Here is a 461,373-nt window from a genome sequence, read left to right on the forward strand (position 1 = left end):
GATCGAGACGATGCGCTGGCCGCGCGGCAGCGCCAGGTCGCCGCGTTCGCCGAGGATCTGCATGACGATGGCGGTCGAGGTCAGCACGAAGCCCATCGCGCCGATGAAGGCGACCACCGGCGGGAAGCCGAACAGCAGGCCGACCCCGGTCATCGCGGTCGAGCACAGCGCGATCTGCGCGGTGCCGAGGCCGAAGATCTCGCGGCGCAGGCTCCACAGGTGCGAAGGCCGCATTTCCAGGCCGATGATGAACAAGAACATCACCACGCCGAGCTCGGCCACGTGCAGGATCGCCTGCGGGTCGGCGAAGAAGCCGAGCCCGAACGGGCCGATCAACAGGCCCGCGGCGAGATAGCCCAGCACCGAGCCCAGGCCGATGCGCTTGAAGATCGGAACCGCGATCACGCCGGCCGCCAACAGCACCACCACGTTGACCAACTCGCTGCCGCCTTGCGCTTCGGCCGCCATCGCACTCTCCCTTACCGCGCCGCCGGCGCCTGGTTCATTGAAGCCTGATTCGTAGGTCGCGGTTCGGACACATCGGTCCGCACGGCCGGCCGCGACGCCGGGGCCACAGCCTAGCAGGCGCGGGCGCACGGCGATGCGCAGGCGCGGCCGCGCGCGGCCTTGCTTTATCATCCGCGCGATGCGCCCGCGCACCGCCCTCTCCCTTCGATTTTCCCCGCTGCGCCGCACCCTCGCGGCGGCCGCCGCTTTGGCCTGCCTCGCGCCGGGCTCGGCCTGCGCGGCCGAACCCGGCGACGGTGCGGTCGTCGTGCTCAGCGCCACCGTCGCCGACCAGCGCATCGAAGGCGCGAGCGTGGAGCTGCGCCGCGACGGCCTGCCGACGCTGGCCGCGAGCAGCGACGCGCAAGGCCGCGCCGGGCTCGATCCGGCCGCCTTGGCCGATCCGGCCGCGCGCCTGAGCATCCGCAAGCCCGGCTACGCCGAGTTGCTGGCGCAATGCCCGTGCAGCGACCGCCGCTACGCGCTGAGCCCGGCGCTGGCCAGCCTCGACGGCTTGCGCGTGGTGCTGAGCTGGGACGCGCCCGGCGTCGATCTCGACGCGCACCTGAGCTTCCCCGGCAACCACGTCTACTTCCAGCGCCCGCGCGGCGCCGACGCGCGCCTGGACCTCGACGCGGCCGACCGTCGCCGCCCCGAGACCGTCACCATCGCCCGCCGCCGCGCCGGCGCGGCCTACACCTACGCCGTGCACGACTTCGGCCATCGCCAGCAGCCCGAGGCCGACGCGCTGGCGCGCAGCGGCGCCAAGGTCTACGTCTACGTCGGCCAGTCGCTGGTGCGCACCTACGCGGCGCCGGTGCAGGCCGGCAACGTCTGGACGGTGTTCCGCATCAACGGCGAAGGCCGCTTCGAGGAGATCGACCGCATCGCCGCCAGCCGCGCCGGCGCCGACGCGCTCGGCGCCGAATTGGCGCGCGCGCCGGGCCAAGCCGCACCGCCGGCCGCGGTCGCCGGCGAGGACGCGGCCGCGGCCAACCAACGCGGCGAGACGGCGTACCGCAGCGGCGACCTGCCCGGCGCCATCGCCGCCTACCAACAAGCGATTGAGTTGAATCCCAACTACGCGCTGGCCTTCAGCAACCTCGGCCTGGCGTATGTGCGCAAGGGCCGCGCCGCCGAGGCGATCTGGGCCTCGCGCCGCGCCATCGCCCTGGCCAAGGGCGCGGGCGCGGCGACCATCCGCGCCGGCGCGTACTACAACATCGGCAAGCTGTACGAGCTCGACGGTCAGTACGAGCGGGCGATGTCGAACTATCTGGCGGCGCGGCGCGAGAAATCGGACAAGAGCTACGACGAGGCGCTGCAGCGGGTCAGCGGCTACTGAAGCCGCCGACGCCGCGGCGGCGCGCGAACGCACGAATCGAACAGGCGCAAGGACGATCATGGAACCGATGCAATCCAGCGAACCGGCGCAACGCAGCGTTGCTTCGCGGCCGGCGCCCGCGGCGGCGCACGCCGGCCATCGCGCGCCGCCGCGCATCGCGACGCCGGCGCTCGCGCCCGGCGCCCGCCTGCGCGCGGGCGCCGGCCTCGCTGCGGCATGCGCGCTGCTGGTCGCCGGGCTGCTCGCCGCCGCGCCGCTGCGCGCCGCCGGCCCGGCCGAGATCGCCAGCGCCGACCGCGCCGCGTGGCCGCAGCCGATCGATACGCCGGCCGCGTTCGACCGCGCTTCGCGCGCCGAAATCCTCGCCTTCGCCCACGAGCTGGCCGGCTCGGAACCGCTCGACGACGCGGCCCTGGCCCAGCGCCTGCGGCTCAGGCAGGTCGACCGCGCCAGCGTCGACAAGATCCGCGCGCGCCTGTGGCAGCGCCTGGCCGACAACTACCGCCTGGCCTCGCGCGCCTGCGCGCCGCGCGAACCGTTCTGCGCGCCGGCCGGCGACGCCGCCGCGCTGCGCGCGCTGGCCGCCGGCTTCGACGCCGCGCCGGCGCCGGCCTATGCGGCCTGGCGCGCCGACGCGGCACGCTTCCACCGCATCTACCTGGACGAACAGCTGCGCCTGGCCGCGCTGTTCCCGCGCACCAGCAGCGAGATCGACACCTACTCGGCGCAGGAAATCGACGGCAGCGAACTGCCCGACCGCCAGTTCCTGCTGACCTTCGACGACGGCCCGAGCGCGCCCGGCGGCAACACCGACGCGCTGCTGCGCACCCTGCGCGAGCACAAGCTCAACGCGACCTTCTTCGTGCTCGGCCAGCAATTGCAGCCGCGGATGAAATCCGAAGCGCCGGCCAAGACCTACGCCGGCATGTGCGTGGCCTCGCACGGCTGGGAACACCAATCGCATTCGCGCTGGCCGCAATGGCAGGACTCGGTGATCCGCAGCAGCGCGCTGGTGCGCGAACAGACCGGCGCGCTGTACCGCCCGCTGTTCCGTCCGCCCTACGGCCAGCGCCGCGCCGACAGCGGCGCATTCTTCCGCGAACAAGGGCTGCGCGTGGTCTTGTGGACCATCGACTCGCAGGACTGGAACGCCAAGGTCGACGCCGGCCAAGTGCAGGGCCGCTTGCTGAGCCTGATGCTGTTGTGGCGGCACGGCACGATCCTGTTCCACGACATCCACGACAAGGCCCGCGTGGCGTTGCCGTGGGTGCTGCGGCAGACCCGCGGCGCGGGGGTGCAGTGGCTGGATTGCCGGCGTTATCCATTGCCGCAGTAAGCGGCGCGGACTGAGCCGGTCGGCCCGGGTTTTACGAGTGAGGTAGTGGCGCCGCGCCCTATGCGGCGCCTGTTCCGCGATCGACCGCCGCGCAGCCGGCGGCCGGGCGCGGGCCGATCATCACTACCAGGAACCTCCCATGCGCCTCACCCGCACTCTTCCCCTGTTCCTCGCGATCCTGGCCGCCGCGCCGTCGGTTGCGCTCGCATCGCCGCCGCCGAGCGACTGGCAGAACGCGCCGCTGTGCAACGGCAAATACAGCGCGCAGATGAAGCACACCTTCTATGAAACCGCGACCACCGCCGGCGTGCGCAGCGAGGCCGGGGTCGCACGCAACCCGTTCGCTCACGGCTCGTTCCCGAATCCGACCTATTACCTGGTCGAAGCCGAAGTCTCCAGCCGCAGCGACGTGCACCCGAACTGGACCAGCGACAGCCGCGAGCGCGACGGTTACGACAGCTACACGGACGAGCCGGCGCAGGTCGGCACGGTCGTGTTCAAGAACGCCGGCTGCAAGCTGGTCGGCACCGCCCGGGTCACCGTGCAGTGCCCGGGCAGCGCGGCCCTGGAAACCAAGACCTTCACCCGCAGTTGGGACGGTTGCGGCCTGTAAGCCGGGATTCGCGCGGGCGCCGCCGGCTGCGGCGGCGCCCCGACGCAGAGCTCAGGCCAACGCCGCCTGATGCACCCCCGCGACCGCGCGCCCCGACGGATCGGCCGCGTTGGCGAACGCCGCGTCCCAGGCGATCGCCGCCGGCGAGGAACAGGCGATCGACTTGCCGCCCGGCACGGTGTTGGCGCAGGCATCGCCCGGGAAATGGCGCTCGAAGATGCTTCGGTAGTAATACGCTTCCTTGGTCTGCGGGGTGTTGATCGGGAAGCGCACCGCCGCCGCGGCCAGTTCGCGGTCGCTGACGTGGGCCTCGGCATGCGCCTTGAGCCCGTCGATCCAGCCGTAGCCGACGCCGTCGCTGAACTGCTCCTTCTGCCGCCACAGGATCGAATCGGGCAGATAGCCTTCGAAGGCTTCGCGCAGCACCGATTTCTCGATCTTGCCGGCGGCCTTGTCGATCATCTTGGCCTGCGCGTCGATGCGCATCGCCGCGTCGAGGAACTCCACGTCGAGGAACGGCACCCGCGGCTCCACGCCCCAGGCCATCATCGACTTGTTCGCGCGCAGGCAGTCGAAGCTGTGCAGCGCGTCGAGCTTGCGCACCAGTTCCTCGTGGAATTCGCGCGCGTTCGGCGCCTTGTGGAAGTACAGATAGCCGCCGAAGATTTCGTCGCTGCCTTCGCCCGACAGCACCATCTTGACCCCCATCGCCTTGATCCGCCGCGCCAGCAGGAACATCGGCGTGGACGCGCGGATGGTGGTGACGTCGTAGGTCTCGATGTGGGCGATCACGTCCGGCAGCGCGTCCAGGCCTTCCTCGAAGGTGTAGGTGAAGCCGTGGTGCACGGTGCCCAGCGCCTGCGCCGCGATTTCGGCCGCGGCCAGGTCGGGCGATCCGCTCAGGCCGATGGCGAAGGAATGCAGGCGCGGCCACCAGGCTTCGGACTGGTCGTCCTCCTCGATCCGGCGCCGGGCGAAGCGCGCCGCGCACGCGGCGACCAGCGAGGAATCCAGGCCGCCGGACAGCAGCACGCCGTAGGGCACGTCGCTCATCATCTGCCGGTGCACCGCGCGTTCGAAGGCTTCGCGCAGCTCGCGCTTGTCGGCTTCCACGCCGCGCACCGCGTCGTAGTCGCGCCACGGCTTCTGGTAGTACTTCACCGGCGCGCCGACGTCGCTGTCGTAGTAGTGGCCCGGCGGGAACGGCGCGACGTCGTCGCACAACCGCGCCAGCGCCTTCATTTCCGAGGCCACCCACAAACGGCCGTCGGCGTCGTGGCCCCAGTACAGCGGGCACACGCCGATCGGGTCGCGCGCGATCAGGTAACGGCCGCGCGCGCCGTCCCACAAGGCGAAGGCGAAGATGCCGTTGAGCCGGTTCAGCAGTTCGGCCGGCTCCAGCCCTTCGCGGTACAGCGCGTTGACCACTTCGCAATCGGACTTGGTCTGGAACTCGTACGGCCGCGCGAGTTGCTGCTCCAGCTCGCGGTGGTTGTAGATCTCGCCGTTGACCGCCAGCGCCAGTTCGCCGTCGGCCGAACGCAGCGGCTGCGAGCCGCCGGTGGGGTCGACGATGGCCAGGCGCTCGTGCACCAGGATCGCGCGCGGTTCGGCGTGCACGCCGGACCAGTCGGGGCCGCGGTGGCGCTGCCGCGCCGACAGCGACAGCGCCAGGGGCCTGAGCGGGCGCAGGTCGGCGCCGGGTCGCAGGTCGAACAGTCCGAGGATCGAGCACATCGGGGAATCTCCAGAGGGTTTGCAGCGGCGGTTGGGAGTTTTCGGAAGCCAGAAACGAAGAAGCCCGCGCTGGTCGGCGCGGGCTTCGGTGCGAGTTAGCGTGTGTTGCGCGCGCTAATCGCCGGCCCGCGGGAGGCTGGCGTTATTGCGGTTATTGTTGTTGGCGCGCGGGTTGGCCACGGCTGCGCGCGAGCGGCCGGCGAAGGCGGCGCTGCGGATACCGGCGGTGGCGGTGACACAGGTCATGGGCCGATCCTGCTTGAGGATCGGGCCGGATGCAAGCGCCGCCGGTCGAATCGGCGGCAGGCGCTGCGGTTTCGATGCGGTTGTGGGAGCGCGCTCGCGGGTTTCGCGGGAACGCCTGCGGACTTTGTGGAAGGGCCTTCAGGCCCGACGCCGATCTGTTGGATCGCCGCGATCTGAGACAAGAGCATTCTGGCCTGAAGGCCCTCCCGCAAAAGTCCTCGGCGACTCCTTTTCGCCCAAAGCATTCGAAGGCTTGCCCGGAAACGACAGGTCTACAGCCACAGGCCACACCGCTTCCGCATCGGCTAAGCTCGCCGGCACGGAGGACCCTCATGGCCAAATGGATCAAGCGCGTCGTACTCGCGCTGCTTTGCCTGTCCCTGCTCGTCGCCGGCGGCGCCTGGTGGCTGCTGCGCGGCAGCCTGCCGCAACTGGACGGAACGCCCGCGCTGAGCGGCCTGTCGGCGCCGGCCAAGGTCGAACGCGACGCGATCGGCGTGGTCACCATCGACGCCGCCAGCCAGATCGATGCGATGCGCGCGCTCGGCTACGTCCACGGCCAGGAGCGTTACTTCGAAATGGACCTGCTGCGCCGCACCGCCGCCGGCGAGCTGTCGGCGCTGTTCGGCGAACGCGCGCTCGACTACGACCGCCGCCATCGCGTGCACCGCCTGCGCGCGCGGGTAGAGGCGCAGCTGCCGGCGTTCTCCGGCGACAAGGCCGCGCTGTTGCAGGCGTACGCCGACGGCGTCAACGCCGGGCTGAAAGCGCTGTCGCGCAAGCCGTGGCCGTACCTGCTGCTGCGCAGCGATCCCGAGCCGTGGACGGTGACGGACTCGGCCTTGGTCGGCTATGCCATGTACTTCGACCTGCAAGGCGGCGACAACGCGCGCGAACTGACCCTGTGGCGGATCCAGCCGCACGTGCCGCCGGCGCTGTTCGCGTTGCTGACCAATCCCGGCAGCACCTGGGACGCGCCGCTGTACGGCGCGCCGTTCGGCGACGCGGCCCTGCCCGGCCCCGACGCGCTGGACCTGCGCAAGCTGCCGGCGCCGCCGGCGGGCACGCTGGTGCCGCTGCCGTTCCTCGACGAAATCGGCAGCAACAACTTCGCCGTCGCCGGCAGCCTCACCGCCGACCGCCGCGCCATCGTCGCCGACGACATGCACCTGGGCCTGCGCGCGCCGAACATCTGGTTCCGCGCGCGCCTGCGCTACCCGGACCCGCGCGCGCCGGACGGCAAGACCGACGCCGCCGGCTTCACCCTGCCCGGCCTGCCGGCGCTGGTGGTCGGCAGCAACGGCCATGTCGCCTGGGCCTTCACCAACAGCTACGGCGATTGGGCCGACTGGTCGCTGCAACCCGGCTGCTCCAGCCTGGCCAAGCCCGACGCCTGCGCCGGCCTGAAGACGTATGAGGAATCCATCGCCGTCGCCGGCCGCGCGCCGGAGAAGATGATCGTGCGCGAGACCGACTGGGGTCCGCTGCTGCACGACAACCCCGACGGCAGCGCGCTGGCGCTGCGCTGGAGCGCGCACCTGCCCGGCGCGCTCAACATGGGCCTGGCCGACCTGCTGCGCGCGCGCTCGGTCGACGACGCGCTGCAGGTCGCGCGCACGGTCGCGCTGCCGGTGCAGAACCTGGTCGTCGGCGACCGCGACGGCAAGATCGCCTGGCGCCTGCTCGGCCCGATCCCCGAACGCGAAGGCTCATGCTCGGCCGCGGCGCTGGTCGAAAACGCCGACGCCGGCGGCGGCCCGCTGCCGACGCCGACCTGCCCGCCGTGGGCGATCCAGACCGCCGACGCGCCGAACCTGGTCGCGCCGCCGTCGGGCCGGCTGTGGACCGCGAACACGCGCACGCTCGACGGCCTGGAACTCGAGCGCATCGGCCAGGGCGACTACGTGCTCGGCGCGCGCGCCGGCCAGATCCGCGACGGCCTGTTCGCCAAGCAGCGCTTCACCGAACGCGACCTGCTGGCGATCCAGCTCGACGACCGCGCGCTGTTCCTCAAGCACTGGTGGGACCTGCTGCAGCAAGAAGGCGCGCTCGCCGGCAAGCGCCCGGACCTGCCGGCGCTGGCCGCGCTGGCGAAAGCATCGGAACGTTGGGAAGGCCGCGCCGAGCCCGGCTCGGTCAGCTACCGCCTGGTCCGCGACTGGCGCCGCGCGGTGTTCACCCGCATCGTCAACGGCCTGACCGCGCCGGCCCAGGTCGCGCTCGGCGCGCAGTTCGAAATGCCCGACCTCAAGCAGACCGAAGGCGTGGTCTGGCCGCTGCTGACCCAGCGCCCGGCGCACCTGCTGCCGCGCAACGAACAGTCGTGGGACGGATTGCTCGAACACGCCGCGCAGGACGTGCTGGCCGAACTCAAGGTCCGGCCCGGCGCGGACGCGGCGGCGCAACTGGCCAAGCACACCTGGGGCGAACACAACACCGCCTCGATCTGCCACCCGCTGGCCTCGGCCCTGCCCGGCTTCGCACGTTCGGCGTTGTGCATGCCGCCGGACCAGTTGCCCGGCGACGCGGCGATGCCGCGCGTGCAGCGGCCGGGCTTCGGCGCGTCCGAACGCATGGTGGTCTCGCCTGGCCACGAAGCCGACGGCATCGTGCACATGCCCGGCGGCCAGAGCGGCCACCCGCTGTCGCCGTTCTGGGGCGCGGGGCACGACGATTGGGTGCACGGCCGGCCGACGCCGTTCCTGCCGGGGCCGGCGAAGTACACGATGACCCTGGAGCCGGCGAAGTAAGTTCGGTGCCTCCCTGTAGGAGCGGCGCGAGCCGCGACTGCGACAACACAACTACGCCGCAACTTTCATCGTAGCTGTGTTGTCGCAGTCGCGGCTCGCGCCGCTCCTACAGGTAGCAACCCCGCTTAAAGCATCAACCGCTCGATCAACGTCAAATACAGATCCGGCAACGCCTCCAGATCCGCCACCGACACGTTCTCGTCGACCTTGTGGATGCTCGCATTGACCGGCCCGATCTCGATGCACTGCGCCCCCAGCGGCGCGATGAAACGCGCATCCGACGTCCCGCCGCCGGTGCTCTCCTCCGGCGCCGCGCCGGCGAACTGCGCCAGCACGTCGCGCGCGGCCGCGCGCAACGGGCCTTCCGGGGTATAGAACGGCTCGCCGCCGCGGAACCACGCCAGTTCGTACTGCAAGCCATGCGCTTGCAGCACCGCTTCGCATTCGCGCTCCAGCCGCTCGGCGTTCCAGCTCGGATTGAAGCGCAGGTTGAACAGCACCTGCAGTTCGCCCGGGATTACGTTGTTGGCGCCGGTGCCGGCGTGGATGTTGCTGATCTGCAGCGAGGTCGGCGGGAAGGTTTCGTACCCCTCGTCCCAACGCCGCGCCGCCAGTTCCGACAGCGCCGGCATCGCCTGATGGATCGGGTTGCGGGCCTTGTCCGGATAGGCCACGTGGCCCTGCACGCCGATCACCTTGAGCGTCGCCGACAAGGTGCCGCGGCGCCCGACCCGCAACAGATCGCCGAGCTTGCGCGTCGACGAGGGTTCGCCGGTCACGCACCAGTCGATGCGCTCGCCGCGCGCGCGGAAGGTCTCGGCGACGCGGCGCACGCCGTCGATGGCATCGCCCTCCTCGTCCGAGGTCAGCAGCAGTGCGACGCGGCCGCGATGGCGCGGATGCGCCGCGGCGAAGCGCTCCAGCGCGACCACGAACGCGGCCACGCTGCCCTTCATGTCGGCAGCGCCGCGGCCGTACAGCACGCCGTCGCGGATTTCCGGCGCGAACGGATCGCTGGCCCAGCTCTCCACCGGGCCGGACGGCACCACGTCGGTGTGGCCGAGCAGCACCAGGGTCGGGCCGTCGCCGTCGCCGTCGCCGTGGGTCGCCCACAGATTGTCGACCTCGCCGTAGCGCAGACGCTCGCACGCGAAACCGGCGCGCTGCAGGCGCTGCGCGATCAAATCCTGGCAACCGAGGTCCGCCGGCGTCACCGACGCGCGCGCGATCAGGTCGCAGGTCAACGCCAGCACCTCGCTGCACGCGCTCATGCGCCGATCCCGAACCGCTGCTTGAAGCCGTTGTCGCTGAACCCCTGGGTCACCTTGCCGTCGTCGGTGACCACCACCGGCCGCCGGATCAGCTGCGGGTATTCCTTGAGCAGCAGCTTCCACTCCGCGTCCGACGCCGGTTCCTTGCGGTTCGGCGGCAGCGTGCGCCAAGTGGTCGAGGACTTGTTGATCAGCGATTCCCAGCCGCCGAGCTGGGTCTTCCACTCGATCAGCGTCTCCGGCGTCTGCCGGTTGTCGCGGTAGTCGACGAAGGTGTGGGCGACGCCGAAGCGGTCGAGCCACTTGCGGGCTTTCTTGCAGGTGTCGCAGTTGTTCAATCCGTACAGCGTGGTCATGACTGCCTCATCGATTGTTCTTGAGCGTTGCTATGCGGTCTTCCAGTTCCTTGGCCAAGGGATGCCGCGAGAACGGAACCAGGCTCGCCGCAGCGAACGCCGGCGCGAAAACGATCTTGTCGCCCAGCACGCCGGGAGCGGCGAGCACCAGGGTCAGGCGGGTCGGGTCGGAATTTCGGGTGATCCGCACCTCGACCACGTCGCGCAGAAACAGCGCCTGCTCCAGCGCGCCCTTGCGCACCACAAGCCGGTCGCCGTCGTCGAGCACTTCGTCCGCCAGGTCCCACACATAGGCGCGCATGACGAAAAAACCGAACAGCATCAGCGCCGGGGCGAGCGCCACCGGGACGAGCTGCAACGGCCTGTGGCGCACGGCGAAGAAGAAATACACGGCAAGCAGGCCGAACCAGATCGCCGGGAAAGCGCGCTTGTGCCAAACCGTCATCGACGTCGAAATCCTGCGCATGGCTATTCCTTGTGCGAACGCGCCGACTCGGCAATAGCGAACGCGAGCCTTCGCACTCGCCGGCCAGGCGCAGCGCTCACGCATGCAGGCGCAGCATCTGCGCGCGAGCCATCAGCTCATTGGCGAGCGGATGCTCGACGTAGGGAAACCAGCGGATGCGCCTGGGGATGAAGACGATCGTATCGCCGAGCCGGCCCGGCTTGCGCAGGGTCAGGATCAGGCGCTCGGGGTTGTGGCCGAAGCCGCGGCGGATCGTCGCGACATCGCGCAGCATCACTTTTTCTTCGACGCCGCCCGAGCGCACGAGCAGATGGTCGCCGCCGTCGACGACTTCATCGACCAAGTGCCGCGCCATCGCCCGCTGGATCGCCGCCGCCAGCGCGACGACGCCGGCGGCGAAGATCAGACTGAGCGGATTCCACGGCCGGTTGAACACCCCGCCCACCAGCATCGCCGCGAGCACGACCAAGGCCATGCCCGGAAACGGCTGCTTCACCCACCGGGTCATCAGCGAATGCGAGAGGACGGACGCAGCCGGCGAGCCCATGCTCAGTCCGCCAATCCGCGCAACAACTCGTTGATGCTGGTCTTCGACAGCGTCTTCGCATCCACCTGCTTGACGATCACCGCGCAATACAGCGAATGCGATCCGTCCTTGGCCGGCAGCTGGCCCGACACCACCACGCTGTACGGCGGCACCGAGCCGTAGCTGATCTCGCCGGTCGCGCGGTTGTAGACGCGGGTGCTCTGGCCGAGGAACACGCCCATGCCGATTACGCTGTGGTGGCCGACGACGAAGCCTTCGACCACTTCCGAACGCGCGCCGATGAAGCAGTGGTCCTCGATGATGGTCGGCGAGGCCTGCAGCGGTTCCAGCACGCCGCCGATGCCGGCGCCGCCGGACAGATGGCAGTGCTTGCCGATCTGCGCGCACGAACCGACCGTGGCCCAGGTGTCGACCATCGTGCCTTCGCCGACGTGCGCGCCGATGTTGACGAAGCTCGGCATCAGCACCACGTCCTTGCCGATGTAGGCGCCGCGGCGGGCGATCGCGCCGGGCACGACGCGCGCGCCGAGCTTGCGGAAATCGGCTTCGCCGTAGCCTTCGAAGCGCGCCGGGACCTTGTCCCAGAACGGCGCCGGATCGGCTTCGACCACCTGCATGTCGTTGACCCGGAAGTACAGCAGCACGGCCTTCTTGAGCCACTCGTTGACCTTCCAGCCGCCCTTGCCGTCGGGCTCGGCGACGCGGAACTCGCCCTGCTCCAGGCCCGAGATCACCCGCTCCACGGTCGGCCGGGTCGAGCCTTCGACCTCGTCCGGGGTCAGCATGGTGCGGCGCTCGAACGCGCTGTCGATCATGAACTTGAGTTCGTCGGGACCCGGCGCCTCGGGCTTCTTCTTGGCGACCTTCTTCGCGGTCTTCTTGGCGGCGGGGCTCTTGGGCGGCGGGCTCATCGGTTTTCTCCTTCGAGGCAGGCCAGCAGCGCGTCGCGCAGGGCCTGCTGTTGCGTTGCATCGAGCGCGAGATCGCGCTCGTCGGTGATCTGGAACACGTCCTCGGCGCGTTCGCCGAAGGTGGCGATGCGCGCGTCGTACACGCGCAGCTTCTGCCGGCGCAGGGTCTGGGCGACGTCGGCGAGCAGGCCCGGGCGGTCGGTGCAGACCAGGCTCAGGGTGGTCCGCGGCCTGGCCTGGTCGTCCTGGTTGTAGGCGGAAAACTCGATCTGCGGGGCGATGCGGAAATGGCGCAGGTGGCGCGGCTGCGCGCGCCGCGCCGGACGGATCTTGTCGAGCGCGCCGGCCAGCGTCGCGGCCAGGCGGCGCTCGACGTCTTCGGCGCTCGGCGGCTGGCGCGGATCGGTCGGCACCACTTCGAAGGTGTCGAAGATAGCGTTGTGCGGGCCGTCGAGCACGCGCGCCTGCTGGATCGCCAGCCCCAGCCGGTCGAGCGTGGCCACGATCGCCGCGAACAGGCCGTCGCGGTCGGGCGAATGCACGAACACTTCGAGCGCGCCGGCATGCGCGCCGCCGTGGGCGCTGACCGGCCGCGCGCGCACCCGGGTGTCGCCGAGCGCGACGCCGCGCAGCGACGCCGCCTGCCACGCGATCTGATCGGGACGGCCGCGCTGGAACGCGATCTGCGGCATGCGCGCGAACAGCGCGGCGATGTCCTCGTCGCGCGCGCCGAACGCGGCCAGCATCGCGTGCGCGGCCTCGCGCGTCTCCGCGGCGCGCTCCTCGCCGGCGACCGGATGCTCCAGGCCGCGGCGCAGGGCCAGCCGGGTGGCGGTGTACAGGTCGGCCAGCAGCCGGTCCTTCCACGCGTTCCACAACTTCGGCGAAGTGCCGGCGATGTCGGCGCAGGTCAGCAGGTACAGATGGTCCAGATGCTCGCGGTCGGCGACCTTGCTGGCGAAGCGGTGGATCACCTCGGGATCGGCGATGTCCTGCTTCTGCGCGGTCACCGACATCAACAGGTGCTGGCGCACCAGCCATTCGACCAGGGCGGTATCGGACTCGCTCAGCCCCATCGTCGTGCCGAACGCGCGCGCATCGTCGCCGCCGAGTTCGGAATGGTCGCCGCCGCGGCCCTTGGCGATGTCGTGGAACAGGCCGGCCAGCAGCAGCAATTCGGGCTTGCGCAGGCGCGGCCACACTTCGTGGGCGATGCTGAAACGCTCGTCGGCCACGCCGGAGGCGAAGCGCGCGAGATTGCGCAGCACCGCCAGGGTGTGTTGGTCGACGGTGTAGACGTGGAACAGATCGAACTGCATCCGCCCCGAGACTTTCGAGAACGCCGGAATCCAGCGCCCCAACACGCCGAGGCGGGCCATGCGTTCGAGCGCGTGCACCGGATGCGGGCCGCGCAGGATCTTCAGGAAGCGCTCGCGCAGCGCCGGTTCGGCCTGTTCGAAGCCCGGCACCTTGGCCAGCGCCTCGGCCAGCGCGCGCGCGGTGCGCGAGTGCAGGCCGCGGATCTCGTCGTGCGCGGCCCAGGCCGCGAACAATGCGAACACGTCGGCGGCGTCGTTCGGCCAATGCGGGTCGCGCGCGGCGATGTAATCGCGGCGCAATTCGAATGCTTCGTACGGCGCGCCCAACGGCACCGGCGCGGCCTCGCCTTCGATCTGTTCCTCGAACCGCTGCAGCAGGCGCTCGCCGACCCGCTGCACCAGCGCGGCGCTGCGGTAGAAGCCCTGCATCATCTGCTCGACGGCGAGGTTGTCGGCGCTGTCGACGTGGCCCAGGCGTTCGGCCAGCACTTTCTGGTAATCGAAGCGCAGCCGCTCCTCGCGCTTGCGCGCGACCAGGTGCAGGCCGAAGCGCAGCCGCGACAGCGCGCGGCGCTCGCGTTCCAGGGTGGCCCATTCGTCGGCGCCGAGCTGGCCGATCGAGACCAGCGATTCGAGGTCGGAGGTGCCGATGATGCGCAGCGCCATCCAGTGCAGGGTCTGCACGTCGCGCATGCCGCCGGGGCCTTCCTTGAGGTTGGGCTCGAGGTTGTCGGCGGTGTCGCCGTAGCGCGCGTGGCGCTGGCGCAGTTCGTCGCGCTTGGCGACGAAGAACTCGCGCGCCGGCCACACCTGCGACGGCGCGATCGACGCCTGCAGCGCCATGCGCGCGACCGCGTCGGCGGCGATCGGACGCGCTTCCAGCATCGCGGTCAGCACGGTCAGGTCGCTGCCGGCCTCGGTGCATTGCGCGGCCGAACGCACCGCGTGGCCGACCGGCAGGCCGGCGTCCCACAGGCTGGCGAAGAAGCAGCCCAGCTGTTCGGCCTGCGCGGCCTGGGCCTCGGGTTCGGCCAGCACCAGCAGGTCGATGTCCGATTGCGGGAACAGTTCGCCGCGGCCGTAGCCGCCGACCGCGAACAGCGCCAGCGGCGCGCCGTCGGCGATGCAGGCGCGCCACGCCGCGCGCACCTGCGCGTCGACCGCGTCGGCGCGCGCGCGCAGCAGTTTGTCGATGTCGGCGTCGCCGCCGTTGTCGAAGCGTTCGGCCAGCGCCGCGTCGACCGCGGCGAGCGCGGCGCGGATCGCGGCGGGGCTGCCGGGCGCGGCTTCGGGGGCGACGGCGGCGGCAGCGGCCGCCGCTGCGGGCGTCGCCGAGCGTTCGTCGGCGACGGGGCCGGTCATAGGTCGTTGTCGTCGCCGGGCACGCGGGTCAGGATCTCGACCCCGTCTTCGGTCACCGCGACGGTGTGCTCCCACTGCGCCGACAGCTTGCGGTCCTTGGTCACCACGGTCCAGCCGTCCGGCAGGGTCTTATGCCGGTAGGTGCCTTCGTTGATCATCGGCTCGATCGTGAAGGTCATGCCGGGAACCAGCTTGATGCCCTCGCCCGGACGGCCGACGTGCAGCACCTGCGGTTCTTCGTGGTAGACCCGGCCGATGCCGTGGCCGCAGTAATCGCGCACCACGCTGAAGCGCTCGGCTTCGGCGTAGGTCTGGATGATGTGGCCGAGGTCGCCGAGGGTCGCGCCGGGCTTGACGAAGCGGATCGCGCGGAACATCGCCTCGCGGGTCACGTCGACCAGGCGCCGGGCCATGACCGACGGCGTGCCGGCGTAGTACATGCGGCTGGTATCGCCGTGCCAGCCGTCCTTGATGACGGTCACGTCGATATTGACGATGTCGCCGTCCTTGAGGATCTTCGAATCGCTGGGAATGCCGTGGCAGATGACGTTGTTGACCGAGGTGCACACGGTCTTGGGAAAACCTTTGTAGCCGACGTTGGCCGGGATCGCCTTCTGCACGTTGACGATATGGTCGTAGCAGATGCGGTCCAGCTCGCCGGTGCTGACGCCCGGCTTGACGTAGGGGGCGACGACCTGGAGCACTTCGGCGGCCAGGCGGCCGGCGACGCGCATCTTCTCGATCTCTTCGGGGGTCTTGATGGAAATGGCCATGCCGGCATTATCGCTCATTCAGGCTGCCAGGATCACCGCAGCGCACGGTCCGCAGCGTGCCGCGGCGGGCCATTGAAACGGTCTCACGCCTCCTAGAGACCTCGCCAGCGCTCGCGGGAGGCCCTCTGCGCAAGCCCCGAGGCCCGGCCGAAACCGCCGATTTGCTCCAAGCCCCCGTCGCGGCTACAATTCCGCGGCTCTGCGACCGGACCGCCCTTCATCGGGACCCGACCGCAGCCGTCCACGCCGGACGTCACCGGCGAATTCACACCTGACGCCATCCCCCGTGCCGGGGTGCCGCCCAGGGTCCGGAGCCGCAGGCTCCGCCCCGCAGCGGTTCGGACACGGAAGCGTCGGGGAGGCCCAACCCCGGAACCACGCGCCCGCGCTCGCCGCGGACGCAGCGCCCACACCTTTCGCGGCGCGGTTCCACTGCCTTCGGAGTTTTGCAATGCCCCAGATCACCATGCGTCAGATGCTGGAAGCCGGCGTCCACTTCGGCCACCAGACCCGCTACTGGAACCCCAAGATGGGTCCGTACATCTTCGGCGCGCGCGGCAAGATCCACATCATCAACCTCGAGAAGACCGTTCCGCTGTTCAACGACGCGATGAACTTCATCTCGGGCATCGCCCAGAAGCGCGGCACCATCCTGTTCATCGGCACCAAGCGCTCGGCGCGCGAGTCGATCAAGGAAGAAGCCGAGCGTTGCGGCATGCCGTTCATGACCCAGCGCTGGCTCGGCGGCACCCTGACCAACTTCCGCACCGTCAAGCAGTCGGTCTCGCGCCTGAAGGAACTGGAAGCCGGCGAAACCGACGGCACCTTCCAGAAGATGGTCAAGCACGAAGTGCTGGGCCTGCGCCGCGAGCGCGACAAGCTGGAAGCCTCGCTGGGCGGCATCAAGGACATGAACCGTCTGCCCGACGCGCTGTTCGTGATCGACATCGGTCATGAAGACATCGCGATCAAGGAAGCCAAGAAGCTCGGCATCCCGGTCATCGCCGTGGTCGACACCAACTACAACCCGGAACTGGTCGACTACGCCATCCCGGGCAACGACGACGCCATCCGCGCCGTGCAGCTGTACGCCCGCGCCGCCGCCGACGCCGTGCTCGAAGGCAAGGCCGCTTCGCCGACCGCCGGTGGCGTGCGCGAAGAAGACTTCGCCGCCGAAGCCGGCAGCGAAGACGCCGGCAAGGACGACCGCAAGGCTCCGCGCGGCCGCGCTCCGGCCAAGAAGCCGGCCGGCAAGCCGGACGCCGCTGCGGCCGAGTAATCGGCCCGCAGTCGCCGCACCGTCATGCAGCCGCGCGACACTGCGCGGCTGCGACACCCCGCATCCGCTCCCGCAGGAGCGGCGTAAGCCGCGACAGAACGAAGCTCCGCGCGCGAACCATCAGAGCCCGATCCGGCTCTGGCGCGCGCATCGGAGCGAAAGGCTGGCCGGACACCATCGCTCCGGCCGATTTCGCGCATTGCGCCGCTTCGGTTTGTCGCGGCTTACGCCGCTCCTGCGACGAGCCACACGAATACCCGAGGTAATCTCATGGCTGAAATCACCGCTTCCCTAGTCAAGGAACTCCGCGAGCGCACCGGCGCCGGCATGATGGAGTGCAAGAAGGCTCTGACCGAAACCGCCGGCGACCTGGAAGCCGCCGTCGAGTGGCTGCGCAAGTCCGGCGCCGTCAAGGCCGAGAAGAAGGCCGACCGCGTCGCCGCCGAAGGCCGCATCGCGGTCGCCCAGGACGGCGGCAAGGCCGTGCTGGTCGAGATCAACTCGGAAACCGACTTCGTCGCCAAGGACAGCAACTTCCTCGCCTTCACCGACGCCGTCGCCCAGGTCGCGCTGACCTCCGGCGCCGCCGACGCGGAAGCGCTGAAGGCGGCCAAGCTGCCGAGCGGCGAGACCGTCGAGGAAACCCGCGCCGCGGTCATCGCCAAGGTCGGCGAGAACCTGCAGGTGCGTCGCCTGGTCCGCCTGGACAGCGCCAACAACGTCGCGGCCTACGTGCACGGCGGCAAGATCGGCGTGCTGATCGAGCTCAAGGGCGGCGACGCCGAGCTGGCGCGCGGCATCGCGATGCACGTGGCGGCGATGAACCCGCCGCACATCAAGGCGTCCGACGTCCCGGCCGAGTTCGTGGCCAAGGAAAAGGAAATCGAGCTGGCCAAGATGTCCGAGAAGGACAAGGCCAAGCCGGCCGACATCCTGGAGAAGATCATCAGCGGCAAGATCGCCAAGATCGTCAACGAAGTCACCCTGTACGGCCAGCCGTACGTGCTGAACTCGGACCAGACCGTCGAGCAGGCGGTCAAGGCCGCCGGCGCCGAGGTGATCACCATGACCCGTCTGGTCGTGGGCGAAGGCATCGAGAAGCAGACCGACGACTTCGCCGCCGAAGTCATGAAGCAGGCCGGTCTGGCGTAAGCCGCCGCGTTCCAGCTTGCAGTACGAAAAAGGCCGCGGATTCCGCGGCCTTTTTCTTTGTTGGAGCGAGCATTCTTTGCCGGAGCGCGCGAGCGGGCATCGGGCTCAGGCCGAGACCTTAGCTTATGTGGAGGGCCTTCGGCCCCGACGCTTTTCCGCCGGTTCGAAGCGATCCGGGACAAAAGCGTCGGCCTGAGGGCCTTCCCACAGGAGTTGGCCGCGGTCCGCATTGCCCATCGACCGCTCGACCGCTCAGCCGGCCATCAGCTCGATCCAGCGGCCGTGCACCCAGCCCGACTTGCACGGCCCGCGATACGGCTGCCGCTCGGCGATCGGCGCGCTCACGCCGCAGCGGCCGAGCCGCGAATCGGCGTAGACCACCGCGACCCATTCGCCGCGCTGGCCGCACATCATCACTTCGCGGTTTTCGCCGAGCTTGTCGGTCGTCGCATACGCCGCGCCGGGACCGGCGCGCACCGCCAGGAAGCCGTCGCCATCGGCCTTGAGGCCGTGCACGCGACCGAGCGAGCCGCAAGCGTCGAGCACCGCGTCGCCGCCGACCGTCACCGGCACCGCGCGCGGCGGCGCGGCCACGCTCGCGTTCGCGCACAACGCCAACGCCAAGGTCACCGCGATCGGCGCCGATTTGCGTGTTTTCATCGCGCTTTCCCCGCAACGCCTCAACCGGCGACCACTTCGATCCAGGCCGTATTGACCCAACCGGATTTGCACGGGCCGCGGTAGACCTCGATCTCGGCGATGGCCGAGCTCACGCCGCATACGCTGGGGTCCGCGTCGGTCGGCGCGTAAACCACGGACGTCCAGCCGCCGCGGTTTCCGCACAGATAGACCAGGCGCCCGTTGCCGAGCTTGTCGAGCATGCGGTGGTCGGCGCCGGGACCGGCGCGCACGGCGAGAAAACCGTCGCCGTCGGCCTTGAGCCCGCGCACCCGCCCGGTCGCACCGCAGGCGTCCCATTCCTCGCTGCCGCCGACTTCGACCGGCACCGCGCGCGGCGGCGCGGCCTCGGCCGGAACCGCGGGCAACGCCAGCGCTATCGTCAGCAACGCCGCTTCGATCGGTTTCATCGCAATACTCCTTTATCGCTGCGCAAATTTTCGGGATCCGATGCCGCGCACGGACGGCGTCAGCCGGCGACGATCCGGATCCAGTTCCAGTGCACCCAGCCGGACTGGCACGGCCCGCGGTAGCGGCGGATATCGGCCGAGTCGGGCTCGCAGCGCATGCCCGAGCCCGGCGGCGGAAACATCACCGACACCCAGCGGCCTTCGCTGCGGCACAGCCGGACCCGGCGTCCGTCGCCGAGCGAGCCGACCTGCGCATGGCCGGTGCCGGGCCCCTCGCGCACGGCCAGGAAGCCATCGCGCCCGGCCTTGAGCCCGACCACTTCGCCGATCGACTCGCAGGGGCCGCCCGCGCCGATGTCGCCCACCGGCGTGGACGCCGGCGGCTCGGCCGCGGCCGCAATCGCGAACAGCGCCATCGCGCCGCCCAGACACATCGCCATCGTTCGATTCATCGCTGCGCTCCTTGCAGACCTGCCCGGCCTCGCCGCCCGCACGGGCGCGCCGCCGCGGCGGCACGCGCGCGAGGGCGCCGCCAGGTTTACTCGCCGCCCTGGAAATAGACCTCCTCGTACGGCTGCACCACCACCCAGCCGGTGCCGGCGAACTTGAGCTGGACGCTCTCGCCCGAGCCGCGGCCGAACAGCGTGCCCAGCGAGATGTCGGTGACGATGTCCGGGCTCAGCCCGCCCGACCAGGCCACGGTGGCGTTGGGGTCGGTGAACACCGGCTGGTCCGGGGTCACCGCCAGGGTCAGCGGCTCGTAATGCGAGGTGATCGCGACCACGCCGCTGCCGCTGAGCTTGATGTTGAACAGGCCGCCCGAGACCATCCCGGCGACCTTGCGCATCATCTTGATGTCGGAGGCGATGCCGTCCTCGTAAGCCAGCACGTCGTTGCCGTTGACGAAGATCGATTCGCCGTTCAGGCGCAGCAGGGTGATCTTCTTGCCGGCGTCGGCGACGTAGACGCGGCCCTGGCCTTCCATCTTCATCAGCTGGGTGCCTTCGCCGCTGATCGCCTTCTTCAGCAGGTTGGTCAGGCCCTGCTCCATCAGCCCCTGGCGCACGAACTTGACCCCGCCGCGGTAGGCGACCATCGAGCCGGCCTTGGCCCAGACCCGGCCGTTGAGCTTGACCTCGAGCAGGTGCGAGCTTTCCAGCTCGAAGGTTTCGGCGCTGAGGTCCTTCTGCTTGGAGCTCTCGAGGAATTCGTTGAGGTTCTTGATCGTCACTAGCCATCTCCTTGGACAATGCGCGGCGCGCCGGGGGCGGCGCCGGCCGCGGCGGTTCCTGGTCGGACCTGCCGCGGCGATCATACAGGCTGGATCTTGCCGGCCGGGCGCGCCGCGAACCGCCCGAAGCGCTGCGGCCGGCCCATTCCCGCACGCCGCGGGCGCCGGGCATAAGCTACAATTCCGCCCGTTTTCCGCCTCCCCCGAGATATCCCATGTCCCAGCTCGCCTATCGCCGTGTCCTGTTGAAACTTTCCGGCGAAGCGTTGATGGGAGACGAGGATTACGGCATCGATCCCAAGGTCATCGGCCGGCTCGCGCGCGAAGTCATCGAAGTGCAGCAGGCCGGCGCCGAAGTGGCGCTGGTGATAGGCGGCGGCAACATCTTCCGCGGCGCGGGCCTGGCGGCCGGCGGCATGGACCGGGTCACCGGCGACCAGATGGGCATGCTGGCCACGGTCATCAACGCCCTGGCGATGCAGGATTCGCTGGAAAAGCTCGGCGCCAAGGTGCGGGTGATGAGCGCGATCAAGATCAACGACGTGTGCGAGGACTACATCCGCCGCCGCGCGATCCGCCATCTGGAAAAGGGCCGCATCGCGATCTTCGCCGCCGGCGTCGGCAGCCCGTTCTTCACCACCGACTCGGGCGCCGCGCTGCGCGCGATCGAGATCGGCGCCGACCTGCTGCTCAAGGCGACCAAGGTCGACGGCGTGTACGACAAGGATCCGAAGAAGCACAGCGACGCGGTGCGCTTCGACAAGCTCAGCTACGACGAAGTGATCAGCCGCGACCTGCAGGTGATGGACACCGCCGCGTTCGCGCTGGCGCGCGACAGCGAACTGCCGCTGCGCATCTTCGACATGAGCCAGCCGGGCGTGCTGCTGAACATCCTGCGCGGCGCCGACATCGGCACCCTGGTGCAGGGCCGCGGCTGAAGCCGGCGGGCCGCGCGCGACAGCGTCGCGGCGAGCGGATAAAGAGACGGCCTCGGGCGCGCTGCGACCGGGGCCGTTGCCTTATGCGGGGGCGCATCGGGCAAGAGTCGCTTGGCGGCGCCCGCCAGGATCGGCGCGCCGGGTCAGCGACCAGGGGATTCGAAGTTCAGATACGCGTAGCGCTCAAGCTGCGCCGGGGTTCGACCGCGCACAGCCGCGACCCGCGGCCCGGACGCCGGCTACGGCCGGTTCGTCCCGCCTTATTGCATCGTCGCCGCTTGCGCGGCCGCGCTGGCCTCGCGGTCGATCGCGTCCATATCCATCGCCTGCACAGCGCGCCGGGCCTCGCGGCCGATCGCGTCCGCACCCATCGCCTGCACGGCGCGCTCGGCCTCGCGGCCGATCGCAGCCGCACCCATCGCCCGCACGGCGCGTTCGGCCTCGCGGCCGATCGCGGCCGCACCCATCGCCCGCACGGCGCGCTCGGCCTCGCGGCCGGTCGCGTCCGTACCCATCGCCCGCGCGGCGCGCTGGGCCGTGTCGGCCAGGGCCAGCAGACGGGCGCGATCGGACGCGGCGATGCGGCCCTCGCGATGCGCCTGCTCGATGTCGCGATGCGCCTGCTGAGTCTCGCGCACGGCCTGCGCGATATCGCGCTGTGACGCCGCCGACGCCAGCAGTCGCAAGCGCGCGGCGGCGAGCGCGGCCTGGCGGCCGGTCGCTTCTGCATTGCGCTGCGCCTTGTCGGCATCGCGCTGGGCTTGTTCGTCGTTGCGCCGCGCGCGCTCGTCGTTGCGGCGGGCCTGCTCGTCGTTGCTCCGTGCTTGTGCGTCGTTGCGCCGGGCCCGCTCCGCATCGCGGCGCGCCAACGCACCGTTGCGGCGCGCCTGTTCCGCGTCGAGACGGGCCCGCTCGCCGTTGCGCTGGGCCTCCTGCGCGTCGCGGCGGGCCTGCTCGCCGGCGCGGCGCGCGTCCTCGCCGGCACGGCGCGCTTGCTCGCTGTCGCGCACGGCCTGCTCGCGGGCGCGTCGCCCTTCGGCGATGGCGCGATCGCCGGCGCGCACGGCCTGCTCGCGGGCGCGTCGCCCTTCGGCGATGGCGCGCTCGCCGGCGCGCAGGGCCTCCTCGCGGGCGCGCTGCCCCTCGGCGCGGGCACGCTCGCCTTCGCGCTGGGCTTCCTCACGAGCGCGCTGGGCCTCACGCAAGCCCTCCTCGCGGGCACGCTTGCCCTCACGCTGGGCTTCCTCGCGGGCGCGGGCGCCCTCGCGCTGGGCTTCCTCGCGGGCGCGTCGGCCTTCGGCGCGCGCCTGCTCGGCATCGCGCTGGGCCTGCTCGGCGTCGCGGCGGGCCTGCTCGGCATCGCGCAGCGCCTGCTCGCGGTCGTGCCTGGCTTCTTCGCGCGCGCGCGCCGCCTCGGCCTGGGCGCGGCGCGCTTCGGCGCGCGCCTCGCCGCTGGCCACGCCGGCTTCGCGCATCGCCTTGTCGGCCTCGCGCATGGCCTTGGCGGCTTCGACTTCGGCCTTGGCCGCATCGCGCTGCAGGCCGTCCAGATGGGCGCGGGTCGCGGCGTCGCGCACCGGCTCGTAGCGGCCGTCGTCGTAGACGCGGAAGTACTGACCGTTCTTGACCGCCCACACGCGCGGATCGCCGTTGTTGATCTCGGTGATGCGCTGTTCGCCGTCGGCGGACTTGCCGTGGTGGATGGTGACCTTGGAATCCTCGCGTACCGTCGATGCGCCGCTCGCGGCGACGCTGATCGACGGCGCGACGATCACCGTCGTTGCCGCCGTGGTCGCGGCCGCGTCCGCGGCGGCCGCGGTGACCTTGTACGGCACCAGCCCCAGCAGCGCCACCGCGGCGGCCAGCGCGATCCCGCCCAGACGCGCGGGGGAGGTCGAGTTCTGCAGCATCAGCAATCTCCGTTTCAGAACGGTATAGGTGGGCGACGCGCCGGCCAGGGCCGCCGCCGGCCGCGGCGCCACGCCCAGGCGCAGCAACAGCCGGCCGTAGTCGTGGGCGGCGTAGCGGCGGCTGTCGAGCACGGACGCGTCGCAGGCTTGCTCGCGGGCGATCGCGTATTCGCGCGCGATCAGGTGGGCGAGCGGATGGAAGAAGAACAGGCAGCGCGCCAGCGCCGGCACCCAGCCCCACCACAGGTCGCGGCGGCGCAGATGGGTCAGTTCGTGGTGCAGGGCCATCGCCAGCTCGTCGTCGCTGAGCTGGGCCAGTTGCCGCTGCGGCAGCAGCACGGTCGCCGGCGGGCCGACCAGTTGCGGCGAATCGATCTGCGCCGACACCCGCAGCGGCGGCAGCCGGCCCAGGCCGAGGCTGGCGCCGAGCGCGCGGTAGGCGCTCAGCGCCGGCGCGTGTTCGCAATCGCGCGCGCCGGCGACGTGGCGGCGCATGCGCAGGTAACTGCGCGCGCCCAGCGCGGCCAGCACGATCAGCCCGGCCAGCCACAACGCGGCGAACGCCGCCGGCCAGGACAGCCATTCGATCGCGATCGGCGCGGCCGCGGGCGCGGCGGCGGCTTCGCTGCGCGTGGCCAGCTCGCGCGTCACCAGGAACGGCAGCTGCGCGGTCGGCGACAGCTGCGGCGCCGCCGGCGCGGCCGCGGCTTCGGCCGCCTGCCGCCACTGCGCCGGCAACAGCGGCAGTTCCAGCGGCGCCGGCCACAGCGCGCCGAGCAGCAGCTGCAACGACGCGCACCACCACAGCCAGCAGCGCACCGCCGCGCTCGGCCGCAGCCAGCGCACCAGCAGCACGATCGCCGCGACCAGGAACAAGGACTGCAATCCGGCCGCGAGCAGCCGCGGCAACCAGGTTTCGCCGATCCACTGGAGCGTCATGTCAATCCTCCTTGCGCCGCGCTTTCAGATCGGCGACCAAGCCTTGCAGCTCGGCCAGTTCTTCGTCGCTGACGTCGGCGCGCTGCGACATCCACGCCACGAACGGCGACAGCGAGCCTTGCAGGGTGTTGGCGACGAAGCTGCCGACCGCCGAACGCATCACGTCGTCGGCCGGGGTCTGGGTGGAATAGCGGTACACGCCGCCGACCTTGCGCCGGCGCAGGTAGGCCTTGGCGCGCAGCCGCTCCATCATCGTCAGCACGGTCGAACGGGCCAGCCCGCGCGCCTCGCCGTAATCGGCCGCGACCTCGCCGACGGAGGCGTCGCCGGATTCGGAGATGTGGTTCAGCAGCGCCAGTTCCTGGTCGCCGATCGACTTGCGCGCCATCGCCTTCCCTCTTAGCTACACGTGTAGTCACTGTGCCGATGACTACAACTGTCGTCAACGTGACTGAAGTCATGGGCCGGGCGGTCCGCCCGTGCCCGCTGCGACGTCCGGGATTGGGATTCGTCGAAGCCGATCATGGTTTAAGCCGCCCGCGCCGCGGCCCTGTAATAGTGTTCGCGGCGGCGGCCGTGACAGCATTCGCGCATGCACTCGCACAGCCATTCCCACGGCGGCCACGGCCACCACCACGGCCCCGGCGGCCACCACCACGGCCTGGAAAGCGGCACCCGCGCGTTCGCCGTGGTGACCCTGATCAATCTGGCCTACACCGCGCTGGAAGCCGGCTACGGTTTCTGGACCAACTCGCTGGCGCTGCTGTCCGACGCGCTGCACAACTTCGGCGACGTGGTCGGCCTGGGCCTGGCCTGGGGCGCGGCGGTGCTGGCCAAGCGCTTGCCGACCGACCGCCACACCTACGGCTGGCGCCGCGCCACCCTGCTCTCGCCGCTGGCCAATTCGCTGCTGCTGGTCGGCTTCTCCGGCGCGCTGGCGTGGGAAGCGATCCGCCGCTTCGACGCGCCGCCGGCGATTCCGGCGCTGCCGGTGATCGTGGTCGCCGCGCTCGGCATCGCGGTCAATCTCGGCGCGGCGTGGCTGGTGCGCGCCGGCCACGAGCACGATCTCAATCGCCGCGGCGCGTTCCTGCACCTGATGGCCGACGCCGCGGTGTCGCTGGCGGCGGTACTGGCCGGCGCCGGCATGTGGCTGACCGGCTGGGAATGGCTGGATCCGGCGATCGCCCTGCTGATCGGCGCGGTGGTCGCGGTCGGCGCGTTCGGCCTGCTGCGCGAGAGCTTCAACGCGGCGATGGACGCGGTGCCGGCGAGCATCGACCGCCGCGAGGTGGAATCGCTGTTGCTCGCGCAGCCCGGGGTGCTGGCCGTGCATCACCTGCACATCTGGTCGCTGGGCGCGGGCGAGATCGCGATGACCGCGCACATCGTGCGGCCCGACGACCGCGACCACGACGTCTTCATCGACACGCTCAACCGCGAGCTCGACCGCCGCTTCAACATCAACCACCCGACCCTGCAGGTCGAACACGGCAGCGCCTGCGAGCACGACCGCCACGACCGCGCGCCGCACGGGCGCGCCGCAGGCGGCCGCCACGATCATGGCCACGGCGGTCACGATCATGGCGATCACGGCCACGATCACGGCGATCACGATCACCGGCACGACCACAGCCATGCCGGCGCCCACGCCTGCGCCGGCCACGATCACGCCGCCGCCGACCACGACGAGGCCGCCCGCGCCGCCGATGCGCGCGAGCGCGAGCTCGAGCGCCACGACCACCCGCGCCAGCACAGCCACGCCCCGCACGGCTGAACCCCGATGCTGCAATGCAGCGCAAGCCGCATCGGGCGCGGCGGCTGAACCCAGGCCGCGCCCCGGCGCGCGCAAAAACGTGATCGCGAACGCGCCGCGGGCCATCCGCGGCGATCGCGCCGGCGCCTGAAAATCCCGCCGCCCGGCGCACGACGCCGCGCCGCTGCGCACGCTTTTCGCCCTTCCCCGCAGCGCCCGCAGCGCGTCCGCGCCGCCCCCGGACGCGGCCCGCGCGCCCCCGGCCGCGGCCGGCGTGGTCCGCAAAACCCGCCGCAGCCCATATAATCCCGCGATTACCGTTACTGGACCGGAGCCGGCGATGCTCAACGACATCAAGAAAGACGCACAGAACCGCATGGCCAAGAGCGTGGAAGCGTTCCGCCACGATCTGACCAAGGTCCGCACCGGCCGCGCCTCCGCCGCGCTGGTCGACCACCTGAAGGTCAACTACCACGGTTCGGAGATGCCGTTGAACCAGGTCGCCAGCGTCCAGGTCAGCGACGCGCGCACCCTCACCATCACCCCGTGGGAAAAGCAGATCGTCGGCGCGGTCGAGAAGGCCATCCTCGCCTCCGACCTCGGCCTGACCCCGAACACCGCCGGCACGGTGATCCGCATCAACCTGCCCGCGCTGACCGAAGAACGGCGCAAGGAACTGACCAAGGTCGTGCACAGCGAGAGCGAGAACGCCAAGGTGGCGATCCGCAACATCCGCCGCGACGCCAACCATCAGGCCAAGGAACTGCTCAAGGACAAGAAGGTCACCGAAGACGAGCTGCGCGGCTTCGAAGGCGACATCCAGAAGGTCACCGACAGCGCGATCAAGGACGTCGACGGCGTGGTCAAGGCCAAGGAACAGGAACTGATGGCGGTCTGAGCCGACGCGGCGATCCGGCACTGAACTTCCGCGCCGCGCGCGGGTCCAGTTCCCCGGTTCGCCGCTGCCGACGGCCGGCGCGCCGGCTCGATCCGGGCCTGCGCGGCCCGAGCCGGCACGAACCTAGCCCGCACGACCCGCTTCCCGCCCTTCCCGCCTGAGGTTTCCGTCATCGGCGCCATGCCTTCCGAGCCCGCCACCGCCGCGCCCGCACGCATCCCGCGCCACCTCGCCGTGATCATGGACGGCAACGGCCGCTGGGCCGAGCGCCGGCGCCGTCCGCGCATCATCGGCCACCGCGCCGGCGCGCGCGCGGTCAACGTGTGCATCGATTTCTGCATCGAGCGCGGCGTCCAGGCGCTGACCCTGTTCGCCTTCTCCAGCGAAAACTGGGGCCGGCCCGAGGACGAGGTCGGCGGCCTGATGAAGCTGTTCCTCAACGCGCTGGAGCGCGAGGTCGAGGAACTGCACCGGCGCGGCGTGCGCGTGCGCTTCATCGGCGAGCGCGGCCGCTTCTCCGACAAGATCCGCGAGCGCATGGCCGCGGCCGAGCGCCAGACCGAAGCCAACACCGTCCTGCACCTGACCATCGCCGCCAGCTACGGCGGCCGCTGGGACATCGCCCAGGCCGCGCGTTCGCTGGCCCAGGACGTGGCCGCCGGGCGGCTCGCGCCGGACGCGATCGACGAACGCCTGCTGGCCGCGCGCATGTGCCTGGCCGACCTGCCGGCGCCGGACCTGTTCATCCGCACCGGCGGCGACACCCGCATCAGCAATTTCCTGCTGTGGCAGCTGGCCTACACCGAACTGTGGTTCACCGAAGCGCTGTGGCCGGAACTGGACGCGGCGATGCTGCAACGCGCGCTGGACGAGTTCGCCGGGCGCGAGCGCCGTTTCGGCCTGACCGGGGCGCAGATCGCGGCCCAGACCAACGAGACCGTTGAATGACCCAAACCCGCCTGATTGCCGCGCTGGTGATGGCTCCCGTGGCGATCGCCGCGATCCTGCTGCTGCCGACCCCGTGGATGATCGCGGCGGCCGCGGTCGTGTTCCTGGCCGGGCTGTGGGAGTGGTTCGATCTGGCCGAGATCGAGGACACCCTCTCGCGCACCGTGCTGCTGGTGGTGCACATGGCGCTGATGGTGGCGATCGTGTGGGCCTCGCGCGGCGGCGGCGCCGGCGATCCGGCCCAGCCGCCGTCGATGGTGCTGTTCAAGATCGCCTCGCTGGTCGGGGTGATCTGGTGGCTGCTGGCCCTGCTGTGGCTGCAGCGCTTCAACTTCGCCAGCGACCACCGCACCTATGCGCGCATGTTCAAGCTGGCCGCGGCCGCGCTGAGCGTGATCCCGGCCTGGTGCGCGCTGACCTGGATCCACGCCGACGGCCCCAACGGCCACTGGTGGCTGCTGACCGCGCTGGCGGTGGTGTGGGCGGCCGATTCGGGCGCGTATTTCGCCGGGCGCAAGTTCGGCATGCTCAAGCTGGCCCCGCGGGTCAGTCCGAACAAGACCGTGGAAGGCCTGATCGGCGGCGCCGTGGCCGGCGTCGCGGTCGGCGTCGGCCTGTCGCTGCTGGCCGGCGCGAGCGCCGCCCAGCTGCCGTGGGTCGCGCTGGTGTCGCTGGTCGCGGTGCTGTTCTCGGTGGTCGGCGACCTGTTCGAAAGCCTGCTCAAGCGCCACGCCGGGGTCAAGGACTCCGGGCATCTGATCCCGGGCCACGGCGGCGTGCTCGACCGCATCGACGGGGTGCTCGCGGCGCTGCCGGTGTTCGCCCTGGGCAAGGCCATTTTCGGGTTCTGAGCCGATGACCCTGCCGCAACGCAACGTCGCCGTGCTCGGCGCCACCGGTTCGATCGGCGCTTCGGCGCTGGACGTGATCGCCCGCCATCCGCAGGCGCTGCGCGCCAGCGTGCTCGCCGCCGGCGGCAAGGTCGAAGCCTTGCTGGCGCTGTGCGAGCGGCATCGTCCCGAACACGCGGTGATCGCCGACCCGGCCGGTTTCGACGCCCTGCGCGAGGGCCTGCGCGCGCGCGGGCTGGCGACCCAGGCGCACCAGGGCGACCAGGCCCTGGTCGAGCTGGTCGGCTCGGACGCCTGCGACACCGTGGTCGCCGCGATCGTCGGCGCCGCCGGCCTGGATTCGACCCTGGCCGCGGCCCGCGCCGGCAAGCGCCTGCTGCTGGCCAACAAGGAATCGCTGGTGCTGGCCGGCGAGCTGCTGATGCGCGCCGCGCACGAGGCCGGCGCGACCATCGTGCCGATCGACAGCGAGCACAACGCGATCTTCCAGTGCCTGCCCGACGCCCACGCCCACGCCGGGCTCAAGCGCATCCTGCTGACCGCCTCGGGCGGGCCGTTCCGCGGGCGTACACGTTCGCAGTTGGGCGAAGTCACCCCGGAACAGGCCGTCGCCCACCCGAAGTGGTCGATGGGCCCGAAGATCTCGGTCGACTCCGCGACCCTGATGAACAAGGGCCTGGAAGTGATCGAGGCGCACCACCTGTTCGGCCGCGCGGACCCGTCCGCGCCGCTGCCGATCGAGGTGCTGGTGCATCCGCAAAGCCTGGTCCATTCGCTGGTCGAATTCGTCGACGGCTCGACCCTGGCCCAGCTCGGCCTGCCGGACATGCGTACCTCGCTGGCGGTCGGCTTCGGTTGGCCGCGGCGGATCGAATCGGGCGTGGCCGGATTGGACCTGCTGGCCCACGGCAAGCTCGAATTCGAGCGCCCCGACCTGGACGCCTTCCCCTGCCTGCGCCTGGCCTTCCAGGCCCTGGCCGCCGGCGGCACCGCGCCGGCCACGCTCAACGCCGCCAACGAAGCGGCGGTTTCAGCGTTTCTTCAGCGCCGTGTGGGTTTCCTAGCGATACCCGCGCTGGTCGAGGACACCCTCGCCGCGCTCCCGTCCACCCCGGCCAGCTCGCTGGCGGCGCTGCGCGAGGCCGATGTCCAGGCCCGCCGCCACGCCGAGCAGGCGATCGGCCGCGCCGCCCGACCCTTGCGAGCCTGATCCGGCCATGAGCGAAATCCTGGGCTCCCTGTGGTGGCTCATCATCAGCATCGGTTTGCTGGTGACTTTCCACGAATTCGGCCATTTCTGGGTCGCCCGCCGCTGCGGGGTCAAGGTGCTGCGCTTCTCGGTCGGCTTCGGCAAGCCGCTGTGGATGCGGGTCGGCAAGGACGGCACCGAATACGCGATCGGGCGCATCCCGCTCGGCGGCTACGTCAAGATGCTCGACGAGCGCGAGTACGAGATCGGCGAAGCGCTGCAGCCCTACGCGTTCAACCGCAAGCCGGTGTGGCAGCGCATCGCGATCGTGGCTGCCGGCCCGGTCGCCAACCTGGTCCTGTGCGTGGCCTTCCTGTGGGGCATGTTCGTGATCGGCCGGCCGGATTTCGCCCCGGTGGTCGGCGCCAGCACCGGCATCGCGGCCGAGTCCGGCCTGCGTCGCGGCGATCTCATCGAATCCGTCGGCGAGCGCGCCACCCCGACCTGGAGCGAGGTGCAGATGGCGCTGACCCTCGGCGCGCTCGACCGCCAGGACCTGCCGGTCAAGGTCCGCGCCGAGAACGGCAGCGAACTGGTCCGGACCCTGCGCCTGACCCGGCTGCCGGCCGAATTCGACCAGCGCCGCGCGGTCCAGGCGATCGGCCTGAGCGGGCGCCACGAGCTGGTGCCGGCGGTGATCGGCCGGGTCCTGCCCGACAAGCCCGCCTGGCGCGTGCTGGCCGAGGGCGACCGCATCACCGCCCTCGACGGCGACCCGATCCCGAGCTGGAACGACCTGCCCGCGGCGGTCGCCCGGCTCGGCGAGCGCGGCGGCAAGGCCATGATCGAAGTGCAGCGCAACGGCGACCGCCTGGCGCTGGAAATCCAGCCGGGCCGGCTGAACGTGGACGGCAAGGAGTTCTGGGGCTTCGGCATCGAGCCGGCCACCCCGGCCCCGCCCAAGCGCGACGCGGTGCTGCGCTACGGCCCGCTGGCGGCGGTGCCGGCGGCGCTGCGCGAGAGCTGGCACCAGGCCGGCGAGCTGTACGCGATGATCGGCCGCGCCTTCAGCGGCCGGGTGTCGCTGCAGAACACCGTGGCCGGCCCGGTCACCATCGGCCGCGCCGCCAACGCCTACGCCAACAACGGCCCGGCCTGGTACCTGCAATTGCTGGCGATGCTGTCGCTGAGCCTGGGCATTCTGAACCTGCTGCCGATCCCGATCTTGGACGGCGGACACCTGCTGTATTACCTTATCGAGCTTGTTAAGGGCAGCCCGGTCAGCGAGCGAGTCATGGCGGCCGGGCATTTCGTCGGCCTGGCGTTGATCGCGAGCCTCATGGGCCTGGCGTTCTACAACGACATCTTGAACAACCTGGTGCGCTGAATGCCGGCCTGACGCTCGCTCCAACGCTACGCCCACACCCTCAAAGCCCGCTCCGCACCCCCTGCCAGCGCCTTAGCGCGGCAAACCAGCCCCCAACGGACGTAATGATGACGCGAATTCCTAATCGCCGCCTGCTCGCCCTCGCCCTTGCCACGGCAATGACCTCGGCCCCGGCGATTCCCGCGATGGCGCAGTCCGCCGATCCGTTCGCCCTGGGAGGCGGCGCCAAGACCCCGGCGCCGGGCTCGTTCACCGTCAGCGACATCCGCATCGACGGCCTGCAGCGCATCTCCGCCGGTACGGTCTTCACCTACCTGCCGGTCGAACGCGGCGACACCATGGACAGCGCCAAGGCCGGCGACGCGATCCGCGCGCTGTACAAGACCGGCTTCTTCGAGGACGTGCACCTGGACCGCCAGGGCACCATCCTGGTCGTCACCGTGACCGAGCGTCCGGCGATCAACAAGCTCACCCTCAGCGGCAACAAGGACATCAAGTCCGACGACCTGCTCAAGGGCCTGAAGGACATCGGCCTGGCCGAAGGCGAAACCTTCGACCGGCTGGCGTTGGACAAGGTCACCCAGGACCTGGCGCGCCAGTACAACAACCGCGGCAAGTACAACGTCGAGATCACCCCGACCGTGTCGCGGCTGGACCGCAACCGCGTCGACATCACGATCAACGTCAAGGAAGGCAAGGCGGCCAAGATCCGCCACATCAACCTGATCGGCAACGACAAGTTCGAGCAGAAGGACATCCTCAACGGCTGGGAATCGCGCGAGCACAACTGGCTCAGCTGGTACCGCCGCGACGACCAGTACTCGCGCGAGAAGCTGTCCGGCGACCTGGAAAAGCTCAACGCCTACTACCTCGACCGCGGCTACGTCGATTTCACCATCGACTCGACCCAGGTCTCGATCAGCCCCGACCGCCAGGACATGTTCCTGACCGCCGGCCTGAGCGAGGGCGACCAGTACAAGATCTCCAGCGTGCAGGTCACCGGCGACACGATCCTGCCGAAGGAGGAGATCGAGAAGCTGGTCATCGTCAAGCCCGACCAGATCTTCTCGCGGCGCCTGCTGGAAATCAGCTCCGACGCGATCACCGCGACCCTGGGCAACGTCGGCTACGCCTTCGCCCAGGTCAATCCGATCCCGGACATCAACCGCGAGAACAAGACCGTCGGCATCAACATGCAGGTGGTGCCGGGCCCGCGCGTCAACGTGCGCCGGATCATCTTCAAGGGCAACACGCGCACCGGCGACGAGGTCTTGCGCCGCGAGATGCGCCAGTTCGAAGGCACCTGGTATTCGCAGGCGGCGATCGACCGCTCCAAGATCCGCCTGCAGGGCCTGGGCTACTTCGAGACCGTCGACGTCGAAAGCAAGCCGGTGCCCGGCAGCAACGACCAGGTCGACGTGACCTACAACCTCAAGGAAACCACCTCCGGCAGCTTCGTGTTCGGCCTGGGCTATTCGCAGCTCGGCAAGCTGACCACGCAGATCCAGCTGTCGCAGAACAACTTCCTCGGCAGCGGCAACCGCGTGTCGGTGCAGGCGCAGCGCAGCTACTACCAGGAGCGCTTCGACTTCTCCTACACCAACCCGTACTTCACCGACGACGGCGTCTCGCTGGGCTACAACCTGTCGTGGCGCAAGCTCGACTACTCCGACTTCAACACCGCGCAGTACTCCACCACCAACGGCACCGCGCAGGTCGTGCTGGGCATTCCGCTGACCGAGACCGACGCCATCACCGGCCTGGTCGGCATCGACAGCAACGAGATCCTGATCGGCCGCAGCTACACCCCGCAGAGCATCGTCGACTACCTCGACGCGCTCGGCCACCAGACCTTCAAGGCCTGGCGCGCGCAGATCGGCTGGGGCCGCAACAGCCTCAACCACGCGCTGACGCCGACCGCCGGCACCCAGCAGCGCCTGTGGCTGGAAGCGACCCTGCCGGGCTCGACGGTCGAGTACTACAAGATCAACTACAGCTTCTCCAAGTTCTGGCCGCTGTCGCGCCACCTGGTGCTGAACACCCGCGCCGAACTCGGCTACGGCGACAGCTACGGCAAGGACACCAGCCGCATCATCGACCGCGACGGCCCGAACGGCCCGCTGCCGCCGGAGAAGATCACCGCCACCGGCCTGCCGTTCTTCGAGAACTTCTACGCCGGCGGCGTGCGCTCGGTGCGCGGCTTCACCGACAACACCCTGGGTCCGCGCGAGGCCTCGCTCAACGGCACCTACGCGCAGCCGCTCGGCGGCGCGTTCAAGACCACCGGCTCGCTGGAAATGTACTTCCCGACCCTGCTCGACACCCCGGCCGCGCGCGTGTCGGCGTTCGTCGACTTCGGCAACGTGTACAAGGACTACGACTCGTTCGAGGCCAACGAGCTGCGCGCTTCGGCCGGCATCGCGCTGATGTGGCGCTCGCCGATGGGCCCGATCTCGATCAGCTACGCGTTCCCGTTCAAGAAGCAGGACGACGTGCTCGACGTCAACGGCAAGAAGACCGGCCGCGGCGACGAACTCGAGCGCCTGCAGTTCACCTTCGGCGGCACGTTCTGAGCGCGGCCTCGCGGCCGCACCCTGGCGTGAACGCAAGCCATTACACCGCCCGCGAACTGGCCGAGCGCTTCGCGCTCGGCCTGCACGGCGACGGCGAGGTCCGCATCGACGGCGTCGGCACCCTGGCCAAGGCCGGGCCGAGCCAGCTGGCGTTCCTGGCCAATCCGAAATACCGCTCGCAGCTCGACGGCAGCGCCGCCGGCGTGGTGGTGATGCGCGAGGACGCGGCCGCCGGCTACGCCGGCACCGCGCTGATCGCGCGCGATCCCTACGCCGCGTTCGCCAAGATGTCGGCGCTGTTCGAGCCCAGGCCCGAACGTCCGCCCGGCATCCACGCCTCGGCCGCGATCGACCCGACCGCCGAGGTCTCCCCGCTCGCCCACATCGGCGCGTTCGTCAGCATCGGCGCGCGCAGCCGCGTCGAGGCCGGGGCGATGCTCGGCCCGGGCTGCGTGATCGGCGACGACTGCGCGGTCGGCGAAGGCTGCGAACTGGTCGCGCGGGTCACCCTGGTGACCCGGGTGCGCCTGGGCAAGCGCGTGCTGATCCATCCCGGCGCGGTGCTTGGCGCCGACGGCTTCGGCCTGGCGATGGAAGCCGGGCGCTGGCTCAAGGTGCCGCAGCTCGGCGGGGTCGAGATCGGCGACGACTGCGAGATCGGCGCCAACACCACCATCGACCGCGGCGCCATCGAGGACACCGTGCTCGAGGAAGACGTGCGCCTGGACAACCAGATCCAGATCGGCCACAACGTCCGCATCGGCGCGCACAGCGCGATGGCCGGCTGCTCGGCCGCGGCCGGCAGCGCCAAGATCGGCCGCTACTGCCTGATCGGCGGCGGCGCCGGCGTGCTCGGCCATCTGGAGGTCTGCGACAAGGTCACCGTCACCGCGATGAGCTTGGTCACCAGCTCGATCCGCGAACCCGGCGAATATTCCTCGGGCACCCCGCTGATGGACAACCGCAGCTGGCGCAAGAACGCCGCGCGCTTCAAGCAGCTCGACGCGATCGCCCGGCGCACCCGCGGCGCGGGCGGCGGCGGCGAAGAAAGCTGAGCCCCCTGCCCGGCCCCGCGCCGCGCATACAATGGCGCCCCAGCCGCCCGGCCCCGCGCGGTCCATACGGTAGCGCCACACCCGCCGCGGAAACTGCGGGACAATGGCGCTCCGCGTCACACCACAAGGGTCGCCAGGCACGGCGGCCGCGAGCACAGGACGTGCGATAAAGGACGAAAGACAAGATGAGCCAGACCCTGCGACTCCCGCTCGACGTGCCGGCGATCCAGCAACTGCTGCCGCACCGCTATCCGTTCCTGCTGATCGACCGCGTGCTCGAACTGGAACCCCACAAGCGCGTGCTCGCCATCAAGGGCGTGAGCTGCAACGAGCCCTTCTTCAACGGCCACTTCCCCGGCAACCCGGTCATGCCCGGCGTGCTGGTGATCGAGGCCCTGGCCCAGGCCGGCGGCCTGCTGACCCAGGTCTCGCACGGCGGCCTCGCCGACGGCCGCTCGTTCTACCTGGTCAAGGTCGACAACGCGCGCTTCTCGCGCATGGTCGTGCCCGGCGACCGGCTCGAACTCGAGGTCAACCTCAAGCGCATGATCCGCAACATGGCGCTGTTCGACGGCGTCGCCCGGGTCGACGGCGAAGTCGTGGCCAGCGCCCAGATCATGTGCGCCGAAGCCAAGGAATGATCCGATGAGCGCGACGATTCACCCCACCGCCTTCGTCGATCCCGCCGCGACGCTCGGCGAAGGCGTCGTGGTCGGCGCGTTCTGCTACATCGGCGCCGAAGTCGAAGTCGGCGCCGGCACCGCGTTCGGTCCGCACTGCACGATCCAAGGGCCGACCCGGATCGGCCGCGACAACCGCTTCCACGCCCAGTGCGGCATCGGCGGCGATCCGCAGGACAAGAAGTTCGCCGGCGAGCGCACCGAACTGGTCATCGGCGACGGCAACCACTTCCGCGAGTTCGTCACCGTCAACCGCGGCACCGGCAACGGCGGCGGCGTCACCCGCATCGGCGACCGCAACTGGCTGCTGGCCTACACCCACGTCGCCCACGATTGCCATATCGGCAACGACTGCGTGTTCTCCAACAACTCCACGCTCGCCGGCCACGTCACCGTCGAAGACCACGTCATCATGAGCGGCTTCTCCGGCGTGCATCAGTTCTGCCGGGTCGGCGCGCACGCCTTCATCGGCATGGGCGCGCTGGTCAACGGCGACGTCGCGCCGTTCCTGATGGTCGCCCAGGACGGCTACGGCCGCCCGCGCGGGATCAACGCCGAAGGCCTCAAGCGCCGCGGCTTCGGCCCCGAGCGCATCGCCGCGATCAAGCGCGCCTACCGCGCGGTGTTCATGTCCGGCGCCTCGCTCGAGGATGCGCGCGCCAAGCTCGAAGAGCTGGCCGCCGACAGCGCGGACGTGCGCGCGTTGCTGGACTTCATCGGCAGCGGCGAGCGCCCGCTGCTGCGCTGAGCGCGCGAAGATGGACGCGGTGCGGCGGCTGCGCATCGGTTCGGTCGGGTTCGAATACACGATCGAAGCGCGCGACTACCGAATCGAGATCGGCGAGATCTTCGTCGACGAACGTCCGCTCGCGCACTGGCTCGGCGATGTCCGTCATATGGGCAACTGCCACACCGACCTCGACCCGCGCACTCCCGCCAAGCGCCGCGAAGCGGCGCGGGCCATCTATCTCGGCCTCGCGCCCGCCGACAACCAGAACGAAAGCGGCCGGCTGGTGCTGTACCGTTGCCACTGCGGCTGCGATTACTGCGGGGTCGTGTCCTGCGAGCTGAAGTTCGACGGCGATCACGTTGTATGGGATCGGTTGACCTACGAAAGCGACGACGGCCCCATGCTCGAACGCGATCCGCACGAAGATCCCGCGGACAGCCTGTTTCCCCCGAATGGTCCGCAGCGCTTCGTCTTCGACCGCGCCCAATACCAGGCCGAACTGGAACGTCATTTCGCCCAATGAACGCCGCCAAGCCCGCCGCCGTCGACCCCGCCCGCATCGACGAAATCTTTCCCGCCGCGCCCCCGCCGCCGCCGCGTTTCGCCCTGATCGCCGGCGAAGCCTCCGGCGACCTGCTCGGCGCGGGACTCATCGAGGAACTCAAGCGCCGCTACCCGGGCGCCGAGTTCGTCGGCGTCGGCGGCGAGCAGATGCGCGCGGCCGGCATGGACACCTGGTTCGACGCCGGCGAACTGGCGGTCATGGGGCTCAGCGAAGTGCTCAAGCACCTGCCGCGGCTGCTGCGCCTGCGCCGCGACGTGCGCCAGCGCATCCTCGACTGGAAGCCCGACGCCTTCATCGGCATCGACGCGCCGGACTTCAATCTCGGGGTGGAGCGCTGGCTCAAGCAGCGCGGCGTGCGCACCGTGCACTACGTCAGCCCGTCGGTGTGGGCGTGGCGGCGCAAGCGCGCGCAGAAGATCGGGCGCAGCGCCGACCGGGTGCTGTGCCTGTTCCCGATGGAGCCGCCGATCTACGCCGAATACGGCGTCGACGCGCGCTTCGTCGGCCATCCGCTCGCCGACGAAATGCCGGTGCAGCCCGACCGCGACGGCGCGCGCATGACCCTGGGCCTGGACGACGAGGCGCCGATCCTGGCGATGCTGCCGGGTTCGCGCGTCGGCGAGATCGAAACCCTGGCCGGCGATTTCATCGCCTGCGCCGCGTTGCTGCTGGCGGCCGAGCCGCGCCTGGGCATCGTCGCGCCGATGGCCGGCGCGCGCGCGCGCGCCGCGTTCGAGCGCATCCTCGCCGCGCATCCCGACGGCGAACGCGTGCGCCGCGCGCTGCGCATCGTCGACCGCGGCGCGCGTACGGTGATGGTCGCCAGCGACGCGGTGCTGCTGGCTTCGGGCACCGCCACCCTGGAAGCGATGCTGGCCAAGCGGCCGATGGTGGTCGCCTACAAGGTGTCGCCGCTGACCTACACCCTGGTCAAGCGGCTGGGCATGCTCAAGGTCGATCACTACGCGCTGCCGAACGTGCTCGCCGGCGAGGCGGTGGTGCCGGAGCTGATGCAGCACGACTGCACCCCGGAAAATCTCGCCGGCGCGACCCTGCGCTGGCTGCGCGACCCGGCCGCGAGCGCGGCTTTGCTGCCGAAGTTCCAGCGCATCCACCTGGAGCTCAAGCGCGACGCCTCGGCGCGCGCGGCCGACGCGATCGCCGAGCTGATCGGCGAGAATGCCGGCGCGAGCTGACCTCGCCCTCCCTACTCCGAATCCGCCGCTCTCCGTGCTCCCGACCGACGCCCCCGCCGCACCCCGCCCGCGCGCCAGGCCGCGCCTTATCGCCGGCGTCGACGAAGCCGGCCGCGGCCCGCTCGCCGGGCCGGTCGCGGTGGCGGCGGTGATCCTGAATCCGCGCCGCCGCATCGACGGCCTGGACGACTCCAAGAAACTGACCGAAGCGCGGCGCGAGGCGCTGTTCCCGCTGATCCAGGAACGCGCGCTGGCGTGGCGGATCGAGTTCGTCGAGGTCGAGGAAATCGACCGCATCAACATCTTCCAGGCGACCATGACCGGCATGTGCCGCGCGCTGCTGGCGCTGACGCCGCAGGCCGAACTGGCGCGGGTCGACGGCAATCATCTGCCCGAGGGCCTGCCGTGCCGCGGCGAGGCGCTGGTCGGCGGCGACGCGATCGAGCCTTCGATCATGGCCGCCTCGATCCTGGCCAAGGTCGCGCGCGACCGGCTGATGCAACAGTTGCACGAAACCTGGCCGCAGTACGGCTTCGACCGCCACAAGGGCTATTCGACCGCCGCGCACCTGGCCGCGCTGCAGGCGCACGGGCCGTGCCCGCAGCACCGGCGCAGCTTCGCGCCGGTGCGGATCGAGGCGGAGCAGCGTTCGCTGTTCTGAGGCGGTGCGCTCTGCCGCTGCGCTCGGCGGGTGTTGTGCGAGGGCCTTCGGGCCTGGCGCTTTTCCACCGGCTCGCTGCGGTCTGAAACAAAAACGTCGGGCCGGAGGGCCCTCGCACAACAGCCCAGCTCCCGGCTCCCAGGCGAGCCCCTGCGCCTGAACGCCCAGGCGTGCCACAGGTCACAACGACTTCAGACCCGCGCGCGCAGACTGCCGCCAGGCGCACAGTCGGCCACACTCCCAACGCACCGGTCCGCGTCGTATTCCGGCCCGCGACGCGAACCTCCCCGCCCCGCGACGGGCCGGATACGAGGTGTTCCATGCGCATGCCTCACCCCACCCCGACCGCCGAGCCGCTGCCGTTCGAGCGCGCTCCGCCGCCGCACCACCAGCAACCCTACGAGCCGGCGATGACGCTGCGCCCGGCGGCGATCGCCGCGTTCGACGCGCTGGTCCACGAGCTCCACCCCGACGCCGCCCGGGTCGACGCCGACCGCCTGCAGCGGCTCGCCGCGTGGCTGGCCGGCCTGCCGCCGAGCCAGGCCCGGCGCGTGGTCGACGAGCGCCTGCAATGCCTGCAGGACCTGCGCGCGATGGCCCACGACCCGGCCTGGGACTGCGAACCGGCGCTGCGCCGGCGGCTCGAGCGCCTGTTCGCCTACGTCGAACAGGACGAGGACCTGATCCCCGACCGGGTGCCGCTGCTCGGCCTGCTCGACGACGTACTGCTGATCGAGCTGACCTGGCCCGCGTTCGCCGCCGAGGCCGACGACTACCGCGACTTCTGCGCCTACCGCCGGCTCGAGCATCCCCCCGGCGACGCCGCCGCGCAGCGCGCCGCGTGGGTGCGCGACCGTCTCGCCGAGCTGGCCCTGCTGCAACACCACGCGCGCATCAGCGACAGCCACTACGCCAACGGCCGCACGCCCGAGCCGGTGTTCCGGGTCACGTAAGCCAGGCACGCCCCCTGTAGGAGCGGCGCGAGCCGCGACCGCGACACCGCGCCTGCGACGCGACCGGCTACCCCGCAGTCGCGGCTCGCGCCGCTCCTACAGTCGAAACATCGCACCGTCGCGGTGTCTGGACGCGCCGCGACGCGCGAGCGCACCGTTCGCACCGCCGCACGATTCCCAATGCGGCGAAATCCGCCGCGCGCCCGCCATCGACCGCTGTCAAGCCTTGCCCCGCGCCGCCGGGCTGATACCCTGCAATCCGGCACTTTCCCCGCCGCGCCCACCGCCGTCCCGGGCTCCCGCCGCCAAGGCGCGAACGTCCCGGCGCGGCCCTTCCCGGCACGGCCGCAGACCCGGTACGCATGTCCGCTCCATTCGTTCATCTTCACTTGCACAGCGAGTACTCGCTGGCCGACTCGACCATCCGCATCGGCGACCTGGTCAAGCGTTGCGTCGCCCTCGGCCAGCCGGCCGTGGCCGTGACCGACCTCGACAACATCTTCGCCGCGGTCAAGTTCTACAAAGCCTGCGAAGGCGCAGGCATCAAGCCGATCATCGGCGCCGACGTGCAACTGGCCGACGGCAACGAAGCGGCCACGCGCATGACCCTGCTGTGCCGCGACCGCGGCGGCTACCTCAGCCTGTCGCGCCTGCTCAGCCGCGCCTGGATGGAAGGCCACCGCACCGAAGGCGTGGTGCTGCGCCCGGAATGGCTGCGCGAGGACAACGACGGCCTGTTCGCGCTGGCCGGCCGCAGCAGCCTGGCCGGGCGCCTGGCCGCGAGCAACCGCGAAGAACTCGCCCACGCCTGGCTGGTCGACTGGCACGGCGTGTTCGGCGACCGCCTGCATCTGGAACTGACCCGCACCCAGCGCGACGGCGAGGACGCGTTCAACGCCTTCGCCCTGCACGCGGCGAGCAAGCGCGGCCTGCCGGTGGTCGCGAGCAACGACGCGCGCTTCCTCGACCGCGACGGCTTCGAGGCGCACGAGGCGCGCGTGTGCATCGCCTCGGGCCGCGTGCTCGACGACCCCAAGCGCCCGCGCGAATACAGCGGGGAGCAATACCTCAAGACCAGCGAGGAAATGGCCGCGCTGTTCGCCGACGCGCCCGACGCGATCGACAACGCGCTGGCCCTGGCCACCCGCTGCAACGTCGAGCTCAAGCTCGGCGAATACGCGCTGCCGGCGTTTCCCACGCCGAGCGACCACACCATCGAATCGTGGCTGCGCACGCAGTCGCGCGAGGGCCTGGTCAAGCGCCTGGAGAAGAATCCGCTCGCCCCGGGCAAGACCCGCGAGGAGTACGACCAGCGCCTGGAAATCGAGCTGGACGTCATCATCAAGATGGGCTTCCCCGGCTACTTCCTGATCGTCGCGGACTTCATCAACTGGGCCAAGGACCACGAGATCCCGGTCGGCCCGGGCCGCGGTTCCGGCGCCGGCTCGCTGGTGGCCTGGGCGCTGGGCATCACCGACCTGGACCCGCTGCCGTACGACCTGCTGTTCGAGCGCTTCCTCAATCCCGAACGCGTGTCGATGCCCGACTTCGACATCGACTTCTGCATGGACCGCCGCGACGAGGTCATCGACTACGTCGCGCGCAAGTACGGCCGCGACCGCGTCTCGCAGATCATCACCTACGGCACGATGGCGGCGAAGGCGGTGGTGCGCGACGCCGGCCGCGTGCTCGGCCATCCGTACGGCTTCGTCGACGGCATCGCAAAACTGATCCCGATGACGTTGGGCATCTCGCTCGACGACGCGCTCGGCGAATCGGAAGCCGCGGCGAAGAATCCGGACCTGGCCTCGGCCGACCTGATCCAGCGCTACCGCAACGAAGACGACGTGCGCGACCTGCTCGACCTGGCGCGCAGCCTGGAAGACCTGACCCGCAACGCCGGCAAGCACGCCGGCGGCGTGGTCATCGCGCCGAGCCCGCTGTCGGACTTCTGCCCGCTGTTCGCCGAACACGACGGCGAAGGCCGCGGCCGCAACCCGGTGACCCAGTTCGACAAGGACGACGTCGAAGCGGTCGGCCTGGTCAAGTTCGACTTCCTCGGCCTGCGCACGCTGACGATCATCGACTGGGCGGTGCGCGCGATCAACAAGCGCCGCGCCAAGGAAGGCCTGGAACCGCTCGACGTCAACGCGCTGGAGCTGACCGACAAGCCGACCTACGAACTGTTCGCGCGCGGCGACACCGTCGCGGTGTTCCAGTTCGAATCGCGCGGCATGCGCGAGCTGCTCAAGCGCGCCAAGCCCGACACCTTCGAAGACATCATCGCGCTGGCCGCGCTGTTCCGTCCCGGCCCGCTCGGCTCGGGGATGGACAAGGACTGGGTCGACCGCAAGCACGGCAACGCCGAGGTCACCTATCCGCACGACTCGCTGGAGCCGGTGCTGGCGCCGACCTACGGCGTCATCGTCTACCAGGAACAGGTGATGCAGATCGCCCAGGTCCTGGCCGGCTACACCCTCGGCGGCGCCGACATGCTGCGCCGCGCGATGGGCAAGAAGAAGCCGGAGGAAATGGCCAAGGAGCGCGCCAAGTTCGAAGCCGGCTGCGCCGAGCGCGACATCCCGGCCAAGCAGGCCAGCCCGATCTTCGACCTGATGGAGAAGTTCGCCGAGTACGGCTTCAACAAGTCGCACTCGGCCGCCTACGCCTTGGTCGCGTACCAGACCGGCTGGCTCAAGCGCCACTACGGCGCCGAGTTCATGGCCGCGACCTGCTCGTCGGACATGGACAACACCGACAAGGTGGTCAACTTCCTCGACGAAGCGCGGGTGATGGGCATCAAGGTGCTGCCGCCGCACGTCAACGAATCGGAGTACATGTTCGAGGCGATCGACGCCGACACCATCCGCTACGGCATCGGCGCGGTGAAGGGCGTCGGCCGCGGCGTGTGCGAATCGATCGTCGAGGCGCGCCGCGCCGGCCCGTTCGTCGACCTGCTGGATTTCTGCAAGCGCGTGGACAGCGGCAAGCTCAACCGCCGCGCGCTGGAAGCGCTGACCCACGCCGGCGCGCTCGACGGCCTCGGCAAGAACCGCGCGAGCCTGATGCTGCAGTTGCCGGAAGTGCTCAAGGCCACCGACCAGATGGCCAAGGAGCGCGCCGCCGGCCAGGTCTCGCTGTTCGGCGGCTTCGAAGCGGCGACCCCGGCGCTGCACCTGGACCTGACCGAAACCAACGAGTGGCCGCTGGCGCAGATCCTGCACGGCGAGCGCGAGACCCTCGGCCACTACCTCAGCGGCCATCCGTTCGACCCGTATCGCGACGAACTGCGTTCGCTGGTCGGCACCGACCTCGGCGAGCTCGAAGGCATCTGGGAAAAACGCCCGGAAAGCGCGCGCAGCGGCTGGCGTCCGGAACTGGAAGTGATCGTCGCCGGGCAAGTGGTCGGCCTGCGCAAGAAGGGCGACAGCCAGATGTTCGTGCAGATCGAGGACGGCCGCGGCCGCCTGGAGTGCGCGTTCTTCTCCGAGACCTACAGCGAATTCGCCGCGATGCTCGCGCGCGACCGCCTGCTGGTGATCCAGGGCGGCCTGCGCGAGGACGCCTTCAGCGGCGGCTTCGCCCTGCGCGCGGCGCGCTGCTGGGACTACAACGCGGTCTGCGCCAAGCATGCCCAGCGCCTGGCCCTGCGCCTGGACCTGCGCGTGCCCGGCACCTGGCAACGGGTGGACGCCCTGCTCGCCAAGCAGCGGCCCGGCCCGACCCCGATCCGCCTGGACCTGCTGCGCGACGGCGCGGCCGGCATGCTCGACCTCAACGGCCCGCAATCGGTGCGCATCGACGCCGAACTGACCGGCTCGCTGCGCGCCCAGCCCGGCGTCAAGGCGGTCAAGCTGACCCTGTCCAAGCCGTGGGCGCGCGCGTCCGGCGGCGGCGGAGACTGAGCGCTGCGTCGCATCGGTTCGGCGAAAGCGGCAACGAGTCAAGCGCCCGGGCGCAACCCCGTTGCCGTTGCCGCGCGAACCGCTTCGCAGTTTCCGTACCTGTCCCATGCCTATCGGTACGGTCGCGCCGCCTAGGCTAGACTGTGCCCTTCCAAGGCCCACGGCCCACGCATGAACCCGAACTACCTCGACTTCGAGCAGCCCATCGCCGACCTGGAAGCCAAGATCCAGGAGCTGCGCCATGCCAGCAGCGGCCCGGCGGTCGACATCGACACCGAAATCCACGCCCTGCAGGACAAGCTGCGCCTGCGCACCGCGCAGATCTTCCGCGACCTCTCGTCGTGGCAGATTTCCCAGCTCGCCCGCCACCCGGCCCGGCCGTACACGCTCGATTACGTGCGGGTGATGTGCGACGAGTTCCAGGAACTGGCCGGCGACCGCGCCTTCGCCGACGACAACGCCATCGTCGGCGGCCTGGCCCGCATCGCCGGGCGCAGCGTAGTCGTGGTCGGCCACCAGAAGGGCCGCGACACCAAGAGCAAGATCAAGCGCAACTTCGGCATGCCGCGCCCGGAGGGCTACCGCAAGGCGCTGCGGCTGATGAAGCTGGCCGAGCGCTTCGGCCTGCCGCTGCTGACCTTCATCGACACCGCCGGCGCGTGGCCGGGCATCGACGCGGAAGAACGCGGCCAGTCCGAAGCCATCGCGCGCAATCTGATGGAGATGGCCGGGCTCAAGATTCCGGTGATCTGCACCGTGATCGGCGAAGGCGGCTCCGGCGGCGCGCTCGCGATCGGCGTCGGCGACCGCACCCTGATGCTCGAATACAGCACCTACTCGGTCATCACCCCTGAAGGCTGCGCCTCGATCCTGTGGAAGACCGCCGACAAGGCCAAGGACGCGGCCGAACAGCTCGGCCTGACCGCCAAGCGCCTGTCCGAGCTCGGCCTGATCGACAAGATCGTGCGCGAGCCGATCGGCGGCGCGCACCGCAACCCGAAGCAGATGGCGACGCGCCTGAAGGCCGTGCTGATCAACGAACTCGAAGCGCTGGACAACGTGCCGGTCGACGAGTTGCTGCAGCGCCGCTACGAGCGGCTGCGCGGCTACGGCGCGTACGAAGCCGCCTGAGAAGCGCAGCGGCACGAAGCCGCGCCCCTGAAACGCGCGATCCGCACCACGACGGCCGGGCCTCTGCCCGGCCGTCGTCGTTTGCGGACTTCAACGCTTGCCGACCTCAGTGCTCCAGCACGCTGATGCTGGTGTTGTAGACCGAATCGGCCGTCCACGGTGAACGATTGCCGACGCCGAGCGTGAACTGCAAGGTCTTGCCGCTGATGTCGCCGAGATCGAAGTACCGCATCGGCACCAGCGCGCCGGGACACCAGCTGCGCGGATTGCTGGTGTTGTTGTTGCGGAAGATCCCGGGATTGCCGCGCGGGCTGTACTGCTCGTAGCTCGCGCAATCGATCTTGGTGCTGAAAGTGGCGATCTGCGCGCCGTTGAACTTCACGCTGACATTCGTGTTGGTGTACTCCTGCCCGCCCGACGATGCGCCGTAACCGGCGATGCTGACCGCCAGCGTGGCGATGCCGAGGTTGGCGGTGTGCGAGACCGTGCCGGTGGCGATGCTGTCGTCGGTTTCCGGCGAACGCGACAGCAGGCTGATGACGTCCGGGTCGCCGCCGGCGCTGAGCGGCTTCTTCGACACCAGCGCGAGCGAATACTTGAACCCGACCTCGGCGATCGCCGGATCGGTGACGCCGTGCTGCTGGCAGGCGTCGCTGCCGTACTGCGGGTTGGAACCGCCGCTGATGCCGACCCAGATGTCGCGGTCCGGATTGGCCAGCGCCGCCGCGTACGGATCCATCGCCGCGTCGGGATACACGCGCGTGGCCTTGGCGCCTTGCCACATGTCGCTGAACGGCGAAATGAAGTCGGTGAAGGTCACCCGCGGCGTGTCCACCGTCGGCGTCTGGCCTTTCGGCAGGTTGATGAAGAACGCCGAAGCGAAGCGGTCGTAGGGATCGCACTGGGCGTGATAGGTGATGCGCAGGGCGACGTCGTCGCCGATGCCGGCCTTTTCCGCATCGCTGAGCTTGCGCGCGAACTCGGTGCCGCGCTTCCACATCAGCAGCCCCGGCGGCGGCGTGTAGGTGGTCGGCTCGGTGCTGCGGTAGATGCCGAACTGCGGCACCTGGTCGAGCACCAGCACCACCCGTTCGGCCGGCGCCGCGGCGTCGTGCGCCTCGAATTCGTAGATGCGCGCGGCGCTGTCGCTGCCCTGGGTCGGGGTGGCGATGTTGAGCCGCGCATAGCGCGCGTCGACCGCGCCGACGTTGTGGGTGGTGACGTTGTCGGTGTTGTTGCTGACCGTCGCCGCGGTGGTCCAGGCCGATCCGTCGGCGGACACCTGGATGTTGAAGTTGCGGGTGTTGAACGCGGCCGGCTCGCCGCCGGCGCCGGCATGCCGGACCACGAAGCTGGCGATGCGCTTGCTCGCGCCGAGGTCGACCTGCAGCCACTTGCTCGACGCCGACGAACAGAACTTGTCGGCATTGCCGCCGGACACGCTGCCGTTGACCGCCTTGGCCGGGGTTTCGTTGCCGTTGCAGGAGGCCGAGCCGGTCGCGGGCTTGTTCAAGGCGAGATTGGCGGCCGCTGCGGCGCCGGCGAATCCCAGGCACAGGCACACGCCGGCGGCGGACGCCGTCCATTGCGCATGCCGCCGATACACTGCCGATCGCGCTTTCGAACGCATGGTGCCTCCCGATGAGGTGAACGCCGGACGAGACGGCCGCGCGGGATTGCGCGGACGCTGACTGGATTGCGCAGACATCGCGTCGCGGGTTTTCCGTCGTCCAAAAAACGCGGAAAAATCCAAACTCCGCGGAACCTCGCAAACGCCGCGAACGGCAGGACCGGATCGCTCGGCTTGCGCGCGATGCGGCCGGCGGCGCCGGCGCGCGCATCGCGTGCGTCGATCATCGCGAATGCGTTGGCCGCGTGTTCCGGCGCGCGCCACGGATCGCGCGGAGGCGCGTGATGTCTTGCACAGATCGGGAAAAAAGCTGCGTGTGCGTGCGCTAGTCGGAAAGCTGAACATCGCGACGGGCTGAGCGGACGGCATAAGGCCTGAAGGCCCTCTCGCAAAGTCAGAGGCCTGAAGGCCTTGTCGCAACGGCATCGGGCCTGAAGCGCCTCCCGCAAGAACATCGCCGGCGCCGCAGCACCGATGCTCTCGTGGGAGGGTCTTCAGGCCCGACGCTTTCGCTCAGCGAAGACGCGCCCGGCTAGTTCCAGGCGCGCTGATACTGCTCCGGCACATGCGTCGCCGCCCCCAGCTCGCGCGCGGCGCGATGCGGGAAATACGGGTCGCGCAACAGCTCGCGCGCCAGCAGCACCACATCGGCCTCGCCTTGCGCGACGATGCTCTCGGCTTGCGCCGCGCGCGTGATGAGCCCGACCGCGCCGGTGGCGATGCCGGCTTCGCGGCGGATGCGCGCGGAGAACGGCACCTGATAACCCGGCTCGTCCGCGGGAATGCGCGCATTCGGCACCAGCCCGCCGCTCGACACATCGATCAGATCGACGCCGAGGTCCTTGACCATGCGCGCCAGCGCCACGCTCTGCTCGATGTCCCAGCCGCCCTCGGCCCAATCGGTCGCGGAAATGCGCAGCCACAGCGGCAGGCGTTCCGGCCACACCTCGCGCACCGCCGCCAGCACTTCGCGCAGCAGCCGCGTGCGGTTTTCGAAGCTGCCGCCGTAACGGTCGTCGCGCCGGTTCGACAGCGGCGACAGGAATTGATGCAACAGATAACCGTGCGCGGCGTGGATCTCGACCAACTGGAAACACGAATCCAGCGCGCGCTGCGCGGCCGCGGCGAAATCGTCGACCACGGTGCGGATCTCGATCGGCTGCAATTCGCGCGGCTGCGGCGCGCCGTCGCGGAACGGCAGCGGCGAGGCCGCGACCGGCGTCCAGCCGCCGTCCTCGGGCCGCACCGGCTGGCCGCCGAGCCACGGCGCGGCGACGCTGGCCTTGCGCCCGGCATGCGCCAGCTGCACGCCGACCACGGCCTCGCGCGCGCGCAGGAAGCAGGTGATGCGGTGCCAGGCCTCGGCTTGGGAGGCGTTCCACAAACCGGTGTCGGCCGCGGAAATTCGGCCTTCCGGCGACACCGCGCAGGCTTCGGTCAGGATCAGGCCGGCGCCGCCGACCGCGCGGCTGCCCAGGTGGACCAGATGCCAGTTGTTGGGCAGGCCGTCGCTCGCCGAGTACTGGCACATCGGCGAGACCGCGAGGCGGTTGCGCAAGGTCAGCGAGCGTTGCAGCAGCGGAGCGAAAAGCCGGGACACAGTGGGATTCTCACGACGGGGACTGCGAATCAAGGTATAGGCGCCGCGCGGCGCAGGCAGCACCACGCATGGGTTGCTGCGTCCCGTCGCCGTGGCACCATGCGCGCATGCCCGAATCTCACGCCGATGCGATCTCCGCCGCGCTCGCCGAACTGCCGTCGGCGCCGCTGTGGGTGGGCTACAGCGGCGGCCTGGATTCCAGCGTGCTGCTGCACGCCCTGGCGGCCGCGCCGGCCGCGCGCGCGCGCGGCTTGCGCGCCTGGCACGTGCACCACGGCCTGCATCCCGACGCCGACGCCTGGGCCGCGCACTGCGCGCAGGTCTGCGCCGGCTACGGCCTGGAACTGACCGTTGCGCGGGTATCGGTTGCGCGCGACGGCGGCGACGGCCCCGAGGCCGCGGCGCGGGCCGCGCGCCACGCCGCGTTCGCCGCCGGCCTGGGCGACGGCGAGGTGCTGGCGCTCGCGCACCACCGCGACGATCAGGCCGAAACCGTGTTGCTGCGGCTGTTGCGCGGCTCCGGCCCCGACGGCCTGGCGGCGATGCGGCCGTGGCGCGAGTGCGGCCGCGGCCACCTGTGGCGGCCGTTGCTGGCGCTGCCGCGTGCGGCGCTGGAAGCGTATGCGCAGCGGCATGCGCTGGACTGGATCGACGATCCGAGCAACGACGAAACGCGTTACGACCGCAATTTCCTCCGCCATCGCGTATTGCCGCTGTTGAGCGAACGCTGGCCGCAGGCGGGCGCGGCGCTGGCGCAATCGGCGCGTCTGCAGGACGAAGCCGCGTCGCTACTCGACGCCGACGACGCGGCGGCGCTGGCCCAGGTGCGCAGCCTGGACCCGCAGGCGCTGTCGCGCAGCGGCCTGCGCGCGCTGGCGCCGGCGCGGCGCGCGCGGGTGCTGCGGCGCTGGATCGCCGCGTTGGATCTGCCGCCGTTGCCGGCGCAGGGCGTGGCCCGGATCGAATCCGAACTGCTCGACGCGCGCGCCGACGCGGCCGCCGAATTCGCCTGGAACGGCGCGGTGGTCCGCGCTTGGCGCGACCTGCTGCACGCGGAGCGACACCGCGCGCCGTTGCCGCCGGACTGGCGCGCCGGTTGGGACGGACGCGCGCCGCTGGCGCTGCCCGGCGGCGGCCAATGGCGGCTGCAAGGCGCGCCCGGCTTCGATGCGGCGCTGATCGCGCATGCTCGCAGCGGCGGCGAACGCATCGCCTTGCCGGGGCGCACGCACCGTCACAGCCTCAAGCATGCGTTGCAGGCCTTGGGCGTGCCGCCGTGGGAGCGCGAGCGGTTGCCGTTGTTGAGCGATGGCGGCGGCGAGGTGTGGGCGGCGGGCGATCTGTTGTATTCGGCGCGGATGGAGACGTGGTTGCGCGAGCGTGGGGCGCGGTTGGTGTGGGTGGCGTAGGCGACTGGGGTTTGCGTCGTTGCTGCGTTTTCGCGGTCGCGGCTCGCGCCGCTCCTACAGGGCGAGTCCGTAGCCGCGCGATCTACCTGTAGGAGCGGCGCAAGCCGCGACCGCGAACCCACGCCGTCCCGCGCAACCATCGCAGCCGCGACCCATCGCCGCAGCCTCTTCACCCCGCGCGCATTGACCCCGCCCGCCCCCCGGCTCACACTTTCCCCATGCCCCGCAAAACCACTACCGAAGCCTCGCCGGTCGCCGATTTCGAGCAGTCGCTGGACGCGCTCGAGCAACTGGTCGAGAAGATGGAACACGGCGAGATGAGCCTGGAAGAGTCGCTGGCCGCGTACGAACGCGGCGTCGGCCTCTACCGCCGCTGCCAGAGCGCGCTGGAACAGGCCGAACTGCGCGTGCGCCTGCTCACCGATCCGCAGGATCCGGCTGGCGCCGAACCGTTCGGCAACGCCGGTCCGCCGGGCAGCGAAGTCGATGCCTGAGCTGCGCGCCGCCGCGCACGCCGGGCCCGGCGCGGACCGTTCCGACGCCGACCCGCGCGCGCTCGACGCGGTGCTCGCCGGCTGGCGCGAGCGCGCCGACGCCGCGCTGGCACGCGCCCTGCCCGATGCCAGCATCGGCGTCGAGCCGCGCCGCCTGCACCAGGCCATGCGCCACGCCGTGCTGCTCGGCGGCAAGCGCATGCGGCCGCTGCTGGTCTACGCCAGCGGCGCGCTGTTCGAAGTCGCCCCGTTGGTGCTCGACGCGCCGGCCGCCGCGGTCGAACTGATCCACGCGTATTCGCTGGTCCACGACGATCTGCCGGCGATGGACGACGATGCCCTGCGCCGCGGCCAGCCGACCGTGCACGTCGCCTTCGACGAAGCCACCGCGATCCTCGCCGGCGACGCGCTGCAATCGCTCGCGTTCGCCGTGCTCGCCGACACCGACAGCAGCGATGCGATCCGGGTCGACCTGTTGCGCACGCTGGCCCAGGCCGCGGGCGTCGCCGGCATGTGCGGCGGCCAGGCGCTCGACATCGACGCCACCGGCTCGGGCACGCAGCTGAGCGTGCCGGCGCTGGAGCGGCTGCACTCGCTCAAGACCGGCGCGCTGATCCGCGCCAGCGTGCGCATGGGCGCGCTGTGCGGCGGCGCCGACGCGTCCGCGCTGGCGGCGCTGGACCGCTACGCGCAAGCGCTCGGGCTGGCGTTCCAGGTGCGCGACGACATCCTCGACATCGAAGGCGACAGCCAGACCCTCGGCAAGACCGCCGGCAAGGACCTGGCCCAGGACAAGTCGACCTTCCCCGCCCTGATCGGCCTGGACGCCTCGCGCGCGCGCCTGCACGAGCTCGGCGCGGCGATGCGCGCAGCGCTGGAGCCGTTCGGCCCGCGCGCCGCGGCGCTGCATGCGTTGGGACGGCTGGCGATCGAACGCGACCGCTGAGCGGCGCGCACTGCGCCGCATGACGCTGAAGTCTCTGGATCCCCGCGTTCGCGGGGATGACGCTCTTGAAGCGACGCGGTGGCAGGACGAGCACGACGCAAGCCACCCACCGTCGATCGCGGGAACCCAGGGCTTCATCCAGGCATGACTCCGAAGTCTCTGGATCCCCGCCTTCGCGGGGATGACGTTCTTGAAGCGACGCGGTGGCAGGACGAGCGCTACGCAACTCATCTACCGTCGTTCCCGCGAACGCGGGAACCCAGGGCTTCATCCAGGCATGACCCTGAAGTCTCTGGATCCCCGCCTTCGCGGGGATGATGCTCTTGAAGCGATGCGGTGGCAGGACGAGCGCTACGCAACCCACCTACCGTCGTTCCCGCGAACGCGGGAACCCAGGGCTTCATCCAGGCATGACTCTGAAGTCTCTGGATCCCCGCCTTCGCGGGGATGACGCTCCTGAATCAACACGGTGACAGGGCAAGCACGACGCAAGCCACCCACTGTCGTTCCCGCGAACGCGGGCATCCAGGGGCTCATCGTCCGCGCAAAGAAAAAGGCGGGCCGAAGCCCGCCTTTTCCGCATTGCCGCAGCGCAAGCCGCGCGCTTACTTCACCAGACGTAGGGTGAAGGGATAGCGGTAGGTCTCGCCCTTGTTCGCGGCCAGCGCGGCCATGATGGTCAGCACCAGCCAGGCGATGCCGACGGCGATCATGACCAGCACGCCGATCAGCACCAGGGTCAGGATGCCGCCGATGATCATGCCGATGATCACGGTGATGTTGAAGTTCAGCGCTTCCTTGCCCTGGTCGGCGACGAAGGGCATGGTGTCCTTCTTGATCAGCCAGACCACCAGCGGGCCGAGGATGGTGCCGAAGGGAACGATCAAACCGACCAGCGTGCTCAGGTGAGCCAGCATGCCCCAAGTCTTTTCGTCCTGACTGATATCGTTCATTACGCTTCCCCTACGTGTATTGGATGGAGTGGTGGATGAAGTTTCCCGCGGTCTCGCCCCGGTCCCCTTGGCGGGCATCATAAACCGCTTTCATCACAGATTAACCACGCCGGAGCGCAAGTTTCGCAGCCGCCCGCGCAACGCGAAGCGGCGCCGGGCGCGGCCACGCGCCGGCCCGGCGGGTTTCGGTATCGGAAAAGCGCTGCCCTGTGCCGAAAGCCTGCCGCGCGCGGCGGCAGGCGGCCGTCAGGCCCGGCGCCAGCCCTGCAGCGGCCGCAGCGCGCGGCTGTCGGGAAACACCTGGGTGTCCAGCGCCGCCTCGGCCAGCCCCAGGTGTTCGGCCAGCACGCTCTTGAACACCGCGCGCAGGTCGGTGGTGGCGCGCAGGTCGCGGCCCTCGTTGAGCTGGGACGGCCCGAGCCCGGGCCAGTCGCCGCCGATGCGGCCGCCGCGCACCGCGCCGCCGCACAGCAGGGCCATGCCGCCGGTGCCGTGGTCGGTGCCTTCGGTGCCGTTGAGCGCCGCGGTGCGGCCGAATTCGGTGACCACCGCGACGACCGTGCGCGGCCAGGCCGCGCCGAAGCCGTCGCGCGCGGCGGCCAGGCCTTGGTCGAGTTCGGCCAGCTTGCGCTGCAGCTGCGGCGCCTGGTTGCGGTGGCTGTCCCAGCCGCTGTCCTCGACGAAGCCGATGCGCGGGCCGTCGGCCGCGCCCATGCGCTGCGCCGCCACCCGCATCGCTTCGGGCAGGGCGAACGCGCCCTTGCCGTCGCGTTGCATGCCGGCGCCGCTCGCGGATCGCTCGAAGGTTTCGCTCAAACGCGGATCGGCGGCGTACAGCGGTTGCAGTTGTTGCAGCAGTTGCGGATCGACCGGCCGCGGCAGCGGCGGCCACCAGTTGCTGGCGCGGTCGCTGCCGCGCATCGCCAACGGCATCACCGCCGCCACCGCCAGCGCCTGCTCGCGCGGCATCGCCCGCACGCAGCGGCCGAGCCAGCCGTCGCGCGCGCCGCTCGGCGTGGCGGTGCCGTTCTCCAGGCAGTCCTGGGCGTCGAAATGCGAGCGCTGCCGGTACGGCGGCGCCACCGCCACCAGCGGCAGCAATTGCCCGGCGCGGTACATCGCCGCGGATTGCTGCATCGCCGGATGCAGGCCGAACAAGCCGTCGATGCGGATCGGGTCGGCGACCGCGCCGTCGCGGCGCAGCGCCGCGTAGGCCGGTTCGGCGTACGGCGGCAGCAGGTGCAGGCCGTCGAGGCCGCCGCGCAGCAGCACCAGCAGGAAGCGCGTGTCGGCGCCGCCGGCCGCGGCAGCGACGCGCGGGAACAAGGTCAACAGCGCGCTGGCGCCGAAGCCGGCGAGCAGGCCGCGGCGCTGTTGATCTATGGGGCTGGTCGCCATCGTGGGATCGTCGCGCCGCATCTCACACCCTCCACTGGAACGCGGGGCTGGCGAATAACAGCGAGTAGCCGTCGCTGGCCGAACCGGCGCGGCGCAGGCCGATCGCGAAATCGCCGCTGACCGCGGCATCGCCGAGCACTTCGAGCGCGCGCTGGTACGGAGTGACGCCGTCCGACGCCACCCGCGCAGCGAACATCTGCGCGGCCTGGATGCGCTTGAACAGCCCGTCCGGGCTGCTCCAGTCGGCGGCGGTGTCGGGAAAACCGGCCGGCGAGCGCGGCGTGAACACCGGTTGGCCGAGGCTGGCGAGCAGGCCGACCAGGGCGCGCGCCTGATCGTCGACCGCCAGTTCGCCGGCACGCAGCGCGGAGATCACGAAATCGTTGGGGGTCTTGAACTTGCGCGCGTCGGCCGACCAGGCCTGATCGGACTCGACCAGCGCGCGGTACAGCGCGCGCAGCTCGCCGCCCTCGCGCAGGTAAGCCTGAGCCATGCGTTCCACCAGCGCCGGCGGCGGCTGGTCGGCGACGAAATGGCGCGCCAGCTTGAAGCTCAGATGGCGCGCGGTGGCCGGATGCCGGGCCAGATCGGCCAGCACCGCGCGGCCCTGCTCCTGCCCGCCTTCGGCGTAGCTGCGGCCGAGCACGCGGCGCGCGCCGGGCTCGTGCGCGTTGGCGCGGAACACGAACGCCTGCGCCGCGTCTTCGTCGCGCGGGCCGGGCGTGCTCCAGCCGGTGATCGTGCGCGCCAGTTCGATCACATCGCTTTGCTGGTAGCCGCCGTCGACGCCGAGCGTGTGCAGTTCGAGGATTTCGCGCGCCAGGTTCTCGTTGAGGCCGCGCTTGTCGCGCCCGAGCTTGAGCGCGCGCATCGCCGCGCGCGAGTCGTCGCCGATGGACGCCGCGTTGTCGAGGTAACGCAGCATCGCCGGATGGCTTTCCACCGCCACCAGCATGTCTTCGAAACGGCCGAGCACGTGCGGGCGGATCGCCTCGCGTTCCATCGAGCCGGCGTACAGGCGCGCGTTGCCCTTGTCGATGGAGACGGCGAAGTGGTTCGACCAGAACTGGGTCAGGCGCTCGACGAACGGCGCGTCGGTGTCGGCGGCGTGGCGGTAGCGCGCGGCGAATTCGGCCAGTTGCTGCCGGCGCAGTTCGCGGCGCAGGCCGTCGGCGGGATCGGCGGCGCCGCGCGCGGCCGGGCGGCCCGGGTCCTGCGCGGCGAGGCGGGCGCGGCGGCGCGCGCGGGCGTCGTCGCCGGGGTCGGCGGCGGGCGCAGCGGTCATCGCCGGCTCGGCGCCCATCGCCATCGCGTTGTCGTTCGCCGGCGCGGCCTTGGCTTCGCCGCGTTGCGCGCGCTCGGCGCGGTTGAGCTGCTGCTGGCGGAACTCCAGCCGCATGGTCTCGACGCTGCCGGGCAAGCCGGCGAACGCGTCGAGCGCGGGCGGGCGACGCAATTGCGCGAGCAGCCGCTCGCGCCCGTCGCCTGCGCCGCCCTCCAGTTCGCCCGGGCGCGCGCCCAGCCCGAAACGGTTGGCGGCCGTAGCCTTGCTGGCGCTCATCGGGATTCCCGGCGGTGGACTGACCCTTACCAACGGCCGGGTGCGGCTCGGGTTGACAGGCCGGGGCGCCTGTTCATTCGCGGGAACGATGGCGGCTCGGTTGTGTCGCGTGCCGCAGCCGCGATCGCGCAGCCTCGAGTCGTCATCTCCGCGAAGGAGGGAATCCAGAGACTTCAGAGTCTTGCCTCGATGAAGCCCTGGGTTCCCGCGTTCGCGGGAACGACGATAGGTGGGCTGCACCGCGTCTCCACCAAACCGTCATCCCCGCGAACGCGGGGATCCAGAGACTTCAGAGTCATGCCTCGATGAAACCCCGGGTTCCCGCGCTCGCGGGAACGACGATAGGCGGTTGCGTCGCGCACCCCAGCCGGCATTGCGCAGCTCCGGGCCGTCATCCCCGCGAACGCGGGGATCCAGAGACTTCAGAGTCATGCCTCGATGAAACCCCAGGTTCCCGCGTTCGCGGGAACGACGGCACGAGCCAGTCGCCGCCGCGGCCTCACGCCGCGGCCGAAAATCTCACTCGCCGGCCACCATCATCTTGCCGAGCAGGATCGAACCGGTGCCCACGTGCGAACGCGGGTCGACGTCGGTGCCGACCGCTTCGAAGCTTTCGAACATGCGCCGCAGGTTGCCGGCGATGGTGATGCCGTCGACCGGGTACTGGATTTCGCCGTTCTCGACCCAGAAGCCGCCGGCGCCGCGCGAGTAATCGCCGGTGACCGCGTTGACGCCCTGCCCCATCAGCTCGGTGACCAGCAGGCCGCGCCCCATCTGCCGCAGCAGCGAGTCGAAATCGCCGGCGTTGGCGGCGACTTCCAGGTTGTGCACGCCGCCGGCGTTGCCGGTGCTCTGCAGGCCGAGCTTGCGCGCCGAATAGCTGCCGAGCACGTAACGTTGCAGCACGCCGTTTTCGACCAGCATCGACTCGCGCGTGGCCACGCCTTCGCCGTCGTAGGCGGTGGAGCGCAGGCCGCGCATCTGGAACGGGTTTTCGCGGATCGAGAACCACTCGGGAAACAGCTTCTCGCCGACGCTGTCGAGCAGGAAGCTGGAGCGGCGGTACAGCGCGCCGCCGCTGACCGCGCCGATCAGATGGCCGATCAGCGAGCTGGCGCTTTCGGCGGCGAACAGCACCGGGTATTCGCCGGTCGCGAGCTGGCGCGGCGCCAGCCGCGCGACGGTGCGCTCGGCGGACTTGCGGCCGACCGCGGCCGCGGCTTCCAGGTCCTCGGCGGCCAGCGCCGTGGTGTACCAGCCCTCGCGCTGCATGTCGTCGCCGCGGCCTGCGATCAGCGAACAGCTCAGGCTGTGGTGGGTGCTGCGCTCGCGGCCGAGGAAGCCGTGCGAGTTGGCGTACACCGCCAGGCTGGCGCCGGTGCCGACCGAGGCGCCGCCGGAGTTTTCGATCCGCGCGTCGAATTCGCGCCCGGCCGCTTCGCAGGCCAGGGCCAGCTCGACCGCCTGGTCGGCGTCGATGTACCAGGGATGCCAGGTGTCGAAGTCGCGCTCGCCGCGGGCCATGCGCTCGGCATCGGCCAGACCGGAGAACGGGTCGTCCTCGGTGTAGCCGGCGATCGCGCAGGCCTGGGCGACCGTGGCCTCCAGACTTTCCTCGCGCAAGTCGGCGGTGCTGGCGCTGCCCTTGCGCTTGCCGAAATAGACGGTGACGCCGATGCCGCGGTCGCGGGTCGACTCGACCGTCTCGACCTCGCCCATGCGCACGTTGACGTTGAGCCCGGCGTCTTCCGAACACGACACCTCGGCCTGGGTCGCCCCGCGCGCGCGGCAGGCGTCCAGCATGCGCCGGGACAGCTCGGCCAGCGCGTCCAGGCGCGCCTCGGGGTCGGCGAAGGTGTGGGCGACGGCGGGAGTGAGGGCTTGCGCGTTCAATGGCTTATCCTAGTCAGTGGCGGCGCCGCGGGCGCCGCCGTCGTAATGTTCAGTTTATCGAGGTAAGTGCGATGCGCGGCAGAGACGAAGACACCGGCGAATTTTTCAGCCCCAGCCGCAGCCAGAACCGGCGCGAGGCGCTGGAGGTGCTGGCGCTGGCGGAAAAACTGGTTTCCCTGACCGAGGCCCAGCTGGCCAAGCTGCCGGTGCCCGAGGCGCTGCTGCCGCACATCCGCGAGACCAAGCGCATCACCGCCCACGTCGCCCACAAGCGCCAGCTGGCGTTCCTGGCCAAGCAGATGCGGCGCGAGGACGAGGACGCGCTGGAAACCCTGCGCGACGCGATGGACGAGAACGGCGAAGCGGCGCGGCGCGAAGTCGCGGCGATGCACCGGGTCGAACAATGGCGCGAACGCCTGCTCGACAACGGCGACCAGGCCTTGGCCGAACTGCTCGACGAATACCCGCAGGCCGACCGCCAGCGCCTGCGCCAGCTGGTGCGCAACACGCTCGAGGAGCGCAAGCGCAACAAGCCGCCGCATTCGTTCCGCGAGCTGTACCGCGAGCTGCGGACCGTGGTGTTCGGCGAGAAGACCGCTGACGGCGACGACGAAGAACTCGTAGCCGACGACGAATAAGCGCGCTCGGCCGAACCTCCGGTCATGCCGATCAGCGAACAATTGCTGCGCATCGAACGCTGGCGGACGCGCCTGATCGACGAAGGCTTCGACGCGATCGAAGCCTTCGTCGCTGCGTATCCGCGGGCGGACCGCAAGCTGCTCAAGCGATTTGTGCAGGAAGCCGCATCGATGCATCACCAGCACCAGATGCCGCGCAAGCCGCTGCGCTACATCCGCGCGCTGGACGATGCGGCGGGCGCGCACCCGCCGCAGTAAGCCGCGCCGGCCTCACGCGCTGGTACCGCCCACCGTCAGCCCATCGATCAGCAACGACGGCTGGCCGACGCCGACCGGAACGCTCTGCCCGTCCTTGCCGCACACGCCGACGCCTTCGTCCAGGGCGAGGTCGTGGCCGATCATGCTGACCTTGCGCATCGTCTCCGGGCCGTTGCCGATCAGGGTCGCGCCCTTGACCGGCGCGGTGACCTTGCCGTCTTCGATCAGATACGCCTCGGTCGCCGAGAACACGTACTTGCCGCTGGTGATGTCGACCTGGCCGCCGCCGAAATTGACCGCGTACAGGCCCTTCTTGACCGAGCGGATCATTTCTTCGGGATCGTGCGTGCCGGCGAGCATGTAGGTGTTGGTCATGCGCGGCATCGGCAGGTGCGCGAACGACTCGCGGCGGCCGTTGCCGGTCGGCGCCATGCCCATCAGGCGGGCGTTCAAGGTGTCCTGCATGTAGCCGACCAGCACGCCGTCTTCGATCAGCGTGGTGCAGTTGGTCGGGGTGCCTTCGTCGTCGATGTTGAGCGAGCCGCGGCGGCCTTCCAGGGTGCCGTCGTCGACGATGGTCACGCCCGGGGCGGCGACGCGCTGGCCCATGCGGCCGGCGTAGGTCGAGGTGCCCTTGCGGTTGAAATCGCCTTCCAGGCCGTGGCCGACCGCCTCGTGCAGCAGCACGCCAGGCCAGCCGGCGCCGAGCACCACCGGCATCACCCCGGCCGGCGCGTCGACCGCTTCCAGGTTCACCAGCGCCTGGCGCAGCGCTTCGCGCGCGAACCGCTCGGGCTTGCCGCCGTCGAGCAGGTCGGCGTAGCTGCAACGGCCGCCGCCGCCGGCGTAGCCGCTTTCGCGCTTGCCGTCCTGTTCGACGATGACCTGCACGTTCAAGCGCACCAGCGGGCGCACGTCGGCGGCGAGCACGCCGTCGCTGCGCGCGACCAGCACGGTGTCGAGCGTGCCGCTGAGGCTGGCCACGACCCGGCGCACGCGCGGATCGGCCGCGCGCAGCAGTTGGTCGATCTTGCGCAGCGCCTCGACCTTGGCCTCGTTGGACAGCGAATCGATCGGATCGTCGCTGGGGTACAGCGAACGGCCGCCGCCGCGCACCAGCGCGCGCGGCGCCTGCGCGCCGCCGTCGCGGGCGATCGCGCGCGCCGACTTGGCCGCGCCGAGCAAAGCCTCGCCGTTGATTTCGTCGGAATAGGCGAAGCCGGTCTTCTCGCCGCTGATCGCGCGCACGCCGACGCCCTGCTCGATCGAATGGCCGCCGTCCTTGACGATGCCGTCCTCGACCGTCCAGCTCTCGCGGCGCGAATGCTGGAAGTACAGGTCGCCGAAATCGATGCCCGGCCCGAGCAGGGTGCCGAAGCTGCGCTCCAGGCCGCTGGCGTCTAGCCCGGCGGGCAGGAGGAGGCGGGATTCGGCGATCTGGATCGGCAGGGTCATGAGCGAACCGTGGCAGCGGGGAAAGGGCATCTTAGGCCGGCGCGGCGCGGCTGTGACGGCGCCGCGAGCGGGATTGGGACGGATAACGAGATAGTGGCGGCCGCAGCTCGGATCAATGGGCCGCGGCGGTCCGGATCGGTCGGTTCGCGCGGGGGCGGCGCGCGAACGCCTCTGGGCCGCCCGTGCGGGAACGCTCGTCCGCGTGGCTGCCTGCCCGTGCGGCCGGCTCGCCCGTGAGGTTGTCCCGTGCGGCCCACTCGCCCGCGCGGGACCGGAAGCCGCAGAAACGCGTTCAGCCGCTCGCTACGGCCCGGTCCGAACTGCTGTGGGAGAGCCTTCAGGCCCGACGCCGTTCGCCCAGGTCGCCGCAGAAAACACCCCCACGACGCAACAACGCCCTACCCCGCAGGCGGCGCCGGCTTTGCCTCCGCCCGCGTCTGCTCGCGCGTCACCACCTCGACCTTCGGCTCCTTCCACGGCCCGGTCACCCGGTACGTGCGCGAGGTCAGGCTGCCCAGCGGCTTCTGCAGCACCGCATTGGCGGCCGCGCCGATCGCCGCGCCGACCGGCCCGGCGGCGAGCGCGCCGACCGCGGTCAGCACGTTGGCGGCCTTGGGCCGCACTTCGATGGTCTGGTCGTAACTCTGCGCGCGCAGGTCGGCGGCGCCGCGGATGGCGATGCTCGCGGCCGGACCGTCGATGGCGAGGTCGTCGCTGCGCGCGCTGCCGTTGCCGAAGCGCACGCTGCCGCCGATGCGGTCGAAGGCGAAGCCCTTGGAGAACAGGTCGCGGAAATCCAGGGTCAGCCGGCGCGGCAGTTGGGCCACGCTGAGCAGGCCGAGCATGCGCCCGGCGCCGGGCTCGATCTCGATCAGGCGGCCGTCGCGCACGTCCAGGTTCAACGTGCCCTCGAGCGAGCCCAACGCCATGCCGGCCGGCGCGCCCGGCCAGCCCGCGTCGAGCCGCGCCTTGCCCTTGCCGCCGCCGATCTGGCCGCCGAAACCGAAGCCGGCCATCAGCGCGCCGACGTCGCCGCTGTCCACGGTCGCGCTCAAATGGGTGCGCGCGGCCGCGCCGCGGCCGGTCCAGTCGCCGCTGAGGTCGATGAATTGCTTGTCGCCGCGGGTGCTGATCTGGTCGATGCGCATGCCCGCCGGCGTCGGCCGGGTGCGCACGGTGGCGCTGCCGAGCGCGGCGCTGCCGAAGCGCAGGTCGGCGATGTCGAGGGTCAGCGCCGGAATCTTGGCCGGATCCATCGACGCATCGCCCGGCTTGGCCGCGGCCGGCGCGGCGCTGGCGGCCGCGGCGTGGGCGCCGTTGTTGCCGTTGTTGCCGCCCGCCGCGGCGGCGCCCGCGTCGGACGTGCTCCAGTGCACGCGCGCGAGCTTGCCGGCGATGGCGCCGCCGTCGTTGCCGGGAATCATCACCGCGCCTTCCAGCGCCGCGCCTTCGGCGCGCACCGCGGTCGCGCCGCGCGCGGCCGGCACCACCACCAGGCGGGTGTTCGGGAACACGCCGCCGAGCAGTTGCAGGCGCTGCGCGGTCACGTCGACGCGCTGCAACGGCAGATCGTCTTCGGAACCGTCGCCGTGGGCGAGCGCGATCCAGTCGATCGCTTCGAGCGTGTCGACCCGGCCGCTGACCGCCAGGCCGTTGGCCGGCGGCAGGTCGTCGACGCGGTTGCTGCCGAACACCACGCGCACGCCGGTCTTGCCGTTGCTGTTGCGCGCGCGCAGCGCCAGGGTGTTGCCCAGGGCCACGCGCACGTCGCCGCTGCCGAGCGGCAACGGGGTTTCGATGCTCGCCGCCAGCGGCGCGGCCGCGGCCTTGTTCAACGGCGGCGGCAGGGTCAGTGCGGTGCCGACCAGATTCGATTGCAGGCGCAGCATGGTCGTGGCCGCCACCGCGGGCTTGCCGGCCTGCGCCGGCGCGCTCTTGGGAATCGCGATGCCGACCGTCCACAGCGAGCGCCCGTCCAGATAGTCCTTGAGCCAGGCCAGATTGTCCGGCCCGCGCGCGATCAACTCGTCGGCGCCGGACATCGCATCCAGCCCGGCCTCGAACGCATTGCCCTTGTCGCGCACGTAGTCCTCGCCGGCGCGCAGCGACAGCTTGCCCGGCGCGCCCTCGTGCAGCACCGCCAGATCTTCGGCGCGGAATCCGCTGCGGCCGAACTCGGCGCGGCCGCGCACTTGTTCGAACGCGACCTTCCAGCGCGGGTCGGCGAGCTTGGCGTCGCTGAGTTCGACCCCGCCGTTGAGCGTGGTGCGCCCGCCCTCGCGCAGCGCCAGCTGCATGTCGAAGGCGACCGCGGCCGGGCCGCTGGCGCGCAGGTTGTCGAGGGTGTCGGCGTGTTCCTTGTGCAGCGGGCTCTGCCGCAGCAGGTTCAACAACTGCCCGGCCTCGGACGAGGTGTCGGCTTTCACGTACAGCACGCCGTCGTGATAGCGCTCGATCCCAGCCTGCACCTTGCGCACGCCGACGCCGGCGATCCTGCCGCCGCCGTCGACGCTGAAACCGTCGCCGACGAAGGCGATGTCGGCGTCGAGCGAATCCACCGCCGGCCAGTCCGGCTGGAACTTCACGGTCGCGCCACGCAGCTTGCCGCCGGCGTGGAACAGGCCGTTGTTGCGGTTGAACGGCCAATCGTCGAGATCGCCGGACACCACCGCATGCCCGTCGACGAGGGTGCCGCCGACCAATGCGGTGTCGAGCCAGTTCACCAAGCGCTCGGACATCTCGCTGCGGACCCAGAAGCCCTTGGCGGTCGGCAGCTTGATCGGATCCAGATCGGCGGCGATGTCGATCCACGGCCGCGAACCGTCGCCCTGCCACCACAGGCCGCCGCGCGCGCTGAGGCTGACGTCGCCGTCGATGCGCAGCGCGGTGGTGCCGACGCGCCAGCCGGCGCCTTCGCGCCAACCGCCTACGCGGCCTTGCAGCTTGAAGGTATGCGCGACGCCGAAACCCGACGGCCAGTCGAAGCGCATCGGCGACCGGTCGTCGAGATCGAACACGAAGCCGTCGCCGTCGGCCTGGAAACGCCCGGCCAGGCCTTGCAGCCCCGGCGAATGGCCGACCGGGTCGAAGCCGAGCGCATCGACCCGGGCGCTGGCGAACATCGGCCCGTCGCGATGGCCGTTGACCGCGATGTCGCTCAGGGACAGCCGCGGCTTGGCGGTTTCGAACCAGTGGCGCAAGCGTTCGGGCAAGGCATCGCTGAGCGCGGCGACCGCGATCAGCGGACCGGCGTCGATGCGCTCGGCGCGCAGCGCGTAGCGCTCGCCGCCGGCCACGGCCAGGCCGTCGAGGGTCTGCACGTTCTTGCCGCTGCCGATGCGCAGCTTGGACGCGTCCAGGCGCCAGCCGTTGTCTGTGAGGCGGTAATGGGCCAGGGTTTCGACGTGTTCGAATTCGATCCGCGCCGGCGGCGGGGTCTTGGCGGAAACCACCGGTGCCGCAGGCGCTTGAGCGCCGACGCCTTGCGCTGCGTTCGCGCCGGGCTGAGCGGAAGGTCCTGTCACCGCCGCAGCCACGGGCGCCGCGGCCGCGGCGATCGCGGTCGGCACCGAGGTCGACGCCGCGGTCGCCGGCGCCGACGCCGGCGCGGTGCGCTCGGCGCGCAGCCCGACCCGGTCCAGCGCCGCCGCGACCATCACCCCGGCGATGCGGTGCCCGCGCAGATCGGCCCAGGCCTCGGCCCGGCCCTGCCCCGATTCGACCCGGATGCCGGCGACTTTCAGCAGCGACGACCACCCCGACAGATCCGCGCGCACCGCGCCGGCGTAAGCGCGGCCGTCGCCGCGCTTGCGGTCGAAATCCAGCACCACGTCGAGCGGCGCCGACGGCGCGCCGGCGACGCCGACGCTCGGCCAGGCGCGCGCGCCGGCGCGCACGCGCGGGCCGTCGACGCGCAGGCGCAGGTCGATCTTCGGCAGGCGCGCGTCCAGGCCCAGGCTCGGCGCGATCACCGCCAGCTTGCCGTCGATCACCTGCAATTCGCCGAGCCCTTCCAGCGCCGACAGCGGATCGCCCTGCGGCGTCTGTTCCTGTCCGGGCAGCCCGCGCACCTTCCACACGCCGTCGTCGGCGCGCTCCAGGGTCAAGTCCAGGCCGCGCAGGCGCAGTTCCGAAAACGCCTGTCCCGGCAGCACGCCGGCATACAGCGACACCAGCATCTCGGCATCGCCGATGTTGAACGCCTGCGCGCCTTCGCCGATGCGCAGCCCGTCCAGGCGCAGCAGCGGGCCGCGCCGGGTCCACTGGGTTTCGACCCGGTCGAACGCGACCGGCCGGCCGGCGCGCTGGCTCAGCCACGCCGCGACCTTGTCCGGATGGCGCTCGGCCAGCGGCAGCAACTGGCTGGCCACCGCCAGCAACGACGCCACCAGCACCAGCACGACCGCCGCGCCGTAGAACGCGGCACGGCGGGCGAGGCGCAGGCGGCGGCGCAGCGGAGTGGGCATCAGCGGTCCGCCGGGATTCGGGATTCGCGATTCGCGATTCGGAAAGTCAAAAGCGCGCTGGCCCTGGCACCCGCGAAGCCTCGGTCGCCCGCGAACCCGCTTGCGCGAATCCCGAATCCCGGATCCCGAATCCCGGCCTCAAAGCAAAACGACATCGAACTGCTCCTGCGCATACTGATCGTCGGCCTGAAACCGGATCGACTTGCTCAAAAATTCTTCCAGTTCCGCCACCGCCGCCGATTCCTCGTCGGTGATCCGCGCCACCACCTTCGGCGAGGCGATCACCAGCAGCCGCGCCGCGTCGAACTGGCGCACCTGGCGGACGATGTCGCGGAAAATCTCGTAGGTGACCGTCTCCGGCGTCTTCAGCGTGCCGCGTCCGCCGCACTCGTGGCAGGCTTCGCTGAGCTGGCGCTCCAGGCTCTCGGTGGTGCGCTTGCGGGTCATCTCCACCAGCCCCAGCGGCGAGAACTCGTACACCGTGGTCTTGGCGTGGTCGCGGGTCAGCGCCTTCTCCAACTGCCGCAGCACCTGGCGCTTGTGCTCCGGGTCGGTCATGTCGATGAAGTCGATGATGATGATCCCGCCGAGGTTGCGCAGACGCAATTGCCGGGCGACCGACTGGGCCGCTTCCAGGTTCGTGCGGTAAACGGTTTCCTCGAGGTTGCGTTGACCGAGGAAGGAACCGGTGTTGACGTCGATCGTCGTCATCGCCTCGGTCTGGTCGATCACCAGGTAACCGCCGGACTTCAGCGGCACCTCTTTGTCCAGCGCGCGCTGGATCTCGTCCTCGACCCCGTACAGGTCGAAGATCGGCCGCGCGCCGGTGTAGTGCTCGATCTTTTCCGCCAGCCCGGGCATGTAGGCCGCGGCGAAGCTGCGCAGGCGCTCGCAGGTCTCGCGCGAGTCGACCTTGACCTTCTCCACGTCGCGCCGGATCAGGTCGCGCACCGCGCGCAGCGGCAGGCTCAGGTCTTCGTACACGCGCTCGCCGACCTTGCTGCTGCGCGACTTCTCCGCGATCAGCGCCCAGGCCCGGCTCAGATAGGCGATGTCCTCGGCCAGCGCTTCCTCCGGCTGGCCCTCGGCATTGGTGCGCACGATGTAGCCGTGCTGCTCGGTCGACGGCGCCTGCGCGCTCACCAGCGCCTTCAGCCGCGCCCGCTCGCCCTCGTCCTCGATCCGCGCCGACACCCCGACCACGCGCGTGCGCGGCAGCAGCACCAGGTAACGCGAAGGGATCGACAATTGCGTGGTCAGGCGCGCGCCCTTGCTGCCGATCGGGTCCTTGACCACCTGCACCACGATTTCCTGGCCTTCGCGCAGCAGCTCGGCGATCGGCCGGGTCGGCGCCGGCGGCAGCGGCGCTTCCTCGCCCTCGCCTTCGCCGCTCTGGTGCGGGCGGACGATGTCGGCCGCGTGCAGGAACGCCGCGCGCTCCAGCCCGATCTCGACGAACGCCGCCTGCATCCCCGGCATCACCCGCTGCACCTTGCCCTTGTAGATGTTGCCGACCACGCCGCGGCGCCAGCCGCGCTCGATGTGCAGCTCTTGCAGCATGCCGTTTTCGACCACGGCGACGCGGGTTTCGCGCGGGGTGACGTTGACCAGGATCTCTTCAGTCATGAGCGGGCGCGGGTCCGTTGGCGCGATGAAGCGGGAATGAGGGGGCGGGTGAAGGGTAAAGCGCGCGGGATCGGAGCGAGGTCGGGACAGCGGTGGCGGGTGGCTATGGATCGCGCGCGGCCGGCCGAGTTCGACCGCGCGCGCGCCGGCGTTCGCCGCGGTTCAGGCGATCAGGCCGAATTGGCGCAGCAGCCGCGCGGTTTCGTGCAGCGGCAGCCCCATGACCCCGGAATAGCTGCCGTCGAGCCGGGTCACGAACACTTCGGCGCCGCCCTGGATGGCGTAGGCGCCGGCCTTGCCCATCGGCTCGCCGCTGGCGACGTAACGCTCGATCTCGCCCTCGTCGAGCGCGGCGAAGCTGACCTGCGACACCGATACCGCCTGCACCTCGCGCGCCGGCGAGACCAGCGACACCGCGCTGACGACCTGATGGGTGCGGCCGGACAGCCGCCGCAACATCGCGCGGGCATCCTCGGCGTCGCGCGGCTTGCCGAACACCTCGTCGTCGAGCACCACCTCGGTGTCGGCGCCGAGCACCGCCGCGGTCGGATTGGCGACCACTTTGAGCAGGCCGGCGCCGGCCTTTTCGCGCGCCACCCGGCGCACATAATCGGCCGCCGGTTCGCCGGGCTGGCGCTGTTCGGGCACGTCCAGATCGATAAGGCCGAACGCCAGGCCGAGCCGGCCGAGCAATTCGCGTCGCCGCGGCGACTGGGAGGCTAGATAGAGCATGCGCGAAAGCATAACCCGCGCTGACTGAGCGCCGGCCGACGCCAAGGCACGCAAACCCCGCACCGAATCACGGTTCGTTAACCGATTCAGCAAGACCCTTACCTCGCCCTTCAAGGAGTTGCACATGACCCGGTTGTCGCCTTCGTCCCGCCCGTCCCGCCTCTCGCTGCGCCCGCTGGCGCTCGCCGCCGTTCTCGCCTTCGGAGCCGCCACCGCCATGACCGCGTCCGCCCAGCCCGCGTCCTACGTCGCCACCGACGGCACCCTGCTCTCGGTCTCGGCCGAATCGGTCGCCAAGCGCACGCCGAACATCGCCAACGTGTCCACCGGCGTGGTCACCCAGGCCGCCGACGCCAACGCCGCGATGCGCGCCAACGCCGAGCAGATGGCCAAGGTCGTGGCCGCGATCAAGGCCGCCGGGATCGCCGAGCGCGACATCCAGACCAGCGGCATCAACCTCAACCCGCAGTACCGTTACCAGGAAAACCAGCCGCCGCAGATCACCGGCTACCAGGCCAGCAACAACGTCAACATCGTGATCCGCGACATCGCCAAGGTCGGCAAGATCCTCGACTCGCTGGTCGCCACCGGCGCCAACCAGATCAACGGCCCGACCTTCGACCTGGACGACAAGGACAAGGACGCCGCCTTCGACGAAGCCCGCCGCGGCGCGATCGAAAAGGCCCAGGCGCGCGCCGACATGTACGCCAAGACCCTCGGCATGAAGGTGCGCCGCATCGTCAGCGTCAGCGAAGGCGGCCGCTTCGCCCCGCCGATGCCGATGCCGATGATGGCCATGCGCATGGAGAAGGCCGGCGCCGCCGCCGACACCTCGGTGTCGCCGGGCGAAAACAGCCTGTCGATGAACCTCGACGTCGTGTTCGAGCTGGGCAAGTGAGATGAGCAAGGAGCCGCGCACGCCGGGCACTGCCGACCCGCGCCCGGGCCGCACGCCGGGTTATCCGGAACCGCAGCCGCAGGACAGCGAGGACGCCAAGCGGCCGCCGCGGCCCAAGCCCGATCCCGATGAGGGCGGGCTGGAGCGCGAGCCCGAGAAGGGGCCGAAAGGCGATTGAGGCCGGCGGCTGCGCCGGCACCGAGGCAGCGAAGACGAGGCCCGCATTGCGCGGGCCTCGTCGTTTTCGGGCGTCGGGTCGCCGCCGCTTCGTCCCAGTCGATGGCTGACCGGCCCGCGCCCGCAGCCTCTGCGACCGCGGCGAGGCTTGCGTCGACGCACCCGGCAGATGCTGTCGGTCACGGCAAGTGGCCAACCGCACGGCCGCGGGCAAAACGTTGTCGTTCATTCAGCCAGAACGGCAGCGGCGGCGGTGGCGGCCTCGCGACCCGCATGCGTCGAAATCGCCGTCGATCCGTGCAAGAAGCCGGACGATGCGGGCTCGGGCGAACTTAAAGACCGGCCTCGCCCGCAGCCGCCACCCCACCAAAGTCGCAAACGAGAACCGCTTGCATCCCCTCCGCCACCAAGCGCATTTTTGAGACGCGGCACCGCTTTCGAGCGCAACCCCGTCGGCGGTTCCGGGCCGTTGTCAGAGCAGTACGACACACTCAAGGAGGATGCACATGGTCCGCACGCTCCCGTCCCACTCCCATGCCCGCCAGCCACTGGACGGCACCCGTATCGCCGCCAACACCGGCGCCATCGCCTTCAACACCGCCATGCTGATGTTGATGCTGGCGCCGCTGAGCGCGCCGCAGCTGGTCAAGGACCCGCTGGAACGGCTGCCCGACATCCAGTTCGTCGACCGGCGCCCGCTCCCGCCGCCGCCCCCGCCGCCGCCGAGGCCGGAAATCCGCCGGGTGGTGCAGGAACAGGTCCGGCCCCAGCCCGTGCTGCCGCAGCCGCAACAGCAGATCCAGCCGGAGGTCGTGGTCGACCAGCCGCCGATGGCGACGGACTTCCAGGTCGCCGACCAGGTCGCCGTCGTGACCCCGCCGCCGACCACCGTCGGCCGCCAGATCATCGAAGGCGCGACCTTGCGCGTGCTGCGCAACCCGCCGCCGAGCTACCCGCCCGAAGCGGTGCGCGCCGGCATCACCGGCACGGTCGAGCTGGAAATCCTGGTCGGCGTCGACGGCAAGCCGATCGACGTGCTGATCGTGCGCAGCAGCGGCCACCGCGCGCTCGACCAGGCCGCGCGCCGGGTCGTGCTGCAACGCTGGACCTTCGAACCGGCGACCGACAACGGCCAACCCGTGCAGGCGCGCGGCCGCGTGCCGATCGAGTTCAAGCTCGACCAGTAATCCGCCGAATCGCTCGCCTGCGAGGGCGAGCAAAGCCCCACCCAGACCCTCGCCCCGGCGAGGGTCTGCGTTTGCGCCGCTCGCACCGCATCGCGCAGTTGCGCTTCCCCCTGTAGGAGCGGCGCGAGCCGCGACCGCGAATCCGCAACCACGACAAACCCTGCGACGATCGCAAAACCGACAGCAACCGCAGAATCGCGGCTACTCCACCCACCGCGCTTCAAGCGCGGTGATAAGGATGATTCGCCAGCAACGCCGCAGCCCGATACAACTGCTCCGCCGCGACCAGACGCACCAGCATATGCGGCAGCGTCAGCGGCCCCAGCGACCAATGCTCGTCGGCGCGCGCCAGCACCTCCGTCGCGTGTCCTTCCGGCCCGCCGATCAGGAACGCCAGATCGCGCCCCTGCCCGCGCCAGTGCTCCAGGCGTTGCGCCAACTGCTCCGAAGTCCACAGCCGCCCGCGCCCTTCCAGCGCCACCACGCAGGCGTTCTTCGGCAGCGCCGCGAGTACCCGCGCGCCCTCGTCCGCGGTCGCGCGCACCGCGTCGCGGCCTTTGCCGCGCAGGCCCGGCTCGATTTCGACCAGTTCCAGCGGCAGCCAGTGCGAGAGGCGCTTCTGATACTCGCCGAAGCCCTCGGCGACCCAGCGCGGGGCGCGTTCGCCGACGGCGATGAGTTTGCTTTTCATGCGGGCATGGTAGCGCGGGCTGCGCGAGCGGCGATTGCGGCAGGCAGCGTTCGCGGCAAGCGCGGTGTCGCGGTCGCGGCTCGCGCCGCTCCTACAGGAAGCGGCGCAACCGCGACGGAGCGACTGCAGGAGCGGCGCGAGCCGCGACCGCGACGCCACGCCCACTGCGCAATCAACGCCTACCCTCGCCTCACCCAAACCGCCACAAACGAAAAGGCCCGGCGAACGCCGGGCCTTTTCGTCGGACAGCGAAAGAACCCGCGCCTCAGCGCAGATTCTCCTCCCGCACCTTGATCGTCACGCGCTTGCGCAGCGTCGAGGTCAGTTCGGTCACTTCGTCCGCCGCGGTGGCCTGCGCCGACTGCGTGCGCAGCATGTCCAGTTCCGGCGCCTTCAACACCGACTTGTCGCCCGGCGCGATCTTGGTCACCGCGAACAGCAGGTAGCTGCCGTTGGGCATCTTGGCCTTGCCGCCGGCGGCCTTGCCCTGCGCCGGCGCGCGCACCGCGAAGATCGCCTCGGTCACTTCCGGCGGCAGCATCGGCATGCCGCGGGCGACGCCCGGCAGGTCCTGCGGCGGCGGCAGTTGCTTGGACGTAGCCACCGCGGCCAGCGTTTCGCCGCCATTGATGCGCGCGATCAGCGCGTCGGCGTCCTTCTCCGCGGCCTTGCCGGTGCGGTCGGCGCGGATCGCCGCGATGACCTTGTCGCGCACCTGCGCCAGCGGCTGGGCGCGTTCGGGCGTGTGCGAGACCACACGGATCAGCACGCTATGGTCCTGGCCGACGTCGATCGGATCGCTGACGGTGTTGTCCTGGATCCGCGCCTCGGTGAACGCCGCGCGCACCACCGCCGGATTCTGCGCGATGCCGGTATTGGCCGCACCGTTGCGGGTCACCACGGCCATCTTCTGCACCGGCAGGCCGACCGCCTTGGCCGGGCCGTCGAGCGTGGTCGGGTTCTTGTAGACCAGATCGACCAGCTTGGCCGAGAACTCGTTGAACGCGCGTTCGCGCGCGCCTTCGGTCTCCTCACGCGCCAGGGTCTCGCGCACCGCTTCGAACGGCTGCTGCGAACCGCTCTTGATCTCGCGCACCTGGATGATGTGCCAGCCGCCTTCGGCCTTGACCGGATCGCTGACCTGGCCGGCCTGCAGCTTGCCGAACGCGGTCTCGTCGAACGCGCCCGGAATGTCGCCCTTGTTCATCCAGCCCAGCTCGCCGCCGGCGGCCTTGGAGCCGAGGTCGTCGCTGTTGGCGCGCGCCAGCGCGGCGAAGTCGGCGCCCGGCGCCTTGGCCTGGGCGGCGAGTTGCTTGGCCTTGGCCTCGGCCGCCTTCTGCGCGGCGGCGTCGGCATTGGCCGGCACGTTGACCTGGATGTGCGAGATCAAACGCTGCTCGGCGGCGAGGAACTTGTTCTTCTCGGTCTCGTAGCGCTTGCGCAGCGCTTCCTCGGTCGGCGCGGCCGGCGGCGGCATCGCCGCGGCGTTGAGCTCGACGTACTCGATGCTGACGCTCTCGGGCGAACGGAAATCCTTGCCGTGGCTGTCGTACCACTTCTGGATGTCGGCGGCGCCGACTTCGGCGGTGTCGGCGGCCGGCGCCGGCAGCTCGACCAGACTGATGTCGCGCTTCTCGCCGAGCAGCTTGATCAGCCGGTCGGTTTCGCCCGGGGTGACGAAGCTGCTTTCGGCCAGGCTCGCCGGCAGCAGGGTTTCCTGCAGGCGGTCGCGCACGAACTGCTCGAACTGGGTCGGCGTCTGCGGCGGATTGCGCATCTGCAAGCCCAGGATGTAGCGCTCCTGGTTGAACTTGCCGCTGCCGTCCTGGAAGTCCGGCACCGACTGGATGGTCTTGACCACCAGCGCATCGCTGACGGTCACGCCGTCGACTTCGGCGACGAGCTTGCGCACGCGCTCGTCGATCAGCGCATCGAGCACCTTGCGCTTGTTCTCCGGCTTCTCGAATTCGCGCGCATCGAAGTTGGCGCCCTGCTGGGCGCGGGCCTGGTCGCGGGCGCGGTTGAAGCGCTCGTCGAATTCGCCGCGCTCGATCGCTTCCTTCTTCCAAACCATCGACGCCGGCCACCACGACGGCGCGCTGCGCCACCACTTCGGCGCGACTTCGATGTGCGCGACGGCGTTGTCGGTGCGCTGCACCATGTACTGCTCGATGCCGACGAAGGCGAAGGGAACGATCAGCAGGCCGAGGATCACGGTGGCGATCCAGCCCGAGGTCTTGTCGCGGAGTGTCTGCAGCATGTCCGGGTCGGGTTAAGTCGTAAGCCGGACAGTTTAGCGCGGTTCTGCGGCCTGGGCGGGCCGGGACGACGGTCGTCGCATTCGGCGGCGGCCGGACCCGGGTCGCGGGCCTGTGCGGCGCGGCGGCGGGTCGGCGCCCCGGGGCGCGACGGCAGCGGTTTTGCTTGGCCGTGGCGGCCGCGCCTCGCTGCACGCCCGTTCGCGTTACGAGTCCGCACGAATCGGACGGTAGCGGCGAACCGGGCCGGCGAACGCGAACGATCGCATCGCGGAAAACCCGGGCGGCCAAAACCGGATCGCGGAAAAAAGAAAAGGCACCGTTTCCGGTGCCTTTCAAACAACTGGCGGAGTGGACGGGACTCGAACCCGCGACCTCCGGCGTGACAGGCCAGCATTCTAACCGACTGAACTACCACTCCGCGCTTTGAAACTCCGGCCTTCGATGCGTGCCGCATCGCGACAAAATCGAGAGCCCTCACTTATATAAAAACGAAGGCGCCGTTTCCGGCGCCTTCGGCAAAACTGGCGGAGTGGACGGGACTCGAACCCGCGACCTCCGGCGTGACAGGCCAGCATTCTAACCGACTGAACTACCACTCCGCGTATTTTGAAACTTTACTACCAAAACTCGTTTTCGAAAACCCGTTTCACTCGCTGAACTTGCATTTCGAAGGCCGATTCTTGCGAGACGGACTCGATCCAAGGACAGCACCGACAGAAAGACCAGCGACTCTGGTGGGTGCTGAGGGTTTCGAACCCCCGACCCTCTCCGTGTAAAGGAGACGCTCTACCGCTGAGCTAAGCACCCGAATACCTTGGGCAGACTGCTTTGGGTTTCGTGGGCGATGACTGCATCGCCGCCGAGTTGGTTAGTTTACGGCATCCTTCAGCGCTTTGCCAGCCTTGAAGGAGGGATTCTTCGAAGCCGGGATCTTGATGGTTTCGCCGGTCTTGGGGTTGCGGCCCTGGCGCGCGGCGCGCTTGCGCACCTGGAAGGTGCCGAAGCCTACGAGCGTGACAGTGTCGCCCTTCTTCAGCGCCTTGGTGACGACGTCGATCAGCGCATCGACGGCGGCGGTAGCGTCGGTCTTCGACAGCTCGGCGGTTTCGGCGACGGCGCCTACGAGTTCGGCCTTGTTCATTATTTTTTTGACTCCCTGTGCGGTTGCGACCGCGTGTTCTGAGAATCGGCGCTGCGCCGCAGGAGGCGTGCGTCCGATCAAGTGTGCCGCGCAGAAGTTGTGCGTGTGGATTGGGGCTGCGCGGTTGCGGTCGTTATACCAGCGGCCTATGGGGGGCGCAAGCGCGAAAGCCAGCAGTGGCGCGGCTTTCAGCGCTTTTTCGCATCCCCTTTCGGCCGCGTCCGACCGGCGGCCCGAGTCAATGCTTGACGTCGGGCTGCGGGTTGTTCTTGCCGCTTTCGCGCACCGGAATTTCGCCTTCGCCGGAGGCCGGCGCCGGCGCGATCGGACGCTCCAGCGCGATGTCGAGCACCTCGTCGATCCAGCGCGCCGGGATGATCTTCAAGCCCTGGGTCACGCTCTTGGGCAGGTCGGCCAGATCCTTGCGGTTCTCCTCCGGAATGATCACGGTGCGGATGCCGCCGCGCAGCGCGGCCAGCAGCTTCTCCTTCAAGCCGCCGATCGGCAGCACGCGGCCGCGCAGGGTGATCTCGCCGGTCATCGCCACGTCGGCCTTGACCGGGTTCTTGGTCAGCATCGACACCAGCGCGGTGGCCATGCCGATGCCGGCGCTGGGGCCGTCCTTCGGCGTGGCGCCTTCCGGCACGTGCACGTGTACGTCGTGTTTCTGCAGGAACTCGACGTCGATGCCGAGGCGTTCGGCGCGCGCGCGCACCACCGACAGCGCCGCCGACACCGATTCCTTCATCACGTCGCCGAGCTGGCCGGTCAGGATCAGCTGGCCCTTGCCCGGCACCAGCGTGGCTTCGACCTGCAACAGGTCGCCGCCGACTTCGGTCCAGGCCAGGCCGGTGACCAGGCCGATCTCGTTCTGCTCCTCGGCGCGGCCGTAGTCGAAGCGGCGCACGCCGAGGTACTTCTCCAGGTTCTTGGAGCTGACGTTGACCGCGCCGTCCTTGCTCTTCTTTTTCGGAGCGGGACCGGCCAGCGCGATTTCCTTGACCACCTTGCGGCAGATCTTGGAGATCTCGCGCTCCAGGTTGCGCACGCCCGACTCGCGCGTGTAGTAGCGCACGATGTCGCGCACCGCGCTTTCGGCGATCTTGATCTCCTCGGGCTTGAGGCCGTTGTTCTTGATCTGCTTCGGCAGCAGGTAGCGCATCGCGATGTTGAGCTTCTCCTCCTCGGTGTAACCCGGGATGCGGATCACTTCCATGCGGTCCAGCAGCGGGCCGGGAATGTTGAGCGAGTTGGAGGTGGCGACGAACATCACTTCGCTGAGGTCGAGGTCGACTTCCAGGTAGTGGTCGTTGAACGCGTTGTTCTGTTCCGGATCGAGCACTTCGAGCAGCGCCGAGGACGGATCGCCGCGGAAGTCCATCGACATCTTGTCGATCTCGTCGAGCACGAACAGCGGGTTCTTGCTGCCGACCTTGTTGAGGTTCTGCACGATCCGGCCCGGCATGGAGCCGACATAGGTGCGGCGATGGCCGCGGATCTCGGCCTCGTCGCGCACGCCGCCGAGCGACATGCGCACGAACTTGCGGTTGGTGGCCTTGGCGATGGACTGGCCGAGCGAGGTCTTGCCGACGCCCGGCGGACCGACCAGGCACAGGATCGCGCCCTTCATGTTCTTCACCCGCGACTGCACCGCGAGGTATTCCAGGATGCGTTCCTTGACCTTCTCCAGGCCGAAGTGGTCGGCGTCGAGCACGTCCTGCGCGGCCTTGAGGTCCTTGCGGATCTTGCTGCGCTTCTTCCACGGCACGCCGAGCAGCCAGTCGAGGTAGTTGCGCACCACCGCGGCTTCGGCCGACATCGGCGACATCTGCTTGAGCTTGTTGAGCTCGTTCTTGGCCTTGGTCTCGACCGGCTTGGGCATGCCGGCCTCGGCGATCTTGCGCGCGAGCTCGTCGACGTCGTTGGGCGCGTCGTCGATCTCGCCGAGCTCCTTCTGGATCGCCTTCATCTGCTCGTTGAGGTAGTACTCGCGCTGGCTCTTCTCCATCTGCGACTTGACCCGGCCGCGGATGCGCTTTTCCAGCTGCTGCACGTCGATTTCGCCGTCGACCAGGCCGACCAGCTGCTCCAGGCGCGCGCCGATGGCGTGCGTCTCCAGGAGCTTTTGCTTGTCGCCGATGCGCACGCCCAGGTGCGCGGCGACGGTGTCGGCCAGACGGCCGGGCTCGTCGATGCCGGCCAGCGTCTGCATCAGCTCCGGCGGCAGCTTGCGGTTGGTCTTGACGTACTGTTCGAACAGGCCCATCAGCGAGCGCGCGATCGCTTCGATCTCGCGCTCCTCGCGATCGATTTCCGGCTCGACCGCGACCGCGTGGCCGGCCAGCGCGCCGTCGCGCTCGACCACCTCGTCCACGCGCACGCGCGAGACGCCTTCGACCAGGACCTTGATGGTGCCGTCGGGCAGCTTGAGCAATTGCAGGACCTGGGCCAGGGTGCCGATCTCGTAGAGATCCTCGGCGCCCGGATCGTCGGTTTCGGCGGACTTCTGCGCGACCAGCAGGATGCGCTTGTCCGATTCCATCGCCAGGTCGAGGGCGCGGATCGATTTGTCGCGGCCGACGAACAGCGGGATCACCATGTGCGGGAACACGACCACGTCGCGCAGCGGCAGCACCGGCAGGGTCATGGATTCGGCGGAAGACTGTGTCATCGGGGGGGTCTCGACAGCGTGGGGTGAGATGCCGGGGCATCCAGGCTCCCGTTATGGGGGTGGCGGCGCGGGAGCGCAAGCAAAGCCCGCCGGAGGACCCGCAAAATCGATAAAAACCGCTGTTAAATCATCGTCTTGTGGTAAAAATCCGCCCCCAGGACAGAGCATTCCGCCCGCCCCCGCCGCCAGGACGCCAACGATGCAACGATTGCAGGCCGTCATCGATCAGTACAACGCAAGCCGGGCCCGGTTCTGGGACGAGGACTACAACACCCTGCTCGCCCCGGGCCCGGCCGCGGCGGCCGATCTGGCCCGGCTGCAGGCGCTGGAACCGCGGCCCTTGCCGGCGGACCTGGAGGCCTTTTACGGCCGCTTCGGCGGCCTGGAGAACCTCGACAACACCGAATCGCATTGCCTGGAGCTGCCCGACCCGGCGGGGCTGGCCGACGGCCTGGCGCAGGCCGACCCGTGGCAGCGGATCCGCTCGCTCGGCCTGGTCGACATGATCGTGTACAGCTGGTGCAACGACCGCCATGAATTCGAGGCCGGCGCGGCGTTCGCGCAGGCCGAGCTGGATGCGCTCAACGCGCGCTACCGCTGCTTCGGCTGGTACCGCACCGACACGGTGTCGGAAAGCGCGTGGTACGTGTACGCCGACGAGGACGGCCGCTTCGGCGCGCTGTACTACGACCAGGATTCGTTCGGCGCCGTCGAGCGCGCGTTGCGCGCGATGCTGGCTGCCAGCCCGGCGCGGGCGTCGCTGGAGGACGTGCTGTGCGAAGGCGTGGAGCGCGCGCGGCTGACGATGATCGAATGGCAGGGCGACGGGACGGACGACGCGGCCGGCTGAGCGCGAGCTCAAGCGTTTGTCGGCGCGACTTCAGTCCCGACGCTGTCGTGCCGGATCGCAGCGACTCGGGCGGAACGCGTCGGGACTGAAACCCTGCCACAAAAGCGCGGCGCTTCGGGCCGGAAATCTCTCCGGACGTCCGCGAAGCACCGCAGTTCGCGCAAGCACGCAAACCGAACCCCGGAAACGATCGCCCCCGCACTCGGCGGGGGCGAAGGTTGCGCTTGCGTCGTTCGGCCGGCTTACTCGGCCGAAGCCACCTTGGGCTGCGCCGGCGGCGTCTGGTAGATCAGGTACGGCTCGGACTTGTGTTCGATGACCGACTCGTCCACGACCACCTTGCTGACGTTCTCCAGCGACGGCAGTTCGTACATCGTGTCCAGCAGCACCGACTCGACGATGGTGCGCAGGCCGCGCGCGCCGGTCTTGCGCTTGAGCGCCTTCTTGGCGATCGCCGACAGCGCGTCGGGACGGAACTCCAGCTCGACGTTCTCCATCTCGAACAGCTTGCGGAACTGCTTGGTGATCGCGTTCTTCGGCTCGGTCAGGATCGAGATCAGCGCCGGCTCGTCGAGTTCCTCGAGCGTGGCGACCACCGGCAGGCGGCCGACGAACTCGGGGATCAGGCCGAACTTGATCAGGTCCTCGGGCTCGACGTCGGCGAGGATCTTGCCGATGTCGATCTTGCGCTCGCTGCTCTTGACCTTGGCGCCGAAGCCGATGCCGCCGGCCTCGGTGCTGCGCTGCTGGATGATCTTGTCCAGACCGGCGAACGCGCCGCCGACCACGAACAGGATGTTGCGCGTGTCGACCTGCAGGAATTCCTGCTGCGGATGCTTGCGCCCGCCCTGCGGCGGCACGCTGGCGATGGTGCCTTCGATCAGCTTCAGCAGCGCCTGCTGCACGCCTTCGCCGGACACGTCGCGGGTGATCGACGGGTTGTCGCTCTTGCGCGAGATCTTGTCGATTTCGTCGATGTAGACGATGCCCTGCTGGGCCTTCTCGACGTCGTAGTCGCACTTCTGCAACAGCTTCTGGATGATGTTCTCCACGTCTTCGCCCACGTAACCGGCTTCGGTCAGCGTGGTGGCGTCGGCGATGGTGAACGGCACATTGAGCAGGCGCGCCAGCGTTTCCGCCAGCAGCGTCTTGCCCGACCCGGTCGGGCCGACCAGCAGGATGTTCGACTTCGACAATTCGACGTCGTCGTTCTTCTGCCGGCTCTCGATGCGCTTGTAGTGGTTGTACACGGCGACCGCGAGCGTGCGCTTGGCGCGCTGCTGGCCGATCACGTACTGATCGAGCACCTCGAGGATCTCGCGCGGCTTGGGCAGGTGGCTGCGCGCCGACTGCGCCTTCTCCTCGAGTTCCTCGCGGATGATGTCGTTGCACAGCTCCACGCACTCATCGCAGATGAACACGCTCGGGCCCGCGATCAGCTTGCGGACTTCGTGCTGGCTTTTACCGCAGAACGAGCAATACAGGATCTTGTTGCTGTCGCCCGTGCTGCGTCCTTGTCGTTCGTCGGTCATGCTTGGTTTGGCCCGTTGGTGCTCAGTCTTGTGGTGCGCGTTGGCTTCTTAATATGCCCAAAAGGCCTGGGCGGCAAGCGCCGCCGAGGCTCGTTCAGGCGGCTCGGCCCGAGAATAGCACAGCCTCCCGGGCCATCCCCTCGAACCCGCCGCCGTCGACATAGTTCAGCGCGATCAAGGGTTTGCGCGTGTTGCCGGCCCGCCCAGCGGCGTCCTTACGAGGCCTGGACGGTCTCGTCGGGACGGCGCTCGAGGACCTGGTCGACCAGGCCGTAATCGCGCGCGGCCTCGGCGCTCTTGAAGTTGTCGCGCTCGGTGTCGCGGGCGATGGTCTCCAGCGACTGGCCGGTGTGCTTGGCCAGGATTTCGTTGAGGCGCTGACGCAGGGTCAGGATCTCGCGCGCGTGGATGTCGATGTCGGTGGCCTGACCCTGGAAGCCGCCGAGCGGCTGATGGATCATGACCCGCGAATTCGGCAGCGCCAGGCGCTTGCCCTTGGCGCCGGCGGCGAGCAGCAAAGCGCCCATGCTGGCGGCCTGGCCGATGCAGATCGTGCTCACGTCGGGCTTGATGTACTGCATGGTGTCGTAGATCGCCATGCCGGCGGTGACCACGCCGCCCGGCGAGTTGATGTAGAAGTTGATGTCCTTCTCGGGGTTTTCGGCCTCGAGGAACAGCATCTGGGCCACGATCACGTTGGCGACGTGGTCGTCGACGCCGCCGACCAGGAAGATCACGCGCTCCTTGAGCAGGCGCGAATAGATGTCGTAGGCGCGTTCGCCGCGGCTGGTCTGTTCGACCACCATCGGCACCAGGTTCAGGGCTTTGGTTAGGTTATCCATGAGTTAAACGGCACCTGTGGCTGATATAGGGGGCGCGGGATTGCGTGCGCGGTTCCGCCCAACTTGGGGCCGGCCGCGGCGCAGCGCAAGAGGCGCGATTGCCAAAAACGCGGCGCAGGCTGCAAGCGGCGCGTCCGGGCGGCTGACTCGACCGGCTGGCGGCCATTCCGGCCGGCGCTTGCAGCGACCCTGGCCGATACGGGCGGCTTTCGCAGCGAAGGCCCCGCGGGAGGGCCTTCGGACGGACGCGCTGGCGAAGCTGGCTGATGCGACGCACTGCAGAAACGGAACTGCCAAAACAAGCGGCCCGCGGCGGTGGCCGCGGGCCGTTGCGATCGCTCAGTTCGGACGGATCGCGTCGCTGAACGACAGCGGCTGCTCGGTGTGCTGGGCGCGCTCGGCGATCCAGTCGATCACCTGCTCCTCCATCACCCGGTTCTGCAGGCCGGCCATCAGCTGCTGGTCGTTGCGGTACAGGTCGATCACCTGCTGCGGCTCCTCGTAGGTCGAGGCGATCAGGCGCAGGGTCTCGTTGACGCGCTTGGGTTCCAGGCGCAGGTCGTTGCGGCGGGCGATCTCGCCGACCAGCAGGCCGACCAGCACGCGCTTGCGCGCCGAATCCATATAGTTCAGGTGCGCGTCGTCCGGCGCGGCGATCTGGCGGCCCTGGCGGCGCGCCTGCTCGACGGTCTGCCAGACCATGTTGCGGGCTTCCTGCTCGACCAGCTTCGGCGGCATTTCGACCGACTCGTAGGCCTTGACCAGCTGCTCGCCGACTTCCTGGCGCAGGCGGTTCATCAGCGCGCCCTTGAGCTCGCGCTCCAGGTTGGTGCGGATGTCGGCGCGGAACTGCTCGGCATCGCCGCTGCGCACGCCGAAGCTCTTGATGAACTCGGCGTCGACCGTCGGCAGCACCGGCTCGGACACGTGGTTGAGCTTGAGGTGGACGTCGGCGGTCTTGCCGGCGACGTCGGCGGCGCGCCAATCGGCCGGGAACTCGACCTGGGCGACCTTCTCCTCGCCGGCCTTGACGCCGACCATCGCGTCTTCCAGCGGCTTGAACATCGCGCCGGAGCCGATCTGGGTGCTGCCGTACTCGGCGCCTTCGGCCGGCAGGCGCAGGCCGTCGACTTCGGTCCAGGTCTCCACTTCGACCACGTCGCCTTCCTGGGCGCCGCGCTCGACCGGATTCAGGGTGCGGCGCTGCAGGCGCAGGTTCTCGATCATCGCGTCGATGTCGGCGTCGGAGACCTCGGCCGTGTGGCGCACGATCTCCAGCTTGGCGACGTCGATGTCGCCGAAGTCCGGCACCACTTCGAAGGTGGCGACGTACGACAGGGTGCCGTCGGCTTCGCCGGCCGGCTCGATCGCCGGGTTGCCGGCGATCTGCAGCTGCTCCTTGCGGATCGCGTCGCCGAAGCTCTCGCGCAGCATGCCGTCGAGGATTTCGGCGCGGACCTGGGCGCCGAAGCGCTGCTCGATGATCTTGGCCGGCACCTTGCCCGGGCGGAAGCCCTTGATGTTGGCGCCGCGCGCGATTTCGCGCAGGCGGCCGCCGACCTGGGTTTCCAGGTTTTCGGCCGGGAGGCTGAAGGTCAGTCGGCGCTCCAGCGAGCCCAGCGATTCGAGCGAAACTTGCATATCCACTCCTGCGACCGCGGCACCCGCCGCGGCGACGATGTTGTTGATCCGGTCCGGCCCGGCCCGGAATGAAGCTCGCCGGGCGGCGGAACTTGCTAGTTTGGCGGATTACGCGCTGGGCTGCCAGCGCCGCGAACGCTGCGCGGGCCGTGGGCGGCGGGTTTTGGGGTCGTTGGCGGGTTTTGCGGGGGTTGTCGCAGAAGGTGCTGGGATTTCGGTGGCGCGCAGGCGTCGATCAGGGCCGCTGGAGGTGCGTTCGGGGCATACCGGACGGATCGGGGCGGCTTTGGGGCAGTACGTACGCCGGGGACTGCGCACGGGGCGAGGCGCTTTGCCCCTGGCCCCGGCCAGTTTCGCGGGGCGGGTTGGGGCTCGGTTTCGGCGACGGGTGTGAAGGACCAGCCGGAGTCGGTTTGTCGCGGCGGGCTCGGCGGCAGAAAAGCGCCGGCTGGAGCGGCCAGCCATTGATGCCGGGCGAGGCGGCTGTTTTTTCTGCCGGACGCCTTGGTGCGAAAGGCGGGACTCGAACCCGCACGCCTTGCGGCGCTGGAACCTAAATCCAGTGCGTCTACCAATTCCGCCACTTTCGCATTGCGCCGGCGCGCGGCCGGGTCCGCATTCTAACGGCGCGACGGCGCAAAAGCGCGAGCCCTCGTGCGGCCGCACCGGACGCCAGCGCCGGCAAGCCGCCGACCGGCGCGCGCAGCTATGCTGCGGCCTCTCCCCTCCCGACTGCGACCGCCATGCGCGAGCTGTATCCCGAGATCGAGCCTTACCGCACCCACCGTCTGGCCGTGGATGCGATCCACGAGCTGCACATCGAGGAATGCGGCAACCCCGACGGCCTGCCGGTGCTGTTCCTGCACGGCGGCCCCGGCGCCGGCGTGTCGCCGTACCACCGCCGCTTCTTCGACCCCAGCCGCTACCGCATCGTGCTGTTCGACCAGCGCGGCGCCGGCAAGTCCACGCCGCACGCCGAGTTGCGCGACAACACCACCTGGGACCTGGTCGCCGACATCGAACGCATCCGCGCGCTGCTCGGGATCGAACGCTGGGTGGTGTTCGGCGGCTCGTGGGGCTCGACCCTGGCCCTGGCCTACGCGCAGACCCACCCGCAACCGGTGCTGGCGCTGGTGCTGCGCGGCATCTTCCTCGGCCGTCCGGCGGAACTGCGCTGGTTCAACGAACTCGACGGCGGCGCGCGCTGGATCTTCCCCGAGCGTTGGCAGCGTTATCTGGACTACATCCCCGAGGAAGAACGCGGGCAGATGGTCGAAGCGTATTGGCGGCGCCTGGACAGCGACGACCCGCAGGTGCGGATCGAAGCGGCGATGGCCTGGAGCGATTGCGAAGGCGGCAGCACCACGCTGCTGCACGACCCGAACGAGCCGGGCGTCCACGGCGACGTCGGTTCGGCGGTCAGCGTGGCGCGCGCCGAAGCGCACTACTTCCGCCACGACGTGTTCCTGCAACCCGACCAGCTGCTGCGCGACGTCGGCCGCCTGCGCCATATTCCGGCGACCATCGTGCACGGCCGCTACGACATCATCTGCCCGGTCAAGAGCGCGACCGATCTGGCCGCGGCGTGGCCGGAAGCGCAACTGCGCATCGTGCTGGCCGGGCACAGCGCGGCCGATCCGGCGATCGTGGATGCGCTGGTGACGGCGACGGATGGGTTGGCGGAGCGGTTCGGCGCGCGCTGAGCGGCTGCGCGCGCCGGCTCGCAACCGGCGCCGCATCTAACTTTATTGCCCGCCCTGCGGCGCCGGACCGGCGCCGCACTGGCGCGTCAGCCATTGCGCCGCAGTGTCCAGCGGCTGCTCGCTGCGTTCGTCCGGTTGCAACGGCCCGTGCTGGACGCCGCCGTTGCGGTCGACCAGCCGCGAAGTCGTCAGCGCCAGCAGGCCGCCCGACGGCAGGCGGATCGATTGGTTGGAACTGGTCGCGCCGGCGGTCGGCGCACCGAAGGAGCGCACATTGCCCTGCCCCTTGAAGCCCAGCGCGGTGATTTCGCCGGAACTGGCCGTGCGTGCGCCGAGGATCACGGCGACGTAGCGCGGCCGCGCCGGCAACGGCGGCAGGTCGATATCGGGCAGGCGCGTATCGCCCGAGTACAACGCGCCGCGTTTGACGATCAGCTCGGTGCGCCGGCCGCGGCCGTTGTCGTAAGCCTCGATCAGGCCCTCGTCGTACAACGGCGCCAGCCCGCCCATCATCGGCCACATATTGCCGCCGCCGTTGGCCGACAGATCGACGACCAGGCCGCACGCGCCGCCGCCGAGCGCCGCGCTCAATTCGCGCCGCACTTGCAGCGCCGCATCGGTCATCGCCGCGTCGCTGTCGCCGACCCAGGCATTGACCGACAAGCGCGGGAACCCGGCCACCGCAGGCTGAGCCGCCGCGATCGGCGGACGCGGGCCGCCTTTGCCTGCCGCGCCGCCCCGGCCCGCCGCCGCGGCCCCGCTCTGGCGGGCAGAGAGCTGTTCGGCGCTCATGTAAAACGAATGCCCGTCGCGCAGCGAGGCCAGCACATGGCGGATCGCCGCCGTGCGCCCCGCTTCGCCGGGCTGCGCGCGCACCAGTTCGGCCGCGCGCGCCTGCACCGCCGGCCAGTCCGGCCGGTCGGCGTTGAGCGCGCGCTGCCTGGCCATCTCGATGGTGCGGTCGACGTCGGCGTCGCCGGTCGCCGGCGTTGCGGTTTCGGCCGCCGTCGCGGCGGTGCCGGCGAAGGCCAGCGAGAAGACAAAGGCGTACAAAAACGAACGGTTTCGCGAGCGCGGCATGTCCCAATCCCTGTGGTCGGCGCCGCGGACGCGAGTCCCGGCGTAGCGTGCGGAACGCGCAGGCTGCGCGTCGCCACCGGGCAGGACGATACGAGAAAGCGTACGACCGCGCCGCCGGCCACAGCGCTATCGTTCAGGCCGGATTGACGCTCGCACCCATTCCGCCACAGCGCGCACTGCAGACGCGCCCTGCCGGCCCGAAGGCCGGCAAGGCCGCCGTTTTTCGCGGAGTTTCGGTTTGCGTCGGTCTTCGTATGCGTATTCGACGCTGCGCGATCGCATCATCGAGACACGAACGATCCGCGCAAACCGATCATCGCTATCGCAACCTCGCGATCACTCGATGCAATGGCCGCCGCCGACCGGGCAAGCCCGCACGAACACCCACTTGTTCTTGCTGCAGGTGTAGTAGTAGCGCCACCCGTTCTGCACGATGGTGGTCGCCGCGCCGTTCGGGCTGCAGTACTGCCCGGCCACCTGCGCATTCGCCGCGCCGACGCCGACGACCAGCCCCGCCACGAACACCGCAGCCGTCGCCGCCTTCATCATGGTCCGCTTCATGTACCTCTCCTTTTGATGATGATGTCGCTGGATTCGCTCCGATGCTTCGCGCAGACGCGGGCGGACACCTGCGGCGGCGCAAGGCGGCACGGGCAGCCAGCGATTCTGCCCTTGCTCGGAAAATCGGCGTTTCATGGGGGAGAGGTGCGACAGCGGAAGCCGGGAGTTGCGGTTGCGGCGGCCTCGCGGGTTATGGATAACCGATTTCCGCTGCCGTGTCCGGCGACCCGGCGTAACCGTCACACGAAAAATGTGCCGACGGCACGCAGATTTCGGCTTGTGGACGCGGCGATGCGCCCAGCGGCCGTCCGTCCGGCGCGCACTGCCTGCGTCCATTCGAGCCTTTGCTTTTCGCCCGCGCTTGGCTTCCTAATGCGCGCATGAAAACCGCCCTGCTCGCCCTGTGCCTGCTCAGCCCCGCCGCGCTGGCCTGCGACACCTCGTACCTGTCGTTGTCGGGCGGGCTCAGCGTAAAGACCTGCTCGCCGAAACCGGGCGCGACCGACTGCGTCGATTCGAGCTCGACGCTGCACGCCTACATCGAAGCCGTGCCGGACGACGATTCGGTCTTCTCCATCGGCCTGCAGTCCAGTCCGTGGCACATGTACGACGGCGACATGCGCATCCTCACCGCCGACGACATCGCCGCCACGGTGAAGCCCCGCCTCGACGCCAAAGTGAAGCGCGTCGAGCTGATCGGCTCGTGGACCGGCGTGTCGCCGAAACCGGGCGTGCCGTCGCTGGCCGACCGCCTGTCCAAGGCCCTCGACGGCTTCCCGGTCAAAGGCGAGAACGGCTTCCTGTGGCTGAAGAAGAACGGCGCCCGCCGCACCACGCGGCAAGCGTTCACCATGCGCGAAGGCGGCGGTTCGTATTTCCTGCCCAAAGGCGCCGAACTGTTCGTCCCTCTCGTCGCCGGCTGGCCCGCCTTCGTCCAGGACCAGATCCCCGAGGACAATGCCGAAATGCTGATGCGCGCCGCCGCCGGCCAGGAGATTTTCTTCCTGTGTCCGGACCAGGCGCTGGAGGGCTTCGAGCATGCCGCGGACAAGGGCAGCGCGGTTGCCGCTTACAACGCCGCGATCATGCGGCTGGAACGCGCGAACCCGTCAGACCGCGCAGCGGCGATGGCCTTGCTCGAACGCGGCGCGGCGCTGGGCGATGCGAAGTCGCGCGCGCGTCTGGACGTCGAACGCGCGCGTAAGTAAGTCGCGGATCGAATCGAACGTGAGGGACTCGCGTTTCGGCGCGATCCGCCGCGTTTCACGTCGACGACGAGAGGAGGCTGGCCGAAGCGGCTGAGCGCCACGCATCCGTCGAAATCGGCGCTGCGATCGCGGTCGGGGAAAAATCTCGGCGGCAGTTCGAGAAGCAGCCAATTCCCGCGGATCGCGCCAGCTCAGCGCGATTCCCGCGACGAAACCTTCGCCAGCGCCGCCGCCCGGTCGCGCAGATAAGCGCCCAAGCCGACGCCGAACGTCGCCGCCAATGCCAGCAGCGACGCCTCCACAGCGGCGGCTAGCGCGTCGATAGCGACGGGAAACACCTGCGGCCATGCGGCGGACAAGGCCCACGACAAGGTCAACGACAGCACGATCGCGAAGAACGCGGCCGCCACCGCGCCTGCGATGGGACGCGCCGCGGCGCCGGCGGCCATGCGCGCGAACACCGCCAGATAGATCGCGAACACCGCCACGGTGCCGATCGCTTCGATCCGCGCCGCATCGCGCACGCTCTCGACGGCGAACAAGCCGCTGACCAAACCGACGACGGCGCCGGCGAGCAGCAACGCCAACGAATATCGGGCGACGCGTTTCCAATCCATGCCCGCGACCTTGCTGTCGCTCGACTCCATGCCGCAATCCTTTTGCCGCTGCGCGCGGACGAATATCCGCCGGAAAAGAAAAAGGACCCGGCTTTCGCCGAGTCCTTTTCTTGTTTGGTGGGCCGTCAAGGATTCGAACCTTGGACCTATTGATTAAGAGTCAACTGCTCTACCAACTGAGCTAACGGCCCGGTAAAACCGAGGAGCGAATCTTACACAACAACTTCGCTCCGCACAACACTTTCGTTACAACCATCTTCCGTCGCAACGATTTGAATGGGGTGGCTGAGGGGACTCGAACCCCCGACATCTGGAATCACAATCCAGTACTCTAACCAGCTGAGCTACAGCCACCGTAGAAACAATTACCAGCTGCGCATTGTACCGCACAGCGCTTGCGAATTTGGCGCGCCCGGCAGGAATCGAACCTGCAACCACCGGCTTAGAAGGCCGGTGCTCTATCCGGTTGAGCTACGGGCGCCAGGAAAGCGAATCTTAACTGACGGCCGGCCTGGACGATGGATGGTCGGGGCAGAGGGATTCGAACCCACGACATCCAGCTCCCAAAGCTGGCGCTCTACCAGGCTGAGCTATACCCCGGAACCGGGACTCTCGTAGCGCGCCAACGCCGCGAAAGGCCGCATAGTTTCGTCGCCGCTTCCTGAACTGTCAATCCTGTCGCGCAATCGCCGCGCCCCGCCCGTCCGCGCCCGGCGGCAAGCACACTTGGAAACATCCTGCCGCGGCCGGCCGCGCGGGGCCGCGTGTATGCTTCGGCCAGTCGAAAACATTCTCAAAGCGCCGGCAGAACCGGCGCTTGGCTACGAAAAGGAGCTACACCGATGATGCGCAGCGGCAACCCCGCCCTCAAGGAATCCACCTTCCTCGACCTCGGCAGCGGCGCGGTCGTGCGCGGCAGCGATCAGGCGATGAGCCTGAACGGAACCGTCAACAAGACCGGCTTCCTGCTGCTGCTGACCGTGCTGACAGCTTCGTTCGCCTGGAACCAGATCGAGATCGGCCCGCGCGGCCAGGTCTCCGGCGCCAGCCTGTACCTGTGGGGCGGCCTGATCGGCGGGCTGATCATGAGCCTGGTGACCACCTTCAAGAAGGAGTGGTCGCCGATCACCGCGCCGATGTACGCGCTGCTGGAAGGCTTCTTCCTCGGCGCGATCTCGTCGATCTTCGAAGCGCGCTTCCCGGGCATCGTGATCCAGGCGGTGATGCTGACCTTCGGCACCCTGTTCGCGCTGCTGGCGGCCTACCGCACCGGCCTGATCAAGGCCACCGAGAACTTCAAGCTCGGCGTGGTCGCGGCCACCGGCGGCATCGCCCTGGTCTATCTGGCCTCGATCGTGCTGCGCATGTTCAACATCGAAATCCCCTACATCCACCAGTCCGGCATCATCGGCATCGGCTTCAGCCTGTTCGTGGTGGTGGTGGCGGCGCTGAACCTGGTGCTGGACTTCGACTTCATCGAAACCGGCGTCGAGCAAGGCGCGCCGAAGTACATGGAGTGGTACGGCGCGTTCGGCCTGATGGTCACCCTGGTGTGGCTGTACATCGAGTTCCTGCGCCTGCTGTCGAAGCTGCAGTCGCGCAACTGACCGCAGCGCGGGACCTACGCGAAAGGGCGCCTCCGGGCGCCCTTTTCGTTTGCGCGGCGATCGTCCGCGCGGCTCTTGTTCGCGCGGCTACAGCGGAAGTTCGTAGCTGCGCTTGACCACCTGGCTCGGCAGGTCGGTCTTGACGTTGGCGATGCCGTTGGCGCGGGTCAGGTGGGTGGTCTGGAAGCGGCGGTAATCGTCGAGGTCGGCGACCACCACGCGCAGCATCGCGTCGCATTCGCCGAGCACGATGTAGCACTCCATCACCTGCTCCAGGCCGCGCATCGCGGCGACGAAGCGGTCGATGGTCTCGGCGTCCTGGGTCAGCAGCCAGACCCGGGTGAACAAGGTCATGCGCAGGCCGAGCCGGGCCGGGTCGAGCACGGCGACGTAGCGCTCGATGATCCCCGCCTCCTCCAGCAGCCGCACCCGGCGCAGGCACGGCGACGGCGACAGGCCGACCCGCTCGGCCAACTCGGCATTCGGCAGGCGGCCGTCGCGCTGCAGGGCGCGCAGGATGCGGCGATCGGTCTCGTCGAGTCTCATGGCAATCTCCAGCCGGATTTCCGGCGAATCAGTGGCAGACCCTGCCAATAATTCCGACGAATGCGCCACTCACGCAACCCTGTGCCGGCCCGCCTGGCCGATCATGGCGTTCATGGACCTGCACACCGCCCTGCTCTTTTGCGCCACCGTGCTCCCGCTGATCTGCACGCCGGGCCCGGACATGCTGTTCGTCGCCTCGCAAAGCCTCGGCGGCGGCGCCGCGGCCGGGCTGCGCGCCACCGCCGGGGTCTGCGCCGGCTATCTGCTGCATTCGCTGCTGGCGGCGCTGGGGCTGGCGGCGCTGGTCGCGGCCTCGCCGCTGCTGTTCCAGACGCTGCGCTGGATCGGCGTGGCCTATCTGGCCTGGCTGGCGTTCAAGCTGCTGCGCGCGGCACTGCGGCCCGGCGGGCTGGAGCTGCGCGCGGCCGGCGCGCGCAGCGATGCGTTGCGCCGCGGCTTCCTGACCGCGGTGTTGAATCCCAAGGGAATGATGATCTATCTGGCGATCCTGCCGCAGTTCATGCGCGCCGATGCGCCGGCGGCGCCGCAGGCGATCGCGCTGTCGGCGCTGTTCGTCGCCGGTTGCGCGCTGGTGTATGCGGCGTTGAGTCTGCTGCTCGGGCGCGGCGCGCGCGGCGGCGGCGAACCGAAGCTGGGCGGGCGGCGGCGGCGCTGGATCGATGGCGTCGCCGGCGGGTTGATCGCGGCGGCGGCGGGGAAGCTGGCGTTGAGTTGAGCCGCCGCGGATGCGGGGTTGCGGGCTCGCGCCGTATGCGCGGTGGCGCGGTCGCGGCTTGCGCCGCTCCTACAGTCGGGATCGAAAAAAACGGCGCCCTGGGGCGCCGTTTTTCGTATCGATGCGGACGATCAGTAACGCTCGTCGTCGCGCGACTCGCGGCCTTCCACGCCCTCCGGCGGCGGCGGCTGGTCGCCGACCGTCCACAGGCGCTCGAGCGCGTAGAACTCGCGCACGCGCGGCAGCATGACGTGCACGACGACGTCGCCGAGGTCGACCAGCACCCACTCGGCCTCGCGCTCGCCTTCCACGCCGAGCGGCATGACATCGAGGTTCTTGGCGAACTTGACGACTTCGTCGGCGATCGACTTGACGTGACGGGTCGAGGTGCCGGAGGCGACCACCATGTAGTCGGTGACGCTGCTCTTGCCGCGCACGTCGATTTCGACGACATCCTTGGCCTTGAGCTCTTCGACCGCTGCGTGGACCGTCTTGAGCAACAGCTCGGTCGGCGGCGGCGGGTTCGGCAACTGGGTCTTGATGACTTGGGCTTGGCTGGTCAAGAGGATGCGGCTCGTCGTTCGGAAGTTATCTGCCGATTATACCCAAGGCCCTCGCGGCGGCGCGGCGGACCGCGCGGCGGGGCGTTCAGGCGGTCGTCGCGCCGCGGTCGGCGACGACGCCGTACAGGCCGCAGGCGCGGATATAAGCGGCCACCGGCGCGGGCACGAAATCGTCCCAGGGCCGGCCCTCGGCGATGAGCTCGCGGACCTGGCTGGCCGATTCGGCCTGCAGCGGCTGCCTGAGCCGGTACACGCGGCCGGCCGCGGCGGCGGTCAAGTCGGCCGGGTCGGCCGTCTCGCGTCCTGGTGCGATAGCGGCGATGCGGGCCGCGTCGAGCGGGCTGCCGGGCCGTTCGGCGACGACGAAATGGGCCAGCCCGAACAGCGCCTGCCATTCGCGCCATTGCGGCAGGTCGAGGAAGCTGTCGGCGCCGACCAGCAGCGCCAGCGGACGCTCCAGGCCGAACTCCGCGCGCGCTTCGCGCAAGGTTTCGACGGTGTAGGAACGGCCCTCGCGGCGCAGTTCGCGCCGGTCCACGACCAGACCGGCCTCGCCGTCCACCGCCAGGTCGAGCATGTGCGCGCGCTGCTGCGCATCGGCGCCGGGCGCGGCGCGGTGCGGCGGGTCGGCGGCCGGCATCAGCCGCACCTGCGCGGCCAGCGCGTCGCGCGCGGCGCGGGCGACGGCGAGGTGGCCGTCGTGGATCGGGTCGAAGGTGCCGCCGTAGAAGACCAGCAGGCTCATGCGCGGGCGCCGCCGCTCAGCCCGCGCCGAGCGCGAGCAGGCGCAGCGCGCGCGGCTCGGCCACCGCCAGCAGCAAGCGCTCCAGCGCGGTCCAGGCGTCGCCGGCCTCGCGGCCCTTGGCCATGCGGTCGACGCGTCCGGCCTGCACCAGCAGCGCTTCCCAGCGGCGCGCGTCGTGGCGCTGCAGGGCGCGGCGGTACATCGGCTGCTTGGAATCCCAGATCCGCTGGGCCTTGAATTCGGAGCTCAGGTTGCCGCCGCGCGCCGACACCCGCGCCAGCGCGGCGGTGCGCTGCAATTCCATCACCACCATGCCGAGCAAGGCCGGCACCGCCTCGCCCTCGGCGCGCAGGCCGGCGAGCATGCGCGAGACCTGCGCGCCCTGCCCGTTCATGGCCGCGTCCAGCACCCGGAACACGTCGAAGCGCGCGGCGTCGGCGACCAGGGCCTGCATGCGTTCGACGGTCAGGGTTTCGCCGTCGGACAACAGCGCCAGCTTGTCGACTTCCTGCGCGGCGGCGAGCAGATTGCCTTCGACCCGGTCGGCCAGGCTCTGCACCGCGTCGCGGTCGGCGCGCAGGCCGCGCTGGCGCAGGCGGCGCTCCATCCATTCGGGCAGTTCGTGCGGCTTGATCGCCCAGGCCACGGCGATGTGGCCGATGCGGCCGATCGCTTCGCTCCACTTGCCGCCGTGCTGCTTGCTCCATTCGCCGCAGGAGATCAGCAAGGACGCGTCGTGCGGCGGGTCGGCGCAGAAATCGGCGATGACCTCGGCGCCCTCTTTGCCCGGCTTGCCGCTCGGCAGCCGCAGTTCCAGCAGGCGCCGGCTCGAGAACAGGCTCGGCGCGCGGAAGCTCGCCGACAGCGCGTTCCAGTCGGGTTCGCGCTGGTTGCCTTCGGCTTCGAACACTTCGCGCTCGCCGATGCCCTGGGCGCGCGCGGCGGCGCGCACGGCGTCGGCGGCTTCGAGCACGCGCAGCGGCTCGGGACCGGCGATCAGATAGGCCGGGCGCAGCGGTTCCTGTTCGAGCTGGGCGACGAGGCGCTCGGGGGTCAGTTCCATGCGATGCGGACCCGCGGCGGCTCAGCGCCGCTCGCTGACCGCGCCGATCCGGCGCAATACCGCCGAGCTCATTTCGCGGCGCATTTCGCGCATCAGGATCTCGCGCTCGCCCTCGGTGCCGATGGCGTTGGTCGGGCTGGACACGTAGTCGCGCGACAGCTCGATGCTCTGGCGCGGCACCAGCGGCTTGCCGTCGGCCTTGCGCAGTTCGAACACCACCGCGTAGCGCAGGCTGTATTCCTGCACGCGGCCGAGTTCGTCGAGCGCGGCCGGGGTGTCGCCCCAGCGTTCGGACATCAGGTCCAGCACCGCCACTTCCGCGGCGCCTTCCGGCGCCGGCACCGCGCCGGCGCGGGTCAGCGCCTGGGCCAGCGATTCGGCCAGCGGGCTGTAGCGGTCGGAGGAGACCACGCGCACCGGGCCCATGTCCGGCGGCAGGGTCAGGGCCTGGCGCAATTGGAATCCGCAGGCCGACAGGGCCAGCACGAGAGCCGCAAGCGACGTGCGGGCGAAAAGGGAGCGAGGCGTCATGGGGCGAAGTCTGGACGAGGCGGCCGTGGGCATCAATAGCGAAGGCTGAACCGTGCGACGCGGTGCGCGTCGCGGTCGCGGCGGCGCGGCGGCGGCCGCGCTCAGTAGCGGATCGGGTGCCCGGCGAACAGCGCCTGCGCGCTGTGCGCGCCCGGCAGCGCCAGCACGCGGTCGTACCAGGCCTTGAGCGCGGGCCAGCGCTGCGCCCAGTCGGCGTGGGCGACGCCGGCGGGTTCCGCCCAGGGTTCGACGGTGAAGCACAGGTAGCCCATGCAGGCGACGTCGGCGATGGTCGGCTGCGCGCCGGCCAGCCACGCAGTCTGGGTCAATTGCGCCTGCAGCCGGTCGAGGTCGGCGCGGCTGCGGCGGTCGTACCAGGCCAGCAGGGCCGGGTCGTACTGGCCGAACTGGCGGCCGTAGCGCGAATGGGCGAGGTTGAGGCTGACCCGGTTGGCTTCCCACGACAGCCATTCGCGCACGTGCAGCCGCGCTTGCAGATCGGCGCCGTCGAGGCGGCGCGGGCCGCCGTGCGCGTCCTGGCGCGCGGCGAGGTAATCGAGGATGACGTTGGACTGGCACAGGGTCAGCCCGTCGATGCGCAGCACCGGTACTTCGCCGTGCGCGGCGATGTCGCGGAATTCCTGCGAACGCTGCTCGCGCGGGCTGCGGATGTCGACGTGGCGCTGTTCGAATTCGACCTCGAGCAGGCGCAGCGCCAGCGCGACCTTGTAGCTGAAGCCCGAGTCGGGATGGCAGTAGAGGATCGCGGTCATGGCGTTCGGGTCTCGGGAAAACGGAAGCGGCGGCCTCCCCTGCCCGTGCGCTGCGCGCGGCGGACGCGGGCGGCGCGAAGCGGGCGCGTCGCGCGGCCGCCTGCGCATTCGCCGCGCGCCGGTCCGGCGCGCGGCGCTGCCGCTCGGTGGATGCCGCTCGGTGGATGCCGCTCGGCGGGCGTCGCTCAGCTGGCGACGATGTTGACGATCTTGCCGGGCACCACGATCACCTTGCGCACGGTCAGCCCTTCCAGGTACTTGACCGCGTTCGGCTCGGCCAGCGCCAGCGCCTCGATCTCGTCCTTCGGCGTGGCGACCGCGACCTCGATGGTGCCGCGCAGTTTGCCGTTGACCTGCACCGCCAACGTCACCGCGTCGCGGGTCAGCGCGGTCTCGTCGGCCTGCGGGAAGGCGATGTCTTCCAGCAGGGTCTCGGCATGGCCCAGGGTCTGCCACAGCGCGTGGCTGGTGTGCGGGGTGATCGGATTGAGCAGCAGCACCATCGCTTCCAGCGCTTCCTGGCGCAGGGCGCGGCCGTTGCCGCTGGCGTCGTCGAACTTGTACAGGTGGTTGAGCAATTCCATCACCGCGGCGATCGCGGTGTTGAAGCTGTGGCGGCGACCGTAGTCGCCGCCGACCTTCTGCACGGTCTCGTGGATCTGCCGGCGCAGGGTCTTCTGCGCGGGCGTCAGCGCGGCCGCGTCGAGCGCCGGCGCGGCGCCGGCGTCGGCGTGCTTCTGCACCGCCGTCCACAGCCGGCGCAGGAACCGCGCCATGCCTTCGACCCCGGCCTCGTTCCATTCCAGCGACTGGTCCGGCGGCGCGGCGAACATCGAGAACAGGCGCACGGTGTCGGCGCCGTACTTGTCGACCATCAGCCTGGGGTCGACGCCGTTGTTCTTCGACTTCGACATTTTCTCGGTGCCGCCGATCTGCACCGGCTGGCCGTCGGCCTTCAGCGTCGCGCCGACGATGCGGCCGCGCTCGTCGCGCTGGACCTCGACGTCGGCCGGATTGATCCAGTCGGGCTGGCCGTCGGGCAGCGAGCGATAGTAGGTTTCCGCGATCACCATGCCCTGGGTCATCAGATTGACCGCGGGCTCGTCGCTGTCGACCAGGCCCTGGTCGCGCATGAGCTTGTGATAGAAGCGGAAGTACATCAGGTGCAGGATCGCGTGCTCGATGCCGCCGATGTACTGGTCGACCGGGGTCCAGTACCTGGCGCGTTCGTCGACCTGCTGGGCCGCGCCCGGCGAGGTGTAGCGCGCGTAGTACCAGCTCGACTCCATGAAGGTGTCGAAGGTGTCGGTCTCGCGCTCGGCCGCGCCGCCGCAGTTCGGGCAGGTGGTCTTGCGCCAGTTCGGGTCGGCCTTGATCGGCGAAGCGACGCCGCTGAATTCGACGTCTTCCGGCAGCACCACCGGCAACTGGTCTTCCGGCACCGGCACGTCGCCGCACTTCGGGCACAGGATCACCGGGATCGGGCAGCCCCAATAGCGCTGGCGGCTCACGCCCCAGTCGCGCAGGCGGAAGTTGACCCGGCGGTTGCCGCGGCCTTCGGCTTCGAAGCGCGCGGCCAGGGCGTCGAGCGCCTGCTGGAAGTCCAGGCCGTCGTACTCGCCGGAATTGACCAGCCAGCCGCGCTCGGTCCACGGGCCCTGTTCGTCGATGCCGTTCTGGAACTCCTCGACCACCTGCACCGCGGCGGTGGTGTCGTACACGTCCAGCGCCGGCGCGCCGCCGAGCGCGCTGCGCATCGGATCGGCGTGGGCGGCGACGTCGCGGCCGATCTCGGTCAGCGCGTCGCGCACCGCGTCGGGCACGATCACGGTCTTGATCGGCAGTTGGTAGCGCTTGGCGAATTCCCAGTCGCGCTGGTCGTGGCCGGGCACGGCCATGACCGCGCCGGTGCCGTAGTTCATCAGCACGAAGTTGGCCACGTACACCGGTACGTGTTCGCCGGTGACCGGATGCACTGCGCGCAGGCCGGTGTCGCGGCCGCGCTTTTCCTGGGTTTCCAGTTCGGCTTCCGAGACGCCGCCCTGGCGCAGTTCGGCGATGAACGCGGCCAGATCGGGATCGCTCTGCGCGGCGTGCGCGGCCAGCGGATGCTCGGCGGCGACCGACACGTAGGTCACGCCCATCAAGGTGTCGGGGCGGGTGGTGAACACCACCAGATTGTCCAGCGCGGCGTCGACCGGCCGGCCGTCGCCCTCGACCACGTCGAAGCGGATTTCCAGGCCTTCGCTGCGGCCGATCCAGTTGCGCTGCATGGTCTTGACCGCGTCCGGCCAGCCCGGCAGCGAATCCAGGCCGTCGAGCAACTGCTGGGCGTAGTCGGTGATCTTGAGGAACCACTGCGGGATTTCGCGCTTTTCCACCAGCGCGCCGGTGCGCCAGCCGCGGCCGTCGATGACCTGCTCGTTGGCCAGCACGGTCTGGTCGACCGGGTCCCAGTTCACCACCGAGTTCTTGCGGTAGGCCAGGCCCTGCTTCATCAGCCGCACGAACATGCGCTGCTCGTGCACGTAGTAGTCCGGCGTGCAGGTGGCGAACTCGCGCGACCAGTCGATCGCGTAGCCCATCGTCTTGAGCTGCGCCTTCATGTGGGCGATGTTGGCGTAGGTCCACTTGGCCGGCGCGGTCTTGTTCTTGATCGCGGCGTTCTCGGCCGGCAGGCCGAACGCGTCCCAGCCCATCGGCTGCAGCACGTTATGGCCGGTCATGCGCTTGTAGCGGCTGATGACGTCGCCGATGGTGTAGTTGCGCACGTGGCCCATGTGCAGCGCGCCGGACGGATACGGCAGCATCGACAGGCAGTAGTACTTGGGCTTGGCCGAGCGCTCGTCGACCTCGAACGCGCGGGTTTCGTCCCAGTAGCGCTGGGCGGCGGCCTCGAGGGCGCCGGGCTCGAAGGCCTTGGGATCGGTCGGGGAATCGTTCGGGGCGGGGGCGGCAGCGTCGGACACAGGCGTGGCGATGGCGATGGGGCAGGACCGGCAAGCCTACCGCAGCGCACAAAAGCCCGCTACGCGCGCGGCGGCGCCGGCCGTCCGGCGGCGCTGGACGGCGGCCCGACGCCGCCGCATGCCCGCGCCCGCGGATCGGGCGCCGCAAGCGCGGCGCGACGGGCGAACGGCGATTCCGCCGCGACCGCCGGCGCGCCGCCGCGACGGCGGCCGCGCCCGGGTGTGGGAAGATGCCCGGGTCGGACCTCCCCCGAGCCCGCTTTGGCCCAGCCTTCGCCGCCCGCGTCCCCCGCTGCGCCGCCCGCATCGCCGAGCCCGGCGCGGGCCGCCTCGCGTTACCGCGCCTATCGCCTGCCGGCGTTCGTGCTGGCCGCGCTGCTGCTGGCGGCGGTCGGCATCGCCACCGTGGTCGGGCTGCGCGGCTTCGCCGAGAGCGCGCAATGGGTCGAACACTCGTATCAGGTCATCGCCGAGATCGAATCGACCCTGGCCGCGACCCGCACGGTCGAATCCAGCGCCCGCGGCTATCGCCTCACCGACCGCCCCGCCCTGCACGCCGAATACCTGGCCAGCATTCCGGCGGCGCTGAGCCATTCCGCGCAACTGATCGCGCTGACCCGCGACAACCCGCAACAACACCGGCTGGCGCGCGATGTCGAACGGCGGATGCGGCTGCGGCTGGCCGAGATCGACCGGCTGATGGAGCTGTACGCGCGCGACCCGCAGCAATCCCTGATCAGCGGCCGCACCAGCACCGGCACCGAGCAGATGCGCGCGCTGACCGCGGTCGCCGACGCCATGCGCGAGAACGAACGCGCCCTGCTCGCCGCGCGCGACCTGCGCACCGACCGCAACGCCGCGCTGCTGACCGCGCTGGTGGTCGGCGGCCTGCTGCTGGCGCTGAGCCTGCTGGCGCTGCTGATGCTGAGCCTGTGGCAGGAAAACAAGCGCAGCCGCGCGCTGGAACGCGAGAGCCGGCAGGCGCTGGCCGAACTGGAGGCGTCCGCGGCCGAGCGCCAGCGCCTGACCGAGCGCCATCGCAGCCTCAGCCACTACGCCGGCCTGCTGCAAAGCTGCCAGACCCTGGAAGAAGCGATGGACATGACCGCGCACGTCATCGCCGACCTGATCCCGGAGCTCGGCGGGCGCTGCTACATCCTGCGCGCCTCGCAGAACCTGGCCGAAACCGCGGCGCGCTTCGGCCGCGAAGCGATACTCAGCGCCGACCTGCTGCAGCCCAACGATTGCTGGGCGCTGCGCCGCGGCCAGGTCCACCGCAGCCAGGCCCACGACGGCGGCGTGCGCTGCGCCCATCTCGAGCGCGCCGATCCGCAGCGCGCAGCCGCCGGCGACGACGATCCGCGCTGGAGCCTGTGCGTACCGCTGATGGCGCAGAACACCTCGCTCGGCCTGCTGTGCCTGAGCGGCGAACGGGCCGCGCGCGAGGCCGACCTGGCCCTGGTCCAGGCCATCGCCGAGCAGCTGAGCCTGGCCATCGTCAACCTGCAGCTGCGCGAAACCCTGCGCGTGCAGTCGCTGCGCGATCCGCTGACCGGCCTGTTCAACCGCCGCTACCTGGAAGAAAACCTGCAGCGCGAACTGCTGCGCTGCCAGCGCCGGCGCCTGCCGCTGTCGGTGCTGATGCTCGACGTCGACCACTTCAAGCGCTTCAACGACACCCACGGCCACGCCGCCGGCGACGCGCTGCTGGCGCGGATCGGGCAGTTGCTGCAGGAACTGGTGCGCAACGAGGACATCGCCTGCCGCTACGGCGGCGAGGAATTCACCCTGGTGCTGCCGGAGGCCGACGCCGAAGCCGCGTCGCAACGCGCCGAACGCATCCGCGCGGCGATCGCCGCGACGACCATCGTGCACCTGCGCCAGACCTTCGGGCCGGCGACGTGCTCGATCGGCGTGGCCACCTCGTCGGGCGAGCGCGATACGCCTCAGCAGTTGTTGCAGATCGCCGATGCGGCGCTGTATCGGGCCAAGGCCGAGGGACGCGATCGGGTGGTCGGCGGCGATCGTGCGGCGGGCGCCGTGGAGTAACGGCGCCGTCGCTTGCGCCGCCGTTCCGGAGCAAGGCCGGAACCCGTCGATTGCGCTTCCGATCTCTCGCGCCGGAGCCTGTCGTGCAGGGCGATCAGCGGCGCGGTCGCGATGGCGCGATCTGAAACGAGAGCGTCGGGGCTGAAGTCCCTCGCACAACAACAGTCCCTCCCGCCAGAGCAACTTCTTTCACAAAAAAGCCCGGGGCGGCAACGCCGCCCCGGGCCGGTGCGACATCCGGCTTCAGACGCAAACGCGCCCGACCGGGCGCCCGCTCTTGTCGTACAGCAGCTTCTCGACCTTGCCGCTCGGGCACGGCTGCGGGATCGGCTTGAAGATGTCGGCGGCGGCGTGGGCGGCGAAAGCCAACAGGCCGGCGGCGGCCAAGGCCGCGAAGGTGTGCGATTTCTTCATGGGTGGTTCGACTCGCTGGGCGAACCGGCAATGTGGTGGCGAAGGCAGTGGAAACCCCGGTCCGTACGGAATCCTGCCGGGGCCCACCATGCGCAAGGGGCGCCGGGCTGGCAAGTGCGATCGCGCGGGCGGTGGCGTTTTTTTGGCCAAACCGGTTAAGGATTCGCAACCTCGGCGTTGATCGCAGCAGGTGTCGCGACGCCGCGCGCAAACCCTACGCCAGCGTGCGGCGGCTCAGCGCGCGGCTTCGACCGGCACGCAGGTCCACACGATCCGGCCGTCGCTCTGCGCGGCGGCGACCGCCAGCTCGCCGGCACCGCAGACCGCCGCCGATTTGGGCTTGTTGCTGCGGTCGGTGCCGCTGTTGCCCTGGCCTTCCGCCATCGCCGCGCCGCAGATCGCCAACATCAGCAGCGCAGCGGCCAAGATCGTTTTGTCGCGCATGTCCCTTCCCCTCGAAAGCCGCATCCGCGCGGCGAAGCGCTGAGCCTGAGCGCGCGCCGCGACGGCGGCAAGCAGGCTCGGACGGACGGCGAGCCGCAGCGGCGGCGGGACGCGTCTAGTGCATTGGTCACGTTGACCGGCGCGGTGCGCGGCTTGCATGCTGGCCCGGCCCGGCGGCCGCGACAGGGGGAACTGCGCGACGCCGCCGCACCGCTGCACACCCTCCTCGCGCGACGCGGCACGGACGACGCCTCGCCGCTCCGGGCGTCCGCCCGCCAACGCCGGAACCGACCATGACCCGACCGCACGCCGCCGTACCGCTCGCCCTCGCCGTCGCCGCGATTTCCTGCGCGCTCGCCGCGCCCGCGCAGGCCGCGCCGGCGCCGGCCGAACCCACCGCGCTGCGCTGCGGCAAACTGTTCGACGCGCGCAGCGGCAAGCTGCTCGGCCCGCATACGGTGACCGTGCGCGACGGCAAGATCGCCGACGTCCAGGCCGGCCTCAACGACGTCGCCGGCGCGCGCGCGGTCGATCTGTCGCAGCACACCTGCACGCCGGGCTGGACCGACCTGCACGTGCACCTGGGCGGACAGTCCAGCGCGCAAAGCTATTCCGAAGGCTTCCGCCTCGACCCGGTCGACTTCGCGTTCCGCGCGGTCGGCTACGCCAACAAGACCTTGATGGCCGGCTTCACCAGCGTGCGCGACCTCGGCGGCGAAGTCAGCCCGCACCTGCGCGATGCGATCAACCAGGGCCTGGTCAGCGGCCCGCGCATCTGGGCGGCGGGCAAGTCCATCGCCACCACCGGCGGCCACGCCGATCCCACCAACGGCATGAACGACGCGCTGTCGCACCTGATCGGCCCGCCCGGCCCGACCGAGGGCGTGATCAATTCCATCGACGACGCCCGCCAGGCGGTGCGCCAGCGCTACAAGGAAGGCAGCGACGTCATCAAGATCACCGCCACCGGCGGCGTGCTGTCGTACGCCAAGTCCGGCGACGCGCCGCAGTTCACCATCGAGGAGGTCAAGGCCATCGTCGACACCGCCAAGGACTACGGCTATCGCGTCGCCGCGCATGCGCACGGCGAGGAAGGCATGAAGCGCGCGGTGCTCGGCGGCGTCACCAGCATCGAGCACGGCACCTACATGAGCCCGGAGGTCATGGCGCTGATGAAGCAGCGCGGCACCTGGTACGTCCCGACCATCTACGCCGGCCGCTTCGTCGCCGACAAGGCCAAGATCGACGGCTATTTCCCCGACGTGGTGCGGCCGAAGGCGGCGCGGATCGGCGCGATGATCCAGCAGACCGCGGCCAACGCCTACAAGAACGGGGTCAAGATCGCGTTCGGCACCGACATGGGCGTCGGCCCGCACGGCGACAACGCGCGCGAGTTCGTCTACATGGTCGAAGCCGGCATCCCGGCGGCGGTGGCCTTGCAGGCGGCGACGATCCGCGCGGCCGAAGTGCTCGGCGTCGAGGACCAGGGCACGATCGAGACCGGCAAGCGCGCCGACATCGTCGCGGTCAAGGGCGATCCGATCGCCGACATCAAGACGGTGCTGGACGTGGCGTTCGTGATGAAGGACGGCGCGGTGTACAAGCAAGCGCTGTAAACGCGTTCGGCGTCGTCGGGTCCGATGCGAACCCCGGTCGCGCAGGCGGCCGGGGTTTTTCGTTTGCGCGGCGTCTTCGCGCGTCGGGACCGCGAACCGAGTCGGACCACAAACGCATCGCCGCTCTCACGATCGTCATTCCCGCGAACGCGGGAATCCAGGGGTTCATCCAGGCATAACGCTGAAGTCTCTGGATCCCCGCCTTCGCGGGGATGACGATTTGGGAGAGACGTGGCGAGCCCACCTTCCGTCGTTCCCGCGACAGCGGGAACCCAGGGCTTCATCGCAACACCGCCCTGAAGTCTCCGGATCCCCGCCTTCGCGGGGATGACGACTTGAGAGGGGCGCGGCGAACCCATCTACCGTCGTTCCCGCGAAAGCGCGAACCCAAGGCTTCATCGCGACACCGCCCTGAAGTCTCTGGACCCACGCCGTCGCAAGGATGGCGAGCGTGGGAACCGACACCACCCATCGCCGCACGCAGCCGCTGCGACTGCACACCGGCTTCACACCCCCGATCCCAGTTCCAGCAATCGCGTGCCGCCTGCGCCGACACCGGCGCCCGCCGCGTGAGCCCGGTCACGGCGACCGCCGCGGGCTCGTGCCATAACCGGTCCCGGCTCGCGTCCGCCGCCTCCCCCGTACGCGCCGCTTCGATCCGCAACGCGCGCTGCGCAACGCCCGGGATTTCCGGGCCCGCCCTCGCAAAGCGCGCCTTTCGCAACGCGTCCATCCGAGAAAAGGATTTCGCCGATGACCCCGCCGCTCCGCGCCGCCGCAGGCGCGACTCCAAGCCAGGACGGGCCCGCGCGCTGAGCGATCGTTCCATGCCGTTGCCGCAGCAAGGTCCGCCGCGGGTGCGCCCGCGGCAGGCGCCGATTCCGACTGACCTTGCTGCGGCGCCGGCGCCATAGGGGCAGAAGCGTGCGTGCAGAAGCGAGGAGCGGGCAAAAGCGCAAGCCGCTTTCGCTGACTTCGCTGCGCTCGCTTCCAGCCCTTCTAGCCTCGTGCCACGCGCGCCGCGGCCAGATACGCCGCCAACCACGCCAGCAACGCCACCCGCTGCGCCGGTGCGCCCGGCACCAGCCGCCAGTCCGCGGCCAGCACCGCCAGCGCCACCACCGCCGCGGCGAACAGCGCGATCGCGCCGAAGCGTCGCCATGCCGGCGCCGCCAGCGACGCATACGCCAGCAACGCCGCGCCGGGCGCGAACGCCAGCCACCACAGCATCCACGCCAACGCGTGCAGGCGGCTGGCCTGCGCGTCGAGGTCCTGCGGATCGAGCGTGGCCACGCCCTGCGCCGCCCACGCCAACGCCGACCACAGCCACAGCCAGGCGCCGATCCGCGCCGTCGCGCGCTGCCCGCGCGCGGCCTCGATCAGCGTCCACGCCACCCACGCCAGCGCCAGCCCCGGGCCGATGTAACCCAGCAGGTTGAACGCCAGCGCGCGCTCGATGCCGTGCGCGCCGAGCAGGCCGGGCGGATGCCGCCAATGCGAATAACCGTCGAGCGCCGCGCCGAAGCCGAGCAGCGCGGCCACGCAGCACAACGCGGCGGCCAGGGCGACGACGAAGGAAGATCGATGGGCGCGGCGCGCCGCCGCGGCGGACTGGGATGAGGCCTTCATCGCGACATGCTAGCGTGCGCGGCTTGCGGCGCGCTTGCCTCGCGCCGCCTGCGTCCCCACTTCGGACGAATCCGCTTTCGCATCCATGAGCCCGCCGATGACCGCCACTGCCGCCTCTCCCCACGTATTCGACGCCACCGCCGAGCGCTTCCAGCAGGACGTGCTGCAAAAGTCGCTGCAAGTGCCGGTCCTGATCGACTTCTGGGCCGAGTGGTGCCAGCCGTGCAAGACCCTCGGCCCGATCCTGGAAAAGCTCGCCGGCGAGTACAACGGCGCGTTCGTGCTGGCCAAGGTCGACGTCGAGGCCGAGCAGCAGCTCGGCGCCGCGTTCCAGATCCGCTCGATCCCGACCGTGTTCCTGATGAAGGACGGCCAGCTCGTCGACGGTTTCGCCGAGGCGCTGCCGGAAAGCGTGGTGCGCGAATTCCTCAAGCAGCACGGCATCGAGCCGGCCGCGCCGGCCGCCGAGGAGGCCCCGGCCGAAGCCGCGCCGGTCGACCCGCACGCCGAAGTCGTGCGCCTGCGCCGCGAAAGCGCCGAGCAGCCCGACAAGCCCGAACTCAAGCTCGACCTCGCCCTGGCCCTGCTCGCCACCGGCGCGGAAGCCGAGTCGGAGCAGCTGCTCGACGCGCTGCCGGCGAACCTGGCGACCGACGACCGCAGCGTGCGCGCCCGCGCCAAGCTCGGCTTCCTCAAGGTGGTGCGCGACGCGCCGCCGGCCGCGACCCTGGAAGCGACCCTGGCCGCGACTCCGGACGACGCCCAGGCGCGCTACCTGCTCGGCGCGCGCCTGATCGCCGCCGGCCAGGACCAGGCCGGGCTGGAGCAGTTGATCGAACTGCTGCGCCGCGACCGCGCGTTCCAGGAAGGCTTGCCGCGCAAGGCGCTGATCGATGCGTTCCGGGTCGTCGCGGACGAGGATCTGGTCGGGGTGTACCGGCGCAAGATGTCGGCGCTGCTGTTCTGATTCCCGGAGCCAGGGAACAAAGGCGATAAGGGGACGGGGAATGGCGGACGCGCCGGGTTGCGCGCCCGCCACCTGGCCCGCTTCAACAATACGCATCCGTATGGCAGACTGGCCGCGCCCTTCCCCACCCCCGCGCGCATGAAAGCCAACACCCTGCGAATCGGCCTGAATCTGTGGCCGCCGTTCCTGTTTTCCGGGATCCACGTGACCCGGATCGCCGCGGACTACCGCCACGCCACGGTCGAACTGCGCATGCGCCCGTGGAACCGCAACTACGTCGGCACCCACTTCGGCGGCAGCCTGTTCGCGATGACCGACCCGTTCTGGATGCTGCTGGCGATGCAGGCGCTGGGCCGCGACTACATCGTCTGGGACCGCGCCGGCGCGATCGAATTCGTCAAACCCGGCCGCGGCACGGTGCGCGCGCAGTTCGATCTGGACGACGACATCCTCGAGGAACTGCGCGCGGCCACCGCCGGCGGCGACAAGTACCTGCGCTGGTTCGACACCGACGTCCTCGACGCCAGCGGCGAAGTCGTCGCCAAAGTCCGCAAACAGCTGTACGTGCGGCGCAAGCGCGACCGCTGAGCGCGGACGGCCGCGCCGCTGCGGCTTTGAGACCCGCGTCGCCATTCCTTCCGCGCCGCTGCGGTATGGAAGCACTGTCAAAAACCATGCCTGGGCCCTGCTCAGGCTTGTAAACGCGGGCACTTAAAAGCCACACTAGTCGTCACGCGGGCACTGCTGCGGCGTTATGCTGCGCAGTCGCGACACGGGGCCGCGAATGTCCAACCACACAATTCCAAGCGATGCCTATCGCGCGCCGATGCCGGAAATCTCCGGCTACCGACTGCGCGAGATCATCAACCACGGCGGCTCGTCCACGGTTTACCTGGGCGAGCAAAGCGCGTTGGGGCGCGAAGTCGCGATCAAGATCATGCTGCCGCACGCGCTGGCCGACGAGGTCAGCCGGCGCCGCTTCGAGAACGAAGTGCGCACCATCGCGCGGCTCGAGCATCCGCACGTCGTCAGCATCCACGAGGTCGGCCGCACCCGCGACGGCCTGCCCTACTACGCCATGCCGTACCTGCCGCGCGGCCATCTGGGCAAGCGCATCGAGCAGGGCTTCGCGCGCGGCGAGGCCGACGTCATCGCGATCGTCGAGCCGTTGCTGGCGGCGCTGGAATACGCCCACGCCCGCGGCGTCGTGCACCGCGACGTCAAGGCCGAGAACGTGCTGTTCGACAACAGCGAACGGCCGCTGCTGGCCGACTTCGGCATCGCCCTGCGGCGCGGCTTCGGCGCGCGCATGACCGCGACCGGGCTGGCCGTCGGCAGCACCGCGTACATGGCGCCGGAGCAGGCGCGCGGCGAGGAAGTCGACGGCCGCGCCGACCTGTACAGCCTCGGCGTGCTGATCTGGGAAATGCTGACCGGCCGGCTGCCGTTCGAAGCGCCCGACGCGCTGTCGATGGCGGTGATGCACGCGCAGGACCCGATTCCGAAGATCTCGCCGCCGCTCAAGCACTGGCAGCGCTTCATGAACCGCGCCCTGGCCAAGCAGCCGGACCAGCGCTTCGAAAACGCCGCCGAGATGGCCGCGGCGGTCGACGAGATCAAGCACCGCGGGCAGATGAGCGGCTTCGGCCGGGCCCTGGCCACGCTGCGCCCGCTCAAGCGCTGGGCCACCCCGGCCTGGGCCGGGCTGGCGGTGGCCGCGGTCGGCGTGGTCGCGGTCGGCTTCGGCCTCAACCGGGTCGAGAAGGACGGTTTCTTCCGGGTCGAACCCAAGCCCGCGGCCAGCGCTGCGGCCGCGGCGCCGGCCGCACCGGACCCGACCCAGGCGATGATGGCGCCGCTGCCGCAGGCGCCGCTGCAGGATTCGCTGCAGGCCGCGCGCGGCTACATCGCCGAAGGCCGTCTGGCCGCGCCGGCCGACGCCAACGCCTACAACAGCCTTCTGACCGCCTGGCATCTGGACAGCACCAATCCGGAAGTGGCGGTGGTGGTCGACGAACTCACCCAGGCCTTCGGCGACGCGCTCGCGCGCGACCTGCGCGAAGGCCGCGACCCGCAGGCGCGCCAGCACTTGGTCAACGCCACCGCGCTGGGCCAGCAGACCGGCACCGCCGACTCGCCGGCGCAGCGCGCGCTGCGCGAAAAGGCCGCGCAGGCCTTGCAGGCGCGGCTGGATCAGGCCGCGCGCCGCGGCGACGGCGGCGACGCCGGCAAGGTCATCGCGCTGGCCGACGAATTCGCGTTGCCGCGCACCGTCTCGACCAAGCTGGTCGCGCAGGCGCGCGGCATCGCCGGCGACGGCACGGTCGCGCGCGGCACGGTCGTCGCCAGCGCCGCGAATGCGCCGGCGGCGAGCGTGGCGGTCAGCTTCAACCCGCGCCCGGTCAGCCGCGGCGAATACGCCCGCTTCGCCAGCGCCAGCCAGCGCGCGCCGGCGCTGTGCCGCGAACGCGTGTCGCTGCTGCGCGTGCTGTCGCCGAAGGACTGGAAGGAACCCGGCTTCGGCCAGACCGAATCCGAGCCGGTGGTGTGCGTGTCGGTCACCGACGCGGAAGCCTATGCGCAGTGGTACAGCCAGCAGACCGGCCGCCGCTACCGCCTGCCGACCGCCGAGGAAGCGCAGCGCATGCCGGTCAACGGCGGGCGTTCGCTGTCGATGTGGTCGGCCGATTGCGGGCGCAACTGCCAGCAGCGCCAGGTCGGCGGCAACTCCTGGCGCAGCGCGCAGGCGCAGCGGCCGCTGACTTCGGGGCGCGGTTACGACGATGTCGGCTTCCGGTTGGTGCGCGAGCGCTGAGGCGCGGCGGCGCCGGCGATGCCATCGAGCCCTCCCTCGCGGAGGGCTTTGTTTTTGGCCGCAGCCCTCCCTGTAGGAGCGGCGCGAGCCGCGACCGCGACACCACGCATACGGCGCGAGCTTGCGACCCCGCGGTCGCGGCTTGCGCCGCTCCTACAGAGGGAAGCCCGAGCGCGACGCTTCTGGACCCGCATCGGCCAAGGCCCGCACCGCCGCGCACCTCCCGACGCCGCCGCGCTCGCCTACAATCCGCGCCATGCGCCCGCCCAACCTGCAACGCCTGTTCCTCACCGGCCTGCTGACCCTGTTGCCGATCTGGCTGACCTGGGTCGTGGTCAAGTTCGTGTTCGTGCTGCTGTCCGACATCAGCCGGCCGCTGATCGGGCCGCTGTTGCAGGACTTGGCGCTCGCCCATCCGCAGGCGCTGGGTTGGCTCGGCGCCGCTTGGGTACAGACGGCCCTGGCGCTGGTCGCCACCGTCGCGGTGATCCTGCTGTCCGGCGCGATGGCCCGGCGCGTGGTCGGCCAGACCCTGCTGCGCTGGTTCGAATCGCTGATCCGGCGCATCCCGCTGGCCAGCACCATCTACGGCAGCGCGCGGCAGTTGCTCGACATCCTGCAGACCAAGCCCGACGGCACCCAGCGCGTGGTGCTGGTCGACTTCCCGCATACCGAGATGAAGTCGATCGGTTTCGTCACCAAGGTCATGCGCGAAGAAGGCAGCGGACGCGAGCTGGCCGCGGTGTACGTGCCGACCACGCCCAACCCGACCTCGGGTTATCTGGAAATCGTGCCGGTCGAGAAGATCACCCCGACCGACTGGAGCGTGGACCAGGCGATGAGCTTCATCATCTCCGGCGGCGCGGTGTCGCCGGCGACGATTCCGTTCTCCGTGCCGACCAGTAAAATCAATGATTTGAACGATAACAGCCGAGACTGACTAGCTCGACACGAACTCCTATTCACTTTTCGGTGTATCGCTTTGGCTACACACCGGCTTGCGCGAACACCTTGGGCGCGGCCTGCCGCATCTGTTCGATTGTGAGCGGCTGGAAGTTCTTGCCGAGCTGTAGCGCAGCGAACTCGTCGGCGCTGATCCCGCCCCTGAGGAACACGGCGGCCCGGGTCGGCCCCAGGGCCTCGTCCACGAAGTCGGCCGGCTGGGTCTTGAGCCACTGGAAGTAGGTCAAGCTGCCCGAGACCTGGCCGTCCTCGCTCGCGCGCGTGCTCGGCGGCATCTCGTCTACATCGAGCCCCAGGGAGCGGAAGCTCTTCGTCACCGGCACGATCGTGGATCGGCAGTTGGGGTGTGCCGGCGGGACCGGCCCCTCGCCGAACTGGAACACGCGGCCATCGAGTGATTGGCAGATTTCGCTCGTCTTGCCGTCCAGTGTGGAAACCCAGCGATACCCCTCCAGGATGTCGCTATTGGCCTTCATCGTCTCCATGCGCGCCACGGACGCCATGTGCTGCACCGACGTGTGCACGACCGTCCGCGCGTGCCGGCGACTTACAGCGAGCTCGCCGTCTGCGTAGTTGGCGGCCTTGGTGCCTCGCAGGTCACGCACGATCTGATCCGTGGTCCGGCCCTCGAAGTAGCCTCGGCGAATGACGCCCTCAATTCGCCCGACGTCAGCCTCGCCCCACTTGGAGACGAACGAGTCCAGCAGCATGCCGCCGCCAGCGCCCCGCACGCTTAGCGGCGTGCTGTTCACGGCCACCCGCAGGACTTCAGGGCTTGGCGTCTCGACGCGGACGCCTTCCAGGGCCGCGGCTACGCTCTTGCCCTCTGTGTCGGCAACGAGCTGCCCAAGTTCCTCCAGCCGGCCCAGGTAGGCGGAGCTTTGCCGGTCGTACAGCACCGACAGCGAGCTACGAACCTCGCGCAGCAGCGCCTCGATTCGGCTGCGCTGGCCTGGCGACACGTCAGCCCGCGTTAGGCGTTCCCGCAGGTCACGGTCAACTGAGCGCAGGAACTCGTCGACCTTCTGGTCCTCGCCGGCCTTGACTCGTTCCAGCAGCACCTGCAGACGGATACTCTCGTTGATGAGCGCAGGCATGATTAGGCCCTCACGACATCTAGCGAGTCGGCCGATCGAAGCAACGGACGAAGCATCTCGTTCACATACGCGTAGTACGTGCCTTGCCGTGCTCCATCTTGATACACCACCGTGATTGGGCCCACGGTCTCTTGCTTGACCTGTGCGGCCTGGTCCGGCAGTAGCGGGCCAGTCGACGCCTTGAGCGCCAGTTCGCAGCAGGCGCGGATGACCGGCTCAGGAACGCCGCCCCAGCCGACCCGCGGCCAACTCAGCGCCTGCTCCTCAGTCTTGCGCACGCTGCGCCACAGGAGGCCGAACACAGCCTCCATGTAGTCGGTCGCGTTCCGCAGCGCCGCGTCCTTGGCGTCCTCGCTCAGTTCGCCCCAGGCGTCGACCCCTCGCTTGGCGAAGTGCGAGCTCGCGGTGGCCGCGCTGGCATAGCTCTCGGCATCAGGCAGGCCGGTGCCATCTTCAACGATCAGCATCACGCGGCCTCGTCCAGGTTGAGCGGCGGGCCTTCTGACTCGATCTCCGCGGAGACTTGCTCCACGGTCTTGCCCTCATCGATGGCGCCCAGGCGCTGCAATACAGCGATCGCGTCGGACTTGGGCACGATCCCCGCCTGCCAGGCAGCGACCGTCTCGCGGATCGCATTAGCGTCCAGAGCCAGGTCGTTGAATCGCGTGTCAATCGAAAACGAGTCTTTTACCTCGCGCCCGATCCACGCAGACGCCCATCGCAGTGCTTTGGTGTAGGCGTCGCTCACGTTGTCGCAAGCGAGCGACAGCGGACTATAGGCGGCCTTCGTTTCAGACGCGCTCTGCGTGGCCGTTATGGCGGCTCGGGTGGGGGTGACAAGCCTCGCCCCCAGCGCCTGCATCTTTTCCTCTTTGTCCTTCATCGCCATCTGAGCCATCGTGTTCGGGGCGACCTGCAGCAGTTTCGCGTCCGCGCCGGAATCAAGCACGATCGCGCTGCGCGCGCCGAACTTGATCCCGCCCCCGTTCGCCTGCCGCCATTCCTCGGTTGCCCCAGTGATGACGAGCTGCGCCTGCCCATGTAGAAACGCGCTCTCCTCGAAGTCCGCTGAGTTTCGCCAGTGCGCCAGATTCAGGTCCGCCAAGTCCATCAGCGGCGGAAGATCCGGAAGGCTGTCGTTGTTGATGGCGCCAACGAACGCGAAGGGAATGAACGGGAGCTTTGTCGCAACTTCCAAGTCCAAAAGGAACTTGCCTTTGGGCGTGTGCTGCACCCATACGCGAATCACACAAGAGCCGTCGACCATCTCCAGCTCGCGAAGCTGGCTCAGCGGCTTGACCTCACCCCCCGAGCGCTCCTCCTTGCACTCCTGCAGAACAACCCTCTTCAGAGATGCCCCACTGTGTTCCCAGTCCAGGATCTGCTCTGCGGAATAGTTGATTATCCACGGGCGCGATCCAGCGGCACGCGCTGCGGCAATCGTCCTGGCCTCGCTGCGAAGCGCATTGCTGGCCGTGTAGTCGACCAGGATTCCTGCGCGCCCCGTTTGCAGCACGTCGGAAAGCGTTGTCTGTGACTGGTTTATGAGCCCAACGCCAGAGCCGTCAGCGTCGCCGAGCAGTTCTGCATCCGTCGTCTCGATTTTGGGCCACGTGGCGAACGCAATCCCAACCAGGCCGGATAGAGTGCGGCCGGTTGCGTTGTAGTACGTCGCGCGCTCCAGGTATCGCTTATAGCGCTTCCTGTCCTCCTCCGATTCGTCCGGGCTTGGCAGGTACGTCTCACCGCGCGCCTTCACCGCCTCCTGGCCCTCGCACGCGTCGCGTACGCGCTGCCAGAGCGGAGCAAACTTCAAGTACAGAGGGTGTTTGTAGTCGCTGATCTCGTTCATTTAACGAACTCCACGGGAATGCTAGTAGCAGGTGCCGGACGCAGGGCGCCGAACACCGCATAGGAGACGGAGAGCACGAGATCGTCGTTCTCGCCCTCGCGCGCGTTGAATGTCATGCGATGAGTGCCGGAGTTGACTGAGGCCCTGAAGTCCATCAGCTCCTTTTCAAACATCTTCGCCAGGTCAAGCCCGCTCGAATAGCAAAGTCGCCCCGACTGCATCTCGATCTGGACGTTATTGACCAGCTCGGCCTTGCCCACGCTCCAGCCATAGGGCTGCCGTGTGGCAGCCCCCTGGGCACCAGTAATCATGATTCCCTTGAGGCGCCGAAGCTTGGCCGTCTTGAGCATGTCGTAGGGTCCGCGGCCGACTCCGGTCAGATCGACGTACGTCTCGACTTCGCCAAGCAACGGTTGCCGCAGAAGCGACAAGATGATGTCTACTTGTTTCGGGTACAGCGTCCCCAATGGGATGCGCTCCAGGTGCACAAGATCGAGTCTAGTAGGAATCCGCTTAGCATCATCTATCGCTTGTTGGTGGAATGCGTGGTGCAGCTCCTTGAGCGCCGGCACAGCCCGAATCCGCTCGATGATCGAAATGGCAGTCCAGTCATTCACCTGGCCGATGTCGATCCCGGCGAAGAACCGCTTCTCGAAGTTGACAAAGTTGCTCACGCCGTCTCCAGACGCTTAAACAGAGGAATGATGTCGTCGCGCACGGCGCCCTTGATGACTTCGGTTGGGAAGAACTGTTGCTCGCCATCCAACCACTCAAGCAGCCACTCCTGGCGGTACTCAATCGGAGTCATCGCCAGCCGCTGGCGCTTGAGCTCCTTGCGCGTGAGCCTCGGCTTCTCGTAAGCGAGAATCTGATCGACTGTGACCATGTGGCGAAACCAGTCGAGCGGTTCGTCGTCATCGTCGTCGACGACAGCTTGACCATGCCATGCGTCATGGAACCAACCGGCTGCGCCATTAGGAGTGCTAGAGGCGATCAGGCGACCATTCGTCATGCTTAGCATGGGAGTCACCTTCTTAAGCGTCCCATCTTCAGTGAACGCTGCCTCATCAACGACGGCTAGCTTGGCTGAGTAGCCACGAATCGACTCGACTGTGGAGGGCAAAGCCAGAATGCGCGATTTGTTTTCCAGGGTTGCCTCATCGCCAACAATGTTGAACTCGGGAACGTCACCAAGCTCTCGTAGTGTGTTATGCATGTCGCAGGCTCGATCAAACACCTCGCGGGCCTGTTTCTGCTTCTCGCCAGCGAGAATCACAATATCTCCCGGCGTGAAGTACGCGCAGTGAAGCACCCTAGTAGCAATAGCGCGAGACTTCCCCTGCTGCCGCGGCCACAGGACCAGCTCGTTCTGCTCCTGGCTTTCGAGCAACCGCAACTGATGGGGGTCAGGTTCAAAGCCGGCATCTCGCATCATCTGCGCAGGGTCATGCCGCCAACTCTCGGCGATATAGGCGCGTGCTCGCTTACTGCTCACTTGCTACCTCGGCCGGCTTTGGCAGCGCAGCCGCCCGGAACTCTTGCGCCAGCATCTTGCGTGCACTCGCCACGTCCGGGGCCACAGACAGAACGCGATCCACGATCAGGAACAGCTCGCGGCCGTCCGCAATCACGAGGTTGTTGTTCGTCACCTGCTTGCGCCCGGGGTACATGGCGCCGAGCTTGGCCTGCTCCTCGTAGACTCTTTGCTGCGCCTGGCGCGCTCGAATTCCGCTCTGTAGGTCGCCCACTTTGTCGGCCCGAGCGGCAAGCTCCTGGAGCTCCAGCCGAAGCCGCTTGAGGCCTAGCACTGCCCCCTCGCCCTCCTGCCGCGTGATCTCCTCAATGTTGATCTCGATATTGTCAGGAATGCCGTGACGCAGGCGCGCGACCTGCTCCTGCTTCATGTGATTTTTGAGGTGGCGCTGTGCAGACGCGCGCTTGAGCCCGAAGCGGGCCGCAATCGTCTGCACGCCGCCGAGCCCCTGCGCGCTCGTGTTGTTCGCCAGGAGCTGCTCAATCACGTCGCGCTCAGGGTGGTTGCAGACCTTGCAGCGGCTTGCCATTAGCCGCTCCTCGCCATTCCGCGGCGAGCTTCGCGCCCGGCCTCACGCGCAAGCTGTTCACGTGTGCGACGATCAGGGGTGCCCTGTACGATGAATGTCTGCGTCAGATGCTGATTGACCCGCTTGGGCTGCGAGCTTTCAGGCGTACCGCCGGAACTCAGGCGGTCCAGGTATCCACGACCGAGCATTCGCGTCGTGTCCGCGTCAAGCACATACTCGCCCTTATGCACGATGCCAGCGGGCTCGTACTTGCCGCCGTCGCCGGTGTAGCCCCCGGAGGAGAAGCCAGGCAGGCTCCCGCCACCATCGCCACCGCTGAACAAGCCATCAACAAGGCGGTCAATCCACTTGTTGGCGATCCGCTGCAGTTGTCGTCTTGCCAGCGTGTCAAAGAACTCCTTGATGCCATCGGTAGCGGACTTAGCACCCGTAATGACATCCACGAACAGCTCGGAAAGATCGGCCTTGATGCGGTCGACCTCTTGCTTGCGCTCGTTTGCCTGCTCCAGGCTCACTGCCAGATTCGCGACGGCCTTGCGCTGTTCTTCAGTGGCGCCAGCCTCCAGGCGGCGCAGCGCAATCGCCTTCGCGCGCTCCTCGTTCGTCATCGTCAACAGGCTCAGCTCGAACTGCATATCGGTCACGAGCGAGGTGTTGAACTCCATCCGCTGCTTGGCTTCCTCCGCGGCCTTCTCGGCGGCAGCCTGGCGCTCGAAGAACAGGGAGCGGGCAGAGTCAGCCGCCTCTTCATCGATAAGGGCGTTGACCTGCATGATGTCTTGCAGTGCTTTCTCGGCCGCACTGAGTTCCTTGACCGCCGCCGCGCGCTTCTTGGGCTTCTCGTCATCGTCCGAGGCGGTGGCGGCTCCCTTGCCCCGAATCTGCCCCGACACGCCGCTGCGCACGTCGTCAAACAGGCGGGCAGACTCGCGCTGCGCCAGGATGCGATCGATGTCGCCGATCTCTTTTTTTAGATCAGCCGGATCATCGCCGAAGATTCCCGCAGCGCGGCCGAAGAACGTCGTCTGCTGGCGCTGGGCTCGGAACAGCCGAGTTTCCAGGTCAGTGCGGCGGTTCTTGAGGCTAATGTCGCCCTTGCGTTCATTCGATGCAAAGAACTCCGCCAGCGCAGACCCAGCCTCGCCCAGCTTGGCAATGAGCTGCACCGCGGCGTTGGCAATCGTAATCATGCCGTTTGCCGTCGCATCCACGCCCCGCTTGATGCCCGGGTCGTTCAGCGTGGCGGTAAGGCTCTCGATAGCCTCGCGGGTGCCGACCACGCCACCCTCGCCAGCGTCGCCTTCCAGCAGGTTGTCAAAGGCGTTCTTGAGGCCTTCGACAGCGCCACCCAGTGTGTCGCGCGCGGCTCGGGCGGCGCCGCCCATCTGGGTTTCGAGCTCCTTGAGCACGATTACCTGAGCCTCGGCAACGCGATTAGTGTCGACAAGCTTCTTGATCGTCTCTTTCTGGGATTCGGAGAACTGAACGCCAGCGCGCGAAAGTGCCGTGACACCAAGCACGGGGTCATTCAGCGCCTTGCCAACCTGGAGCGCGGCACTCTTGAGATCCGAGCCCAACGCCGTACTCATGTCGAGCACGGCCTCAGTAGCGCGCGGGAATACGTCGCTCCCGATCTTGGTGAACGTCAGCAGCAGGGCCTGCGCCTCGCCGATGGACTCGTCATCGAAGATGCTCACGTCCTGGAGCGCACCCGCCTGCTTGTTGAGCATTTCCAGTGTCAGACCGGCGACGCCCGCGGTCGACTTCAAGCGCGCCTCTAGCTGCGCCTGAACCTTCTCCGCGGCGATCGTGTTCTGCACATACTTGGCCGTCGCCGCGGAGAGCGCCGTGATGCCCAAAGCGATGCCGCCGCTCAGCCACTTAGCCGCCGACGCGCCGAGCGCGTGGACGCTACGCTCGGCTTTGCCAGCGTTGCTGTCGAGCTGATCTAGCTGGCGATTGGCCTCAACCACGCCTTGCGTGGCGACCTTGATTCCGAGTTGGGCGATATCACTCACGGCGCTCTCCAAACATCTTGATTACCTCTGCCTCCATGACTCGGATGCAGTCCAACACGTCTAATTCCTCGTCTTGCGGCACCTGCAGGATTTTCATCACTACAGGCAGTGATTCGTACTTCAGCCCCACAGGTCCCGCCGGCCCTACCTGCCACTGCGTCACCATGCGAATGAAGACGAGCGCGGCCAGTTCGTTGTCCGGCCAGACCTCGCACTCATCGTCGGGCAGGTCCTCCCACTCCAGGCCAAGCATTCGGAGTTCCGCGTCGGTGGGCTGCTCGGCGTAGATCGCCCGCGCGACGCGTTTCAGTTTCCCTTGCGCGCGCCCGATGCCTCGACGATGTATGTGTTGAAGATCGCAGCCCCAGCGCCCGGATACTCGTTGCACAGGCGCTCGACGTTCTCGGGCGTGAACGCGTCATCCAAGTCCCAGCCCAGCACGACCGCGCGCACCACTTCCTCGGTGGTCATCCCCTTGATGTCTTCGAGGAAGACTTGCAGCTCCTTACGGCCGCGGTGCTTGAACGTGCACTTGACCGGTGCTTCGCCGGCGGGGACGGGGATCTTGACGACCTGATCGAACGTCGGCGAAGGGTTGAGGCTCAGCTTTGCCATTGAATTGATCTCACTTGGGCAGCGTCTTGACTGCCTTGTCGATGTAGGACTGGAACTCGACGAGGGTGATTCGGACCATGCCCGCGGGGGCTTGCTGACTCCAACCTTCGTATTCCAGGCGACGGATGTAGGGGAGATTGCTCGTGATGTAGAACGGTTTATCGGCGCCCCATTGCCCCATCGCAGCCAGGCCGCGCAGGATGGTGGAATTGCCGTCCTTGTCGACTACGGTCGTAGTAGTCGCCGGCGTGTCGATGCCGAGCACCCAGGATCCGCGAGCGCGGCCGCCGACGTAGCCGGGCGGCGGCTTGCTCTTCCACCTCTCCGGCTTGCCGACCGGGGTTTTCATGACGACGCCGGTCAGCAGGTCAAGCGCCACCTTGCGCACGACCAGTTCGGGCGCGGCCTTGGCCTTCGCCACGAACCTCGAGATGTCGAGGGCGAAGGGGTTAGTCACCCGTTAGCCACTGGCACAACGTCAGCATCGCATCCAGCTCTCGGGGGGTTGGGCCCTTCACCTCAAGCGAAACCCCACCTTCGGGGGTGCGCATGAAAACAACCCGACCCCGCCTATCCGCAGACGCGGCTAGCGCTTCCAGGATGGCGTCGGTGTCGGCGCTCATGCCCCACTCCGCTTGTTCTCGCGCTCGATGAGGCCGCGCGCCTTCTTGAAGTCGATGAGCTGATTGGCATACTTGTCCAGCGCACCCAGTGCCTTGCCTGCGCGCTGCTTGCTCGCCTGTAGCGCTTCGATGCGCTTCACCCGCTCAGGGGCCAGGCGCTTGGCGAGCGCAGCGTGTGCGCGCTCGTGTTGCGAGGGCAGCAGGTTGGATAGGTAGGCCGGCGCAAGGGCGAGCGCCTGCAGGGTCGCGGTGTCCAGGTCCTGGCCCAGCAGCACTTTGGTCATCTCTGCGTTGCGCTTGTTGTCGGGCAGGGCTGCGAAGTGACTCCGGATCTCTGCCTGCATCGCGATATCGTAGGGGTCAGTGGGCCGCACCTCCTGGACGATCGCGGCTCGCTCCTGCGCGATCGACTCGTCAATGCGCTTGAACTCCTTACCCACCTCGACCGCGAACGATTCCAGCTTGGGCTCAACCACCTTCGCCAGCACCTTGAGGCGCCCGGCGTCGTTGAGGCTCGGGTCGTCGTCGTCGCGCACCTGCTTGATCGTGCCCAAGATGACAGTCATGTAGGCCAGCGCCTTGCCGTGGATGTCACGCATGACGGTTACGTCTGCATCCGCGGCCATCCCCTCTGGGTCCTCCCACTCGCCGAACTCAAGCATCTGCGCGTGCGGGGCGACGGCGCCCTCTTCCAGATTGAGCGGGACCAGCGTGCTGTCGCGAGTCGCGCGCACCGGTGCCGTAGAGCGCAGGAAGGACAGGCGGTCCACGGGGCCAGGCGCGGCTGAGTGAGCAATCGCCGCCCGCTGGATGGCGGGCGATGCACTTTCGTTACCAAAACCGGATTGACTGGGTTCGTTCATGGCAATTCCATTGAAACAGCTTGAATTTTAGGGTCAAGGAACAACCCCGCCGGAGATGTAGCATCTCGTCGCTTGCTGGAAATGAGCGAGCAAACGAGCGAGCACGAGCGCGCAAAGGCGTCCACTGACGCGAGCGGCTGAAGCGTCATCGAGCACCTACTTCCGCTTGGGCATTTGGGCAATTTGGGCATTTGGGCAATACACACCCCCGCGCCGAATCCCCTACCTGTATGTGGGTGTGTGGAAATGCCCAAGTAACTCTCATTTGAGAGAGATAAACCCTGTTTTTATGCTTGATGACCGCTTGGGCAGTGTCTGCCCAATTGGTGCCCAAATCGCCCCAAATCATGCGGCCTCCTGCTCATGAATGAGCGAGACAAGGCGACCGCCATCCTTCCGGGCCACGCCTTCTGAGTGAAGCGCGCTGAGCACCGCTGACCGCTCAGAGACAGACAGTTTTCCGTACTGCCTGGAATCCTTATGCAGGTGCGATATGTAGATGAAGGGCTTGCGCTGCATCAGCGCCCGAATCTGTTCGACCGCGCGCCCCGTGCTGTGCATACCACTCAGTGCGCCATCGAATCCGATCAGCGCCGCAGCGCGGTGGTACAGGCCCTCGCGAATGGCGAAGGCTGTGGCAAGGTCGCGCACGTCGATGGTCGTCCGCCCCTCACTCAGTGCGATCAGGCCGGCAATCTTGAGTGCCTGCTCTGTTAGCCGCTTCGCCAGCCGCGGATCCCTGTGCGCCAGCACCTCGATAACAGCCGAGTCGTGCTGGTCGTGGTACTCCTCGGACTCCGGGCTGAGGTCAATGATCGTCTCGCCCAAAGCGGTCACCCAGGCGATTAGCTCCATGACACGAGCGGGAGGGGTGAACAGCCCAGGCTTAATACCATACTGCTTCTGGATCCGGTCAGGCTCGGCCACGAGAATCACAAATCGGTTCAAGGCGCCGCTGTCGGCTTGGCTGGCGTTGATCGACTCCAGCAGTCGCTCCGCGGTCGACGTCGCGAACACGAGCATTCGCGGGTTCTCGACAGGCGTGTATGGATGCTCCCGGCTGGCGATGTGCGGCACGGCGAGCGTGCTGTAGGCCTTCGTGTAGGCCTGCATGGCGTGGCCTAGGGCCTGCTGCTTGTGGCTGTCGTTGGCGGAGTGGGCAAGCCACTCGGCGAACTCATCGGCCAGGAACGTCTGTGCTCGATTCGTTTCAAACAGGCGGTGAAGGCCCTGCTGTGACGCGGGTGCGCTGAACTGCACCTCTGGCAGCCCGCTGGGCCACAGGTTGCCGGCGTTGGTTGGTCGGTAGTCTGGTAGCGCCTTGGCGATTTTCTCGATCGGCTTGCGCAGCGCCTCCTTGCCGAATCCGGTCGGCGCCAGCAGCAAGAACTGCTCATTGAGCCCAAGGCCGTCACGGCTTGCCACACCAACGTGCGCCATAGCGAAGTGCGCCAGCGTCGCCAGGCACGCGAAGCCAGCGGCTGCAGGACTCGGGTGCGACATGAAGCTCAACACCCAGCGCTGCATCTCCCCCAGGCCATGCGGAAGGTTCAGGAGTTCATCGGGGAGTGGCGGGAGGATGGTTCCGCCATGCTGCTCAACCTTGGCGGCCTTCCTGGCGTCGCTTGCTGCCTTGAGTTGCTGGAAGTTGGAAATCGGTGCGATTCCGCGATCCATCGGGGCAACTTGGTTCAAGGCGGTTAGCACTTCTTGCTGTGTGCAGCCAGCGAAGCAATGGAACAAGGCACGTCCGTCGCTGGACTCGTCAACGCTAAGGCTTGTTCCGCTCTCGCCGCCGTGATGCGGGCAATGAGATCGAAAGCCATCGCCGCAGCGGTACGGCTTGAGGCCTGCAGATTGCAGGCGGTGGTATGCGTCCATGACCTCAGCGCTGTCTCCGGGGCCAGTGGCGCCCCGCTCGGCACGCTGCTTCGGCGATTCCTGATGTTTGCGCCAAAGCTCAAGCAGAGCCGCAGGAAGTTCGGGAAGCTCGCGCCAATCACCATGCCATTCGTAAGGCTTTTTCGTTTCGGGGTGGATCGATGGCGGCAACACGTCTTGCAGGCTCTTTGTGCCGCACTTGGTTGCGCACCGGAGCTCAATCCACTTCTTGCCACCGGTCGGGGCGGAGATCGGAACATGGGGAAGGCTTAGCGGGTCGACGCCAGGAGGAACGCGGTACAGCAGCTTTGCCCTGCCATTGCGCCCACTCTTGATCTGTACGGCGTCGTCAGCCGACAGAAGCGCATCTAGGAGGACGCCCGCGCGCCCGAGCCAGTCCCGAGCCTCGACAAAATCATCAATGTCGATCGCGCAAGTTCCGGACCAAGCGTGAAGGAGCCCGATGTTCTTGGCAGGATCAATCTCAGAGGCGTCGCAGATTGCGTTGCCGCGCTCGTTCCATGCTTCGATGTTCCCCTGGCCCTTCGACCCCCTGGCGAATTGGCACAGCGCCCAACCGTGTTCGATGTAATCGGCGGACTCACTCACGCTCGCCCCACAATGCCGGCCTGTTCGGCTTCAAATGCTTTCTTGCACGCGCGCAGCGACAGGTAGGTGCTGTGCGGGATGATCCCGCGCAACTCTCGGTATTCAGCGAGAGGCGCCCAGAGCATATTTCGGCTAGGCAGCCGGAGCATGAAGTGCCCTGTCAGCAATCCACGCGCATCAACAGGCGCAACCACCTTCCAAGCCTCTTCCCCGCGATGGATCTCGTCCAGATCAGCAAACGTCGGAAGGCGGCTCAAGCAGGGAGTCCTTTGATTGCGCGTTCGATGCGCCCTCGCAATTCACATGCCGCGAGCTGATCGGCATCGCTCCAAGTGGGCATATTGAAATCAAGCTGACGAAGGGCGCACTCCAGGATCAGGCGACCTTCGCTGAACTTCGCAAGTCCGTCGACCGCGGCAAGGATCGGCTTGAGCGCCTCGAATGAGACCTTTGCGGGTCGTTTCTCGCGCCTGCTCATGCGGCCTCCTGAGTAATGCCAGCCCACTTTTTCAGGTCGCCCAGGCGGTAGCGGATGCCGTAGCCGGTGGGAAGCACGATCCACGGCGGTCCCGCGTTCGCGCATCGCATCTTCCGCATGTGCGCGACGCTGTAGCCGGTGAAAACCGCAGCTTCCGCGGTGTTGAGCATCCGGTCAGGGTGGTCGTTTAGCCATGCGGGAATCACCTTCCCGCCTTTCGCGATCGCGCGCCTCATGCGGCCTTACTCTGCATATCGTTGAGCACGGCGGAGAGCGGGGAGCAGTGCGCCTGACGCGTGGCTTTCTCATGCCGCTCGACGAACTCCTTGCACGCGCGCTCGGTGATGTATGTGCGGCCACCGATGCGAGTTGCTTCCAGGGTTCCAGCGTTGATGTGCTCGTAAACGGTGGACTTGGCCATTTTCAGGCGGTACTTGGCCGCCTCAGCCACGGTGTGAACCAGCGGGGGTAGGTCTTGAACCTGCATGGGGATTCCTCGAAACGCGAGAAGACACACGCGCGGTTAGCAACCGCGCAAGGAATTCGGGTTCAGAGTTCGGATTCGGGTTCTGGATTCAGATTCGATGGCCCGAGACTGCTCGGGCGGGTTCCGCCTTGCGGAGACCTACTTCGCCTTGCGAAGCAAGCAGATACAGCTATCCACTCTGGTTCAGAGTGACACGCTGGCGCGGGGAGTCAAGACCACCCCGACAATCGCGGCCCGGTCGTCCGATGCAGTCCGGCAGGACGCGGCCGCCGGCCACACTTACGCCCCAAAAGCGGGTGATTCCGGGTAATATTTCCGCACTAGACCGAGACCCAAGCCATGAAAAGGATCGTCCTGGCTGTATCTATCGCCGTCGCTCCGCTCTCCGCCCTGGCCGCTCAGGCGCCCCAGGTGACAATCGAGGGGGCTAAGACCGAGGACGCGCGATTTGAGGTCGCGCAGCGCTGCACGTCCACCGGCGGCGTGATCGAGGAGAACACCCCGCATCAGCTCATCTGCAGCAAACCGCTCGGAGACAGCGCTAGGGCAGAGTTGGTGCGCCTGCTCGCGGCCTCGCCAAGCTCGACCGACCCGCACATGAAACTGCGCTACAGCTTCGCGGAGAGCGGCGGGCGGGTGCTGATCTCCGCGGATGCCTACCTGGAGAGCCAGGCCGCAGGCGGCCGAGTAGACCGCACGCCGCTGACCAACGACAAGCTCATGGCACAGGGCCAGCAGGTGCTTGACGGGATCAAGGCGAAGCTGGAGCGGCGCGCAGCAGCGCCAGCAAAAGAAAGGGCCGGCTTGCGCCGGCCCAACTAGCTACGTCAACAGGTCTTTCCAAGCTCGTTGCCATCGATACGCGGTCGCTAGACTCATTCCGAAGCTTGACTGCAGCGTCTGCACAGACGGAACCTCGTTGGGCCACCACCTGGCCATCCTGAGCGCGACGTCAATCTTGCGAGACGGGCCGGGCTGGGTGCGATAGTCCTGCTGTCTGCGCTTAGGCTTGGACGCGCTCATGCGCGCCTCCCCGCATCAGCCCACGGCGCTTCCTGCGTGACCTTATCGACCCGCTGATAGGCCTCGATTCCCTGAATCATCTCAGAGGCAAGTTGGCACCCCAGCAGCGACAGCCAATCGGCGTCTTCGGGGTTCAGTCCACCAGCGCCCTCACCGCCCGTTGCAGCCCACAGAGCGCGGGTCATGTGGGCGAGCTCCATGACCCTGTTCAGGGTCGGGCGGGGCGTTTCTGTGGATACTTGTGTGGTCATGATCGTCTCCTAGATAGACGGTTATGGAAGTCGTCGGCCAGGCGGCTGCAACCGCCTGAGCCGGCGCATTTACCCGGCTTTCCTCCGGGGTTTCTGGGGCTTGCTGGCTTCCTCTGCAAAGGAATCCACCATGCCGGCTAGCTCTCTCTTGCGCTCCTCGAACAGGTGCGCATAACGATTGCTGGTTTGGGCTTGGCTGTGGCCCAACTGCTTGCTCACGTCGAACAGCGTGCCGCCACTGCTCACGATCACGCTTGCATTTGTATGGCGAAGATCGTGGATGCGAACGTCAGGCAAGCCAAGCTCAGCGCGGATGCGCGTCCAGAGCTCATGCACGTCTTGCACATGACCGCCCTCTTCGCCTTTGAGCTTCCGACCGCTCTGCATGGCGTCCAGACGGTATTTGCCGGGAAAGGCGAAGATCGGATCAGCGTGCGCCGCGCGCAGAGTGGTCAAACTAGCGATCGCGCGCTTAGCCAGCGCAATGCCGTGCTCTTTCCCGCCTTTGACCTTGGGCTTGAGCCACCAGCCAGAATCAAGGTCGACATCGCTCCAGCGCATCGAGTAAACCTCACCCTTACGGCTGCCCGTCAGTAAAGCCACCCGCAGCGCCTCACAGCTCACCAACTGCCGGACTTGGGGTTTGTCCAGCCGCACGGTCCGCGTAGCGGCGTAGCGTGAGCCGCGGCGCGCCACATAGGGGTGTTCGTCCAGCGCCGCCATGACGGCGACCCACTCTTGGCGGCTCAGGTATCGCGCCTTGGGCTTCTCGGGCTCAAGCACGTCTGCGCGATCGATCTGCTTCGCCGCGTTCTCGGCCACTATCTTGCGCTTGACCGCCCAAGTCAGAAATGCCGACAAGTGAGCAATCGCGTGGCGCGCTGCCGAAGGCCCGCCGATCACCGCCCCCTTAATCTTGCGCCGCTTTCCGACCTCGCGCGCAAGTGTCTCAACATCGTGTGACGTAAGGCTGGACATGTACCGCTGAGAAAAACGCGGCAACACATGCAGGTCAAAACTCTGCTCAATCTTCTCCCGCGAACTATCCGCCATCGGCTTCGCGCGCGTTTTGCAGTAGTCCAGATACTCCCGATAGGCCGCGCTCAGCAGCACAGCACCGCGGGACGCAGAGACCTGTTCGGCGGCTTTGACCCGGGCCTCTAGGGCCGGATTGCCGCCGCGGTCTAGTTCGGATCGGATCTCGACCGCAAGCTTTCGCGCTTGCGCAGCCGTAACGCCCCGCTGCGAGCCTGCGACTTTGCCCCCAAGCCCCTCGCGCCACCGGCCAATTTTCACCGAGTACCACTTGCCAGCGCGGCGATACCGCAGGCGAAACGTGCGCGTCCCCTTGTAGGTGACCTGGCAGCAGAAGCCATCAACCTCGTCGTCGAGATAGACTCGGTTGCCCTGCTCTTTCGGCGGCACTGGCAGGCTGCGCACGCTGGCTTGATCCAGGTGGACCGCTTTTGAACCGGGGGTGCTACGTGCTGCCGGGGGCGCTGAATCTGGCATCGTTTTGGTATCGATCACGGGGCTACAAGTTGCTTGCCAATGACCAAAGAAGCTACAACACAGATTCCGGCGGCGCAAGGCGCCGAACCCTTGAAAACAGGTGCTTTTATGCCCGTTCGTCAGGAAAATAGGCAGTTTCATGGTATCGCCGACGAACGGCGCTGGACGAATTTCATCATCTCCGGCGGCGCGGTGTCGCCGTCGACGATTCCATTCTCCGTGCCCGCGGCCGCCGCCCCCGCCGCGGCCGCTCCCGACAAGGACGCCCCGCCATGAACCGACGTTCCGCGTTTTCGCTGTGCCTCGCCGCCGCCCTGTCGCTGCCGTTCGCGGCCGCCGCCGCGGCGGCGCTGACGCCGCATCCGGTCAAGCTCGACGACGGCCGCAGCTTCGACCTGCAACTGCCCGCGGACCTGGAGATCGTGCCGGTCGCGCAAGGCCTCAAGCGCGTGCGCTTCTTCGCCCGCAGCCCCGACGGCCGGCTGTTCGTCACCGACCTGCACGACCTCAGCGACAACAAGCTCGGCCGCGTGTACGCGCTCGACGGCTGGGACGAGAAGACCGAGCGCTACACCAAGGTCTCGGTATACCTGGACAAGCAGCGCAATCCCAACAGCGTCGCCTTCCACACCGACGCCGGCGGCCAGCAGTGGCTGTACGTGGCCAACACCGACAAGCTGCTGCGCTATCGCTACCGCAACGGCGACCTCAAGCCCTCGTCGGAACCCGAAACGCTGGCGACCTTCCCCGACTACGGCCTGAGCTACAAGTACGGCGGCTGGCATCTGACCCGCAGCCTCGCGTTCGGCGGCGGCAAGCTCTACGTCGCGGTCGGCAGCAGCTGCAACGCCTGCGTCGAGAAGGAAGAAGTGCGCGCGGCGATCCTGCAGATGAATCCCGACGGCAGCGGCCAGCGCACCTACGCGCGCGGCCTGCGCAACGCAGTCGGGCTGCTGTACCGCGACGGCAAGCTGTTCGCGACCAACCAGGGCTCCGACCACCTCGGCGACGACAAGCCCGACGAGACCATGTTCGTCGTCCGCGACGGTGCCGATTACGGCTGGCCGTACTGCTATTTCAGCCGCGGCAAGGTCTTCGCCGATCCGAAGTTCCCGCGCAAGGAAGGCTGCGCGGCGGTGCCGAAGACGTTCGCCTATTTCCCCTCGCACGCTTCGGCGCTCGGGCTGACCTTCTTCCCCGCCAGCGACAAAGGCCAGCTGCGCGACGAGTTCGCGGTGGCGCTGCACGGTTCCAGCAAGCTCAAGCTCGGCCACGGCTACCGCATCGTCCGGGTCGGCGCCGACGGCAGCGCGCGCGGCGATCTGGTCGGCGGCTTCGTCCAGGGCGGCAAGGCGGTCGGCCGGCCCTGCGACGTGCTCGCGCTGGGCCGCGACAGCTTCCTGTTCACCGACGACAAGTCGGGCGTGATCTACAAAGTGAGGCCGAAGCGGTGAGCATCAGCGAAACCAGCATCCCCTTCGTCGGCGGCGAAGGCACGCGCACCTTGCAGGACCGCTCGCTGCGGTTGTTCATCGTGCTGTCTTCGTTCTTCTGCGTGAACGCGGCGCTGGCCGAGTTCATCGGGGTCAAGATCTTCGCCCTGGAAGACACGCTGGGCATCGCGCCGCTGCAATGGAATCTGTTCGGCCAGTCGGGCTCGCTGAACTTCACCGCCGGCACCTTGCTGTGGCCGATCGTGTTCCTGCTGACCGACGTCATCAACGAATTCTTCGGCCGCCGCGGCGTGCGCTTCATCTCGTGGCTGGCGGCGATGTTGATCGCCTACGGTTTTCTGTTCGCGTTCGCCGCGATCGCGCTGGCGCCGGCGGGCTGGTGGGTCAAGGCCGCGCAGGCGCAGGGCGTGCCGGACTATCAGGCCGCGTTCGCGGCGATCTTCGGCCAGGGCATGTGGAGCATCGGCGGTTCGCTGGTGGCGTTCATGCTCGGCCAGCTGATCGACGTGGCGGTGTTCCACCGCATCCGCAGCTTCACCGGCGAGAAACACATCTGGCTGCGCGCGACCGGCTCGACCGCGGTGTCGCAGCTGGTCGACAGTTTCGTGGTGCTGTACATCGCCTTCGTGCTCGGGCCGCAGCACTGGCCGATTCCGCAGTTCCTGGCGATCAGCACGGTCAACTACGGCTACAAGATGCTGGCCGCGTTCGCGATGATTCCGCTGATCTATCTGCTGCGGGTGTGGATCCACGGCTATCTGGGGCATGCGCGCGCCCAGCAGTTGCGCGACGAGGCGGCGGCGGACTGAACCGCATCCGGGCAAGGTCGGCGCCGCCCGATCGCGGGCGGCGCAACGCGCAGGCGGTCAGTAGTCGCGGGTCTGGTCGAACCACTGCATCGCCTGTTCTTCGCCGACGCCGAGCGCGGCGACGTGGGCCAGCTGGCTGAACTGCCACACCGCCTCGCCGATATCCTCGCGCTCGCTCGTTTCGATCCCCTTGGCGCGGTTGAAGCGCTCGGCGAACGCGACGATGGCGGCCTGGGCCGCCTGCGCATCGCGCGCTTGTTCGAGCGCGGCCAAGGCGACGTCGTAGGCGGCGTTCGCCGCTTTCGCCGCGCTCCCGCGCCACGCCGCGAACGGCCGGCCGTATTCGCGCTGCCACCACTCGGGTTTGCGCAGTTGGCTGACCGAGGCGAACTCCTCCCACGCGCGGACTTTCCCGCGCGCTTTCATCTGCGCCTTCAGCGATTTCCCGACGGCTTCGTCGATGTTGTAGGCGATGAACCGGTCGAGCTTGGGCCAAACAGCGAGCGGCGGCAGTTCCGGCAGCTCGGGAGCGAAGCGGATTTCCAGGTTCTCCAGATTCGGCAGCTTCGCCAGTTCCGCCCAATCGGCGAAGCCGCCCCACAGCGACAGGCTTTCCAGCGCTGAGAACCGCTCGATCCCTTTGAGCGAGATCGGCTGTCCCATCGGATTGCCGTGCAGCGACAAGGTCGACACGGACTGGAGCAAGCCGAGTTCGGGCAACGCATAAGCCGCGTCGCCGCGCCGGCGGGAAAGCGCCGGCAGCAGCGAGAGCGAACGCGGTACGTCGCCTGCGGCGGTGAAACGCGAAAGATCGCCGTACAGGCCCAGGCTGCATTGGCCGGGCAAGTTCAGCGTGAGATGGCCGGACAGGTCGCCGAGCCGGATTTGCAATGCGCTGATGTTCGCGGCGCCGGCGTCGATGCTGCGCGCATCGGCGAACGCCGGCGCCCAGGCGAACTGCTCGATCTCGCGGCGCTGCGACCAGGCGAAGAATCCGCTGTCGTTGCCGTAGTAATCGATGTAGCGCGGCCACGGCGAACCGGCGGGCGTGGCGAACGGCTCGAACGCGGACCAATGGATCGCCTCGTCGGCCGCGACATGCAGGTCGGCCTTCTTGCCCATGCGCGCGGGGCCGATCACCAGATTGCCGCGCCCGGCCTCCCTGCTCAGCAGATGGCTGCGCGGCCCGGTCAGGCCGAGCCAAGAGCGGCCCCAGTCGCTGACCGAACCGGTCGGCAGGTCGGATACATCGATCGGCTCGGACACGCGCTGCTCCTTGTGGTTTTCGCAATCGGCTCCAGCCGACGCCGGCCGCCGCGTTCGGATCGGCCTTCGCGGATTCTTCGCCGATCCACCGCGCTTGTCACGCCCGACGGGCGCACGGCCGCGATCCGCACAAACGCGCCCGGCCCGCGGGCGCGCCGTCGTCGCCATGACCTTCGGCTCATGCCCCGCCCGCCCCCCACGCGCGAGCCTGCCGGTCCATCTGTCCGGATCGACCTCATGACCGCCTCCTCGCCCCGCGCCCTCGCGCGCCCGGCTGCGACCCTGCTCGCCGCCGCGCTGGCCCTCGCCCTGCCCGCCTTCGCGTTCGCCGCGCCCGCCGCTGCGCCCGCGCCGCCGCCGGGCGTGACCGTGCAGACCAAGGCCGACAAGCTGACCCGCCTGTACGAGCAGTACTGGGAAGAAAACCTCAAGCTCAACCCGCTGCTCGCGACCTTCCAGGGCGATGCGCGCTACAACGATCAATTGCCGCTGCTCGGCAGCGCGCACTACCGCCAGCAGCGCCGCGAGTTCTATCAGCGCTGGCTCAAGACGGTCGAATCGGTCGGCGTGCAGGGCCTGTCCGCGCAGGATCTGCTGAGCTACGAAATCTTCGTGCGCAACGCGCGCCTGGAGCTGGAAGCCGACCGCTTCCCCGACTGGCAGCAGCCGCTGAACCAGTTCTACAACTTCGCCTCCACCGTCGCCCAGCTCGGCTCCGGCGCCGGCGCGCAGCCGTTCAAGACGGTCGCCGACTACGACAACTGGCTCAAGCGCGCGGCCAAGGTGCCGGCGGTGTTCGACCAGTACATCGCCAACAGCCGCGAAGGGGTCAAGCGCGGCGTGGTCCAGCCCAAGGCGCTGATGGTCAAGGTGGTGTCGCAGCTCGATGCGCTGATCAAGGACTCGCCCGAGGCGACCTTGTTCTGGTCGCCGGTCAACAAGTTCCCGGCCGGTTTCTCCGACGCCGACAAGCAGCGCCTCACCGAAGCCTACCGGCGCGCGATCGGTAGCGAACTGCTGCCGGCGTACGCGCGCCTGCGCGACTACGTGCGCGACGACTACCTGCCCAAGGCGCGCGACAGCGCCGGCCTCGGCGCGCTGCCGGGAGGCGGCGAGTGGTATGCGTTCAACGCGCGCCGCTCGACCAGCACCGCGATGACGCCGGCGCAGATCCACCAGATCGGCCTGGACGAAGTCGCGCGCATCCATGCGGAGATGGACAAGACCATCGCCGCGCTCAAGTTCGGCGGCAACCGCCAGGCGTTCTTCAAGTTCCTGCAGACCGACCCGCGTTTCGTGTTCAAAGACGAGCCGGCGCTGCTGGCGCATTACCGCGGCCTGGAAGCGAAGATCAACAAACGCATTCCCGAACAGTTCTCGCTGACGCCGAAGGCGCCGTTCGAGATCCGCCCGGTCGAAGCCTTCCGCGCGCAGTCCGCCGCCGGCGGCTCGTACATGCGCCCGAGCGAGGACGGCACCCGGCCGGGCATCTTCTACGTCAACACCTACGACCTGCCGACGCGCAAGACCTGGGACGCGGAAGACCTGTACCTGCACGAAGCGATCCCGGGCCATCACTTCCAGCTGGCGCTGCAACAGGAACTCACCGGCCTGCCGAAGTTCCGCCGTTTCGGCGGCGAGACCGCGTTCACCGAAGGCTGGGGCCTGTACGCCGAATCGCTCGGCAAGGACCTGGGCGTGTACGAGAGCCCGTACGACTACTTCGGCTATCTGCAGAACGAGCTGTGGCGCGCGATCCGCCTGGTGGTCGACACCGGCCTGCACAGCAAGGGCTGGAGCCGCGAACAGGTGATCGAGTACATGCTGGCCAATTCGGCCGAAAGCGAAACCCAGTCCACCGCCGAGGCCGAACGCTACATGGCCATTCCCGGCCAGGCGCTGGCGTACAAGATCGGCGAGCTCAAGATCATGGAACTGCGCAAGCGCGCGCAGACCGCGCTGGGGCCGCGTTTCGACGTGCGCGAGTTCCATGCGGAGATGCTCAAGGACGGTGCGGTGCCGCTCGAAATTCTGGAGCGCAAGATCGATCGGTGGATCGCGTCGAAGAAGAACTGAAAAGCCGCATCCGACAGCCGCTGCGCCATCACCTGCCGTCATGCCCGCGAACGCGGGCATCCAGGGCTCCATCGCGACCACGCTCTGAAGCCTCTGGATCCCCGCCTTCGCGGGGATGACGGCTGGAAGGATCCGCGCAAGCCGCGAAGGATCCGCGCAAGCCGCGTTCGACGGCTGAAAACATTCTCGCAAGCCGCATCCAACAGCCGCCGCGCCGCCCCCTACCGTCATGCCCGCGAAGGCGGGCATCCAGGGCTCCATCGCGACCACGCTCTGAAGTCTCTGGATCCCCGCGTTCGCGGGAATGACGCCTGGAAGGATCCGCGCAAGCCGCATTCGACGGCTGGAAGCATCCTCGCAAACCGCATCCAACAGCGGCCGCGCCGCCACCTACCGTCATGCCCGCGAACGCGGGCATCCAGGGCTCCATCGCGACCACGCCCTGAAGTCTCCGGATCCCCGCCTGCGCCGGGACGACGGCCTGCAGGATTCGCGCACCCAGGAACTCCACCGCCCCGCCCACTGGCGCTAGGATCGGCGCCAGGCACGAAAACAGCGCCGGCCCCGCGCAGCCTCGCGACCGCGCGCCGGAGCGGAACCGGACCGGCCCCAACAACCGCCCATCCCACCCGATCCACCGTTGCCTAGGCCCGAAAGCAGAAAAAATGTGACTGAAGACGCATAATTGGCGGTTGCTGTGCCCCTTGCCTGCCGGCCGCGCGGCCGGTGTCCGCCGTCTTTCTCAGCCACGGATTACGGATGTCCCCCATCGCAGCCCCCGTAGCGCCCGCGTTCTCCACCGCCGTGCCGGCGGTGCGCCGGCGTTCGCCCCCGCAGCGCTTCGCCCTGCTCCTGTTCGCCGCGCTGCTGGCGCTGGCGGGCGTGTGCGCGCCGGCCTGCGCGCAGGACTGGAGCTACCGCGTCCGCCCCGGCGACACCTTGTGGGAACTCGGCGCCAAGCACCTCAAGGCCGGCATCGACTGGCGCCGCCTGCAGGAGCACAACGGCATCGCCGACCCTTACCACCTGCCGCCGGGCACGCGCATGCGCTTCCCGATCGGCTGGCTGCGGATCGAACCGGCGCAGGCGCGGGTCGTCGCGGTGCGCGGCGCGGTCAACTGGCTGCGCTCGGACAAATCGCCGGCGCAACTGGTCAGCGCCGGGCTGCGCCTGGGCATCGGCGCGCGCCTGGAAACCGGGCCCGAGGCCAGCGCCACCCTCGAATTCGCCGACGGCTCGCGCATGACCGTGCAGGACAACAGCGCGGTGCTGCTCGACGAACTCAGCAGCTACGGCGCCACCGGCATGGTCGACACGCGCATGCGCCTGCAGCGCGGACGCGCCAGCAACCGGGTCATTCCGGCCAAGGGGCCGGCCTCGCGCTACATCATCGAAACTCCGTCGGCGACCTCCAGCGTGCGCGGCACCCGCTTCCGCGTCAGCGCCGGCGGCGACGAGGCGATGGACGCGACCGAAGTGCTGGAAGGCAAGGTCCAGGTCGGCGCGCAACGCGGCCAGGTGCTGGTGACGCCGGGGTACGGCACCGTCGCCGGCCGCGGCGGCGCGCCGGCCGCGCCGATCGCGTTGCTGCCGGCGCCGCAGTTCGACGCCGCCGCTTCGCGCATGGACGAATTGCCCGCGCGCGCCGCGTGGAGCGCGGTACCCGGCGCCAGCGGCTACCGCATCGAAGTGGTGCGCGACGACGCGCCGGAAGAACTGCTGTTCGAACGCGCCACGGCCGACACCCAGGTGCGCATCGACGACCTGCCGCCGGGCCGCCAGCGCCTGCTGGTGCGCGCAGTCGCCGGCAACGGCCTCGGCGGCCACGACCTGGTCCAGGCATTCACCGTCGACGCCGGCCCGGCGCCGCCGCTGACCCTGGCCCCGCTCGACGGCCAGACCCTGCACCTGCCCAAGCCGCGCTTCGCCTGGGCCAAGGTCGAAGGCGCCGCCGCCAGCCGCGTGCAGATCGCCCGCGACGCCGGCTTCGCCGCGCCGCTGGCCGACGAAACCGTGCGCGGCCTGCGCTGGCGTCCCGAGCGCGACCTGCCGCCCGGCGACTACTTCTGGCGCGTCGCCTCGCGCGACGGCGACGGCCGGCTCGGCCGCTTCGGCAACGCCTTGCCGTTCCAGATCAGCGATGCGCCGGTCGATCCCGGCCTGGAACCGCCGCAGGCCGCGCAGGGCAAACTGACCCTGCGCTGGCAGCGCGGCGAGCCCGGCCAGAAATACCGCGTGCAGATTTCGCGCAAGTCCGATTTCTCCAAGCTGCTGCTGGAGCGCGAGGTGGATGAACCGCAGATCGAACTCGACCGCCCCGGCGGCGGCACCTGGCACGTGCGCGTGCAGGCCATCGAAGACGACGGTTACGCCGCGCCGTACGGGCCGACCCAGGAAATCCGCCTGCCGTGCCGGCTGTGCTATGCCGCCGGCGGCGCCGGCGCCTTGCTGTTGCTGCTGGCGCTGTAAGCCGAGCGCACCGATGAGGCCGCAGCCGATGAGCGCGAACGCATGAAGCCCGGCGCGCCGGGCCAATGGTTGCGCATCGGCGCGGCGCTCGGCGCGGCGGCGCTGGCCGCGCTGCTGACGGTCAGCGGCGCGACCTGGCGCTTCGACGATTTCGTCTACGACCTGCACCTGTCGCACTGGGGCTATCCGCCCGAGGGCGATGTGGTGGTGGTCGCCATCGACGACCGCAGCCTCAACGAACTCGGCCAGTGGCCGTGGCCGCGCGACATCCACGCGCAGATGCTCGACCGGCTCGGCTACGCCGGCGTGCGCGGCGTGGCCCTGGACCTGGTGCTGGCCGAGCCCGACCGCGAGGACGCCGAGCACGACCGCGCCCTGGCCGCGTCGATGCGCCGGCTCGGCCGCGTCGCCCTGCCGGTGGTGACCGCGCCGCTGCGCCAGAACGCGCCGCCGGTGGAAGTGCTGCCGACGCCGGTGATCGCGACCGCCGCCTCGACCCTGGGCCACACCGACATCGAACTCGATGCCGAAGGCACCGCGCGCGGCCTCTACCTCAAGGCCGGCCTCGGCGACGCGCGCTGGCCGGCGCTGGCGCTGGCGCTGATCGGCCTGGAACCGGGCGCCGCGCCCGCGCCGCTGCCGGGCCTGCGCCGCCCCGCGTCCGAACGCGGCTCGCCGTACCAGTGGACGCGCGACCATTACGTGCGCATCCGCTACGCCGGCCCGCCCGACACCTTCAGCCAAGTCTCCTACGCCGACGTGCTCAGCGGCCAGGTGCCGGCCGAACTGCTGCGCGACCGCTGGGTGGTGATCGGAGTGACCGCGACCGGGCTGGCGCCGCGCTACCTCACCCCGATGTCGGAAGACATGCGCATGCACGGCGCCGAGTACCAGGCCAACGTGCTGGAGATGCTGCTGCACCGGCGCGCGATCGTGCCGCTGGCGCCGTTGTGGCAGGGCCTGCTGGCCGCGGCGATGCTGCTGGCGGTGGTGCTGGCGATGATCCACCCGCGTTGGCAGCGCCCGGGCCTGATCGCCGGCGGCGCCGCGTTGCTGACGATCGCCGGCAGCGTCGCGCTGCTGCGCCTGACCGACCTGTGGTTCCCGCCGGCCGGCACCATCGCCACCATCGGCCTGGCCTACCTAGCGTGGCTGATCGGCCACCTGCGCCACTGGCGCCACCAGGCCAACGTCGACACCCTGACCCAGCTCGGCAACCGCCGCCGCTTCGACCACGTGCTGCAACGCGAACTCGCCAGCGCCCGCCGCACCCGCGCTCCGCTGTCGCTGGCGCTGATCGACGTCGACCACTTCAAGGCCTACAACGACGCCCACGGCCACCGCGCCGGCGACAAGCTGCTGCAGAAGATCGCCGCGGTGATCGCCGCCCACGCGCGCCGCCCGCGCGACCTGCCGGCGCGCTTCGGCGGCGACGAATTCGCGCTGATCCTGCCCGACACCCACGTCGAAGGCGCCGCCCGCGTCGCCGACGCGATCCTCGCCGACATGCGCAAGCTCGACGCGCGCTACGGCCCGCGCGAGGACCAGCGCGTGAGCCTGAGCGTGGGCTTGTACACCTGCGCGCCGAGCCCGCATACGCATGTGCGCACGCTGTTCGACGGCGCGGATGCGGCGTTGTACCGGGCCAAGGAGAACGGGCGCGACCGGCGCGAGTCGGCGCGGCTGGGCGACGTTTGAGGCGAGTGTTCGTCGAACCAGCGGGCACCGCTGGCCGGCCTAGGCTGCGATATGCATTCGCTGCCTGCGCGACGGGTCGAACGAAATCTTTTCCAGCGCGACCGCTTCATACCGGCTGCGGTCCGCGCCGCGCGGGATGGCGATGCGCTGTTCGAACTGCCGCAAGGCTTCCTGCGCGTCGCCGCCGACGCACGCCATGATGAAATGATCGCTGTATTCGTCGGTCGCGTCGTCGAACGCGTCGTCGAAGATCCAGTGCTCGCCATGCGCGTCGCGTGCGAGTATGTAGCGGGGGAAATCGTAGAAACCCCAATAGATCGCGATGTCGAGCCAGCCTTCGATTCGGTTGTTCATTGCCTGGATCGCCGGTTTGCGGTTGTGTGAGGATGCGCCGGTTCGACTCGGTGCGCACGCATTATCCGGCTACTGCACGGGATCGGCCGGGTTCGTCCGACCGCTGCCGGAGCCGCGAACCTTCCAAGCCGTCGTCCCCGCGAAGACGGGGATCCAGGGCTTCATCGCGGTATGGCTCTGAAGTCTCTGGATCCCCGCCTTCGCGGGGATGACGTTCTGGGGGAACGCCGCGACGAAACCCAGGATCTCCGCCTGCGCCGGGACGAGGTTTCGGGAGAGCGCCGCGACGCAACCCGAGTCCGCAGCCCGCCTCGCCCGCCGAACCCCACGCAAAAGAAAACCTCGTGTCCCACTTGTGTGTTGGTGAGGACGAGCGGGCGTCGCGTCAGCATTTACCGCTGTTAACTACCCAGCAGTTCTGAGGAAATGCGTTCAGCGTGAGCCAAGTAGGCCACTGGACGGCTGTTAAAGCTCGACCCCAAGTTCGTCTTTAAGGATTTCCGCGATGGCCCCTTCGCTGTCGCCAGGCTCGACCTCGATCTCCACCCGCCAAGTTCGGCTCTGAGCCTCGGGCAGGTTTTTAGCGGAGTAGCGGACTTCCAAGCTTCCGGTCGTGGAGCCCTCGACCTCGGGAGCAGCTCTCAACAGCAGGCCCAGGACTTCGTGCCCAATGCCATGGCGAAACTCTCCGCACTCACCCTCCAGTCGGATGCTGGAAAGCTGTGGCCTATCCCACCACCAATCGAAGTGCCGCCCAGGTCGTCCGATCAGCCGTGGACGATCCTCAGGCTCGTCCGAGCCATGGCTAAAAACTGGCTCGGAAGGCTCAACTGCACCGTCCTCGAGAGAACTACCGAAAACGACGGTGGGTGGCGGTGGACGGCTGGGGAAGCCGCCGCTCGGATCCTTGCGTTCGTCCTCCCACAAATCCGGATCCACCAGTCGCAGCCCGCCGTGGGCGAACACCTCGACCACGAGATGGTCAGCGCTAACGGTGCCCGGATTTTTCAGCGTCAGATGGACCTCATAGGGGTCATGTGCCTTGTTCCAAGCACTCGGACAGACTTTGAGGTAGTGACGGAGCGCAACCAACCAGTCCTTGCGTAAGCGGTTATACGTGTCAGCCTGCCTAAGATGGAACTCCCTAGCGCCCATATGAGTTCGGCCTCTTTTCTCTGGGTAATCCAGCGCCACCGCTCGGATCGCGCGGTCCAAGAAGTCCTTCGAAATCGGCGGATACAAGGTGATCGTCACAGGGACGGTCTTCTCAAGCAGCACCCCCTCATCGGCCAGTTCCAGGGTGACCTGGGGTTGGGCGTTTTCGAGCGCCTTGATCTTTTCCCGCAAGGCTTTGTTCTCTTTCTCGGCCTCGTCGGTTTCAGGATCCAGCAGCCATTCGTCGGGCAGCAAGTGGCATTTCAGACCGACCGCCCGGGCGTAACTAATCGGACCGGTGTCGTGGCTCATCAGCGCAAGCTCACCGCCGTATAGCTCCTTCGAGCACGCCATGGCTTCCGCCACGATCCGACAATCGGCCTTCGTCGGATCCAATAACTCGTGCCGCTGACGCTCCGCGCTAAGCACTGGCGCTAGCCGGTAGGACACCCGGGGATTGGCCTTGCGAACCACGACCTCGTCTCCAGGCGCGGTTCCCGACACCAGTGGCCGAAGCTGCGACAGGATCTTGCGCGCCCGCTTGACCCGGCGCCCGTTGCCTCCGCCCTTGTGATGATCCAGCTCGCTGGCGACTGCGATCAGGACGACCAACTCGACCTCATCGACCGCCTCGCCGGTCAAGTCGCCCCACGGGACCTCCTCAGCGGCCTTGAACTGCAGAAAGAAGTTCGTGTCGGGGGCGTAGCGGCGCTTGATCGTCATGGCGCTCATCATGCAAACCGAGGCAGATCCACGGCAAGACGAACGAACAAGCCGTCGGAGGCCCCTAGGTACCCCGGACGTTGCCGGCGTGTTGGCCGCATTTCGGCCGGATGTTGCAGCGCAGCTCGGACGCGTCCTAAAAACTAAGGATTTCTTAGAAGTGCGACGGGGTCGGCCTAGCTGGCAGGCCAGGCAGCCGTTAGACCTGGGCCCTCTCTCCCCAGAGCAGGCCTCGCATGGACCGTACACCCCCCAAGCCCCCGCATCAGACCCTTGGCTCCCCCTCGGACCCGCCCGACGGCTCGCCCCGCAAGAGGCGCCGCCGGCGCCGGGACCGCATGCGCTACCTCATGCCTGTCCAACTCGAACGGCTGTGCCGTCGCCTCAAGGTGCCGCTGCCTATCCCAGGGATCGACCCGAACTACGGACCGGCGCCCACGCCCTGGAAGGAGGCCGCGGAGGCGATGGCGGCCGCGGTCGAGCGGATCGAAAACCCGGAGCTGCGGGAGCGGGCCCGGGACCTGGCGTTCCCGGAACTCCACCACGCCGCGATCCAGGGCGACGTCGAGCTTGTGGAAGCGCTGCTCAACGCGGGCCTGGGGCCGGACATGTATCCGTGCACGGAGGACAGCGACGACGAGCCGCCCCTGGTCTGGGTCGCCCAGCACCGCCAGCCGGAGTTGGACGACCCGTCGTTGCTGGCCGTGGCGCTGTTGCTGCTCGATCGGGGCGCCTGCGTCGACGAGGGCACGATGCCCCCGCTGCACTACGCCGCGGAGCTTGAGGACGAGGAGATGATGGCCCTGCTCTTGGGGGCGGGGGCGTCTCCAGAGGAAATCGATAGATCAGCATAGTGTTGACAATGCAGGACCTGAGTTTTAAACATTCTCGTTATCTTCTCAAAGCCTCAGCGGTCAACTGGCGCGCTTAGCAAGCAAGCAGATTTCTAAAAGGCGCCCCGCGACCCTCCTTAGACGCAAGAGGAGATGCAAGGAAGTGAAAAATAAACAAAAAAGGTGGACTGTGAAAGAGTATAGATACACATCAGGTCAAGACGTGAAACTTTACCGGCATCTGGTCGCGGCCTCGGAAAACTCGCTGTTTCATGAGCGACATTCAAAGAAAGTTCGTCATCCTGCCGACATTTTGAGTGAGGAGGCTTCGGATATTTCGCGACGCTTCCTTGCCTTCCAAGACACCCTTCGCTTGCATTATGGACATATGGAGTGTGCCGATGCGACGAGCAAACTCGTAACGAGGCTGGACGAGTTCTATGAGCAACTGGTCGTTATTTTTAAATGCCTTACACCCCCGCCGGTCACCGAAAGCGGGAGGCTGGAGGATGCGCTACTCGCCGCAAATCGCGATAAATGGATGGCTTTTTATGGGCGCACGAAGAGCCTGCATGACCCAATCCGCTTAGCGGCAAACGCACTAAAACATAAGGGCGCAAAGATAGCTTTTGCTCGGGCGGTGAACCATCGCGGCGCTGAAGTGTTAGGGTTTTATATTAGCCACATTGTGGGCGCGGACGATCTGCGCGGGCCCGACCCCGAGGTTCATCCAAAATATCGCGGAGTAGTAAATACAGCATTTTCCTATAACAATTTTTTGAGGGCGGCCGCGGGGCGAATATTCATATACATGGATGCGCTGGACAAAGCCCTTTTCAAAAAAGGCGATCCCATTGTTCCGTCTTCTATGGGCTTTTTGGATGGGCTCGTCAACGTGGCAAGCAGTTTGCCAGGACACTTTTTTCCGGATGAGTATGCTAAGCCATATACTGAGATAAAGAAGAAGGGGCAGCTGCATGAAGTAAAAACGTCATGCCGATATAAGTGCGAAAAAGGAGAGAACCCTGATCACATTCAAACGGTTGGGGTTGGTGCTGCCTTAAATCAAAGAACGAGCACATCCAACTCTTTTCTTCCCTATCTACAGCTTTGGCATGGTGGAGCGGATCATATTTTAACGCGCTCGCCGTGGGCCTAATCCACGCGAAGAACGTCATCGAAGCGAGCGATTGACGTGATTTAGGGGGCGATGCTTGTTCAATAGCAGTTCCCACGGAAGACGGCCATGTCAATCTTTGCCAGCAAGGCATGGCTGCTCTTTTGCATATTTACTGTGCCGCCGGAACCCGATGCTTGATTTATTCAGCACCGCTGGGCCAAAAAGCGACCAATGTTCCGGGACAGCGCAGACGATTGGCCCTAACCTCCCTGCAAGGGTTTAGCCCCGCAGGGTCAACGGAATGGCGCGCAAAGAGTGGAGCCCCTCGCTCTGGGGCAAATGCTTCACCGGATCGAAGGACTGGGTGGTCACCCTGGACGGCGCCCGGCTGGATGTGTCGGTTGAGGGGCGCCGCTTCACCCACGAGCTGAAACTCAGTTCCCCTCTGATCGCGAAGCAGGGCATCTTCTGGACCGCGCTCCACCTGAAGGTAACGGGTCAACCCACGGTTGAGTTGGACGGGATCCCAAACGTCCACGGCCAAGCCATCGTGGCGTCGATCCAGGCCGTGCTCCGGGCGAACCAAGCCGAGATCGACCGCCAACGCGAGGCGGAACGGTTGGTCGATCGCCGAGCCTACTTCGACCGGGAGGTCGCCGCGCTGAAGGTCTGGCGGGCCCGCATCCGTGAAACCGTGGCGGAGCACGACCGGGGCCGGCGCTGGGTTACGCGCGAGACCATCCAGGCGCTTGAGGCGGTGCGGCCGGCCGCCATCTACAGCGCGTTGAAGGCCATGGTCGCCGAGCCCGACATCCAGGGGTACCTGGGCGGTGGCGAGGGCGAGCGCTTGAGCGACGCCTACGATTGCGTCGCCTGGGCGGGGGCGGACCTGCCGGCGGAGATCGCCAAACGCAACGAGGCCCATCTCCAGCGCGAGCTGGTGGCGTCCAAGGCGCTGCTCGACCGCGTGGAGAGCCGACCGCTGAACCCCGAGCAGGCGCGCGCGGTGCTGTGCTTCGACAACCGTGTCCAGGTCGTGGCCTCAGCCGGGTCAGGGAAGACGTCGACCATGGTCGCCAAGGCCGCGTATGCGATCGAACGCGGCCTGGTCGCCCCCAACAAGATCTTGATGCTGGCCTTCAACGACGCCGCGGCCAAGGAGCTCAAGGCCCGAGCCCAACTGGCGATGGAGCGCATCGGCCGCCCCGAGGTCGAGTTGGAGGCGATGACGTTCCACAAGTTCGGCTCCAAGGTGATCGGACAGGCCAGCCACCGCCGGCGCGTGCCGAACTGGGTGAAGGATCGGGACATCGAGGTGCTGGGCGAGCTCGTCGCGGCGCTCAAGAAGCGCAACCGGGGCTTCCGCCAACGCTGGGACCTGTTCCGCACCGTCTTTGGCCGCGGCCTGCCCGGGTTTGGGGTCGAGCAGGAGCACGAGGACTACAGCCGCAGCACCCGAAAGACGGGCTTCAAGACGCTCAACGGCGAGGTGGTGAAGAGCCTCGAGGAGGTCATGATCGCCGACTGGCTGTTCTACAACGGCGTGAACTACCAATACGAACCCCGCTACCGCCACCCGACCGCGGACCGGACCCACGTCCAATACCACCCGGACTTTTACTACCCGGACATCGGGCTCTACCACGAGCATTTCGCACTCAACGAGCGCGGCCACCCGCCCGAAAAGTTCCCGGACTACATGCAGGGCGTGCATTGGAAGCGCGCGACCCACGCCCGCATGCGCACCGACTTCATCGAGACGACCTCCGCCAGCCTGCGCAGCGGCAAGGCGTTCGATCTGCTGACCAAAGCGCTCACCGAGCGCGGCCTCAAGCTGGACCCCAAGCCGGATCGCCCGAGCAACGGGCGCAAGCCGATCGAGGACCCGGAACTGGTGAAGCTGATGCGCAGCTTCATCTGCCACGCGAAGAGCAACAACCTGTCCTTGGACGCCCTCAAGGAGAGGGTGCGCAAGGACAAGGACGCCTTCGCCTACCGCCACAAGAAGTTCTTGGGGCTCTACGAGACGGTCCGCCACGCCTGGGACACCGCGCTGGCCGAGGAGGACGGGATCGACTTCGAGGACATGCTCAACTGGGCGGCCGAGCACCTGGAAACGGGGCTGTGGGTCTCGCCCTACGAGCTGGTGCTCGCCGACGAGTTCCAGGACGCCTCCTGGGCCCAGGCCCGCTTGGTGCAGGCCCTGGTCAACGCACCGGGACGGTACCTACTGGCGGTGGGCGACGATTGGCAGAGCATCAACCGCTTCGCCGGCGCAGACGTGTCGGTCATGACCGGGTTCGAGCACTGGTGCGGTCGCAGCCAGGTGCTGCGCCTGGAGGAGACCTTCCGCTGCCCTCAAGCGCTGTGCGACGCGGCCGGCGGGTTCATCGCGAAGAACCCCAACCAGATCCCCAAGACCGTGCGTTCGGCGACCCGAGCCCACGGACCGGTCCTGCAGGCCTTCCAGGTGCCCGACGCCCGCCAAGTCAAAAGCGCGGTCGATCGTTATTTGGCCGATCTGTATGAGCAGGTGGCCGACGGACGGGTGGCGCCTGGCAAGGGCGGCAAGGTCAGCGTGTTTGTGCTGGGACGCTATCAAAAAAACCGTGTCTTCGTGCCCGGCGATTGGCAGAAGCGCTTCGGCAGCCATCTGACGGTCTCCTTCCACACGATCCACGGGTCAAAAGGCCTTGAGGCCGATTACGTCGTTCTGCCTGACATGACCCGGCGAGGATTTCCCAACGAGCGTGGCGAAGACCCTGTGCTCGCGCTGGCGATGCCCTCGGAAGACACGTTCCCGCTGGCGGAAGAGCGCCGTCTGTTTTACGTGGCGCTGACGCGGGCGCGGCGATCGGTGGCGATGTTCACCGTCGAAAAGCAGTTCTCGGTGTTTCTGACCGAGCTCATGGAAAGCCAGCAGCTCGAGGTCATCGGGGTCGACGGCGAGGTGGCGGAAATCGTGATGTGCCGTAAATGCAAGCACGGGGTCATGGTGGAGAGGAGCGGGAGCCGAGGATTGTTTTTGTCGTGCTCGAACTTTCCTGGATGCGCATATTCATGCGACGTGATGGATGTCAGCCTTGCTTTAAAAAGCATAAGGAAGTGATGCTATGAAATACGTCTTGCGCATTATTATCGCTGCTTGGCTTTTTCGTTTGATAATAGCTCAAAAGGATAAAGCAAGGTCGCTGACAACTCTCGCTGGCCAGGCTTCTGAACCTCAAGCTCAATCTGAACCTGAACCTGCATCAATGCTTGCGCCAGAGCCAGAGCCAGAGCCAGAGCCAGAGCGCAAACCTGAGGCGCAGGTGGGAGGGAGCTTTTTGGGGATACCGCCAGAATATTCGTTCTTAATGATGCTGGTTTTATTTATTTGCTCTATTGGCGTTGGCTGGATCATTGGCCACAAGAGAACCAACTTCCTCATGTTGTCTTATTTTTCATATTGGTTCCCATGCGCTGCTGCGCTTGTTTTTGGCATAGGCGCTGCATATAGGCCGACACTAGGCAACAAAGGAGGCTGGATACGAAATACAATATTCGGATTTACTGACAAGGCACTTTTTGAGTGGTCAGCAGTCTTGCTTTATTTTGGGTTGCTAACAACCATTTACATCAGCGATTGTAGTTGGCCGGGCTCTGAGCTATTCGTTAATATACCGATTGCGATATATTCGTTAATGTATTTGTACTGGTCTTGCAGTAGGCCGCGAGAAGCTGGCGGGGACGAGTTCAGACTGCTAGGTCAAACTGTTATAGCCGTCCTTGTTTGTTTTATACTTCTTCACACGTGGCTGGAAATCAGTGCGATTGGTTTTAAGTGTCTTGATTACAAGTGGCGCTACCTGTAATAGATTGAGTAAATCATAAAGATACCGAAAGATACTGCGGTCGTGCCGACCATCCACGTAAACAATGATGGCGCCCGTACCTTGTCTTTATTTTTATTGGGAGTATTCATTTCCCTCTCCTTTGCGGCTATCAGTACCCATAACCCAAGTGGCGAGTTTGTCAAGCGCGGGCATCTAAGTGGTGGCGGGAGACTTCATGAGGGATCGCATTACATCTTGGAAACGAGCGTTCGAAGCTGACGATCAGGCTATCCTCCCCACGCTGATCAACTTCGCGTGGAACTACGCGTCCTTCTCGACCATTGTGGAAGTGGTTCGCAACAGCCCGGAGGAACCGGATGGCAGTAGGTCGCTCAATCCTCTGCTCTTCGATCTTCTGATCGGAGGCTACTGGGGCAACGCGTTGCTGGCGGTTCGCCGCTTGGTGGACAAGGGCCCTATTCAGGGCCCCAACGGCGTGTGCTCGATAAGCGCGATCATCCAGGACGTCCGGGCCTGCCGGCAGCGCCTCACCCGCAAGGTGTACGTCGAAGACATTGCGGGGCTGTCCTACAACTACGAGGTCCTGAAGGACCACTATTGGCGCCATGTGCTTGCACAGCCGCCGGGGCCTCGTTACGTGCCCAGAGAGCTTGAGTATGAGCCCTCTGAGGACCGGCATGCCCAGTTCGATTGGCTCAGCGGTACCACGCCCGGCAACAGCACACCGGACGACCTTATCCGGGAGGAAGTGTTCGATCGCTTGGAGGCTAGGCTGGCCCCCTTGGACGGGGTCGCTGCCCACGCCACCATTCACTACGCTCACGCCGCCACGGAAGCCAGCCGAAACGGGCGGGTGCTCGCTCAGTGGGGACAAGGTGAAGCGAAAGAAGCCCTAAAGACCCTGGCCGAAACGGCTGAGCTGGTCGGGCGGTGGTTTTGCTACAGCGGCATTGGGAACATCCTGCCGACACCCCAATACGATCAGTTCCGGTTCCTGGATCGGCTAGCGCCCATCTCGGAAGAACAGCTTCAGCAGCAGTGGGACGACTTTGACGCCGAGGTGGGTCGTTGGCCGTCCATTGAAGACGCCCAGCTGTAGAGGCTGCGAACGCTAGTTTCCCAAACTTCAACTCGCCAGCATGGATTTTTTACTCAAACGTCTCTGGTCGAGCACGGGTAACCCCCTCTCTGTCGAAGTGGTCCCAGAACGATAGGCGTTCCCTCAGCGCATCCAACGCCGCCTCCTTAGCCATTTGTCCATCGACGTCATCAACTACTTGAAGCTGATTGAGAACAAGCATGCACCGCTTCAGGTAGGCAAGTTCACCCCGGCCATCGCCCTCCAACCCACGCTCGCGAAAGAGCGCAAAAAAGCTAGCTTTGTCGTTGGATATCTCAAACAGGCGCTGAAAAAGGGACGGGCTGTTGGTTTGGGGCGGGGCCAGATCTCCGATTTGCATCGTCAACGGCAAGCGACCAACCATGTCCGCGGCGCACCAATCAAAAAGAGCGTCATCCGAGATGGCGGGGCGCCCTTGACCTTCCAGAGCGGTGTCTCGCTCTGCGCGCAGGATCTCCCCGATTGTTTCAACGCTCCAGCGCTGCAGCCCCTGAAGGGCGGTGAGCGTTGCATAGGGATACTTCTGAAGGATCGGTGCGATGAAACTGCCCATGGTCGAGCGCGGATAGAGAGGTTCCTCGGCACGAAACCCAACAACCAACGGCAAAAGATCGGCCAGTTCCTCAAAGCTTGGCAACTGCGCCACGCAGAACTTGAGGATGCGCTCGACACGGTTTTCCAGCATGCCTAAATGAACGACAAGATCCGGCCATGGCCTATGAAGCAAGAAGCCTTTCATGTAGCGGGCCAGCACCAACCTTTCGGTACCATCTCGGACATGCGCGCAGCGAGCCAAGTGCTGTAGCAGCAAAATGCCTGTTCGCACTCCATCCTCGCCTTTGTCAGCGATGGCACTCACGATCGCGGCCCAGTCGGCCGCTTTGGTCTGTTCGCCTAGGCTGTTCCAAGCCATCGCTGCGTAGCGAACAACCGGTGTGCGACCCACCGCTAAGGATCGCAGCACCCTTGCCACACTCGGTTTGTCGAGAGACGTATGCGCTTGGAGCTCGGGAAAATAGGGCGCAAGTTGTTCATCGATCGCCAAGCGGTCGAGCCAAACTGCCAAGGGGCCCGGATTTGCCTCGGCCCACGTTTCGACGACGCCGTACAGAAAGCGGATTGAGACAGTATTCGGATTTGCCGAGCGAAGGTGCCTTTCCACATCGTCGATAAACGCCCCCAGGTTGGGGTGCGCCCGGCCCAAGCCGCGGCCCAGCGCCTCTGCGACCTCGTGGTTTCCCTCGATCAGCAACGAAGGCAACAACCCCTTCAGACGCTCTCGGTCTCCGGCGGCGAGCAACCGCCCCAACTCCTCGCAGCGCTCTGCTGCACGTCTCACTTGCTCGTCGTAATCATCGACTTCGGACGCATACTCCCAGTGCCAATCCCGATCAGAATGGAAGCGGGCAGCGACCTCTTCGTACAGATCGGCCGGCCCCAACGCCTGCTCAAGGGCTTCAGCAAATACTCGAACTTCCTGCGAGAGCATGGGGTCCCGGCTCAGGCGCCTAGCCTCAACCCAGGCTTGCGACCATCCGTCCATGCCCCGAAACGTGAGGGCAATCTTTGTCACGCTTCCTGCGGTTGCTTCCTCTGTCAGCAACCCCTCCAAGTTATCCAGGATTGCCTTTCTGACTTGGCGGCCACGCTCACCGTCGGCGAGCCCCCAGCGCGCCACAAGATCCAAAAACACCGCATGCCACATTCGCAACTCGTCCCGCGACGAGGGCCGCCAACCGTAGTCGCGTTTTCGTGCACCGAAACGGTCGAAAAACTCACGCCTCAGGTAAGACGTCTTCAATGCCGTGCTCAAGAGCTCCGCACCGAGAGACCAGTCGGGTGTACGGTCCGACCCGAGCAACCCATCGATCACCTTGGCGCGTTGCTCAGCACCCGCGTGAGAGCCTGAAAGCCAGACTTGGAACAGCGAGGCCATCCGGTTTGTTCGCAGTTTTCCACCCAGCTCGACCAACGCGGCCCTCTGAATGAGGGCCCAAAGCACCGTGGTGCTGCGGTGGAACAGCGCCGGATCGTAGGCGATCCATCTGCACAAACTGATCAACTCGTCCAAATGCTCATCGCCGCGAGCGCCGATGGCTTCTTGCGCTGTAAAGCGCTCTATCACGGACAAAGCACCTTCTGGCACCACCGCCGCCGCGCGTACAAAGCCGCGAAACTCCTGATGGGACATGGTTGCCAGGTCAGCGTAACGCCCACCCGGACTCTGCCATGACGCCACAAGCGCTTGAGCTTGTGGGGAGGTGTGAAGGTAGCTCAAGCGGTGGACGAACGAGGCAGCCACCCGATCGGATGCATCCTCCACCAAACACTTCTTGATGAGGCCTAAGGGCGTTTCCTCAAGCGCTTGGCTAGCAAGCCGGTTGGACACCGCGGGCGGCAACAACGCGCGCATTCTGCCGCGCGCCTGGAGCAAGCCTCGCCCCTTGATCGTCGCCATATGCCGGAAAAAAACTTGGGGGGTGACACCCGCGAACTCGGCGAGCACCGTCATTTCGGAGCCCACTTCCAGACTTTCGCCATCGAAGGAATACAGCAAGCTGGCCGCTTGGGCGCAACGAAGCAGTTCGTCGCCGCCCCCAGCTTTCTGATCGAACAAGCGCTGAAACAGTTCGCGGTCGTTGAGCGAGGCCAAGTCCTGCGTGTGCTCGGCCGTGGAGGCCAAGGCAAACGCGACCCGTGCGTTGCCTTCGCTCGCGGCCACCACGGTGGAGAGGTCGTTGTCCGACAGCTGCGGGTATCGATCCCTCAGCAACGAGCGCAGCGTTTCGGCCGATACGCCCTCCATGTGGTAACACCGCGTGTCTTCCGGGATGCCATCCTGGATGTCGTATTCGATCGTCAAAAGCCCCAGCGAGGGCGCAAACTCATGCTTGCACTCGACCAAGGCAGCATGCGTAGTCTGGCCGCAGTTATCGACGATCAGGACGGCTGGGTGGTCATAGGCGCCTAACGCCTTCAGCATGGCCTGCGGCGTTGGTACCGGCCCGTCGCCTGCGTCCGTGTATACCGCCCAGTTTGAAGGGAGCGCGGGGGGTTCTGTAGGGATTTGAGGGTCGAACAGCGCCTGGGCCAAACGGGTCTTACCAACCCCTGAAAGACCCACCAGTCGGACCGCCTTGCCGGCGCGCAGATCACGTCGTATTGCGCCCAGAGCCTGTAAATCCGAGACGCTTTCGCTATCGCCCGGACAGAAAATGCGTGGCTCTTTCCCCAGATCAAAGGAAGCTCGCTCATCGGTCTCGCGGTGCGCCCAAGCGCCGTAGCCGCGCCAGCCGTCCAGTGGTGCCGCGACCTGCTTTCGGACCCACAGGCAGACCGAGGGATGGCGTTCGACCCAATCCGCTATCGCGCGTCGTCCGAGGTAGCGAAAGAACACTTGGTCCGCCAAACCATGTTCGGTAAGCACCTTGTGCATCGTCGCTTGTCGGCTTCGTACGCCTGGATCTGCCGATTTATCGCGCGTGGAAGCGATCAGGTAAATACCTCCGTGTTGGGCCAGCTCTGCGATGGCGGGTCGAAGAGCGCCCTTGATGACCATTTCTTTCCAGATTTTCTTCGGCCCGAAGTTCTCTGCTTTGACCTGTACCACCGCCACAGAGCGACCCAACGGAAGCGGAAGCTCACGAACCGGCATCGCTTCCACCCGTACGTCCACCCCGCCGTCTGCCGCGCGCTGGTCGCCGCTCCAGGTCACCGCCGCCTCCAGTCCTAAGTTGGCCAGCTCAGCCCTGCATAGCCGAGCTAGGAGCTCACGAGCCTGCTCATCGTTGAGTTGGGCGATCTGGCTGGGGGTGGTGTGGAAAAATGGATGCACGAAAGTCAGGCTCGGCGAGTCTTATTGGCGAGGTTCGGTAGGCACTCGAATAGCGATCCACGACGCGGCTTGGAATGCCATCCCCTGGGTGCCACCAACACTGTACGGTTACGGGCGGATCTTGCTTTCGAGTTCGTACAACATCTTCACAAGCGATCGGTGCGCGTCGTAGGCAACGGCGAGGCTGGTCGGAATCTCTCCGTATCGGACGCCAGTCGGGCAGTCGATTGCTTGCAACAAGGCTTCCGGCAGCGCGGTGCCGAAGTGTTTGTTAACCAAATCGCCAAGATGAGGGATGTCGTGCCCTTTTCGGCCGGCCGTTGGAAACGAATGCCCGGCCTTGCCTAACAGGCCCTTCAGCACCTTTTCCGCGCATTGGGCCGTGTCCCACCGGACCTTGCCGAGGGTGCGCTGATCGATCAACTCTTCCACGGCGTGGCGGTAGTCGCCTCTGGCTTGATCGAAAAAAGGATGGCCGTCCAAGCCGTGGAGGTACTCCGAAGCCTTATGACCCTCCAAGAAAGCGTCGAACAACACATCCAAGTCTTGATCCGACAACCGTTTAGCGAACTCGGGCGTGATGCCGATGATGCACTCCACGGCATTGATCGTCTGGGGGCGTTGGTATACCAATCCACCACGCTGCCCGCTAGAAAGCTCACGTCTCACTACGATGCGAGCTTCGCCGTATACCACCGGCATGGAGATCGGCCACAAGCTCCCGTTGAGCCTCACTACGCTCACGTCCAGCGGATTCTTATCCCCCAGGCGACCGCCGTACGTTTCGGCATACCAATCCAGCACGCGGGGCGCCAAGTCATCATCGCTATACGCTTGGCCCCGGTCGGGGCCGCGACGAAGGTCGATGATGTTGGGGACGCTGAAAACCGCACAGACGATCGACACAGCCTGTCCGGAACGCTCTTGCAGCGGAACGTCTTGGTCGCCGAGGTGACGATCCAGGGCCACCATCATCGCCTCAAATCCTGCCGGGTCCGTCGGTCTGCTCGGCCATGTCCAGCGGCCTACCTTGCCTGCATCCATGACTGGCTCCTTTTGTGAGGGAAACAGCTTATCTTGAGTTTGTCGTGAGACGGTAAAGACAGCGGACGGCCGCATGGAACCCAACACCTTGAAAATGCCCCACACCTTCCGCGCCGCCGCAGTGGGCGCTTGTATTTATTGCGGCGTCCGTGCGCAGCCGCTTAGCGAGGAGCATGTTATTCCCAAAGGGCTGGGCGGCACGCTGGTGCTCCCCTCTGCCAGTTGTGCAACTTGCGCGATGCTCACCTCCCAGTTTGAGATGCGCGTTTTGCGGGGTTTCATGGACAAGGGGCGTCAGGCGCTGGGCATCAAGAGCCGCAAATCCCACAAGCGAGCCTATGAAGCAACCAACGCCCAAGCATTGATTCAAGCGGACGGAACCATCCAACGTTTCGATGTGCCAACAGAGGAAAGCATCCGTGTCTTGCACCTCCCTGTCTTGGCGCTGCCGTATTTCCTTGACCATGATCGGCCGCCTACGCCGGAGACCAAGCACATCAACGTCGACGCCATCGAAACACTCACGTTTGGTCTCGACAACTCCGACCTTATCGGCAGAAATCAAGCTGTTGGCGCACGCTTTGAGGACGAAGTGGATCTGTGGGCGTTCGTACGGATGCTGGCGAAGATCGCGCACGGCTATCACGTAGCAATGCGCGGGGTTTTCCCGATGGAGGAAAGCCCTTTGGTTCCGATAATCATGGGCGAGCGTGTGGATGCGCAGAACTGGGTTGGATGCACCAAACAACAAGATGCCTTGCCGGACGGTCGATCAGCGCTTCATCTGCTCCAAGAAGATGTTTTGACTGGAGCGGACGGAAGCAAATGCTCAACCGTTCGCATCAAGCTGTTCGCAGGACAACCAACCTGCACGTATGTTTTGGCAACCCGACTTACCCTCGCGGAGCCTCAAAACGCATAAAGCTCGGACCTACGCCTGCCCCTGTCCACCCTTAAGGAGTGGAGAGGGGCGTTGCCGCCCCTCTCGTCTCACAGCTCCCCCGGCTCGGTGTTCTGGAGCGCCGAGATCGCTTCTTCGTACTCGTCCAAGTCAAGGCTCAGGGAGTCATCCACCTCCACCTCATGCATGGTCAGCGCGTCCAAGGTCCAGCGCACCGCGTTGAGCTCGGCAAGGCTCAAATGATCGAAAGCATTCACGGCAGCGGTTTCCGAGGTGGCTTTGACCGAAAAAAGCTTGGTGGCCAAGAAGTCGCCGTAGAGCCAAAACGTAAAACTGCGCATAGCTGTTTCTCCTTGGTTAGCGGACGTGAAAGCGTCGCTCGTGGTTCGGCCAAAGGTGGTCGGTGGACTGCCCCGTTTTGCTGTCGCGGACCTCTACGTGCATGTTGATGTCATCGACGTTCGCCACCCACTTGATTTTCTCGACATCCTCGGCCGTCAACGCGGCGAACTTTTCCAATGCCTCGTCCATGTCGTTGGCTTCGATCTCGATAGTCGCCTCGGCCGGCGCGGTTCCGATGATCAGCACCTCAAAAAGACGGCTGCGCATGTGTGTCCTCCTGGCTCCACCGTGGTCCGGCCCGGGTTCGAGCCATCGGCGACCGTGTGGTGCAGGAAGCGCACGATAGGGATGATCTGTACGGGGCCGGGGCGAAGTGGAAGCAGCCCCCAGAAAGGTTCAGCGCGCGTCCAGCCGGCGCTCACAAACGCGGCTTGGTCCGGCCCTTCGCCTGCGGCTCGTGGTCAGGGACGGCAGCGCCAACCGGCTTCGACCAAGCCGCTTCCAGCCGTGCTTGCCGCAACTCGGCCAGCACGGCCTGAACGTCCTCTTCCGCCGCCACGGTCCATTCGTGGAAGGCCTGAGCCCACACCCCCCGCACGCCAGCGTCCTCCCACGGAAGCTGCAACGCTTCGGGGAAGGTCAGCACCATCAGACCCATTTGCTTGCCGCCGAAGCTCCTGAGCAGGCCGGCAAAGTCACCGGGTTCGGCCACACCGCAGATGCGGAAGGTTCCGTTGCCCTCGTCTTTGTATTCGAAGGGTGCTCGGGGCGTCTCCCAAGGGTGGACCCGCACCCGGGGAACCCCGTCCCCACCCACCCGAGCGTCCAGGTCGACCCGTCCCGTCATCGGCTCGATGAGCCCGGCGTCGACCAGGCCTTGGTGCCAATCGAACAACCGCACCATGGAGGCCCGTGAGACGGTGTTGGGTTTGCGCTTAGGGGAACCAGCAGGCGTACTCGGCTCCTTCTTGGGCGCAGGTCGGGTGAACAACGGCGGTTCAACCGGGTGCTCGCTGACGAGCTTGCGTAGGCGGTTGGGATCCATGGCCAACATGCCCGCCGCCTCGTTGAGCGTCACCGTCCAGGTCAGATCTCCGCGCTTACGCAGATTGGCGACCTGCCGAGCGGTTTCAGCCACCAACTGCCGCCACGGCACGCCGTCCCGCGGAGGCACCTTGCCCAACACTTTTTTCGCGGCCCTCAGGGCGGCCTGGGCTTTGGTGGCGGCCATCAACACCTCCTTGTGTTTGACGCATGGGCCGACTGGGCGCACACGGTCGGCGATCGCTCCAGAGATCCGCATCCTACTACCGCGCATCTGCGATGAACCGCCCCCGGGCCGCCTTCTTTTCGGCGGGGATCAGACCTCGTCTGCTGCGTTCTTTTCGCCGTTGCCTGGGCTGACCTCGGTTCGCCCCGCCGTTCGCGTTCGTTTGGCACTTACAGGCTGGATGACGATCTTGACGGGACCCGCGTGCATGACGACCCAGCCAGCTCTGATTTTCCTGAGCTCCTCCAGCTTGGCCAGATGCTCAGCTTGTTTGCTTTTGTTGTTTTTGAAGAACGTTTTCAAGCATTTTTCGTAGATCGCATCCATGAGGTCGGCCATGAAATCGCAGTGCTCTGCGATGGCCTCCTTGAGATCATGGACCATCCACGCGTCCCCTCGGTTTTCGGTCACCGTGCAGCTGAAACCGCCCAGCGCGATGCGGACAGGAACGTAAGCAGAGCCGGTGTCGAAATAGTCCAGGCTGTGAGCGGCGATTTGATGCCTGAGTACGGTGATTTTTAGAGCGTCGGCGCGCTTTTTGACGCCTTTGACGTCGGGGCAGTTCGTCAGCTTATGCAGCTTCAACGCGGCTCGTTGCTGGCTGTAAGCTGCGCCCAGCACGCCATAGAGCCGCAGGTACTTCTCACCGGTGTCGTCGTATTTTGTAGGACCATCCAACGCAAACCGCAGCACATGGTCGATGGCTGCTGTCGCATCGCCCAAGATGTCCATCGCGACGCAAACGAAGCTCCACTCGTGCTCGTTCGTCAACTTCAGCCGACGGCCGGGATTGTCCTTCCAAGACACGCAATCGTTGACCATGTCCCTGAAGGCATCGCTGTAAGCACTGACGGTTTTTAGCTTGGACTGCGCATCGCCCATGGGGCTTCTCCGCGGGAAAACACCGATATCATCGCCTGCCCGCCGCCGCGCGGAAGCGGTGCCCGTAGCTCAGGGGCGGCACCACCTTCCGCCGATCTAACGCAGGCCTTCGAGCGCCTTTTTTCTCGCGCGGACCGACATCTTCGCCAGCAGGTCGATGGCCTCCGCCAGGGCGTCGTCGGTCGCGTAGAAGAATGGCACGGGTTTGCCTAGGACTTTTCCTAGCATCTCCAGCGTGCGGATATCGGGGGCGTGTTTGCCCGCCTCGTATTGGTTGATCCGCGGAGACGCCACCGTCGGATCGAGCCCGGCAGCGATGCCCAACCCCCGTTGGGACAGGCCCACGGCCTCACGCGCCTGCCGTAAGCGCAGGGCGACCACACCAGGGGTCTCGCGGGCCGTGCCTCGGGGCAAACCAGGGTTCTCAAGCGTGAACGACGCCTAAGAGGGTCTTAGAAGACGCTGGACTTGTCGTCTAAGACTTCCTTAGAGTTCCGCCGATCCCGCCTGGAGCACCGCCATGAGCCGACCGTTTCTCCCCGACGTTCCCCGCGCTGTGGTGCTGGCGGCCCTCGCCGCGGGCCTGACGGCCTGTTCCGGCGCGCCCTCCACCCAGGACGCCGAAGCCGCCGTGATCGCCGAATACCAGCGGGTGCTTGGCGTCCGCACCGGGGCGATGGCCAACGGCTTCAGCCTGGACCACTGCGAGAAGTCCTCCTCGGCCGAAGCCCCCGGTTACTTCTGCGACGTGGCCGGCACCGTGGTCGTGGACGTCCAAGGCACGAGCCTGTCCCGGCCGCTCAAGGGCCGTTACCGGTTCGCCCAGGCCAACGGCCAGTGGCAGGTCTTCCCCAGATGACCTGACCCAAGGAGAGCTGCAATGAACGCTTCGTATGCACACCTCGCGCCCGCCACCGTGATCCTCGGTGGCGCCGGCACCCTCGCCCTGACCGCCTCCGGCGAGTTTTCGACCCCCGGGGCCCAGGCGGCCTCGATCCTGGGCGGCCTGGCCCTGCTGGGCCTCCTGGCGCTGCTGTGGTGGGTGAACGTCCGGGCCGCGCGCTACCGGGCCTGGGCCAGCGCCCGCTACCCGGCCCCGGCGCCCCAGAAGGGCGGGTTCTGGCTCGGTGCCGGCCTGGGCTTGGTGGCCGCCTTCGCCCTGCAGGCCCTGGCCCTGGTCGTCGCCAAATCGGGCGTGGGGCCGGAAGGCCTGCGGTTCCTCGCCATGGTCTGGGTCTTCGTGGGCTTCCTCGGCTACGGCGTGTTCCCGCTGCTGTTCGGTTACATCGGCCGGATCCACCGAGCGACCCGGATCCGCTCCTGACCGGTCGCACTGCCCTGCGAGACGCCAGGTACATCCCATGTGCCTGGCGTCCACACATCCTCCGCGGACCTCACGATCTGCGCCCCACGTCGCGTTGTCCGCATGATCGCGTTGACATCAGCCGCCTTGATGCGCAACTGAGGGTTGCGCATCGTTGGCATCGCCTGGCGCCCAGGCAATGGACGCGGCGAAGGAAGGAACCCACGTGACACGCAACGCAGCTGTCCGCGCCCCGGACGGCCTTCAACGCGTCCACCCCCTTGGCGCCTGGTCCCTGCTGACGCTGGCCTTGGCCGGGCTGAGCGCGTGCGCCCGGCCTGCCGCCGACCCGGCCCCGGCCATCCCCAAGGAGAAGCCCGCCATGACGGCCCCCGGTTCCGCCCTTCCCGCCACGCCAGAACAGGCCGGCGACGCCGCCGCCAGTGCATCCGATCGAGCCGCAGGCCAGGCCCCCCAAGCCGCCCCCCGCGTTCCGGCCAGCGTCGCCGCCCGCCCGCTGCCCCAGGGCCCCGCGCTGGAGACCCAGGACCTGCGGGCGCGGGTGCTCAAGCTGGTGGCGGGGCTGAGGACCGCCCACGACACCGAAGCCTCCGCCGTGGCCAAGGCGTTGGACGTCCCATTCGGACCAGATCCGGAGGATCCGAGCCACCACGTGGTGGAAGGGCGCCTGGGAAGCGGAGGGCGCTACTTCATCACGGTGGGATCGGCCGGTCGCGACACGCTGGGCAAGGAGGTGGAGGTCCGCTTCATTCCCGAGGGATGGAAGGGCGATCCGCGCCTGCCTGAAAACGCGTTGCCCACCTGCAGCCTCGATTTCTCCCCCCTCAACGACGACCTCGCCAAGCTGGGGTATTCGGGCGAGCAAAGCCCGCCTTACCTCAAGGAGTTCTGGTCCTACCGGAAGGACTGGCCCGCCAACAACATCACCTTCTACCTGGTCGTGAACCTCTACCGAGCCACCGGTGGCGATCAAGCCAAGGGGCGTCCTTGCGTGCTCTCCATCGAGATCAGCGCCGACGACGCCGAGGTCGACCATGGCTGAGCCTCTGCCCGCGCCACTGCGCACGATGGTCGACGAACTCGCCCGCCAGCCGGGCGTTCCGCCGGGTGCAGCGCGCGACATCGAAGCGGCGATCGCGAGTTCGCCGTATCTCGCCGCCGTGATGGTCGACGCGGCGAACCAGCAAACCCTCAAGCGCATCGGCGTGAGCGCCGAGAAACACGAGGGCGGCCACTACGACAAGGACAGCGGCACCGTCTACCTCAGCGTGGACAGCTTCACCAGCAAGTCGCTCAAAGAGCGGCCCCGCCTGGACATCATCACCAGCACGCTCGGGCACGAAACGGGGCACGCGCTCACCGCCAACGCCCGCACCCTCGAGCTTCAACGGTTTTCCGACGACGTCCGCGCGGCGTTGAACGACGGGGTCGGCAACGCCTCCTACGTCGATTTGACCCGCGAGAGCCAACGCTACCTCGACTTCACCCGCAGAGACGAAGCCTTGGCCGAACTGGTGGGCTTGAACGCCCTCGCCAGCCGTGTTTCGGGTGGTCAGGCCAACCAGTTCAATAGAGACGAGTTTTTGAAGCGTGCGGCCCCCACCACGAGCTGCGTCACGCTGCCCGAAGGCAGCGGCAAAGCGTCGTTGGCCGCGGGCATCAGCCTGCGGGACGACGGCATGCAGCTGACCGGCAACCGCCTCAAAAGCCCGGCCGTCGAGGCCGTGGCGGCCTGCCACTACGACCTGGGTGCCACGCTGGGCCGACACGGGAACTCGAACTACCGCAACTACTACGGGCCCCAGGTGATGGCGACCATCGCGGCCGCCCACGCCGACGCCGCGGTGGGGACCACGCAGGCCGTGCCGGAAGTCCGGCTGGATCTCCATCGCCTCAAGCTCGACCTGGCGCAGGTCGAACGCAACGGGGTCGACCTGAGCACCCCCAGCAACAGCTTTGGGTTCACGGACACCAGCCACGGCAAGCTTGAGTTCAAGACCGTTCGGGACACGGGTTCGGGGATGGACAAGGCCCCCAAGGACACCGCCTTGGAGCCGCCTAGCCGAGCGCCGAGCCAAGCGGACAGCCCCGGCCACCCCGACCACGCCGCGTTCGAGATGTTCCACCGCGCGGCCCAGGCCGACGGCCGCTGGAGCCAGGCCGAAACCCGCAACCTCGCCGCGGCCGGCTTGGCGGCCGTGAAGGCCGATCCGACCGTGGGGGCGAACCTCACCGGGGTCGTGATCGGCAAGGCGGCGGACGGGGGCACGACCCTGATCGGGTATGCCTCCCCGCACGGGCCGGCCGGGCCGCACCACCACCTGGCGATCGACACCGGCAACGCCGCCCAGGTGCCCGCGGAGAAGAGCCTGGACCGGGTCGAGCAGCTCAACCAGCAACAAGCCCAGCAGCAGGCTCAGGCCCAGACCCAGGGCATGGAGGGGCCGTCCCAGGGCGGCCCGAAGATGACCCTCTAGGGGGCGCCTTCAGAGCCGGAGCCGGGCCCTGGGGCGACCTGTACGGACCGCCCCGGCCAACGGCAGGGCGGCGTCCAGGGCCCTCAAGCGGCGTTCGGCCAACAACTCCGAATAAGCGGCTTGGGCGGCGGGGTAACCCCGCAGCGCCTGCGCGATCGGCCTGTTGTCCAGGGGGAACGGGATCCTGAGGTTGGCGCCGGCGCGCGCCAGCGACTTCAGCGTCGCCATGGCGTCGGGCGAGGCGACCTGGACGAAGGCGATCAGGTAGAGCGCTGCGTGCAAGGCGGTGTTGCCGGCCTCGTCCGTGGCGTTGGGGTCGGCGCCCGCGTCCAGCAAGACCCGGCACGCCTCGGCGCGGTGGTTCAGCGCCGCGTGGATCAAGGGGGTCATCCGGTCGTCGTCGCGAGCGTCCACGGGCGCCCCCGCGCGCAGCAACACCCTGCACGTCTCGGGATCGCCCGCCGCGGCCGCGCCGTGCAGCGGTTGCTGGCCCACGAGGTCCCTCGCCGTGACCTCGGCGCCGGCGCGAAGGAGGAGGTCACAGGCGTCCGGCGAGGGGGAGGCCGCCGCCAGGTGGAGGGCCGTCGTCTTGAGGCCGTCCGCGAGCCGGACGTGCGCGCCACGCGCCACCAGCAGCGCGCACACCTTCACCCGACCCAGGGCCGCGGCGCGGTGGAGGGCGGTGGTGCCCGAGGGGTCCACGCTGGGCTCGAGGAAATGGTCGGGGGTGTCGGGCCTGGGCGTCCGGGCGTTCGGATCCGCGCCAGCGTCAAGGAGCAGCCTGGACACCGCCACCCCAGCGCTCTCAGCCGCGAGGTGAAGCGCCGTCCTGCCGTAGGCGCCGCGGCCCAGCACCTGGCGGGCGTCCGCCCCGGCTGCCAGCAGGGTCCTCACCAGATCGGCTTGATCGGCCCTGACAGCGCGGGCCAACGGAGGAAGGGCGTCGTCCTCCTCGGGAACCGCCTGGCTGGACAGGGTGCTGGGACGGGTGCTCATGGCCAAAGTCTAAGTTTTTCTTAGTCGTGGGAGCTAGGTGTACGGAAGGCGCCCCGGGGCACCTCCCACGCGAAGCCGTGTGGAAATCGCGCGCCGGCGGCCGGTCCTCGGTGCACCAGCAACCGACGCCGAGGCTCAGTTGACCGCGCGGGTCAGGAGTTCGGCCGGCGATGGCCGCGTGCTGGTGGAGAGCACGTAGCGGTGCCAGGCGAGGTAGAGCGGCAGGTGCTTGGTCGCCACCCCGTCGAACGGCTGCAGCCAATCCTTGAGGCGCCGGATGTAGTTGTCCGTGGTTTGGATGTGATACAGCGCGCGGGGGCGGCCTTTCGCCGCGATCGCGGCTTTCTTCTTCTGGTTCTTCAGGATCTTGGGGTTGATCACGGGGTGATGCTCGATCCCAAGCCGCTTCGCGATCAGGGGATACATCGCCGCGCCGTCGGTGCACAAGATCGCGTCGCAGCGCAGCAGCGGCGACAACGCCGCGTCGATGGCGGCCGTGTCGCAGTGGGGCATCACCTGCGTGTGTGTGGTCTGTTCGAAGCGCGCCCGCGCCACCAGCACCGGCACCATCCCGGCCGTGCCGCGCGAGCCTTCCGGCTTGAACGACGGCCCGATCTTCTGGCCTTTGTTCGAGGGCTGGATGAACGCCTCGTCCACCTCGACGATCCCGCTCAACAGCGGCGGCGGGGCTTCGGCGAGCGCTTTCAAGAAGCGGTGCCGCCACTTCAGGGCCGTGTTCTTGTTGATGCCCAGCTTGGCGGCGATCTCCCGCACCGAGTGCGGCTTCTTCTCGACCATCAGGCACGCGTTGCCGAAGTGCTTGTCCTTCTTCCTGTAGCCCGCCAGCGGGCTGTTGGTGACGCGCGAGAAGGTCTTCTTGCACCGGCGGCAGAGGAAGCGCTGGTGGCCTTTGCGGCACGTGCCGTGGCGCATGACGGAGCTTCCTTGGCAGTGCGGGCATTCGTTGACGGTTTCGGCGCGCTTTGCCCAAACCATGTCCCCCACGACTTGGCTTTCGCGGTTCTTCAGAGCAGGACGAAGCGCCACGCAATCGTCGGCAGACAAGCCGCCGATCAGCGCCAAGATCGCGTTCAAGTCCTTCTTTGCGCGGGTGGCCATGGCGGCGTTCGTCCAACGGTCCGATGGACGTGCAAATCTACGCATCGAAGCTATACGGACGCTTTATAACCAGCGTTTTTTCGCAAGCACCGGTCAACGCGGCAGCGCGCGTTTACGGGGCGGACGGGTTTGTGTTCGCGTTGGACGCGATGGCCGCGTTTTTCCCGTTATTTCGGCTCGTTTGTTCGTTCAAGATCACACTTTTGTCGCGTGCGGTTGTGGATCCGCCGGTGCAGAAGTCCGGCGTCACGATCGGGGTTTTCTGACACGACGTTGGGGCATCGCGCGATCCCCGCCAAGCGGCCCGCTTGCAATCCTGTGTCCACGGTTCGGGCCATCGCACCTCCGCGGACGGGGCCGGGATGTAGAAGTCCCATCAAAGCGCTCGATAAGTCATCAACGCCCCGCGAGGGGCGTTGATGTTTTGGGCGTCGGGTTTGCCGCTTGGCCCGTGCCGATCGAGTTAATAGCCGTAAATGTTGGGCGACCCGCCCAAACCCCGTACCAACACACAAGTGGGACACGAGGAAAGAAAAGGCCGGCGATGCCGGCCTTTTCTGTTCAACGCGAGATGGAATGCAGCCCAATCAACCCGCGTTGCGATCCCGACGCTGGCCCTGCTGGGCGCCACCGCCGCCGTTGCCGCCGCCGCGGTGCTGCTTCGGACCGGCATGCGCGTGGCGCGGGGCCGGCTTGCCGTGCGGACGGTGAGCCGGCTTGCGCGGCGCGTTGTTGCCGCGGTTGCCGCCGGGACCCGGACGGCGCGCGCCCGGCGCGTCCGAACCCATGCGCAGCGGGCGCGTGGGTTCGAAGCCGGCGACGCTGACCATTTCGATGTCGTCCTTGAGAATGCGCTGGATCTGCCGCAGCAGGCCGGCTTCGTCCGGCGACACCAGCGACAGCGCTTCGCCGCTGGCGCCGTTGCGGCCGGTGCGGCCGATGCGGTGGACGTAGTCCTCGGCCACCATCGGCAGATCGAAGTTGATCACCAGCGGCAGGCTCGGAATGTCCAGGCCGCGCGCGGCGACGTCGGTGGCGACCAGCACCCGGGCCTTGTTCGCCTTGAAATCGCGCAGCGCCTTCTGGCGCTGGGCCTGGCTCTTGTTGCCGTGGATCGCGACCGACTTCAGGCCGGCTTCTTCGAGCTGCTCGGACAGGCGGTTGCAGCCGTGCTTGGTGCGGCCGAACACGATCACCTGGTCGTTCGGGCGCGCGGCCAGGATCTGGATCAGCAGGTCGCGCTTGCGGCCGCCGTCGACCGGGTGCACGCGGTGGCTGATCGCGTCGGCGACGATGTTGTTGGCGGCGATCTGCACCTGCTGCGGATTGCGCATGAACTCCAGCGCCAGTTGCTTGATCTGGGCCTCGAACGTGGCCGAGAACAGCAGGGTCTGGCGCGACGCCGGCAGGCGGCCGAGGATGCGCTTGATCGCCGGCAGGAAGCCCATGTCGAGCATGCGGTCGGCTTCGTCCATGACCAGCACTTCGACCGCGTCGAGCTTGGCGCTGCCGCGCTCGAGGTGGTCGATCAGGCGGCCCGGGGTGGCGACCAGCACGTCGACGCCGCGGCGCAGCGCGTCGAGCTGCGGGCCCATGCCGGCGCCGCCGAAGATCGCGTGGACGTTGATGCGCAGGTACTTGGCGTAGCTGCGCAGGCTGTCGCTGACCTGCAGCGCCAGTTCGCGGGTCGGCGCCAGGATCAGCACGCGCGGCTTGCGCGGGCCGTTGCCGTGGCCCTGGGTGGTGGCCAGACGGTGCAGCAGCGGCAGGCCGAACGCGGCGGTCTTGCCGGTGCCGGTCTGGGCGCCGCCGAGCAGGTCGTGGCCGGCCAGGGCCAGCGGGATCGCTTCGGCCTGGATCGGGGTCGGGGTGTTGTAGTTCTGTTCGGACAGGGCGCGCAGCAACGCGGGCGCCAGGCCCAGGGATTCGAACGTCATAGCTTGGAACTCCAGAAGTTCGCGCCGACGTGCCGGCCGCGCCATCGGCGCGCCGGACCGGAATCGGTCGCGTGATCACTCCAGCGTTCCCTTGAACCGCGCTGCGAGTATCGATTTTTGACGGCGCCGGAAAGCTCCGGGCCGTGTCTGCGCGACGAAAGACGTGCGGGATAAGAAGTCGCGCCGCGGCCTGGAAGGCGTGTGCGGGGCGACGGGCAACCTGGGAAACGTACCCTTGCGGGGAGGCAGCCGTGCGCTGAACGGGGCGGACTCTACGCTAAAACAGTCGCTTACGCCAGTTGCGCGGCGGCCGGCGTCAGCCGGCGCTCATTCCGGCCACGCCGGGACAAGCGCGGCGTGACCCAGCGCGCGCTCTTGGCCGGGCCGCGCCCCGCCGGGGGCGTCCGGCCGGCAAGCCCCGCCCACCAGGGGCCCTGCCTGCGCGGCCGCCCGGCGCTCGAGCCCGCCGGGCATGGGGCGTGGGGCCGGCTCAGGGCCGGCCCCGCGGCCGCTCACAGCTTCTTGCGATTGTCCGTCGGCACCCGGTCGATCAGCTTGTTGTACGGGTCGAAACCGACCTCGTACGGCTTCTGATCGACCACCAGGGCCAGGGTAGACACGCCCTGGCCGATGCGGTGGCGCTGCAGGTACAGGACCTTCTCGTCGTCCTCCTTGCCCGAGGGCCCGCGCGCGAACACCCCGACCTCGACCCAGTCGTCCATCCGCCCCGGGGTCTCGCGGCCCTTGCCGTCGGCGTAGCGCTTGGCCGCCTGCACGGTCAGGGTGACGTCGTACTTGCCGTCGGCGCGCTTCTTCGCCGACGCCTCCAGCACCCGGTTGTCGTAGAAGGCGATCTTCTCGAACAGGTCGGTGATCAGCGCCTGCTGCTCCGGCTTCGCCTCGCGGCGCAGATAGGTCAGCAACTCGGCCGAGGTGGTGTACGGCGGTTGCTGGTAGCCCTTGTCGAGCGCGAACCGCTTGAGCGCGCGGTTGACCGCGTCCTCGCCGAGTTCCTCGCGCAGGCGGTAGAACGCCAGCGAGCCCTTGCGGTAATGGATGTACTGCTGGTTCTCGACCCGGTACAGCGGCAGCTCCTCGATCCGCTCGCCGGCGCGCTCGGACAGGTAGCGGTCGAGTTCGTACTTGAGGAAGCGGCGCATCTTGGCGCGGCCGTATTCCTTCTCCATCACCATCAGCGCCGAGTACTGCGACAGCGATTCCGACAGCATGGTCGCGCCTTGCGAGTTCGCGCCGATGACCTGATGCGCCCACCACTGGTGCGCGACCTCGTGCGCGGTCACGTAGAACACATAGTCGACCATCGACGGATCGCGCAGATCGGCGACGAAGCCGATGGATTCGGAGAACGGGATGGTGTTGGCGAAGCTCTGGGCGAAGCGCTCGTAGCCCGGAAACTCGATGATGCGCACCTGGCGATGCTGGTACGGGGTGAAGTTGGCCTGGAAGTAATCCAGCGATTTCTTGGTCGCCGCGATCATCCGGTCGACGTTGTAGCCGTGCTTGGGATCGTAGTAGACCTCGATCGCGATCCCACCCGGATAAGTGTCGCGCTTGACCTTCCAGCGCGCCGACAGGTACGAGTAGAACGCCAGCATCGGCCGGTCCATCGCATAGTCGAAGCACTTGCGCCCGTCGCGCGAGTATTCGCGCACCAGATAGCCCGGCGACAGCGCGATCTGGTCCGGCGCGGTGCAGATCGAGGTCTTGAAGTCGATCCAGTCCGCGTCGCCGACGATGTAGTTGCGCCGGCGCGCCGACGCGTCCTCGAGCTTGGCCATGCGCGGCACCTCGCCGAGGCCGCGCTTGCGGCGCTCGTTGCGGTCGCGCAGTTCGCGGCCGGCGTCGTAGCCGAAGTGCGGGAACACGCTGGAGTTGAAGAAGCTGCCGTTGCCGACCACCGCATGCTGGCCGGGCTCGTTGCCGAAGCCGCGCTGGGCGAAGGACTGCTGGAAACGCAGCTCGCGGCGCTCGCCCGGCTGCATCGGCGCGTCCAGGCGGTAGATGCGGTAGCCCAGGCGCTGGTCGTCGCTGACCAGCTTCGCGCCGCCGAACTCCAGCGCGCGGATGTCGGCATCGGGGTCGACCGACACATGGAACTCGCGGATCGGCGCGGCATGCGGGTTGACCAGGGTGTAGCGCCCGCTCGCGCTCATGCTCAGGTCTTCCGGACGCAGGTCGACGTGGTTTTCGACCGCGACGATCTTGGGCTGCGGCAGATCCTTGTAGCGGCGGAACAGGCGTTCGTAGCGCGCCTGCTCGTCCATCGCCACGTCCGCCGGCGTGTAGCGGTTGAGCACGTTGGTGTTCCAGAAGATCCACGCGCCGGTCGCGACCCACGCCGTCAGCACCGCGGCCAGCGCCCAGCGCGGACCGCCGCGCGAACGCTCGCGCGCCAGCCGCAGGCGCTCGCGCCAGCCGCCGGGCACGCCGCGCACCCAGAACGCGGCGGCCGCCAGCAACAGCGCGCCGAGGAACAGGCCCCAGTAGAACTGCAGCCACAGCCGCCCGGCCAGGTAGTGGCCGTAGCCGTTCATGTCCGAATACGGCGCGTCCGGCGCGTTGGCGTAGTTGTACAGGTTGTGCTCGAAGTGCAGCATGCTCAGGCCGATCTGCGCGACCACCACCAAGATGGTCAGGCCGTAGCCGATGAAGCGGTTGTTGCACAGCACCTGCAGCACCAACGCCAGCCCGCCCATCAGCACGTACGGGATCGAGGCCAGCAGCAGGCCCTTGAGATACAGCGCCGGTTCCAGTTGGGTGTAGCCCTTGAGCAGTTGCAGCGTCATCGAGGCGAGACCGCCGATGAGCTGGAACGCCAGCACCACCGCGATCAGCGCGGCGAACTTGCTCAGCAGCGGCACCCAGTTCGGCACCGGCATCGCGTCGGTGACCTCCGCCAGCTTGGCGCTGCGTTCCTTGAACACCAAATCGCCGGCGTAGAACATCGCGATCAGCACCAACACCGAACTGTAAGTGCCCTGCAACGCGATCAGCATCAGCGAGGTGGTCGGATACACCTGGGTGCCGTAGAGCTTCTGCAGGCTGCTGGCGCCGAAGACGAAGTTCAGCGCGGCGAAGGCCAGCAGGATCAGGAACGGGACGCTCTTGAACACGCCGACGGCGTCGAGCCGCACGCTGCGCCAGAACTGCGCGCGCGCGGTCGCCGCACCGAACGCGGGGCGCACCGCCGCGACCCGCGCCGCGCGCGCCGCCGGCGCGGCCGCGGCCGGCGCGGACTTGCGCCGCAACCAGCCGCGCCCGGTGCCGGTGCGCTGCGGCTTGAACAAGGCGAACGCCGCGGCGGTCATGGCGATGCCGACGCTGAGCCACAGCACGCGGTTGGCGAGCAGATAACCGGTCAGCTCGGGCAGGCGGCCGTTGAGTTCCGGCGCGGTCCAGTAGCGGGTCACCCGCGCGAACGCGGTGCGGCCGAACGGATCGATCAGCGCCGCCACCAGTTCGTTGTCGAGATCGCTGGTCAGGGTGCGCGCCAGGCCTTGCAGCATCAGGAAGGCGATCACGCCGAGGTACACGATCAGCAGGCTGCGCCCGGTCACGGCCAGCAACGCCAGCAGCGCGCCGATGAACACCAGGTTCGGCAGCACCAGCACGGCGAAGCTCCACACGTACGGATACAGCGAGAACGGCCCCAAGCGCTCCGGATCGATCCACGGCATCGCCGGCGCGAGCAGCAAGCCCAGCGCGACCATCGCGTAGACCAGCAGGCAGGCGACCATCGCGCCGGCGAAGCGGCCGACCAGGAAGTCGCGCTTGCGCATCGGGCTGGAGAAGAACAGGTCGGCCGTGCCCATCTCGAAATCGCGCAGCAGCGCGTTGGACACGAACGCGGCGATCGCCAGCAGGCTGAGCACGCTCATCGCCCCGAACAGGGTCGCGATGGTGGTCGGCGCGTTGCGGTTGACGTTGCCGACGCCGCCGCCGATCTGCACCGCATCGCTGCTGAGGGCGGCGAACGCGAGCAGGCCGAGCAGCGCCGACAGCACCCACAACAGCGGCGAACGCAGTTGCTGGCGCAGTTCGAAGCGGAAGAATTCGTAGATCATCGCCGGCTCCTTACGCCGCGGCCCGGGCCTGCTGGCGCAGGTTCTGGAAGTACACGTCTTCCAGGCCCGGCTCGACCCGCTCGAAGCCCGGCTCCGGCGCGTCGGCGCTGAACACGTGGATCACCGGCTGGCCGCCGACCAGGCGCGTGGACAGCACGGTGAAGCGGGTTTCGTAGCTGGCGAGTTCGGCCTTGGCCACCTGCCGGCGCCACACCTGCCCGGCCAGCGCGGCGATCGCCGCGTTCGGCTCGCCGCTGAGCAGCACCCGCCCTTTGTTGACGATGGCCATGCGCGGGCACAGGTCGGTGACGTCCTCGACGATATGGGTCGACAGGATCACCGCGACGTTCTCGCCGATCTCGGCCAGCAGGTTGAGGAAGCGGTTGCGTTCTTCCGGATCCAGGCCGGCGGTGGGCTCGTCGACGATCACCAGGCGCGGATCGCCGAGCAGCGCTTGGGCGATGCCGAAGCGCTGGCGCATGCCGCCGGAGAAGCCGCCGAGCTTTTGCTTGCGCACGTTCCACAGGTTGACCTGATGCAGCAGCCCTTCGACCGTCTCGCGCCGCTGCTTGCGCTCGCTCAGGCCCTTGAGCACGGCGAAGTGATCGAGCAGGTCGAGCGCGCTGACCTTGGGATAGACGCCGAAATCCTGCGGCAGATACCCCAGCAGCCGGCGCACCGCGTCCTTGTCGCGCAGCACGTCGATCGTGCGGCCGTCGGTTTCCAGCACGGCGCTGCCGCCGTCGGCTTCCTGCAACGTCGCCAGGGTGCGCATCAGCGAGGACTTGCCGGCGCCGTTCGGGCCGAGCAGGCCGAACATGCCGCGCGGAATGTCCAGGTCGATGCCGTCCAGGGCGCGCACCCCGTTGGCGTAGGTCTTGGTGAGGTCGCGAACGGTCAGCATCGTGGTCTCCGGGAAGGTCCGCCCGCGCGCGGATCCGGCGCGGCGGCGTGGCCACGATGCTATCGGCAGAACGCCGCCGCCCAATGAGCAATTGGGGGGGATGACCGATGGCAGGGAGCGCGCCGCGGCTGTCCGCTGCGGCGCGATTTTTCCGATGCGCGGCGGTCCCGGCGCGGGGCGGCGCGAGCGGCCCGAGCGTCGGCCCCCGCTCGCGCAGCGCGCGGCCGGCGCCGGAACGCCCGCCGCTCAGTCGCGCGAACGGAACTCTTTCGGGGTCAGCCCATAGCGCTTCTTGAACACCGCCGACAGATGGCTGTGGCTGGAAAACCCGTTCTCCAGCGCGATCGTGGCGATGTCGTCGGCGCTGCCGCGCAGGCGCCGGCAGACCCGCAGCAGGCGCTGCGCCAGCACGTACTGGATCGGGGTCAGGCCGAACGCGCGGCGGAACGCGATCAGCAGCTGGTGGGTGCTCAGGCCGCTGAGCCGGGCCAGTTCGTCCAGGGTGATGCGGCGGTCCAGGTGCGCCTGGATGTAGTCCTCCACGCGCCGGCGCGCAGGCTCGCTCAGGCGCGCCTCGGCCGGCGCCGCGGGCGCGGCCGCGCCGTCGCCGTGCTCGCGCAGCAGGTGCAGGTACAGGGCCTGGCCCAGCGATTGGCGCAGCATCGCGGCGAGGTCGTCGCCGGCCTCGCTGAGGTGGGCCAGGCGCGCGGCCAGGCCGTGCACGAACGGGTCGCGGTGCTTCATCCGCGCCGCCAGCCCCGCCTGCGCGGCGGGCGCGAACGCGGCGAAGCCGGCCGGGTCGATGCTGAGTTCGGCATAGGCGATCTCGCCGCCCAGCGCGCGCCCAACGTAGCGGCGCCCGGCCGGAATCAGCCACCAGTCGCCCGCGGCCGGCGCGGCGCGCAAGCGGCCGGCGCCTTCGATGCGGGTTTCCAGCCTGCGCATCGGGCCGTCGAGGTGGACGATCAGGGTGTGCTGCGCCTGCTCCAGCGTCCATTGCGTGGGCAAGGCGATGTTCTCGGTGGCGAACGCGAACTGCAGGCCCGGGCCGAGTTCGAGCTGATGCCGGCGTTCGATCCGGCGCGCCCCCGACCAGCCGCGCGCGGCCGCGGCGCCGAGCGCCGCCGCGCCGTTGAGTTCGGCGCGCTCGGCCTCGCCGTCGCGCGGAGAAATTGACAGTGCGTCGGACATGTTGAAAGCGGTCGGGGCCTGCGCCGATGTAAACATGACCCCGCTCACAAATGCGTCAAGGCCGCGTGTTTCCGACCGGCGCTGCGCCGGTTCAGCCGCGCGGCCGCGCCTCCCCCACCCCAGCAGGAGCTTTCCCATGCCCGACCGTTCCCTCCAAGGCAAGCACGTCGTCGTCGGCGGCGGCGCCAAGAACCTCGGCGGCCTGATCTCGCGCGAACTCGCCGCCGGCGGCGCCGCCGGCATCGCCGTGCACTACAACTCCGACGCCACCCGCGCCGCGGCCGAGGCGACCGTCGCCGCGGTCCAGGCCGCCGGCGCCGACGCGTTCGCGCACCAGGGCGACCTGACCCGGCCGGCCGAAGTGACCCGGCTGTTCGACGCGGCCAAGGCGAAGTTCGGCAAGCTCGACATCGCCATCAACACCACCGGCATGGTCATCAAGAAGCCGCTGGTGGAGGTGACCGAGGCCGAGTACGACACTATGTTCGCGGTCAATTCCAAGGCCGCGTTCTTCTTCATCCAGGAAGCCGGCAAAAAGCTCGCCGACGACGGCAACATCTGCACCATCGTCAGCTCGCTGCTGGCCGCGTACACGCCGTTCTACGCGGTGTATCCGGGCAGCAAGGCGCCGATCGAACACTTCACCCGCGCCGCGTCGAAGGAATTCGGCGAACGCGGCATCTCGGTCAACGCGGTCGGCCCGGGGCCGATGGATACGCCGTTCTTCTATCCGGCCGAATCCAAGGAATCGGCGGCCTATCACGCCACCGCGGCGGCCTTGAGCGGCCGCACCAAGAGCGGGCTGACCGAGATCCAGGACATCGCGCCGCTGGTGAAATTTCTGGTGACCGACGGCTGGTGGATTACCGGACAGACGATTTTCGCCAACGGCGGCTATACGACGCGTTGAGGCGAAGTTGCGCGCGCAGACGCGCGGGCGGATAGCTGCGAGCTTGCACGGTCGGACGAAGGCGGACGCTTGCGCTCCGCCTTCGTCGTGTGGCCCGGCGAGCGTGCGAGACCGACCGCGTGCACGCCGCATGCACGCGCGGGACCGAAAGATGCGCCGAAGGATCGGGGGATGTCCGCGGATCGGGGCGAATCGCGAGGGCACGGTAAACGACTGGCGCGCGGTCGGCGTGTGGGTTCCGGCCAACGGCATTCGGCGCCGCGCATGCCCCGCACCGCACCGCAACGACGCATCGACTACAACGCATTCAAGCAAGGGGAACCCGCATGCACACCGTCCTCATCATCCTCGGCGGCTTCGTCCTGCTCGCGCTGTGCCTGCTCGCCGGCCGCAGCTTCGGCGGGCCCGGCGCGGCGCCGCTGATCCTGGCGATCAAGGTGTTTCTGCCGCTGTGGCTGGTCGGCGCGGGCATCAACATGTACATCGGCGTCGCCCAGGCCGGCTATTCCGTGGCCGAGGAGTTTCCGATCTTCCTGGGGATTTACGCGGTTCCGGCCGCGGTCGCCGGGTTGCTGTGGTGGCGGCTGGCCAAAGGCTGATGCGGCGCGGCCGCGCCGATCGAGTCTGAAGGCCCGCCACAACCGCGCTAACCTGTTTGCGCATCCGCATCCGCACCCACACCCGCCGACGCCCGCATCGCCATGACCTCATCCCGCCCCACCCTGCTGCGCCTGCGCGAAGGCCAAACCAAGGTCGGCTTCGCCGAGCTGTTCTTCGACCTGGTGTTCGTGTTCGCCGTCACCCAGCTCTCGCACACCCTGCTCGAACACCTCGACCTCGCCGGCGCGTTGCGCACCGGCCTGCTGTTCCTCGGGGTGTGGTTCATGTGGGTCACCACGTCCTGGGTCACCAACTGGCTGGATCCGGAAAAAGTGCCGGTGCGGCTCATGATCTTCGCGCTGATGCTCGGCGGCCTGCTGCTGTCGTCGTCGCTGCCGTCGGCGTTCGCCGAACACGGCCTGGCCTACGGCGCCACCTTCGCCGCGATCCAGGTCGGACGCACGCTGTTCATGCTGTGGGCGCTGCGCGGCGGCCGCAGCCCAGGCAATTTCCGCAACTTCGCCCGCATCCTGGTGTGGTTTTCGCTGTCCGGCGCGTTCTGGCTGCTCGGCGGACTGGCCGAGCCGCAGGCGCGGCTGTGGTGGTGGCTGGCCGCGGTCGCGATCGAATACGCCGGCCCGGTCGCGTTCTTCCGCGTGCCCGGACTCGGCCGCTCGTCGTTGACCGACTGGGACATCGATGGCGCCCACCTGTCCGAGCGTTGCGGCCTGTTCGTCATCATCGCGCTCGGCGAATCGATCCTGGTCACCGGCGCCACCTACGCCAAGCTCGACTGGAACCCGGCCACCGTGGCGGCGTTCGCGGTCTCGTTCCTCGGCAGCGTGGCGATGTGGTGGATCTACTTCGACAGCGGCGCGGCGCGCGGCGAACACCGCATCGTCCACGGCAACGACTCGGCGCGGCAGGCGCGGCTGGCCTACACCTATCTGCACCTGCTGATCGTCGCCGGCATCATCGTCTGCGCGGTCGCCGACGAACTGGTGCTGATGCACCCGGCCCACGCCGACGCCGCCGGCGTCGCCGCGATCGTCGGCGGCCCGGCGCTGTACCTGCTGGGCTGCGCGATGTTCAAGTGGGTGACCAACACCCGCGCGCTGCCGCCGTTGTCGCATCTGGCCGGGCTGGCGATGCTGGCCGCGCTGTGGTTCGCCGCCGCGCCGCTGCATCTGTCGGCGCTGGCGCTGGGCGCGGCGACCACGACGGTCTTCATCGTCGTCGCCGGCTGGGAAACCGCCGCGCTGCGCCGCGAAGCCCGCGCCGCGCCGGCGCACTGAAGCGCACGGCATGGCCCAGAACATCTACGACGACGAGGCGTTCTTCGCCGGCTACGCGCAATTGCCGCGCTCGCAGCGCGGCCTCGCCGGCGCGCCGGAGTGGCCGGCCTTGCAGGCCTTGTTGCCGCCGCTGCCCGGCGCGCGCGTGGCCGACCTGGGTTGCGGCTACGGCTGGTTCTGCCGCTGGGCGGCCGAACAAGGCGCCGCGCGCGTGCTCGGTTTCGACGTCTCGCACAAGATGCTCGAACGCGCCGATGCGCACCCGCGCGACAACCCGGCCTACGAGCGGGTTTTCTATCGGCACGCCGATCTGGAAACCCTGCGGCTGCCGTCGCTGTCGTTCGAACTGGTCTACAGCTCGCTGACCCTGCACTACCTCGACGACCTCGCCGGCTTGATCGGCAACGTCCGCGCCGCGCTCGTGCCCGACGGCCGCTTCGTGTTCTCGATCGAGCATCCGGTCTTCATGGCGCCGTCGTCGCCGCGCTGGTCGCAAGGGCCGGACGGCCGTCGCTGCTGGCCGCTCAACGACTACCAACGCGAAGGCGAACGCATCACCGACTGGCTCGCGCCCGGCGTGCGCAAGCTCCATCGCACCTTGGGCAGCTTGCTGAACCTGTTGATCGATGCGGAGTTGAGCATCGCCCGGGTGATCGAATGGGGGCCGACGCCGCAGCAAATCGAACGGCAACCCGAACTGGAAGAAGAACTCGAGCGGCCGATGCTGTTGTTGGTGTCGGCGCAGCGCTGATTCTTCGTGCGGCCTTCGTTTCGTGCCGCTGCGATCCGAGAGGCGAGCTTCGGGACCGAGAACCTCCCGCAGTGCGTCGAAACATCGCAACCGCGCGCGGTCTTCGCGATGTGAAGGCCGAAAATCCGCGGTTTGCTACACTTGCCCGGCTCCGCATCTCGCACCGGATCCCTGCATCCGCTTGCGCCGCCACCGTCGCGGCCATGGCACGCGACGCGGAGCGCCTCCGTCGGTTCCTTATCGCCGCGCCCTGCGCCGGCTGCGTCCGCTGCCGCGGGCGTCCTGGGCCGTGTCCGTCCGCTCCAGCGCGTAACGCGCAGCGGCGCCCCGCGCGCGACCCGTTCGCGCGCCCGCATGGAGAGAGCCCTTTGGTTTTCCGATTGTCCATCGTCCTGCTCGCCGTCCTGGTCGCCGCCGGCGCACTGATCCCGCAGGAATTCAACGCCGCCGCGCAGTTCGCGCTGGCGCTCACCGTGGCCAAGGCCGGCTGGCTGTATCTGCTGGTGGTGTTCGCCGCGCTGTTGTTCCTGGTCTATCTCTCGCTCGGCCGCTTCGCCGACCTGCGCATCGGCGGCGACGACGCCGAGCCGGAGTTCTCGCGCACCAGTTGGCTGTCGATGCTGTTCGCCGCCGGCATGGGCATCGGCCTGGTGTTCTGGGGCGCGGCCGAACCGATCTCGCACTACCAGCATCCGCCCGAAGGCCTGACGCCGCAGAGCATGCAGGCCGCGCGCGCGTCGATGCGCTACGTGTTCTTCCACTGGGGCCTGCACCCGTGGGCGATTTACGCCCTGGTCGGATTGGCGATGGCGTGGTTCCAGTTCAACCGCAACGGCCGCGGCCAGATCAGCGACCTGCTGCAGCCGCTGATCGGCCGCTGGCACCTGCGCTGGCCGGGGCAGTTGATCGACGTCGCCGCGGTGGTCGCCACCTCGATCGGCGTGGCCACCACGCTCGGCTTCGGCACCATCCAGATCAGCGCCGGCCTGTCGCGCGTGTTCGGCTGGCAGGTCACGCCGGCCCTGCAGTTGTGCGTGGTCGCGGTGGCGTTCGTGCTGTACATGGCCTCGACCCTGACCGGCCTGCACCGCGGCATCAAATGGCTGAGCAACCTCAACCTGGCCCTGGCCGCGCTGCTGCTCGCGTTCGTGCTGGTCGCCGGCCCGACCGCGTTCGTGTTCGAGACCCTGACCACCACGCTCGGCGGCTACATCAACCAGTTGCCCAACATGAGCCTGCGCATGGCGCCGTTCTCGCGCGACCCGTGGGTCGGCGAATGGACGATCTTCTACTGGGCGTGGTGGATCGCCTGGGCGCCGTTCGTGGGCAGCTTCATCGCCCGCATCTCGCGCGGCCGGCGCATCCGCGAGTTCGTGTTCGGGGTGGTGCTGGTGCCGTCGCTGATGAGCTTCGTCTGGTTCGCGACCTTCGGCGGCACCGCGCTGTGGGCGCAGATGTTCGCCGGCGCCGACCTGACCGGCGCGCTGGCGCAGGGCTACGAACAGGTGCTGTTCTCGCTGCTCGACAGCCTGCCGTGGGCGCACGCGCTGGCGGTCGCGGCGATCGCGCTGCTGGCGATCTTCTTCGTGACCTCGGCCGACTCGGCGACCCTGGTGCTGGCGAGCATGTCCAGCCCGGACCGCGCCGACCCGCCGCTGTGGCGGCGCGCGGTGTGGGGCGCGATCCAGGCCCTGATCGCGGTGACCCTGCTGCTGGCCGGCGGCCTGGACGCTTTGCAGGGCGCGATCACCGTCGCGGCGCTGCCGTTCGCGCTGTTGCTGGCGCTGATCATGTGGTCGCTGTATCGCGCGCTGGATCAGGAATACCTGCGTCAGCAGCGGCAGGCCGCGCGCTTTCGCCATGCGATGCAGCGCTGGCTGGAGCGCGAGGAAGGCGCGGCGACGTGAACGCTCACGCCCGCGCCAGACGCCGCAGCGCGATCCCCAGCCCGATCCGATAGCTCGCCGCCAGATCGCCGTTGATGACGATCGTCGCCATCGGCGCGGCGTGCGCGCGCAGGCGCTCGTCGAGCGTGGTCGCGCTGTCGTCGTGCACTTCGATGTAGGCGCTGGGCAGTCCGTCGAGCGCCTGGCGCAGCGGTTCGGGTTGGGCCAGCGCTTGCGGGGCGAGTTCGCCCGGGTCGAGCAGGACGAACTCGCTGCGGCGGCGGCGCGCCGCACGCAGGCTGCCGACCAGTTCGCGCAGGCTCGCGCAGGGCCGCAGTTCGAGGTTGCGGCCGACCGCCTGGGCGAGCCGGCGCAGTTCCAGCAGGAACTGCGATTCCAGCGGTTTGGAGGCGGGATGGCGGCCTTGCAGGATCAGGATGCTCACGCGGAATCCATGGAAACGACGACAGGCGCAGGTTGCGCCGCGGCTGCGTAAAGCCGCCAGACCGCGCCGGCCGCACGCGCGTAAATTCTTCGCAGTCAGCCAATCGGCGCATCGGGCGAACGCGGCCGGCGCGATGCGCAAAACGCAGGCTCGCTTGACCCTCGATGGCGGCGACGGTCAACCCGCGCTCAGCCCGCGCGGCGCGGCCGGCTCTAGCATGCAGCTACGTCCGTTCGATGCGGCATCCGCCGCCAGAGGAGTCGCTCATGAAGCCCTGTCGCTTGTCCGCCCTGCTCGCCTGCGCGCTGCTGGGACTGCCTGCGCTCGCCGTCGCGGCCGCGCCCGACGCGAACCGCGCCAACACCGTGCGTTCCAACGCCACCGTTCCCAAGACCGCCACCGCCGCGATCCGCACGGGCACCGCCAGCGCGATCCCCGCGGATTTGACGGTCGATTGCCTCGCGCTCGATGACGGCGTCGCCATCGCCCGGCTCGACGCAGCGATGCCGGTCGACGCGATCCCGGCCGAACCGCTCGAAGCGGGCTATGCGCAGACCACGGCCGTGCCGGCCGACGCGCCGACGCTGATCGCCCGCCAGCCCGAACAGGGCGAGGCTTACGCCGTCGCGTTGGAAACGATGCCGGCGTACGGCGAAGGTTTCGAGCCGGTCATGCCCACCGTTCTTTGCGCGCAGGCGTCGATGCCGTCGGTTCCCGCGCTCAAGACCGTCAAGAGCAAGTGATCCGCACAGCGGCGCGGACGCTCGCCGCTTCCGCGCCGTCCGCATCGCGCCGTTCGTGCGTTGCGGCCGCGCCGCGGTAACCGCGAACCTTGCGCCGCGCCGCGTTCAGGCCTGCGCCGCCAATCCCGCGACCATCAGCCGCAGCGCGCGTATCGCCTGACGCCGCTGCGGATCGGACACCTGCACCAAACGCCGGCGTCCGGCGCGCGTCACCCGCAGCCAGCCTTGCCGCTCCAACTGCGCGACATACTGCGACACCACCGACACGCTGCACGCCAGCAGGCTGCTGAGTTCGCCGATGCTTAGGCCCGGACGGTGTTCGGCGTACAGCAGGATCTGGCAGCGCTTGCTGTTGCCGAACGGCTCCATCACCCGGCGCGCGTCCTCGGCCATGCGCTCGGTCGCCGCCGCTTCGCCGGCGCTGATCGCGCGCGGGTTCGGCGCCGCGTCGGGCTCGACAGCCAGCGGCCAAGGGCAAGCCGGCGCCAGCATCGCCGCATTCATGAATCCCACCCGCGCTGTGCGCGATTCGAACGGCGCGTACGCAGCGGCGCGGAAAAATCCGAGCGGCGGCGCGACGCGTGCGACGTCGCGCCGCCGCCGCGCGGGCCGCGCGCGGGTCCGGGCAAGGACGCGCGACGCGGACGCGGCCGCCGGCGAGGAGACAGCGCCGGCGTCTCAAGGCGAACCCGGGCCACGCGGCGACTCCCGGCGGCCGATCTGAACAGCGATGCAACGGCGGCGATGCGATGGGGGCTGCGCTTCATGCGGGGCGACGTGGATGGGCTCGCAGCGGCGATGCTAGGCGACCCGCGGGCGCGGCCGATGACCGCGGATTTTCGCTTTGTTTCACTGTGTTACAGAAACCGCGCGGCGCGTCCGCGTCGATTAACCTGCCCCGATCCGACCGGAGTCGCCCATGTCCGCCAACGCGCCGCCCACGGTCCTGATCGTCGACGACGACGCCACCCTGCGCGGCATGCTCGCGCAGTTCCTCGGCGACCACGGCTTGCGCGTGGTCGAAGCCAGCGACGGCGCGCGCATGTTCGAGCGCCTCGCCACCACCGCGGTCAGCGTGGTGCTGCTGGACGTGATGCTGCCCGGCGACGACGGCTTCGCCCTGTGCCGGCGGCTGCGCGCCGCCGGCCACCCGGCGGCCAGCAACATCCCGATCATCCTGCTGACCTCGGTCAACAGCGACACCGACCGGGTGGTGGGACTGGAACTCGGCGCCGACGACTACATCGCCAAACCGTTCAATCCGCGCGAGCTGCTGGCGCGCATCCGCGCGCTGCTGCGCCGCAGCGACAGCGGCCGCGGCGAGGACGCGCGCAGCGGCGCCGAGTTCCGCTTCATGGGCTGGGTGCTCAATCCGCGCCACCGCAGCCTGCGCTCGCCGAACGGCGCGCTGACCGACCTGACCAGCGGCGAGTTCGACCTGCTGCTGGCGTTTCTCGAACATCCGCAACGGATCCTGTCGCGCGACCAGCTCATCGATCTGGCGCGCGGCCGCGCGCTGACGCCGTACGACCGCAGCATCGACGTGCAGATCAGCCGCCTGCGGCGCAAGATCGAACCCGATCCGCAGCGGCCGCGCCTGATCAAGACGGTGCGCAACGAGGGATATTTCTTCGCCGCCGACGTCGACGCGGCCGGCGCGGGAGCGGCGCGGTGACGGCGCCGCGCTGGCTGCCGCGCTTCTCGCGCATCCGCCTGGCGCCGCGCATCGCCGTGGTGGTGCTGCTGACGATGGCCATGACCCTGCTGCTGGACGCCGCCATCGGCATGGCGCTGCGCTCGACCGGCCCGCGCGCCGTGGACGAGCGCTCGCTGGTGCGCCAGGCGATGCAGTTGCGCGCCGACCTCGCCGCGCGGCCGCGCGCGCAGCGGGCGGATGCGGTGGAGCGCGCCGCGCGCGAGCGCAAGCTCGACTTCGCCTTGCTCGACACCGCCCGCCGCGACGGCGCGCCGCCGTTGGCGGACCTGATCGAGACCATGCGCGCGCGTCTGGCCGAGCGCACGCCCGACCACGATGTCGCTTATGCGGTGTCGATCAACGTGCTGCCCGACGGGCCGGGGCGCGGCGTGCGCCAAGTGACCGTGGTGGTGCCCACGCCCGGCGCCGAACGCGCTGAGATCCTGTCGGTGGCGGCGCGGCCGTTCGCCGACTGGTCGAGCACGATGATCGCGACCGTTCCGGCCGAACGCCTCACCGACGCGTCGATCGCCGACGCGCCGACCGCCGGCCCGACGTTTCCGTTGCCGGTCGCGTTCGCCCCGACCCTGTCGGTGCCGGCGCCGCTGGTCGCCTATCCGTGGGCGCAGACGCAACCGCTGCCGACGCTGGTGGCGGCGCCGAGCGCCGCGCCGACTGCGGCCCCGGTGCAGGCGATGATGCCGCTGCAACCGGCTTCGCTGGCGCTGACCACGGCGCCGAGCATGGACCTGCGCCTGTCCGACTACGCCGCGCCGGTCGCGCGGACCCGGCCGCAGGCCAACGACGCGCCGCGGATCGCGCCCGCGTTCCTGGAAGGCCTGCGCATCGAGCCCTCGCTGCCGCGCATGTCGGTGGCGCTGGAACTGCCCGACGGGCAGTGGCTGCTGGCCAGCCCCGGCAAGCCCAATCCGCTGTGGTTGCAGCAGCTGTTCAAACTGGCCGGGGTGGTGCTGCTGTTGCTGCTGGTCGCGGTGCTGTCGGTGCGCACCGCGCGCAGCTTCCTGCGCCCGCTGACCGAGCTGGCGCAGGCCGCCGAACGCCTCGGCCGAGAGCGCGAGCCGACGCCGATCGAAGGCATGACCATTCCCGAATACGCCGCCATCGCCGGCAAGTTCAACGAGATGCAGATGCGGCTCAAGCGTTTCGTCGACGACCGCACCCATCAGCTGGCGGCGATCTCGCACGACCTGCGCACGCCGCTGACGCGCATGCGCCTGGCCCTGGAGTACGTCGACGAGGCGCGGCGCGGCCCGCTGCTGGCGGAAATCAGCCAGATGGAAACCATGATCAGCGGCAGCCTGGCCTTCGCCGGCGAGGACGCGCGGCTGGAGCCGCATCAGCGCGTGGATCTGGCGGCGCTGCTGATCAGCCTGTGCGACGAAGCCTGCGACCGCGGCGACGAGGCCGCTTACCTCGGTCCCGACCACGCCGAGCTGCCGTGCCAGCCGATCGCGATGCGGCGCGCGTTCGCCAACCTGATCGACAACGGCTGCCGTTACGGCGCACGCGTGCGGGTGACGCTGGCGGCGGCCGCGGCGGGCCTGCGCATCGACATCGACGACGACGGCCCGGGCATCGCGCCGGAGCTGCGCGAGCGCGCGTTCGCGCCGTTCCAGCGCCTGGACAACGCGCGCGCCGCGCCGGGTTCGGGCCTGGGCCTGTCGATCGCGCGCAGCGTGATCCGCGGCCACGGCGGCGATGTCGTGTTGGGCGATGCCGACGGCGGCGGCCTGCGCGCGCGCATCGAGCTGCCGTCGCCCGATTGATGATGCGCTGACGGCGCGCCGCGCGCGCAAGCCGTACGCCGGGTGAATGCGGTCGCGAACGTTCGAACGCGCTCGAAACGTCGCCGGCGCCGCGGGCCGGACACTGCCTCCATCGCAGCCGGCCGCGCCGATCGGCCGCTGGCGCCGTGCGCCAGGGTCCGCGGTCGCGCTCTCTCGCATCGCTCCGCGCGGCGCCGGCCCGCCCGCGGCCGCGCGTCCAATCGGGGTAGCCGCATGTCGAGCGAGCATTTCGAATATCAATCCAGTCCGCGCAGCGCGGCCGATCCGTTCGAAACCATCAGCGAGGACGCGCGCCCCGCATCGCGCGCGACGATGGCGGACGCCGAAGCCGATCCGCCGATGCAGGACTTCCGCCTGTATTTCCAGCGCGACTTCGACAGCGTGCGCGCGCAACCGCACGCGATGTCGTACTGGCTGCAACTGCGTGGCCGCTCCTACCTGGAAAGCCGCGAAGGCCATCTGCAATTGCGCGCCGGCCAATGGCTGATGCTGGAACCAGGCAGCGCGCCGAGCGTCGACACCGACCGCCACGGCGCGCTGATCGGCTTCAGCGTGGCGCCGGCACTGCTGAGCGAGATCGAGCGCCATTGGCGGGTCGAACTGCATCCCGGCGCCGGCACGCTCGACCGTTTCGAACGCGACGCCCTGGCCAAGCTGTGGCGGCAATGCGCCACCGCCGCGAATCTGGCCGCGTTCGCCGCTCCGCGCGAAGAACGCCTGCGCATGCTGCGGCGGCTGCTCGGCGGCGTGCGCGACACCCAGCGCGAACTGGCGGCGCGGGTGCGCCAATGTCCCGGCCGCCGGGTCGCGCGCCAGCGCCAGGTGTTCTCGCGCCTGCAGCGGGTGCGGCTGTATCTGCGCGGCCATCCCGACCGGCTGGTGCCGATGCAGGAGCTGGCCGAAATCACCAGCTTCTCGCCGTGGTGGCTGTCCAAGACCTTCAAGCAGGTCTACGGCGAGACCCTGCAGTCCTACGGCCTGGGCCTGCGCCTGGAACGCGCCTGCGAACTGCTCGGCGAGAGCGGCCTGTCGATCGCCGAGATCAGCCACGCCTGCGGCTTCGATTCGCCGTGCAGCTTCGCGCGCGCGTTCCGTCAGCGCATGCAGTGCACCGCGACCCAGTTCCGCGCGCGCCGCTTCGCTTCCCCGCGCGCCAAGCCAGACGCCAAGCAAACCCAATCCTGACGCCATCGGTTCGTATCCGCCGGCAACCCTCGCGGACTTAGCTTGGGCGCTCGTTTTAACGCCGCTGTAACAAGACGGCGTCCGCAACGAGCATCCATCACGAGAGGGGGACACCGACGCATGAACCACACCCGCAAGCCCATCCGCGCGCGCGCCGCGCTGCCGATGCACATCGCCGCCGCGCTGGCCGCGGCCGCGGCGCCGGCGATGGCGCAGACCGCGCCAGCGTCGACGCCGGACGCCAAGGCGACCACGCTCGACCGCGTCGAAGTGGTCGGCTCGCGCATCAAGCGCGCCGACCTCGACACCTCGCAACCGGTGTTCTCGCTCAACCGCGCCGAGATCGAGAAGCAGGGCCTGACCTCGGTCGCCGACGTGCTGCAACGCATCTCCAGCAACGGCGCCGGCCTCAACACCACGATCAACAACGGCAACGACGGCGAATCCACGGTCAGCCTGCGCAACCTCGGTTCCGGCCGCACCCTGGTGCTGGTCAACGGCCGCCGCTGGGGCACCGGTCTGGGCGGCAACGTCGATCTCAACAGCATCCCGACCTCGATCATCGAGCGCATCGAAGTGCTCAAGGACGGCGCCTCGACCATCTACGGCTCCGACGCCATCGCCGGCGTGGTCAACATCGTCACCCGGCGCAATTTCGACGGCGCCGAAGCCGGCGCGTATCTGGGCCAGTTCGGCCAGGGCGACGGCGCGCGCGAGGCCTACGACTTCACCATCGGCATGAACGGCGAGCGCGGCTCGCTGCTGATCGGCGCGGCCTACGTCAAGGAAGAAGAAGTCATGGCCGGCGACCGCGAAATCTCCAAGGGCGGGCCGCCGTTCAATTCCGGCTTCAGCACCACCGGCGCGCCCGGCAGCTTCGTCGATCCGCGCGACAACAAGCAGTACGTGCTCGGCCCGAACAAGCAGTTCGTGCCGTACGACGAAAACAAGCACGGGGTCAACACGGCGCCGTTCAACTATCTGCTGACCCCGCAGGAGCGGACCTCGCTGTTCGCCCAGGGCACCTTCGACATCGCCGAGCAGATCACCTTCCGCAGCGAGATGTTCTTCAACCAGCGCGAGTCCTCGCAGCAGCTCGCCTACATGCCGGTCACCGGCATGACCCTGGACAAGGACAGCATCTACAACCCGACCAAGGGCACGGCCGACCCGCGCGACCTGCGCAACGTCAACCGCCGCTTCTTCGAAGGCGGGCCGCGCTCGTTCAACCAGAACGCCAAGACCTATCACTTCTACGGCGGCTTCGAAGGCTATTTCGACCTGGGTTCGCGCCGCTTCGATTGGGACGCGGGCTATCGCTACGACCGCACCGACCAGAACGACCTCACCTACGGCCTGTACAACCTCGACAAGCTGCGCAAGGCCTACGGCCCGTCGTTCATCGACGGCAACGGCCGCGCCCGTTGCGGCCGCCCCGGCGCGATCATCGAGGACTGCGTGCCGATCAATCCGCTCGGCCCGGAGGGATCGATCAGCCAGGAGGCGATCGACGCGGCCAAATTCACCGCGCACGACTCGACCACCCAGATCTCCAAGGGCTACACCTTCAACGTCAGCGGCGAGCTGTTCGATCTGCCGGCCGGCCCGCTGGCGCTGGCCGCCGGCTACGAATACCGCAGCGAAAGCGGCTCGTTCGAGCCCGACGCGTTCATCGCCGCCGGCCTGAGCACCGGCAACGGCTCCAAGCCGACCCGCGGCGGCTACAACTTGAACGAACTGTTCCTGGAACTGTCGGTGCCGGTGCTCAAGGACCTGCCGTTCGCGCGCCTGCTGGACTTCTCCATCGCCACCCGCCGTTCCGACTACAGCACCTTCGGCGACACCCTCAACAGCAAGTTCGGCTTCCGCTGGAAGCCCATCGACGACCTGATGGTGCGCGGCAACTGGTCGCAAGGCTTCCGCGCGCCGAGCATCAACGACATGTACCGCGGCGACGGCGATACCTTCGTGCGCTATTCCGATCCGTGCTCGACCCACAGCGGCAAGCGTTCCAATCCGCAGATCGACGCCAAGTGCCTGGCCGACGGCGTGCCGGGCAACTTCCGCCAGCCCGGCTCCGGCCCCAACCCGCAGACCACCGAGCCATTCACCGCCGGCGGCAATTCCAAGCTGGAAGCTGAGACCTCGACCAACAAGACCCTGGGATTCGTCTACAGCCCGCAATGGGCGCCGGGCCTGGACGTTTCGCTGGACTGGTACCAGATCAAGATCGAGAACGCGATCAGCACCCCGACCGCGCAGTTCGTGGTCGACAAATGCTACGGCGGCACCGCCGCCGAGCAGGCGATCTACTGCAAGCTGATCAAGCGCGATCCCAACTACCCGGGCCGCCCGGGCCTGATCACCGACATCCAGCTGCGGCCGATCAACGCCGCCCAGTTCCTGGTCGAAGGCTACGACCTGACCCTCAACTATCGTCTGCCGGAAACCCGCTTCGGCCGCTTCGCGATCAGCTGGGACAGCACCTACACCTCGCGCTGGGACTATCAGGTGGATTCCAAGTCGCCGGTGGAGCACCGCAACGGCATCTACCTGCAATCCGATCCGTACTGGCGGATCCGCTCCAACCTGTCGCTGGACTGGAGCCGCGGCGATTTCGGCGCGACCTGGGCGCTGCGCTACAAGTCCGGCCTCACCGAGGAGTGCAAGCCGGACTTCAAGCAGTACTGCTCCGATCCGGGCAAGATGAAGAACCAACTCGCGTCGACCACGTATCACGACCTGCAAGTGCGCTACAACGCGCCGTGGAACGCCACCGTCGCGCTCGGCGTCAACAATCTGTTCGCCAAGGAACCGCCGCTGGCGCAGAACGCGTTCGCCAACAACTTCGACTACCAGTACGACATTCCGGGGCGGTTCTTCTACCTCAAGTACCGGCAGCGGTTCTGATCTTTTTCGCAGCCGCATCAAGCGGCGGGCCGGATCGTTCGATCCGGCCCGCTCGCTGGCAGGCTTGGGTCAGGCGGTATCGGCCGGGCGTGCCGAAACGCTTCGATGTCGTGACTTGCAGGTCACTTCGCCGGGCCAGACGCTTGCTGGGCCGGTTCCTTGTGTCCCGTACCGCGCCGGCAGGACCCGCTCGCATCGGCCGCCGAAGCCCTCGCAGCCTCGGCTCTTTTCCACTCGGCATTCAGTCGGGTCAGCTCCGACACTTCCGCCTGCGTGAGCTTGTACGCACTGCAATCGACCGCTTGCACCGGTTGCCCGCGCTCGAGCCACTCTTGCGAAGGCAGCGGCGCCAGACTGCCTTCGTAGACGATATCGGCGTCCTGGTCCTTGCCGCCGGGCAGGCCGTCGTACCCCAACGAATAGAATGCGAACCGCTGCTGTGGCTCGCTCACCTGGTAGTAGAAAGGCCGTCCCCAGGAGTCGCTCAGTTGCGCCTGCTTCGCGTACGGGCCGAGCGGCAGATCGTCGCGAGTCAGCGCCTGCAGCGATTCGGGGAAAACGCCCGTGTCGCAGCGATACGCCAGGATCTTGCTGCCCATCCACGCCACCTCCGCGCGCACCCTGGCGTGAGTCGTGCAACTGCGTCCCCACAGCAGGCGCGCGATCGACAGCAAGAGCGCCACGATCGCCAGCGCCAGTACGACACCGGCGGCGATCTTCCAGACCCGCTCTCTCATCGCCTAGTCCTCCTTGAGTGCCATCCCGTCGCGCCAAGGCCGGGTCGGCAACGTCTCGCAACACTCCCCCGACTGCCTCGACGCGTTACCCGTCGGATTCGCCGCCTCGGTCCGTGGGCGAACCCTTCGCAGCCTCGGCTTGCTTCTCGGCCTTCATGCGGCTCAACACCAACGACTGCGGCTCGGGCTGCGCGTATGCGCTGCAATCGATCGACTGCACCGGCTGTCCGCGCTCGCGCCACTCCTCGGAACTCAACGGCGCCAGACTGCCTCCGGAGACGATATCGGCGCTCTGGCCATCGCCTCCGGGCAGCCCGTCGCTACCCAGCGAGAACACCGCGAAACGCTCCTGCTTCGCGTCCCAGCGGTAATAGACAGGCCGTCCCCAAGCATCGGCGAGTTCCGATCGATTCGCATAGGGGCCGAGCGGCGAAGCATCGTTCGTCAGCGCTTCGAGCGACTCGGGGTAGCCGCCCGTATCGCAACGGTACATGCGGACTTTTTCGCCCAATGAGTCCACTTGCGCGCGCGTCATGGTGTGGTTGGTGCGCGTACACCTGGGCCCCGCCACGACGCGCCAGACGAGCACCCCCAGCAACACCGGCGCAAGCGCCAGCACCGCGGCGGCGGCGATCTTCCAGGTCCGTTCGCCCATCGTCCCTCCCTGCGTGCGCTTGCGCCGCCGCTGGCGCTAGACCAGCAAATCCTCGTAAAACGCCCCGAACGGCCGGTGCGGATGCGCGATCTGAATTTCCAGGATCCACAACCCCGCGGCCGGCGTGCCCTCGAACTCGCCGAGGTCGCCGGCGCGGTACACCGCATGCGGGAAATCGCTGACGCGGTGGCCCTGGATGTCGAGATTCAGCCGCCAGCCCATCGCCTCGGCGCGTTCCTGCGCGTAGCGGTACAGCGCCGGCCCGCTGGCGCCTTCGCGCCAACGCTCGCGCACCTCGTCGAACAAAGTGCGCGCGGCGGCCGCGCAGGCGTGCATGTCGGCGTCGTCGCCGACGACGAAGGTGTCGCCGCTGTCGCCTTCGTGGCCGTCCCAGACCACGCCCATGTCGATGAAGTAGATGTCGTCCGCGCGCAGTTCCGGATCGCCGTCGGAGCGCTCGCGGAAGGTCTTGAGGGTGTTGGCGCCGAAACGGATCAGCAGCGGATGCCAGATCCGGCCCATGCCGAGTTCGACCAGGATGCGCTGGCCTAGCTCGCGCGCCTGCGATTCGCGCATGCCCGGCGCGATCTGCGCGCGGATGCGCTCGACCGCCTGCCAGGTCAGTTCGCGCGCGCGTTGCATCGCGTTCGCGTCGAAGGCGGCGCCGACGCGTTCTTTCGGATCGGTTTCGTTCGGCTGTACGGCGTGCATCGGAATATCGCTCACTTCAAACCTCCAAAGTCAGTCCCGGCCGCGCCAGCACCGCCTGGGTGCCGAAACGCTCGCCGATCTCGCCCGCCAGCGCCTCGCGCGCCTTGTCCTCGCCGTGCACCAGCGCCAGCGGCGGATGTCCGGCGATAGTGCCGTACCACTCGATCAGGCCGTGCTGGTCGGTGTGCGCCGACAGCCCGCCGATGGTGTGGCGCTGGGCGCGGGCGCGGATGTCGCGGCCGTGGATGCGCACCCATTGCGCGCCCTCGACCAGACGCCGGCCGATCGTGCCTTCGGCCTGATAGCCGACGAACACCACATGGGTCTGCGGCTTGTCGAGGTTCTGGCGGAAGTGGTGCAGGATGCGGCCGGCGTTGGCCATGCCGGAGCCGGCGATGACGATCGCGCCGCGTTCGATCGCGTTGATCGCCATCGAGTCCTGCGCCGATTCGGTCAGATGCAGGTTCGGCAGATGGAAGGGATTGGGTTTCTCCTTCCACACCGCGACCGCGTCTTCGTCGAACAGATCGGTGTGGCGGTCGTAGACGGCGACCACCTTGGCCGCCATCGGGCTGTCGAGGAAGATCTTCCAGCGCGACAGCTTCCACTCGTCCCAGTACTTGGCGAACCAGTACAGCAGCTCTTGGCTGCGGCCGACCGCGAACGCGGGAATCAGCACGTTGCCGCCGTCGTTCCAGGCCGCTTCGAGGATGCGGCCGAGTTCGAGGATGGTCTCGCTGCGGTCCTTGTGCAGGCGGTCGCCGTAGGTCGATTCCATCAGCACCAAGTCGGCGGCGGCGATGGGTTCGGGATCGCGCAGGATCGGCGTGCCCTTCGGGCCGAGGTCGCCGGAGAACACCAGGGTGCGGCCTTCGGCGCGCAGCTCGACCACCGACGAACCCAGGATGTGGCCGGCTTCGCGGAAGGTCAGGCGCACGCCGGGCAGGATTTCGGCGTCGGTGTCGTAACGCAGCGGGCGCACCCGGCGCATCGCCGCCTCGACGTCTTCGCGGGTGTACAGCGGCAGCAGCTCCGGCTCGCCGGCGCGGCGCTTGCGGTTGCCGCGCTCGGCCTCGCCTTCGGCGATGGAGGCCGAGTCCAGCAGCATGATCCGCATCAGGTCGGCGGTGGCTTCCTGGGCGTGGATCTCGCCGCGGAAGCCGCGCTTGAGCAGCAAGGGCACGCGGCCGATGTGGTCGATGTGGGCGTGGCTGATCACCAGCGCGTCGAGCGCGGCGGCGTCGAAGCCGAACGGATCGGCATTGCGGCGCTCGGCCTCGGGGCTGCCCTGGATCATGCCGCAGTCGAGCAGCAGGCGATGGCCGGCGGCTTCGACTTCGTGCAGCGAGCCGGTGACCTCGCCGGCCGCGCCGTGGAAATGCACTCGCATCGGGTTCGGCTCCTTGGCGCGGCGGGGGCCGCGATGTGCGCTGAAACTACCACGCCGGTTTCGCCGGCCCGCGCGCGGTTCGGGTGCTCGTGGGCGCGGCTTCAGCTTTTGCCGGAGAGGCTCGGGCGCCGGCGCGGTTGTCGCCGAGCGCGGCGACCCGAACGAAAGAAGCCCGACCCGCAAAAACCGGCCGCCGCAGGCCTGGCGGCGGCCGCGCAAAACCACCGCAAAGGCAAAGCCGGCCGCCACCCCACGTGACTGAAGACACCCTCCCGCGGCCGCCGCGGGGTCCATCATCGCCGGATTCCGCGCGCCCGCCGCGCCCGTGCCACGTTGCCTGGGAGTTTCTGCGATGCCCCTCCGCCCCCGCCACCTGCTGTTGCCGCTGGCCATCGCCGCCGCCGTGGCCGCCTGCGCCAAGCCCGAGTCCGCCGCCCCGGCCGCATCGCCGGCCGCGCCGGCGCCGGCCGCGGCCGCCGCGCTGACCCTGGACGAGTCCAAGCTGCCGCAGCCGGTGCGCTTCGCCGCCAGCGACGTCGACCCGGCCAAGAGCGCCTGCGACAACCTCGGCGAGTACGCCAACAGCAAGTGGTTCGCGGCCAACCCGATCCCGGGCGACCGTTCGTCGTGGGGCGTGTCGGACGTGCTGGCCGAACGCTCGCTGGCGATCCAGCGCCAGCTCGCCGAACAGGCCGCCGGCGACGCCAAGGCCGCGGGCGTGGAAAAACTCGTCGGCGACCTGTGGGCCAGCGGCATGGACGAGGCCAAGATCGAGGCCCAGGGCATCGCCCCGCTCAAGGACGAACTGGCCGCGATCGACGCGGTGACCTCGCCCGAGCAGCTCGGCGGCTACCTGCGCGACAGCGCCGCGCACGGCCGCAACGTGCTGTTCGATTTCTCCGCCGAAGCCGACTTCAAGAATTCCTCGCAGAACCTCGGCTACGCCACCCAGGGCGGCCTCAGCCTGCCCGACCGCGGCTACTACTTCGACGCCGACAAGCGCGACAAGCTCGAGGCCTACCGCGCCCACATCGGCAAGGTGCTGGAGCTCGCCGGCGCCGACGCCGCCGCGGCGAAGAAGCAGGCCGACGCGGTGATCGCGTTCGAAACCCGGCTGGCCCAGGTCTCGCTGTCGAGCGAGCAGCTCTCGCGCGACGTCGCCCTGTACTACAACCCGACCAGCCCGGCCAAGGCCGACGAGCTGACCCCGAATTTCTCCTGGACCAAGTTCTTCGAATCGCAGGGCGTGGCGACGCCTAAGATGTTCTCGCTGTCGATGCCGGGCTTCCACCAGGAAGTCAGCAAGATGATCGCCGACACGCCGCTGGAGACCTGGCGCGCCTACCTGCGCTACCACACGGTCGACGGCGCCTCGCCGTACCTGTCGGCGCCGTTCGTGCAGGAAAGCTTCGAATTCCACGCCAAGGCGATGCGCGGGCAGAAGGAGCCGAAGGCGCGCTGGAAGCGCGTGCTCGGCGGCATCGAGGATCAGGCCGGCGAAGCGATGGGCCAGTTGTACGTCAAGGTCGCGTTCCCGGCCGAGGCGAAGGCGCGCACCGAGGCGCTGGTGCAGCAGCTGCGCACCGCGCTGAAGGCGCGGATCGAGAACCTGTCGTGGATGAGCGCGCAAACCAAGCAGAAAGCGCTGGAGAAGTGGGCGAGCTTCACTCCGAAGATCGGCTACCCGGACAAGTGGCGCGATTGGAGCGGCCTGGCCACCGGCCGCGACAGCTACTACGCCAACGTGCGCGCGGCCAACGAATTCAACTACAAGTGGAGCCTGGGCAAGATCGGCAAGCCGGTCGACAAGACCGAATGGGGCATGAGCCCGCAGACCGTCAACGCCTACTACAACCCGTTGCAGAACGAGGTGGTGTTCCCGGCCGCGATCCTGCAGCCGCCGTTCTTCGACCCGAAGGCCGACGACGCCACCAACTACGGCGGCATCGGCGCGGTGATCGGCCACGAGATGATCCACGGCTACGACGACCAGGGTTCGCGCTTCGATCCGGCCGGCAACATGGCCAACTGGTGGACGCCGGCCGACGCCAAGGGCTTCGCCGCGCGCAGCCAGAAGCTGATCGAACAGTTCGACGGCTACGAAGCCGCGCCGGGGCTCAAGGTCAACGGCAAGCTGACCTTGGGCGAGAACATCGCCGACCTCGGCGGCCTGGCGACCGCCTACGACGCCATGCGCCTGGCCACCGCCGACGCGCCCGATCCCAAGACCGACGGCCTGAGCCGCGACCAACGCTTCTTCCTGAGCTTCGCGGTGAGCTGGCGCGACCGCTACACGCCGGACCTGCTCAAGGTGCTGGTCGCCTCCAACCCGCACGCGCCCAGCGATTTCCGCGCGATCGGCGCGCCGTCGAACCTGCCGGCCTTCGCCGCGGCGTTCTCGTGCAAGCCGGGCCAGCCGATGGTCCGCGACGGGGACAAGCAGGTGGTGATCTGGTGACCTGGGGCCGGGAATGGGGAATCGGGAGCCGGGAATCGATAAACCGAGCCCGTTCAGTTCCCCACCCGGCTCCGCCGCACCGAACCACCCATCCCCAATCCCGAATCCCGAATCCCGGCAATTTAAGGTTACGAAACCGTCACGTATGACCTTCGACACCCTGCGGGCACGCTCCGCAGGACTATCGTCCGGCCGTGCCGGCCCGAAATCGGCCACAATTCCCGCACTAGTTACGCCTACGCCTTACGGCCGGAGCCCGCTGTGACCCTCAAGAAACCGCAAGTCCTGTTGCTGTCCGTCGCCATCGCCACCGCCGTCGCGGCCTGCGGCGGCAAAACCGAAGCCCCCGCCGCCAGCGCGCCGGCCGAGCAGGCCGCCGCCAAGCCGGCCGAGGCCGCCGCCGAGCTCAAGCTCGACGAGAGCAAGCTGCCGGCGGTCAACCGCTTCGCCATCGCCGACCTGGACACCAGCAAGGACGCCTGCGTGGACTTCGCCGGTTACGCCAACGGCAAGTGGCTCGCGGCCAACCCGATCCCGGGCGACCGCACCTCGTGGGGCGCGTTCGAAATGCTCGACGAGCGCTCCAACGGCGTGCAGCACCAGCTCGCCGAACAGGCCGCGGCCGACACCAAGGCCACCGGCGTGACCAAGATCGTCGGCGACCTGTGGGCGACCGGCATGGACGAGGCCAAGGTCAACGCCCAGGGCATCGAGCCGCTGAAGGCCGACCTGGCCAAGATCGACGCCGTCGACAGCCCGGAAAAGATCGCCGCCTACCTGCGCGAGACCGCCGCGACCGGCGACAACCCGCTGTTCGGCTTCGGCGCCGAAGCCGACTTCAAGGATTCGGCCAACAACATCGCCTACGCCTCGCAGGGCGGCCTGGGCCTGCCGGACGCGCCGTACTACACCGACGCCAAGCACAAGGACAAGCTGGCCGCGTACGAGCAGCACATCGCGAAGGTGCTCGAGCTCGGCGGCGCCAAGCCTGAGGATGCCGCCAAGCAGGCCAAGGACGTGATCGCGTTCGAAACCCGCCTGGCCAAGGCCTCCAAGACCCGCGAGCAGCTCTCGCGCGACGTCTCGCTGTACTACAACCCGATCAGCCCGGCCAAGGCCGACGAGCTGACCCCGAACTTCTCCTGGACCAAGTTCTTCGAATCGCAGGGCGTGGCCACGCCGAAGATCTTCTCGCTGGCGGTGCCGGGCTTCCACGAGGAAGTCAGCAAGATGATCGCCGACACCCCGGCGGCCAGCTGGCAGGCCTACCTGCGCTTCCACGCCATCGACGGCGCCTCGCCGTTCCTGTCCGACGCGTTCGTGCAGGAGAACTTCAACTTCTACGCCAAGACCCTGCGCGGCCAGAAGGAAATCAAGGACCGCTGGAAGCGCGTGCTGGCCACGGTCGAAGGCCAGGCCGGCGAAGCGATGGGCCAGCTGTACGTCAAGGTCGCGTTCCCGGCCGAGTCCAAGCAGCGCATGCAGACCCTGGTGGAGAACCTGCGCCAGTCGCTGAAGTCGCGCATCGAGAACCTGTCGTGGATGAGCGCCGACACCAAGAAGAAGGCGCTGGAGAAGTGGGCCAGCTTCACCCCGAAGATCGGCTACCCGGACAAGTGGCGCGACTGGAGCGGCCTGAAGACCAGCCGCGACAGCTACTACGCCAACGTCAAGGCGGCCAACGAGTTCAACTACAAGTGGAACCTCAGCAAGGTCGGCAAGCCGGTCGACAAGACCGAGTGGGGCATGAGCCCGCAGACCGTCAACGCCTACTACAACCCGCTGCAGAACGAGATCGTGTTCCCGGCCGCGATCCTGCAGCCGCCGTTCTTCGACCCGAAGGCCGACGACGCCGCCAACTACGGCGGCATCGGCGCGGTGATCGGCCATGAAATGACCCACGGCTACGACGACCAGGGTTCGCGCTTCGGCCCGACCGGCAACATGGAAGTGTGGTGGGCGCCGTCCGACGCCAAGGCGTTCTCGGCCCTGACCGGCAAGTTGATCAAGCAGTTCGACGGCTACACCGCGACCGGCGGGCAGAAGGTCAACGGCACCCACACCCTCGGCGAGAACATCGCCGACCTCGGCGGCCTGGCCACCGCGTACGACGCGATGAAGAAGGCCGCGGGCGAGACCCCGGACCCGAAGACCGACGGCCTGACCCGCGACCAGCGCTTCTTCCTCAACTGGGCGACGGTGTGGCGCCGCAACTTCACCCCGGACGAGGAGAAGATGCGCCTGCAGACCGACGAGCACGCGCTGGCCAACTTCCGCGCGATCGGCGCGCCGTCGAACCTGCCGAGCTTCGCGGCCGCGTTCTCGTGCAAGCCGGGCCAGCCGATGGTGCGCGAGGGCGACAAGCAGGTGATCATCTGGTGATCGCGGCGGCGCGGTAATCGCGCCGAAGCCGATGCATCGACGAAGGCCCGGGGATTTCCCCGGGCCTTTGTTTTTTGGGGATTCGGGATTCGGGATTCGGGATTGGGGAGCATGCATTCGGCATCGGTGTGTCGCGCGTGCGACCGGGCAGAACCCCGGCCGCATCGCCACTCGCCTACCGTCATCCCCGCGAAGGCGGGGATCCAGGGCTTCACCGCGACAGGGCTCTGAAGCCTCTGGATCCCCGCCTGCGCGGGGATGACGTTCTTGGGGGAGCGCCGCGATCGGCGATCACGAACCCCGAACCCCGAATCCCGAATCCCGAATCCCGCGACCTGAGCCACGAGTCCCGAATCCCAACCCCATTCACCGCCATCCCACGCCGGATTGTTAAACTCCCGCATCCTTCGGATGGACTACGCGATGCTGACCCTACGCCCGCTTGCCTGCGCCCTCGCCCTCAGCCTGATCGCCGGCCTGGCCTCGCCCGCCGCCGACGCCGCCAAGAAAAAGGCCGCACCCAAGACCAAGGCCCCGGCCGTCGCCAACGCCTGCAGCGACTTCTACGCCAACGCCAACGCCGACTGGCTGCGCGCCAATCCGCTGTCCGGCGCCGCTTCGGTCTCGGCGCTGGAGACCCTGGCCGGCAACGCCCGCCGCCAGCAGCTGGAACTGCTGAACACCGCGATGACCGCGCCGCAGGGCAACGTGCAGAAGCTGCTCGGCGACTTCTGGGCCAGCGGCCTCGACGAAGCCGCGGTCGAACGCGACGGCGCCCAGCCGATCGCCCCGCTGCTGGGCCGCATCAACGCGATCAAGAAGTCCAAGGACATCCCGGCCTCGATCGCCGCCCTGCACCAGGTCGGCATCCCGGTGCTGTTCAACTTCGGCGCCGACATCGACCTCAAGGACCTGGAACGCCACATCGGCTACTTCAGCCAGGGCGGCCTGGGCCTGCCGGACCCGGCCTACTACACCCGCACCGACAACGACACCCGCCAGCTGCTGGCGCAGTACAACGTCTACGTGCAGAAGATCCTGGCCCTGACCGGCACGCCGAAGGACAAGCTCGCGGCCGAGTCGCAGCTGGTCATCGACCTGGAAACCCGCCTGGCGCGCGCGTCCAAGCCGCTGTCGGCGCTGCGCGACCCGCTCGCCAACTACGCGCCGGTCGCCACCGCCAGCCTCGGCAAGACCTACAAGCGCCTGCAGCTCGGCGATTTCCTCAAGGCCCAGGGCGTCAGCGACGACAGCGTGTCGATGGCCAACCCGGCGCTGTTCGCCGAGATGGACAAGCTGATCGACCAGCTCAAGCCCGAGCAGTGGAAGACCTACCTGCGCTGGCGCGTCGGCGACTCGATGGCGCCGTACCTGGCCAAGAGCTACCGCGACGCCGAATTCGATTTCCGCGGCAAGATCCTGCGCGGCGAGCGCGAGCAGCCCGCGCGCCAGCAGGCCGTGCTCGACGCGATCACCCTCGCCGCCGGCCCGATGGTCGGCCACGAGTACGCCGCGCGCTACCTGCCGGCCGCGACCGACCAGCGCGCCGAGCAGATCGCACAGCAGGTGCGCGAAGCGCTGGCCAAGGCCATCGACGCCGACACCCGCTTCAGCGACAGCGCCAAGAACGAGGCGCGCGCCAAGCTGGCCAAGCTCAAGATCGAAGTCGGCACGCCCAAGCGCGACCTCGACTACACCGTGCAACCGATGGGCCGCGGCAGCTTCGGCAGCAACATGCTGATCGCCTCGACCTGGCGCCACCGCGAGGAAATGAAGCGCATCGGCCGCGGCAACGCCGACCGCCGCTGGGACGTGCTGCCGCAGGAGCCGTCGCTGGCCTACGACATCGCCCAGAACCGCCTGATCGTGACCGCGGCGATGCTGCAGGCGCCGGTGCTCGACATGAGCCGCGGCGACGCCGCGCAGTACGGTTCCTTCGGCGCCCTGGTCGGCGCCGAGCTGACCCACGGCTTCGACAGCCGCGGCCGCTACGTCGACGCCAAGCAGGAAGTGCGCGACTGGTGGACCCCGGCCGAAGTGTCGGGCTGGGACGCGATGACCGCGCGCGTGGCCGCGCAGTACAGCGCCGAATCCTGGCCGGGCCTGAGCGCGGTCAAGGTCAACGGCAACCAGGTGCGCGAAGTCGCCATCGCCGACCAGGCCGGCGTCGAACTCGCCTGGGCCGCCTACCGCGCGGCCCAGCCGGCCGCGAACAAGGACGCCAACCAAGCCTTCTTCAAGGCCTGGGCCGGCGTCTGGGCGCAGCAGCTGAGCCCGGAAGCGGCGGCGCAGCGCGCGGCTTCGGGCATCCACGCCCCGGGCCAGTGGCGCACCAACATCCCGCTGTCGAACCTGCCGGCGTTCGGCGAAGCGTTCGGCTGCAAGGCGGGGACGGCGATGGTGCGCAAGGCGGATCAGCAGATCAAGGTGTTTCCCTGATTTCCTGGTCGCCTAGCAAGTAACGAAAAAGCCCGGCGAAAGCCGGGCTTTTTCTTTGTCGCGCCATCGCGCGCGCGCGGCAGCCGCGGCTACCGCCGCGATACGCGTCCGACGCTCACTGCAATTGCACCGCGCGCGTCTGCGAACTGTTCGCATCGATCGCCATCGCCCGGCCCTGATCGTCGAACAGCACCAGCCGCCCGTCCTGCTCGCGCGCGCGCAGCGGCGCCTGCGGCCAGTCGATCCGCGCCACGCAACGCGCGGCCGTCTGGTTGCCGCGCGCGACCAGATACAGGTTCATGCGATAGCTGCCGTGCAGCAGCACCGCGAAGCCCTGGGTCAGCGGGATCAGCGAGCTGTCGCACTCGCCCGTGCCCGGCTCCGGCGGATCCAGGTCGATGGCGCTGCTGCGTCCGGCGAAGCGGAACGAGAAGCGCACGCCGCCGTCGGCGTTCGCCTCCGCGGCCACGTCGGTGACGCTGCGGTGCGGGTCGAGCAGCATCGTGTCGGCGGAAATTTCCACCGGTTCGCGCGAGACCAGCGAACGCTTGGGAGCGCTGCGGTAGTGCCAGACCGCAGTGGCGCCGTGCCCGGCGACCAGGAACAGTTCGTCGTGGCGCAGGAACCGCGCCTGCACCACCGCGCCGCCGAGATCGCCGACGCTCCACAACACGTTAAGCGCCGCGCTGCTGGCGTCGAGCAGGACGATGCGCTGGTCCGACACCACCGACCAGGCGATGCCGTCGAAGCGGTCGGCGAAGAACTGCAACGGCATCGCGCCGAGGTCGAGGATCTCGTGCCGGGTCAGGTCGAGCCGGGCGATGCGCCAGACCGAATCGCGCTGGACCAGCGCCAGCGCGACTTCGCCGCTGTCGCCGATCACCAGCCTTTGCGCGGGCGCCGCGTAGCGGCGCAGGCAATGGCCGGCGGCATCGTAGACGGCCACGCCGGCCTCGCCGAACGCGGCCAGCCAGCGGCCTTCGCCGAGCGCTGCGACATCCAGCGGGCTGTGCGCGCTGGCGCCGGACTCGATCCGCGCGACCAGCGGCGCGGCGCGGTTCCACAGCGGCAACGCCGGCGGCGTCGGCGGCAGGCCCCAGTCGGGCAAGTCGGCGTTGAGCCACGGGTCGGCGGCGAGCTTGCGGATGCCGTCGAGCTGCATGCGTTCGAGCGCGTTGGCGCCGGCGGCGCGATCGGCGGCGAGCGCCGGCAGTGCGTTCGCGGCGATGCGCGCCAACGCCGGGCCGCCGTTCTTGCAAGCGGCCAGCGCCAGTCCCAGCGCTTCGCGCGGCGCGGCCGCGGCGTCGCCATCGCACAGCTCGGCGATGCGCGCGGCGTAATGTTCGAGGGTATCGGGCAGCAACGCGGCGCGCCGCACCAGCGCGCGCGCCGACAGTTCGGCGCCGCCGGCTTCGGCCGCGAGCAGCCAGCGCGCCGCCTGTTCGTGCGCGTCCGGGTCGCTCCAGACCGCGTCCACCGCTTCCAGCCAGTGGCCTTGCGCGGCCAGCGCGTGGCCCCACTCGCGGCGCAGCGCCAGCGCGTCCTCGCGGCGTCCGCCCTGCGCTTCGAGAATCGCGACCGCGGCGGCGAAGGCGTTGTCGCGGCGCGCCACCAGCACCGCGCGCTCGCGGTCGCCGGCGAGCATCAGCAGGCGGATGATCGTGTCCGCCGGCATGTCCCAGCCCAGCGCCAGTTCCGCGGCCTGCGCGGCGCGGTCGTGCGCGAGCAGATAGTCCAAAGCCTCCTGGCGCGCGTTGAGCAGTTCGGCGAGCACGAACACCGCTTCGTCGATCCGGCCCTCGCGGTCGAGCCGCTCGAACGCGCGGCGATAGCGCTGGCGCAGCAGTTCGCGCACGTCTTCGCCGACGCCGATGCTGGCGCCGGCGCCGAGCCTCGCGCTCGGGGTCAGGCGGTCGCGCCGCTGCGGCAGGCCGAAGGCCTGGCCCAGCGAGCGCATCGCCTCGCCGTCGACCGGCAGCGCATGGCGCAGCGCTTCCATGACGTCGCCGCGGTCGAACAGCTCCAGCAACCGGCGCAGGTACGCGCCCTGGCGCATGCCGATCAGCCGCGCCACGCCGCTGGCCGCGGCCATGCGCGCGAGCGCCTCGCGCCAGCGCTGCGGCCGCGCGACCCGCGTCCGCGCGGACACGCCCGCGCCGCTTCGCGCGGGAGCGCCTGCGCCCGACCCGCTGGCGCCTGGGTCGCCGCTGTTTGCGCCGCCGGCACCGCTGCCCAGCAGCCCCGGAAACTGCGCGAGCAACCACGCCGCGGCGTTGTCGCGCGCGCCGGTCAATCGCTCCCGCAAACTTGCGCCGGAGGCGTCCGCAGCCTCGCCCGACAAGGCGCTCAGGAACCGCTCGCGCTCGCGGCTCGGCGGCGCGACCCGATCGCCGAGCAGCGCGCGCACGCTCTTGCCGCCGAGCCGGTCCGGCGCCAGCTTCGGCACGGCGCGGTCGCAGACGAAGGTGTCGTGCAGCGCGTAATCGTCCAACTCGATCGCCAGCGACGGGTCCAGGACCTCGCCCTCGGCGATATCCAGCGCGACCAGTTGTCCGCCCAGCACCAGGCGCACATCGGCCGGCGCCAGCCCCTCGCGCTCGCTCGCGCGCAGCGGCCCCGCGTACAGGCCGTGCGCGCCGATCCGGCACAACGGCGTGCCGCCGGCGCGCTCGCATTCCAGCGCGCGCTCGGCTTCGAACCGCAGCAGATCGCCGCGCGCCGCTGCGCGATCGAAACGCCACGCGCGGCAGCCCGGCGCCCACCAGCGCAGCAGGCGTTCGCTGCGCTGGCGCGCGTCGAGCAGATCGGCGGGCAGCCACAAGCCGGCCACGGCCTGCCGGCCGCGCCAGACCGGATAGCGCACCTGCGCGCTGGGCGTCTCAGACATCGCCGTCCCCCTCGGCGTCGCTTCCCCCGGCGTAGATCGTCGTACTCACGCCGCGTTCGTGCAACACCACCAGCCGGCCGCGCAGGTCGATCACGGCGATGGTCTCGCCGCCGGCGGCGACGCTGCCGACGGTCAGGCGGATGCTGGACTGGTACAGGGTGCGGCGTTCGTTCTCGCCGATCGCCAGCACCGCGGTGCGGTCGGGGTTGATCGCGATCAGCGCCGGGCCGCCGTCGCGCGGCGCGTCGATGCCGATCACTTTCCATTCGCTCGGCAGGATCAGCTCGAAATCGGCCGCGATGTCGCCGCCGTCCCATTGCAGCAGCCGCCACAACGCGGAACGCTCGCCGCCGTGGCCGCCGAGGCGCAGCTCGACCGCGGCGACGTGGCGGTAACCGCCGCGCACCCGCTGGCCGTGCAGCCAGCCCGACTGGATCTGCCCCGGACACTTGGCCTCGGCGAGCGCCCGGTCGTTCCTGTTGGCCCGACCCGGCTGGGTGGTGGCGACCTCGATGCGGCCATCGCGCACCCGCAGGTAATCGACCCACGCCTCGTGCATCGCGACCATCGCCAGCACCTGCTGCGCATACGGCGCGAACTTGGCGGGATCGCCGTCCGAATCCTGCGGGCGCCAGCGCCACAGGTTTCCGGAGTCCAGCACGAACAGCTCCGGCTTCGGCTCGGCGCGGCCGCCGAGCTCCCTCGCCGACGCCTGCACCCAAGCCATCGGCGCCCAGCGTCCGCGGTCGGGCGAGCAGTTCAGCAGTTCCGGCCGCACACCCTGGACGAAACCTCGTAGCCCCTGGAAAGACAGCGCCGGGAGCGGAGCGCCGTCCGGGTACGCGCCCGGATGAGCGCGCGGCCGCGAGTACGCCACCACGCCGCCGAATACATGAGCGTGGATGCCCGCCGCAAACAACGGCCCGGTCCAGTGCACCACGCTGGGGTTGCCGAGCCGGCGCTTGCTGGTCAGCCGGTGCAGATGCACGACTTGCTTGTCCCACAACGGCACCGCCACCGACAAACCGTTCGCCGACAACAGCGGCGGCTGTTTCAGCGAGATGCGTTCGGCCACCCGCACCACCCGTACCGGGCCGATCTCCTCAGTGGCCGGCGCCACCTGCGGCTTGAGCACGAACTGGCCGCGCAGCAGGCGCGAGCCGCGCTTGGGATCGGGCAACGCCAGCCGCGCTTCGCGCCGCGCCTGCGGCGAGCTCACCGTCACCGCCAACTCGCCGGCGCCGGCTGCCGCGATGGCGACGCGGTGGCCGAGGCCATAACCGGCCGCGGCCGCGCCGATCGACCATCGCTCGCCCGGACTGGGCTGCTGCGCATCCAGCCACTGCGCCCATTGCTGTTCCAGCATCGCGCGCGCCGCTCCGGTGCCGGAATGACCGGCTTCCGCGAAGTTCGCTTCGGCGCGAAAACGCCAGGCGCGCGCGTCGAGCAGTTCGCGCAGGCTCTGCGTCGGGTCGCCCGCGTGTCCGGCCGCATGCAGCTCGCCGGGAATACCGAGCACGCCCCACAAAAACCGCGCCTTCGCCGCCTGCGCCCGCTGCGCCAACAAGATCCACAACGCGATATGCAACAACCGCGGCGCGCCCAACTGCGCCGGCCCGCTGTCGAACACCGCCACGGTCAGCGCGTCGGTCTGGCGCGCGATCAATTTCGGGCTCAGGAACAAATGCTCGCCGCCGGCGGCGCGGCGGTCGAATTCTTCCGGCGCGGCGTCGGCCAGCGCCCATTCGCTCAGCAGCAGGCGTTCGTAGCTGCCGCGGCGGCGCAGGTCGTCGATGCCTTCGGGCTCGACCTGCCCGCGCAAGGCGCGCAGGCGGAACGCGCCGAGCAGCGGATGCAGGCGCAGCAGCAGCTCGCCGAGCGCGGCCGCCGGTTCCGGGTCGAACCAGTCCAGCCATTGCCGCCAGGGCGTCAGGGTCGCGGGCAGGCGCATGCGCTCAGTCCTGCCAGCGCGCGCGGATCTGCGCGATCAGTTCGTCGCCGGCCGGCAGCGCGCGGTGCAAAGGCACCAGTTGCGCCGGGTCGCGCAGCATCAGCAAAGGCGACGGGCGATGGCGGCGTTCCAGCGCGCGTTGCAGCAGGTCCAGCGGCAGTTGCGGGCGCTGCGTGGTCGGCAGCCACAGCGCCGGCGCGGCTTCGCGCGGCGCGATGTAGAGCACGCCTTCGCACCACGGCAGTTCGTCGGCGCGGCCGGTCGCCACCAGCACGTCGGCGTTGGCGGTCAGCATGAGCTTGCCGCGCCGCTGCGGTTCCAGCGTTTCTATCGCGGCCAGCAACGCGCGCGCGGCGGCGCAGCCGACGCCGGCGGCGCCCTGCGGCGCGGGCGGTTCCGGTTCCGGGCCCCACTCCCAGTTCATGCCGCCGCCGTCACCCGTTCGGCCAGGCGCGCGCGCTCGGCGGCCAGTTCGGCCGGCAACGCGTCGCGGTCGAAGTTGGCGTCGATCTCGCGCAGCAGCGCTTCGGCGATGACCCCGGCGCCGGGCGCGTCGGCCGCGCCGGCGAGGCAGGCGCGCGCGGCTTCGAGCAGGCGCGCGACCCGCGACACCGGTTGCAGCGCGGCGTGTTCGACCGCGGCGCGCAGGGTCGGGTTGGCGGCGGCGGCGAGCGAATCGCGCAGCACGTCCTGCGCGGCCAGTTGCGCTTCGCGCGTGGGCATGACGTAGAACAGCGGCCACAGGTCGGCTTCGTCGGCGGCGTCGCGCCCGGCCAGCACCGCGGCCGCGGCGATCAGGCGCTGGACCTTGACGATGCGCCGGTCCGACAGGCTTAAGCCCGCGCCGCGCAGCTTGCGGATCGCCTCGGCCAGCAGCCCGCGCGCGCGCTCCATCGCCACCGCCGGCACCCGCCGGCTCAGTTCGTCGATGTCGCTGAGATCGGCGCGGTGCGCCAACGGCGCCGCCTGCGCCTGCCAGCCGCCGGCCAGCAGCGCTTCGAGCTGGTGGTCCGGCACCGGTTCGACGAACAGATGCAGCAGGAAGCGGTCGGCGAACGCGGCCAGCGATTCGTCGTCGGGCAGCGCGTTGGACGCGCCGACGCAGACCCGCAGCGGACACGCGACCTGGGTGTGGCCGCGGCGGAAGCGGCGTTCGTTGAGCACGCCGAGCAAGGTGTTGAGGATCGCGGTCGAGCCGAGGAACACCTCGTCGAGGAACGCGACCTCGGCCTCGGGCAGCATGCCGCTGACGTCGGTCTCGACCACGCCCTCGCGCAGCCGGCGCAGGTCGACCGGGCCGAACAGTTCCGACGGCTCGGTGAAGCGGCCCAGCAGGTATTCGAAATAGCGGCCGCCCAGGGCCGCGGCGACGCGCCGCACCACCGCGCTCTTGGCGGTGCCCGGCGGGCCGAGGATCAGCAGATGCTCCTGCGCGACCGCGGCCAGCACGATCAGCTCGGCGAGCTGCTCGCGTTCGACCAAGCCGGTGGTGGCGGCATGCGCGGCGTCGCGGACGCGGGCCGCGGCCTGTTGCGCGGCGGAGGGGGCGGAACTCACCGCGGAGGAGCTGGAGGTCATAGCGGGCGGCCTGGGTCCTTGGCGGCGCGCGGCGGCGGCGTGGCCGTAGCGACGTGGCGTTGGGTCGTTGATCGGGGTGTGGGCCGGCGTTGCGGGCGCGCAGCGAACGCAGCGCGCGCGGACGCGCCGGCCACGCGCGCACTGTAGGCGCGCGGCGCGCGAAACCGCAACTGAGGTCGCGTTAGGTTCGTGAGCGGCGCAGCGGTGTGGGCGAACGGCGCCGGCCCGGGGGCGGGTTTTCCCGATCCGCTGGGGATGCTCCTGTAGGAGCGGCGCGAGCCGCGACTGCGACAACCCACCTACGCCGCGACTATCGTCGTAGTTGGGTTGTCGCAGTCGCGGCTCGCGCCGCTCCTACAGGGGGCCTACTTGACTACGCGCAGCTTCGACGCCTTGCGCCGATCCCGCAGCGCCTCGGCGCGCGGGTCGCGGCGCGGGCCGCTGCCGCCGCTGCGCGGCGGATGCTTGCGCCACCACAGGATCAGCAGCCAGCCGATCAGCATGCCGCCGAGGTGGGCGAAGTGGGCGACGCCGGTGCCGGTGGTGAACACGCCGTAGAACAGCGAGGCGGCCACGTACACGATCACCAGGGTGCGCGCCTTGAGCACGATCGGGAACGGCAGCAAGGTCACCTTGCTGTTCGGGAACAGCACGCCGTAGGCCAGCAGCAGGCCGTAGATCGCGCCGGACGCGCCCAGGGTCAGCACCAGCTGGCCCTGATAGATCGCGTAGGTCGCCGCGGCCAGTTGCAGCAGCGCCGAGCCGAGCAGGCAGACGAAGTAGTAGATCGCGTAGCGCCGCGCGCCCCAGGCGTGCTCGACGGTCGAGCCGAACATCACCAGCGCGAGCATGTTGAACACCAGGTGGCCGAGGCCGCCGTGCATGAAGCCGGAGGTGACCAGCTGCCACGGCATGAAACCCGGTCCGTCGACTTCGAACTGCGGCGGCACCCACGGCCACAGTTCGAACCACAACGGCCAGGCGCGGGCGGCTTCGCTCGCGCCGGCGATGGACTGCAACAGGAAAACGGCAACGTTGGCGATCAGCAGCTTGCGCGTGACCGACGGGATACTGGAAAACATCGCAACTCCTCGGACCGGGCGCTATGGTAGCCGCGCGCGCCGCGCCGGGAGGTGAGCGCGGCGTGCAGATCGCGTCGGCCGTTCAGATCGGAATGCGGCCGCGGTCGCGGCGCGGCGACCGGTCCCGCCCGCGCGTCCGGCCTGCCGGCTGTGCGGGCGCGTCCGGCGTCGCCGGCCGACCCGTTTCAGCCGCGCCGCCGGGCGATACAGCCGGCTCAGCCGGGCAGCGCGCAGCCCGGTCGACACCGTCGCCGCGTCGGATCGAGCATTCGTCCCGCGCACCGCCAGCGCTACTCCGCCGGCCCCCAAATCTGCTCGTCCATCGTCGCCGCCGCGCGCTGGCCGCGCACCCGCCCTTTCTCGACCTTCACGCCTTCGGCGCGCAGGCGTTGGGACTGTTCGCGCCAGCCCTTGGAGCCTTCCGGGAAGGCGATGCGGCCGTCGGAGCGCAGCACCCGGTGCCAGGGCAGCTTGGGATCTTCGTTCTCGCTGAGCAGGCGCGCGACCAGGCGCGCGCGGCCCGGCAGGCCCGCGCGCCGCGCGACCTCGCCGTAACCGGCGACTTCGCCGCGCGGAATCGCGCGGATCGCGGCGAAGATGCGTTTGGCGGCAGTTTCGCTGTCCATCGCGGTAGCATATGCCCTGTTGCGCGCAGGAGTCGCCCCCATGCAGTTCGATAAGATCCACAAGCACCTGACCCAGGCCGGGTTCCGTCTTTCCGTCCACGACAGCGTGATCTGCGTCGAGCTGTCGCTCGAACAGGGCACCCGCCACCAATCGATCTTCCTGTCGGAACAGGAAGACGACGACGGCCGCGGCTTCCTGCGCGTGAGCACCGCGATCGCCCCGACCACCGGCCTGGACGCGCGCCGCGCGCTGGCCTTCAACTGGGAAAGCCACGTCGGCTATCTGGCGATCGGCAACCTCGACGGCGTGCCGTACCTGCAACTGTGCGAGAACCGTCCGCTCGATACGCTGGATTCGGCCGAGCTGCAGCGGCTGGTGCTGGAGATCGGCGGGGTCGGCGACAGCATGGAGCGGGTGTTGTCGGCGAACGGCGATTTGCTCTGAGTTCGCGCGAAGGCGGGTTTCGGCGTAGTTGAGTTTTCGCGGTCGCGGCTCGCGCCGCTCCTACAGGGCTGCGGGTGCCGCATGGGCTACTCGCGACAACGCGGTAACGACGCCATCCCATCGCAACGAAAAAGGCCCGCATCCGCGGGCCTCTTCGTATCCATCGCCGGACCTCAGATCCAGCCCATGAACCGCATCGCCTCGAACAGTCCATAAGCGATGCCGCCCGCGGCCGGGATCGTCAGGATCCACGCCCAGATCATCTTCTCGACCACGGTCCACTTGATCGAGTTGAAGCGCTTGGCGGTGCCCACGCCCATGATCGCGGCGGAGATGTTGTGGGTGGTCGACACCGGAATGCCGAGCGACGAGGCGGCCATGATGACCGAGGCGGCGCTGGTCTCGGCGGCGAAGCCGTGGATCGGGTGCAGCTTGACCAGCTTGTGGCCGAGGGTCTTGATGATGCGCCAGCCGCCGGCGGCGGTGCCGGCGGCCATCACCACCGCGCAGGTCAGCTTGATCCAGGTGTCGATGTCGTTGTGCGCGATCGCGCCCGGCGAGGGATGCAGGAACGCCAGCCACGCCGGCAGGTTGTCGAGGGTGCCGGCCTGCTGCGCGCTGATCAGGGCCAGGGCGATGATGCCCATGGTCTTCTGCGCATCGTTCATGCCGTGGGCGAAGCCCATGCCGGCGGCGCTGAGCAGCTGCGCCTTGCCGAAGAAGCCGTTGACCCAGCGCGGCCGCGCGATCCGCCGCAGGATGCCGCCGCTGGCGGCCATCGCCGAGATGGCCGCGAACAGCACGCCCATGACCAGGAAACCGGCGGCGAAACCCAGTACCGGCGAGGTGAACATCGGCACGATCACCTTCCACAGCACGCCGGCGCTTTTCCAGATCGGTTCGGCCGGATGCGACCACACCACCGCGTGCCAGTTGTTCGAAGCCGCGGCGATCGCCGCGCCGCACAGGCCGCCGATCAATGCGTGCGAGGACGACGACGGCAGGCCCAGCCACCAGGTGATCAGGTTCCAGATGATGCCGCCGAGCAAAGCGCACAGCAGCAGCTGCGAGCCGACTTCGACCACGCCGGCGTCGATCAGGCCCGAAGCGATGGTCTTGGCCACCGCCGTGCCCCACAAGGCGCCGATCAGATTGGTCGAGGCCGCCAGCATCACCGCCTGCATCGGCGAGAGCACCTTGGTCGCCACCACCGTGGCGATGGAATTGGCGGTGTCGTGGAAGCCGTTGACGTATTCGAAGATCAACGCGGCCAGGATGACCACCAGGACGAGCGTAAGCATCGCGCGCGCCTCAGGAGTTTTTCAGGACGATCTGGTAGGCGACCACGCCGGCCTCGCGGCAGCGGTCGATGGCCTTTTCCAGGATCTCGAAGAACTCCTTGAGCAGGAACATCTGCAGGTTGTCGAGCTGGCCGGAATAGATGTCGCGGTACAGCTCCAGCATCAGCCGGTCGGCTTCGTTCTCCAGCGCGCGCAGCTGGTCGTTGAGCGCCTTCATCGGCTCCAGCTTGAGGTGGCGCAGCTGGTGGACCATCTTCACCACCACCCCGGCGGCCTGCTCCAGCATCGCCGCGCGCGGGGCGAAGTCGATCTGCTCCAGGTGCCGGGTCGCCAGCGAGTAGCGGTCGGCGAACTTCTCGACCTGCTTGGGGATCTTGTACAGCGCCGAGGACAGCGCTTCGATGTCCTCGCGCTCGATCGGAGTGATGAAGCTGTCGACCAGCTCCTGGCTGATCTTGTCGGAGGTCTCGCGCTCGCGCTGGCGGGCCAGCTTGAACGCGTCCAGCGCGGGCTGGCGGTCGGCGGCCTTGAGCATCTCGTGCAGCGCGCGGGTGGCGTCGTGGGCGGCCACGGAGGCCTCCTCCAGCAGGGTGTAGAACTGGTTGCCTTGGCCGAAAATCGTCTGCAGGGAGAACATGCGGGGAGCCTCTGGGCCGGTCGCGGCGGAGCCGCCCGGCGGGTTCGAATGGGGGTCGGCGACCGGCCGGGCCGGCGCCGCGCGCGGCCGCGCCGGGAACGGCGACGGGGCGTGCGGGCGCGATTATGACCGTTTGACGACGGCCCGCCCACCTTGACGGGCCATCCGGGCGCCCCCAGAACGGTATGGACCCGCACCGAGTTGGCGGTTCCGCGCACTCGCCGGCCTTTCACGAAGGGCCGCCGCGCGGGCCTGCTAAGATCGGCCCCGCCCCGACCGCCGCCCCGCGCGCCGGCCGCGGCACCCTTCCCTTCCCCGCACCACACCATGGACGACGACCCAAAACCGCCGCCCGGCCGCGCCCTGCCGGCCTCCCCGATCCGCTCCGCCCCTTTCCGTGAATCGCCCTTGCCAGGGTCCACCGGCCACAGGAGGCGCTGCCGATGCTGGAACTTCTGATCGTCGTAGCCCTGATCGTCCTCAACGCTTTCTTCGCGATGTCGGAGATGGCGCTGATGACCTCGCGCAAGCTGCGGCTCAAGCAAATGGCCGAACACCCCACGCACCCCAGCAAGGGCGCGCGCACCGCGCTGGCGCTGGCCGAGCAGCCGGACAACCTGCTGTCGACGGTGCAGATCGGCATCACCCTGATCGGCATCCTGACCGGCCTGTTCGGCGGCGAGTCGATCGGCCTGATCATCGCCGGCTGGTTCGACTTCCTGCTGCCCGGCGACGCCACGCGCTACGCCCACACCCTGGGCATCGGCACCGCGGTCGTGCTGATCGCCTCGGCGCAGGTGATCTTCGGCGAACTGGTGCCCAAGCGCCTGGCGCTGACCAACCCCGAACGCATCGCCAGTTCGGTCGCGATCGTGCTCAACGGCCTGGCCCGCGCGGCCAAGCCGGCGGTCGCGGTGCTCGGCACGATCAACCGCTTCATCCTGCGCCTGCTCGGGATCAAGGACGACGCGCGCAGCGAGATCAGCGAAGAAGAAATCCGCCTGTTGGTCAGCGAAAGCCACGAGCAGGGCGTGATCGACGCCGACGAACGCAAGATGGTCAACCGCGTGCTGAGCCTCGGCGACCGCACCGCCGACAGCCTGATGACGCCGCGCACCCGCATCGCCTGGCTCGACGCGGCCGCGCCGCTGGAGGAGAACCTGGCGACGATGCGCGAATCGCCGTTCTCGCGCTTCCCGGTCTATCGCGGCAGCGACCAGGACGTGCTCGGCGTGCTCGAGGCCAAGTCGCTGCTGGCCGAACTGGTGCAGGGCCAGGTGCCGGACCTGTTCGGCCAGCTCAAGGAAGCGCTGTTCGTGTCCGAATCCACCCACGCGCTGAAGCTGCTGGAGATCTTCCGCGAGGAACAGCAGTCGCTGGCGCTGGTGGTCGACGAGTACGGCGACGTGACCGGTTTGATCACCGTCAACGACCTGATGGGCGCGGTCATCGGCCGCGTGCAGAACGCCGAATCCGACGACCAGCCGGGCCCGGTGGTGCAGCGCGAGGACGGCAGCTATCTGGTCGACGGCGCGCTGCCGCTGGAAGAACTGCGCGAAACCGTCGGCGGCGGCCGCCTGCCGAACGAGGACGAGCACGACTTCCACACCGCCGCGGGCATGGTCATCGCCCACTTCGGCCGGATCCCGCACGTCGGCGAGCATTTCGCCTGGCCGGGCTGGCGGATCGAGGTGATCGACCTGGACGGCCCGCGCATCGACAAGCTGCTGTTGCAGCCGCAGCAGGCCAAGCCCGCTGAGTCCGGCGAAGATGACGCCACCAGCGGCTGACCGCGGCGACGCTCCGCGCGGGGACGACCCGCGCGGCGGCGGCGACGGCTCGCGTCGCCGCCACGGCGCGCACGAAGCCGGCACCCGCGCCCTGCTCGACGCGATCGTCGCCGGCGACCCGGGCGAGCAGGTGCGTTTCGGCGACGTGTTCAACGGCCTGGGCAACCGCTCCTTCGGCATGTTGCTGTTCGTCTCGACCCTGCCCGCCTTCATCCCGATTCCGGGCGTCGGCGGCGCGGTCAGCGGGCCGCTGGTGATCCTGGTCGGCCTGCAATTGCTGATCGGCCTGCGCCGGCCGTGGCTGCCGGGCTTCATCGCCCGGCGCGGCCCGCACCGCAGCGCGCTCGGCAAATTCCGCAACCTGCTGGCGCCGTGGCTGACCCGGCTGGAACGCTTCGTCAGCCCGCGCCTGACTGCGCTGCTCGATCACCGCGCCGCCAGCGCCTTCACCGGCCTGTTGGTGGTGCTGGTCGGCGTGCTGCTGTCGCTGCCGATTCCGTTCACCAATTTCCTGTTCGGCGCGCTGCTGCTGTTGTTCGCGTTCGCCCTGCTCGAACGCGACGGCAAGCTGATGCTGATCGCCTGGGCGGCCGGCGCGGCCGCGGTGGTGGTGTTCGGGATCCTGTCCGGCAGCCTGGTGCAGGCGGCGGCGGAGTGGATCGCGTTGGCGCGCGACAAGCTGGGTTGAGGGCGTCGCGCAGGACGCTTGCGCAATAGTTGGATTTGCGCGGTCGCGGCTCGCGCCGCTCCTACAGGGGCTTCGTGTAGGAGCGGCGCGAGCCGCGACCGCGAACCGACACCGACGCCGCAACCCGCCTACTGCGGCAACTGCGCCAAAAACTCCGCCGCCGGTACCGGGTGCCCGAGCCAGTAACCCTGCGCCAGATCGCAGCCGCGTTCGCGCAGCACCGCGTACTGGCCTTCCTTCTCCACGCCTTCGGCGACCACGGTCACGCCGAGCGAGTGGGCCATCGCGATGATCGCCGTGGTCAGCGCCAGATCGTCGGGATCGCGCAGCACGTCGGCGACGAAGCTGCGGTCGATCTTGACCCCGTCGACCGGCACCCGGCGCAGATGGCTGAGGCCGGAAAAGCCGGTGCCGAAATCGTCCAGCCAGACCTTGACCCCGCTGCTGCGCAGCCGCGACAGCAAGGCGCTGGCGTGGACTTCGTCGCCGATCACCGCGGTCTCGGTCAGCTCCAGGTGCAGCAGCCACGGCGGCAGCCGGGTTTCCTGCAGACACGCGGCGACCACGTTGGGCAGGTCGCCGTTGCGCAGCTGCCGCGGCGAGACGTTGACCGAAACGAACAGCGGCTCGGCGCCGGGACGCGCCTCGCGCCAGGTCACCGCGTCCTCGCAGGCCGCGCGCAGCACCTGCGGGCCTAGGGTTTCGATCTGCCCGCTCTGCTCGGCCACGTCGATGAACACCGACGGCGCGATCAGGCCCTGCTCGGGATGCTTCCAGCGCAGCAAGGCCTCGGCGCCGACCATCGCGCCGTCGCCGAGGCGGAACACCGGCTGGTAGACCAGGCTCAGCTCGCCGCGGTCCCAGGCGCCGCGCAGCGCGTGTTCCAGGTGCACGCGCCGCTCCACCGCCTGGTCCATCGCCCGGCTGTAGAAGCGGTAGCAGTTCTTGCCGGCGACCTTGGCCTGGTACATCGCGATGTCGCCGTTCTTCATCAGCGCGGTCGCGCCGCTGGCGTCTTCCGGATACAGGGTCACGCCGATCGAGGTGCCGAGGAACACCTGCCGCTCGTGCACCGCGATCGGCTGGCCGAGCTCGGTCACCAGCACTTCGGCCAGATGGGTCGCGAGCTGACGCGCTTCGCCGGCGCGGTGATGCCGGCCTTCGACCAGGATCACGAACTCGTCGCCGCCGAAGCGCGCCAGCAGCGCGCGTTCGCCGCCGACCCGCTCGACCGTGGCGGCGATGCGCTGCGCGCATTGCAGCAGCACCTCGTCGCCGGCGTCGTGGCCGAGGGTGTCGTTGACCCGCTTGAAGTCGTCGATGTCGGCGAACAGCAGCGCCAGCTGGCCGCGGCCGCCGTCGAACTGCTGCAGGCGCGCGTCCAGCGCCTCGCGGAACGCGAGCCGGTTGGCCAGCCCGGTCAGCGAATCGGTGTAGGCCATGCGGCGGATGTCGCGGTCGTGGCGCGCCAGCGACTGGCTCATGCGGCTGAAGGCGCGCATCAGGTCGCCGACTTCATCGTTGTGGCGGGCCGCGTCGGAGTCGTCGAACTGGCCGAAGCGGCCGTCCTCGATCGTGTGCGCGGCCTCGGCCAGTTCGCGGATCGGCTTGACCAGCCAGCGCTGGATCAGCCACAGCATCGCCGCGCCGAGCGCCAGCAGGCCGAGGCTGAGCAGGCCGACCCACAGCAATTGCAGGCGGCCCAGCGCTTCCAGGCGCCGGCGCAGTTCTTCCAGCGCGCTGTCCTGGTACGCGCGCATGGCCTTGAGGTCGTAGCCCACGCGCACCCCGCCGAGGCGCTGCTGGCCGATCTTGATCGGCGCGGACACGTCGAAGGTGCTGTCGCTCCACTGCCCCAGCAGCGCCGGCGCGGCCATGATCTTCGCCGCGAGCGGATCGTCCATGCGCTTGCCGTAGCTCGGGATCTCCTCGCTGCCGTCGTGGACGATGTTGCCGTCGTTGTCGTAGACCACCACGTAGCGCACGCCCGGGTTGGTCATCGCCGCGCGGCTGAGTTCGCCGATCGCGTCGAGGTCGAAGTAGTACAGCGGGTTGGTCAGCGAACCGGCGAGCTGGGCCACTTCGCCTTCGCCGTGGCGGCGCAGGCTGGCGACGAAGCTGTCGCGCATGGCGTCGCGGCTGACCTCGACCACCGCGCTCTGGATCCGCTCCTGGCGCTGCAGCAGCAGGCCGATCAGCACCGCCACCACCGCCAGGGCCAGACCCATGATCGACAGGAACTTGGCCTGCAGGCCGCGCGGCGATTTCATCGGGCCCCCTTCATTCGACGTCCGCGCGCACCCGCGCCACGCCCGCGCCGATGTGGTCGAGCGCGCGTTGCGAAGCCGGGTCGATCGGCATGAAGCGGGTGGTCTTGAAGAAGCGCAGCAGCGCCTCGCCGGCGTCGGGGTCTGCGGCCGCGTCCAGCAGCACCTCGCGCAGGCGCGCGGCGACCTTCGGATCCATGTCCGAGCGCACCAGCTCCAGCGCGCGCGGGTAGTCGGGGCTGCGGCCGATCTGGACGAAGTCGCGGCGGAACGCCTCCGGCACCCGGCGCGGGTTGTCCCAGTCGAGGTTGCTGGTGACGCCGGCGTCGACCAGCCGCTTGTGCACCCAGGTGGCGATGTTGAGCTCCGAACGCGCGAACAGGTAGCCGACCGCGCCGCGGTTGATGCGGTCGGTCGGCGACAACAGGATTTCCAGGCGCAGGCCGCGTTCGAGCAAGGTCGCGGCGGGAACGAAGTAGGCGCTGGTCGAAGACGGCCGCTGGAACGCGACGTTGTGGCCGCTGAGGTCGTCGAGCGAACGCAGGCCGCTGTCGCGGCGGGCGAAGAATACGCTGTGGTAATGGCTGACGCCGTCGCGTTCGGTCAGCAGCAACGGCTTCGCGCCGGCGCGCTGCTGCAGCAGCATCGCGGTGCCGGCGGTCTCGCTGACCCAGTCGACCCGGCCGCGGCGCAGATAGCTGCCCATCTGCTGCACGTCCTTGGCCATCAGGATGCGGCCCTCCTGGATGCCGACCGAGGCCATGCGCGGCACCACGTAGTCCAGCAGCGGCTTGAGCTGTTCGTAGTGGGCCTTGGGATCGTCGCTGATCCGGCCCAGCACCAGCACATGCGCATCGGGATCTTCGCCGTGGCCATGCCCGGGCCGCTCGTGCGGCGCGGGCGCCGGCGCGGCCGCGGCCGCGCTCAGGGCTCCGGCCAACGCCAGCCCGAACAGGCACGCCCAACGCCAGCCCCTGTTAGCGACCAATCGCTTCATCCTCGCCGAGCGGATCGGCACACCGCTGCGGCAGCGTAATCGAAACCGCGCCCGCGCCGATACCTCGAACGATGCTTCGGCGGCGATACGCGCGCCGCCGGACTGCGCCGCCAAGGCTTCAGCGGCGCTGGGCCAGCAGCATCGCGGTGCGCTCGACATCGGCCAGCACGCCGCGCAACAGCCGCACCTCGCGCTCGTCGAGCTGCGCGCGCAGGAACAGCCGGCGCAGCTTGTGCATCGCCGCCTCGGGCGTGCGGCCCTTGTGGAAGTCGATCGCGTCGAGGGCCTGGCCGAGCTGGCCGAAGAAGCCTTCCATCTGGGCGTGGCTGGCCGGCGGCTCGCGGCCGCCGGCGGCCTCGTCCGGGGCCGGCGCCGCGGCCAGCGCGGCCATGCGCAGCTCGTAGCTCAGCACCTGCACCGCCGCGGCCAGGTTCAGCGAGCTGTACGCCGGATTGGCCGGGATGTGCACGGCCGCGTGGCACAGCTGCAATTCCTCGTTCTCCAGCCCGGTGCGCTCGCGCCCGAACACCAGCGCGACCTCGCCGCCGGCGCGGGCGCGCGCGTCGCACGCGGCCGCGGCCTGGCGCGGGTCGAACTGCTCCAGGGCGATGCGGCGGCTGCGCGCGGTGCAGCCGAGGACGTAGTGGCAGTCGGCGACCGCCGCGGCCAGGTCGGGCACGATCCGGGCCGCGGCCAGCACGTCGTCGGCGCCGGCGGCCAGGGCGTAGCTGTCGCGGTCCGGGGCCTTTTCCGGCGCGGCCAGGATCAGCCGCGACAGGCCCATGGTCTTCATCGCCCGCGCCGCCGAGCCGATGTTGCCGGGGTGCTGGGTGCCGACCAGGACGATGCGGATGCGCGCCGCCGCCGGGTCTTCAGGTTCGGCCAGGACGGGCGAGGCCGGGGCCGCAGCCTCAAGTGAGTTGGCATCCGACTTGGCGTTTTGCGGCGCCTGCGCGGGTTCGTTGGGTTCGCGGGGATCGTGGTTCATGCGCAAATGGTAAACTCCCCGCCCCGGCCATAGGCGCCGGCCCGCTCTTTACCCCCGTCAGCCGTCCCCACCTCATTCCGTCCGAGGCCGTAAGCCATGCAGAAACCCGCCGTCACCCTCATGGTCAAGGCCGCCCGCGCCGCCGGCAACGTGTTGTTGCGCCACATGCACCGCCTGGACGCGCTCAACGTGGTGGAGAAGGACCGCATGGACTACGCCAGCGAAGTCGATCGCCTGGCCGAAGCCGAAATCATCAAGGAATTCCGCCGCGCCACGCCCGACTACGCCATCCTCGGCGAAGAACACGGCCCGATCGGCCAGGCCCGCAACACCTGGGTCATCGACCCGCTCGACGGCACCAGCAACTACCTGCACGGCATCCCGCATTTCTGCGTGTCGATCGCGCTGTGCGAAAACGGCGAACCGACCCATGGCGTGATCTTCGATCCGCTGCGCAACGACCTGTTCACCGCCAGCCGCGGCAGCGGCATGCAGCTCAACGAAAAGCGCGTGCGCATCGCCGACCGCAAGGACTTGACCGGCGCGATGCTGATCACCGGCTTCCCGCCGCGCGAACGCGCGCGCGCCAGCGCCCACCTCAAGTGCCTGGACAACCTGCTGCTCGACGCCGAAGACGTGCGCCGCACCGGTTCGGCCGCGCTCGACCTGGCCTACGTCGCCTGCGGCCGTGCCGACGCCTACTTCGAAGCCGGGCTGAAGCCGTGGGACGTCGCCGCCGGCGTGCTGATGGTGCGCGAGGCCGGCGGCAAGGTCAGCGACTTCAAGGGCCGCGCGACCGGACCGATGGACAACCGCGGCCTGCCGCCGCGCCAGATCGTCGCCGGCAACCTGCGTCTGGCCGACGCGCTGCAGCAGCGCATCGTCAACACCGGCTACGCCGCCGCGTTCGATTGAACCGGCGCGCCGGCTGGCGCGATTGTCGAGTATGCGAAAACGCCGCGCTGGTCGCGGCGTTTTTCGTTGCTGCGCATTCGATCGGCGGATAACGACCCGCTTCACCGCCCCGACCCGACGGCGTTGAACCCAGTGCACGCGGCCGTGGCGCCGCCCCGTCCGCGCGCGCCCCTCCCCTTCTGTCGAGGCTCGCCATGACCACCGCATCGCCGTCGCGTTCGCTCCCGCTGCTGTCCCTGCTGGTCTGCGCCGGCCTTTCACTCGGCGCGCTCGCGCCGCGCGACGCCGGCGCCCAGGCGATGATCGTGATGAAGGATGTGTGCGACGACCCGGCCGCCACGTTCGATTACCAATGGGCGCGCATCAACCACGACGTGACCGCGGCCTTCCTGATGCAACCCGGGGGCAGCATCGAGCCGGTCGAAAACGCCGATCCGCGCGGCCTGGCGGCGTATCCGCGCATCTTCGTCGCCGCGCACGGCGGCGACAACACCTTGTCCGGGATGCCCTACGACGAGTTCGCCGAGAACTTGCACAAGGCCCGCGCGGCCACGCCGCAACTGACGTACTTCGCGGTGTGCGGCGCCGGCAAGGGGCCGGCCAGCCTGCTCAAGCGGGTCAACGACCGCTACTGCGGCGGCATTGCCGAGCTGCAAGGCGGGGTGACCCGCTGCGCGCTGACCGGCAACGGCAAGGCCGCGCTGGCCGGCGCGCAATACCGCATCGAAGCGGAAAAGAGCGACCCCGCGCGCCACGCATTGATTCAGAAAAACATCATCTACAAATGGGAAAACGACAACTATCCGGGCCAGCAGCTCAGCTACAAGAATGTGTGCAAGAAGCTGATCAAGGCCAGCCCGTTCCAAGGCGAGCCGTTGGCCGAGTTCATGTCCACGGTGTACCACGAGTTCACCCGGCCGGCGGTCGACCCGAAGCGCTCCACCAACTACCTGGAGCTGATCGCGATCAACCAGAACGGCCAGCCGCTGACCCAGTGCGGCGCCGATCCCACCGGCAACGGCGTCAAGGTCGCCTGTCCGTAATCCGCCGCGCGGCGCGGGAGGCTCATCCCGCCCGCGCCGTCACCACCCACACCGCGCCGCCGACTTCCAGGCCGTCGTCGGAGGCGAGTTCCAGCAGCGACGCGCGGATCGCCAAGCGCGCCCGCGCGTTGATCTCCTCGCCCTGCGGCTCCAGCAGACGCGCGATCGGCCCGACCCGGAACACCTGCTCCATCGCATCGTCGGCCATCGCTTCGCGGGTGGCGCCGCGGCCGAGGTAGAACGGGGTCGCGAACGGCTTGAGTTCGACGCCGGCGAAACCGGCGTCGGCCAGCACTTCGCGGATGTGGTCGGGATCGCTGAACGCGAACGGCCCGGGCTGGCGCGTGTCCACCGGCGTGCGTTCGACGATATCGGCGATGGCGGCCAGCGGCCGTTCGTACCAGTCGTTGAGTTGCGGCCCCTGCCAGCAGGCGAAGGCGATGCGGCCATCGGGTTTGAGGGTCTTGCGCAGTTCGGCGAAGGCCGCGGTCGGATCGTCGAAGAACATCACCCCGAAGCGCGAATACAGCAGGTCGAAACTGTGCGGCGCGAAGGTCGGGCGGCTGGCATCGGCCTCGCGGAACTTGACCGGCAGCGCCAGCGCCGCGGCGCGTTCGCGCGCGCGGCCGAGCAAGGGCGCGGAGATGTCCACGCCGGTCACCGAACCGCCGGCGCCGACCGCGCGCGCCAGTTCGAACGAGGTCGCGCCGGCGCCGCAACCGATGTCGAGCACCGCCTCGCCGGGCTGCGGCGCGGCGGCCGCGAACGCGGCGCGGCCGTACGCGGCGGTGCGTTCGTCGAGCCAGTCGTTGTAGGCCAGCCAGCGCTGGCCGACCGGGCCGTTCCAGTATTCGATCTGCTCGGCGTTCGGCGGCGGCGTGTTCGCGGGGGTTTCCACATCGGTCTCCGGCGGGGCAATGGCCGCGCCAGTCTTCCGCGATGCGACGACCCGGTCAATCGCCAGAATGCCGCGGTTCGCTTCCTGTAGGAGCGGCGCGAGCCGCGACTGCGGGGTTTCCGCTCGCGGCGAAAGCAGCGCCGTAGTTGCGTTGTCGCAGTCGCGGCTCGCGCCGCTCCTACAGGGAGAAACCGCGCCAACGAAAAAGGCCGCGCAATCGCGCGGCCTTTCCCGGAAACGCAACGAAGACCGCTTACGGCCGGCGCGCCAGCGCCGCTTCGTCCTTCGCCTTCGGCATCAGGTCCTGCTTGGTGACCTTCAGCAGGCCCAGGGTCAACAGCGGGCAGGCGACGAAGATCGAGGACAGGGTGCCGATGATGATGCCGAGCATCTGCGACTCGGCCATGCCGCGCAGCGAACCGCCGCCGTAGATGTACAGCGCCACCACGGTCAGGAACGCCACGAACGAGGTGATGACGGTGCGCGACAGGGTCTGGTTGATCGACTTGTTGAGCACGGTCTCCGGATCGGCGCGCATGCTGCGGAAGTTCTCGCGCACGCGGTCGAACACCACGATGGTGTCGTTGATCGAGTAGCCCATCACCGACAGGATGCCGGCCAACACGGTCAGGTCGAACTCGTGGCCGCTGATCGCGAACCAGCCGGCGACCACGACCACGTCGTGCAGGGTGGTGATGATCGCCGCCACCGCGAACTTCCATTCGAAGCGGAACGCGATGTAGATCAGGAAGCCGACCACCACGAACAGCAGCGCGTACAGGCCCTTGAGCGCGAGCTCCTTGCCGACCTGCGGGCCGACGAACTCGTTGCGCACGATGTCGGCCTTGTTGCCGGCGTCGGCGACCGCCTTGAGCACCGCGTCGGCGGCGTGCTTGGTGGCGACGTCGCCGCTCTCGCCTTCGCGCGGCTGCAGGCGGATCAGCAGCTGGTTGCCGGAACCGTAGGTCTGCACCTGGGCGCTGTCGTAGCCGTCGGCGGCGAGCTTGTCGCGCACCGCGTCCAGCGGCATCGGCTTGTCCAGATGCGCTTCGATCAGGTTGCCGCCGGTGAAGTCCAGGGCGTAGTTGAAGCCGCGGGTGGCCATCGCGCCGATCGCCACGAACATGATGATCGCCGCGACCGCGATGGAGATCCATCGCAGGCGCATGAAATCGATGTTGGCGTCGTTGGGCAGCAGGGTCAGCGGGAAAATCTTCATGTCTGGGTTCTCCCGTCAGATCGCGATGGACTTGAGCTTGCGGCGGCCGCCGTACAGCAGGGTGGCGATGCCGCGCGACACGGTGACCGCGGTGAACACCGAGGTCAGGATGCCGATGATCATGGTCATCGCGAAGCCCTGCAGCGGGCCGGTGCCGAACGCCCACAACGCCACGCCGGCCAGCAGCGCGGTCATGTTGGAGTCGAAGATGGTGCCGGAGGCCTTGTCGTAGCCGGTGGCGATCGCCGCCTGTGGCGGCACCCCGGCGCGCAATTCCTCGCGTATGCGTTCGTTGATGAGCACGTTGGCGTCGACCGACATGCCGACCGACAAGGCCAGGCCGGCGAAGCCCGGCAGGCTCATGGTGGCGCCCATCAGCGACATCAGCGCGATCACCATCAGCAGGTTCAGCAGCAGCGCCAGGCAGGTGATGAGGCCGAACATGCGGTAGTAGATCAGGAAGAAGGTCAGCGCGAACACGAACGAGTACAGCACCGCGGTGGTGCCGCGCTTGACGTTCTCGGCGCCCAGGCTCGGGCCGACCACGCGCTCCTCGACGAACACCATCGGCGCGGCCAGGGCGCCGGACTTGAGCTGGTTGGCCAGCGACTTGGATTCTTCCGCGCTCAGGCCGGTGGTCTGGAAGCTCTTGCCGAACACGCCGCGGATGGTCGCCGAGTTGATCACGCGCTCGTCGGTGCGGATCGACTGCACTTCCTTGCCGTCGACGATCGAGGTGGTCGGGATCTGTTCGACGTAGACGATGCCCAGGCGCTTGCCGACGTTCTCCAGCGTGTGGTCGAGCATGCGCTGGCCGCCGACGCTGTTGAGGTTGATCTGCACGCCCTGCTGGCCGTTCTGCGGGTCGGTCATCGGCTGGGCGTTGACCAACTGGTCGCCCGACACCAGCAGGCGCTTGGACAGCAGCAAGGGACGCTTCTGGTTGTCGTAGTAGACGCGCGCGTCCGGCGGGATGCTGTGGTCGCGCACCGCGGCGGCCGCGGCGGCTTCCTCGCCGACCACGGCGCGGAATTCCAGGGTCGCGGTCGCGCCGATCTGGCGCTTGGCCTCGGCGGTGTCCTGCAGGCCCGGCAGCTGGATCACGATGCGGTCGGTGCCCTGGCGCTGGATCACCGGCTCGGCCACGCCGAAGGCGTTGATGCGGTTGCGCAGGGTGTTGAGGTTCTGCTCGATGGCTTCCAGCGAGATCCGGCTCAGCTCGGTCTGCGGCACGTCCAGGGTCAGGGTCTGGCCGTCGAGGGCGATGCTCAGGTTCGGGAACGAGGTGCGCAGGCGCTGCTGCGCCTTGGCCTTGTCGGCGTTGACGCCGAGGGTGGCGACCAGGGCTTCGTTGCCGCGGCGCACGACCGAGGTGTACGGCACGCCGGCGTCGCGCAGGGTCGAGCGGATGTCTTCGACGTAGGCGTCCAGGCGCTTGTTCAGCGCGGCCTCCTGGTCGACCTGCATGACGAAGTGGACGCCGCCCTGCAAGTCGAGGCCGCGCGGCATCGGCTTGGCGGCCAGCGATTCCAGCCACTTCGGCGCGGTCGGCGCCAGGCTCAGCGCGACCACGTAGTCGCTGCCCAGGCGCGGGCGCAGCAAGTCGGCGGCGCGGGTCTGCAGTTCGGTGTCGGCCAGGCGCACCAGCAGGTTGCCCTGCTCCTCGACCTTGATCGATTTGGTCGCGATCTTGGCCTCGGTCAGGATCCCCTCGATCCGCTTGGCCAGCGGCGCGTCGATCGCGATGGTGCCGGCCTTGGCGGCGGACACCTGGACCGACGGGTCCTGCGGATAAGCGTTCGGCAGCGCATAGATCACGCTGAGGATCAGGACCGCGAGGATGGCGAAGTATTTCCAGCGCGCGAAGGTCAGCATCGAAAACCCCTGCGGCGACCTCCCCGGCCGCCGCGTCTCAAAGTGTCGTGGCGTCGGCTCAGGCCGACTTCAAGGTGCCCTTGGGCAGCACGTTGGAAATGGCGCCGCGCTGGATGCGGACGGCCACGTTCGGCGCGATTTCGACGGTGATGAAGTTCTCGCCGATGTTGGTGACGGTGCCGGCGATGCCGCCGTTGGTCAGCACCTCGTCGCCCTTGGACAGCTTTTCCAGCATGCCCTTGTGTTCCTTCGCGCGCTTCATCTGCGGGCGGAAGATCAGGAAGTACATCACCGCGATCAGGACCAGCGGCAGGACCAGGGTGGTCAGGCCGCCGCCGGCTTGCGGCGCGGCGCCCTGGGCGTAGGCGGGGGCGATCAGGAGGTCGAGCAGGTTCATCTGTGAAGTCCTGGAACTAAAAATAGCCGGGGATTATGCCACGGCCGGGCCGGGGCTACGGCCGGCCCCGATCCGGGGCGGAGCCGGGTCGAATCTGGGCCGGGGCGCACGCTTTCGCGGGTGGGCTGGAGGCCGGCGCGGTCCTGGCCTTCCCTTGAACGGGTCGGCGGACGGCGGCGGGAAGGCCCTCACCCCTGCCCTCTCCCGCGGGCGGGAGAGGGGGACAGGGAGTTCGCCCGCTTTGCGGGCGAACGGCGTTTTACATGCGTGCGGCGTAGAAGGACTCGCGGAAGGCGGCAAAGGTTCCCTGCTCGATCGCCGCGCGCATCTGCGCCATCAGCCGCTGGTAGTAGCGCAGGTTGTGCAGGGTGCCGAGCATCGGCCCGAGCATCTCGTTGCAGCGGTCCAGGTGGCGCAGGTAGGCGCGGCTGAAGCCGTTGGCGCAGGCGTAGCAGTCGCAGCCCTCCTCGATCGGGCGCAGGTCGCGCTCGTACTTGGCGTTGCGCACCCGCACCGTGCCCTGCGCGGTGAAGTAGTGGCCGTTGCGGGCGTTGCGGGTCGGCATCACGCAATCGAACATGTCGACGCCGCGCGCGACCGATTCGACCAGGTCCTCGGGCCGGCCCACGCCCATCAGATAGCGCGGGCGGTCTGCGGGCAGCTGCGGGCAGGTGTGTTCGAGCATTTTGTTGCGCTCGGCCTCCGGCTCGCCGACCGCGAGGCCGCCGACCGCGTAGCCGTCGAAGCCCAGCGCCTTCAGCCCTTCGGCCGAGCGTGTGCGCAGGTCGTGGTGGACGCCGCCCTGGACGATGCCGAACAGCGCCGCGTCGTTGCCTTCGTGGGCCTTCTTCGAGCGTTCGGCCCAGCGCAGGCTCAGCTCCATCGACTTGCGCGCGACGTCTTCGGTGGCCGGGTACGGCGTGCACTCGTCGAAGATCATGACGATGTCCGAATCCAGCACGCGCTGGATGTTCATGCTTTCTTCCGGCCCGAGGAACACCTTGCTGCCGTCGACCGGCGAGGCGAAGGTCACGCCCTGCTCGGTGATCTTGCGCCGGTGCGCGAGCGAGAACACCTGGAAGCCGCCGGAGTCGGTCAGGATCGGCCCGTTCCAGCGGGCGAAGCCGTGCAGCCCGCCGTGGTCGCCGATCACATCCAGGCCGGGGCGCAAATACAAATGAAAGGTGTTGCCGAGGATGATCTGCGCGCCGAGGTCGCGCACGTGCTCGGGCATGATGCCCTTGACCGAGCCGTAGGTGCCGACCGGCATGAACGCCGGGGTTTCGACGGTGCCGCGCGGAAACGTCAGGCGGCCGCGGCGCGCGGCGCCGTCTTGGCCGAGAAGCTGGAAGGACATGCGGCTCATGCGCGGGTTCCTTGGATGGGTAGCGGGCGCATGGGGGCGACGCGCGTGGACTGAAAATCGGGAGTCGATGGAAGCTTGGGTCGGAACCGCTCGATTCCGTCATTGCGGCGCAAGCCGGAATCCGTTTTTGATTCTGCCTTGCGTCGCGGCGAAGCGAGAACGACGGTTGGCGGCTTGCGGACTTCGCCGAACGACGGGGCTTCGGGACGCAGCGGCGGCGCTACGTATCTTCGGTTGCCCACAGCAGCATCGCGTCCCCGTACGAAAAGAACCGATACCGCTGCGCGATCGCATGCGCATAGGCCTCGAACACGCGCTGCTTGCCGGCGAACGCCGAGATCATCATCAGCAGCGTGCTTTCCGGCAGATGGAAGTTGGTGACCATCGCGTCGACCGAACGGATGCGGTAGCCCGGCAGGATGAACAAGCGGGTTTCGCCGGCGAACGGCTGCAATTCGCCGCCGCCCTGGCGGGTCGCGCTTTCCAGCGCGCGCACCACGGTCGTGCCGACGCCGATCACCCGGCCGCCGGCGGCGCGGGTGCGGCGGATCTGCTCGACCAGCCCGGCGCCGACGTTGAGCCATTCGCTGTGCATCACGTGCTGGCTCAGATCGTCCGCGCGCACCGGCTGGAAGGTGCCGGCGCCGACGTGCAGGGTGACCTGGCCGAACTGCACGCCGCGCTCGCGCAGCGCTTGCAGCAGGGTTTCGTCGAAATGCAGGCCGGCGGTCGGCGCGGCGACCGCGCCGATCTCGCGCGCGAACACGGTCTGGTAGCGCTCAGCGTCGTCCTGGCCGGGCTCGCGCTGGATGTACGGCGGCAGCGGCAGGCGGCCGGCGTGCAGCAGCCATTGCTCCAGCGACTCGGACACGTGGAAGCGCAGCCGGTAGAACTCGCCGTCGCGGCCGAGCACCTCGGCCTCGCCGCCGGCGTCCAGGGCGATGCGCGCGCCTTCCTTCGGCGACTTGCTGACGCCGAGCTGGGCGCGCGCTTCGTTGCCGCCGAGCAGGCGCTCGATCAGGATCTCGACCCGGCCGCCGGTGCTTTTCTGCCCGAACAGGCGCGCCGGGATCACCCGGGTGTCGTTGAACACCAACAGATCGCCGGGCTGCAACAGCTGCACCAGGTCGCGGAAGCTGCGGTCTTCGAGCGCGGCCGGCGCCGGCGGCACCAGCAGCAGCCGGCTGGCCGAACGCTCGGCCAGCGGCGCCTGGGCGATCAGCTCGGGCGGCAGGTCGTAATGGAAGTCGGACTTTTTCAAAGGGAACCGAAGTAATTGAGCGCGAAGCGCCGCCCCATCCGAAGCCCGGCCAATCGGCCGCACTCCCGGCCAAACGGCCGGTCCGGATCGAGGAGGAGAACGGGCCATTATCCCGGCTAAAGCCCGCGAGCGCCAAAACAGCGGTTCAGCCCGGCCTGCCGCAGCCCTCGAAGCCACGCGATCTCCCTGTAGGAGCGGCGCGAGCCGCGACCGCGACAACGCAACTGCGATGAACTTTCGGCGCGGGCGGCGACACCGCGGTCGCGGCTTGCGCCGCTCCTACAGGGAGCTCCGGCCGCTGCACGGCCCTGTGAGCGCCGAGGCGCGCCGGCCGGGCGAGATCCAACCCTGGCCCGCCTTACGCGCTGAACTGTCGTTAGAGCCGCTGACTGTTAATCAGGGGGTCCAAAGCCTCATACCCGCCCTGCCGGCCAGCCGGACGTGCGCCGCGAGCGGATACCCCGCGGTCGCGGCTCGCGCCGCTCCTACAGGGGGCTACAACCACCCGTTCTGGCGCGCGCGCCGGTACGCCTCGATCCGGTTGCTGCTGTCGAGCTTGCCGATCGCCTCGGACAGATAGTTGCGCACCGTGCCTTGGCTCAAATGCAGCCGCTCGCCGATCTCGGCCGTCGACAAGCCCTCGCCGGCCAGCCGCAGCACCTGCCGCTCGCGTTCGGTCAGCGGGTCTTCGTCGCTCCACGCCGCGACCGCCAGCTGCGGGTCGATCGCGCGGCCGCCGCGGTGGACCTGGCGCAGCGCTTCGGCCAGTTGCCCGGCCGGCGCGTCCTTGAGCAGGTAGCCGCGCACCCCGGCGTCCATCGCCCGGCGCAGGTAGCCGGCGCGGCCGAAGGTGGTGACGATCACCACCCGGGTCGGCATGCCCGAATCGCGCACCCGCATGGCCAGGTCGATGCCGGTCATGCCGGGCATCTCGATGTCGGTGACCACCACGTCCGGCTGCACGCGCTTGACCGCCTCCCAGGCCTGGGCGCCGTCGCCGGCTTCGGCGATCACCTCGATGTCGGGTTCCAGGTTCAACAGCGCGGCCAGGGCGCCGCGCACCAGGGCTTGGTCTTCGGCGAGAAGCAGACGGATCATGCGGTACCTCGTTCGAGCAGCGCCGGTTGGCGCACGGACCCGGCAGGAGCGGCGGAGGCCGGCAGCCGGCGCGCGGCGCTGAGCGCCTCGCGCGACACCAGCAGGCTCAGGCGCGTGCCCGCGCCGGGAGGAGATTCGATTTCCAGCACGCCGCCGACCGAGCGCAGGCGCTCGCGCATGCCGGTCAGGCCGTGGCCCTCGGCGCCGACGCCGCCGCGGCCGTCGTCGACGATGCGCAGGGCGATGCCGCCGCGCGCGTCCTGGGTCAGTTCCACCTCGACCCGGCGCGCGCGCGCATGCCGCAGCACGTTGGTGACCGATTCGCGCAGCGCCAGCGCCAGCGCGGTCTCCACCGCGACCGGCAGGTCGATCGGATCGAGCCGCTGGTCCAGGCTGATTTCGCCGCCGAGCAGGGCCAGCCGCGCCGCCGCCAGTTCGGCCTGCAGGCCGTTGGCGCGGATGCCGGCGACCGCCTCGCGGACCTGGGTCAGCGCTTCGCGCGCGACCCGCTCGACTTCGCTGATCTGGTCCTGCGCGGCGCGCTTGTCGTGTTCGATCAAACGCGCGGCCAACTGCGACTTCAACACCACCACCGACAAGGTGTGGCCGAGCAGGTCGTGCAGGTCGCGGCCGATGCGCTCGCGCTCGGCCAGGCTGGCCAGGCGCCGCACTTCTTCCTGGGTCAGGCGCAGCTCGGCGTTGCGGCGCTCGCGCGAGCGCGCGGCCAGCACGCCGGTGAACACGATCGCGCCGACCAGCGACTGGATCAGCACGCTGAACACCGGCGCGCCCTGCGCCGGCAGGGTCGCGATCGATTCGGCCGCGAACAGCGCGAACAGCGCCGCGGTCAGCGCCAGCCCGCGCCACAGCGGCAGGAAGCTGGCGATCATGCCGGCCGAGAAAATCAGATAGGTGCCGCCGCCGATCCCGAACGGCACGGTGACGAAACCCAGCCCCGCCACCGCCAGCACCAGCCACAGCCGCAGGGTGGCGCCGCCGCGATAGAACGCCCAGTACAGCGGCAGGAACACCAGCACCGAGGCGATCGCCATCGCCAGCAGCCACCACGGCGCCGGGAAGTTGAACACCGGAATGAACACGAAGCTCAGGTACAGCAACGAAGCCAGGTGCCACCCCAGCAGGTTGTCGTGGGCGTCGAGCGGTGGGCCGGGCGTGCGCATGAGGGTGTGGATCCTGGAGAACGGGCGCGCGGCGCCGGGCGTTCCGGGGTAACGCGAGACGATCGCAGCGAAGATCGCGGCGGTGGCGGCGCGGCCCGGCCATCCATCCTCTGCGCGCGGCGCGGCAGCGGGAAAGGCTTGGTTCGGATGCATGCGGGCCACGAACGATGCGGACTTTAGCGGAGTTCGGCGCGTTCGGCCGATCGGCCCGCCGCGACCCGGCCGCAGGCGGCCACGCTGCGCTCGCGTGCGGCCGTGCGCGGCGGCGCGGCGGCGGCGCGGGCGTACGCCGGCACGCCTGCCGGCGGCGTCGGGCGCGGCTGGCGCGCGGTCTCGGCGACGACATGGTGGAACGGGTGGATCGCGCTCATCGCTGCCTCGCAGGGGCCGGCCGGCTGGGGCCGAGGTTCGCCTCCACTGTCGGTTCCGCCGGCGTTGCACGGCAGTGCGGCCAGCCACCGATCGCCGGTGACAAGCGTCACCAATGTCGCCAATCGCGGCCGCGCGCCGGCCCGAAACCGCCAAACCAGCGGCCGCGCGCAGGGGGTTATCGGCGCTGGGCGGACGTGCTAGACTCCTCTAAATCATTGAAATGAAACGAAAAATCGTCAAAAGACCCAGGCCTTACGCAAAATTTTTGCGCGGTTTTCCGGCGTTTCAAGGAGTTAGCTGAATACCCATTCCCGTTGTGAGAGATGGCGCTTGGCGGCCGGGGGCCGCTGCAACTGCGAGGGTCCGGCCAGGGGGCGGACCGTCTGCTCACGCAACACATCGGCAGGACGCCGACGACACCGATTCAGGAGACCCGCCATGACCCACCTGCTCGCTTCGCTCGCGCCGCTGCGCGCCCACGCCGGCAAACGCCGCACCGTCGGCCTGGACGACGACACCGTCGCCCGCTTCGCCGTCAACCATCCGGAACTGGCCGAAGCCATCGCCGCCGCGGCCGCCGAATACGCATTGATCCGCGACCTGCACGCCGACCTGCTCGACCTCGACGAGGACGCGCAGATCCAGGCGGTCCAGTCCGGCTACGTCAACTTCTACCCCGACGACGGCGTCAACCCGTACGTCGCCTTGACCGCGCGCGGCCCCTGGGTCGTCACCCTCAAGGGCGCGGTGCTGCACGACTCCGGCGGCTACGGCATGCTCGGCTTCGGCCACACCCCCTCGGCGGTGATCGCCGCGATGGCCAAGCCGCAGGTGATGGCCAACATCATGACCCCGTCGCTGTCGCAGCTGCGCTTCGAGCGCGCCCTGCGCGGGGCCATCGGCGTGGAACGCGGCGGTTGCCCGTACGAGCGCTTCTTCTGCTTGAACTCGGGTTCCGAATCGGTCTCGCTGGCCGCGCGCATCGCCGACGTCAACAGCAAGCTGATGACCGACCCGGGCGCGCGCCACGCCGGCCGCGCGATCAAGCGCCTGGTCATCAAGGGCAGCTTCCACGGCCGCACCGAGCGCCCGGCGCTGTATTCGGATTCCTCGCGCAAGGCCTACAACCAGCACCTGGCCAGCTTCCGCGGCGAAGACTCGGTGATCGCGATCGAGCCTTACGACGCCGACGCGCTGAAGAAGGCCTTCGCCGACGCCGACGCCAAGGGCTGGTTCATCGAGGCGATGTTCCTGGAACCGGTCATGGGCGAAGGCGACCCGGGCCGCGGCGTGCCGCCGGCGTTCTACCAGCTGGCGCGCGAACTCACCCGCGACCACGGCTCGCTGCTGCTGGTCGACTCGATCCAGGCCGGCCTGCGCGCCCACGGCGTGCTGTCGATCGTCGACTACCCGGGTTTCGAAGGCCTCGACGCGCCGGACATGGAAACCTATTCCAAGGCGCTCAACGCCGGCCAGTACCCGCTGTCGGTGCTCGCCGTCGGCGAGCGCGCGGCCTCGCTGTACCGCAAGGGGCTGTACGGCAACACCATGACCAGCAACCCGCGCGCGCTCGACGTCGCCGTCGCCGTGCTCGAGCAGGTCACCCCGCAGCTGCGCGCCAACATCCGCGCGCGCGGCGCCGAGGCGCTGGAAAAGCTCGAAAAGCTCAAGCACGAGCTCGGCGGCCTGATCACCAAGGTCCAGGGCACCGGCCTGCTGTTCTCGTGCGAACTGGCCCCGCAGTTCAAGTGCTTCGGCGCCGGCTCCACCGAGGAATGGCTGCGCGAGCGCGGCATCGGCGTGATCCACGGCGGCGCCAACTCGCTGCGCTTCACCCCCAACTTCACCATCGCCAGCGACGAGCTGGAACTGCTGGTGTCGATGGTCGGCCGGGCGCTGCGCGAGGGTCCGCGCGCGCAGCAGGCCGCGGCGGCCTAAGAGCCAGGAGTTGGCGTCTAGGAGCTAGGAGTTAGCGAGAGCCGGCATTACCGCTTTCGCTAACTTCTATCTAGACTCTGCTTTTCTATCTCCTGCTCCCCGGAGGGAACCATGATTCGTCTGTCCAACAAGGAAACCGGCGCCGACATCGGCGAGATCAGCGAGGAAGAACTGCAGATCCTGGTGCTGGCGCTGGAAGAAGAAGACAGCAAGGACCAGGACTACTGGATCGACCACGCCACGGTCGACATGATCGAGATCGACCATCTCAACGCCGGGTCGCTGATCACCGTGCTGCGCGCGGCGATCGGCGCCAGCGACGGCATCGAGATCCAGTACGTGCGCACGGCCTGAGGCCGCGGCGCGGGCCGGCCGCGGCGACATGCGGCCCGGCCTGCCGACCCGGCCGCCCCGCTCATGGCGCTCGATCTGATCCCGGCCCGGCACGAACGCGAGATCCACGCCTCGCGCCGGCTGTTCGCCATCGACGAAATGCTGCATTCGCAACTGCTGTCGCGCGCGCAACCGCGCGGCGACTATCCGCTGCTGCACAAGCTGCACGACTACTACGCCGACACCGTGTTGCTGCTCGGCGAACTGCCGCGCCTGCACGCGGAACTGACCCGGGTCGCGGCCCGCTTCACCGATCCCGCGCAGGTGCGCGAGTTGCTGCGCTTCGTCGAACAAGCCATCGCCGACGGCGACAATCTTTACGCCACCGCCGATTGAATTCCCGCGTTCGACGACGCCCCGCCTGCACAACGGGAACGAGGGCCGCGTCGCCCGCTCGCCCCGAAACACCTGCAACGCCGAGTCCAGCGACGCCCTGCGTCGCCGCCCGGCACGGCCGGCTTGCGCCGCGCCGCACAACCATCAATCCTTTGCGGCAAAGATCGCCCGCCCCGCCTGAGGCCGCCCAATGAAAATCGTCGAAGTCCGTCACCCGCTCGTCCAGCACAAACTCGGCCTGATGCGCCGCGCCGACAACAGCACCAAATCGTTCCGCGAACTAGCCTCGGAAGTCGCGACCCTGCTGACTTACGAAGCCACCGCCGATCTGGAAACCGAAGAAGCCGTGGTCGAAGGTTGGGCCGGGCCGGTGACCACGCGCCGGATCAAGGGCGCGAAAGTCACCCTGGTGCCGATCCTGCGCGCCGGCCTGGGCATGCTGCCGGGCGTGCTGGAGCTGATCCCCGCGGCCAAGGTCGGCGTGGTCGGCCTGCAGCGCGACGAGGAGACCCTGCAGCCGGTCGGGTATTACGAAAAACTGACCGGTCGCATGGACGAGCGCACCGCGCTGATCCTCGACCCGATGCTGGCCACCGGCGGCAGCCTGATCGCCACCGTCGACCTGCTCAAGAACGCCGGCTGCAAGCGCATCAAGGGCCTGTTCCTGGTCGCCGCGCCGGAGGGTTTGAAGGCGTTGGAAGCGCGCCACCCGGACGTGGAAGTGTTCACCGCCTCGGTCGACGAGCGGCTCAACGAAGTCGGCTACATCCTGCCGGGCTTGGGCGATGCGGGCGACAAGATTTTCGGGACCAAGCACTACGCCTGAGGCGTTCGTCGGCGCGGGAGCGGTGTGCGTTCGGGGTTTCGCGCTCGGGCCGAACTCGCGTCGCACGACGGTTTTCGCGGTCGCGGCTTGCGCCGCTCCTACAGGGGGACGGCCGCAACCGCTGGAGCGGTGCGCGTGCGGGTTTCGCGCTTGGGCCGAACTTGCGCCGCACGACGGTTTTCGCGGTCGCGGCTTGCGCCGCTCCTACAGGGAGGTTCGGCCGCGACGCAGCGACTGTAGGAGCGGCGCGAGCCGCGACCGCGACACCGCGCTTGCGACGCAAGCCGCTATCGCGCAACGGCGACCAGAACACGACGCAAAATCAAAAGGGGCTCCGGCGAAAACCGGAACCCCTTTTTGTTTCGCTGTTCCATCCGCGCGCGCCCTACCCCGCCCGCCTGCGCCGCCCGCGCAGCCACAGCAGCGCCGCCAGCGCCAACGCGACCCCGGCGACCAGCCAGCCCCACGACCAGCGTCCGTCGTCCGGCGCCTGCCCCAGCACCACCGCGCTGGCGCGCGATGGCGGCGCGTGCAGCGCTTCGGCGATGGCCTCGGGTTTCGCCCGCCACACGCCGTCGCGCAGTTCCAGCTTGCCTTCCAGCGCCGGCAGGCGCAGTTCGCGCCAGCTCACGCGCAAGTCGCCGATCTGCGGCGCGAGCGGATTCTCCGAGCTGCCCAGGCCGTCGCCCTCGGGCTGGAAGGTCGCCGCGAGGTTCGCCGGCAGCCGGCTGAAGTTGGGCCGGAACACTTTCCATTCGCCGAGCGCGCGCAGCACCGAACTGTCGATCGGCTGGCCGTCGAGCGTCGCCGATTCCGACCACCAGCGCCGGTTCTCCAGCGGCAGGCGCTTGGGATTGACGTGGCCGGGTTCGAAACGCGTGGAATCGATCGGCGCCGAATTCCAGATCCGCTGATAACCAGGCTGGCCCGAGACCGGATCGGTCGAGCGCTGCCACTGGTACATCTCGACCCGCCGGTCGAGGCCGAACTGGCGGCTGAGCACGCCGAAATCGCGGTCGCGCAGGCCGCTGCCGGCGACCGGTTCGCCGAGCGGCTCGCCGCTGTCCTCGTCCTGCGCCGCGGCCGGCGCGGCCAACGCAAGCATCGCCGCCAGCGCGAGTGCGAACAACGCGCGCGCCGCGGCGATTGGCTTCATGCCGCCAGCGCCCTGGCCTGCAGTTCGGCGACCTCGTGCGCGGTGCCGAACTTGCCCTTGTCGTCGCGCACCACCTGCGCCAGCGCGCACTGCGGGTCGTGAGTGAAGAACAGATGCACGTTGCGTTCGAGCTTGTCGCTCAGAAAAGCCTTCTTCTCGTCGATCAGCAGCTCGGCGTTGCGGTCGTAGCCCATCGTGATCGGCACGTGCACCCACGGCCGGCCCGGGATCAGGTCGGCGCAGAACACCACGCCGCCGTGGGCGTGGCCGCCGACGTTTTCCGGGCCGACGATCTCGGCCAGCATCAATCCCGGCGTGTGGCCGTCGCTGTAGTGGAAACGCACGCTGCCGCCGAGCAGCCTGGAGTATTCGCCTTCGACCAGTTCCAGGCGGCCGGTGGCTTCGAGCAAGGCCGGCAATTCGGGAATGAAGCTGGCGCGGTCGCGCGGATGCGGATGGCGCGCGCGCTCGTAGTGCTCGCGTCCGACCAGGTAGTGCGCGTTCGGGAACAGCAATCGCGGCGCCTCGCCCTCGGACCATGGCGCGAGCAGCCCGCCGGCGTGGTCGAAGTGCAGATGCGAGAGCACGACGACGTCGATGTCTTCGGGCTGGAAGCCGGCCTGCGCCAACGAATCGACCAGCACGTGGCGTTCTTCGACCACGCCGTAGCGCTCGCGCAGCTTGGGCTCGAAGAACGCGCCGATGCCGGTTTCGAACAACACCGTCTTGCCGGCCAGCGGCGTGGCCAGCAGCGCGCGGCAGGCCAGTTCGATTCGGTTCTGATCGTCCGGCGGCGCCCACTTGGACCACATCGCGCGCGGCGCGTTGCCGAACATCGCGCCGCCGTCGAGTTTCTGCGAGTTGCCCAGGATCGACCAGAGTTTCATGGCGGGATCGCCCTCGCGGGCGGCGGCGGAGAGGGAGTCGATTTTAGGCGTCGCGGGGTGAAGCGGGAAGCATGGGGCTGAAAAGCGGGGGATAAAAAACGGGGTTGGGGAACTGGAGAGGCGCTCAGATCCCGCCCATTTCCAGTTCCCCAACCCCGCTTTTGCTATTCCCGCTGCTTATCCCCGCTTCACTGCGCCGTCGCCGCCGTCGCGAAATGAAACACGAACTCGCCGTCGCGCGGATCCTGCGCGACCACCCGCACCGGCGCCAGCGCGCGGTCGGCGACCAAGGTCGCGGTGCCGCTGGCCGACAGCTTGCTGATCAAGCCGCCGGAACGGCCGCTGATCTTGACCAGCATCTCCTGGCCCGGCACCAGGGTGACCCGCCCCATCGACGGATCGCTGGTGCGCGGCGTGGCGATGCGGCTGTCCTCGGCGTCGTTGTAGTCGCGCGAGGGCAGCTCGAACAGGTCCTGGCCGCCGGCGCTGACATCGAAGGTCCATGCGGTGCTGCCGCTGGTGCCGTCGTTGACGACCTCGATCTTCTCCAGCGTCAGCACCACCGAATAGCGCGTCGGCGCTTTGGGTTCGGCCGGCTTGACCGCCGGCGCAGGCGCCGGCGTCGCGGGCGCGGCCGCCGCCGGCGCGGCCGGCGACTTGTCCTTGAGCCCGCCGATCTCGCGCACGTTGTTGACCAAGGTGGTCAGGGCGACGAGGAACGCCACCATCGCGACCGAAATCGCAGGCACGCGGGTGTACCAGCGCTTGTCGTTGTCGTCGCTCACTGCCTGGGGTCCCCTGTACGGCCGCGTCCGGGTGCGGCGCTCATGCGGCGCAATCTAGCGCGGGAAAGCGGAATCGGGAATCGGGAATCGGGAATCGGTGTTAGGGGTTAGGGGTTAGGGGTTAGGGAACTGAAGATCCGCAGCCGCCCGACTACATCGCGCATCCGCAGTTCCCCACCCCCTGTCCCCGCTCTTTCCCCCGCTCGATCAAGGCTTACTCAACAGCACATCCGCCTGTCCCACCGGATTGCGCGGATCGGTCCCGCCGGACAGGGTGCCGGCGGCCTTGTCCCACATCACCGTCTGCAGGTTGCCCCAGGTCGATTCGCCGGCGTTGACCTTGTGGCCCATCGCCTGCAGCTTGGCCACGGTGTCGGCGTCGAGCGCGCCGGCTTCGGCGGAAATCACGTCCGGCAGCCACTGGTGATGGATGCGCGGCTGCGCCGCGACCTGCTGCGGCGCCAGGCCCGCGTCGTAGGCCAGCACCGCCAGCAGCACCTGGGTGATGATGCGGCTGCCGCCGGGCGCGCCGAGCGCGATCACCTTGTCCTTGGATTCCATGAAGCTCGGCGTCATCGAGCTGAGCATGCGCTTGCCCGGCTCCGGCGCGTTGGCGGCGAAGCCCATCACGCCGAAGGCATTGGGCGTGCCCGGGCGCAAGGCGAAGTCGTCCATCTCGTTGTTGAGCAGCACGCCGGTGCCCGGCGCGACCATGCCCGAGCCGTACAGCAGGTTGACCGTCTGGGTCGCCGAGACGCGGTTGCCCTGCGCGTCGATGATCGAGAAATGGGTGGTCTCGTCGTCTTCCAGCGGCGCCGGCTGGCCCGGCAGCAGGTCGCTCGGCGTGGCCTTGTCCGGATGGATCGTCGCGCGCAGGCCGGCGGCGTAATCGGCGCTGGTCAGGCGCCGCAGCGGCATCTTCACGAAATCCGGATCGCCGAGGTAGATGGTGCGGTCGCGGTACGCGCGGCGCATGGCCTCGGCGAGGATGTGGGCGCGGTGCGCCGGATCGAGCTTGCCCAGGTCCCAGCCTTCGAGCATCTGCAGGATTTCGGCGAACGCGACCCCGCCCGACGACGGCGGCGGCGCGGTGACGATGTCCCAGCCGCGGTACTTGAGCCGCAGCGGCTCGCGCTCGACCACCTTGTAGCCGGACAGTTCCTCCGGCTTCCACTGCCCGCCTTCCTCCTTGACCGCGGCCAGCAGCTTGGTGCCGACTTCGCCGCGGTAGAAACCGTCGAAGCCCTTGTCGGCCAGCAGTTCCAGCGTGCGCGCCAGGTCCGGCTGCTTGAGGATTTCGCCGGCCTTCGGCGGGCTGCCGTCGGCGAGGAACACCTCGCGGGTGCCGCGGTAGCGTTCCATCACCTCGCGCCGGCTGCCGTAGCCCTTCTCCAGGCGCGGATACACCTCGAAGCCTTCGCGGGCGATGCGGATCGCCGGCGCCAGCGAGGTCTTCAGCGGCAACTTGCCGTACTTCTGCGCCAGGTGCACCAGCGCCGCCGGCAGGCCGGGAATGCCGGCCGACCACGGGCCGTTGGTGGCGCGGTCGCGGTTGAGTTCGCCCTTGGCGTCGAGGTACGCGGCCGGGGTCGCCGCGGCCGGCGCGGTTTCGCGCGCGTCGACGAACACGTCGCGGCCGGTCTTGGCGTCGTGCAGCAGGAAGAAGCCGCCGCCGCCGATGCCGGAGCTGATCGGTTCGACCACCGACAAGGTCGAGGACACCGCGACCGCGGCGTCGAAGGCGTTGCCGCCCTTGCGCACGATCTCCAGGCCCGTCTGGGTCGACAGCGAATGCGCGCTGGCGATCGCGGTGCCCGGCGGATGCGCGGCGGCGGTTCTGGCGGCCGCCGGCTTGGCGCCCTTGGCCGGGGCTTCGCAATACGCAGGAGCGGCGATCAGCAGCAACGAAGCCAGCAACCACGGGGACATCAGACCGGCTCGCGGCCGCAGCGCCTTGCGCATCGGGTTCACTCCTGTTGTAGACGGCGCAGCTTGTCGAGCAACTGCGTTTGCGTTTCGACGAATTCGGGATCCGGGTCGATGCACTCGACCGGGCACACCATCACGCACTGCGGCTCGTCGTAATGGCCGACGCATTCGGTGCAGCGCGCCGGATCGATGACATAGATGCTCTCGCCCTGGGCGATGGCCTGATTCGGGCAGGCCGGCTCGCAGACGTCGCAGTTGACGCAGAGTTCGTTGATCTTCAGCGACATGGGCGGTTCGAAGGCGCCGGCGCGCGGGCGCGCAGGGGGTTCCGGCTCGGACGGCCAGTTTAGGCCGGCGCCGGCCCGGGGCATAGCGCCGGGCCGGGATGCTGCGTGCCGCGGCGGGCGCCGGGGCGCGCCCACAGAACCGCGGAACGCGTGCGCGGTCCGCGGCGAGGCCGCCCAAACAGACTCGGGCCGCATCGCGGCCCGTGACGAACCTCAAAAAAGATTCGGGCCCCAAAAAGATTCGGGCCGCATACGCGGCCCGTGGCAAGCTCCAAAAAGATTCGGGCCGCATACGCGGCCCGTGGCGGGCCCCAAAAAAGATTCGGGCCGCATACGCGGCCCGAATCGGCAAACCAGCGCTACGGCCAGCAACGCGCCGGAACCGGCGCGGCGCGGCGCGGGCTTACTTGGCTTCGACGAAGTTGTAGTTCACGCCGGCCGGGGTCACCGCGGCCTTGACGCGCTCGCTGTCGGCGGCGGCGCCGACGAAGATGAACTTCACGCCCTTCATGGTGTTCGGGTCGACCTTGGCGAACGAGGCCACGGCCAGGTCGGCCGACTTGGCCGAGTCCGGCGAACCGAACGCCACCAGGTTGCCTTCCAGCACGCCGCGGCTCATGTCGGCCTCGGCCTTTTCCAGCATGCGGTCGTAATCGCCCTGAAAGGTCGGCGCGTCCGGCGCCGGCAGGGTGTAGACGTAGGTGCTGCCGCTGACGCCGTCGAGGTTGCGCTTGATGACGTCGGTCAGATAGGCGTTCCAGGCGTTCTCGTCGCTGGTCTTGGGCGCCGACAGCGGCGCGGCCTCGGCGGCGACCTCCTTCTTCTCCTCTTTCTGGCAGGCGGCGACGAACGGCAGCGCCAGGCAGGCGATCAACAGCAGACGGGAGGAAGTTTTCATCGGTAGGCCCCTTGGGTATCGGTTCGGGTGTGGCTTGGTGGGAATGGGTGCGCGGATCGGCGCGCGATCAGGATGGCTTGCGTTGCCACTCGGCCTGCAGCGCTTGCACCACCGCCGGCGGCACGAAGCCGGAAACGTCGCCGCCCAGGCGCGCGATTTCGCGCACCAGCGACGAGGAGATGAAGCCGTACTGCTCGGCCGGGGTCAGGAACAGGGTCTCGACGTCGGGAATCAGATGGCGGTTCATGCTCGCCAGCTGGAATTCGTATTCGAAGTCGGACACCGCGCGCAGGCCGCGCAGCAGCACGCCGCCGCCGATTTCGGCGACGAAGTGGGCGAGCAGGCAGTTGAAGCCGCGCACCTCGACGTGCGGGTGATGGGCCACCGCCTTGCGCGCGAGGTCCACGCGCACCTCCAGCGGCAGCGCCGGGCCCTTGCCGGGGCTTTCGGCCACGCCGATGACCATGCGCTCGAACAGCGGCGCGGCGCGGTCGACCAGGTCGATATGGCCGTTGGTGATCGGGTCGAACGTGCCGGGATAGACGGCGGTACGCAGGCGGGCCGAGCTCATTCGTGGGATCGTTCTTTGCGGGAAAGAGCGGGAGCGGGTAGGCCTCCCCCGCCGGTTGCGGCGCAGTGTAGCAGCCGTCCGCGCGCGGGGAACCCCGCGCGGGAGGGCGCAAATCGCCGCTGTGCGGCCACTGCCGCGGCGGCCCCGGCGGGCCGGGCCGGCAGGCTCAGCCGGTACGGCGGTATACGGCGTAGCGCACTTCGCGGGTGGCGCCGTCGCGGTGCGGCGTCCACCCGGCCGGCAGCGCCAGCGCCGCGTCCAGCGGGGCTTCCACGTACAGCCAGGCCGCAGGCGCCAGCCTCGGCAACAGCGCCGGCCAGACCGCGTCCCACAGGCCGGCCGCGAACGGCGGGTCGACGAAGGCCAGGTCGAAGCCGGCCTCGCCGGCCGCCGGCGGCTGCGTCAGCCAGCTCAGCGCGTCGGCCTGGACCACCCGCGCCGCCTCGCCGCCGGGCAGGCGCGCGGCCAGCGCGCGCAGTTCCGCGGCCAGGGCCGGGTCGCGTTCGACCAGCACCGCGCCGGCGGCGCCGCGCGACAGCGCCTCCATGCCGAGCGCGCCGCTGCCGGCGAACAGGTCGAGCGCGCGCGCGCCCGGCAGCATCGGCTGCAACCAGTTGAACAAGGTTTCGCGGACCCGGTCGGAGGTCGGGCGCAGGCCCGGCGCGTCGCCGACGTTGAGGCGGGTGCCGCGCCAGCGCCCGCCGATGATGCGGACCTTGCCGGCCGGGCCGCGGCCGGACCCGGCGGCGCCGCGGGCGGCGGAGCCATCGCCGGCGGAACCGGCCGGGAAACGTGCGCCGGAGCGGCCGCGCTTGGACATGTTCATCTCGGACCGTGGTTCATCGGGGGCGGAGGGAGGCCGGTGCTAGCATGTATGGATTCTCGCGCATGCCCCCATCTCACGTCTCATGCTCAGTTTTTTCCGCCGCAAGAAGCCCGACGCCGGCAAGCCGTCCGAGCGCGAATACAGCCTCGAGGAGCTGGCCGCGGCCATTCCCGGCGCGCAGCCTGAAACCTTCGCCGATGCCGCGGAACCGGCGGCCGAAGCGCCCGTAGCCGCACCGGCGGCGCCCGCTGCGGAAACCGTCGCGGACGCATCGGCGCCGGCCACGGCGCCCGCGGTCGAAGCCGCGCGCGCCGAATCCGTTCCCTCAGCCTTGCCGGCGGCGAGCGTTCCCGTCCCGCCTGCGCCGGTCGAGCCCGCGCCGGTCGCAACGGCTCCGCTCGCGGTCGCGCCGGCTCAAGTCGCGCCGGCTCAAGTAGCGTCGGCTCAAGCCGCGCCGGCCCAAAGCGCGCAGCCGCACGCGGCGCCGACCCAAGCCGCAGCGCCGCAAGCCGCGCCGATCCAAATCGCGACGCCGCAAGCCGCGCCGCTCGCGCCCGAAACCGCCCCGATCGAATACGTCGACAAGCCCGCCGCCCCCGCCGGCAAGAGCGGCTGGCGCGAGCGCCTGCGCAACAGCAGCTTCGCCCGCAGCTTCGGCGGCCTGTTCTCGCGCAACCCGCGCCTGGACGACGACCTGCTCGACGAAATCGAAACCGCGCTGATCACCGCCGACGTCGGCGTCACCGCGACCACCGCGCTGGTCGAAGGCCTGCGCAAGCGGATGAAGTCGCGCGAGTTCGCCGACGCCAACGCGCTGCTGGCCGCGCTGCGCACCGACTTGATCGGCATGCTGCAACCGGTGGCCAAGCCGCTGGTCGTCGACGAACAGGCCAAGCCGTTCGTGCTGCTGACCGTCGGCGTCAACGGCGTCGGCAAGACCACCACCATCGGCAAGCTGGCCAAGCGCTTCCGCGACGAGAACCGGCCGCTGATGCTGGCCGCCGGCGACACCTTCCGCGCCGCCGCGGTCGCCCAGCTGCAAGCCTGGGGCGAGCGCAACGGCGTGCCGGTGGTGGCGCAGGGCCAGAACGCCGACGCCGCCTCGGTCGCGTACGACGCGCTGGCCGCGGCCAAGGCGCGCGGCACCCAGGTGCTGATCGCCGACACCGCCGGCCGCCTGCACACCCAGCAGGGCCTGATGGCAGAACTCGGCAAGATCCGCCGGGTGCTGTCCAAGGTCGACCCGACCGCGCCGCACGAAGTGCTGATGGTCATCGACGGCACCACCGGCCAGAACGCGCTGTCGCAGCTGCGCCAGTTCCATGCCGCGGTCGGCGTCACCGGCCTGGTGGTGACCAAGCTCGACGGCACCGCCAAGGGCGGCGTGGTGTTCGCGCTGGCGCGCGAGTTCGGCATCCCGATCCGCTTCGCCGGCATCGGCGAACGCCCGGAAGACCTGCGCGTGTTCGACGCCGAAGCCTTCGTCGACGCCCTGTTGCCCGAAGCGCTCGGCGGCTGAGGCGCGATGGCCGCCGCCGAAACGGCGCCGCCGCCCGCCCGCCGCTCGCGCAAGCGGCTGTGGATCGTCCTGGCGCTGCTGCTGGCGGCGTTGCTCGGATTGCGCTGGGTGTCGCGGCCGAGCCAGGTCGGCTGGATCGTATTGAGCCAGGCCGGACGCGCGCTCGGCCTCGAACTTAGCGCCAGCGGCGCCAGCGAATACCGACTGCGCGGCACGCCGATGCTGGAAGTGCGCGATCTGGTCGCGCGCGTGCCCGGCAGCGACAAACCGCTGCTGCGCGCCGGCCGCGTCTATCTGGCCGCGCCGTGGTCGACGATCCGCGCCGCCGGCGCGGTGCTCGACATCGAACGCGTCGAACTCGACTCGCCGCAACTCGACATCGGCGAACTCCAGCGCTGGCTCGCCGCGCGCCCGCCCTCGCCCGGCCCCGTGCGCATGCCGCGCCTGTCGCGCGGCGCGCGGGTCAGCGACGGCCGCGCGATCGGCGACGGCTGGTCGGTCGAAAACATCGGCCTGGACTTCGCCGAACTCGACCCGGACAAACCGCTGCGCGGACGCGTGCGCGGACGCGCCTTGAGCGCGGGCGTAACGGTGCCGTTCGATCTGGCCGCGACCTTGCACCGGCCCGCGCCCGCGCGCGGCCTCGGCCTGTCCGGCGCGGTCGCGGTGGAAACCAAAGACTGGCGCCTGCCGATGCGCACGCGCGCCGGCGCGCGCCTGCACGCCGGGCCCGACGGCCTGGGCCTGGACGCGCTGCGCCTCGGCGCGGACGCGCGTTACCTCAGCGGCGCCACCGATCTGCCGTTCGCGTTCGGCATCGCCGGCCCGCTGCGCTATCGCGACGGCGAACTGACCCTGGCGCCGATGGGCGCGGCCTTGCGCGCGCCGGCCGACAGCGCCGTGCCGCAGCTCGACGCCGGCGGCCGCTTCGGCTTCGGCGCGGCCCTGGAACTGCACTGGCAAGGCCGCATCCAGGCCTGGCCGCAGGCGTGGCCGGCGCTGCCGCCGCCGCTGGGGCAATCGCGCACGCCGCTGGATTTCCAGCTCGATTACGCCGGCAAGCCCGACCTGTCCGACACCATCGCGCTGCGCACGCAACGCGACCTCACCCGCTTCGACGGCCGTCTGCGGCTGCCGCAGATGCTGGCCTGGATCGACGCCAAGGACGGCGCGCCGCTGCCGCCGCTGAGCGGAACCCTGAGCACGCCGAAGATCGAAATCTCCGGCGCCGCGCTGGAAGGCGTGGAAGTCCTGATCGAAGACGATTCGCCCGCCGCCGCGCCCGCGCCGGCCTCTTGATGCCGCAATGAAAGCCACTAGCCAAAGCGCCAAAGCCAACGACCGCAAAGCCCGCCGTAAATCTGCTCCGGCGCCCGCGCCCGTCGCCGACAACACCGCCGCCGACGCCTTCGCCGCGCGCCTGCTGGCGTGGTTCGACGTCAGCGGCCGCCACGACCTGCCGTGGCAGCACCCGCGCTCGCCATACCGCGTGTGGCTGTCGGAAATCATGTTGCAGCAGACCCAGGTCAAGACCGCTGCGCCCTATTTCGAGCGCTTCGTCGCCAGCCTGCCCGACCTGCGCGCGCTCGCCGCGGCATCGCAGGACACCGTGCTCGGCCTGTGGTCGGGCCTGGGCTACTACGCCCGCGCGCGCAACCTGCACGCCGCCGCCAAACTGTGCGTGGAGCGCCACGGCGGCGAGCTGCCGCGCGACCTCGATGCGCTGACCGCGCTGCCCGGAATCGGCCGCAGCACCGCCGCGGCGATCCTGTCGCAGGCCTGGGGCGACCGTCACGCGATCCTCGACGGCAACGTCAAGCGCGTGCTCGCGCGCTATCACGGCATCGACGGTTTTCCCGGCCTGCCGGCGGTGGAGCGGCAGTTGTGGGCGCTGGCCGAATCGCACCTGCCGCCGACGCGCATGACCGACTACACCCAGGCGCAGATGGACCTCGGCGCGACCGTGTGCACGCGCGCCGATCCGGCCTGCATGCTGTGCCCGGTGCAGAGCGACTGCGTCGCGCGCATCCAAGGCCGCACCGCCGAACTGCCGGTGCCCAAGCCGGGCAAGGCGGTGCCGCAACGTTACGCGCAGGTGCTGTGGCTGCTCGACCGCGGCGGCCGCGTGCTGCTGCAACGGCGCCCGCCGACCGGCGTGTGGGCGGCGCTGTGGACGCTGCCGCAGCACGAAGACGAAGAAGCCGCCGAGCGCTGGTTCGAAACCCACGTCGACGCCGAATACGCCGACGCCGAAACGCTGGCGCCGGTGGCCCACGCCTTCAGCCACTACAAGCTGGAACTGCGGCCGCGGCGCTGGCGCGCGGTCGCCTTGCGCGCGCGGGTCGGCGACAATGACGACCTGCGCTGGTTCGCGCGCGCCGAACTGGCCGCGCTGGGCATTCCCGCGCCGATCCGCAAGCTGATCGAAGCGTCGGCCTGAGCCGCGCGTTCGCCCCTCGTTCCGCCCTTCCCGTTTCCGCACCAGGACTTCATCGATGAGCCGCAGCGTCTTCTGCCAGTACGAACAACGCGAGACCGAAGGCCTCGATTTCGTCCCCTGGCCGGGCGAGATGGGCAAGCGCATTTTCGCCAACATCGGCAAAGCCGCCTGGGCGGCATGGCTGGCCCACCAGACCATGCTCATCAACGAGAACCGGCTGTCGCCGATGGACCCCAAGCATCGCGCCTTCCTCCAGGACGAAATGGAGAAATTCCTGTTCGGCGGCGGCGCCGACAAGCCGGCCGGCTACGTGCCCGAGGCCTGAGCGCCCGCGCCGCCGGACGGCGAATGCGAACGCGCGCGCTGCGAAACTGAGAACTGCTGCGCGTCGCAGGCACGTTCGCGGCACGCCGGCCTTCGTGTTGAATCGGCATTCCGGCCTCGCCGGAATGGCCCGCTCCGGCTCCGCCGGAAGCCCGCCGTACCCGAAGTTCGCTGTCCACACTGCGCAGGAAGGCGGCGTACCGCCGCAGCCGCGGCTGCGTCGCGCTACCGCGCTCCATCACAAGGAGAGTCGAAATGCGTCCGACCAAGAGCAAGCTCGCTTTGATCGCCTTCGCCGCCGGCATGGTGCTGTCGCTGGGCGCCAGCGCGCTGCCCTACCCGAATCCCGGCGAAGGCTACATCCAGCACTACTATTCCGATGCGGCCCGCACCAACCTGGTCGGCGAACGCTCCTACGGCCATTGCGGCGAGGCCTTCGACTGGGGCGAACACACCCGTTACTTCACCCTGACCAAGGTGGTGTGCGGCGACGGTTCGCCGCAGGTCCAGGTTCCCAACTAAGCGGCATCGCCGCGGGCCCGGCGCAGCGCCGGGCCCGCGGCTCAGCTTCGCTCAGTCTTCGTCTTCGATGCCGAACGCGGCCGGATAACGCACCCGCCCGGCCTCGCCGCGCAACGCGCCGGCGACCAGTTCCAGCGCCATGAACGCCTCGCCCGCGAACGGCGACGCCAGCTTGGCCGCAAGCGCCGCGCTGAAGCCGAAGCGCGGGTAGTAGGCCGGATGGCCCAGCACGATGACCGCCTCGAACCTGTCCTGCGCCAACCGCGCCAAGCCTTCGCGCACCAGCGCCGAACCCACCCCGTCGTTCTGCCGGCGCGGATCCACCGCCATCGGCGCCAACGCCACCGCGTCGACCTCGCGGCCGTCGACCTGGGTCGGCAACTCGGTGAACAGGATGTGGCCGACGACTTCGCCGGCTTCCACCGCCACCAGCGACAGCCGCACCGCACCGTCGGCGCGCAGCCGGTCGACCAGATCGGCCTCGTCGGCGCGCCCGAACGCGGCGCAGTTGAGCGCGTGCGTTTGCGCGCGCTGTTCGCGGGTTTCTTCCTCGATCCGCATATCGTCCTCCGGCCCGGCGCCGCGCAGCGCGGAGCCGAACATCAGCAAGCTCAGCATCGTCGTCACCGGTTGTCGAGTTGGGGGCGCACGGTCTGCCGCCCCAGATGGCTGATGCGGTAAGGCTGTCCGTCGAGCGAACAGATCAGACCGCGCCGTTTGAGTTTCTTGAACACCGCCACGGTGCAGTCCGCCAGGCGCAGGCCGTCGCGGTTGTAGCAGTCCACGGCGAGGATGGCCGCGCTGTCGGCGGCACGGCGATGCTGGATGCAGCCGCCTTGAGCCAACGCGTGCAAGACGCGCTGCTCGTACTTGGAAAGATTCATTTGGCAAGTCGGTAGTAGCCGAAACGAACGCGACGGCGCGCACCCGCGTTGCGCGGATGGCGAACTGACTCGACGCGTTACCCACCTTCGTAGAAAACGAAGGTCAGCGGGTGGCCACAATCTCCGACATGCTTCCCTCTTTGGCCGCCGGTCGGCGGGAGTACGGGGAAGCGCACCCTAGTGGGCGCCGGCGCGCGTGTCAACCCGCGCCGGCGCGCGCGACCGCGCACGGACCCGCTTGCGTCGCGCAAGGCGGGTCCGGCGGCCGCGGATTACATCGTCTTGGCCAACGGCTTGCTGTGCTCGTGGTTGCTCTGCGTCTGCGTCTGCGAAGACGACTGCGCGCTGTTCTCGGCGCTGAGGTTGGCGGCCTGGGTCTGGCCGGGCCGGAACACCTCCGCGCCCTGCGTCGAAACCGGCCCGGACACCATCAGCTGCGGGTACTGGAACAGCTTCACCAACTGCATCGCGGCGCGGTCCTTGCCCGGCCCGTCGCCCGGCGCGGTCGCCTCGTTGAGCATGCCGTAGAGCTTGTAGTTCCTGCTCTGGGTCGGATCGACGCTCTTTTCGTCCTTCAGGCCGTAAGCCGCCTTGTACAGGCCCAATTCGACGTTCGCCTTGAGCGCCTCGAGCGAATCGCCCTTCACGAACACGCGCCGGGCGGAGTCGTAGCTGTCCGTCTCGGTGCCGAACTTGCGGCTGAAGGTGCCCGGGGCCGGCGAACCTTCGGCGTAGCTGGCCAGGCCGTCGCTGCCCTCCATGCGCTTTTTGACTTCGTCGATGTTGCCGCCGTGGGTCGGCCGCACCGGATCGCGCAAGGTCAGCAGGCTCAGCCGTTGCACGCCGTCCGACGATTCGTTGACCAGCCTGGGCAGATTGAAGCTGAAGGACTGCGCGTCCTTGGCGATCGCCGAGCCGGTCACCTCCGGCGTCTCGCACAGGTAGCGGGTCGACGACAGCATCTGCTTCTGCATCTGCGGGTTGGTCGCCGGATACACGTTGAAGAACGCGAAATCGTGCGACTTCAGATACCTCGTGTTGTATTCGGAGGTATGCGAAACGCTGTCGGCCTGCGAGTTGTTGTTGGTCAGCGCCTTGGCGAAGTCCTGGACCGCGAGCCGGTCGGAGGTGGCCAGGATATGCCCCGAAATCGCCCGGTTGCTGGCGTGCGAAGCCATGCCCTGCTGATAGCGGTCGCCGACCTCGGCGACGAACGCGTCGATCTTCTTGCCGTAGCTGTCGCTCATGCCGGCGCCCGCGAGCTTTTCCTTGTACCCGGCGATCTCCTCGCGCATCTGCTTGAGGTTCGAACTCGAGATCGCTTCGAGCTTGCCGACCGCGCTCAGGGCGCCGAATCCTTCCTCCAACCGGGCCGGATGGCCGGCCAGCATCGGACTGGCCAACAGCGTCTGCGCATCGCGCTCCTGATCGTGCGGCCGCGCGTATCCGGCATACAGTTTTTCTTCGATCTTGCCGCGATCGAGCCCGCCCTTGATCTGGGTGCCGCGCATCAGCATGCCGGCCATCTTCGCCTGATTGTCGTCATTGAGCCTGTCCACGCCTTGCCCGATGCGGTCGAGCGCGCGCGACATGATTTCCTTCGCCCGCTCCTCGCCCACCTCCTTCGGCGGGAAGTTGAAGCCGACCGCGAGCTTGCCTTTGCTGCCGCACAGCTCGCGGTAATAGGCCTCGCCTTTCAACTCGGTGTTGAGCCATTTCACCGCCGCGTCGCTCTCCCTCTTGGCGGCCTTGACGCCGGAAAAGTAGAAGCCGTGCGCGCCGTCCAAAACGACTTTCAGCTGTTCGCCCGAACTCACTGGACAATCTCCTTATTCGATATCGGCCTGAGCCTGACTCCGGCGCGAGCGCGAGCTGCGCCGAAGGACGAGAAAGATTAGCGAGCAACGGCGCGAGAGTGAGCCCGTCGCGCGCGATCAGTGATGGGGGTCTCAGCCGAAGCGCAGGGACGCAAAACGCTTTGCCGAATGCGGCGATCGGATGCCGCCGTCCTCGCCGGCGGCGACGCGGATCGTCCTGGGTGCGTACGCGATGCCTATCGTGTCGAACGATCCGGCACGGTCACTTCGCGGTCGCGGCCGCGCTGCGCGCGGCACCCGAGCGCTTGTCGCCCAACAGGCGCTTGGCGGGCTCTTCGATCAGGCGATAGGTCAGCAGCGACACCGCAAGCACCAGCGCGATGAAAGCCGGAAAGAACCAACGCTCGGCGACAGGCAGAGTCGCGCCGGTTTGCGCGGTCCACAGATGCAGCGCCAACATCAGCGGAAAATGGGTCAGGTAAATCGAATACGACATCTCGCCGAGCCGCACCATCGGCCCCAGCCTCAGTGCCGCGCGCACGGCGGCGCTACGCACTACCGCAAGAATCAGCGCCGGAAATGCGAGGTAGCAGGTCAGCATGTCGCCCAGATTCGACCACTGTCCGCTGGCCAAGTACCAGCACACGCCCGCCATCAGCGCCACGGCCAGCAGATCCCACGGCCAGCGCGCGCCGGATCCGGGCCCGTTCTCGCCCAGCGCGCGATGCGCCCAGTGCAGCACCACGCCGAAAAAGAACCCCGCCGCGGTGCGGACCACATCGTTGTCGATCCATCCCAGCGCTTTGCTGGAGTTGATCACCCCACGCGCCGCCATCGTCGCCAGCGCGGCCGCCAGCAGCAGCCAGATCAGGCCGCGCGCGATGTTCCTTGGCGCGGCGATGACCGCCAGGAACAGCAGGTTGACGAGGAACTCGGTCGAGATCGACCACGACGGCGCATTGAAAGAAAACCCTTGCTGCAGGCCAGAACTGTTCAGCAGCAGCAAGTTGAGGACGAAGTGATACCCGTCGTTGTACGCATACACGAACGGCGCCTGGCCGAGCGCGCTGAGTCGCCACTGCATCGCCGCGACCGCGCACAGCATCAGCAGGTGCAAGGGATAGATGCGGGCGATGCGGGCGCGCACATTGGCCGCGAAGCGCTGCGCGCGGTCGCCGGTCATGAACGCTCGCGCGAGCACGAAGCCCGACAGGACGAAGAAGAAGTCCACCATCAACATGCCGCGCCCGTAGAACGGCGCCAGCACCGCGCCGAACGGAGCGATGTGATAGGTGTGGACGTAATGCCAGCAGATCACGCCCAGGGCTGCGATCGCACGCAGCGCATCCAGCTCATGGTATCGATGATGCTTCACGTAACCGCCCCGCCTGATCGCGATCGGATTCGCCGCGGCGCGTTCGACGAACGAGCGCCGCCGCACTCGGGCATCGACTCCTGCGCACGTCGTACGCAATAAAACAAAGGGCCTAGCATCGCTGCTAAGCCCTTGTCGAAAATGGTGGCCGGGGAGGGAATTGAACCCCCGACACGGGGATTTTCAATCCCCTGCTCTACCAACTGAGCTACCCGGCCATTTCACGGGCAATCCGTGAGAGAGGCGGCATGATACGGAGGCTGGAGACGGATGGCAAGCCTCCCCTGCGCTGAATGCCGCAAGCCGCCGATGCGGCGGCCACGCGCGGCGGGCGCATGATGGCGGCGCAAGCCCCATCGGCGGCTGCGCCGCCAAAGGAAACCCTCATGAAACCCTTGTTTCTGGACATTCCTCGTCTGCGCGCCGCCAAGCCGGGCCCGCGCTCGCCGGCTTCGCGCACGCACGCTGCGCACTCGCCCGTTGCGCGTCGTTGGATCGCGCCGCTGCTGGCCGCGGCGCTGTCCGCCGTCGTGCTGGCCGGTTGCGCCAGCACCGGTCCCAAGCTCGACGACGCCCAGCGTCTGGCGCTGTACCGCGAGCACGCCGGCGCGCCGGTCGACCGCTTCCAATACTTCGGCCGCCTCGACGGCTGGACGCCGCTCGGCGACAGCGCGCTGGCGGTATGGACCCGACCGAACCAGGCCTACTTGCTGGAACTGCAAGGCCGCTGCCAGGACCTCGACTTCGCCCAGGCGATTTCGGTCAGCAACCAGATGGGCAGCGTGCACCGGCGCTTCGACAAGGTGATCGTGCTCGGCCAGCAGTCGATCAAGATCCCCTGCTTCATCGACCGCATCCTGCCGCTCGACGTCAAGGCGCTCAAACAGGCGCAGAAGGAAATGCGTTCGGCCGGGACCATGCCGGAAGATCCGAAGTCCTGAGCGTCGCCGCCGCGCGCGTTCGCCGATGCGGCGCGCGCCGCTGCGCGGCCGGGCATCGCGGCCGCCGCCCGCACCGTCGCGGCGCAGCGCGCCCGGCCGGCGGGGCCGCCGCCGCAACGACCCGGTCCGCATTCTCCGCGTGACGCTTGTCAGAAAAATCCTACACGCCGCCGCGCCGTCGGCCTACTGCGCCGCCCCCGCGCCGGGCGCAATCTGTGCGGGCCCCGGCAGCACGGCCATGCGACGACACGGACGCCGCTCAGCAAAGGACGAGGCCGCCGCCTTGAGCAAGCGATGCTGCGGAGCTGGGGCCACTGAATAAAGCAGTTGGAGTTGGCGGCAATGCACGGCAAACAGGATGTTGCGCCGACGGTCGGGACGGCCGTTCGGTCGATCCCGCGCAGGATGCGCGGGAGGCGTGCATGAGGGCAGCGATCTGGGTCCAGGATTCGTTCCGCGCGCTGCCGCGCTATCTCCTCGTACTGACCGCCGTCTCGGCGCTGGCGCTGTTGGCCCGAGCGGCGGTCCCTTCTTTCGACGATGCGCGCGCCGCGCGCGCTGCCGCTTCGGCATCGTCGGCCTCGGCGCTGTCCGGTCCGGCACCGCTGACTCCAGCATTGTCCGCTTCCACTTCCGTCTCTGCTCCCGTGTCCACGGCAGTCGCACCTTATCCGGCGCAGATCGCGGCTACTCCGATTCCGGCATTCGCCGCGCACGCCGGCCCGATAGCTGCGTTGCGCCCGGATTCGCACCTGCCGCCGGACTATCTCCGTTACGCCACCGCGACGCAGGCGCCGCTCGCCGAGACGCGTTAGCGGCCGCAGCGGCCGGCCTCTCGAACGGCCGCGACGGCGCCGCAATCGGTTGCGGCCGCTCGACTGCGCTTGCCACGCAAAGCAATGCCCATTGAGCGCTTGCGCCAGCCGCGCATGGCCCGCTTAGCGCTTGCCTCCGCCGCGCAAAATCGTCCGCCGCTTCGCCAGCCTCGCCGCCCCTCTCGCGGTTTGGTCGCCCCGACGAACGCATCGCGTCCGCCTGCCGCGCCGACACCGGCACCGGCACTGGCACCGACACGCGATAACCACCCCATCGCCCACAAAAAAAGACGGGTACCCGCATGTTCCCGGGCACCCGTTCATGACAAGCACTGCACTGCGTCCAGTTCACTCGGAGAGACCGCCCGCAGCGCCGGGGACGCGGCGCCGCGGGCGAAGTGCGGGCGGGGTTCGCCACCCACCCGAACCCGACGCCGGACCGGGCCGCGCGCGCACCCGCCGCGCGCGGCCGGCCGGCAAAAACCCGGCCGACAACCTTGAGCTACCAGGCGTTGGCCACGCCGACCGCTTCGTACGCGTCGACATGGCCGCTGCCGACTTCGAAACGCTGCCTGCCCGCCATCGGATTGGCGGTCTGGCTGAGGATCTGCTTGACCTCCAGCGGCTTCAGCGAAGGCTTGGCCTCGAGCAGCAGCGCGACGATGCCGGCGACGTGCGGCGTCGCCATCGAAGTGCCGCTCATGTGGGTGTAGAACGCCGCGCGCAGGCCGAGCGAGGCGTCCTTCTGCGCGGCCAGCAGCGGCAGCGCGCCGGTCGGCGTGCGGGTCGAGACGATGTCGACGCCGGTGGCGACCAGGGTCGGCTCGTTGACGTAGGTCCAGCCCTGCCCGTCGGGCATGACGAAGCTGCCGCTCTCGCCGGGATTGCCGCGCGAGGAGAAGTCGGCGAGCGTGCCGTCCTTGTTGCCGGCGCCGACCGAGATCACCCACGGCGCCTGCGCGTACGGGTTGTGGGTGTTGGCGCCGGGGCCGTCGTTGCCGGCGGCGAACACGCTGACGATGCCGTTCTTGTAGGCCTCGTAGCTGGCCAGGTTGATCGGATCGGTCGGATCGAACGCGCCGGAGGTGCCCCAGGAATTGGAGATCACCCGGATCGGCGAGGCGAAGCTGTTCTTGTGCGCGATCGCGTAGTCGTAGCCGCCGACCGCGTCGAGGATCGAGATCACCGCGCCGGAGCCGTAGCCGACCAGATCCGCGCCGGTCGCTACGCCGCGGTACAGGCCGCCGGACTGCGCGCCGCTGCCGCCGACGGTGCCGGCGCAATGGGTGCCGTGGCCGGAGCTGAGGTCGGTGTTGAGCTGGTTCTCCAGCACCGTCACCGGCAGGAAATCGAACAGCGAATGCAGGTTGGTCAGCGCCTGCACGTTCTGCACCACGCGCTGGCCGTACCTGAGATCGGCGTGGGTGGCGTCGATGCCCGAATCGTTGACCATCACCGCCACGCCGCGGCCGGTGAACGGCACGGTGCGGCCGAAATCGCCGGGATTGGCCTGTACCCGGTTGACCCCGGACAGCTCGCGCGCTTCCTGGTTGTAGTAGCGCAGCGGCCGGTTCAAGTGGATCGACAGCACGTCGCCGCGCTGCGCCAGCGCGCGCACCTGCGCCGGCGTCGCCAGCGCGCCGGCGATCGGCAGCGCGCGCATGCTCACGCCCTGCTGGATGCCGAGCAGTTTCAGCGCCTGCACCTGAGCCGCGCGCAACGGGCCGGGTTGGTCGTAGGACACCACCACTTCCAGCGGCGCAGCGGCGTCGGCCGTGGCCAGGGCGCGTTCGAGCGCGGCGTCGAGGCGGGCGGCGGCGAGGCTGACGCCGCTGGCGGCCATGCCCAGGGCCAGCGCGGTCAGTTTGAGAAGGGTGCGGCGGTTGCGTTGCATGTCGTGCGTACTCCCCTGGCGATCCCCCGGAACCGGGTGAGCCACCTTGGCCCGGCCGCGCGCGGCGGCGACATCCGGAAGACCGCCCAGCCGGCGTGGGGGAAAACCCCTACAGACCGGCGACCGCCGGCACAGTAGCCTCGGACCGGCAGCGCGCGCTCGCGGCGCCGGCGCGGACGCGGCGTACCGCGCGCGCCGGTTCATGCGGATGCGACGGCTTCCGGGTTACCGTCGCCACGGCCGGGCGCCGCAGCGGCCGCCAGATCCGATCGCCGACCGGATCCGGTTCGGCGCCACACGATCCAGACGCAACAGACGATGCACCGCCGCGACGACGCACAGGGACCAGCACGCCGATGAGCCACACCGAATTCACCCCGTCCGCCAAGCGCGCCGCGCGCCGCCCGTTCCTGCCGCGACTGGCCGCCTGGGTCGCCGCCGCGGCGCTGTCGCTCGGCGCCGGCTCGGCGGCCGCGCAGATTCCGCTGCCGGTGACGGTCGTCGCCGCCGGCGACCATGCCGTCGCGACCGTGCGCCTGCCGTTCTTGCCGGGCTGGCCCGGCCCGATCCTGGCCGAACTCTCGCTCGACTTCGACGACGCCAGCGGGCTCAGCCCGGCCGCGCTCGGCGTGTCGGCGCGCACCGTCAGCCTGTACGACCCGAACCTGATCGCGCGCCTGCCCGACACCGACCTGACCACCGTGCCGGGCAGCCTGCCGCTGCTGGTGACGGTGCAGCCGCCGCTGTCCGGCGGGCTCAGCTTCAAGGGCAGCGGCCGCGCCGAAATCCACACCCATTGGCTGCCTTACGCCGCCGGCACCCGCCTGCGTCTGTTCAAGGCGCCGCTCGGCGGCGCGTTCTACGACGTCACCGACGAAATCGCCGCCGGCAGCGTGCGCGCGCGCGGCACCTACGGCGGGTTCTCGCAGTTCCTGATCCTGGCCGACGCGCGGCCGACGCCGGTGGTGATCGCCTCGAAGCTGCAACGCCTGCGCGAGCGCGTCGACCTGTTGCCGGCGAGCGAACAGCCCGGCTTCGACGCCTTGCTCGACGATGTCGAAACCGCCCTGGCCGTGCCCGACTACGCCGCCGCCCTGGCCGCCGCCGACGCAGTGCGCGCGCGCGCCGTCGCCCGCGGCGGCACCTTCATCGACAACGAGTGGCGGGCTACGCGCACCCATCGCAACGATGCCGGCGAACTCGTCGCCGGCGCGGCGACCTTGCGTTTCAGCCTCGCCTACCTGCGCGACTACGGCCCTTGAGCGCGACCCGGCGCCGGCGCTGCGGCGCCGACGCGGGCGCGGAAGTTCCGCGTAAGATGCGGCCATGCCGGCGCGCCTGATCGTTTACCCGCCCGAAGCCGCAGCCATCAGCCGATGGATCCCAGCCGGTTCGCGCCTGCGCATCGGCCGCGATCCCGCGTGCGAGCTGCGCATCGACCATGCCTCCGTCTCGCGCCAGCACGCCGAACTGGTCCACGACGAAGAAGGCTGGCGGCTGCTCGACCTGGGCAGCAAGAACGGCTCGCACGTCGACGGCATCCAGGTCGCCCAGGCCCTGCTCGACCGCAGCGAAGGTTGGCTGCGTTTCGGCGACGTGCTGTGCGAGTTCTCGCTGCACGACGACGACGACGCCCGCGCCTGGCAGGAACGCGAACGCGAGCGCCGCGCGCTGTCGGCGGCATGGACGCGGCGGCTGGAAGCCGGCGCGGCGCCGGCCACCGTCCTGGGCGTCGCCGACGCGGCCGACGACAACGCCGCCGCCGGCGCCGACCTGGCCGGCGACATCCTGCGCGGCGTGGTCGAACTGGCCGGTTGCAGCCGCGGCTTCGTGCTGCTGGCCCAGGGCGAAGACTTCCTGGTCCAGGCCAGCCTGTCGCTGGAGCACGACGAGCTCAACGCGCGCACCTTCTCCGGCAGCATCGGCGCGGTCCAGCGCTGCCTGCGCGAACGCCAGCCGGTGGTGGTCAACTGGATCGACGACGATCCCTGGCTGGCGCAGCGCTCCTCGGTGGTCACCGGCGGCCTGCAGAGCCTGGTGTGCCTGCCGCTGCTGCACGCCGGCCGCGTGCTCGGCGCGGTCTACGCCGACCGCCGCGGCGCCGGCGAGGCGATCAGCCAGTTCGACATGGAACTGCTCGCCGCCTTCGCCGACAGCGCCGCGCTGTGGCTGCTGGCGCAGCGCGCCTTCGACGCGCTGAAGCCGGCGGCCACGCCGCTGCCGTGGGCCCGCGTAGTCGGCGCGCAGGCCGCCTCGTCGTGAGCGACACCACCGCGACCGGCCTGTACGGTGGCCGCGGACTCGCGCCCGGCAGCCTGCTGGCCGGGCGCTTCCGCATCGAAGCCCTGCTCGGGCTCGGCGGCATGGGCGAGGTCTACCGCGCGTTCGACACCACCCTGGACATCCAGGTCGCGCTGAAACTGCTGCGTCCGGAACTGGCCGCGCGCAGCGACGCGTTCGAACGCTTCCGCCAGGAACTGCTGACCGCGCGCCAGGTGTCGAGCCCGCGCGTGGTGCGCATCCACGACCTGTTCCGCCACGACGGCCAATGGCTGATCGGCATGGACTGGATCGACGGCGAGGCGCTGGACCGGCGCCTGGACCGCGACGGCGCGCTGGCGATCGACGAGGCCGTGCGCATCGCCCGCCAGATCGCCGAAGGCCTGGCCGCGGCGCATGCGCGCGGGGTGATCCATCGCGATCTGAAACCGGCGAACGTGCTGCTCGACCGCAACGGCGATGCGCTGATCGCCGATTTCGGCGTGGCCCGCTCGCTCGCCGGCAGCGGACTCACCCAAACCGGCGCGATCGTCGGCACGCCCGATTATCTTTCGCCGGAACAGGCGCGCGGCGAAGGCGCCGATGCGCGCAGCGACCTGTACGCGCTCGGCCTGATCCTGCACGAGATGCTGAGCGCGCGCATGCCGTTCGCCGGCGGCACCGCCAGCGAAGTGCTGGCCCAGCGCATGCTGCGCACGCCGCCGCCGGTCAGCCGGCTGCGTCCCGATGCGCCGGCGTGGCTGGTGCGCTTGACCGACCGGCTGCTGCGCCCGCAACCGGCGCACCGTTTGCCCGACGCCGCGGCGGTGATCGCGGCGATCGACCGCCGCCAGGTGCCGCGCGACTGGCGGCCGGGGCGGCGTACCTGGATCGCAGTGGCTGGCGCGGCTGCGCTGGCGGCGGTGGCCGCCGGCGTTTGGTCGTTGCGGCCGGCGCCGGCACCGGCCGCCGCGGCCTCGGCGGCCGCTTCGCTTCATGCCGCGACGCCGTTGCGGCGAATGCTGGTCGTGCCGCTCGATACCGCGTCGAACGCTGCGCCCGATTCCCAGCGCGCGCTCGCCGCGCTGCTGCGGCAGACGCTGGCGATGCACGCCTCCGTCGCCGTCGTCGACGACGAACGCAGCCAGCAGGCCTTGCGCCAACTCGACCCCAGCGGCGCCGCGCCGCCGCCGGCGACCCAGCTCGCGCGGCTCGCGCGCGCCGACCGCGTGCTCGCGTTCGCGCTCGCGCCGGCCGGCGCGCGCTGGCGCCTGAGCGCGCGCCTGCACGCCGGCGCCGCCGCGCCGCAGGAGTTCGCAGCCGCAGGCAAGGATCCGGCGCAGGCCTTGGCCGCGCTGCTCGCGCAGCCGCAGCTGTCGGCCGCGCTCGGACTCGCCGGCGCCATCGATGCGGCGCCCTCGCCCGCTGCGCCGGCGTCCGCATCGAACCGAACCACTGCAGCGCAAACCGGCGAACCCGCCGCGCTGGAACCCTACGGCGCCGGCCTGCTCGCGCGCGACCGCGGCGACCTCAGCGCCGCCGTCGCCGCGTTCGAACGCGCCACCGCCGCCGCGCCCGGCTTCGCCGCCGCATGGCTGGCGCTGGCCGAAGCGCGCAACGCCGCCGGCGACGGCGACGGCGCGTATGCCGCGCTCGAAACCGGCGAACGCGCCGCGGCCGGCGACGACGCGATGCGCGCGCGCCTCGCAACCGAACGCGCCGCGCTCGACGGCGACGCCGACGCCGTCGCGGGCTACTGGCGCAAGCGCGCGCAGGCCGCGCCCGACGACAGCTACGCGCAACTGGCGCTGGCGCGCGCGCTCGGCGCCGGCGGCGACGCGGCCGCGGCGATCGCGCAACTGCGCGCGCTGACCGCGCGCGACCCCGACGACCCGCGCGCGTGGTTCGAACTCGGCAAGTTCTCGATCCTGCACGGCCAGGCCCAACCGGCCGTGGACGATTACCTGGTGCGCGCGCTGGTCCAGTACAAGCGCGGCGGCAACCGCTACGGCGAAGGCGAAACCGAGAACGCGCTCGGCATCGGCTACGCCCGCCTCGGCCAGAACGATCACGCGCTCGCCCAATACCGCAACGCGGTGGAACTGCGCCGCGCGGTCGGCAACCGGCGCGGGCTGGCGACCAGCCTGCGCAACCTCGGCAACGTGCTGGCGCTGACCGGCCGCTTCGACGAGGCCGCGCGCAGCCTGCAGCAGGCGCGCGAGCTGTACGCCGCGCTCGACGACCGCCGCGGCCTGGCCGCGGTCGAGAACGAACTCGGCCTGCTGGCCGAAGAACGCGGCGATTACCCGACCGCGCTGGCCGCGTTCCGGCGCGCGCTGGCGGCGTGGCAGCAGGCCGGCGACGCCGCCGGCACCGCCCAGGCGCTCAACGACATCGGCTTCGCCCATTACCAGCTCGGCGCCTACGACGACGCCCAGGCCTATCTGCTGCAGTCGCGCGAGGCCTACGCCAAGCTCGGCGACGACACCGGCAAGGTCCGCACCGCGCAGAACCTCGGCCTGCTGGCGAGCGCGCGCGGGCAATGGCCGCAGGCGCGCGAAGCGCTGCAAAGCTCGCTCGACGCCGCGCTGGCCGCGCAGATGATGGAAGAAGCCGCAGTGAGCCGGCGCAACCTCGGCGAACTGGAGCTGATGCAGGGCCGCATCGGCGCGGCGCTGGCCCAGCTCGACGCCGCCGCCGCGCTGTTCCGCCAGCGCGAGGACGCGCGCGGCCAGGCCGACGTCGGCCTGCTGCGCGCGCAGGCGCTGGCGGCCGCGCACGCCGACGCGCAGGCGCGCGCCGCGCTCGATGCGCTGGCGCCGCAACTGGCGCAGGCTTCGTCGGAACAGCGCGGCATCGCCGCGCTGCTGCGCGCGCAACTCGCGCGCGCCGGCGGCGACCGCAACGGCGAACGCGCCGCGCTGGCGCAGGCGCGGCGCGAGGCCGGGCAATCCGGCGTGCGCCTGCTGCAATTGCAGGTGGCGCTGCAAGGCGCCGACGCCGACGGCAAACTCGCGCCGGCGCTGGAACAAGACATCGCCGCGCTCGGCCACGCCGGCCTGCGCCTGCAGGCTGCCGGCGAACGCATGCGCCTGGCGCTCGCCGCCGGCGACGCCGACGCGGCCTTGCGCGCCTACCGCGACGCGCAGCCGCTGCTGCGCCGCGGCGATCATCTCGAAGCCGCCGCGCTGCACGCGCTGGCCGCGCAGGCGCAGCGCGCGCTGGGCCGCGCGCCCGACGCGGCCGCCAGCGACGCGCGCGCGCTGGCCGAACGCCAGCGCCTGCGCGAGCAACTGCCGCCGGCCTTGCGCGCCGGCTACGACCCGGCCCGCGCCCGCGCCGGCAACGACGCGCCGGCGCCGGCCTCCGCGCCATGAGCGACCCGTCGGAACTGCGCGCGCTGTACCGCGACCTGCTGCAACGCCTGCAGCGCAACGAACGCGAGTTCCGCCGCCTCGGCCGCGCAGTGTGGCGGGTGCAGGAAGACGAACGCCGCCGCATCGCCCGCGAACTGCACGACGGCGTCGGCCAGAACCTGACCGCGCTGAAGCTGCGCCTGCACGAACTGCAATCCGCGCTGGCCCCGGAGCAGACCGCGCTACACGACGGCCTGGCCCAGGCGCTGGCGCTGTGCGGCGACACCCTGGAAGACACGCGCGAACTCTCGCGCCTGCTGCGCCCGCCGATCCTCGACGACCTCGGCCTCGCCTCCGCGCTGCGCTGGCTCGCGCGCAGCCACGACGGCCGCGGCGGCGCGCGGGTCGAACTGGCGCTGGGCGAGTTGCCCGAGCTCGACGGCGAGTTGCAGACGCTGCTGTTCCGCACCGCACAAGAAGCGCTGGCGAACGCGTCGCGCCACGCTAACGCGCAGCAGATCCGACTGAGCCTGCAACGCCAAGGCGAAGAACTGCGGCTGCAAGTCCACGACGACGGCTGCGGCTGCGATCCGGCCGTGGCCCTGGCCAGCGGCGGCAACGGCCTGGGCGGCATGCGCGAACGCCTGCGCCTGTACGGCGGCCGCCTCGAACTCGACAGCGCGCCCGGCCAAGGGCTGCGCCTGAGCGCGCGCGTGCCGCTCGATTACGCCTGAGCGCGCCGCGCGGCTTGACGCCCCGCGCCCGCGCCGCGCACCCTGCGGCCATGCCCGACTCCAGCGTGCGCGTGCTCATCGCCGACGATCACACGATGGTTCGCGAGAGCCTCGCCAACCTGCTGCGCGGCGCCGGCGTCGACGTGGTCGCGCAGGCCGCCGACGGCGTGGAAACCTTGCAGCGCACCCAGGAACTGCGCCCCGACGTCGTCGTCACCGACTTGTCGATGCCTGGCCTCAACGGCCTGGAAGTGATCCGCCGCCTGCGCGAACAAGCGCAGCCGCCGCAGGTGCTGGTGCTGACCATGCACCAGGAAGACGAATACATCCTGCAGGCCGTGCGCGCCGGCGCCAGCGGCTATGTGGTCAAGGACAGCCCGGCCGCGGAGCTGCTGGCCGCGGTGCGCGAAGTCCATGCCGGCCGCGGCTATTTCGGCCCGCAGGCCGCGCGCGCGCTGGCCGAGCAACTGCGCCATCCCGAGCGCGACCTCGGCGATCCCTACGGCCGCCTGACCGCGCGCGAACGCGAAGTGTTCCACCTGATCGCCGACGGCCTGACCACCAAGGAAATCGCCCGGCGCCTGGGCATCAGCGTCAAGACCGCCGAGAACCACCGCGCCCGCGTGCTCGACAAGCTCGACGTACGCAACAGCGCGGAGCTGGTGCGTTATGCCTCGCGCAAGGGCCTGGTGGACTGAGGCGATCGCGGCGCGTGCGTTCGCGCCGCGCGCGTCGGACGGCGGCGTTTGAAACGCACCGCACGGCATCCGGCGCCCGCGACGATTCGCTTGCGCCGGCGCGCTTGAAACGCCGCCGGCGCGCCGCGCCGCCGACGTGGCCGCCCGCCTGAACCGGGCTCACGCAACCGCGTCGCGCGCGACGGCGCACCGCCGCTGCGGCCGCATCCGGCGGCGAGCGCGAGCGCCAGCCCGCTCCCACGCCGACCGCCGCCACAAAACCGCCATCGCGGCCCCTGACCGCCTCACCATTCGCCGTAGTATCCTCGGCCTCCCAACAAGCGTTTGATGGAGCGGCGGCATGAAGGCAGGGGTCTGGGTGCGGGTAGTCGGCGCGGCGTTGCTGCTGGCCTCGCTGGTGGCATGCAAATCCGGTCCGGTGCGGCGCGTGTCCGAGCCGGCCGCGCGCATCCAACAGCTCACGGTCAAGGCCGACGGCAGCTGGTCGGTCGATCTGCGGCTGGAGAACTTCAGCAGCATCCCGATGCAGTTCGACCGCGTCGACCTGCAGCTCAAGCTCGGCGAAGAAGCCGCCGGCCAGTTGCAGACCCAGCCGGGCCTGTCGATCGGCCCGGAATCGGCCGACGTGGTCACCATCGCGCTCAAGCCCGCCGGCGGCGCCAAGCTCGCCATCGCCGATGCCCTCGCCGGCGGCCGCAGCCTCGCCTACAGCCTCAAGGGCGACATCGCCGCCACCCCGAGCGAAGCCAAGCAGCGCACCTTCCAGATCGAGCGCAGCAGCGCGCTGAGCCCGGCGCCCGGGTTGCCCGGCGTGATGCGCTGAAGCCGGGATTCGGGATTCGGGATTTGGGATTCGCAACGAAGCGACGCCCGGCCCCGCCCCTTCGTCCTCTCCATCCAATTCCCAATCCCTAATCCCCAATCCCGAATCCCGCCCATGAGCACCTACAAAGCCCCCCTCACCGACATGCGTTTCGTCCTGTTCGACCTGCTCGGCGCCGAAGCGCAGTTCCAGCGCCTGGGTTACGCCGACGCCACCCGCGACGTGCTCGATGCGGTGCTCGAGGAAGGCGCGCGCTTCAACGAAAGCGTGCTCGCGCCGCTCAACGCGGTCGGCGACCAGATCGGCTGCAAGCACGACAAGGCGACCGGCGCGGTGACCACGCCGCCGGGCTTCAAGCAGGCCTACGACCAGTTCGTCGACGGCGGCTGGTCCGGCCTCACCGCCGAAACCAAGTTCGGCGGCCAGGGCCTGCCGCACGCGGCCGGCGTGCCGCTGAAGGAAATGATCGACGCGGCGAACCTGGCCTGGGGCAACTTCCCGCTGCTCTCGCACGGCGCCACCGAAGCGCTGCTGCACCACGGCGAAGAATGGCAACAAGAAGTGTTCCTCAAGCCGCTGGTGGAAGGCCGCTGGACCGGCACCATGTGCCTCACCGAACCGCATTGCGGCACCGACCTGGGCCTGCTCAAGACCAAGGCCGAACCGCAGGCCGACGGCACGTATTCGATCAGCGGCACCAAGATCTTCATCACCGCCGGCGAGCACGACCTCACCGACAACATCATCCACCTGGTGCTCGCGCGCCTGCCGGACGCGCCGGCCGGCAGCAAGGGCATTTCCTTGTTCATCGTGCCGAAGGTCAAGGTCGCGCGCGACGGCAGCGTCGGCGAGGCCAACGCGGTGCGTTGCGGCAGCCTCGAACACAAGATGGGCATCCACGGCTCGGCGACCTGCGTGATGAACTTCGACGGCGCCCAGGGCTATCTGATCGGGCAGCCGAACAAGGGCCTGATGGCGATGTTTACGATGATGAACACCGCCCGCCTCGCGGTCGGCCTGCAAGGCCTGGGCCTGTCCGACCGCGCACTGCAGAACGCGCTGCGCTACTCGCGCGACCGTTTGCAGATGCGCGCGCTGTCGGGCCCGAAGTTCCCGCAATTGCCGGCCGACCCGATCATCGTCCACCCCGACGTGCGGCGCATGCTGCTGACCTGCAAGGCGCTGGTCGAAGGCGGCCGGGCGATGGGCTACGACGCCGCGCTGCTGGTCGACATCGCCCACGGCTCGGCGGACGCGAAGGAACGCGCCGACGCCGATGCGCTGATCGGCTTCATGACCCCGATCGTCAAGGCCTGCCTCACCGAGTGGGGCGTGGAGTGCACCTACAACGCGCTGCAATGCTTCGGCGGCCACGGCTACATCGCCGAGCACGGCATGGAGCAGCTCGCCCGCGACGCGCGCATCACCACCTTGTACGAAGGCACCACCGGCATCCAGGCGCTGGACCTGCTCGGGCGCAAGGTCATGCAGCTGCAAGGCGCGGGCCTGCAGGCGATGCTGGCCAAGATCGAAGCGTTCTGCGCCGAAAACGAAAGCAACCCGGCCGCGGCCGAGTTCGTCGCGCCGCTGCGCCAGGCCGCCGGCGAATGGCTGCAGGTGACAATGTCGGTCGGCAAGCGCGCCGCGGCCAACGCCGACGAAGTCGGCGCGGCGGCGTACGACTACCTGTTCTATTCGGGCTATGTCTGCCTGGCCTATTGGTGGGCGCGCAGCGTCGCCGCGGCCGAGGCCTCCGGCCACAGCCAGGCGTTCAAGGACGCCAAGCGCGAAACCGCGCGTTTCTACTTCGCCCGCCTGCTGCCGCGCACCCAGGCGCACAAGGCCGCGATCGACAGCGGCACCGCGCCGCTGATGACGCTGACGGCGGAAGGCTTCGACGCCTAACGGGTTGCGAACGTGCAGGAGCGGGCGGCTGCGGCGCTCGCTCCTGCACGCTCCTCGGCCCGCACCGACCGCTCAGGCCCTGACCGGCGGCCACCCCGTCTACACAAAATGTAACCGACAAGGTATAAGCTCCTTCTCCGTATGGAGACCGATAGAGCGAAGATCCGCCTGGTCCGCACCGGAACCCACGCTGAAATGCTTCAGCGTGAGCCGGAAGTCTCCGGTGTCGGCGAAGCCTATTCGCCCTGGACCGGGCCGCGCGCAGTGCCGCGCAACCCCTTGGAACGCCTGAACTCGGTGCGATTGCTCGCGCTCGATGCGCACGGGCGCGTGCTCGACTGGATGAACTGGCAAGACGCCGCCTGCCTGTACGCGCGCGGCGCGGTCGCCTGGACCCTCGGCGAACCCTGCCTGCAGGTGCACGGCGGCATCAACCGCTTCACCGGCGAGCGCAGCGTGCTGGAACTGCATCCGATCGTCGCCGCGCGCGGCCACGCGCGCCCCGGCGCGCTCGACCCGACCCCGGCGCTGACCAACGCCGCGCTGTTCGCGCGCGACGGCCACCTGTGCATGTACTGCGGCCACGACTTCCACCGCCCGCACCTGACCCGCGACCACGTCGTGCCGGTGTCCAAGGGCGGCCGCGACATCTGGGAGAACGTGGTCGCCGCGTGCTTCGGCTGCAATTCGCGCAAGGGCAACCGCACCCCGCAGCAGGCCGGCATGCCGCTGCTGGCGGTGCCGTACCGGCCGAGCTGGGTCGAGCACCTGATCCTGTCGAACAGGAACATCCTCGCCGACCAGATGGCGTTCCTGAAGAACCAGCTGCCGAAGAACGCGCGCATCCACGGCTAGAAGCCGTGAGCGCGGTCGCAGTATCGCGGCCTGTGCCCCATGGAATGTGCCGAAGTGCGCGCATAAGCGACGCGTTGCGCTCGTTGACGACGTTACGGTCGTCCCGGACACTCGTCGCCATCGACTTACGGACACATTCGCGATGCCTTTGACCCTCGGTCTGACCGGTATGGACCCGGCGACGGAGTCTGCCCTGCAGACCGCTTTCAAGGTGGCCAACACCCGTCTCGGCGGCCGTTGGACCCTGGTTCCGGAGCCGCAGGCCGATTTCGTCGTGGTCGACATGGACAGCATGTACGGACCGATGAGCTGGCTGCGCCTGCACGCTGCGGGCAAGTCGGTGATCGCCCTGACCGCGGCCCAGCGCACCCAGGCCGACTTCCTGCTCGGCCATCCCTTCAGCGCCGACTCGATCGCCGCCTTGCTCGGCGAGATCGCCGGCGAGCCGGTCGCCGCCGCTGCCGCGGCGCCGGCCGCGCCCAAGCCGGTCGAGATTCCGCAGCAGCCGCGCACCGATCCCACCGCGGCGCTGCCGGACGTGGTGGTGGAACTGCTGCAGACCGACCTGGCCCAGGCCAAGGCCGCCGCGCCGTTCGCGCCGGCGGCGAGCGTCGCCGCTGCGGCGCCGGCCGCTGCCGCGCCGGCCTCTGTTCCGGCCGCCGCCGCGCCCGCGCCGGCCCCTGTCGCATCGGCACCGGCGCCCGCCGCCGCACCCGTCGCGGCAGCCCCGATCCAATCGCCCGCCGCCCCCGCCGCCAGCGTCACCGCCAACGGCGACGGCCTGCTCGACTGGCTGGTGCCCGGCCGCCTGCGCGGCCTGCTGCGCGTGGGCAGCGGCGAGGAACGCCTGCTGATCGACACCGAACAGCGCCGCTACCACGGCCCGGGCGCGCTCAAGCCGCTGTCCGGCCTGTTCGAGCGCGGCTTCGCCGCGTCCGAATTCGAACTGCTGCCGGTCGCGCAGTGGGACGCCGCCGCCGCGCAGATGGGCGCGCCGATGCCGCTGGCGCGGCTGGTGTGGTTCGGCAACCTGCTCGCCGGCCGCGGCCGTCTGGCCCCGGGCTACGACGCCGCGCGCCGCTACCGCATGACCAAGTGGCCGCAGACCGAGCGCGAATACCCCAAGCACTTCCGCATCGCCACGGTGATGATGAAGGGCCCGGCGCACCTGGCCGAGATCGCCGAAGCCAGCGGCGTGACCGAGGCCGAGGTTGCCGATTTCATCAACGCCAACCTCGCCACCGGCTTCGCCGAGGCCGAGGGCGACCCGCCGCCGGCCGAACAGGCCAAGTCCGGCGGCCTGTTCGGGCGTCTGCGCGGGCGCTGAGCGGCTGCGACCGGGCGTCGCGGGCGTTGCGGCGCCCGGGCGCCGCAACAGCGCCGAACGCGCGCCAACGCCGCGCAACGGCGGCGAACGGCGTTGTGACCCGGTTCGCGCCGGGAACTGACCCAATCTGGCCGACCGCACTGAGCTGAACCCAGAATCGTCACACTTCTTGCCCGCCTCACACGTCGGCGGGACAATGTTCGACCAGCTGAACGCCAGTGGTCGTAATGATCGATTCGCAGCGCTACCCGCGTCTTTCCCGCATCCAGGTCCCCGCCGACCTGCGCCGCTTTCCCGAGGAGGAACTGCCGGCGATCGCCGAGGAACTGCGCGCCTATTTGATCGAGCAGGTCGCCCTGGTCGGCGGCCATTTCGGCGCCGGGCTCGGCGTGATCGAGCTGACCGTCGCCCTGCACTGGCTGTACGACACGCCCGTCGACCGGCTGGTGTGGGACGTCGGCCACCAGAGCTATCCGCACAAGATCCTGACCGGCCGCCGCGACCGCATCCACACGGTCAAGCAGAAGGACGGCGTCGCGCCGTTCCCGAACCGCGAGGAATCCGAGTACGACACCCTCGGCGTCGGCCACAGCTCGACCTCGATCTCGGCCGCGCTCGGCATGGCGGTGGCGGCGCAGCGCCGCGGCGACGACCGCAAGGTGGTCGCGGTGATCGGCGACGGCGCGATGACCGCCGGCATGGCGTTCGAAGCGCTGGCCCACGCCGGCGGCATGAGCGACCCGGAGCCGAACCTGCTGGTGATCCTCAACGACAACCAGATGTCGATTTCCGAGAACGTCGGCGGCGTCACCAAGATGCTCGGCCGGCTCACCAGCAGCCGCACCCTCAACGCGATCCGCGAAGGCGGCAAGAAGCTGCTCGGCGACAAGCGCAAGCCGGCGGCCAAGTTCGTGCGCCGCTGGGAGGAGCACTGGAAGGGCATGTTCGTGCCCTCGACCTTCTTCGAGGAAGTCGGCTTCCACTACACCGGACCGATCGACGGCCACGACCTGTCGGCGCTGCTGCACGCGATGAAGACGCTCAAGGGCCTCAAGGGCCCGCAGCTGCTGCACATCATCACCACCAAGGGCAAAGGCTACGAGCTCGCCGAGGGCGACCAGATCGGTTACCACGCGGTCGGCCCGTTCGATCCCGAGAAAGGCCTGATCAGCAAGCCCGGCGCGAAGAAGCCGACCTACACCGACATCTTCAGCGACTGGCTGTGCGACATGGCCGCCGCCGACGAGCGCCTGATGGGCATCACCCCGGCGATGCGCGAAGGCTCGGGCCTGGTGCGCTTCAGCAAGGAATACCCGCAGCGCTACTTCGACGTGGCGATCGCCGAGCAGCATGCGGTCACGCTCGGCGCCGGCATGGCGATCGAAGGCGCCAAGCCCGTGGTGGCGATCTACTCGACCTTCCTGCAGCGCGGCTACGACCAGCTCGTGCACGACGTGGCGATCCAGAACCTCGACGTGCTGTTCGCGATCGACCGCGGCGGCGTGGTCGGCCCCGACGGCGCCACCCACGCCGGCAACCTCGACCTGTCCTATCTGCGCTGCGTACCGAACATGGTCGTGATGGCGCCGGCCGACGAGGACGAGTGCCGCAAGATGCTGTCGACCGGTTTCCAGTACCACGGCCCGGCCGCGGTGCGTTATCCGCGCGGCACCGGCCCCGGCGTCGCGATCCAGCCCGACCTCGACACCCTGCCGATCGGCAAGGCGGAGCTGCGCCGCAGCGGCCAGCGCGTCGCCCTGCTCGCGTTCGGCGCGATCGTGCCGGCGGCCGAACAGGTCGCCGCCGAGCTCGGCCTGACCCTGGTCAACATGCGCTTCGTCAAACCGCTGGACCGCGCGCTGATCCTGGAACTGGCCAAGAGCCACGAAGGCCTGGTGACGCTGGAAGACAACGTCGTCGCCGGCGGCGCCGGCAGCGGCGTGTCCGAGCTGCTGAGCGCCGAGGGCATCGTGTTGCCGGTGCTGCACCTGGGTTTGCCGGACGCGTTCCAGCATCACGCCAGCCGCGAGCAGTTGCTGGCCGAAGCCGGTTTGGACGCGGCGTCGATCCGCGCCAGCGTGCTCAAGCGCTGGCCGCAGTTGGCGGCGCAGCCGGCGCCGCAGTCTGCGGCGGGGTGAAAGAACTGCGTCGCGAATAACGAAAACGCCCGGCTCGATGCCGGGCGTTTTCGTTTTGATGAGTTTGCAGGTCGCCGTTGCGAATCCGTCGGCGACATTCGTCGTAGTTGCGTTGTCGCGGTCGCGGCTCGCGCCGCTCCTACAGGGGATTCGTTTGCGACTGCAGGAGCGGCGCGAGCCGCGACCGCGCCATACCGATTACCGCGAACGCCGCATTGCGCTCAGCCGACCCAGAACGGCATCGCCACGAACGCGCTGACCAATGCCGCCACCGCGACCTTGGCGCTCGCCTTCGGCGCCATCGTCATCAGCAAGGTCCACGCCAGCGCCGACACGATCAGCGCCGCGGTCCAGAAGATCGGCCCCTGCGCCCAGCCCCAGCCGTACGCGAACAGGCCGAAGTCCAGCGCCAGCAAGGCCCAGCCGGCGCCGCGCAGGACGCGCGCGCGAGCCGGGCGGAACGCGCCGGCGAACACCTGCTGATGGTGCTTTTCCAATCCCAGGCTCAGCAGGCACCACGCCGCCAGCGCCAGACACAATCCCAACCACAGCATGCGCGCGCTCCTCAGCGATCGGCCAGCGCCGGCGCGCCGCCGGCAGGGGTGTCGCCCGCGGGCGTGTCGGTCGCCGCGCCGGCGCGCTCGCGCCGCGGCTTGCGTTCGGGCGCCGGCTGGCGCGCCTTGGCGAAGCTGCGCCGCGCCAGCAGGGCGAAGCCCAGCGCCAGCGCGAACGCGGTCAGGTCGACCGCGGCCAGCGACCAGTCGCCGCGGCCGAGGGCCGCGAGCAGGTGGCTGTTCGGCGCGGTGGCGAAATTGACCAGCGGGATCAGCGCGAACGCGACCGCGTTGAGGGCGAAGAACTGGCCCCAGCCGCGCTTGTGCACCGCCGGAATCGCGGCGTACAGGGTCGCGGCGATCCACACCGCGCAGAACACCGTGATCTCGGCGTTCGAACGCGCCGCGGCGTCGGCGGGAATCAACCGATTCGCGATCACCATCGCCGTGCTCGCCAACGGCAGGCCGCCGACCACGCCGAGGTTCAGCGCCTGCACCAGCCCGTAGCCCGACAGGCTGCCGGCTTCGGCGATCTTCTTGGCGCGCTTGTTGACCCACACCTGCATGCCGCTGGCGATCATCACGCAGCCGGCGATGCCCATGACGAAGTACAGCCAGCGCAGCGCGCTGCCGCCCCACTGCGCCATGTGCATGCCGCCGATGAAGGTATAGGTCTTGTAGCCGGCCGCCATCGGCCCGCTGATGTGCAGGAAGCGGCCGTCGTTGGCGTCGTAGAACACCTGGCGGAAGTTCCAGGCCACGTCCTGGCTGTGGTCGCCGCCGAAGGAGATCGTCGCGCTGGTGTCGTCGGGATGGTGCACGCTGGCCCAGGTCACCGGCTGGCCCAGGCGCGCGCGCGCGTCGGCGATCAGCGCGTCGAGCGAGTGGATCGTCTTCAGCGGCTTGTGGGTTTCCGGCCGCTCGTAGCTGTCGGAGGCTTCGACGAAGAACTTCTCGACGTCGCCGTTGAACGCCGTGTACAGCCCCGCCGGCATGTAGTTGGCGACGAAGATCGCAACGCCGGTGTAGGCGATCATCAGATGGAACGGCAGGCCGAGCACGCCGGTGAGGTTGTGCCCGTCGAGCCACGCGCGCTGGCCGCCGTTCTTCGGGCGGAAGGTGAAGAAGTCCTTGAAGATGCGCTTGTGGATCACGATGCCGGTGAGGATCGCGATCAGCATGAACATGCCGGCGACGCCGACGATGTACATGCCCCAGGTCGGCGAATGCAGGTTGAAGTGCAGGGTGAAGAAGAATTCGCCGCCGGCGGTTTCCGGGATCTTGGCGCCGGTGGTCGGGTCCAGGCTCAGCAGGTCGGGATCGCCGGCGTCGTAGTACACGCCGCCTTCCAGCGACTTGCTGCGCTCGCCCGGCAGGGTGATGTAGTAGGCGTGCGGATGTTCCTTCGCCACCTTCTGCAACTGCGCCACCGCCGCGTCCAGGCTGACGCTGTCGGCGCTGCGCTCGTGGCCGTGCAGCGCGGGCTGCATCCAGTGGGTCAGTTCCTTGTCGAAGCAGGCGATGGTGCCGCCGACGAAGATCACGAACAGCAGCCAGCCGATCACCAGACCGGCCCAGGTGTGCAGCCATGCCATCGCTTGCGAGAAAGTGTTCTTCATTGTCGTGTCACCTCACATCGCCGCCGGCGCTGCGCCGGGGAACAGCGCCAGCGCGCCGCACAGCTTGGCCGCCCACAGTAACAGCGCGGCGGTCAGCGCCGGCGCCCAGCACGCGCGCCAGGCGCTGCGCGCGGCGAAGGCGTACATCGCCGCCGCGCACCAGACGAAAAAGCTCAGCAGGCTCGCGGTCACCACCGCATCGACCCGCGAGAACGGCAGCACCAGGCTGAAGAACGCGGCGAAGCCGTAGGCGACGAAGTAACCGATCACGATCGCGGCGAACGCGCGCACCGCGACTTCGCCGCGGTAGCGCCACGACAGCTTCGCGCGCGGCTTGCGCGCCGGCGCGGCGGCGCGCGGATCGAGGCCGGCGCGGGCGGCGGCCGGAGGGGCGGAGCTTTGCGTCATTGCGGGCTTCGGGTCGTGAATGCGGCCGGCGGCGTCCTGCCGGGGACCGGATCGGATGGAACGGGCGACGGGCGGGGCGTGCTGGGTTGGGCAGAACGCGCCCGCGCCGGACGGGCCGGCGCGCCCAGTCTAGTTGGCAATGGTTCTCATTTGCAAACCAAATGCGGCGATCGAGTCGCCACACCGCCACCGCGAATACGCCAGAGCGTGTTACAGATGCGCACACCGGCGATGCGGCGTACCGGCTACGATCCGCACGCTTCCCCCTCCCCCTTCGAGACGCCCCGGATGCGCCGCGCCCTTACCGCCCTCGCTTTGCTGGCGCTGCTGCCGGCCGCCTCGGCGCAGACCCCGCCCGCGGGCGACATCCGCGACCTCGACACCCTGGTGGTCACCGGCGAACAGCCCGGCCCCGGCCTGTGGAAAGTCATGCGCGGCGGCCACGTGCTGTGGATCCTCGGCACGGTCAGCCCGCTGCCGAAGGACATGACCTGGCTGTCGCGCCAGGTCGAGGCGACCATCGCCGATTCGCAGGAAGTCATCGCCCCGCCCTCGGTCAGCCTCGGCACCGAGCTGGGCATGTTCCGCACCATGCTTCTGATCCCCACCGCGTTGAAGGCGCGCAAGAACCCCGACGGCAAGACCCTCGACGAAGTGGTCCCGGCCGACTTGTACGCGCGCTGGTCGCTGCTCAAGGCGCGCTACATCGGCCGCGACGGCGGGGTCGAGAAATGGCGGCCGATCTTCGCCGCGCAGGAGTTGTACGAAGCGGCGATCAAGCAATCGGGGCTGTCGCTCAAGGGCGTGGTCCAACCGGTGGTCGAGAAAGCCGCCAAGCAGCACGGCGTACCGGTGACCGAGGCGCGGGTGACGCTGAAGATCGACGACCCCAAGGCCACGCTCAAGGAATTCGCCGACAGCGCGATGGACGACCGCGAGTGCTTCGCCAAGACCCTCTCGCGCATCGAGACCGACCTGGAAGCGATGCGCGCGCGCGGCAACGCCTGGGCCGTCGGCGACATCGCCACCCTGCGCACCCTGCCGCAGGGCGACCAGTACCGCACCTGCCTGGACGCGCTGGCCGCGACCGGCGTGGCCAAGCGCCTCAACCTCGGCGACCTGCGCCAGCGCGTGACCGCGAACTGGCTGGAGCGCGCGGAGGAAGCCATCGCCAAGAACAACAGCACCTTCGCCTCGTTGCCGGTGGCGGATCTGCTCGAGAACGGCGGGTTGCTGGATAAGCTGCGCGCGGCAGGCTATACCGTCGAAGATCCGTAGGTTCGCGGCGGCTCGAGCGGAAAGCGTCGCGGCCGAAGCCCTTCCCGCAACCGCCGCGTCTGCGGAGGTTGCGGGCGGAGCTTCAGCCCCGACGCCCTGGACCCGCAGCGACCGATCTCCCGCCGCGCTCAGCCAGCGGCTTCCTGCGCGACCCGTCCGAACACCTCATAGATCCGCCGCAGCAACGCCTGCGTATCGTCGAACACTTCATGGCGCAGGCGCAGGCCGGCGTCCTCGCGGATCCAGAACTTGAGCACCCACCCGTTGTCGGTGCGCTCGAATTCGCCAGTGCGTTCCAGCGGCGTCGGGGTCATAGGGAGCTTCCTCGCTGCGCCGGCATCCTGCCCTGCCGGTTCGGGGACCTGGCCGTCGGCCATGTCCGCTATTTTCGCGCGGGGACTTCGCAGAGGCTGCGATCAGGCGAACGCGGCTGCGTCGCGCCGGAATGGAAAGCCTCGGGCCTGAAGGCCCTCGCACAATCGAAACCCCGCAGCCCGGAAACGAAAAACCCCGGCGTTCGCCAGGGCCTCGGTACTGCGACTTCGCAAATGGTCGGGACGGCCGGATTTGAACCGACGACCCTCTGCCCCCCAGGCAGATGCGCTACCAGGCTGCGCTACGCCCCGACGTGTCTTGCGATGTCCGCTCTTGCCGAGCGGGCGGCAAGTATAGCGGTTAGAAGCGGGGAATGGGGAATCGGGGTTGGGGAACTGGAGATCGCCGCGGTTCGGCGCGGCGCGGGCCGCCGGTTCTCGCCGTCAGCGCCGCAGCAGCTGCAGCACTTCTTCCAGCTCCATCCGCACCTGCTTGACGATCTGCGACGACAGCGCCGATTCGTCCTTGGCCGCTTCGCCTTCCAACCGCAGGCGCGCGCCGCCGATGGTGTAGCCCTGTTCGTACAGCAGGCCGCGGATCTGCCGCACCATCAGCACTTCGTGGCGCTGGTAGTAGCGGCGGTTGCCGCGGCGCTTGACCGGATTGAGGGTCGGAAACTCGGTTTCCCAATACCGCAGCACGTGCGGCTTGACGTCGCACAGCTCGCTGACCTCACCGATGGTGAAGTAGCGCTTGGCCGGAATCGGCGGAAGCTCTCGGTTACTGCCCGGATCCAGCATGTTCGCCTCCGCTGTACGCCTCGACTCGTTCCTTGAGCTTCTGGCCCGGACGGAACGTCACCACCGTGCGCGCGGAAATCGGAATCTCCTCGCCGGTCTTCGGATTGCGGCCCGGGCGCTGGTTCTTGCGGCGCAGATCGAAGTTGCCGAAACCCGACAGCTTGACCTGGCGCCCCTGTTCCAACGCTTCGCGCAACGCATCGAAGAACGCGTCGACGAACTCCTTGGCTTCGCGCTTGTTCAGTCCGACTTCGTCGAACAGACGCTCGGCCATTTCCGCTTTGGTAAGTGCCATGGTGACCTCTGAATAACGTCCGGACCGTGACGGCCGCGCGAGGCGTCAGGCGCGCAGCCTGGCACCGTGTTCGCGTTCGACCGCGGCGGTCACTTCGGCCACCACCGCATCCACGTCCCGGTCGGTCAGGGTGCGCGATTCATCCTGCAGAATCAAGCCCATAGCGAGACTCTTGAATCCGGTTTCCACGCCCTTGCCCTGGTAGCGGTCGAACAGCACCAACTCGCGCAGGCTGGGCCCGGCGGCGGCCTGAACGGTCGCCTGAATGGCCGCCCACGGCACCGAATCGGCGACGATGAACGCGCGATCCCGGCGCACCGACGGGTACTTGGACTGCGCTCCGGCCTTGGCGATGGCACGCTCGGTCAGCCCGGTCAGATCGAGTTCGAAGGCGATCACCGCGCTGTCCAGGTCCAGCGCCTTCAACAGGCGCGGATGCAGCTGGCCGATCCAGCCCAGGCGCAGCTCGCGGCCGCCGTCGACCCGCCACACGTCGGCGCTGCGGCCGGGGTGCGCCCACGACGGCGCCGCCGGACGGTAGTCCAGGCGCGCGCCGGCCGCGGCGGCGAGGCTGTCGAGGTCGCCGCGCAGGTCGTGGAAGCCGACCGGCTGCGCCGGCCGCGCCCACTGCTCGGCGCCGGCGCTGCCGACGACCGCGGCGGCGATGCGCTGGGTTTCGCGCGGCGCATCGCCGGGCACGGCATGGAACACGTTGCCGAGCTCGAACAGGCGCACCCGCTCCTGCTGGCGCGCGGCGTTGCGCGACAGCGCGGCGGCCAGGCCCGGCAGCAGCATCGTGCGCATCACCCCGAGTTCGGCGCTGAGCGGATTGGCCAGCGCCACCGCGCCCTCGCCCGCCTGCCACAGCTCCAGCCAGGCGGCGTCGACGAAGGCGTAGTTGACCGCTTCCAGGTAATCGCGCGCGGCCATCTGCCGGCGCACGGTCGGCGCGTCGACGCGGGTCTCGGTCGGCGCGATCAGGCGCGAGGCGCCGCCCGGCAGCGTGGTCGGGATGCGGTCGTAGCCGTGGATGCGGGCGATTTCTTCGATCAGGTCTTCTTCGATGGCGATGTCGAAGCGGCGGCTCGGCGCAACCACGCGCCAGCCGTCGTCGCTGCGCTCCACGGCGAGGCCCAGCGCCTGCAGGATGCGTTCGACCTCGGCGTCGGCGACGCTGAGGCCGAGCACGCGCGCCAGCCGCGCGCGGCGCAGGGTCACCGGCCGCGGCTGCGGCAGGTGCTCGGGCAGCGCCGATTCGGTCAGCGGGCCGGGCGCGCCGCCGGCGATGTCGACGATCAGCCGGGTCGCGTATTCGATCGCGGTGCGCGGCAGTTCCGGATCGACGCCGCGCTCGAAGCGGTGGCCGGCGTCGGTGTGCAGGCCGAGCTTGCGGCCGCGGCCGATGATCGCGGCCGGGGCGAAGTGCGCCGCTTCCAGGAACACGTTGCGGGTGGCGTCGGTGACGCGGCTGTCGTAGCCGCCCATGACCCCGCCGAGCGCGACCACGCGCTGGGCCGCGCCGGCGCCGTCGGTGATGACGATGAACTGTTCGTCCAGGGTCACTTCCTGGGCGTTGAGCAGTTGCGTCGCCTCGCCCTTGCGCGCGCGCCGCGCGCCGACCGGACCGACCAAAGTGTCGCGGTCGAAGGCGTGCATCGGCTGGCCGATTTCGAGCATCACGTACTGGGTGACGTCGACCAGGAACGACACCGGGCGCACGCCGCTGCGGCGCAGGCGCTCGGCCATCCACACCGGCGTCGGCGCGCTCGCGTCGACGCCTTCGATGACCCGGCCGCAATAGCGCGGCACGTCGGCGCCGGCGTCGAGTTCGACGGTCAGGGTCGATTCGATCGTCGCCGGCACCGGTTCGATCGCCAGCGGCGCGACCGCGCTGCCGGTCGCCGCGGCGACGTCGAAGGCGATGCCGCGCACGCTGAAGCAGTCGGCGCGGTTCGGGGTCAGCTTGATCTCGATGCTGGCGTCGGGCAGGCCCAGGTACTGCGCCAGCGCCTGGCCGACCGGCGCATCGGCCGGCAGTTCCAGCAGGCCGGACGCATCGGCGTCGATGCCGAGCTCCTTGGCCGAGCACAGCATGCCGAACGACTCCACGCCGCGCAGCTTGGCCGCCTTGATCTGCATCCCGCCCGGCAGCGACGCGCCGACCGTGGCCAGCGGCGCGACCAGACCGGCGCGCGCGTTCGGCGCGCCGCAGACGATCTGCACGGTGCCGTGGCCGGTATCGACCGAGCACACCTGCAGGCGGTCGGCTTCCGGATGCTTTTGCGCGCTGACGATGCGCGCGACGACGACGCCGTCGAGCGCCGCGCCGAGCGCGGTCACTTCTTCGACTTCCAACCCGATCGCGGTCAGGGTCGCGGCGAGCTCATCGCGCGTGGCGGCGGTCGGGACGTGCTGGCGGAGCCAGTTTTCGCTGAATTTCATGGGTTTGGGAGCCGGGGAAGCAAAGCGGGAGTGAAAAGCGGGGTTGGCGAACTGTGGGGACGACGGGGCGAAGGACGTCGGAATTGGAACTATCGCGCAGCAACAGTTCCCCAATCCCTAACCCCGCTCTTTATCCCCGTTCCTCAGGCGAACTGCCTCAAGAAGCGCACATCGTTCTCGAAGAAACTGCGCAGATCGTCCACGCCGTAGCGCAGCATGGTCAGCCGCTCCACGCCCATGCCGAAGGCGTAGCCGGTGTAGCGCTCCGGGTCGATGCCGACGTTGCGCAGCACGTTCGGATGGACCATGCCGCAGCCCAGCACTTCCAGCCAGCGGGTGCTGCCGTCGGCCTGCTGCCAGGCGATGTCGACTTCGGCCGAAGGCTCGGTGAAGGGGAAATAGCTCGGGCGGAAGCGCATTTCGAAATCGCGCTCGAAGAACGCGCGGACGAATTCGGCCAAGGTGCCCTTGAGGTCGGCGAAGCTGGAATGCTCGTCGATCAGCAGGCCTTCGCACTGGTGGAACATCGGCGTGTGGGTCTGGTCGCTGTCGCTGCGGTAGACCTTGCCGAGCGCGATCATCCGCAGCGGCGGCCCGCTCTTATCGGCAACGGCCTGCAGCATGTAGCGCACCTGCATCCCCGAGGTGTGGGTGCGCAGCAGGCGCGCGACGCCGGCGCTGTCGTGGGGGAAATAGAACGTATCGTGCATCGCCCGCGCCGGATGGTGCGGCGGGAAGTTGAGCGCTTCGAAGTTGTGCCAGTCGTCTTCGATCTCCGGGCCGTCGGCCAGTTCGAAGCCGAGCCGGCCGAAGATGTCGGCCATGCGCTCCATCGTGCGGCTGACCGGGTGCAGGCCGCCGCGCGCGGCGTCGATGCCCGGCAGGGTCACGTCGATGGTCTCGGCGGCCAGGCGCGCGTCGAGCGCGGCGGCGTCGATCGCGTTCTTGCGCTGCGCCAGCGCATCGGTCAGCGCGTCGCGGGCCTTGTTGATCGCCTCGCCGGCGGCCTTGCGCTCGTCAGGCGGCAGCGCGCCGAGCTGCTTGAGCTGGGCGGTGACGCTGCCGGACTTGCCCAGCAGCGATACGCGCAGCGCTTCGATGGCGTCGGGAGAATCCGCCGCCGCGATGTCGGCCAGCGCCTGCTGGGTCAGTTGCTCGATCTGCGCCATTGCTCGGATGTCCTCTCACTTGCCTTGCGTTGATTTGCCTCGCGATCGGCCGCGGCGGAGTTCCTCCGCCCAGTTCTTCGCGTTCTCGCTGCCCGCCTCGACCAACTGCCTGTCCGCTTCGCCGCAGCCCGCCGCCGATTCCGGCGCGCCGGTCGCGACCGTCGCGTTCAGCGCCACCCCGAGCAATTGCCCGGGCGGAACCCGCTTTTCCAGCTTGCGGGTGATCGCGGCGATGTCGTCCTGGAACTGCTTGCCGCGCGACTCGTCGAGCACCTTGCATTGTTCGTTGCGCCCCATCGCCAGCATCACCTCGCCGAAGCGCTGGAGCGTGTCGGCGTTCGCCGGGTCCGCCTGCGGCGCTTGCGCGGCCGCGATCGTCGACGCCAGTGCGAACCCCAACCCCGCCGCCGCGCGCAACGCGCGCCGGCCGTATCCGGACATCCCTTTCATCGCCTCTCCCTGAGGGCCCGGCAGCGGATCGCCGGAGCCCAGAAACGACAATGGGGAAGGACTCGCGCCCTTCCCCATGCCTTGTGGTCCTTTGCTCGGTCCGCACCGGAAGGCGCGGACGTTGCAGTGGAACCGACTTAAGCCGCGAGCGCGCTCTTCGCCTTTTCCGCCAGAGCCGCAAAACCCTTCGCGTCGTGCACGGCGATGTCCGCCAGCACCTTACGGTCGAGGGTAATGCCGGCCTTCAGCAGGCCGTTGATAAATCGGCTGTAGCTCATGCCGTTGATGCGGGCCGCCGCGTTGATGCGGGTGATCCACAGCGAACGGAAATTGCGCTTCTTCTGCTTGCGACCGATGTAGGCGTACTGCAGGGCCTTCGTGACCGCCTGCTTGGCGACGCGGAAGACCTTGCGGCGGGCGTTGTAGTAGCCCTTGGCCTGCTTCAGGATTTTCTTGTGGCGGGCTCGTGCCGTCACACCACGCTTAACTCGTGCCATTTTTCAGTCTCCTCACAAATACGGAAGCATGCGGTCCAGACGGCCCGCGTCCTCGGCACGAACATGGTTCGTCTGCCGCAGGTTGCGCTTCCGCTTGGTCGCTTTCTTGGTGAGGATGTGGCTCTTGTTGGCGTGGCCGCACTTGTACTTGCCGGAAGCGGTCTTCCGGAAGCGCTTGGCCGCCGCCCGATTGGTCTTGATCTTGGGCATTGCGATGTCCTTTCGGATGGTTTTATGTCACTGGCCTGGGCGGTGGCTGGGCACGGCATGCGTGCGGCCACTCTTTCCGTCCTGCCCTTGCCGGCTTGTAAGTCGCTGATTTACAAAGAATCTACGACAGGTCCGTGCAGCTGCATACAACAAACCCGGCGAACCGGGCCGCATAGTATGCGGGCTGGGCGCCGGGCTTGCAAATATTTTGAGGCAAATCAGGGGATTGGGAGCCGCGCCCCCATCCCCGACCGCGCCTCGGCCCTCCCCCGCAGGCGGGGAAGGACCCGGCTCAGGTCTTCTTCTTCGGCGCGATCATCATGACCATCTGCCGCCCTTCCAGGCGCGGACGCGACTCGACCACGATGTCTTCGCCCAGATCGGCCTCGATCCGCGCCGCCATCTCGCGACCGAGCTCCTGGTGGCTCATTTCGCGGCCGCGGAAGCGGATGTTGACCTTGACCTTGTCGCCCTCCTCCAGGAAGCGGCGCATGTTGCGCAGCTTGATCTGGTAGTCGCCCTCGTCGGTGACCGGACGGAACTTGAGCTCCTTGATCTCGACCTGCTTCTGCTTCTTCTTGGCCTCGTTGGCCTTCTTCTGCTGCTCGAAGCGGAACTTGCCGAAATCCATGATCTTGCAGACCGGCGGATCGGCGTTGGGCTGGATTTCGACCAGATCCAGGGCTTCCTCTTCGGCCATGCGCAGGGCTTCGTCGCGCGTGAGCACGCCGATCATCTCGCCGTCGCTGCCGATCACGCGCACGCGCGGGACGCGGATTTCCTGGTTCTTTCGATTCGGCTTCTCAGGGGTACTGATTGTTGCAATCTCCAATAAAAACGCGATGTTACGCGCCTGGGGCCGTCCCGGCCTGACCGGGACGGAGGTTGTAGCGCTGCGCGCGGGCGGCGGCCGGACGGGTCAGGCTCGCTCGCTCATAAGACGCGAAGCGAACTCGGCGACGGTCATCGTCCCCAGGTCCTCCCCACCCCGCGTGCGCACCGCGATCGTGCCGGTTTCCTTCTCGCGGTCGCCAGCGACGAGCAGGTACGGCACGCGCTGCAGCGTGTGCTCGCGAATCTTACGGCCGATTTTTTCGTTTCGCAAATCGGCCTCGACCCGGAACCCTTGATTTGCAAGGAGTTTCCTGACCTCCTCCACATAATCGGCCTGCGCGTCGGTGATGTTGAGCACCGCCGCCTGCACCGGCGCCAGCCAGGCCGGGAATTGGCCGGCGTGGTGCTCGATCAGGATGCCGAGGAAACGCTCCATCGAACCCACGATCGCGCGATGCAGCATCACCGGCGTGCGCCGCTGGCTGTTTTCGTCGACGTATTCCGCGCCGAGCCGGCCCGGCATCATGAAGTCGACCTGCATCGTGCCGAGCTGCCAGGTGCGGCCGATCGCGTCCTTCAAGTGGTATTCGATCTTCGGGCCGTAGAACGCGCCTTCGCCCGGCAGTTCCTGCCACTCGACGTTGCACGCCGCCAACGCGCTGCGCAGCGCGCCTTCGGCCTTGTCCCAGGTGGCGTCGTCGCCGAGGCGCGAATCCGGGCGCAGCGCGATCTTGATCTGGATGTCCTCGAAACCGAAATCGGCGTACACCGCCAGCGCCTGCTGGTGGAACGCGGTCACTTCGGCTTCGATCTGGTCTTCCAGGCAGAAGATGTGGCCGTCGTCCTGGGTGAAGCCGCGCACGCGCAGGATGCCGTGCAGCGCGCCGGACGGCTCGTTGCGGTGGCAGGCGCCGAATTCGCCGTAACGGATCGGCAGGTCGCGATAGCTGTGCAGGCCCTGGTTGAACACCTGCACGTGGCCGGGGCAGTTCATCGGCTTGATCGCGTAGGTGCGCTTCTCCGACTCGGTGAAGAACATGTTCTCCTTGTAGTTGTCCCAGTGGCCGGACTTCTGCCACAGCGACACGTCGAGGATCTGCGGGCAGCGCACTTCGCCGTAGCCGCTGTCGCGGTAGACCTTGCGCATGTACTGCTCGACCACTTGCCACACCGACCAGCCCTTGGGGTGCCAGAACACCAGGCCCGGCGCTTCTTCCTGCAGGTGGAACAGGTCCTGCTGCTTGCCGATCTTGCGATGGTCGCGCTTCTCGGCCTCCTCCATGCGCTGGATGTAGGCGGCAAGCTGCTTCTTGTCGGCCCAGGCGGTGCCGTAGATGCGCTGCAGCTGTTCGTTCTTGGAATCGCCGCGCCAGTACGCGCCGGAGATGCGGGTCAGCTTGAACGCCTTGAGGAAGCGCGTGTTGGGCACGTGCGGGCCGCGGCACATGTCCACGTATTCCTCGTGGTAGTACAGGCCCATCGCCTTCTCGTCGGGCATGTCCTCGACCAGGCGCAGCTTGTAGTCCTCGCCGCGCGACTGGAACACCGCGACCACTTCCTCGCGCGGAGTGACCTTCTTGATCACGTCGTAGTCCTTGTCGATCAGCTCGATCATGCGCGCTTCGATCGCGGCCATGTCGTCCGGGGTGAACGGGCGCTCGTACCAGATGTCGTAGTAGAAGCCTTCCTCGATGACCGGGCCGATCACCATCTTCGCGGTCGGGTACAGCTGCTTGACCGCGTGGCCGACCAGGTGGGCGCAGGAGTGGCGGATGATTTCGACGCCTTCGGGGTCCTTCGGCGTGATGATGCGCAGCTTGGCGTCGTGGTCGATGCGGTCGCTGGCGTCGACCAGCTTGCCGTCGACTTCGCCGGCGACGGTGGCCTTGGCCAGGCCGGCGCCGATCGAGGCGGCGACGTCCATGACGGAAACGGGGTGGTCGAATTCGCGGCGGCTGCCGTCGGGGAGGGTAATGGCGATCATGGGCTTCGTGGTTCGCAAGGCTCGGGGGACGACGGCGCGCGGTCGGCGGCGCAAGGCGGCGCGATCGGGCGGCGGCGCGGTCGCGGCTGGCGCCGCTCCTACAGGGGGTCATCGGACGTCCGCGAGGCGGACAAGAAAAAAGCGCCGCGAGGGCGCCTGCGTGAGCGGGGCCTGCGCGGGGTCAGCGATGGGCGCGGGTAGTGTCCATGTCGCACGCTCGGCCGGCGGATTGGCGCGGGCCACCTGGGTCGGTTGGAAACGATGCGGCCGGATGCCGCGTCGCAGGCGCTAATAGTTGGGGACGCGGCGGGGGCAAGTCAACCGTCGGCGCACGGCAAAACCGCCAGGGCCGGCGCGGCGCGGACCGCGACGGCCCGCACACGGAAACTGCGCCCCCTTGCGGTACTGTGACCGCCTCAAGGACGCCATCTGCGTGGGGACGTGATGGAAATTAAGGACGCGGGCCGCGCCAGGCGCGGCGGCGCAATGCCGTTGCCGGCGGCGATTTTCGGCGATTCGAATGCGGACCGCGCCGGCACCGGGAGCCACGCCGGCGCCGGCTGCGTGGAGCGTAACGACGCCGGCGCGCAGCTGAAGTTCGTTGCGTCGCGCCCCGCCGCCTGCTCCCAGCGCCTTCACGGCCGCTCGTGGTGAGCGACGACCCGTTCGCCCCGACCCCGGGCGCCAGCGGCTCCGCGCTGACCGTGCTGCGGCGCCTGCTGCCGACGGTGTGGCATTACCGCGGCCGGGTCCTGGCCGGGCTGGCGTTGGTGCTGGGCACCAAGCTGGCGATGGTCGGAATGCCGTTGCTGCTCAAGCAACTGATCGACGCGCTCGGGCAGAAACCGACCGTGCTGACCGTGCCCGCCGCGCTGCTGATGGCCTACGGCGCGCTGCGGCTGGCCTCGGCGCTGTTGCAGGAAATACGCACCGTGGTGTTCGCGCGGGTGCTGGCGCGCAGCGCGCGCGAGGTCGGGCTGCGGGTGTTCGCGCACCTGCACGCGCTGAGCCTGCGCTTCCACCTGGACCGCCGCACCGGCGCGATCGGGCGCGACCTCGAGCGCGGCATGGGCTCGATCGCGGAGCTGCTCGACACCGTGCTGTACATGGTGGTGCCGACCCTGGTCGAACTGGGGCTGATCCTGGCGGTGCTGCTGATCGGCTACGACCTGTCGTTCGCCGCGATCACGGTGCTGACGCTCGGCGTGTACATGGCGTTCACCTACCGCATGACCGAGTGGCGCCTGCGCTGGTATCGGGAAATGAACGAGGCCAACACCGAAGCCAGCGCCAGTTCGGTGGACTCGCTGCTCAACTACGAGACGGTCAAGTACTTCAACAACGAGGCCTTCGAGGCGCAGCGCTTCGACCGCCGCCTGCGCGAGCTCGAGGACACCTCGGTGCGCAGCCTCAAGGCGGCCTCGCTGATGGGCATCGGCCAGAGCGCGATCATCGCCGTCGGCCTGACCGCGCTGCTGTGGCGCGCGACCGCCGGCGTGGTCGACGGGCGCATGAGCCTGGGCGACCTGGTCCTGGTCAACGCCTACCTGCTGCAACTGGCCGCGCCGCTGAGCTACCTCGGCGTGGTCTATCGCGAAGGCAAGCAGATGCTGGCCAACCTGGAGCGCATGTTCGCCCTGCTCGACGAACCGGTCGAAGTGCGCGACCGGCCCGGCGCGCCAGCGCTGCGCGTGGGCGGCGGCGAGGTGCGGTTCGAGAACGTGTCGTTCCGCTACGGCGAGCGCGAGATCCTCGCCGGCATCGACCTGACCATCCCCAGCGGCCGCACCGTGGCGGTGGTCGGCAGCACCGGCGCCGGCAAATCGACCCTGGCGCGGCTGCTGTACCGCCACTACGACCCCGACGGCGGGCGCGTGCTGGTCGACGGCCAGGACCTGCGCGAAGTGACGGCAGACTCGCTGCGCCGGCGCATCGGCGTGGTGCCGCAGGACACGGTGCTGTTCAACGAATCGCTGTACTACAACATCGCCTACGGCCGCCCCGACGCCAGCCGCGAGGAAGTGCTGGAGGCCGCGCGCGCGGCGCGCATCCACGACTTCATCCAGTCGCTGCCGCAGGGTTACGACACCGGCGTGGGCGAGCGCGGGCTGAAGCTGTCCGGCGGCGAGAAGCAGCGCATCGCGATCGCCCGCACCCTGCTCAAGCGCCCGGCGATCCTGATCTTCGACGAAGCGACCTCGGCGTTGGACGCGCACACCGAGAACGAGATCCAGCGCGAACTCGGCCAGGCCGCGCAGGGACGCACCGCGCTGGTGATCGCCCATCGCCTGTCGACGGTGGTCGACGCCGACCAGATCGTGGTGCTGGAAGCCGGCCGCATCGCCGAACGCGGCAGCCATGCCGAACTGCTCGCCGCCGGCGGCCGCTACGCCGCGCTGTGGACGATGCAGCAGCGCCGCGCGCCCGGCGCGGCCCATACCGATATCGGTGCCGACGCCGAAGACGACGCCGACGAATCCATCCCCGCCCTCACCGACTGAAGGAAACGCGCATGACGACATTGATTGTCTCCGACCCCTGGGACATCCACGCCCGCTCGGTGGCCTGGGCGCTGGAGAACGAAGGCGAGCGCGTGCATGTCTGGTACACCCACGACTATCCGCAGAAACACGGGGTCAGCCTGCGCACCGGCGGCGGCACGGATTCGATCTCGCTGCATTGCCTGCGCCACGACCGCGATTTCGATACCGCCGACATCGATGCGGTGTGGCTGCGCCGCTGGTACCAGCCCGAAGCCTCGCCGCAGCTGCACCCGGCCGACATCCGCTTCGCCCAGTTGGAATCCACCGAGTTCGTGCGCGCGACGATCAACCTGCTCGACGCCCAGCGCGAGCGCTTCTGGATCAACCCGGTGCAGGCCAAGGCCGTGGCCGACCGCAAGGCGGTGCAGTTGCACCACGCCGCCGCGGCCGGCCTGGACACGCCGCCGACCTTGATTTCCAACGACCCCGCGGCGATCCGCGCGTTCTACCGCGAGCACGGCGGCCGCGCGATCTACAAGCCGATCACCGCCGCGTCCTGGGTCGGCGAGGACAAGCTCTGGGGCACCTTCACCACCCCGCTGACCGACGAGCTGCTGCGCGAAGACGCGGCGCTGTCGAACGCGCCGGGCATCTATCAGCCGCTGCTGGACAAGGCCTACGAACTGCGGGTGACGGTGATGGGCCATACCGTGATCGCCGCGCGCCTGCATTCCCAGCGCGAGGGCGAATACCTCACCGACTGGCGCGCCAACGACTTCGACGAACGCATGGGCTGCGAGCGCTACGCCCTGCCCGAAGACGTGCAGGCGCGCTGCCTGCAGGTCATGGCCCGGCTCGGGCTGGTGTTCGGCTGCATCGACATCGTGGTCACCCGCGACGGCCGCTACGTGTTCCTGGAAGTCAACGAGATGGGCCAGTTCATGTGGCTGGAGGCGATCAACCCCGGCCTGCAGTTGCTCGACTGCGCCGTCGACTTCATCCGCAGCCGCGATCCGCGCTTCGTCTACGGCTGGCGCGAGCCGGCCTACCGCTATCGCGACTATTGGGAATCGCGCGGCGAGCGCGGCGAAGCCGAGCCCGACGCGCAGCGCCACGTGCCGTTGCCGAAGGTGTACCAGATGCGCGAATGAGCGCGGCGCGGCCGCGACGCGCGAAAACGAACGGGCCGGGAGGCGACGCCTCCCGGCCCGTTTTCATCCCCTGCGTAGTCCGGGTTGGCGGATTACGGGATCTGGTCGCCGTTGTCGGCGAAATCGATGTCGTTCCACGGGCTGGTGCGGCGATAGGTCGTCGCGGCCACGAAGGCCGCATCCTGCGCGGCGCCTTCCATCTGCTCGGATTCGATCGCGACCATGCGGCCGATCAGGCGGGTCTGTTCGCTCATAACCTACTACTCCGTTAGCAAGGCGGCGGATCGCCGCATTCCGAAGATAGGAAGCGCGGTTCGCGGCCGGCAAGGCGCTGCGGCCTGTCAATTCTTTCAGTGCGCGCGAAAGGAGGCGAAAAATCCCAGGTTCGGCAATAACTTAGCGCCACTGGAAGGCACGCTCCGGCACGCCAAATTCGGCAAAGAGGGCTAGTTAGCCGCTCAATTTGCGTGAACAAATGGTGACGGCGTTCCAGGCCTGCGCGAAGGCCGCCCGGGTCGCCTGCAGCGACTTCGCGCAGCGCCGGATCGCGCTGTCGACGGCGGCTCCGCGGGCCCGGCCGGCGCCGCAGCCGCGACGGCGAAACACTCCCCGGCCCGCGATCGGACGGCCGCGCATGGCAAAACGGCGAAGCCCCGAGGGACTCCGCCGTTCGCCAACAAATTGGTGGGCGGTACAGGGTTCGAACCTGTGACCCCTACCATGTCAAGGTAGTGCTCTACCGCTGAGCTAACCGCCCGTCGCCGAATTTCTGTGCAGCTCCCCGGCGAAGGGAGCGCAGTCTAGCCCAGAGCCCGATCCGCGACAAGCTTTTTTTGCGCCCTCGCCCGCGTGCGCGCCGCACAGCGGGCATCGCCGGAGCGGACGCCGCATCAGGCCCCGAAACCCGCGTCCTTGAGCTGCCGCAACTGATCGCGCACCGCCGCGGCCTGCTCGAATTCCAGGTCGCGCGCGTGCTGGTACATCTGCTGTTCGAGCTGCTTGATCCGCGCGGCGAACTGGCTCGGCGACAGCGCGGCGTACTCGGCCTGCTCCTCGGCGATGCGGCGCGCCTTGCCGCGCGCCTTGAGCGCTTCGGGATCGACCCGCGCGCCTTCCATGATGTCGACCACGGCCTTGGCGACCGACTTGGGCACGATGCCGTGCTCGAGGTTGTGCTCGACCTGCTTCTGCCGGCGCCGGTCGGTTTCGTCGATCGCCTTCTGCATCGAGTTGGTGATGCGGTCGGCGTAGAGGATCGCCTTGCCGCGCAGGTTGCGCGCGGCGCGGCCGATGGTCTGGATCAGCGAACCGGCCGAACGCAGGAAGCCTTCCTTGTCGGCGTCGAGGATCGCCACCAGCGACACCTCGGGCATATCCAGGCCCTCGCGCAGCAGGTTGATGCCGACCAGCACGTCGAACTTGCCCAGGCGCAGGTCGCGGATGATCTCCACGCGCTCGACCGTGTCCACGTCCGAGTGCAGGTAGCGCACCTTGACCCCGTGCTCGCCGAGGTATTCGGTGAGGTTTTCGGACATGCGCTTGGTCAGGGTGGTGATCAGCACGCGGTCGCCCATCGCCACGCGCTCGCGGATCTCGCCGAGCACGTCGTCGACCTGGGTCGCGACCGGGCGGATCTCGACCTGCGGGTCGACCAGGCCGGTCGGGCGCACCACCAGTTCGGTGATCTCGCCTTCGGACTTGCGCAACTCGTACGGGCCCGGCGTAGCCGAGACGAAGATCGCGCGCGGCGAGCGCCCTTCCCACTCCTCGAAACGCAGCGGCCGGTTGTCCAGCGCCGAAGGCATGCGGAAGCCGAACTCGACCAGGGTTTCCTTGCGCGAGCGGTCGCCCTTGTACATCGCGCCGATCTGCGGAATGGTCACGTGCGATTCGTCGACCACCAGCAAAGCGTCGGGCGGCAGGTAGTCGAACAGGCACGGCGGCGGCTCGCCGGGCATGTGCCCGCTGAGGTGGCGCGAGTAGTTCTCGATGCCGTTGCAGTAGCCGACCTCGGCCAGCATCTCCAGGTCGAACTGGGTGCGCTGGGCCAGCCGCTGCGCCTCGACCAGCTTGTTGTTGGCGTACAGGTATTCCAGGCGCTCGCGCAGCTCGGCCTTGATCGTCTCGATCGCGTCGAGCACGGTGCGGCGGGTGGTGACGTAGTGCGAGCCCGGGTAGATCGTGTAGCGCGGCACCTTCTCCAGGCTTTCGCCGGTCAGCGGGTCGAAGATCGTCAGGTTCTCGATCTCGCCGTCGAACAGCTCGATCCGCAGCGCCTGGGCGTCGCTTTCGGCCGGATGCACGTCGATGACCTCGCCGCGCACGCGGTAGGTGGCGCGGCGCAGCTCGGTGTCGTTGCGGGTGTACTGCATCTCGGTCAGGCGGCGGATCAGCTCGCGCTGGTCGATGCGCTCGCCGCGCACCATGTGCAGGACCATGCGGAAGTATTCGTTCGGGTCGCCGAGGCCGTAGATCGCCGAGACGGTGCACACGATCAGCGCGTCGCGGCGTTCGAGCAGGGCCTTGGTCGCCGACAGCCGCATCTGCTCGATGTGTTCGTTGACCGAGCTGTCCTTCTCGATGAAGGTGTCGCTGGACGGAACGTAGGCTTCGGGCTGGTAGTAGTCGTAGTAGCTGACGAAGTACTCGACCGCGTTGTGCGGGAAGAACGCCTTGAACTCGCCGTACAGCTGCGCCGCCAGGGTCTTGTTCGGCGCCATCACCAGGGTCGGCTTCTGCACCCGCTGGACCACGTTGGCGATGGTGTAGGTCTTGCCCGAGCCGGTCACGCCGAGCAGGGTCTGGTGAGCCACGCCGCTGTCGAAACCCGCGATCAACCGCTCGATCGCCTGCGGCTGGTCGCCGGCCGGCTCGTACGGCGCCACCAGGCGGAATCCGGAGGACTGGGGGGTGTCGTCCATCGTGCTGCCCGCGCTTGTGCGAATCGGACAGTTTAGCGAATGCGGTCTCAGCGGGTGAGACGGCCTGTCCGGCTTCGCCTCCCAGCGGGGATCGGCGACCGCCGGCCGCGCCTCGAAGCGCTCGGTTCCCGGCGCGGCAACGAAAAGGCCCGCCCCATCGGTCGAGGCGGGCCCGCAAGCTCCGGCCAGGCCAGGCCGGGCGGCCCAGGGCAGCCCGGCACTCGCACCGGCTCAGATCAGTTCAGGTTCCAGCAGTCCTTGGTTCCGGCCGTGTTCGGCGTCTTGGTCCCGGTGTTGCTCAGGGTCATCGTCCCGCACTTGTCGCGCTCCTGGCCGGTGCCGCTGATCGGCACGGCCTGAACGACGAACCCGTTGCTGCCCGGAGCGGCCTGGAAAGACAGGTTGTAGCGCGGCGAATCGCTGCCGCGCGGCGACTGCGCCGGATTGCCCCAGATCGTGGCCATGCTGGCGCCGGCATAGCTGTTGTTGACCGTGTAGTACCGCTCCATCGCCTGCGCGACCTCGGTCAGGTCCGCCTTGGCCTGGGCGCGGCGGCTCTTGCGCACGCTGTCCTGATAGGTCGGCACCGCGATGCCGATCAGGATGCCGACCACCGCCACCGCGATCATCAGCTCGATCAAGGTGAAGCCCCGCTGTGCTCGGGCCGTGGCTTCGGTCCGTTGTTGCTTCATGTCGTCGGTCCTCGTTTATCGGATCTGGCGCCAGGACTGGCGGCCGCACGGTCGCGGCAGGTACACCGGCCTGGCTCCCGCGGTCTGCACCACCACCGAGCACCGGGCCGCCATCGCCGCCTCGATCTCCTCCTTGGTCGCGCCAGCGCTGAGAATGTTGCCGCCACCGGTGGTGAACACGCCGACTTCCTTGTTCGGCCCGCCCCCACCGCCGCCGCCGCCGGTGGTCTTGATCGCACCGGTGTCGTTGCCCAACTGCTCGCCGGTCGGCGAGTCCAGGCGTCCGGCGGACAAGTTCGACGCGCCGCTGAGCGCGGTCAGGCCGTACAACCAGTTGGCGCCGGTGGTGGCGCAGCTGTCGGTGTTGCTCGGATCGTAGGTGGTGAAGAAGATGGTGCCGTTCTGGACCCGCGGGAAGCCGACGAAGCGTTCGCCGGTCGCGATCGGATTGCCGTTGCCGTTCTGGTCCACGCCCATGTTGATGTACCAGCCCATCTTGGCCGCGTCGAGCCGCACCTTGGTGGTCTGGCGCAGGATCGCGCCGGTCGCGGTTTTGTCCTCATAGGCGTACTGCATCTGCAACTGGCTGCGGCCCGTCACGCTCACGCCGCGGTCGATGATGCCGTAGAAGCTCTGCATCGCCCGATCGGTCGGGTCCTCGACGAAGGAGAAGCTGCCGGTGCCGAACAGCAGCATCACGTCGTTGCCGCTGGCGACCGCCTCGAAACCGCCGAGGATCGGCTGGCGCAGCGCGTAGTTGTCGTTGTAGCGAGCGATGAACAGCGGCTGGCCGCCCAAGGCCACGGTGTTGCTGCGCAGGTCGAACTTCCACACCGCGCCGTTGAGGTCGCCGCCATAGACGGTGTCGGCGTAGCCGTCGCGCGCCTTGTCGTTGGTGGTGCCCTGGTACTGGTCGGTCACGATCACGTTGCCCAGGCCGTTCTTGGTCCGGGTCGGCAGGGTGCCGGTGGTCTCCTGGGCGGTGATGCGGGTCACCGCGCCGGTGGCCACGTCGACCACGAACAGCACGGCCTTGCCGTTCACGCTGTCGTAGCCGTTGCCGAAGATCGCCTTCCAGCGCACGACGCCGGCGGCGTCCTTGACCGGAACGATGGCGATCTTGCCGAGCACGTTGCCGATGTCCTTGGCGCCGTTGGCGTCGCCGGACCTGTCGCTGAGCTCCCACAGCAAGCGGAAGTTGCCGGCCGTGCCGACGTCCATCGAGAACACGCTGCGGCCGCCGGCGCCCGACGCGGCGACGACCGCGGTGCTCCAGGCGCTGTCGTAGTAATCCGAAACCGTGACCAGACCGTCGACGTAATAACGGTGCTGGAACACCTGGTCGTTGCGGTCGCTCGCGCGGTACGGGAACAGCAGGTTGCCCATGTGCCCGAGCGAGGTGCTCGGAATGAAGGCGAAGGCTTCCTCGCCGCTGTCGCCGTTGAAGGCGTGGAACATGCCGTCGTTGGCGCCGACGTAGACGTACGGCGCGCGCAGGCTGTCGGCCTTGGTCTTGAGGTAGTTGGCGTAGTTCAGCGGATCCAGCGACACGCCGTCGGCGCCGCGCAGGTACGCGTAGCCATAGTCGTCGCCGCGTGCGGACACGATCGGCGAAGAATTGACGATGTCGCCCAGGCGCGTGGTGCGCTTGCGCAGCTTGGTGGTCTCCAGGCTCGGGTCGCCGCGCAGGTACGCCACCGCTTCGGTGCCGGTCACGCCGCCGGTGATGCGGTTGAACTTGCCGGCGCAGTTCTGCAGCGCGTCGCTGCACAGGGCGGCCAGGATCTGGGCGTCGCTGCCGCCGATCGCCGCGGCGTTGAAGTCCGCCAGGGTCGGACGCACCGAGCCGTCGGCGGCCTTGGCGAAGCGGATGTTGCGCGCCGACGCCACCGGCAGCTTCTGCGACGCTTCCCACGCCGTGGTGAACACGATCGTGTTGCCGGACTTGCTGCCCTTGGTCGCGGTCAGGTGGCTGAACCAGTCGGTGCCGTTGTTCGCCGAGGTGTAATCGGGCGACACCGAGAAGGTGTTGTCGCCGACGCGCGCGCCGGTGATGCCGAGCGTGCCCGACGGCGTCTGGCCGCCGCCGACCGAGGCCAGGATCGCCTTCATCGCCGAGGTGATCTCCGCCGGCGTGGTGGCGTTGATGAACTTGCCGCGCGAATTCATCGTCGCGTGCCAGATTTCATCGACCGTGCTCGGCTGATCGTTCTGCAATGCGATCCACGGCGGCTGCCAACCGCCGTACGGATCGGGCGTGTTGGTGATCGGGTCGTAGGTCTGGCCGTAGATGTTGCCCTTGGCGCCGAGCGTGACGCCGTAGAAGTTCATGTGCGGGCTGTTGCGGCAGTCCAGCTTGGGATCGTCCGGCGTGGTCTTGCACGCGTCCGGTACCGGCACCTTGTTCGGCGGCAGGTCCGCGCGCAGGTTCATCTTGTAGTACTTGGCCGCGATGTCGGCCATGGTGTCGGGGAAGCCATCGGCCAGCGGCGCCGGCATGTCGGCGTCCTGCGAACCGATGGTCGGACCGCCCTGGTTGCTGTAGCCGTCGGTGAACAACATGCCGGCGTTGATCTGGCAGGCCAGCTTGACCGGCGCGCCGGAGTCGGTGCGGGTGAACTGCTTGCCGATGTGCTCGACCGCGTAGCGGTTCGGCGTGCCGCCGCTGGCGCCGACCCTGAGCAACTGGTCGCGATAGAAAGTGGCCTTGTCCGCCGCCACCGACATGTCGCGCATGGTGACGTCGCCGTAGTTGTAGCTGCCGCCGCCGCTGTTGATGGTGAACATGCCCACCCGCATCTGCTCGGTGGTTTCCAGGGCGATGGTCATCGCCGCCTTGAGCGCGCGGTTGCGGTTGCCGTAGAAGCTGAACCAGTTGGCGAAATTCTGCGCCGCCGCGGCGTACTTGCCGGGGGCGTAGTTGCCCGATTTGATCTCGTAGCGATACAGGTCGCAGCCGCTGCCGCAGGCGTTTCTGGCCAGCACCGGCGTAGCGGTGTAACCGAACGCGCTGCCGGCGGTGGCCGACCTGAGATAGAAGGTGGCGGGGTAGTACTGGATGAACACCGCGCAACGGGCGTTCAATTCGCGGTCCGAGTTGAGCTGGGTCCAGTTGCCGTTGCCGGCGAGGCCGCCGCAGTTGTTGTTGAGGTAATACACCGTGCCGTTCGGCAAGGTCGTGCCCTGGGGTACGTCGAAGGCCTCGCCGCCGCCGGTGGTGCGCCAGTTGGTGAACAGCGCGATCGTCGGCGTGGTGTTGTCGGGATTGACCCGCGTCGCCGTCGTGTCGGCCAGCGGATAGTCCACGATCGCATTGGTGCCGAGAGGATCGGGACGCTTCCACGGCGAGTATTCGACGTTCGGGTCGAAGTAAGCCGGGTTGTACTGCGGCGAACGCGCGAAGCCGAAATTGTCGATCGGCGGGATCGCCAGACGGCCGGTGTCGATGCGGTAACCGTTCGACGGGATCGTGTGGTGGAACGGACCGATATCGCCGTTGTTGCCGCTGGTGATGTCGGCGCTCACCCGCAGGCGCGCGCTGGCGCCGGTGCCGGTGAAGAAACCGTTGGTCCCGCGCGAGGCGTAATCCCAGTAGGCCGCGCCGTCCTGCCCGGGGAACAGGGTCTGGAACGTCATCGAACCCGAGTCGTCCACCGCCATCACGAACGCGGGCGGAATGGTGACCGAGGAATTCAACGGCGCCTGCGCCAGCGCGCCGCCGGCCTGGATGGCGTTGGCGTTGTAGTACCAGTAGCCGGCGCCGGCCACGGCCAGCGCCAGCGGGATCGCGAGGTACGCGCGAGGAGAGGTCGTCATGGCGATGTCCTCAAGGTACGAAGATGGTGTCGATGACCGCGTCCGAACTCGGGTTCGTCCCGCGATCGATGGCGTATGCGGTGACCTGGAAGATCAGGTTGGTGTTCTCGTTGACCGGCGCGGTACCCAGGCCGAGGCTCGAGTTGCCGGACACGCACTGGTCGATGCGGCGGGTGTAGTCGAGTTTGGCCGGCAGCGGATTGGCGTACTTGAGCTGCCTGGCCCAGGCGGTCGGATCGAAGCCGCTGGTGCAAAAGCCCTCGTCGACCTGCAGCGCCTTCGCGCCGCCGCTTTCCACCTGCTTCTTCAGGCTGTCTTCCTTGCCGCGCGCACGGCCTTCTGCGTTCTGGAACGCCAGATTGGTCGAGCGGTAGCTGGAGGTCATGCGTTCCTGCAGGCCGGTGACCTGCATCGCGGCCACGCCGATCAAGGCCAGCAGCACCAACATCATCAGCGCGACGTAGAGCACGGCGCCGCGTTGCGAACGCGGGGCGGTACGGGGAATTCGGCGGAATCGGACGTGATTCATGGCAGGGCCTCAGTTCCCGAACAGCCGGTTGCGCAGGGCGATGTTGGATTCGTACACCGCGCGATAGCGCTTGTCCTGCGCCAGAGTGAGCGTGGTGCCGAGCGAACGCGGCGCGAGGTTGCGCGGCTCGGTCGAAGCGGGGTCGGCGCTGCGGATCAGCAATCCGACCTGGACGCCGCCGACGCGGCGCCAACCGCCGGCGCTGTCGTTGGCCGGATTCAAGGTCGCCGCGGTCTGGAATCCGTTGATGATGCCGCTGGGCCGCTGGCTCAGGTCGGTGATCATGTCCTGCCCGAACAGCAACTGCATGTTCTCCACGCCCTCGACGATCTCCTCGGACGTACCGTCGACCAGCTGCACCGCGTTGCCGCCCACCGGGACGTTGAAACGCGCGCGATACAAGGTCGGCTGCGGGCCGTTGGGGTCGTTGACGTTGGCCGGACGCAGGCCGACGTAGTAGACGAAGCTCTCTGCGCGATACACCCGCGCCTGGCCGGAGGCGAAGGTGTCCGAGCCGTCGAACGCGAGTTGGTTGACGCCGCTGGCGGTGACCGAGATCGGCACCGAGGTGCCGTCGGATGCGCCGACCGCGGTGGCCTGGAACATCACCGCCGAACGGCAATCGGCGATGCCGAACACGCCGGCGGTGGGCGTGTCCCTGATCAGCGCGGCCCATTCGGTCGCCGCGACCCGGATCACGCCGGCGGCACCGGTGGTGAAGCCGTTGACCTGGGCGCTGTCGGCCGAAAGGAAGCGCAGCACCATCAGATCGCTGCCGCGCACCGGCTTCGGATTGAGCCGGTTGAACAATTCGTTCGGCACCGCCGGCACCCAGTCGCCTGCGTTGCCCACCACCGGCGCGGCGCTCAGGTTCAGCGTATCGGTCGGAGCGGTGCCGCGCGCTTCGAATCCGCGCACCGAGAAATCGAAGCGCAAGGGCTCGCGGCTGGCGGGCATGCTGGTGTAGTCCAGGCGGTTGGACAGGAACAGTTCGCCGAACAGCCCCTCGCCGGCGATGAAGTGCGCCTGGTCGGACACGCAACCGAAATGGCCGGCCATGCGCGTGTCGTGCTGCAACGCGTCGATGGCGAAGCGCGAGGTTTCCTGCGCGCGCGCCAGGCCCTGGGCCATCAGATAGGACGCGCGGGAAGCCGAGAAGATCTGCACCAGCCCCAGGATCAGCAACAAGCTCAGCAGCAGCGCCACCATCAGCTCGATCAGCGACAAACCCGCTTGCAGTCGACGGCTCACAGCGCGCTCTCCATCCAGAAATTGGTGACGGCCGCGTCGGGGTTCCAACGCTTCTCGTCGCTCCACTCGACCTCGATCCGGATCGTGTTGTCGGCGCGCACCGTCACCCGCGTGACCGCGTTCTCGCCGAGCGCTTCGCGCAGCCGGCACTTGTAAGCGTCCTTGCGCTGGGCCGGAGTGAGCGTGTTGAGTTGGGAGCAGTTGGCGCCCTGCGCCGAGTCCTTGGCCAAGTAAGTGCCGCCGTACTGCGCGGCGAGCAGGCGATTGGAACGAATGTCGTCGAGCAGATCGCTGCCGAGATTGGTGGCGATGGTGCGCTGGTTGCTGCTCTGCGCCAGGCGCAGGTTGGTGGTCTGCAACATCGCCAGGCCGAGCAGGCCCATGCCGAGGACCAACACGCTGATCAGCACTTCGATCAGGCTCAGGCCGCGTTGGGAACGCGGGCGGCGCACGGCGCCGCGACGCAGGACGCGAGCGTTCACTGGCAGGTCTCCCGGGTCATGATCACGCGGCCGATGGCGTTGACCGAGAACACCCGGCGGGTCTGCGCGTTGGGCTTGCAGACCGAAGCCTGCAGGTTGAAGTTGTAGACCGCGCGGCGATCGGTGCCGCCGCGATCGTTGAACACCATCTCGGTCAGGCTGCCGAAATCCATCACGATGCCGTCCTGCGGCTCGATGACGCGCTTGACCTCGGAGGCTTCCTGGATCGTGCCGTTGCCGTTCTCGTCGGTCCACACCAGCATGCCGTTGGCCCAGTTGTTGCCGCAGAGCTCTGCGGACGGCTGCTTGGGACAGATGTGCGCGGTGCTCTTGCTGCGCAGCGCTTCGGCGCGGGCGAAGTTGACCGTCGCCATCAATTGATTGGCCGCGCCGCTGACCCGGTTGGAACGAATCGCCTCGGTGAACGACGGCAACGCCAACGCCAGCAGGATCGCGCCGATCCCGAGGGTCACCAGCAGCTCGATCAGAGTGAAACCGGCAGAGCTCCGCCTGGCCATGTGCGATCTCTTCCCCAAACTGGACGGTCGAGATGCTAACAGTCGGAATTACCTACAAAAGGTGCCACACCGACGAGCGGTCAGGCGGAGTAAGTCAGTGGTTTTTGAGCCTAGGAATAGTCCGACAGGCGTCACGACTTAGTCTTACCGACGGTCGTTGCTTGCGCCGCTGGCCGTTTCCTGCGGCCGGCGGCGAAGCTGTGAACCCCGAGCGATCCGTGCATCCGCCAAGGAATGGCCCATGCGAATCAAGCAGTTGGACGGTTACGAGTTCTTCGCCGCGTTCTTGCTGGTGAATCTGTTGAGCCTGTTGGTGAGCCCGGCGCCCAGGGCCAGTTTCGACGGGTCGCCGCTGCGGTCGTTCTCGCAAGGGCTGGGCAGCCTGTACGCCCAGGCCGCCGGCCATGCCGCGAGCAACGGCGTGCCGGTGCAGCTGTGCCCGGTGCGCTGGATCTACTTCGATTGCGACGACCGCGGCGACTGGAGCCGCGGCCTGATGGGCTTCATCGACGCCAACCACAGCCGCCAGCTCAACTACGGCGAGGAAGTGCTGCGCCGCCACCTGCCCCTGCCCTCGCACCTGCGCCTGCGCGCGCTCGGCCGGCCGCGGCCGATCCGCTTCCAGCCCGGCAGCGGCCGGGTCGACCGCGACGTGCCGCTGCTGCTGTGCGACCTGGACGGGACGCCGCGCGGCTGGGTGTTGCGCTATCGCGACGGGCGCGGGTTCGCGGCGCGCGTCGCGGAGGCGGCGGAGCTCGCGCAATGCCGCGCCGACGAGTGAGGCTGCGGGCGCCGGCCGCGACGCCGCGACGCGGACTAGGTCAAGGCGCCGCGCGCATGCAGCCAGTCGAAGACCAAGCCGTCTACGGCCGATGCGCGGTGCTTGTCCGCGTAGCCCAGCCATTGCCATTCCTCGATCTCGGCCGCCGCGGTCGGCTCGCCTTCGGGTTCGGCCGCGTAACAGATCATCCGCACCAGGACGCCGTCCGCATGGCCGTGCGCCTGGGCCTGGAACGTCGCCAGATAGGCGATCGAATCGGCGCGCAGCCCGACGGCGAGTTCCTCGCGGATTTCGCGCGTCAGGCACTGCGCGTCGGACTCGCCGGGCTCGCGTTTGCCGCCCGGCAGATAGAAGCGGTCCTTGCCGCGCGAGCGCGCGCTCAGAACCTTGCCGTCGCGCAGGTGGATCCAGGCCACTTTGTCGATCGCGCTCATGCCGAAACGGTCCTCTCCAATCGCGAAGCCGTCCGCTCCGGATGCAGCGACGCGGCGAAGTTCGGCCGCAACGCCGCCGGCGACCGGACCGGAAAAAGAAAAAGGCCGCGATTGCTCGCGGCCTTTCTCGAATCTGGCGCCCGAAGTTGGACTCGAACCAACGACCCCCTGATTAACAGTCAAGTGCTCTAACCGGCTGAGCTATTCGGGCGGGGCTGCATATGATGCTGATTCAACACCCCGGCGTCAACACTTGCGTGAACATGAAGCGCTGCCGCCGGAGCCCGCCATCATACCCGTTCAGGTCACCACGCGGTAGCAGGGACGGTACTCGCCGGCGATCTTCATGCGCCGCTGTTCGACGAAGGCGCGCAGCAGTTCGTCCAGCGACTGCATCATGTCCGGGTCGCCGTGGATTTCGAACGGGCCGAACTGCTCGATCCGGCGCATGCCGTCTTCCTTGACGTTGCCGGCGACGATGCCCGAGAACGCCCGGCGCAGGTCCGCGGCCAGTTCGTGCGGCTTGCGGCCGTGGTGCAGGTCCAGCGCGGCCATCGCTTCGTGGGTCGGCACGAACGGCTTCTGGAAGGTCAACGGAATGTCGATCGACCAGTTGAAGAAGAACGAGTCCTTTTGCTCGATGCGGTACTCGCGCACCTTGCGGATGCCCTGCGACATCGCCCGGGCCACGCGCTCGGGGTCGCCGACGATGATCTCGTAGCGCTGGGTCGCGACCTCGCCCAGGGTCAGGCGCAGGAACTTGTCGATCTGCTCGAAATACGGGGCCGACGCGGTCGGGCCGGTCAGGATCAGCGGGAACGGCAGGCCGGCGTTCTCCTCGCGCAGCAGGATGCCGAGCAGGTACAGGATCTCCTCGGCGGTGCCGACGCCGCCGGGGAACACGATGATGCCGTGGCCCATGCGGACGAAGGCCTCCAGGCGCTTCTCGATGTCCGGCATGATCACCAGGTGGTTGACGATCGGGTTCGGCGATTCGGCGGCGATGATGCCCGGCTCGGTGATGCCGATGTAGCGCATGGCGCGGCGGCGCTGCTTGGCGTGGGCGATGGTCGCGCCCTTCATCGGGCCCTTCATCGCGCCCGGGCCGCAGCCGGTGCAGATGTCCAGGCCGCGCAGGCCGAGCTCGTAGCCGACCTGCTTGGTGTAGATGTACTCGTCGCGCGAGATCGAGTGGCCGCCCCAGCACACCACTAGGTTCGGGTCGGCCGGATGCAGGATGCGGGCGTTGCGCAGCAGGCCGAACACCGAATCGGTGAGGCCGTCGCTGGACTCCAGGTCGCGGCCGCCGCCCTTGCCGAGCTCGATCGCGGTGTAGGCCAGGTCGCGGACCACGGCGAACAGCAGTTCGGCCACGCCGCGGATGATCTCGCCGTCGACGAAGGCCATCGCCGGCGCCTTGACCAGGTCGATGCGCATGCCGCGGTCCTGCTGGTGCACTTCGATGTCGAAATCGGGATACAGCTCGCGCGCGGCGCGCGGGTCGTCGGACGCGCTGCCGCTGGTCAGCACCGCCAGGGCGCAGCGGCGCAGCAGGTCGTGCATGCCGGTGGAGGCGTCGCGCAGGCGCGCGACCTCGTCGCGGGACAGGACATCGAGCCCGCCCTTGGGGTAGATGCGTGCGTTGACCGTCGGCAGGACGGTCGCGGTGGGGGTTGCGGTCATTGCGGTTTTCTCTGTCGTCTTCATCGATTCGTAGGGGAACGACTCTAGCAGCTTGCCGCGGGGCTGCGGCGCGGACCGGAGCCGGCCCGCCGGGCGCGCAAGCGACGGCCGGCAAGTACGGCAAAGCCGTCCCCGCGGCCGGCGCCGGGGCCCCATAAAAAGAAAACGGCCGGGGAAGCCCCGGCCGTTTTCCTGGATCGTTGCCGCTGCCGCAAAATCAGAAGCGGTAGCGGAAGCTCACCTGAGCCGCCCAACGCGAGATGCCCTTCTCGTCGTAGATCTGCTCGGGATCCGGGGTGTTGAAGCGGTAGACGTACTTGCCGGTCGCCGGATCGACGCCGCCGTACTCGACCACGCCGCGCATGCCCGGGAACGCCACTTCTTCGACGCGGCCCCACTTCTTATTGATCATATTGCCGACGTTCATGATGTCCACGGCCAGCTCGGCCTTGTGGCCGGTCATGAAGCCCGGCAGTTCCTGCGCGATGTGCAGGTCGAACTGGTTGACCCACTTGCCGCGCACGTCGTTGCGCTTGGCGACCTGACCCAGGTGGCTGCGCAGGTACTCGTTGCCGTTGACGAAGTTCCAGAACGCCTGCTCTTCGGCCGGGTTGCGGAACAGCACGTCGCCCATGCTCTTGGGGATGTACAGCAGGTCGTTCAGACGGCCGTCGCCGTTGGCGTCGTTGTCGAACGCGTAGCTGTACGGACGGCCCGAGCGGCCTTCGTACACCAGCGAGACGATGGTGTTGTAGTCGCCGAAGAACGCGTGCTTCCAGTTGACGTTGGCGGTGAAGCGGTCGCGGATCTCGTAGGCCGAACGCGCGGCGACTTCTTCGTTGGCCTGGAACACGCCGACATTGCCGAGCTGCGAGCTCGAGGTCGAACTGGTCAGCGGGCTGACTTCGGTGGCGTGGGTGTAGGTGTACGCGACGCCCCAGGCCCAGTCGCTGTTGTTGAACGGCTTGTTCAACGACACGGTGAACTGCTGGCTTTCGCCCTTGGAGGTGTTGCGGGCGATGATGGCGTCGTTGTACAGGGTCGAACGGGCGGCGCGCGCGTTGGTACGGCTGCTGACGCAGGCCGGGCCGCCGGCAAGGCCGGTTTCGTTCAAGCACGCGGTACCGTCGCGGTTCCAGCTCAGCGGGCTACGGCCAGCCGCGTCCCAGTAGATGTTGCGGCCGTCCTGGCCGACGCGCTGCACCGCGCCGAGGTTGAGCTGCTGGTAATACAGCGCGTCCTCGACCTTGGTCACCACGCCTTCCACCGCGGCGACGATGCCGTACCACGGCAGCTCGGTATCGAACGCCAGGTTCGCCTTCCACACCGACGGCAGGCTCAGGTCCTTCTCGATGAAGTCGACCGATTGCTGGCCGCCGGTGCCGGGGTTGAACAGGCCCAACTGGGCGTTCGGATCCGGGCTGAAGCGGGTGATGCCGTTGGTGAACAGGTAATCGGTGTACGAGATGCCGTTGTTCGAGTACGGGTTGGCCAGCCACACGGTCGGCGAACCGCCCTTGAACAGGCCGAAGCCGCCGCGCAGCTGGGTCGGGCGCTCGCTGTCGAAGGTGTAGTTGAAGCCGAAGCGCGGCTGCCACAGGTCGCTGCCGTCGATGGTCGCGTCGTTGCGGGTGCCGAACAGGTTCGAGGCGGCCGCGTTGAAGGTCGGCTTGTCGTCGACCATGGCGCGGTCGTAGCGCACGCCGAAGGTCAGGGTCAGGCGATCGGTGAGCGCCCAGGTGTCCTGCGCGAACAGGCCGAGGTTCTTCTGGGTGAAGCCGGCGGCCATGTTGTCCAGGTCGCCGCCGCGCGGGGCGAACAACTGGTAACGGCCCGAACGGCCGGCGCGGTAGTCGGCGATCGAGTTGAAGGTGTAGACGCCGTTGATGCGGCGGCCGAACAGGTTGTAGACCTCGTTCGACTCGTAGTCGGCGCCGAACTTGACGGTGTGGTCGCCGAGGAACAGGTTGCCGGCGAAGAAGCCGTTCCAGGTCTTGGTCTCGAGGATGTTGGCCTGGGTGTTCTCTTCGGTGCCGAAGTTCAGGGTGTTGCTGCCGACGCGCACGCCGATGGCCGGCAGGTCGAACTGCGGATTGCGCACGGCGGAGTAGTCGCGGTACGAGACCTTGGCTTCGGTGGAGAAGCTGTCGGTCCAGTCGCTGAACAACTGCGCGGTGTAGGTCTTGAACTCGAAGTCCTGCACGTAGTGGTACGAGCTCAGCGCCAGCGAGTTGCTGCCGAAGCCCTGCAGGAACGCGGTGCTCTGCTTGCTCTGCGCGTAGCGGAAGTTGGCGCGGTGGCGATCGCTGATGTTCCAGTCGATCTTCAGGCCGTATTCCTCGCTCTTGGTGTCGAGCGACGGCAGCGCCAGACTACCCGGATCGAAGCCCCAGACGTTCTTGGAGATGTCGATGATCTCGGCGATCTGGGCCGGGGTGATGTTGACGATGTTGTTGGCGCCCGAGCCCGGAGGACCGAAGCTGGAGTTGCCGGTGAACAGTTCCTTGCCGGTGTACTTCTCGTAGTTGGCGAAGAAGAACAGCTTGTCCTTGATCAGCGGGCCGCCGAAGGTGCCGCCGTAGGTGCTCTCGCTGTCGAACAGCTGCGGACGCACGCCGGCCGAGTTCTTGCCCGACCAGTCGTTGTCGCGGTACACGCCGTAGACCGAGCCGTGGAATTCGTTGGTGCCGGACTTGGTGACGGCGTTGATCACGCCGCCGGTGCCGCCGGCGATGGTGACGTCGTAGTTGGCGACGTCGATCGAGACTTCGTCGATGACGTCCATCGAGAACGGCTGCTTCGGGGTCGGAAGGCCGTTGCCGCCGAGGCCGAAGGAGTCGTTGGTGCTGACGCCGTCGACGCGGATCACGTTGTAGCGCGGGTTCTGGCCGCCGACCGAGATCTCGTTGCGCGACTTGTCGGTCTGGACCACGCGCGGGTCGAGGCGGACGAAGTCCTGCAGGTTGCGGTTGATCGTCGGCATCTGCTCGAGCTGCTGACGGGTCACGACCGAGCCGGCGCCCATCTTGTTGGCCGAGAACACTTCCGAGGTCGCCGCGGCGACCGCCTGGACCGCGCCCAGGGTGGTGACCGAGTTGTTCAGCGAGACATCGACGTTGTTGACCTTGTCCAGGTTCAGGTAGACCCCGTCCTGGCTGGCGGTACCACCGCCTTCCTTGTTGATGAGGACCGTGTACGGGCCGCCGACGCGCAGGCCGCGGGCGTTGTAGCGGCCGTCGGCATCGGTGGTGGCGCGGCTGACGGTGCCCGATTCCGTATGGGTGATCGTCACTTCGGCATTGGCGACCGGCTGGCCGTCGGCGCCGACGACGCGGCCGGCGATACCGGCGGCGTTGCTCTGGGCGAGAGCCGGAGCGGTGGCGATTACTGCGAGCAGACCAAGCGTGAGCTTGGACATGCGGACGCGGTTCTGGTAGGTCATTACGATGGCCTCGGTACAGTGGAATGCGTGGCGGAGTGGGTCGACCGGCGCGGCGATGCGCCACAGCCGGTCCCGACCTGCGTTATTTGGCTAGCCCCTGAACCCGCGCGACGCCGTGCGCCACCGGGGTTAACAGCAGTTTAACAGGCTAGGCAGGGTGTGTGACAGAGACGTGACCGGCATCAAGCCTTGTCACACGGTGACTGTGTCCACACCTGAACTGCCATGCAGCGCAAAGTTGTATAAACCTCGCCCAGCGCCCGCAGCCATGCGGGTGCGAATGGACGCCGGGGCGCATCGCCCGCGCACGGGAACGCCACTCGAAATCGCGAACCGGCGCCCTGCCCTCGCCCACGCCGGCCGGCACGGGCGCGACCGTTCGTCGGCAAGCCCGCGCAAGGCCTACCGCGGCCGCTGCGGATGCACGTCCGGAAGTTCGGTTCGGGAGGGCGCCGGGATTGCCGGCGCGAGTCGCGGTCCGGCCGCGCGGCGGCCGGCGCGGTTACGGCGGACCCGGCAGGTAGGCGCCGAGACCGTCGAGGATCATCTGCACCGAGATCGCCACCAGCAGCATGCCCATCAACCGCTCGATCGCGATCAGTGCGCGCCGGCCGAGCAACTTGTAAAGAATGGTGGCCGAGAACAGGATCGCCGCGGTCGCGCCCCAGGCGATCATCAGCGCCAGGCTCCAGTCGCCGAGGCGTTCGGGGTCGTTGCTGCCCATCAGCATCACCGCGGCCATGCCCGAGGGGCCGGCCACCAGCGGGATCGCCATCGGCACGATGAAGGGCTCGCCGTCCGGGATCTCGCCCATCAGCCCTTCCGGCGGCGGGAAGATCATGCGGATGCCGATCAGGAACAGGACGATGCCGCCGGCGATCGACACCGACTCCTGACGCAGGTGCATCAGCTCCAGCGCGTACTTGCCGCCCCACAGGAACACCATCAGCACGCCGAGCGCGATCAGCAGCTCGCGCGCGAGCACGATGCGCTGGCGCTTGGGCGGCAGCCCGCGCAGCAGGCTCAGGAACACCGGGATGTTGCCGAGCGGGTCGAGGATGATGAAAAGCAGCAGCGCCGCCGAAGCGATGGTCATGGCGGCGGCCTCAGGCGTCCGGCGTCCACAGCGCGCCGCGGTGGGCCGCGCCGGCCGCCGACAGCAGGGTCACGCAGGCGCCGGCGTAGGCCGACGGCTCGCGCGCGCTGCGGTCGTTTTCCTCGACGTAGGCGCGCGCGCGCAGCGGCGTGCGCATCGGCCCCGGACGCAGGCCGGACACGCGCACGCTGGAATTGCCGAGCTCGGCATGCAGGATCCCGACCAGCGCGGCGAGCCCGTGCTGGGCCGCGCCGTAACCGCCCCAATAGGCCTGGCCGACCCGCTTGGGATCGTCGAGCGCGAACACCAGGGCGGCGTCGCCGGCCTTGGCCAACAGCGGCAGGCAGGCCTGCGACAGCCACCACGGCGCGGTCAGATTGATGTGCACGGCGCGCGCGAACGCGGCCGGGTCGGTCTGCATCAGCGGGGTCAGGCCGGGGAAATCGGCGGCGCAGTGCAGCACGCCGTCGAGGCGGCCGAGTTCGGATTCGATCCGCTGCGCCATCTCGGCGTAGTCGTCGGGCTGCGCGCCTTCCAGATCGAGCGGATACAGCAGCGGCTCGGGCCCGGCCTGGGCCGCCGCGTCGTAGACCCGGTTCAACTTCGGCAGCTTGCGCCCGAGCAGGACCACGGTGGCGCCGGCGGCGGCGCAGGCCACCGAGGCGGCCGAACCGAGCCCGCCGGCGGCGCCGCTGACCAGCACCACGCGTCCGGCCAGCGCACCGGCCTGGGAATCGCTCGAACGCACGGCGGCCTGGGTCACTGCGTCTGGGTCTCGCTGATCATGCGCGCCAGCTCGCCCGACTCGTACAGCTCCAGGGTGATGTCGCAACCGCCGATCAGCTCGCCGTGGATGAACAGCTGCGGGAAGGTCGGCCAGTTCGAATAGCGCGGCAGGTTGGCGCGGATCTCCGGGTCTTCGAGCACGTTGACCGTGTGCAGCGACGTCGCGCCGGCGGCCTTGAGCGCCTGCACCGCGCGACTGGAAAAGCCGCACATCGGGAACTGCGCGGTGCCTTTCATGAACAACACGACCGGATGGGACTCGACCTCGGTCTGGATCCGTTCGATAACCGACATGGGTACTGCTCCTGACAAGGTTTGTTGCCGAGTTTGACGGTTCGGCAAGCCTGGGTGGGGATAGAATATGAATTGTAAGCCTTCGCGGCGTCGCCGACGCGTCCGCTCCCGGAACCCAACGGTCCACTGCCGCAAGGTTCCGGGCCCGGAACGCCGGCTGCGGCGCCCTCCGCTAGCCAGCCCCCTCGAATCTCCAGGAGCCCGCCAATGGCCATCGAATTGCCTGCCCTGCCCTACGACCGCACCGCGCTGGAGCCGACCATCTCGGCCGAGACCATCGACTACCACTACGGCAAGCATCACAAGGCCTACGTCGACAACCTCAACAAGATGATCGAAGGCACCGAGTTCGCCTCGCTGTCGCTGGAGGAGATCATCAAGAAGTCGCAGGGCGGCATGTTCAACAACGCCGCCCAGATCTGGAACCACACCTTCTATTGGAACTGCCTGTCGCCCAAGGGCGGCGGCGAGCCGACCGGCAAGCTGGCCGAGCTGATCGCCAAGGCCTTCGGCGACTTCGCCAAGTTCAAGGAAGAGTTCACCAAGACCGCCATCGGCACCTTCGGGTCCGGTTGGGCCTGGCTGGTGCAGCGTCCGGACGGTTCGCTGGCCCTGGCCAGCACCCCCAACGCCGCCACCCCGCTGACCGGCGAAGACACTGCGCTGCTGACCTGCGACGTGTGGGAACACGCCTACTACATCGACTACCGCAACGCCCGTCCGAAGTACGTCGAGTCGTTCTGGAACCTGGTCAACTGGGACTTCGTGTCGGCGAACCTGAAGTAAGCCGCCTCACGAAACTCAGCGCTGTACCGAACGGCCGGGGAAACCCGGCCGTTCTTGTTTGCGCGCTGGCCGGGGCAACCCGGCCGTTTTCGTTTCCGCCGCCGCGCGCGGGACCGGTCCGACGCCCGCTTTGCGTTGCCCCGAAGTACGGATGGCGAATGCAACGGAGGCGCGGGCATGAACAGGTCGCAGGCGGGTGCGGGGCGGATAGCGGATCGGAACCGGTTCGGATTCCGGCTGCGCGCCGCCGTCGCCGCGCTGATCGCGACGCTGGCGCTGCTGGCCGGCTGCGGCGGCGGCTCCGGCACGACCTCCGGCGGCGCGACCGGCGAGGCCGCCGAGCCGCCCGCGGCGAGCGCCGACACCGGCCTCAACCAGACCGACCCGCGCTGGGTGCGCCAGTCGCAGCCGCACGCCCGGATCGCGGTGGTGTTCATCCACGGCATCTTCGGCGACACCCTGGGCACCTGGACCCACGCCAACGGCAAGAGCTTCTTCGACTACCTGGCCAGCGCGCCCGAGGTCGGCGACAAGGTCGACATTTACGCCTTCGGCTTCACCTCGCGCATGTTCGGCCAGGGCTCGCAGGACATCCGCGAGGCCTCGATCAAGCTCAACGACTATCTGCAGTACCACGGCGTCGACCAGTACGACACGGTGGTGTTCGTCGCCCACAGCATGGGCGGGCTGGTGGCGATGCGCGAGTTGACCGAGCACCCCAAGCTGAGCGCCAAGGTGCCGCTGATGGTGTTCTACGCGACGCCGCAGGAAGGCTCCGACATCACCCGCATCGCCCGCTACGTGGTCAGCAACAACGCGATCCGGCAGATGCTGCCGGCCGACGGCAACGATTTCCTCAAGGACCTCAGCGACCGCTGGAGCAACCTGCGCGGCAGCGGCCAGGCGCCGAAGGTGATCTGCGCCTACGAAACCATGAAGACCCACGGCGAACTGATCGTGCCGTGGAGCAGCGCCACGCGCTTTTGCGACGAGGCCGCGCCGGGCATCGCCGACGCCGACCACCTCAGCATCGTCAAGCCCGACCGGCAGGAGCACGAGTCGGTGGTCAAGCTGGTGGTGGCGCTGCGCAAGTACGCGCTGCCGCGGATCCAGGACGCGAGTTGGGAGACCCCGGAGTTCGTGCCCGACGCCGATGTATGGCGCTACACCCTGCTCAACGCCGACGAAATCAACCACGCCGGCCTCATCAACCGCAGCGACACCGCGCAGAACTTCCGCATCGCGCTGCCGCAAGGTTCCAAGCTGCTGATCTTGCCGGAAGTCACGCCGCAGCGCGTCGCCGCCGGCGCGCGCGAAGACCTCAAGCTGCTGGTGTTCGGCGCGCCGCAGCCGGAATACCGCTTCGGCCTGCAACTGGCGTCGCTGCCCGAACGCACGGTGGTGGTGCGCATCGCCGACCTGGCCGCGGCGCAGGCGGCGCGCGCGCGCGCGCTCGAACACACCGCGCAGGCGATCAACGCGCACATCGACGCCGGCGGCGAGGCCGCGTTCGCCGAACTGCCCGACAGCGAGAAGTGGCAGCAGGTGGCGCAGGCGGCGCAGGACTCCATCGCCGCGAGCGCGCCGGAGCTGCCGGCCGGCGCGCGCTGGGCCGCGGCCGCCGAGGCGCTGTCGGCGCTGGGGTTGGCGGATTCGTCGAAGGTCGCGCTGCGCACGGTGGCGCAGGAGTTTCCGCAGACCGCGCGGGTGCCGGCGGTGCTCGACCTGGACAAGAAGGTCGAGGTGCAGGTCAAGAAGAAGGCGGTGCTGGAAGGCCCGCAAAGCTTCCGGCCCAAGCCGGTGTCGCGGGCGATGCTGCTGCCGGTGCAGGCGTCGACCGAGGCCAAGCCCGGGGCGGCCGCGCTGCCGTCGAGCCGGGTCGGTACGCTGGCCGGCCAGACCCGCCGGCTGCCGTCCGAACAGGGCAAGCCGGAACGGATCCGGCCCGAGTCGGCCACGCCGCGCGCGGATGCGCTCGATCGCGCAAGCGCGCTGCGTCGCGACTCGGTCCTGCGCGAGGCGGCGGTGAGCCGGCCGCACATCCAGGCGGACCTGCCCGGACCGGCCCAGCCGGTCGCGGCGCGGCCGCTGGCGCAATGGGAACTGCGCGAACCGCCGGCGGCCGCCACGACGGCCGCGCCCGTAGCGACGCCGCTGACCACGACCTCGGTCGTGCCGGTCGCGACGACGCAAACGCCGGCCGTGGGCAAACCGCTCGCGTTGCCCGTGCAGGACGCCGGCAAGCTCAAGCGCGTCGACCTCGAAGCGGCGCGGTTGCAGGAGCGTTGACCACCGCGCTTGCGGGCCGGGCGAATGCGCGACCCGCTCGCAGCCGCCCTGCCCGATCAAGACGCCACCGTCGCCCGCGCCTCGACGCCTCCCCATCCGACCGCCGGCATTTGCGCGCCAACCCGCACGAGCGCACGCTCAGCGCCGCCGCGCACCGCGGCTTACCGGACCACCGCGCTCATGGCCTCGCCGATCGCCGCCACCGCCCCGTACTGGGTTCCCGCACTGTCGATGCTGCTGATCTTGCGCCGCATCCGCCGCAATTTCGGCGTGCAGCCGTGGCGGCCGGTGCGCAGCGGTTTCCGCCTCGGCATCCTGGTCCTGGCCGCGGCGATGCTCGGCGTGCTCGGCGCGTTCCAGCCGCAGCTGGCGCTGGGCCTGGGCATCGGCGCGGTGCTCGGCGCCCTGCTCGGGCTGCTCGCGCTCAAGCACACCCACGTCGCCTGGCGCGACGGCCGGCGCACCTACACCCCGAACCCGTGGATCGGCGGCGCGCTGACCGCCTTGCTGCTCGGCCGCCTGGCCTGGCGCTACACCCACGAAGGCTTCGCCGCGGCGCAGGCGCCGAGCGCGCTGACGATGGGCATGGCGACGGTGTTGATCGGTTATTCGCTGGTGTACGTCGTCGGGTTGATGGTGCAGATGCGCAGATTGGCCCTGCAAGCTTCGCCGCTCAGCGATACGCCATCGTCCAGCCCAAGCGCGTGAACGCGGACTGGGTGAGCGAGAAGCTCGTCAGCAGCAAGGCCATCGCCGCCAACCGCAACCACCACGGGCTGGGCTCGGGCCGATCGCCGTATTCGTTCTGGTAGCGCGTTCCTCCGGCGAGCCACAGCGCCAGCAACGCCGGCGGGGCCAGGAACGGAACCAGCAAGACCAACGACCAGAATCCCGACAAACCGATGTCGTGGAAACGCCGCCACGCCCACGCCGCCAGCGCGGCGAGCAATAGCGGAAAACTCCACGAAAACGCGCGTTGCGGATCGTCGGCCGCCAGCACCGCGCCGGCCTGCGCGCACAATGCGGCCGCCGAGCCGAGCATGAAGACGGCGCGGCCGCGGCGACGTTGCGGGAGCGGCCGCGCGTTCGGCGGCCGGTAGGCGTTGAAGTCGTCCATACATTCGATCCTTTGGCGACAACATGGTGCGCAAGCGACGGCTGGCGGCGCAACGCGCCGCGTCCGGCGCGTCCGCGCCCCCGGTCGAGCTTCGATCCAGGCGCGGCCGCGTCAACTGCGTTCGAACCGGCACGCCTGCGGCGCGCTCAGACGCCAGCGGAAATAGAACCCCAGGCGTCCGCGGCGGTAATCGCATACGGCGCGGTCGCCGGTGCGCAGCGCAGCGTATTCGTGCTTGTCGATTTGCAGCGAGACCACCGCGCCGCTGCGCGAGTCGCGCAAGTACACGCCGTAAGCCGTCGAGCGGCCGTCCTCCACCCAGCGGTCGATCGCCACGCCGTCGAAGCTCACCGCTTCGCTGCCGGCCAAGGCGTTGGCGACGTACACGTAGGGCCAGCTGAAGGCCGCCAGGAAGAACGCGAGCACCCACGGCGCCAGCAGCGCCGTCCAGGTCGACGAACGCAGGCTCCACATCGGCCAATGGCGGACCAGCGAGAAAGCCGCCAACGCCAGCCAGAACAGCAGCAGCCAGCGCCAGACCCGGTCGTGGTCCGGCTCCTCGGGCACGAACAGGCAGCAGCCCGGTTCGATCGAGATCAGGCTCAGCAGCGCGCCGGCGAAGTGCGCGACCAGCAACCAGCCGACCGGCCCGGAACGCAACAGCGACGCGGCCGCGCGCGGGGAGCGCGACCGCGTCGGAATGATGATCAGGCCAGCCTCGCGATCACCGGCGCGACCTGCTCGTCGCGCGCCAGCGCCGCGCCGACCCGGCGCAAGGCCGCGGCCAGTTCGGCGTCGCTGTCGGCGCGCAAGGTCGCATGTCCGACCTTGCGCCCCTCGCGCGAGGACTTGCCGTAGTCGTGCCAATGCCCGCCGGCTTCGGCCAGCACCGGTTCGGCCGCCGGCATCGCGCCGATCCAGTTCAGCATGCAGGCGTGGCCGAGCATGCGCGTATCGCCCAACGGCAGGCCGAGCACGGCGCGCAGATGGTTCTGGAACTGCGAGGTCTCGCTGCCTTCGATGGTCCAGTGGCCGGAGTTGTGCACGCGCGGCGCCAGTTCGTTGGCCAGCAGCACGCCGTCGCGGCAGAACAGTTCCAGCGCGAACACGCCGACGTAGTCGAGCGCGTCGGCGAGCTTGCGCGCGTGCGCGATCGCGGTCGCGGCCAGCGCCTCGTCGGCGCGGGCGGGTGCGAGGCTGGCCGAGAGCACGCCATCGACGTGCCAGTTCTCGGTCAGCGGCCAGGCGCGGAACTCGCCGTCGCGGCCGCGCACGGCGACCACCGACAACTCGCGTTCGAAACGCACGAAGCCTTCCAGGATCAGCCCGACGGTGTCGGCCTGCGCGCCGAGCGCGGCCCAGGCGGCGTCGGCGTCGGCCGGCGTCTTGATCCGGAACTGGCCCTTGCCGTCGTAGCCCAGGCGGCGGGTCTTGAGGATGCATGGGGTGCCGATCGCCGCCAGCGCTGCGTCGAGTTCTTCGCGCGAATCGATCGCGGCGAAGTCCGGCACCGGGATGTCGAGCTCGCGGAACAGGGTCTTCTCGGCGAGCCGGTCCTGCGCCACCGCCAGCGCGCGCGGGCTCGGGAACACCGGCCGGCGCTCGGCCAGCCAGCGCGCCGATTCGGCCGGCACGTTCTCGAAATCGAAGGTGGCCACGTCGATCTTCGAGGCGAACTCGTCGAGCGCGGCCTGATCGGTGTAGTCGCCGACGACCATCGGCGCGAACTGGCCGGCGCAGGCGTCGGCGGTGTTGTCCAGGACCAGGAACCGCAGGCCCAGCGGCGCACCCGACAGCGCCAGCATGCGGGCCAGCTGCCCGCCTCCGAGGATGCCGACGGTGGTCATTGGCGCGGGTCGTCGTTGGCCAGCACGTCGTCGGTCTGGCGCGCGCGGAACGCGCTCAGCGCCGCGCCGATGGCCGGGTATTCCGGCGCCAGCAGGGCGGCGGCGAACAGCGCGGCGTTGGCGGCGCCGGCGTTGCCGATGGCGAAGGTCGCGACCGGGATGCCGGCCGGCATCTGCACGATCGACAGCAGCGAATCCATGCCGTTGAGCGCCTTGGACTGGACCGGCACGCCGAGCACCGGCACCGCGGTCTTCGAGGCCAGCATGCCCGGCAGGTGGGCGGCGCCGCCGGCGCCGGCGACGATCGCGCGCAGGCCGCGGCCGGCGGCGCTTTCGGCGTACTGGAACAGCACGTCCGGGGTGCGGTGCGCGGACACCACCCGGACCTCGTGCGGCACGCCGAGCGCTTCGAGCTTGGCGGCGGCGTGCTGCATGGTCTCCCAGTCCGAGCGCGAGCCCATGACGATGCCCACGAGCGGGGCGGGAGCGGCGGCGGACGAGGCGTTTGGATCGGACGAGGCTGGGGACATGGGACGTGCCTTGGCGCAAAGACGTATTCTAACGCCCTGTCCCGTCGTACCGGCATCAAACCGTATGGATCGCAAACTGCTCGACCTGCTCGTCTGCCCGACCACCCGGCAGCCGCTGTTCCCGCTCGACGGCCGCGGCCTGCAGGCGCTCAACGCCGCCATCGCCCACGGCGGCGTGGTCCGCGGCAGCGGCGACGCCCAGACCCAGGCGCTGCGCGAGGCGCTGGTCACCCGCGACCGCAAGACCGTCTACATCGTCGAGGACGGCATCCCGCTGCTCGACGCCGAGAACGCCCTGGCCACCGCCCAGGTCGAGGGTTTCCCCGCCGCATGAACGCCGCCGCCCGCGACCTGAGCCCGCCGCCGGCGGCCGAGATCGAAGCCGACGTCGCCGACGCCCTGGCCGAAGACCTCGGCAGCGGCGACGTCACCGCCGACCTGCTGCCCGACAGCGCCGACATCGCTTACCTGTTGTGCAAGGAGGACGCGGTGATCTGCGGCCGGCCGTGGTTCGACGCCGTCCACCGCGCGCTCGACCCGCAGGTCGAAATCGACTGGAAGGTCGCCGAGGGCGACCGGGTCGCCAAGGGCACGGTGCTGGCGACCCTGCGCGGCCGTTCGCGCGCGCTGGTCAGCGCCGAGCGCGCCTCGCTGAACTTCCTGCAGACCCTGTCCGGCACCGCCACGGTGACCGCGCAGTACGTCGCCGCGGTCGCCGGCACCGGCACCCGCATCCTCGACACCCGCAAGACCCTGCCCGGCCTGCGCCTGGCGCAGAAGTACGCGGTGCGCTGCGGCGGCGGGGTCAACCACCGCATGGGTCTTTACGATGCGGTGATGCTCAAGGAAAACCACATCCGCGCGGCCGGCTCGCTGGTCGCGGCGATCCGCCACGCGCGCGCGCGCCACGCGGGGCTGCCGCTGATCGTCGAGGTGGAGACGCTGGAGCAATTGCGCGAAGCGCTCGGCGAAGGCTGCGACCGCATCCTCATCGACGACTTCGACGCCGCCGCCCGCCGCGAGGCGGTGCGGATCGCGCGCGCGGCGCCGTTCGACGGGCGCATTCCGCTGGAAGTCTCCGGCGGCGTCGATCTCGACGGGGTGCGCGCGATCGCCGAAGACGGGGTGGACTGCATCTCGATCGGCGGCTTGACCAAACATGTGCGCGCCATCGACCTTTCGCTGAAACTGGGGCCGCCGCCGGCCTGACCGGCGGCCGCGCCCCTTGCGTTGCGCCGTCCCCGCCGCCAAGAACCCGTCATGCCTACCTTGATCCTGCTGATGATCTTCGGCGCCGCCGCGTTCTCGTTCTGGAGCGCCGGCCGCGCCGCCGCCGAGCGCGCCGAAGTCGTCGGCCGCGACGCCTGCCGTTCCGCCGGGGTGCAATGGCTCGACCAGAGCGTGCACGCGATCGGCCTGCGGGTGATCCGCCGCGACAGCGGCTGGCTCGGCTTCGAGCGCACGTTCCGCTTCGACTACTCGATCGACGGCGAAGACCGCCACGTCGGCCGGCTGGTGCTGCGCGGCGACCGGTTGGTGGCGTTCAGCGGGCCGGTGACGCGCGAGCCTTCGCAGTTGCACTGAGCCGCGCTTCGCTTGCCGGCCAGAGCGGAGGCAGGCGACGGCAAACCCATCTGCCGTCATTCCCGCGAATGGGGCTCGGCTTTACTTCGGTAGAGCCGAATATCCAGGGCTCCGCCCACGCATGACTCTGAAGTCTCTGGATCCCCGCCTTCGCGGGGATGACAGCTGGTGAGCGCACCGCGAAACCCACCTGCCGTCATTCCCGCGAACGCGGGCCACGCTTTACTTCGGCGGAGCCGAACATCCAGGGCTTCACCGAAGCATGGCTCTGAAGTCTCTGGATCCCCGCCTTCGCGGGGATGACTCCTGGTGAGCGCGCGACGCAACCTACCTGGCGCCATTCCTGCGAATGCGGGCTCCGCCTTTGTTCCGGCGAAGCCGAACGTCCAGGGTTACATCGAAGCACGCAGCAGCGCGGCCGCGACCTGCGACCGAAGCAAATCCCATCAGGCACGCCGCTCCCGCAAGCAGGAGCAGCGCGCTTACTTGACGATGCGCAAATGCCCGCCGCGACGCGGCGTCGGGGTGTGCGGGCCGTCGTCGTCGCCCTCGGGCGCGGGGTCGCTCGGCACTGCGCTGAGTTGCGGCGGCGCGCCGGCTTCGGACGTCTCGGGCGCTTCGTCGAGCGCGGTCTCTTCCAGGCTCGCGTCTTCCGGCAAGGCCATGCCCTGCCCGGTTTCGCGCGCGTAGATCGCCAGCACCGCGCCGACCGGCACCGACACCGGATGGCTGACGCCGCCGAAGCGCGCGCTGAAGCGGATGAAGTCGTTGCCCATCTCCAGATGCGAGACGGCGCGCGCGGCGACGTTGAGCACGATCTTGCCGTCCTTGACCGCGTGCGAGGGAACCTGCACCGCCGGACGCGTGGCATCGACCAGCAGGTGCGGGGTCATGCCGTTGTCGGCGATCCATTCGTACAGCGCCCGCAACAGATACGGGCGGTGGCTGGTCATCGAGGTGCTGCTTTCGCTCATGCGCGCAGTTTAACGCCTGACGCGCCCGGACACAGGACCCGCGACGCATCGCCGGCGCAACCGCGGCGATCGCGCCGCGCGCGGCACAGCGCGCGGCGGCCGCCGGCGCCCGGGCCGCGCCTGCGCCCTGCCGCGCGAACCGGACCCGCCGCGCCGTCCGGCCGCGGCCGGCTCAGATCGGCGGCAGGTCGCGCAGCTTGCGTTCCTGGTCGGTCAGGCTGCGGGTGAAGCCGGGGTTGCGGAAGATCCGGTTGCCGTAATCCTCGATCGCCTTGCCGTCCTTCGGCAGCGGCACGTCCAGCGACGGCAGCCGCCAGATGATCGGCGCCATCGCGCAATCGGCCAGGCTCATTTCCGGGTTCAGGAAGAACTTGCTGGCCTTGAACAGCGGCACCGAGGCGGTCAGCAATTCCTTGAGCCGCTTGCGCGCGGCCTCGGCCTGGACCTTGTTGCCCATCTGGATCGCCTGCACCTGCGGCACCCAGTCGTGCTCCAGGCGCAGCATCGCCAGGCGCAGGCGCGCGCGGGACAGCGGGTCGACCGGCATCAGCGGCGGATGCGGATAGCGCTCGTCGAGGTATTCGCTGACCACGCTGGCCGCGTACAGGACCAGGTCGCGCTCGACCAGGGTCGGCACCGAGTGGTACGGGTTGAGATCGACGAGGTCTTCCGGCGGGTTCTGCGGGTCGACCGGGATCAGGTCGTAGCTGACGCCCTTGGCCGCCAGCACCAGGCGCACGCGGTGGCACAGCACGCAGTCCGTGGACGAAAACAGAGTCAACGCATTACGCATACGGGGGCTAGCCGCCATCATCGACCTCTCCAACGACCGGAATCCGCCAGTCGCAAGACGCCCTCCACCCTGCGTGGAAGGTCGTCACGGCCTCGAGTCCGTCACCGGCTTTGCGCAGGTTGTCGGCTCGCCAGACCGTCAACCCTAACGGAAAACCCGCGCTTGTGGCGCGGGTTTTCCAGGCGAACTCCGTCAATGTTCCACGTCGCGCCAGTACTCGGTCTTCAACAAATAGGCGAGGAAGGTGAACAAGGCCAGGAACAGGATCACCCAAACGCCGAGGCTCTGGCGCTTGAGCGCCGCCGGCTCGCCGGCGTACTCGAGGAATGCGGTGATGTCGCGGGTCGCGGTGCGGAAGCCGTCGGCGTCGAGCTTGCCGGGCTGCTCGATCTTCAGGCCGTGCACCGGGCGGTCGCCGGTGGCCTTGTCCGCCTCGCCGTACTCGGCGTGCTGCAGGCCCTGCAGCTCCCACAGCGGGTTCGGCATCGAGGCGTTCGGGAACAGCTTGTTGTTCCAGCCCAGCGGCCGGGTCTCGTCCAGATAGAACTGGTTGAGGTAGGTGTAGACCCAGTCGCTGCCGCGCACGCGGGTGATCAGGCTGAGGTCCGGCGGCATCTTGCCGAACCACTGGTTGGCGTGTTCCGGGGTCAGGCTGACCTGGATCTGCTCGCCGAACTTGGCGCCGGTGAAGTTGAGATTGTTCATCACCTCGTCTTCGGTCAGGCCAAGGTCCTCGGCCATGCGCGAGTAGCGCAGGTACTTCAGCGAGTGGCAGCCCGAGCAGTAGTTCATGTACAGCTGGGCGCCGCGCTGCAGCGAGGCTCGGTCGTTGAGGTCGGTGCCCGACTGCAACAGGGCGCCGCCTTCGGACGCGAAGGCGGTGGCCGACACGAGCAGGCCGGCGACGAAGGTGGCGAGCTTCTTCACGATGCGGGTCTTCTTGAAGGACGGCTGGCTGTGGTTAGTCATGCATCGTCACCCGTTCCGGCACCGGCTTTGTTTTGTCCAACTTCGTCCACAAAGGCATGGTGATGAAGAAGAAGAAGTACAGGAAGGTCAGCACGCGGCCGATGATGGTCTCGACCGGATCGGTGCCCGGCCCGGCGCCGATCTTGCCGAGCCACAGGAAGCACACCGCCAGCACGCCGAGCATCAGCTTGGTGATCCAGCCGCGGTAGCGGTGCGACTTGACCTTGCTGCGGTCCAGCCACGGCACGAAGAAGAGCACCGCGATCGCCGAGAACATCACCAGCACGCCCGAGAGCTTGTGCGGAATGACGCGCAGCATCGCGTAGTACGGGGTGTAGTACCACACCGGCTTGATGTGCTCCGGCGTCACCAGGCGGTTGGCCTCGGTGAAGTTGTCGTGCTCGAGGAACCAGCCGCCGAACGCCGGCGCGAAGAAGATCACGAACGCGGCCAGGATCAGGAAGAAGCCGACGCCGACCAGGTCCTTGACCGTGTAGTACGGGTGGAACGGAATGCCGTCGAGCGGCTTGCTCGCGTCCCAGCGGTTGCCCTTCGGGCCGTACTTGATGTCGACGCCGTCGGGGTTGTTGGAACCCACTTCGTGCAGCGCGCCCAGGTGCAGCACCACCAGCAGCAGCAGCACCAGCGGCAGCGCGATCACGTGCAGGGCGAAGAAGCGGTTGAGGGTGGCGTCGCCGGGCAGGTAGTCGCCCATGATCCACTCGGTCAGGCCGTTGCCGATCACCGGGATGGCGCCGAACAGCGAGATGATGACCTTGGCGCCCCAGAACGACATCTGGCCCCACGGCAGCACGTAGCCCATGAAGGCTTCGGCCATCAGCACCAGGTAGATCAGCATGCCCAGGATCCACACCAGCTCGCGCGGCTTCTGGTACGAGCCGTACATCAGGCCGCGGAACATGTGCAGGTACACGACGATGAAGAACATCGACGCGCCGGTGGAGTGCATGTAGCGGATCAGCCAGCCCCACTCGACGTCGCGCATGATGTACTCGACCGACGAGAACGCGTCGGCCGCGGACGGCTTGAAGTGCATCGTCAGGAAGATGCCGGTGACGATCTGGTTGACCAGCACCAGCAGCGCGAGCGAGCCGAAGTAGTACCAAAGATTGAAGTTCTTCGGCGCGTAGTACTCGGTCATGTGCTTGCGGTAGACCGGCATCATGCCGGGGGCGCGCGCGGTGACCCAGTCGAAGACGTTGTTGGCGGTACGAGTCAGGATGTTGGCCATGGCTTACGCCCCCTTCGCCGGATCGACGCCGATCACGATCGTGTTGTCGTTCTCGTAGTGGTGCGGAGGCACCAGCAGGTTGATCGGCGCGGGCACGCCCTGGAACACGCGGCCGGCCATGTCGAAGCGCGACTTGTGGCAGGGGCAGAAGTAGCCGCCCTTCCATTCCGGATCGAACGGTTCCGGGCGGATCTCGGCCTTCATTTCCGGCGAGCAGCCCAGGTGGGTGCACAGGCCGACCAGGACCGAAATCTCCGGCTTGATCGAACGCAGCTCGCCGGTGATGTAGGCCGGCTGCTGGTCCTTGTTGTCGGACTTGGGATCGCGCAGATGGCCGTCCAGGGTCGGCAGCGCATCGAGGATCGCCTTGGAGCGCTTGACGATCCAGATCGGCTGGCCGCGCCACTCCAGGATCAGGCGCTGGCCTTCGGCCAGGCCGGTGATGTCCGCGGTGATCGGCGCGCCGGCGAGCTTGGCGCGGGCGCTGGGATTCCAGGACTTGATGAAAGGCACCGCTGCAAAACCGGCTCCGACCGCCCCGACCACCGCAGTGGTGGCGGTCAGGAACCGACGTCGGCCCGTGTTGATAGGATCGTGGACCCCTTGGTTGGCCATCCGGCACTCCGCGAAAGCTGCAATTCGAGGGTAACGCCGCACAACCCGAAACCGATGGCTAAACCAAACACAACCACTGGCGAAAGGCTGGCGGCTCAAAAGACGGGGAAGTGTAGCGGAACCGTTAAGGGCGCGACAATCCGCGCCCTTGCAAAACCGCGACGAGTCTCGCCCGGACGCGACGGCGCGCACAAGCCACGGATTCGCAAGGCTTTCGCCGCGCGCGCCGGCGGCCGGCGCGCAGCCCATGCGCGCCCGGCGGCGGCGATCGCGGCGCGCGTGCGCGGCGGCGGCTTTGCAGGTGCGGCCCGCGCGCCTGATCGGATCGGCGCGGCGGCCTTGCCGCTCGGGTCGGTTCGCGCAAGGGCGTTCAGGCGGATTCGCGCGCCGCGGCGCGCGGCGCGGCGACGGCCTCAGCGCTGCACCACGGTCGCGGCGCGGTAGCGCTGGGCCAGGACCGCGACGCGCTGGACGTAGCGCTGGGTCTCGGCGTACGGCGGCACGCCCTTGTACTTGTCGACCGCGCCCTCGCCGGCGTTGTAGCCGGCCGCGGCCAGGGTCAGGTCGCCGTTGAAGCGCTTCAGCAGCCAGGCCAGGTATTGCACCCCGCCCTGGATGTTCTGGCCGGCGTCGAAGGCGTTGCCGACCCCGAACCGGCGCGCGGTGCCCGGCATCAGCTGCATCAGCCCCTGCGCGCCGACCCGCGACATCGCGTTCGGGTTGTAGGCCGATTCGGCGTGGATGATCGCGCGCACGATCGCCTCCTCGACCCCGTGCTGGCGCGCGGCCGCGGCGATCTCGCCGGCATAGGCCACGGTATTGAGCCGCAGGGTGCCGAAGTTGACCCCGGGCTGGGCGGCGCAGGCGAAGCAGGTCTCGATGAAGCTGTAGCGGATGGTGCGCATCTGGGTCGCGCTGGCCAGCCCCTTGGGCCGCTTGCTGACGTAGTGGCGGACCCCGTCTTGCACATAAGAATAGATTTCGCCCTGGACCAGCCGGGTCGGCGGCTTGGCCGGGACGATCGGCGCGACCGGCGCCGCGGGCGCGGCCGTCCCCGCGTTGAGCCCGCCGGCGGCCATCGCCGCGGCGGCGCCGCTGTAGCTGGCCGGCGGGTTGCTGTGCGCCGAAGCCGGGATCGACGCGTCGCCTGCGGTCACCGCGCCCATCGCCGGCTTCGGCGGCGCGTAGGACACCGGGACCGGGTCGCGCGCCCGGCTGGACTTGGGCGTGTATTGGCTGACGACCGTGCAGGTCGCGCCCTTGACCTTCTTGCTGACGTAGCTGCGCTCGCCGCCGGGGCCGTCGCAGCGCCAAAGCGTGCCGGCCGCCGCCGGCGCGAACGCCAGCAACCCCAGCACCCCCAACAGCAGCGAGCTCCCCCTCATCCGGCGCAGTGTCCCCCGCCGCGGCGGGACTGCCAAGTGGTTGATTGCAAAACGTGACCGCGCGCGCGGCCTGGGCCCGCAAAGCCGCCGCAACCCGGCCGCGGCGCGGCCCGGCCTGCGCCGGTGCGGCGGCCCGGCAGCGGCCCGGGCCGAGGGGCCGCGCTCGTTTCCCCCGCCGCTTCGGGGGATAATCGCCGGTCCTTCCCTTCCGGCGCGGAATAACCGCCGCCCTCCCCGGACCCGCACATGACCGACCTGCACCCCCTGCCCGGCCTGCCGGGCGCCGCCCCGCCTTCGCGGCCGGGCGCCAAAAAACTGTTCATCGAGACCCACGGTTGCCAGATGAACGAGTACGACTCGGCCAAGATGGCCGACGTGCTCGCCGCCAGCGACGGCCTCGAACTGACCCAGGACGCGTCCGAAGCCGACGTCATCCTGATCAACACCTGCTCGATCCGCGAGAAGGCGCAAGAGAAGGTCTTCAGCCAGCTCGGCCGCTGGAAACAACACAAGCAGGGCGAGCGCCAGGTCATCATCGGCGTCGGCGGCTGCGTCGCCTCGCAGGAAGGCGCGGCCATCGTCAAGCGCGCGCCGTACGTCGACCTGGTGTTCGGCCCGCAAACCTTGCACCGCCTGCCCGAGCTGATCCGCGCCAAGCGCGAGACCGGGCAGCCGCAGGTCGACATCAGCTTCCCCGAGATCGAAAAGTTCGACCGCCTGCCCGAGCCGCGCGCCGAAGGCCCGAGCGCGTTCGTCTCGATCATGGAAGGCTGCTCGAAGTACTGCTCGTTCTGCGTGGTGCCCTACACCCGCGGCGAGGAAGTCAGCCGTCCGTTCGAGAACGTGCTGGTCGAAGTCGCGCAACTGGCCGAACAGGGCGTGCGCGAGATCAATCTGCTCGGACAGAACGTCAACGCCTACCGCGGTCCTTATGGCGAGGGCGAAATCGCCGACCTCGGCCTGCTGATCCGCACTATCGCCGAACTCGACGGCGTCGACCGCATCCGCTTCACCACCTCGCACCCGCTGGAGTTCTCCGACTCGCTGGTCGAGGCGTACCGCGACGTGCCGCAGCTGGCCGACTACCTGCATCTGCCGGTGCAGGCCGGCAGCGACCGCATCCTCTCGGCGATGAAGCGCGGCTACACCGCGCTGGAGTTCAAGCAGAAGATCCGCAAGCTGCGCGCGGTGCGGCCGAACATCTCGATCTCCTCGGACTTCATCGTCGGCTTCCCCGGCGAGACCGAAGCCGATTTCGAAAAGACCATGAAGCTGATCGAGGACGTCGGCTTCGACCAGTCGTTCTCCTTCATCTATTCGCGCCGCCCGGGCACCCCGGCCGCCGATCTCGAAGACACGGTCACCAGCGAAGAAAAGCACGCGCGCCTGTCGCGCCTGCAGGCGGCGATCAACGCCAACGCGGCGAAGATTTCCCAGGCGATGGTCGGCAGCGTGCAGCGGGTGCTGGTCGAAGGGCCGTCGCGCAAGGACCCGAACGAACTCACCGGCAAGACCGAGAACATGCGTTCGGTGAACTTCCCCGCGCCGGCGCGGCTGGTCGGCCGCTTCGTCGATGTGGTCATCACCGAGGCCCTGTCCAATTCGCTGCGCGGCCGGGTACAGTTGGGCGACGACCAAGCCGCCGCCTGAGCCGGCCGGAGCCCGCACCGCATGCAACGCGACTTCAGCATCCGCGAAATCGGCGCGGACGAATTCGAACGGGCCTGGCCGATCTTCCGCGAAGTGCTCGCGCGCGGCGAAAGCTACAACTACGCCGCCGACCTGAGCCTGGACGGCGCGCGCGCGATGTGGACCAGTACGCCTTACCGCATGTTCCTGGCCGAAGCCGACGGCGGCGAGGCGCTGGGCTGCTACAAGCTCGGCCCGAACCAGCGCGGCCGCGGCGACCACGTCGCCAACGCCAGCTACATGGTCGCCGAAGCCGCCTGGGGCCAGGGCGTCGGCACGGCGATGTGCGAACACTCGCTGGCGCAGGCGCGCAAGGCCGGGTTCCTGGCGATGCAGTTCAACTACGTGGTCAGCAGCAACGCCGCCGCGGTGCACCTGTGGACCAAGCACGGCTTCGCCATCGTCGGCCGGGTGCCGGAGGCGTTCCGCCATCCGAGCCTGGGGCTGGTCGATACCTACGTCATGCATCGGATGCTGTAACGCGTCGCGCAGCCTTTCTGTAGGAGCGGCGCGAGCCGCGACCGCGCCAACGCAACGACGACGCCCCCAACCTACCCGACGAATGCCGGAATGCCGGCGACCTGCGCTCGGCTTTCAGGTTCGCAAGATAGGTAACTGACGCGGTAGTTGCGTTGGCGCGGTCGCGGCTCGCGCCGCTCCTACAGAAAGCCAAGCCTGTACCGCTAAGCCATGAACCCCAAATCCCGCGCCGCGAAATTGCGCAGGTTCGGGAAGATCAGATCCAGATCCGAATCCGCAACCCCGAACCAGCGCGCCAGCGTCGCCGCGTACTGGTCCACCGCCGTGGTCGGAATGATCTGGCCCCATCCGGCATCGTCGTCGCCGCCGTTGACCAGCGTCGGCATGCGCCCGAAAAAGCGCCCGCCCTGCACCGCGTCGCCGACGACGAAGTGATGCCCGCCCCAGCCGTGGTCGGAGCCGTCGCCGTTGGACGACAGCGTGCGGCCGAAGTCCGAAGCGGTGAACGCGGTGACCTTGTCGGCCACGCCCAGCTCCACCGTCGCCGCGTGGAACGCGGTCAGCGCCTGCGACAGCCGCGCCAGCAGCGCCGGCTGCTCGCTGAGCAAGCGGTCGTGATGGTCGAACCCGCCCATCGAGACGAAGAACACCTGGCGCTTGAGCCCCAGCGTCTGCCGCACCTTGATCATGCGCGCGACCATGCGCAGCTGCGCGGCCAGGTCGCTGTCGGGAAACACCGTCTGCAAATCGCTGGACGCGTCCAGCGCGGTGCCGACCGCGTCGGCGTTCTCGCGCGCGCGCCGGAATGCGTTGGCGTAGCTGCGGCCGAACATGTGCTGTTGCTGGTTCGGCGCCATCAGCGCGAGGAACGCGCGGCGGCTGTCGCCGTCCCACTCGAAGCGGCTGAAATAACGCGGGCCGTCGTTGCCGATCACGTACTGCCCGCCGCCCGCGGCGCGCTGCAGAATGCTTTCGAAGTTCAGCGACACCGACATCGGAATGAACGCATCGGGATTGGCGTCGTGCAGCAGGTCGGAGATCCGCCCGGCCCAGCCGAGGTTGCGGCCGTCGTCGCTGCGCGAGACCTGCCAGTACTGCTGCTGGTCGTTGTGCGAGAACAGCTGCGGCGGCAGCTCGACCGCGTGGTTGGCGTAGTCGGCCTTGCTGACCGGCCGCACCAGGGTGCCGACGTTGCCGAGCACCGCGGCGTGGCCGCCGTTGAACAGGCCTTGCAGCCCGGCCATGCCGACCGCATCGCCCTCGCTGGTGCAGATCTGCAGGCCGTAGTCGGCGCCGTCGGAAGCGCCGCCGCCGGCCAGCGCGGTCAGCGGCAGCAACGAGGCCTGCGGCACCGCCAGGGTCGCGCGGGCCTGGGCGTACTGGCGGTAATGCGCGTCGTCGCGCGGCACCAGCATGTTCAGCGAATCGTTGCCGCCGAACAGGAACACGCACACCAAGGCCTTGTAGTCGTCGAAGCTGGCCGGCCCGTAGGCGCGCGCAGCGGCCTCGACCAGGCGCAGATTGCCCAGGGCCGAGTACAGCGCGGCGCCGCCGAGCGCGGAGGCGATGGAATTGCGCAGGAAGTCGCGACGTTTCATGACTGCGGTCTCCGGCTTACTGCTGCACGAGGTATTCGGGCGAGTTGACGATCAGGTACAGCGCTTCCTGCACCCGTTCGCGCTTGGCCGCGGCGGTGTTGGCCGGCATGCCGTTCAAGCGTTCCAGCAACACCTGCTTCATCGGCGCGGTCATCTGCCCGGACAGGAACAAGGTGTTGTAGCGCTCGATCAGATCGGCCGGCTTGGTCGCCAGCGCGACGTCGCGGCTGAGGTTGATCGCGACTTCGTCGTCCTCGATGCCGTTGGGATTGCCGACGTAGGAATCGTAGATCTTGCGCATCAGATAGCTTTCGGTCGCCGGCAGCATGTAGTCGGTCGCCAGTTGCAGCTCCGGCGCGGCCATGCCGTTCTGCGAGGGCTCGCCCATCGGGCTGTAGCGCGGACTGAAGAAGTTGAACACCGACGGCGCGAACATCGGCTGCTGGCCGAGGTTGCTGTCCAGGGTCCAGAACTCGTCGACGAAGCCGGTCTTGGAGCGGCCGCCGAGCGCGCGCCACAGATGGGTCAGGCGCAGCAGCGGCTCGCGCACCTTGCCGAAGTTCGCCGGCTGCGCGGCCGGATCGCGCGCTTCGGGATCGAGCAGGATCGCTTTCGTCACCGCGCGCAGATCGCCGCGCACGCCCTGGCCGTTGTCGTCGAACACGCTGGCGACGCGGTCGACGTAGCCCGGACTCGGGTTGCTGGTGACCAGGCGCTGGATCAACTGGCGGCCGATGAACGGCCCGACGTTGGGATGGTTGTGGATATTGTCCAGCGCCGCGGTCAGATCGCTGCGGCCGGTGCCGCCGCCGGCGAGCAGACCGCCCGGCAGCGCCGCGCCGGGATAGTCGAGCAACTGCTTGGACTGCGCCGAGGCGTGGTACGCGGCCTGATTCTCCATCGGCGACACCCACGCCGGCGAACTGGGTTCGTAGAAGTAGCAGTCGAATTCGCCGAGCGCCGCGCAGCCCTTGAAGGTCCAGCCGGTGAACACGTGGGCGAAGCCCTTGACCGTGTCCTGGCTGTAGGTCGGCACCGGCTTGCCGTCGAGGCCGAGCAGCGGCGTGCCGTCGCGATTCAGCCGCACCAGGCCGACGCTGAACAATTGCAGCACTTCGCGCGCGTAGTTCTCGTCGGGCCGGATGTTGCGCGCCGGGTCGGGCTTCTGGTTCTGCATCATCGACAGGTACAGGCCCATCGTCGGATGCAGGGTCACGTCCTCCAGCAGCGTGCGGAAGTTGCCGAAGGCGTCGCGCGCCAGGGTGTCGTAGTAGTGGGTCATGCCCTGCGGCGCGCCGCCGAGCAGGTCGGAGCTGGCGTCGGAGATCACGAATATCTCGCTCAACGCGAACGCCACGCGCTGGCGCAGCTGGTCGCGGTGGACCACGGTCGGCTTGATCGGATCCTTGCCGCCGAGCGCGTTGACGAACCACGCGTCGACGCGCCAGTCGCGCTGCACGTCGTTGCCGGTGCCGGCACGCGCCGCTGCGTTCTTCATGAAGGTCAGCTGCGAAGACAGCGGATAGCCGAACTGTTCCTCGATCCAGGCGTTGTAGCCGACCTGGCGCAGATGCGCGATGTCTTCCAGGGTCGGGCCGAACGTGGACTGGGCGAGGAAGCGCGCGGCTTCGGCGTCGCTGGCCGGCAGGTCGGCGACCGCGCGCGGCGCCGGTGCGGCGCCGGTACGCGCGGACGCGGCCTCGCGCGCCGCTACGCGCTCGTCGGCGCCGGGATACGGCCCCAGATAATCCGGCAACGGCGCGACGCCGCGCAGCGCGAGCAGCACCGCCAGCGCCAGCAGCACGCGCGGCGTTGCGCCCATCCACGCCGCGCGCAGAAGCGAAGTAGTCATGCAGCTCCCCAAGATGACGACCGACTGTGTCGTCCGGGGGCGATGCTAGGCGTGCGGAAAAATTACAAGTTTGATCGCCGCCACGATTCCATCGGGCGGTGACAAGCGTCAATTCTTGCGGGTGATCGGCCCTGCGCGCGGGCGTGACAAGCGTCAATGCGCGGCGTTGACGCGCGGGATCAGTCGAGCATTTCGCGCTTCGCGCCGGGGTAGCGGTCGGCTTTGAGCACGACGTCGCCGCTGCCCAGGTAGCGCGGCACCGCGTTTCCGCGGTGGCCGGGCAATATCTCCACTTCGCGCGTGGATACGCAGGTGTGGCGATCCGGAAAGTACGGATAGTAGGGCGTACCGACGCAATGCCACTGCGCATCGCTGCGGTACAGGTACCAGTAATCGTAGGAATCGCCCGCGTTCGCCTTCAACACTTCGGCGAACTCGTCGCCGCTCACGGTACGCGGAAAACTCGGCCAAAAGACCAGCAGCGCCAAGGTCACCAACGCGGCGAAATGCCAGCGCAATTTCATCCGGCGCAACGGCGGCCACAGGTTGTAAGGTTCTTTCGTCGCCACGTCCATGCATCCCTGCCTCGTCCGATCCTGCTCTCAACGCAATCCGGCTCTCAACGCCCCTCGCCCGCCCGCTGCCACACCGGCGCGCCGTCCACATACGTTCCCAGCAACGTCAGCTCGCGCAACCGCCGCGGCTCCACCGCCAGCGGATCCTGCTCGACCACGACGAAGTCCGCGCGCTTGCCCACCGCGAGGCTGCCGACTTCGTTCTCGGCGAAGCCCGCATAGGCCGCGTCCAGAGTGAAACCGCGCAAGGCTTCGTACGCAGTCAGCTTCTCTTGCGGATGCCAGCCGCCGAGCGGCTTGTCTTCATTGTCGGTACGCGTCGCCGCCGCGAACAAGCCCAGGCGCGGATCGGGCGATTCGACCGGGAAATCCGAGCCCAGCGCCAGCCGCGCGCCGCTGTCGCGCAACTGCCGCCACGCATAGGCGCCGTTGATGCGCTGCGCGCCGAGCCGCTGTTCGGCCCAGGGCATGTCGCTGGTGGCGTGGGTCGGCTGCATCGAAGCGATGACGTGCAGCGCGGCCAGCCGCGGCAGATCCTCGGGCGCGAGGATCTGCGCGTGTTCGATCCGCCAGCGGTGGTCGGTCTTGGCCGCGTCGGCGCCGAGCGCGTTCGCGTACAGGTCCAGCACCTCGCGATTGCCGCGGTCGCCGATGGCGTGGGTGGCGACCTGTACGCCGCAGCGTTTGGCCTTGGCGATGGCTTTTCCCATCGCCTCGGGCGACATCCGCAGCAGGCCGCGGTTGCCGTGGTCGTCGCTGTAATCCTGCAACAGCGCGGCGCCGCGGCTGCCGAGCGCGCCGTCGGCGTAGAGCTTGACCGTGCGCATCTTCAGGCGCCCGCCTGGGTGCTGGTACAAGCCGTCGCGGCACAGCGCTTCGAGCGCGTCGCCGTCGCCGGCGGCGAACGCGGTGATGCGCAGCGGCAATTGGCCGCGGTCGGCCAGCCGCTGGTAAGCGCGCAAGGTGTTCAGATCGACGCCGGCGTCGTGCACGCCGGTCAGGCCGTAGCGGGCGGCTTCCCTCATCCCCAGCGTCAGCGCCTGCTCGACCGCGGCCGCCTGCAGCGGCGGGCGCGCGTGTTCGATCAGGATCATCGCGTCGTCGATGAAGATGCCGCTGGCGCGGCCGTCGCCGCCGCGTACGATGCGGCCGCCGGCCGGCTGCCAGTCGCCGCCGAGCTCGCGCCCGGCCGCGCGCATCGCCGCGCTGTTGGCCCAGCCGGCGTGGCCGTCGACGCGTTGCAGCCACACCGGGCGGTCGGGGAACGCGGCGTCGAGATCGGCGGCGTCGGGAAAGCGCGCGTCGGCCCAGTCGTTCTGGTCCCAGCCGTGGCCGATCAGCCACTGTCCGGCCGGCAGCGTGCGCGCGTAGTCGCGCAGGCGCTGCACCGCTTCGGCCTTGCTGCGCGCGCCGGTGAGGTCGGCCTGGAGCTGGTTGATGCCGAGTTCGAATACGTGGGCGTGGGCGTCGATCAGGCCGGGTACCAAGGTGGCGGCGCCGAAATCCAGGCGTTTGGCGTCGGGGTAGCGGCGCAGCAGTTCATCGCGGTTGCCGACGGCGAGGATCTTGCCGTTGTCGTCGTAGGCCAGGGCTTGGGCGCGCGGTTGGGCGGGGTCGAGGGTGTGCACTTGCGCGGCGGTGACGATGGTCGCGGCGTGCGCGGGTGCGGCGGCGCAGCAGATCGCGCACAGCAATAATCCCAATCCTTGCTTCGCCCGCATTCGCGCTCTCCCTCGTGGACGGACTGCGATGTCCGAATGTGGCGAATGTGCGGGGTTGGCGGGGGTGGGCGCAAGTGCTCGCGGGTTGGACGGGGGCGGTGCGTCGCTGCGTCGACTGTTTCTGCGCTACCCGCCATGAAGACAACGACGAACCCTACCGCGGGACACCGCCCCCTCTGTAGGAGCGACGCAAGTCGCGACTGCGAAAACACAACTACTACGAAACCTGCGCAATGGCTGCGGTTTCGCGGTCGCGACTTGCGTCGCTCCTACAGTCGGGTACGAACCTTATTCGTATCTCGCAGCGACGAGTGACGACCAGCCAAGATCAAAAGCTTCCGTCCGCAAGCGGCCGGGTCACTTTCTTTGTCTTGCCAAAGAAAGTAACCAAAGAAAGGCGCTTTCCTTGTTCTTCGAATCAAGAGCCACTAGGGCTCGTCAGTTGCGCAGGGATGCGGGACAAGGGGCATCCTGGCCCGGTCCCGCACGCGCGCATCCATGCGCGCGCCCTTCGGGTCTCTGTTTGCCTGTGGCGAGTTCGGGGCGGCGGGGGGAGCTAATAGCAAGTCAAAGGCAAGATCGAACTGGGTTTTGGCTTTCGTCGTTACGACGGGGGCGGGAGGGCGCGGCTCAATCCAGCCGTTTGCGGAACCGCGATACCGCCAGGCTCATCATCACCGCGATGAAGCCGAGCAGATACGCTACGTCGTGCCACAGCTCGAGCAGGCCCGCGCCGCGCAGCATGACTCCGCGGATCAGGCGCAGGAAGTGGGTCATCGGCAGCACTTCGGACAGCCACTGCGCCGCCGCGGGCATGCCGGCGTACGGGAACATGAAGCCCGACAGCAGGATCGACGGCAGCAGGATGAACACGGTCATCTGCATCGCCTGGAACTGCGAGGCGGCCTTGGTCGAGATCATCAGGCCGAGCGCGAGGTTGGCCAGGATCAGCAGCACCGCGGCGGCGTAGACGTCGAGCACGCTGCCCTTGATCGGCACGTCGAACAGCCACAGGCCCAGCAGCAGCACCACCGTGGTCTGGATCAGGCCGATCAGCGAATACGGCAGCACCTTGCCGATCATGAGCTCGGTCCGGCTCACCGGCGTGGTGATCAGCAGTTCCATGTTGCCGCGTTCGCGCTCGCGCACGATCGCGACCGAGGTGAACATCACCATGGTCATGGTCAGGATCACCCCGATCAGCCCCGGCACGATGTTGACCGGCGAGCGCCGTTGCGGGTTGTAGAACGACACCACCCCGATCGATCCGGTGCTCGGCGAAATCCGTCGCGGCGCCGCGCTGGAACTGTCGAGCGGCGTCTGCGCCAGCTGCGCGGCCGCGCTCTGGACCACGGTGTCGCTGCCGTCGACCATGACCTGCAAGGCCTCGCGGCCGTCGATGCGGCGGCGTTCGAAATCCGGCGGCACCGCGATGCCGACGCTGATCTCGCCGCGGCGGAGCATGTCGACCAGTTGCTGCGGCGTGTCGGCGTGCGCGACCGGACGGATCACGCCGGTGGCGACCATGTCCATCACCAGCGCGCGCGAGGTCGCGGTGCCGGCCTGGTCGGCGATGGCGGCGTTGAGCCCGCGCGGGTTGAGGTTGATGGCATAGCCGAACAGCACCAGCTGTCCGACCGGGATCATCACGATCATCGCCAGGGTGATGCGGTCGCGGCGCAGCTGCCGCACTTCCTTGAGCACGATGGCCCACAGCCGGCGCAGTTTCATCCGCCCTCCCCGCGCGTCGCCGCGGCTTGCGCTTGCGGCGCCGGCGCTTCGCCGCGGGTCGCGGCGACGAATACGTCTTCCAGGTTCGGCTTGGCCTTGGCCACTTCGGCGTCGAGCCCGGCCGCGCGCAGCGCGTCGGTCAGGCTCTGCTCGGCGGTGTCGGCGTCGGCCAGCAACACCCGCAGGTCGTTGCCGATCTGGGCCACGCTGAGCACGCCGGGCAGATCGACCAGCGCGCGCTGGGCCTTGCGCGGCTGCGCGGCGCGCACTTCGACCGCGCGGCCTTGCAACTCGCCGGTCAGTTCGGCCGGCGTGCCGTCGGCGACCAGCACGCCGCGGTCGAGGATCGCCAGGCGGTGGCAGCGCTCGGCTTCGTCCATGTAGTGGGTCGACACCAGCAAGGTGGTGCCGGCGTCGGCCAGTTCGAACAGTTTTTCCCAGAAATCGCGGCGCGATTCGGGATCGACCGCGCTGGTGGGTTCGTCGAGGAACAACAGCTCGGGCTCGTGGATGACCGCGCCGGCCAGCGCCAGCCGCTGTTTCTGGCCGCCGCTCATGGTGCCGGCGAGCTGCTTCTGGCGATCTTCGAAGCGGTACTGCTCGATCAACTCGTCTATGCGCTTGCGCGCGGCGGCTTTCGGAATGTCCTGCACGGCGGCGAGGAATTCGAGGTTCTCGCGCACGCTGAGGTCTTCGAACAGCGAGAACTTCTGGGTCATGTAGCCGATCCGGCGGCGCAGTTGTTCGGCCTGCGCCGGGATCTTCAGGCCCAGCACTTCGATCTCGCCCTCGCTCGGCGTCAGTAGGCCGCACAGCATGCGGATCGTGGTCGACTTGCCGGAACCATTAGGGCCGAGGAAGCCGTACACGCAGGCGCGCGGCACGGTCAGGTCGACCCGGTTCACCGCCTGCAGTTCGCCGAAGCGCTTGCTCATGCCGCGCGCGCGGATCGCCGGCTCGGCAGCGACGGATCCGGCCGCAACGGGCGCGGCGACGGCGCTCACGGCGCGAACTCGGCCCGCACCGGCAGGCCGGCCGGCAGTTCGGCGGCGTCGGCATCGGTCAGCTCGACTTCGCACAGATAGCTCAGGCGCGCGGCGTCTTCGCCGGTCAGCGCGTAATACGGGGTGAAGCTGGCTTCGCTGCGGATCATCCGCACGCGGCCGTTCCAGGCGCGCGCGCGGCCTTCGACATAGACCTTGGCGAGGCGGCCGACGCGCACGTCCTGGCGGATCGGCTCGGGCACGTACACGCGCGCGAACGGACGCGCGCCGACCAGCATCACCGCCAGCGGCGAACCGATCGGAGCCTGGTCGCCGAGCTTGTACGGCAGGCTGTCGACCACGCCGTCGCGCGGCGCCAGCACGTCGAGCTTGGCGAACGACACCTGCTGCACCGCGGCCTGGGCCTGCGCGGCGGCGAGCGCGGCGCGGCCCTGGGCGATGTCTTCGCGGCGGTTGCCGCGTTCCAGTTCCAGCAGCGCGGCCTGCGCCGCGCGCACCTGCGCGACCGCGTTGCCGGCGGCGGCGCGGGCGCGGTCGACGTCGGCCGCGGCGATCAGCTGGCGCTGGCCGAGCGGACGCACGCGCTCGTAGTAAGCGCCGGCGTCGCGCTGCTGCGCCTGCGCCGCGGCGAGATTGGCGCGGGCCTGATCGATCGCCTCGCTGCGCGGGCCGGCTTCCAGTTCGGCCAGCGCTTGCGCCGATTGCTGCGCCTGCGCCTGCGCGGCCTGCAGTTGCGAACGGCTGCGGTCGGGCTCGAGCTGCAGCACGCGCGCGCCGGCCTTGACCCGCTGGCCTTCGCGCACGTCGATCCGCACGACTTTCTCCGCCACCGGCGCGGGCAAGGCGATGCGGTCCCATTCCAGCGTGCCGAGCGCCTGCGGTTGGTCGGCGGCGCAGCCGCTCAGGGCGAGTGCGAGCAATGCGAGCGCGCCGCTGCGCCGCAGCGCGTCGCGGCGCTTGCGCGGGCCGGTTTCGCGCGGGGTCGCGGCGGCGCGCGGCGCAGCGCTGAGCAGGCGGCTGCGCAACGGCAGCAGCGCGGTGTCGCACCGCGCGGGACGGGGTTCGGCGGGCATCGCGCGCTCCTTGGCGTTCACGGCGTCAGCCCCCGGTCGAGCAGGGCCAGGGCGTGGCGGCGCTGCGCCGCGGGTTCGAGGTCGTCGGCGCCGAACAGATGGCGCCAGATCGGCGCGCTCGCGGCGGGGAACAGGGTCAGGCCGATCAGGCTGACCATCAGCAGGCGCGGGTCGAGGTCGGCGTTGATGCGGCCTTCGGCCTGGGCCTGGGCGAAACGCGCGGCGAGCATGCGCGGCAGCAGCGGGCCGATCTTGTCGTACAGCAGGGTTTCGCGCAGCGCCCCGCCCTCGCACAGCACCTCGCGCACCCACAGCGACGGCAGCCAGGGATGGGTTTCGATGATCCGGCCGATGTTGGCGACGAAGCGGCCGATCAGGTCGAACACGTCGGCGTTCGCGTCGCCGAGCCCGTCGCGCAGGCTCAGCACCAGCGGCAGCAGGCGTTCGTTGCTGACCGCCTGCTGCAGTTGTTCCTTGTCGCCGAAGTAGTAATGCAGCAGCGCCGGATTGACCCCGGCCTCGGCGGCGATGGCGCGCAGCGAGGTCGCGGCGATGCCCTGGCGGGCGTAACAGGCGATGGCGGCGTCGAGCAGGCGCTCGCGCAGGCCCGGGTTGTCGGCGGCCGCGGGGCGGCCGGGGGCGCGCTTGGGCGTCTCGCTCTTGCGCGGACGGCCGCGGCGGGCGGGTTTGGGGGTGGTCATGCGGCATATTTAATTCAATGATTAATTAGATCGCAAGCGGGTTCCGACGAGCGGTTGCGGGCCCTGCCCGCCTTGTGCGGCGGCTGGGAGGCAGCTGCGCCGTGGATTGCGTCGTTGCCGGTTTGGCGCGGTCGCGGCTTGCGCCGCTCCTACAGGGGGCGATCGAGATGCGCGTTTGCGCGTTGCAGCGGTTCCGACTGTAGGAGCGGCGCGAGCCGCGACCGCGGCAACGCAGCTGCGCCGCAGGTTTCGTCGTCAGCGGTTCGGCGCGGTCGCGGCTCGCAGACGTGCGCGGTCAGTCCTGCGTTTCGAGTACGGCGTGCGGATAGCGCTGGCGCCACTGCGCCAGCGTGTCGGCGCAGTGCGACGGGATCACCCAGGCGTCGCGGTGGGTGTCGCGGAAGCGCGCGAGGCGGCGCAGGGTGTCGAGGTAGGCGCCGGGGTCGTCCATCGCGACCTGCTGGGTCAGCCACGGCAGCGCCTGCGGACGGTCGAGTTGTTCGCGCCGCCAGAACGCGTCGGCGGCGAGCACGGCGCGTTCGCCGTGGCGGGTGCGCAAGCCCAGGCCGAGCTGGCCGCGCGCGTGGCCCGGCAGCGACAGCGCGTGCAGGCTGCCGTCGCCGAACAGGTCCCAGCCTTCGCCGAAACCGGCCAGATCGCCTTCGAGCGGGCGCCGGCCGTCGTCGTCGAGCAGTTGCAGGCGCTCGGCGAAATCCGCCGGCAGCAGTTCTTTCCAGATCTGCGCGTGCAGCAGTTCGAACCAGCCGGCCTGCTGGATGCCGCGCCAGGCCTGGGCGTGGGCGATGAAGCGCGCGCGGCGGAATTCGCCGAGGCCGCCGATGTGGTCGGGGTGGAAGTGGCTGACGATCAGCAGGCGCACGTCGTCGGCGTCGAGGCCGCGCTGGCGCAGCAGGTGCGCGGCGTCGGCGTGCGGCGGGCAGCAGGCGTGGATGACGCGGCGGTAGACCCAACGCAGGCCGGCGCGCATCGCCAGGCGCGCGTCGGCGCCGTAGCCGCAGTCGAACAGGATCGCGCCCTGCACCGGATGTTCGATCAGCGCCCAGCCGGCGGGAAAACGCAGCGGCGCGCCGGCGGCGAGGCCGAGGTGGCGCGGGTCGGCGCAACTGTGGCCGGACGCGGCCAGAGTCAGCGCGACCTCGCCGCTCACCGCCGCGCCTCCGCGCGCGCCAGCTCGTGCAAGGTCTTGTTCAGCGCATCGTCCATGTTCACCCGCGGACGATACCCCAGTTCGTCGCGCGCGCGCGCAATGTCCAGGGTCATGTCGACGCTGAGCAATTCGACGCCGTAACGCAGCAGCGCCGGCTCGGTGTCGGGCCGAAAGCGCCGATGGAACGACTCCACCGCGCTCGCCAATGCCAGCGCCAGCGGCTTGGGCACGCGCTTGCGCGGCCGCGGCAGCGACAAGGCGTCGGCGAGCCGGTCGATCACGCTCCAGATCGCTACCGGTTCGCCGTTGCTGATGTTGTAAACGCGTCCTCCCAGACGCCACGACGCGTCCATCGCCAGCACGCAGGCGTCGACGACGTTGTCGATGTAGCTCAGGTCGACCTGGCAGTCTTCCGAACCGATCCGGCGCAGCCGGCCGGCGCGCAGCGCCTGCGCCAGCCGCGGCAGGATCGCGCTGTCGCCGGGTCCGAAGATCGCGCGCGGCCGCAGCGCCAGCGCCGACACGCCGCCGGCGGCGCAGCGTTCGAACACGACGCGCTCGGCGGCGAGCTTGGTCGCGGCGTAGTCGTTGACCGGCACGGCCGGCAGCGGCTGGTCCTCGCGGATGCCATGGTGCGGCGCGCCGTCGTGATAGATGCCCGGGGTCGAGATATGCACCAGCCGCCGCACCTGCCGGGCGATGCAGGCGGCCACCACATGTTCGGTGGCGGTGAGATTGGCGGCGACGAAGGCCTCGCGCCGGCCCCACGGGCTCGACAGCGCGGCGCAGTGCACGACCGTGTCGGCGCCGCGCAGGATGCGGTGCACGGCGGCTTCGTCGGTGAGATCGAGCGCGTGGAATTCCACGCCCTGCGCCTGCAGCGCGCGGCCGCGCTCCGCGTCGCGGCCGAGCCCGACCACCTGCTGCCACGGCCGCGCCGCGGCGAGATGGCGCGCGAGCGCGCCGCCGAGGAAACCGGTGGCGCCGGTGACGACGATGCGGCGGTCGGCGGTCATGGGCGATGGCCTGTGCGGATGGGGCGGCCGGGTTTTGTGGGAGGGTTTTCAGGCCCGAGGCTGTCCGGCCGGATCGCCGAGAGTTGAAACAGGAGCGGCGGGACTGAAGGCATCCGCACAAAAGCGGTGTGGTTGGCTTTGCCGCGCATCTGTACCGACATCGGCGTAGGCGTAGGCGTAGGCGCCGACATCGACATCTGCATCGAGGGTACTTCGATCAATGCAGCGGTGGGCGCCGTGCCGTGCAGCGGAACCGGCACCGGCACCGCGACCGGAATCGAAACCGTAACCGGAGCCGAAAGCTTGCTGACGAACGCGGCGACGAATGGTGCTTTGCTCATCATCGCCGCGCGCTCAGTAAGTAAGCGTCAAACCGACGCCGGACAAACCGGCGCCGGTGCCGAGCAACACGCCGGTGTCGCCGCGCCGGATCAGGCCTTCGCGCACACCCTGCTCCAACGCCAGCGGAATCGAGGCGGCGATGCAGTTACCGGTGTGTTCGAGCGTGCGCACGATCGCCGCGCCGCTGAAGCCGATCTGTTCGATCACTTCCAGCGCGGCGCGGCTGGCCTGGTGCGGGGCGACCCAGCGCAGCGCGGCGCGCGCGCCCACGTCGTCCAGGCCGAGGCGGCGCATCACGTGCGGGACCAGGCGGATGCCGCTGCGCAGCGCGGCCTGGCCCTGCATCGAGAACAGCGCGTCGGCCGGCTGCGTGGTCGGCCCCAGCGGCGGGCGCCAGCTGCCGCCGCCGCGCAGGGTGGTGATGTCCACGCCCTCGCCGAGCGTGCGCCAGGCGATGCGGTGGATGCGGCTGGCGCTGCCGTCGGGCGCACGTTCGAGCACCGCCGCCGCGGCGCCGTCGCCGAACAGGGTGCAGACCTCGGGGTTGGCGAAATCCAGGCCGACCGAGGCGACCTCGCTGCTGACCACCAGCGCGCGTTCGATGCGGCCGTGGTGGATGCGCTCGGCCGCCAGTTCCAGCGCGGCGACGAAGCTCAGGCAGGTGGCGTGCACCGACAGCGCCGGAATGCCGGAACGCCCGAGCCCGAGTTCGCGCTGCAACAGCGGGCCGCCGTCGGGAATCGCGCGCTCGGCCGAACCGGAGGCGTTGAGGATCAGGTCGACCGCGTCCGCCGCGATGCCGGCGCGTTCGCAGGCCTGCAACGCGGCCTGCGCGCCCATCCAGCTGGCGCGTTCGCGTTCGGGCTCGGCCCAATGGCGGAACGCGACACCGCTGTTTTCCAGGGCCCAGCCGCGCGGCAGGCCGACCTGGTCTTCGATCTGGGCGCTGTCGACGCGGCGCCGCGGCAGGTAGCGGCCGAGCCCGGCGATGCGCACGCGCCAGTCCAGATCCGGCGCGGCGCCGGCGCTGCGGCGTGCGCCGGCGGAAGGGGCCGCGGATCCGGGCGGCGAGCGGTGCGTTCGGGTATCCATGTGCGCCGGCAGTATGCGGCAGCGCGGCGGGTTTGCCGAGGCGGCGGGCGGGCCGCAGGCGAAGCCGATGCGGTGCGGGCGCTGCGTGGAAGCACGCGGCAGTGCGCGTTCGGGCGGCGGCCGCGCGCGGCGGCCGGGCGGGACGGCCAAGCCGCCGCGTGCGTTTCTGCCGGCGAGCGCGACTGCGCGCGCGATGCGCGGCCCCGCATTCCGCCCGATCCCGCGACGCACACGCAACCGTGACGCCCGCGCCGCCACCCTGCCCCCACCGCGACGATCCGCCGCTTGCCCGCGAGCGAGCGCCGCGCAACCCTGTCGCCGCTCGCGCACCGCACGCCGAAGGAGTTCCGCGATGCCGCCATCGCCCGTCCACGACGAACCGCCCCGCCCCGCCCGCGCCGGCCTGCTCGCGCGCGAAGCGCTCGGCGTCTGGCTGCTCGGCCTGGGCGTCCTGGGGCTGGTGCGCGGCTGGATGCGCGCGACCCGTCACGGCGGATTCGAGCTGGAGACCATCGCCGCGCTGTGGCTGGCCGGCTCGGCGGTCGTGGCCGCGATCGGCGCGCTGCGGATCTGGCGCGCGGCGCGCGCCGGGCGCGGCTGAAGCGCGGCCCGCGGCCGTTCCGGCGCGCGGCTCGCTGCGCCGCCGCAGCCCGTCGCAGCGGCCTGCGGCTTGGCCCGCGCTTTGCGAAAACCGGCCGACAGGCGCAAGCTGTGACACCCCGGCACGCATCGCGTGCACGATCCTTCTACGCTGTCCCCATGCCCGCACGCACCGTCTCCGAATTCACCCTCGACCCCGCCGACAGCGAGCGTCTGGCCAACCTCAGCGGCCCGTTCGACGGCCATCTGCGCATGATCGAACTGCGCCTGGGCGTGGAAATCGCCAATCGCGGCAACATTTTCCGCATCGACGGCCCCGACGGCGCGGTCGGCCAGGCCGAGAAGCTGCTGCGCCGGCTGTGGAAGGACGCCGCCGAGGAAACCCTCGACGACAACGCGATCCATCTGGCGCTGACCGAAACCGGCGCCGAGCAGGTCGCGCAGCGCGACTACGAACCGCAGGAAGTCGCGATCCGGGTCAAGCGCGGCACCGTGCGCGGCCGCGGCGCCAACCAGTCCAAGTACCTGCACGCGATCGCCACCCACGACATCAATTTCGGCATCGGCCCGGCCGGCACCGGCAAGACCTTCCTGGCCGTGGCCAGCGCGGTCGAGGCGCTGAACGAATCGCGCGTGCAGCGGCTGATCCTGGTGCGCCCGGCGGTGGAAGCCGGCGAGAAGCTCGGCTTCCTGCCCGGCGACCTGACCCAGAAGGTCGATCCCTACCTGCGCCCGCTGTACGACGCGCTGTACGAAATGTTCGGCGTCGAGAAAGTGGTCAAGCTGCTGGAAAAGAACGTCATCGAGATCGCGCCGCTGGCCTACATGCGCGGCCGCACCCTCAACGACGCCTATGTGATCCTCGACGAGGCGCAGAACACCACCATCGAACAGATGAAGATGTTCCTGACCCGCATCGGCTACGGCAGCACCGCGGTGGTCACCGGCGACCTGACCCAGATCGACTTGCCCAAGCACGTCAAGTCGGGCCTGCGCGACGCGCTGGACGTGCTGCGCAACGTCGACGGGATCAGCTTCACTTTCTTCGAAGCCAAGGACGTGGTCCGCCATCCGCTGGTCGCGCGCATCGTCACCGCTTACGACGCGCGCGACGCCAAGGACGCGCAGACCGGCCCGACCGCCTGAGGCGGCGGGCCGCACGCCCGCGCGACGCCGGTTTCGACCCGGCGCCGGCGCGGGCGGCGACGCATCGGCGCCGCTGCGGCTGCGTCCCTGCGTACCCTGGCGCGACGACCGGGACGAGGTCCCGACCGTCGCGCCGCAACGGCGATGCCGGCCGCGATGCCGCGACCGCACCACCCGAACCACCGAACAGCCAGTGAGCGCCGCGATGACCCAAGGTCCCGTCCGACTCGATGTCGCCATCAACTACGCCCTGCCGCGCAAGGGCCTGCCGGCCGCGGCCAGCTTCCGCAAATGGGTCGCCGCCGCGCTCAAGGGCCGCATCCGCGAAGCCGACCTGGCGATCCGCCTGGTCGACAGCAAGGAAGGCCGCTCGCTGAACCGCCATTACCGCGGCCGCGACTACGCCACCAACGTGCTGAGCTTCCCCGCCGACCTGCCCGAGGGCCTGCCGAAAGGGGTCAAGCTGCCGCTGCTCGGCGATCTGGTCATCTGCGCCCCGGTGGTCGCGCGCGAGGCGCGCGAGCAGAAGAAGCCGCTCAACGATCATTACGCCCACCTCACCGTGCACGGCGTACTGCACCTGCTCGGCTGGGACCACGAGGACGAGCGCGAGGCCGAGTGCATGGAGCAGTTGGAGCGGGAGATCCTGGCGTCGCTCGGGATCGAGGATCCGTACCTGCAGGATTGAGCTTCGGATCGGCGTCACCGGCGAACAGCGAACAGCGAACAGCGGCGGCGAGCCTTTCCGCGCCCCTCCGCCGACCGCGCCATGTCTTCCACGGCGCGCTCCCGACCGGCGCCGTCGGCCTAAAGGCAGTCGCTCAATCCATCGTAGATGCTGCGCGAGCTGTTCGGCAGCGGCGCGTAAAGCGGCCGCTCCTGCGCCAGGACCGCGAGCAGCGACGACAGCGACGTCTTCGGCGCCAGCGGCAGTACGCAGCGCCAGATCTTCGGTTGCACGACGATACGCCCGCTGGCCGGATCGATCTCCTCGTTGCTCGCGGCGAAGACCCACACGCAGCGCCCCAGCAGGCCGCTGGCCGCGACGACCGAACAGCGCAAGCGCAAGGCGTAGATGTTGCTGTAGTCGCCTTCGCAGAACGTGTCGCCGCAGATCTGGTCGAAGTCGCGGCGCAGCTTGTGCATGCCGCCATACCAGGCTTCCACTTCGTCGTCGCCGGACAAGCGGTTTTCGGCGTCGGTGTAGGGTCCGGACGAGGACTGCGCGGACGCGGCGAACGCAACGGACAACAAGCACATCGCTGCGGCGAACGCCGCGCCTGGCATGCGACGGGAACGGATGAACGACATCGGAGCCACCTTCCTTGGATTGCGGACGACAAGGCCGGCGCACTGCGCACCGGCCTGGACAGCTTGAGCGAGACCGGCGGCTCCCGGCCATAGGCGCAATGCCCGAACCGGCCTAGGAATTTGCGCCGCCGCGGGTTTTCACCAGCAATCCAGAACGTCGCCCGCACTGCCGGTTTTGCCCTTGACCCCGGCCTGATCGATCGACAACTTCATGCATTTCGCATCCTTCGCCTGCGCGCCTTTCGGTTCCGCAGTCAGCGAATAAGTGGCCGCGTTGATCGTGCTGCCGAAGGTGTAGAACGCGCTGAGTTCGTTGACGCAACCGCCCGCGGACAGCTTCGCCCCCGAGTAGCTGAACTTGGTCGTGTAATAGCGCTCCATCGTCTGGACCTGCTCCATCAGGCAGGCCGTGGCGACGGCGCGGCGCGATTTCAGGATCTGCGCCTGGTAAGACTGATAGGCCATGGCGGTGAGGATCGCCACGACCGCCAGCACGATCATCAACTCGATCAGAGTGAAACCCGCACATCCACGTTTCATCGCATTCCCTCGAACACTCGCATTGGGCTCGTCCGCCTCGACGGCGGCGCCTTCCGGTCAGGCCGGTCTACCGCGCGCTCGGTCGAACGCGCTCCTCGCGTATGCGCGTGCGGCGCGCATCGACCCGGCGCATCGGCCGGCCCGCTCAATCGCGCCGCACGACTTCCCGCCACGACAATCGCTTCACCCCGATATCCGCGGTCGCCGTTCCCTGGCCGACCGGCTTGCCGGTCTGGTCGCTGCCTACGACCGTGTTGTCGTTCTGGCCGCGAATGATCGAGATGGCGTTCATGCCGCTGCCGGTGCCGACGCCGCTCGTCGGTATCGACTGCTGGCCGTTGCCGCCCGGCGTATCGTCCTTGTAGTCGATCGTGCCGTCGCCGTTGGCGTCGAACACCCGGCCGCTGGTGCGGGCCCCGGTGAACGGATCGATTTCCATGATCCAGCCGCTGCCGCCGACGTTGCAGGGATCGGCGGCGTTCGGAATCTGGGTGGCGCCGAGCAGGCGGTTGCCGTCGAACAGGTTGCGGCTGACCATGCGCTCGCCCTGGGCCGCGCCGGTGGGCGGGACCAGGTCGATGTACCAGCCCGACTTGCCGTCCATGTCGCCCTGGGTTGCGGCCGACATCGCGCGCACCGGCACGTTGTTGCCGTCCTTGTCCTTGAGGCTGGTTTCGGTCTGGATCTTGCGCTGGACCAGCTGCGCCTTGGCGACGGTGGTGCCCTTGTCGATGATTCCGTACCAGGCCTGTGCCGTCTTGTCCCCGGGATCGCCGACGCCCAGATAGCGGCCGGTGCCGAAAAACACCCAGTCCTCGGTCGAGTCCGGCTTGCGTCCCACCAGCGGCGCGGCGGTGATCGGCTGCTTCGGGTCGCCCGTCGCGAACAGCTTGACCGCGCTCGGCGTAGCGCCGAGGTTACGGAACTTCCACAAATTGCCGGCGAGATCGCCGGCATAGGCGGCGTCGGCGAAACCGTCGTTGTCGGAGTCCCAGGGATACACGCCGGCCAGGCCATTGTCGCTGCCGGCACCGGTGTCGATGTTCGCCGCCACGCCGGTCGCCACGTCGATCGTGAGCAATTGCGCGCGGTCGCCCGAACTGTTCGGGCCGTTGCCGAGCAAGACCTTCCATACCCCGCTGGCGACCTGGACCACGACCGGCTTGCTCAGGTTGTTGCCCAGCGCGGGAGTGCTGCTCTCGTATCGCTCCCACAGGAACTTGACGTCGTTGGGGTCGGTGATGTCGAGCGCGAATACGCCCTTGCCGCCGCGCCCCATGGTGCCGATCAGCACGGTTTTCCAGGCCCCGCCGATGTAGACGTCGGCCGCGGTCAGCTCGCCGTCGACGAAGTAGCGATGGGCGTAGTCCGGCGCGGCGTAATTCGCCAGGCCGGCCGGGACGGCCAGCGCCGCGGCGGGCATGAACGCGTAGAGCTCCCTGCCGGTGGCGGCGTCGAATCCGTGCAGCATGCCGTCGTTCGCGCCGATGTAGACCGTCGCCGTGCGGGTCGCCGCTTTCCTCGCGAACGCCTCGTACTCCTTGCTGCCGGGAAAACTGGCCGCGGCATACGCGACCGCGCCCGGCTTGCCGACGTAGACCGGCGAGGAGTGGACGAAGTCGCCGAGCGCGCCGCCGCGGTTGCGCAGGCTGCCGCCGCGCGCGACTTCCTTGCTGCGGTCGCCGCGAAGATAGTTCACGACATCCGCGCTGCTGGCGCCGCGCGCGGACAGATTAGCGCGGTCGGCGCCCGAGAGCTGATCGTCGCGGAAGGCCTTGTAGCCGCCGCTGTTGGCGTAGATTTTTCGGTCGTTGGGCTGCGGAAGCATGGCGCCGGCCGTCCACTTGGGGACGTAGCCGCCGGTAACGGCATCCAGGCCGAACGCGGTCAGCTCGCCGTGCCAGTCGGTGAAGAACGTCGGCAGATAGATCAGGGCCCCGCCTTCCGCGGTCGCGCCGTTGGTGCCGACGCCGCTGGCGGCGCCGCGGCGCAGGGCCAGCGCGCCCTCGAACGCGCGGGCCAGACCAGTCATCATTTCCTGCGCCTGGAAGGCGACGAAGTAATTGCGCGGCCGCTTGTCGTTGATCTGGTTCGCCAACCCGACCAGATCGCCGTTCGTCCACCAGGCGTCGGGCAGCGGCTCCTTGCGGCCGTAAGGCTGGAAGTCGGCGGGAACCTCGAAACCGCCGTACTTGGCCGCCAGATAGTATTGGTTCTTCTCGCGTTCCTTGACGGTCTGCTCCTGCACCACGTCGACCCAGAAGGTCGACAGCGTCTGCATTCCGGGCATCGACGGTTGCAGGTCGCGGGTATGAGCGTCGTAAGCCAGGCCGGCGATGAACGCGGAATTGGAGCGCGGCAGCGGATTGCCGGACGTAGGCGTCAGACCGCCGGTGTACTGTCCGTCGGCGACGTACGAGGTGATCCCTTCCATGTCGAACACGGTCTGCAACGCGGTCACCACATTGACCGTGGTGTCGCTGGACACCCGGCCCGGCCGCGCCGGCTCCTTCTCCCCCGCCTGGCTGCTCGCGCCCGGCAGGTTGCGGTCCGCCCAGGTGCCGACGTCGCCGATGCCGATGGCGACGTTGCGCTGGCAGGAATACTGGATCGGATTGACCGACCAGTCGGTGATGACCGGGAAGCGGTCGCTCTGCGCATCGCCCTTGCCGGCGGGGATCGTGCTGTACTCGGGCACGTTGTCCTGCGCCTTGAAATAGCGCACGGCGGCGTAGAAGAGCTCGCTGACCGGGTCGTACTGCTTGGCCTTTTCCTTGGTGGTCTGGCCGAACTTGTTGAGGTAGTTGATCACGCCGCTGTTGACGACGGTGTTGATGCCGTTGGCGCTGTTGGTCGCGGCGGCGTCCACCGGGTCCGGATTGGCGTACTGCACGCCGGTGTGGGGATCCCACTCCTTGTTGGCGTTGTCGTTGGTCGTTCCCTTCGCCAGATCGTAGCTGTAGGGGCCGACGTACTTCTGCCGCGCGCGCAGGATGCCGCCATCGCGCTTGATGTCGTGGTCGACGAGATAGCCGAAGATGCTGTAGCGCAGCTTGTCCCGATGCTTCTGGATCAGCCCTTCCGGCTTCCACCCCTGCGAGTACTGCTTGCAGTTCGCCTCGGGTTTCACCGCGCCGGAGTCGACGCACACCGCCACGCGGATGCTGACCGCGTAAACGCGGGGATCGTTGACGGAGCCGTTGAGTCCGGACAGGTCGTGCACGGCCGGGTTGTAGGGCGTGAGGGCCATCCACGGCGTCGGCGCCGCGGCGGTCGGCAGCAGGGCGTTGCCGAGGCGATCGTCCGCCGTGGCCGCCTGGTTCGTGCCCGGTCTGGCCAGGGTGTCGTTGCGGGTGAAGTACATCTGCGAACCCGCGCCGATCACGCGCATCCGCATCACGAACGGTCGCGACACGCCGGTCAGGGTGGGCAGTTGGTTGCCGAGCGTCTTGTACGGGAAATAGACGGAATGGCCCCATTCGGGGTAACTCGCGGCCTTTTCCAGCCAGGTTTCGGTAGGCGTGTCCACGACCCGGTAACCGCCGGTCAATGCCTTGCGGAACGGATCGATGGTCTGGGTCGTCGCCCAGTTCATGAAGTTGCCGCTCCACAACCGGCCGTTCGCCGCGCACAGGCGGTTCGACGCGACGGCGACCGGCTTGAAGTGGCGCTTGGACTCGTCCGTGTTGAAAACGTACTGGTAGCACTTGTCGGAGTCGAAGTAGCCGGCATAGACCCGGTTGGCTTGATAGACGTCGGTGCCGTTGACGTGGTCGAAGTTGGCCTGGCTGATGATGGTCGGGAACTCCACCGACGGCACCAGCACCAGGTTGTTCGGCACGTCCGGGCCGATCGACAAGGGCCGGTCCGGCATCGACACGCCGGCGGCGCCCGGCGCCGACGCCAGCACCGCCAGCATTCCCGCGAGGAACGCCGGCACGCCGCGGCCGCGCTTGCCGCGCGCCGCATCGGCCGCGTGGAGGGTCCGGTCCGGCGCCTGCGATGCACGTGTGGTCATGTCAGTAGCTCATCAAGGTGGTCTGCAACACCACGACCGCGCGGCCCGACGCCGCGGCGGGGTTGTGGCTGCGCGCGGTGACGCGGTAGAAGGCGGCGGTCTTCTGCGACGCGCTGCCGGATTCGTATCCGGCTTCGACGCCGCCGTAGTCGTCGGAGGTTTCGCGCCGCCCCATGTATTCGACGTAGTACTGGGGCGCGCCGGCCTTAGGAGCCTTGAGGTCGGCCGCGACGTCGACCCAGCAGCCGCTGATCGAAGCGCCGCTGCAAACCGTGCCGGCGGTATAGACGGAGGCGGGAACCGCCGGGCATCGCGCGCCGGGCGCTGAGCAATCCGTACCGACCGTGGAGCCGGCCCTGACCGCGGCGCCGACCTTGTCCTCGGCTTCGCGCAAGGCCAGTTCGGCCGACTCGAACGCGATGCTGCGGTCGTACATGTTCGCGCTCATGCGCTCCTCGAGCACGGTGCTGCGCAGGATCGCCAGCCCCAGCAACATCATCACCAGCAGCATGATCATGATCGTGGCCAGGGCGGCGCCGCGCTGGCGCGCACGCGCGCGGGGAACGTCGGCGAAGCGGGAACGGCGATCGGCGGCCACGGCTCGGCTCCTCAGGGGTTGCGGTTGCGCAGCGACAGCACGGCGCTGACGCTGCGGCTGATGGCCTGGTTGTCGACGCCGCTCTTGCGCCGGCTTTCCAGGTTCAGCACCACGCGCGCGGCCTTGACCTTCGACCAGTCGTCGATGGCGGCGGCCGCCAGGTAATCGGCCTTGCCGTCCATCAAATAGGCGATGCTCATCTGGCTTACGCCTTCGGCGACTTCGTCGCTGGCGGCTACCGCCCCGCGCGAATCGATCACCGTGCGGTAGAGGGACTTGCCGGCGTCGTCGTTGCCGCCGATGTACCAGCGCACCACCGCGGGCCGGGCCACGATCGCGTTGTTGCCGTACAAGTGCCAGCGATCGGCGGGCATGGCGGCCTCGTTGACGCACAACAATGAGGTTTCGCGGCTGAAGCCGGCGCTGCAGTTGCCGCCGGCGCCGACGCCGTGGCCGATCGACGCGCCGCCCGCCGCGGTCGCCTTGAACAAGGTCGCAAGGCGGAAATCGCAGACCAGCAAGGCGTCGCCGTCTTTGACGTCGGCGGGAACCGCGTTGACGGACAGATCCGCGTCCTTGTTCGCCATCGCCGCGACCAGATAGATGCCCAGGTCTTCGGTGGCGTGCAGTTCCAGGCCGTCGGTGCCCTTGATCCGGCTGCCCGCGGCGGTGCCGAACGGTTGCGCCGGCGTCGCGAACGCGGCGTCGCCGCCGAATCCGATCAGGCTTTTGTTCCAGTTCTTCCAGAAATCGCTGTCGCGATCGGACATGACCATGGACTGGCGGATGTTGGTTCCGCACTGGTTGCCGCCGGCCTCGCGCACATCGCGCGCCATCAGCTCGAACGCGACCCGCCCCGCCTCCTGCACGCGCGACAGGTCTTCGGTGGTGCGGAACGCCGCGCGCATGGACAGGAAGATCGACAGCGCGCCCGCGGTCAGCAGCAGGCCCAGCACCAGCGCGACCATCAGTTCGATCAGGCTCAGGCCCGCGACCGATCCGACCGGCCGGCGACCGCGGTCGCGCCGGTTCACAGGCGCACCTTCAGCGTGAACGCGGCCTTGCCCGCGGCGTCTTCGGTCCGCGCCGAACCGGCGCGCGCATCGCTCCACTGCACCGTCACATCGCACAGGCCCTTGGCGTCGCAATCGATCTTTCCGCAGGTGGTCGCCTGCGCGCCGAGGCTCTTGCCCAGCCCGTCCTTCCACGCCGCCAGGTCCGCCGCCACCAGGGCCGACTTGCCCCCGGCCGCCGGCGCGCCGACGCACAACGGCGCATCGCCGGTGTCGTACAGGCCGCGCCTGGCTTCTTCGGCGTTCGCGCGCATGGCGTCGGCGATCGCATAGGTCTGCACCACCGCCTGGCTGCGTTCCATCGAACTCTGGCTGTTGCGCAGCGCCAGGCTCTGCATCGCCGCCGCGCCGAGCAGGCCGAAGCCCAGCACCAGCACCGCGATGAGTATCTCGATCAGGCCGACGCCCGCCTGCGGGCGCGCCGCGCCGCCGCGGCCCGACCTGCGTCCGGCGCCGCGCGCCCGGGATGCGATTGCGGTTGCGGACATGTCAGCTGCACACTCCGTCGCTGCTGAAAGCATCGGTGGCGATGCGTCCGCCCGACGCCAGCCGGACCCGGCGCACGTTGTCCTTGGGATACGCGGTCGGGATGCACACGCTGAAGCTGGTGTTGAGCAGTGCGCCGCGCGCCGCGCCGGCGCTGCGGGCGAATCCGTCGGCGCGGTAGATCACCTTGTCCGCGCCCGCGGCGCGGCGCACCTGCACCGGCGGCTTGATCCGGAACGACTGCAGCACCAAGGCATCGCCGCCGCTGCCGTCGCCGTTCGCGTCGTTGGCCACCACGATCCAGCCGCGCCAGGCGCCGGAGCCGCTGCCGCAGGAGCTTTCGTCGCCGCTTTCGCACAACTCGACCGAGGCGTTGCGCTTGATCGCTTCCGAACGCGCATATTGCAGCGCCGCCGCCAGTTCGTTGGCGGCGCCGCTCAACCGGCTCTGGTTGACGGTCGAGATGAAGCTCGGAACCGCCAGCGCCAGCACGACTCCGGCCACGGCCACGGTGGTCATGAGCTCGATTACGGAAAATCCTGCGTGAGACATCGGTCGCATGCGGCCCCCTTCGATTCGCGCCGAAGTTAACGCCCGGATCGCGCGCCGTGTCGACGCGGGGCGGGACGAACGGAGCGATCGTTTGCGCGAACGGCGCGGGTTACGCATCGCGCGCTAATTGCGTCAACAAAACGCTGATCGAGCAGGCACACATCGAGTTTTCGCCTGAATTACCCAGTTCTTGTGCCCTGCCTCGCAGACCGGATCGAGCGGCGCGACGGCGTCGGCGCGGCGTCCGCACTACCCGCCGCCGCTGCCGCGTCCGACCGTCGAGTGCGGGGATTTCCTATACCGGGCGACGCCAGGCACGGCGACGATGAACGCCTGTCTACTTGTGCGCAGGAGGCGCGGATGAATCGTTCGAAGGGAATCACCTTGCTGGAAGCGGTCGCGGCCTTGGCCTTGGTCGCGGTCCTGTCCGCCGTCGCCGTTCCGGCGATATCCCGCGCCGCCGAGCGCGCCCGCGCCGCGTACGTGCAGACGGCGCTGAGCGAGAGTTTCATGACCGCCGCGCGTCTGGCCGTGGCCACCGGCAGCGCCGCGATCGTTTGCCCGGTCGGCGCGAGCGGCGATTGCCGCGACGGCGACGACTGGAGCGATGGCTGGAAGGTCTTCATGGACGTCGACGGCGACCGCAAGGCCGGCGCCTACGACACGCTGGTGCGCAGCGTCGGCGCGACCGCCGGGATACGCGTGTACAGCTCGCAGGGCCGCAAGCGCGTGGTGTTCCAGCCGCAGGGCGACAGCGCCGGCAGCAACGCGTCTTTCCTGCTGTGCGCGCGGCGCGGCGCGCCGGCGGCGTGGCTGGTGTTGTCCGGCGAAGGCCGTTTCCGCGCCGTCGATCCGCGCAACCCGCCCGCGCCGCGCCTGTGCGAGTGAAGCACGCACGCACGCGCGCGGCCCGCGGACGCCGGACCGCTGCGCGCCGCCCGGTCCGCGCCGCGACGGAGCGGTCGCGGGGCCGTCCGGCGCTGCGTTCCGAGGCGTTTCGGCGCGTCGGCGCGGTGTTGCGCCCGGCCCGTTCAGGAAGCCCCGGCCAGGCCCGCCCGCGGCCCTCTCGGCGACAACCCGAAGCAGTTCCGGGTAGACTGCCCGGCGGCGTCCCTCTCCCCCGAGGGCCATAGTTCAAGAATCGAATGTCCGAGGACGACAGTAGTACCCACTCGCCGGAACCCCACGAGAAACGGCGCTCCTGGCTCGACCGCATCAGCTCCGCGCTGTCCGGCGAACCCAGCTCCCGCGAAGACCTGGTCGAGCTGCTGCGCGACGCGCAGTCCGACGGCCTGATCGCCGCCGACACCCTGCGCATGATGGAAGGCGCGATCGCGGTCTCCGACCTGACCGTCGGCGACGTCATGATCCCGCGCTCGCAGATGGTCGCCTTGCCGGCCAACGCCAAATTCCTCGACCTGATGAAGCTGGTGGTCGAGTCCGGCCATTCGCGCTTCCCGGTGCACGGCGAGGACAAGGACGAGATTCTCGGCATCCTGCTGGCCAAGGACCTGCTGCGCGGTGTGGTCGCCGACAACGGTCCGGGCACGATCCACGAACTGCTGCGTCCGGCGGTGCTGATTCCCGAATCCAAGCGCCTGGACGTGCTGCTGCGCGAGTTCCGCCAGTCGCGCAACCACATGGCCATCGTCATCGACGAGCACGGCGGCGTCGCCGGCCTGCTGACCATCGAGGACGTGCTGGAACAGATCGTCGGCGAGATCGACGACGAGCACGACGAGGCCGAGAACACCGACGCGCTGATCGCGGCGCAGGCCGACGGCCAGTACGTGGTCGACGCGCTGACGCCGATCGACGATTTCAACGAACGCTTCGGCGCCGACTTCGACGACGACGAGTACGACACCATCGGCGGCCTGATCACCGCGGCGATCGGGCACCTGCCCGAAGCCGGCGAGGAGCTGACCCTGGGCCGCTTCGTGTTCCGCGTCGCCAGCGCCGACGCGCGCCGGGTGCACGCCTTCCATGTCGGCGTGCTCGGCAACGAGTGATCGTCCGGCGCTTGCGCCGCCTGTCGCAGATCGCATGCCGGCCCCGATTGGGGCCGGTTTTGTTTTGGACGGTCGGCGTTCGCGCCAAGTGGCGTTGGACGCGTATTGCGGGAGTTGCAATCGCGGACGCCTCGACGCGCGGCCGCCGGCCTGTGTGGGACGGAGCTTCAGCCCCGACGCGCTTCGCCCGGATCGCCGCGGCGCCGCATCCAATCTGAAGCCCGACACGGCCCGGCCAACGCCTGCGTTTACAATGGCCGCCACCCGCCCGCCGGATCAGGCCGCCGCCCGTGACCGCTCTTCCCCGCTTCGTCCGGCTCTACGCTTTGCTCGCCCTGCTGTCGATCCTGCCGCTGGCGCACGCTGCCCCATCGGCCACGCAAACGGCCGCCGCGCCTGCCGCCGAAAGCAGCGCCGGTGCCGCGCGCGGCGACGTCGCCGGCTCAGCGGCGGCTACGGCCAGCGGCAACGCCGCAACGCCGGCGACGGCCGCGACCGCGACCGCGATCCCGCCCGCGCCGACCGCCGCCGACGCCACCCAGGCCCCGCGCATCGGCGTGGTCACCATGCAGCCCGGCCAGGAGTTCTGGTCGCGCTTCGGCCACGACGCCCTGGTGGTCTACGACCGCGCCAGCGACAAGGCGATCTCGTACAACTTCGGCTATTTCGACCCGACCGAGCCCGACTTCGTCCAGCGCTTCGTCCGCAACGACATGCGCTACCGCCTGGTCGCGCTGCCGTTCGACCAGGACATGGCCCAGTACGACTACGAAGGCCGCAAGGTGAGCCTGCAATGGCTCGACCTCAGCGACGCGCAGGCGCGCGCGCTGGCCGAGTCGCTGCGGATCAACGCGCTGCCGGAAAACGCGTATTACCGCTACCAGTATTTCGACGACAACTGCGCGGTCCGCGTGCGCGACGCGATCGACCGCACTCTCGGCGGCGAGCTGCGCCGCCAGACCGAAGGCCGTTCGCACGGCAACACCCTGCGCAGCGAAGCCTTGCGGCTGTCGCGGCCGGAAGCGTGGATGTGGCTGGGTCTGGACGTGCTGATGGGCCCGGAGACCGACAAGCCGATTCCGGTGTGGACCGAATCCTACGTGCCCGGGCGGCTCGCAGCGGCGCTGGCCGAGGTCAAGAACGGCCAGGGCCGGCCGCTGGTGGAGGCCGAACGCGTGCTGATGCCCTCGCGCATCGCCGCCGAGCCCGAGGCCGCGCCGCTGCCGTGGTGGCCGTGGGCGCTGGCCGGGCTGGCCCTCGGCGCGGCGCTGGCCTGGCTCGGCGGACGCAGCCCGCGCCTGCTCGCGGCCGCGGCGCTGCCGCTGTGGCTGCTGCTCGGCGTGGTCGGCGCGCTGCTGGCATACGCCTGGGTCGGCACCGGCCACGAATACGTCTACGCCAACCGCAACCTGCTGCTGTTCGATCCGCTGTGCCTGCTGTTGTTGTTCGGCGGCGTGCGCATCCTGCGCGGGCGCGATCCGGGCCCGGCGTTCGGCTGGCTGAGCCTGATCGTGCTGCTGGCCGCCGCCGCTTCGCTGTTCGCGTACTGGCTGCCGGTCTACCCGCAGCGCAACGCGCACTGGATCGCGCTGTGGCTGCCGGTGCATCTGGGCCTGTGGGCGGGCCTGCGCGCGACCGCCAGAACCCGTCAAGGCTGAGCGCTTGCCCCTGCGCGGTCGCGGGGGCAGGATGCGCGCATGAGCGATCCTTCCCTGCCCCAGTGCGTCATCAACTGCGCCGCCTACGATCGTAACGGCGGCCGCCGCGACATCACCCTGGACCAGATCAGCGACGTGCTGGCGGTCGACGACGGCAGCTTCGTGTGGGTCGGCCTGTACGAGCCCGACGAGCCGATCCTGGACAAGCTGCAGGAGGAGTTCTGCCTGCATGACCTGGCCGTGGAGGACGCCCACAACGCGCACCAGCGGCCGAAGATCGAGGCCTACGGCAACTCGCTGTTCATCGCCATCCACACCGCGCAGAAGATCGACAACCGCATCCGTTTCGGCGAGACCCACCTGTTCGTCGGGCCGCGCTATCTGGTGACGGTGCGCCACGGCGCCTCGATCAGCTACAAGAACGCGCGCATGCGCATGGAGCGCGAACCGGACCTGCTCGAACACGGCCCCGGCGCGGCGCTGTACGCGGTGCTCGACAGCGTGGTCGACAACTTCATGCCGATCGTCGAGGGCTTCACCCAGGAGCTCAACGAGCTGGAGAAGGACATCTTCGCCGAGGATTTCCGCAACCAGACGGTGCGCGAGCTGTACGACCTCAAGCGCGAACTGACCCGGCTGCGCATGGCGGTGTCGCCGTTGCAGGACATCCTCGGCCAGCTCGCGCGCTCGCGCGGCGGGTTGATCGACGAGGAGATCCAGCTGTACTTCCGCGACGTGCTCGACCACGCCGTGCGCATCAACGAAACCACCGACACCTTGCGCGAGATGCTGACCGCGGCGGTCAGCGTGAACCTGTCGCTGGTGACGGTGCGGCAGGGCGAGATCGTCAAGCGCCTCGGCGCCTGGGCGGCGCTGCTGGCGGCGCCGACCTTGATCGCGAGTTGGTACGGGATGAACTTCACCCACATGCCGGAGCTCGCCGGGCAGTTCAGCTACGCGATTCTGATCAGCGTGGTGGTGGTGACATGCCTGGTGCTGTACATCGGCTTCAAGCGGGCGAAGTGGTTGTAGCGGCGGGCGCAAGCTCGCAGTAACGACGCAGGCGCATCGACGCGGTCGCGGCTCGCGCCGCTCCTACAGTCGGATACGAAGCCACGGCCGCTCCCTGTAGGAGCGGCGCGAGCCGCGACCGCGAACCCGCAACCACGACGCAAACACCATTCGTGCCCGCAACCGCCCCGCTGCCACGCCGAGCCGCCTGCGCCCGAACCGCCCGGCATCGCACCGCCAACGGCCCGCATCCGCCGCCTAAGACCAAAGTATCAGCCGCAATCGCGCGCCTTTGCCGCGCTGCGCATTGACCCGCCCGGGCCCAGGGGCGACGCTTCCGGGGGTCCTATCCGGGAGGGTCGTCATGAAAAATGGTCTGGGGAAAGTGGGCTGGGCGGCCCTCGCGGTGCTCGGGGCGTTCTGCCTCGGCGTGGTCGCGCTGCGGCGCGGCGAACACATCAACGCGCTGTGGATCGTCACCGCCGCGGTTTCGATCTATCTGGTCGCCTATCGCTACTACTCGCTGTTCATCGCCGACAAGGTGATGCAGCTCGACCCGACCCGGGCCACGCCCGCGGTCATCAACAACGACGGCCTGGACTACGTGCCCACCAACAAGCACGTGCTGTTCGGCCACCACTTCGCCGCGATCGCCGGCGCCGGGCCGCTGGTCGGCCCGGTGCTCGCCGCGCAGATGGGCTACCTGCCCGGGCTGCTGTGGCTGATCGTCGGCGTGGTCCTGGCCGGCGCGGTGCAGGACTTCATGGTGCTGTTCGTCTCCAGCCGCCGCAACGGCCGCTCGCTCGGCGATCTGGTGCGCGAGGAGATGGGCCGCATCCCCGGCACCATCGCCTTGTTCGGCGCGTTCCTGATCATGATCATCATCCTCGCGGTGCTAGCGATGATCGTGGTCAAGGCGCTCGCGGAAAGCCCCTGGGGCATGTTCACGGTGATCGCGACCCTGCCGATCGCGGTGCTGATGGGCGTGTACATGCGCTACATCCGCCCCGGCAAGATCGGCGAAATCTCGGTGGTCGGGCTGGTGCTGTTGCTGCTGGCGATCTGGTACGGCGGCAAGGTCGCCGCCGATCCGGTGCTCGGCCCGGCCTTCACCTTCACCGCGACCCAGATCACCTGGATGCTGATCGGCTACGGCTTCGTCGCCGCGGTGCTGCCGGTGTGGCTGGTGCTGGCGCCGCGCGACTACCTGTCGACCTTCCTCAAGATCGGCACCATCGTCGGCCTCGCCATCGGCATCCTGATCGTGATGCCGGACCTGCGCATGCCGGCGCTGACCCAGTTCACCGACGGCAACGGCCCGGTGTGGAAAGGCGGGCTGTTCCCGTTCCTGTTCATCACCATCGCCTGCGGCGCGGTGTCGGGCTTCCATGCGCTGATCTCCTCGGGCACCACGCCGAAGCTGCTCGCCAACGAAGCGCATATGCGCTACATCGGCTACGGCGGCATGCTGATGGAATCCTTCGTCGCGATCATGGCCCTGGTCGCCGCCTCGGTGATCGATCCGGGCGTGTACTTCGCGATGAACAGTCCGGCCGCGCTGGTCGGCACCGACGTGCATACGGTTGCGCAGACGATCAGCAGCTGGGGCTTCGCGGTCACGCCCGAGGTGCTGAACGCGACGGCCGAAGACATCGGCGAACACACCATCCTCGCCCGCGCTGGCGGCGCGCCGACGCTCGCGGTCGGCATCGCCCAGATCCTGCACAACGCGTTGCCGGGCGAGAACACGATGGCGTTCTGGTACCACTTCGCGATCCTGTTCGAAGCCTTGTTCATCCTCACCGCGGTCGACGCCGGCACCCGCGCCGGACGCTTCATGCTGCAGGACCTGCTCGGCAGCTTCGTGCCGGCGCTGCGCCGCACCGAGGCCTGGGGCCCGAACCTGATCGCGACCGGCGGCTGCGTCGCGCTGTGGGGCTATTTCCTCTACCAGGGCGTGGTCGATCCGCTCGGCGGCATCAACACCTTGTGGCCGCTGTTCGGCATCGCCAACCAGATGCTCGCCGGCATCGCGCTGATGCTGTGCACCGTCGCGCTGTTCAAGATGAAACGCGACCGCTACGCCTGGGTCACCATCGTGCCGACGATCTGGCTGCTGATCTGCACCACCGCCGCCGGCCTGATCAAGATCTTCGATTCCAATCCGGCGGTGGGCTTCCTCGCCCAGGCGCACAAGTACAGCGCCGCGATCGCCAAGGGCGAAGTCACCGCGCCGGCCAAGAGCCTGGAGCAGATGCACCAGATCATGGTCAACAGCTACGTCAACACCGGCCTGACCGCGCTGTTCCTGTTCGTGGTGTTCAGCGTGCTGATCTACTCGCTCGGCGCGATCGCCAAGGCGCGTTCGAACCCGCAGCGCAGCGACCGCGAATCGCCGTACGTGGCGCTCAAGCCGCACGAAATGGGGAACCTGTGATGGGCACCGCACTGGTACCGGTCGGCCAATACCAATCCTTCAAACGCGCGTGGCGGCGCATCGTCCAGACCGCGCGGCTCTGCTGCGGGGTGCCGGACTACGACAACTACGTGCGCCATCTGATGGAGAAGCATCCGGAACGGCCGATTCCGGATTACGCGACGTTCTTCCGCGAGCGCCAGGACGCGCGCTACGGCGGCGGCGGGTTCCGCTGCTGCTGACGCGGCCCGCGCCGCGACGGCGCAGCCATCGGTTTCGATGAACCGGCGGCCTTATCTCATCGCTTGCGGGCGATGAGGTAAGGCCGGGTGTCCTTGCCGCGGCTCGCGTGCCGCTCGCTCGCCTCGATCGCGAAGCCGGCGGCTTCGATCGCGGCTTGCAGTTGTCCGGCGGTGAACACGCCGGTGTGCGGCGCCTGCCCGAGCGTGCGCGCCAGCGGCAAGGCCAGCCGCAGCAGCGGGTTCATTTCGCCGAGGCACGGCGTCTTGGTGACCAGCGCGCCGTCTGCGGCCAGCAGCGCGTGGATCTGCCGCAACGTCGCCGGCAGGTCGTGGACCAGGTGCAGGTAGTTGAATCCCAGCACGACATCGAACCGCGCATCCGCAGGGTCGAATTCCTCTGCGGTCGCGGCGCGGAACGACAATCCCGGAACCGGATCGGCGGCGAGTTTTTCGTCCGCGATTTCGATCATGCCGGGAGAAATATCGGTCGCCAGATAACTGCGCACGCCGCCGGCGAGCCGCAGCGCGGTCGAGCCGGTGCCGCAGCCCAGTTCCAGCACCCGGTCCTGCGGTCGCAGCAGCGCGCGGGTGCGGTCCAGGGTCCGCGCGTACGCCTGCTGGTCCGCTACCGGGCCGGACGCGTACTTGCGTGAAGTGCGGTCCCAGAATTTCGCGTCGTTCGCCAAGGTCATGCCGGTCCCTTTGTCGCCGAGTGTAGGAATGCGTCGTGATCGATCCGCCTCCCGCACCATAGTCAAGTCCGGTTTCGCCGGTGTAGCGGTTTGCCGTATTCCGGCCGGGCGTCACATCGCGGGGTGAACGCAGTCGATCCGCGGTTGGGCGCGGCGCGGTTCATCGCGATGAACCCGGAGCCGGCGAGCATCGCCTTCGTGCAGTCCCGCCGTACCCGGATCGACAGGCGCGCCCCGGCCTATCCGCATTCCCAACGCGGAACGACGACGAACGGCGGCGACGAAAACGGCGCGAACACCGCCAACGCGCGCTGCGCGGCGTCTGCGCCGACCGCACTGGTGGCATCGTCGTCCTGCGGCCCGACCGCCGCGGCCAGGGCGCGCAGCGCATCGCCCGGCGCGCCGGGCAAGAAGCCGACGACCGCCTGCAGATTGGCGAGCACGCAGGCGCGCGCCTCGTCGGCGGAAAAATCGTCCAGCAGATGCTCGAAATCGTGCGCGCTTTCAACCAGACGCGAGAACACGAACTGCTCGAACGATGCGGCTTCCATCGCGCTTTCGCCGCGGTCGTGCCAGATCATTCCGACCTCTACCGCGCCTTGCGGCGCGCGCATCAGGCAATACGCGTCGCCGGCGCCGGACACCGCGAACGGCAGGAACGCGCGCCCGTGCTGGAAGCGCGGGTTGAGCCATTCGGCGACGATGCGCTGCGCCTGCGCGGCGTCGATCCATTCCAGGTCGTAGACGCAGGACAGGACCGGATGCGCGTTCAACGTGTAGTCGCGCCAGTTCGCCTGCCAGTCGGCGCGGTCCTCGCCGTAGCGCGTGCGGCCTTCGGCCAGCAGTTGCGCCAGCAGCGGCGGCAAGGCGATGCCGGATTGCGCGGACAGGGATTCGAAACCGCTGGTCATGGGCGTTCCTTGGCGTCTGTCGGCCGGCGGGGATGTGCGGGATGTTTGCTTTTGGAGCTGCGGCTGCGACATCGCAGTTGCGATGTAAGCGTGGTTTCGCGGTCGCAGCTTGCGCAGCTCCTACAATCGGACTTCAGGCCGGCGAATCGCCGGCCAATGAACGCAGGGTGATGCCGACGAGGTAAGCCAGGCCGGTGCCGGTCGCGTAGCCCAGCGTTCCGAGCAAGGCGCCGACCGGCGCCAGCGAAGGATGGAACGCGGAGGCCACCACCGGCGCCGAGGCCGGGCCGCCGATGTTGCTCTGCGAACCGATCGCGAAATAGAACAGCGGCACCTTCAGCAAACGGCCGACGCCCCACAGGATCGCGATGTGCACCACGATCCACATCAGGCCCAAAGCGAACAGCCAGGGCTTGTCGAGCAGCGCCAGGATGTCCATCTGCAAGCCGATGCAGGCGATCAGGAAATACAGCAGCAGGCTGCCGATCTTCGAAGCGCCGGCGCCTTCGAGTTCGCGCGCGCGGGTGAAGCTCAGCGCCAGGCCGGCGAAGGTCGACACCGCCACCACCCAGAAGAACGGCTCGTGCAGGCTCACCGTGCGCGCCCACGACACGTTGGCGCCGAACCACGCCGACACGGGGCCGGCGATCGCGTGCGCGAGGCCGACCACGCCGAAGGCGATGCCGACGATCATCGCCAGATCGGCCAGAGTCGGCACGCGTTCGTGCTGGGCGCGGAAGTCCTCGATGCGGCGCTTGAGCTCCTCGATGCCGCTGACGTCGGCGCCGCTGCGCGCGTCGATGGCCTGGGCGCGGCTGGCCAGGAAGATCAGCACCGCCATCCACACATAGCCGACGCCGACGTCGACCACGGCGAACTGGCCGAAGGTGGTCGCGTCGACCTGGAAGATCTCCTTCATCGCCAGCATGTTGGCGCCGCCGCCGATCCAGCTGCCGGCCAGCGCGGCCATGCCGCCCCAGGTGTCGCCGGCGACCGTTTCCGGATGCAGCGCGCGCATGACCACGAACGCGACGATGGCGCCGAAGGCGACGCTCAGCGACGACACCGCGTACATGATCAGCAGCTTGGGCCCGAGCTTGAGCACGCCCTTGAGGTCGATGGTCAGGGTCAGCAGCACCAGCGCCGCCGGCAGCAGCACGCGGCTGGCGACCGGGTTGTACAGCTTGGTGTTGTTGCCGTCGACCAGGCCGACGGTGTTGTAGATGCCGGGAATGAAGTAGCACAGCAGCAGCGCCGGCACGAAGGTGTAGAACGTCTTCCAGAAACCGCTTTGCTTCGAGGAAGTCCAGAACACCAGGCCGAGGGTGGCGGCGATCAGGCCGAGGACGACGATGTCGTTGCTGATGAGCGCCGTGCGGGCGGTGTCTGGCGGCATGCGGGATTCCCCTGAACTAAGGCGACTCCGCTTTTACTTCGGATCGGCCGCCGCGGGCAAGAGCCGGTGGTGCCGGGGCGCGGATTCAGGCGCGGCCTGTCGCCTGTCTGTCGCGTTTCCCCCTGTAGGAGCGGCGCGAGCCGCGACCGCGAAACCTCGCTTGCGTCGTATGTGCGATGTCGCGGTCGCAGCTCGCGCAGCTCCTACAGTCGGATCCGCAGCGACGCTGCGGGCTGCACACAAAAACACAAGAAACAGCAACGACGCGACCTGCCCGAAGCCCCTGTAGGAGCGGCGCGAGCCGCGACCGCGACACCGCGCTTGCGTCGCATGTGAGATGTCGCGGTCGCGGCTCGCGCCGCTCCTACAGAGGGGTACGCGACCACGCCGACGCCGAAAAAACGAAGGCCGCCCGAGGGCGGCCTTCGTACGATCGTGCGGACCGGCGCTTACTGGCCGATATGCTGCTTCAGCCAGCCATTGACCGTGTCGTGCCACTGCACGCTGTTCTGCGGCTTGAGCACCCAATGGTTCTCGTCCGGGAAGTACAGGAACTTGGACTCGATGCCCTGACGCTGCAACGCGGTGAACACGCCGATGCCCTGCTCGACCGGGATGCGGAAATCCTGCTGGCCGTGGATGACCAGCATCGGCACCTTCCAGTCCTTGACGTGGTTGACCGGGTTGAACTTCTCGTACGCGGCCGGCTTGTCGTACGGCGTGCCGCCCTGCTCCCATTCGGTGAACCACAGTTCTTCGGTGGCGTAGCCCATCATGCGCTGGTCGAACACGCCGTCGTGGGTGACCAGGCACTTCCACGGCTGGTTCCAGTTGCCGGCGATCCAGTTGACCATGAAGCCGCCGTACGACGCGCCGAGCGCGCAGGCCTTGTCGCCGTCGAGGAAGGAGTACTTCTTCTGCGCCGCGGCCCAGCCCTTCTGCAGGTCTTCCAGCGGGCGGTCGCCCCAGTGCTGGCTGATCGCGTCGGTGAAGGCCTGGCCGTAGCCGGTGGAGCCGTGGAAGTCGATCATCACCACCGCATAGCCCTGGCCGGCGTAGGTCTGCGGGTTCCAGCGATAGCTCCAGCCGTTGCCGAAGCTGCCCTGCGGGCCGCCGTGGATCAGGAACGCGACCGGATACTTCTTGCCTTCCTGGTAGTTCCACGGCTTGACCACGTAGCCGTACACGCTGTCGCCGTTCCAGCCCTTGAACTCGAACTGCTCGAAGTCGCCGAACTTCGTGTTGCCCAGAATCTCCGAAGCGCTCGGGGTGATCGCGCGCTCCGGCGCGCCGTCGAGGCCGCCGACGAAGATCTGGTCGCCGCTCTTGAGCGTGTTGCGGGTGAAGGCGAAGGTCTTGCCGGCGAGCGTCGGCGAATTGACCGTACCGTCGGCGATCAGGCGGGTGGCCTTGCCGCTGGCGATGTCGACGCCGAACAGCGGCTGCTGGCCGAGGTCTTCGGTGGTGGTGTAGATAGTCTTGCCGTCGGCGGACAGTACGATGTTCGAGGCCGAACGATCCCACTGCGGCGCGATCTCGCGCGCCTTGCCGCTGGCCAGGTCGAGTTCCATCAACGCGTAGCGGTCGGCCTCGAAACCCGGGCGCTTCATCGCGCGGTAGTACAGGGTCTTGCCGTCGGCGCTGAAGGTCGCGCCGGTGTCCCAGGCCGGGTTCGACGCGGTCAGGTTCTTGGCCGCGCCGCCGTCGGCGCCGACCTGGTACAGATCGAAGTTGGTCGACCACGGCTCCTTGGCATCGGCCTTGCGCGCGCTGAACACCAGCGACCGGCCGTCGGGCGCCCAGGTGTATTCGCTGCTGTCGCCGAACGGACGCGAGGGCACGTCGCCGATGACTTCACCGCTGACGAGCTTGGCGGTCGACGCGGTCTTGCCGGCGGCCGGCAGGTCGGTCACGAACAGGCGGTTCAGGCGGCCGTCGTTCCACGCATCCCAGTGGCGGATGAACATGCGGTCGAACACCTTGCCCGAGGCCTTGTTCTTCTCGGCCGCGTCGAGCTTCTTCTTGCTGCAGGCGAGATCCGCCGCGCAATCGGCATACGCCTCGGCGTTGAACGCCACGCGCTTGCCGTCGGGCGAGATCTGGAAGCCGCCGACGTCGCCGTCGAACGCGGTCAGCTGGCGCGGCGCGCCGCCGCTCAGCGGCAGCGAGTACAGCTGCGAGCTGCCGCTCTTGCTGCTGAGGAAGTACACGCTCTTGCCGTCCGGCGAAAACGCCGGCGAGTTGACGCTCCAGCCTTCCGGGGTCAGACGCTTCGGCGGTGCGGCGTCGCGCGCGAACAGGTCTTCGATCCACAGCGAGGTCGCGGACTTGTTGGCGGCGAAGTCGACCGTGCGCTTGGCGAACACCAGCTGGCGGCCGTCGGCCGACAGGGTCGGCGAGGAATAGCGGTCCATGCTCGCCAGATCGCGGATCTGCAGGCCCTGCGGCGCGGGCGGCGTGAGCGAGAAAGCCGGCGCGGATGCGCAGGCCAGCGACAGGGCCAGCGGCAGGAGGGCGTGGCGTGGCGTCATGGCGAACCTCTGAACGATGAGCGGTGCGGGAAACGGCGGCGCGGCGCGCGGCCGGCGTGCGATGGAATGCGGATTGCGGAAACGCAGCGGCCCGGCATCGCTGCCGGGCCGGGTCGGAACTTACGCCTGCGGCGCCGGGGTCGCGGGGTTCTTGCTGCTGCGGTAGAACACCCACACCACCGCCGCCAGCACCGCCAGACCGACCAGCGGGCCGAAGTGGAACTGCTCCGGCAGCGCCAGCACGTTGCGGTTGCTGGTGATGACGATCGGGAACGCGATGGCGATGCCCATCAGCGCCTCGCCGGTGATCAGGCCGGCGGCGAACAGGGTGCCCGGACGGTGCACGCGGTCGTGTTCTTCCTCGCTGCTGTTCGCGGTCAGCCCGCGACGGCGGCCGACGATGTGCGAGAGCAGGCCGCCGAGGAAGATCGGCACCATCAGCTCCAGCGGCAGGTAGATGCCGATCGCCGCGGCCAGCACCGGCACGCGGAACTTGGCCTTGCGCGACTTCAGCCATTCGTCGAAGGCGATGATGACCGCGCCGATGCCGGCGCCGATGCCGATCATCGTCCACGGCAGTTCGCCGCCGAACAGGCCCTTGGCCACCGAGGCCATCAGCGTGGCCTGCGGCGCGGCCAGCGCGTTGGGATGCTCCGGCGTCGGCGCGCCGATGCCGTAGGCGGCGGCGAGCAGGTTCAGCACCGGCGCCATGATCAGCGCGCACGAGAACGCGCCGATGCCGAGCATCAGCTGCTGCTTCCACGGCGTCGCGCCGACGATGTAGCCGGCCTTGAGGTCTTGCAGGTTGTCGCCGCCGACCGCCGCGGCGCAGCACACCACCGCGCCGATCATGATCGCGGCGACCGCGCCGATCGGCGAGTCGCGGCCCAGCATCAGCACCAGCACCGCCGAAGCGAACAGGATGGTGGAGATGGTGATGCCCGAGACCGGGTTGTTGGACGAACCGATCAGGCCGGCCAGATACGCCGACACCGACACGAACAGGAAGCCGGCGACGATCATGATGATGGTCATCGGCACGCTGACGAACCAGTTGCCGACGATGGCCTGGTACAGCAGCAGCAGCGGCAGCACGAAGCCGACCAGCGCGACCAGCATCCACTTCATCGGCAGGTCGCGGTCGGTTTCGGCGACTTCGCCGACCGCCGCGCTCTTGCGCGCCGCGGCCAGGCCGCTCTTGACCCCCGACAGCAGCGACTTGCGCAGCGAGAACAGGGTCCACACGCCGCCGATCAGCATGGTGCCGACGCCGAGGTAGCGCACCTTGGCCGACCAGATCGCGCCGCCGATGTCGGCCGCGCTGCCGCCGGCGATCTTCGCCGCCAGCACCGGATCGGAGTCGAGGAAGAACATGTGGTAGATCGGAATCGCGAACTGCCACGACAGGATCGAGCCGGACACCACCACGATGCCGACGTTGAGGCCGACGATGTAGCCCACGCCGATCAGCGCCGGCGACAGGTTGGTGCCCATGTAGCCCAGGTACTTGCCCATGAAGCCCGAGACCACCGCGTTGTCGGGAATCAGCTTCATGCCGCTCTCGGCGGCGAGCTTGAGCACCGCGCCGATGCCGCCGGCCAGGCCGAGGATCTTCATGCCCGGGCCCGGGTTCTCGCCGGCCTTGAGCACTTCCGCGGCGGCCTTGCCTTCCGGGAACGGCAGCGGGTCTTCGACGATCATCGAACGCCGCAGCGGCACCGAGAACAGCACGCCGAGCAGGCCGCCGAGGCCGGCGATGGCGAGCACCCACGAATAGCGGAAGTCCTGCCAGTAGCCCAGGATCACCAGCGCCGGAATGGTGAAGATCACGCCGGCGGCGATCGACGAACCGGCCGAAGCGCCGGTCTGGACGATGTTGTTCTCCAGGATGGTGCCGCCGCCGAGCAGGCGCAGCACCGCCATGGAGATCACCGCGGCCGGGATCGCGGTGGCGATGGTGAGGCCGGCGAACAGGCCCAGGTAAGCGTTGGCGGCGGCCAGGATCACCGCGAGGAACACGGAGAGCAGGACGGCGCGGAAGGTCAATTGGGGCTGCTTGGCGGGTGAGGCCATCGGCGTCTCCATCGCGGGTGGTCGGGCGTGCGGCGGTGTATGCGAACGGTCGTCCGGCCGATCCGATAGCGGAAGATCCGATAGCGGAAAGGCCGGCGGCGAGGCAATCCGCCGATGATCGCATCCGCCGCGCCCGCCTGTAAAAGTGCAGTGCGGCAAAAAGCGGGATTGGGCAAAAGCCCGCGCGATTGCATGAATGGGCGGATTTTCCCGGGTTCTTGCGGGAAAACCGGCGCTGGCCGCGGCCATGGGGGCGGCATTTCCGCAAATGGCCCGCGCCGCGGGGCTGCGTTTCGGCCGGGATCGGACTGTCCGGCGCACGCAGACCCGACCCTCGGCGCGCGAGCCGCTTGCGCGAACGCCGCAAAACCGGCCCGCGCCGCCTCCGGCCGGCGCGGCCTATACTCCGCCCCTTCGCGCCCGCCGCCGACCGGAACCCGCTAGTGACCGCAGCAAGCCCCGCCACGCCCGCGCCCCTGTCCGCCCGCGACGACGACTTCCTCGGCCATCCCAAGGGCCTGTACGTCTGCTTCTTCACCGAGATGTGGGAGCGCTTCTCCTTCTACGGCATGAAGGCGTTGCTGCTGCTGTACTTGCTCAAGTACCACCTGTTCGGCGACGACGCCGGCTACGACCTGATCGGCGCTTACGGCGGCCTGGTCTACGCGGTGCCGGTGATCGGCGGCCTGCTCGCCGACCGTTACCTGGGCATGCGCAAGGCGGTGGTGCTCGGCGGCGTGCTGCTGGTGCTGGGGCATCTGGGCATGGCCTACGAAGGCCACGCCGCGCGACTGGTCGACGGCAAGGTGGTGCGCGACGAAACCGCGATGCAGGTGTTCTACCTGTCGCTGGCGCTGATCATCGCCGGCGTCGGTTTCCTCAAGCCGAACATCTCGACCATCGTCGGCAAGCTCTACGCCCAGGACGATCCGCGCCGCGATTCGGGCTTCACCCTGTTCTACGCCGGCATCAACGTCGGCGCGCTGTTCTCCTCGCTGATCTGCGCGTTCCTCGGCGAAACCTACGGCTGGAAGTACGGCTTCGGCGCCGCCGGCATCGGCATGATCGCGGGGCTGGCGATGTTCGTGTGGGGCCAGCGTTATCTGCGCGGCCACGCCGAAGCGGCCGACCCGGCCGCGCTGCGCGAGAAGGTCAACGGCCTGTCGCGGCAGACCTGGATCTACCTGGGCACCGCCGCCGGCGTGCTGGTGCTGTGGGGCACGATCCAGTTCGCTTCGCAGGTCACGCTCAAGCTCGGCGACGTCAGCTTCACCGCCGCGCTGGCGATCATGCTCGCGACCCTGGCGGTGTTCCTGATCTGGTTCTTCGGCTTCATCGCCCGCGACTGCACCAAGGTGCAGCGCGAACAGATGCTGGCGCTGGTGGTGTTGATCCTCGCGGTGCTGATCTTCTTCACCCTGTACGAGCAGACCTACGGCTCGTGGGTGACCTTCAACGACCGGCTGATGACCAAGGACATGTTCGGCGCGGCCGACGCGGCGAACTACAAGCCGACCCTGCCGTGGTCGCTGTTCTCGCTCGCCGCCAGCCCGCCGCTGATGATCCTGGCGCTGATCGCCAGCGACCGCGGCCGCAACGGCGCGGCCAAGGCGCTGGTGGCGCTGCTGGTGCTCGGCATGGCCGCGGCGACCGCGCACGACGTGGTGCTGGTGCCGCAGACCGCCGGCTCGCTGACCTACCTCGGCCCGTTCTTCCTGGTCGTGCTGGCGCCGCTGTTCTCGTGGCTGTGGCCGTGGCTGGCGCGGCGCGGGCGCAACCCGAGCAAGCCGGTGACGATGTCGCTGGGCCTGATCCTGGCCGGCCTGTCGTTCCTGCCGCTGGTGGCCGCGGCCAAGGTGTCCGGCGGCGGCGAGATGGCCAGCGTCTGGTATCTGGTGCTGGCCTACCTGGTGCTGGAAATCGGCGAGATGTGCCTGTCGCCGATCGGCATGTCGGCGGTGACCCAGCTGTCGGTGGCGCGCGTGGTCGGGCTGATGATGGGCGCGTTCTGGCTGTCGACCGCGTTCTCGGAAGTGCTGGCGGCGCAGTTCGCGAAGATCGCCTCGGTCGAGATTCCCGCCGGCGGCGCGATCGACATGGCGGCCGCGTCGGTCAAGTACGGCGAGTTGTTCTCGATGCTGACCTGGCTCGGAATCGGCTCGGGCGTGCTGTTCCTGGTGTTGTCGCCGTGGTTGAAGCGGTGGATGCACGGGGTACAGTGAGCTTGCGGTTCGTTACGACATGAAAAAGGGCGCCGTTGGGCGCCCTTTTTCTTTCGGGTGGTTGGGGTTTCGGCGCGATCGGTGGGTTCGCGGTCGCGGCTCGCGCCGTTCCTACAGGCAGCCTATGCCGCGACCGCGCCAATGCGACGACGATGCGGCCACCCTGCTCCCGCGTTACTTCTTCTCCGCCGCCGGCGCGGCAGGCGCCGCGGTCTTCCCGCCCAGCGACCGCGACAGGAACGCCAGCAAACGCGTATAGAACTCGCGCTTGTGCGCCGGCTCGTAGAAGCCGTGCCCTTCGGTCTTGTAGTACAGCGACTCCACCGGCACGCCGGCCTCGCGCAAGGCCTTCTCCATGCGTTCGCTGTGCAGCTGCGGCGCGCGCTGGTCTTCGCCGCCGGCGGCCAGGAACACCGGCGCCTTGATCTGCACGGCGAGCTTGGTCGGCGACACCGCGGCCACCGCTTCCGGCGCGCCGATCCATTCGCGCAAGTAGGTCGCGCCCGAACGCACGTCCTGGGTATCGCCGCGGGTGTGCATCAGCGGCAGGTCGTACACGCCGACGTAGCCTGCCGCGCACTTGTACAGCGAAGGCTCGCGCGCCGCGCCCATCAGCGCGGCGTAGCCGCCGTAGCTGGCGCCGTAGATGCAGATGCGGCCGGCGTCGGCCACGCCCTGCTCGATCGCCCAGCGGGTCGCGTCGGTCAGGTCGTCCTGCATCTTGCCGCCCCACTGGCGCCGGCCGGCTTCGACGAAGGCGTCGCCGTAACCGCCGGAGCCGCGGAAGTTGACCTGCAGCACCGCGTAGCCGGCCGCGGCCAGCAGTTGCGCGTCGTCGTCGAACTGCCAGCGGTCCTGGATGTTGTACGGCCCGCCGTGCGGCATCACCACCATCGGCAGCGACTTGCCGGCGCTGTCCTTGGGCAGGGTCAAATAGCCGTGCAGGGCCAGACCGTCGCGCGCGCGCAGCTCGACCGGCTTGACCGGCGCCATCCGCGCCGGATCGAACCAGGTGCGCCGGCTGATCACGTGCGCGGCGCTCTTGTTCTTGTTGTCGAACAGGAAGATGTCGCCGGGATTTCGGTCGTTCCACACCTCCACCAGCGACAGGTTGCCGTCGGAAGTGCTGGATGTGATTCGCACCGCGTCGCCGGGGAACGCCGCTTCCAGGCTCTTGTACTGGCGCGCCTCGGGCGAGTTCTTGTCGAAGAACACCGTGCGCGGCTTGCCGTCGGCGAAGAACGCGCCGACCGGGATGCGGCTGCCGTTGCGGTAGATGATCCGGTCCGGATCGGCGACCGGATCGCGCAACAGCTCGCTGCGCTTGCCGCTGGCGATGTCGTAGGCGACGATCGAATCGGGCCCCTTGGCGTGTTCGGTGCGGAAATAGGCGGTCTTGTCGTCGGCGGAAAAGCCCAGCGGCAGGTCCATGCCTTCCACCCCGTCGTCGTCGCCGGCGACCTGCTTCCACGGCGCATCGGCGCTGGCGCGATAGAACAGCTTGCGCACGCGGTCGCCGCCGAAGCCGTAGGCGAAGCGGATCACGCCGGCGTTGTCGGTGGCGAAGCGGGTGTTGCGCACCGGCGACAGCGCGATCAGGTTGCGCTGGCCGGTGAACACGTCGAGCCGCTCGGCGCGCGAATACGCGTCGGCGGTGAACGGCTGCACCGAGATCACCACCGAACGTTCTTCGCCCGGCAGTTCGTCGACCAGGAACGCGGCCACGTCCTCGACCTTCTTCGGCTGGATGCGGGTGCCCGCGCCGCGCCCGGCGACGCGATAGCCGACCAGCACGTCGGCGCCGGTGCCGTTGGCGTTGATCGCGTAGATCTCGCCGGTCGGCGTCGGCTGGTCGCGCGAACCGAGCTTCTGCGCCATCCCCATCAACACCCGGGTCGGGCTGACCCATTCGAAATCGTCGACGTGGTTGTGCTTGCCCATGCGGAAGGTGCCGGTGCGCTTGAGCCCGTCGCGGCTGAAGATCACCAGCGCGGTTTCGTTCTCCAGCGGCACCGTCGCGGCGTAGAACTCGCCGGTCGGCGAGAGCTTGATGTCGTCGATGGTGTCGGGCTTGACGAAGCCTTCGATGTCGAAGGTGTTCGCGGCGGGCGCCTGCGCCGAGGCCGTCGCGGGCGCCTGCGCCTGCGCCTGCGCCGAAGCCGTCGCGGCCGACAGCGCCAGCGCGGCCGTCAGCGCCGCCAGGACCGGCGCGCGCTTCGGCGCGCGGTGATTTTCGTCGCGCACGCACTCGCGCGCATTCGCGGCCGCCGCTGCGCGGCCGGCCGATCGCAACCAGAACTGCATGCTGTCCCCCTGCTTCGATGTCGATCCATGATCGCGACCAGGCTGGCCGCCCCGGGCGTCCTCGCCCGCCGGGCAATCTTACGCAATGCGATGAGGGTCGCGAAACCGGGGCGCTGCCTGCGCCTGCGCAGGCAGGTCCGAAGCCCGCGGCGGGGCCTGCAAGCCGTCAGCAACCGGACGGTTGCGCATGCGCAGCAGGCACGCAGCGACAGCGCAGGCGGGCGCTGTTCAGGCCGAGCCGCCGCGTTCGAACGCAGTTCGCAAGCCTTCGCGCCAGTCGGGAAACTCCAGCGCGTACTCGCTGCGCAGCGCCTGCGTATCCAACACCGAATACGCCGGCCGTTGCGCCGGGGTCGGATAGTCGGCGGCGCCGATCGCGATCACCCGCGGCGCGCGCGCCAACAGGCCGCGCGCGAGCGCTTCGGCGAAGATCGCTTCGGCGAAGCCGTGCCAGCTGGTTTCGCCGGCGGCGGCGAGGTGGCGCACGCCGGAGGCGACGATGCCGCGCTCGAGCACGCGCGCCGTCGCCTCGGCCAGCAGCCAGGTCGGCGTCGGCGAACCGCGCTGGTCGGCGACCACGCGCAGTTCCTCGCGTTCGGCGCCCAGCCGCAGCATGGTGCGCAGGAAGTTGTGGCCGTGCGCCGCCGCGTACACCCATGCCGTGCGCAGGATCAGATGGCGCGCGCCGCTGTCCGCGATCGCGGTCTCGCCGTCGAGCTTGCTGCGGCCGTACACGTTCAGCGGCGCGGTCGCGTCGTCTTCGCGATACGGCCGGGTCGCGCGGCCGTCGAACACGTAGTCGGTCGAGAAATGGATCAAGCCGATGCCGGCCGCGGCGCAGGCCTCGGCCAGCCGTTCCGGCGCGACGGCGTTGACCGCGTGCGCCAGCGCCGGCTCGGATTCAGCGCGGTCGACCGCGGTGTACGCGGCGGCGTTGACCACATGATCCGGACTCAGCCGCCGCAGCAAAGGCGCGATCGCGTCCGCATCGCCGAGGTCGAGCGCCTCGCATTCGCCGCCGTCGGCGAGGCGGCCGCTGCGCGTGGTCGTCAGCACCTGCGCCGTAGCGGCCAGACGCCGGCGCAGGTCGGTGCCGACCTGGCCGTCGCCGCCGACCACCAGCACCCGGCCGAGGCTCACGCTGACGCTCCTGCACGAGCCGAAACGGCGAAACCCGGCGCCGCAGCGCTCACGGCGCGTACACCGGCAAGCGGTCTTCCGCCACGTCTTGCAGCAGCGGCGTGGCCTGGTCCTTGGCCGACAGCAGCGGATCGCTCAGCGGCCAGTCGATCGCCAGCGCGGGATCGTCCCAGCGAATGCCGGCATCGGCCTGGGCGTCGTAGGTGCGGGTGCACAGATACGTGAACACCGCGCGCTCGCTGAGCACGGCGAAACCGTGGGCGAAACCTTCGGGTATCAGGAAATGGCGCTTGTTCTCGCCGCTGAGCAAGGTCGCGGTCCAACGGCCGAAGTGCGGCGAACCGCGACGGATGTCGACGGCGACGTCGTAGACCTCGCCTTCCAGCACCGACACCAGCTTGCCCTGCGGATGCGGCCACTGGTAATGCAGGCCGCGCAGCACGCCGCGCGCCGACGAGGACACGTTGCCCTGGACGAAGCGGTAGTCCAGCCCGGCTTCGGCCAGCCTGTCCTGGTTGAACGACTCGTAGAAATAGCCGCGCGCGTCGCCGAACACGCGCGGCTCCAGGACCAGGCAGCCGGGCAGTTCGGTTTCGATGATCTTCATGGGGATTCTTTGGCGGTGCGGGCGGTCACGGCACCGGGCCGCGTTCGATCAGGCTGAGCAGATACTGGCCGTAGCCGTTCTTGGCCAGCGGCTTGGCCAGCTCGGTCAGGCGCTGCGCGTCGATCCAGCCGTTGCCGTAGGCGATTTCCTCCGGACAGCAAATGCGCAGGCCCTGGCGGGTCTCGATGGTCTCGATGAAGTTCGACGCTTCCAGCAACGATTGGTGGGTGCCGGTGTCGAGCCAGGCATAGCCGCGGCCGAGCTGCTCCAGATGCAGCGAGCCTTCCTCGAGGTATTTGCGGTTGAGGTCGGTGATTTCCAGTTCGCCGCGCGCGGACGGCTTGAGCTGGGCGGCGAAGTCGCTGGCGCGGCCGTCGTAGAAGTACAGGCCGGTGACCGCATAGCGCGAACGCGGCTTGAGCGGTTTTTCCTCGAGCCCGATCACCCGGCCGTCGGCGTCGAACTCGGCCACGCCGTAGCGCTCCGGATCGCTGACCCAGTAGCCGAACACCGTCGCGCCCTCGCGCCGCGCGTCGGCGCGCTTGAGGATGCCGGTGAGGCCGGGGCCGTGGAAGATGTTGTCGCCGAGCACCAGGCAGCTCGGTTCGCCGGCGACGAAATCGCGGCCGATCAGATAGGCCTGGGCCAGGCCGTCGGGGCTCGGCTGCACCGCGTACTCGATGCGCATGCCCCACTGCGAGCCGTCGCCGAGCAAGTGCTGGAACAGCGGCTGCTCGTGCGGGGTGTTGATCACCAGCACTTCGCGGATCCCGGCCAGCATCAGCACGCTGAGCGGGTAGTAGATCATCGGCTTGTCGTACACCGGCAGCAGCTGCTTGCTGATCGCCTGGGTGATCGGATACAGCCGCGTGCCGGAGCCGCCGGCCAGGATGATGCCTTTGCGGTTCATGGGGTGTTCCTGTGCGAGGGGCCGGTCAGGCCTGGCCGATGCGTTCGAGGCGGTAGCTGCCGTCGAGCACGCGCCGCACCCAGTCCTGATGGTCCAGGTACCACTCCACGGTGCGCTCGATGCCTTGTTCGAAAGTCAGCGTCGGCGCCCAGCCGAGCTCGCGCTTGAGCTTGGAGGCGTCGATGGCGTAACGGCGGTCGTGGCCGGGGCGGTCGGCGACGAACTGGATCAGCGACTCGCGCGCGCGGCCGTCGGCGAGCGGGCGGCGCGCGTCGAGCAGCGCGCAGATGGTCTTGACCACGGTCAGGTTCGGACGCTCGGCGTCGCCGCCGACGTTGTAGGTCTCGCCGACCCGCCCGGCCTCGAGCACGCGCGCGATCGCCGAACAATGGTCGCCGACGTACAGCCAGTCGCGCACGTTCAGGCCGTCGCCGTACACCGGCAGGGCCTCGCCGGCCAGGGCCTTGGCGATCACCAGCGGGATGAGCTTTTCCGGGAACTGGAACGGGCCGTAGTTGTTGGAGCAGTTGGTGGTCAGCGTCGGCAGGCCGTAGGTGTGGTGGAAGGCGCGCACCAGATGGTCGGACGCCGCCTTCGACGCCGAATACGGCGAGTTCGGCGCGTACGGCGTGGTTTCGCTGAACTTGCCGTCGTCGCCGAGCGAGCCGTAGACCTCGTCGGTCGACACGTGCAGGAAACGGAAGCCGTCGCGGCCGGCCGCGTCGAGCGATTTCCAGTAGTCGCGCGCCTGCTCCAGCAGGCTCAGGGTGCCGACCACGTTGGTCTGCACGAACGCCGAGGGGCCGTCGATGGAGCGGTCGACGTGGCTCTCGGCGGCGAAATTGACGATGGCGTCGGGGCGGTGCTCGGCGAGCAGGCGCTTGACCAGCGCGGCGTCGCCGATGTCGCCCTGGACGAAGACGTGGCCGTCGTGGCCGTCCAGCGGGGCCAGGGTGTCGCGGTTGCCGGCGTAGGTCAGCAGGTCGAGATTGACGACCTTGACCCCGCGACGCACCGCGTCGAGGACGAAATTGCCGCCGATGAAACCGGCGCCGCCGGTCACTAGCCAGGTAGACACTCAGGACACTCCTTAAAAAGCTCGCGAGATGGGGGGCCTGATGCCGTCCGCGGCGCCGGCCGCGTTCAGCCCGGGCCGCCGGCCCCGCCAAAGGCCTGATTGTAAAGCCTTCCGCCGCCGCTCCGATGGCCGCCGCGGCCGCGCGGACGGCTTGGCTACAGCTTGTGTGATCCGGCACTGCGCAAGCGGGCGCGCGGTCGTACTGGAACTGTGCGCGCCGTAAGCCCCTGCGCCGCAGGCGCCGACGCGGCCCTGCCGCGGTCCCGCCTCCGCTCCCCATCGGGCTGGCGGAGGCGGCGAAGGCATCCTCGCGCTGGTGCGGGATCGGCCTGTGGCCGCAGGATGCGGAGCGTCTCGCTAGTCCGGATCGGACAGACCAGGGCGCCCCCCCATACGCCAAATTCGGAACGATGACGGGGCCCCGCTGCCGAGGTGCCGGGACGAAAGCGCCGGCCGGGCCGAAACGGCCGACGGCGCGGACTGCCGCAGCGACCGCCGCGCGAGGCTGTGCGCAAGAGCGGGTAAACCGCCGGTCTGTTCGCGGCGCGGAGCGCGGTGGACACTGCGTGGCATCGGGTTTCGGCGCGATCGGCAGACTCGCGGTCGCGGCTCGCGCCGCTCCTACAGGGGGCCCATGTAGGAGCGGCGCGAGCCGCGACCGCGCCAATACGACTACAACGCGACCACCCCACCCCCACCTCAGTACCGCTGGATAACGTTGTCTTGCAACACCGGTCGCCGCGAACGGATTTGCGCGACGCATCCAGGACGCTGCGCCGTCGCGAGTGCCCTCGCCATCGAACGCCGGAGCGCTCGCATCACGCCGCGCACCAGGCAATCCGCGATTGCGTGACCGGCGACCGCCGCCGCATCGGATGACAACGTTATCCCGCACTTCGCACCGGCAATGCCGGTGCTAGGTTCGCCGCTGCCGCGCGCGTCCATGCCGACGCATCGCAGCGTGCGCCGCCGCACCCGTCCCGTCATCGCACAGGAGACCTCCCATGCCCAAGCTCTGCCCGCCCGCCCTGCTCGCCGCCTGCCTGCTCGCCGCGCCGGCCGCGCAGGCGGTCGTCGTCGGCGGCATCGTCAGCACCGATGCGCGCTGGCCGGCCGCCAGCGCCGGCTACGACCGCATGACCTTCTACGATCAGGTCGACCGCGACGGCGGCGCGCGTTCGAACTACTACTGGGCCAACCAGTTCTGGTTCGTCGGCGGCGACGGCGGCTACATCGGCCTGCAGAACCGCAGCGGCCAGCATTGGCTGAATTTCTCGATCTGGCTCGCCAGCGGCTGGGATCCGGCCAGCCGCGCCGCCTGCAACCACTTCTCGCACGAAGGCAGCGGCGTGCAATGCCAGCTCCAGTGGGACTGGAAGCCCGGGCACAAGTACAAGGTCGATCTGGTGCGCGCGTCCAATCGCGTCACCGGCACCGTCACCGACCTGATGAGCGGCGACAGCGTCGCGGTCGCCACCATCCTCATTCCCACGGCATGGGCCGGCTTCAAGAACGCCGCCGTCAGCTTCGTCGAAGAATTCAGCCAGGGCAGCGGACAACTGGCCTCGTGCAGCGCGATCGGCGCGCAGTCGTCGGTGTTCTACCGCCCGGTCGCGAACGGCAACCTGCCGGCCGCCAGCCACACCACCCGCACCTACGGCAACTGCAACGACCGCAACATCGCCCACGCCGCCTGCGACGCCGACGGCAAGTGCATCAACCTGGTCAGCGACCTCGGCGGCTATCCCTCGCCGGCTGAATGAATGAGCGAACGTGAGCGATGCGCAGCGCCGCATCGCTGCTCCGCACGGCTCGCATACGGGCCCGCCGCGAGGCGGTCCCGCGCGTTCGCGCGGCCGCGCGTCGCGGTCTCATGACGGTCGCGTTACCACGCATCGGCGCCGTGCGTGTCCCCTTCGGGTTCGTGACGCCGTTATCCGTAGTCGCCATACCAGCGGCGTAAGCTGCGCCGCATCTCGCGCCCGCAACGGGCGCCGGCCAGCGAACGGGCGATGGCCGCCCACGCCCCGTTCGCTGCGTTAGGGATTAAGCAGGGGCTGATGTCATGGACCGACTCGACGCGGCCGGCTGGACCGTGGATGGCGCACGGTCTTCGATGGCACTTTGGAGAAGCCGTCTGCTCATGAGCGAGATTACCGCAAGGAATGCGTTGCCGACGCTCGAGCGCGGCGCGTCGATGATCGGCGAGTCCGAGCCGTTGCGGCGCGTACGCGACCAGTTGCGGCGCTACGCCGGCTGCAACGCGCCGGTGCTGATCGAGGGCGAGACCGGCACCGGCAAGGAACTGGCCGCGCGCGAGATCCATTACGCCAGCGCGCGCAGCCTCGGCCCGTTCGTGCCGCTGAACTGCGGCGCGCTGTCCGACTCGCTGCTGGAATCGGAACTGTTCGGCCACCGCCGCGGCGCCTTCACCGACGCGCGCAGCAGCGAGCCCGGCCTGGTCGAGTACGCGCGCGGCGGCAGCCTGTTCCTCGACGAAATCGATTCGCTGTCGCCGCACGCGCAGACCGCGCTGCTGCGGCTGCTGCAGAACGGCGAGTTCCGCGCGGTCGGCGAGCGCCCGCTGCGCACCGCCGACGTGCGCATCATCGCCGCGACCAACGCCTCGCTCGCCGCCACCGTCGAAGCCGGGCGCTTCCGCCGCGACCTCTACTACCGCCTCAATCCCTTGTATCTGGTGCTGCCGCCGCTGCGCGAACGCGGCGCCGACCTGCCCCTGCTCGCCTGCCATCTGCTCGACGAAGCCGGCCGCCGGCTCGGCGGCGCGCCGCGCAGCTGGAGCGAGGACGCGCTGCTCGCGCTCGCCCGCCACGACTGGCCGGGCAATGTGCGCGAGCTGGAAAACCTGATCCTGCGCCTGTGCATGCATTGCGACGAGCGCCGCCTGGACCTGGCCCAGCTGGCGCAGGCCGCGCCGGCGATCTGGGGCGCGGCCGCGCGGTCGCCTGCGTCGACGCCGGCGCACACGCCGATGCCCAAACCGCAGTACCACGAAGCGCCCGATCGCGACGAAAGCGGCTTCGCCGCGGCCAAGCGCCGCGCGATCGAGCTGTTCGAGTACGGCTACCTCACCGAACTGATGCAGCGCGCCGGCGGCAACGTCAGCCGCGCCGCGGCCCTGTCGGGCACCGAGCGGCGCCAGCTCGGCAAGATGCTCAAGCGCTACGGCATCGAACGCGGCTGCCCCGACGGCGGTTGAACGCGCCGGCGGGCGCGCTTCGAACCGCAGCGCTTCGAACCGCAACGCCTCGAGCCTCACCGACCGGACCGCGCATCGCGAACCGCGCGCAGCGGGATCGGTCGCGCCCGCGCAGGCGTATACGCGTATACGCCTGCGCGAATGCAAGCGCATGCGCGCATCCGCCGACCCGCCCCTGCGTCTTCGCGCACCCACCCGGCGCGCGCGGCCGGGTGCGCCGCGACCCGGCCCAAGCCGGCCGCGAGCACGCAAGCCGTTGATTCGCCGGGCGCGCTCGCCGGCGGCCCGCGCCGAAAAAGTTGGCACGCCGATTGCGAAGTGTTGGGAACGGACTCTGCGCGAGCGAAAGGAATGCTGGCCATGACGACACCCGCAAGCGTCGGCGACGACCGCGAAGTCGAAAGCGCGGTGCTCGCCTATCTCGACCGGCATCCCGGCGCGTCGGACACGCTCGACGGCATCGCCCAATGGTGGCTGCCGCGCCAGCGTTACGTCACCGCGCGCGCGCGCATCCACGGCGTGCTGTCGCGTCTGGTCGCCGACGGCGTGCTGCAACTGCGCCAGCTTCCCGACGGCACCGCGCTGTACGCGCTCGACGCGGCGCGCCGCCGCGCGCCGCGCTCCCCGGCTTCCTGACCGATCGTCCCGCGATCGCCCAACCGCATCAGCAAGGAGATAAGGCTATGCCAGCTGCGCTCACCTACCCGGGCGTGTACGTCGAGGAAATCCCCAGCGGCGTGCGCACCATCACCGGCGTCGCCACCTCGATCACCGCCTTCGTCGGCCGCGCGCTGCGCGGGCCGGTCAACCAGGCCGTGGTCGTCAACAGCTTCGGCGATTTCGAACGCCGCTACGGCGGCCTGTGGCTGCGCAGCCAGCTCGGCTACGCGGTGCGCGACTTCTTCCTCAACGGCGGCAGCCAGGCGATCATCGTGCGCCTGTACGCGCCCGGCTACGCCGACGACGCCTCGCGCGAAACCGCCGAGGCCGCCGCGGCCGCGGTCGCCGCCGCCACCGACGGCGCCGATGTCGCCGCCGCGGCCAAGGCCGCCAAGGACAAGGCCGCGACCTACCTGGAAGAACCGGCCAAGAGCGCCGCCGCCGCGGTCGCCCAGGCCGCCGACGCGGCCTCCAAGCTGGCCGGCGCGAAAGTCAAGGACGTCGCCGATGCGGCCAAGGCCGCCGCCGCGCCCTCGCGCGCGCCGCTGACCATCGGCGATCTCAAGCTGCAAGCCGCCTACGAAGGCCGTTGGGGCGGCAAGCTGCGCGGCGAGGTCAGCAAATCCGGCACCGCCGAAATCGCCCTCGCGCTCGGCGTGAACCAGAGCGACCTGTTCAACCTCAGCGTGCGCGACACCTCGCCCGGCGGTTCCAGCGAGACCTATCTCAACCTCACCACGGTCGAGAGCCCGCGCCGGGTCGACCGCATCCTCGCCGCCGAATCGGCGCTGGTGCGCACCGTCGGCTCGCTGCCGGCCAGCGTCAGCGCCGCCAGCGACGCGGTCACCGCCGCGCAAGGCGCGGTCGACGACGCGCAGGCCGCGCTCGACCAGAAGATCAAGGCCGGCGCGCCGGATTCGGAACTCGACCCGCTCAAGGCCGCGCTGAAGACCGCGCGCGACGCGCGCGACGCCAAAGCCGCGCAGGCCGACGCCTCGGCCAGCGACGGCGGCGACCTCAACGCGCAGAGCTTCCTGCCCGACAACGGCCTGGCGCTCAAGCTCGGCCTGTACGCGCTGGAGCAGGCCGACCTGTTCAACCTGCTGTGCATCCCGCCGTACAAGACCGACGACGGCGCGGCCTACGACGCCGAGCCGATCGTGCTCGCCGCCGCGACCGCCTACTGCGAACGTCGCCGCGCGTTCCACCTGATCGATCCGCCGAGCAGCTGGAAGGACAAGGACACCGCCAAGGCCAAGTTCGACGAATTCGCCGACCCCAAGAGCCGCAACGCCGCGCTGTTCTTCCCGCGCCTGCGCCAGCCCAACCTGCTGCGCAACAACGCGCCGGAGAACTTCGCGCCGGGCGGCGCCGTCGCCGGCGTGTTCGCGCGCACCGACACCAATCGCGGCGTGTGGAAAGCCCCGGCCGGTCTCGACGCCGGCCTGGTCGGCGTGCCGCAGCTGTCGGTGCCGCTGACCGACGCCGAGAACGGCGAGCTCAACCCGCTCGGCATCAACTGCCTGCGCGCGATGCCGGTCAGCGGCCGCGTGGTGTGGGGCTCGCGCACCTTGCGCGGCGCCGACCAACTGGCCGACGAGTACAAGTACATCCCGGTCCGCCGCACCGCGCTGTTCATCGAGGAAAGCCTGTTCCGCGGGCTCAAGTGGGTGGTGTTCGAACCCAACGACGAGCCGCTGTGGGCGCAGATCCGCCTCAACGTCGGCGCGTTCATGCACAACCTGTTCCGCCAGGGCGCGTTCCAGGGCAGCTCGCCGCGCGATGCCTACTTCGTGCGCTGCGACAAGGACACCACCACCCAGAACGACATCAACCTCGGCGTGGTCAACGTCGTGGTCGGCTTCGCGCCGCTGAAACCGGCCGAATTCGTGGTCCTGCGCCTGCAGCAGATCGCCGGCCAGATCGACGTCTGAGCCCTTCCACTTCGATCCAGGGAGCACCGAGATGGCCCAGTTCACCGTAAACGCGCAGCGCTTCGATCCGTACAAGAACTTCAAGTTCCGGGTCAAATGGGACAACAAGTACGTGGCCGGCATCAGCAAGGTCAGCGCGCTCAAGCGCAGCACCGAAGTGGTCGAGCACCGCGAAGGCGGCGACCCCAGCAGCGGGCGCAAGTCGCCCGGACGCACCAAGTACGAGGCGATCACGCTCGAGCGCGGGGTCACCCACGACAAGGAATTCGAGCAGTGGGCCAACAAGGTCTGGAACTACGGCGCCGGCCTGGGTTCGGAGAGCTCGCTCAAGGACTTCCGCAAGGATCTCATCATCGAGGTCTACAACGAAGCCGGCCAGCTCGCGATCGCCTATCGCGTGTACCGCTGCTGGGTGTCCGAGTTCCAGGCGCTGCCGGACCTGGACGCCAACGCCAACGCCGTGGCGATCCAGCACCTCAAGCTGGAAAACGAGGGCTGGGAACGCGATCTCGACGTGGTCGAGCCGAGCGAACCCAGCTTCACCGAACCGGCTTGAGCGCCGATTCGGGGACCGCCGCCGCGATGAGCGCGCCGCCGACCAGCGCCGAAACCGTCCAGCACACCCTGCTGCTGGCCTGGGAACGCCTGCACGCGCACGGCGCGCAGGCGCGCGCGCTCGGCCTGCTGCAGGCGGTGTGGCCGCAGCCCGATCCCGACGACTGGCGCCGCGCCAGCGTCGGCGAACGCGACGGCGGCCTGTTCCAGCTGCAAGCGGCGCTGTTCGGGCCGCGCCTGCAAACCCAGGCGGCGTGCCCGTTCTGCGGCGAGCGCCTGGAATCGCAGTTCGACATCGAAGACCTGTGCCCGCTGCCGGTGCGGCCGCCTTCGTTCGCGCAGCCGCTGGAATTCGTCGACCGCGGCTGGCATATCCGCTATCGCCTGCCGAGCAGCGAGGACCTGCAAGCGCTGCCCGAGGCCGCGTCCGGCGACGCCGAGACCGACGCGCGCGCCGCGGTCGCGGCCTTGCTGCAGCGCTGCGTGCTGCACGCCGAACGCGGCGGCCGCCGCGTGGACGGCGCGCAGCTGCCGGCGAACGTCGCGCAGCGGCTCGGCGAGCGCATGGCCCAGGACGATCCGGTCGCCGACCTGCGCCTGGACATGGTCTGCCCGGCCTGCGCGCGGCACTGGCCGTGCGCGCTCGACATCGGCGCGTACCTGTGGGGCGAACTCGACGACTGGGCCCAGGACCTGCTGGTCCAGGTCGGCGCGCTGGCCCGGCATTACGGCTGGAGCGAGCGCGACATCCTCGCGCTGACGCCGCTGCGGCGGCGCTTCTATCTCGATCTGGTGCAGGCATGAGCGACTTCCTGCGCCATCTGGTCGAACGCGCGCGCGGCCAGCTGCCGAGCCTGCAGCGGCGGCGGCCGGGGCTATTCGAAACCCGCGATGCGCTGGTCGCCGAAACGCCCGCGCTGGACGAAACGCCGCCGGCGCGCGCGCCGGCGCCGCCTGCCACCGGCGCGCCGCCGCAAGCGGCGCCGCAAGTCGTGCGCGAACGCGCCGAGGCCGCACCCATGCCGGTGCCCGCACCGGCGCCGACTGCGCCGCGCGCGGCCGCGATCGCGCCACAGGAACCGGCGCCGCTGCCGATGCCGGCTGCGCTGAAGCCGGCCAGCGCGCCGCCGCTGCCGCCAGTGCGCGCGCACCGCGAACAAGCGCCGGCGTCGCAGCCGACGCCGCAGCGTTCGGCCGCATCCGCCACGCCCGCGGCGCCGGCCGCAGCGCCGACGCCGCCGGCGCGCGCGCCCGAATCCGGCATCGCCAGCGTGCGCACGCACCTGCGCGAAACCCTGCGCATCGAAACGCGGCACGCGCCCGCCGCGCCCGCGCGCACCGACGCCGCCGCCGGCGCGCGCCCGGGCCTGCCCGCGCCGCAGCCGCTGCAAACCCGCGCCCGCGCCGCCGCGCCGGTCGCCCATCCCGCGCGCCGCGGCCTCGCGCCGGCGAAAGCGCCGGCCGCGCCGGCGCCCGCGCCGGTGCAGGTCAGCATCGGCCGCATCGACATCCGCGCCAGCGCGGCGCCCGCGGCCAAACCCGCGCGCGCGCAGGCCCACAACCCCGCGCCGACGCTCGACGACTACCTGCGCCGCCGTCATGGAGATCAGCGATGAGCAACGCCCTGGCCATCGCCGCGGTCACCGCTTCGCTGAAGGATCTGATCAGCGACAGCCTGATCGGCCTGGATCTTTCCTCGATCGGCAGCGTCGCGGTCAGCGCGCTGTCGCCCGACCGCATCCTCACCGGCGAGAACGAGCCCAACCAGCTCAACCTGTTCCTGTATCAGGTCAGCCCCAACATCGGCTGGCGCAACGCCGCCCTGCCCTCGCGCGACGGCGCCAGCCAGCGCCTGAGCAATCCGCCGCTGGCGCTGGACCTGCACTATCTGCTCAGCGCCTACGGCAACCAGGACCTCAGCGCCGACGCGTTGCTCGGCCTGGGCATGCAGGCGCTGCACGAGACGCCGGCGCTGGACCGCGAGCGCCTGCGCTCGGTGCTGGGCCCGCCGACGCCGCCGTTCGGCAATTTCTCCGCGCTCAGCCTCGCCGACCAGGTCGAGTGGCTGAAGATCGCGCCGCAGTTCCTGACCCTGGAAGAACTGTCGAAGCTGTGGACCGCGGCGCAGGCGCGCTGCCGCCCGTCGATGGCGTATCAGGTGTCGGTGGTGCTGATCCAGGCCGAAGCGGGCACCCGCGGCGCGCTGCCGGTGCTGCGCCGCGGCCCCGGCGACCGCGGCCCGGTCGCGACCGCGGGCGCGGCGCCGCAACTCGACCGGGTGCGCAACGCCGCGTCCGAATTCCTGCGCGCCGCGCGCCTCGGCGATCGCCTGCTGCTGGAAGGCCGCGGCCTGCAAGTCGCCGGCAGCGAAGCGGTGTTCGAACACGCGCGCACCCATGCGCAGCGCAGCCTGCCGGTGCAGGCCGGCGACACGCCGCAGCAATTGCAGGTGACCCTGCCGGCCGCCGGCGACGCCGGCGCGCTGGCCGATTGGACGCCCGGCCTCTACACCGTGCGCGTGCGCACCGTCCGTCCCGACCTGCCGGCGCTGACCAGCGCGCCGCTGGCCTTGATGCTGGCGCCGCTGCTGAGCGTGGATCCGCTGGCCGCGGCCGCCGGCGCGGACCTGCCGCTGAGCGTGGAATGCCGCCCGCGCCTGCACCCGGACCAGCACGCCGGCGTGCGCCTGCGCTTCGGCGCCAACGAACTGCCGGCCGACGCCATCGTCACGCCCGCCGATCCGGCCCAGCCGAGCACGCTGCAGGCGACCGTGCCGGCGGCGCTGGTCGCGGCCGGCCGCTATCCGGTCGTGCTCAGCGTCGACGGCGCCGACAGCGTGCCGGCGGTGCAGGCCGCCGACGGCGCGCAGTTCGATCCGCAACAGACCGTGGTCGTCAGCTGAGGCGCGCGCATGAATCCGAACGTTTCCGCCGCGACCGCCGCCTGGAACGCCGCCGACAGCGACGGCGAGGCCTGGAGCGAACGCAACAACCGCTACCTCGCCGTCTCGCTCGACTGGCTGCGCCTGCGCCTGGACCACCTGCGCGAACAGAACCAGGCCGCGGCCGCGACGCCGGCCGCCGCGCCGGCGCGCGCGCCGTGGTGGGGCCGCGCCGACGGCGCGCCGGCGCTGCCGCCGCCGTCGTCGCTGGCGCAGCGTCTGCGCGAGGCCGAACAAGAACGCGAACGCGCCGCCGTGGCCGAACCGGCGCCGGCGCTGCCGGCATTGGCGCGGCGGCTGGGCCTCAACGATTTCGAGCGCGACATCGTGCTGCTGTGCGCGGCGGCGGAACTCGACCCGGCGCTGCCGGCCGCGATCGCCGCCGCGCATCCGATCGCCCACGCCGGCGGCTCCGCCCATCCCAGTTTCGGCCTGGCCCTGCGCCTGTTCGACGACCCGGCCTGGGACGCGCTGTCGCCGCACCGGCCGCTGCGCCATCTGCGCCTGCTCGAGATCAACCAGCCCGGCGCGACCGCGCTGACCGCCGCAGCGCTGCGCATCGACGAGCGCATCCTCGGCGCGCTCAAGGGCCTGGACGAGATCGACGAACGCCTCAGCCCGCTGCTCGCCGGACCCGAGCCGGAACGGCCGCTCGGCGCCGCGCAACAAGCGTGCGCCGAGGAAATCCTGGCCTACGCGCAGGCGCGCGAAGCCGCCGACGCGCCGGCGGTCGTGCAACTGCTCGGCCGCGACCGCGGCGATCGCCTCGCGGTCGCCGCTCACGCGTGCGCGCGCCTGTCGCTGGCCTTGTACCGCATCGCCGCGGACGCGCTGCCGTCGCAGCGCGCCGAGGTCGACGCGCTGGCGCGGCTGTGGCGGCGCGAGGCGCAACTGTTGCCGGTGGCCTTGTACATCGAAGCCGACGAGGCCGACGCCGGCGGCGAGCGCGCCGCGGCGCTGGCCGCGCTGCTGGCGCAGGCGCCGGGGCTGGCCTTCGTCGGCCTGCGCGACACCGCGCTGCCGTTGGCCGAAGCCTCGTGGAGCCTGGACGTGCCGCCGCCGAGCGCGCTGGAACAACAACGCGCGTGGCGCGAAGCCTTGCCGCCGCAGCTGCGCGAGGACGAGCGCGAACGCCAGGCCGACCGTCTGTCCGGCCATTTCCAGCTCGACCTGGCCCAGATCGCCGACACCGCGCGCGAAGCCCGCGCGCGCGGCGTCGACGCCTGGGACGCCTGCCGCGAACGCTGCTCGGCGCGGCTGGAATCGCTGGCCCAGAGGCTGCAGCCGAAGGCGCGCTGGGACGACCTGGTGCTCGGCGAGGAAAGCACCGGCCTGCTGCGCCAGATCGCCGCGCAGGCGCATCACCGCCACCGCGTCTACCAGCACTGGGGCTATGCGCGAAGGCTCAACCGCGGCATGGGCATCAGCGCGCTGTTCGCCGGCGAAAGCGGCACCGGCAAGACCATGGCCGCCGAAGTCATCGCCAACGAACTGCGCCTGCACCTGTTCCGCATCGACCTGTCGTCGGTGGTCAGCAAGTACATCGGCGAAACCGAGAAGAACCTGCGCCGGGTGTTCGACGCCGCCGAGCGCGGCGGCGCGCTGCTGTTCTTCGACGAGGCCGACGCGCTGTTCGGCAAGCGCAGCGAGGTCAAGGACAGCCACGACCGCTACGCCAACATCGAGATCAACTACCTGCTGCAACGCATGGAGGCGTTCTCGGGGCTGGCGATCCTGGCCACCAACATGAAGGCCTCGCTCGACGCCGCGTTCCTGCGCCGGCTGCGCTTCGTCGTCAATTTCCAGTTCCCCGGGCCGCAGGAACGCGAGCGCATGTGGCGCCAGGCCTTCCCCGCGGAAGTGCCGCTGGCGCCGCTCGACTACGCCTGGCTCGCGCGCTTCAACCTGTCCGGCGGCAACATCCACAGCGTCGCGCTGAACGCCGCGTTCGCGGCCGCCGCGGCCGACGGCGCGGTCGACATGGCGCGCTTGTCGGCGATGGTGCGCGCGGAACTGCGCAAGCTCGGCAAGCCGGTCAACGAGGCCGAGTTCCGCATGCCGCGCGCGCAGGACGCCGGCGCGCAGGCCGGCGCGGGGGCCGCGCCATGAGCGCGAACGTGCGCATCGAGCGCGTGGTCCTGCACGACCTGGCGCTGACGCCGCAGCAGGCGCGCGCCTTCCACGCCGCGCTGGAGCGCCAGTTGGCGCTGCTGCTGGCGGCGAACGCCGGCGCCGCGCACGCGCCGGCGCCCGCGCGCGCGTACGCGCAGGCCGGCGACATCGTCGCCGACCCGGCGGGCGACCCGGCCGCGCTCGCGCGCGAGGTCGCCCGTTCGCTGGCGGAGTGCATCGGCCCATGAGCGAACCGGCCGCCCGCCGCGCCAGCCAACGCACCGCGCCCAAACGCGGCGACACCGACGTGGCCGCGCGCCGCTGCGGCTGCGGCACCCACACGCCCGGCGGCGGCACTTGCGGCGCCTGCGCCAAGCGCGGGCGCGAGGATCTGTCGAGCATCCGCCTCGGCGCGCTCGACGATCCGCACGAACACAGCGCCGACCGCGCCAGCGCCGCGGCGCTCGCCGGAAGCGGTTTCGCCGGCGTTCCGCTGCACGGCGGCAGCCGCGGCGGCGGCGAACGCATCGACACGCCGGCCGCGGTCCGGCGCACCCTCGCCAGCCCCGGCCTGCCCCTGGAGCCGCAGCTGCGCGAAGAATTCGAGGCGCAGTACGCGACCTCGCTGGCGCACGTGCGCGTGCACCGCGACGACGCGGCCGACGCGGCCAGCCGCGAACTCGGCGCGCTGGCCTGGTCGCACGGCGACCACGTCGCCTTCGCCGCCGGCCGCTACGCGCCCGCCAGTGCCGACGGCCGGCAACTGCTCGCGCACGAACTCGCGCACGCCGCGCAAGCGCAGGCCGGCGAGCCTGTGCTCCGGCGCAAGCCCGACCCGGCCAAGGCGGCCGCGCCGGCCAAGCCCGCCGAGCCGGCCAAAGCCGCCGACGCGCCGGGCCAGGACTGGGGCCGCCTGCAGATCTTCGCCAGCGGCATGGACCTCGGCGCGCAGATCCTCGCCGGCGCCAAGCCGACCTTCGCCGGCGCGAAGGGGCGCACGCCGGTCTACGTCGGCCTGCATCCGGAATTCCTCAAGGTCTACGACCAGACCGGCAAGGCGCTGACCGGCAAGCTGCAATTCAAGAAAGACAAGACCAAGGGCCTGCGCTTCGCGCCCGGCGTGTACGTGCACATCGACGGCAAGATGTCGGCGGTCACCGTCGACAACAGCAACCAGCACATCGACCTGGAAGCCGGCGCCAGCGTCGTCGCCACCCGCGACCTGAGCAAGGAAGAACGCGCCAAGGCCGCCGCCGACGCCGCCAAACCGGCGGCCGAAGGCGCGCCGGCCAAGCCGCTGCCGGTGATCGACATCAACCAGTTGCTGATCGAACCGGAGAAATACGCCGCCGCGGTCCGCAGCGTGCCGAACTTCCTGCTGTTCTATTTCGTCCCGACCTATCCCAGCGGCGCCGGCGGCAAGGCCGGCGGCGCCGGCGGGCAGATCTACGCCAGCCCGATCGAAGGCCGCGGCGACGGCCAGAAGGCCAACGCGCCGCCGTGGCCGGTCAAGGTGACCGGGCCGAAGCTGGTGCCGATCGATTCGACCCCGACCTACTCGGCCAGCGTCGACTGGACCGCGAACGGCAACTACACCCTGGCCTCGCAAGTGATTTCGCAGGTCGGCGAAACCATCCACTACCGCTGGGAATCCTACGACGTCACCCAGTACGCCGAGCAGGCGTTGGTCAAGGACGTCGAGGCGATGCGCAAGCAGACCGCCGGCGGCGACGAGCCGAGCTACGAAGAACGCCTGGAGCGGCTCAAGCGCGCCAAGGTCGGCAGCGGCGAAGACGTCACCGGCATGGGCGGCGCGAACCGCGAGTTCCAGCGCGAGTTCGAGAACTGGTGGGGCGACACCCGCCGCGCCGCCAAGGGCACCCGCAACCCGACCGGCGACACCGCCGGCCAGCGCGTGTCCAACGCGGTCGCCAACCGGCTGGCGCTGGAGCTGGCGCCGGTGTCGCTGCTGACCACCGCGATCGGCGCGACCATGACCTGGTTCGCCGAACTGTTCGCCGGCCCGCGCCAGCAGCAGGAAGTGTCGCTGAAGAAGAAAGGCATCTACCTGATCCGCACCATCACCACGCCGGCGATCAACGAAGACCGCGAAGGCAACCAGATCGTGCGCCCGCCCTCGGTCGACGCCAAGCTGACCGAAGTGACGACGATGGAAACCTCGGTCAAGGAGTCGCTGGACGAACCGGCCGCGCAACTGGCCGAGCTGCAATCGCAGATCGACCTGGCGGTGCAGGCCGGCAACACCGCCAAGGCCGATTACCTGCGCGAACTGCTGGCCCAGGCCAAGGTCCGCCACCAGGGCACGCCGCTGGCGGTGCTCAACAAGAGCAAGCAGGACAAGCAGCGCGAGATCGAGGAACTGCGCAAGGACAAGCGCGACTCGGCCGCCAACGCGCGCCAGCGCGAGATCGACCTGATCGACGACCAGATCGCCCTGTACCAGCGCCACGACGCCCAGCGCGGCGCCGGCCAGGCGCCGATGCAGCGGGTCAACGCGACCCTGATTTCCGAAGTCACCGGCGAGCAATACCCGCTGCTGCTCGCGGCCGGGCCGATGGCGATGGACGGCAGCCGCTACCGCTGGCTGCTCAGCGACGTCACCACCCGCAACGGCGACGCCTACATCGGCCTGGGCGACACGCCGAGCGCCGCGTTCGAATCGGCGCTGACCAAGTTCGGCGAGCACGCCGCCTACGGCCGCGGCCGCATCGGCGCGCGCACCGTCGGCCTGGGCCTGGAAGCCGGGGCCAAGGACACCATCTTCGTCGACAGCGCGCCGGCCAACTGGGCGCTGGCGGAAAAGCGCCTCGACGACCTGGTGATGACGCTGGCGGCGATCGGTTTGTTCGTGGCCTCGGCCGGCACCGCCAGCGCGGCGATCGGCGCCGCGGTCGCGGCCGCGCGGCTGATCCAGCGCTGGCAGGCCGGCAAGCTCTATCTCGACGCGCAGACCGTCACCGACCTGCTCGGCGTGCTCGGCGGCATCGGCGCCGCCGGCCAGCTCGCCGCCGGCCTGCGCGTGCAGAAGTTCGAAAAGGTCTTCGCCATCGTGCGCGAGGGCCAGTTCACCGAAGCGCAGGTCAGCGCCGCCAACAACGCGCTCAAGGGCGCGCAGCGCATCGCCAAGGGCGCCGAGCTGGCCAACGAGGCGCTCGGCTACGCCGGCCTGCTGTGGGGCGACCTGAGCTTCATCGACCAGATGATCGACGTCGCCGAACAGGAACGCAAAGGCGACCTGACCCACGCCGCCGCGCGCCGCCAGCGCGCCCAGGCGATTTCCTCGATGGTGCAGAACAACGGCTTGTTCATCGCCGGCAACGTGATCAAGGCCAAGCAGCAGGCCAAGGCCCAGCAGACGCAGGCCAAGGCCAAGCCCGCGCCCGGCGAAGGCGGCGCGGGCAAGGCGCTGGAACCGGCGGCCAAGGGCGGCGCCGGCGAACCCGCGCCGAAGCCCGGCGAAGCGCACGACGCCGCGCCGGGCAAGATCGAGCCGCGGCCCGAGCCGCTGGCCGAAGGCGCCCAGGGCGAGAACAAGCCCAAGCGCGAAGGCGAGCCCGAAGCGCGCGCCGACGCCGACGCCAAGGCGGCGCCGAAGGCCGATTCGGTGCCGGCCGGCGAGCGCCGGGCGACACCGCAGGAACTGGCCGGCGCGCTGCCGCCGGACCTGCGCCAGATGCTCAACATCACCGACACGCTGCAGGGCGATTCGGTCCAGGTCGAATACAAGCTGGACAAGAACACCGGCCTGATCAGCGAGATCACCGTCTCCGCCAGCCCCGACGCGCGCCCGGAAACGGTCGCGCTGCACGTGGACACGGTGCGGCAGATGCAGAAGTACCAGGGCTTCGGCGGCCAGGTGCGCAACGCCATCGCCAAGGTCGGCAAGCTGATCGGCTTCGAGACGATCACGCCCGAGCACAAGGCCGCGTACGAGGCGGTGCTGGAGATCCGCAAGCTGCCCAAGCTGATCGACGCGCAGATGCAGCGCATGCAGAGCATGCGGCCCGACGCGCTGAAGCTGGCCGCGGCCGAGCTCGACAGCCTCAAGCTGCAGCTCGAACAGCACCTGCGCAACCTCGACCTGGGCCCGGAGCTGGCCGGCGACGGCCAGGGCTACGTCGCCGGCAAGGGCCTGTCGAAGCAGAAGCAGAAGCGCTACGCCGAGCTCACCGAGAAGCTGCGCAACTACGACGCCGGCACCGACTCGCACAAGAAGATCCGCCGCGAGATGTACGAGCTGATCGGCGGCGACATGCCGTACGACAGTTGGGAACGCGTCTACGACAGCAACGTCGAGCGCGCCAACAAGGCCAACAAGATCGTCGCCGAGGAGCATGCGCGGCTGGGCTGGGGCGACACCGAGCAGACCATCAAGACCGGCAAGGACGAGGTGCGCCGGCTCGACATCGCCGACGTCGCCAAGAAGACCGGCATCGAGATCAAGGCCTACGAATCGGGCGAGATCTACGCCACCGAAGACAATCTTTCCGAAATCGAGCGCGACGCCAAGCTGGTCAAGCGCGGCTGGAAGATCAAGTGGGTGCTGATCGACACCGAACCCAGCGGGCCGCTGCTGAAGAAGCTGCTGGAGTCGGGAATCCTGGTCGAACGGCGCACCCGCACCAAGAGCGGCACCCAGTTCGTCAGCCGCAACCTGCCGCGCAAATGAGTCCGCGCGTCTTTACGCCATCGAGGATCGTCGCCGTGTCCAACCCGTTCCGCGCCCTGCAGCTGCATTCCCGCGAAGCCTTCCAGCGCTGGCTCGCCGGCGAGGACGAGGCGCGCGCCGCGCTCGACGCGCTGATCGGCGCGAAGCTCGGCGCGGACGAGGATTCGCTCGACGCGCTCGAAGCGTTCCTGCTCGAGCGCTACGCCGGCCCCGAGAAGCTGCTCGCCCCCGCGCAGCGCGAGACGCTCGACGCCGCCGCGCGCCACGTCGGCCGGGCGCTGCTGTCCGCCGCCGACGGCGCGCAATGGGCGATCGATCTCGACGACCCCGACAACGCCTACTACCGCCTGCCGATCGTGCGCTTCGACGACGACGCCGAGGAATGCCCGCTGAGCATGGTCACCGCCGCGCTCGACCGGCGCAGCGGCCGTTACCTGCGCGGCGTGGTCGAGGCCTACCGATGAATCCGACTTGCAGAGACCCGCGACCATGAGCGCGCCCCCCAACGCACCCAAGCTGATCAAAGGCGGACTGGCCCTGCTGGACCCGCTGGCCGGCAGCGTGCTGCGCATCATCGCCTTGCAATACAACCCCGACACGCTCAGCCGCACGCTGCAGGTCAAGGGCGTGGGCGGCGAGGCCGGCGAACGCAGCGAAGCGCTGCGGTTCAAGGGGCCGGCAGTGGAGACGATCAAGCTCGAAGCCGAGATCGACGCCACCGACGCGCTCGCCGCCGGCACCGAGCCGGCGATCAGCGTCGGCCTGCATCCGGATCTGGCCACGCTGGAAGCGCTGGTGCAGCCGACCAGCGCCGCGCTGATCGCCGCCAACGGCATCGCCGCCGGCGGTTCGCTGGAGATCGCTCCCGCGATGGCGCCGCTGGCGGTGTTCGTGTTCGGCCCGCAGCGCATCGTGCCGGTGCGGGTCACCGAACTGAGCATCACCGAGGAGGCCTTCGACACCCAGCTCAATCCGATCCGGGCCAAGGTCAATCTCGGCCTGCGCGTGCTCAGCGTCGACGACCTGGGCTTCGACAGCCGCGGCGGCGGCCTGTTCGTGGGTTACCTGCAAGCGCGCGAGCGCCTGGCCGCGCGCGCGGTCGGCGGCGATTTCCGCACGCTCGGCATTTCCGGAATCGGTTGAGGAACGATCATGGCCAACTACGACTTTCCGCCCGGCAGCCGCTACTACGACATCGCCGTCGCGCAGTTGCCGCAGCCCGACGGCGGCGCGCTGCCGTACCTGCGCCGGCGTTTCCTGCCGGCGGCCGACGCGCTGGCGACGCTGGCCCGGCGCCGGGTCGTCGAGGGCGACCGCCCCGACCTGATCGCCGCGCGCGAACTCGGCGACGCCGAAGCGTTCTGGCGCCTGTGCGACGCCAACGCGACGATGCATCCCGACGAGCTGACCGCCGAGCCCGGCGCGATCGTGCGCATCGCCCTGCCCGACGGCGTGCCGCCTCCGGCGCGGGAGTGATCCGTGGTCACCGGCATCCATCTCACCGTGATGATCGGCCCGGCGGTGCCCGCGCCGGCGCCGCAGGTGGTGATCGACGCGCTGCAAAGCGTGGAAGTGACCAGCGGGCGCGACAAGAGCGGGTTCCAGCTGACCTTCAGCGTCGGCAAGCTGTCGCCTTTGCTGACCACGCTGCTGCCGGCGGGCTACTTCGATCCGCTGGTCACGCGGGTCATCGTCGCCGTCACCCTCGGCGGGCTGCCGCACGTGCTGATGGACGGCATCGTCACCCGCCAGGACCTCGCGCCGAGCAGCGAGCCGGGGCAGTCGACGCTGACCATCACCGGCGAAGACCTCAGCGCGGCGATGGACCTGATCGAACTGGCGATCCCCTATCCGAACATGTCCGACACCGTGCAGGCCTATCTGGTGCTGGCGCGCTACGCGATGTTCGGGGTGACGCCGATCGTGATTCCGGGCTTCATCCCGGAGCAGCCGATCATGACCGAGAAGATCGAATCGCAGAACGGCACCGACCTGTCGCACCTGCGCCGCATCGCCGAAGCCAACGGCTTCGTGTTCTACGTCGATCCCGGCCCGCTGCCGGGCCAGAGCATCGCCTACCTCGGCCCCGACATCCGCATCCCGGTGCCGCAGCCGGCGCTGAGCGTGAACATGGACGCCGACACCAACGTCGAATCGCTGAGCTTCGGCCTGGACGGGCTGGCCAAGGAAACCTTGCTGGTCACGGTCAACGACCCGGTCACCGGGCGCATTCCGATCCCGATCCCGATTCCCGCGATCAGCGTGTTCCAGCCGCCGCTCGGCGCGCGGCCGACGCCGCCGCTGAAGATGGTGCTGTCGCGCGACACCGGCGGCGACTCGGTGCCGTACACGATCAAGAAGATGCTCGGCCGGCTGCTGAAGGGCTCGGCCAACGCGATCACCGCGACCGGCTCGCTCGACGTGCTGCGCTACGGCCACGTGCTGCGCTCGCGCATGCTGGTCGGCGTGCGCGGCGCCGGGCTGGCCTACGACGGCATGTACTACGTCGACAGCGTCACCCACTCGCTCAAGCGCGGCGAATACAAGCAGAGCTTCCAACTCAGCCGCGACGGATTGATTTCGCTGACGCCGAAGGTGCCGATATGAGCAACGCCTCGCGCAACGGGCAGTTTCCCGGCCTCTACCGCGGCACGGTGACCTTGAACACCGACCCGGAATTCCGCGGCCGCCTGCTGCTGATGATTCCCGACGTGACCACCTTCGTGCCCTCGACCTGGGCCGAACCGTGCACGCCGCTGGCCGGGCCGACCGGCCCCGGCATGGGCGTATACATGGTGCCCACGGTCGGCGCCGCGGTGTGGGTCATGTTCGAACACGGCGACGTCAACAAGCCGGTGTGGATGGGCTGCCGCTTCGACACCCAGGCCGATGCGCCGTCGATGTCCAAGCTCAGCAATCCGCTCGACCCCAGCATCATCATTTCGACCGTGCTGCAGAACCAGTTGATCATCAGCGACCTGCCGCCGACGCCGCTGACCGGCGGCATCGTGCTGCAGACCACCACCGGCGCGATGCTCGTGGTCAACGACAGCGGCATCTACATCGACAACGGCAAGGGCGCGTCGATCTGGCTGGTCGGGCCGACCATCACCTTCAACAAGACCGCCATGGCCATCACCTGAGGACGCCGCGATGCCCGGATTCCTGCTTCACGTCAACGCCGCGCTGACCTGCCAGCACGCGGCCGGCCAGGCCAAGATCGCGCCGACGCAGACGCGCGTGCTGGTGTCGGCGCAACCGGTGGCGACGATTCCGCCCGGCGCGCCGACCATCAGCGTGATGGGCTGTCCTTTCACCTTGCCCAACGGCAAGCCGCAGCCGTGCGTGACGATCAAATGGGCGATGCCGTCGGCGCGCGTGACGATCATGGGCTTGCCGGCGATGGTGGTGCCGCCGCCGGGGCCCGGGCCCGGCCCCGGCATCTGCCAGAGCGCCGAACAGATTCCGCAGGGCGCGCCGATCGTCGGCGCCGTGCAGACCCGCGTATTGGCGACGTGAGCGCAGCGCCCAGCACACCGAGCTTAGGAGCCCACGCCATGCATCTCGACTTCCCCTTCCGCATCGACGGCCGCGGCCGCAGCGCGCAGACCGACCACGCCGGCTACGTGCGCGACCTGATCGAACAACTGGTGTTCACCCAACCCGGCGAACGGGTCAACCGCCCCGACTTCGGCAGCGGCCTGATGCAGCTGGTGTTCGCCGGCAACAGCCCCGAGCTGGCCGCGACCGTGCAGTTCACCCTGCAAGCGGCGCTGCAACGCTGGCTGTCGGACCTGATCGAAGTGCGCGAGCTGCGCGTCGACAGCGACGACGCCACCCTCACCGTCAGCCTCAGCTACCTGCTGCTGCGCACCCGCGAGCAGGTCGACGCCCGCTTCGTCCGCCCCATCTGAACGCATGCGCCCAGGCCAGGACACCGCCATGAATCTTTCCTGCCGCAACGACCCGCGCCGCGACGCGGTCCGCGCCTTCCAGGGCCGGGTCGGCCTGGACTTCGTCGAAGTCTCCGCCGACCAGCTGACCCTGCACGTGTACTTCCTCGGCAAGCTGCCGCCGGAACTGGCCGAAGACGGGCCGGCGCTGGAGCGCCACCTGCGCATCGAAGGCGGCGCGCGCATCCGCGACATCCGCATCCTCGACGCCGACCCGCACGCCAGCGGCGAGCCCGACGTCGACGACTGGCTGACGCTGCGCCTGGACCGCTACGGCGACCATTCGCGCTACCGCCTGCGCCTGCTCGACATCGACGGCCTCGACCCGATGTACGCCAGCGCCGAGTTCTCGTTCAAGGTCGGCTGCCCGTCGGACCTGGACTGCAAGCCGGCCCAGGCCTGCGTCGAAGCGCCGCCGGCGGAGCCCGCGATTTCCTATCTGGCCAAGGACTACGCCAGCTTCCGCCGGCTGATCCAGGACCGGCTCGCGCTGATCGCGCCGGACTGGCCGCTGACCCACGTGCCCGACCTCGGCGTGACCCTGACCGAGCTGCTGGCCTACGCCGGCGATTACCTCAGCTATTTCCAGGACGCGGTCGCGACCGAAGCCTATCTGGGCACCGCGCGCCAGCGCATCTCGGTGCGCCGGCACGCGCGCCTGGTCGACTACTTCCTGCACGAAGGCTGCAACGCGCGCGCCTGGGTCGCGATCGAAACCGATCAGGACGTGAGCCTGCCGACCGCGGCGATGGCCTTCCTCAGCGGCGTCGATCCGGCGCTGGCGCTGCCGAACGTGCTCGGCCCCAAGCGCATGGCCGAGCATCCATCGCTGGCCTGCGAACGCTTCGAACCGATGCTGCCGGCGGATTGCGCGACGCTGCATCTGTACGCCGCGCACAGCCGGGTCGGCTTCTACGATTGGGGCCGCGAAGACTGCTGCCTGCCGCGCGGCGCGACCCACGCGACCTTGCGCGACGCCTGGATCGACGCCGAAGGCGACGCGCGCGCGCTGAACCTCAAGCCCGGCGACGTGCTGCTGCTGCGCGAAGTGCGCGGCGCGCGCACCGGGCTGGAAGCCGACGCCGACCCGACCCGGGTGTGGCCGGTGCGGCTGACCCGGGTCGAACGCAGCGAAGATCCGCTGTTCCCGGTCGTGGTCGGCACGCCGGGCGACGAGCGACACGGCCCGGCGCGGCCGATGCCGCTGCTTGAAGTGCACTGGCATCGCGACGATGCGCTGCCGTTCGCGCTGTGCCTGTCGGCGCTGGGCCCGGCGCCGACCTGCACGCGCCTGCACGATGTGTCGATGGCCTTCGCCAACGTGGTGCTGGTCGATCACGGCGCCAGCGTCGGCCCGCGCGATCTCGGCGTCGTGCCGGAACAGCCCGGCGCAGCCGAATGCCTGTGCGAAGACCAGCCCGGCGACGTGCAGCGCCTGCCCGGGCGCTTCCACTGGCGCCTGCCGGACGCGCCGCTGACCCACGCCGAAGCGGCGCCGCCGCCGGCGCGCGCGGCCAGCGCCAGCCTCGTCCAGGACCCGCGCGCGGCGCGTCCGGCGCTGCGCCTGGACGACAGCGGCGGCGGCGTGTGGACGCCGGTGTTCGACCTGCTCGCCAGCCGCCCCGACGACCGCCACGTGGTCGCCGAGATCGACAACGACGGCCGCGCGCGTCTGCGCTTCGGCAACGGCGAACTCGGCCGCCGCCCGGATCCGGGACTGAGCTTCGCCGCGCGCTACCGGCTCGGCAACGGCCGCGCCGGCAACGTCGGCGCGCACAGCATCAACCGCCTCGTGCTCGGCGACGGCGAATGGAACGGGCTGCATCTGAGCATCGACAACCCGCTCGCCGCCGCCGGCGGCAGCGATCCCGAATCGCTGGCGCAGGCGCGCCTGCTCGCGCCCGGCGCGTTCCGCACCCGGCTGATGCGCGCGATCACCGCCGACGACTACGCGCGCATCGCCGAACGCGACCCGCGCGTGCAGCGCGCCAACGGCGAGCTGGTGTGGACCGGCAGTTGGTACGAAGCCGATGTCGCGCTCGATCCCTACGGCCTGGTGCCGGCCGACGCGGAGCTGATCGAACAGACCCAGGCCGCGCTGGAACGGGTGCGGCGCATGGGCCACGACCTGCACGTGGAAACCGCGGTCTACGTGGCGCTGGAGCTGGCGCTGGAGTGCTGCGCCCTGCCCGGCTACGAACGCGGCGAAGTCGAAGCGGCGCTGCTGGACCGCTTCGGCAACGGCCGCCGCCGCGACGGCGGACTCGGCTATTTCCATCCCGACCGGCTCGGCTTCGGCCAGCACCTGCGGGTCAGCGCGTTGGTCGCCGAGGCGATGTCGGTGCCGGGCGTGGAGTGCGCGCGGGTGGTGCGCCTGCAGCGCCTGTTCGAAGCGCCCAACCGCGAACTCGAAGACGGCGTGCTGCGCCTGGGCGCGCACGAGATCCCGCGCCTGGACAACGATCCCAACTATCCCGAACACGGCAAGCTCGCCATCGGCGTCGGAGGTGGACGATGAACTCCCTGAGCAACGCTTCCGGTTGCGGCTGCGGCGGCGGTTGCGGCGATGACGGCGCCTGCGGTTGCTGCGACGGCATCGCCGCGCTGACCCCGGTCGACATCGCCAACCGGCCCGGCCTGCCCGCGCTGAATTACCGCGTCGGCACCCACGGCCGCTTCATGGCCAGCATGAAGGCGCGGCTGTCCACCGTCGAAGTGGACATCGCCGGCGACGACGGCCAGCCGCCGCGCACGCTGCGGCCGTTGCAGGCGCTGACCACGCGCGACCCGGCCGACCCGGCGATCGCCCTGCTCGACGCCTGGGCCACCGTCGCCGACGTGCTGACGTTCTACCAGGAGCGCATCGCCAACGAAGGCTATGTGCGCACCGCGACCGAACGCCGCTCGCTGGTCGAGATGGCGCGGCTGGTCGGCTACGCGCCGCGTCCGGGCGTGTCTTCCAGCGTGTTCCTGTCCTACACCGTCGACGCCAATCAGGCCGAACCGGTCGAACTGCCGGTCGGCACCCGCGCGCAGAGCATTCCCGGCCCCGGCGAGTTGCCGCAGTCGTTCGAAACCGACGCGCCGCTGCAGGCGCGGCGCGAATGGAACGACTTGTCGATCCGGCGCGAACGCCCGCAAGGCATCGACAGCGCAAGCGTGCTGTCGCTCGACCGTGTTTATGTGCAGGGCGTCGCCACCGGCGTGCAGGCCGGCGAACTGTTGCTGTTCCGCTTCGGCGCGGGCGCGAGCGCGGTCGACCAGATCCGCCGCGTCGCCGCGGTCGAGACCGACTTCGCCGCCCAGCGCAGCGCGATCGCGCTGCAACCCATGCAGCCGCTGCTGGCGCAGGCGCTGGCGCCGCTGGCCACGTTGATTTCCAAGCTCGCGCCGCTCGGCAGCAGCGGCGCCGAAGCGCTGGCGCGCGCGCAGGCGCTGCAGTCGGCGGTGCGCCTGGGCGCTCCGCACTGGCCGCTGGCGCAGTGGCACGAGCGCATCGCCAAAGGCGCGAGCGGCGCGGCGCTGGTCCCGCTCGACGAGTTCGACGATGCGATCGACCGCATCGTGCTGCCGCTGGCGGCGGTGCTGGCCCAGGCGCTGTCGATGCTGAAGCTGCTGATCTCGCAATTGCAGTGGCGGCAAGGCCAGGGCCAGGGCGACGCGGTCGCGGTGCAGAACGCGCAATCGCTGCTGGCGCGGATCGAACAAGGCGTGCAGGTGGCTCCGTTGCAGGAATGGGACGGCGAGCTGCTCGGCGGCGTCGAGGAAGAAGAATCGATCGGCCTGATCCAGAACTTCTGCACCGCCATCGCCCAGTTGCAACCGGCCGCGGCCGGCGCGGCGACCAGTTCGCCGGACCGTTTCGTCGACGGCCTGTTGAACAAGCCGGTGGTCCAGGCCGCCAGCCCGCAGCGCCTGCGCCGCGATCTGCGCAGCGCGTTCGACTACGGCGCCGACCTGCAACCGCAACTGATCACCGACTTCGCCCCGCGCCTGAAGGACAGCTATTACCAGGCCTGGCGCGGCGCCGAGCCGGACACCCATCTGCCCTACCAGGCGCTGACCGCGCTGTATTCGCTCGGCGCCGGCGAAGCGCTGTTCGGCGCCGGCGCCGGCCGGCCGATGCCGGAGATCGTCAACAACAAGGTGCCGGCGGTGCAGAACTGGCCGGACTGGCTGTACGCCGGCGACGAAACCGCGAGCAACGCCTTCCTCGGCAAATCGCTGCCGCTGCTGGCGCAGGGCGATCTGGTGCTGGTCACCCGCCCCGGCGCGAACGGCCTGCCGGATTACCGCATCCTCGCCGTCGACGCCGCGCGCACCGGCCCGCGCAACGCTTACGGCATATCCGGCGAGAGCACCGAACTCGACTTCGGCGGCGACTGGCGCAAGATCGAAGCCGGCAAGGACGGCGTCGCCGACATCGCCGAACTGCGCCGCACCTGGCTGCACCCGCAGCGCGCGCGCCTGCAGGTCGTGCCCGAACCGATCCTCGGCGACGTCGCCGGCAACGCGCTGGAACTCGGCCCGCTGCACCAGGAACTGCAATCGGGCCGCTGGATCGTGGTCGAAGGCGAGCGCAGCGACATCGCCGGCGTGCGCGGCGTGCGCGCCAGCGAGCTGATGATGGTCGCCGGCCTGGAACACGGCTACGACGCCTACCTGCCCGGCGACCGCCCGCACACCACCCTGCACCTGGCCACATCGCTGGCCAACACCTACTACCGCGACGGCCTGCGCATCCACGCCAACGTGGTCCCGGCCAGCCACGGCGAGAGCCGGCGCGAAACGCTCGGCAGCAGCGATGCGCGCCGGCCGATGCAGCGCTTCGCCCTGCGCCAGCCGCCGCTGACGTATCGCCCGGCGGCGACCGCGGCCGGCGCGGCGAGCACGCTGAAGGTGCTGGTCGACGGCGTGGAATGGCAGGAAGCCGACAGCCTGTCGGCGCTGGCGCCGGACGCGCGCGCCTTCGTCACCCAGACCGGCGACGACGGCGTCACCCAGGTGATCTTCGGCGACGGCGAGCACGGCCTGCGCCCGCCGAGCGGGTTCGAGAACCTGCGCGCGGAATACCGCAACGGCATCGGCGGCGTCGGCAACGTGCGCGCCGGCCAGATCTCGCTGCTGGTCAGCCGCCCGCTCGGGATCAAGGACGTGGTCAACCCGCTGCGCGCCTCCGGCGGCGCCGACCGCGAAACCCTGGAACTGATCCGCGAGAACGCGCCGCGTTCGCTGATGGCGCTGGACCGGCTGGTGTCGCTGTCGGACTACGCCGACTTCACCCGCATGTTCGCCGGCATCGCCAAGGCCGACGCGGTGCGCCTGGGCGACGGTATCCGCGAGCTGGTCCACATCACCGTCGCCGGCGTCGACGATATGCCGATCGACGAAGACTCCGACCTCTATCGCAACCTGTTGAGCGCGTTGCGCGAACTCGGCGACCCGGCCCTGACCGTGCAGGTGGCGATGCGCGAGCGGCTGGCGCTGGTGCTGCAGGCCAAGCTGAAACTGCTGCCCGGCTATCGCTGGGAACCGGTCTCCACCGCGGTGCGCGAGCGCCTGCTCGACCGCTTCGGCTTCCACGCCCGCGCCATCGCGCAGCCGGCCCTGCTGTGCGAGCTGGTCGCGGCGATGCAGTCGGTGCGCGGCATCGACTGGGTCGACGTCGACAGCTTCGGCGCGATCCCGGAAACCGAGATCGACTGGTACACGAAGAAACGCCGCCTGATCACCCAGGACGGAATCACCGACACCGTGCGCCGGATCCTCGACGGCGACGACGACAGCAACGGCTTCGACGACGACGGCTTCCACGAGCCCTTGCAGCCGCCGCCGCGCGTCGACGCCCAGCGCGCGCAACCCGAGGGCGACCGCATCCGTCCCGCGCAGCTGGCGTTCTTCGCCGCCGCGGTGCCCGACACCCTGATCCTCAACCCGGTCCAGTGAGCGCCGACATGGATATTCCCTCGCTGCACGTCCCGCCGCGCGTCGACCGCCTCTACCGGCTGCTGCCGGCGATCCACCGCATCCGCGATGCCGAGCAGGGCTATCCGCTGCAGGCGCTGCTGCGCACCATCGCCGAGCAGATGAATTTGGTCGAGGACGACATCGCCCGGCTCTACGACAACTGGTTCGTGGAAACCGCCGACGACTGGGCGGTGCCGTACCTCGCCGACCTGCTCGGCTATCGCCCGGTGCTCGCCGCCGGCGCGCTGTCGCGCGAACTCGGTGCGTCCGGGCAGGCGCTGAACCGCGCGCTGGTGCCGCGGCGCGAAGTCGCCCACCTGATCGGCCAGCGCCGGCGCAAGGGCACGATCGCCCTGCTCGAAGACCTGGCCTTCGACGTCGCCGGCTGGCCGACCCGCGCGGTCGAATTCTTCAAGCTGCTCGACCGCACGCAGGACATCAACCATCTGCACAGCGACCGCCTCGGCACCGCGTCGATGCGCGACGGCGCCGCGCTGGAGCGTTGCGGCAGTCCGTTCGACACCCTCGCCCACAGCGTCGACGTGCGCCGCATCGCCTCGCACCGTCGGGTCGGCCGCCACAACATTCCGAGCGTCGGCGTGTTCGCCTGGCGCATGCGCAGCTATCCGGTCACGCGCACGCCGGCTTACTGCGTCGAAGACGCCGGCCCGCATTGCTACACCTTCAGCGTGCTCGGCCAGGACGCGCCGCTGTACCGCAAGCCGCGGCCGGAAACCGACCCCAGCCATCTGGCCGAAGCCGGCAACCTGCCGCTGCCGCTGAGCCGGCGCGCGCTGCGCGACGGGCTGGCCGAGGAATACGGCAGCGACGCCAGCCTGGCGATCTGGGCCGAACAATGGGCCGGCAGCGACGGCAGCCAGCCGGTGCCGGCCAGCGCGATCGTGGTCGCCGACCTCAGCGGCTGGCGCTACCGCACGCCGCGCGGCAAGGTCGCGGTCGATCCGGTGCTCGGGCGGCTGATGTTCCCGCCGTCGCAGGTGCCGAAGAAAGGCGTGCGGGTCAGCTATCGCTACGGCTTCGCGATGGACCTGGGCGGCGGCGAGTATCTGCGCGGAGTGCAGGATCCGGCGCAGGACTTCGTGCTGTACCGGGTCGGCGACAGCGAGGCGGCCGCCGCCGCGGACCAGGACCCGGCCTTGCCGCCGGTGGTGCCGCGCATCGGCGACGCGCTGCGGCGCTGGAACGAGCAATCGCCGCAGCATGCGGTGATCGAACTGCTGCACAGCGGCGTGTGGGTGGAACCGCTGCATGTCCGCCTGCGCCCCGGCCAGTCGCTGACTCTGCGCGCGGCCGACGGCGTGCGTCCGGTGATCCGCCTGATCGACTGGCAGACCGACCTGCCCGACGCGTTGACCGTGGAAATGGACGTGGGCAGCCGCTTCCATCTCGACGGCATCCTGCTGACCGGGCGGCCGCTGCACGTGTGCGCGCCGCGCGAGCCCGGCACCTACGCACAGGACGCGCAAGCCACGCCGAACTGCGCCGCCGAAGTCTCGATCCGCCATTGCACCCTGGTGCCCGGCTGGGGCATCGATTGCGGCTGCGAACCCGAGCGTCCGGCCGAACCGAGCCTGGAGCTGCATGGCGTGCGCGCCAAGGTAAGCGTGCGCCACAGCATCCTCGGCTCGATCCAGGTGCAGGAGGACGAAGTCGGCACCGATCCGATCCCGCTGTCGATCGAGGACAGCATCGTCGACGCCGCCGGCCCGCGCGAGCAGGCGATCGGCGCGCCCGCCGCCGCGGTCGCCCACGCGTGTCTGACCATGCGCCGCTGCACCTTGTTCGGCAGGGTCGAGGTGCATGCGGTGGAACTGGCCGAAAACAGCCTGTTCAACGACTGCCTCAACGTCGCCCGCCGGCAACTGGGCTGCATGCGCTTTTGCTACGTGCCGTGCCGCTGCCGCACGCCGCGCCGCTACCGCTGCCAGCCCGACGAAGCGATCGCCGCGATCCGCGCGCAGCAGTGGCCGGCGGATGTCGAAGCCGAACTGATCGCGGCCGAACGATTGCGCCTGCGGCCGCGTTACCGCTCGCGCCGCTACGGCCGTCCCGGCTACGCGCGGCTCGCGGCCGAATGCGCGCCCGAGTTGTTCCGCGGCGCCGACGACCAGTCCGAGCCCGGCGTCTACCACGATCTGTTCGAACCCCAGCGCCAAGCCAACCTGCGCGCGCGCCTGGACCAGCACACCCCGGCCGGCATGACGGTCGGACTTCTTCTTGCCGACTGACCTGAAAGGACACAGACATGAAAGGCGACTTCTCGCGGGTGAGCTTCGACCCCCGCAACCATTTCAGCCAGGTGCTGCTGCAACAGGGCCGGGTCACCCTGGACGCGGATCCGAACGAGCAGGGCGCGATCCTGCTGCACTACCTGCGCACGCTCGCGCGCGACCTGTTCGGGCCGTACGCCGCGCCGGTCGACAACGCCGGCTTCGACCTGCAGCTCGACGGCGACGACGGCGCGCTGAGCCTGCGCATCGGCGCCGGCCGCTACTACGTGCAGGGCATCCTGTGCGAGAACGAAGGCTGCGACTACACCGCCCAGCCGCACTTCCGCCCGCAGCCGCAGGGCAAGGAGCAAGGCTCCGGCGACCCGCTGCGGCGCTGGCTGGAATCGTCGAACCGCGACGACGACACGCGCTTCTGGATTTACCTCAAGGTGTGGGAGCGCCACCTCACCAGCGTGGAATGGCCGCAACTGCGCGAGGTCGCGCTCGGCGGCCCCGACACCTGCAGCCGCGCCCAGGTGGTGTGGCAGGTGCGCGCGCTGGCGCTCGACGAGATCGAAAGCGCGCTGAAGGATCGCTACGAAGCGACCAAAGCGCGCCTCGGCACGACCCAGGACGACGCCGAACGCGCGCGCTTGCAGGCGCGCCTGGACGATCTGCAAGAGCGCATCTCGCAATTGAACGAGGACTACCGCCAGTCCTGCGCGGTGCCGCTGGCGCTGTTCGACCGCGACCTGCCGACCCTGGCCGCGCAGCTGCGCCCGGCCGAGCGCCTCGACGACCCGTGCATCGTCAGCCCCGACGCCGAGTACCGCGGCGCCGAGAACCAGCTGTACCGGGTCGAGATCCACCGCGGCAACGAGGACGGCGGCACCGCCACGTTCAAATGGTCGCGCGACAACGGCAGCGTGCTGACCCGCTGGATCGGCGGCGGCGGCAGCCGTCTGGAAGTGGCCAACCCGCGCGACTTCCGCGACGCGCAATGGATCGAACTCAGCGACGAGGACGACGACCTGCTCGGCGAGCCCGGCAGCCTGTGCCGCATCGCCAGCGTCGAAGGCAACGTGCTGATCCTCACCGCCGAACAGGACCGCCTGCCCGGCCCGACCAGCAAGCTGCGGCGCTGGGACCAGAGCGCGAACGGCGACGTGCGCCTGAAGGACGGCGCGGTGCCGGTGGTCGACAAGAACGGCGACTACGCCTGGATCGACCTGGAAGACGGCGTGCAGGTGCGCTTCGCCGCCGACGGCGAATACCGCAGCGGCGATTACTGGCTGATCCCGGCGCGCACCACCGGCAAGATCGACTGGCCGCTCGATTCCACCGGCAACGCGGCCTACCAGCCGCCGCGCGGCGCCGACCCACAATACGCGCCGCTGGGTTTCATCGGCGCCAATTCCGACGGCAACCCGAGCGCGGAAACGCCGTGCCGCTGCTTCGTCCATCCGACCAGCACCTGCGGGATCCTGCAAGGGCGGGTGCGCGAAGATGGCGACCGGGTGGTGGCGAAGCCGCAGGCGCTCGACACCCAGGCGGCGACCAAGGCGGTCGCCAAGGTCGCGCGTACGACCAAGAGCACGAGCAAAGACGCTGCGGGCAAAGGCGGCAAGGACGTCTGAGCCGGCGCGCCCGCTGCGCCCGCAATGGGCGCGCGGGCTGCGCTTGCGGCGCTCCGGCGCGGTCCGCGTCGGAGCGTCGCGTTCGCTGCTTCGCGCTTACTTCAATTCCGCCGCGGCCCGATTGCGGTCGACGCCAACGATCGGCCATGCGCTCGGCACGAACTGTTCGTCCAGCGACAGTTTGTAGTTCGCGCCGACGAAATAGGCCTTGGCCGCCGCATTGTCCTGCAACACATAGCGGATGAAAGCCGTGCTGATGCCGCCGAACTCGTTGTACCTCAGCTCGCGCACCGGGCTGAAATGGGTCGCGAAGCGCGCGGTCGCGCCCCACGCCGGCAGCCGCTGCAGCTGCGGGTCCTGCCACAGGTTCGGCCAGGCGATCGCCGGCACCACGGTGTCGGCCGCGCCGGTCAGGATCAGCGCCGGCGCCTGCAGGGTCGCGCTGAGGCCGAGCGGTCCGGGTTCGATCGGCAACACTCCGACGATGCGCAGGCGCGGGTCGATCGCCGCCTGCACGCGCGCCGGAAAACTGCCGGTCTGCAGCGCCGCCTGCCCACCGGCCGAATGCCCCGCGATCAGCGTGCGCGCCAGATCGACCTTGCCGAACAACGGCGACTGCGGATCGCGATCCATGCGGATCAGTTCGTTGAGCCCGAGCAGCGGCATCGCCGGCGTGGAGTTGATGAAGTCGCCGACGTTCATGACGATGACGCCCTGGCTGGCCCAGTGCTGCACCATCGGCGCGTACTGCCCCGGGTTCGACAGGATGCCGCCGGCGAACACCACCACCGGCAGTTTGCCGAGCTGGCCGATGTTGCGCGGGTAATACACGCTGGTGCTGATCGGGTCTTCGAAGCCGTACGGGAACGCGGCATCGCAGCGCACGCCCGTATCGAGCAGCACCAGTTTCGCGATCAGGCCGACCAGTCCGCGGCAATCGCCGACCACCGCGTCGGTGGCGACGCTGTACGGCCCGGGCGCCGCAGCGAATTGCGCGTTGGCCTTGCCGAACGCGGGAAACAGCAGGGAGCGCGCCTGCACGTCCTGCTGCTGCAGGTAGGCGAGCCGGACCGCCGGTTCGCTCACGCGTTCGGTCGCCGGTTCTGCCGCGCCGGCGTGAGCGGACAGCGCCGACAACGCCAGCAGCGCCGCGGCGCTGAGCTTGTGCTTGGTTTTCATTTCGTATCGTCCTGACTGCGGGGGGAGGTTCGCATTGGGGAGGTTCGCGTTGCGCTGCATCCGCGCCGTTGCGTGGCGGCCCGGGCGCGGTACGGGCCTTGCGCGCGTCCGGCCGCAGCGCGGCCGGACGCGCGCGGACGCTCACAGACCCAGCGGCCAGTACGGCACGCAGGTCGCCGGCCGCTGCGGATCCAGCGCGTTGAGCACCAGACTCAGCACGTTCGGCGAGATCGCCATGCCGACGTGGTTGCTGAAATCCAGCGGGCAGCGGTCCTGCAACACCACGTCGCGCGCGTTCGGCGCCTGCATGAAACCGCTGGTGTACGGCACCACGGTGCGGTCGTAGCGGGTGGCGATGTTGACGTACTCGACGCCCGGCACCGCCGCGGTTCCGCCGGCGTTGAGCTCGTCGAGGAACGCGCTAGGCGGCAGGTATTCCAGGCACGCGGCGCACACGCCGTCGTAAAACGCGGCGCCGAGGTACGGCGCGGCGTCGGTCAGCGCATGCACCAGATCGTTGAGCCCGTTCAAAGTCGTGCCGCGGTAATTCGGCGCGAAACCGATCAGCTTGCGGACCTTGCCGGCGCCGCCGGCGTATTTGATGTAGTACGCCGGAACCGTGGTGCCTTCGGAATGGCCGACGATGTCGAGCTTGGCCGCGCCGGTGGCGGCGAGCACGCGGTCGACGAAGCCGCCGAGCTCGATCGCGCTGTCGGCCATCGGCGCGATGCCTTTGACCCCGAACGCGCCGGCGCCGTAATCCAGCGAATACACGCAGCGCCCGGTCGCGGCGATCTTCGGCCCCATGTAGGCCCAGTTGAGCAGGCGGCCGGCGCCGAGGCCGTGCACCAGCACCACCGGCTCGGGATGCGCCGCCGACGGCGTGCAGCGCCAGTCGTTGATACCGCGGTCCGCGGCCGCGGCCGGCAGGGCCGCGCAGGCGGCGACGAGCAATGCGACAAGGGCGAGCGCGCGACGTAGATTCATCTGGGGTGCTCCGGTGGGCGGGTGGATGCCGCGTTGGCCGGCCAGGGGTTCCCGGATAAACTGAAAACCAACCTGACCACATTCCCGGCGATCACTACTGCATGCCCGCCTCATCTGGCAAGAGCCCTGACCAGATTCCTTTGACCGCCTCCGCAGAACCGGCCGAAGCGGCGCCGGCGCGCCCGCGCGTCTACCGCAACCGCACATCGGACGAGCGTCGCGCCGAACGCCGCGACAAGCTGCTGGAGGCGGCCAAGACCGCGTTCACCGAGCAGGGCTACGCCCGTACCTCGATCGAGCACCTGTGCGCGGCCGCCGGCATCTCCACCCGCAACTTCTATGAGGAGTTCGCGCGCAAGGAGGAAGTGCTGTTCGCGCTCTACGACACGGTCAACGGCCAGGCCCTGGACGCGGCGCTGGCGGCGACCCGCGACGCCCCGCTCGACGTGGTCGCGCGCGCCCAGGCCGGCGTGCGCGCCTACCTGCGGGTGATGACCGCCGACCCGCGCCTGGCGCGCATCTCCTACGTCGAATCGGTCGGCGTCAGCGCCGAGATGGAGCGCCACCGCAACGCGTCCTACCGCGCCTTCGCCGCCTTGATCGAACGCCAGGCCGGCGAACTGATGGCCGCCGGCTTCATCCCGACCCGCGATTTCTCGCTGACCGCGATCGCCCTGGTCGGCGCGGTCAAGGAACTCGGCGTGGCCACGGTCGCGGCCGGCGCGGGCGAGGAGGAAGCGCGGATCGAACGCGCCAGCGAGGAGGCGGCGCGGTTGGTGGTTGCGGCGATATTGGCGCCGTCGTTGCGGGGGTTGTTGGGGTCAGCCTGATCAGCCAGGCCGACTCCTCGCGAGCCCGCGCCCTTGGCGCCGCCATGCGCCGCCCCGCTCGCGAACTTCGGCACAAGCAGCGCTTGAAGCTCAAGCGGCCTCCAGCTCCGGCTGCGTGCGTTGTCGCGCGCAGCCGAACCCCAGACGAGTTTTACCCGGAAATACCCAGCCGCTTGAGCAGCGCGACGGTGACCTTCTTCGACGGAAGTTCCATCGCCGAATCGTGGACTTCCTGCATTTTCTGCTTCAGGGCATCCACATACGCCTGCGGCTTGCCGGCCATGACCGCCACCTGCAGCGCCTCCATGATGTAGTTGCGCAAACGCAACTCCGCTCCCGCCGCGAAACCGTTGTCCGGCGTCGCCCTGCGAACGCAATCGTCCACATCGAACTGCGACTGCACGTTGTCGCAAAAACTGTCGAGGTGCAGGTCGATGAAGTAAACCTTCGATCCATCCGCGATATTCGGGAACGCGCCATGATCGAAGCCGGCGACCTCTTGTCCGGACTCGACGACAGCCCAGATCCCTGAACCGCTCGCGCGCGCAACTCCTTTTCCGATGGCGTTCATGCTCAGGTCCCTCCCGCTCGGGAAATTCGCACCGCCCTGGTATCGAGCGGCTTGCTCGCGGCATCGAAGAATTCGAGCTTCGCCCCGCTCTCGTCGGCGGGAATGCTTCGGGTCTTGGCGGCCGAGAAAGCGATCTCCAAACGGTCGGCGCCAAGCGGCTTCAGCACGCCCGCCTGTCCGTGCAAGGTCACCTTCTTGACCAAGTCCAGATTCTTGCCCTGTACGGTGATCGTGAAATCCGACGGCACCGCGAAATGCAGATCCGGACTGATCGACGCTATGGCCATCTGCTTCGCCGCAGCTGCGGGCGCGGCGGCCGCGCCGTCCTTGCAGGCGTCGCCCGAGGGGGCGTCGACGTAATCCAGGTCGTGCCTGTCCCGACCGTGCGGTGAAATCACCCACACCGAGCGGTCTTTCTGCATCGCCGCCAGACGCGGCGAAATCGCGGGCGCCTTCACCACGATGCCGCGCATGTCCGGCGCGATGCTGAAATCGCTTGGCGTCAACGATTGGCCCAGCACCATCACGGTCTGTGCGCGCCATACGTTGCGTCCCTCCAGCAGCAACACGGAAGGGAAGCAGGCATTCACCGTACCCGACACTTGGCTGATCCGGACGCCCCTGTCGGCGCTGCCCAGCAACAGCGAGGTGAACCAGTCGAAGTCCGCGGCCTTGCGGTCTATCGGCACGACGATCGATTTACTCTGCGACCCCGCAAGTTCGCCGGATACCAGCTTCGCCGTCTGCGGCCCCCACTTGGTTTCGACCTGAAGCTCGATCGCGCGCCACCAGGCCGGCACCGACATGTCCACGGACAGGTCGTAAGGCTTCAACCTCTGCTCGATATCGATGCTGCCATGCTTGGCGTCCACCACCGCCCGCGGCCCGAGCACCCAGCCGAAGGTCTGTTTGCCGCCCACGGTGTATCCGACCACCGACGGCACCCGCTCGAGCGCGCTGACCTTGTCGACGGCTTGCCGCGAATAGCCTAATGCGGCATTCGCCGCCCGGCCCGACCCGGGCGCGGCCGCTGCTATGGACAACGCCAACGCCATGCTGTCGGCGGCGCGAGCGCTCGTCGACATCTGCTGCGCCTGTTCCCTGGGGCCTACCTCGTAAATACGGACGCCCGCCTCGCTGATGGCCGCGTCCAATTTCGCCAGCAAACCCTCTGAGCGCAGGGCATCCGCGTCCATTGGAATATCCGCGACGGCGCCGGCGCATGCGCCTATGACGCTCATTCGCCCGCGCGCCGCGTCCAGGAATCTCTCGGCCTCGGCCAAGTCGGCTTGAGTCGCGGTCGCCCGGCGCTCAGGAGACCATTTGTCGCGGTGCACTTGATAGTCGTAGCTGCGGATCCGCGCTTTCGCCCGATGCACGTCCCGCATGAAGGCGGCCACCGCCGCAGGCCTCGGCACCCCTGGAGTACCGGGCCCGCACGACTGCGCGATGCCTGTCGCGAGCGCCTTCGCATCGACGCTTGAAAGCCAGGACAGCGACTCGGAATAAGACACGGGCGGATCGCCCCAGCGGGCGTCCGCCGCCAACGCCGCCCGCGCCTTGTCGGCCGAGGCCGAACCGGTGCTGGGCATGGCCACGGGCTGCCCCAGGCTGCGGTCGACGAAGACCGCGCCCTCGCGTTCGAGCGCGGCCACATCCGAGCCCAAGCCAAAATCGCCGTTCACTCGCGCATGTGCGTTGATGCTGAGCATCCATTCGTCGATGTACTGCCGCTTGGCCACATCAGCGTCCCCGCCCTTCGGCTTGACGCTTACCTGGACCACGCCGAGCGACCTGGGCGCCTTCGGATCGGGAACGACCGTGACCTGAAAATTGAGGCGGACCAGCGCCGAGCCCCGATAATCGTGCAGATCGTCGAGCGAGGCCGCATTGCGCGCGCTCTTGAGCAAATCCAGATAGGCCTGCTGATCGCGAAAACGGTCGAACGGACTGGAAAGCGCGTCGGTCGCGGCGATCTTTCCGGCCTGGCCGGCGAACGCTGTCTTCATCGACGCGACCAAAGCATCGATCTGGGTCTTGAGCTTGTCCAGCGCTTCGGGCTCGACCTTGCCAGGACTCGTACCCAAGGGGGCCGATGCGGAAACGCCGAGATTCGGATTCACCGGCGCGGTCTGCTCAGGCAGCTTGCTGCGCAGGATCTCGGCGTCGCGCTTGAGCTGATCGAGTTGAAGCTGAAGCCGCAGCTGGTTGATCTCGTGCTGGATTTTGTCGCCCTCCTGGTCGCGGCGGTAGTCCAACCCTGCGGCGGGATCGAATTTCAAGCCGAGCGCGGCCGACAGAGCGCTTATCCGCTCGACGTCCCGGTAGATGTCGGGCGTGAACTGGACGTTTGGCGCGTCGTCGATCAGTTCCTGCAACCGCGCCATCTCGCGACTGCGTTCGCTGATGAGCGCCTCGCGGCTGTAAAGCTTCGGATCGGAAACGACGATCGTCCCCGGCAGCGAACGTTCGCTGGGATCGTACTTGGTCGACTTCGGACTGATCGTCGCGCACCCACATACAACAACCGCCGTGAACGCCAACACGAACCCTTGGCCCCTGAGTCTCATCGTCTTAGTCCTTGAAGACAGCGATCTCGTCCCGGCATCGGCTCGGCATTCACGACCGGCCCGTGTTCCGGCCGACATCGAACGAACGCCTTGGCCCAGCCCCCTGTGCCCAGCCCCGATCGCGAAACCGCTTCGATCCTGTGCGGCTGTCGCCGGCCGCTTTGCGGGTCCGCCGCGCAAATCACGCTTGCGCACCCACCTCATCGAAATCGTCCCGCTTACGACACCATGCGATCCAATGCAACGTGCCGCACTACCCGGAGCGGCCATGTTTCGATCGGTCTCGTCAACTCAAGCGAAAGCACTCTGGTTTTGCATCCATTTCATGCTTACGACTAAACCTTTAGACACACTTTTCGAAGATCTCCACTTCTAATAAGAAAAGCCCTCCTTTCGGAGGGCCTTTTTTTTGTTAGCTACTTCAACCAAGAATTCGGTCGAGCGCCGAATCTTAGCGGTTCGGCGCCGTCCTCAGAACTTGTAGCCCACGGTAAAGCTATAGCTGCGCCCGAAGATACTCGCGTAATCCGGCGAATCCCCCAGGAAGCTGTTCGGATCGTAGAACGGCAACCGATCGAACAGGTTCTTGACCGTCACGCCGACGTTGATCTTGTCGGTCGGCCGCCAGTTCAAACTCAGGTTCGCCGTCCACCACGACGGCGCGCCGTCGCACTGCGGCTTGGGCACCGGCAGGTAGCCGGCGGTGCAGGTCTGTTCGTTGTTGTCGACTTCGTCGACGCGCTCGCGCGCCCACTTGGTGCCGCCGACGTAGTTGACGAAGACGCTGGTGGTGAACTTCTGATAATTCCAGTCGGCGTTGATCGTCGCGCGCAGGCGCGGGTTGTTGTAGTAGCCGACGGTGTCGCCGTAGAACCAGCCGCTTTCGTCGTCGAGGTAGGAGCGGTTGCGGTTGGCGAGGGTCGCGGCCAGGCCGATGTTGAGGTTGCCCCACTCGCCCAGCGAGAAGCGGCTGCGCGCGTCGATGTCGAAGCCGTCGATCAGGGTGCGGCCGCGGTTCTTGTACTGGCCGACCACGCTGGCGACGTTGCCGGCGCTGTAGCCCGGCAGCGTGCCCGGGCAGGTCACGCCGCTGGCGGGGTCGGCGCACATCGCCGCCAGCGCCGCGACCGCGGCGCGGTCGGAGTCGGTGATCGGCGAGCGGATCAGTTCCGAGATGTCCTGGATCTTGCTGAAGTCCGGCGCGGAGATTTCGTTGCGGCGGTAGACGAACCAGTAGTCGGCCGACACCGACAGCCAGTCCAGCGGCTCGAACACGAAGCCCAGGGTGGCGATCTTGGCCTTCTCCGGTTTGAGCTCCTGGTTCGGCTGGGTCATGCGCGCGACGGTGCGGCTGCAATCGACGTTGAGCAGCGAGTTGCCGAGATCGACGTCGCCTGCGCGGCGCGACTGGCGCAGCAGGTTGGCGATGGCGTTGGTCTCGCTGCAACGCTGTTCGTCGCGGAAGCCGCCGAGCTGGGCGAACACGCCGCCGGTGCCGGCCTCGGCCAGGCTCGGCGCGCGGAAGCCTTCCGAGTAGGTGCCGCGCAGCATCAGCTGCGGCAGCACCTGGTACTTCAGGCCGATCTTCGGCGCCACGTTGGCGTTGAAGTTCGGGTACTTGTCCACGCGCAGCGCGGCGTCGAGTTCGAGCTTGTCGGTCAGCGGCGCCACGGTCTCGGCGAACAGCGCGTAGGTGTTGCGCTTGCCGTCGAACCACGAGCCGCCCTGCTGGGTGATCAGGCCGCGCGCGGCGTCTTCGTTGCCCGGGGTGTAGAAGGTCTCGCGGCTGATGTTGAAGCCGAACGCGGCGCGCATCTCACCGCCCTTGAGCTGGGCGATCGGCCCTTCGATCTTGCCGTCGAGGGTGTGCAGGCGGGTCCAGGACTGGATGTCGAAGGTCGGGTAGGCCTCGCGCAGCAGCTTCGAGTTGGCTTCGCTGATCTCGCCGAACTTGTACGCCGGGTGGTCGGAGATGATGACCCGGCCGGTGCCCGGATCGACGGTGAACGGTCCGAACGCCCTGCGGAAACCGTCGAGGTTGACGTTGATGGTCTGGTAGGTGGTCGAATGGGTGCCGGCGGTGGCGAACGCGGTTTCCCAGTTCCAGTCGCCGAAGCTGCCGCGCAGCCCGGTCAGCGCGCGGTAGCTCTTGTCGGTGTTGCGCTGGCCGAAGTAGTCGCTGCCGGCGTCCTGCAACAGGTACTGCAGGCCGACCACGCCGCCCATCATCGCGCGCAGCTCGGGGCTGGCGTGGTTGTACTCGTTGTTCGGGCCGAGGAAGGGATACAGGAACTGGTTGACGGTCGCGCCGGTGTCGCGCGAGAACCAGCTGGTCGGGTTGCCGGTGGTGGTGCTGAACGCGCGCGGGGTGCCGCCGTTGGCGCGCAGGTCGATGTCGGTGTAGGTCAGCTCGGTGAACGACTCGGTGTTCTCGCCGATCAGGAAATGCGCGTTGACGTAGCCGGTCATGCGCTCGGTCTGCGCGCCGGCGTCGATCTCGTTGTTCATCCAGGTCTGCCAGATGCAGCGCGGGCCGGCGGCTTCGCCGGTCAGCACGTTCTTGCAGCCCGGCGCGGCTTCCTGCACGCGCGCGCCGGTTCGCGGATCGAAGGCGAAGTAGGTGCCGGGGTTGAATTCGCCCGGCTTGCTGCCGGTGCCCAGGCGCAGGTTCTTGAGGTAGTTCGGATTGTTGATGTAGTACTGGTTCGGCCGCTTGTCGTAGAAATCGCTCAGCGGGATCGCGTCGCGGCGATAGAAATTGAAGGTGCCGTAGACGTTGAAGCGGTCCTTGTCGAGATCGCCGAAGCCGGCGGTGACGCTGGCCTGGTGCTCGCCGTAGGAATCGATGCGCGAGGACATGTCGGTGGTCGCGGTGACCTCGGCGCCCTGGTAGTTGCGCTTGGTGATGACGTTGATGACGCCGGCCATCGCGTCGGTGCCGTACACCGCCGAGGCGCCGTCGGTCAGCACTTCCATGCGGTCGATCGCCGCGGCCGGGATCGAGTCGATGTTGACGAACTGGGTCTGGAACCCGGCCGGCGCGCCGTAGTACGACAGGCGGCGGCCGTTGAGCAGGACCAGGGTCGCCTGCGCGCCGAGGCCGCGCAGGTTGGCCTGCGAGGCGCCGTCGGAGCCGGTGAACAGCGAGCGCGAATCCTGCTGCGCCGGACGCGCGGCCGGCAGGTTGTCGAGCACCTGCAACAGCGTGCGCGCGCCCATGTTCTCGATGTCCTGCTTGCTGATGACCTGCACGGGCGAGGCGGTTTCCACATCCGAGCGGCGGATGTTGGAACCGGTCACTTCCACCCGCGACAGTTCGGTGGTCTTGCCCTCGGCCTTGTCGCCCGGCGCGTCCTGCGCGGCGGCGAGCGGGAGGTGGCCGAGCAGCGCGGCGGCCAGCGCCAGCGACAGCGGAGCGACGGGAATGCGGGCGTTGCGACAGGAAACGGGGCGGTGGGCGCGGTGATCGCGCGGGCGGCGGCGGGCGGACGACATCGGAACTCTCCTGGCAGGATCTGCGGCGCGGATGGCGGAAAGAGGCAACAGCGATCCCGGGCCGCGGCCGGTCGGCCGCAGTCGGTATGGGCGGGGGGAGGAGCGGTGTTACGTGGCGAGTGCGGTCATGGCGCGAGGATGCTGGCGGTATCGCCCTCCTGGCCGATCAGCGCGGCGTTGGCCCAGTTGGCGCAGACCTGGGCGGGTTGGTCGCCCTGCGCGCCGAGCGTGCGCAGGCTCAGGCGGGACAGGCCGCGGATGTCGAGTTCCGGCTTGACCACGCCGGGCGCCTTGACCAGACCGCTGTCGTAGAGCAGGCGGCCGTCGCCCCAGACCTGGAATTGCAGGCCGCCGGCGGCGCGGCAGGCGTCGTCGACGCCGAGGTCGGCGCGCAGCAGACGCCACTGGCCGCGCAGGTCGACCTCGATGCGGCTGGCCGGACCGACGCCGAGGCCGCGGCGGAACAGCAAGCCGTTCATGCGCAGCGCGCCGTCGCCGCGGAACGCGCGGTCGGCGCGCGCCTGGGTGGCCAGGGCGGCCGGCAACGGCAGCTCGGAGAGATAGCGTTGCTGTGCCGGGCGCTCCGGTTCTTGATGTTCGAGGATGTGGAAGCTCGACAAGGCGATCGGGCCGACATCGCGCGGCTGCAGCGCATCGACCGCGCGCGCCGCGCCCGCTTGTGCAGCGATGACCATCGGATCGCTAGCCGAAGCGCCGTCGCCTTCGGGGTTCTGCACGCTGAGCACGCGGAAGCGCAGCAGGCGGCCGGCGCGCGCCGGGAAGTCGATGCGCTGGGTCTCCTGTTTCAGCTGCAGGCGGCCGCGCGCGACCGGTTCGCCCCACTCGCCGTTGCTGTCGCCGAGGTACACCTCGTAATCGCGCACCTGGCCGTGCTTCCAGTTCTTGTCGTTGCGCGGCGCCAGCTCGATGCCGTCGATCAGCTTGCGTTCGCCGAAGCCGATCGTCCATTCGTGCGCGCCGGTGCGGATCGCCTGATTGCGCACGCTGCGGAACCAGGTCTGCGGATCGTCGTCGAACGCGTTTTCCAGGGCGTGCCCAGGTTCTTCGGCCGGACGGTTGACCACCAGCAGGCTGTCGGCCGGCAAGGCGCGGCCCAGCGCCGGCGCGGCCGGATACGCATCGTCGGCGGGCGCCGCGGCGACGGCGAAGTCGAGCGCGAAACTCAGCGGCTTGCGGATGTCCGCCGCGGCGCTGCGCACGTGCACGCTGCCCTTGCGCTCGGCCGGATCGAAGTACCAGCCTTCCGCCGCGGCTTGCAGCGCGGCCGCATCCTTCAGTTGCGGCAGCGCGCGGCCGTCCAGCGACACCGAACGCGGCGCCTGCCGGCTCAGCACGCGCAGCGCGTAACGGCGCTGCGGCAACTGGCCTTGGTACTGGCCCTGCACCGCGTCGATCGCCACCGTCACCGGGCCGCTGCCGGCCGCCGGTGCGCTCATGCGCACCTGCTGGGTGCTCGACTCGCCTTGCTCGTAACGACGGGTGTTGCCGTCGTCCTCGTACAACGCGTACTGCGATTCGCCCTGCGGATACAGGTCGAACGCGATCTCGTCCAGCGGCTTCTCGCCGTCGTACAGCATCGCCGGATGCATCGGCACGATCGCGCCGGCGCGCACGAACAGCGGCAGCGTAGCCAGGTCGACCTGGCGGTCGAGATCGCGCCCGGCCGCGCCGGCCTGCACGCTGCGGCCGTCCCAGTAGTCGAACCAGCGCCCGGCCGGCAGATGGATGCCGCGCCGCCAGCCGCGGCTGGCGGCCTGGCTGCGGTACACCGGCGCCACCAGCAGATCGCGGCCGAGCAGGAACTGATATTTGTAGGCTTCGTCGCGCGCGTGCGGGTCCTGCGGGTAATCCCACATCAGCCCTCGCACCGGCGGCGCGCCGGTCTGCGCGGCCTCGTGGCTCAGGCCGTACATGTACGGCGTCAGCCGCATCTTCAACTTGAGGTAATCGCGGTTGATGCTGCGGTACGGCTCGTCGAACCACCACGGATGCTTGCGCGCGTTCGACGACCAGCCCGACATGCCCATCAGCACCGGCGTGAACGCTTTCCACTGCAGATCGCGGGTGTAAGTCTCGGCGCTGCCGCCGAAGATCGCGTCGACGTCGCCGGTGGCGTAGGCCATGCCCGACAGGCCCGAGCCGATCAGGGTCGGCACGTGCCAGCGGATGTAATCCCAGCTCGCGCTCTGGTCGCCGGTCCAGGCCACCGCATAGCGCTGGATGCCGGCCCAGCCCATCACCGTCCACAGGAACGGGCGCGAGTCGGAGTTCTTCATGATGCCGTCGAACGCGGACTGGTTCGCGTCCATCGCGAACTGATAGCCCTTGCCGGTCCAGGCCACGTCGAGCTTCTGCACCCGGCTGCCGGCGGTGCCGACTTCCCAGGCGATCTTGTCGACGCCGTTCTCGGTCCACAGGCCGGTGCGGAAACCGTATTTCGCCAGCCCCTTCACCGTCTCGGGCAGTTGCTTGTAGCCGCAGCCGTAGCCGTCGTTGGGCAGGATCCAGCCGCCGGGCATGTCGTGTTCGCGGTACTGGCGCGCGACGCTCTCGACCACATCGGGCGTGGTGCCGGTGGGGCCGTCGTGCCAGCCTTCGGGCACGGTGCCGGGCTTCTTGACGTTGTCGCCGTCGTTGTAGCAATCGGCGTCGCCGTACGACAGCGCCCAGCGCGGCAGCAGGCCGGCGCGGCCGGTGAGGCGGGTGTAGCGTTCGAGCAGGCGCGGCAGCTCGCCGACGAAGTAATACGCGTCGAAGCGGTCTTCGCGGTGCAGCAGCGTGGCCTGATCGCTCTGGCGCAGGTCGTAGCTGCCGTCGCTCCAGGTGTTGCGCAACATGCCCCAGCCGCGCGAGCTCAGCAGCATCGGCGCTGGGCTCGGGCGGTCGCCCTCCTCCCAGCCGCCGGAATACGACACTTCGACTTCGCGGCCCTTGAACTGATAGCGGCCGTTCTGCTGGCCGCCGCCGTAGAACGCTTCGTCGGGCTGCGACGACAGCACCTGCACGCTTTGCGCCGCGTCCAGGTCCAGCGGTTGCAGTTCCTGCCACAGCGGCGTGCGGCGCTCGCCGTCGATGCGCTCCAGCCGCAGCTTCAGCGGCGCGCGCTGCACGTGCAGCACCAAGGCGCCGGTGCGCACGCGCACTTCGGCCGCGTCTTCTTCGAGGCTGGCCGCGGTTTTTTCCGCCGCCTGCGGCAGCACGATCGGCGCAGCCTTGTCGCCGGCGCCGGTCAGCTTGCCGCGGCGGCCGGCCTGGACCCGCACGATGTCGTCGGCGAGCACGTCGATCCGCAGCACCGCGCCGGTGTCGGTGCTCAGTTCCCAGTTCGGCGTCGCGCCGTCGCCGGCGCGCACCGCGCGCAGGTTGCCGACCGGCTCGGCGACGGCCGGCACGGCCAGCGCGGCCAACAACGCGGCCGACAAAGTCGCGACCGACAGTCGCGCACGACGCACACGGAATTCCACCTTGCCCCCAAGGCCCGCGCGGCGGGCATTCGAAATCGATGAACGAAAAGCGAGTGCGGCCGACTCTAGGCCAGGATTTCAAAACCTGTCAATGAATTGAAAGAAAATAGGAAGAAATTCTTTGGTGAAACGAAAGATTGTGCAATGCAATACTTTCCAAAGTACGCAAAAACCCCTGTTAAGCGCGCAACGAAAGCGCTCTGCGCCAAACCTTTCGCTTTGACCCGGCCGGCACGCACACGAAGCCCATTTAGCCGGTTTCTTTTGTTTTACTTTCGATAATTGACTTTCCGAAAGAAAACGCAGATCGTGCCGTCGCTCAACAGGAATCTTTCATGGACGCCACTCCGCTTTCCGATTCGTCCGCCTGGCAGCGCCTGGGCGGAGCCGACACCGCCGCCGAGATCGCCCAGCAACCGGCGTTGTGGGAACGGCTGGCCGAAGATCTGGCGCAGGCGCGCGAGCGCGTGCAGGCCTTCCTCGGCGACCGCCTCAGCGATCCGCGCCAGCGCGTGCTGTTCACCGGCGCCGGCAGTTCCGGCTTCATCGCCGACATGGTCGCCGACCGCATCAACGCGCAATGGCCAGCCGACGTGCGCGCGGTGCACACCACCAGCCTGCTGACCCATCCGGCGCTGTACTTGCAACGCGACCGGCCGACCCTGCTGGTGTCGTTCGCGCGCAGCGGTTCCAGCCCGGAAAGCGTGGCCGCGGTCGATCTGCTGCGCGCCCAGGTCGACGACGCGCGCTTCCTCGACATCACCTGCAATCCCGACGGCGAACTCGCGCGCCGCGGCGCCGGACGCGAGGACACCTGCACCCTGCTGATGCCGCCGGCCAGCTGCGACCGCGCCTTCGCCATGACCAGCAGCCTGAGCTGCATGCTGCTGTCGGCGCTGTGCGTGTTCGACGCGGCGCCGTGGCCGCAGCGCCTGGAGCATCTGCGCGAAGCCGCCGCGCTGGCGCGCGAAGGGCTCGCGCAATGGGACGCGCCCGCCGCCGCGCTGGCGCAGCGCTCGTTCAACCGGGTGATCTATCTCGCCAGCGGCCCGCTGGAAGCGCTGGCGCGCGAGGCCGCGCTGAAGGTGCTGGAACTCACCGCCGGGCAGACTCTCGCGTTGGCCAACACGCCGCTGGGTTTCCGCCACGGGCCCAAGTCCACGCTCGACGGCAACACCCTGGTGGTGGTGATCCGCAGCGCCAACGCGCTGGCGCGGCGTTACGAGCAGGACCTGCTCGACGAACTGCGCCGCGACGGCGTCGCCGGGCAGGTGCTGTCGATCGGTCCGCAGTCGGACCTCGGCGGCGGCGACGACCACAGCCTGCGCGCGCCGCCGCTCGACGACGCGTGGCTGGCGCCGGTGTGGCTCGGCTTCGCCCAGCTTTATGCCTTGCAGCGTTCGGCCGCGCTCGGCCTGACTCCGGACAATCCGTTCCCCGACGGCACCGTCAACCGCGTGGTCAAGGGCGTCGTCATCCATCATGGCTGACGCCGCGCCTTCCGCTGCCGCGCTGAACTACGGCATCGACATCGGCGGGACCAAGATCGAACTGGTCGCCTGCGATGCCGGGTTCGAGGTGCGCCATCGCCGGCGCATCGCCACGCCGCAAGGCGACTACGCCGGGTTCCTGGCCGCGCTGGAGGCCTTGGTCGCCGACGCCGACGCCGAACTCGGCAGCGCCGGCGCCGCGGTCGGCATCGCCCTGCCCGGCGTGCGCGACCGCCGCAGCGGCTTGCAGCTCAGCGCCAACGTACCGTCGCTGACCGGGCGCAGCGTCGCCGCGGATCTGCAGGCGCGCCTGCGCCGGCCGCTGTTTTTCGGCAACGACCTGCAGTGCTTCGCCTTGTCGGAAGCGCACGGCGGCGCGGCGGAAGGCTATCCGAGCATGTTCGGCGCGATTCTCGGCACCGGCGCGGGCGGCGGGTATTGCCTGCACGGCCGCCTGGTCTCCGGCTTCAACAGCCTGGCCGGCGAATGGGGCCACTGGAGCGTGCCGGCGCATCTGGTCCAGCGCCATGGTCTGGCGGTGCTCGACTGCGCCTGCGGGCTGCGCGGCTGCGTCGAGCGTTACGTCTCCGGCAGCGGGCTGGTCGCGCTGTACCGCCACTTCGGCGGCGAGGCGGCCGAGGCCGGCGAAGTGTTCGCCCGCGCCGACGCCGGCGATGCGCGCGCGCAGCAGGCGTTGTCCGCGCATCTGGACCTGCTCGGCCACAGTCTGGCCGCGCTGGTGCTGGCGCTGGATCCGCACGTGATCGTGCTCGGCGGCGGCCTGTCGCAACACGCGCCGCTGTACGAAGTGTTGCCGACGGCGGTCGCCGCGCATCTGTTCAACGGCGTGCAGGTGCCGCCGATCGTGCCGCCGCGGTTCGGCGACGCCGGCGGCGCGCGCGGCGCGGCCTTGCTCGCGCTGCCTTGAGTTTTCCGTCGCTTCGCCCTTTCCGTTGGAGTTCCGCCATGTCGCCCGTGCAATCGCTGATCGCCTCCCACCGCCAAGGCCGCAACGTCGGCTTGTACAGCGTGTGCTGCAGCAACGAACTGGTGCTGCGCGCGGCGATGGACGTGGCCCGCCGCCACGGCACCGTGCTGCTGATCGAGGCGACTTCCAATCAGGTCGACCAGTTCGGCGGCTACACCGGCATGACCCCGCCGCAGTACCGCGACTACGTGCTGGCTCTGGCGCGCGAGGAGGATTTCCCGCTCGAACGGTTGGTGCTCGGCGGCGATCATCTCGGCCCCAACGCCTGGCAGAAGCGGCCCGCCGAGCAAGCGATGGCGCATGCGCGGGTGCTGATCGAGGCCTATGTCGCCGCCGGTTTCCACAAGATCCATCTCGATTGCAGCATGTCCTGCGCCGACGATCCGGTGCCGCTGGCCGACGCGACCGTCGCCGCGCGCTCGGCCGAACTGGCGCGCATCGCCGAACGCACCGCGGCCGAACACGGCCTGCCGCCGCCGGTGTACGTGATCGGCACCGAAGTGCCGGTGCCCGGCGGCGAAGCCTCGCTGGCCGGCGGCTTGCAGGTGACCACGCCGCAGGCCGCCGAGCAGACCCTGGCGATCCACCGCGAGGCCTTCGCCGCGCCCGATCTGGCCGCGGCCTGGGAACGGGTGATCGCGATGGTGGTGCAGCCCGGCGTCGACTTCGACCACAGCAGCGTGCACGACTACGACCCCGAAGCGGCGCGCGAACTGGCCGACTTCCTCGAACGCCAGCCGCGCATCGTGTTCGAAGCGCATTCCACCGACTACCAGCGCGAGGACGGCCTGCACGCGCTGGTGCGCGACCATTTCGCGATCCTCAAGGTCGGCCCGGCCGCGACCTTCGCCTATCGCGAGGCCTTGTTCGCGCTGGCCGCGATCGAGGCCGAGCTGCTGCCGCCTGCGCAGCGCTCGAACCTGCCCGAGGTGCTGGAACGCTGCATGCTCGACCACCCGCGCCACTGGCAGCAGCACTACCACGGCGACGAGCAAGAGCTGCACCTGCTGCGCCTGTACGCACTCAGCGACCGCTGCCGCTACTACTGGGGCGAGCCGGCCCTGGTCGCCGCGACCGCGCGCCTGTTCGACAACCTCAGCGCGCACGCGCCGCCGCTGTTCCTGCTGAGCCAGCACCTGCCCGAACAGTACCGCGCAGTGCGCGCCGGTACCCTGGCCAATACGCCGCAGGCGCTGGCGCGCCACCGCATCGGCCTGTGCCTGGACGAATACGCCCGCGCCTGCTCGGCTAACGCCTCTGGCGAGCGTGCCGCCGGCGAACATGCCGCCGGCGAACGCGCCGCCGCCGCGGCGAACGGCTAATCTTCGACTTTCTCCGCGGACCCGCCGATGGCCATGCGCAATACCCGTTCCCGCCGGCAGCAGATCCTGCAGTGCCTGATCGAACTGGGCTCGGTGCAGGTCGCCGAGCTGGTCGAGCGCTTCGAGGTGTCGGCGGTGACCATCCGCGCCGACCTGAGCCACATCGAATCGCAGGGCCTGGCCACCCGCACCCACGGCGGCGCGACCCTGGTGCGCACGCCGCCGCAGGAACAGGACATCCATGAGAAGGACGCGCTGAACCTGCCGCTGAAGGAGCGCATCGGCGCGCGCGCCGCGCAACTGGTGCAGGCCGGCGACAACATCATCATCGATTCGGGTTCGACCACCATGACCCTGGCCCGCCACTTGCGCGGCCATCGCGACGTCACGGTGATGACCAACGGCCTCAACATCGCCTGGGAACTGGCCAACGCGCCCGGCGTCGACGTGCTGCTCAGCGGCGGGCTGCTGCGCAAGCAATCGCTGTCGCTGCAAGGCAGCCAGGCCGAGGCCAGCCTCAACGCCTACAGCTTCGACACCTTGTTCCTCGGCGTCGACGGCCTGGACCTGCAGTTCGGCCTGACCACCCACGACGAGGCCGAAGCGCGGCTCAACCACCGCATGGTCGAGCGCGCGCGCCGGATCGTGGTGCTGACCGATGCGTCCAAGTTCGGCCGGGTCAGCCTGCACCGCATCGCCCGCCTCGACCAGATCCACGCCATCATCACCGACGCCGGCATCGACGAGCGCTACCGCGAGGGGCTGCTGAAGCTCGGCATCGAAGTGATCATCACCGAGCCGCTGCCGTGAGCGAATCCCACACCCTCAGCGGCCGCATCCTCACGCCCGCCGGCTGGCGCCGCGGCCGCATCGCGTTCGACCGCCGTATCCGCGCGATCGAAGAAGCCGACGACATCGGCGGCGACGAACGCATCGTCCTGCCCGGCTTCATCGACCTGCACGTGCACGGCGCCGCCGGCGTCGATCTGATGCAGGGCGGCGACGTCGCCCGCACCATCGCCCGCGCGCACGCGCGCTACGGCACCACCGCCCTGCTTGGCACCACCATGACCGCGGCCGAGGACGACATCGTCGAAGCCTTGCGCGCGCTCGCGAACGTCATCGCCGCGCCGGATCCCGACGCGGCGCAAATCCTCGGCGTGCACCTGGAAGGTCCGTTCATCAGCCCGCACCGGCTCGGCGCGCAACCGCCGCTGACGGTCGAGGCCACGCTCGACTCGGTGCGCCGCCTGCACGCGCTGGCGCCGATCCGGGTGCTGACCCTGGCGCCGGAAATCGGCCGCCACACCGAACTGATTCCGGCCTTGAACGCGCTCGGCATCCGCGTCCAGATCGGCCACAGCGCCGGCACCTACGAAGAAGGCCTGGCGGCGCTCAGCGCGGGCGCCGCCGGCTTCACCCACTTGTTCAACGGCATGACGGGCGTCGACCACTACAAGCCCGGCATCGCCGCGGCCGCGCTGGCCCACGCCGAATACGCCGAGCTGATTCCCGATCTGCAACACGTGCACCCCGGCGCTATTCGTCTGGCCCTGCGCGCGATCCCGCGCTTGTACGCGGTCACCGACGCCACCGCCGCCACCGGCATGCCCGACGGCGAATACGCGCTGGGTTCGCAGCGCGTGCACAAATGCCTCGGCTGCGTGCGCCTGGCCAGCGGCTCGCTGGCCGGCAGCGCGCTGACGATGGATCAGGCGCTGCGCAATCTGGTCGAAGTCGGTCTGGACTTGGCCGATGCCTCGCGGCGCGTGTCCACGTTCCCGGCCGACTATCTCGGCCTGGGCGAGCGCGGGCGGCTCGAACCTGGCGCTTGCGCGGACCTGGTGGTGCTGGACGCGCAGTTGCGGGTGGTCGAAGTGCGGGTCGCGGGACAGGCGATCGATTTGTCCTGACAGACGCCGGCCGGCTTCGGACCGGCGGATCGGAAAACATCGGGCCTGAAGGCCTTCCCACAAGCCAGACTCCTCGGCTGCGCAGCGGCGTTGCGCTCCGTTGGTACGCCACACACGCACGTCCATCCGAAACCCGGCCGCCGCCTGTCCCCTGCCGGCCCGGACTGCGTTCGTCTTAGGTGCGCCGCGAACCGGCACGTCCGCTTCGCCCGCCGGAGCAGCGACCGCGCTGCCCGACTCATCGCCACACGGACTACGGAGCATCCATGAAACAGTCATCGACGACGCTGTTGCCCGCCTCTCTCGCTACGCTCTGCCTCGGCCTGGCCCTCGCCGGCGCTGCCGTCGCCGCACCGCCGGGCGGTATCGGCACCACGCCGGCGCCGCAGCCTGCGGGCAACTGGCAGGCGCGGGTGAAGTACCTGCATCCGCATAGCGGCCCCGACGGCCGCTATCTGACCTGGAGCTATGCCGACATCGTCGCGTCGAGCCAGGAAAACTGCGATTACCAATTGCAGTCCTGGTACAACAGCGGCAACACCGTGGTGGTCGAGTATTGCCATCTGGTACCGTTCGGCGGCTAAGCGCACCAGGCCGGCGCAGTGCGGGCAGCGGTCAGAAACTGCGTATCGGCAGCGACGCTCTTGCACGATGCTGGCTCGAGCCGGCCGCTGACGCGGCCGGCTTTTTCTTCGCAGCCAGCGCAGCGGTCGGTTCGCCGTTGCGACGATGATCCGGCGCCACGGTCCGTCGCCGTCTTGTGCCGGCCGTCGAGCCGGCAACACCGGCCCTGAAAAAGAAACGAACGATCAATCGTGTCCGAGCGCATCGCACACGCATTCAGCGACCGATCCGCGCCCGAAAGACGCATCCGCCAACGCGCGCCGCGCCGGACTCATCGAACCGGAATCCGCGTCCTTGCCAAAAACCACAGCCGGGCTTATACGCATCGCAAGCGCAGCCGCACCGCTGCCATTCAAGAGCAGGGAACGCTCATGAACGACCAACCGGTTTCCGCCGCTGCCGCGCCCACTCCGGCATGCGCGCAACGAACCGCTTTCGCACCCGGCTGCGCCGAACCCACCGCCGACTTGCGCACGCATTGGAATTCTTGCGCGACCCGCGCAGGAAAGCGCGGCCCGTCTTCCTGCACGGCTCTCAGGAGGTTGAGCAACACAGGGGGCGCCGTTTGCCTCAAGAGTCGAACCAGCCCGATGTCCCATCGACCCTACCGGGAGAGAAAGTCATGACCCGCACCATCAAGATGGCCACCGCCTGTGCGTTCTTGTTCGGCATGAGCTTCGCGACCGCCGTCTTCGCAGGACAGGATTACGATCTGATCTGCCTGTCCAACTGCCAATCCATCGAAATCCAGAAATGCAGGGACGCGGGCGGCGGCGACGAATGCCTCTACGTCAATTACGACCACTGCTATTACCAATGCCCTGTGATCTATCCCTGAGCCCGCTTCGACGCGGGCATCGACGTCGACGCGCCCACCCCTGGGCCTGCAAAGGAGAACGAAATGAAAAGCAAGGTCGGTCTGACGGCGGTCTGTACCTTCGTGTTCGGCATGGGCTTCGCCCTGACAGCGATGGCGTTTCCGCATTGCAGGGTCGATTGCCTGGAGAACTGCAAGCAGCGCGAGATCCAGAAGTGCCTGGCCGAGGGCGGCGGCGATCAGTGCTATCGCGAAGACTATCTGCAGTGCTATCCGCCCTGCGATTGTCTGGCGCCCTGAAGCGGCCGGAGCAAAGCGCCCCCACCCGCGGGCGGGGGCGCTGACCGCCGCGCCGGTCGCCGCATGTATCGGCAAACGACCGACAGCGCGTCCGGATTGCGATCGCGCGGTCGCGACGCTAGGCCGCCATCGCGCCCTCGTACGTCTCCGCGGCATGCGCCGCCGCTCCGAGCAAGCCCGAACACGCGTGCACGATCGCCGCCGACGGCACCTCGGCCATCGCCGGCGCGAAGCGTCCCTTGGCTTCGAACGCCTCGCGAAAGCTGCCGCCTTGCAGCGAACCGAGCAGCTTCGGCACCACGCCGCCGGCCAGGAACACGCCGTCCCACGCGCCCAGCGTCAGGACCAGATCCCCGGCCATCGAACCAAACGCCGCGCAGAACAACTCCACCGCATGCGCGCAACGAGCGTCGCCGCCCACGGCCTGGGCATTGATCTGCGCCGGCGACAAATCCTCAGCCGCAACGCCTTCCAGTTCGCACACCGCCGCGTACAGATTGACCAACCCCGGCCCGGACACCAAGCGCTCGCACGACACCCGCCCGAACCGGCGCATCAGGCACTCCAGCACCGCCATGTCGCGCGGCCGCGACGGCGCGAAACCGGCGTGGCCGCCTTCGGTTTCCAGCGCGAAGCAACGCCCGTTGCGCACCAGCAACCCGCCGACGCCCAGGCCGGTGCCGGGCCCGATGACCGCGTAAGTCTGCGCCGCGCGAAGATCGAAGCCAGGCCAGGCGATGTCGCCGACCGCGGCGACGTCGGCCGCGCCGAGGCGCGAGATCGCCATCGCCTGCGCCGCGAAATCGTTGATCAGCGCCACCCGTCCCGTGCCCAGCGCCGCGCCGATGTCCGGCGCGCGGATCCGCCACGGATGATTGGTGATGTGCGCTTCCTCCAGCCGCACCCGTCCGGCCACCGCGAACACCGCCGCGTCCGCGCGTTCGCCGAGTTCGGCGAGGAAGTGGCGCGCAGCGTCGGCCGCGCTGGCGAACTGCGCCGCCGGATATTCGCGCACGCTGTCGTGCAGCAGCCGCTCGCCGCGCGCCAATTCGGCGATCGCGAAGCGCGCGTTGGTGCCGCCGATATCGCTGACCAGCACGCGCATCAGCGAGCGTCTCCGGCGACGGGTTCGATCCGCAACGCGGCCAGATCCGGCGCGCCCGACACCGCCTCGACGACCAGCGTATTGCGGCCGCGCAACAGCGTCGCGCGCTGCGGCCGGTTGGTCGCGACCGGCGCCAGCGCGTCGCCATTGATCTTGTTGCGCAGCGTGCCCGCGCCGCCGCGCCAGGTCAGCGCATACGCGCCCGCCGCCTCCACTTCGATGCTGTACTTGAGCCATTCGCCGCGCTGCATCGCCGCGACCCGCACTTCATCGCCGGCGCGGACCAGGTCGACGCCGTCGTTGCGGTACAGCTGCGACGGATTCCAGTCGGAGTTGGGTTTGCCGCTCTCGTTGGCCGGGGCCGTATCGAAATACGCCACGCCGTTGCGTCCCATGTCGAAATCGACTGCCGCCACTTCCCCCCCGCCGTGCGCGATCCGATGCGGCTTGAACGGCACGCTGCGGTCCTCGTGCGGCGCGCGCAGCCAGGCGTCGGCCACGTCGGGATGGCGGGCGTTGTGCTCGAAGCGCACATCGCGCTGCGCCAGGGCCATCAACGCTTCGCGCGCCTGCGCGCGCTCCGGCCGCGGCCCCTTGCCTTCCCAGTACGCCAGCACCCGCTCGTAGCCGGGGTTGGCGATCACCTGCAGCGGATTGTTGTAACGCAGCTTCTTGACCGGCCAGTTGGCCCAGCCGATGCCCTCGCCTTCCACCGTCGCCACCGTGCGCGCGAACCAGTCGTTGGAGTTCTCGCCGGTTTCGCCTAGCCACAGCGGCACGTTCCAGCGCTCGCGCAAGGCCAGGTGTTCGGCGATGCTGTCGCGGCCGGTGCCGTTCCAGTACTTGTGGAAGCTCAGGGTCAGATTGCGGTCCCACAGCCCGGCATCGAGCACGCCGCGGTAGTTGTTGCCCCAGCAATTGCCCTCGACGATGAGCATGTGGCGCGTGTCGACTTCGCGGATCGCCGCACTGATGCGCACCAGCAGTTCGCGCAGCGGCGCGTTGCCGGTTTCCTTACAGCCGTGCTTGTCCTGCGCATCGGCAAAGCCCCAGTTGGGCTCGTTGATGAGGTCGTAGCCGGCCACCGCCGGTTCGTCGCGATAGCGCCGGGCCAGTTCGCGCCACAGCGCCACGGTCTTGTCGCGGTTGGCCGCGTCGTCCCACAGCGACGGCTGCGACGGATCGCGGTCGGCGATGTTCAGATCGTTGCCCTGCCCGCCCGGCGCGGCGTGCAGGTCCAGGATCACGTACAGGCCATTGGCCTTGGCCCAGGCGATCAGTTCGTCGGTGCGGCGGAAACCGTCGTCCAGCCAAGTCTGCCGTCCCGCGACCGGTTCTTCGGCGACCGACAAGGTATAGAGCCGGTAATGCATCGGCAGGCGCACCGAATTGAAACCCCAGGCCGCGAGCGCGTCGATGTCGTCCTTGCCGACATAGTTGTCGAGCCACGCGGTGTAGAACGCCTGCGTGTCCTGCTCGCCGACCAGATCGACGATGCGCCGGCGGATCGCGTGCTGCATGCCCGGGCCGGTCAGGCCGAGCATGTAGCCTTCCTGCAGCATCCAACCGCCGAGGCCGACGCCGCGCAGGATCACCGGACGGCCGTTCCCGTCGACGATGCGTTGGCCGTCGGCGCGCAGGAAACCCTCGGCGCGGCCCGGCGCCGGATACGCGGCCAGCAGCGCCGCCAGGCCGACGGCGACCGCCGCGCCCGCGAATCGGCGCGCCGCGCCCGCCGTAGTGTCGGTCCTGTCGTGCATGCGATCTCTCACCGGTTCAGGCCTTGCAGCAGGCGCGCGCGCAGCTCGCGCGAACGCGCTTCGTCCAAAGGCGCGAGCGCGCCGCGCGCGGCTTCGGGAATGTGCGCCGGCGTTTGCGCGTCGGCGTCGAATACGTAATGGCGGAACACCTCGCGCCAGATCTCGCGCTGCTGCGGCGGCAGGTCGCGCACGCTCAGGATCGCGTGCAGCAACGCGTTCATCGGCGTGTCCATCCAGCGCGGCGATTGCCGCCACCAATAGTTCACCAGCACGTTGAAGGCATCCAGGCCTTCCATGCGATGCCACCACATGCTCGGGATCAGCAGCGCATCGCCCGGCCCCAGCTCCGCGCTCAGCGCGTGGCGCATGGCTTCGGCGAACTTCGGAAAGCGCTCCAGGTCGGGCGCGGCGAAATCGACCACGCTGATCGCCTGCCCGGCCGGCGTGCGGTCGAGCGGCCCGATGTACAAGTTCTGCAATTGATCCGGCGGAAACAGCGTCGCCCGGCGGCGGCCGGCGACGACGCAGGCGATGTTGTCCGGCACGTCCTGGTGCGCGGGGATGCGGGTGCGGTTGCCGATCCAGATGCTGGCCAGCGGCTGCACCGCGCCGAAACCCAGGTCGTTGCGCTCGCGCAGGCCGGGCAGCCAGGTGTCGATGGTGGTCGAACCGACGTAGATCGTCGGCGGCGCCGGGTCGGCCGCGTGGTGCAGCAAGGCGTCCAGCACCGCCGGCAGCGGCGCTTTCTGCTGGGCGAAACCGAAGCCTTGCAGATCGGGCCGATAGCCGATGGCGCCGGCGGCCTCGGGCGGCGCCACGCTGACGGTCACGGGCGCGTCGCCGACGAAGGCCTTGAGGTACTCGGCCGAGCTCTGCGCGGAGGCGAGGCCCGCGCGCACCAGCGGCCAGTGCGCGACCAGACCGCGCAGCACGTACGGCCGGGTCGGCCGCAGCAAGGCCTCCGGCAGCGCCGCCGCGTCGACGCCGTGCAGTTCCTCGATCGGCTCAGCGACCGGCAGCATGGCGCCGGCTCAAGCGTTCGATGACATCGCGCAGGCGCGACAGCGAAGCGATGGCCATGTAGATCGCCTCCAGATGTCCGGCCTGCTTCAACGCGTGCAGGTCGGCCGCGCCGAGATCGCGCAGCTTGTCTTCGTCGATGCAGTGGAAGCCGGAAACGCGATGCTGGGTGTGTTCGTCCAGGCTCAAGTCGAGCGAAAACGGCTCCAGCAAGTCGCAGCGGCGCAGTGCTTCGATGAAGCCGGCCTCGTCGCGCAAACCTTCGTGCAGCGCCCGCAGCAACGAGACCACGCGTTGCAGGAACGCGGTGTTGCCGCCGTGTTCCAGGAACAGTGCCTCGCCCTCGCCGCCGCCGCGCACGACCCGCGGATGCGCGAGATCGATGTGGATCATCGGCTCCTCGTCGGCGATGCCGATCAGGAACGGCAGGCGCTCGATCGACATCGGCAGATAGCGCGCGTCCCAGCGCTCGCCGCCGGCCTCGTCGCGTTCGAGGAACAGGTTTTCGTCGCGGCGCAGGCCCAGCAAGGCCAGCGAACGGAAGCCGCCGTCGGCGGTCTTCTGGAACACGATCGGGTAATGCGCCTGCAACTCGCGGAATTCGCCGAAGAAGGTCGGCGCGAGCATCTGGTCGTCGCCGTAGCGCGCGCCGCGCGCCTGGATCACGCGCAGATCGTGGTGGTCGACGTTGTTGAGCAATACGGCTTCGGGCATCGCGGTGTCCAGGATCGTGGTCGGCGGCAGGCCGGCGGCCGCGCCGCGGCGGCGCGGTCGCGGGCTCGAACCGGAGTGCAGGCCTGCGCGCAAGGCGTCGGCCATCGGCCGCGCCGTCGCCGACGCGGCCGGCGCCCCGTCCTCGCGGGCGGGACGCGCGATCGCCGCGATCAGAACTTGTAGCGCACCCCGAACATGTAGCGCGGTCCGTACTGGTCGAACGAATACAGCTGGCGGCTGTTGCGTCCGCGCGTGCGCATGGTCTCGTCGGTCACGTTGATGCCTTCCAGCGTCAGCACCAGATTGTCGGACACCGCGTAGCTGACGTTCACGTCCAACTGCCCGTAAGCCTCGACGTAGATCGGGTTGGCGCCCTTGCCGTCGCCGAGGTTGGTCAGGAACTGGTCGCGCCAGTTGTAAGCCACGCGCGCCTGCCACGGCCCCTTTTCGTAGAACCCGACCAGGTTGGCCGAGTCGCTCAGGCCGGTCATCGCGAACTGGGTGCCGAGGCTGCCGTTCTTGTAGGTCAGGCCCGAATCGACGATGGTGTAGTTCGCGGCGAGGCCGAAGCCCGATTCGCCGAACACGTGCTGGATGTTGAACTCCCAGCCGTCGAGCGTATCGGAGCGGTTGTTGACCGGCTGGGTGACGTTGAACGACAGCACCGGATCGCCGCTGAGCCCGCTGACGGTGCCGGTGGCGAAGCCGTTGGAGTCGGTGCCGGTCTTCACCACGCCGGGCTGGCCGTTGTAGGTGTTGAGGATGTAGTTGCGGATGCAGGGCCGGTCGGTCGCGGCGCAGCCGCCGGCGCTGATCGCCTGGTTCCAGTAGTTGCCGCCGGACGGCGTGTGCAGGTTCGGATACGGCGTCTGCTTGCTGACCTGGTCGGCGATGAAGTTGTCGATCTTCTTGCGGAAGTAGCCGACCGAGAAATAGCTCGACTCGCCGTAGTACCACTCGTAGGACAGATCGAAATTGCGCGATTCCAGCGGCTTGAGGTTGGGATTGCCCGCGCTGCCGCCGCCGCCGTCGAAGCGGGCCTGGCCGCCGACGCTCAGCGCCGGGTTGAGGCTGCCCCAGTTCGGCCGGCCGATCGATTCGCCGTAGCTCGCGCGCAGCTTCATGTTGTCGGTCAGGTCGACCGAGACGTCGAGGCTGGGCAGCCAGTACTTGTAGTCGCCGTCGAGTTCGCGGAACTGCGAGCCGGAATAGCGGATGACGAATTCGTTGGCCGCGACCCAGTCGATGCCGACCGGCGCCGGCTGCAGCGCGGCCGCCTTGACCTTGGTGCGCTCGTAGCGCACGCCGGCGGCGACGTTGACCGGCAGCTTCCAGTCGAAGGTGTCGCTCCACTGCAGGTAGAAGCTGCGCGACTCCTCGCGCACGCGGCTGTCGCCGACCGTGCGGTTGGCGGCGCTGCCCGGCACCGGCTTGCCGGTGTAGTCGAACGAGGCGCGATAGTCGTCGCGCACGCCCTTGCCGCTGGCGACCCAGGCGTCTTCGGCGAGCTGGCGCACGCGGTCGAAGTCGAACACGAAGAACGCGTCGGTGAAGCGCGGGTCGTTGGCGCCGCTGACGCCGCGGAAGTAGTCGCCCATGTGCGCGAGCTTCCACACCGAGTCGGGGTAGTCGTTCGGGCTGGTGGCGCCGCCCCAGGTGTCGAGCTGGACGTGGGTGAAGGCCGAGCGGTTCTTGTAGTCGGTCGAGGCGACGCCGAAGTTGAGCTTGGAATAGCCTTCGAAACGGTATTCGCCGCTGGCCTGGAACTGTTCGATCTCGGCGCGCTCGCGCTCGTTGCGGAACACCGAGCCGGTCACCAGCATCTGCGCCGGGTCGATCGCGCTCATGCCGGGCGGCAGGTGCAGGGTCAGGACCGGGAAATCGCGGCTGAAGTCGATGGTGTTGCCGGCGCGGAAGAAACCGGCGCTGGCGAGCGTGTTGTTGGAGCCGTACGGGCTGTCGGGCGAGGAGTCCGCGGTCGAACGGTGGTAGTCGAAGTTCAGATCGAAGCTGTCCGTCAGCTTCCAGTCCACGTTCAAGCCGAGCGACTTGTTCTCGCGCTTGACCGAGCTCTTGCCCGCGCCGTTGGCGAAGTCGGACAGGCCGTTGTAGCGCTCGTCGTAGATCAGCGGCGAGGAGCCCGAACCCTTGGTCCACGAGCTCATGCCCGGAGTGAAGTTGAGCCACACCGACATGTCGTGGCGCATCTGCTCGATCTTGTTCTGCGAGTAGGTGTAGTCGAGCGTGGTGGTGATGTTGTCGGTCGGCGCCCATTGCAGGGTCAGCTGGCCGTTGATGCGCTCGCGCTTGACCGAGTTGACGCTGTAGCCGAGGCTCTGCGGCATCGAATAGACGTCGTTCGGGCCGGGCCGGTTGGTGATGTTCTCCGAGCCCGGCTGGCCCGGCAGCGGCAGCGCCGAACCGGAGCCTTCGCCGTTGGCCAGCGGATTGTCGAGGAAGGTGCGCCAGCCGTTGCCCGAGGCGACGAACGCGGACGCCGAACCGGATTCGCGCTTCTGATAGTTCGCGCTCAGCCCGATGCCGAAGCGGCCGTCGGCCGAGGTCGCGCTGAAGATGCCCGAGGCGTCCGGGGTGACCGAATCGCCCTTGAGATCGCTCGGCAGATCGTCGTCGGAGGTGTCCCAGATGCCCTTGACGCCGACGTTGGCGTGCAGGCCCGGGTTGTCCAGCGGACGCGCGGTCTTGATGTTGATGGTCGCGCCGATGCCGCCGGTGGGCGTGCTCGCGCGGCTGGTCTTGTAGACCTCGACCGCGGAAATCGACTCGGCGGCCAGATCGCTGAATTCGAACGCGCGCGCGCCGGTCGAGGTCGGCATCTGCCGGCCGTTGAGCAGCACCAGATTGAAATCGGGGCCGACGCCGCGCACGGTCACGCGCGAGCCTTCGCCGGCGTTGCGGTCGATCGACACGCCGCTGATGCGCTGCAGCGCTTCGGCCAGATTGGTGTCGGGGAACTTGCCGATGTCCTCGGCGACGATGCCGTCGACGATGCCGGCGGCGTCGCGCTTGAGGTTCATCGACGAAGTCAGGCTGCCCTTGATGCCGGTGACCACGACCGCATCGAGCGTCCTGGCATCATCGGCCGCGCCGGGCCGGGTCTGCTGTCCGGCCTGCGCCTCTACCGGCGCGGTGCTCTGCGCATACGCCGCCTGGCTCATGGCCAGCAGCAATGCGGACGTCAACACTGTGCGCCTTGCGGCGCCGTGCGTTTGCTTCATCGAAACTCCTCCCCAGGATCCCACGATGCGCGGGCGGGACGATCCCGCCCCGCCCCCTCGATTGCTGCGGGCCGATTTGACGCGCGCATGACAGCGCTGTCAATTACCTGGACAAAAGTGTTACCTCCATCAAGGAGAAAGCGATTTCTCGGCCGATTTCTTCGACGCGGCGCAACATGGAACCGCGCGGGCGAAGCGTATACGGCTGCGCCGATGGGCTGTGGTGGCGGCGTGGCGGCCGTGGCAAGCGAGCGATGCGCCGGTCTTCGGCGGGTGTCGCGAACCCCATCCGACCGTCATGCCCGCGAAGGCGGGCATCCAGGGCTTTATCGCGACAGGACTCTGAAGTCTCTGGATTCCCGCCTTCGCGGGAATGACGTGCTTGGGGAGACGAAGCGGGTCGTAAAGATTCGCCGCTCGCGCGCAGTCGCTGCGCGACTCATCTGACCGTCATGCCCGCGAAGGCGGGCATCCAGGGCTTTATCGCTACAGGACTCTGAAGTCCCTGGATGTTCGGCTTCGCCGAAATAAAAGCGAGCCCGCGTTCGCGGGAATGACGTTTATGCGTAGGCTCAAGCCAGCGCGCGGCGCAGATAAGGCGCAGTCCGACTCGACGCCGCCCGCGCGACCTGTTCGGGCGTGCCGGCAGCGACGATCGCCCCGCCCTCCTCGCCCGCACCCGGCCCGAGATCGATCGCCCAATCGCTATCGGCCACCACCCGCATCTCGTGCTCGATCACCACCACCGTATGCCCGCCGTCGACCAGGCCGTGCAACTGCGCCATCAGCTTGTCGACGTCGGCGGCATGCAGCCCGGTGGTCGGTTCGTCGAGCACGTACAAGGTGTGTCCGCGCTGGCTGCGGTGCAGTTCCGTCGCCAGTTTGATCCGCTGCGCCTCGCCGCCGGACAGCTCGGTGGCCGGCTGACCCAGGCGCAGATACCCCAGGCCGATGTCGCGCAGCACCGCCAGCGGCCGGGCGATGGATTCCTGATCGTGGAAGAACGCCAGCGCTTCGGCGACGGTCATCGCCAGCACTTCGGCGATGTTGCGTTCGCGCCACGACACTTCGAGCGTCTTGTCGTTGTAGCGGCGGCCGTGGCAGGTCGGGCACGGCGCGTACACCGTCGGCATGAACAGCAGCTCGACCTGGACGAAGCCCTCGCCTTCGCAGGTCGCGCAGCGTCCCTTGGCGACATTGAACGAGAACCGCCCGGCGTCGTAGCGCCGGCTCTTGGCCAGCGGCGTTTGCGCGAACAGCTTGCGCACCGGGTCGAACAGGCCGGTATAGGTCGCTAGATTCGAACGCGGCGTGCGGCCGATCGGTTTCTGGTCGACGTTGACCAGGCGCTTGATCGCGTCGGCGTCGCCGCCGAGGCGGCCGGAGGTGGTGCGCAGTTCGCCGGGCTGCGGCGGGCCGTCGTCGTTGCTTTCGTCCTCCGGTTCGTGGCCCAGGCGCGCGCCCATCAGTTCGACCAGGGCCTGGCTGATCAGGCTCGACTTGCCCGAACCCGACACGCCGGTGACCGCGGTCAGCACCTGCAACGGAATCCGCGCGTCGACGCCGTGCAGGTTGTTGCGATGCACCTCGCGCAGTTCCAGCCAGCCCGCCGGCGCGCGCCGCGCGCCCTCGCGGCTGCGCGACGGCGCGTCGAACAGGTAACGCGCCGTCTGCGAGTGGCGCACCTCGCGCAAGCCCTGCGGCGGACCGCTGTACAAGACTTCGCCGCCTTCCTGGCCCGCGCCGGGGCCAACGTCGACGATCCAGTCCGCGCGCCGCAACATGTCCAGGTCGTGCTCGACCACGAACACCGAATTGCCGGTGCCCTTGAGCTGGTCCAGCGCGTGGTGCAAGGCCTCGCTGTCGGCCGGATGCAGGCCAGCGGACGGTTCGTCGAGCACGTAGACCACACCGAACAGGTTGGAGCGGATCTGGGTGGCCAGGCGCAGGCGCTGCAATTCGCCGGGCGACAGCGTCGGCGTGGTCCGGTCCAGGGCAAGATAGCCCAGCCCCAAGGCTTGCAACGCGGCGATCCGCTCGACCAGATCCTGGGCGATGCGCTGCGCCGCGATGCGCTTTTCTTCGGACAAGTCGGGCGTCCTGCGCACGTCGGTGCCGCCGGCATGGGCGCTGCCGCCGCGGGCGACGCGGCGCGCGCTGTCGTTGCGGCTGGCGGCGCGGCTGCGGGTCGCAGCGCTGGCCGGCGCGTCGAACCGTCCTGCCGCCGCCGGCGCCAACACCTCGGCGATCGCGTTCAAGCTCAGCTGCGAGAGGCTGCCGATGTCGAGGCCGGCGAAGCTCACCGACAAGGCCTCGGCCTTCAAGCGGCGGCCGTCGCACAGCGGACAGCGCGCGCCGCTCATGAAGCGCGCAACGCGCTTCTTCATCAACGCGCTCTGGGTGGTCGCGAAGGTGTGCAGCACGTAGCGGCGCGCGCCGGTGAAGGTGCCCATGTAGCTGGGCTCGGCCTTGCGCTTCAGCGCGGCGCGGGTCTGCGCCGGAGTGAAGCCGGCGTAGACCGGGGCGACGGGTTGTTCCTCGGTGTAGAGGATCCAGTCGCGGTCCTTCTTCGGCAGCTCGCGCCACGGCTTGTCGACGTCGTAGCCGAGCGTGACCAGGATGTCGCGCAGGTTCTGTCCGTGCCACGCCGGCGGCCACGACGCGATCGCGCGGTCGCGGATGCTCAGCGACGGGTCGGGCACCATCGAGCGCTCGGTGACTTCGTAGACGAAGCCCAGGCCGTGGCAGTTCGGGCACGCGCCCTGCGGCGTGTTCGGCGAGAAATCCTCGGCGTACAGCATCGGCTGCTGGGCCGGATAGGTGCCCGCGCGCGAGTACAGCATGCGCAGCAGGCTCGACAGCGTGGTCACGCTGCCGACCGTGGAGCGGACGTTCGGCGTGCCGCGCTGTTGCTGCAGGGCGATCGCCGGCGGCAGGCCTTGGATCTCGTCGACGTCCGGCACGCCGACCTGATCGATCAGACGCCGCGCATACGGCGACAGCGATTCCAGATAGCGGCGCTGGGCCTCGGCGAACAGCGTGCCGAACGCGAGCGAGGACTTGCCCGATCCGGACACGCCGGAAAACACCACGAACGCATCGCGCGGGATGCGCACGTCGACGTCCTTGAGGTTGTGCTCGCGCGCGCCGCGCACGCGGACGAAGGCGGTGTCGCCGGTTTGCGGGGAACGGGAACTGGGGCGGGTTGCCATGAGCGGCGGCGCGGCGCACGCGCGGTACGGGGGGCCGTACAGTGTGAACCCAATGGCGTGGACGCGGCATCGAGCCTGCGCGTGTCGGCGGTTTTCGGCCGTTTTCGGCCAACTGCTGCGGTTCCCGGCGGTGCCGGAACGCGCTCGCCGCTAAAACAGCCGCTCCCCGTTTCAATATCCTAAACCACCTGGGGCTTGCGGCAAGCCCCCGTCGCTGCGGTTCCATCGCCGGCCTGCCCCCACGATCAGGAGCCTCCGCATGAACCTGCCATCGCCGACCGCTGCGCCGGCCCTGCGCGCCGCTGTCCGAACCGCGGCGCCAGCGCGTCGTTACGCGAGCCTCGCGCGCACCGCAGCCGCAGCCGCGTCCGCGTCCGCGTCCGCAGCCGCGAAGGAGCGCCGCCATGATTGAACATGCCGTGGTCATCGCAGGCGCGGGCCCGGTCGGCCTGACGCTGGTGGGCGAACTGGCGCTGGCCGGCGTCGATGTCGCCGTGGTCGAGCGTCGCGCCAATCAAGAGCTGGCCGGCTCGCGCGCCGGCGGCCTGCATGCGCGCACGCTGGAGGTATTCGACCAGCGCGGCCTCGCCGAGCGCTTTCTCGCCCAAGGGCAGATCGCGCAGGTCGCCGGATTCGCCGGCATCCGCCTGGACATCGGCGATTTCCCGAGCCGTCATCCCTACGGCCTCGGGCTGTGGCAGAACCGCATCGAACGCATCCTCGCCGATTGGGTCGATGCGTTGCCGGTGACGTTCTACCGCGCTAGCGAAGCGGTCGCCCTGGCCCAGGACGCGACCGGCGTCGAGCTTGCGCTGGCCGACGGCCGCCGCCTGCGCGCGCGCTATCTGGTCGGTTGCGACGGCGGCCGCAGCTTGGTCCGCAAGGCCGCCGGCATCGCGTTCCCCGGCTGGGATGCGAGCGTCAGCAGCCTGATCGCCCAGGTCGAGATGCGCGAAGAACCGGAACTGGGCATCCGCCGCACCGCCGCCGGCATCAACGCGCTCGGCAAGGTCGACTACACCATCGAGGACGGGCGCGTGGTTTACGCAGCGGGCGGAACGGTCGGCGTGGTGCTGACCGAATCGCGGATCGGCAGCGGCGAGCCCACGCTGGACGACATCCGCGCCGGGCTCGTCGCCGTCTACGGCACCGATTACGGCGCGCACAGCCCGAGCTGGATTTCGCGCTTCACCGACACGGCCCGGCAAGCCGCGGCGTACCGCGCCGGGCGCGTGCTGCTGGCCGGCGACGCGGCGCACGTGCACGCGCCGGTCGGCGGGCAGGGCCTCAACATCGGCGTGCAGGACGCGATGAATCTGGGCTGGAAGCTGGCCCAGGTGGTCAAGGGCATTTCGCCCGAACGCTTGCTCGACACCTATCACGCCGAGCGCCACCCGGTCGCCGCGCGGGTGCTGCGCGACACCCTGGCGCAAGTGGCGCTGATGCGCGCCGACGACCGCGTCGACGCCTTGCGCGATGCGATGTCCGAACTGCTGGCGATGGAGGAACCGCGCAAGCGCGTCGCGGCGCGGATGTCCGGCCTGGAACTGCGCTACGACTTCGGCGAAGGCCACCCGCTGCTGGGCCGGCGCATGCCCGACCTGGATCTGGCCACGCGCGAAGGCCCGCGCCGGCTGTTCGCGTTCCTGCACGATGCGCGGCCGCTGCTGATCGATTTCGCCACGCCGGGCGGGCTCGACATCGCGCCGTGGGCCGAGCGCGTGCGCAAGATCGAAGCGCAGTACGCCGGCGCGTGGGAGCTGCCGCTGCTCGGCACGGTCGCCGCGCCCGCCGCCGCGCTGGTGCGGCCGGACGGCTACGTGGCCTGGGTCGGCGACGGCACGGCGCAGGGTCTGTCCGATGCGCTGTCGACGTGGTTCGGGCCGCCTTCGCCGCGGTAGCGACCTCGCGGATCGGCGCGAGCGGCGTCCGGCGGCCCAATCGCCGCTGAACGCACGCCCGCGCCGCCTTCCGCCGCGGCCGCCGTAAGTCCGCAGTAAGAACCGCGCCACGACACTGCCGGCCCCTCTGCCCGAGTCCGGCCCATGCTCAAGTTCTTCCCGCTCGCCCTGCTGTTCGCGGCTCCGTCGATGGCGCTCGCGCAATCGCCTTCCAGCGCGGGCGACCTGCTCGCCGAAGAAGCCGACGACCGCTGGAATCTCGGCTTGGCGCTGTCGGTCAGCGACAGCGCCTACGCGGGCGAGGACCTGCGGCCGCGGCCGTTTCCGCTGGTCAGCTACGAAGGCGAGCGTTTCTTCTGGCGCGGCCTGTCCGGCGGCGTCCACGCCATCCGCAGCGGCGGCTTTACCCTCGACGTGATAGTGTCGGCCCGGTTCGACGGCTTCGACATCGACGACCTCGGTCGCCGCGAGCTGGCGGCGAACGGCCTCGACGCCGACCGGCTCGACGACCGCGACGATGCCTTCGACGCCGGGCTGGCGGCCAGTTGGAAAGGCCGCGCGGGCGAGTTCAAGCTGCGCGCGCTCGCCGACGCCAGCGGCACCCACGACGGTTACGAGCTCTCCGCCGATTACGCCTACCCCGTCCATCTCGGCCGCTCGACCTTGGTTCCCAGCCTCGGCGCGCGCTGGCTGTCCAAGGATCTGGCGAACTATTACTACGGCACGCTCGACAGCGAAGTGGCGCGCGGGGTAAAGCTCTACCGGCCCGGTTCGGCGCTGGTGCCGCAGGTCGGCCTGGGATGGCTGCGGCCGCTCGGCGAAAAATGGCGTCTGTTCGGCTCGGTCGAATACAAGTTCCTGCCGAACGAAATCAAGCGCAGCCCGTTGATCGACCCGGACGTCGACGGCGAGGCCAACCTCAAGTTCGGTTTCAGCCGCAGCTTTTGAGCCACGTCTTCCACGCGACGCCAATGCCCATGCCGGAAAGCATCCGCACCCTGCACCACCGGATCGCGCTGGTCGAAGACCACGCGCGGCTGGCCGCGCTGGTGACGCGCGGACTGGCCGCCGCGGGCATCGCCGTGGATGCCTTCGCCACGCTCGAATCGGCGTGGCTGGCCATCGCCGAACGCGATTACGCGGTCGCGGTGATCGACCGCGGCATGCCCGACGGCGATGGGCTCGAACTGGTGCGGCGCATGCGCGAAGCGCGGATCGCGACGCCGTGCCTGATGCTGACCGCGCGCGACGCGCTGCGCGACCGCGTCGACGGACTGGACGCCGGCGCCGACGATTACCTGGCCAAGCCGTTCGCGCTGGAAGAACTCGCCGCGCGCGTGCGCGCGCTGATGCGGCGGCCGGCGCGGCTCGACCCGGCGCGGCCGTCGTACGGCGGCGTCAGCGTGCATCCGGAAAACGGCCACCTGCTGTGCGGCGACCAACACGTCACTCTGGCGCCGGCCGAATTGCAGATCGCGATCTGCCTGCTGCGCGCGGGCGGACAGGCGGTGCGCCGGACCACGCTGGAAGCGGCGGCCTGGGGCGTCGGCGAAGCGGTCACGCCGAACGCCTTCGACGTCGCCCTGCACCGGCTGCGCAAGAAGCTCGCCGCGATCGATTCGGAACTGGCCCTGGTCAACGTCCGCGGCTACGGTTACGCGTTGAAGGCCGCCGATGCTGCCCAGTAGCCTGGCCGCGCGCCTGATGCTGGCCGCCCTCGGCGGCTTGCTGGCCGCTTCGCTGGCGGGCGCGGCGCTGGTGTGGCTGCAATTCTGGCCGTCGTCGCCGGCGGCGATGCTGCACGCGCAATTGCAGGGCGAACTCGACGATCTCGACGACGGCCTGCGGCTCGCCGCCGACGGCCGCGCCACGGTCGCGCTGGACCGCTACGACGCGGCCACTTACGACGCGATGCCCAAGGACGCCGCCTACCTGGTGCTGGACCGCGCGGGCCGCGAACTCGCGCGCAGCATCGACGGCCCCGCGCTGGCCGGCCTGCGCGCCGCGCCGTCCGGCGCGCGCACGGTCCTGATCGCCAACGGCGACGAACCGGTGCGCCTGCGGGTGGCCGAAAAGAGCGCGTCCCGCGACGGCCGGCGATACCTCATCCGCATCGCCCGAAGCGAACGGCTGGTGGCCACGCTCAGCGCCTACGCCGGCGAGAAATTCCTGCGCGGCGCATCGCTCGCGGCCGCGCTGGCGATCGCCTGCTTCGCGTTGGTGGTGTTCGTTACCGTACGCCGCATGGTCCGGCCGCTGCGGCGCGCGTCGGCGGTGGCGGCGCGGCTGGCGCCGGGCAACATGTCCGAACGCCTGCGCACCGCCGGCCTGCCCGACGAGATCGTGCCGCTGATCGAAGCCTTCAACTCGGCGCTGGGCCGGCTCGAACACGGCTTTCGCGTGCAGCAGGAATTCCTGGCCTCGGCCGCGCACGAGCTCAAGACGCCGCTGGCCTTGCTGCAGGCCGAGATCGAACTCGGCGGCGCCGCCGACAAGACCGCGTTGCTGCGCGACACCGCGCAGATGGCGCGCATCGTGCACCAGTTGCTGCATCTGGCCGAGGTCAGCGAAGGCCACAACTACCGCTACGAAGCGGTAAACCTGATCGACGGGATCGGCGACGCGGTCGATTACCTGCAACCCCTCGCCGCGCAGCGCGGCGTCGCGGTGCGCCTGGACGTCGCGGCCGACGGCGGCGCGCTCCAGGCCGATCGCGGCGCCTTGTTCGTCCTGGTCAAGAATCTGCTGGAAAACGCGATCCACCATTCGCCGCCGGGCGCGAGCGTGCGCGTGCGCATCGAAGCCGATGGCCTCTGGATCCAGGACCAAGGGCGCGGCGTTGCGCCCGAGCACGAGCCGCATCTGTTCGAGCGCTTCTGGCGCGCGGACGGACCCGGCGGCGACGGTGCGGGACTGGGTTTGGCGATCTGCGCCGAAATCTGCCGGGCGCACGGTTGGCGCATCGGTTTCAGTCCGTCGCCCGACGGCGAAGGCGCGCGGTTCCGGGTGGATACCGCGGCGCGCGGCGCGCCGGGTTGAATCGCCGCGAGCGGCGCGATCGTTGCGGCCGCATCGCGCGACGGCTCCCGTCGCACGCTGTCGTTCGGGCGACGCGCCGCCGACAGGGGTGCGGCTCGGCCTCGGCTCTGGCACGAAGGCTCGCCCGCACACCTGCCGGCCCGCGCCGCAATCACTGTTCCTTGATGCACACCGCGTAGACGTTGCCGGCGATGGTCGGCGAGCCCGAGGGAACGCCGGTGAAGCGCAAGGTCCAGCCGTGGGTGCCGTTCGCCGAAATCACCGGCGCGTTGGCGAAGATGAAGATGCTGTAGCCCGACAGGATCTGATAGCCGCCGCCGCTGACTTTCTCGCCGGGCTCGCACATCGACGAATACTGCTGCTGGCTGCCGCCGGGATAGTTGAAGGCGATGGTGCGGATGTTCTGCACCAGCGTCGCGTTCGCCGCGGTGCAGAAGCCGGACAGCGCCAGGCCGACGATGGCGAGCTTGATCGACGAGTTTCCTTTCAGCATTGAGATTCTCCAGTGGTGGATGGAACGGACGACGCAGCGTTGCGCATGCGCTGCGCCGGCAGCGGTCGTGCGGGCCGCTGCGGCGAAGACCTGCCCGCGACGCACGCCGAAACGCCGCGCGCTGATGCGCGACTGCGTTTCGGCCCGGTCGTGGAGAGGTGGAATCGTCACCGGTTGCATGCGCCCGATGGCCCGGTGCGTGCGAGGAACCGACATGAAACGCGGCAGGCTCGGATGCCTGCGGATTCTGCCATCGACCACCTGACGCCCCGCTCGGCCGCGCGTCACGTTTAAGCGAACTGCCGCGGCGCGCGGCGCGCATTTGCGACGCGACGTCGCTCGCGAGCGTGCGATCTCGTTGCAACTGCCGACTGCGGCCCCTTTCGCACGCGCGAGCGCGTCGTGCGCAACCGGCCGAAGCCAACCGCACTCGCCTCGACCGTCGCCGTTCACGGGCGTCTAACGCTGCGGCCGATACTTCTCCAAGCATCCGTGAAAACCCTGAATCGGAAAACGCAACGACGGAGGACTCCGTGTCAGCGACCAACAAAGCCGTCCTGCAAACGGCGAACGAGGCGATCCGCGCCGGCGACAACGAGGCGTTTCTGGCGTTTTGCACCGACGATATCGTGTGGGATGCGATCGGCGAACCGATCCTGCGCGGAAAAGACGCGGTGCGCGAATGGATGAAGCGGGCCTACGCCGAGCCGCCGAGTTTCGACGTCGCCGAACTGATCGCCGAAAACGATTGGGTCGTCGCGACGGGCAGCATCGACCTGCGCGGCGACCGCGGAGAGACGATCACCCACGCCTATTGCGATGTCTGGCGTTTCCGCGAGGGAAAGATGGCCGAGCTGCGGGCGTTCGTGGTCGCGCCCGGCGGATGGCGGCCGCCGGATTAGCGAGAGCGAACGTCGGCGCGGGACAGCGGGTCGGCGGCCGCGCGCGCCGCCGGCCGGGCAGGCGCCGGATCCGCCTCCGCCCAGCCGCCGCCGAGCGCCAGGAACAGATCCACCTGACGATCGGCCGACTGCGCGCGCGAAGCGGCCAGCGCCGATTCGGCGTCGGCCAGGGCGGCTTCGGCGGACAGCACATCGATGAAGCCGGTCCGGCCGAAACGAAACAGCCGCCCCGCCTGATCGCTCGCGCGCGCGGCGTCGTCGCGGGCCAGGGCCAGGCTGCGCTCGCGCTCGATCTCCTGCGAATAGGCCGAAAGCGCGGTTTCCGTCTGCCGCAAGGCCTGCAATGCCGCGCCGTCGAACGATGCCAGGGCCGCATCGGCGTCGGCGCCGGCGGCGGCGATGCGCGCCTGGGTCGAGCTGCGGTTCGGCCAGTTCCACGACAGCAACGGACCCAACGATGCGCCGAAACTGTCCGCGGACAGCCCCCGCCTGAGCGCATCCGCCGCGCCGGCGGATGCGCCGATACTGACCTGCGGATACAGCTTCGCGGTTTCCACGCCGATCGTCGCGGTCGCGGCGGCGAGGCTGCGCTCCGCCGCGCGGACGTCGGGACGGCGCTGGATCAGATGCCAGCCATCGCCGACCGGGATCGCCTGAGGCAAGCGCGGCGGCTGTCGGCAGCCGGCGGCCTCCTGCGGGTAATCCGCCGGCAGCCGCCCCATCAACGCGGCCAGTTCGAACAAGGCGGTCTGCCGCTCGGCGATCAGGTGCGGAATCGCCGCCGCGCTGCGGTTCGCCGCGGCCTGCGCCCGGCTGACATCGAACTGGGTTCCGCGTCCGCCCGCGGCGAGCCGGCGGGTGGCGTCCAGCGTGGCGCGCTGCGTGTCCAGCACCCGCTGCGTCGCCGCCAGGGTGCGATTGACCGAGCAGGCGCCGACATAAGCGCGCGCGACCGCGGCGGCGACGGCCACCCGGACCTGATCGCGCGCCGCCGCGACCGCCTGCGCCTGCGCATCGGCCGCTTCGATGCCGCGACGGATTCCGCCGGCCAGATCCAACGGATAGGACCAGTTGATGCCCAGCGCGTACGCCTGCGGCGACGAAGCGGGCACGTATCCTCCGGCATGACTCAGCGTGGCCGACGCCGTCGCGTCGGTGCGCAGCGAGCCTTGGGCGCGATACTCGAGCACGACCGCCGAGGCGCGCCGCAGGTTGGCGTCGGCCGCGCGCAGATCGGTGTTGGCGCGCAGCGCTTCGGCGACGTAGGCGTCGAGCCGCGGGTCGTCGTACAGCCGCCACCAGCGGTCCGCCGGCTCGGCCGATGTGTAGGCCGGATCCCGGCTCGATGCGAAAGCGCGCCCGGCCTGCGCCGAGGCCGCGACCGCGTCGGCCGGCAGGCGATAGTCCGGACCCGACACGCAAGCGGCCAGCGCCAGCGCCAGTGCGATCGCGACGATGCGCGCAGCCGTGGCGATCATTCGCAGCCTCCCGCCGCGCCCGCGGCGATGGTCACGCTCGCGGTCCTGCCGATGATCAGACGGGTTTGCGGCGAGGCGTCGTCGATGCGGATGCGCACCGGAATGCGTTGCGCCAGCCGCACCCACGAATAGGTCGGCGCGACGGCCGGCAGCAGGTTTTGCGTGTTCGCGCGCTGATCGTCGGCGATGCCGGCGGCGATGCTTTCCACATGCCCGCGCACCGCGCGCCCGTCGCCCATCAGCCGGGCGACCGCGGGGTCGCCTTCGTGGATGCAGCCGAGCTTGGTTTCCTCGAAGTAGCCCTCGATCCTGAGGCTGCGGGTATCGACCAGGGCCATGGCCTGCGCGCCCGGCTGCAGGAAATCGCCCGCATGCAGGTCGAGATTGGTCACGATGCCGTCGGTGCTGGCGCGCACTTCGGTCCGCCGCAGGTTCAACTGCGCCACCCGCTGGCCGGCGCGGGCCTCGGCCAGATTGGCCCGTTCCGTATCGACCTTGGCGGCGTTGCGCTCGCGCGTCTCGGCGGCGACCAGATCGCCCAGCGCGATGTCCCGCTTCGATTCGCGGCGGGCCAGATCGAGCGCGGCCTGGGCGCTGCGCACTTGCGCATCGGCTTTCTCCAGCGCGGCGGCGAGGCGCGGTTGGTCCAGCACCAACAGCAGGTCGCCGGCGGCGACGCGCTGGTTGTCGCGCACCCGCACCTGGGTGACCAGCCCGCCCATGTCCGAGGCGACCCGCACCACGTCCGCGCGGACCCGGCCGTCGCGCGTCCACGGCCGTTTTTCGTAGCGGCTCCACAGCGACAGGGCGGCGACGACGGCGACGGCGAACAGGCCGAGCGTGGCGCTCCAGCGGCCGATGACGATCAGCAGGTGCTTCATTTCATTTCTCGATCAGGGGCATGAGCCGGATCAGCAGTTCGGCCAGGATTACGAACAGCGACAGGCCGACCAGCGGGCGATAGGCGAACCAGCGATACCCGCCAAGGTCCGCCAGCAGTCGCGAGGCGATCATCGACAGCGCCAATGCGACCAGGGCCACGGCCAGCAGGCCGGGAACGAACACGCCATCGATGCAAAGATCGGCGAACATCGCATCAGCGCTCGTGCGCGATCAGCGGCGACAGCAGGTCGCGGCGCAGATCCGAAAGCAGCGACAGCGCGCGTTCGCGCCCGGGTTCGTCGCCGGCGACGACCGCGCTGCGCAGGCGTTCGAGCGACTGCAGCAGGCGAGCGTCCAGCTCGTGGCGGACGACGGCACGGGTGCGGAAATGCGCGGTCGCCGCGTCGATCAACTCGGCATGGCAGGTACGCGCGTTCTGTCCCTGCAGCCCCCTGCCCCACGCGCGCAGTTCGGCCACGGCGCTTGCCGCGCGCATGTCCGCGACTATCGCCCGCAGCGTATGCGCCGCTTGCGGCTGGCCGCGCAGGCGCGGCGCGAGTTGCCCGAGCCGGTCGACCATACGACTGGTCCAGCCGGCGGCATTGCGGACACGTCCGCGAACGCGACGCGCGATGTCCCGCGCGATCGAATCCTGCAGCTGTTTCCGGCTGCGGTTCGGGTCCAGCGTCTGGAACAGCCGCATGCTGCACAGCGCCGCCGCGGTGCCCACGAACAGCGCGACGCTGCTGTTGATGGCGCCGGCGAAATTCGCAGCGTTTCTTGCGCCCAGGCCGGCGATCAGCGGAAACGTCAGCACCACTCCCAACGCGCCGAGGAGGTAAGGCGGACGCGCCAGGAACGAGCCGCACAGCAGCAACACCGGCGCGAGCGCAGCGGCGAGGCCGGCGAAATCGGACAGGGCCGGAAAGATCGCGAAACCGTAGACCAGGCCGACGGCGACGCCGATGGAGGATCCGAGCAGATAGCGCGCGACCTGGCCGGCGGGAGCCTCGGTGGTTCCGAACAGCACGCACGCCGTACCGATGATGGAGACCGCCGTCGCGCCGTCGGACCACGCCGTGGCGATCCACAAGCCGCAGCCGAGCGCGATGCCGACGAAGGCGCCGAGCGCGCTGCGCAGGGCGACGCGGCGATCGCGGTGCAGGACGTGGCCGTTGGCCTTTTCCGCGAGACGCGCGGGCACCCGAACGCGCCAGTCGGGACGGGCGCTGCGCAATTGCGCTTCGAGCAAGCGACAATCGCGATGCGCGCTGTCCAGCTCGGCCAGCGCCGAGGACAGATTGGCCTGCGACAGGTCGCGCCACGCGTTGGCGTCGGCAGCGCCCGGGGGTGGCGCATCGCGCTCCGGCGCGCGCAACGCGGCCATCGAATCGTCGACCGCGCTCGACCGCATCAGCACGTCGAGCATCCGGTCGTGCAGCGCGCGCAGAATCTGCGCCTGGGCCGCGCCGTCGGCGCTGTCGAACGGCAGGTGGATCGACAGCGTGTGCAGTTCGAGCAGGTCCATCGCCGCCTTGGTGCGATCCTGCGCGAGCACCGCATCCTTCGCACCGGCCCGCATGTCCCGCGTCCAGCGCTCCGCATCGGCCAGGATCGCGGCGACGCGCGCCTGCACACGGTGCGCGACCTTGCGCGGCAGCACCAGCCCGTGGACCAAGGTGGCGGCCAGGATGCCGATGCAGATTTCCTGCACCCGGGTGATCGCGACGGCGAATACCTCGCCGGGCGCCATGACGCTGGGGAACCCGATCAGGCTGGTGGTGTATCCGGCCAGCAGGAAGGCGTAGGCGCGCGGGGTGCGGTCGAGCATCGCTAGGTACAGGCACAGCGCCATCCACGCGGCCAGCGCGGCGCTCAACGCCAGCGGCTCGTTGGCCAAGCGCGGCACCAGCGCCACCGTGGCGACCGCGCCGCCGATCGTTCCCAGCAGCCGGAACAGGCCGCGGCTCAACGTCGCTCCGGACAGCGGCTGCGACACCAGGTAGACGGTGCCGAGCACCCAGAACGGGCGCGTCAATCCGATCCGCAGCGACACGTACAGGCCCAGAATCGCGGCGACCAGGCATTTGAGCGAGAACAGCGCCGCCTCCCGGTCGGCCGCCAACGCCGGGGTCTTCAGCAACGCCAGCGGACGCGAAAACAGGGAGCCGGCAGGGGTGGGCGAAGTCTGCATGGGCCCATCGTATGCAGCGGTCCCGGTCGCCGAATTTCGCTAGAATGACAACATATCGCTAAAACCGGTCAATCCCAGATGGCTCACGTTTCGCTCCCCGGCTACGACCTGGACCCGGACGAGACCGACCGGCCCGCAGTCGCCAGCCGGCTGCAGGTGGCCGACTACGATGCCGAGATTCCGGTGCACCAGCACCGCAAGGGCCAGCTGATCCTGGCGCTGCACGGGGCGGTGACCTGCGAAGTCGCCAATGCGCTGTGGATCGTCCCGCCGCAATGCGGCGTGTGGATTCCCGGCGGCATGCCGCACAGCAACCGCGCCACCGCCAACGCGCGCCTGTGCTATCTGTTCGTCGAACCCGGCGTCGTGGCTCTGCCGCAGCACTGCGTGACGCTGTCGATCTCGCCGATGCTGCGCGAGATGATCCTGCACCTGGCCGATGCCCCGCTGGACTATCCGCGCGAGGGCCACACCGCTCGCCTCGCGCGCGTCGTGCTGGACGAACTGGCGCGGATGCCGGCCGAACGCGTGTACCTGCCGGTCAGCGATCATCCGAAGATCCGCGCGCTGGCCGATGCGCTGTCGGCGAACCCCGCGGACCGCGGCACCATCGCCGACTGGGCGCGGCGGCTGGCGCTCGGCGAGCGCACCTTGACGCGCCTGATCGCGCGCGAAACCGGCCTGTCCTTCGGCCGCTGGCGGCAGCAGCTGCATCTGCTGATCGCGATCCGCGAACTGGCCGCGGGCGCCGCCGTGCAGCGGGTGTCCGAAAGCCTCGGCTACGAGTCGGTGACGGCGTTCATCACCATGTTCAAGAAGACGCTCGGGCTTTCGCCGACCCGCTATTTCGCGGCGCGCTCGCGCAGTCAGTCGGCGGATGCGCGGGGCGAGGGCTGAGCGTTCCGGCGGGCATCGGGCCGTTCTTGCGAGTCCCGGGCATGAAAAAAGCCGCCCCCGACGTTGCCGTCGGGAGCGGCTTCTCTTTCGTGAAACGGCTTGTTTTTGGCTGGTCAGCAGCAACCCGTCAGCCTGTGGGGCGCGACCGGAAGCGCAGGCGGCTCAGAACGGGATGTCGTCGTCGGCGAAATCGTCGCCGAAGTCGTTCGACTTGGCCGGCGGCGCCTCGCGGCGCTGGCCGGAGTCGCGGCCGCCGCCATACCCGCCACCACCACCGCCGCCGCCGCCGCCCGAAGGACGCGCCGAACGTTCGCCGCCACCGCCGCCACCGCCACCGCTGCGGTATTCGCCGCGGCCGCCGCCTTCCGAGCGGTTGCCACCGCCGCCGCCCTCGCCGCCGCCGAGCATCTGCATCTCGTCGGCGATGATGTCGGTGAAGTACTTCTCGACGCCGTCCTGACCGGTGAACTTGTCGTAGCGGATCGAGCCTTCGATATAGACCTGGCGGCCCTTCTTCAGATACTCGCCGGCGATTTCGCCGAGCTTGCCGAACAGCTTGACCCGGTGCCACTCGGTGCGTTCCTGGTTGTTGCCGTCGCGGTCCTTGCGGACGCTGGTGGTGGCCAGGCTGATCGTGGTCACGGCCATGCCGCCCTGGGTGTACTTGGTCTCCGGATCGTTGCCGAGGTTGCCGACCAGGATGACTTTATTGATGCCGCGTGCCATGGGATTCCTTACTGACTGCCGTTCTTGGACGGCCTAAGGGTGGATTATAGCCCGGTGCCCCGGTATCGGCCGGTGCTCCGCAACGGGGTCGGCGGCCCGCCCGGGCGACCTTCAGAAAACGCCCGAAACGCATGTGGGGCAAGGTTTTCGCCGTCGCGGCGCGGGCGCGGCCCGGGGTCGGGCCGGTCCGACCCGCTGGATTCGTCCCGATATCCGGGCAAGCGCGCCCCGAGGCCCCCGGCGGGCGGGCGCCGCCTCGGCCGCTGCGCCGCCGCAGCCTGCGGAGAGTGCGCCATGATCGGCAGCCTGGACTGTCCCCGACCACGGATGCGCAATGCCCGCCCCCGATCCGATCGCCATCGCCGAACGCGAAATCGAAACCGGCGCGCTGTTGCTGCTGCGCCTGTTGCCGGCCGACCGCCTGCGCAGCACCGTCTATCGCGCGTTGCTGAAGGGCCGCGCGGTGGTGCTGTGGCCCACGCGCGGATCGGCGTGCGCCGCGGACGTACGCGCCGGCTTCGCCGCCGCTGTCGAAGACGCGGACCTGTATTTCCCAGGCTCGCAGGTCGCAATGCCGGCCGGCGACTACGGCGGCGAATGCATTTATGTGATCCATCCGATGCGGACGCCGCTGACGCTGGACACCTGCCCGCCCGGCGACGATTACCGCTATCGCCGGCAGTTGCTCGCCGCCGGCGTCGCCGACGGCTTCAACATCGGCGGGCTGACGCCGCGCCAGATCGCCGCGGTCGAACACGCGCAGGGCGTCGTCCTGCCGCGCGCCTACGCGGCGTTCCTGAGCGAGTGCGGCCGCGCGGCGGGCAGCCTGTGCGGCGACTGTCATTTCTTTTATCCGTCCTTGAAGGGACTCAAGCAGGACGCGCTGGAAATGCTCGAAGAAGCCCGGCAGGAAGCGCATTACTACACCGATTTCTACGACTTCCACCTGCCGGCCAACGCCTTCGTGCTGGCGGCCTACCTGGGTCACCAGTTTGCGTTCTGCCTGTGCGAAGGCGACGAAGACCCCGCGGTTTACCGCTGCATCGTCGGCAGCGCGCCCGAGCGGCAGCACGACAGTTGTTCGGCGTATCTGGACGCGTTGATCCGATCGGCATGAACCTCGGCGCGGATCGGGATTCGCCGGCACGGGCCGCCGCTCTCCATAGGCGCAATCAATCGGCCCCAGGTGAGGCGTCCCGGCAGCGGGGGTGGCTCCTGCGAGAGACGGCCCCTGCCCCAACTCCACCAACACGCCGCCCTAAACTTTTCCGAAAAACTGCCGAGAAGTTCTCATATTAGGCCGCCCCCAGCGGCGGCCGCCAATGGGAGCGGCGCATGTCGGCAATCGTTTCGGGGATCGGTCTGGGCTTGTACAACGGCTCGGCGGGGCAGATCGGCAAGGGGCTCGGCGGCAGCGCCCGGCTGGGCCAGGGCAAGGACGAGCAATACGTCAATATCGCCACCGGCAACCTGGTGCTGCGCAGCCAGGACGAATTCCTGACCGTACGCGGCCTCGGCCTGGCCGCGGTGCGCACCTACAACAGCCGCGGCCAGCTCTCCGACAGCGGCGCCGATGCCTGGATCACCGGGTTCGAGCGCCGGGTCGAACTGCTCAGCGGCGCCCTCGACGCGGCCGGCAGCGTCATGCGCCGCTACACCGGCGACGGTTCGTACCAGGACTTCGTCTACGTCTCGGCCGGCCTGTACCGCTCCAGCACCGGCGACGGCGCCCACGACACCCTCAGCCGCGACGCCGCCAGCAAGCGCTGGACCTGGGTCGAAGGCAGCAGCCGCCGCGAGGAGCAATACGCCGACCACGCCGACGCCGCGCTCAAGGGCCGCCTGACCCGGATCCGCGACCTCAAGTCCGACGGCACCGCGCCGGCGACCTGGAACGTGCTGTACGACGCCGCCGGCCGGGTCAGCGAAGTGGCCGCGGCGGAAAGCGGCACGGCCGACGCGTTGCTGTACACCTACGACGGCAACGGCCGGCTGATCGCGCTGTCGACCCGCACCGACGGCGTGGTCCGCGAGCAGGTCACCTATGCCTACGACAGCGCCGGCCGGCTCAGCTCGGTGCTGGTCGACCTGACCCCGGACGACCCGGCCGGCGACCGCGACAGCTGGGACGCCGCCAATGCGGCCAACAACGACGGCTACCTGCTGCGCACGGTCTACACCTACGCCGACGCCACCAGCCTGAAACTCGCTCAAGTCAGCCAGAGCGACGGCACCGTCGTCAGCTACACCTACGACGCCCAGGGCCGGGTGCGCACGCTGACCCGCGGCGACAGCAACGCCAACGACGCCGACGGCATCGGCCAGACCCTGACCTTCACTTACGACGACGCCAACCGCAGCACCGAAGTCGCCGACTCCACCGGGCGCTCGTGGGGCTACGTCTACGACGCCGCCGGCCAGCTGACCGAAGTGCGCGCGCCGGCAGTGGGCGGCCTGCGCGACGTCGTCCAGTACAGCTACGACGCGGCCGGCAACCTCACCCGCATCAAGACCCTGCGCGGCAGCGCCACGCTGTCCGAGACCGTCTACCAGTACGACGCCAACGGCAACGCGCTGTGGCAATGGGATACCGTCGATCCCGTCACCGGCACCGCCGCGACCGCGGTCCAGCGCACCTGGACCGCGAACAACCAACTCGCCTCGGAAACCGTCTACACCGGCCTCGACGCGGACCGCGAACTCGGCGCGCAGGCGCCGGGCGGCGGACTGACCACGACCTACGTCTACGACGCCCAGGACCGCCTGCGCTTCGCCGTCGGCGCCGACGGCGCAGTGCAGGAATTCGAATACCACAGCACCGGCGCCGGCGCGGGCCAGGTGGCCAAGGCGCGCCGCTACCTCGGCGCGGCCTACACCGGCGCAACCACGCTGTCGGCGCTGAGCGCCTGGGCGACCGCCGCGCAGCGCGCGCAAAGCACGCTGGCCGAATCGAGCTACGACCTCAAGGGCCGGCTCGCGGGCACGACCGCGTACGCCCGGGTCGACGGCTCCGGCAACGGCGTCGTCGACGACGCAGCCGAAATCGTCCAGTACCGCTACGACGCGCGCGGGCTGCTGATCCAGCGGCAAACCCTGCGCAGTTCCACCGTGCTCGCCGACGACGCGCGCGATGTGGTCCAGACCACGAGCTACGTCTACGACGGCATGGACCGGCTGCTGTCGGAAATCGTCACCGAGAAGACCGGCACTGGCGCCGAGCAGGTCAAGCGCAACGTCAGCCAGTGGGTCTATCAATCCTCGGCCAACACGGTGCGCATCGTGGTCGAAGGCGGCAGCGTCGGCGACGGCGCTACCGGCAACGACCGCGTGCGGCTGGAAGTGCGCGACGCCAGCGGCCAGCTGATCCGCGTCACCGAATCGGCCGTCGGCGGCGGCGACGCCCGCACCCTCGCCCGCCATTACTACGACAGCGCCGGCCGCCTGCGCGCCAGCGAGGACGCCGGCGGCGCGCGCCGCTATTTCTTCTACGACGAACAAGGCCGGCTGGCCGGCGACGTCGACGCCACCGGCGCGGTGGTCGAATACCTGCGCGACGATCTGGGCCGGATCCGCCAGACCCTGAGCTATGCCAACCGCGTCGACACCAGCGCCTGGCTCGTCGCCGGCGCCGTCGCGCCGGCCGCACTGTCGGCGATCCGCCCGAGCGCCAGCGCCGACGACCGCAGCGCCACGCGCGGCTACGACGCGCTCGGCCGCCTGCTGACCGAACGCAGCGGCGACGGCGCCATCGCGACCTACAGCTACGACGGCGCCGGCCGCCTGTTGCAGGTCGAACACAAGGACGGCGCCGGCAATCGCCGGGTGTCGCGCTCCTTCTACGACGCCGCAGGGCGCCTCAGCGGCGAACTCGACGCGGAAGGCTATCTGGTCGAATACAGCTACGACCTCGGCGGCCGCCGCATCGGCAGCAAGGCCTACGCGAACGTCACCGACGGCGCCCAGCGCGCCGCCGGCCCCCTGGCCCAGCTGCGCCCCGCGGCCGATGCCGACAACGACCAGAGCACGCGCTGGTTCTTCGATGGCCGCGGCAACCTCGTCGGCCGGCTCGACGCCGAAGGCTATCTGACCGAAACCGTGTTCGACGAAGCGCGCAACGAACGCGCGAGCAAGGCGTATGCGCTGCGCCTGACCGGCTTGACCGGCAACGAAACCCTGTCCGCGCTGCGCAGCGCCGCGGCGTCCGGCGAAATCCGCGAAACCCGCCGCAGCTTCGACGCGCTCGGCCGGCTCAGCGCCGAGCGCAACGCCGAAGGCACGCTGACCCGCTACAGCTACGACGTCCAGGGCAACCTGGTCCGGGTCGAGCGCGCCGCCGACACCAGCGAAGTGCGCGAAAGCCGCCTGCGCTACAACGTGTTCGGCGAACTGATCGGCGAACTCGGCGGCGAAGGTTCCGCGCGCGCGCTGCCCGGCATGAGCGAGGCACAGCTCGACGCGCTGTTCGCCCAGTACGGCGTGCGCCACAGCTACGACAGCCTCGGCCGCCGCATCGAAAGCATCGATGCCGCCGGCCACAAGACCTGGAGCTTCTACGACGCCGCCGGCCGCGAGACCTACACGGTGCGCGGCGTCGCCGACGCCAACGGCGTAGCCAACGCGCTCGGCGAGGTCAGCGAGACCCGCTACACCGCGTTCGGCGAGGTGCGCGACCGCACCGCGTACAGCGGCCGCATCGTCCTGGCCACGGCCGGCAGCCGCGACAGCGCCGCCGCCGCGATCGCCACCTTGGCCTATGTCGCCGCCAGCGACAGCCGGCGCAGCTTCGGCTACGACGCGCGCGGCCTGCTCGCCACCGCCACCGATGCGGAAGGCCAGCTGCGCCAGTACACCTACAACGCCTTCGGCGAGCGCATCCGCGAAGCGGTGCTCAACGCCGGCGCGACCTCGACCATGGAAACCGACTACGACCGCCGCGGCCTCGCCATCGCCGGCCGCGACGGCGTCGGCACCGCGCTGGCGCGCTCGACCTCGCTCGCGTACGACGCCTTCGGCCGGGTCATCCGCGCGACCGATGCGCGCGGCGTGCCCACGACCTATCGCTACGACCGGCTCGGCCGCCAGCTCAGTTCGCGCATCACCGTGCTCAATCGCGAGCAGGTGGTGGCCACCGCCTACGACGCGTTCGGCCGCACGATCGGCGTCACCGACGCCTTGGGCCGCACCACCACCAGCGTTTACGACACCGCCAACCGCAGCACCACGGTGACCACGCCGGAAGGCGTCGCGGTCAAGACCTTCTTCGACCGCCACGGCCAGCAGGTCAAAGTGACCTCGCCGCTGCCGGGCGGCGCGGTCGCCGAAAGTACTTACGCCTACGACCGCGACGGCCACTTGGTATCGAGCACCGACCCGGTCGGCCGCACCGCGACCAGCGAGTACGACGCGCGCGGCCTGCTCGCCGCAACCGTCGACGGCAGCGGCCGCCGGATCGAACTGCGCTACGACGCCGTCGGCCGGCTGTTGCGGCGGATCGAGGATCCCGCCGGACTGGCGCTGACCACGAGCTACCGCTACGACGGCCAAGGCCGCAAGGTCGAAACCACCGACGCCAGCGGCCGCGTCACCGCCTACGCCTACGACCGCGAAGGCCGGCTGACCCAGGTTGCGCTGGATCCGGCCGGGTTGAACCTGCGCACGACGTACAGCTACGACGCGCAGGGGCGGCAGGTCCGCGTTACCGAGGGCGCCGGGACGGCGGCGGCGCGGACGGTGCAGTACGACTACGATGCGCTCGGGCGGCGCGTGGCCGAACGCATCGACCCGGACGGCTTGAACCTGCTGACCGCCTACGCCTACGACGCCGAGGACAATCTGATCCGGCGCACCGACGCGAACGGCAACGTGACCCGCTTTTACTACGATCAGGCCGGACAGCTGATCTACACCATCGATCCGCTCGGCGTAATGACGCGCAACTGGTTCGACCCGGCGAGCCGGGTCGTGGCCAACCGCACGCTGATCCTCCCCATCGACGCATCCACGCTGAGCGACGGCACCACGATCGCCGAACTCGATGCGCGCATCCCCTGGCACCAATTCGATCCGCACACCTTCACGGTCTACGACCGCGACGGGCGGCCCCGGCTGATCATCAGCGGATCGACCCGGATGCAGGAGCTGATTTACGACGCGGCCGGCCGGGTGGTGGCGACCCGTCGCTATGCGGCCTTGTGGCCGGACTTCAGCAACGCGCGACTCGACAAGTTGTATCGGGGCGACATGCTTGCGGACGAGTCGGAGCTGGCGCTGCTGCGCAACGACGCGCTCGACCAGATCACCTACAACGTCTACACCGCCGCCGGCGAACTGCGCACCACGGTCGACAATTCCGGCACGGTGGTCTCCTACGTTTACGACCGCGCCGGCCGCATGGTGGTGCACAAGCGTTATGCGCATGCCGCTCAGTTCAATCCGACCCTGCGCGCCAAGCTCACCGCCGGCACCGCTTCGCCGCAGGACGTGATCGACGTCACCGCAGTCGACAACGCCGCCGACCGCGTCGCCTACACCAGTTACGACGGCGCAGGCCGCGCGCGCTACAGCATCGACGCCAACGGCGGCGTCGTGGAAACCTTGTACGACGCTGCGGGCCGGGTTGCCGGAAGCCGGGCCTATGCGAACGCCGTTGCGCTGGATGCCGTCCTGAAGCCGCAACTCGTCGCCGGCGACAGCGCCGCTTTCGCCGCCTTGCGCGATCGCCTCGCCGCTTCCGCCGACAACGCCCGCGATTCGCGCGAATACCGCATCTACGACGGCGCCGGCCGCATCGCCGCGGCGGTCGACGCTGCGGGCTATGTCGCGGCCCGCGACTACGATGCCGCCGGCAATCTCATCCAGGAGCGGCGCCAAGCCCGGGCCGCGGCGCTTTCCACCGCGCTGTGGTCCAAACTGGCCGCCGGCACCGCCAGCCTGGGCGAACTCGCCGCCGTCGCACCGCGCGACGACAGCGCGGATTCGGCGACGCGGCGCGTCTACGACGCCGCCGGCCGCGAGCGTTACGCGCTGACTCAAACCGCCGCCGGCCTCTATACGGTCGAGGAACGCCGTTACGACGGCGCCGGCCGCCTGATCGCTGCGTTGCGCTACGACAGCGCGATCGCGCTCGGGTCGGAGGCAACCGTCGCCACGGTGGAGGCCGCGTTGAACCTGTCCGGTTCCCGCGCGGACGGCCGCTATCGCCAGACCCGCTATGTCTACGACGCCGACGGCCGGATGCGCTTCACCATCGACCACCTCGGCGCCGTCGCCGAACAGCGCTACGACGGCGCCGGGCGCGCGGTCGAATCCCGGAAGTACGGCGGCTACATACCGGCCGGCACCGCGATGACCGAAGCGGCCGTCGCCGCCGCCGTCGCCGCCATCGCCGACGTCCGCAAGACCGTCACCGCTTACGACGCCGACGGCAATACCCTCAGCGTCACCGACGCGCTCAACCAGACCCGCCGCTACGCCTACGACGCGCTCAGCCAACTGCGCGGCTACACCAACGCCAACGGCCACACCTGGAACTACGACTACGACCTCGCCGGCCGCCGCGTCGCCGAGTTCAGCCCCGAAGTCGCCATCGGCAGCGCCGACACCGCCGGCGTGCAGAGCGTGCGCAACGGCCGCATCGTCACCCGCACCGCCTACGACGCGCTCGGCAACGTGCTCAGCCGCATCGAGAACGCCGACACGGCGCAGTCGCGCACCACCCGTTACGTCTACGACAACCGCGGCCAGCAGATCCGCACGATCTTCCCGGACGCCGGCCGCATCGACCAAAGCACCGGGCAGTTGCTCGCCACCGGCGTCCAGCCGACGCTCGAAGTCGGCTACGACGCGCTCGGCCGCGCCGTGGTGCAGAAGGACACGCGCGGCTATTACAGCTACAAGGTCTACGACGGGCTCGGCCAGCTGGCGTACGAAGTCGACCAGGAAGGCTACGTCACCGGCTACGCCTACGACGGTTTCGGCCAGCAGACCCAGCTGCGCCGCTATGCGCAGCGGATCAACGCCGCCGCATTGACGGGCTGGAGCGAAGGCCAGCCGATCTCGCTGGCGCAGGCGCAGGGCGCGGTCGCCGCGTCCGCTTCCGACCGCACCCTGACCACGCGCTACGACCAGCGCGGACTGGCCGTGCAGGTCGAGCAGTCGCAGGTGAGCTACTACACCTCGTCCGGCGCCGCGGCGGCCGGCACGCCGACCGTGCGCACGACCTACGACGCCTACGGCCAGAAGGTCAAGGAATCGACCCTGCTGGAAGGCAACGCCGGCGGCGCCGATGCGCGCTGGGCCGATGCCTGGCTCTATTACGATGCCGTTGGCCGCAAGACCGTCAGCGTCGACGCGGAAGGCTACGTCACCCGGGTCAGCTACAACGCCAACGGCGAAGCCGTGGAGAGCGTCGAATACGCCAAGGCGGTCTACACCGGCGGCCTAAGCACCGCCGCGCCGCCGGCGCAGCCGCCGGCCGGCGATGCGGTCAGCGGCTACGACCGCGTCACCCGTTGGGGCTACGACGCGCTCGGGCGCAAGACCAGCGAGGCCGCCGTGCGCCATTTCCAGGGCGTCGACGGCAGCGACGGCGTGCGCGACGTGTTTCGCCAGTTCCGCTACGACGGCGAAGACCGCGTCACCCAGATCATCGACGACACCGGCATCCTCGCCACCACCTACGACGCGCTGGGCCGCGCCATCAGCGTCACCGAGCCGGTGCGGCGCGTCATCACCGACAACAGCATCCAGCCGCTGCTCGACGACGCCACCCGCGATCTCAACCTGAGCTGGCTGTACGAATACTCCTCGCCGTACACCGAAATGCGCTACGACGCGTTCGGCAACGTGCTGCTGACCCGCAAGTACGCTACCGGCAAGCGCAGCGACGGCAGCGTGACCGGTCACGCCAAGGATCAGCTCGAATACATCCGCTACGACTGGCAGGGCCGCGCGGTGGCGGTCGGCGCGGCCAACGGCGATACGCGCTACAGCGAGTACGATGCGGCCGATCATGTGGTGCGGCAGTGGTATGCGCTTTGGGGCACCCAGGCCGCCTTGAACGCCACGGTCAATATCGACTACGTCTACGACAAGGCCGGACGGCAGACGCAGCTTCACCAGTTCCGGATCCTGCCGAACTGGAATGCCGACGACAGCAAGCAGAGCGTCGAGTACAACGCCTTCGGCGAAATCGTGCGCAAGACCCACGGCGCGCTGCAAGGCGCGTTGAACTACGTCTACGACGCCGCCGGCCGCCTGACCAGTTCCAACGAAAACTACGGGATCCGCAACTTCGGCTACAACCTCGCCGGACATCAGGTGCGCGAACAGCACGTGGTCGCCACCAGCGAAGGCCAGCGCGTCGACGCCGTCACCACTACCGTCGTCGACCGGCTGGGACGCACCGTCCTCGTCCGCCAGCCTTCGCACACCGCCGACCCCAACCTCAGTTCGACCCTGCAGCAGGTCAGGGACCGCTGGGGCAATGTGCTCGAAGCGGTCGACGCGCGCGGCTACCGCACCAACTACCGCTACAACGAATTGAACCAGACCACCCGCGACGAGCGTCCGCTGGTCGTGGCCGTCGGCGAGAACGGAGCCGGTGCGTGGACGCGTCCGGTCAACCAATGGTTCTACGACGCGCTCGGCCGCCTGATCGGCACCCGCGACGCCAACGGCAACCTGCGCATCCAGGAACTCGACGCCGCGGGCCAGTTGGTCCGCAGCATCGATGGCCTGGGTTCCGCCACCCTCTATGCCTACGACGCGCTCGGCCAGCAGCGGATCGTGCAGAATGCGGCGGGCTATCTGACCTATAGCGAGTACGACCAGTTGGGGCGGCTGGTCGAAACCGGCGACTTCCTTCCGAACGGCGTCGGCAACCGCACGCGCAACCGGCTGCAAAGCTACGTGCTGAATCAGAACGGCGACCGCACCAAGGTCACCGACGCGCTCGGCAACGCCACGCTTTACGACTACAGCAGCACCCATCAAGTCGCGCGCGTGCAGACCGCCGGCGGCTCGTTGACCCATTACGGTTACGACGTGATGGGGCGCAAGACCGCCGAAAACTATGGCGTGCTGGGCGCCGCGATTCAGGACCGCGACGGCGAAACCGTGTACCTGGACCAGCTCACCTGGGACTACGACGTCTACGGCCGCCTGATTGACCACAACAACCTCGGCGGCCGCGATTTCGACTATCACTACGACGCCGTCACCGGGCAGATCACCGCCGAAACCCAGAGCGGCGGCGGCGCGGCCGACTTCGTCCGCTACACCACCTACTACGCCAACGGCCGGATCAAGGCGCTGCACGAGAACGGCTCCGCACCGACGTACCGCTACGAATACGACGCCGCCGGCAACCGCACGCTGGAGGAGGTCAACACCACCGACGGCGCCGGCCAACCGGTCCGCACCGTCACCCGCACCTGGTACGACAGCAACAACCGCATCGCCCGCGTCATCCAGGACGATCTGGTCGTCAACAAGCGCATCTTCGACCTGAGCTACGCCTACGACGCCGCCGGCAACCGCCGCAGCGTGTCGGCCACGTCCAGCTACGGCCCCGATGCGCCGGGCATTCCGGTCTCCAACAGCGTCCCGCAGACGCTGCAAACTCCGGCCGACCGCGCGATCCGCCGCAGCCTGAGCTCGCAGTTCTCGCTGCTGTTCAGCGACCTGTTCCGCGACGCCGAACAGGACCCGCTGACCCTGCAGATCTCGCTGGAAAACGGCCAGCCGCTGCCGTCCTGGCTGAGCGTGCAGCGCGACCCCAGCACGGGCTGGATCACCTTCACCGCCAACCCGCCGGCCAACGCCGCCGACCAGGACCTGCGGATCAAGCTGGCCGCGTACGAAACCAACGCGCCGAGCCAGAGCGCCTTCACCGTCTTCAACCTGTACCTGCGCGAGAACGTCGCGCCGCGGCGCTACAACGACAGCGTCGAGACCCTCAAGGTCAAGACCGGCGACAGCTGGAACAAGGACCTGCTGGCGACCGACTTCTTCTACGACCTCGACGTCGGCGACCGCCTGCGCCTGAGCCTGGACAACCCCGCGCAACTGCCGTCGTGGCTGAGCTGGGACCAGAGCGCACAAGCCGTCGTGCGCCTGCGCGGCACCGCGCCGACCGGCACCTACACGCTGCAGGTACGCGCCACCGACGACAAGGGACAGTCGGAGGTCAAGACCATCCAGATCGTGGTCGCGCCGAACAACGCGCCGACCGGTCCGGGCTCGCTGCCGGCGGCGTACGTGGTGACCGATCGCGACGTGACCTGGCAAGTGCCGCTGTCGCAGGCCTTCGTCGACGCCGACGGCGACCGGTTGACGCTGTCCGCGAGCGGCCTGCCCGCATGGATGAGCTTCCAGCGCACCACCGTGCAAGGCCAGACCTACCTGAGCCTGTCGGGCCGCCCGCCTGTCGGTACGCCGTCGGGTCAGGTCTACAACATCGTGTTCACCGCCACCGACACCAGCGGGGCGAGCCGCACGACGACGTTGACCATGACCACGCGTCAGGCCAATAGCCGCCCGCAGCCGCCCTCGACCATCCCCTCGCCGCCGACCGCGGTGATCGGCGTCAGCGGCGGCTACTGGTACCAACTGCCCGCCTTCACCGACGCAGACGGCGACGCGCTCAGCTACCGCCTGAGCGAGATCCCGCCCGGGCTCAACTTCAACCCCGCCACCCGCGTGCTCAGCGGCAACCCGACCACGCCCGGCGTCTACAACCTCGTCGTCTACGCCGACGACGGCTTCGGCGGTGTCGGCCAGGCCAATATCCAGATCTGGGTGCGCAACAACCGCACGCCGGACCCGACGGTCATTCCGAATCAGAACGCGATGGTTTCGGTCGGTTGGTACTACCAGCTGCCCGAACGCTACGACGCCGACTACGACGAGGTGAGGTACTCCTTCAGCGGCCTGCCTGCGGGCATGGGCTACGACGCGTCGACCCGCACCGTCGGCGGCGTGCCGACGACAGCCGGCACCTACACCGTCACCGTGTATTCCAGCGATCCATACGGCGCGGCGTCGAGCTCGCAGTTCGTCATCACCGTGGCGCCGCGGCCGCCGCAGAACTTGGCGCCGTACGTCAACCGCCAATCGCCGACGGTGTACTGGAACGTCGGCACCAGCAATCCCAACCTGATGCAGTACGCGTTCCTGCCGGCCGACACCTTCGGCGATCCGGACGGCGACGCCATGTCGTACCAGTTGCTCAGTCCGAGCGGCTGGACCTATTACATCAACGGTTACGGCCAGCACGTCATCCAGCACGTTCCGCCGGCGCGCACACAAGGCTGGATCGACGTCTTTCCCGTCGTCATCCGCGCCACCGACAGCAAGGGCGCGTATGTCGACATGGCGTTCGACATCCAGGTCACCACGGTCTGGGACGGCGGCAGCCCGGGCGGACCGATCGACCCGCTGAGCCTGCCAGGCGGCAGCGTGCTGTCGTTCGAAATGGGCGCCCCGCAGAGCCTTGCGGCTCCCGCTCAAACCGCCGCCCTGCCCACACCGCCCGGCCCGACCCAGAGCAAGACTTACTGGTACACCTACGACGCCGAAAACCGCATCAAGATCAACAACGGCGCGCTGACCGCCGACGGCATCGCCCTGGCCGGCGGCGGCTACCAGAACACCTACGACGCCGCCGGCAACGTCGTGGCGCGCGTCAGCATCTTGCCCGACCAGACGGCCCCCAGCAGCGGCCTGATGGAAACCCGGATCGACCGCTCCGACTGCGACCTGCGCGGCAACCGCACCGTGGAGTACCACACTCAGGTCATCCGCGGCGGCCAGATGGCCAGCAACGGCGGCGTGTTCAAGCGCATGACCTACGACGCCAACAACCGCCTCACCGGTTCGCTTAGCTATTACGGCATCGGCGCGGAATACCAGGAGCGCTTGCCCGATGGCGAAGTGCGCTTCTACGAATACGGCGGCTGGCTGCACGCGGCCGAACACTACGAATACGACGTCGACGGCCGCCTGAAGCTGCAACATGCCTGGGAGCGCGTCACCGGCGACGGCAGTTGGGTGGTCGCCGCATCCAACGACAACGTCAACAACCGCCAAAGCACCGACATCGGCGTCCTCGGCTGGCGCGGCAGCACCCACTACGTCGTCACCCTCGGCGACGCCAAAGCCACCGGCTACGACGCCCTCGGCCGCCTGACCACCTACATGGTCTACGGCATGGCGCCCGACAACCGCCAGTACATCCACACCTACACCAACACCTACCAGGGCTGGGAGAGCTACCAACTCGTCTCCACCACCGGCACCAGCAACCACAACAGCTTCAAGCCCACCACCAACACCCTCAGCTACGACGCCTTGGGCCGCCTGATGTCCCAGCGCGAACACACCACCCTGCGCAACGGCAGCATCGACGACCGCATGCGCTACTACGCCTACAACGGCGACGGCGCGGTGATGCAGCGGCGCGAAGGCCGCATCAACGACAGCGGCCAGTTCGTCCAGGACGGCCCGATGGGCGCGGACAACTTCCGCCTGATCCACGCCGGCGGCGTGCAACAGGCCGAACTGCGCCAGACCAGCTACAACCGGACCACAGGCAACCAATACGCCTACAGCAACCAGTTCGTCAGCCTCAACGGCCTGGGCGGCTACGAAGCCGGCGACGCCGCCAGCAAGGTGATGCCGCTGGCCGGCGAGACCCTGCGCGGCTTGGCGCAGCGGGTCTATGGCAGCGAGTTGATGTGGTACCTGATCGCGGAGGCGAACGGGTTGAGCGATCCGGCGAAGGAGTTGGTGCCGGGGTTGGGGTTGGTGGTGCCTAAGGCGGTGGTTAGCAGGAACGATTCGTCGACGTTCAAGCCGTATAACCCGGGCGAGGCGATTGGGTCGACGTCGCCGGAACTGCCTTACATTGCGCCGCCGCCGAAGGATGGCTGTGGTGGGTTTGGAATCATCATGATGGCGATCGTAGTCGTCGCAGTTTCGTTCGCCACCTGGGGCACGATGACTGCTCCCACTGCCAGTGCGATGGGGGCTGCCGCCAGCGCCACGGCCGTTAGCGTGTCGACGCTTGGGGCGGTTGGCTCGGGCGCGGCGCTCACCGCCACAGCGGCGCTAGCCCCAAGCTTAGGAACCGCAGTTCTAGCGGGAGCCACCGCAGGCGTCGCGGGCAGCATCGCCGGGCAAGCCGTAGGCAGCATGATGGGTGTTACCAGCTTTAGCTTGCGTAATGCATTGTCTGCTGGCGTTACCGGAGGCTTGACCGCTGGTTTGGGCAACTTGATGGGAGTGAGCGGCGTTCAATCCGCTCTCGCGCAATCGCCGGTGAAAGCAGCGGGGATGGCATTGGGAGGTGCCGCGGCCAGCTATATCGGTCAGAAGATTGCGGGAATCGACCAAGGCTTCAGCTGGCGCGCGATCGCCGCGAATGCGGCGTCTCAATACATTTCCGCAGGCATCAGTGCCGCGATTGGCCAGCCCGCACCTCAATTGTTCGGTGGTACCGGTTCGATGCTGGGCGACTTCTCCGACAGCATGATCGGCGGGGTTGTCAGCCTTCATACCCGACGAGCATTCGGCTTCAATGACGATATCGACTACAAGCGGATAGCGCAGGACGCTTTCGGCAATGCGCTGGGCAATGCGATTGGTCGGGGCTACTTCGCTCAGAGCAGCAAATCCGGCCAGTCGAGAAGATCGATGGGCGGCGTCGAGGATAGCGGGGAAATTCAAACCGCCTCCGGCCGGATCGCCCCGTCTGTTGTATTGGACGACAGCACGACACGTGAGGGCCGCGCGGCGAAAATCGACAACGGATGGGACGTAGGCCCTTTAAATATCAACAATAACGTTGTTGATCGGGAATACCGCCCCGTTCTCGTGACCGCAGTTAGAGTTGATGACCTTCAGATCGACTCTGCAGATCTTCGAGAAATGCTTGAGCGAGATGTTTCCGCGATGTACAACGCGGGGCCTGAATCAATTGAATTCCGCCCGTCGCCCTGGGTCGAGCAGTATTCAGAGTCACTCCGAAGCCACCCAAGCCCTGTCGCGTCAGCCATCGACCAAATACGCCAGGGCTTCTTGCGCCCTTATCGCCCTGGAGATCTGATAAAGACCCCGGAGCACGTCAACGCACGTCTTGCTGCCGCAAGATACGCATCTGAGCGCGCTGGATACCTCGGTCATTTGCAAGGAAACACCGAGTCGATAGACTCAGAAAGGTGGTCTGCCGAGCAACAAAAGCGGCGGTACGATTTGGCCGCCCCATACTTGCCGGCCGAGATCCATAGGGACTACGCGCAGCGCCTCTACAGCCTCGAACAGAAGGATGACAAAGCTCCGAACGACTTCAGAGAAATGCAGCGCCTCAGGGGAGAGCTTGATGACATCGCGTCGTTCTATATACGAGGATCGAGTACCGGATCTAGCGTCACTCCCGAGGAAGTAGTCTTTCAGGCAGAGGAGAACGCACGCGAAGCAAATAATATGATGGCCGGGCAAGTTTTTGCTGGATCAGCAATCGGCCTTTCTCGTGTGGCGGGCCTGAACGAGAGGCAAAGTGGTGAAATGGCGTCGCTAGTTACAGAAAATGTAATGAGCTTCGCCCCCGCCAGTGCAAATAGAAGAAGACTGGCCTCTCCATCAAGGCGCTCTCAACTGACTGGCTCAAATCAAGTCCAGGAAGAAGCCGCAGCTCTTGCCCGAATTAAAGATGCCAACGCCAATCAATCAGCCAAAGCATTAGACTCCCGCATAAATTCCAGAGCCTTCCCGGAGTTTGACAATCCCACTAAACTCACTGAACATTTCGAGAAGCACGGGGCAAGGCTGGGCGCAACGAGCGAAGCCGAATATTTAGAAATGGGCTTATACGCGATCCGGAGCGGGCATAAAATCAGATACAAATACCCCCCAAGTGGCAATGCCGCAGAAAAAAGAACTGGATACATTGCCTTCTTAAGAAACTCTAACGGAAAGAACAATACAATTGCCAAGATGGCTAATGATCCGCACGGAGGCTCACCTAGCGGCCAAGCTTATTTTGTTTTCGTGGGCACCAACAATTATGGGAAAATTACAACTATACATATAAAGAATCGGACGGAAGTTTTTAGAATGATCGGTGACACATCGCAGTCCCATTTCAATAAAAGCAACACCAAATTACAAAGCAACTCAGACTACACAGGATACCCTTCCCGATGAAAAACATCACCATTGTTCGCCTTAACGAAATAATGGAAGACGAAGTTACGATCAGTTCTGGCGAGGCAGAATTAATCTGCACCTCGTCAAATGGGCTCGGCCCCATAAAAATCGGAGAAACCTATCTTGCGCAATTATACATTCAAACCTTTGACGACCACTTCCTTCAAAGACACACAGAGCAAACAGGCGACAAGATTAAGCAAATAGACGAAACCTATTCCTATGAAATCACTGGAACATTCATCGATAAAAAAATATATTCCTGTGGATTTGAATTTGACGCCTCGTTTCTTTGGGACACACCTGAAGGCCCGTCCGACGAGAAAATAACCATCTACGCAGATCGGATAGAAATCGTTTTCCATCACGATGAAGCACGAGCCTAGCACCCTATTTTCTATCGCACTAGGATATTGGCTTGAGAAAACAGGGGTCAGAGTGCACTTTCCGCCCCATCCTCGGTGGACGCACACACCATGCGCGGCCGGCCGATCTTCGTCGGCCCCGCTCGCCGCTGCAACCTGGCGTTCAAACATTTCGCGAAATCGATCGGAGCCCAACGCATGCCGGCGCTGAAGCCGTAGACGAACCAGTCGCAGTTCTTCCGCGGTGATCGAACTCCCTACAAGTTCGCGATAGACCTTCCGTCGAGAGTCGTCGTCCAGACTCAATCCCAGATAGGCCGGATGCGACCTGATCAGTGCGTCATGCACCCCTTCGGCATTCGATCTGAAGCTTGACCATCGATAGTCCCTTGGTGCGGTGACCATCGCCGCACGCACCGGGTTGAGTTCGATGTATCGATAGCAACTCAGCACGTACGTTTCGTTGTCGACCGGGCAAGATTTGTAGCGTCCGTCCCAGAGCGTGCCTGTGCGACCATAGCGGTCATTTACATAGCGCACATAGCGACGTACTAGCGCTTGCATCAACGTACTCACCTGCCCCACTTACGACGGCGTCAGGAGCAGATGCACGTGATTCGTCATCAGCACGTAAGCGTGGATAACGCATCCGCTACGGACGGAGAGTTCTTTCAAATCGCCCAGATAGCGGACATAGTCGACCTCCTGGAAGAAACACGGCTGACGAACATTGCCACGTTGGATCACATGTCGGGGAATACCGGGCAAATCGATCCGGGGCAGACGAGGCATATCGCGCCTCCAGGGGGGGAATTGAACGCACTATGCGGATGATTGGTCGCCAGCGTGATCCGAATTTTCCGCATATCATCTTAAGGGAAGTGCACTCTGATCCCTGTTTTTTCCCGCCCTCTCCATTCCTATTACTCCGCCCCTTCGAAATGCGCTCATATTTCAGACACCAAATGCATTCAATCAGCTCGGGCAAAGGATTCTTCTACTTCGAGGCGCTCGACGGAGAAATCGTCAGGCACGCAAGTGTTTTCGGCAGTGGATATAGCTGGGCAAGACTAAAAAACAGCTACCCGCCCGACTATTTGTTCACCTGCGACCCAAGCTTCGACGGACCAATGAATGGCGATGAGTCCATCAGCGAAGAAGAATTTGAACTCATCTGGAGAAAGGCTGGCGGACCGCTTTGACTGGTTTCGGCGCCATATGGTGAATACCTGCGACCCCAGGTAGTTGTGGCGCAGCGAGACTGGAAACCGCATCGAAAGTGGGCGAAAGCGTATGCGTCACCTCAGGATTCCAAATCTGCGACTCCTGCAGCGGCTAATCTATCGGTTCAAGGCGATACCCTCGAAAATCGAGACCATCCCGTTGAGAGCGGGGCCCTCGCTACTCAGGAAAACAGCGGTCAGAGTGCACTTTCCTCCACATCCTCATTGGACGCACACACCTTGGGGAAGTGCACTCTGACCCCTGTTTTTACAGTTTATTCTTAACGATTCACACATGAGCACCTTAGGCAGAGTTATTCGCCACGGAGAAGCATTATGAAAAATGAATTCTACAAATCTGAGACTTTCTCTGATCAAAGAGAATGGGGCTGGTTTTACATTGAAGTCAGAGGCCAGGAAATCGTCCGGCACGTAACCGTCATCGGCGACACGTATCGCTGGGCAGACTGGCAAGGCAGTTCCCATGACGATTACATGTTTACCGAAGCGCCCGAGTTCGAGGCCCCTGTAGAAGAAGAAAAGCCAGTAACCAAAGAGGAGTTCGAGTCGATCTGGGCCAAGGCCGGTGGACCAAAGGAATTCCGTGAAGGCCCGCCTGGGTGTTTCGACCGCGCACCATGAATATAGAGCCCCACCGATACTGAGGTGTTAGTGCTTGCAAGTGAAGGCATGAACAAAACTGATCCGGCCGACCCCACCCTCGTGGCAAAACGAGCCATCGAGTCCGGGGCTTTATGCCTACGTAGATTTCTTGCGACGGACGCGCTACGGAAAGTAATCGATCTAGCCTTTGCGGAAGGGCGCAGCGTTGTAATCTTGCCAACCCGCCAAGCGATGCGCGCGTTCTATACCCCGCGCGGCTTCGCCTCGATTGTCGAAGAAGCGCTTAGGAGACGTCCAGACGCGGAGATCGTCATCTCTCCGGGCCTTTATGGCGGCAACCTCGTCTGCGTGATTCGTCCGATGCTCTAGCAGCACCGCATCCACAACGAAAACAGGAGTCAGAGCGCACTTTCCACCCCTTCCTGATTGGACGCACACAGCTTGGGGAAGTGCACTCCGCCTCCTGCTTTTGACCAAGCAATATCCATAGCACGCAACATCAGCACGCACCTTAGAAGCCGCAACGCGCTGTCAGAGCCAAAAGGCATATAGAGCAAAAGGCCAGAACCTGATGGGCATTCCAGATGAAAGAATTGAACACTACAAATCCGAAACGTTCTCAGATGCTGGAGAATGGGGATGGTTTTACTTTGAAGTTAGAGGACAGGAAATCGTCCGGCACGTAACCGTCATTGGCGGCACGTATCGCTGGGCAGACTGGCAAGGCAGCTCCCATGCTGACTACATGTTTACCGAAGCGCCCGACTTTGACGCCCCTGCAGAAGAAGAAAAGCCAATAACCAAAGAGGATTTCGAGGCGATCTGGGCTGAGGCTGGCGGACCGAAGGAATTCCGTGAAGGTCCCCCTGGATGCTTCGACCGGTGGTGGTGAATAAAAAGCCCATCGCCGGCGAGGTGACCAGGAAAACAGGGGGCAAAGTGCACTTTCCGAAATCCCATCCCAATAGACTCTCCAATCAATTCGAAGGGAGGACTAACAATCGCGTCACCACAACATCCTCCTTCACTCTCTGAGCTATACCATGAGTGCTGCCAACATAGATGCTGCAAAAGCAATATACAAACTGCTCCCAACCGATCTATTTCTCGTGGCCGTTGACAGAGCCCTTCAGAAAAAGGGCTTCGGCTACAATGATTACACGTGCATATTTGGAAGAGATTCAGAGGCAGACCCTGAAGAGGAATTTGAAGGAGTCCAATTAATATTCATAGAAGAAGAAGTTAACATCTCCGAGCTGGAAGCCTATGAAGGCATTCTAAAAGCTATTGCAGAAGTTTCCGCCTCCCACCCCGAACTCATTGCCAGACTTGAAAACCCTTCCGCTCTCGTTGCTCGTAAGATTGAAACGCTTCGTAGAGTTTTTTAGCGGAAAACACGAGGCAGAGTGCACTTTCCGCCCCGTACTCATAGGACCCACCCACCTTGGGGAAGTGCACTCTGCCCCCTGTTTTGACTAGTTCAAGGGCGATACCCCCAACATCGAGGTCGCTCAAGAACGAGGCCCTCGCGCGCCGTGTCCAGCAGAAAGGAAATGAGGTTAAGTATGTTCAGAGATTGGATTGCGTCCGCGGGACTAGATCAGAAAACTCCGATTTCCGGACTGGATGACCGCGAGGTCAATCTAGTTGAGGGCGCACAGGGAGTGAGGCTTCCGTCGACCTACAAGACGTTCTTGCGCGAATGCGGCAGGTCTGCAGGACTATTATGCTATGACGCCAACTTCTTCTACCCGGACATTGAGGTTCTGAAGCAAAATCTTGGGGATTTGATCGAAGAGGAAGGCGTCGACTTCCAGTTGCCAGACAAAGCCTTTGTCTTCAGTGCATATCAGGGCGCGCAGTTTCAATACTTCATTTGCGATGGGAACGACGATCCGCCCGTATATCGGGTGTTTGATGACGGCTCGGTCGAGGCAGTTTCTGATTCTTTTTCGGAATACATGCGCAAAACCGTCGAAGAGTACAGATCTGTCTTTAATGGCGAGTACGCTCAAGAGATCCTCACTCAGTTGGGGTGATTGAAGCGCTATCGATAGAAAGGCTGGCAAGCGGTCGAATCCCGATGGCAACATGATTCGCCTCGTGTCCAAAGCCCTGAGCCTCGCGCGCAAGCCACGGCGGCTCGCGCGCCACCCGCCCGGCTTGCGCGCAAGGTTCCTTGGCTTGCGAACGCAAGGTTCCGCGGGTTGCGCGCAAGGCCAAATGCCTTGCAATCGGCTATTAAAGGTTCGCGGGCAAGACGATTCGCCCCGATCGCAACGCACAAAGACTCGGAATCGCAAGGCTCGACGGCTTGCGGTCGGGTGTTTGGGGCTTGCGCCCGGCATGGCGCGGGTCGGCGACGACACTCGGCGCCTTGCGTTCGGGATAAATCGGATCGCGCGCGACGCTTGAAGACTTGCGCGCAAGGTCGAAGCGCCTACGTTCGCACCGAAACCAAAGGCCGCCGCCGGCCGGACGGCGACCGGTGGGCGGTGAACGGGCTTAGTCGGAGCGGATCGTCTGGAGGTTGCCGTGGACTTGGTCGGCCCAGAGGCGGAACACGCGGGCCAGGGCGCGGCGGCGCGATTGTTCGGGTTTGCGGATTTCAGGCGATGGGGTGGCTGGGTCGATGGTTTGGGCGATGCCGATCAGTTCGTCGCGGAAGGCTTGCAGGCCGTGGTACGCGTCGGCGGGCAGCAGGACGTAGTCCGCGGGCGGCGCGGATGTGGTTCTTCGGGGCATATGCGGTACTCCTCTCCATGAGCCTGTAGCCCGCGCTGCGCGGATGCGCAGGCGGGATGTCGGGAGGCTAGAAACCGCACACAGACGGCGGGCTTATTCCCCTTTCGGGTGTTGTATTCACCGCCCTCCCGACGCTGACATGCGCCGAGCTTGCGCCCAAACTTCGGGCACAAAAAACCCACCGGCTTGTCGGAGGTGGGTACCGCTGTGTGAAGGAGTTTCTAGGCTCCGGCGCCAAGACTGCTACTCAAGCTATTGCCCTGTCAATGGACAATCGCCGATTTTCGCTGTTCACCCTAAGCTCTCCGCGTATTGCTGCATTGAGTGCACGCGAATGCTGTGCAAGTTCGATCCGCGCCCTCTGAAACGGCGCGAGTCGTGGCCAGAGGCATACGCATGAAGTGAGCGGTTCGATGCGGGCGGGAAGGTGCGTTGTCGCGACTTGCGCCGCTCCTACAGGGAGTTGACTGTGGCTCGCACTGCGCGTGAGGTACGTCAATGTAAAAGAGCGCCCTTAGGAGATGGACGACGGTACTGCCTACCCTGTGGCCAGTGGCCCGACGAACTGAGCAGCGCTTGCACCGCGCGTCAAAAAAGGTTTACGTAACAAGAGATCGCATCATCGGCATCCACCTTCAACGGCAGCGCCTCAAATGGGCATCTACTACTTCCTCTGCTGCAAAACCTGCGAAACAGCTATAGACCTCGGAAAGAAGATCGCAAAAAAGGACGGCACCCTGGTCATGCAAGGGCTTTTCTCCGAAGAAGGGCTGAAATGGCTAAGCGGAGATCTAGTCTGGATCGCCGTTCAGAGCTTCCTTCAGATCCATGAAAACCATGAGCTCATTTTTGTAAGCGATGAAAATCTCCCGGAAGTACACACTTACGAGAACACAGAAGCCGATGAATTATTGAAAGGGCCAAACAAAGGCCAGCACTAGAAACACGACGACCACTTGGCACCGCTAGCTGATCCGTTTACTCACGGTCGCCCAGTTCGCTTTATGCATGAAGGATCGCCATTACGGACCGGAAAAGAGAAAACAGGGATCAGAGTGTACTTTCCGCCCCATCCTCATTGGACGCACACACTTTGGGGACGTGCACTCTGACCCCTGTTTTTCAAAACTTCATCGCCTGCCCAGTCCAATGAACAATCAAAATATAACCTTGGATCTGTATTCCTATGCAATTCCCAGCGAATTCGACAACGCAGTCAGGATAGGACTCGGGCTTAGCGCGTCCGACGCCCCGGGCGGAAGATACAATAAGTACTTCCATGCAATTTCCTTATCCGCAACGCCGACCAACATAGAGGACCTCTGGATAAACATCCACCAAGTAGAGGAAGGCATTGCATCGGAGTATATTTTTGGCGACTACGGATGGGCACTTCACGTCACAAGAGACAGAGTTAGATTCGAAAATGACGACTTTGAAGAGATCAACAACAGAGAAGATAGCTCGTTCGAATACCCAGAATTTAAATGGGCTTTTATGGCCTGGTGGGAATTTTTGCTCACCCCCGAAATTTCCGAAAATGAGCATTACGCCTTCAATCTCCCTCTGAATACTATATGCAAGCTACAGCGCCCCGGCGGCCTCCTCAGTAAATCAGCACAACTCTGAGGCACGATGCATTTGAGTTATCGATAAATCAAATGCGAAAAACGGGGAGAAACATAAAGCAGGGAAAGAAAACAAAGATCAGAGTGTGCTTCCCACCCTATCCTCATTGGACACACCTTGGGAAAATGCACTCTGCCCCCTGTTTTCTCGGCTATTCTTTGCTTACTTCAAAGGCTGACCGGTTCCGAATCGAGTGACCGCAATGGAAAAGTTCGATTTCGCCGCAGCCCAAAGCGTCGCCTTCGCAGAATTCTGCCGCCTGTACCCCGACCGGGAGCTGCAAGCGTGGCTATCGAAACACGCGACGGCCGCTGGAAACCAGCCGGTCAAGGGCGTGTGGACAATCGAGTTCCTGGTCTATCCAACGCCGCAACTGCGCGAGGGCGAATACGTCGGAATCAGCGCTGGCCGAAAGGTCAGGATGCTCGACGATCCTAAGAGCGGCCAGCCTCAGGTCATCCTGTCCAGCGGGGACGATGCGCGCGGCGAGGTGGTTTTCAGCATTACGCTGGATGCGAATACGCGCGAGATGCGGCTGGGGGAATGTGCGGATTTCGCGCAGTTCGATTTCAGCCGGTATGGGCTGGTGGAGTGGATGTAGCGCTTGGCAGAGGACGAATCCCTGAGGGCTTCGTCGCATGTGCGGCTTCGCGGTCGCGGCTTGCGCCGCTCCTACAGGGAGGCACGGCTTGCACTGTTCTTCCGGCGCCCACGAAGAAATGACGCAGTCCGCTGGCAGCCACCAAATCTTGAAGCGTTGAGGTGATCGAAACGTCGCTCTGGATTTCTTCGACCACTGGCTGGCGACTGGAAAGGTCGACGCCCAGTTCTTTTCCGAAGATTTCATCTTCCTCTGCTCAGTGCCGAAGGTAGATGCAAGCGTATGGATGATGAACGACGAAGTGGAGCTCCCGCTTGAGAACCCTGTACTCATCGACACGATAGTAAGCGGAACGTCTACCGTGCTGCTGTTCGATGGTATAGATCCCGTCACCGCATTGAACTACCGCACTGCTTGGTTCTTTCTGATACGTGAGCAAAAGATCACTCGCCTGACGGAAGTTCGGCAAACGATTTCGCCATATCCAGACATAGCGAGGCTGCATGCGAATTGACGCCCTGCTGACAAAAAAAGGCGCCCTCTCGGGCGCCTTTTTTCTTCGAGCAAATCCTTCGTCAGCCGATCAGTAGTACCCGGCAAGGTTAAGGAACCACCCCTTGTTGTCGTACTCCAAATCCGTCAAGTCATCGCTGAAGTCAGTGAAGTTGTACCCAATCCCCACCTTGAAGTTCTGACTCAATTGGCGATCCACCCCAACCAACCAACCGCGCCGATCGCCGCCGTCCTTCACCGACAGCCAGCGATACTCCGCCATCGCATCCCACTTCGCGATCAGGTGATACCGCACCTGCCCCGCCACCAGGTCCGCGCGGCTGTCGAGCCACAAGCCGCTGCCGCGGCCCATGCGGTAGTCGCCCCAGCGGCTGGCGGCCTTGCCGGCCAGTTCCCACTTGTCGTCGAGGCGGTAGATGCCTTCGAACGACAGCACCTGCGAGCGTTGGTCGTACTGGTTGCCGCCTTCCTGGCCGATGGTGGCCAGGTCGTACAAGTAGATGTACTTGCCGAACGCGGCCCAGCGCGAGTTGTCGTGCGGGCGGTAGGCGAAGCCGAGGTTGCCTTCAACGGTCTTGGCGCCGCGGCTGGCGTCGATCTGGTCCTTGATGTCGGAGTACAGGAAGCGCGCGGCGATGCGCCAGTCTTCGTTGATCTTGTAGAACAGGCGGTTCGCGGTGGTCCAGGCTTCGCGGCGTTCGGCGCCGCTGTCCTTGCGGTATTCGATCTTGCTCGACCAGTCGGTGCGTTGGTCGGTGCGGCCGCCGCTGAGGCTGTAGGCGCGGCGGTCGATGTGGCCGCTGGCCGCGTCGAGGTCGCCGTCCATCACGCTGAAGCCCAGGTTCCAGCCTTCGGCGGGATAGAAATCCATGCCGAAGGTGTGGGCGATGCCTTCGCTGGAATCGCGCGGGTCTTTCAGGAACTGGCTTTCGTTGTACAGGTTGGTCTGGTTGTTGAGGCGCCAGCGCTGGCCGATGGTCCAGCCGGTCTGCAGCACGTTGTCGAACAGCGGGTCGCGTTCGGTGCTGTCGGTGCTGAAGGTGTAGCCGCCGTAGATCGTGTGGTCGGGGCTCAGGCGGTATTCGGCGTCGAGCTTGCCGGCGTTGCCGCGGCTGCCGCTGCTGTATTCGCCGCCGACGCTGGAGCGGTCGCCGAACAGGTAGCGCGCGCCGATGGTGCCCAGGTCGTTGCGTTCGTAGCGGCCGCTGTCGTCGTCGACGGTGTACTGGCCGGCGACGTAGACCTCGAGGCTGGAGCCGAAGCGGTGGGTGTAGCGCATCGCGAACAGCATCGCGTCGAGGTCCGGCGTGGTCGCGCCGGCGCCGCGCTCTTCGCGGATGCGGCGCAGTTCGGCGCCGAGCTGGTCGTCGTTGGTGATGCGCCAGTCCATCGTCAGCTGGCTCTGTTCCAGCGCCTCGTCGCCGCGTTCGCGGCGGGTGTGGCGGCCGAACAGGCTCAGGGTCTCGGTGAAGTAACCCAGGAACTCGGCGCCGTATTCGCGCACCGCCTGGCCCTGGTCGTAACGCGAGATCGAGAAGCCCGGGTCGACGTCGCGCCACCACGCGCCGGCGCTCCAGTCGAGCTCGGTCCAGCCGAGTTCCTTGAAGTTGGCGCGCGCTTCGACCTTGTCGGCGTCGCCCTTGCGCGCGCCGGCGATCGGGTTGACGCGGGTGAAGTCGATACCGCCGTTGGTCGAGTACCACAGCGGCGCCGCGGTCGATTCGCTGCGGGTCTTCTCGACCTTGAGGTAGGTGCCGCGGCCGGCCTGCAGGGTCAGGTCCACGCCCTTGAGGGTGTAGTCGTCGCCGCTGCGGTTTTCGTCGACGTAGGTGCCGCCGACGGCGAAGTGATCGCCGATCCACTGCTTGCCGCGGAAGCCGGCGCTGACGTCGTCGGTCTGGAAGCCGGCCGGGACGTATTCGTAGTCGACCAGCAGGCGCTGGGTGTAGCCGTCCAGCGGGGTGTCGCGGGTCAGCGTGCGCACGTTCTCGCGGGTGATCTGCGACAGCGGGCGGGTCAGCAGGATGCGGCCCTGCATGTTGTTGATTTCGTAATCGGCGCCGCGCTTGAGGTCGACGCGCGATTCCACCCGGCCGGTGCTGACGTCGCGGATTTCGACGGTGATCTTTTCCGAACCCGGCAGGATGTCGGTGTGGCGCAGCATGTACAGGCTGTTGCCGGTGCCGAGGAATTCGGTGTGGCCGAGCGCGCTCTGCGCTTCGGAGCCGAACACGCGCAGTTCGCTGCGCGGGTCGCCGAGCACGGTGGTGTTGCGGCTGCGCCACGCCAGCGCCGCGCCGTACAGCGAGCGGTTGTATTGGGCGTATTCGGTGCCGGTCAGGCCGGTGTTGAAGTTGCCCCACACCGCCTGGTTCTGGTCCCAGTCCACGCGCAGGTACAGCTTGCCCTGGGTGTCGACGTCGCGGTAGGTGTTGGAGTCGTCGCCGTAGACCGGGTAGTACAGGTTCGGGTCGAGGCGGCGGAAGATGTCCTGCGCGTCGGCGTCGAAGAAGCCGTTGAACAGGCGCTTGATTTCGTTTTCGCGGGTGTCGGCCTGGGCGGTGATCAGGTATTTGCCCTGCACCTTGCCCTTCAGATAGAACGCCAGGCGGCCTTCGCTGATGAAGCTGTCGTCGTAGCGCCCGCGGTCGCCCGCGGCCAGCGGCTCGATGTTGCCGCTGACGCTGTTCTTGGACAGGGTGACGTCGGCCAGCGCGACCAGGAAGCTGTACTTGCCGGTGACGTTGACGTCGAGGCTCTTGGTCAGCTCCGCCCCGCCCTGGTTCTTGATCTTGACCGCGTAGGTGTGCGGCCCGATCGGTTCCAGGAATTCGGCCGCGAACTTGCGTTCCAGGTCGATCGGGAAGGTCTGGTCGTTGATGGTGATCTGGCTGTCGCGCGGGATGTCGCGGCCGTAGATGCGCACGCGCGAGCCGTACACCGGGATGTTCTGCAGGCGGATCGCGTTGGTGCCGTAGATCGAGCTGGTGATCGCCAGGTCCTGGGCGTTGCGCTCGTCGATCGGCTGGCCGAGCGACTTTTGCACCTGGTCGCGCTGGATCTGCACGCCGCGCTCGTACTCCTCCGGCTTCAGCAGCTGGATGCGCTGCGGCTGGATTTCGTCGAACACGCCGCTCTTGCCGTAGGCGCGGGCGATGTAGATCAGCTCGTCGCCGGCGAGCAGGTTCAAGCCGGCCGGCAGGGTGCCGTCCCACTCCTGCTCGGCGACGTTCTCGACCGGCAGGTCGATCGTCGCCAGCGGCGTCACCAGGTCGGTGTCGCTGCCGCGGTAGACGGTGACCTGCAGCTTCTCGATGAACGAGGCGTAGTTGGTGTAGCCGTGGAAGCGCACCGGCTTGGTGATGCGGCCGTTCTCGAACGGCGCGGTCGAACCGGTCTGCACGTTGAGCACCGGCGGGCCGAGGGTCGGATCTTCGGTCGCCCAGATCACGCCGCCGTTGGGCAGGTCGATCTGGAACTTGCCGGCGATCTTGGCCGCGCCCGGCGCGACGTTCTCGCGCACTACGTCGACGCGGCGGTTGGCCTGCAATGCGGCTGGGTCGTCGCCTTGCGCGACCGGCTTGTCCTCGCCGCGGGTGCGGACGCGGAACAGCAGGCCTTCGTCGCTGCGGCATTCGTCGCCGACGCACTGGGTCGGAACCTCCGGCGCGCCTTCGCGCGCCGGGGCCGGCTTGTCGAGCGAGCTCAGGTCGACCGGCACGGAGCCGCTGCGGCCGCCGTCGGCTTGCCGCTGCGGCAAGGTCGCTTGGCCGCCCTTCTGCGCGTACGCGGGGGCGGCGGCGCCGGCGGCGATGACGCCGCTCGTCAGCAGGCCGCCGTACAAGAAGGACTTAAGAGTCATGTCCAGAAGCTTCATCTTGATCTTCATGGCCATGTCCTCAGCGGTTGCCCACGCCGACCGGCGCCTGGGTGTCGTCTGTGATATCCACTCGCACTTTCTGCCTCACCTCGGGCTTGAGTTCGGCCGAGATCGCTTCGAACACGGCCTTGGCGCGACGCAGTCCCAGCTGCACGTTGTAGGCGGCTGCGCCGCGCTTGTCGGCGCGGCCGACGATGCCGATCGCGCCGCTGCCCTGCTGGTTGAGCGTCTTGGCGATTTCGCCGATCAGCGCGCGGTACTGCGGCTTGATCGTCGACTGGTCGGTGTCGAACAGCACTTCGCCCAGGCGGATCGCCGGATCCAGGCTGACCAGCGTGGCGTCGGTCCCGGCGACCACGTCGACCTTGACCTTGCTCGCCAGCGCCGGGTCGCCCTCGATCTGCTTGAGCAGCGCGGCCTGCACGGCGCGGGCGCGGGCGAAGGCGAGCGCCTCCTCCTCGGCCTGCGCCGCGACGGTGACGCTGCCGCCGCCGGCATCGCGCAGGCGCGCTGCGATCTGCTCGAACATCGGCGCGTAGCTCGGCTTCACCGTGGCGCTGCCGGACTCGAACATCACCTCGCCCAGCTCCACGTCGGTCTCGGACTTCGTTCCGGACACTTCGCCCGGCGGCAGCTTGACGCCGAAGTCGAAGCGGGTCGGGATGCCCTGGGTGATGCGGCGCACGCGCGGGTTCTCGGTGGTGAACACCGAACCCGGCGGCAACGTGGCCGGATCGACCTTGAGGATGAAGTTGCGGCCGCGCGCGGCGTTGCCGCCGTCGATGCCTTCCAGGTGGTAACGGCCGTACGAGTCGGTTTCCATGATCAGGCCTTCGACCGACGCGATGCGCACGCCCGGAATGCCGCGCTCCTCGATGCCGTTGTTGCGGATCGTGTAGGAGACGACGTAACCGTTCGCGCCCTGGCTGACGTTGCGGACCACTTGCAGGTCCTGACCGGTCAGGCCCTTGGCCGCGTCGCCGCGGGTGCGTTCGACCGTGGTGCGGCCGTCGGCGCCCATGCGCACGGTGGTGCCTTCGTCGGTGGTCAGCACGAAGTCGTCGCTGAAGGCCAGTTCGCTCAGGGTCTGGCGCACCGTCACTTCGCGCGCCGGCGCCGCCGCCGAACCGCGGCCGTCGATGCGGCCCAGGGCGATGCCGTGCAGCATCGGCGCGCTGGCGTCGGGCTCGGCGACCGGGCCGTCGCCGCGGTCGACCGTGGTCGAGCCGGCGACGTAGGCGCTCGGGGCGAAGCCGCCCTGCACGCGCACGCCGGTGGCCTTGGCCGGATCCTGCCAGCCGTCGCCGTCGCGGTCGTCGAACACGCTGCCGACCAGCAGGCTGTCTTCCAGCAGCGGGTCGCCGGCCATGGTGACTTCGGCGGTGGCGTCGTTGGAGATCTTGGTGCCCTGCTCGTCGTAGCCGGCGACCTGGTTCTTGTGCGTGCCCTTGCCGACGCCGGCGCCGACGCGCAGGAAGTAGGTCACGGTGGCCTTGCCGCCGATCGCCACGTCGATGCCGCCGATGCGCAGCGGGTTGGCGCTCATGACCACGCCGCTCTTGTTGTCGTCGTCCACGGTCAGCGAGTTGTCGACGAAGGTGAAGCCGGCCGGCGGGATGTCGACCAGGGTGGCGTTGACCGCCGGCGAGTCGCCGACGTTCTCGACCAGCACGCTGTAGCGGACCAGGTCGCCGATCTTGACCTCGCGCACCGCCGAGGTCTTGACCAGTCGCAGCACCGGCGCGTTGGCGATCACCTTGATGCTGACCGTCGCGGTCGCGCACACCGGGGTCGGCGACGAGGTGTCGCAGACGCGGTAGGTGAAGCTGTCGGTGCCGGCGAAGAACTGCTTCGGCGTGTAGGTGCACGAACCCGCCGTGCAGGTCACGGTGCCGTTGGCCGGCTGGCCGACGATGGTCACCGAGGCCGGATCCAGCGGCGCGCTGGTGACCGTGTCGTTGCCGATCACGTTGATGGTCACCGGGGTCTGCTGGTTGGTCTGCGCGGTGTCGGGGTTGGCGGTGACCTTGTTCGGTTGCACGGTCACGCTGACCTTGGCGGTCGCGCAGTTGGTCGGGTTGAGCTTCTCGCAGATCGTGTAGGTGTAGACGTCGTCGCCGCTGAAGTTCGGACGCGGCGTGTAGGTGATGGTGCCGTCGCTGTTGACCACCGTGGTGCCGTTGTTGGCGTCGGTGCTGACGGTGATGGTCACCAGGTTCGGATCGATCGGCGCGCCGTTGAGCGTGTCGTTGGCGATCACGTTGGTGCTGACCGGAGTGTTCTGCGGAGTCACGCCGCTGCCGCCGGCCGGGTCGTCGGTGGCGGTGATCGCCGGCGCCGACACGGTGATGGTGACCGTCGCGGTGTCGCAGTTGCTCGGGTTCAGCACTTCGCACAGCTGGTAGGTGACGGTGTAGGTGCCGGCCGGGGTGTTCGGCGCGACGTCCACATTGCCGTCGGCCTTGACCGTCAGCGGGCCGTTGCTGTTCGGCTTGACGGTGACGTCGGCCGGATTGACCGCGCTGCCGCCCAAGGTGTCGTTGCCGAGCACGTTGACCACGTTGCTGCCGCCGGTGTTGCCGTTGACCGGCGTGGCGACGACGTCGTCGACTGCGTCGATCGGCGCGGCGTCGACCGTCACCGCGACGCTGGCGGTGGTGCAGTTGCTCGGGTCGGCGGTTTCGCAGATGCGGTACTCGACCGTGTAGCTGCCCTTCGGCGTGCCCGGCGCGACGTTGACCGCGCCGGTGGCCGGATCCAGGGTCACCTTCGGATCGGAGGTGGAGACCTGGGTCAGGGTCACGGTCGTGGTGGTCGCGGGCTGGCCGTTGAGGGTGTCGTTGCCGAGCACGTTCGGCACGGCCACGCCGCCGGCGGCGCCGTTGGCGATGGTGCCGGCGTCGTTGGTCGCCACGATCGGACGGCGCTGCACCGCGGTGGTGGTGGTCGCGGTCACCGGCGTGGTGATCTCGGCCGAGGTCACGCTGGCGTTGTTGACCACGCTGCCGCTGACGGCATCGGCCTGAACCACGGTGTAGGTGCCGGTCACGGTGCACACCGCGCTCGGGCCGGTCGGCGCCATGTCCGGGCAGGTCCAGCTCGCCGGCGTGGTCTTGCTGTCGGCGATGACCACGTTGTGCAAGGTGACGTTGCCGGTGTTGGTGGCGGTCAAGGTGTAGGTCAGCACGTCGCCGATGGTGATGTTGCCGCTGGAATCGTTGTCGGCGTAGCTGGTCTGGGCCTTGGCCAGGGTCATCTGCGGATTGCGGGTCGGCACCGGCGTCGAAGTGGCGGTGTTGTTGCCGCTGTTCGGGTCCGAGGTCGGCGAGGTCGCGGTCGCGGTGTTGGCGTAGCTGCCGGTTTCGAGCACGCGCGCCACCACGGTCAGGGTCGCGTTGGCGCCCGCGGCGAGGTTGCCCACAGTCCAGGCGGTGCCGTTGTAGGTGCCCACGCTCGGCGTCGACGACACCAGCGCGTAGCCGTTGGGCAGCGGATCGTTGACCACCACCGCGTCGGCCGCGGACGGGCCGGCGTTGCTGACTTCGATGGTGAAGGTCACGTTGCTGCCCACCGGCGGTGCGGCGTTGTCGACGGTCTTGGTCACGGCCAGATCGGCCGAAGCCACCGGCGACGGGGTGCTGGTGGAACTGTTGTTGCCCGGCGTCGGATCGCCCGTGGTCGAGGTCGCCGTCGCGGTGTTGGCGTAGTTGCCGGTCGCCAGCACGGTCGCAGTAACGGTCAGCGTGGCGCTGGCGCCGTTGGCCAAGGTGCCGACGGTCCAGGCGGTGCCGTTGTAGGTACCGGTGCTGGGGTTGGCCGAGACGAAGGTGTAGCCGCTCGGCAACGCGTCGTTGACCACCACGGCGGCGGCGTCGGACGGGCCGTTGTTGCTGACCACGATGGTGAAGGTGACGTTGGTGCCGACCACCGGGTTCGGGGTGGACGCGGTCTTGACCACGGCCAGGTCGGCCGAGGCCACCGGCGTCGGCGTGCTGGTCGAGGTGTTGTTGCCCGGGGTCGGATCGCCGGTGCTCGACGTCGCCGTCGCGGTGTTGGCGTAGTTGCCGGTCGCCAGCACCGTCGCGGTGACGGTCAAGGTAGCGCTGGCGCCGTTGGCGAGCGTGCCGACGGCCCAGGCACCGGTGCCGTTGTTGTAGGTACCGGTGCTGGCGTTGGCCGAGACGAAGGTGTAGCCCGTCGGCAACGGGTCGTTGACGACCACCGCGGCGGCGTCGGACGGACCGTTGTTGTTCACCACGATGGTGAAGGTGATGTCGGTGCCCACCGTCGGCGTCGCGGTCGAGGCGGTCTTGACCACGGCCAGGTCGGCCGAAGCCACCGGGGTCGGCGTGCTGGTCGAGGTGTTGTTGCCCGGGGTCGGATCGCCGGTGCTCGACGTCGCCGTCGCGGTGTTGGCGTAGTTGCCCGTCGCCAGCACGGTCGCAGTAACGGTCAGCGTGGCGCTGGCGCCGTTGGCCAAGGTGCCGACGGTCCAGGCGGTGCCGTTGTAGGTACCGGTGCTGGGGTTGGCCGAGACGAAGGTGTAGCCGCTCGGCAACGCGTCGTTGACCACCACGGCCGCGGCGTCGGACGGACCGTTGTTGCTGACCACGATGGTGAAGGTGACATTGGTGCCGACCACCGGGTTCGGGGTGGACGCGGTCTTGACCACGGCCAGGTCGGCCGAGGCCACCGGCGTCGGCGTGTTGGTCGCGGTGTTGTTGCTGGTGTTCGGGTCGCTGGTGGCCGAGGTCGCCGTCGCGGTGTTGGCGTAGTTGCCCGTCGCCAGCACGGTCGCGGTGACGGTCAGGGTTTCGCTGGCGCCGTTGGCCAGCGCGCCGACGGTCCAGGCGCCGGTGCCGTTGTTGTAGGCGCCCACGCTCGGCGTCGCCGAGACGAAGGTGTAGCCGCTCGGCAGCAGATCGTTGACGACCACGGCCGCGGCCGCGGACGGGCCGTTGTTGGCGACGGTAACGGTGAAGGTGACGTTGGTGCCGACCACCGGGTTCGGGGTGGATGCGGTCTTGGTCACGGCCAGGTCGGCCGAGGCCACCGGCGTCGGCGTATTGGTCGACGTGTTGTTGCCCGGGGTCGGATCGCCCGTGGTCGAGGTCGCCGTGGCGGTGTTGGCGTAGTTGCCCGTCGCCAGCACGGTCGCGGTGATGGTCAGAGTCTCGCTTGCGCCGTTGGCCAGCGCGCCGACGGTCCAGGCGCCGGTGCCGTTGTTGTAGGCGCCGGTGCTGGTCGTGGCCGAGACGAAGGCGTAGCCCGTCGGCAACGGATCGTTGACGACCACCGCAGCGGCGTCGGACGGGCCGTTGTTGTTGACCACGATGGTGAAGGTGATGTTGGTGCCGACCGTCGGCGTCGCGGTCGAGGCGGTCTTGACCACGGCCAGGTCGGCCGAGGCCACCGGCACCGGCGTGTTGGTCGCGGTGTTGTTGCCCGGAGTCGGATCGCTGGTGGCCGAGGTCGCCGTGGCGGTGTTGGCGTAGTTGCCCGTCGCCAGTACGGTCGCGGTGACGGCCAGGGTTTCGCTGGCGCCGTTGGCCAGCGCGCCGACGGTCCAGGCGCCGGTGCCGCTGTTGTAGGCGCCCACGCTCGGCGTCGCCGAGACGAAGGTGTAGCCGCTCGGCAGCAGATCGTTGACGACCACGGCCGCGGCCGCGGACGGACCGTTGTTGGCGACGGTGACGGTGAAGGTGACGTTGGTGCCGACCGTCGGCGTCGCGCTCGACGCGGTCTTGGTCACGGCCAGATCGGCCGAGGCCACCGGCGTCGGCGTATTGGTCGACGTGTTGTTGCCCGGGGTCGGATCGCCCGTGGTCGAGGTCGCCGTCGCGGTGTTGGCGTAATTGCCCGTCGCCAGCACGGTCGCCGTGATGTCGAGCGTGGCGTTGGCGCCGTTGGCCAGCGTGCCGACGGTCCACGCGCCGGTGCCGCTGTTGTAGGCGCCGATGCCCGGGTTGGCCGAAACGAAGGCGTAGCCGCTCGGCAACGGGTCGTTGACCACCACCGCAGCGGCGTCGGACGGGCCGTTGTTGCTGACCGCGATGGTGAAGGTGACGTTGGTGCCGACCACCGGGTTCGGATTGGACGCGGTCTTGACCACGGCCAGGTCGGCCGAAGCCACCGGCGTCGGCGTATTGGTCGAGCTGTTGTTGGAGCTGTCCGGGTCGCCCGTGGCGGAGGTCGCCGTGGCGGTGTTGGCGTAGCTGCCGGTCGCGCGCACGGTGGCGACGATGTCGAGCGTGGCGTTGGCGCCGTTGGCCAGCGCGCCGACGGTCCAGGCGCCGGTGCCGTTGTCGTAGGTGCCGACGCTGGCAGTCGCCGAGACGAAGGTGTAGCCGCTCGGCAACGGATCGTTGACCACCACCGCGGCGGCGTCGGACGGGCCGTTGTTGCGCAGCGCGATGGTGAAGGTGACGTTGGTGCCGACGGTCGGCGTCGCGCTCGACGCGGTCTTGACCACGGCCAGATCGGCCGAGGCGGTCGGCGACGGCGTGCTGGTCGCGGTGTTGTTGCCCGGGGTCGGGTCGCTGGTGGTCGAGGTCGCCGTGGCGGTGTTGGCATAGCTGCCCGTCGCCCGCACGGTGGCGACGATGGTCAGGGTCGCGTTGGCACCGTTGGTCATGTCGCCGACCGCCCACACGCCGGTGCCGGCGTTGTACGTGCCGGTGCTCGGGTTGGCCGAAACGAAGGTGTAGCCGCTCGGCAGCTGATCGTTGACGTTGACGCCGACCGCAGTCGACGGACCGTTGTTGGCGACGGTGACGGTGAAGGTGACGTTGGTACCCACCGTCGGCGTCGCGCTCGATGCGGTCTTGGTCACGGCCAGATCGGCCGAGGCCACCGGCGTCGGCGTGCTGGTCGACGTGTTGTTGCCCGGGGTCGGATCGCTCGTGGTCGAGGTCGCCGTCGCGGTGTTCGCGTACGGGCCGGTCGGCAGCACGGTCGCGACGATCTGCAGCGTCTCGCTCGCGCCGTTGGCCAGCGCGCCCACCGCCCACACGCCGGTGCCGTTGTTGTACGTACCCACGCTCGGCGTCGCCGAAACGAAGGTGTAGCCCGCCGGCAGTTGGTCGTTGACGTTCACGCCGGCCGCGGCGGACGGGCCGTTGTTGGTCAGCGTGATGGTGAAGGTGACGTTGGTGCCGACGGTCGGCGTCGCGCTCGACGCGGTCTTGACCACCGCCAGATCGGCCGAAGCCACCGGCACCGGCGTGTTGGTCGCGGTGTTGTTGCCCGGGGTCGGGTCGCTGGTGGTCGAAGTCGCCGTCGCAGTGTTCGCGTAGTTGCCCGTCGCCAGCACGGTCGCAGTGACCGTCAGGGTCGCGCTGGCGCCGTTGGCCAGCGCACCGACCGCCCACACGCCGGTGCCGGCGTTGTAGGTACCGGTGCTCGGGTTCGCCGAAACGAAGGTGTAGCCGCTCGGCAGCTGATCGTTGACGTTGACGCCGGCCGCCGCAGACGGGCCGTTGTTGGCGACGGTGACGGTGAAGGTGACGTTGGTGCCGACCGTCGGCGTCGCGCTCGATGCGGTCTTGGTCACGGCCAGATCGGCCGAGGCCACCGGCGTCGGCGTGCTGGTCGACGTGTTGTTGCCCGGGGTCG

General features: G+C 68.8%; 379 protein-coding genes, 12 tRNA genes and 1 pseudogene (2 of these 392 cut by a window edge). 170 read left to right on the top strand and 222 right to left on the bottom strand.

Annotated elements, in window-relative coordinates:
- A protein-coding gene (locus JHW38_RS07500) for a monovalent cation:proton antiporter-2 (CPA2) family protein (protein WP_207525349.1) crosses the window boundary here: on the bottom strand, window positions 1-468 show its start. It extends 1,359 nt beyond the left edge of the window; the window shows 468 of its 1,827 coding nt (coding positions 1-468); its start codon is at window positions 466-468; its stop codon lies beyond the left edge, outside the window.
- Window positions 469-646: 178 nt separating this feature from the next.
- Here JHW38_RS07500 and JHW38_RS07505 point away from each other — a divergent pair, with 178 nt between their 5' ends.
- From JHW38_RS07505 to JHW38_RS07515, 3 genes are all read left to right on the top strand, one after another.
- Window positions 647-1,852, top strand: coding sequence for a YfaP family protein (locus tag JHW38_RS07505; protein WP_207525350.1), 1,206 nt, complete (start codon window positions 647-649; stop codon window positions 1,850-1,852).
- Window positions 1,853-1,910: 58 nt separating this feature from the next.
- Entirely contained in the window at window positions 1,911-3,188 is a 1,278-nt protein-coding gene (locus JHW38_RS07510) for a polysaccharide deacetylase family protein (protein ID WP_207525351.1), read from the top strand.
- A 139-nt stretch (window positions 3,189-3,327) separates the two neighbouring features.
- Window positions 3,328-3,801: a hypothetical protein gene (locus tag JHW38_RS07515; protein ID WP_207525352.1), complete on the top strand. Its 474-nt coding sequence runs from the start codon at window positions 3,328-3,330 to the stop codon at window positions 3,799-3,801.
- Between the two features lie 51 nt (window positions 3,802-3,852).
- Here the strand turns inward: JHW38_RS07515 and asnB are convergent, their stop codons facing one another.
- From asnB to JHW38_RS25895, 3 genes are all read right to left on the bottom strand, one after another.
- Window positions 3,853-5,538 carry an asparagine synthase B gene (asnB, locus tag JHW38_RS07520; RefSeq protein WP_207525353.1) on the bottom strand — a complete coding sequence of 562 codons (1,686 nt, stop codon included), beginning with the start codon at window positions 5,536-5,538 and terminating at the stop codon, window positions 3,853-3,855.
- 114 nt (window positions 5,539-5,652) lie between these two features.
- The gene (locus JHW38_RS25680) at window positions 5,653-5,784 is read right to left on the bottom strand and encodes a hypothetical protein (protein ID WP_278249807.1); all 132 of its coding nucleotides are present in this window, start codon (window positions 5,782-5,784) and stop codon (window positions 5,653-5,655) included.
- Complete coding sequence (locus JHW38_RS25895) at window positions 5,781-6,029, bottom strand: DUF6053 domain-containing protein (protein ID WP_428995289.1); 249 nt, start codon at window positions 6,027-6,029, stop codon at window positions 5,781-5,783. Before JHW38_RS25895 ends, JHW38_RS25680 begins: the two co-directional genes overlap by 4 nt.
- An 87-nt stretch (window positions 6,030-6,116) precedes the next feature.
- Between JHW38_RS25895 and JHW38_RS07525 the strand changes: the two genes are divergently transcribed.
- The gene (locus JHW38_RS07525) at window positions 6,117-8,534 is read left to right on the top strand and encodes a penicillin acylase family protein (RefSeq protein ID WP_207525354.1); all 2,418 of its coding nucleotides are present in this window, start codon (window positions 6,117-6,119) and stop codon (window positions 8,532-8,534) included.
- A 125-nt stretch (window positions 8,535-8,659) separates the two neighbouring features.
- On the opposite strand, the gene dapE is transcribed toward JHW38_RS07525, so the two are convergent.
- The 7 genes from dapE to map form a co-directional block, all read right to left on the bottom strand.
- The gene (gene dapE, locus JHW38_RS07530) at window positions 8,660-9,805 is read right to left on the bottom strand and encodes a succinyl-diaminopimelate desuccinylase (RefSeq protein ID WP_207525355.1); all 1,146 of its coding nucleotides are present in this window, start codon (window positions 9,803-9,805) and stop codon (window positions 8,660-8,662) included.
- Window positions 9,802-10,161, bottom strand: a complete 360-nt coding sequence (locus JHW38_RS07535; protein WP_207525356.1) for a Spx/MgsR family RNA polymerase-binding regulatory protein — start codon at window positions 10,159-10,161, stop codon at window positions 9,802-9,804. The genes dapE and JHW38_RS07535 overlap by 4 nt, the downstream gene beginning before the upstream one ends.
- Before the next feature lie 7 nt (window positions 10,162-10,168).
- A complete protein-coding gene (locus JHW38_RS07540; protein ID WP_207525357.1) occupies window positions 10,169-10,606 on the bottom strand; it encodes a hypothetical protein in 438 nt (145 codons plus the stop codon).
- Window positions 10,607-10,703: 97 nt separating this feature from the next.
- A complete protein-coding gene (locus JHW38_RS07545) occupies window positions 10,704-11,174 on the bottom strand; it encodes a hypothetical protein (RefSeq protein ID WP_207525358.1) in 471 nt (156 codons plus the stop codon).
- A 2-nt stretch (window positions 11,175-11,176) separates the two neighbouring features.
- Window positions 11,177-12,106 carry a 2,3,4,5-tetrahydropyridine-2,6-dicarboxylate N-succinyltransferase gene (gene dapD / locus JHW38_RS07550; RefSeq protein WP_428995313.1) on the bottom strand — a complete coding sequence of 310 codons (930 nt, stop codon included), beginning with the start codon at window positions 12,104-12,106 and terminating at the stop codon, window positions 11,177-11,179.
- Complete coding sequence (gene glnD / locus JHW38_RS07555) at window positions 12,082-14,766, bottom strand: [protein-PII] uridylyltransferase (RefSeq protein ID WP_207525360.1); 2,685 nt, start codon at window positions 14,764-14,766, stop codon at window positions 12,082-12,084. The genes dapD and glnD overlap by 25 nt, the downstream gene beginning before the upstream one ends.
- Window positions 14,763-15,539: a type I methionyl aminopeptidase gene (map, locus tag JHW38_RS07560; protein ID WP_207526288.1), complete on the bottom strand. Its 777-nt coding sequence runs from the start codon at window positions 15,537-15,539 to the stop codon at window positions 14,763-14,765. Before map ends, glnD begins: the two co-directional genes overlap by 4 nt.
- A 451-nt stretch (window positions 15,540-15,990) precedes the next feature.
- Here map and rpsB point away from each other — a divergent pair, with 451 nt between their 5' ends.
- On the top strand, window positions 15,991-16,818 hold the full coding sequence (gene rpsB / locus JHW38_RS07565; protein WP_207525361.1) for a 30S ribosomal protein S2: 828 nt from the start codon (window positions 15,991-15,993) through the stop codon (window positions 16,816-16,818).
- Window positions 16,819-17,088: 270 nt separating this feature from the next.
- A complete protein-coding gene (tsf, locus tag JHW38_RS07570) occupies window positions 17,089-17,970 on the top strand; it encodes a translation elongation factor Ts (protein WP_207525362.1) in 882 nt (293 codons plus the stop codon).
- Window positions 17,971-18,222: 252 nt separating this feature from the next.
- Here tsf and JHW38_RS07575 read toward each other — a convergent pair whose 3' ends face one another.
- The 4 genes from JHW38_RS07575 to JHW38_RS07590 all read right to left on the bottom strand — a co-directional run bounded on the left by JHW38_RS07575 (window position 18,223) and on the right by JHW38_RS07590 (window position 20,289).
- A complete protein-coding gene (locus JHW38_RS07575) occupies window positions 18,223-18,630 on the bottom strand; it encodes a hypothetical protein (RefSeq protein ID WP_207525363.1) in 408 nt (135 codons plus the stop codon).
- Window positions 18,631-18,650: 20 nt separating this feature from the next.
- A complete protein-coding gene (locus tag JHW38_RS07580) occupies window positions 18,651-19,058 on the bottom strand; it encodes a hypothetical protein (RefSeq protein ID WP_207525364.1) in 408 nt (135 codons plus the stop codon).
- Window positions 19,059-19,117: 59 nt separating this feature from the next.
- Window positions 19,118-19,510: an SH3 domain-containing protein gene (locus tag JHW38_RS07585; RefSeq protein ID WP_207525365.1), complete on the bottom strand. Its 393-nt coding sequence runs from the start codon at window positions 19,508-19,510 to the stop codon at window positions 19,118-19,120.
- An 86-nt stretch (window positions 19,511-19,596) separates the two neighbouring features.
- Window positions 19,597-20,289 (bottom strand): AIM24 family protein, encoded by a 693-nt coding sequence (locus JHW38_RS07590; RefSeq protein ID WP_207525366.1) that lies wholly within the window; start codon window positions 20,287-20,289, stop codon window positions 19,597-19,599.
- A 215-nt stretch (window positions 20,290-20,504) separates the two neighbouring features.
- On the opposite strand from JHW38_RS07590, the gene pyrH reads away from it, so the two are divergent.
- Complete coding sequence (gene pyrH / locus JHW38_RS07595; RefSeq protein ID WP_207525367.1) at window positions 20,505-21,227, top strand: UMP kinase; 723 nt, start codon at window positions 20,505-20,507, stop codon at window positions 21,225-21,227.
- Window positions 21,228-21,487: 260 nt separating this feature from the next.
- Here pyrH and JHW38_RS07600 read toward each other — a convergent pair whose 3' ends face one another.
- The gene (locus JHW38_RS07600) at window positions 21,488-24,076 is read right to left on the bottom strand and encodes a M56 family metallopeptidase (protein WP_207525368.1); all 2,589 of its coding nucleotides are present in this window, start codon (window positions 24,074-24,076) and stop codon (window positions 21,488-21,490) included.
- A 1-nt stretch (window position 24,077) separates the two neighbouring features.
- The gene (locus JHW38_RS07605; RefSeq protein ID WP_207525369.1) at window positions 24,078-24,464 is read right to left on the bottom strand and encodes a BlaI/MecI/CopY family transcriptional regulator; all 387 of its coding nucleotides are present in this window, start codon (window positions 24,462-24,464) and stop codon (window positions 24,078-24,080) included.
- 204 nt (window positions 24,465-24,668) lie between these two features.
- On the opposite strand from JHW38_RS07605, the gene JHW38_RS07610 reads away from it, so the two are divergent.
- From JHW38_RS07610 to JHW38_RS07670, 13 genes are all read left to right on the top strand, one after another.
- Window positions 24,669-25,853: a cation diffusion facilitator family transporter gene (locus tag JHW38_RS07610; protein ID WP_207525370.1), complete on the top strand. Its 1,185-nt coding sequence runs from the start codon at window positions 24,669-24,671 to the stop codon at window positions 25,851-25,853.
- Between the two features lie 319 nt (window positions 25,854-26,172).
- The gene (gene frr, locus JHW38_RS07615) at window positions 26,173-26,730 is read left to right on the top strand and encodes a ribosome recycling factor (protein ID WP_207525371.1); all 558 of its coding nucleotides are present in this window, start codon (window positions 26,173-26,175) and stop codon (window positions 26,728-26,730) included.
- A 180-nt stretch (window positions 26,731-26,910) separates the two neighbouring features.
- Window positions 26,911-27,678 (top strand): polyprenyl diphosphate synthase, encoded by a 768-nt coding sequence (gene uppS / locus JHW38_RS07620; RefSeq protein ID WP_207525372.1) that lies wholly within the window; start codon window positions 26,911-26,913, stop codon window positions 27,676-27,678.
- The gene (locus tag JHW38_RS07625) at window positions 27,675-28,529 is read left to right on the top strand and encodes a phosphatidate cytidylyltransferase (protein WP_207525373.1); all 855 of its coding nucleotides are present in this window, start codon (window positions 27,675-27,677) and stop codon (window positions 28,527-28,529) included. Before uppS ends, JHW38_RS07625 begins: the two co-directional genes overlap by 4 nt.
- A gap of 4 nt (window positions 28,530-28,533) precedes the next feature.
- A complete protein-coding gene (gene dxr / locus JHW38_RS07630) occupies window positions 28,534-29,739 on the top strand; it encodes a 1-deoxy-D-xylulose-5-phosphate reductoisomerase (protein ID WP_207525374.1) in 1,206 nt (401 codons plus the stop codon).
- A 7-nt stretch (window positions 29,740-29,746) separates the two neighbouring features.
- Window positions 29,747-31,105, top strand: coding sequence for an RIP metalloprotease RseP (gene rseP / locus JHW38_RS07635; RefSeq protein ID WP_207525375.1), 1,359 nt, complete (start codon window positions 29,747-29,749; stop codon window positions 31,103-31,105).
- 107 nt (window positions 31,106-31,212) lie between these two features.
- Entirely contained in the window at window positions 31,213-33,678 is a 2,466-nt protein-coding gene (bamA, locus tag JHW38_RS07640) for an outer membrane protein assembly factor BamA (protein ID WP_207525376.1), read from the top strand.
- Between the two features lie 26 nt (window positions 33,679-33,704).
- Window positions 33,705-34,733, top strand: a complete 1,029-nt coding sequence (gene lpxD / locus JHW38_RS07645; RefSeq protein WP_207525377.1) for a UDP-3-O-(3-hydroxymyristoyl)glucosamine N-acyltransferase — start codon at window positions 33,705-33,707, stop codon at window positions 34,731-34,733.
- A 185-nt stretch (window positions 34,734-34,918) separates the two neighbouring features.
- Window positions 34,919-35,374, top strand: coding sequence for a 3-hydroxyacyl-ACP dehydratase FabZ (gene fabZ / locus JHW38_RS07650; protein ID WP_207525378.1), 456 nt, complete (start codon window positions 34,919-34,921; stop codon window positions 35,372-35,374).
- A gap of 4 nt (window positions 35,375-35,378) precedes the next feature.
- Entirely contained in the window at window positions 35,379-36,161 is a 783-nt protein-coding gene (gene lpxA, locus JHW38_RS07655; protein ID WP_207525379.1) for an acyl-ACP--UDP-N-acetylglucosamine O-acyltransferase, read from the top strand.
- A 10-nt stretch (window positions 36,162-36,171) separates the two neighbouring features.
- Window positions 36,172-36,666, top strand: coding sequence for a hypothetical protein (locus tag JHW38_RS07660; RefSeq protein ID WP_207525380.1), 495 nt, complete (start codon window positions 36,172-36,174; stop codon window positions 36,664-36,666).
- Entirely contained in the window at window positions 36,663-37,904 is a 1,242-nt protein-coding gene (gene lpxB / locus JHW38_RS07665) for a lipid-A-disaccharide synthase (protein ID WP_207525381.1), read from the top strand. The genes JHW38_RS07660 and lpxB overlap by 4 nt, the downstream gene beginning before the upstream one ends.
- Window positions 37,905-37,938: 34 nt before the next feature.
- Window positions 37,939-38,565: a ribonuclease HII gene (locus tag JHW38_RS07670; protein WP_242691251.1), complete on the top strand. Its 627-nt coding sequence runs from the start codon at window positions 37,939-37,941 to the stop codon at window positions 38,563-38,565.
- Window positions 38,566-38,599: 34 nt separating this feature from the next.
- Here JHW38_RS07670 and JHW38_RS25900 read toward each other — a convergent pair.
- Window positions 38,600-38,893, bottom strand: a pseudogene (locus JHW38_RS25900) (DUF6053 domain-containing protein); the annotation flags it as partial.
- Between JHW38_RS25900 and JHW38_RS07675 the strand changes: the two are divergent.
- From JHW38_RS07675 to JHW38_RS07685, 3 genes are all read left to right on the top strand, one after another.
- A complete protein-coding gene (locus JHW38_RS07675; protein WP_207525383.1) occupies window positions 38,886-39,518 on the top strand; it encodes a DUF1232 domain-containing protein in 633 nt (210 codons plus the stop codon). The pseudogene JHW38_RS25900 and the gene JHW38_RS07675 overlap by 8 nt on opposite strands.
- A gap of 362 nt (window positions 39,519-39,880) precedes the next feature.
- Entirely contained in the window at window positions 39,881-43,423 is a 3,543-nt protein-coding gene (gene dnaE, locus JHW38_RS07680) for a DNA polymerase III subunit alpha (RefSeq protein ID WP_207525384.1), read from the top strand.
- A gap of 171 nt (window positions 43,424-43,594) precedes the next feature.
- Window positions 43,595-44,554, top strand: a complete 960-nt coding sequence (locus JHW38_RS07685) for an acetyl-CoA carboxylase carboxyltransferase subunit alpha (RefSeq protein WP_207525385.1) — start codon at window positions 43,595-43,597, stop codon at window positions 44,552-44,554.
- Between the two features lie 106 nt (window positions 44,555-44,660).
- Here the strand turns inward: JHW38_RS07685 and JHW38_RS07690 are convergent, their stop codons facing one another.
- Together JHW38_RS07690 and JHW38_RS07695 are read right to left on the bottom strand one after the other, a co-directional pair.
- Window positions 44,661-46,184 carry a discoidin domain-containing protein gene (locus JHW38_RS07690; protein WP_207525386.1) on the bottom strand — a complete coding sequence of 508 codons (1,524 nt, stop codon included), beginning with the start codon at window positions 46,182-46,184 and terminating at the stop codon, window positions 44,661-44,663.
- Window positions 46,185-46,716: 532 nt separating this feature from the next.
- Window positions 46,717-47,784 carry an NADH:flavin oxidoreductase/NADH oxidase gene (locus tag JHW38_RS07695; protein ID WP_207525387.1) on the bottom strand — a complete coding sequence of 356 codons (1,068 nt, stop codon included), beginning with the start codon at window positions 47,782-47,784 and terminating at the stop codon, window positions 46,717-46,719.
- Window positions 47,785-47,891: 107 nt separating this feature from the next.
- Between JHW38_RS07695 and tilS the strand changes: the two genes are divergently transcribed.
- The 3 genes from tilS to ispA all read left to right on the top strand — a co-directional run bounded on the left by tilS (window position 47,892) and on the right by ispA (window position 50,633).
- Window positions 47,892-49,193: a tRNA lysidine(34) synthetase TilS gene (gene tilS / locus JHW38_RS07700; protein WP_207525388.1), complete on the top strand. Its 1,302-nt coding sequence runs from the start codon at window positions 47,892-47,894 to the stop codon at window positions 49,191-49,193.
- A 218-nt stretch (window positions 49,194-49,411) separates the two neighbouring features.
- Window positions 49,412-49,687 carry an exodeoxyribonuclease VII small subunit gene (locus JHW38_RS07705; RefSeq protein ID WP_207525389.1) on the top strand — a complete coding sequence of 92 codons (276 nt, stop codon included), beginning with the start codon at window positions 49,412-49,414 and terminating at the stop codon, window positions 49,685-49,687.
- Entirely contained in the window at window positions 49,680-50,633 is a 954-nt protein-coding gene (gene ispA / locus JHW38_RS07710; protein ID WP_207525390.1) for a (2E,6E)-farnesyl diphosphate synthase, read from the top strand. The genes JHW38_RS07705 and ispA overlap by 8 nt, the downstream gene beginning before the upstream one ends.
- A 605-nt stretch (window positions 50,634-51,238) precedes the next feature.
- Here the strand turns inward: ispA and JHW38_RS07715 are convergent.
- The 4 genes from JHW38_RS07715 to pmbA all read right to left on the bottom strand — a co-directional run bounded on the left by JHW38_RS07715 (window position 51,239) and on the right by pmbA (window position 56,438).
- A complete protein-coding gene (locus JHW38_RS07715) occupies window positions 51,239-51,586 on the bottom strand; it encodes a DUF4870 domain-containing protein (RefSeq protein WP_242691253.1) in 348 nt (115 codons plus the stop codon).
- Between the two features lie 246 nt (window positions 51,587-51,832).
- Window positions 51,833-52,984 carry a DUF1501 domain-containing protein gene (locus JHW38_RS07720; protein ID WP_242691255.1) on the bottom strand — a complete coding sequence of 384 codons (1,152 nt, stop codon included), beginning with the start codon at window positions 52,982-52,984 and terminating at the stop codon, window positions 51,833-51,835.
- 22 nt (window positions 52,985-53,006) lie between these two features.
- Entirely contained in the window at window positions 53,007-54,545 is a 1,539-nt protein-coding gene (locus tag JHW38_RS07725; RefSeq protein WP_207525391.1) for a DUF1800 domain-containing protein, read from the bottom strand.
- Between the two features lie 519 nt (window positions 54,546-55,064).
- A complete protein-coding gene (pmbA, locus tag JHW38_RS07730) occupies window positions 55,065-56,438 on the bottom strand; it encodes a metalloprotease PmbA (protein ID WP_242691256.1) in 1,374 nt (457 codons plus the stop codon).
- A gap of 71 nt (window positions 56,439-56,509) precedes the next feature.
- On the opposite strand from pmbA, the gene yjgA reads away from it, so the two are divergent.
- Together yjgA and JHW38_RS07740 are read left to right on the top strand one after the other, a co-directional pair.
- A complete protein-coding gene (yjgA, locus tag JHW38_RS07735) occupies window positions 56,510-57,076 on the top strand; it encodes a ribosome biogenesis factor YjgA (RefSeq protein ID WP_207525392.1) in 567 nt (188 codons plus the stop codon).
- Window positions 57,077-57,100: 24 nt separating this feature from the next.
- Window positions 57,101-57,334, top strand: a complete 234-nt coding sequence (locus JHW38_RS07740) for a DUF615 domain-containing protein (protein ID WP_207525393.1) — start codon at window positions 57,101-57,103, stop codon at window positions 57,332-57,334.
- 12 nt (window positions 57,335-57,346) lie between these two features.
- On the opposite strand, the gene tldD is transcribed toward JHW38_RS07740, so the two are convergent.
- From tldD to JHW38_RS07760, 4 genes are all read right to left on the bottom strand, one after another.
- Window positions 57,347-58,789 carry a metalloprotease TldD gene (gene tldD / locus JHW38_RS07745; RefSeq protein WP_207525394.1) on the bottom strand — a complete coding sequence of 481 codons (1,443 nt, stop codon included), beginning with the start codon at window positions 58,787-58,789 and terminating at the stop codon, window positions 57,347-57,349.
- A 398-nt stretch (window positions 58,790-59,187) separates the two neighbouring features.
- Window positions 59,188-63,255, bottom strand: coding sequence for a YhdP family protein (locus JHW38_RS07750; RefSeq protein ID WP_207525395.1), 4,068 nt, complete (start codon window positions 63,253-63,255; stop codon window positions 59,188-59,190).
- A gap of 138 nt (window positions 63,256-63,393) precedes the next feature.
- Complete coding sequence (rng, locus tag JHW38_RS07755) at window positions 63,394-64,881, bottom strand: ribonuclease G (RefSeq protein WP_207525396.1); 1,488 nt, start codon at window positions 64,879-64,881, stop codon at window positions 63,394-63,396.
- A gap of 162 nt (window positions 64,882-65,043) precedes the next feature.
- Window positions 65,044-65,613, bottom strand: coding sequence for a Maf family protein (locus JHW38_RS07760; protein ID WP_207525397.1), 570 nt, complete (start codon window positions 65,611-65,613; stop codon window positions 65,044-65,046).
- Window positions 65,614-65,737: 124 nt separating this feature from the next.
- Here JHW38_RS07760 and JHW38_RS07765 point away from each other — a divergent pair, with 124 nt between their 5' ends.
- The 3 genes from JHW38_RS07765 to JHW38_RS07775 all read left to right on the top strand — a co-directional run bounded on the left by JHW38_RS07765 (window position 65,738) and on the right by JHW38_RS07775 (window position 67,875).
- The gene (locus JHW38_RS07765; RefSeq protein WP_207525398.1) at window positions 65,738-66,511 is read left to right on the top strand and encodes an SIMPL domain-containing protein; all 774 of its coding nucleotides are present in this window, start codon (window positions 65,738-65,740) and stop codon (window positions 66,509-66,511) included.
- A 1-nt stretch (window position 66,512) separates the two neighbouring features.
- The gene (locus JHW38_RS07770; RefSeq protein WP_207525399.1) at window positions 66,513-66,689 is read left to right on the top strand and encodes a hypothetical protein; all 177 of its coding nucleotides are present in this window, start codon (window positions 66,513-66,515) and stop codon (window positions 66,687-66,689) included.
- Window positions 66,690-67,194: 505 nt separating this feature from the next.
- Window positions 67,195-67,875: an energy transducer TonB gene (locus JHW38_RS07775; RefSeq protein WP_207525400.1), complete on the top strand. Its 681-nt coding sequence runs from the start codon at window positions 67,195-67,197 to the stop codon at window positions 67,873-67,875.
- 220 nt (window positions 67,876-68,095) lie between these two features.
- Here the strand turns inward: JHW38_RS07775 and rlmH are convergent, their stop codons facing one another.
- The 7 genes from rlmH to lon form a co-directional block, all read right to left on the bottom strand.
- Window positions 68,096-68,566, bottom strand: coding sequence for a 23S rRNA (pseudouridine(1915)-N(3))-methyltransferase RlmH (rlmH, locus tag JHW38_RS07780; protein WP_207525401.1), 471 nt, complete (start codon window positions 68,564-68,566; stop codon window positions 68,096-68,098).
- A gap of 265 nt (window positions 68,567-68,831) precedes the next feature.
- Complete coding sequence (locus JHW38_RS07785) at window positions 68,832-70,826, bottom strand: SurA N-terminal domain-containing protein (protein ID WP_207525402.1); 1,995 nt, start codon at window positions 70,824-70,826, stop codon at window positions 68,832-68,834.
- 342 nt (window positions 70,827-71,168) lie between these two features.
- A tRNA-Asp gene (locus JHW38_RS07790) sits at window positions 71,169-71,245 on the bottom strand.
- Between the two features lie 104 nt (window positions 71,246-71,349).
- A tRNA-Asp gene (locus tag JHW38_RS07795) sits at window positions 71,350-71,426 on the bottom strand.
- A 133-nt stretch (window positions 71,427-71,559) separates the two neighbouring features.
- Window positions 71,560-71,634 (bottom strand) — tRNA-Val (locus JHW38_RS07800).
- A gap of 61 nt (window positions 71,635-71,695) precedes the next feature.
- Window positions 71,696-71,968 (bottom strand): HU family DNA-binding protein, encoded by a 273-nt coding sequence (locus JHW38_RS07805; protein WP_057948278.1) that lies wholly within the window; start codon window positions 71,966-71,968, stop codon window positions 71,696-71,698.
- 238 nt (window positions 71,969-72,206) lie between these two features.
- Window positions 72,207-74,639 carry an endopeptidase La gene (gene lon, locus JHW38_RS07810; protein ID WP_207525403.1) on the bottom strand — a complete coding sequence of 811 codons (2,433 nt, stop codon included), beginning with the start codon at window positions 74,637-74,639 and terminating at the stop codon, window positions 72,207-72,209.
- A gap of 199 nt (window positions 74,640-74,838) precedes the next feature.
- On the opposite strand from lon, the gene JHW38_RS07815 reads away from it, so the two are divergent.
- Window positions 74,839-75,489: a hypothetical protein gene (locus JHW38_RS07815; protein ID WP_207525404.1), complete on the top strand. Its 651-nt coding sequence runs from the start codon at window positions 74,839-74,841 to the stop codon at window positions 75,487-75,489.
- 8 nt (window positions 75,490-75,497) lie between these two features.
- Here the strand turns inward: JHW38_RS07815 and JHW38_RS25905 are convergent, their stop codons facing one another.
- The 5 genes from JHW38_RS25905 to JHW38_RS07835 form a co-directional block, all read right to left on the bottom strand.
- Entirely contained in the window at window positions 75,498-75,653 is a 156-nt protein-coding gene (locus tag JHW38_RS25905; protein ID WP_428995290.1) for a DUF6053 domain-containing protein, read from the bottom strand.
- 78 nt (window positions 75,654-75,731) lie between these two features.
- Window positions 75,732-77,021: an ATP-dependent Clp protease ATP-binding subunit ClpX gene (gene clpX, locus JHW38_RS07820; RefSeq protein ID WP_207525405.1), complete on the bottom strand. Its 1,290-nt coding sequence runs from the start codon at window positions 77,019-77,021 to the stop codon at window positions 75,732-75,734.
- Between the two features lie 215 nt (window positions 77,022-77,236).
- Window positions 77,237-77,863 carry an ATP-dependent Clp endopeptidase proteolytic subunit ClpP gene (clpP, locus tag JHW38_RS07825; protein WP_207525406.1) on the bottom strand — a complete coding sequence of 209 codons (627 nt, stop codon included), beginning with the start codon at window positions 77,861-77,863 and terminating at the stop codon, window positions 77,237-77,239.
- A 339-nt stretch (window positions 77,864-78,202) separates the two neighbouring features.
- A complete protein-coding gene (gene tig, locus JHW38_RS07830; protein ID WP_207525407.1) occupies window positions 78,203-79,504 on the bottom strand; it encodes a trigger factor in 1,302 nt (433 codons plus the stop codon).
- 505 nt (window positions 79,505-80,009) lie between these two features.
- Window positions 80,010-80,094: transfer RNA gene (locus tag JHW38_RS07835), tRNA-Leu, on the bottom strand.
- Window positions 80,095-80,247: 153 nt separating this feature from the next.
- Here JHW38_RS07835 and pip point away from each other — a divergent pair.
- Window positions 80,248-81,207 carry a prolyl aminopeptidase gene (gene pip / locus JHW38_RS07840; protein ID WP_207525408.1) on the top strand — a complete coding sequence of 320 codons (960 nt, stop codon included), beginning with the start codon at window positions 80,248-80,250 and terminating at the stop codon, window positions 81,205-81,207.
- A 42-nt stretch (window positions 81,208-81,249) separates the two neighbouring features.
- Here the strand turns inward: pip and JHW38_RS07845 are convergent, their stop codons facing one another.
- Window positions 81,250-82,287, bottom strand: coding sequence for a S41 family peptidase (locus JHW38_RS07845; protein WP_207525409.1), 1,038 nt, complete (start codon window positions 82,285-82,287; stop codon window positions 81,250-81,252).
- A gap of 336 nt (window positions 82,288-82,623) precedes the next feature.
- Window positions 82,624-82,848 carry a hypothetical protein gene (locus JHW38_RS07850; RefSeq protein WP_207525410.1) on the bottom strand — a complete coding sequence of 75 codons (225 nt, stop codon included), beginning with the start codon at window positions 82,846-82,848 and terminating at the stop codon, window positions 82,624-82,626.
- Between the two features lie 380 nt (window positions 82,849-83,228).
- Between JHW38_RS07850 and JHW38_RS07855 the strand changes: the two genes are divergently transcribed.
- Complete coding sequence (locus JHW38_RS07855; protein ID WP_207525411.1) at window positions 83,229-84,056, top strand: hypothetical protein; 828 nt, start codon at window positions 83,229-83,231, stop codon at window positions 84,054-84,056.
- Window positions 84,057-84,247: 191 nt separating this feature from the next.
- On the opposite strand, the gene JHW38_RS07860 is transcribed toward JHW38_RS07855, so the two are convergent.
- From JHW38_RS07860 to JHW38_RS07880, 5 genes are all read right to left on the bottom strand, one after another.
- Complete coding sequence (locus tag JHW38_RS07860; RefSeq protein ID WP_207525412.1) at window positions 84,248-84,703, bottom strand: hypothetical protein; 456 nt, start codon at window positions 84,701-84,703, stop codon at window positions 84,248-84,250.
- Window positions 84,704-84,788: 85 nt separating this feature from the next.
- Window positions 84,789-84,864 (bottom strand) — tRNA-Lys (locus JHW38_RS07865).
- An 86-nt stretch (window positions 84,865-84,950) separates the two neighbouring features.
- Window positions 84,951-85,027: transfer RNA gene (locus tag JHW38_RS07870), tRNA-His, on the bottom strand.
- A 50-nt stretch (window positions 85,028-85,077) separates the two neighbouring features.
- Window positions 85,078-85,154, bottom strand: a tRNA-Arg gene (locus tag JHW38_RS07875).
- Window positions 85,155-85,196: 42 nt separating this feature from the next.
- Window positions 85,197-85,273: transfer RNA gene (locus tag JHW38_RS07880), tRNA-Pro, on the bottom strand.
- 245 nt (window positions 85,274-85,518) lie between these two features.
- Here JHW38_RS07880 and JHW38_RS07885 point away from each other — a divergent pair.
- On the top strand, window positions 85,519-86,280 hold the full coding sequence (locus tag JHW38_RS07885) for a Bax inhibitor-1/YccA family protein (RefSeq protein WP_207526292.1): 762 nt from the start codon (window positions 85,519-85,521) through the stop codon (window positions 86,278-86,280).
- Window positions 86,281-86,367: 87 nt separating this feature from the next.
- Here the strand turns inward: JHW38_RS07885 and JHW38_RS07890 are convergent, their stop codons facing one another.
- The gene (locus JHW38_RS07890) at window positions 86,368-86,826 is read right to left on the bottom strand and encodes an Lrp/AsnC family transcriptional regulator (protein WP_242691259.1); all 459 of its coding nucleotides are present in this window, start codon (window positions 86,824-86,826) and stop codon (window positions 86,368-86,370) included.
- A 112-nt stretch (window positions 86,827-86,938) separates the two neighbouring features.
- Between JHW38_RS07890 and JHW38_RS07895 the strand changes: the two genes are divergently transcribed.
- Complete coding sequence (locus JHW38_RS07895) at window positions 86,939-87,562, top strand: LysE family translocator (protein ID WP_207525413.1); 624 nt, start codon at window positions 86,939-86,941, stop codon at window positions 87,560-87,562.
- Between the two features lie 131 nt (window positions 87,563-87,693).
- On the opposite strand, the gene rsfS is transcribed toward JHW38_RS07895, so the two are convergent.
- From rsfS to leuS, 6 genes are all read right to left on the bottom strand, one after another.
- Window positions 87,694-88,125 (bottom strand): ribosome silencing factor, encoded by a 432-nt coding sequence (gene rsfS, locus JHW38_RS07900; RefSeq protein ID WP_207525414.1) that lies wholly within the window; start codon window positions 88,123-88,125, stop codon window positions 87,694-87,696.
- 85 nt (window positions 88,126-88,210) lie between these two features.
- Window positions 88,211-88,870, bottom strand: a complete 660-nt coding sequence (gene nadD / locus JHW38_RS07905) for a nicotinate-nucleotide adenylyltransferase (protein ID WP_207525415.1) — start codon at window positions 88,868-88,870, stop codon at window positions 88,211-88,213.
- A gap of 16 nt (window positions 88,871-88,886) precedes the next feature.
- On the bottom strand, window positions 88,887-89,933 hold the full coding sequence (gene holA / locus JHW38_RS07910; RefSeq protein WP_207525416.1) for a DNA polymerase III subunit delta: 1,047 nt from the start codon (window positions 89,931-89,933) through the stop codon (window positions 88,887-88,889).
- 21 nt (window positions 89,934-89,954) lie between these two features.
- Window positions 89,955-90,389, bottom strand: a complete 435-nt coding sequence (gene lptE / locus JHW38_RS07915) for an LPS assembly lipoprotein LptE (RefSeq protein ID WP_242691261.1) — start codon at window positions 90,387-90,389, stop codon at window positions 89,955-89,957.
- Window positions 90,390-90,565: 176 nt separating this feature from the next.
- Window positions 90,566-91,237 carry a glutathione S-transferase family protein gene (locus JHW38_RS07920; RefSeq protein ID WP_207525418.1) on the bottom strand — a complete coding sequence of 224 codons (672 nt, stop codon included), beginning with the start codon at window positions 91,235-91,237 and terminating at the stop codon, window positions 90,566-90,568.
- A gap of 185 nt (window positions 91,238-91,422) precedes the next feature.
- Window positions 91,423-94,206: a leucine--tRNA ligase gene (gene leuS, locus JHW38_RS07925; RefSeq protein WP_207525419.1), complete on the bottom strand. Its 2,784-nt coding sequence runs from the start codon at window positions 94,204-94,206 to the stop codon at window positions 91,423-91,425.
- Between the two features lie 261 nt (window positions 94,207-94,467).
- On the opposite strand from leuS, the gene JHW38_RS07930 reads away from it, so the two are divergent.
- Window positions 94,468-96,255 carry a sensor domain-containing diguanylate cyclase gene (locus tag JHW38_RS07930; protein ID WP_207525420.1) on the top strand — a complete coding sequence of 596 codons (1,788 nt, stop codon included), beginning with the start codon at window positions 94,468-94,470 and terminating at the stop codon, window positions 96,253-96,255.
- A gap of 243 nt (window positions 96,256-96,498) precedes the next feature.
- Here JHW38_RS07930 and JHW38_RS07935 read toward each other — a convergent pair whose 3' ends face one another.
- Entirely contained in the window at window positions 96,499-96,669 is a 171-nt protein-coding gene (locus tag JHW38_RS07935; protein ID WP_207525421.1) for a hypothetical protein, read from the bottom strand.
- Window positions 96,670-96,903: 234 nt separating this feature from the next.
- Window positions 96,904-97,113, bottom strand: a complete 210-nt coding sequence (locus tag JHW38_RS07940) for a hypothetical protein (RefSeq protein WP_207525422.1) — start codon at window positions 97,111-97,113, stop codon at window positions 96,904-96,906.
- Window positions 97,114-97,406: 293 nt separating this feature from the next.
- On the opposite strand from JHW38_RS07940, the gene JHW38_RS07945 reads away from it, so the two are divergent.
- Window positions 97,407-98,729, top strand: a complete 1,323-nt coding sequence (locus JHW38_RS07945; RefSeq protein ID WP_207525423.1) for a metal-dependent hydrolase family protein — start codon at window positions 97,407-97,409, stop codon at window positions 98,727-98,729.
- A gap of 999 nt (window positions 98,730-99,728) precedes the next feature.
- Here JHW38_RS07945 and JHW38_RS07950 read toward each other — a convergent pair.
- On the bottom strand, window positions 99,729-100,358 hold the full coding sequence (locus tag JHW38_RS07950; protein ID WP_207525424.1) for a DUF998 domain-containing protein: 630 nt from the start codon (window positions 100,356-100,358) through the stop codon (window positions 99,729-99,731).
- Window positions 100,359-100,455: 97 nt separating this feature from the next.
- Here JHW38_RS07950 and JHW38_RS07955 point away from each other — a divergent pair, with 97 nt between their 5' ends.
- The 4 genes from JHW38_RS07955 to JHW38_RS07970 all read left to right on the top strand — a co-directional run bounded on the left by JHW38_RS07955 (window position 100,456) and on the right by JHW38_RS07970 (window position 105,080).
- A complete protein-coding gene (locus JHW38_RS07955) occupies window positions 100,456-101,325 on the top strand; it encodes a tetratricopeptide repeat protein (protein ID WP_207525425.1) in 870 nt (289 codons plus the stop codon).
- 138 nt (window positions 101,326-101,463) lie between these two features.
- Window positions 101,464-101,913 (top strand): DUF4442 domain-containing protein, encoded by a 450-nt coding sequence (locus tag JHW38_RS07960; protein ID WP_207525426.1) that lies wholly within the window; start codon window positions 101,464-101,466, stop codon window positions 101,911-101,913.
- A gap of 196 nt (window positions 101,914-102,109) precedes the next feature.
- Window positions 102,110-104,140: a bifunctional serine/threonine-protein kinase/formylglycine-generating enzyme family protein gene (locus JHW38_RS07965; protein WP_207525427.1), complete on the top strand. Its 2,031-nt coding sequence runs from the start codon at window positions 102,110-102,112 to the stop codon at window positions 104,138-104,140.
- A 256-nt stretch (window positions 104,141-104,396) separates the two neighbouring features.
- Complete coding sequence (locus JHW38_RS07970) at window positions 104,397-105,080, top strand: DUF502 domain-containing protein (protein ID WP_207525428.1); 684 nt, start codon at window positions 104,397-104,399, stop codon at window positions 105,078-105,080.
- A 46-nt stretch (window positions 105,081-105,126) separates the two neighbouring features.
- Here the strand turns inward: JHW38_RS07970 and JHW38_RS07975 are convergent, their stop codons facing one another.
- The 16 genes from JHW38_RS07975 to JHW38_RS08050 all read right to left on the bottom strand — a co-directional run bounded on the left by JHW38_RS07975 (window position 105,127) and on the right by JHW38_RS08050 (window position 117,689).
- Window positions 105,127-106,200, bottom strand: coding sequence for a minor capsid protein (locus tag JHW38_RS07975; RefSeq protein ID WP_207525429.1), 1,074 nt, complete (start codon window positions 106,198-106,200; stop codon window positions 105,127-105,129).
- A gap of 2 nt (window positions 106,201-106,202) precedes the next feature.
- Window positions 106,203-106,667 (bottom strand): DnaT-like ssDNA-binding protein, encoded by a 465-nt coding sequence (locus JHW38_RS07980; protein ID WP_207525430.1) that lies wholly within the window; start codon window positions 106,665-106,667, stop codon window positions 106,203-106,205.
- Window positions 106,667-108,052: a DUF4055 domain-containing protein gene (locus JHW38_RS07985; protein ID WP_207525431.1), complete on the bottom strand. Its 1,386-nt coding sequence runs from the start codon at window positions 108,050-108,052 to the stop codon at window positions 106,667-106,669. Before JHW38_RS07985 ends, JHW38_RS07980 begins: the two co-directional genes overlap by 1 nt.
- On the bottom strand, window positions 108,049-108,726 hold the full coding sequence (locus JHW38_RS07990; protein WP_207525432.1) for a hypothetical protein: 678 nt from the start codon (window positions 108,724-108,726) through the stop codon (window positions 108,049-108,051). Before JHW38_RS07990 ends, JHW38_RS07985 begins: the two co-directional genes overlap by 4 nt.
- On the bottom strand, window positions 108,723-109,547 hold the full coding sequence (locus tag JHW38_RS07995) for a terminase large subunit domain-containing protein (protein ID WP_207525433.1): 825 nt from the start codon (window positions 109,545-109,547) through the stop codon (window positions 108,723-108,725). Before JHW38_RS07995 ends, JHW38_RS07990 begins: the two co-directional genes overlap by 4 nt.
- Window positions 109,537-110,115 carry a hypothetical protein gene (locus tag JHW38_RS08000; protein WP_207525434.1) on the bottom strand — a complete coding sequence of 193 codons (579 nt, stop codon included), beginning with the start codon at window positions 110,113-110,115 and terminating at the stop codon, window positions 109,537-109,539. Before JHW38_RS08000 ends, JHW38_RS07995 begins: the two co-directional genes overlap by 11 nt.
- Window positions 110,115-112,133 (bottom strand): phage tail length tape measure family protein, encoded by a 2,019-nt coding sequence (locus JHW38_RS08005; RefSeq protein ID WP_207525435.1) that lies wholly within the window; start codon window positions 112,131-112,133, stop codon window positions 110,115-110,117. The genes JHW38_RS08000 and JHW38_RS08005 overlap by 1 nt, the downstream gene beginning before the upstream one ends.
- Window positions 112,126-112,386 carry a DUF1799 domain-containing protein gene (locus JHW38_RS08010; protein ID WP_207525436.1) on the bottom strand — a complete coding sequence of 87 codons (261 nt, stop codon included), beginning with the start codon at window positions 112,384-112,386 and terminating at the stop codon, window positions 112,126-112,128. The genes JHW38_RS08005 and JHW38_RS08010 overlap by 8 nt, the downstream gene beginning before the upstream one ends.
- A 53-nt stretch (window positions 112,387-112,439) precedes the next feature.
- Window positions 112,440-112,748 (bottom strand): phage tail assembly chaperone, encoded by a 309-nt coding sequence (locus JHW38_RS08015; protein ID WP_207525437.1) that lies wholly within the window; start codon window positions 112,746-112,748, stop codon window positions 112,440-112,442.
- Window positions 112,749-112,758: 10 nt separating this feature from the next.
- Window positions 112,759-113,205 (bottom strand): hypothetical protein, encoded by a 447-nt coding sequence (locus JHW38_RS08020; RefSeq protein ID WP_207525438.1) that lies wholly within the window; start codon window positions 113,203-113,205, stop codon window positions 112,759-112,761.
- A gap of 162 nt (window positions 113,206-113,367) precedes the next feature.
- Window positions 113,368-114,234, bottom strand: a complete 867-nt coding sequence (locus tag JHW38_RS08025) for a hypothetical protein (protein WP_207525439.1) — start codon at window positions 114,232-114,234, stop codon at window positions 113,368-113,370.
- Between the two features lie 345 nt (window positions 114,235-114,579).
- Window positions 114,580-116,724 carry a bifunctional DNA primase/polymerase gene (locus JHW38_RS08030; RefSeq protein WP_207525440.1) on the bottom strand — a complete coding sequence of 715 codons (2,145 nt, stop codon included), beginning with the start codon at window positions 116,722-116,724 and terminating at the stop codon, window positions 114,580-114,582.
- Window positions 116,721-116,981, bottom strand: a complete 261-nt coding sequence (locus JHW38_RS08035) for a hypothetical protein (protein WP_207525441.1) — start codon at window positions 116,979-116,981, stop codon at window positions 116,721-116,723. The genes JHW38_RS08030 and JHW38_RS08035 overlap by 4 nt, the downstream gene beginning before the upstream one ends.
- Window positions 116,978-117,202, bottom strand: coding sequence for a hypothetical protein (locus tag JHW38_RS08040; protein WP_207525442.1), 225 nt, complete (start codon window positions 117,200-117,202; stop codon window positions 116,978-116,980). The genes JHW38_RS08035 and JHW38_RS08040 overlap by 4 nt, the downstream gene beginning before the upstream one ends.
- Window positions 117,199-117,438 carry a hypothetical protein gene (locus JHW38_RS08045; RefSeq protein WP_207525443.1) on the bottom strand — a complete coding sequence of 80 codons (240 nt, stop codon included), beginning with the start codon at window positions 117,436-117,438 and terminating at the stop codon, window positions 117,199-117,201. Before JHW38_RS08045 ends, JHW38_RS08040 begins: the two co-directional genes overlap by 4 nt.
- On the bottom strand, window positions 117,435-117,689 hold the full coding sequence (locus tag JHW38_RS08050; protein WP_207525444.1) for a helix-turn-helix domain-containing protein: 255 nt from the start codon (window positions 117,687-117,689) through the stop codon (window positions 117,435-117,437). Before JHW38_RS08050 ends, JHW38_RS08045 begins: the two co-directional genes overlap by 4 nt.
- A 339-nt stretch (window positions 117,690-118,028) precedes the next feature.
- Here JHW38_RS08050 and JHW38_RS08055 point away from each other — a divergent pair, with 339 nt between their 5' ends.
- A complete protein-coding gene (locus tag JHW38_RS08055; protein ID WP_207525445.1) occupies window positions 118,029-118,511 on the top strand; it encodes a hypothetical protein in 483 nt (160 codons plus the stop codon).
- Window positions 118,512-118,708: 197 nt separating this feature from the next.
- On the opposite strand, the gene JHW38_RS08060 is transcribed toward JHW38_RS08055, so the two are convergent.
- Window positions 118,709-118,963: a hypothetical protein gene (locus JHW38_RS08060; protein WP_207525446.1), complete on the bottom strand. Its 255-nt coding sequence runs from the start codon at window positions 118,961-118,963 to the stop codon at window positions 118,709-118,711.
- A gap of 69 nt (window positions 118,964-119,032) precedes the next feature.
- Window positions 119,033-120,493 carry a tyrosine-type recombinase/integrase gene (locus JHW38_RS08065; protein ID WP_207525447.1) on the bottom strand — a complete coding sequence of 487 codons (1,461 nt, stop codon included), beginning with the start codon at window positions 120,491-120,493 and terminating at the stop codon, window positions 119,033-119,035.
- A gap of 21 nt (window positions 120,494-120,514) precedes the next feature.
- Here JHW38_RS08065 and JHW38_RS08070 point away from each other — a divergent pair, with 21 nt between their 5' ends.
- The 3 genes from JHW38_RS08070 to JHW38_RS08080 are packed head-to-tail and all read left to right on the top strand — an operon-like array spanning window position 120,515 to window position 122,738.
- Entirely contained in the window at window positions 120,515-120,751 is a 237-nt protein-coding gene (locus tag JHW38_RS08070) for a hypothetical protein (RefSeq protein WP_207525448.1), read from the top strand.
- Window positions 120,748-121,929, top strand: coding sequence for a PQQ-dependent sugar dehydrogenase (locus JHW38_RS08075; protein WP_207525449.1), 1,182 nt, complete (start codon window positions 120,748-120,750; stop codon window positions 121,927-121,929). Before JHW38_RS08070 ends, JHW38_RS08075 begins: the two co-directional genes overlap by 4 nt.
- A 2-nt stretch (window positions 121,930-121,931) precedes the next feature.
- Window positions 121,932-122,738: a queuosine precursor transporter gene (locus JHW38_RS08080; RefSeq protein WP_242691373.1), complete on the top strand. Its 807-nt coding sequence runs from the start codon at window positions 121,932-121,934 to the stop codon at window positions 122,736-122,738.
- Between the two features lie 57 nt (window positions 122,739-122,795).
- Here the strand turns inward: JHW38_RS08080 and JHW38_RS08085 are convergent, their stop codons facing one another.
- A complete protein-coding gene (locus tag JHW38_RS08085; RefSeq protein ID WP_207525450.1) occupies window positions 122,796-124,172 on the bottom strand; it encodes a hypothetical protein in 1,377 nt (458 codons plus the stop codon).
- Window positions 124,173-124,241: 69 nt separating this feature from the next.
- Here JHW38_RS08085 and JHW38_RS08090 point away from each other — a divergent pair, with 69 nt between their 5' ends.
- The 3 genes from JHW38_RS08090 (at window position 124,242) to JHW38_RS08100 (ending at window position 130,247) form a co-directional block, all read left to right on the top strand.
- Window positions 124,242-126,080, top strand: coding sequence for a DUF885 domain-containing protein (locus JHW38_RS08090; RefSeq protein ID WP_207525451.1), 1,839 nt, complete (start codon window positions 124,242-124,244; stop codon window positions 126,078-126,080).
- Window positions 126,081-126,839: 759 nt separating this feature from the next.
- On the top strand, window positions 126,840-128,549 hold the full coding sequence (locus tag JHW38_RS08095; RefSeq protein WP_207525452.1) for a FecR domain-containing protein: 1,710 nt from the start codon (window positions 126,840-126,842) through the stop codon (window positions 128,547-128,549).
- A gap of 42 nt (window positions 128,550-128,591) precedes the next feature.
- Window positions 128,592-130,247 (top strand): CHASE2 domain-containing protein, encoded by a 1,656-nt coding sequence (locus JHW38_RS08100; RefSeq protein ID WP_207525453.1) that lies wholly within the window; start codon window positions 128,592-128,594, stop codon window positions 130,245-130,247.
- A 39-nt stretch (window positions 130,248-130,286) separates the two neighbouring features.
- Here the strand turns inward: JHW38_RS08100 and JHW38_RS08105 are convergent, their stop codons facing one another.
- Window positions 130,287-130,601, bottom strand: coding sequence for a hypothetical protein (locus JHW38_RS08105; protein WP_207525454.1), 315 nt, complete (start codon window positions 130,599-130,601; stop codon window positions 130,287-130,289).
- 465 nt (window positions 130,602-131,066) lie between these two features.
- On the bottom strand, window positions 131,067-132,479 hold the full coding sequence (locus JHW38_RS08110) for a PIN domain-containing protein (RefSeq protein WP_207525455.1): 1,413 nt from the start codon (window positions 132,477-132,479) through the stop codon (window positions 131,067-131,069).
- Between the two features lie 338 nt (window positions 132,480-132,817).
- On the opposite strand from JHW38_RS08110, the gene JHW38_RS08115 reads away from it, so the two are divergent.
- The 5 genes from JHW38_RS08115 (at window position 132,818) to JHW38_RS08135 (ending at window position 139,367) form a co-directional block, all read left to right on the top strand.
- Window positions 132,818-133,333: an ankyrin repeat domain-containing protein gene (locus JHW38_RS08115; RefSeq protein WP_207525456.1), complete on the top strand. Its 516-nt coding sequence runs from the start codon at window positions 132,818-132,820 to the stop codon at window positions 133,331-133,333.
- 142 nt (window positions 133,334-133,475) lie between these two features.
- Window positions 133,476-134,471, top strand: coding sequence for a hypothetical protein (locus JHW38_RS08120; RefSeq protein WP_207525457.1), 996 nt, complete (start codon window positions 133,476-133,478; stop codon window positions 134,469-134,471).
- Window positions 134,472-134,733: 262 nt separating this feature from the next.
- Window positions 134,734-137,541: a UvrD-helicase domain-containing protein gene (locus JHW38_RS08125; RefSeq protein ID WP_207525458.1), complete on the top strand. Its 2,808-nt coding sequence runs from the start codon at window positions 134,734-134,736 to the stop codon at window positions 137,539-137,541.
- Window positions 137,542-137,545: 4 nt separating this feature from the next.
- A complete protein-coding gene (locus tag JHW38_RS08130; RefSeq protein ID WP_207525459.1) occupies window positions 137,546-138,286 on the top strand; it encodes a hypothetical protein in 741 nt (246 codons plus the stop codon).
- 196 nt (window positions 138,287-138,482) lie between these two features.
- The gene (locus tag JHW38_RS08135) at window positions 138,483-139,367 is read left to right on the top strand and encodes a hypothetical protein (RefSeq protein ID WP_207525460.1); all 885 of its coding nucleotides are present in this window, start codon (window positions 138,483-138,485) and stop codon (window positions 139,365-139,367) included.
- Window positions 139,368-139,416: 49 nt separating this feature from the next.
- Here the strand turns inward: JHW38_RS08135 and JHW38_RS08140 are convergent, their stop codons facing one another.
- Together JHW38_RS08140 and JHW38_RS08145 are read right to left on the bottom strand one after the other, a co-directional pair.
- Window positions 139,417-143,223, bottom strand: a complete 3,807-nt coding sequence (locus JHW38_RS08140; protein WP_207525461.1) for a hypothetical protein — start codon at window positions 143,221-143,223, stop codon at window positions 139,417-139,419.
- Between the two features lie 108 nt (window positions 143,224-143,331).
- Window positions 143,332-144,267, bottom strand: a complete 936-nt coding sequence (locus JHW38_RS08145) for a hypothetical protein (protein ID WP_207525462.1) — start codon at window positions 144,265-144,267, stop codon at window positions 143,332-143,334.
- Between the two features lie 73 nt (window positions 144,268-144,340).
- Between JHW38_RS08145 and JHW38_RS08150 the strand changes: the two genes are divergently transcribed.
- Complete coding sequence (locus JHW38_RS08150; protein ID WP_207525463.1) at window positions 144,341-145,189, top strand: HNH endonuclease; 849 nt, start codon at window positions 144,341-144,343, stop codon at window positions 145,187-145,189.
- Between the two features lie 68 nt (window positions 145,190-145,257).
- Here JHW38_RS08150 and JHW38_RS08155 read toward each other — a convergent pair whose 3' ends face one another.
- The 5 genes from JHW38_RS08155 to JHW38_RS08175 all read right to left on the bottom strand — a co-directional run bounded on the left by JHW38_RS08155 (window position 145,258) and on the right by JHW38_RS08175 (window position 148,043).
- Window positions 145,258-145,509, bottom strand: a complete 252-nt coding sequence (locus JHW38_RS08155; protein ID WP_207525464.1) for a hypothetical protein — start codon at window positions 145,507-145,509, stop codon at window positions 145,258-145,260.
- A 16-nt stretch (window positions 145,510-145,525) separates the two neighbouring features.
- Window positions 145,526-145,777: a hypothetical protein gene (locus tag JHW38_RS08160; RefSeq protein WP_207525465.1), complete on the bottom strand. Its 252-nt coding sequence runs from the start codon at window positions 145,775-145,777 to the stop codon at window positions 145,526-145,528.
- 151 nt (window positions 145,778-145,928) lie between these two features.
- Window positions 145,929-146,741, bottom strand: a complete 813-nt coding sequence (locus JHW38_RS08165; protein ID WP_207525466.1) for a hypothetical protein — start codon at window positions 146,739-146,741, stop codon at window positions 145,929-145,931.
- A 129-nt stretch (window positions 146,742-146,870) separates the two neighbouring features.
- Window positions 146,871-147,662 (bottom strand): hypothetical protein, encoded by a 792-nt coding sequence (locus JHW38_RS08170; RefSeq protein WP_207525467.1) that lies wholly within the window; start codon window positions 147,660-147,662, stop codon window positions 146,871-146,873.
- A gap of 96 nt (window positions 147,663-147,758) precedes the next feature.
- Window positions 147,759-148,043: a helix-turn-helix domain-containing protein gene (locus JHW38_RS08175; protein ID WP_278249808.1), complete on the bottom strand. Its 285-nt coding sequence runs from the start codon at window positions 148,041-148,043 to the stop codon at window positions 147,759-147,761.
- 139 nt (window positions 148,044-148,182) lie between these two features.
- Here JHW38_RS08175 and JHW38_RS08180 point away from each other — a divergent pair, with 139 nt between their 5' ends.
- The 4 genes from JHW38_RS08180 (at window position 148,183) to JHW38_RS08195 (ending at window position 151,463) form a co-directional block, all read left to right on the top strand.
- Window positions 148,183-148,521, top strand: coding sequence for a hypothetical protein (locus tag JHW38_RS08180; RefSeq protein WP_207525469.1), 339 nt, complete (start codon window positions 148,183-148,185; stop codon window positions 148,519-148,521).
- Window positions 148,522-148,542: 21 nt separating this feature from the next.
- Complete coding sequence (locus JHW38_RS08185; protein ID WP_207525470.1) at window positions 148,543-148,986, top strand: ABC transporter permease; 444 nt, start codon at window positions 148,543-148,545, stop codon at window positions 148,984-148,986.
- Window positions 148,987-149,164: 178 nt separating this feature from the next.
- Window positions 149,165-150,028 carry a hypothetical protein gene (locus JHW38_RS08190; protein ID WP_207525471.1) on the top strand — a complete coding sequence of 288 codons (864 nt, stop codon included), beginning with the start codon at window positions 149,165-149,167 and terminating at the stop codon, window positions 150,026-150,028.
- Window positions 150,021-151,463 (top strand): hypothetical protein, encoded by a 1,443-nt coding sequence (locus JHW38_RS08195; protein WP_207525472.1) that lies wholly within the window; start codon window positions 150,021-150,023, stop codon window positions 151,461-151,463. Before JHW38_RS08190 ends, JHW38_RS08195 begins: the two co-directional genes overlap by 8 nt.
- 9 nt (window positions 151,464-151,472) lie before the next feature.
- Here the strand turns inward: JHW38_RS08195 and JHW38_RS08200 are convergent, their stop codons facing one another.
- A complete protein-coding gene (locus tag JHW38_RS08200; protein ID WP_207525473.1) occupies window positions 151,473-152,459 on the bottom strand; it encodes an ankyrin repeat domain-containing protein in 987 nt (328 codons plus the stop codon).
- Between the two features lie 135 nt (window positions 152,460-152,594).
- The gene (locus JHW38_RS08205; protein ID WP_207525474.1) at window positions 152,595-153,578 is read right to left on the bottom strand and encodes an IS1595 family transposase; all 984 of its coding nucleotides are present in this window, start codon (window positions 153,576-153,578) and stop codon (window positions 152,595-152,597) included.
- 23 nt (window positions 153,579-153,601) lie between these two features.
- On the opposite strand from JHW38_RS08205, the gene JHW38_RS08210 reads away from it, so the two are divergent.
- Window positions 153,602-153,844, top strand: coding sequence for a hypothetical protein (locus tag JHW38_RS08210; protein WP_207525475.1), 243 nt, complete (start codon window positions 153,602-153,604; stop codon window positions 153,842-153,844).
- A gap of 321 nt (window positions 153,845-154,165) precedes the next feature.
- Here JHW38_RS08210 and JHW38_RS08215 read toward each other — a convergent pair whose 3' ends face one another.
- The 4 genes from JHW38_RS08215 to JHW38_RS08230 form a co-directional block, all read right to left on the bottom strand.
- Window positions 154,166-155,515 carry a DEAD/DEAH box helicase gene (locus JHW38_RS08215; RefSeq protein ID WP_207525476.1) on the bottom strand — a complete coding sequence of 450 codons (1,350 nt, stop codon included), beginning with the start codon at window positions 155,513-155,515 and terminating at the stop codon, window positions 154,166-154,168.
- A 512-nt stretch (window positions 155,516-156,027) separates the two neighbouring features.
- Window positions 156,028-159,600, bottom strand: a complete 3,573-nt coding sequence (locus JHW38_RS08220) for an ABC transporter permease/M1 family aminopeptidase (RefSeq protein ID WP_207525477.1) — start codon at window positions 159,598-159,600, stop codon at window positions 156,028-156,030.
- Between the two features lie 10 nt (window positions 159,601-159,610).
- Entirely contained in the window at window positions 159,611-160,504 is an 894-nt protein-coding gene (locus tag JHW38_RS08225) for an ABC transporter ATP-binding protein (protein WP_207525478.1), read from the bottom strand.
- A 246-nt stretch (window positions 160,505-160,750) separates the two neighbouring features.
- Window positions 160,751-161,695 (bottom strand): helix-turn-helix domain-containing protein, encoded by a 945-nt coding sequence (locus JHW38_RS08230; protein ID WP_207525479.1) that lies wholly within the window; start codon window positions 161,693-161,695, stop codon window positions 160,751-160,753.
- A gap of 136 nt (window positions 161,696-161,831) precedes the next feature.
- Here JHW38_RS08230 and JHW38_RS08235 point away from each other — a divergent pair, with 136 nt between their 5' ends.
- The 5 genes from JHW38_RS08235 (at window position 161,832) to JHW38_RS08255 (ending at window position 167,158) form a co-directional block, all read left to right on the top strand.
- Window positions 161,832-162,605, top strand: a complete 774-nt coding sequence (locus JHW38_RS08235; RefSeq protein ID WP_207525480.1) for an SDR family oxidoreductase — start codon at window positions 161,832-161,834, stop codon at window positions 162,603-162,605.
- Between the two features lie 326 nt (window positions 162,606-162,931).
- On the top strand, window positions 162,932-163,204 hold the full coding sequence (locus JHW38_RS08240; RefSeq protein WP_207525481.1) for a hypothetical protein: 273 nt from the start codon (window positions 162,932-162,934) through the stop codon (window positions 163,202-163,204).
- A 102-nt stretch (window positions 163,205-163,306) separates the two neighbouring features.
- Window positions 163,307-164,500, top strand: a complete 1,194-nt coding sequence (locus tag JHW38_RS08245) for a low temperature requirement protein A (protein WP_207525482.1) — start codon at window positions 163,307-163,309, stop codon at window positions 164,498-164,500.
- Window positions 164,501-164,510: 10 nt separating this feature from the next.
- Entirely contained in the window at window positions 164,511-165,251 is a 741-nt protein-coding gene (locus JHW38_RS08250; protein WP_207525483.1) for a class I SAM-dependent methyltransferase, read from the top strand.
- Between the two features lie 368 nt (window positions 165,252-165,619).
- On the top strand, window positions 165,620-167,158 hold the full coding sequence (locus JHW38_RS08255; protein ID WP_207525484.1) for a BCCT family transporter: 1,539 nt from the start codon (window positions 165,620-165,622) through the stop codon (window positions 167,156-167,158).
- Window positions 167,159-167,162: 4 nt separating this feature from the next.
- Here the strand turns inward: JHW38_RS08255 and JHW38_RS08260 are convergent, their stop codons facing one another.
- Window positions 167,163-167,582 carry a hypothetical protein gene (locus tag JHW38_RS08260; RefSeq protein ID WP_207525485.1) on the bottom strand — a complete coding sequence of 140 codons (420 nt, stop codon included), beginning with the start codon at window positions 167,580-167,582 and terminating at the stop codon, window positions 167,163-167,165.
- 164 nt (window positions 167,583-167,746) lie between these two features.
- On the opposite strand from JHW38_RS08260, the gene JHW38_RS08265 reads away from it, so the two are divergent.
- The gene (locus JHW38_RS08265; protein WP_207525486.1) at window positions 167,747-168,325 is read left to right on the top strand and encodes a hypothetical protein; all 579 of its coding nucleotides are present in this window, start codon (window positions 167,747-167,749) and stop codon (window positions 168,323-168,325) included.
- Window positions 168,326-168,430: 105 nt separating this feature from the next.
- On the opposite strand, the gene JHW38_RS08270 is transcribed toward JHW38_RS08265, so the two are convergent.
- Window positions 168,431-168,829 (bottom strand): helix-turn-helix domain-containing protein, encoded by a 399-nt coding sequence (locus tag JHW38_RS08270; RefSeq protein ID WP_207525487.1) that lies wholly within the window; start codon window positions 168,827-168,829, stop codon window positions 168,431-168,433.
- A gap of 415 nt (window positions 168,830-169,244) precedes the next feature.
- Between JHW38_RS08270 and JHW38_RS08275 the strand changes: the two genes are divergently transcribed.
- The 4 genes from JHW38_RS08275 (at window position 169,245) to JHW38_RS08290 (ending at window position 175,924) form a co-directional block, all read left to right on the top strand.
- Window positions 169,245-170,000 carry a response regulator gene (locus JHW38_RS08275; protein WP_207525488.1) on the top strand — a complete coding sequence of 252 codons (756 nt, stop codon included), beginning with the start codon at window positions 169,245-169,247 and terminating at the stop codon, window positions 169,998-170,000.
- Window positions 169,997-171,808, top strand: coding sequence for an ATP-binding protein (locus JHW38_RS08280; protein WP_207525489.1), 1,812 nt, complete (start codon window positions 169,997-169,999; stop codon window positions 171,806-171,808). Before JHW38_RS08275 ends, JHW38_RS08280 begins: the two co-directional genes overlap by 4 nt.
- Window positions 171,809-172,042: 234 nt before the next feature.
- Window positions 172,043-173,014 carry a helix-turn-helix domain-containing protein gene (locus JHW38_RS08285; RefSeq protein ID WP_207525490.1) on the top strand — a complete coding sequence of 324 codons (972 nt, stop codon included), beginning with the start codon at window positions 172,043-172,045 and terminating at the stop codon, window positions 173,012-173,014.
- A gap of 120 nt (window positions 173,015-173,134) precedes the next feature.
- A complete protein-coding gene (locus JHW38_RS08290; RefSeq protein ID WP_428995291.1) occupies window positions 173,135-175,924 on the top strand; it encodes a TonB-dependent receptor in 2,790 nt (929 codons plus the stop codon).
- Window positions 175,925-176,046: 122 nt separating this feature from the next.
- On the opposite strand, the gene JHW38_RS08295 is transcribed toward JHW38_RS08290, so the two are convergent.
- From JHW38_RS08295 to JHW38_RS08310, 4 genes are all read right to left on the bottom strand, one after another.
- Window positions 176,047-176,661: a type II secretion system protein GspG gene (locus JHW38_RS08295; protein ID WP_207525491.1), complete on the bottom strand. Its 615-nt coding sequence runs from the start codon at window positions 176,659-176,661 to the stop codon at window positions 176,047-176,049.
- An 85-nt stretch (window positions 176,662-176,746) separates the two neighbouring features.
- A complete protein-coding gene (locus JHW38_RS08300) occupies window positions 176,747-177,316 on the bottom strand; it encodes a type II secretion system protein GspG (protein WP_207525492.1) in 570 nt (189 codons plus the stop codon).
- 36 nt (window positions 177,317-177,352) lie between these two features.
- Entirely contained in the window at window positions 177,353-178,042 is a 690-nt protein-coding gene (locus JHW38_RS08305; RefSeq protein WP_242691264.1) for a M24 family metallopeptidase, read from the bottom strand.
- A gap of 1 nt (window position 178,043) precedes the next feature.
- The gene (locus tag JHW38_RS08310) at window positions 178,044-179,417 is read right to left on the bottom strand and encodes an MBL fold metallo-hydrolase (protein ID WP_207525493.1); all 1,374 of its coding nucleotides are present in this window, start codon (window positions 179,415-179,417) and stop codon (window positions 178,044-178,046) included.
- Between the two features lie 373 nt (window positions 179,418-179,790).
- On the opposite strand from JHW38_RS08310, the gene JHW38_RS08315 reads away from it, so the two are divergent.
- The 3 genes from JHW38_RS08315 to JHW38_RS08325 all read left to right on the top strand — a co-directional run bounded on the left by JHW38_RS08315 (window position 179,791) and on the right by JHW38_RS08325 (window position 186,696).
- Entirely contained in the window at window positions 179,791-181,875 is a 2,085-nt protein-coding gene (locus JHW38_RS08315) for a M13 family metallopeptidase (RefSeq protein ID WP_207526297.1), read from the top strand.
- A gap of 261 nt (window positions 181,876-182,136) precedes the next feature.
- The gene (locus JHW38_RS08320; RefSeq protein WP_428995292.1) at window positions 182,137-184,257 is read left to right on the top strand and encodes a M13 family metallopeptidase; all 2,121 of its coding nucleotides are present in this window, start codon (window positions 182,137-182,139) and stop codon (window positions 184,255-184,257) included.
- Window positions 184,258-184,680: 423 nt separating this feature from the next.
- Entirely contained in the window at window positions 184,681-186,696 is a 2,016-nt protein-coding gene (locus JHW38_RS08325) for a M13 family metallopeptidase (RefSeq protein ID WP_207525494.1), read from the top strand.
- Window positions 186,697-186,811: 115 nt separating this feature from the next.
- On the opposite strand, the gene JHW38_RS08330 is transcribed toward JHW38_RS08325, so the two are convergent.
- The 6 genes from JHW38_RS08330 to JHW38_RS08355 all read right to left on the bottom strand — a co-directional run bounded on the left by JHW38_RS08330 (window position 186,812) and on the right by JHW38_RS08355 (window position 194,862).
- Window positions 186,812-189,583, bottom strand: a complete 2,772-nt coding sequence (locus JHW38_RS08330) for a bpX6 domain-containing protein (RefSeq protein ID WP_207525495.1) — start codon at window positions 189,581-189,583, stop codon at window positions 186,812-186,814.
- Complete coding sequence (locus JHW38_RS08335) at window positions 189,576-191,534, bottom strand: hypothetical protein (protein ID WP_207525496.1); 1,959 nt, start codon at window positions 191,532-191,534, stop codon at window positions 189,576-189,578. Before JHW38_RS08335 ends, JHW38_RS08330 begins: the two co-directional genes overlap by 8 nt.
- A 4-nt stretch (window positions 191,535-191,538) precedes the next feature.
- Entirely contained in the window at window positions 191,539-191,958 is a 420-nt protein-coding gene (locus tag JHW38_RS08340) for a hypothetical protein (protein WP_207525497.1), read from the bottom strand.
- Window positions 191,955-193,112: an AAA family ATPase gene (locus JHW38_RS08345; protein ID WP_207525498.1), complete on the bottom strand. Its 1,158-nt coding sequence runs from the start codon at window positions 193,110-193,112 to the stop codon at window positions 191,955-191,957. The genes JHW38_RS08340 and JHW38_RS08345 overlap by 4 nt, the downstream gene beginning before the upstream one ends.
- A 365-nt stretch (window positions 193,113-193,477) precedes the next feature.
- Window positions 193,478-194,194, bottom strand: a complete 717-nt coding sequence (locus JHW38_RS08350) for a rhomboid family intramembrane serine protease (protein ID WP_207525499.1) — start codon at window positions 194,192-194,194, stop codon at window positions 193,478-193,480.
- A gap of 290 nt (window positions 194,195-194,484) precedes the next feature.
- Window positions 194,485-194,862 (bottom strand): MGMT family protein, encoded by a 378-nt coding sequence (locus JHW38_RS08355; protein ID WP_207525500.1) that lies wholly within the window; start codon window positions 194,860-194,862, stop codon window positions 194,485-194,487.
- On the opposite strand from JHW38_RS08355, the gene JHW38_RS08360 reads away from it, so the two are divergent.
- Window positions 194,861-195,265: a hypothetical protein gene (locus JHW38_RS08360; protein ID WP_207525501.1), complete on the top strand. Its 405-nt coding sequence runs from the start codon at window positions 194,861-194,863 to the stop codon at window positions 195,263-195,265. The genes JHW38_RS08355 and JHW38_RS08360 overlap by 2 nt on opposite strands.
- Before the next feature lie 173 nt (window positions 195,266-195,438).
- Here the strand turns inward: JHW38_RS08360 and JHW38_RS08365 are convergent, their stop codons facing one another.
- Together JHW38_RS08365 and JHW38_RS08370 are read right to left on the bottom strand one after the other, a co-directional pair.
- Entirely contained in the window at window positions 195,439-196,566 is a 1,128-nt protein-coding gene (locus JHW38_RS08365; RefSeq protein WP_207525502.1) for an inorganic phosphate transporter, read from the bottom strand.
- Between the two features lie 10 nt (window positions 196,567-196,576).
- Complete coding sequence (locus JHW38_RS08370) at window positions 196,577-197,203, bottom strand: DUF47 domain-containing protein (RefSeq protein WP_207525503.1); 627 nt, start codon at window positions 197,201-197,203, stop codon at window positions 196,577-196,579.
- A gap of 443 nt (window positions 197,204-197,646) precedes the next feature.
- Between JHW38_RS08370 and JHW38_RS08375 the strand changes: the two genes are divergently transcribed.
- Window positions 197,647-198,993: a hemolysin family protein gene (locus JHW38_RS08375; protein WP_207525504.1), complete on the top strand. Its 1,347-nt coding sequence runs from the start codon at window positions 197,647-197,649 to the stop codon at window positions 198,991-198,993.
- The gene (locus JHW38_RS08380; protein WP_207525505.1) at window positions 198,974-199,681 is read left to right on the top strand and encodes an exopolysaccharide biosynthesis protein; all 708 of its coding nucleotides are present in this window, start codon (window positions 198,974-198,976) and stop codon (window positions 199,679-199,681) included. Before JHW38_RS08375 ends, JHW38_RS08380 begins: the two co-directional genes overlap by 20 nt.
- A 128-nt stretch (window positions 199,682-199,809) precedes the next feature.
- On the opposite strand, the gene JHW38_RS08385 is transcribed toward JHW38_RS08380, so the two are convergent.
- The 3 genes from JHW38_RS08385 to JHW38_RS08395 all read right to left on the bottom strand — a co-directional run bounded on the left by JHW38_RS08385 (window position 199,810) and on the right by JHW38_RS08395 (window position 203,933).
- Window positions 199,810-201,951 carry a putative bifunctional diguanylate cyclase/phosphodiesterase gene (locus JHW38_RS08385; protein ID WP_207525506.1) on the bottom strand — a complete coding sequence of 714 codons (2,142 nt, stop codon included), beginning with the start codon at window positions 201,949-201,951 and terminating at the stop codon, window positions 199,810-199,812.
- Between the two features lie 10 nt (window positions 201,952-201,961).
- Complete coding sequence (locus tag JHW38_RS08390; protein ID WP_242691268.1) at window positions 201,962-202,936, bottom strand: phosphate/phosphite/phosphonate ABC transporter substrate-binding protein; 975 nt, start codon at window positions 202,934-202,936, stop codon at window positions 201,962-201,964.
- Window positions 202,937-203,063: 127 nt separating this feature from the next.
- Entirely contained in the window at window positions 203,064-203,933 is an 870-nt protein-coding gene (locus tag JHW38_RS08395) for an RNA methyltransferase (protein WP_207525508.1), read from the bottom strand.
- A gap of 96 nt (window positions 203,934-204,029) precedes the next feature.
- Here JHW38_RS08395 and JHW38_RS08400 point away from each other — a divergent pair, with 96 nt between their 5' ends.
- Complete coding sequence (locus JHW38_RS08400) at window positions 204,030-204,848, top strand: inositol monophosphatase family protein (protein ID WP_207525509.1); 819 nt, start codon at window positions 204,030-204,032, stop codon at window positions 204,846-204,848.
- A gap of 194 nt (window positions 204,849-205,042) precedes the next feature.
- Window positions 205,043-205,891, top strand: a complete 849-nt coding sequence (locus tag JHW38_RS08405; protein ID WP_207525510.1) for a hypothetical protein — start codon at window positions 205,043-205,045, stop codon at window positions 205,889-205,891.
- A gap of 22 nt (window positions 205,892-205,913) precedes the next feature.
- Here JHW38_RS08405 and JHW38_RS08410 read toward each other — a convergent pair whose 3' ends face one another.
- The 9 genes from JHW38_RS08410 to JHW38_RS08450 form a co-directional block, all read right to left on the bottom strand.
- Window positions 205,914-206,789 (bottom strand): class I SAM-dependent methyltransferase, encoded by an 876-nt coding sequence (locus tag JHW38_RS08410; RefSeq protein WP_207525511.1) that lies wholly within the window; start codon window positions 206,787-206,789, stop codon window positions 205,914-205,916.
- A 253-nt stretch (window positions 206,790-207,042) separates the two neighbouring features.
- Window positions 207,043-208,008 (bottom strand): protein translocase subunit SecF, encoded by a 966-nt coding sequence (gene secF / locus JHW38_RS08415; protein WP_207525512.1) that lies wholly within the window; start codon window positions 208,006-208,008, stop codon window positions 207,043-207,045.
- 15 nt (window positions 208,009-208,023) lie between these two features.
- A complete protein-coding gene (gene secD / locus JHW38_RS08420; protein WP_207525513.1) occupies window positions 208,024-209,883 on the bottom strand; it encodes a protein translocase subunit SecD in 1,860 nt (619 codons plus the stop codon).
- 58 nt (window positions 209,884-209,941) lie between these two features.
- On the bottom strand, window positions 209,942-210,280 hold the full coding sequence (yajC, locus tag JHW38_RS08425) for a preprotein translocase subunit YajC (RefSeq protein ID WP_207525514.1): 339 nt from the start codon (window positions 210,278-210,280) through the stop codon (window positions 209,942-209,944).
- A gap of 259 nt (window positions 210,281-210,539) precedes the next feature.
- On the bottom strand, window positions 210,540-211,646 hold the full coding sequence (gene tgt / locus JHW38_RS08430) for a tRNA guanosine(34) transglycosylase Tgt (RefSeq protein WP_207525515.1): 1,107 nt from the start codon (window positions 211,644-211,646) through the stop codon (window positions 210,540-210,542).
- A 220-nt stretch (window positions 211,647-211,866) separates the two neighbouring features.
- Complete coding sequence (gene queA, locus JHW38_RS08435; RefSeq protein ID WP_207525516.1) at window positions 211,867-212,907, bottom strand: tRNA preQ1(34) S-adenosylmethionine ribosyltransferase-isomerase QueA; 1,041 nt, start codon at window positions 212,905-212,907, stop codon at window positions 211,867-211,869.
- A gap of 495 nt (window positions 212,908-213,402) precedes the next feature.
- Window positions 213,403-214,005 (bottom strand): response regulator transcription factor, encoded by a 603-nt coding sequence (locus tag JHW38_RS08440; protein WP_057948350.1) that lies wholly within the window; start codon window positions 214,003-214,005, stop codon window positions 213,403-213,405.
- Window positions 214,002-215,186, bottom strand: a complete 1,185-nt coding sequence (locus tag JHW38_RS08445; protein ID WP_207525517.1) for a sensor histidine kinase — start codon at window positions 215,184-215,186, stop codon at window positions 214,002-214,004. Before JHW38_RS08445 ends, JHW38_RS08440 begins: the two co-directional genes overlap by 4 nt.
- A gap of 176 nt (window positions 215,187-215,362) precedes the next feature.
- Window positions 215,363-215,557, bottom strand: coding sequence for a hypothetical protein (locus JHW38_RS08450; RefSeq protein WP_207525518.1), 195 nt, complete (start codon window positions 215,555-215,557; stop codon window positions 215,363-215,365).
- Window positions 215,558-215,996: 439 nt separating this feature from the next.
- Here JHW38_RS08450 and JHW38_RS08455 point away from each other — a divergent pair, with 439 nt between their 5' ends.
- From JHW38_RS08455 to upp, 4 genes are all read left to right on the top strand, one after another.
- Complete coding sequence (locus JHW38_RS08455; protein WP_207525519.1) at window positions 215,997-217,496, top strand: aminotransferase class III-fold pyridoxal phosphate-dependent enzyme; 1,500 nt, start codon at window positions 215,997-215,999, stop codon at window positions 217,494-217,496.
- A 111-nt stretch (window positions 217,497-217,607) separates the two neighbouring features.
- Window positions 217,608-217,850: a hypothetical protein gene (locus JHW38_RS08460; protein ID WP_207525520.1), complete on the top strand. Its 243-nt coding sequence runs from the start codon at window positions 217,608-217,610 to the stop codon at window positions 217,848-217,850.
- A 63-nt stretch (window positions 217,851-217,913) separates the two neighbouring features.
- Window positions 217,914-218,225 (top strand): hypothetical protein, encoded by a 312-nt coding sequence (locus tag JHW38_RS08465; protein ID WP_207525521.1) that lies wholly within the window; start codon window positions 217,914-217,916, stop codon window positions 218,223-218,225.
- A gap of 190 nt (window positions 218,226-218,415) precedes the next feature.
- On the top strand, window positions 218,416-219,051 hold the full coding sequence (upp, locus tag JHW38_RS08470; protein WP_207525522.1) for a uracil phosphoribosyltransferase: 636 nt from the start codon (window positions 218,416-218,418) through the stop codon (window positions 219,049-219,051).
- Window positions 219,052-219,436: 385 nt separating this feature from the next.
- On the opposite strand, the gene JHW38_RS08475 is transcribed toward upp, so the two are convergent.
- From JHW38_RS08475 to rsmD, 8 genes are all read right to left on the bottom strand, one after another.
- The gene (locus tag JHW38_RS08475; protein ID WP_207525523.1) at window positions 219,437-220,207 is read right to left on the bottom strand and encodes a TMEM43 family protein; all 771 of its coding nucleotides are present in this window, start codon (window positions 220,205-220,207) and stop codon (window positions 219,437-219,439) included.
- Window positions 220,204-221,094 carry an MBL fold metallo-hydrolase gene (locus tag JHW38_RS08480; protein WP_207525524.1) on the bottom strand — a complete coding sequence of 297 codons (891 nt, stop codon included), beginning with the start codon at window positions 221,092-221,094 and terminating at the stop codon, window positions 220,204-220,206. Before JHW38_RS08480 ends, JHW38_RS08475 begins: the two co-directional genes overlap by 4 nt.
- Before the next feature lie 188 nt (window positions 221,095-221,282).
- A complete protein-coding gene (locus tag JHW38_RS08485) occupies window positions 221,283-221,879 on the bottom strand; it encodes a hypothetical protein (RefSeq protein ID WP_207525525.1) in 597 nt (198 codons plus the stop codon).
- 207 nt (window positions 221,880-222,086) lie between these two features.
- A complete protein-coding gene (ggt, locus tag JHW38_RS08490; protein ID WP_207525526.1) occupies window positions 222,087-223,808 on the bottom strand; it encodes a gamma-glutamyltransferase in 1,722 nt (573 codons plus the stop codon).
- A gap of 38 nt (window positions 223,809-223,846) precedes the next feature.
- The gene (locus tag JHW38_RS08495) at window positions 223,847-224,095 is read right to left on the bottom strand and encodes a YfhL family 4Fe-4S dicluster ferredoxin (protein ID WP_207525527.1); all 249 of its coding nucleotides are present in this window, start codon (window positions 224,093-224,095) and stop codon (window positions 223,847-223,849) included.
- A gap of 403 nt (window positions 224,096-224,498) precedes the next feature.
- The gene (locus tag JHW38_RS08500) at window positions 224,499-224,993 is read right to left on the bottom strand and encodes a hypothetical protein (RefSeq protein ID WP_207525528.1); all 495 of its coding nucleotides are present in this window, start codon (window positions 224,991-224,993) and stop codon (window positions 224,499-224,501) included.
- A gap of 67 nt (window positions 224,994-225,060) precedes the next feature.
- On the bottom strand, window positions 225,061-225,564 hold the full coding sequence (gene coaD / locus JHW38_RS08505; RefSeq protein WP_207525529.1) for a pantetheine-phosphate adenylyltransferase: 504 nt from the start codon (window positions 225,562-225,564) through the stop codon (window positions 225,061-225,063).
- A 166-nt stretch (window positions 225,565-225,730) separates the two neighbouring features.
- The gene (gene rsmD, locus JHW38_RS08510; RefSeq protein WP_242691271.1) at window positions 225,731-226,384 is read right to left on the bottom strand and encodes a 16S rRNA (guanine(966)-N(2))-methyltransferase RsmD; all 654 of its coding nucleotides are present in this window, start codon (window positions 226,382-226,384) and stop codon (window positions 225,731-225,733) included.
- Between the two features lie 88 nt (window positions 226,385-226,472).
- Here rsmD and ftsY point away from each other — a divergent pair, with 88 nt between their 5' ends.
- The 5 genes from ftsY to JHW38_RS08535 all read left to right on the top strand — a co-directional run bounded on the left by ftsY (window position 226,473) and on the right by JHW38_RS08535 (window position 231,195).
- The gene (gene ftsY / locus JHW38_RS08515) at window positions 226,473-227,909 is read left to right on the top strand and encodes a signal recognition particle-docking protein FtsY (RefSeq protein ID WP_207525531.1); all 1,437 of its coding nucleotides are present in this window, start codon (window positions 226,473-226,475) and stop codon (window positions 227,907-227,909) included.
- 6 nt (window positions 227,910-227,915) lie between these two features.
- Complete coding sequence (locus JHW38_RS08520; protein ID WP_207525532.1) at window positions 227,916-229,208, top strand: hypothetical protein; 1,293 nt, start codon at window positions 227,916-227,918, stop codon at window positions 229,206-229,208.
- A gap of 7 nt (window positions 229,209-229,215) precedes the next feature.
- A complete protein-coding gene (gene mutY, locus JHW38_RS08525) occupies window positions 229,216-230,349 on the top strand; it encodes an A/G-specific adenine glycosylase (RefSeq protein WP_207525533.1) in 1,134 nt (377 codons plus the stop codon).
- 55 nt (window positions 230,350-230,404) lie between these two features.
- Entirely contained in the window at window positions 230,405-230,674 is a 270-nt protein-coding gene (locus tag JHW38_RS08530; protein WP_207525534.1) for an oxidative damage protection protein, read from the top strand.
- 254 nt (window positions 230,675-230,928) lie between these two features.
- Entirely contained in the window at window positions 230,929-231,195 is a 267-nt protein-coding gene (locus tag JHW38_RS08535; RefSeq protein ID WP_207525535.1) for a hypothetical protein, read from the top strand.
- Window positions 231,196-231,246: 51 nt separating this feature from the next.
- Here JHW38_RS08535 and JHW38_RS08540 read toward each other — a convergent pair whose 3' ends face one another.
- The 5 genes from JHW38_RS08540 to JHW38_RS08560 all read right to left on the bottom strand — a co-directional run bounded on the left by JHW38_RS08540 (window position 231,247) and on the right by JHW38_RS08560 (window position 235,489).
- Window positions 231,247-231,813 carry a GNAT family N-acetyltransferase gene (locus JHW38_RS08540; protein ID WP_207525536.1) on the bottom strand — a complete coding sequence of 189 codons (567 nt, stop codon included), beginning with the start codon at window positions 231,811-231,813 and terminating at the stop codon, window positions 231,247-231,249.
- A gap of 5 nt (window positions 231,814-231,818) precedes the next feature.
- Window positions 231,819-232,079, bottom strand: a complete 261-nt coding sequence (locus JHW38_RS08545) for a YjhX family toxin (RefSeq protein ID WP_207525537.1) — start codon at window positions 232,077-232,079, stop codon at window positions 231,819-231,821.
- Window positions 232,080-232,351: 272 nt separating this feature from the next.
- Complete coding sequence (locus JHW38_RS08550) at window positions 232,352-233,896, bottom strand: hypothetical protein (protein ID WP_207525538.1); 1,545 nt, start codon at window positions 233,894-233,896, stop codon at window positions 232,352-232,354.
- A gap of 262 nt (window positions 233,897-234,158) precedes the next feature.
- Window positions 234,159-235,337: an acyltransferase family protein gene (locus JHW38_RS08555; RefSeq protein WP_207525539.1), complete on the bottom strand. Its 1,179-nt coding sequence runs from the start codon at window positions 235,335-235,337 to the stop codon at window positions 234,159-234,161.
- Between the two features lie 76 nt (window positions 235,338-235,413).
- Window positions 235,414-235,489: transfer RNA gene (locus JHW38_RS08560), tRNA-Phe, on the bottom strand.
- Between the two features lie 168 nt (window positions 235,490-235,657).
- Here JHW38_RS08560 and JHW38_RS08565 point away from each other — a divergent pair.
- Together JHW38_RS08565 and JHW38_RS08570 are read left to right on the top strand one after the other, a co-directional pair.
- Complete coding sequence (locus tag JHW38_RS08565) at window positions 235,658-236,212, top strand: DUF6491 family protein (protein WP_428995293.1); 555 nt, start codon at window positions 235,658-235,660, stop codon at window positions 236,210-236,212.
- Between the two features lie 422 nt (window positions 236,213-236,634).
- Window positions 236,635-237,027: a hypothetical protein gene (locus tag JHW38_RS08570; protein ID WP_207525540.1), complete on the top strand. Its 393-nt coding sequence runs from the start codon at window positions 236,635-236,637 to the stop codon at window positions 237,025-237,027.
- Window positions 237,028-237,529: 502 nt separating this feature from the next.
- On the opposite strand, the gene JHW38_RS08575 is transcribed toward JHW38_RS08570, so the two are convergent.
- Window positions 237,530-238,921 carry a S8 family serine peptidase gene (locus JHW38_RS08575; protein ID WP_242691272.1) on the bottom strand — a complete coding sequence of 464 codons (1,392 nt, stop codon included), beginning with the start codon at window positions 238,919-238,921 and terminating at the stop codon, window positions 237,530-237,532.
- A 356-nt stretch (window positions 238,922-239,277) separates the two neighbouring features.
- Between JHW38_RS08575 and JHW38_RS08580 the strand changes: the two genes are divergently transcribed.
- The 10 genes from JHW38_RS08580 to dxs all read left to right on the top strand — a co-directional run bounded on the left by JHW38_RS08580 (window position 239,278) and on the right by dxs (window position 253,016).
- Window positions 239,278-240,183: a DUF6689 family protein gene (locus JHW38_RS08580; protein ID WP_242691275.1), complete on the top strand. Its 906-nt coding sequence runs from the start codon at window positions 239,278-239,280 to the stop codon at window positions 240,181-240,183.
- 64 nt (window positions 240,184-240,247) lie between these two features.
- The gene (locus tag JHW38_RS08585) at window positions 240,248-241,183 is read left to right on the top strand and encodes a GAF domain-containing protein (protein WP_207525541.1); all 936 of its coding nucleotides are present in this window, start codon (window positions 240,248-240,250) and stop codon (window positions 241,181-241,183) included.
- On the top strand, window positions 241,180-244,557 hold the full coding sequence (locus JHW38_RS08590; protein WP_242691276.1) for a serine/threonine-protein kinase: 3,378 nt from the start codon (window positions 241,180-241,182) through the stop codon (window positions 244,555-244,557). Before JHW38_RS08585 ends, JHW38_RS08590 begins: the two co-directional genes overlap by 4 nt.
- Window positions 244,554-245,270, top strand: a complete 717-nt coding sequence (locus JHW38_RS08595; RefSeq protein ID WP_207525543.1) for a sensor histidine kinase — start codon at window positions 244,554-244,556, stop codon at window positions 245,268-245,270. Before JHW38_RS08590 ends, JHW38_RS08595 begins: the two co-directional genes overlap by 4 nt.
- A gap of 50 nt (window positions 245,271-245,320) precedes the next feature.
- Complete coding sequence (locus JHW38_RS08600) at window positions 245,321-245,968, top strand: response regulator (protein WP_207525544.1); 648 nt, start codon at window positions 245,321-245,323, stop codon at window positions 245,966-245,968.
- 340 nt (window positions 245,969-246,308) lie between these two features.
- On the top strand, window positions 246,309-246,791 hold the full coding sequence (locus tag JHW38_RS08605) for an LEA type 2 family protein (protein WP_207525545.1): 483 nt from the start codon (window positions 246,309-246,311) through the stop codon (window positions 246,789-246,791).
- Between the two features lie 114 nt (window positions 246,792-246,905).
- A complete protein-coding gene (locus tag JHW38_RS08610) occupies window positions 246,906-248,696 on the top strand; it encodes an acyl-CoA dehydrogenase C-terminal domain-containing protein (protein WP_207525546.1) in 1,791 nt (596 codons plus the stop codon).
- Window positions 248,697-249,038: 342 nt separating this feature from the next.
- Window positions 249,039-249,551, top strand: coding sequence for an HNH endonuclease (locus JHW38_RS08615; RefSeq protein WP_343225452.1), 513 nt, complete (start codon window positions 249,039-249,041; stop codon window positions 249,549-249,551).
- A 142-nt stretch (window positions 249,552-249,693) separates the two neighbouring features.
- Window positions 249,694-250,878 carry a hypothetical protein gene (locus JHW38_RS08620; RefSeq protein ID WP_207525548.1) on the top strand — a complete coding sequence of 395 codons (1,185 nt, stop codon included), beginning with the start codon at window positions 249,694-249,696 and terminating at the stop codon, window positions 250,876-250,878.
- A 227-nt stretch (window positions 250,879-251,105) separates the two neighbouring features.
- On the top strand, window positions 251,106-253,016 hold the full coding sequence (gene dxs / locus JHW38_RS08625) for a 1-deoxy-D-xylulose-5-phosphate synthase (RefSeq protein ID WP_207525549.1): 1,911 nt from the start codon (window positions 251,106-251,108) through the stop codon (window positions 253,014-253,016).
- A 221-nt stretch (window positions 253,017-253,237) separates the two neighbouring features.
- On the opposite strand, the gene JHW38_RS08630 is transcribed toward dxs, so the two are convergent.
- From JHW38_RS08630 to JHW38_RS08640, 3 genes are read right to left on the bottom strand one after another with little or no spacing between them, the layout of a single operon-like run.
- The gene (locus JHW38_RS08630) at window positions 253,238-253,570 is read right to left on the bottom strand and encodes a DUF3325 domain-containing protein (protein ID WP_207525550.1); all 333 of its coding nucleotides are present in this window, start codon (window positions 253,568-253,570) and stop codon (window positions 253,238-253,240) included.
- A gap of 11 nt (window positions 253,571-253,581) precedes the next feature.
- Entirely contained in the window at window positions 253,582-255,189 is a 1,608-nt protein-coding gene (locus JHW38_RS08635; RefSeq protein WP_207525551.1) for a PepSY-associated TM helix domain-containing protein, read from the bottom strand.
- Window positions 255,190-255,201: 12 nt separating this feature from the next.
- Window positions 255,202-255,597: a hypothetical protein gene (locus tag JHW38_RS08640; protein ID WP_207525552.1), complete on the bottom strand. Its 396-nt coding sequence runs from the start codon at window positions 255,595-255,597 to the stop codon at window positions 255,202-255,204.
- 288 nt (window positions 255,598-255,885) lie between these two features.
- Between JHW38_RS08640 and JHW38_RS08645 the strand changes: the two genes are divergently transcribed.
- The gene (locus JHW38_RS08645) at window positions 255,886-256,875 is read left to right on the top strand and encodes a TraB/GumN family protein (protein ID WP_207525553.1); all 990 of its coding nucleotides are present in this window, start codon (window positions 255,886-255,888) and stop codon (window positions 256,873-256,875) included.
- Window positions 256,876-257,003: 128 nt separating this feature from the next.
- Here JHW38_RS08645 and JHW38_RS08650 read toward each other — a convergent pair whose 3' ends face one another.
- From JHW38_RS08650 to thrS, 11 genes are all read right to left on the bottom strand, one after another.
- The gene (locus JHW38_RS08650; RefSeq protein ID WP_207525554.1) at window positions 257,004-257,189 is read right to left on the bottom strand and encodes a hypothetical protein; all 186 of its coding nucleotides are present in this window, start codon (window positions 257,187-257,189) and stop codon (window positions 257,004-257,006) included.
- A 235-nt stretch (window positions 257,190-257,424) separates the two neighbouring features.
- Window positions 257,425-257,501, bottom strand: a tRNA-Pro gene (locus JHW38_RS08655).
- Between the two features lie 132 nt (window positions 257,502-257,633).
- Window positions 257,634-257,990 (bottom strand): MerR family transcriptional regulator, encoded by a 357-nt coding sequence (locus JHW38_RS08660; RefSeq protein WP_057948383.1) that lies wholly within the window; start codon window positions 257,988-257,990, stop codon window positions 257,634-257,636.
- Window positions 257,971-258,285, bottom strand: a complete 315-nt coding sequence (locus JHW38_RS08665; protein ID WP_036101930.1) for an integration host factor subunit alpha — start codon at window positions 258,283-258,285, stop codon at window positions 257,971-257,973. Before JHW38_RS08665 ends, JHW38_RS08660 begins: the two co-directional genes overlap by 20 nt.
- 45 nt (window positions 258,286-258,330) lie before the next feature.
- Window positions 258,331-260,727: a phenylalanine--tRNA ligase subunit beta gene (gene pheT, locus JHW38_RS08670; RefSeq protein WP_207525555.1), complete on the bottom strand. Its 2,397-nt coding sequence runs from the start codon at window positions 260,725-260,727 to the stop codon at window positions 258,331-258,333.
- 143 nt (window positions 260,728-260,870) lie between these two features.
- Window positions 260,871-261,896 (bottom strand): phenylalanine--tRNA ligase subunit alpha, encoded by a 1,026-nt coding sequence (pheS, locus tag JHW38_RS08675; protein WP_207525556.1) that lies wholly within the window; start codon window positions 261,894-261,896, stop codon window positions 260,871-260,873.
- 15 nt (window positions 261,897-261,911) lie between these two features.
- Window positions 261,912-262,346: a hypothetical protein gene (locus JHW38_RS08680; protein WP_207525557.1), complete on the bottom strand. Its 435-nt coding sequence runs from the start codon at window positions 262,344-262,346 to the stop codon at window positions 261,912-261,914.
- Between the two features lie 137 nt (window positions 262,347-262,483).
- Complete coding sequence (gene rplT / locus JHW38_RS08685) at window positions 262,484-262,843, bottom strand: 50S ribosomal protein L20 (protein ID WP_207525558.1); 360 nt, start codon at window positions 262,841-262,843, stop codon at window positions 262,484-262,486.
- Between the two features lie 12 nt (window positions 262,844-262,855).
- Window positions 262,856-263,053: a 50S ribosomal protein L35 gene (rpmI, locus tag JHW38_RS08690; RefSeq protein WP_027083463.1), complete on the bottom strand. Its 198-nt coding sequence runs from the start codon at window positions 263,051-263,053 to the stop codon at window positions 262,856-262,858.
- 292 nt (window positions 263,054-263,345) lie between these two features.
- Complete coding sequence (gene infC, locus JHW38_RS08695; protein ID WP_394541351.1) at window positions 263,346-263,879, bottom strand: translation initiation factor IF-3; 534 nt, start codon at window positions 263,877-263,879, stop codon at window positions 263,346-263,348.
- A gap of 93 nt (window positions 263,880-263,972) precedes the next feature.
- On the bottom strand, window positions 263,973-265,871 hold the full coding sequence (gene thrS / locus JHW38_RS08700) for a threonine--tRNA ligase (RefSeq protein ID WP_207525559.1): 1,899 nt from the start codon (window positions 265,869-265,871) through the stop codon (window positions 263,973-263,975).
- Window positions 265,872-266,521: 650 nt separating this feature from the next.
- Between thrS and JHW38_RS08705 the strand changes: the two genes are divergently transcribed.
- On the top strand, window positions 266,522-268,372 hold the full coding sequence (locus tag JHW38_RS08705) for an ABCB family ABC transporter ATP-binding protein/permease (RefSeq protein WP_242691279.1): 1,851 nt from the start codon (window positions 266,522-266,524) through the stop codon (window positions 268,370-268,372).
- An 11-nt stretch (window positions 268,373-268,383) separates the two neighbouring features.
- Window positions 268,384-269,505 (top strand): MvdC/MvdD family ATP grasp protein, encoded by a 1,122-nt coding sequence (locus JHW38_RS08710; RefSeq protein WP_207525560.1) that lies wholly within the window; start codon window positions 268,384-268,386, stop codon window positions 269,503-269,505.
- 92 nt (window positions 269,506-269,597) lie between these two features.
- Here the strand turns inward: JHW38_RS08710 and JHW38_RS08715 are convergent, their stop codons facing one another.
- The 9 genes from JHW38_RS08715 to JHW38_RS08755 form a co-directional block, all read right to left on the bottom strand.
- Window positions 269,598-269,759 (bottom strand): hypothetical protein, encoded by a 162-nt coding sequence (locus JHW38_RS08715; protein WP_207525561.1) that lies wholly within the window; start codon window positions 269,757-269,759, stop codon window positions 269,598-269,600.
- Between the two features lie 428 nt (window positions 269,760-270,187).
- A tRNA-Val gene (locus JHW38_RS08720) sits at window positions 270,188-270,262 on the bottom strand.
- 133 nt (window positions 270,263-270,395) lie between these two features.
- Window positions 270,396-272,426 carry an excinuclease ABC subunit UvrB gene (gene uvrB, locus JHW38_RS08725; protein WP_207525562.1) on the bottom strand — a complete coding sequence of 677 codons (2,031 nt, stop codon included), beginning with the start codon at window positions 272,424-272,426 and terminating at the stop codon, window positions 270,396-270,398.
- Between the two features lie 236 nt (window positions 272,427-272,662).
- Window positions 272,663-273,118, bottom strand: a complete 456-nt coding sequence (locus JHW38_RS08730) for a type IV pilin protein (RefSeq protein WP_207525563.1) — start codon at window positions 273,116-273,118, stop codon at window positions 272,663-272,665.
- A gap of 15 nt (window positions 273,119-273,133) precedes the next feature.
- The gene (locus JHW38_RS08735) at window positions 273,134-276,934 is read right to left on the bottom strand and encodes a pilus assembly protein (protein ID WP_207525564.1); all 3,801 of its coding nucleotides are present in this window, start codon (window positions 276,932-276,934) and stop codon (window positions 273,134-273,136) included.
- Between the two features lie 10 nt (window positions 276,935-276,944).
- Complete coding sequence (locus JHW38_RS08740) at window positions 276,945-277,463, bottom strand: pilus assembly PilX family protein (protein ID WP_207525565.1); 519 nt, start codon at window positions 277,461-277,463, stop codon at window positions 276,945-276,947.
- A 9-nt stretch (window positions 277,464-277,472) separates the two neighbouring features.
- Window positions 277,473-278,714: a PilW family protein gene (locus tag JHW38_RS08745; protein WP_242691280.1), complete on the bottom strand. Its 1,242-nt coding sequence runs from the start codon at window positions 278,712-278,714 to the stop codon at window positions 277,473-277,475.
- On the bottom strand, window positions 278,711-279,196 hold the full coding sequence (pilV, locus tag JHW38_RS08750) for a type IV pilus modification protein PilV (RefSeq protein WP_207525566.1): 486 nt from the start codon (window positions 279,194-279,196) through the stop codon (window positions 278,711-278,713). Before pilV (JHW38_RS08750) ends, JHW38_RS08745 begins: the two co-directional genes overlap by 4 nt.
- A complete protein-coding gene (locus JHW38_RS08755; RefSeq protein WP_207526304.1) occupies window positions 279,193-279,714 on the bottom strand; it encodes a GspH/FimT family pseudopilin in 522 nt (173 codons plus the stop codon). Before JHW38_RS08755 ends, pilV (JHW38_RS08750) begins: the two co-directional genes overlap by 4 nt.
- Window positions 279,715-279,955: 241 nt before the next feature.
- Here JHW38_RS08755 and JHW38_RS08760 point away from each other — a divergent pair, with 241 nt between their 5' ends.
- Window positions 279,956-280,495, top strand: coding sequence for a GspH/FimT family protein (locus tag JHW38_RS08760; RefSeq protein WP_207525567.1), 540 nt, complete (start codon window positions 279,956-279,958; stop codon window positions 280,493-280,495).
- A 35-nt stretch (window positions 280,496-280,530) separates the two neighbouring features.
- Here JHW38_RS08760 and JHW38_RS08765 read toward each other — a convergent pair whose 3' ends face one another.
- From JHW38_RS08765 to grxD, 7 genes are all read right to left on the bottom strand, one after another.
- Window positions 280,531-280,929 (bottom strand): NUDIX hydrolase, encoded by a 399-nt coding sequence (locus JHW38_RS08765; protein ID WP_207525568.1) that lies wholly within the window; start codon window positions 280,927-280,929, stop codon window positions 280,531-280,533.
- A gap of 134 nt (window positions 280,930-281,063) precedes the next feature.
- Window positions 281,064-281,140 (bottom strand) — tRNA-Asn (locus JHW38_RS08770).
- An 89-nt stretch (window positions 281,141-281,229) separates the two neighbouring features.
- A complete protein-coding gene (ppnN, locus tag JHW38_RS08775; protein ID WP_207525569.1) occupies window positions 281,230-282,612 on the bottom strand; it encodes a nucleotide 5'-monophosphate nucleosidase PpnN in 1,383 nt (460 codons plus the stop codon).
- A gap of 217 nt (window positions 282,613-282,829) precedes the next feature.
- Window positions 282,830-286,030: a TonB-dependent receptor gene (locus JHW38_RS08780; RefSeq protein ID WP_404585290.1), complete on the bottom strand. Its 3,201-nt coding sequence runs from the start codon at window positions 286,028-286,030 to the stop codon at window positions 282,830-282,832.
- Between the two features lie 526 nt (window positions 286,031-286,556).
- Window positions 286,557-287,150 (bottom strand): YhgN family NAAT transporter, encoded by a 594-nt coding sequence (locus JHW38_RS08785; protein ID WP_207525571.1) that lies wholly within the window; start codon window positions 287,148-287,150, stop codon window positions 286,557-286,559.
- A 10-nt stretch (window positions 287,151-287,160) separates the two neighbouring features.
- Window positions 287,161-287,913 (bottom strand): SDR family NAD(P)-dependent oxidoreductase, encoded by a 753-nt coding sequence (locus tag JHW38_RS08790; protein ID WP_242691283.1) that lies wholly within the window; start codon window positions 287,911-287,913, stop codon window positions 287,161-287,163.
- On the bottom strand, window positions 287,910-288,230 hold the full coding sequence (gene grxD, locus JHW38_RS08795) for a Grx4 family monothiol glutaredoxin (protein ID WP_207525572.1): 321 nt from the start codon (window positions 288,228-288,230) through the stop codon (window positions 287,910-287,912). The genes JHW38_RS08790 and grxD overlap by 4 nt, the downstream gene beginning before the upstream one ends.
- Before the next feature lie 207 nt (window positions 288,231-288,437).
- Between grxD and JHW38_RS08800 the strand changes: the two genes are divergently transcribed.
- The 3 genes from JHW38_RS08800 to JHW38_RS08810 all read left to right on the top strand — a co-directional run bounded on the left by JHW38_RS08800 (window position 288,438) and on the right by JHW38_RS08810 (window position 292,013).
- Window positions 288,438-289,016, top strand: coding sequence for a superoxide dismutase (locus JHW38_RS08800; protein WP_207525573.1), 579 nt, complete (start codon window positions 288,438-288,440; stop codon window positions 289,014-289,016).
- Between the two features lie 177 nt (window positions 289,017-289,193).
- A complete protein-coding gene (locus tag JHW38_RS08805) occupies window positions 289,194-291,305 on the top strand; it encodes an esterase/lipase family protein (RefSeq protein ID WP_207525574.1) in 2,112 nt (703 codons plus the stop codon).
- 180 nt (window positions 291,306-291,485) lie between these two features.
- Window positions 291,486-292,013, top strand: coding sequence for a hypothetical protein (locus tag JHW38_RS08810; protein ID WP_207525575.1), 528 nt, complete (start codon window positions 291,486-291,488; stop codon window positions 292,011-292,013).
- Here the strand turns inward: JHW38_RS08810 and JHW38_RS08815 are convergent.
- From JHW38_RS08815 to purE, 4 genes are all read right to left on the bottom strand, one after another.
- Window positions 291,979-292,422, bottom strand: coding sequence for a DUF805 domain-containing protein (locus tag JHW38_RS08815; protein ID WP_207525576.1), 444 nt, complete (start codon window positions 292,420-292,422; stop codon window positions 291,979-291,981). The two genes, JHW38_RS08810 and JHW38_RS08815, sit on opposite strands and share 35 nt — an antisense overlap.
- A gap of 111 nt (window positions 292,423-292,533) precedes the next feature.
- On the bottom strand, window positions 292,534-293,082 hold the full coding sequence (locus JHW38_RS08820; protein ID WP_207525577.1) for a hypothetical protein: 549 nt from the start codon (window positions 293,080-293,082) through the stop codon (window positions 292,534-292,536).
- Window positions 293,083-293,129: 47 nt separating this feature from the next.
- The gene (locus JHW38_RS08825) at window positions 293,130-294,269 is read right to left on the bottom strand and encodes a 5-(carboxyamino)imidazole ribonucleotide synthase (RefSeq protein ID WP_207525578.1); all 1,140 of its coding nucleotides are present in this window, start codon (window positions 294,267-294,269) and stop codon (window positions 293,130-293,132) included.
- On the bottom strand, window positions 294,266-294,799 hold the full coding sequence (gene purE, locus JHW38_RS08830; RefSeq protein WP_207525579.1) for a 5-(carboxyamino)imidazole ribonucleotide mutase: 534 nt from the start codon (window positions 294,797-294,799) through the stop codon (window positions 294,266-294,268). Before purE ends, JHW38_RS08825 begins: the two co-directional genes overlap by 4 nt.
- A 64-nt stretch (window positions 294,800-294,863) precedes the next feature.
- Here purE and JHW38_RS08835 point away from each other — a divergent pair, with 64 nt between their 5' ends.
- From JHW38_RS08835 to JHW38_RS08845, 3 genes are read left to right on the top strand one after another with little or no spacing between them, the layout of a single operon-like run.
- Window positions 294,864-295,133: a Trm112 family protein gene (locus JHW38_RS08835; protein WP_207525580.1), complete on the top strand. Its 270-nt coding sequence runs from the start codon at window positions 294,864-294,866 to the stop codon at window positions 295,131-295,133.
- Window positions 295,130-296,008, top strand: a complete 879-nt coding sequence (nadC, locus tag JHW38_RS08840; protein ID WP_207525581.1) for a carboxylating nicotinate-nucleotide diphosphorylase — start codon at window positions 295,130-295,132, stop codon at window positions 296,006-296,008. Before JHW38_RS08835 ends, nadC begins: the two co-directional genes overlap by 4 nt.
- A 51-nt stretch (window positions 296,009-296,059) precedes the next feature.
- Entirely contained in the window at window positions 296,060-296,383 is a 324-nt protein-coding gene (locus JHW38_RS08845; protein ID WP_207525582.1) for a DUF3301 domain-containing protein, read from the top strand.
- Between the two features lie 482 nt (window positions 296,384-296,865).
- On the opposite strand, the gene JHW38_RS08850 is transcribed toward JHW38_RS08845, so the two are convergent.
- From JHW38_RS08850 to JHW38_RS08875, 6 genes are all read right to left on the bottom strand, one after another.
- On the bottom strand, window positions 296,866-297,357 hold the full coding sequence (locus JHW38_RS08850; protein WP_207525583.1) for a ClpXP protease specificity-enhancing factor: 492 nt from the start codon (window positions 297,355-297,357) through the stop codon (window positions 296,866-296,868).
- A 172-nt stretch (window positions 297,358-297,529) separates the two neighbouring features.
- Window positions 297,530-298,168: a glutathione S-transferase N-terminal domain-containing protein gene (locus tag JHW38_RS08855; RefSeq protein ID WP_207525584.1), complete on the bottom strand. Its 639-nt coding sequence runs from the start codon at window positions 298,166-298,168 to the stop codon at window positions 297,530-297,532.
- A gap of 174 nt (window positions 298,169-298,342) precedes the next feature.
- The gene (locus JHW38_RS08860; RefSeq protein WP_207525585.1) at window positions 298,343-299,119 is read right to left on the bottom strand and encodes a cytochrome c1; all 777 of its coding nucleotides are present in this window, start codon (window positions 299,117-299,119) and stop codon (window positions 298,343-298,345) included.
- Window positions 299,112-300,371 carry a cytochrome b gene (locus JHW38_RS08865; protein WP_207525586.1) on the bottom strand — a complete coding sequence of 420 codons (1,260 nt, stop codon included), beginning with the start codon at window positions 300,369-300,371 and terminating at the stop codon, window positions 299,112-299,114. The genes JHW38_RS08860 and JHW38_RS08865 overlap by 8 nt, the downstream gene beginning before the upstream one ends.
- Before the next feature lie 3 nt (window positions 300,372-300,374).
- Window positions 300,375-300,986: a ubiquinol-cytochrome c reductase iron-sulfur subunit gene (gene petA, locus JHW38_RS08870; protein WP_207525587.1), complete on the bottom strand. Its 612-nt coding sequence runs from the start codon at window positions 300,984-300,986 to the stop codon at window positions 300,375-300,377.
- Between the two features lie 413 nt (window positions 300,987-301,399).
- Complete coding sequence (locus JHW38_RS08875; protein WP_207525588.1) at window positions 301,400-302,371, bottom strand: lytic transglycosylase domain-containing protein; 972 nt, start codon at window positions 302,369-302,371, stop codon at window positions 301,400-301,402.
- Window positions 302,372-302,617: 246 nt separating this feature from the next.
- Between JHW38_RS08875 and miaB the strand changes: the two genes are divergently transcribed.
- A complete protein-coding gene (gene miaB, locus JHW38_RS08880; protein ID WP_207525589.1) occupies window positions 302,618-304,021 on the top strand; it encodes a tRNA (N6-isopentenyl adenosine(37)-C2)-methylthiotransferase MiaB in 1,404 nt (467 codons plus the stop codon).
- Window positions 304,022-304,042: 21 nt separating this feature from the next.
- Entirely contained in the window at window positions 304,043-304,540 is a 498-nt protein-coding gene (locus tag JHW38_RS08885) for a GNAT family N-acetyltransferase (RefSeq protein WP_207525590.1), read from the top strand.
- 203 nt (window positions 304,541-304,743) lie between these two features.
- Here the strand turns inward: JHW38_RS08885 and JHW38_RS08890 are convergent, their stop codons facing one another.
- The 12 genes from JHW38_RS08890 to JHW38_RS08945 form a co-directional block, all read right to left on the bottom strand.
- The gene (locus JHW38_RS08890; protein ID WP_207525591.1) at window positions 304,744-306,138 is read right to left on the bottom strand and encodes a DUF1501 domain-containing protein; all 1,395 of its coding nucleotides are present in this window, start codon (window positions 306,136-306,138) and stop codon (window positions 304,744-304,746) included.
- Window positions 306,139-306,154: 16 nt separating this feature from the next.
- Window positions 306,155-307,990, bottom strand: coding sequence for a DUF1800 domain-containing protein (locus JHW38_RS08895; protein ID WP_207525592.1), 1,836 nt, complete (start codon window positions 307,988-307,990; stop codon window positions 306,155-306,157).
- A 179-nt stretch (window positions 307,991-308,169) separates the two neighbouring features.
- Window positions 308,170-308,559, bottom strand: a complete 390-nt coding sequence (locus JHW38_RS08900; RefSeq protein WP_207525593.1) for a hypothetical protein — start codon at window positions 308,557-308,559, stop codon at window positions 308,170-308,172.
- A gap of 50 nt (window positions 308,560-308,609) precedes the next feature.
- Window positions 308,610-310,286: an amidohydrolase gene (locus JHW38_RS08905; protein ID WP_207525594.1), complete on the bottom strand. Its 1,677-nt coding sequence runs from the start codon at window positions 310,284-310,286 to the stop codon at window positions 308,610-308,612.
- A 630-nt stretch (window positions 310,287-310,916) separates the two neighbouring features.
- Window positions 310,917-312,017, bottom strand: coding sequence for an ABC transporter permease (locus JHW38_RS08910; protein ID WP_207525595.1), 1,101 nt, complete (start codon window positions 312,015-312,017; stop codon window positions 310,917-310,919).
- The gene (locus JHW38_RS08915; RefSeq protein ID WP_428995314.1) at window positions 312,014-312,952 is read right to left on the bottom strand and encodes an ATP-binding cassette domain-containing protein; all 939 of its coding nucleotides are present in this window, start codon (window positions 312,950-312,952) and stop codon (window positions 312,014-312,016) included. Before JHW38_RS08915 ends, JHW38_RS08910 begins: the two co-directional genes overlap by 4 nt.
- A 65-nt stretch (window positions 312,953-313,017) precedes the next feature.
- Window positions 313,018-314,094, bottom strand: a complete 1,077-nt coding sequence (locus JHW38_RS08920) for an HlyD family efflux transporter periplasmic adaptor subunit (RefSeq protein ID WP_207525596.1) — start codon at window positions 314,092-314,094, stop codon at window positions 313,018-313,020.
- Between the two features lie 17 nt (window positions 314,095-314,111).
- Entirely contained in the window at window positions 314,112-314,795 is a 684-nt protein-coding gene (locus tag JHW38_RS08925; RefSeq protein WP_207525597.1) for a TetR/AcrR family transcriptional regulator, read from the bottom strand.
- A 295-nt stretch (window positions 314,796-315,090) separates the two neighbouring features.
- Window positions 315,091-315,963 (bottom strand): MBL fold metallo-hydrolase, encoded by an 873-nt coding sequence (locus tag JHW38_RS08930; RefSeq protein WP_207525598.1) that lies wholly within the window; start codon window positions 315,961-315,963, stop codon window positions 315,091-315,093.
- Complete coding sequence (locus JHW38_RS08935) at window positions 315,960-316,979, bottom strand: NAD-dependent epimerase/dehydratase family protein (protein ID WP_207525599.1); 1,020 nt, start codon at window positions 316,977-316,979, stop codon at window positions 315,960-315,962. Before JHW38_RS08935 ends, JHW38_RS08930 begins: the two co-directional genes overlap by 4 nt.
- A complete protein-coding gene (locus tag JHW38_RS08940) occupies window positions 316,976-317,323 on the bottom strand; it encodes a DUF6053 domain-containing protein (protein ID WP_207525600.1) in 348 nt (115 codons plus the stop codon). The genes JHW38_RS08935 and JHW38_RS08940 overlap by 4 nt, the downstream gene beginning before the upstream one ends.
- A gap of 10 nt (window positions 317,324-317,333) precedes the next feature.
- The gene (locus tag JHW38_RS08945) at window positions 317,334-318,317 is read right to left on the bottom strand and encodes a 3-oxoacyl-[acyl-carrier-protein] synthase III C-terminal domain-containing protein (protein WP_207525601.1); all 984 of its coding nucleotides are present in this window, start codon (window positions 318,315-318,317) and stop codon (window positions 317,334-317,336) included.
- Between the two features lie 448 nt (window positions 318,318-318,765).
- On the opposite strand from JHW38_RS08945, the gene JHW38_RS08950 reads away from it, so the two are divergent.
- From JHW38_RS08950 to ybeY, 3 genes are all read left to right on the top strand, one after another.
- Window positions 318,766-319,014 (top strand): hypothetical protein, encoded by a 249-nt coding sequence (locus JHW38_RS08950; protein ID WP_207525602.1) that lies wholly within the window; start codon window positions 318,766-318,768, stop codon window positions 319,012-319,014.
- A 158-nt stretch (window positions 319,015-319,172) separates the two neighbouring features.
- On the top strand, window positions 319,173-320,159 hold the full coding sequence (locus JHW38_RS08955) for a PhoH family protein (protein ID WP_207525603.1): 987 nt from the start codon (window positions 319,173-319,175) through the stop codon (window positions 320,157-320,159).
- Window positions 320,160-320,364: 205 nt separating this feature from the next.
- The gene (ybeY, locus tag JHW38_RS08960) at window positions 320,365-320,847 is read left to right on the top strand and encodes an rRNA maturation RNase YbeY (RefSeq protein ID WP_207525604.1); all 483 of its coding nucleotides are present in this window, start codon (window positions 320,365-320,367) and stop codon (window positions 320,845-320,847) included.
- A 119-nt stretch (window positions 320,848-320,966) separates the two neighbouring features.
- Here ybeY and JHW38_RS08965 read toward each other — a convergent pair whose 3' ends face one another.
- The 7 genes from JHW38_RS08965 to JHW38_RS08995 form a co-directional block, all read right to left on the bottom strand.
- Window positions 320,967-321,569 (bottom strand): hypothetical protein, encoded by a 603-nt coding sequence (locus JHW38_RS08965; protein WP_242691285.1) that lies wholly within the window; start codon window positions 321,567-321,569, stop codon window positions 320,967-320,969.
- Window positions 321,570-321,608: 39 nt separating this feature from the next.
- A complete protein-coding gene (locus tag JHW38_RS25685) occupies window positions 321,609-322,010 on the bottom strand; it encodes a type IV pilin protein (RefSeq protein WP_207525605.1) in 402 nt (133 codons plus the stop codon).
- 145 nt (window positions 322,011-322,155) lie between these two features.
- Complete coding sequence (locus tag JHW38_RS08975; RefSeq protein ID WP_207525606.1) at window positions 322,156-326,028, bottom strand: pilus assembly protein; 3,873 nt, start codon at window positions 326,026-326,028, stop codon at window positions 322,156-322,158.
- Between the two features lies 1 nt (window position 326,029).
- Window positions 326,030-326,626 (bottom strand): pilus assembly PilX family protein, encoded by a 597-nt coding sequence (locus JHW38_RS08980; protein ID WP_242691286.1) that lies wholly within the window; start codon window positions 326,624-326,626, stop codon window positions 326,030-326,032.
- 11 nt (window positions 326,627-326,637) lie between these two features.
- Entirely contained in the window at window positions 326,638-327,660 is a 1,023-nt protein-coding gene (locus JHW38_RS08985; RefSeq protein ID WP_207525607.1) for a PilW family protein, read from the bottom strand.
- Window positions 327,657-328,187 (bottom strand): type IV pilus modification protein PilV, encoded by a 531-nt coding sequence (gene pilV, locus JHW38_RS08990; protein ID WP_207525608.1) that lies wholly within the window; start codon window positions 328,185-328,187, stop codon window positions 327,657-327,659. The genes JHW38_RS08985 and pilV (JHW38_RS08990) overlap by 4 nt, the downstream gene beginning before the upstream one ends.
- 1 nt (window position 328,188) lies before the next feature.
- On the bottom strand, window positions 328,189-328,854 hold the full coding sequence (locus JHW38_RS08995) for a GspH/FimT family pseudopilin (RefSeq protein WP_428995294.1): 666 nt from the start codon (window positions 328,852-328,854) through the stop codon (window positions 328,189-328,191).
- A 243-nt stretch (window positions 328,855-329,097) separates the two neighbouring features.
- Here JHW38_RS08995 and JHW38_RS09000 point away from each other — a divergent pair, with 243 nt between their 5' ends.
- The 6 genes from JHW38_RS09000 to JHW38_RS09025 all read left to right on the top strand — a co-directional run bounded on the left by JHW38_RS09000 (window position 329,098) and on the right by JHW38_RS09025 (window position 336,076).
- Window positions 329,098-329,625 carry a GspH/FimT family protein gene (locus JHW38_RS09000; RefSeq protein ID WP_207525610.1) on the top strand — a complete coding sequence of 176 codons (528 nt, stop codon included), beginning with the start codon at window positions 329,098-329,100 and terminating at the stop codon, window positions 329,623-329,625.
- Between the two features lie 257 nt (window positions 329,626-329,882).
- The gene (locus JHW38_RS09005) at window positions 329,883-330,749 is read left to right on the top strand and encodes an HlyC/CorC family transporter (RefSeq protein WP_207525611.1); all 867 of its coding nucleotides are present in this window, start codon (window positions 329,883-329,885) and stop codon (window positions 330,747-330,749) included.
- Between the two features lie 290 nt (window positions 330,750-331,039).
- Window positions 331,040-332,407, top strand: coding sequence for a DUF4105 domain-containing protein (locus JHW38_RS09010; protein ID WP_242691288.1), 1,368 nt, complete (start codon window positions 331,040-331,042; stop codon window positions 332,405-332,407).
- A gap of 39 nt (window positions 332,408-332,446) precedes the next feature.
- On the top strand, window positions 332,447-333,439 hold the full coding sequence (gene corA, locus JHW38_RS09015; protein WP_207525612.1) for a magnesium/cobalt transporter CorA: 993 nt from the start codon (window positions 332,447-332,449) through the stop codon (window positions 333,437-333,439).
- 343 nt (window positions 333,440-333,782) lie between these two features.
- Complete coding sequence (locus tag JHW38_RS09020) at window positions 333,783-335,855, top strand: carbon starvation CstA family protein (RefSeq protein WP_207525613.1); 2,073 nt, start codon at window positions 333,783-333,785, stop codon at window positions 335,853-335,855.
- Window positions 335,855-336,076, top strand: coding sequence for a YbdD/YjiX family protein (locus JHW38_RS09025; RefSeq protein ID WP_207525614.1), 222 nt, complete (start codon window positions 335,855-335,857; stop codon window positions 336,074-336,076). Before JHW38_RS09020 ends, JHW38_RS09025 begins: the two co-directional genes overlap by 1 nt.
- A 56-nt stretch (window positions 336,077-336,132) precedes the next feature.
- Here the strand turns inward: JHW38_RS09025 and JHW38_RS09030 are convergent, their stop codons facing one another.
- The 5 genes from JHW38_RS09030 to JHW38_RS09050 all read right to left on the bottom strand — a co-directional run bounded on the left by JHW38_RS09030 (window position 336,133) and on the right by JHW38_RS09050 (window position 343,679).
- On the bottom strand, window positions 336,133-336,828 hold the full coding sequence (locus JHW38_RS09030) for a class I SAM-dependent methyltransferase (RefSeq protein WP_207525615.1): 696 nt from the start codon (window positions 336,826-336,828) through the stop codon (window positions 336,133-336,135).
- A 179-nt stretch (window positions 336,829-337,007) separates the two neighbouring features.
- On the bottom strand, window positions 337,008-337,679 hold the full coding sequence (locus JHW38_RS09035; RefSeq protein WP_207525616.1) for a hypothetical protein: 672 nt from the start codon (window positions 337,677-337,679) through the stop codon (window positions 337,008-337,010).
- A gap of 133 nt (window positions 337,680-337,812) precedes the next feature.
- Window positions 337,813-339,075 (bottom strand): DUF819 domain-containing protein, encoded by a 1,263-nt coding sequence (locus tag JHW38_RS09040; RefSeq protein WP_207525617.1) that lies wholly within the window; start codon window positions 339,073-339,075, stop codon window positions 337,813-337,815.
- 449 nt (window positions 339,076-339,524) lie between these two features.
- Window positions 339,525-341,606 carry an alpha/beta hydrolase family protein gene (locus JHW38_RS09045; RefSeq protein ID WP_207525618.1) on the bottom strand — a complete coding sequence of 694 codons (2,082 nt, stop codon included), beginning with the start codon at window positions 341,604-341,606 and terminating at the stop codon, window positions 339,525-339,527.
- A 120-nt stretch (window positions 341,607-341,726) separates the two neighbouring features.
- The gene (locus tag JHW38_RS09050; RefSeq protein WP_207525619.1) at window positions 341,727-343,679 is read right to left on the bottom strand and encodes an OPT family oligopeptide transporter; all 1,953 of its coding nucleotides are present in this window, start codon (window positions 343,677-343,679) and stop codon (window positions 341,727-341,729) included.
- A 443-nt stretch (window positions 343,680-344,122) separates the two neighbouring features.
- On the opposite strand from JHW38_RS09050, the gene JHW38_RS09055 reads away from it, so the two are divergent.
- A complete protein-coding gene (locus JHW38_RS09055) occupies window positions 344,123-345,901 on the top strand; it encodes a peptide MFS transporter (RefSeq protein ID WP_242691290.1) in 1,779 nt (592 codons plus the stop codon).
- A 174-nt stretch (window positions 345,902-346,075) separates the two neighbouring features.
- On the opposite strand, the gene JHW38_RS09060 is transcribed toward JHW38_RS09055, so the two are convergent.
- From JHW38_RS09060 to rfbB, 5 genes are all read right to left on the bottom strand, one after another.
- Entirely contained in the window at window positions 346,076-347,989 is a 1,914-nt protein-coding gene (locus JHW38_RS09060) for an alpha/beta hydrolase family protein (RefSeq protein ID WP_428995315.1), read from the bottom strand.
- Window positions 347,990-348,433: 444 nt separating this feature from the next.
- The gene (gene rfbD / locus JHW38_RS09065) at window positions 348,434-349,345 is read right to left on the bottom strand and encodes a dTDP-4-dehydrorhamnose reductase (RefSeq protein ID WP_242691294.1); all 912 of its coding nucleotides are present in this window, start codon (window positions 349,343-349,345) and stop codon (window positions 348,434-348,436) included.
- A 49-nt stretch (window positions 349,346-349,394) separates the two neighbouring features.
- Window positions 349,395-349,952 (bottom strand): dTDP-4-dehydrorhamnose 3,5-epimerase, encoded by a 558-nt coding sequence (gene rfbC / locus JHW38_RS09070; protein WP_207525621.1) that lies wholly within the window; start codon window positions 349,950-349,952, stop codon window positions 349,395-349,397.
- A gap of 25 nt (window positions 349,953-349,977) precedes the next feature.
- Window positions 349,978-350,862 (bottom strand): glucose-1-phosphate thymidylyltransferase RfbA, encoded by an 885-nt coding sequence (rfbA, locus tag JHW38_RS09075; protein WP_207525622.1) that lies wholly within the window; start codon window positions 350,860-350,862, stop codon window positions 349,978-349,980.
- Window positions 350,863-350,887: 25 nt separating this feature from the next.
- Window positions 350,888-351,940: a dTDP-glucose 4,6-dehydratase gene (gene rfbB / locus JHW38_RS09080; RefSeq protein ID WP_207525623.1), complete on the bottom strand. Its 1,053-nt coding sequence runs from the start codon at window positions 351,938-351,940 to the stop codon at window positions 350,888-350,890.
- Window positions 351,941-352,944: 1,004 nt separating this feature from the next.
- On the opposite strand from rfbB, the gene JHW38_RS09085 reads away from it, so the two are divergent.
- The 22 genes from JHW38_RS09085 (at window position 352,945) to JHW38_RS09195 (ending at window position 381,840) form a co-directional block, all read left to right on the top strand.
- Window positions 352,945-353,703: a DUF3472 domain-containing protein gene (locus JHW38_RS09085; RefSeq protein ID WP_207525624.1), complete on the top strand. Its 759-nt coding sequence runs from the start codon at window positions 352,945-352,947 to the stop codon at window positions 353,701-353,703.
- Window positions 353,704-354,083: 380 nt separating this feature from the next.
- Entirely contained in the window at window positions 354,084-355,160 is a 1,077-nt protein-coding gene (locus JHW38_RS09090; RefSeq protein ID WP_242691295.1) for a sigma-54 interaction domain-containing protein, read from the top strand.
- Between the two features lie 360 nt (window positions 355,161-355,520).
- Window positions 355,521-355,796 (top strand): hypothetical protein, encoded by a 276-nt coding sequence (locus JHW38_RS09095; RefSeq protein WP_207525625.1) that lies wholly within the window; start codon window positions 355,521-355,523, stop codon window positions 355,794-355,796.
- A 47-nt stretch (window positions 355,797-355,843) separates the two neighbouring features.
- Complete coding sequence (locus JHW38_RS09105; RefSeq protein ID WP_242691297.1) at window positions 355,844-357,754, top strand: phage tail sheath family protein; 1,911 nt, start codon at window positions 355,844-355,846, stop codon at window positions 357,752-357,754.
- A gap of 31 nt (window positions 357,755-357,785) precedes the next feature.
- Window positions 357,786-358,310, top strand: a complete 525-nt coding sequence (locus JHW38_RS09110) for a phage tail protein (RefSeq protein ID WP_207525626.1) — start codon at window positions 357,786-357,788, stop codon at window positions 358,308-358,310.
- On the top strand, window positions 358,307-359,113 hold the full coding sequence (locus JHW38_RS09115; protein ID WP_207525627.1) for a hypothetical protein: 807 nt from the start codon (window positions 358,307-358,309) through the stop codon (window positions 359,111-359,113). The genes JHW38_RS09110 and JHW38_RS09115 overlap by 4 nt, the downstream gene beginning before the upstream one ends.
- On the top strand, window positions 359,110-359,925 hold the full coding sequence (locus JHW38_RS09120; RefSeq protein ID WP_207525628.1) for a hypothetical protein: 816 nt from the start codon (window positions 359,110-359,112) through the stop codon (window positions 359,923-359,925). Before JHW38_RS09115 ends, JHW38_RS09120 begins: the two co-directional genes overlap by 4 nt.
- Window positions 359,922-361,211: a DUF4255 domain-containing protein gene (locus tag JHW38_RS09125; RefSeq protein ID WP_207525629.1), complete on the top strand. Its 1,290-nt coding sequence runs from the start codon at window positions 359,922-359,924 to the stop codon at window positions 361,209-361,211. The genes JHW38_RS09120 and JHW38_RS09125 overlap by 4 nt, the downstream gene beginning before the upstream one ends.
- 9 nt (window positions 361,212-361,220) lie before the next feature.
- Window positions 361,221-363,359, top strand: a complete 2,139-nt coding sequence (locus tag JHW38_RS09130) for an ATP-binding protein (RefSeq protein WP_207525630.1) — start codon at window positions 361,221-361,223, stop codon at window positions 363,357-363,359.
- Window positions 363,356-363,610 (top strand): hypothetical protein, encoded by a 255-nt coding sequence (locus tag JHW38_RS09135; protein ID WP_207525631.1) that lies wholly within the window; start codon window positions 363,356-363,358, stop codon window positions 363,608-363,610. The genes JHW38_RS09130 and JHW38_RS09135 overlap by 4 nt, the downstream gene beginning before the upstream one ends.
- The gene (locus JHW38_RS09140; protein ID WP_207525632.1) at window positions 363,607-368,052 is read left to right on the top strand and encodes a DUF4157 domain-containing protein; all 4,446 of its coding nucleotides are present in this window, start codon (window positions 363,607-363,609) and stop codon (window positions 368,050-368,052) included. Before JHW38_RS09135 ends, JHW38_RS09140 begins: the two co-directional genes overlap by 4 nt.
- A 35-nt stretch (window positions 368,053-368,087) precedes the next feature.
- Entirely contained in the window at window positions 368,088-368,516 is a 429-nt protein-coding gene (locus tag JHW38_RS09145) for a hypothetical protein (RefSeq protein WP_207525633.1), read from the top strand.
- Between the two features lie 25 nt (window positions 368,517-368,541).
- Entirely contained in the window at window positions 368,542-369,195 is a 654-nt protein-coding gene (locus JHW38_RS09150) for a hypothetical protein (protein ID WP_207525634.1), read from the top strand.
- 9 nt (window positions 369,196-369,204) lie between these two features.
- Window positions 369,205-369,528, top strand: coding sequence for a LysM domain-containing protein (locus JHW38_RS09155; protein WP_207525635.1), 324 nt, complete (start codon window positions 369,205-369,207; stop codon window positions 369,526-369,528).
- Window positions 369,529-369,531: 3 nt separating this feature from the next.
- On the top strand, window positions 369,532-370,659 hold the full coding sequence (locus tag JHW38_RS09160; protein ID WP_207525636.1) for a hypothetical protein: 1,128 nt from the start codon (window positions 369,532-369,534) through the stop codon (window positions 370,657-370,659).
- Window positions 370,656-371,195: a phage baseplate assembly protein V gene (locus JHW38_RS09165; RefSeq protein ID WP_207525637.1), complete on the top strand. Its 540-nt coding sequence runs from the start codon at window positions 370,656-370,658 to the stop codon at window positions 371,193-371,195. Before JHW38_RS09160 ends, JHW38_RS09165 begins: the two co-directional genes overlap by 4 nt.
- A gap of 10 nt (window positions 371,196-371,205) precedes the next feature.
- Complete coding sequence (locus JHW38_RS09170; RefSeq protein ID WP_207525638.1) at window positions 371,206-371,571, top strand: hypothetical protein; 366 nt, start codon at window positions 371,206-371,208, stop codon at window positions 371,569-371,571.
- A gap of 38 nt (window positions 371,572-371,609) precedes the next feature.
- The gene (locus JHW38_RS09175) at window positions 371,610-371,966 is read left to right on the top strand and encodes a GPW/gp25 family protein (RefSeq protein ID WP_207525639.1); all 357 of its coding nucleotides are present in this window, start codon (window positions 371,610-371,612) and stop codon (window positions 371,964-371,966) included.
- Between the two features lie 28 nt (window positions 371,967-371,994).
- On the top strand, window positions 371,995-374,523 hold the full coding sequence (locus JHW38_RS09180; RefSeq protein WP_207525640.1) for a putative baseplate assembly protein: 2,529 nt from the start codon (window positions 371,995-371,997) through the stop codon (window positions 374,521-374,523).
- A complete protein-coding gene (locus JHW38_RS09185) occupies window positions 374,520-377,951 on the top strand; it encodes a putative baseplate assembly protein (protein ID WP_207525641.1) in 3,432 nt (1,143 codons plus the stop codon). Before JHW38_RS09180 ends, JHW38_RS09185 begins: the two co-directional genes overlap by 4 nt.
- Before the next feature lie 8 nt (window positions 377,952-377,959).
- Entirely contained in the window at window positions 377,960-380,221 is a 2,262-nt protein-coding gene (locus JHW38_RS09190; RefSeq protein ID WP_207525642.1) for a hypothetical protein, read from the top strand.
- A gap of 17 nt (window positions 380,222-380,238) precedes the next feature.
- Window positions 380,239-381,840, top strand: coding sequence for a DUF6519 domain-containing protein (locus JHW38_RS09195; RefSeq protein WP_207525643.1), 1,602 nt, complete (start codon window positions 380,239-380,241; stop codon window positions 381,838-381,840).
- 96 nt (window positions 381,841-381,936) lie between these two features.
- Here JHW38_RS09195 and JHW38_RS09200 read toward each other — a convergent pair whose 3' ends face one another.
- Window positions 381,937-383,019: an alpha/beta hydrolase family protein gene (locus JHW38_RS09200; RefSeq protein WP_207525644.1), complete on the bottom strand. Its 1,083-nt coding sequence runs from the start codon at window positions 383,017-383,019 to the stop codon at window positions 381,937-381,939.
- Window positions 383,020-383,160: 141 nt separating this feature from the next.
- Entirely contained in the window at window positions 383,161-384,006 is an 846-nt protein-coding gene (locus JHW38_RS09205; RefSeq protein WP_207525645.1) for an esterase/lipase family protein, read from the bottom strand.
- Window positions 384,007-384,146: 140 nt separating this feature from the next.
- On the opposite strand from JHW38_RS09205, the gene JHW38_RS09210 reads away from it, so the two are divergent.
- Entirely contained in the window at window positions 384,147-384,836 is a 690-nt protein-coding gene (locus JHW38_RS09210) for a TetR/AcrR family transcriptional regulator (protein WP_207525646.1), read from the top strand.
- Window positions 384,837-384,987: 151 nt separating this feature from the next.
- Here JHW38_RS09210 and JHW38_RS09215 read toward each other — a convergent pair whose 3' ends face one another.
- From JHW38_RS09215 to JHW38_RS09230, 4 genes are all read right to left on the bottom strand, one after another.
- Entirely contained in the window at window positions 384,988-385,407 is a 420-nt protein-coding gene (locus JHW38_RS09215; RefSeq protein WP_207525647.1) for a hypothetical protein, read from the bottom strand.
- A 2-nt stretch (window positions 385,408-385,409) separates the two neighbouring features.
- Entirely contained in the window at window positions 385,410-387,977 is a 2,568-nt protein-coding gene (locus JHW38_RS09220; protein WP_207525648.1) for a hypothetical protein, read from the bottom strand.
- Window positions 387,978-388,448: 471 nt separating this feature from the next.
- The gene (locus tag JHW38_RS09225; protein ID WP_207525649.1) at window positions 388,449-391,472 is read right to left on the bottom strand and encodes a TonB-dependent receptor plug domain-containing protein; all 3,024 of its coding nucleotides are present in this window, start codon (window positions 391,470-391,472) and stop codon (window positions 388,449-388,451) included.
- Between the two features lie 125 nt (window positions 391,473-391,597).
- Window positions 391,598-394,957 (bottom strand): TIM-barrel domain-containing protein, encoded by a 3,360-nt coding sequence (locus JHW38_RS09230; protein ID WP_207525650.1) that lies wholly within the window; start codon window positions 394,955-394,957, stop codon window positions 391,598-391,600.
- Between the two features lie 335 nt (window positions 394,958-395,292).
- Between JHW38_RS09230 and JHW38_RS09235 the strand changes: the two genes are divergently transcribed.
- The 8 genes from JHW38_RS09235 to JHW38_RS09270 all read left to right on the top strand — a co-directional run bounded on the left by JHW38_RS09235 (window position 395,293) and on the right by JHW38_RS09270 (window position 402,411).
- Complete coding sequence (locus tag JHW38_RS09235; RefSeq protein WP_207525651.1) at window positions 395,293-396,447, top strand: SIS domain-containing protein; 1,155 nt, start codon at window positions 395,293-395,295, stop codon at window positions 396,445-396,447.
- Window positions 396,440-397,375 carry an ROK family protein gene (locus JHW38_RS09240; protein ID WP_207525652.1) on the top strand — a complete coding sequence of 312 codons (936 nt, stop codon included), beginning with the start codon at window positions 396,440-396,442 and terminating at the stop codon, window positions 397,373-397,375. Before JHW38_RS09235 ends, JHW38_RS09240 begins: the two co-directional genes overlap by 8 nt.
- A 38-nt stretch (window positions 397,376-397,413) precedes the next feature.
- Window positions 397,414-398,757, top strand: a complete 1,344-nt coding sequence (locus tag JHW38_RS09245; protein WP_207525653.1) for a D-tagatose-bisphosphate aldolase, class II, non-catalytic subunit — start codon at window positions 397,414-397,416, stop codon at window positions 398,755-398,757.
- A 33-nt stretch (window positions 398,758-398,790) separates the two neighbouring features.
- Complete coding sequence (locus JHW38_RS09250; protein WP_207526313.1) at window positions 398,791-399,567, top strand: DeoR family transcriptional regulator; 777 nt, start codon at window positions 398,791-398,793, stop codon at window positions 399,565-399,567.
- A complete protein-coding gene (gene nagA / locus JHW38_RS09255) occupies window positions 399,564-400,670 on the top strand; it encodes an N-acetylglucosamine-6-phosphate deacetylase (RefSeq protein ID WP_207525654.1) in 1,107 nt (368 codons plus the stop codon). Before JHW38_RS09250 ends, nagA begins: the two co-directional genes overlap by 4 nt.
- A gap of 266 nt (window positions 400,671-400,936) precedes the next feature.
- Entirely contained in the window at window positions 400,937-401,254 is a 318-nt protein-coding gene (locus JHW38_RS09260) for a hypothetical protein (protein WP_207525655.1), read from the top strand.
- Between the two features lie 662 nt (window positions 401,255-401,916).
- Entirely contained in the window at window positions 401,917-402,132 is a 216-nt protein-coding gene (locus JHW38_RS09265; RefSeq protein WP_207525656.1) for a hypothetical protein, read from the top strand.
- A gap of 63 nt (window positions 402,133-402,195) precedes the next feature.
- On the top strand, window positions 402,196-402,411 hold the full coding sequence (locus JHW38_RS09270) for a hypothetical protein (protein ID WP_207525657.1): 216 nt from the start codon (window positions 402,196-402,198) through the stop codon (window positions 402,409-402,411).
- Window positions 402,412-402,529: 118 nt separating this feature from the next.
- On the opposite strand, the gene glk is transcribed toward JHW38_RS09270, so the two are convergent.
- The 6 genes from glk to JHW38_RS09300 form a co-directional block, all read right to left on the bottom strand.
- Window positions 402,530-403,516: a glucokinase gene (glk, locus tag JHW38_RS09275; protein WP_207525658.1), complete on the bottom strand. Its 987-nt coding sequence runs from the start codon at window positions 403,514-403,516 to the stop codon at window positions 402,530-402,532.
- Window positions 403,516-405,276: a cellulase family glycosylhydrolase gene (locus JHW38_RS09280; protein ID WP_207525659.1), complete on the bottom strand. Its 1,761-nt coding sequence runs from the start codon at window positions 405,274-405,276 to the stop codon at window positions 403,516-403,518. Before JHW38_RS09280 ends, glk begins: the two co-directional genes overlap by 1 nt.
- Before the next feature lie 8 nt (window positions 405,277-405,284).
- Window positions 405,285-406,295 carry a cupin-like domain-containing protein gene (locus tag JHW38_RS09285; protein WP_207526314.1) on the bottom strand — a complete coding sequence of 337 codons (1,011 nt, stop codon included), beginning with the start codon at window positions 406,293-406,295 and terminating at the stop codon, window positions 405,285-405,287.
- Window positions 406,282-407,010, bottom strand: coding sequence for a SapC family protein (locus tag JHW38_RS09290; protein WP_207526315.1), 729 nt, complete (start codon window positions 407,008-407,010; stop codon window positions 406,282-406,284). Before JHW38_RS09290 ends, JHW38_RS09285 begins: the two co-directional genes overlap by 14 nt.
- A 170-nt stretch (window positions 407,011-407,180) precedes the next feature.
- The gene (locus JHW38_RS09295; RefSeq protein ID WP_207525660.1) at window positions 407,181-410,249 is read right to left on the bottom strand and encodes a TonB-dependent receptor; all 3,069 of its coding nucleotides are present in this window, start codon (window positions 410,247-410,249) and stop codon (window positions 407,181-407,183) included.
- Between the two features lie 572 nt (window positions 410,250-410,821).
- Complete coding sequence (locus JHW38_RS09300) at window positions 410,822-413,461, bottom strand: excinuclease ABC subunit UvrA (RefSeq protein ID WP_207525661.1); 2,640 nt, start codon at window positions 413,459-413,461, stop codon at window positions 410,822-410,824.
- 404 nt (window positions 413,462-413,865) lie between these two features.
- On the opposite strand from JHW38_RS09300, the gene JHW38_RS09305 reads away from it, so the two are divergent.
- The 4 genes from JHW38_RS09305 to JHW38_RS09320 all read left to right on the top strand — a co-directional run bounded on the left by JHW38_RS09305 (window position 413,866) and on the right by JHW38_RS09320 (window position 418,401).
- A complete protein-coding gene (locus tag JHW38_RS09305) occupies window positions 413,866-415,362 on the top strand; it encodes an FAD-dependent monooxygenase (protein WP_207525662.1) in 1,497 nt (498 codons plus the stop codon).
- A 144-nt stretch (window positions 415,363-415,506) separates the two neighbouring features.
- A complete protein-coding gene (locus JHW38_RS09310; RefSeq protein ID WP_207525663.1) occupies window positions 415,507-416,310 on the top strand; it encodes a MipA/OmpV family protein in 804 nt (267 codons plus the stop codon).
- Window positions 416,311-416,333: 23 nt separating this feature from the next.
- Window positions 416,334-417,050 (top strand): response regulator transcription factor, encoded by a 717-nt coding sequence (locus tag JHW38_RS09315; RefSeq protein WP_207525664.1) that lies wholly within the window; start codon window positions 416,334-416,336, stop codon window positions 417,048-417,050.
- Window positions 417,037-418,401: a sensor histidine kinase gene (locus JHW38_RS09320; RefSeq protein ID WP_207525665.1), complete on the top strand. Its 1,365-nt coding sequence runs from the start codon at window positions 417,037-417,039 to the stop codon at window positions 418,399-418,401. The genes JHW38_RS09315 and JHW38_RS09320 overlap by 14 nt, the downstream gene beginning before the upstream one ends.
- Before the next feature lie 151 nt (window positions 418,402-418,552).
- Here the strand turns inward: JHW38_RS09320 and JHW38_RS09325 are convergent, their stop codons facing one another.
- Window positions 418,553-418,894 carry a hypothetical protein gene (locus tag JHW38_RS09325; protein ID WP_207525666.1) on the bottom strand — a complete coding sequence of 114 codons (342 nt, stop codon included), beginning with the start codon at window positions 418,892-418,894 and terminating at the stop codon, window positions 418,553-418,555.
- Between the two features lie 533 nt (window positions 418,895-419,427).
- On the opposite strand from JHW38_RS09325, the gene JHW38_RS09330 reads away from it, so the two are divergent.
- Window positions 419,428-419,796, top strand: coding sequence for a nuclear transport factor 2 family protein (locus JHW38_RS09330; RefSeq protein WP_207525667.1), 369 nt, complete (start codon window positions 419,428-419,430; stop codon window positions 419,794-419,796).
- Here the strand turns inward: JHW38_RS09330 and JHW38_RS09335 are convergent.
- The 4 genes from JHW38_RS09335 to JHW38_RS09350 are packed head-to-tail and all read right to left on the bottom strand — an operon-like array spanning window position 419,793 to window position 424,350.
- Window positions 419,793-421,274 (bottom strand): efflux transporter outer membrane subunit, encoded by a 1,482-nt coding sequence (locus JHW38_RS09335; protein ID WP_207526316.1) that lies wholly within the window; start codon window positions 421,272-421,274, stop codon window positions 419,793-419,795. The two genes, JHW38_RS09330 and JHW38_RS09335, sit on opposite strands and share 4 nt — an antisense overlap.
- The gene (locus JHW38_RS09340) at window positions 421,271-422,155 is read right to left on the bottom strand and encodes a biotin/lipoyl-binding protein (RefSeq protein WP_207525668.1); all 885 of its coding nucleotides are present in this window, start codon (window positions 422,153-422,155) and stop codon (window positions 421,271-421,273) included. Before JHW38_RS09340 ends, JHW38_RS09335 begins: the two co-directional genes overlap by 4 nt.
- Window position 422,156: 1 nt before the next feature.
- Window positions 422,157-422,366: a DUF1656 domain-containing protein gene (locus JHW38_RS09345; protein WP_207525669.1), complete on the bottom strand. Its 210-nt coding sequence runs from the start codon at window positions 422,364-422,366 to the stop codon at window positions 422,157-422,159.
- A gap of 4 nt (window positions 422,367-422,370) precedes the next feature.
- On the bottom strand, window positions 422,371-424,350 hold the full coding sequence (locus JHW38_RS09350) for an FUSC family protein (protein ID WP_207525670.1): 1,980 nt from the start codon (window positions 424,348-424,350) through the stop codon (window positions 422,371-422,373).
- A 78-nt stretch (window positions 424,351-424,428) separates the two neighbouring features.
- Here JHW38_RS09350 and JHW38_RS09355 point away from each other — a divergent pair, with 78 nt between their 5' ends.
- The gene (locus JHW38_RS09355; protein ID WP_207525671.1) at window positions 424,429-425,247 is read left to right on the top strand and encodes an AraC family transcriptional regulator; all 819 of its coding nucleotides are present in this window, start codon (window positions 424,429-424,431) and stop codon (window positions 425,245-425,247) included.
- A gap of 162 nt (window positions 425,248-425,409) precedes the next feature.
- On the opposite strand, the gene ssb is transcribed toward JHW38_RS09355, so the two are convergent.
- Window positions 425,410-425,973: a single-stranded DNA-binding protein gene (gene ssb / locus JHW38_RS09360; RefSeq protein ID WP_207525672.1), complete on the bottom strand. Its 564-nt coding sequence runs from the start codon at window positions 425,971-425,973 to the stop codon at window positions 425,410-425,412.
- A 334-nt stretch (window positions 425,974-426,307) separates the two neighbouring features.
- Between ssb and JHW38_RS09365 the strand changes: the two genes are divergently transcribed.
- The 3 genes from JHW38_RS09365 to JHW38_RS09375 all read left to right on the top strand — a co-directional run bounded on the left by JHW38_RS09365 (window position 426,308) and on the right by JHW38_RS09375 (window position 442,565).
- Window positions 426,308-427,090 carry an SMI1/KNR4 family protein gene (locus tag JHW38_RS09365; protein ID WP_207525673.1) on the top strand — a complete coding sequence of 261 codons (783 nt, stop codon included), beginning with the start codon at window positions 426,308-426,310 and terminating at the stop codon, window positions 427,088-427,090.
- Window positions 427,091-427,308: 218 nt separating this feature from the next.
- Window positions 427,309-442,176: a putative Ig domain-containing protein gene (locus tag JHW38_RS09370; protein WP_207525674.1), complete on the top strand. Its 14,868-nt coding sequence runs from the start codon at window positions 427,309-427,311 to the stop codon at window positions 442,174-442,176.
- Window positions 442,173-442,565: a hypothetical protein gene (locus tag JHW38_RS09375; RefSeq protein ID WP_207525675.1), complete on the top strand. Its 393-nt coding sequence runs from the start codon at window positions 442,173-442,175 to the stop codon at window positions 442,563-442,565. Before JHW38_RS09370 ends, JHW38_RS09375 begins: the two co-directional genes overlap by 4 nt.
- 564 nt (window positions 442,566-443,129) lie before the next feature.
- Here the strand turns inward: JHW38_RS09375 and JHW38_RS25455 are convergent.
- Window positions 443,130-443,336: a transposase gene (locus JHW38_RS25455; RefSeq protein ID WP_242691299.1), complete on the bottom strand. Its 207-nt coding sequence runs from the start codon at window positions 443,334-443,336 to the stop codon at window positions 443,130-443,132.
- Window positions 443,337-443,509: 173 nt separating this feature from the next.
- Here JHW38_RS25455 and JHW38_RS09385 point away from each other — a divergent pair, with 173 nt between their 5' ends.
- The 6 genes from JHW38_RS09385 (at window position 443,510) to JHW38_RS09410 (ending at window position 446,430) form a co-directional block, all read left to right on the top strand.
- Window positions 443,510-443,746, top strand: coding sequence for a hypothetical protein (locus tag JHW38_RS09385; RefSeq protein ID WP_207525676.1), 237 nt, complete (start codon window positions 443,510-443,512; stop codon window positions 443,744-443,746).
- Between the two features lie 357 nt (window positions 443,747-444,103).
- Window positions 444,104-444,409 carry a hypothetical protein gene (locus JHW38_RS09390; protein ID WP_207525677.1) on the top strand — a complete coding sequence of 102 codons (306 nt, stop codon included), beginning with the start codon at window positions 444,104-444,106 and terminating at the stop codon, window positions 444,407-444,409.
- A gap of 48 nt (window positions 444,410-444,457) precedes the next feature.
- A complete protein-coding gene (locus JHW38_RS09395) occupies window positions 444,458-444,760 on the top strand; it encodes a hypothetical protein (protein ID WP_207525678.1) in 303 nt (100 codons plus the stop codon).
- Window positions 444,761-444,962: 202 nt separating this feature from the next.
- Window positions 444,963-445,283 (top strand): hypothetical protein, encoded by a 321-nt coding sequence (locus JHW38_RS09400; RefSeq protein ID WP_207525679.1) that lies wholly within the window; start codon window positions 444,963-444,965, stop codon window positions 445,281-445,283.
- 151 nt (window positions 445,284-445,434) lie between these two features.
- Window positions 445,435-445,779: a hypothetical protein gene (locus JHW38_RS09405; RefSeq protein WP_207525680.1), complete on the top strand. Its 345-nt coding sequence runs from the start codon at window positions 445,435-445,437 to the stop codon at window positions 445,777-445,779.
- A 177-nt stretch (window positions 445,780-445,956) separates the two neighbouring features.
- The gene (locus tag JHW38_RS09410) at window positions 445,957-446,430 is read left to right on the top strand and encodes an SMI1/KNR4 family protein (protein ID WP_207525681.1); all 474 of its coding nucleotides are present in this window, start codon (window positions 445,957-445,959) and stop codon (window positions 446,428-446,430) included.
- 466 nt (window positions 446,431-446,896) lie between these two features.
- Here JHW38_RS09410 and JHW38_RS09415 read toward each other — a convergent pair whose 3' ends face one another.
- Complete coding sequence (locus tag JHW38_RS09415) at window positions 446,897-447,136, bottom strand: XAC0095 family protein (protein ID WP_207525682.1); 240 nt, start codon at window positions 447,134-447,136, stop codon at window positions 446,897-446,899.
- Between the two features lie 653 nt (window positions 447,137-447,789).
- Here JHW38_RS09415 and JHW38_RS09420 point away from each other — a divergent pair.
- The 3 genes from JHW38_RS09420 to JHW38_RS09430 all read left to right on the top strand — a co-directional run bounded on the left by JHW38_RS09420 (window position 447,790) and on the right by JHW38_RS09430 (window position 449,366).
- Window positions 447,790-448,077 (top strand): hypothetical protein, encoded by a 288-nt coding sequence (locus tag JHW38_RS09420; RefSeq protein ID WP_207525683.1) that lies wholly within the window; start codon window positions 447,790-447,792, stop codon window positions 448,075-448,077.
- A 229-nt stretch (window positions 448,078-448,306) separates the two neighbouring features.
- Window positions 448,307-448,765 (top strand): hypothetical protein, encoded by a 459-nt coding sequence (locus tag JHW38_RS09425; RefSeq protein WP_207525684.1) that lies wholly within the window; start codon window positions 448,307-448,309, stop codon window positions 448,763-448,765.
- Between the two features lie 202 nt (window positions 448,766-448,967).
- A complete protein-coding gene (locus JHW38_RS09430; protein WP_207525685.1) occupies window positions 448,968-449,366 on the top strand; it encodes a hypothetical protein in 399 nt (132 codons plus the stop codon).
- A 583-nt stretch (window positions 449,367-449,949) separates the two neighbouring features.
- Here the strand turns inward: JHW38_RS09430 and JHW38_RS09435 are convergent.
- Window positions 449,950-453,768, bottom strand: coding sequence for a hypothetical protein (locus JHW38_RS09435; protein ID WP_207525686.1), 3,819 nt, complete (start codon window positions 453,766-453,768; stop codon window positions 449,950-449,952).
- A gap of 10 nt (window positions 453,769-453,778) precedes the next feature.
- Window positions 453,779-461,373 carry the 3' portion of a CARDB domain-containing protein gene (locus JHW38_RS09440; RefSeq protein WP_207525687.1) on the bottom strand. Its footprint extends 3,391 nt past the window's final position, so the window shows 7,595 of its 10,986 coding nt (coding positions 3,392-10,986); the start codon falls outside the window, past its right edge — the gene reads right to left on this strand; it ends in the stop codon at window positions 453,779-453,781.

The organism is Lysobacter enzymogenes (genome assembly GCF_017355525.1).
Classification (GTDB): Bacteria; Pseudomonadota; Gammaproteobacteria; order Xanthomonadales; family Xanthomonadaceae; genus Lysobacter; species Lysobacter enzymogenes_C.

Bases quoted from the DNA above. Each gene is read 5' to 3' on its own strand.
- JHW38_RS07545 (WP_207525358.1), bottom strand. From the start codon at position 11,174: ATGGGCTCGCCGGCTGCGTCCGTCCTCTCGCATTCGCTGATGACCCGG.
- JHW38_RS09335 (WP_207526316.1), bottom strand. From the start codon at position 421,274: ATGATCGCCACGGCTGCGCGCATCGTCGCGATCGCACTGGCGCTGGCG.
- JHW38_RS08145 (WP_207525462.1), bottom strand. From the start codon at position 144,267: ATGGATGCAGGCAAGGTAGGCCGCTGGACATGGCCGAGCAGACCGACG.
- clpP (WP_207525406.1), bottom strand. From the start codon at position 77,863: ATGGATAACCTAACCAAAGCCCTGAACCTGGTGCCGATGGTGGTCGAA.
- JHW38_RS08165 (WP_207525466.1), bottom strand. From the start codon at position 146,741: ATGGCCGCCACCAAAGCCCAGGCCGCCCTGAGGGCCGCGAAAAAAGTG.
- JHW38_RS09430 (WP_207525685.1), top strand. From the start codon at position 448,968: ATGGAAAAGTTCGATTTCGCCGCAGCCCAAAGCGTCGCCTTCGCAGAA.
- JHW38_RS07660 (WP_207525380.1), top strand. From the start codon at position 36,172: ATGGACGCGGTGCGGCGGCTGCGCATCGGTTCGGTCGGGTTCGAATAC.
- coaD (WP_207525529.1), bottom strand. From the start codon at position 225,564: ATGAGCTCGGCCCGCCTGCGTACCGCCGTCTATCCCGGCACGTTCGAC.
- JHW38_RS08780 (WP_404585290.1), bottom strand. From the start codon at position 286,030: ATGTCCAAGCTCACGCTTGGTCTGCTCGCAGTAATCGCCACCGCTCCG.
- glnD (WP_207525360.1), bottom strand. From the start codon at position 14,766: ATGACCGGCCCCGTCGCCGACGAACGCTCGGCGACGCCCGCAGCGGCG.
- JHW38_RS08915 (WP_428995314.1), bottom strand. From the start codon at position 312,952: ATGAGCAAGCGCTTCGGCGAACTGCAGGCGGTGAACCGGGTCGACCTG.
- JHW38_RS08825 (WP_207525578.1), bottom strand. From the start codon at position 294,269: ATGACCACCGTCGGCATCCTCGGAGGCGGGCAGCTGGCCCGCATGCTG.
- JHW38_RS09305 (WP_207525662.1), top strand. From the start codon at position 413,866: ATGATTGAACATGCCGTGGTCATCGCAGGCGCGGGCCCGGTCGGCCTG.
- secD (WP_207525513.1), bottom strand. From the start codon at position 209,883: ATGCTGACCTTCGCGCGCTGGAAATACTTCGCCATCCTCGCGGTCCTG.
- asnB (WP_207525353.1), bottom strand. From the start codon at position 5,538: ATGTGCTCGATCCTCGGACTGTTCGACCTGCGACCCGGCGCCGACCTG.
- JHW38_RS09415 (WP_207525682.1), bottom strand. From the start codon at position 447,136: ATGCCCCGAAGAACCACATCCGCGCCGCCCGCGGACTACGTCCTGCTG.
- JHW38_RS08500 (WP_207525528.1), bottom strand. From the start codon at position 224,993: ATGAAAACTTCCTCCCGTCTGCTGTTGATCGCCTGCCTGGCGCTGCCG.
- JHW38_RS08360 (WP_207525501.1), top strand. From the start codon at position 194,861: ATGCAGTTCGATAAGATCCACAAGCACCTGACCCAGGCCGGGTTCCGT.
- JHW38_RS09375 (WP_207525675.1), top strand. From the start codon at position 442,173: ATGAAAAACATCACCATTGTTCGCCTTAACGAAATAATGGAAGACGAA.
- JHW38_RS09120 (WP_207525628.1), top strand. From the start codon at position 359,110: ATGAGCGACTTCCTGCGCCATCTGGTCGAACGCGCGCGCGGCCAGCTG.
- JHW38_RS07515 (WP_207525352.1), top strand. From the start codon at position 3,328: ATGCGCCTCACCCGCACTCTTCCCCTGTTCCTCGCGATCCTGGCCGCC.
- JHW38_RS08340 (WP_207525497.1), bottom strand. From the start codon at position 191,958: ATGAACTGGGAGTGGGGCCCGGAACCGGAACCGCCCGCGCCGCAGGGC.
- JHW38_RS08060 (WP_207525446.1), bottom strand. From the start codon at position 118,963: ATGACCACACAAGTATCCACAGAAACGCCCCGCCCGACCCTGAACAGG.
- JHW38_RS09200 (WP_207525644.1), bottom strand. From the start codon at position 383,019: ATGAAAACCAAGCACAAGCTCAGCGCCGCGGCGCTGCTGGCGTTGTCG.
- JHW38_RS08135 (WP_207525460.1), top strand. From the start codon at position 138,483: ATGAGGGATCGCATTACATCTTGGAAACGAGCGTTCGAAGCTGACGAT.
- petA (WP_207525587.1), bottom strand. From the start codon at position 300,986: ATGGCCAACCAAGGGGTCCACGATCCTATCAACACGGGCCGACGTCGG.
- JHW38_RS08610 (WP_207525546.1), top strand. From the start codon at position 246,906: ATGAGCACCTACAAAGCCCCCCTCACCGACATGCGTTTCGTCCTGTTC.
- JHW38_RS08170 (WP_207525467.1), bottom strand. From the start codon at position 147,662: ATGGGCGATGCGCAGTCCAAGCTAAAAACCGTCAGTGCTTACAGCGAT.
- JHW38_RS09250 (WP_207526313.1), top strand. From the start codon at position 398,791: ATGCGCAATACCCGTTCCCGCCGGCAGCAGATCCTGCAGTGCCTGATC.
- JHW38_RS09260 (WP_207525655.1), top strand. From the start codon at position 400,937: ATGAAACAGTCATCGACGACGCTGTTGCCCGCCTCTCTCGCTACGCTC.
- JHW38_RS08540 (WP_207525536.1), bottom strand. From the start codon at position 231,813: ATGCTGAGCTTGCTGATGTTCGGCTCCGCGCTGCGCGGCGCCGGGCCG.
- JHW38_RS09265 (WP_207525656.1), top strand. From the start codon at position 401,917: ATGACCCGCACCATCAAGATGGCCACCGCCTGTGCGTTCTTGTTCGGC.
- JHW38_RS08000 (WP_207525434.1), bottom strand. From the start codon at position 110,115: ATGGCAAGCCGCTGCAAGGTCTGCAACCACCCTGAGCGCGACGTGATT.
- JHW38_RS08835 (WP_207525580.1), top strand. From the start codon at position 294,864: ATGGATCGCAAACTGCTCGACCTGCTCGTCTGCCCGACCACCCGGCAG.
- JHW38_RS08125 (WP_207525458.1), top strand. From the start codon at position 134,734: ATGGCGCGCAAAGAGTGGAGCCCCTCGCTCTGGGGCAAATGCTTCACC.
- JHW38_RS08640 (WP_207525552.1), bottom strand. From the start codon at position 255,597: ATGACGCAAAGCTCCGCCCCTCCGGCCGCCGCCCGCGCCGGCCTCGAT.
- JHW38_RS07770 (WP_207525399.1), top strand. From the start codon at position 66,513: ATGAGCAAGGAGCCGCGCACGCCGGGCACTGCCGACCCGCGCCCGGGC.
- JHW38_RS08190 (WP_207525471.1), top strand. From the start codon at position 149,165: ATGGACGCGGCGAAGGAAGGAACCCACGTGACACGCAACGCAGCTGTC.
- JHW38_RS09050 (WP_207525619.1), bottom strand. From the start codon at position 343,679: ATGGCCTCACCCGCCAAGCAGCCCCAATTGACCTTCCGCGCCGTCCTG.
- rng (WP_207525396.1), bottom strand. From the start codon at position 64,881: ATGACTGAAGAGATCCTGGTCAACGTCACCCCGCGCGAAACCCGCGTC.
- bamA (WP_207525376.1), top strand. From the start codon at position 31,213: ATGACGCGAATTCCTAATCGCCGCCTGCTCGCCCTCGCCCTTGCCACG.
- JHW38_RS08100 (WP_207525453.1), top strand. From the start codon at position 128,592: ATGAAGCCCGGCGCGCCGGGCCAATGGTTGCGCATCGGCGCGGCGCTC.
- JHW38_RS08210 (WP_207525475.1), top strand. From the start codon at position 153,602: ATGGACGTGCAAATCTACGCATCGAAGCTATACGGACGCTTTATAACC.
- JHW38_RS09165 (WP_207525637.1), top strand. From the start codon at position 370,656: ATGAGCAACGCCTCGCGCAACGGGCAGTTTCCCGGCCTCTACCGCGGC.
- JHW38_RS07885 (WP_207526292.1), top strand. From the start codon at position 85,519: ATGCGCAGCGGCAACCCCGCCCTCAAGGAATCCACCTTCCTCGACCTC.
- JHW38_RS08310 (WP_207525493.1), bottom strand. From the start codon at position 179,417: ATGCGAGTGCATTTCCACGGCGCGGCCGGCGAGGTCACCGGCTCGCTG.
- dxs (WP_207525549.1), top strand. From the start codon at position 251,106: ATGATCGATTCGCAGCGCTACCCGCGTCTTTCCCGCATCCAGGTCCCC.
- rseP (WP_207525375.1), top strand. From the start codon at position 29,747: ATGAGCGAAATCCTGGGCTCCCTGTGGTGGCTCATCATCAGCATCGGT.
- JHW38_RS09175 (WP_207525639.1), top strand. From the start codon at position 371,610: ATGCATCTCGACTTCCCCTTCCGCATCGACGGCCGCGGCCGCAGCGCG.
- JHW38_RS08920 (WP_207525596.1), bottom strand. From the start codon at position 314,094: ATGCCCGCCGAACCCCGTCCCGCGCGGTGCGACACCGCGCTGCTGCCG.
- secF (WP_207525512.1), bottom strand. From the start codon at position 208,008: ATGAAGATTTTCCCGCTGACCCTGCTGCCCAACGACGCCAACATCGAT.
- JHW38_RS08045 (WP_207525443.1), bottom strand. From the start codon at position 117,438: ATGAGGCGCGCGATCGCGAAAGGCGGGAAGGTGATTCCCGCATGGCTA.
- JHW38_RS09110 (WP_207525626.1), top strand. From the start codon at position 357,786: ATGGCCCAGTTCACCGTAAACGCGCAGCGCTTCGATCCGTACAAGAAC.
- corA (WP_207525612.1), top strand. From the start codon at position 332,447: ATGAGCGATCCTTCCCTGCCCCAGTGCGTCATCAACTGCGCCGCCTAC.
- JHW38_RS08605 (WP_207525545.1), top strand. From the start codon at position 246,309: ATGAAGGCAGGGGTCTGGGTGCGGGTAGTCGGCGCGGCGTTGCTGCTG.
- JHW38_RS08130 (WP_207525459.1), top strand. From the start codon at position 137,546: ATGAAATACGTCTTGCGCATTATTATCGCTGCTTGGCTTTTTCGTTTG.
- JHW38_RS09405 (WP_207525680.1), top strand. From the start codon at position 445,435: ATGAGTGCTGCCAACATAGATGCTGCAAAAGCAATATACAAACTGCTC.
- JHW38_RS08025 (WP_207525439.1), bottom strand. From the start codon at position 114,234: ATGAACGAACCCAGTCAATCCGGTTTTGGTAACGAAAGTGCATCGCCC.
- JHW38_RS08760 (WP_207525567.1), top strand. From the start codon at position 279,956: ATGCGAATCAAGCAGTTGGACGGTTACGAGTTCTTCGCCGCGTTCTTG.
- JHW38_RS09140 (WP_207525632.1), top strand. From the start codon at position 363,607: ATGAGCGAACCGGCCGCCCGCCGCGCCAGCCAACGCACCGCGCCCAAA.
- JHW38_RS07960 (WP_207525426.1), top strand. From the start codon at position 101,464: ATGAAAGCCAACACCCTGCGAATCGGCCTGAATCTGTGGCCGCCGTTC.
- JHW38_RS09345 (WP_207525669.1), bottom strand. From the start codon at position 422,366: ATGTTCGCCGATCTTTGCATCGATGGCGTGTTCGTTCCCGGCCTGCTG.
- JHW38_RS08530 (WP_207525534.1), top strand. From the start codon at position 230,405: ATGAGCCGCAGCGTCTTCTGCCAGTACGAACAACGCGAGACCGAAGGC.
- JHW38_RS25685 (WP_207525605.1), bottom strand. From the start codon at position 322,010: ATGAAACGTGGATGTGCGGGTTTCACTCTGATCGAGTTGATGATCGTG.
- map (WP_207526288.1), bottom strand. From the start codon at position 15,539: ATGGCCATTTCCATCAAGACCCCCGAAGAGATCGAGAAGATGCGCGTC.
- JHW38_RS08105 (WP_207525454.1), bottom strand. From the start codon at position 130,601: ATGAACAACCGAATCGAAGGCTGGCTCGACATCGCGATCTATTGGGGT.
- JHW38_RS08575 (WP_242691272.1), bottom strand. From the start codon at position 238,921: ATGCAACGCAACCGCCGCACCCTTCTCAAACTGACCGCGCTGGCCCTG.
- JHW38_RS08365 (WP_207525502.1), bottom strand. From the start codon at position 196,566: ATGCTTACGCTCGTCCTGGTGGTCATCCTGGCCGCGTTGATCTTCGAA.
- mutY (WP_207525533.1), top strand. From the start codon at position 229,216: ATGAAAGCCACTAGCCAAAGCGCCAAAGCCAACGACCGCAAAGCCCGC.
- tgt (WP_207525515.1), bottom strand. From the start codon at position 211,646: ATGAGCCGCATGTCCTTCCAGCTTCTCGGCCAAGACGGCGCCGCGCGC.
- JHW38_RS07685 (WP_207525385.1), top strand. From the start codon at position 43,595: ATGAACCCGAACTACCTCGACTTCGAGCAGCCCATCGCCGACCTGGAA.
- JHW38_RS08875 (WP_207525588.1), bottom strand. From the start codon at position 302,371: ATGAGGGGGAGCTCGCTGCTGTTGGGGGTGCTGGGGTTGCTGGCGTTC.
- JHW38_RS08890 (WP_207525591.1), bottom strand. From the start codon at position 306,138: ATGAAACGTCGCGACTTCCTGCGCAATTCCATCGCCTCCGCGCTCGGC.
- JHW38_RS07860 (WP_207525412.1), bottom strand. From the start codon at position 84,703: ATGGAGTCGAGCGACAGCAAGGTCGCGGGCATGGATTGGAAACGCGTC.
- JHW38_RS08265 (WP_207525486.1), top strand. From the start codon at position 167,747: ATGGCGGCGACGGTCAACCCGCGCTCAGCCCGCGCGGCGCGGCCGGCT.
- yjgA (WP_207525392.1), top strand. From the start codon at position 56,510: ATGCGCGGCAGAGACGAAGACACCGGCGAATTTTTCAGCCCCAGCCGC.
- JHW38_RS09105 (WP_242691297.1), top strand. From the start codon at position 355,844: ATGCCAGCTGCGCTCACCTACCCGGGCGTGTACGTCGAGGAAATCCCC.
- JHW38_RS08325 (WP_207525494.1), top strand. From the start codon at position 184,681: ATGCTGACCCTACGCCCGCTTGCCTGCGCCCTCGCCCTCAGCCTGATC.
- JHW38_RS08395 (WP_207525508.1), bottom strand. From the start codon at position 203,933: ATGAACCACGATCCCCGCGAACCCAACGAACCCGCGCAGGCGCCGCAA.
- tilS (WP_207525388.1), top strand. From the start codon at position 47,892: ATGCCCGAATCTCACGCCGATGCGATCTCCGCCGCGCTCGCCGAACTG.
- JHW38_RS08805 (WP_207525574.1), top strand. From the start codon at position 289,194: ATGAACAGGTCGCAGGCGGGTGCGGGGCGGATAGCGGATCGGAACCGG.
- JHW38_RS07895 (WP_207525413.1), top strand. From the start codon at position 86,939: ATGGACCTGCACACCGCCCTGCTCTTTTGCGCCACCGTGCTCCCGCTG.
- JHW38_RS08545 (WP_207525537.1), bottom strand. From the start codon at position 232,079: ATGAATCTTTCCAAGTACGAGCAGCGCGTCTTGCACGCGTTGGCTCAA.
- JHW38_RS09135 (WP_207525631.1), top strand. From the start codon at position 363,356: ATGAGCGCGAACGTGCGCATCGAGCGCGTGGTCCTGCACGACCTGGCG.
- JHW38_RS08855 (WP_207525584.1), bottom strand. From the start codon at position 298,168: ATGGCGGCTAGCCCCCGTATGCGTAATGCGTTGACTCTGTTTTCGTCC.
- JHW38_RS08205 (WP_207525474.1), bottom strand. From the start codon at position 153,578: ATGGCCACCCGCGCAAAGAAGGACTTGAACGCGATCTTGGCGCTGATC.
- JHW38_RS09035 (WP_207525616.1), bottom strand. From the start codon at position 337,679: ATGACCAGCGGTTTCGAATCCCTGTCCGCGCAATCCGGCATCGCCTTG.
- JHW38_RS08040 (WP_207525442.1), bottom strand. From the start codon at position 117,202: ATGAGCAGGCGCGAGAAACGACCCGCAAAGGTCTCATTCGAGGCGCTC.
- JHW38_RS07845 (WP_207525409.1), bottom strand. From the start codon at position 82,287: ATGCCGCGCTCGCGAAACCGTTCGTTTTTGTACGCCTTTGTCTTCTCG.
- JHW38_RS08355 (WP_207525500.1), bottom strand. From the start codon at position 194,862: ATGGGGGCGACTCCTGCGCGCAACAGGGCATATGCTACCGCGATGGAC.
- JHW38_RS08115 (WP_207525456.1), top strand. From the start codon at position 132,818: ATGCGCTACCTCATGCCTGTCCAACTCGAACGGCTGTGCCGTCGCCTC.
- JHW38_RS07850 (WP_207525410.1), bottom strand. From the start codon at position 82,848: ATGAAGCGGACCATGATGAAGGCGGCGACGGCTGCGGTGTTCGTGGCG.
- JHW38_RS07775 (WP_207525400.1), top strand. From the start codon at position 67,195: ATGGTCCGCACGCTCCCGTCCCACTCCCATGCCCGCCAGCCACTGGAC.
- JHW38_RS07705 (WP_207525389.1), top strand. From the start codon at position 49,412: ATGCCCCGCAAAACCACTACCGAAGCCTCGCCGGTCGCCGATTTCGAG.
- JHW38_RS08810 (WP_207525575.1), top strand. From the start codon at position 291,486: ATGGCCTCGCCGATCGCCGCCACCGCCCCGTACTGGGTTCCCGCACTG.
- JHW38_RS07525 (WP_207525354.1), top strand. From the start codon at position 6,117: ATGGCCAAATGGATCAAGCGCGTCGTACTCGCGCTGCTTTGCCTGTCC.
- JHW38_RS08300 (WP_207525492.1), bottom strand. From the start codon at position 177,316: ATGGGCGAACGGACCTGGAAGATCGCCGCCGCCGCGGTGCTGGCGCTT.
- JHW38_RS08895 (WP_207525592.1), bottom strand. From the start codon at position 307,990: ATGACTACTTCGCTTCTGCGCGCGGCGTGGATGGGCGCAACGCCGCGC.
- JHW38_RS09170 (WP_207525638.1), top strand. From the start codon at position 371,206: ATGCCCGGATTCCTGCTTCACGTCAACGCCGCGCTGACCTGCCAGCAC.
- JHW38_RS08660 (WP_057948383.1), bottom strand. From the start codon at position 257,990: ATGCTGGATCCGGGCAGTAACCGAGAGCTTCCGCCGATTCCGGCCAAG.
- clpX (WP_207525405.1), bottom strand. From the start codon at position 77,021: ATGACCGACGAACGACAAGGACGCAGCACGGGCGACAGCAACAAGATC.
- JHW38_RS07725 (WP_207525391.1), bottom strand. From the start codon at position 54,545: ATGAGCGCCAGCAAGGCTACGGCCGCCAACCGTTTCGGGCTGGGCGCG.
- JHW38_RS08270 (WP_207525487.1), bottom strand. From the start codon at position 168,829: ATGAATGCGGCGATGCTGGCGCCGGCTTGCCCTTGGCCGCTGGCTGTC.
- JHW38_RS09290 (WP_207526315.1), bottom strand. From the start codon at position 407,010: ATGCCCGAAGCCGTATTGCTCAACAACGTCGACCACCACGATCTGCGC.
- JHW38_RS09125 (WP_207525629.1), top strand. From the start codon at position 359,922: ATGAGCAACGCCCTGGCCATCGCCGCGGTCACCGCTTCGCTGAAGGAT.
- JHW38_RS08570 (WP_207525540.1), top strand. From the start codon at position 236,635: ATGAGGGCAGCGATCTGGGTCCAGGATTCGTTCCGCGCGCTGCCGCGC.
- JHW38_RS08495 (WP_207525527.1), bottom strand. From the start codon at position 224,095: ATGTCGCTGAAGATCAACGAACTCTGCGTCAACTGCGACGTCTGCGAG.
- JHW38_RS08185 (WP_207525470.1), top strand. From the start codon at position 148,543: ATGAACGCTTCGTATGCACACCTCGCGCCCGCCACCGTGATCCTCGGT.
- JHW38_RS07815 (WP_207525404.1), top strand. From the start codon at position 74,839: ATGCAACGATTGCAGGCCGTCATCGATCAGTACAACGCAAGCCGGGCC.
- JHW38_RS08925 (WP_207525597.1), bottom strand. From the start codon at position 314,795: ATGACCACCCCCAAACCCGCCCGCCGCGGCCGTCCGCGCAAGAGCGAG.
- JHW38_RS08330 (WP_207525495.1), bottom strand. From the start codon at position 189,583: ATGTCTGAGACGCCCAGCGCGCAGGTGCGCTATCCGGTCTGGCGCGGC.
- JHW38_RS09280 (WP_207525659.1), bottom strand. From the start codon at position 405,276: ATGCACGACAGGACCGACACTACGGCGGGCGCGGCGCGCCGATTCGCG.
- JHW38_RS07715 (WP_242691253.1), bottom strand. From the start codon at position 51,586: ATGAACGATATCAGTCAGGACGAAAAGACTTGGGGCATGCTGGCTCAC.
- tig (WP_207525407.1), bottom strand. From the start codon at position 79,504: ATGCAAGTTTCGCTCGAATCGCTGGGCTCGCTGGAGCGCCGACTGACC.
- JHW38_RS07980 (WP_207525430.1), bottom strand. From the start codon at position 106,667: ATGCTGATCGTTGAAGATGGCACCGGCCTGCCTGATGCCGAGAGCTAT.
- JHW38_RS09190 (WP_207525642.1), top strand. From the start codon at position 377,960: ATGGATATTCCCTCGCTGCACGTCCCGCCGCGCGTCGACCGCCTCTAC.
- JHW38_RS08850 (WP_207525583.1), bottom strand. From the start codon at position 297,357: ATGAGCGAAAGCAGCACCTCGATGACCAGCCACCGCCCGTATCTGTTG.
- JHW38_RS08940 (WP_207525600.1), bottom strand. From the start codon at position 317,323: ATGATGAGCAAAGCACCATTCGTCGCCGCGTTCGTCAGCAAGCTTTCG.
- miaB (WP_207525589.1), top strand. From the start codon at position 302,618: ATGACCGACCTGCACCCCCTGCCCGGCCTGCCGGGCGCCGCCCCGCCT.
- upp (WP_207525522.1), top strand. From the start codon at position 218,416: ATGAAAATCGTCGAAGTCCGTCACCCGCTCGTCCAGCACAAACTCGGC.
- JHW38_RS08095 (WP_207525452.1), top strand. From the start codon at position 126,840: ATGTCCCCCATCGCAGCCCCCGTAGCGCCCGCGTTCTCCACCGCCGTG.
- rpsB (WP_207525361.1), top strand. From the start codon at position 15,991: ATGCCCCAGATCACCATGCGTCAGATGCTGGAAGCCGGCGTCCACTTC.
- grxD (WP_207525572.1), bottom strand. From the start codon at position 288,230: ATGTCGGTTATCGAACGGATCCAGACCGAGGTCGAGTCCCATCCGGTC.
- JHW38_RS07750 (WP_207525395.1), bottom strand. From the start codon at position 63,255: ATGCCCACTCCGCTGCGCCGCCGCCTGCGCCTCGCCCGCCGTGCCGCG.
- JHW38_RS09245 (WP_207525653.1), top strand. From the start codon at position 397,414: ATGTCGCCCGTGCAATCGCTGATCGCCTCCCACCGCCAAGGCCGCAAC.
- JHW38_RS08220 (WP_207525477.1), bottom strand. From the start codon at position 159,600: ATGATCTACGAATTCTTCCGCTTCGAACTGCGCCAGCAACTGCGTTCG.
- JHW38_RS08460 (WP_207525520.1), top strand. From the start codon at position 217,608: ATGATTCGTCTGTCCAACAAGGAAACCGGCGCCGACATCGGCGAGATC.
- JHW38_RS09040 (WP_207525617.1), bottom strand. From the start codon at position 339,075: ATGCCGCCAGACACCGCCCGCACGGCGCTCATCAGCAACGACATCGTC.
- JHW38_RS08740 (WP_207525565.1), bottom strand. From the start codon at position 277,463: ATGAATCACGTCCGATTCCGCCGAATTCCCCGTACCGCCCCGCGTTCG.
- JHW38_RS08440 (WP_057948350.1), bottom strand. From the start codon at position 214,005: ATGATCCGTCTGCTTCTCGCCGAAGACCAAGCCCTGGTGCGCGGCGCC.
- JHW38_RS09390 (WP_207525677.1), top strand. From the start codon at position 444,104: ATGAAAAATGAATTCTACAAATCTGAGACTTTCTCTGATCAAAGAGAA.
- JHW38_RS07855 (WP_207525411.1), top strand. From the start codon at position 83,229: ATGAAAACCGCCCTGCTCGCCCTGTGCCTGCTCAGCCCCGCCGCGCTG.
- JHW38_RS08680 (WP_207525557.1), bottom strand. From the start codon at position 262,346: ATGAAAGGGATGTCCGGATACGGCCGGCGCGCGTTGCGCGCGGCGGCG.
- JHW38_RS07975 (WP_207525429.1), bottom strand. From the start codon at position 106,200: ATGCCTGCGCTCATCAACGAGAGTATCCGTCTGCAGGTGCTGCTGGAA.
- JHW38_RS09225 (WP_207525649.1), bottom strand. From the start codon at position 391,472: ATGTCGTCCGCCCGCCGCCGCCCGCGCGATCACCGCGCCCACCGCCCC.
- lpxA (WP_207525379.1), top strand. From the start codon at position 35,379: ATGAGCGCGACGATTCACCCCACCGCCTTCGTCGATCCCGCCGCGACG.
- JHW38_RS08800 (WP_207525573.1), top strand. From the start codon at position 288,438: ATGGCCATCGAATTGCCTGCCCTGCCCTACGACCGCACCGCGCTGGAG.
- purE (WP_207525579.1), bottom strand. From the start codon at position 294,799: ATGTCCCCAGCCTCGTCCGATCCAAACGCCTCGTCCGCCGCCGCTCCC.
- JHW38_RS09325 (WP_207525666.1), bottom strand. From the start codon at position 418,894: ATGCTGAAAGGAAACTCGTCGATCAAGCTCGCCATCGTCGGCCTGGCG.
- JHW38_RS08620 (WP_207525548.1), top strand. From the start codon at position 249,694: ATGCCTTTGACCCTCGGTCTGACCGGTATGGACCCGGCGACGGAGTCT.
- JHW38_RS09365 (WP_207525673.1), top strand. From the start codon at position 426,308: ATGCCCGCCCCCGATCCGATCGCCATCGCCGAACGCGAAATCGAAACC.
- JHW38_RS08400 (WP_207525509.1), top strand. From the start codon at position 204,030: ATGCAGAAACCCGCCGTCACCCTCATGGTCAAGGCCGCCCGCGCCGCC.
- JHW38_RS09350 (WP_207525670.1), bottom strand. From the start codon at position 424,350: ATGCAGACTTCGCCCACCCCTGCCGGCTCCCTGTTTTCGCGTCCGCTG.
- JHW38_RS08630 (WP_207525550.1), bottom strand. From the start codon at position 253,570: ATGCTGTGGTTGGGATTGTGTCTGGCGCTGGCGGCGTGGTGCCTGCTG.
- JHW38_RS07920 (WP_207525418.1), bottom strand. From the start codon at position 91,237: ATGACCGCGATCCTCTACTGCCATCCCGACTCGGGCTTCAGCTACAAG.
- rfbC (WP_207525621.1), bottom strand. From the start codon at position 349,952: ATGAAGATCATCGAAACCGAACTGCCCGGCTGCCTGGTCCTGGAGCCG.
- JHW38_RS08385 (WP_207525506.1), bottom strand. From the start codon at position 201,951: ATGAAATCGCCGCGCGGCCTGCAGGCCAAGTTCCTGTCGATCATGGGT.
- JHW38_RS08615 (WP_343225452.1), top strand. From the start codon at position 249,039: ATGAACTGGCAAGACGCCGCCTGCCTGTACGCGCGCGGCGCGGTCGCC.
- dapE (WP_207525355.1), bottom strand. From the start codon at position 9,805: ATGAGCGCGTGCAGCGAGGTGCTGGCGTTGACCTGCGACCTGATCGCG.
- JHW38_RS08350 (WP_207525499.1), bottom strand. From the start codon at position 194,194: ATGTTTTCCAGTATCCCGTCGGTCACGCGCAAGCTGCTGATCGCCAAC.
- JHW38_RS07585 (WP_207525365.1), bottom strand. From the start codon at position 19,510: ATGAATCGAACGATGGCGATGTGTCTGGGCGGCGCGATGGCGCTGTTC.
- JHW38_RS09410 (WP_207525681.1), top strand. From the start codon at position 445,957: ATGTTCAGAGATTGGATTGCGTCCGCGGGACTAGATCAGAAAACTCCG.
- JHW38_RS09085 (WP_207525624.1), top strand. From the start codon at position 352,945: ATGCCCAAGCTCTGCCCGCCCGCCCTGCTCGCCGCCTGCCTGCTCGCC.
- JHW38_RS08015 (WP_207525437.1), bottom strand. From the start codon at position 112,748: ATGGCAAAGCTGAGCCTCAACCCTTCGCCGACGTTCGATCAGGTCGTC.
- tsf (WP_207525362.1), top strand. From the start codon at position 17,089: ATGGCTGAAATCACCGCTTCCCTAGTCAAGGAACTCCGCGAGCGCACC.
- JHW38_RS09240 (WP_207525652.1), top strand. From the start codon at position 396,440: ATGGCTGACGCCGCGCCTTCCGCTGCCGCGCTGAACTACGGCATCGAC.
- JHW38_RS08520 (WP_207525532.1), top strand. From the start codon at position 227,916: ATGGCCGCCGCCGAAACGGCGCCGCCGCCCGCCCGCCGCTCGCGCAAG.
- JHW38_RS07540 (WP_207525357.1), bottom strand. From the start codon at position 10,606: ATGACGGTTTGGCACAAGCGCGCTTTCCCGGCGATCTGGTTCGGCCTG.
- JHW38_RS08370 (WP_207525503.1), bottom strand. From the start codon at position 197,203: ATGTTCTCCCTGCAGACGATTTTCGGCCAAGGCAACCAGTTCTACACC.
- JHW38_RS09150 (WP_207525634.1), top strand. From the start codon at position 368,542: ATGAGCGCGCCCCCCAACGCACCCAAGCTGATCAAAGGCGGACTGGCC.
- JHW38_RS08110 (WP_207525455.1), bottom strand. From the start codon at position 132,479: ATGACGATCAAGCGCCGCTACGCCCCCGACACGAACTTCTTTCTGCAG.
- JHW38_RS08445 (WP_207525517.1), bottom strand. From the start codon at position 215,186: ATGCGCACGCCCGGCCCACCGCTCGACGCCCACGACAACCTGCTGGGG.
- pheT (WP_207525555.1), bottom strand. From the start codon at position 260,727: ATGAAATTCAGCGAAAACTGGCTCCGCCAGCACGTCCCGACCGCCGCC.
- JHW38_RS09045 (WP_207525618.1), bottom strand. From the start codon at position 341,606: ATGACGCCACGCCACGCCCTCCTGCCGCTGGCCCTGTCGCTGGCCTGC.
- JHW38_RS07605 (WP_207525369.1), bottom strand. From the start codon at position 24,464: ATGGCGCGCAAGTCGATCGGCGACCAGGAACTGGCGCTGCTGAACCAC.
- JHW38_RS09315 (WP_207525664.1), top strand. From the start codon at position 416,334: ATGCCCATGCCGGAAAGCATCCGCACCCTGCACCACCGGATCGCGCTG.
- JHW38_RS09310 (WP_207525663.1), top strand. From the start codon at position 415,507: ATGCTCAAGTTCTTCCCGCTCGCCCTGCTGTTCGCGGCTCCGTCGATG.
- JHW38_RS25680 (WP_278249807.1), bottom strand. From the start codon at position 5,784: ATGACCTGTGTCACCGCCACCGCCGGTATCCGCAGCGCCGCCTTCGCC.
- JHW38_RS08450 (WP_207525518.1), bottom strand. From the start codon at position 215,557: ATGAGCGCGATCCACCCGTTCCACCATGTCGTCGCCGAGACCGCGCGC.
- JHW38_RS08250 (WP_207525483.1), top strand. From the start codon at position 164,511: ATGGCCCAGAACATCTACGACGACGAGGCGTTCTTCGCCGGCTACGCG.
- JHW38_RS09320 (WP_207525665.1), top strand. From the start codon at position 417,037: ATGCTGCCCAGTAGCCTGGCCGCGCGCCTGATGCTGGCCGCCCTCGGC.
- JHW38_RS25455 (WP_242691299.1), bottom strand. From the start codon at position 443,336: ATGCCTCGTCTGCCCCGGATCGATTTGCCCGGTATTCCCCGACATGTG.
- JHW38_RS08070 (WP_207525448.1), top strand. From the start codon at position 120,515: ATGACCAAAGAAGCTACAACACAGATTCCGGCGGCGCAAGGCGCCGAA.
- JHW38_RS08995 (WP_428995294.1), bottom strand. From the start codon at position 328,854: ATGCGTAACCCGCGCCGTTCGCGCAAACGATCGCTCCGTTCGTCCCGC.
- ssb (WP_207525672.1), bottom strand. From the start codon at position 425,973: ATGGCACGCGGCATCAATAAAGTCATCCTGGTCGGCAACCTCGGCAAC.
- fabZ (WP_207525378.1), top strand. From the start codon at position 34,919: ATGAGCCAGACCCTGCGACTCCCGCTCGACGTGCCGGCGATCCAGCAA.
- ftsY (WP_207525531.1), top strand. From the start codon at position 226,473: ATGCTCAGTTTTTTCCGCCGCAAGAAGCCCGACGCCGGCAAGCCGTCC.
- JHW38_RS08735 (WP_207525564.1), bottom strand. From the start codon at position 276,934: ATGACGACCTCTCCTCGCGCGTACCTCGCGATCCCGCTGGCGCTGGCC.
- JHW38_RS08215 (WP_207525476.1), bottom strand. From the start codon at position 155,515: ATGACGTTCGAATCCCTGGGCCTGGCGCCCGCGTTGCTGCGCGCCCTG.
- JHW38_RS08290 (WP_428995291.1), top strand. From the start codon at position 173,135: ATGAACCACACCCGCAAGCCCATCCGCGCGCGCGCCGCGCTGCCGATG.
- JHW38_RS08075 (WP_207525449.1), top strand. From the start codon at position 120,748: ATGAACCGACGTTCCGCGTTTTCGCTGTGCCTCGCCGCCGCCCTGTCG.
- JHW38_RS08715 (WP_207525561.1), bottom strand. From the start codon at position 269,759: ATGAGCGAACAGACCCGCCTGATCGGCCGCATGGTCGCGATCGAATCC.
- JHW38_RS08595 (WP_207525543.1), top strand. From the start codon at position 244,554: ATGAGCGACCCGTCGGAACTGCGCGCGCTGTACCGCGACCTGCTGCAA.
- JHW38_RS07805 (WP_057948278.1), bottom strand. From the start codon at position 71,968: ATGAACAAGGCCGAACTCGTAGGCGCCGTCGCCGAAACCGCCGAGCTG.
- JHW38_RS09195 (WP_207525643.1), top strand. From the start codon at position 380,239: ATGAAAGGCGACTTCTCGCGGGTGAGCTTCGACCCCCGCAACCATTTC.
- JHW38_RS08090 (WP_207525451.1), top strand. From the start codon at position 124,242: ATGACCGCCTCCTCGCCCCGCGCCCTCGCGCGCCCGGCTGCGACCCTG.
- JHW38_RS09340 (WP_207525668.1), bottom strand. From the start codon at position 422,155: ATGAAGCACCTGCTGATCGTCATCGGCCGCTGGAGCGCCACGCTCGGC.
- JHW38_RS08845 (WP_207525582.1), top strand. From the start codon at position 296,060: ATGCCTACCTTGATCCTGCTGATGATCTTCGGCGCCGCCGCGTTCTCG.
- JHW38_RS09130 (WP_207525630.1), top strand. From the start codon at position 361,221: ATGAATCCGAACGTTTCCGCCGCGACCGCCGCCTGGAACGCCGCCGAC.
- JHW38_RS07985 (WP_207525431.1), bottom strand. From the start codon at position 108,052: ATGAACGAGATCAGCGACTACAAACACCCTCTGTACTTGAAGTTTGCT.
- JHW38_RS08975 (WP_207525606.1), bottom strand. From the start codon at position 326,028: ATGACCACACGTGCATCGCAGGCGCCGGACCGGACCCTCCACGCGGCC.
- JHW38_RS08235 (WP_207525480.1), top strand. From the start codon at position 161,832: ATGCCCGACCGTTCCCTCCAAGGCAAGCACGTCGTCGTCGGCGGCGGC.
- JHW38_RS08050 (WP_207525444.1), bottom strand. From the start codon at position 117,689: ATGCAGGTTCAAGACCTACCCCCGCTGGTTCACACCGTGGCTGAGGCG.
- thrS (WP_207525559.1), bottom strand. From the start codon at position 265,871: ATGATCGCCATTACCCTCCCCGACGGCAGCCGCCGCGAATTCGACCAC.
- JHW38_RS08600 (WP_207525544.1), top strand. From the start codon at position 245,321: ATGCCCGACTCCAGCGTGCGCGTGCTCATCGCCGACGATCACACGATG.
- JHW38_RS07535 (WP_207525356.1), bottom strand. From the start codon at position 10,161: ATGACCACGCTGTACGGATTGAACAACTGCGACACCTGCAAGAAAGCC.
- JHW38_RS09095 (WP_207525625.1), top strand. From the start codon at position 355,521: ATGACGACACCCGCAAGCGTCGGCGACGACCGCGAAGTCGAAAGCGCG.
- JHW38_RS08345 (WP_207525498.1), bottom strand. From the start codon at position 193,112: ATGACCTCCAGCTCCTCCGCGGTGAGTTCCGCCCCCTCCGCCGCGCAA.
- JHW38_RS09005 (WP_207525611.1), top strand. From the start codon at position 329,883: ATGTCCGAGGACGACAGTAGTACCCACTCGCCGGAACCCCACGAGAAA.
- JHW38_RS08240 (WP_207525481.1), top strand. From the start codon at position 162,932: ATGCACACCGTCCTCATCATCCTCGGCGGCTTCGTCCTGCTCGCGCTG.
- JHW38_RS08580 (WP_242691275.1), top strand. From the start codon at position 239,278: ATGAGCCACACCGAATTCACCCCGTCCGCCAAGCGCGCCGCGCGCCGC.
- JHW38_RS08275 (WP_207525488.1), top strand. From the start codon at position 169,245: ATGTCCGCCAACGCGCCGCCCACGGTCCTGATCGTCGACGACGACGCC.
- JHW38_RS09420 (WP_207525683.1), top strand. From the start codon at position 447,790: ATGGGCATCTACTACTTCCTCTGCTGCAAAACCTGCGAAACAGCTATA.
- JHW38_RS09185 (WP_207525641.1), top strand. From the start codon at position 374,520: ATGAACTCCCTGAGCAACGCTTCCGGTTGCGGCTGCGGCGGCGGTTGC.
- JHW38_RS08905 (WP_207525594.1), bottom strand. From the start codon at position 310,286: ATGCGGGCGAAGCAAGGATTGGGATTATTGCTGTGCGCGATCTGCTGC.
- JHW38_RS08535 (WP_207525535.1), top strand. From the start codon at position 230,929: ATGCGTCCGACCAAGAGCAAGCTCGCTTTGATCGCCTTCGCCGCCGGC.
- frr (WP_207525371.1), top strand. From the start codon at position 26,173: ATGCTCAACGACATCAAGAAAGACGCACAGAACCGCATGGCCAAGAGC.
- JHW38_RS07935 (WP_207525421.1), bottom strand. From the start codon at position 96,669: ATGAAGAAATCGCACACCTTCGCGGCCTTGGCCGCCGCCGGCCTGTTG.
- ppnN (WP_207525569.1), bottom strand. From the start codon at position 282,612: ATGACCGCAACCCCCACCGCGACCGTCCTGCCGACGGTCAACGCACGC.
- JHW38_RS08860 (WP_207525585.1), bottom strand. From the start codon at position 299,119: ATGACTAACCACAGCCAGCCGTCCTTCAAGAAGACCCGCATCGTGAAG.
- JHW38_RS08710 (WP_207525560.1), top strand. From the start codon at position 268,384: ATGACGACATTGATTGTCTCCGACCCCTGGGACATCCACGCCCGCTCG.
- JHW38_RS08935 (WP_207525599.1), bottom strand. From the start codon at position 316,979: ATGACCGCCGACCGCCGCATCGTCGTCACCGGCGCCACCGGTTTCCTC.
- JHW38_RS08225 (WP_207525478.1), bottom strand. From the start codon at position 160,504: ATGCTGACCGTTCGCGACCTCACCAAGACCTACGCCAACGGGGTGCGC.
- JHW38_RS07955 (WP_207525425.1), top strand. From the start codon at position 100,456: ATGACCGCCACTGCCGCCTCTCCCCACGTATTCGACGCCACCGCCGAG.
- JHW38_RS08955 (WP_207525603.1), top strand. From the start codon at position 319,173: ATGCCCGCACGCACCGTCTCCGAATTCACCCTCGACCCCGCCGACAGC.
- pheS (WP_207525556.1), bottom strand. From the start codon at position 261,896: ATGGCGCAGATCGAGCAACTGACCCAGCAGGCGCTGGCCGACATCGCG.
- JHW38_RS09020 (WP_207525613.1), top strand. From the start codon at position 333,783: ATGAAAAATGGTCTGGGGAAAGTGGGCTGGGCGGCCCTCGCGGTGCTC.
- nadC (WP_207525581.1), top strand. From the start codon at position 295,130: ATGAACGCCGCCGCCCGCGACCTGAGCCCGCCGCCGGCGGCCGAGATC.
- ggt (WP_207525526.1), bottom strand. From the start codon at position 223,808: ATGTCCCCGTGGTTGCTGGCTTCGTTGCTGCTGATCGCCGCTCCTGCG.
- JHW38_RS07760 (WP_207525397.1), bottom strand. From the start codon at position 65,613: ATGCTCTATCTAGCCTCCCAGTCGCCGCGGCGACGCGAATTGCTCGGC.
- JHW38_RS08405 (WP_207525510.1), top strand. From the start codon at position 205,043: ATGACCACCGCATCGCCGTCGCGTTCGCTCCCGCTGCTGTCCCTGCTG.
- JHW38_RS07690 (WP_207525386.1), bottom strand. From the start codon at position 46,184: ATGCGTTCGAAAGCGCGATCGGCAGTGTATCGGCGGCATGCGCAATGG.
- rlmH (WP_207525401.1), bottom strand. From the start codon at position 68,566: ATGAAAAGCAAACTCATCGCCGTCGGCGAACGCGCCCCGCGCTGGGTC.
- JHW38_RS08455 (WP_207525519.1), top strand. From the start codon at position 215,997: ATGACCCACCTGCTCGCTTCGCTCGCGCCGCTGCGCGCCCACGCCGGC.
- JHW38_RS09295 (WP_207525660.1), bottom strand. From the start codon at position 410,249: ATGAAGCAAACGCACGGCGCCGCAAGGCGCACAGTGTTGACGTCCGCA.
- JHW38_RS08180 (WP_207525469.1), top strand. From the start codon at position 148,183: ATGAGCCGACCGTTTCTCCCCGACGTTCCCCGCGCTGTGGTGCTGGCG.
- JHW38_RS07950 (WP_207525424.1), bottom strand. From the start codon at position 100,358: ATGAAGGCCTCATCCCAGTCCGCCGCGGCGGCGCGCCGCGCCCATCGA.
- JHW38_RS07890 (WP_242691259.1), bottom strand. From the start codon at position 86,826: ATGAGACTCGACGAGACCGATCGCCGCATCCTGCGCGCCCTGCAGCGC.
- JHW38_RS07740 (WP_207525393.1), top strand. From the start codon at position 57,101: ATGCCGATCAGCGAACAATTGCTGCGCATCGAACGCTGGCGGACGCGC.
- holA (WP_207525416.1), bottom strand. From the start codon at position 89,933: ATGGAACTGACCCCCGAGCGCCTCGTCGCCCAGCTCGAACAGGAACCG.
- JHW38_RS09215 (WP_207525647.1), bottom strand. From the start codon at position 385,407: ATGAACGCCATCGGAAAAGGAGTTGCGCGCGCGAGCGGTTCAGGGATC.
- JHW38_RS07720 (WP_242691255.1), bottom strand. From the start codon at position 52,984: ATGGCGACCAGCCCCATAGATCAACAGCGCCGCGGCCTGCTCGCCGGC.
- JHW38_RS09300 (WP_207525661.1), bottom strand. From the start codon at position 413,461: ATGGCAACCCGCCCCAGTTCCCGTTCCCCGCAAACCGGCGACACCGCC.
- JHW38_RS08010 (WP_207525436.1), bottom strand. From the start codon at position 112,386: ATGCTTGGCCTGGAGTGGGAGGACCTGCCCGACGATGAGTGCGAGGTC.
- JHW38_RS08085 (WP_207525450.1), bottom strand. From the start codon at position 124,172: ATGGCGACGACGGCGCGCCCGCGGGCCGGGCGCGTTTGTGCGGATCGC.
- JHW38_RS08950 (WP_207525602.1), top strand. From the start codon at position 318,766: ATGCCGCCATCGCCCGTCCACGACGAACCGCCCCGCCCCGCCCGCGCC.
- JHW38_RS08480 (WP_207525524.1), bottom strand. From the start codon at position 221,094: ATGAAACTCTGGTCGATCCTGGGCAACTCGCAGAAACTCGACGGCGGC.
- JHW38_RS07575 (WP_207525363.1), bottom strand. From the start codon at position 18,630: ATGAAAACACGCAAATCGGCGCCGATCGCGGTGACCTTGGCGTTGGCG.
- rsmD (WP_242691271.1), bottom strand. From the start codon at position 226,384: ATGTCCAAGCGCGGCCGCTCCGGCGCACGTTTCCCGGCCGGTTCCGCC.
- JHW38_RS09355 (WP_207525671.1), top strand. From the start codon at position 424,429: ATGGCTCACGTTTCGCTCCCCGGCTACGACCTGGACCCGGACGAGACC.
- JHW38_RS08650 (WP_207525554.1), bottom strand. From the start codon at position 257,189: ATGACCCCGACGCCGCTGGAACGCACTGGCGAATTCGAGCGCACCGAC.
- uppS (WP_207525372.1), top strand. From the start codon at position 26,911: ATGCCTTCCGAGCCCGCCACCGCCGCGCCCGCACGCATCCCGCGCCAC.
- JHW38_RS07510 (WP_207525351.1), top strand. From the start codon at position 1,911: ATGGAACCGATGCAATCCAGCGAACCGGCGCAACGCAGCGTTGCTTCG.
- JHW38_RS09235 (WP_207525651.1), top strand. From the start codon at position 395,293: ATGGACGCCACTCCGCTTTCCGATTCGTCCGCCTGGCAGCGCCTGGGC.
- JHW38_RS07945 (WP_207525423.1), top strand. From the start codon at position 97,407: ATGACCCGACCGCACGCCGCCGTACCGCTCGCCCTCGCCGTCGCCGCG.
- JHW38_RS08730 (WP_207525563.1), bottom strand. From the start codon at position 273,118: ATGAAGCAACAACGGACCGAAGCCACGGCCCGAGCACAGCGGGGCTTC.
- JHW38_RS09025 (WP_207525614.1), top strand. From the start codon at position 335,855: ATGGGCACCGCACTGGTACCGGTCGGCCAATACCAATCCTTCAAACGC.
- dnaE (WP_207525384.1), top strand. From the start codon at position 39,881: ATGTCCGCTCCATTCGTTCATCTTCACTTGCACAGCGAGTACTCGCTG.
- JHW38_RS07785 (WP_207525402.1), bottom strand. From the start codon at position 70,826: ATGCTGCAGACACTCCGCGACAAGACCTCGGGCTGGATCGCCACCGTG.
- JHW38_RS09220 (WP_207525648.1), bottom strand. From the start codon at position 387,977: ATGAGACTCAGGGGCCAAGGGTTCGTGTTGGCGTTCACGGCGGTTGTT.
- JHW38_RS08295 (WP_207525491.1), bottom strand. From the start codon at position 176,661: ATGAGAGAGCGGGTCTGGAAGATCGCCGCCGGTGTCGTACTGGCGCTG.
- JHW38_RS09030 (WP_207525615.1), bottom strand. From the start codon at position 336,828: ATGGTGCGGGAGGCGGATCGATCACGACGCATTCCTACACTCGGCGAC.
- JHW38_RS08155 (WP_207525464.1), bottom strand. From the start codon at position 145,509: ATGCGCAGTTTTACGTTTTGGCTCTACGGCGACTTCTTGGCCACCAAG.
- JHW38_RS08645 (WP_207525553.1), top strand. From the start codon at position 255,886: ATGCGCCGCGCCCTTACCGCCCTCGCTTTGCTGGCGCTGCTGCCGGCC.
- JHW38_RS08475 (WP_207525523.1), bottom strand. From the start codon at position 220,207: ATGAAGCCAATCGCCGCGGCGCGCGCGTTGTTCGCACTCGCGCTGGCG.
- nadD (WP_207525415.1), bottom strand. From the start codon at position 88,870: ATGAGCCTGCTGGTCTTCTACGGCGGCACCTTCGACCCGATCCACGAC.
- JHW38_RS09385 (WP_207525676.1), top strand. From the start codon at position 443,510: ATGCATTCAATCAGCTCGGGCAAAGGATTCTTCTACTTCGAGGCGCTC.
- JHW38_RS07970 (WP_207525428.1), top strand. From the start codon at position 104,397: ATGCGCCCGCCCAACCTGCAACGCCTGTTCCTCACCGGCCTGCTGACC.
- JHW38_RS08785 (WP_207525571.1), bottom strand. From the start codon at position 287,150: ATGACCATCGCTTCGGCGGCGCTGCTGCTTTTCATCATCCTCGACCCG.
- JHW38_RS09180 (WP_207525640.1), top strand. From the start codon at position 371,995: ATGAATCTTTCCTGCCGCAACGACCCGCGCCGCGACGCGGTCCGCGCC.
- lpxB (WP_207525381.1), top strand. From the start codon at position 36,663: ATGAACGCCGCCAAGCCCGCCGCCGTCGACCCCGCCCGCATCGACGAA.
- JHW38_RS09400 (WP_207525679.1), top strand. From the start codon at position 444,963: ATGGGCATTCCAGATGAAAGAATTGAACACTACAAATCCGAAACGTTC.
- JHW38_RS07765 (WP_207525398.1), top strand. From the start codon at position 65,738: ATGACCCGGTTGTCGCCTTCGTCCCGCCCGTCCCGCCTCTCGCTGCGC.
- JHW38_RS08200 (WP_207525473.1), bottom strand. From the start codon at position 152,459: ATGAGCACCCGTCCCAGCACCCTGTCCAGCCAGGCGGTTCCCGAGGAG.
- JHW38_RS08195 (WP_207525472.1), top strand. From the start codon at position 150,021: ATGGCTGAGCCTCTGCCCGCGCCACTGCGCACGATGGTCGACGAACTC.
- JHW38_RS08815 (WP_207525576.1), bottom strand. From the start codon at position 292,422: ATGGACGACTTCAACGCCTACCGGCCGCCGAACGCGCGGCCGCTCCCG.
- JHW38_RS09000 (WP_207525610.1), top strand. From the start codon at position 329,098: ATGAATCGTTCGAAGGGAATCACCTTGCTGGAAGCGGTCGCGGCCTTG.
- JHW38_RS07940 (WP_207525422.1), bottom strand. From the start codon at position 97,113: ATGCGCGACAAAACGATCTTGGCCGCTGCGCTGCTGATGTTGGCGATC.
- JHW38_RS08160 (WP_207525465.1), bottom strand. From the start codon at position 145,777: ATGCGCAGCCGTCTTTTTGAGGTGCTGATCATCGGAACCGCGCCGGCC.
- lon (WP_207525403.1), bottom strand. From the start codon at position 74,639: ATGACACAGTCTTCCGCCGAATCCATGACCCTGCCGGTGCTGCCGCTG.
- JHW38_RS08055 (WP_207525445.1), top strand. From the start codon at position 118,029: ATGAAAAGGATCGTCCTGGCTGTATCTATCGCCGTCGCTCCGCTCTCC.
- JHW38_RS08465 (WP_207525521.1), top strand. From the start codon at position 217,914: ATGGCGCTCGATCTGATCCCGGCCCGGCACGAACGCGAGATCCACGCC.
- JHW38_RS08585 (WP_207525541.1), top strand. From the start codon at position 240,248: ATGCCGGCGCGCCTGATCGTTTACCCGCCCGAAGCCGCAGCCATCAGC.
- JHW38_RS08635 (WP_207525551.1), bottom strand. From the start codon at position 255,189: ATGAAGAACACTTTCTCGCAAGCGATGGCATGGCTGCACACCTGGGCC.
- pyrH (WP_207525367.1), top strand. From the start codon at position 20,505: ATGTCCCAGCTCGCCTATCGCCGTGTCCTGTTGAAACTTTCCGGCGAA.
- JHW38_RS07505 (WP_207525350.1), top strand. From the start codon at position 647: ATGCGCCCGCGCACCGCCCTCTCCCTTCGATTTTCCCCGCTGCGCCGC.
- JHW38_RS08245 (WP_207525482.1), top strand. From the start codon at position 163,307: ATGACCTCATCCCGCCCCACCCTGCTGCGCCTGCGCGAAGGCCAAACC.
- JHW38_RS25895 (WP_428995289.1), bottom strand. From the start codon at position 6,029: ATGCTTTGGGCGAAAAGGAGTCGCCGAGGACTTTTGCGGGAGGGCCTT.
- JHW38_RS07600 (WP_207525368.1), bottom strand. From the start codon at position 24,076: ATGACGCTCCAGTGGATCGGCGAAACCTGGTTGCCGCGGCTGCTCGCG.
- dxr (WP_207525374.1), top strand. From the start codon at position 28,534: ATGACCCTGCCGCAACGCAACGTCGCCGTGCTCGGCGCCACCGGTTCG.
- glk (WP_207525658.1), bottom strand. From the start codon at position 403,516: ATGCGCGTGCTGGTCAGCGATATCGGCGGCACCAACGCGCGCTTCGCG.
- JHW38_RS09270 (WP_207525657.1), top strand. From the start codon at position 402,196: ATGAAAAGCAAGGTCGGTCTGACGGCGGTCTGTACCTTCGTGTTCGGC.
- JHW38_RS08910 (WP_207525595.1), bottom strand. From the start codon at position 312,017: ATGAAACTGCGCCGGCTGTGGGCCATCGTGCTCAAGGAAGTGCGGCAG.
- JHW38_RS09370 (WP_207525674.1), top strand. From the start codon at position 427,309: ATGTCGGCAATCGTTTCGGGGATCGGTCTGGGCTTGTACAACGGCTCG.
- JHW38_RS09205 (WP_207525645.1), bottom strand. From the start codon at position 384,006: ATGAATCTACGTCGCGCGCTCGCCCTTGTCGCATTGCTCGTCGCCGCC.
- JHW38_RS08375 (WP_207525504.1), top strand. From the start codon at position 197,647: ATGCTGGAACTTCTGATCGTCGTAGCCCTGATCGTCCTCAACGCTTTC.
- JHW38_RS09435 (WP_207525686.1), bottom strand. From the start codon at position 453,768: ATGAAGATCAAGATGAAGCTTCTGGACATGACTCTTAAGTCCTTCTTG.
- pip (WP_207525408.1), top strand. From the start codon at position 80,248: ATGCGCGAGCTGTATCCCGAGATCGAGCCTTACCGCACCCACCGTCTG.
- rplT (WP_207525558.1), bottom strand. From the start codon at position 262,843: ATGGCACGAGTTAAGCGTGGTGTGACGGCACGAGCCCGCCACAAGAAA.
- tldD (WP_207525394.1), bottom strand. From the start codon at position 58,789: ATGACCCTGCCGATCCAGATCGCCGAATCCCGCCTCCTCCTGCCCGCC.
- uvrB (WP_207525562.1), bottom strand. From the start codon at position 272,426: ATGGACGACACCCCCCAGTCCTCCGGATTCCGCCTGGTGGCGCCGTAC.
- JHW38_RS07965 (WP_207525427.1), top strand. From the start codon at position 102,110: ATGTCCAACCACACAATTCCAAGCGATGCCTATCGCGCGCCGATGCCG.
- JHW38_RS09155 (WP_207525635.1), top strand. From the start codon at position 369,205: ATGGCCAACTACGACTTTCCGCCCGGCAGCCGCTACTACGACATCGCC.
- JHW38_RS08765 (WP_207525568.1), bottom strand. From the start codon at position 280,929: ATGAGCGCGATCGACAAAGTGGCCTGGATCCACCTGCGCGACGGCAAG.
- rfbA (WP_207525622.1), bottom strand. From the start codon at position 350,862: ATGAACCGCAAAGGCATCATCCTGGCCGGCGGCTCCGGCACGCGGCTG.
- ybeY (WP_207525604.1), top strand. From the start codon at position 320,365: ATGACCCAAGGTCCCGTCCGACTCGATGTCGCCATCAACTACGCCCTG.
- JHW38_RS07625 (WP_207525373.1), top strand. From the start codon at position 27,675: ATGACCCAAACCCGCCTGATTGCCGCGCTGGTGATGGCTCCCGTGGCG.
- JHW38_RS08665 (WP_036101930.1), bottom strand. From the start codon at position 258,285: ATGGCACTTACCAAAGCGGAAATGGCCGAGCGTCTGTTCGACGAAGTC.
- JHW38_RS07610 (WP_207525370.1), top strand. From the start codon at position 24,669: ATGCACTCGCACAGCCATTCCCACGGCGGCCACGGCCACCACCACGGC.
- JHW38_RS09090 (WP_242691295.1), top strand. From the start codon at position 354,084: ATGAGCGAGATTACCGCAAGGAATGCGTTGCCGACGCTCGAGCGCGGC.
- JHW38_RS08755 (WP_207526304.1), bottom strand. From the start codon at position 279,714: ATGGCCAGGCGGAGCTCTGCCGGTTTCACTCTGATCGAGCTGCTGGTG.
- JHW38_RS08565 (WP_428995293.1), top strand. From the start codon at position 235,658: ATGAAACCCTTGTTTCTGGACATTCCTCGTCTGCGCGCCGCCAAGCCG.
- JHW38_RS08335 (WP_207525496.1), bottom strand. From the start codon at position 191,534: ATGCGCCTGCCCGCGACCCTGACGCCCTGGCGGCAATGGCTGGACTGG.
- pilV (WP_207525608.1), bottom strand. From the start codon at position 328,187: ATGTCCGCAACCGCAATCGCATCCCGGGCGCGCGGCGCCGGACGCAGG.
- JHW38_RS08285 (WP_207525490.1), top strand. From the start codon at position 172,043: ATGTCGAGCGAGCATTTCGAATATCAATCCAGTCCGCGCAGCGCGGCC.
- JHW38_RS08230 (WP_207525479.1), bottom strand. From the start codon at position 161,695: ATGTCCGACGCACTGTCAATTTCTCCGCGCGACGGCGAGGCCGAGCGC.
- JHW38_RS08150 (WP_207525463.1), top strand. From the start codon at position 144,341: ATGGAACCCAACACCTTGAAAATGCCCCACACCTTCCGCGCCGCCGCA.
- JHW38_RS08865 (WP_207525586.1), bottom strand. From the start codon at position 300,371: ATGGCCAACATCCTGACTCGTACCGCCAACAACGTCTTCGACTGGGTC.
- JHW38_RS07580 (WP_207525364.1), bottom strand. From the start codon at position 19,058: ATGAAACCGATCGAAGCGGCGTTGCTGACGATAGCGCTGGCGTTGCCC.
- rpmI (WP_027083463.1), bottom strand. From the start codon at position 263,053: ATGCCCAAGATCAAGACCAATCGGGCGGCGGCCAAGCGCTTCCGGAAG.
- JHW38_RS08885 (WP_207525590.1), top strand. From the start codon at position 304,043: ATGCAACGCGACTTCAGCATCCGCGAAATCGGCGCGGACGAATTCGAA.
- JHW38_RS09395 (WP_207525678.1), top strand. From the start codon at position 444,458: ATGAACAAAACTGATCCGGCCGACCCCACCCTCGTGGCAAAACGAGCC.
- yajC (WP_207525514.1), bottom strand. From the start codon at position 210,280: ATGAACCTGCTCGACCTCCTGATCGCCCCCGCCTACGCCCAGGGCGCC.
- ispA (WP_207525390.1), top strand. From the start codon at position 49,680: ATGCCTGAGCTGCGCGCCGCCGCGCACGCCGGGCCCGGCGCGGACCGT.
- JHW38_RS08380 (WP_207525505.1), top strand. From the start codon at position 198,974: ATGACGCCACCAGCGGCTGACCGCGGCGACGCTCCGCGCGGGGACGAC.
- JHW38_RS07675 (WP_207525383.1), top strand. From the start codon at position 38,886: ATGCGCATGCCTCACCCCACCCCGACCGCCGAGCCGCTGCCGTTCGAG.